Source organism: Roseateles sp. GW821-FHT09H10 (assembly GCF_059415865.1).
The window spans coordinates 284,353-736,360 of the sequence record NZ_JBWKOB010000001.1 but is presented as its reverse complement, the minus strand read 5'-3'; the positions used below and the strand labels follow the sequence as shown (position 1 = coordinate 736,360).

The window sequence follows — 452,008 nt, the reverse complement described above, 5'->3', positions numbered from 1 at the left end:
AAAGTCTTGCCGACCGGACGGCGGCATGCACAAGGTCTGGGACACTTTCACCCCTCCGATGCCAGCATGCGGCGACATGACCTTCCATAAGCTACTCACCCTCCCCACCCTCGGCGCCCTGTTGCTGTTGGGCGCCTGCCAGGACAAGAAGGCAGAGCCCGCCAAGGGCGGCCCGCCGGAAGTGGGCGTGGTGACCGTCAGTGCGCAGGACGCGCCGCTGGAGCTCGAGTTGCCGGGCCGCCTGGCGGCCAGCCAGATGGCCGAGATCCGCCCTCAGGTGAGCGGCATCGTGCTGAAAAGGCTGTTCACCGAGGGATCGACGGTCAAGGCCGGGCAAGCCCTCTACCAGCTGGACGCAGCCAGCTTCGAAGCCGAGCGCGCCCGCAGCGCCGCCGCCGTGCAGAAGGCCGAGGCCTCGCTGGCCGTGGCCCGCAGCAAGGCGGCCCGCGATGCTGAACTGCTGAAGGCCGACGCCATCAGCCGCCAGGCCGCCGACGACAGCGCCGGCCTGCTCAAGCAGGGCGAGGCCGACGTGGCCGTGGCCAAGGCGGCACTGGACGCCGCCCGCGTGCAGGTGGAGCGCGCACGCATCTCCTCGCCCATCCACGGCCGCGTGGAGATCTCGACCGTCACCGCCGGAGCCCTGGTGACGGCCAACCAGACCCAGGCCCTGACCACCGTGCAGCAGCTGGATCCGATGCAGATCGACATCGTCCAGAGCAGCGCCGAGATGCTGACGCTGCGCCGCCAGCTCGACGGCGACAGCGGCAGCCGCAAGCTCAAGCTCATCCTGGAGGACGGCAGCCAGCACCCGCAGCCCGGCACGCTGCAGGTCAGCGGCGTCACCGTGGACCGCGGCACCGGCGCCGTGACGCTGCGCGCGACCGTGCCCAACCCCAAGGGCACGCTGCTGCCCGGCATGGTGGTGCGCGCCCGTCTGCTGGCCGGCGTGGACAGCGGCGTCATCCTGGTGCCGCAGCAAGGCGTCAGCCGCTCGCCCACGGGTGACGCGACGGCCCTGGTCGTCGGCGAAGGCAGCAAGGCGGAGCGTCGCCGCCTCGTGCTGGAGCGCGCGGTCGGCAACCAGTGGCTGGTGACAAGCGGGTTGAAGGTGGGCGACAAGCTCATCGTCGAAGGCCTGCAGCGCGCCCGGCCCGGCCAGCCGGTGTCGCCGGTGCCGGCCGGCTCGGCCAGCAAGAAGAAGGGCGAGAAGGCGGGCGCTCCGCCCTCCGCGCCGGCCTCCGCCGCGAGCAAGGGCGCCTGACCCATGGCCGCGTTCTTCATCGAACGGCCCATCTTTGCCTGGGTCATCGCCATCGTCATCATGCTGGCCGGCGCCGGCGCCATCCACAAGCTGGCGCTGGAGCGCTATCCCGACATCGCGCCCACGCGCGTGTCCATCAACACCAGCTATCCGGGTGCTTCCGCCAAGGCCATCGAAGACTCGGTGACGCAGATCGTCGAGCAGAGCCTGAAGGGCATCGACGGCCTGCTGTCGATCGAATCGACGAGCAGCGCCGCCGGTTTCGCCAGCACCACGCTGACCTTCATTGCCGGCACCGACCCCGACACCGCCCAGGTGCAGGTGCAGAACAAGGTGCAGTCCATCATCAGCCGGCTGCCGCAGGCGGTGCAGGCCCAGGGCGTGCGCGTCACCAAGTCGGGCGTCGACTTCCTGATGGTGATGATGCTGACCAGCGACGACCCGGCGGTCAGTTCCTCCGACCTGGGCGACTACCTGAACAGCACCCTGGTCGACATCATCAGCCGCGTCGAGGGCGTCGGCGATGTCAACGTGTTCGGCTCCGGCTATGCGATGCGCATCTGGCTGGATCCGCTGAAGCTGCAGCGCTACAGCCTGGTGCCCGGCGACATCCGCACCGCCCTGCTGCAGCAGAACACCGAGGTCTCGGCCGGCCAGATTGGCGCCCTGCCGGCACCGGCCGGCCAGCGCCTGACGGCCATCATCACGGCACGCTCCAAGCTGACGACGGCGGAGGAGTTCAAGAACGTCGTCATCCGCGTGCAGGCCGACGGCTCGGCGCTGCGCCTGGGCGACGTGGCCCGCGTCGAACTCGGCCGCGACAGCTACACGACCAATGTGCGCTCCAGCGCCCGCACCGCCGCCGGCGTCGCGATCTTTCCCGCCAGCGGCGCCAACGCCCTGGCCACCGGCGACGCGGTGAAGGCCAAGATCAAGGAGCTGGAGCCCTTCTTCCCGCCGGGCTACAAGGCCACGGTCACCTTCGACACGACGCCCTTCATCAGCGTGTCGATCAAGGGCGTGGTGCAGACGCTGATCGAGGCCATCCTGCTGGTGGTGGCCATCATGTATCTGTTCATGCAGAACCTGCGCGCCACGCTGGTGCCGGCGATCGCCGTGCCGGTGGTGCTGCTGGGCACCTTCGGCGTGCTCGCGGTGGCGGGCTTCTCGATCAACTCGCTGACGATGTTCGGCCTGGTGCTGGCCATCGGCCTGCTCGTCGACGACGCCATCGTCGTCGTGGAGAACGTCGAGCGCCTGATGCGCGAGGAGGGCCTCTCGCCCAAGGAGGCGACCAAGAAGAGCATGCAGGAGATCACCGGCGCGCTGGTCGGCATTGCCGTGGTGCTGTCGGCGGTGTTCATCCCGATGGCCTTCTTCGGCGGTTCGACCGGCATCATCTACCGGCAGTTCTCCATCACCGTCGTCAGCGCCATGGTGCTGTCGGTGCTGGTGGCGATGACACTGTCGCCGGCCCTGTGCGCGACGGTGCTCAAGCCCGTCCACAAGGGCGAGCACGCGGCGCACGGCGGGCCCTTCGGCCGGCAGCTGGACTGGTTCTTCGGCGGCTTCAACCGCCGCTTCGACGCCTTCACGGAGCGCTATGTGCGCGGCGTCGGATGGATGAGCCGGCGCGGCGTGCGCAGCTTCGCGGTCTATCTGGCGGTCATTGCCGGCATGGCCTGGATGTACAAGAGCCTGCCGACCTCCTTCCTGCCCGACGAGGACCAGGGCGGCCTGCAGATCCAGGTCCGCATGGCGCCCGGCGCGACCAGCGAGCGGCTTGAGGTGGTGATGCAGCAACTGGAGGCTTATCTGGCGGAGCAGAAGGAAGTGCTGTTCTACAACGTGGTGCGCGGCGCCGGCGGAGACCAGGGCTCGGGCCAGGGCTTCATCCGCCTGCAGGACTGGAAGGAGCGCAAGGCGCCTGAACAGGCGGCCGGCGCGCTGGCCGAACGCTTCACGCGCGAGCTGGGCCGCAGCGTCCGCGACGCCAGCATCTTCATCGTGCAGCCGCCGACCGTGCGCGGCCTGGGCGGCAGCGCCGGCATCCAGCTCTTCCTGCAGGACCTCGGCGGCCTGGGCCAGGAGAAGCTGGTCGAGGCTCGCGAGCAGCTCATCGAGCTGGCCAACAAGCACCCCGAACTCAGCCGCACACGCACCAACAGCCTGACCGAGACGCCGCAGCTGCAGATCACCATCGACGACCACAAGGCCGGCGTGCTCGGCGTGCAGCCCACCGTCATCAACGAGACGATGTCCATCGCGCTGGGCGGCGCCTACGTCAACGACTTCATCGACCGCGGGCGCGTCAAGCGCGTGCTGGTGCAGGGCGAAGGCGCCTACCGCGCCGCGCCGGACAGCATCAACAACTGGTTCGTGCGCAACAACGCCGGGCAGATGGTGTCCTTCGCCGCCTTCGCGTCGAGCAGCTGGATCAACGGCCCGCGCCAGCTGGTGCGCTACAACGGCAGCTCGGCCTACGAGATCCAGGCCGACGTGCCGCCGGGCGTCAGCTCGGGCGCCGCCATGAAGGCCATGGAGCAGGTGCTCGCCGAGATGCCGCCGGGCATAGGCTACGAGTGGTCGGGCCGCAGCTACCAGGAGCGCCTGTCGGGCGACCAGGCGCCGCTGCTCTACGCCGTCTCGGTGCTCTTCATCTTCCTGTGCCTGGCCGCCCTGTACGAGAGCTGGTCGGTGCCCTTCAGCGTGATGCTGGTGGTGCCGCTGGGCATCTTCGGCGCGCTGATCGCCAGCCATCTGGGCGGGCAGAACAACGACGTCTTCTTCCAGGTCGGCCTGCTGACGACGGTGGGCCTGTCGGCCAAGAACGCCATCCTGATCGTCGAGTTCGCGCAGACCCTGCTGGCCCGCGGCATGGGCCTGGCTGAAGCCGTGATGCTGGCCAGCAAGCAGCGCCTGCGGCCCATCCTGATGACGTCGCTGGCCTTCATGATGGGCGTGCTGCCGCTGGCCTATTCCAGCGGCGCCGGTTCGGGCTCGCAGCGCGCCATCGGCTTCGGCGTGCTCGGCGGCATGGCCAGCGCCACGGTGCTGGGCATCTTCTTCGTGCCGCTGTTCTATCTGTGGGTGAAGCGGCGCTTCACGCGCGACAAGGCCAAGCCCGCGGCGCCGGTGAAGGAGGTGCAGGCATGAAGCGCCTTCACCTGAGCCTGCTGGCCTCGGCCTGCCTGCTGCTGACCGGCTGCGGCAGCCTCGTGCCTCCGACCGGCCAGGCCACGCCGCAGCTGCGCCAGGACTTCCGGCTGGGCATGACGCCCATCGACATCGACACCGATACCGCGAACGAATGGGACGGCTTCTTTGCGGATGAGCGGCTGCGCAAGGTCGTCGGCATCGCGCTGGTGGAGAACCGCCCCCTGCGCGCGAGCGCCGCGGCCGTGGAGCGCGCCCGCGCGCAGCACCGCATCACCGAGGCCGACCGCATCCCCGACATCAACGCCGGCGCCTCCGCCAGCCGCCAGCGCGCCGCCGGCGGGCCCACGGCGAGCAGCTATGCCGTCAACCTGGGCCTGGCCGCCTACGAGATCGACCTCTTCAACCGCCTCGGCAGCCTGGAAGGCGCGGCCCTGGCGCGCTATCTGGCCCAGCAGGAGACGCAGCGCAGCGCCCGCCTGAGCCTGGTCGCCGAGGTCAGCAATGCCTGGCTGGCCCTGGCCGCCGAGCAGCAGCGCCTGGCCCTGGCCGAGCAGCTGCGCGACAGCCAGCAGCGCACCTTCTCGCTGACCGAGCAGCGCCACCGGCTCGGCGCGGCCTCCGGCCTGGAGAGTGCCCGCGCCCGCACCGCCTTCGAGGCCGCCCGCGGCGAGGCCACGCGCGCCCAGAGCGCCGTGACGCAGGCGCGCCTGCAGCTCGAACTGCTGGCTGGCCAGCCGCTGCCGGACGACCTGGTCCCCACGGCCCAGGACCTGCAGGCGTTGACCGCCCTGCCCGCCGTCCCCGCCGGCCTGCCGGCCGAGGTGCTGCTGCAGCGCCCCGACCTGCGCGCCGCCGAACAGCAGCTGCAGGCCGCGGCCTTCGACGTCGGCGCCGCCCGCGCCGCGCGTTTCCCGCGCCTGACGCTGACGGCCAGCGCCGGCACGCGCAGCCCGGAGCTGGACGGCTTGTTCAAGAGCGGCACCGGCTTCTGGAGCCTGCTGCCCCAGCTCGACCTGCCGCTGTTCGACGGCGGCGCCCGCGCGGCCCAGGTCGAGGCCAGCCAAGCCAGCCGCCGCCAGGCGATCGCCAACTACGAGGGCGCACTGCAATCGGCCTTCCGCGAGGTGGCCGATGCGCTCGCGGTGCGAGACGGGCTGGCCGAACGCCTGGAAGCCCAGCAGGCCCAGCTCGCCGCCGCCGCCCAAACCCTGAGGTTCGCCGAGGAAAGCTATCGCCTGGGAGGCAGCAGCCAGCTGGAACTGCTGGATGCCCAGCGCCAGCTGGCCAGCGCGCAGCAGAGCCTGGTGTCGCTGCGCCAGATCGAGCAGGCCAATCGCGTGACGCTGCTGCGCGCGCTGGGCGGTCGGTGGACGCCGTCCGGCGGCTGATGCGGCGCAGCGGCCATCGAACCCGCCCCGCGCGACCGCTGAAGCCGCAAGTCGTTGGCACAACAAGGCTTTTCTTGTGCCGCCCCGGATGGAGGTCAGGGCCTGAAACGGGACAATCACGGCCATGCACCGAACCATCTTCACGACACCCGGGGTCAGCACCGTGCTGCGCGGGCTGTCGATCGCCTGGCTGCGGCTGGCCGGCTGGACCGTCCAGGGCAGCCTGCCGCCCGAGGCGCGCAAGAGCGTTTTCATCGCCGCGCCCCACACCAGCAACTGGGACCTGCCCTACACGCTGTTCACCGCCTTTGCGCTGCGCCTGACGCCCTACTGGATGGGCAAGGCCTCGATCTTCAAGTTCCCCTTCGGCGGGCTGATGCGCTGGCTGGGCGGCATCCCGGTGGACCGCAGCCAGTCCAACAACCTGGTGGCCGCCTCGGCCGCGGCCCTGGTGGCCGCCGACGGCCCGGTGCAGCTCATCGTGCCGCCCGAGGGCACGCGCAGCAAGACCATCTACTGGAAGACGGGCTTCTACTGGATCGCCGTCACGGCCAAGCTGCCCATCGTCATGGCCCACATGGACTACCCGCGCAAGCTCGTCGGCCTCGGGCCGATCTTCAGGCCCACCGGCGACGTGGACGCCGACATGGCCGAGATCAAGCGCTACTACGCCCAGTACAAGGGCAAGAACGCGAGTCAATTCACGCACGAATGAACGGCAGCAAAGATCCCCTGCACGGCCTCACCCTCGAGGCCATCGTGACCGAGCTGGTCGCCTACTTCGGCTGGCGCGAGCTGGGTGAACGCATCGAGATCAAATGCTTTCGCATCGATCCGAGCGTGGCATCCAGCCTGAAGTTCCTGCGCAAGACGCCCTGGGCCCGCGCCAAGGTCGAGAGCCTCTACCTCTTCATGCGGCGCGAGCAGGCGCGCAACGCGAAGCCCGCGAACTAGCGACCTGTACTTCGGGCCGAGCGCCGGGCCGTTCCCGAGCCGGCCCGCCTTGGCGATGTGCTTGCGGCTCAATGCCGCATGCATCGCCGTCCCCTCGGGGGCTGAGGCCGGACACAAGACGCCCAGTGGGTGTCTTGTGCCTTCCGAAGGGCTGCGGCACTGCCGCAGCGCGGTCTGCAAGACCGATCAGACTCGCCCGCGTCCAGTGCGGCGAGGCTGAGCGAGGGGCATCATTTCGCCGCCTCGGGCAACTCGATCTTCACCTCGAGCACTTCCAGGTCACCCTGGCGCTCCATGTGGACCTTGATGTCGTCGGGGTTGATCGACACGTATTTGCTGATGACCGCCACCAGCTCCTTCTGCAGCTGGGGCAGATAGTCGGGGCTGCTGCTGCGGCCGTTGCGCTCGTGCGCGAGGATGAGCTGCAGCCGCTCCTTGGCGACGCTGGCCGAGCTCTTCTTCTCGCCGAGGAAAAAGTTCAGGAATCCCATTGCGCGGCCCCCATCACTTGGCGCCGAAGACGCGCTTGAACCAGTTCTGCTTCACGGCTTCGGTGAAGCGCATGGGCTTGTCCTCGCCGAGGAAGCGCGCAACCACGTCCTTGTAGGCCTCGGCCACATCGGTGCCCTGCAGATGGATGGCCGGCGTGCCCTGGTTGGACGCCTGCAGCACGCTCTCGCTCTCGGGGATGACGCCGATCAGCGGCGTGCGCAGGATCTCGTGGATGTCGTCCAGGCTCAGCATCTGGCCGCCCTCGACGCGATTCGGGTTGTAGCGCGTGATGAGCAGGTGCTCCTTGACCGGATCGCCGCCTTCGATGGCGCGCTTGGTCTTGCTGCTCAGCATGCCCAGGATGCGGTCGCTGTCGCGCACCGACGAGACCTCGGGGTTGGTCACCACCAGCGCCTCGTCGGCGTAGTGCATGGCCATCAGCGCGCCGGTCTCGATGCCGGCGGGCGAGTCGCAGACGATGTAGTCGAACTCCATCGCCTTCAGCTCGTTCAGCACGCGCTCGACGCCTTCCTGCTTCAGCGCATCCTTGTCGCGCGTCTGCGAGGCGGCCAGGATGTAGAGCTTGTCGAGCTGCTTGTCCTTGATCAGGGCCTGCGTGAGCTTGATCTCTTCGTTGACGACGTTGATGAGGTCATAGACGACGCGGCGCTCGACGCCCATGATGAGGTCGAGGTTGCGCAGGCCGACGTCGAAGTCGATGACGCAGGTCTTGAGGCCGCGCATGGCGAGGCCGGTGGCGAAGCTCGCGCTGGTGGTGGTCTTGCCGACCCCGCCCTTGCCGGAGGTGACGACGACGATCTTGGTCATCTGGAGCTTTCCTGTTCGTTCAGTTCAATCGGGGGCGTCAGAGAGCGAGCGGCTGCATCAGCAGCTTCTCGCCATCGAGATAGACCTGGGCCGGCTTGCCGGACACCTCGGGCGGCAACGGGTTCTCCGTCGTGCGGTAGATGCCGGCAATCGACAGCAGCTCCGCTTCCAGGCTGTGGGCATAGATGCGCGCCGACGTGTCGCCGCGCGCACCGGCGATGGCCTTGCCGCGCAACGGGGCGTAGACATGCACGCTGCCGTCGGCGATGACTTCGGCGCCATGGTTGACGAGGGCCAGCACGACAAGATCGCCGCCCTTGGCATAGATGCGCTGGCCGGAGCGCAGCGGCTTGTCGACCACCATCGTCGGCGCCGGCGTTGCAACGGGAACGGGCTTCTCGATGATCTTCTCGACGGTGATCTCGCGCACCACCTCGCGCACGACTTCGGTGGGCGCTGCCGCAGCGGCGCCACGCTCGACCGCGGGCTCGTCGGCCGCATCGGCCAGGCCCAGCGCGTGGGCCAGGGCGAGTTCGTCGGCCGTCGCACCGGCCACCGCCACGGGTTGCAGCTGGCTGTCGCGCAGCAGTTCCACGATGGCTTTCAGGTCGACGGGCGCCGGACCGTCCAGCGCGAGCGGCGCCTGGCCTTCGACCGCTTCAGTCGCCGCGGCCGGGGCGCGCTCCAACTGGCTCAGGTCGATGACGACAGGTTCATGCTCGAAGCCGCCAGCGCCGGCACGCTGGGCCCAGTCGGCGGCCAGCTCGGCCATGTCGGCGCTGTGCAGCACCAGGCCCAGCAGGCTGAAGCGGCGCGATTTCAATTCGAAAGTGCCGGTGCGTGCTGCGCTCTTGCCGCGCCCGCCGCTTTCCCTCGTCAAATCCGCCATTGCCCCGCTGTCGCCCCGCTCAAAAGGCCGCGAGTTTAGCCGCCGGCCTCACGCGCACTTCTTGGGGACTGCCCCCAGAGCCCAGTTGGAGACCGCCTCAAAAGCAGGCAGACCAGTCGGTACGGTGGCCGATCAAGCACTTAGCGCCGCTGTCGTCAGCCAGCCCACAGACTTGTCCACAGCGGACGGGGACAAAGCGCATCGGAATGTCATTCCAACCCGTGACATCTGCACTTGGCGGCTTGACTTATCCCCAAATCTGGAAGGCGTCAAGCCCCGCCAGGCCTCATGCCCCCTGCGCCGTGGGCTCCGCGAGGTATGAAGCTAAGTTATTGATTCATATAGCCGCTCCGCGACTGCCTAGAAATGAGGCAAGCTAAGACAACCCGCATTCCATAAGGGCTTGGCCGCGATGCAGGGGGGTTCTCCACAAAGTTTTCCACAGAGTCGGTGGATAGCTTTCAGAAGCGTTACAAATCAGTGACTTAAGCGCGGTCCTTGATGCGCTGTGGAGCTTTCGGCTGCAACTTGGGCGCGCTGCGGGCGCTGCCGCAAGCTACATTGGGCCGGCCACACAAGGAGAGTCCATTTGGCTACCCCGAACTACAGCTATGAAAAGCGCCAGCGTGAGCTGGCCAAGAAGCGCAAGGCCGAAGAGAAGCGCCAGCGCAAGCTCAGCGGCAAGCCTGACGACGCCACCGCACAGGATGAGGCGCCAGCCGACGGCGAGGCCGCAGCCGACCCGGCCCCTCCCAGCGATCCGCAAACCTAGAATCCGCAGTTCCGCCCGCCAGCCCTGCTTCCCGCGCACATGCCCCGCCAGCTCTTCGTCACCACCGCACTGCCCTATGCCAACGCCGGTTTCCACATCGGCCACATCATGGAGTACACCCAGGCCGACATCTGGGTGCGGTATCAGCGAATGGCGGGTTCGCAGGTGCACTTCGTCTGCGCGGACGACGCCCACGGCGCGCCCATCATGATCGCGGCCGAGAAGGCCCAGAAGACGCCGCAGGAGTTCGTGGCTGGCATCGCCGCCGGCCGCAAGCAATACCTGGACGGCTTCCACATCAGCTTCGACAACTGGCACTCGACCGACGGCCCGGAAAACCACGAGCTGTCCAAGGCCATCTACCTCTCGCTGCGCCACAACGAGCTGATCTCGACCAAGACCATCGAGCAGTTCTTCGATCCGGCCAAGTCCATGTTCCTGCCGGACCGCTTCATCAAGGGCGAATGCCCCAAGTGCGGCGCCAAGGACCAGTACGGCGACTCCTGCGAGGTCTGCGGGGCCGTCTATGCGCCCACCGAGCTGAAGAATCCGTACTCGGTGCTGTCCGGCGCGACGCCGGTGCTCAAGACCAGCGAGCATTACTTCTTCAAGCTGAGCGACCCGCGCTGCGTCGATTTCCTGACGCAGTGGACCCAGGACGCCGGCCGGCTGCAGCCCGAGGTGCTGAACAAGATCCGCGAGTGGTTCGAGCCGGACGAAGAGGGCAAGAACCGCCTCAGCGACTGGGACATCAGCCGCGACGCGCCTTACTTCGGCATCGAGATCCCGGATGCGCCGGGCAAGTACTTCTATGTCTGGCTGGACGCGCCCATTGGCTACCTGGCCTCGCTGAAGAACTACTTCGGCAAGCTCGGCAAGGACTACGACGCCTTCATGGCCGATGAAGCGGTGGAGCAGATCCACTTCATCGGCAAGGACATCACCTATTTCCACACGCTGTTCTGGCCGGCCATGCTGCATTTCAGCGGCCGCAAGACGCCCAACCACGTCTTCGTGCACGGCTTCATGACCGTCAACGGCGGCGAGAAGATGAGCAAGAGCCGCGGCACCGGCCTGGACCCGCTGAAGTATCTCGGCCTGGGCCTGAACGCGGAATGGCTGCGCTACTACATCGCCGCCAAGCTCAATGCCAAGGTCGAGGACATCGACTTCAACCCCGAGGACTTCGCGGCCCGCGTCAACAGCGACCTGGTCGGCAAGTTCATCAACATCGCCTCGCGCGCCGCCGGCTTCCTGACCAAGCGCTTCGACGGCCGCCTCAGCGCCGACCTCGGCGTGGAAGGCCGCATGCTGCTGGATACGCTGCGCGCCCAGAGCGGCGCGATCGCCGAGCTCTACGAGACCCGCGAGTTCGGCAAGGCCCTGCGCGAGATCATGGCCCTGGCCGACAAGGTCAACGAGTTCGTCGACGCTCACAAGCCCTGGGAACTGGCCAAGCAGGAAGGCATGGACGCCGCCCTGCACGATGTCTGCAGCGTCTGCATCGAGGCCTTCCGCCTGCTGACGATCTATCTGAAGCCGGTGCTGCCGGCACTCAGCACCCAGGTCGAGGCCTTCCTGAAGGTCGAGCCCCTGCAGTGGAGCGACAGCGCCCGCGCCCTCGGCGGCCACCAGATCGGCGCCTACCAGCACCTGATGCAGCGCGTCGACCTGGCCAAGGTCGAGCAGCTCTTCGAAGCACCGCCGGCGCCCCAGGTCGTGCCCGGCGGCGAGGACATCGCCGCCGAGATCAAGATCGACGACTTCGCCAAGGTCGACCTGCGCATCGCCAGGATCGTCAAGGCCGAGCTGGTCGAAGGTTCGGACAAGCTGCTGCGCCTGACGCTGGACGCCGGCGAGGGCCGCATGCGCAACGTCTTCAGCGGCATCCGCAGTGCCTACAAGCCCGAGGAGCTGGAGGGCAAGCTGACCGTGCTGGTCGCCAACCTCGCACCGCGCAAGATGAAGTTCGGCATCAGCGAGGGCATGGTGCTGGCCGCCGGCCACGCCGACGAGAAGGCCCACCCCGGCATCTTCGTGCTCGAGCCCCATGTGGGCGCCCAACCCGGCATGCGTGTCCGATAATCCCGCCCTTCACCGACAAGACCCCGCCATGCCGCTGTTCTGGAAGCCCTACAAGTCCGAAGTCACGAACTTCATCGAGCAACTGAAGGCCCAGCGCCCGACGCTGGAGGCCGAGCAGCGCGCCGGCCGCGCCCTGCTGTGGGACAAGGAACAGGACCGCAGCGCCCAGGCCGGCTTCGACGACGCCCGCGTCGCCCAGCAGCCCTACGTCTACCAGACCAAGTCCTGACCGTGCCGGTGGCTGACGAAGCCAGCCACGCTGAGCCTGGCCTTTCCGACCTGCCCGAGACGGTCGACACGGTCGCCGTCGCTCGCCTGTATGGCGAGCCGCTGTTCCAGATGCCCCTGGACCTCTACATCCCGCCGGATGCGCTGGAGGTCTTCCTGGAAGCCTTCCAGGGGCCGCTGGACCTGCTGCTCTACCTGATCCGCAAGCAGAACTTCAACATTCTCGACATCCCGCTGGCCGACGTGACGCGCCAGTACCTGAGCTATGTCGAGCAGATCCGCAAGCACAACCTCGAGCTGGCCAGCGAATACCTCTTGATGGCCGCGATGCTGATCGAGATCAAGTCGCGCATGCTCTTGCCGCCCAAGAAGAGCGAGGACGGCAAGGAAGTCGAGGACCCGCGCGCCGAGCTGGTGCGCCGCCTGCTGGAGTACGAGCAGATGAAGCTGGCCGCCGCGCGGCTGGACCGCCTGCCGCAGCTGGGCCGCGACTTCCTGCGCGCCCAGATCCATATCGAGCAGTCGCTGACGCCGAGCTTCCCCGACGTCGACACCAACGACCTGCGCGAGGCCTGGCTGGACATCCTGAAGCGCGCCAAGCTCAACCAGCACCACAAGATCAGCCGCGAACAGCTGTCGGTGCGCGAGCACATGAGCATCGTGCTGCGCCGGCTGCAGGGTCAGCGCTTTGTCGAGTTCGAGGCCTTGTTCGACGTCACCCGCGGCCAGGCCGTCCTCGTCGTCACCTTCATCGCGATGCTGGAGCTGGCCAAGGAACGCCTGCTGGAGATCACGCAGGCCGAGGCCTTCGCGCCGATCTATGTGAGGCTGGCCTACTCGGCCAATTGATCCCGGCCGATCACCTGCCGCGCAGCTTCTGCACCGCCGTCCAGGCGGCCAGCACGAGGGCGCCGGCAATGACGCCCGCCAGGCCGTTGGAGGCGTTCTCGATCAGCGCCGCCACGCCCCAGGACTGACCGGCCAGCCAATGCTCGACGACGTGATGCAGGGCAGGGATGCCATGCACGAGGATGCCGCCGCCCACCAGGAACATCGCCGCGGTGCCGACCACCGACAGGCTCTTCATCAGCCACGGCGCCATCGCCAGCAGCCCGCGGCCCAAGGCCTGCGCAGCGGCGCTGGCGCGCTGCGACAGCCACAAGCCCGCGTCGTCCAGCTTCACGATGCCGGCCACCAGGCCATAGACACCCACGGTCATCACCAGCGAGATGGCCACCAACACGGCCAGCTGGCTCTGGAAGGACACGCCAGCCACGGTGCCCAGCGAGATGACGATGATCTCGGCCGACAGGATGAAGTCGGTGCGGATGGCGCCCTTGATCTTGTCCTTCTCGAACTGGACCAGATCCACCTGCGGATTGGCGACGGCCTGCACCAGCTCCTCGTGATGGGCCTCGTCCTCGGCCTTGCTGTGCAGGAACTTGTGCGCCAGTTTCTCGAAGCCCTCGAAGCACAGGAAAGCGCCACCGACCATCAGCAGCGGCGTGATGGCCCACGGCGCGAAGGCCGCGATGGCCAGGGCGGCCGGCACCAGGATCGCCTTGTTGATCAGCGACCCCACCGCCACGGCCCAAACCACGGGCAGCTCGCGGTCGGCATTGACCCCGGTGACCTGCTGCGCGTTCAGCGCCAGGTCATCGCCCAGCACGCCCGCCGTCTTCTTGGCGGCGACCTTGGTCATCACCGCCACGTCATCGAGGATGGTGGCGATGTCGTCGAGAAGGACAAGCAGGCTGGAGGCCATGGCGGGCAAGGAAGCGGTCGTTGGAACGGCCGCGATGCTATCCGCTCAAGCCCCTCTACCGGTAATGTCTTGCGAGGCTCTCCGCGATGCAGACGGGTTTGGAGGCTCCCTCGGCCTCAATCGCCACCTCGACGGTCAGCTGCGTGGCGCCGCCCGCCACCTCCTCCATGGCCAGCAGCTTGAAGGCCGCGCGCAGCCGGCTGCCCACCGGCACCGGTTTGGTGAAGCGCACCTTGTTGAGGCCGTAGTTCAGCACCATGCGGCTCTCACGCACCGCAAAGCCGGTCTCGAAGAAGTACGGAATCAGCGACAGCGTCAGGAAGCCATGCGCGATGGGCGCGCCGAACGGTCCGGCCTTGGCGCGCTCGGGATCGACATGGATCCACTGCCGGTCCTCGGTCGCCTCGGCGAAGGCGTTCACGCGGTCCTGGTCGACGGTGATCCAGTCGCTGTGGCCCAGGGGCTGGCCGGTGAGGGCCTGGAGATCGGCGAGGGTCTCGAAGATGCGCATTCGGAGGGGCCGGAGTGGAGCGGTCAAGCGGCCACGTTAACCTCGCGCGCCCCGCCCGACCGTAGCCCAGGCGACATCGCCACCCTTTTCCCATGCACATTCTGTTGATCGAGGACGACCTCGACCTGGGCGCCGCGCTGCAGGCCGCCCTGCACGCCGAAGGACACAGCAGCCTCTGGCTGCGTCGCGCCCATGATGCGCCCCCGCGGCTCGACCCCGCTGCACAGGACGCCGTGCTGCTGGACCAGACCCTGCCCGACGGCGATGGTGGCCAGCTGCTGACCCGCTGGCGCCGCCAGGGCAGCACGGTGCCAGTCATCGTCATCACCGCGCGCGCCGCGCTGCAGGACCGCCTCGCCGGCTTCGACGTCGGCGCCGACGACTATGTCGTCAAGCCCTTCGAAATGCCCGAGCTGATCGCGCGGCTGCGCTCGGTGCTGCGGCGCTGCGCCCAGCAGGCCAGCGATGAGTGGACCCTGGGCGACCTCACCATAGAGCCGCGCCGCCAGCGCGCGCTGCTGGCGGGCATGGAGCTGGCGCTGTCGCCACGCGAATACCAGTTGCTGCTGGAACTGGCGCGGGAACGTGGCGGCGTGGTCGCCAAGCACCAGCTCGCGCAGCGCCTGGCGCCGCTCGGCGAGCCGATGGAGTTCGGCACGCTGGAGGTGCACCTGGCCAATCTGCGCCGCAAGATCGGCGCGGACCGCATCGGCACGCTGCGCGGCGTGGGCTACTGGCTGGCATGCGCATGAGCCCCGCCCGGCCGCCCCAAGGGGCTCAGCTCCCGCTCGGCGGGACAGCGCGCAGCGCGAAGGGTGCATCCATGACCTCGGGTTGGCTGCAGCCGACGCTGACGCGCCGACTGATCTTCGCGCTGCTGATCGCCTTCACGCTGTGCTCGATACTGCTGCTCGTGGACGACCAGCTGGACATCCAGCACCAGCTGGCTACCGATCCGGGCGTGCGCCAACTGGGCCGGCAGCTCGCCGCGGGGCTGGAGGAGATCGATGACGCTGCGCTGGCCGCCCGCGTGCTCGATGGCCACACCCGCTACATCAACGGGCTGCGTGCAGGCTTGAGGATGACGACCGGCCCGCTGCGGGTGCAGTTGCTGGACCACAATGGCCAGCAGGTCTACACGTCCGCACCGGGTGACGCTGTCGTCAAGCCGGGTGTCGGCGAACAAACGATAGACGGCAAGACGCACTGGACCTACCGCCAGGACGGGCCGCGCTGGTCGCTGCGGCTGGCCGAGCCGGCCTTGTCGCGCGCGCAGCTGCTCGGCTTTGCCAGCGGGGCTCTCGGCATGCAGTTGCTGGTGGGCTTCCCGCTGATGCTGCTGCCGCTATGGATCGCTGTCTACACAGGCCTGGCCCCTCTGCGCCGCCTTGCACGCCAGTTGAACGCCCTGGACCTGCGGCAGGATCTGGCGCCGCTGGGCGCCGACCTGCGCTATCGCGAGCTGCGCCCGCTGGGACAGGCCTTCGACGCGCTGCTGCTGCGCCTGCGCCAGCGCCGCGCGCGCGAACGCACCTTCGTGCACGAGGCCGCGCACGAACTGCGCACGCCGCTGGCCGTCGTTGCCACGCAGACCCACGCCCTCGTGCACGCCGGTGACGACCAGGCGCGCACGACCGCCGCCACCGGGCTGCAACAGGCCATCGCGCGCAGCGCCCACCTGTCGCGCCAGTTGCTGGACCTGGCCAGCCTCGACAACGAGCAACCCACCGCGCCCGACACCCTGGACCTCGCGCATTTCTGCGCGCAGCGGCTGGCCGAGCAGGCGGGCGTGGCGCGTGAACGCTGCATCGAGCTGGCCCTGGACGCGCCGGACCAGCTGCCGGTGCGCCTGGACACTTTGGCCCTGCAGTCGGTGCTGCAGAACCTGCTCGACAACGCACTGCGCTATGTGGGCCGCGGCGGCCGCATCGAGGTGAGCCTGGCCCTCACGCCCGCTGGCCCGCGACTGGCGGTGGCCGACGACGGCCCGGGCATCGCAGCGGCCGACCGCACGCTGGCCTTCGAGCGTTTCTGGCGCGGTGCGGGGCATGAGGTGCGAGGCAGCGGGCTGGGTCTGGCCATCGTGGCGCAGGCCGCCGCGCGGCTGGGCGGCCAGGTCACGCTGGTCGACGGCCTCCCACGGCCGGGTGGCTGCGGCGCGCGCTTCGAACTGCAATTGCCCGCCACCGTCTTGGGCATCCCTTAAGCCACGGCTTTCAACAATGGCCCGGTCACTTCCACCACCGACCGGAGTCCTGTTTGAAAGCTGTGCTGTTCCTCACCGTTGCCGCGCTGGCCGCCCTTCCCGCGCAAGCCGCCGATCCCTATGCCGGCTTCAACCTCACCACGCCCGGAGAGGCGAACTTCCGCATCAACGGCCGCGAGGTTTCCAACGACAACAACCCGCGCGCCGTGAAGCTGTACGCCGGGATGCAGTTCACGCCGACCTGGGCGGCGGAGCTGGGCTATGGCGCCTTCGGCAGCTACCACGCCGCCGATCCCACTCCAGGGTCTCGCTACCAGCTGAAGCTGTCCACCAGCGTCGTCTACCTGGCCGCAAAGGCCAGCAGACCGCTCGGCGATTCCTTCGCGCTCTTCGGCAAGGTCGGCCTGGCCGTGAACCGGCTGAAGGCCAGCGACTCGCTGGGCCACAGCGATCGCGAGTCCTTCGTGCGGCCCATGTTCGGCAGCGGCCTGGAATGGAAGCTCACACCGCAGCTGGCCGCCACCATCGAATACAACCGCTACGGTTCGCGCCGCAGCGATGGCGACCGTTTCACGCAGCAGAAGGCGGAAGTGGGGCTGGCCTTCAAGTTCTAGCCCGGCGGGCAAGTTAACCTCGCGGGCCATGCCTGACAGTACCGCCCGCGACATCCTCGTCCTCGCCGCCCACCCCGACCTGGCCCGCTCCCACGCGACCCGCACCGTGCTCGACACGCTGCGCGCCTCGCCGGTGGCCGATCGGGTCGAGCTGCGCGACCTCTACCGCCTCTACCCGGATTTCCACATCCACATCGAGACCGAACAGCGCGCGCTGGAAGCCGCCCAGCTCGTCGTCATGCTGCACCCCATCTACTGGTACAGCATGCCGGCCCTGCAGAAGCTCTGGCTGGACGAGGTGCCACGCCTGGGCTGGGCCTACGGCCCGGGCGGCACGGCCCTGCACGGCAAGGACTTCTGGCTGGTGGCTTCCACGGGCGGTGGCGCCGAGGCCTATGCGCCGGGCGGGCACAACCACCATGCCATCGAGGAATTCCTGCTGCCCTACCAGCAGTCGGCCAAGACCTGCGGCATGCACTACCTGCCGCCGCAGATCCTGCACGCCGCCCACCGTGCGACGGATGCCGAGATCACGGCCCATGCCGAGCTGTTCGTGAAGCGGCTGGCGCACTACCCCGAGTGGTGCCATGACCTCGCGGCGCCCGAGGTCGGCGACGAGGAAGCCGTCGGCCTGGATGAGAGGCCGCCGATGTTCTCGACGATCGGGGGTGCTCAATGAGCCACGGTGCCTGGCTGCAACTGCCGCTGGTTTTTCTCGCCGCCGCCGTGCTGGCGGTGCCGCTGGCCCGCTATCTCAGGCTCGGCTCCATCCTCGGCTACCTCGTCGCCGGCCTGCTGATCGGCCCGGCCGTGCTGGGGCTGGTCCCCGAATCGACCGCCATCCCCGAGGTCGCCGAACTCGGCGTCGTGCTGATGCTCTTCCTCGTCGGCCTGGAGCTGGAGCCCAAGCGGCTGTGGGCCATGCGCCGGCCCATCTTCGGCTGGGGCAGCGTGCAGCTGCTGGGTTGCGCGGCGGCGCTGGCCGCGGTGGGCCTGGCGCTGGGCCTCCCTTGGCGGCTGACGGTCGTCGTCAGCCTGGGGCTGGCGATGTCGTCCACCGCCGTGGCGCTGGCCGTGATGGCCGAGCGCAACCTGGGTCGCACGACGGCCGGCGAAAGCATCCTGTCCGTCGCGCTGCTGCAGGACATCGCCGCCATCCCCGTGCTGGCCCTGGTGCCCGTGCTGGCGCTGAGCGGCGCGCATGACGACGGCGACGGCAAGACCTGGATCGCGGCGGCCAAGGCCATCGGCGCCATCGTCGTCATCGTGTTCGGCGGCCGCCTGCTGCTGCGCCCGGCGCTGCGCTGGATCGCCCAGAGCAAGACGCCCGAGATCTTCACGGCCGCGGCGCTGCTGCTGGTACTGGGCACGGCGGCGCTGATGCAGGTAGTCGGCTTGTCGATGGCCCTGGGCGCCTTCCTCGCCGGCGTGCTGCTGGCGGAAAGCGAATACCGCCGCGAGCTGGAGACCGACCTGGAGCCTTTCAAGGGCCTGCTGCTGGGCCTGTTCTTCATCGCCGTCGGCATGGGGCTGGACCTCAAGTCCGTGGCGGCCCAGCCGGGCCTGGTGATGGCGCTGGTGACGGCGCTGCTGGTCTGCAAGATCTTCGTGCTGGTGCTGATGTCCAAGGCGATGAAGATTCCGCTCGTCGAGCGCCCGGCCTTCGTCATCCTGCTGGCGCAGGGTGGAGAGTTCGGCTTCGTCGTTTTCCAGCTCGCCCAGGGCGAGGGAATGATCAATGCGGCGCAGAACTCGGCGCTGGTGGCGTCCATCGCGCTGTCGCTGGCGCTGACGCCGCTGCTGCTGACCGGCGGCGACCGGCTGATGTCGCAGAAGCTCGCCCGCCGCGGCATCAAGAAGCGCGCCGAGGCCGCGCCGCCGCCGCCCTCGCCCATCATCATTGCCGGCAGCGGCCGCTACGGCCAGGTCGTCGCCCGCATGCTGCGCGCCAACGGGCTGGAGGCAACGGTGCTGGACCACGACTCCGAGGCCATCGAAAGCCTGCGCCGCTTCGAATGGACGGTCTACTACGGCGACGCGACGCGGCTGGACATGCTGAAGACCGCCGGCGCGGCCACCGGCCGCATCCTCGTCATCGCCATCGACGACATCGCCCAGAGCGTCGAGATCGCCGAGCTGGCGCGCGAGCATTTCCCGCAGCTCACCGTCGTTGCCCGCGCGCGCAATGTGCAGCACTACTACCAGCTGCACGAAGCCGGCGTGCGCCACATCGAACGCGAGACCTTCGATTCGGCACTGATGAGCGCGCGCAGCGTGCTGGAGCTGACTGGCATGGAGCCGCATGCCGCGCGCCGCCAGGCCATGCGCTTTCGCCGCCACAACATCGACGTGCTCAACACCATGGTGCCGCTGCAGGGCGACGAAGGCGCCCTGGTGGCCGCCGCGCGACTGGGCCGCCAGCAGTTCGAGCAGCTGATGGCCGCCGAGCGCGAGGCCGAGGACGCTCACCGCAAGGCTCAGCGCGGCGGCTGGGACAAGCAGGACGCATGAACGAACAGGCGCTGGCCGACGCCGCCGCGCTGATCGCCCAGGCCGATGCCCTCGTCGTCGCGGCCGGCGCCGGCATGGGCGTGGACTCCGGCCTGCCCGACTTCCGTGGCCGCGAGGGCTTCTGGCGGGCCTACCCGGCCCTCGCTCGCGCGAACCTGGACTTCACCAGCGTCGCCTCTCCTCGCACCTTCGAGCGCGACCCGCGCCTGGCCTGGGGCTTTTATGGCCATCGCCTGGCCTTGTACCGCCGCACCTGGCCGCATGCCGGCTTCGCGCTGCTGAAGCAGTGGGGCGAGCGCATGCCGCAGGGCCTGGCTGTGTTCACCAGCAATGTCGACGGCCAGTTCCAGCAGGCCGGCTACGACACGGCACTCATCCACGAATGCCATGGCTCCCTGCACTGGCTGCAATGCCTGGCCGGCTGCGGCCGGGCGCCCTGGTCGGCCGATGGCCTCGATCCCGATGTCGACGAGGCCGAATGCCGGTGGCGTGGCGAGCTGCCCAGCTGCCCCGGCTGCGGCGAACTGGCCCGACCCAATCTGCTGATGTTCAGCGACTGGGGCTGGGTGGGCGACCGCTACGACGCCCAGGAGACCCGCCTCGCGCGCTGGCTGGCGCTTGCCGGGCGTCCTCTCGTCGTCGAGATCGGCGCGGGCACCGCCGTGCCCTCGGTGCGCCGTTTCAGCCAGCAGGTGGCAGCTCACCATGGCGGGCAGATCCTGCGCCTGAACCCGCGCGAGCCCGAGGTTGCCGCATCGGTGGGCATCGGTCTCGCCATGGGCGCGCGGGAGGCCCTGCAAGCCCTGTCGCACCGGCTGGATTGACCCCGGCGGCGACAATCGCCGCATGTTCGCTCCCTCCCAGCTCGAAGTCCGCCGTTTCTTCTGCGCCACCTACCGCAAGTGGCGCGACGGCGCCCCACTGATCCCGATGGAGGCCATCGCCGCTGACTGGATCGCCGAGCATCCCGAGTACCACGAGGACCTCGCCGACGAGGCGGCGGCGCTGGAAAAGGTCTACACGGTGGAAGAAGGTCGCACCAACCCCTTCCTGCACCTGTCGATGCACCTGACCATCACCGAGCAGCACGCCATCGACCAGCCCTCGGGCATCCGCCAGGCCGTGGACCTGCTGTCTGCCAAGCGCAATTCCCGCCATGAAGCCCACCATGTGGCCATGGAGGCCTTGGGCGAAATGATCTGGGCCTCCCAGCGCAGCGGCCTGCCGCCGGACGGCCACGTCTACCTGGACAAGGTCCGCCAGGCCGCCACCCGCTGAGCCAATTCGCTCACTTTTCAGCACGACGGATTTTCACGGCCGTCGATTGTTTTCTTTTCAAGAACGACGCATTGCTCTGGCACTGGTGTTTCTACTGAGTCACCTTTCCTAAAGTTCAGCCCATGGACACCGCGGTCGCGATGCCCAAGCAAACCAGGCGGAATGACCCGCCAAGGAAAGTGAAGGAAATCATCATGAGCAAGCTGTCTACCGTCTTCGCCGCCGCCCTGCTGATCGCCGCCGGCGCCGCCTCTGCCCAAACCACCCGCGAGGCCGTCATCGCCGACCTCGTCGCCGCCCGCAACAGCGGCGAACTGGCCGCCATCCAGGGCGAGAAGGGCATCGAAACGGCCAAGCCGGCTGCTGCCAAGAGCGCCGCTGTCGCCACCGTCACGCTGCCCCGCCAGGCCATCCTGACGGTCAAGGCGACCGAAATGCGCACCGAAACGACGGCCGCCCTGGCCGCCGATCATGGCGAGAACGCCGCCCGTGAACTGGGTGACTTCCCGGCTCCGGTCGTGCGCCGCGCCACCGCCCTGGCTGCCAAGTAAGCCGGCCTTGCGACAACGACAAGCGGCCCCCGAGGGCCGCTTTTCCTTTGCCAGCCCCGGCGAAGGGGCAACAAAAAAGCCACCCGCGGGTGGCTTTTCTTGTTGGGGAGCCGATCAGGCCTGGAAGCTGCCGCCGCCGACGCTGCGGCGCTCAGCCTTGCCGCCGGCGCTGTAAAGGCCGGTGGGTTCGCTCGGAATCAACACGTCCAGGGCACGGTCCAACGAAGCGTTGCCGCGGGCCAGCGCCTCGCGCTGCGCTGCCAGCAGGCCGCCGGCACGCACCAGGCGGTTGCGCAGCGCGCTGGGCACGCTGCCGGTGCGGGCAGCTTCGGTGAAGCTCTGCACGGCGCGGGCCAGGTGCTGGTGCAATTCGGCGGCATGCTGCTCGATGGCCGCCGCGTCACGGCGGGCCAGCGCGTCGCCGAGCTGGTTCAGCGCGGCCTCGACAGCCAGCAAAGGCTGTTCAAGTTCGGCGCCAAGGGTGGGCGGGGCGATGGCAGTCATGGATTCGGTGCTTGCTCAGTGCTTGTTCTGGCGGCTGTCCAGCAATTCTTGCGCATTCGAGACCAACTTGTCCGCGATGGCGTTCGCGTTGATCGTGAACTTCCCCTCACTGATGGCCTGGGAGATGCGGGCGACCTTGGCGGCGTCGAAGCTGCCGTCGTCATTGCCTTGGGTGGCAGCGAGCTTGGCGGTGCTGGAAATCTCGACCTGGGCGCTGGGCGCCGAGGTGGCGGCCTGAGCGGTCTGGCGGACGATGTCGGTCGTGGACGCGGCCTCGGGCTTGCGCGAGGCGGGACGCTCGGCCTTGGGCGGGCTGGCGGTGCCGTCAGGGCTGTTACCGATCTTCATGAGCTTCTCCAGGGTGCGGGGCGGGCCCCGCAGAGGGCATTGCAGGGGAGTTTCCCCCTGTATCGGCCCGGAGCCTAGGAACTTGAGCGGGAACTGGCCTGTTTTTCCGGCCAGTTGTAGCGATTCGTGGCAGTTTGCTCACAACAGCACATCCACCCGGCGTTCGCCGACGGCCCGACCGCTGGCAATGCGGCCACTCTCGAACCTCACCCTGACTTCCTGGCCCTCGATGCCGGCCGACAGGGCCTGGGCCTCGGAGGCGACGGCAAATCCCTCACCCGCCACGCGGACCTGCACGGTCTCTCCGGCGGCAAACCACTGGCGCGACTTCAGCGCCGGCGCACGCACGGCCTCCGAAGCGCCGAGCGGCCGGGCGAGTGTGCGCCCGATCAGCAGGGCCGGGTCGGTGAAGACGGCGCCGGGCTCGGCTGCGATGTTGATATCGGCCAGGGCCAACTGATCTTGAGACAAATTCACGCCTGCCGGCAGCGGGCCGTTGGCGACGACCGCGCGGCCGAAGACGGCGACGCGCACTGGCAGCGTCACATTCCAGCGCGCTGCGCCGTCGGTGCAGCGCAGGCCGATGCGGCTCTTGCCCCAGACCGCCATGCCGGGCGGCAGATAGGGCTGGACCTGCTGGCAGGGCGCCAGGCGCAGCCGGGCGTCGAGCGCGCCGATCTCGACGGCGACGCGGGTATTGGGCGGTGCTGCGGCACGGGCGGCCGTCTCGGCCAGCACACGCACGCGCTCCAGCAGTGCCGGATCGAGCACGGTCTGCGCCCCACTGGCCGAAGCGGCAAGCAGGCAGGCGAGGAGCAGGGTGGCACGGAGCATGGGCAGCACTCTAGGGAAAGGGGCTGCCATCTCTAGGTCGGAATTGAGCGGCTTTGGCCCGGCTTATCCCGCTCATGTTTTCAGGCCTGCTTCAGACAATTTGCGAGAAGAGCCATCCCGGCCCTGCACCTCGAAAGAGGCCCCCAAGATGTTGAACCGACTCACCGACACGCTGAACTTCCAGACCCAGGCGCTCACGCTGCGGGCGGAGCGTCAGCGCCAGCTCGCCAGCAACATCGCCAACGCGGACACGCCCGGCTACCAGGCCCGCGACATCGATTTCGCCAAGGCCCTGCGCGAGGCCACCGGCGAAATCGCCACCAACGGTGCGATGCAGACCACCCAACGCGGCCATATCGCCCCGCTGGCCGGTGCGCGTGGCGAAAGCGGCAAGGAGTACGCGATGCAGTCCCAGACCAGCCTGGACAGCAACGGCGTCGACATGGACCGCGAGCGCGCCAGCTTCGCCGACAACTCGGTGAAGTACGAAGCAACGCTGCGCTTCATCAACGGTTCGGTGCGCACGACGCTGGACGCGATGAAGTCGCACAACCAGGGCTGACGGAGGACTGAGCCATGTCGATGTTCCAGATCTTCCACGTCGCCGGCAGCGCGGTCAGCGCCCAGAGCCAGCGCCTCAATGTGGTGGCCAGCAACCTGGCCAATGCCGACACCGTGGCCGGCCCGGACGGCCAGGCCTACAAGGCGCGCCAGGTCGTCTTCCAGACCCAGCTGATGGGTGCGGGCAACGACAGCGGCAGCGCCGGCGTGCGCGTGACCAATATCAGTGAGGACCAGACCCCTGGCCGCCGCATCCACGACCCCAAGCATCCGCAGGCCGACGCCGAGGGCTATGTGACCTATTCCAACGTGAACCCGGTGGAAGAGATGGTCAACATGATCTCGGCCTCGCGCTCCTACCAAAACAACATCGAAGTCATGAGCACGGCCAAGAGCCTGCTGCTCAAGACGCTGCAACTCGGCCAGTCCTGACCGCTGAAGAAAGCCCGCCATGGACATCACCGCACTCAACGGCAGCACGACGCAGACGCCGACCACCTCGGCCAAGAACGCCGCCGAGACCCAGGACCGCTTCCTGAAGCTGCTCGTCGCGCAGATGAACAACCAGGATCCGCTCAACCCCATGGACAACGCCCAGGTGACGAGCCAGATGGCGCAGATCCAGCAGGTGACGAGCCTGTCCACGCTGGACACCAGCATCAAGGGCCTGGGCAGCCAGCTCGGCCAGATGCAGGCCCTGCAGTCCATCTCGCTGGTGGGCCGCGAAGTCAGCGTGCCCAGCGACAAGATCCAGGTCCAGGCCGGCGTGGCCGAGGGCAGCTACGAGCTCGACGGCGCCGCCCAGACCGTGAAGCTGGAGATCCTCGGCGGTGCCGGCAACGTCATCGACACCGTGCAGCTGGGCGCCCAGGGTTCCGGCCGCCAGACCTTCTCCTGGCCCGCCGGCAGCAAGGCAGCCGACGGCACCGAGCTGAAGTACCGCATCACGGCCACCAACGGCGCCAAGCCCGTCACGTCGACCCTCTACGCCCACGACAAGGTGGAAGCCGTCTACAGCGAGAACGGCAGCCTCAAGCTGAATCTCGAACGCCTCGGCCCCGTGGACTACACGGCCGTCTCCTCGGTCAACTGATCTCCTACCGCACGACAGCAAGGACTCCCCATGAGCTTCCAGCAAGGCCTCTCCGGGCTCAACGCCGCCTCCAAGAACCTGGACGTCATCGGCAACAACATCGCCAACTCCGGCACCTATGGCGCCAAGGGCTCGCGGGCCGAGTTCTCCGACGTCTACGCCGCCGCGCTGAACGGTGCCGGGGCGAACCAGATCGGCATCGGCACGTCGCTGCAATCGGTGGCCCAGCAGTTCACCCAGGGCAATATCACGACGACCGACAACCCCATGGACCTCGCCATCAACGGCGGCGGCTTCTTCCAGGTCAGCGACGGCGTCAACCCGACGCGCTACACCCGCAACGGCCAGTTCAAGGTCAGCAAGGACGGCTTCATCGTCAACAACGACGGCCTCAAGCTGATGGGCTATCCGGCCAACGGCGCCGGCGTCATCCAGCCGGGCACGGCCCAGCCGCTGTCCCTGCCCACCGGCGGTATCCCGCCGGCGGTGACGACCAAGGTCTCGATGGAGTTCAACCTCGACTCGCGCCTGAAGGCCACTGCCCCCGGCGGCGGTACCGGCACCGGCATGGACCTCAAGGACAGCACGACCTACAACAACGCGACGTCGATGACCGTCTACGACGCCAAGGGCCAGGACGTCGCCGTGACCTTCTACTTCCAGCGCGCCACCGACCCGAGCGGCGCCGTGCCGCCCAACGATGTCTGGAACGTCTACGCGACGGCCAATGGCACGCCCTTTGACACCGACGCCTCGGGCAACGCCATCCCGCTGGATGCCAACGGCAACCCGACCATCCCCTACACCACCGTCACCTTCCCGCCCACGGGCGGCGCGCCCTCCGGCATCGCCGGCAGCGCGACGACGCCGCCCGGCACGATCACCATGCCTGTGCCGGCCGGCACCAGCACGCGCGGCAACCCGACGCTGGCCATCCCCAATATCCAGCTCGACCTGACCGGCGCGACCGAGAACGGCAGCAGCTTCGCGGTGACCAACCTTTCCCAGGACGGCTATGCACCCGGCCAGCTGACCGGCATCCAGGTCGCCAACGACGGCGTCGTCCAGGCCCGCTATTCCAACGGCCAGAGCAAGCCCGCAGGCCAGGTCGAGCTCGCCAACTTCCGCAACCCGCAGGGCCTGCAGACCATGGGCGGCAACGTCTGGATCCGCACGGTCGCCTCGGGTGACGCGGTCGTCGGCGTGCCGGGCGACGGCAATATGGGCGCGCTGCAGTCCGGCGCGCTGGAAGAAAGCAACGTTGACCTGACCGCCGAGCTCGTCAACATGGTGACGGCCCAGCGCGCCTACCAGGCCAACGCTCAGACGATCAAGACGCAGGACCAGGTCCTGCAGACGATCGTGAATCTCCGCTGAGCGCTGAAGGCGAGGACGCGCGATGGACCGCATGATCTACCTCTCGATGGCCGGCGCCAAGGCGGCCATGCAGCGGCAGGACGTGCTCTCGCACAACCTCGCCAATGTCACGACCAACGGTTTTCGCGCCGAGCTGCAGGCCTTTCGCGCCGTGCCGGTGCGCGGCGATGGCGCCTCCACGCGCGCCTTCGCGCTGGAAACCACGGTCGGCTACAACGATGCCCAGGGCCCGCTGACGCCGACCGGCCGCAACCTCGACGTCGCCATGCAAGGCAACGCCTGGCTGGCCGTGCAGGCCAACGACGGCACCGAGGCCTACACCCGCGCCGGCTCGCTGGATGTCAACGCCGAAGGCCTGCTCGTCATGCGCAACGGCATGCCGGTGCTCGGCGACGGCGGCCCCATCAACGTGCCGCCCAACAGCGAGGTGGCCATCGGCAGCGACGGCACCATCAGCGCCAAGGCGCCGAACCAGAAGCCGACGACGGTGGGCCGGCTCAAGCTGGTCACGCCCGAGGCGGCCAACCAGCTCACGCGCGGCGACGACGGCCTGTTCCGCGCCGCCGACGGTGATCTGCCCGCGAATGCGGCAGCGCGTCTGCAGGACGGGGCCCTCGAAGGCAGCAACGTCAGCCCGGTCGAGACCATGGTCGCCATGATCGCCGCCGGCCGCCAGTTCGAGCAGCAGATGAAGCTGCTGCAAATCGCACAAACCCAAGGCCAGCAATCGGCCAAACTCCTCGGGAGTACCTGACCATGATGCGCTCGCTCTGGATCGCCAAGACCGGCATGGAAGCCCAGCAGACCCAGCTGGACAACATCTCGCACAACCTCGCCAACGTCGCCACCAACGGCTACAAGCGTTCGCACGCGGTGTTCGAGGATCTGATCTACCAGAACATGCGCCAGAGCGGCGCCAACAGCACCGAGCAGACCACGCTGCCCACCGGCCTGCAGGTCGGCCTGGGCGTGCGCCCGGTCGCCACGGCCCGCATCTACACGCAGGGCAACCTGCAGCAGACCAGCAACAACCTGGATCTGGCCATCAAGGGCGACGGCTTCTTCCAGATCCAGATGCCCGACGGCACCACCTCGTACACGCGGGACGGCAGCTTCCAGCTGAATGCCAACGGCCAGATGGTGACGAGCAACGGCTATACGCTGCTGCCCGGCGTCACGATCCCGCAGAACGCGCAGAGCCTGACCATCGGCAACGATGGCACCGTCAGCGTCACCCTGCCCGGCCAAGCCACGCCGCAGACGGTCGGCCAGCTGCAGCTCGCCAACTTCGTCAATCCGGCCGGCCTGGACCCCAAGGGCCAGAACCTGTTCGCCGAGACGGCCTCCAGCGGCACGCCCAACACCGGCGCACCCAACAACAACGGCATGGGCGCCCTGCAGCAGGGCTTCGTCGAGACGTCCAACGTCAACGTCGTCGAAGAGCTCGTGCAGATGATCCAGACCCAGCGCGCCTATGAGCTGAACTCCAAGGCCGTGCAGACCTCCGACCAGATGCTGCAGAAGCTTGCGCAGATTTAAGGCCCTCGCCATGAAGTACCTCGCCCTCCTCGCTGTCAGTGCCACCCTCGCAGGCTGCGCCACGCCCTACCCCGAGCCCCAGGTCGAACTGGCACACACGCCCGTCGTCAACCTGCCGCCGGTGCAAGCCATGGCGCCGACCAACGGCTCCATCTACCAGGCCGCCGCCTACCGGCCCCTGTTCGAGGATCACCGCGCGCGCCTCGTCGGCGACACGCTGACCATCAACATCACCGAGCGCGTGTCGGCCTCGCAGACCAGCACCAGCGAGCTCAGCAAGACCGGCAGCCTGGCCGCCGGCATCGCCGCCGTGCCGGGCATCTCGCCCAAGGCCTTCGCCCGCGCCAGCGCCGAGGCCACGTCCGCCAACGACAACAAGGGCAAGGGCAGCAACCAGAACACCAACGAGTTCACCGGCGCCATCACGGCCGTCGTCACCGGCGTGCTGCCCAACGGCCACCTGATGATCAGCGGCGAGAAGCAGATCGGCGTGAACCGCAATGTCGACGTGCTGCGCTTCTCCGGCCAGGTGGACCCGCGCATGATTGCGCAGGGCAATGCCGTGGCCTCGACCGCGGTGGCCAATGTGCGCATCGAGCAGCGCGGCCGCGGCGCCGCCGCCGACGCCCATGCCGTGGGCTGGCTGTCGCGCTTCTTCCTGAACCTCGCACCGAGCTGAGTTCCCGGCCGGCCACGGCGGGCATACCATCGGCGCAGGGATTGCGCTGAGGGGGTGAATGCCATGAAGCTGTGGCGGCGCCGCGAGATCATTCCGGCCCTTGCCGGAGCGCTGCCGCTTGCCTTGCTGGCCGAGCCGGCGGCGCTGCGCTTTGCCACCGACGCCAACGACCAGAGCGGCCTCGCGCCGGCGGGCCGTGCCGTGCTGGGCCGCGCCCTGCAGCGCCTGGGGCTGCCGGTCAGCTTCGTCGCCCTGCCGCTGCGCCGCTCGCTGCGCATGACCGAACAGGGCGAGCTCGACGGCGAGACGCTGCGCATCCGCGCCGTCGTGCAGGGCCACCCCAGCCTGCTGCTGGTGCCCGTGGCCATCGCCACTGTCAAGGTCATCGGCTGGGTGCGGCAGAACGCCCCGGGGCCGGGCGACTGGTCTGCCCTGGCGCAGCTGCGCGTGGGGTACCCGCGCGGCATCGTGCTGATCGAGAACCTGCTGTCCGGCGTGGCGCGCAAGGTCGAGGCGACGACCCATGCCGACCTGCTGCGCCAGCTGCGGGCCGATGCCATCGACATCGCCCTGCTGACGCTGGCCGCAGGCGAGCCCGAGCCGGATGCCGAGCAGATGGCCGGCCTGGTTCCCATGCCAACGCCCCTCAGTGCCACGCCGCTGCACCCCTTGCTGCACGAGCGCCACCGTGAGCTGCTGCCGCGCCTGACGGCCATCCTGCAGCAGATGGAGGACAGCGGCGAGTCCGCGCGGCTGCGCGGCATCGCCTGGAACAACTCCCTCAGCCCTTGATCGAGGCCAGATAGTCCACGGCCAGGTTGGCCAGGGCGCGCACGCCCACCTCCAGCCCGCGCTCGTCGACGACGAAGCGCGGCGAGTGGTTGGAGTAGGCCTTGCTCGGCTCGATCTCTGGCGGCGTGACGCCGACGAAGAAGAACAGCCCGGGGATCAGGCGCTGGAAGAAGGAGAAATCCTCGGCGCCGGTGGCCTTGGGCACGACCTCGATGCCCATGGGCCGCGGGCCGGTGCTGGCGACGCGGGTCAGGGTCGGGACCATCTGCTCGGTCAGCACCGGGTCGTTGCGGGTGACCGGGTAGTTGCGCGTGATGCACACCTTGCAGCTGGCGCGCGATGCCGCCGAGATGCCCTCGGCCAATTGCGTGACGCGCTCGTGGATGGCCTCGCGCATGCCCTCGTCGAAGCTGCGGATGGTGCCGCGCATCTCGACGGTGTCCGGGATGATGTTCTCGCGCACGCCGCCCTTGATGGCGCCGATGGTGACCACCGCCGGCTCGCGGTTCAGGTCCAGGGTCCGGCTGACGATGGTCTGCAGGCCGAGCACGATCTGGGCGGACGTGACGATGGGATCGATGCCCAGCCAGGGCGCGGCGCCATGGGTCTGCTTGCCCTGCACGGTGATCTTGAGCTTGTCCGAACTCGCCATCGTCGGCCCGGGCCGGTAGCCGATGACGCCGGCCGGCTGGCGCGACGTGACATGCAGGCCGAAGATGGCGCCGGGCGTCGGGTTCTCCAGCGCGCCTTCCTTGATCATCAGCGCCGCGCCGCCCTCCTCGCCCTCGGGCGGCATCTCCTCGGCGGGCTGGAAGATGAATTTGACGCTGCCGGGGATGTCGTCGCGCAGGCTGGCCAGGATGCTAGCCACGCCCATCAGGATGGCGACATGGCAGTCGTGCCCGCAGGCATGCATGACGCCCACCTCCTCGCCGTTCCAGACCGCGCGCGCCTTGGAGGCGAAGGGCAGCTCCACCTCCTCGGTGACGGGCAGGCCATCCATGTCGGCCCGCAGCGCCACGACGCCGCCGGGCTTGCCGCCCTTGAGCAGGCCGATGACGCCGGTGTGGGCGACGCCGGTCTTGACCTCGTCAAAGCCCAGGCCGCGCAGGTGCTGGGCGACGACGGAGGCGGTGCGGAACTCGCGGTTGCCGAGCTCGGGGTGCTGGTGCAGATCGCGCCGCCAGGCGATGACCTGGGGCTCCAGGGCCGCCGTCAGCGCGGCAATGCGGTCGCTCAAGGGAGGCTGGGGGCTCATGCGGCCATGGTAGGCCGCCCCGGCCGCGCTGTGCGGCCCATGCGCTTCGCCGTGTCAGGCGCCCAACAGGCGGCCCATCCGTGTAAGGCGACGTTTCAAGTCCAGCCACTGCTTGGCCCGCGAGCGGTCGATGCGCTTGACGTCGATCAGCGTGAAATCCCCGCAGCCGGTCAGCGTGTGCAGGCCGGCCGTGTGGCTGTCGCTGGCCAGGTCCCCCGTCAGCCGCTCGGTGCCGGCCGCTATCTCCACGCGTTCCGGCGTCAGCACCGGGAAGCGCAGCAGCCCCGTCGCGCCGCCATAGCCGGTGGAGCTGTCCTGCACCGGCAGGGTCAGCACGCCGTCACGGCCGATGAAGGGCCGGCCGGCCGGGCGAGCGCCCTCGCGATTGACGCGCACCGGGTTGGCGGCCAGCGGCGTCCAGGGGCCGACCAGGGCGGGTGCATGCGCGACATGCAGCTCGCGCTGATCGCGCGCGCCGGCGCCCACCAGCGTGTAGAACATCCACCAGCGGCCTTCGTGCTCGATGACGGAGGCATCCGCGCCGGGCAGGCCGCCCAGCAGGGCACATTCCCGCTCCCAGTGGTCAAGGGAATTGTCGGAGGCGCGGTAGAGGGCGATCTCGCCGGCCTGGTAGCTCTCCGGCACCATCCAGGTCTCGCCGTCATGCTCGAAGACCTGCGGGTAGGACAGGTGGAAGGGCTTGTCCAGCACCGTGGCGCAGCCCCGCCAGCCCAGGTCGGAGAGGCCGAACTCATGGCGCTCCAGCGTGGCGCGCTTGACGCGGTAGTCGAAAGCCTCGACGAAGACATGCAGGGCATCGCCTCGCACCAGGCCGAAGGGGTCGGCCAGATAGCGCCAGCGGCCGGCGTCGGGCAGCCAAGTGATGCGATCCCGCACGGCGCTCAGCCGGCGGGCGTCAAGATCTTGGAGCGGAACGGGGACGATGCCGACCTGCCAGAAGTCGGTGCGCGGGCGCTTGAACATCAAACATGCCAGGCGGCGTAGGCCTCTTCCTCAGTATCGAAGCCCTTGGCCTGGGCGGCCTGGTGGAGCATCACGTCCCGGTAGAAGCCGAGGGTGCGGGCGACGGCGTTGGAGCGATCGTAGGCCGCCGTGGCATAGCGCACCGCCCGCTGTTGCGGCGGCAGCGGGCGCAGGCGCGCCACTTCATCGGCCAGGGCCCGGCCGAGAGCCTCGGCGTCCCCCACCGGCACCAGCCGCGCGGGCTGTCCGGCCAGCATCTCCAGCGGGCCCTGGGTGGCGCTGGACAGCACCGGCCGGCCGGCGCGCATGGCCTCGAGGATGGCGAGCGGAAAGGCTTCCTCGCGCGAGGGCGACACGAAGAGGTCGAAGGACTTCAGGCACTGATCGACATCGCTGCGAAAGCCCAGCAGGCGCACGCGCGCGTCGCCGGCGGCCAGCTCCTTCAGCGCGGCTTCGTCCGGGCCTTCGCCCAGGATGGCCAGCACGGCGTCGGCGGGCGCGTGGGCCTTGAAGCAGGCGATCAGCAGGTCCATGCCCTTGCTGCGGTGCAGGCGGCCGACGCTGCCGACCAGCAGCTGGCCGGGCACCAGGCCCAGTTCGGCGCGCAGGTCGGTGTGGCGGGCGGCGGCTGCCGCATCGCGCTCCGGGGCCCAGTTGTAGATGACGCTGGTCAGCGCATCGCTCTGCGGCAGGCCTTCGTGCTGGGCGCGGTTCACGCAGACCAGGCCGTCCAGGCGGGCATGGTGGTGGGGCTTGTAGCCGACATGCAGGGTGCCGATGCGCGCCGCGGAGCGAGCGTGGGCCGCCGCCTTGCAGGCCGGGCCGAGATGGCCGTGGCAGATGTCGGCGCCCAGCCGGCGGGCCAGGGCGGCCACGCGCCAGCCGCGCAGCAGGGGCAGCTTGAGGCCATGAAAGCGCACGCCCGGCGCCAGCGCGCCGGCCACGGCGGAACCGGCTGTACCGATGACGTGGACGCGGTGGCCGAGGGCGGCCTGGGCGTTGGCGAGGTCGATGCAATGCCGCTCACCGCCCGCGATGCGGGATGAAAACACGACATGAACCAGGGTCAGCGGTTCGAAGGGCGGGGGCATGGCAGGTCTTGCAAACGAATGCAGCTCGGATCGGTAAGCAAAACTTTACCGTCGTACACATTCAGAAACCTGTCATGCGTCCCTGCGAATGAGGGCCGCTCCCTGCCTGTTTCGCGGCCATCTGCCGGCAAACAGCGGGATTTGTGCGCAAACGTGAACTTGTTCCACGCGGCAGCCGGCCTTTCGGCGCCCACTGCGCCGCAGCTGACGAGCTGGGATCGGGATTGACAGCATGTCACGCCAACGCTGCCGAAGCTGAGTACGAGCTTGCGGGCTGCCCACAGCAAAATGCCCGACCAAGCGGTCGGGCATTCGTGACAGCACCGGCGCTGCCGGCCTGCCGGGCTCAGCGGGTCTTGCTGATCCACTCGTTCCGCTGCTCGTCGTAGCGGTACATCATCAGGAAGCGCAGCGTCTCCATATTGACCTGGTCGCGCGTCAACGTGCTCATGTCGCGCGGCGCCTTGGCGGGCACCCAGGTGCCGACGGTGTCATCGTAGACATTCATGCGCAGGAACTGGTCGCGCATGGCCAGCACCTCGGCGCGCGACATGACGCCCTTGGGCGGCTCCATGCCGGACTTCAGCACCCACATGCCGGTCAGTTCGTCCCAGCGCATCAGCGCGAGGAAGGTGTCGCGCTCCATCTTGACCTGTTCACGGGTCAGGCCCTGGGCCTGGCCGGGGGCGGCGAAAGCAGTCAGCGAAGCGGCCAGCAGCAGGGGCAGCAGGGAAAGGCGGTTCTTCATATCGGTCTCCAGATAAGGGGGGTTGGCAAAGATCGCTGTGCTGCCTGGGCGCCTCAGTCCTCACAGGTGCCCAGTGGTCGGGCGAGCGGCCCCGGCCTTACAGCCCTGATGGGGTGTGAAAAATCCCCGCCCGCAAGGGCGGCCACGACCGGCGGTTCGGAAAAGGGGGGCCGTCCACGCCCTTTTCGCTGGCTTCGCGGGCTCAAGCATCCGCAGAATCTGCCGAGTGAAGTACCTGCAAGCCCTCCTCCTCAGCCTGGCCGTCGTGCTGGCGCCCCTCTCCCATGCCGCGCGCATCAAGGAAGTGGCGTCGGTGGCCGGTGTGCGTTCCAACCCGCTGACGGGCTATGGCCTGGTCGTCGGCCTGGATGGCACGGGCGACCAGACCACGCAGGCCCCCTTCACCGGCCAGAGCCTGACGGCCATGCTGCAGCAGTTCGGCGTGCTGCTGCCCCAGGGCATCACGATGCAGCCGCGCAATATCGCCGCCGTCATGGTGACGGCGTCCCTGCCGCCCTTCGCCCAGCCCGGCCAGCAGCTGGACATCAATGTCTCCTCCATCGGCAATGCCAAGAGCCTGCGCGGCGGCACGCTGATCGCGACGCCCCTGCGCGGTGCTGATGGCCAGATCTATGCCATCGCCCAGGGCAACCTGATCGTCGGCGGCGCTGGCGCCTCGGCCGGCGGCTCCAAGGTGCAGATCAACCACCTCAGCGCCGGCCGCATCCCGGCGGGCGCCCTCGTCGAGCGCTCGGTGCCGACGCCGCTCGCCCAGGGCGACAGCCTGCAGCTCGACCTCAACAGCAGCGACTACGCCACCGCCCGCGCCGTCGCCCAGGCCATCAACAAGGCCAAGGGCGCCGGTACGGCCCAGGCGCTGGACGGCCGCGTCGTGCGCGTGAAGGCGCCGGCCACGCCGGACGAGCGCGTCGCCTTCCTGGCCGATGTCGAGAACCTCGACGTCAGCCTGGCCGCGCCGGCCGCCCGCATCGTCATCAATGCCCGCACCGGTTCCGTCGTCATGAACCAGGCCGTCACGCTATCCTCCTGCGCCGTCGCGCACGGCAGCCTGTCGGTGACGATCAGCTCCACGCCCATCATCAGCCAGCCCAATGCGCTGTCCCAGGGCCAGACGACGGTGGCCGAGAAGGCCGACATCTCCATCCGCCAGGAGCCCGGCAGCCTCATCCAGCTGGCCGCGGGCGCTCGCCTGTCGGACGTGGTCAAGGCGCTGAACTCCCTCGGCGCGACACCTCAGGATCTGCTCGCGATCCTGCAGGCCATGAAGAGCGCGGGCGCCCTGAATGCCGAGCTCGAGGTGATCTGATGAAGACCAACAGCCCCTCGCCCAGCCTTGCCCCGCTGAACGCGGGCATGCCCGGTCGGTCCCCCGAGGGGACGGCGATTGCCCGGGCATTGAACCCGGACAACATCGCCCGACGGGCCGGCTTGGCGAGCTGGAGTCGGACACAAGCAGTCCCTGCGGACTGCTTGTGCCTACGGAAGGCCATGGGCCTCTGGCCCATGGCGGCCCGGCGCTCGGCCCGCAACCACGCAAGGCAGTACTGAAATGGCCAGCAGTTTCCAATCCATTTCCGGCCAGAGCCTGGGGAGTGCCGACGCCCTGAACGGGCTGAAGGCCCAGGCTTCGCGCGACCCCAAGGCGACGATCCGCGAGACCGCCAAGCAGTTCGAATCGCTCTTCATGCAGGAAGTCATGAAGAGCATGCGCGCTTCCACGCTGTCCAGCGGCATGCTGGACAACAACGCGACCCAGCTCGGCACCGAGATGCTGGACACCCAGTTCGCCGGCAAGATGAGCGGCCTGCCCGGCGGCCTGTCCGAGGCCATCACGCGCCAGCTGCAGCGCCAGATGGGCATCCAGGACCTGTCGCCCGAGAACATCAAGAAGAACAGCCAGACGACGCTGGCCCAGGCCCTGCCGGCCCTGGCCACCAAGGGCATTCCCAACCATGTGCAGGGCTTCATCCAGAAGCACGACGCCGCCGCCCGCTCCGCTTCGGCGGCCACCGGCATCCCGGCCAGCTTTATGGTCGCCCAGGCCGCGCATGAAAGCGGCTGGGGCAAGCGCGAGATCGTCGGCGCTGACGGCACCAACTCGCACAACGTCTTCGGCATCAAGGCCACGCCCGGCTGGACGGGCAAGACCGTCGACGTCAGGACGACCGAGGTCATCAACGGCCAGGCCGTCAAGGTCACGGCCAAGTTCCGCGCCTATGGCAGCTATGACGAGGCCTTCAAGGACTACGCCCGGCTGATCAGCAGCAACGACCGCTATGCCAAGGTCGTCGCCCAGGCCCAGAGCGGCAACGCCGCCGGCTTCGCCAAGGGACTGCAGCAGGCTGGCTACGCCACCGACCCGGCCTATGCCGAGAAGCTGGCCAGGACCATCCAAACCACCCAGCGCGTGCAGAGCACGCTCGCCTGAGGAACTGAAACATGGCTGGCTTGCTCACCCTCGGCGCCCGCGCGATGTTCGCCAACCAGGCGGCGTTGCAGACCATCGGCCAGAACATCGCCAACGCGAACACGCCGGGCTACTCGCGCCAGTCCGTCGTGCTGACGACCTCGCCCGGCCAGTACACGGGCGCCGGCTTCTTCGGCAAGGGCGTCGACGTGCAGACCGTCGTGCGCTCGCACAACGAGTTCCTGACCAAGGAAGCCGCCAGCTCCAAGGCCACCGCGATGGCCGATTCCACCCGTGCCGAGCAGCTATCGCGCATGGAGAAGATCTTCCCGCCCGGCACCGAAGGCCTGGGCTATGCGGCCAGCCAGTTCCTGAACGCCATGGTCGACGTGACCAGCCGCCCCAACGACCCTTCCGCCCGCCAGGTCGCCCTGGGCCGGGCCAACGAGCTGGCCGTGCGCTTCTCCAATGCGGGCCAGCAGGTCACCGACCTGCAGGCCGGTGTCGTCAGCGACCTCAAGGCCCATGTCGTCGTGGTCAACCAACTGGCCCAGCAGATCGCCAACATCAACGACCAGATCTCCAAGACGCGCGGCAGCGGCCACACACCCAACGACCTGCTCGACCAGCGCGAGCGCCTGATCTCCGAGCTGGGCGAGCATGTGGCGGTCACGACGCTGGCGGCCGACGACGAGAGCGTCGGCGTCTTCATCGGTGGGGGCCAGCGCCTCGTGCTGGGCAACCAGGCCTCGACGCTGCAGGTCTCTGCCGATGCCTACGACCCGCTGCGCGCCGTGGTGTCCCTCAACGAGGGCGGCCAGATCCGCAAGCTGGACGAGAGCGTGCTGACCGGCGGCGCCGTGACCGCCCTGCTGAGCTTCCAGAACAAGGACCTGCAGGACGCCAAGAACCTGCTCGGCCAGCTGGCCGCGGCCATCGGCACGCGCGTCAACGAGCAGAACGCCCTCGGCCTGGACCTCTCCAACCCGCCGGGCAAGGGCGCCGCCATCTTCAGCGTCGCCCCGCCCAGCGTGCTGCCCGCGGCCACCAACCAGCGCAACCCCGGCGGCGGCTTCACCAATGGCGTGGCCGCCACCATCGTCGACGCCAGCCAGCTGCAGGCCAGCAGCTACAAGCTGACCTCCCCCACACCCGGCGTCTACGAGATGACGCGCCTGTCCGACGGCCTGGTGCGCACCGTCAACGATGGCGACACCATCGACGGCTTCCAGATCAACTTCCTGCCCGCACCGCCCGCCGCCGGCGAAAGCTTCCTCATCGAACCGGTGGGTTCGGCCGCGGTCAACATGAAGCGCGTGCTGGACAACCCCAACGGCATCGCCGCGGCATCGCCGCTGACCGCCTCCACCGCAGTCACCAACAGCGGCACCCTCAGCGTCGACAGCATCTACGCGGTCAACCAGAACTTCGACCCGACCACGGCGCCCATGACGCTGGACTTCGGCGGCCCCGACCCGGCCAACGCGAACAACGTGCTGTACACGCTGACGCTGGCCAACGGCACCGTGCTGAACGGCAGCTGGAGCGCCGGCCAGGCCATCGGCAACCAGCCGGCCGCCGGCATCGACCTCGGCTTCGAGCTGCGCACCAAGGGTGTGCCGCGCAGCGGCGACCGGATCTCCATCGATCCGACCACCTACACCGCCACCAACAACGGCAACGCCAAGGCCTTCCTGAACATCCAGGGCGAGACCTTCGTCGGTCGCCAGCAGCTGGCCGGCGGCGGCCTGACGACCGGTTCGACCATCAACGACGCCTATGCCGCCGCGATGAGTGACGTCGGCGCCCGCGTGCAGAGCTCCAACTATCTGTCCGAGGTGTCCACCAGCGTCGCCGGCGACGCCGAGGCCACCCGCGCCGGCCAGGCCGGCGTCAACCTCGACGAGGAGGCCTCGCGGCTGATGCAGTTCCAGCAGGGCTACCAGGCCGCCGCCAAGGTGCTGCAGACGGCCCAGTCGCTTTTCGACGAGCTGATGCGAATCGCCCAGCGCTAGGCCCCGAGGTAAATCATGAGAATCGCCACCGCCAACCTCTTCGACAGCTCCATCGCCAACCTGCAGCGCCGCCAGACCGCGATGCAGACCCAGCAGCAGCAGCTGACCTCGGGCAAGCGCATCGCGCTGGCCAGCGACGACCCGACCGGCGCCGCACGTGCCGAGCGGGCCCTCGCCTCCATCGGCCGTGTCGAGGCCAACCAGCGCGCGCTGGAAGCCAGCCGCAACAGCATGACGCTGGGCGAATCGGCCCTGGGCGACGCCAACGAACTGCTGCAGCAGGCCCGCGAGACCATGGTCGCGGCCGGCAACGCCAGCTATTCCGACTCCGAGCGCGCCGGCCTGGCCAACAAGCTCAAGGGCATCCGCGACCAGATGCTGGCCATTGCCAACCGCTCCGACGGCGCCGGCGGCTTCCTGTTCTCCGGCCAGGGCGCCTCCACGCCGCCCTTCCTCGACCAGGCGGGCGGCGTCGCCTACATCGGCGTGGCCGGCAACATCCAGACCGGCAACCTCGACAATTTCCAGCTCACCCTCGACGGCCGCGCCGCCTGGGAACAGGCCGGCAGCGGCAATGGCAGCTTCGAGACCGCACCGCGCATCCTGACGACCGACCCGGCCACCGGCAAGCCGGTCGTGCAGCTGATCGACCCGGTCAGCGGCGGCCCGCTGGTCAACGGCCTGACCGGCAACGTGGCCTCGGGCTGGATCGACAGCGGCCGCGTCACCGACCCCTCGCTGCTGACGGGCCACAACTACCGCATCGACATCACCGGCACGACGCCCAACCAGACCTATGCGCTGACCGACACCGACCTCGGCGCCGTCGTCTCCAGCGGCGCCTTCAAGCCCGGCCAGGCGATCACGGGCGACGGCATGGCCTTCACCATCTCCGGCGCGCCGGTCGACGGCGACGCCTTCGCCATCGCGCGCTCCAAGAACGGGCTGAAGGTCTTCGACGTCATCGACAAGGCCATCGCCGACCTCAACACGCCGCTGCGCACCCCGCTGCAGGTCACGCAGGGCAACTCGCTCAGCATCCGCGACATCGATGCCGTCATGGGCAATCTGCAGAGCGTGCGCAGCCAGGTCGGCGAGCGGCTGAACAACCTCGACGGCACCGAGAACCGGCTCGCGGCCCTGAAGCAGTACAGCAAGGAAGAACAGAGCGCGGCCGAGGACCTCGACATGGTCCAGGGCATCTCCGACTTCCAGAACCAGCAGACCGGCTACCAGACCGCCCTGCAAACCTATGCCATGGTCCAGCGCATGTCGCTGTTCCAGTACCTGCAGGGTTGAAGCCCCTCGCCCAGTCTCGCCCCGCTGAACGCGGGCGGGTCTGGTCGGTCCCCCGAGGGGACGGCGATGTTCGCGGCATCAAGCCGCGAACACATCGCCCAAGCGGGCCGGCTCGGGTGCGGCCCAGCGCTCGGCCCGGAATACCCCGGATTCCGCCCAGGACTTCCAGACAGGCACGGTACGCCGCGCTAGCGTCTCGGATGCCCACCCCTGGGCAGGGAGACCCGCATGGAGATCGGATTCATCGGCCTGGGCGTCATGGGCCTGCCCATGGCGCGCCGGCTGGCGGCTGCGGACCGGCCGCTGCTCGCCTGGAGCCGCGGCGGCAGCCAGGCGCTCGCAGGCACGCCGGGCGTGCGCCACGCGGCAGACGCCGAGCAGGTCTTCACCGAGGCCGACACCGTCCTGCTGATGCTGGCCAATGCCGCCGCCACCGACGCGGTGCTGGCGCGCGGCACACCACAGTTCGCCAGCCTCGTGCGCGGCCGCACCCTGGTGCAGATGGGCACGACGGCCCCTGAATACTCGGCCGGGCTGGCCGCCGATGTGCACGCCGCCGGCGGCCGCTACGTGGAGGCCCCCGTCTCGGGCTCCCGGGTGCCGGCCGAGAACGGCCAGCTCGTCTGCATGCTGGCAGGCGCGCCGGAAGACGTGGCTCGCCTGCGTGAGCTGCTGGCGCCGCTTTACAAGGACTGCTTCGCCTGCGGCGCGCCGCCGGCCGCCCTGCGCATGAAGCTGTCGGTCAACCTCTACCTGATCACGCTGGTGGCGGGCCTGGCCGAGGCCGTGCATTTCGCGCAGCGCCAGGGCGTGGACCTGGGCCTGCTGAACGCCGTGCTGGACGCCGGCCCCATGGCCAGCGCTGTCTCGCGCATCAAGCTGGACAAGCTCGTCAGGCGGGACTTCAGCGTGCAGGCGGCCGTCAGCGACGTGCTGATGAACGCCCGCCTCGTCGCCGACGCCGCGGCCCAGGCCGGCGCCCCGACGCCGCTGCTGGACGGCAGCCTGCGCCTCTTCGCCGCCGCCGAAGGCCTGGGCCTGGGCCGCGAGGACATGGCAGCCGTCATCCAGGCCCTCGAAGCCCGGCAAAGACCGGCCGGCGGACCGGCCTGAGGCCCTCCGCCTGGTGCAGCCACGCCCGGTGTGGGCGCCGGCGAATGAATTCGGTCACGATTCCTCCGCATGCGGGGGCGGCGCTCATGGCAGACTGCCGCATTCACCGCCAGCCCCGTGCCGCGCCATGTCCGACAACACACCCGCCGCCCTCGATCACGCCATCCTGCCCGGTGTCGCCCTGGGCTTTGCCCCGGTCATCGACCGGCAGCGCAACATCGCCGGCACGCGCCTGACGCTGGTGCCCTTGCGCGCCGACGCCCGGATCGACCATGCCGAGCTGCTGGCCGCCCTGACCGCCACCTGGCCCAAGGGTGGCGCCGTTGTCAGCGCCCAGGGTGAAGCCATGCTGGCCGCCCTGCTGGCCCAGCCGCCGGCCGAGCCGACGCAGATCGAGGTGCCGGCCTTCATCGCCGCCGACGCCACCCACGCCGACGCCATCGCCGCGCTGAAGGGTGCGGGTCATTCCGGCCTGCTCAAGGGCCTGCCCAATGCGCCGCTGCCGGCGGCGGTCGCGGCCGTCTTCAAGCAGGTGGTGCTGGAGCCCGGCCAGGCCGCACCGGCCGGCGTCGCCGTCGTGCATGCCGGCGTGCGTGGCGCCGACGCCATCGACGCCAGCTTCAAGGCCGGCGCGGAAACCGTCATCGGCTGGCCCATGGACGGCCCCTATGAAGCCGCTCCCGGTGCCCCCAAGACCGAGATCGCCGCCGACCTGCAGGTCATCATGGAGCTGATGTCGCGCGTCGACGAGGGCGAGGACGTCGAGCGCCTGGAGCAGACCTTGAAGCGCGACCCCAGCCTGGCCTTCAAGCTGCTGCGCTACATGAACTCCGCCGCCTTCGGCCTGCCGGTCGAGGTGTCGAGCTTCCGCCACGCCATCATGCTGCTGGGCTATGCCCGCCTGAAGCGCTGGCTGGCCCTGCTGCTGACGACGGCCAGCAAGGACCACAGCATGCGCCCCATCATGTTCGGCGCCGTGCGCCGCGGCCTGCTGATGGAAGAGCTGGCCGCCAGCATCGAAGACCGCGAGCAGCGCGACGAGATGTTCATCTGCGGCCTGTTCTCGCTGCTGGACCACATGCTCAAGCAGCCTTTCGAGAAGCTGCTGACGTCCATCCCCGTGCCCGAGCGCGTGCGCCAGGCGCTGGTGGACGAGAGCGGCCCCTTCCTGCCCTATCTGCAGCTGGTGCAGGCCCTCGAGTCCGAGAGCGTGTTCGACTACCGCGAGCGCGCCGACGCGCTGATGCTGGGCGCCGGCGAGATCAACGCCTGCGTGCTGCGGGCCTTGCACAAGGCGGCCCAGCTGGAATGACGTTGCCGACATCGGACGGCTGACCCGTCATGTTCGGCTCGCCTGCCCCCACTGCCCTGCTCGACCTCGTTGGCGACCCGGTGCTGACGCTGCGGGCCGACCTGTCCGCGCTGCGCGCCAATGCGGCCGCGCGCGAATGGCTGGGCGCCGACGCGGCCGAGGGCTGGCGCCTGCTGCGCCAGGCGGCCGGCGCGCGGCTCGAGACCTGGCTGCGCGAGGCCGCCCATGCCGTCGACGCCGGACGCCCGCCGCCCGTCGCCCCACCGCTCAAGCTGGCGGACGGCCAGCGCGCCACCCTGCACCTGCTGCGCGACCGGCCCAACTGGCTGCTGCATGCCCGCCTCAGCGCGGCCGACCCTGGCGAGCCGCCGCTGGCCGAATGGCTGGCCCTGCTGCCTCTGCCGGCCCTGCTGGCCGACGCCGCCAGCGGCACGCTGCTGCGCCACAACGCCGCCTTTGCCAGCCTCTACGCCGGCGCGCCCCGCCATCTGAACGACCTGCCCGACCTGCTGCAGGCCCTGCTCGGCTGGCACCGCGGCGCGCCGCTGCCGGCCCTGGCCGCCCAGCGCCCCCAGGACGGGCCGCTGCTCACCGAGGCCGAGTTCATCGACCCCCAGGGCAAGCACCGCTGGCTGCAGGCGCGGCTGCGGCTGTGGCGGCACAACGGCCGCGTGCTGCTGCTGGCTGTGCTGGAAGACCACAGCACCCTGCATGAACGCGACCTCGCCCACCAGCAGCTCGACGCGCTGATGGACACGGCCGCCGTCGGCCTGGCCACCTTCCAGCCCGAGGCCGGCTGGCTCAAGGCGCATCGCAAGGGCTCGCCCTTCAAGCCCGGCGCCAAGCAGTCCGTCGGCTCCCTGCAGGGCATCAATCGCGAGATCGTCGAACCGGCCTCGCTGCCCGAGTTCGAGCGCCTGCAGCGCGCGTTGAAGAAAGGGGACGCCGTCGAGGTGCGCTATGCCGTGCGCCATCCCGAGCTGGGCCGGCGCTGGCTGCTGACCCGCGTCGCGCCGGGGCTGCTGGCGGGCGGGCGGCGCTCCACCTCCGTCGTCACGCTGGACGTGACCGCCCAGGCCCAGGCCGAGAACGCGCTGCTGCTGCGTGCCGAGAGCGAGCGCGCGGTGCTGGATTCGGTGCTGGTCGGCATCGTCACCGTCGGCCCCGACGGCATCGAATGGATGAACCGCTCGGCCCGCCGCATGTTCGGCTGCGAGCTGGACGACGTGCAGGGCCAGCCCATGGGCGTGCTGGCGCCCGAGGACGACGAGCATGCCTTCCATGCCGAGCCGGGCAGCGATGTCTTCGAGTGCCGGCTGCGCGGGCGCGACGGCCGCGAGTTCTGGGTCATCGGCAACGCCGTGCAGACCCCCCGCGAGGACGGCGACATCCAGACCACCTACGCGCTGCTGGACATCGACCGCCGCCGCCAGGCCGAAGCCCAGAGCCGCCTGGCCCAGGCGTCGCTCGCGCGCATCATCGAGAGCGCACCGCTGGCCATCACCCTGCACGAGGCGCAGAGCCTGCGCATCGTCAAGCTCAACCATGCCGCCGCGACGCTGGCCGGCCGGCCCGAGGCGGCCATGCTGGGCGGCACGCCCGCCCAGCTGTTCGGCGACGAGCAGGGTGCCCAGGTGGTGGCCGACATGCGCGAGGCGCTGGAATCACAGACCGTCGTGCAGCGCGAGTACCGCGTGCCGGCCGGCGCCACGACGCGCATCTGGGATGCCCGCCTGCTGCACCTGACCGGCGTGGGCGGCGACGACACGCCCGAGCTGCTGCTGCTCGTGGCCAGCGACGTGACCGAGCAGCGCGCCGCCGAGCAGGCGCGCCTGCAGGCCGCCATCTCGCAGCGTGAGCTGCTGGTGCGCGAGGTGCACCACCGCATCAAGAACAACCTGCAGGGCGTGGCCGGCCTGCTGCAGCAGATCGCCGCGCGCCGGCCCGAGGTCGCGCCGGTGCTGAAGGAAGCCGTCGGCCAGGTGCAGGCCATCGCCCAGGTCTACGGCCTGCAGGTCGGCGCCGCCGGGCCGCTGGTGCTCAAGCGCGTCTTCGACGCCATCGTCGGTTCGGTGCAGCGCATGCAGGCACGCGTCCTCACGACCGCCGCCGAGGGCGGCGCGCTGCTGGAGGACTGGTGCCTGCCCGAGGCCGAGGCCATCCCGATTGCGCTCAGCCTCAACGAGCTGCTGGGCAACGCGCTCAAGCACAGCGACGGCGCCCAGGTGCGCTGCCAGCTGATTTGCGACACCGCCGGCGTCACCGTCGAGATCGTCAACCCGGGCCGCCTGCCCGAGGGCTTCGCACTGCAGAACGTGAAGAGCGGTGTGTCGGGCCTGGGCCTGGTGCGCGCCCTGCTGCCGCGGCGCAGCGCCATCCTGAGCCTGGAACAGCAGGGCGAGGACGTGGTTTGCCGACTGGAACTGATTCCACCCAGCGTGGTTCACAATCCGGCCACAAAACCAAGTTCTGGATAGAGGGGCACGGTGAGCAAGGGCAAGATCCTGGTCGTCGATGACGACAGACTGGTGCTGGCGACGCTGAGCTATGGGCTCACGCAGGCCGGCTTCGAGGTCATCGACGCCGACAACGGCGACGACGCCATCCTGCTCGCGCGCGAACACCGGCCCGAGCTGGCCCTGCTGGACATCCGCATGGAGGGGCTGACCGGCTTCGACGTGGCCGCCTATCTGCGCGAATACCTGCAGACGCCCTTCATGTTCCTGTCCGCCTTCGCCGACGAGGCGACGGTCGCCAAGGTCAAGGAACTCGGCGCCGTCGCCTACCTCGTCAAGCCGCTGGACATCTCGCAGATCGTGCCTGCCGTCGAGGCCGCCTTCGCGCGCTCGACGACGCCCGCCCCCACCGCAGCGCCGGCGGCGCCGGCCGCCATGGCCGAAGCCTTCGAGGCACCGTCGGAGATGCCGCAGCTGGACATGACGGCGCTGGCCGTCGGCGTGCTGATGCACCGCTACTCGCTGCCACGCGACGAGGCCCTGGCGCGGCTGATGAGCCTGGCCTCCGCCGACGGCCACAGCCTGCCGGAGCAGGCACGGCGCATCGTGGATGCGCTGGAACTGCTGGCACGGCCCGGCAAGTAGGCCCCTCGTCCAGCCTCGCCTCGCTGAACGCGGGCGCGCCTGGCCGGTCCCCCGAGGGGACGGCGATGCGTGCGGCATTGAGCCGCCCGCACATCGCCAAGCGGGCCGGCTCGGCGAGGTGGAGTCGGACACAAGCAGTCCCTGCGGACTGCTTGTGCCTACGGAACGCCATGCGACTCTGGCCCATGGCAGGCCCAGCGCTCGGCCCGAAAGTCAGCCGTTCAGAGTGAAGTAGAAGCGCGAACCTTCGCCGACGGCGGACTCCGCCCAGATGTCGCCGCCGTGGCGCCGGACGATGCGACGCACCAGGGCCAGGCCGACGCCGGTGCCCTGGAAATCGCTGGCGCTGTGCAGGCGCTGGAAGACGCCGAACAGGCGTTCGGCAAAGCGCATGTCGAAGCCGGCGCCGTTGTCCGACACGACGAAGACGCGCCGGCCGCCCTGCTGCACGCTGCCGAAGCTGATCTCGGTCTGCGGCACCTTGCCGCTGTACTTCCAGGCGTTGCCCAGCAGGTTCTCCAGCACCATGCGCAGCAGCGTCGGGTCGCCCTGCACGGTCAGGCCGGGCTCGATGTCCAGCGCCAGTTCGCGCTGGGGCGCGCCGCGCCGGATCTCTTCCATCACATAGCCGGCCTGCTGTGACAGGTTGACCGGCTGGCAGGCCAGAGGCCGTGTCGACAGCTGGCTGAGGGACAGCAGCGCGTCGATCATGCTGTTCATGCGCGCCGCCGCGCTCATGACGCGGTCGAGATGGTCGTTGCCGACGCGGTCCAGCCGCGCGCCGTAGTCTTCCTTCAGGATGCGCGCAAAGCCCTCGACGACGCGCAGCGGGGCGCGCAGGTCGTGGGACACCGTGTAGCTGAAGGATTCATGCTCGGCCGTGAGGTCGGCGGCCTGGGCCGGCTGCGGTGCGGGCGTCGCGGCTTCCGGCTCGGCGGGCCGGGCCGTACCCAGGTAGCCCGCGAAATGGCCCTGGGAATCGATGCAGGGCAGGCCGCGCAGCTGCCATTGCGTGGCACCGTCGGCGCCGCCGATCGCCAGGTCGGCAAAGGGCTGGTGGGCGCCCAGGCGTTCACGCAGCCGGGCGGCCGGCTCGGCGGCCTCGAAGCGGTCCCACAGCTGCTGGGTGCGCGCGCCCGCGCCCACCCAGCTGGACGACGGCGCCCCCTGGGGTGCCTGCCAGCGCACCAGGCGGTGCTCGGCGTCGGTGGCCCATTGCCAGTCGCGCTGCAGCTGGGTCTGCATCAGCAGCTGCTGGCGCGCCTCGCGCAGCGGCTCGGCCAGGCGCTGGCGCGTCAGGCGCACGCCGGCATGCCAGCCGAGGGCCGCGGCGACCAGCACCATGACTCCAGTGAAGAAAGCCGTCAGCACCAGGGCGGCGTGGACGAGGCCGACCTCGCCGCCCCAGACCCGCATCAGCGCCAGCACGACCAGGCCGCCGAGCACCAGCATGAGGATGGAAGCCGTGGCCAGGGCCAGCATCAGCAGCCGCATCGGCAGTCGTCGCTCCTGGCGGCGTGCGGTGAGCGCGCTGTCGTCGCTGAGGCTGTTCATGCGAATCATTGTAGGCAGCGCTTCCCTGGATTCAGGCCCTGGGCAAGCCCGGTGTGGCGGAGGGCAATAACCACCGAGAGCCCGGCCAAATCTGTGCATTTCTTCGCGTTAGCCCCCCCTCCCACCCGAGATACATTTAGGCATGCCGAGTCCCTGACCCGCAGACCTGTCCATGACCGCCCCCCAGCCCGCAGCCCTGCTCGATCCCGAAGCGATCCGTCGCCTGCGGGAACTCGACCCCAGTGGCGGCAACAAGCTGCTGGAGCGCGTCGTGGCCGCCTTCTCCAACTCACTGGACCGTTTGCTGCCCGATCTCGCTCGCGCCCGTGAAGGGCCCACGCCCGACCTGGCCGTGGTGCGCCATGTCAGCCACACGCTGAAGTCGTCCTCGGCCAGCCTGGGAGCGATGGCGTTGTCCAACCGCTGCGCCGACATCGAAGCCATGGCCCGGGATGGCCGTATCGACGGGCTTTCCGAGCAGTTGGACGCTATGCTCCAAGACATACAACAGGTACGCACGGCCCTGGCCGCGCTGCTTTGACATCCAGCCTCATGCTGCCCTCCGGTCAAGCCCTCGACGACCTCCCGCCACGCCCGCGCGTGCTGCTGGTGGACGATGACGAGGTCAATCTGCTGTTGACCGCCGCCGCGCTGCGTGAGCGCGGCTTTGAAGTCACCGAAGCACCCAGCGGCAGCGAGGCCCTAGGCCTGCTGTCCACCCGCACCCCCGATGTCGTCGTGCTGGATGCGCTGATGCCCGAGCTCGACGGCTTCGAGACCTGCTCGCTGCTGCGCGCCACGCCCGGTTTCGAATCCCTGCCGGTGCTGATGCTGACCGGCCTGGATGACGAGGCCTCCATCAACCGCGCCTACCAGGCCGGCGCGACCGACTTCTTCGTCAAGTCGCCGCAATGGAGCCTGCTGGACGGCCGCCTGCGCTATCTGCTGCGCAGCTCGCGCACCCGCATCGAGCTGGAGCGCAGCAAGGCCAAGCTGGCCCGCGCCCAGGACCTGGCGCGCATGGGCAGCTTCGAGTGGTGGCGCGACACGGCCGCCAGCTTCGCCATCTCCGCCGAGGGTCTGCGCGTCTTCGGACGCGGCCCCCAGGACCGCCTGGACTTCATCGGCGTCATGCGCATGGTGCCGTCCGACGACCGCCATGTCTTCCTGCGCCTGCTGCGCGACGTCATCGCCCACACCTCCGTCCTCGTCACCGACCTGCCGCTGATCCTGCCCGACGGCCGCCAGCGCGTCGTCCACATCGAGGCCGAGCCCGAGTTCAGCGAGCAGGGCGCCGTCAACGGCTATACCGGCATCCTGCAGGACGTCACCGACCGCCGCCAGGCCGAGGACCGCATCCGCCAGCTGGCCCATTTCGACGCGCTGACCGGCCTGCCCAACCGCCGCCAGCTCATCTACCGCGTCGAGCGCGCCATCGAGAGCGCCCGCCGCGGCGGCCACGAGGTCGGCCTGCTGCTCATCGACCTGGACCGCTTCAAGGTCATCAACGACGCCCTGGGCCATGCGGCCGGCGACGAGCTCCTCGTCGAGGTTGGCCGCCGCCTGCGCAGCTGCGTGCGCCATTCCGACCAGATCCTGGAAGGCGTGCTCGACGGCATGGGCAACCGCAGCCACCGCGGCCTGGAAGCCGTGGGCCGTCTGGGGGGCGATGAATTCGTCGCCCTGCTGCCCGAGGTGGCCGATGAGCGCGACGCCGAGCGCGTCGCCCAGCGCGTGCTGGACGCCCTGCGCGAGCCCATCTTCGTCGGCGGCCAGGAATGCTTCGTCACGGCCTCGGTCGGCATCGCGCTCTACCCGCGCGACGGCCAGACCATGGCCGACCTGCTGCGCAATTCCGACGTCGCCATGTACGCCGTCAAGAGCCAGGGCCGCAATGCCTCGGCCGTCTACTCGCCGCAGCTGGCCGGCCACGGCAAGCAGAAGCTGGAGCTGGAATCCGCCCTGCACAAGGCGCTGGAGCGCAACGAGATCGTGCTGCACTACCAGCCCAAGATCGACGTGCGCGCCGCCCGCATGGTGGGCGCCGAAGCGCTGATGCGCTGGCAACGCGGCAATGTGCTGGTGCCGCCGGCCGACTTCATCCCGCTGGCCGAGGAAACCGGCCTCATCGTGCCGCTGTCCGAGTGGGCGCTGAAGGAAGCCGCCCGCCAGGCCAAGCTGTGGTCGCTGCAGTTCGGCTTCAGCGATTCCATCGCCGTCAACCTGCCCAGCCGGCTGTTCGAGCGCACCGATCTCGTCGAGCACATCCACCAGTGCGTCAGCGCCTATGGCGTGCCGCACCGCTCCATCCAGCTCGAGATCACCGAGAACAACCTGATGAAGGACCTGCAGAACGTCATCCCGTCTCTGCACCGCCTGAACGAAGTCGGCGTGGAGATCTCCATCGACGACTTCGGCACCGGCTATTCGTCCCTCGCCTACCTGACCACCCTGCCGATCTCGGAAGTGAAGGTCGACCGCACCTTCGTGCGCGACCTCGGCATCACGCCGCAGAGCTCGGCCGTCGTCACCGCCATCATCGCGCTGGCCCGGGCCCTGGGCCTGCGCGTCATCGCCGAGGGCGTGGAGACGCTGCGCCAGATGGAGGTGCTGCACCGCCTGGGCTGCTCGCTGATGCAGGGCTTTTTGTTCAGCAAGCCGCTGCCGGCCGACGAGCTGGAGCGCTGGATCGCCCAGACCGTGCTGCCGCGCAAGGCGCCGTGGATCACCCAGGCCGACGGCAGCAGCGATCTGGCCCGCGGCCAGCAACGCTAAATGCGCAGCCAGCTCCCGCCAGCCCAGTTGGCGAAGGCCGCGCTGCAACGCCTGGCCCAGGCGCGGCTGGAGCCGACGCCCGAGAACTACTCGCGCGCCTATGCCATCGAAGCCGGCGAGCCGGCCCCGGCAGCGGCCGCCAACGGCGCACCGTCCGAGCGCATCCAGCAGCTGATGTCCAAGCTGATCAGCCTGGCCCTGCCCTCGGGCAGCACGCGGCAAGACCTGCAGACGGCCCTGCGCGAACAGAAGCTGGATGAACTGCAGCGCCAGGTCGACAAGCTGCTCGACGTGGCCGGCCCCGCCGCCCAGGCCGAGGCCCTGGCCCAGGCCATCGAACGCCTGTTGCGTGGCCTCGAACGTGGCGGCAAGCACTGGACGCTGGCACGCAAGAAGGACGGCATCAGCCGCGTGCTGGAGCTGGGCCGCAGCGACAGCGGCAAGCTCGTCAAGCGCCTGGGCCAGCTCGTCGCGAGCTGGGACAAGGACGGCGACGGCAGCGGCGTGGAGACCGACGAGGACGGCGGCACGCCCAGCCAGTTCTTCTCCGAGAGCACCTTTGCCGAGACGGGCTTTCGCGAGAGCACCGGCTTCGGCGAACTGAGCCGCACCGGCCTGCGCGACACGCCCGCGCCGGCTGCCACCATCGACACCACGCACTGGGCCGAGGTCAGCGGCGAGCTCAACGGCACCGTACGACACGCGCTGCGCTCGCCGCAGACCGAGGCGACGCCGGCCGACGCGTTGATGCGCGAACTGGAAGCCGCGCAGGACGAGATCAAGGCCGACGGCGCGACGCCCGAGCGCGCCGCGCAGATGGCAGCCCTGTGCCAGCGCGCCCGCCACCTGCTGGACCACCGCCGCCACATGTTCGACGCGCTCGGCGGCCTGTGCCGCGAGCTGTCGGCCAGCCTGGTCGACATGGCCGAGGACGACTCCTGGTCCCAGGGCCAGGCCGAAGCCATGAACAACACGCTGGCGCAAGGCCTGTCGGGCCGCGGCGTGCGCACCGTCTCCGAACTGCTGGCCGGCACGCGCCTGCGCCAGCGCACGCTGCGCGACGAGCGTTCCAAGGCGCGCGAAGCGCTCAAGGGGCTCATCCAGCGCATGCTGACCGAACTGGGCGAGCTGGGCCAGCACACCGACAGATTCCAGAACAGCGTCGGCCGCTATGCCGATGCCATCGAGCAGGCCGATTCGCTGGAGAGCCTGGCCGGCACCGTGCGCGAGATGGTCGAGGAAAGCCGCAGCGTCCAAGGCCTGGTGGCCCAGACCCAGCAGCGGCTGACGCTGGAACATGACCGCGCCACGGCACTGACGCAGCGCGTGGAGGAACTGGAGGGCGAGCTGCGCCGCCTGTCCAACGAGGTCCACACCGACCAGCTCACCCAGGTCGCCAACCGCCGCGGCCTCATCCAGGCCTTCGGCATCGAGCAGGCCAAGGCCGAACGCGAGACGACCCGCGTCGCCCTCGCGCTGCTGGACATCGACAACTTCAAGAAGCTCAACGACAGCCTCGGCCACCATGCCGGCGACATCGCGTTGAAGTCGCTGGCCGAGCGCACCCAGGCCTCGCTGCGCCCCGGCGACATGGTGGCGCGCTACGGCGGCGAGGAGTTCGTGCTGATGCTGCCCAACACGCCGCTGGACGAGGCCCAGCAGGTGCTGGTGCGGCTGCAGCGCTCGCTGTCCTCCGCCCTCTTCAACCACGAGGGCAAGGATGTCTTCGTGACCTTCTCGGCCGGCGTCACCCTGTACCGCGCCGGCGAGACGCTGGAGCAGGCGCTGGACCGCGCCGACGTGGCCCTCTACGAGGCCAAGCACACCGGCAAGAACAGGGCCTGCATCGCCGAGTAGGCGTGGCCCCGCTGCTCATCCGCACGACACCGGGGGCGCTGTTCGACGCCAATGTGCTGCTGCGCGCCCGTGGCCGCGTCCACCATGTGCGCGCCTATCCCGGCCCGCTGTCCATCAAGTCGGTCGTGCGTGGCCAGGCCCGCTGGACCGTCGGCGGCCAGGCCTTCACGCTGAGGCCCGGGCGCTTCCTCGTCACCACCCATGGCGAACCCTATGACCTCGACATCGCCGCACCCGAGGCCGTCGAGACCCGCGTGCTGTTCTTTGCCGACAGCCTGGTGCGCGACGTCGCCTCCACGAGGCTCAGCGCCCTGGTGCGCCTGCTGGACGCGCCCGACGCCCGCGACAGCCAGGCCATGCCCGTCAACCAGCGCCTGTGGGAGAGCAATTCGGCGCTGGGCCGCTTCATGCTCGGCCTGGACCGCCTGCCGCCCGGCGGCACGGCGGATGGCCATGGCCAGTGGGACGGCTGGCTGCGCGAAGCCCTGGACGCCCTCGCCGACCTGGCCGCCCAGGTGAAGGAGGAGCGCGAGCGCCTGGACGCCGCGCGGCCGGCCGTGCGCCAGGAGGTCCAGCGCCGCGTGCTGCGCGGCAAGGCCTGGCTGGAAGAGCGCTTTGACCAGCCCTTCGACCTGGCCGCCACGGCCCGCGAGGCCGCGATGGCGCCCCACCACTTCCATCGCAGCTTCCGCGCCCTGCTGGGCCTGGCGCCGGCGGCCCATGTCGCGCGGCTGCGGCTGGAGCGGGCCCGCGGCCTGCTCGAGGAAGGCGGCCTGTCGGTCACCGAGATCTGCAACGCCGTCGGCTACGACAGCCTGCCCAGCTTCTCGCGCCGCTTCAGCGCCGTCTTCGGCCTGGCGCCGTCGCGCTATCGCCAGGCTTTTCGCAAGCCCGGATAAGCAGGCTCGGCCCATGCGCCCTAGGCTGCGTGCATGGACACCACCGTTCCCTTGCAAGCCCTGCTGGATGCCATCGGCCGCCACGAGGCGGATGCCGCCCTCGCGCTGGCCGCGCAAAACCCCCGCCTGCTCACCCAGCGCTCGGCCGGCGGCCTGTCGCCCCTGACGCTGGCCGCCTACATGGGCTTGTCCGATCTGGTGGCGGCGCTGCGCGCCCTGCGCGGCCGGCCGGACTTCTTCGAGGCCCTCATCCTCGGCGAGGCCGACGTCGTCGAGCAGGCCCTCGCCGCCGGCCAGGACATCGAGCAGCGCGCCCCCGACGGCTTCACGCCGCTGGGCCTGGCGGTGTTCTTCCACCACGAAGCGCTGGCGCTGCGCCTGCTCGACGCTGGCGCCGAAGTGAATGCGCAGGCTGACAACCCGCAGCGCGTTGCCGCCCTCCATGCGGCCGTCGCGCGCGGCAACACGGCCATGGTCCAGACGCTGCTGGGCCGGGGGGCCAGCGTCGACCAGCCGCAGCAGCAGGGCATCACGCCCCTGCATGCGGCGGCCGGCGCCGGCCGGGCCGACCTCGTCGAGCTGCTGCGCCAGGCCGGCGCCGATGCCGGGCAGCGGGACGAAGCCGGGCGCGATGCCGCCGACCATGCCCGCCAGCATGGCCACGCCGCGCTGGCCCAGGCTTTGGCCACCGGCTGAGCCGCGCGCGGCGGCCGGGGCGCGGCAAACCACACGCCCGCCATCCACAACCCGCATTGCCGAATGGCCAGGGGCTGGCTAGGCTCAGTTCTGAGCTCCCGCCCCATGGATCACCCCTGCCCCACTCTCGCCCGCCTGCTGGCCGCGGGCCTCGCCCTGTTCGGCATGGCCGCCGCGCAGGCCCAGGACCCGCCCCCCGCTGTGCCGCTGTGCTACACGGACTTTCCGCCCTATGTCAGCGCCGACCTGCCCGACGGTGGCAGCCTCGGCGCCCTGGCCAAACGCGCCTTCGCCGCCGGCGGCCTGGGCGTGCAGGTCATCAGGACGCCCTGGGCGCGCGCCTATGCGATGGCGCGCAACGGCGAATGCATGCTGCTGACGCTGTGGCGCAACGAGGAGCGCGACGCGCTGTTCCGCTACACGCAGCCGGTGGCGCGCATGCAGCTCGGCTTCTTCGTGCGCGCAGGCGCCGCGGCGCTGGCGCCCGATGCGCGTGTGGCCTTCCAGCGCGGCTCCTACCTGCCGCCCGACCTGGCCGACGGCCGCTACCAGCTCAACCCGGTCGTGGACATGCACCCGGCCCTGCAGATGCTGAAGCTGGGCCGCGTGGAGGCGGTGTTCTCGGAGCGTGCCAGCTTCGAGCACATGCTCGGGCGCGACCAGGTGACGGGCGTGCGCTGGCAGGCGCCGCCGCTGGAGCTGAAGACGACCTATATGGCCATCAGCAAGAACCATCCGCAGGCCGACGCCTGGCTGGAACTGCTGAACCAGGAAATCCGGCAATCAGTGAAGAACTAAGCCGCGAGTTGAACGGCGTATTTGGGCCGAGCGCTGGGCCTGCCATGAGCCAGAGGCCCATGGCGTTCCGTAGGCACAAGCAGTCCGCAGGGACTGCTTGTGTCCGACTCCACCTCGCCGAGCCGGCCCAAATTCAGTTCAGAAATTGAACGCCAGGCGCAGGCCGCCCCAGTGCTTGCCGTTGACCGTGATGGGCGCCGCGGCTTCCTTCAGCACGACGAAACGGCCGCCGCCCATGTCGCGGCGATAGGTCTGCAGCAGGAAGGGCCGGGTGTTGCGCGCCGAGGCCAGGCCGGTGCGGTCATTGAAGATGCGGCGGTAGCGGCTGTTGGCCGTATTCCAGACCGTGTCGCCCTGACGCTGCGGCTGGCAATACTTGCGGTTGTGCGTCGCGATATAGCCGTTGCGATCGGCCGCGATGCAGAAGACGATCTTGTCGCTGAAACCCAGGGTCTTTTCCTGCACAGCCGGGAAGAGGCGGTCGGTCAGCTGGCAGAAGCGCGTCGTGTGCTGCTGGGGCAGCGTGCCTTCCATGGGGCGATAGCTCTGGTCGAAGAGGTCGGCCTCGCTGATCTGGCCGCTCTTGAGCGCATCCTCGAGCAGGCCGGCGATCTCGTCGGCCGCCTGCTGGGCCGTGCGGATGAAGGGCATGTCGTCGACCTCGACGCCGCTCTCGGCGATCTGCTCGACGAGCTCCTCGGACATGCGCAGGAAGCGGTCGCTGCCGTCGAAGGCCACCTTGAGGCCATGCGAGGCCTCGGACACCTCGCGCTCCAGTTCATGCGCGCGCTCGTTGAGCAGGCTCATCTGCTGGCCGCTTTCGCCAGCCGAAACGGAGATGCGCTGCACGTCCTGCTCGACCTCATGGAAGGCGGCGTGGATCTGGCTGGGCTTGGCCGCGTTCTCGGTCAGCTCGGCGCTGAAGCGGTCGATGCGCTCCTGCAGGCTGGCGATGGCGCTGACGATGGCCTTGGACGAACCCTCGACCTGACCCGCCAGCGCCTTGACGGCTTCGGCGACGACGGCGAAGCCGCGGCCGGCATCGCCGGCATGCTTGGCCTCGACGGCAGCGTTGAAGGCGACCAGCCGGGTCTGCAGGGAAATCTTGGTGATCTCGGCGGCGGCATCCGACACCTGGGCCAGCGTCGACGCCATGCCGACCACCTCGCCGCCGACGACGCCCAAGGCCCCGCGGGCACGCTGCACGGCCGCCGCGCTCTGGGCGGTGGCGGTAGCGATGGCGTTCTGGGCCTGGCCGATCTGGTTGAGCTGCTGGGCCAGGGCCTGCATGGCCTGGCTCTGGGCCTGCACGATGCGCTGGGTGTCTTCGAGGGCGCCGCGCACTTCGGCGGCGTCCTTGCCGACGGTGGAAATGGAGCGGGCGAGTCGCTTGACGACGTTCAACGCTGCACTGTCATCGCGACGATCGGGCTCGTCGCGAGCGATGGCGGGGGTGGATCCTCCGCCCTTGGGCCACTTGAACATGCGTTTGTCCCCGCTCTATTGGCCGGGGCTCGGCAAGGAGTGGCCCCGTGGATTACCAGTCACGCAGCTTAACGCGCAACCTTGCAATCGACTGACTGTGCAACTGGCAGACACGGGACTCCGTGACCTTGAGCACGGCCGCGATCTCCTTGAGATTCATGTCGTGCTCGTAGTACATGCTCATCACATACTGCTCGCGCTCGGGCAGGTTCTTGATGGCGGCCACCAGGGCCTCGCGCATGCGGTGGTCCTGCAGCTGGGCGACGGGATTGCTGTTCTCGTCGGCCACATGGCGGTCGAGATAGTCGTTGTCGCCGTCGTCGCCCGACATGTCTTCCAGATAGACCAGCTGGGTGCCCCGCACCTTGCCGAGCAGCTCCTGGTATTCGGCCAGCGGCAAGCCCATTTCGGCGGCGATCTCGTCCTCGCGCGGCGCGCGGCCGAGGCGCTGCTCGACCTTGTGCACGGCGACTTCGATCTCGCGCTGCTGGCGGCGCGTGCCGCGGCTCATCCAGTCGCCGCCGCGCAGCTCGTCGAGCATGGCGCCGCGGATGCGCTGGGTGGCAAAGGTCTCGAACTGCACGCCCTGCTCGGCATCGAAGCGGGACAGCGCGTCGGTCAGGCCGATCAGGCCGACCTGGATCAGGTCGTCCACCTCCACGTTGGCCGGCAGCTTGGCGATCATCTGATGCGCCAGGCGTCGGACCAGCGGGCTGTACTGCTTGATCAGCGAGCTGTTGTCGAGGCGGCCTTTGGGCGTGTACATCGTGGTCTCCGGCGAGATCAATGCGCTGCGATGAAGGGGGAAGACGCCGTGCGCGCCGGGCGCAGCGGGGTCGCGTCGGAGGCGGCATCGACGGCCGCTCCCGGGGGGGCCGCAAGCAGCAGCTCGCGGGCGAGATGGCGCAGCTCGGGCGTGAGCGGTACGTTCTGGGAGGCTCGGGGGTCCAGGCAGGCCCAGTCGCGCAGTACCGCGCCGAGGAAGCCGTCGGCGCAGGAATGAAGCTGTTGCGCGATGCGGGTGGCCACGCGCAGCTGAGGGTGGCAGGCCATGAGCAGACTGTAGACCATCAGCCCAGCCCGTTGTGTGAGCCATTTCATGCCGGCATAGGCTTCCGTCACGCTGGCGGGCTCGGTGTCGGCCAGCAACAGCGGGCGCACCTCGCGCAGGGCGACGACGCGGGCCAGTTCGGCCGCCGGCGCATGCAGCAGGATGACGTCGGCCTCCGGCGCGGCGTCGGCCACGGCTTCCAGGAAGGAGGCGGCCGATCCATGGGCATTGATGTGGCGCAGCGGCAGGCCGCGGGCGGCCAGGTAGGACACCTTGGGCGACAGGCGCTCGATGCAGTTGGACAGGTCCACACCCGCCAGTTCCGAAGGCTTGGGCGAGTGCTCGCCGGCGTCGACGACCAGGGTCTGCAGGTTCAATTCAGCGAAAGCGGCGCACAGCCCCTCCAGCAGGGCCCCGGCGCCCATGACGCGCGGGTTGCTGACGACCGGCACGAAGCGGGTCTTGGAGGCGGCAAAGAGGCGCCGCAGGGTGTGGGCTTGGTCTTGCACGATGGTCATCAGTGGATGGCCCTCATGCCTTCGGTCAGCGGCGCGCCGGCGAAGATGAGGTTGACATCCGTGTTGTCCATGCGCCAGGCGCCGGAAGCGGCACCCTTGAGCGCGCGCTGCACCAGGGCGGCGCTGGGCAGGCGGTGCCAGTCTTCCGGTACGCGCTGGCCGTTGGCGACGCCCAGCACCTTGAGCTTGTGGCGGATCAGGGTGTCCAGGGCCGGGGCCAGCTTGACGGCTTCATCGATCTTGCTGAGCACCACGCCTTCGCAGGCGGCGCCCTTCCAGGCGGTGACGACGTCTTCAATCGTCTCGCCCTGCTGGGCTGCGTTGATGACGAGCAGCTTCTTGATGCTGGGGTGGGCCAGCATCTCCAGCAGCTCTTGCGTGCGGCTGTCGCGCTGGGCCATGCCGGCGGTGTCGATGAGGACCAGCTTCTTGCTGGACAGCAGGTCCAGCAGGTCATCCAGCGAAGCGCGGTCGTGGGCGGTGTGCACGGGCACGCCGAGGATGCGGCCATAGGCGCGCAGCTGTTCGTGGGCGCCGATGCGGTAGGCATCCAGCGTGATCAGGCCGAGCTGGCTGGCGCCGAACTTGGTGGCGAAATGGGCGGCCAGCTTGGCGGTCGTCGTGGTCTTGCCGACGCCGGTGGAGCCGATCAGCGCGAACACGCCACCGCGGTCCTCGATGGCCGGGGCGGCCTCGTCGGTCTGCAGGTTGCGCGACAGCACATGGGCGGCCCAGGCGGTCTCGTCGGCCACTTCGGTGCCGCGGAAGTCGGACGGGCAGCTCTCGGCCAGCTTACGCACCAGGGCGGGCGAGAAGCCCAGCTCCAGCAGCTTCTGCGTCAGGCGGGCCTGCACCGGCTGGCGCTGCAGCTTTTCCATGAAGGCCAGCGAGGAGAAGCGCTCCTCGATGAGGCCGCGCATCTGGCGCAGCTCGGAGGCCATGTCCATCTGGCTGCGCTGGGTGGCGGTGGGCTGGCCCGGCAGGGGCATGGGTTCCATGGCGACGCTGCTGCCGATGTCGCTCAGCTGCGGCACGGCGCGTTGGGCAGTGGCGGTCGGGATGCGGATCTCGTCGCGCAGCACCGGCGGCATGGGGCGCGCCTGGGCTTTGGCTTGGGGCACGGTGGGCGGCGGCGCGGCGCGCTTGGGTGCCAGGGCGGCCATGGCTTCGGTGGCACGCTGCTCGCGGCGGGCGCGGGCGGCGTCCAGCGAGGTCGCGGCCGGCTGGGTCGGCGGCGGTGCAATGCGCTGGGCTGCAGCGGCGACCGGATCAGGCTGGCCGGTCATCTCGGCCTGGCGGCGGCGCAGCACGCGCTCGCGCACATAGTCCTGGAAGCTCAGCGTGCTCATGGCCAGCTGTTCGACGTCGCCACCCACCTCGGGGTTGCCGAAGCTGGGCTCCTGGCGCGAGGCGCGGTCGGAGAAGCTGGCACGGGCGGCGGGCTGCTGGGGCATGGTGGGCGGCGGCGCGACCTGCGGACGGGCCGCGGCGCGCGGCGCCGTGGTGGCCATCTGCTCGATCTGGCCCATGCCTTCCGGGGCCATGGCCAGCACTTCCACGCCTTCCGGCACGTTCTTGTTGGACAGCACGACCGCGTCGGGACCGAAGGCCTGCTTGACGAGGGCCAACGCCTCGCGCGAGGAGCGGGCGGTGAATTTACGGACGTTCATGCTGTGCCTCCGATGATGGAGCCGATGCGGATGGTGTGGGTCTCAGGAATCTCGCTGTGGCCGAGCACCTTGAGTCGGGGCGCGGCGCGCTTGAGCAGGCGGGCCATGGGGGCGCGGATCATGTCGGGCACCAGCAGCGTGGCGGGCACGCCGCGGTCTTCCTGCTTCTGGGCCGTCTCGGCGGCGTGGCGGGCCAGGGTGTCGGCGACGCCGGGGTCCAGAGCCGCGCCATGCGGCGAATTGAGGGCCTGCGTGACCAGGCGCTCGAGCTCGGGCTCCAGCGCGATGACGTCCAGCTCCTTGGTGCTGCCGTAGATCTGCTGCACGATGGCCGGCGCGATATGGGTGCGGATGCGGCGGGCCAGCTCGACCGGGTCGGTGACGGCGCTGGCGTTCTCGGCCAGGCATTCGACGATGGAGCGCATGTCGCGAACGTGCACGCCTTCCTCCAGCAGCAGCTGGAGAACGCGTTGCAGGGTGGCGATGCTGACCATTCTGGGAATCACGTCTTCGATCAATTGGGGCGCCTGCTTGGTGAGGTGTTCCACCAGGGCCTGCGTCTCCACGCGACCCAACAACTTGGCCGCGTGCACTTGCATCAAGTGTGAAAGGTGGGTGGCCACCACGGTCGAGCAATCAACGACCGTAAACCCGCTCATTTGGGCCATCTCCTTTTGCCGCTCTTCGATCCACACCGCCGGCAGGCCGAAGGCGGGGTCGGTGGTCGGCGTGCCGATGAGCTTCTGCGTTGCGTGGCCGGGGTTGATGGCCAGCCACATGCCCGGGTAGGCCTCGGCCTCGCCGACGACGGCGCCGCGCAGGGAGATGCGGTACTGGCTGGGGCGCAGCTCGAGGTTGTCGCGGATGTGCACCGGCGGCGGCAGGAAACCGACTTCCTGCGCGAACTTGCGGCGCACGCCCTTGATGCGGCTCAGCAGGTCGCCCTCCTTGCTCTTGTCCACCAGCGTGATCAGGCGGTAGCCGACTTCCAGGCCCAGGGTGTCCACCGGCACCAGGTCTTCCCAGCTGGCCTCGCCGGCGCCTTCGCTGGGCGGCATGATGGGCTTGACGGCCTTGGCGGCCTCGGCGGCCTGCTCCTTGCTGCGCAGCCAATAGGCCAGATAGCCCAGGCCGGCGGCGATCAGCAGGAAGACGACGTGCGGCATGCCAGGAATCAGGCCCAGGGCGCCGATGACGCCGGCCGTGATGGCGATGCTCTTGGCCGAACCGAACACCTGCTTGCCGATCTGGCTGCCGATGGCCTTGTCCGTGCCGACGCGCGACACCACCATGGCGGCGGCGACCGAGATCAACAGGGCCGGGATCTGGGCCACCAGCGCGTCGCCGACGGCCAGCAGGATGTAGCTGTTGGCGGCCTGGCCGGCCGACAGCCCGTGCTGGGCCACACCGATGATGAAGCCGCCGACGATGTTGATGGCCAGGATCAGCATGCCGGCGACCGCGTCGCCGCGCACGAACTTGCTGGCACCGTCCATGGAGCCGAAGAAGTCGGCTTCGTCGGACAGCTCGGCGCGGCGGCGCTTGGCCTCGGCCTCGTTGATCAGGCCGGCGTTCAGGTCGGCGTCCACCGCCATCTGCTTGCCTGGCATGGCATCCAGGGTGAAGCGCGCACCAACTTCCGCGATCCGCTCGGCACCCTTGGTCACCACGATGAAGTTGATGACGACGAGGATGGCGAACACGATCAGGCCGACGGCGAAATTGCCGCCGATCAGGAAGTGGCCGAAAGCCTCGATGACCTTGCCGGCGGCGCCCGTGCCGGTGTGGCCCTCCAGCAGCACCACGCGCGTGGACGCGACGTTCAGCGACAGGCGCATCAGCGTCGTCAGCAGCAGCACGGACGGGAAAGCCGCGAAGTCCAGCGGCCGGATCATGTTGGCCGCCACCATGGTCACCATCACCGCCATCGCGATGTTGAAGGTGAACAGCAGGTCCAGCACGAAGGGCGGCAGCGGCAGCACCATCATGGCCAGCACCAGCAGCACGGCGATCGGCGCGCCCAGGGCGGCGATGACGCCGGCACGCGGGCCGAGCAGGGCTTGGAGTTTGGCGGTGAGCTGGTTCATGCGGCAGGTCGGGTCTCAACCGCATTCTTCGTGGCGGCCCGGAAAACTTGAGCCGGAGAAACGGCGGGAAAACCGGGCTGTTCTCGCCCGGCACGCCGCGCGGCGCTCACTCCGTGAAGTCTTCCTCGGGATCGGGCGCCCAGCCCGGCTTGTTGTGCGGGTCGAGCTCCGGCGGCACATGCGGCTTGGGCATGTCGGGGCGGGTCGCATTGCGCGCGGCCAGGGCGGCGCGCAGCTGGTAGACATAGGCCAGCACCTGGGCCACGGCGCCGAACAGGGCGGCGGGGATCTCGTGGTCGACCTTGGCGTGGGCGTAGAGGGCGCGGGCGAGAACGGGCTGCTGAAGCACCGGCACCTTGCTCTCCTTGGCCAGGTCGCGGATCTTCATGGCCAGCAGGTCGGCGCCCTTGGCCACCACCTTGGGCGCGGCCATCTTGCCCTCCTCGTACTTGAGGGCCACGGCATAGTGGGTCGGGTTCATGACCACCAGGTCAGCCTGGGGCACGGCGGCCAGCATGCGGCGCTTGGCCATCTCGCGCATCTTGGCGCGCACCTTGGCCTTGATCTCGAGGTTGCCTTCCACCTCCTTCATTTCCTGCTTGACCTCTTCCCGGGTCATGCGCATGCGGCGCAGCCACAGCTGGCGCTGCAGCGGCACGTCGATGGCGGCGAACACCGCCAGCGCCACCGCCAGCAGGCCCAGGCCGCCCATCAGCTGCTGGCCGGCGTAGGCCAGGGCCGAAGGCAGAGGCACGGACATGATGCCGACATAGGCGGCCAGGCGGTCCTTCAGCACCATGGCGCCGACGATGCCCAGCACCAGGGCAAGCATCACGGCCTTCAGCGCCGCGCCGAAGCCCTGGCCGCTGAAGAGCCGCCCGATGCCGGCGATGGGGTTGAGATGCGTGAACTTGGGCGCCAGCGGCTTCATGGTCCAGTTCCAGCCGCCGCTGGCCAGGTTGCTGGCGATGCCGACGATCATCAGCAACAGCGCGATCGGGCCGGCGACCATGGCAAAGGCCAGGGTCATGGTGGCGAGGTGCTCGCCCATGACGCCGGGCTTGGCCAGCAGGCGGGCGTCGAAGTGCAGGCCGCTGACCAGCGTCTGGCGCAGCTTCTCGATGATCTGCGGGCCCATGGCGGCCAGGGCGGCGCCGCCAGCGACCATCATGGCGAAATGCGGCAGGTCGCGCGAACGCGGCAGCTGACCCTCGGCCCGGGATCTTTCGATCTTCTTGGGCGAGGCGGGTAAGTTGCGATCCTGTGCGTCGTGGTCGGCCATGGTGGTGTTGCAGCGCTGGCCAGCATTGTTCGAGGCCGCCCCCGAAACTTGAGCGAGAAAAGCGGGGTGGCGGGCCCGCTATTCCCCGCCCGGCGGCGCGCCTGCCGCCCAGATGTGCAGGATTGCCGCTCCAGGGTGGCGGCATGGCGGCAGCCGGCGTTAATCTGGCGGCCATGTGCCGCCCTGCCCGCCTGACTGCCGTCATCGCCGCCTGCTGCGCCGGCGCGGCCGTGGCGCGGGCCCAGCCGCTGACCATCGAGTACCGCGACAAGCCGCCCTACAGCCACACGGTGGACGGCAAGCCGGCCGGCTTCCTGATGGAGCGCACCGCCCGGCTGCTCAAGCGCGCCGGCCTCGAGGCCCGCTATGCCGAGGTGCCCATCCGCCGCACCCTGCAGCATCTGCAGGCCAACCAGGCGGCGCTGTGCTCGCCGGGCCTGTACAAGAACCCCGAGCGCGAGGCCTTCGCCCGCTTCTCCCTGCCCATCCACCGCGACAAGCCTCACGTCGTGCTGGCCCATGCCAGCGTCGCCGCGCAGATCCGGGCCATGGGACGCATCGCCCAGCTGTTCGCCGACCCCTCGCTGCAGCCCGGCGCGATGGAGGGGGTGTCCTACGGCCAGCAGCTCGACCAGTTGCTGGCGGCGGCACCCAAACCGCCCGTGAAGGCCCAGATCACGCCGCTTCAGCTGGCCCGCATGGTGGGCGTCCGCCGGGTCGATTTCATGCTGATCGACGAGGAAGACCTCGGCTGGCTGCGCAAGGACCCCGAATTCACGCCCCTGCCCCTGGTGCGCATCGAGTTCGCCGACATGCCGCGCGGCGAGCTGCGCTACCTGGCCTGCTCCCAGCTGGTCCCGCCGCAGGTGGTTGAAAAACTCAACCAGGCCATCCGCGACCTGGTGCCCGAGGCCCAGCCCGACTAGGGCAGGGAAAAGAAAAAGCCCGCCGGAGGGCGGGCTTGATGCGCAGCGGCGGGCGCGTCAGAAACCGAGGCTGGCCAGCAGGTCGTCGACTTCGCCCTGGTTGGTGACGACGTCGGTGCGGCCTTCGGCATTGACGACCGGGCCCTGCAGGATGGTGGGGTCGACCTTCTCGCGCTGCTCGGGCGGCACGACCTGCACCAGCAGCTTGACGAGGCTGTCTTCCAGGTCGTTGGCGAGCTTGACGACCTTGGCGACGACCTGGCCGGTCAGGTCATGGAAGTCCTGTGCCAGCATGATGTCGGTCAGGTGGTTGTCGATGCTGCTGGTGCGGTTCTCGACATCCTTGACGAAGTTCATCACGGCGCCGCTGGCGACCGCGCGCACCGGATCGGCCACGATGGCGGCGGCCAGCTCGGTGGTGGCCTTGCTGATGCCGGCGTGCTCGGCCTTGGCCTGGTCGACGGAGTTCAGCACCTTCTCGGCGGCGGCGGCCGTCTTCTCGGCGATATAGCTCAGGCGGCTGCGCGCATCGGGCAGGCCGTCGGTGGCCACCTGCAGCTTGGGCATGACGCCCAGGCGCTGCATGGTGTCATGCAGCGTGCGGGTGATGGTGCCGAGCTGCTGGAAGACCTCGGGCGAGACGAGCAGCGGCTCCTGGGCCTTGGCCAATTGGTCCAACTGATCCATTGACATGGCGGTCCCCTTGATTGTTGTTGTCAGGCGGCCGCAGCCAGCTTCTGCATGATCTTGAGGACTTTTTCTTCCAGCGTCGCCTTGGTGAAAGGCTTGACGATGTAGCCCGCGGCGCCCGACTGGGCAGCCAGCACGATGTCTTCCTTGCGCGCCTCGGCGGTCACCATCAGCACCGGCAGGTGCTTGAGGTTGGGGTCTTCCTTGATGGCCTTCAGCAGCTCGAAGCCCGTCATGTTGGGCATGTTGATGTCGCTGACGACGAAATCGAACTTGGCGCCCTTGAGCATGTTCAGCGCCTCGACGCCGTCTTCTGCCTCTTCGCAGTTGTTGTAGCCGATTTCCTTCAGCAGCCCGCGCACGATGCGGCGCATGGTGGAGAAGTCGTCGACGACCAGGAATTTCATGTCAGCGCTCATGGCGATCCTCTCTTCGGGGCAGGCTGGATTTCAGGGGTCAGCCCGCAGTCTAGTTTCTAGCGAGCCGGCGCCGGCGGTTGAGTTTGCGGCATTTTTCCGTTCTGCGGCACTTGCGTGGGCCCGGCCTGCGCAGGCGCTGCATCGGGCTCGGGCTCGTCGGGCACGTTCTTCAGCACGGCGTCCTCGGCATCGCGGTTCATGACGATGATGCTGATGCGCCGGTTCAGTGCGCCATTGGGGTCCTTGGCGTCCAGCAGCTTGCTGGCGGCCAGGCCCTGCACGCGCAGCATGCGGGCTTCCGACAGGCCGCCCGCGACGAGTTCGCGGCGCGACGCATTGGCGCGGTCGGCCGACAGCTCCCAGTTGCTGTAGCCCTTGTCGCCGCCCGGGAAGGCCTGGGCGTCGGTGTGGCCTTCCACCGTCAGGCGGTTGGGCACCTCGGTCAGCACGCTGCCGAGCTCGCGCAGCAGCTCGCGCATATAGGGCTTCACGATGGCGCTGCCGCTGTCGAACATGGGCCGGTTGCCCTCGTCGACGATCTGGATGCGCAAGCCTTCCTTGGTCATGTCCAGGCGGATCTGGCCGCCCAGGGCCGCCAGCTTGGGGTTCTCGGCCAGCACTTCCTCGACCTTGGTCTTGAGCTGCTCCAGCCGCGACTTCTCGGCCTTGCGCTGCTCTTCCTTCAGGGCCCGCAGGGTGTAGCTGGACTTCTTGGCCGCGCTCTCGCCTTCCTTGACCTGGCCGGTCTCGCGGGTGAGGTCCTTGCCGCCGCCGCGGATGATGCTGGAGGAGTCGCCGGAGCCGGAGCCGCCGGTCATGGCCACCTTCAGCGGCGACTGGAAGAACTCGGCGATGCCCTTCTTGTCGCCCTCGGTGGTGGAGCCGAGCAGCCACATCAGCAGGAAGAAGGCCATCATGGCCGTCACGAAGTCGGCATAGGCGATCTTCCACGCGCCGCCATGGGCCGCGTGGCCGCCCTTCTTCACCTTCTTGATGATGATGGGCTGGAGCTTCTTGGCGTCACCGGCCATATGGAGATCCGCTACTTCTTCTTCACATGGCCTTCGAGCTCGGAGAAGCTCGGGCGGTCACCGGAGAACAGCACCTTGCGGCCGAACTCGATGGCCACCTGGGGCGCATAGCCCTGCATGCTGGCCAGCAGCGTCGTCTTGATGCACTGGAATTCCTTGCCGGCGTCCTCGACCTTCTGCTCCAGCAGGCCGGCCAGGGGCTCCGCGAAGCCGTAGGCCAGCAGGATGCCCAGGAAGGTACCGACCAGGGCGGAGCCGATCATGCCGCCGAGCACCGCCGGCGGCTGGCCGACCGAGCCCATGGTGTTCACGACGCCCAGCACGGCGGCCACGATGCCGAAGGCCGGCAGGCCGCCCGCCAGGCGCTGCAGTGCAGCAACGGCCGCATGCTCTTCCTGGTGGTGGGTCTCGATCTCGCTGTCCATCAGCGACTCGATCTCATGGGCGTTCAGATTGCCCGACACCATCATGCGCAGGTAGTCGGTGATGAATTCGGTGACGTGGTGGTCGTTGCCCACCACGGTGTACTTCTGGAACAGCGGGCTGCTGTGCGGATCCTCGACATCCTTTTCAATGGACATCAGGCCTTCCTTGCGGGCCTTCTGCAGGATGTCGTACATGAGGGCCAGCAGCTCCATGTAGCGGGCCTTGCTGTATTTGCTGCCCTTGAAGCAAAGTCCCAAGCCGGCTGCGGTCGCCTTGACCACCTTCATCTGGTTGTTGGCCAGGAAGGCGCCAATGGCGGCACCGAAGATGGTGATCATCTCCCATGGCAGCGCATGCAGGATGACGCTGATGTTCCCGCCGTGGGCGATGAACACGCCGAAGATGCAGGCCATGGAGATGGCCCAGCCGATGATGACGAACATGCGCGGTTGAGTTGGGGGTCTTCAGGCCATATCGGCCCGGTGCCGGGGGGCTTGAGCAAAGTATGCCGCGATGAAGCCGCCCTCATGCACTCAATTGGCGGGCTTTGCCGCCCCATTCCGTACCGGGCGGTAAAGCCACACGTTCTGGCCGCTCGGCAGTTGCCAGCTCGCCACCGGCATGACGCCGGGCACGGCGAAGTCCAGGCTGGCCAGCCAGGCCTCCGGCGCCAGCTCGGCGCAGGCCTTGGCCCAGACGCGGGGCATGGATTCCGGGCGCTGGAAGACGTAGATCAGGCTGAAAGGCGCCCAGTTGTCGGCCCAGAGGTCGCCCTGGCGCACGCAGGCGCTGCGCACGCGCAGCCGGGCGAGCCAGGCCAGCGGCCGGCTCCATTCGACGCCCTCGACCCGGGCTTGCGGGTAGATGTGCACCAGTTCACGCAGGCCGTCGCCGACGCCGCAGCCGGCGTCCAGCACCCGCGCGCCGGACGGCAGCGGTGCCAGCGCCGGCAGTTGCTGCAGCGCACCACGGGGCGTGGGAAAGAGCGGCGCCTCGGACCAGGTCCGGCGCGGATAGAGCCACCACAGCAGGGCCAGCGGCGCCAGCCACAGCAGCCCAGACGCCCCGCCCTGCCAACCCAGGGCCAGCACCGAGGCCGGAAAACCCAGGGCGACGATGAGGCGGCGCCAGCGCGCTTCATTCAGCCAGGCGAGCCCGGCGGCGATGGCGGCGCCCAGCGCCAATGCCGGCCCGGGCGACAGGCCGGCCCAAAGTGCAGCCGCGTAAATGAACCAGGCCGCCAACCAGCTCAACAGAGCCGGCAGCGGCCAACGGGTGATCCACATGGCGACAGTGTCGCCTTATTAGTTAGTGCATCTGGATGGAGCCCTGGGCGCGGCCCTTGCCGGCGCGTGCCGGGGGGTTGCACAGGCCGCATACGAAATGGCGGGCCGTCTCATGCGGGTGGGTGACGAACTGGCCGTTGCACTTGGAGCACTTGGTCAGCGTCAGCATGCCGTTGTCGACAAACTTCACCAGGCGCCAGGCGCGGGTGACGGACAGCATGGCTTCCAGGCCCTGGGCCGTCGTCTGCTCCTGGTAGAGCTGGTAGGCCTTGATCACGGTGTCGATCTCATCCAGTGCCGCGGCCTTGTTCAGGTACTCGTGGATGTTCAGGAAGAGGCTGGCGTGGATATTGGGCTGCCAGGTCATGAACCAGTCGGTCGAGAAGGGCAGCTGGCCCTTGGACGGCGACTTGCCGCTCACTTCCTTGTAGAGGCGCAGCAGGCGCTCGTAGGACAGGTCGGTTTCGGATTCCAGCACCTGCAGGCGGGCACCGAGGTGGATCAGCTGAACGGCACGGTCGATCTGCTTGGCTTCGGTGAGGATGCTCTTGACGCGCATGGTGGGCTCCGGAATCTGTGAACTGTTGGGCAGCGAAGGGGTCGTGAGGTCAGGCGTGCTCGTGGCGGCCGGCCATCAGGATGGAAGCGTGCAGACGGGACACGCTCTCGTTCGCGCCGGGCTTGCTGTGGTTGGTCAGCAGGCCCCACACCAGGTCGTCGCTCATGCGGAAAGCACACAGCAGGGTGTTGCCGGAAGCGATCTTCATGATCTGCGCCGGGCTCAGCGTGCCGATCAGCGTGGCCGTGTCTTCGCTGATGCCCAGGCGGTACAGGGCCTGCTCGCGGTCGGCGCGAATCAGGCTCTGGGCCAGCATCAGGTAGGACAGGTTGGCTTCACGGATCTCGGCGAGCATTTGGTCGGTGTTCATGGCGGCTTCCGTTCAGAGGTAGAGGGGTGTTGCGGATCAGTGAAACGGATTGTGTTGACCCCGCTGTTTTCTCGATATCAGGCTGCGTCGGTGCGCAGCGTCACCCTGACAGGAAGCCCTTGTCAGCCAAATTCCTACACGCGCGTCGGGCAGCAAAGACGGAGGCCCCGCCAGCTTGCGCTGGCGGGGCCTCGGGGTATGGACTGGGCGTGAAATCTGTCGCGTCAGGCGCCGCGCAGGCGCTGCAACTCGACCATGGCCACCGGCAGCAGCTCAGGCGCTTCGGCGCGCAGGCTTTCGTTGGCGGGCCCGGATTGCAGGCGGCTCAGCATCTCGATGGCGCGGCGCTTGTCACCGCGGCCCGACAGCGCAAAGCCCAGTGTGTAGAGGCTGGGGCCGTGATCCGGGCTGATCTTCAGGGCGCGCTCGGCGTAGGCGGTGGCCTGCGCATGGCGGCCGGCTGCCAGCAGCAGGGCGCCCATGTCAGCCAGCAGGTCGTGGCTCATGGGTTCGTCCTGCAGGGCGTCCTGCAGGATGCCCAGGCCCTGGCCCAGATTGCCACGCGCCGCCTCGGCGAAGGCGGCATTGCGGGCACGGGCCAGCAGCATCAGCGGCTCATCCGGCAGTGCGGCCGTGGGCAGGGGGACAACGTTTTGACGGGTCGAGGCAGACAAGGCGGGCATCGCGGGCTCCAGTCCGGCGCGCCATCGGCCGGGATGGATGGGACTTTAGGGATGCCCTTTTGCGCCGATCCAATGAAAAGCCGGGCGTCGGCAGCCCAAAAAAACTGCGTCCGGCCCATCCGATGAACAAGGCCTTGCGACAGCCTCTGTTCAAAAGATCACACCCCTTGACAAAAGCGCCTCAAGAAACGTGTGGAGACATCCGATAGCCATTGCAACGGCGCCGGCAACGGTTCCGTGGTCCGGCTGGAAAGCCGAGGTGGTGTCCAAAGCCCAGGCGGCGGACGAGCTTCAACGGTTGACTGGCGTCGGGCGTAGCCACAAGGGCTTGCCTATTTAGTTAGCAGGGCAGGTCTGAGTGGGCAGCACGGGTGCCTCACCCGAGCACCTGGGTCTTCGCCGGCGCCTTTGCCGGGTTATCTCTAGCTAAAAGGAAGCATCATGCCCGCAGTCATCAATACCAACCTGCTGTCGCTGAACGCGCAGCGCAACGCCGGCTCCGCGCAAAGCTCGCTGGCCGCCTCCATGCAGCGCCTGTCCTCCGGCCTGCGAGTCAATTCCGCCCGTGACGACGCCGCCGGCCTGGCCATCGCGGAACGCATGAATTCCCAGGTCAAGGGGATGAATGTCGCCATCCGCAACGCCAACGACGGCATCTCCCTGGCGCAGACGGCTGAAGGCGCCATGGGCAAGGTCAACGACATGCTGCAGCGCATGCGTGAACTGGCCGTGCAGTCCGCCAACGGCACCAACAACACCGACGACCGCACCGCGCTGAACAACGAGTTCACGCAGCTGCAGAGCGAAATCACCCGTCTGACCACGAACACCACGTTCAACGGCCAGGCAGTGCTGACCAACACGACGGCTTTCAACTTCCAGGTCGGCGCCAACGCCACGGCCAACGACACCATCACCATCAGCGGCCAGAACATGCTGGGCACCGCCACGGCAGCTGCCAAGAACGATGGCGCCCTGGCTGAAGTGGCCAATGCGACCAACACCGACATCCTGGCCGTCGGCGCCGCCGGCACCGGCGCGACCTATGACGTGTATACCGGTACGGGTACCAAGGGTGCGCTGGACTCGGTCGCCAAGATCGACCTGGCCATCGCCCAGGTCAACGTGGCCCGTTCGACCTTCGGTGCCGCCCAGAACCGCTTCGACGCCGTGATCTCCAGCCTGGGTACCGCGGTCGAGAACCAGTCCGCCGCCCGCAGCCGCATCATGGATGCCGACTACGCGATGGAAACCGCCAACCTGAGCCGCGCCCAGATCCTGCAGCAGGCCGGTACGGCCATGATCGCCCAAGCCAACCAGCAACCGCAGCAAGTGCTGTCGCTTCTTCGATGACCCTGGGCCAGCCTCAACGCTGGCCCTGAGCTCCGGCGCGACAACCGTCGTCGTCGACCCCCGAGGGCAAAGCCCGCCAGCTCAAGCACCCTAAAAGGCCGCCAATCACCCCGCAATTCGCGAGATTGAGCGGCCCGTTTTACACAGGATCACTCTCAAGCGTCTCCTTGCCCCGTCCGATAACGGTCTCAACGGGTCCCAGCTCGTAGCCAACGCAACAAGGCCCTACCGGCCACCGCGTCGACTGCCAGGGCTCGGATTCACCTTATTGGCACTGAAAGGAACGCGCCATGTCTGCAACCATCAATACCAACCTCGCCTCGCTGAACGCACAGCGCAACACCACCGCCTCGCAGGGCTCGCTGATGGTCAGCATGCAGCGCCTGTCGTCGGGCCTGCGTGTCAATTCGGCTAAGGACGACGCCGCCGGCCTCGCCATCGCCGAGCGCATGAACACCCAGGTTCGCGGCATGAGCGTCGCCATCCGCAACGCCAACGACGGCATCTCCTTCGCGCAGACCGCTGAAGGCGCGCTGGGCAAGATCGGCGACATGCTGCAGCGCATGCGTGAGCTGGCCGTGCAATCGGCCAACGGCACCAACAACACGGACGACCGCACCGCGCTGAACAATGAATTCGCGCTGCTGCAGTCCGAAATCACGCGTCTGTCCAGCAACACCAGCTTCAACGGCAACGCCATCCTGACGGGCTCGGCCGCCACCACCTTCCAGGTGGGTGCCAACGCGACGGCCAACGACATCATCACGATCACCGGCGCGGACATCCTGAACACCGCCACCGCCGCAGCGACCAACCAGGGCGCCCTGGCCGAAGTCGCCAATGCCGCCAACACCGACATCCTGCTCGTCGGCGCGGCCGGTACCGGCGCCAGCTATGACGTCTACACCGGCACGGGCACCAAGGGCGCGCTGGATTCGGTCGCCAAGATCGACCTGGCCCTCTCCCAGGTGAACACGGCCCGCTCCACCTTCGGTGCGGCCCAGAACCGCTTCGACGCCGTCATCTCCAGCCTCCAGGTCTCGGTGGAAAGCCAGTCGGCCGCCCGCAGCCGCATCATGGATGCCGACTACGCCAGCGAAACCGCCAACCTGAGCCGTGCGCAGATCCTGCAGCAGGCTGGCACGGCAATGATCTCCCAGGCCAACCAGCTGCCCCAGCAAGTGCTGACGCTGCTGCGCGGCTGATCCAGAGAAGCTGAACGGCGGTGGGGGCACCGCCGGCACAGGCCCTTAATGGCCGTGGTTTTGGGCGCTGTTCGCGGCTTTGGCTCGCAAACAGCGCCAACACAATTGCACTCCATGACGTCGCTGTTTCTGCGGCGGCGACACCGGAATCAACCGGGCTGTTTGCAGGAGTGCTCAAATGCCCCAGACCATCAATACCAACATTGCATCGATGAACGCCCAGCGGAACTTGAACAGTTCCCAAGGGTTGCTGTCGGTGTCGATGCAACGCCTGTCCTCCGGGCTGCGTGTCAACTCGGCCAAGGACGATGCCGCCGGTCTGGCGATTGCCGAGCGCATGAACACGCAAGTCCGCGGCATGTCGGTCGCCATGCGCAATGCCAATGACGGCATCTCGCTGGCGCAGACGGCTGAAGGCTCGCTCGGCAAGGTCGGCGACATGCTGCAGCGCATGCGTGAACTTGCCGTGCAGGCTGCCAACGGCACCAACAACGTGCAGGACCGGTCCGCACTGAACAACGAGTTCACGCAGCTGCAGACCGAAGTCGGCCGCCTGATCCGCAACACCAACTTCAACGGGTCGCAGATCCTGACCGGGACGGGAACGTCGTTCACCTTCCAGGTCGGCGCCAACGCGACGGCGGATGACCAGATCATCATCGGGCAAAGCGACATCCTGACGACCGTCCCAGGAACGACCGGCACGCCCAACGGCAACGACGGCGCCCTGGAAGCGGCCATCAGCAGCAGCAAGATCAACATCCTGGGCGCCGCCGGCAGCGGAACCGGCGGTTTGCCGCCGACCGCCGCGGTGGATTTCGCCGCCGCTGTCGCGCCCCCTCCCCTGACCGGCGCCAACGGCGACGAAGGCGACCCCTCGGTGGCCGTCCAGTTCCTGGACTTCGCTCTCGCCCAGGTCAACCTGGCCCGCTCCACCTACGGTGCGATCCAGAACCGTTTCGACTCCGTGATCGGCAACCTGCAGGTCGCCGTCGAGAACCAGACCGCGGCCCGTTCGCGCATCATGGATGCCGACTACGCCCAGGAAACGTCCAACATGTCGCGGGCACAGATCCTGCAACAGGCCGGCAATGCCATGGTCGCCCAGGCCAACCAGCTGCCGCAACAGGTGCTGCAACTGCTGCAGCGCTGAGGCCAAAGCCACCCCCAGCAACGCCGGGATTCCGCGTGTCGGAAGTCCCGGCTTTGTCGTTTCAGCGCCGGTCTCGCGAAAATATTCCTAAAGTTCGCCGCCGGCATGCCGAAGGCCCTACGGAACGGGTCTAACAGGAAAGGGATATGGCCACCATCTCATCGCTCGGTATCGGCAGCGGTCTCGATGTCGAAAGCCTGGTCAGCAAGCTGATGTCGATCGAGCAACAGCCGATCAACAACATCAAGCAGGCTTCGGCCAAGCTTCAGACCAAGATCTCAGCCTACGGCCTGCTGCAGTCAGCCGTGTCCAGCATGCAGACGGCCGCCCAGAAGCTGTCCGACGCCAGCCTGTGGAATTCATCCACGGTCAGCGTGTCCGACACCTCCGTCGCGACGGTCAACGCCAGCAGCGCCGGCAGCCAGAACCACCTGCTCAAGGTCAGCCAGCTGGCCTCGGCCCAGTCGGTGGCCAGCCGCATCTTCACCAACGGCAGCCAGACCCTCGGCGACGGCACCCTGACCATCGCGCTGGGCCGCTGGGCCGGTGACCCGCCGGTCTTCACGCCCGGCAGCGGCACGCCCGCCTCCATCACCGTCAGCGCCACCGACACGCTGACCAGCATCCGCGACAAGATCAATGCCGCGAATGTGGGCGTCAATGCCAGCCTGGTGAACGACGCCGCCGGCACCCGCCTGGTCATCCGCTCGCTGAGCACCGGTGAAAACCAGGCCTTCCAGATCACCAGTCCCGACGCCGCCCTCGCCGACCTCGTCTACGACGGCAGCGGCGCAGGCCTGAGCCAGACCCAGGTCGCCCGCAATGCCCAGTTCAACTGGAACGGCCTCGACCTGACCTCCGAGAGCAACACGCTGTCCGGCCTGTCCGACGGCGTGACCGTCAATCTGCTCAAGACGACCGTGCCCACGGGCGGAACGGCCGCCGACGCTGGCACCATCAGCATCGGCACCAACAACGACACCACCAGCATCAAGAAGGCCATCACGGACTTCAGCACCGCCTACAACGCGCTGATGAATCTGATGCGCGACCAGACCAAGTACGACGCCGGCAGCAAGGCCGCCGGCGTGCTGCAGGGCGACACCAAGGCCGTCTCGGTGCAGCAGATGCTGCGCGGCATCACCGGAGGCACGACGACGCTGGCCGGCGCCTTTGGTCGCCTGTCTGACATCGGGCTGGAACCGGGCCAGAACGGCGCGCTGACAGTCAACAACACCAAGCTCGACAAGGCGCTGACCAATCTGACCGACCTGAAGAAGCTGTTCGCGGCCCCCGACACGACGACCCCCACCAACCAGGGCTTTGCCCTGCAGTGGAACAGCTTCGCCACCAAGATCCTGGGCACGGACGGCGCCATCACCAGCGGCCAGAGTGCACTGCAAAAGCGCATCGCCAACAACGACACGCGCATCGACCGCATGGAAGATTCGCTGTCGCTGACGGAGAAGCGCCTGCGCGCCCAGTACGCCGCCCTGGACACGAAGATGAGCTCGCTCAGCGCGCTGTCGGCCTACGTCAACAAACAGTTCGGCAGTTCGTCCTCCAGCTGAGGCCGGCGCCACGATGTTCAAACAAGGCGCCCAAGGGCGCCTTTTTCACGCCACCGGGGTGGGTAGGCAGCCTCAAGTTCCCCGGCGGGGCGCCGAAATTTGAAGGTATCCAGCCCAGAGAAACCTCATGTACGGATCCTCCTCCCCGTTTGCCTCCCGAGCCCATCGCAGCGGTTCTGCCTATGGCAAGGTCGGCGTCGAAACCGACGTCCTCAGCGCCAGCCCGCACCGCCTCGTCGCCCTGCTGTTCGACGGTGTCGTGGAGGGCATGAACCTGGCCCTGGCGGCCATCCAGGCCGGCAACACCACGGTCAAGAACAACTCGCTGTGCCGCTGCGTGCGCATCCTGGACGAAGGCCTCAAGGCGGCCCTCAACCTGGAATCCAACCCGCTGGCCCACGACCTGCGTGACCTCTACGCCTATCTGTGCATGCGGCTGACCCACGCCAACCTGCACAGCGATGTCGCCGCCATCGAGGAATGCAAGCGCCTGCTGCTGCCGGTGCGCGACGCTTGGGCAGCCATCGCCGACAGCCCCGCGGTGCGTGCCCCCAAGGCCGCCTGAACTCTCCCGCCCCGCCCTGCCCCCGCTTTCCGGTACGCCCCATGAATTCCGAACTGCTCAACTATTACGAGGCCATCGAACAGGCCAGCGCCGACATGCTGTCGGCCGCCCGCACGGGCAACTGGGACGAGGTCGTCAAGCTCGAAGGCGCCTGCGTGCTGCTGATCTCGCAGCTGAAGTCCGCCGCCAGCCAGGCTCATCTGGCGCCGGGCGAATCGCAGCTGAAGACGCGCATCATGCAGCGCATCCTCCTCAATGACGCCGAGATCCGCCACCTGGCCGAGCCGTGGCTGGAGGATCTCGATCACGTCATGAAGGGCAAGAGCCGGATGGTGCACTGAAGCCCCTCGTCCGGTTGCGCCCTGCTGAACGCGGACGCACCCAGCCGGTCCCCCGAGGGGACGGCGATGCTTGCGGCATTGAGCCGCAAGCACATCGCCCAAGGCGGGCCGGCTTGGGAGCGGCCCGGCGCTCGGCCCGCAAGACAAGCAGCCCAGCTACCATCCTGGCATGAGCGCTCCTGAACCCACTTCCGAGGAACTGCGCGTCGCCTCAAGCGCCGAGATCGCGGCCTATCTGCAGCAGTTGCAGCGCGAGAACGCCGGCGTGCTGTTGAGCGGCCCCCAGGGCCAGAGCCTGTCCAGCCGCATCGTCGCCCTGGACATCGACGCAGACCTCATTGGCCTGGAGATCGCCACCGATCCCAACGGCATCAGCCAGGCCCTGGTGGCGGACGGCGAGATCACCGGCGTTGCCTATCTCGGCGCGATCAAGCTCCAGTTCGAGCTCGAGACCCCCGTCCTCGTCAGCGGGGAACAAGGCACCGTGCTGCGCAGCGCCTTGCCGACAAGGCTCTATCGCTTCCAGCGCCGCCAGTCCTTTCGCGTTCAGCCCGCCGGCAGCGCCTACCCGCGTGTCGTGCTGCCGGGCGCCGAACAGCCGGGCCGGGCGCTGCGCGTGCTGGACATCAGCATCGGCGGCCTCGCTCTCGCCCTGCCAACGGATTTCGCGCCCCTGCCCGTGGGCCAGGTCAGCGACGGCCTCGTGCTGGAACTGGACCGCATCAGCGCCCTGCGCGTCGCCCTGCTGCCCCACCATGTCAGCCCGATCGCGGGCGATGCCAGCGGCCTGCAGCAACTGGGCTGCTCCTTCGTCGACCTCGACGCCAATGCCGGCCGCTCGCTGCAGGTCTATGTCGACCAGACGCAGAAACGCCGCCGCCTGCTGAAGCTGGACCCATGACAAGAGGACGCCGGGGCTTCACGCTGATCGAAGTCGTTTTCGTGCTGGCCGTGCTGGGCATCGTGCTGGCGGTGGCCGTGCCCAGCTATGCGAGTTATCTGGCTCGCCAGCGCCTGCGCCATGTGGCCGAACTGCTGGAGCAGGACCTGCGCCGCGCCCGCGCCCTCAGCGTGGACGAGGGCCGCAACATCTATGTCAGCTTCAGCAGCGGCGCCAAGTGGTGCTGGGGAGCCAGCCGTACGGCACCTTGCGACTGCGCCACCGGCCTGCCGCGCTGCGAGCTGGGCGCCATCAACCACCGCGAGCACAAGGGCACGCTGCTGCAGTCGGGCCAGACCATCACCTTCCAGGCCGGCATGGGGCGGGCCCTGGACTGGACGCGCATCGGTATCTCCAACGACCGCAACCAGCAGCTGTATCTGGACCTGAACCCGCTGGGCCGGCCGGCCATCTGCGGCGCGGATGCGCGAAAAGGCAGTTGCTGAAGCGCCAGATCGAGCGAACCGCTCAGACCTGCATGTTCATGATCTCGGAATAGGCCGAAACCAGGCGGTTGCGCACCTGCAAGGTTGCCTGGAAACCGATCTGCGCCTTCTGCATGGCGACCATGGTCTCTTCCAGGCTGACGGTCGGGTTGTCCAGTTGCACCTCGCGCTGCATGCGCGCCGCATCGTTCTGCTGGGCGCTGACGTTCTTCAGCGCCTGCGACATCGCGTCGCCGAAGCTGGCGCCGGCCGTCGCGGCCGGCTTGGGGGCAAGCGGCGTGCCATTGACCGCCAGGCCCGCACGGGCGGCGGCCTGGGCGAAGTCGAAGGGGCGCAGCTTCATGTCCATGGGGCAGGACTTTGGCAGCAAGTCACGGGCGCGAAGCCAGGAGATGCGTGGGCGCAGTCGGCCACTTCGGCGCTTTCTTGAGGGTGGGCGCACGAATAATTTGCGCCATCGCCGGATTCCCCGGCCTCCGCTGTATCTGCCCACCCGATGGACAACGCCCTGAGCGCCCCCGCTGCCGCCGCCCCGGTGATGATCACCCCGGTCAATGGCCAGCCCAACTTCGTGCAGCGCCTCAATGGCCTGCCGCTGCGCAGCAAGCTGACCATGGGTGCCGGCCTGCTGGCCCTGGCCGGCGCCGTGCTGGCCATCACCCTCTGGTCCAGCCAGGGCGACTACCGCCCGCTGTTCAGTGGCCTGGCCGACAAGGACGGCGGCGCCGTCATCGGTGCGCTGTCGGCCATGCAGGTGCCCTACAAGCACGAGGCCGGTGGCACCATCCTTGTGCCGGCCAGCCAGGTGTATGAACTGCGCATGAAGCTCGCCGCCCAGGGTCTGCCCAAGGGTGGCACGGGCAACGCGGTCGGCTTCGAGCTGATGGACAAGTCGTCGATCGGCCAGACCCAGTTCAACGAACGCCTGAACTTCCAGCGCGGCCTCGAAGGCGAGCTGACGCGCACCATCACCGCCATGTCCGACGTGGCCGATGCCCGCGTGCACCTGGCCATCCCGCAGCAGAACGGCTTCTTCCGCGAGCAGCAAAAGCCCAGCGCCAGCGTCATGCTGACGCTGCGTGGCGGCCGCACGCTGGACCGCGCCCAGATCGCCGGCATCGTCCACCTCGTCTCCAGCAGCGTGCCCGAACTGCACCCCAAGGCCGTCAGCGTGCTGGACCAGACCGGCGCCCTGATCTCCCAGACCGGCGCCGACACCGCCACCGGCCTGGACAGCCAGCAGCTGCAATACAAGACGCAGATCGAGGCCGGCTACAACAAGCGCATCTTCGAGCTGCTGGAGCCGGTCGTCGGCCGCGAGAACCTGCGCTCCACCGTCACCGCCGACGTGGACTTCTCTCAGACGGAAGCCACCGCCGAGGAATACCGCCCCAACCAGGGCCCCAACACCCAGGCCGCCGTCCGCTCCAGCCAGAGCAACGAGAGCAACAACGCCGGCAACGCCACGGCCACCGGCGTCCCCGGCGCCGCAACCAACCAGCCGCCCGTGCCGGCCACCGCGCCCGTCAATGGCGCCAGCGCCCCGCTGCAGGCCGCTCAAGGCGGTGCCGGCAATGGCAGCGGCCGCCGCGAGCAGGTCACCAACTACGAGCTCGACAAGACGGTGCGTGTCACCCGCGGCGCCGTCGGCAACGTCAAGCGCCTGAACGCGGCCATCGTCGTCAACCACCGCTCGGTGACCGACGCCAAGGGCAAGACCACCCAGCAGCCGGTCTCGGCCGACGAGATCACCCGCCTGACCGACCTGGTCAAGGAAGCCATGGGCTTCAGCGCCGATCGCGGCGACTCGGTCAAGGTCATCAGCGCGCCCTTCGTCGTCGACAAGACCGAACCGGCCGACACGCCCTTCTACAAGCAGCCCTGGCTGCTGGACATCGCCCGCAGCGCCATCGTGCCCCTGGCCTTCGTCGCCATCGCGCTGATCGCCGTCTTCGGCATGATCCGCCCGGCGATCAAGGCCGCCGCCACACCGCTGCCGGAGGAAGACAAGCCCGAGACCGTGGACGAGGTTGTCGACGACGAAGAGCTGCTGCCTGGTGGCGCCGGCATGCCGCGCCTGGAAGCCCCGGTGCACAACGAGAAACTTGACCGCGCCCGCCTGCTGGCCCGCGACAATCCGGTGGCCGTCGCCAATATCGTGCGCGACTGGATGGCCGGAGAAACCGCGGCCTGATTCCGAGCTGAACCATGGACGACAAAGGCATAGAAAACGCCGCAATCCTGTTGATGTCGCTGGGCGAAGAAGAAGCCAGCGAGGTCTTCAAGCATCTGTCGCCCAAGGAAGTGCAGGCGCTGGGCGAGACCATCGCCAAGCTCAAGGTCATCAAGCGCGCCCAGGTCGAGACCGTGCTCGACAAGTTCGACGCCGTCGCCGAGACCCAGAGCACCCTGGTCACCGACACCGACGAATACGTGCGCGCCGTGCTGCGCAAGGCCCTCGGCGAGGACAAGGCCAATCTGCTGCTGGACCGCATCCTGCAAGGCAGCGACGTCTCCTCCATCGAAAGCCTGAAGTGGATGGACGCCGCCAGCGTGGCCGAGCTGCTGCGCAACGAGCACCCGCAGATCATTGCGGCCATCCTGGCCCACCTGGACTTCGACCAGACCAGCTCCGTCCTCAAGCTCTTCACCGAGCGCGGCCGCAACGAGGTGCTGATCCGCATCGCCACGCTGGACGGCATCCAGCCGACGGCGTTGAAGGATCTGAATGAAGTCATGAGCCAGATCCTGGCCGGCGGCGAGCGCATGAAGAAGAGCTCGCTGGGCGGTGCCAAGACGGCCGCCGAAATCATCAACATGATGGGCTCCAGCGTCGAAGCCTCGGTGCTGGACTACATCCGCGAAGCCGACTCCGACCTGGCCCAGAAGATCATGGACAACATGTTCACGTTCGACGACGTGAACAAGATCGACGACAAGGGCATCCAGGCCATGCTCAAGGAAGTCCAGAGCGAGAGCCTCGTCGTCGCCCTCAAGGGCGCCAGCGCCGACCTGCGCGAGAAGATCTTCCGCAACATGTCCACCCGCGCCGCCGAGACGCTGCGCGAGGATCTCGATAGCCGCGGCCCGGTGCGGCTGTCCGAGGTCGAGGCCGAGCAGAAGGAAATGCTCAAGATCGTGCGCCGTCTCGTGGACGAAGGCCAGATCGTCTTGGCCGGCGGCGGCGACGACCAGTTCGTCTAGACATGGAGCCCCTCGCCCAGTCCTGCCCTGCTGAACGCAGGCAAGCCCGGTCGGTCCCCCGAGGGGACGGCGATGCTCGCGGCGTTGAGCCACGAGCACATCGCCAGAGCGGGCCGGCTAGGGAGCGGCCCGGCGCTCGGCCCACAATACACGGGTTGAACTCCTGACATGGCTACCCGTCCACCTCCACGGCAAGTGCCGCCGCCCGATCGCCGCGAAAGCGATCGGCGCAACACCTATGCCCGTTTCATTCCCGGCGAGGAGCTGCAGGGCGCCAAGGCCTGGAGCATGTCCAACCTCGGCGGCGTAACCGCGCCGTCGCCTTTCACGCCCACCAAGACAGCACCGCCCGCGGCCGCAGCAGCGCCGGTGCAGCCGCCGCCCCCGCCCGAACCCAGCGTGCAAGAGCAAATGCACGCCGCGCGCCAGAGCGGCTACCAGGACGGCTATCGCGACGGCATGGCGGCGCTGGACGCCTTCAAGCAAAGCTTCGCGCAGCAGATGAGCCGCCAGCTCGGTGGCCTGTTGGAAGGTTTCGACACCGAAATGCGCGCGCTCGAAGACGAGATGGCTGCGGCCGTGGCCCGCATCGCCGTCGAACTGGCCCGCCAGGTCGTGCGCAGCGAACTCGAGCAGCGCCCCGAGCTGATCGCCCGCGTTGCCCACGATGCCGTCGAGGCTCTGCAGCTGTCGGCCCGCCATGTGCGCGTGCGTGTGCATCCCGACGACTACCCGCTGGTGCGCGATGGCGCCGGCGAGGAAATGCAGGCCCGCGAGGCCCAGCTCATTCCCGACCCCGACGTGCCGCGCGGCGGCGTCAAGGTGGATGCCGACGTCGCCAGCGTCGACGCGACCATCGCGACGCGCTGGCAGCAGGCGGTCTCGGCCATCGGCCAGCAGTCGATCTGGGAAGACCGCCGCCAGGAAGAGGACGAATGACCTCCGCCCGCACGGACCGCTGGCAGCGCTATCTGGCTGACCTCGAGACGCTGGCGGCCAACTCGGGGCCGCTGGAGTGCCAGGGCAAGCTCGTGCGCGTCGCCGGTCTGGTGTTGGAAGCCACCGGCATCAAGGTGCCATTGGGCTCGGTCTGCCGCATCCAGATGCCCAGCAGCGGCAACAGCCCGCGCCGCGGCTCCGCGCCGGTGAACGCCGAAGTCGTCGGCTTTTCGGGCGACCGCGCCTATCTGATGCCCACCGACGAGGTCCAGGGCCTGTCCAGCGGCGCCACCGTCGTGCCGCGCCACCTGCCGCCGCTGGCGCCCCAGTTGGGCCAGCCCCTGCATCCCTGGCGCCGTGGCGAGGACCGCGGGCTGCACCTGCCGATGGGCGACGGCCTGCTCGGCCGCGTCGTCGACCCCCACGGCCATCCGCTGGACCGCGGCGGCGAGCTGAGCGACATCCACAACGAACCCATGGTGAGGCGGCCCATCAATGCGATGGACCGCGACCCGGTGCGCACGCCACTGGACACCGGCGTGCGCGCCATCAACGCGATGCTGACCGTCGGCCGCGGCCAGCGCCTGGGCCTGTTCGCCGGCACCGGCGTCGGCAAGTCGGTGCTGCTGGGCATGATGGCCCGCTATACCCAGGCCGATGTCATCGTCGTCGGCCTGATCGGCGAGCGCGGCCGCGAAGTCAAGGAGTTCATCGAGGACATCCTCGGCGACGAGGGCCGCCAGCGCAGCGTCGTCGTCGCCGCCCCCGCCGACGCGCCGCCGCTGATGCGCATGCAGGGCGCCCATTACGCCACGGCGATTGCAGAACATTTCCGCGACCAGGGCCGCCACGTGCTGCTGTTGATGGACTCCCTGACCCGCTACGCCATGGCCCAGCGCGAGATTGCGCTGGCCATCGGTGAGCCGCCCGCCACCAAGGGCTATCCGCCGAGCTGCTTCGCCAAGCTGCCCCAGCTGGTCGAGCGCAGCGGCAACGGCTTGCCGGGCGAGGGATCCATCACGGCCTTCTACACGGTGCTGACCGAGGGCGACGACCCCCAGGATCCGATCGCCGACGCGGCGCGCGGCATCCTGGACGGCCACATCGTGCTGTCCCGCGAGCTCGCCGAGGCCGGCCACTACCCGGCCATCGACATCGAGCGCTCCATTTCCCGGGTGATGACCAGTGTTGCACCCCAAAACCAGGTCGATTCCGCGCGTCGATTCCGCCAGCTTCTGGCGAAATACAACAAGGCCCGCGACCTGATCCAGCTTGGCGCCTATGCCCCCGGGAGCGACCCCGAGCTGGACCTGGCCGTGCGCCTGCATGCCGACATGACGCGGCTGCTGCAGCAGGACATGCACAGCCCGGCACTTCTTCACGCCAGCGTCAATCAATTGCAGGCCGTGGTCCAGGGCGCCTAAACCTCGAGTCGGCGCCCGCCGATATCGACTGAGCGCCGCTGGAGTTTTGAATGAGTGCAACTACGCTGAGCCTGCTGTTGGAAAGAGCCGAAGCCGAACGGGATCAGGCCGCCCAGGCCTTGCATGCCGCCAGTGCCCAGGCCCAGGCCGCCCGTGCCCAGCACGGCGAGCTGGCCGGCTACCGCCAGGACTACCAGCAGCGCTGGACGCAGAGCTTCGCCCAGGCCACGACCATGGACATCGTCGGCTGCTACCAGAGCTTTGGCCGCCGCATCGACCAGGCCGTGGACACGCAGAACCATGTGGCCAACCACGCCGACCAGCGCCAGACTCGCGCCCGTGACGCATTGCGCGAGGCCGAACTGCGCGTGGCAGCCCTGCGCCAGCTGATTGCCCGCCGCCAGGCCGAAGCCGACAAGGCCGTCCAGCGCCGCGAGCAGCGCGCGTCGGACGAATTCGCCGCCCGCGCCCACCTGCGCCGCACGGCCCACGCCTGAGGAGGTCCGCCACCATGCTTGCCTCTTCCCAGACCATCGCCCCCAAGCCGGCCGCCCTGCCGCCCGCCGTCCAGGCCGCCCTGCCCGCCAGCGGCAGCGCCGGCGGCCCCAGCTTTGCCCAATTCCTGAACGACCAGCCCGCGCTGCCATCGCCGGAACCCGGCGACGCCGAATCGACGGCCAGCGAGCCCACCGCCGCGCCCGCCCCGGCCACGGCCCGCCGCCCGGCCTCGACGGCCCCGGCCAAGCCGGCCCAGAACCGCGCGCCCGATGCCGCTGCATCGGCCAAACCCGACGCCGCCAAGAAGAGCGAGGCCGGCGACGAGGACATCGCCACTCAGGATGCGGCGCAGGACACTGAAACCTCCGGCCTCGAAGAATTCACCCAGCTCATCGGCATGGCGCCGCAGGCGCAGCCGGCCTCCGCCACGCCCACGCTGCCTGCCTCCGGCAGCGACGCGGCCGAGGGCGAAGCGCCTGGCGTCCGACATGGCCGCGGCCGCATCAACCGCGCCGTCGACGACGAAGCCGGGCTGGGCACGGCCCGCACCAGCGGCAGCGCCGACGCCAGCTCGAGCGCCGCCTCCGAACGGCGCGCGGCCGACGCTCCCGCCCATGACTCAGCCCCGCGCGCCAAGGGCGTGGACCTGACGGCCGCCGACAAGGCCGCCGCCGCACGCGGCGCCATGGCCAGCGAAACCCAGCAGATCGCCTCCACTTCAGCGGGCGCCAACGCGCCCCAGGCCGCGACCGCCCCGACCGCCCTGCCCACGAGCTTTGCCGCCGTGCTGGCCCAGGCGATGCCGACCACCACCGCCGTGGCCGATGCTGCGCCCACCACCGCCAGCGGCCAGGTGCACGCGGCCCTGCACAGCAGCGCCTTCGCGCCCGAGCTGGGCGCGCGCGTCAGCCTGCTGGCCGTGGATGGCGTGCAGCAGGCCGAACTGCAGCTCAATCCGGCCGACATGGGCCCGGTGTCCGTGCAGATCGTCGTCGACGGGTCCCAGGCCCAGGTGTCCTTCCATGCCGTCCAGGCCGAGACCCGCCAGGCCCTGGAGCAGAGCCTGCCCGACCTGGCCGCCGCGCTGCAGGGCCAGGGCCTGACGCTGTCCGGCGGCGGCGTCTTCCAGCAGGCCAGGCAGGATGCCCAGGACGGCGATACCGAAGCCGGCTCGCGTGACGACGGCCCTGGTTCGCGAACAAATACCGGTGGTGGCCGCATCGGCACCAGCACCGTGGCCGCGCCGGCCCGGCGCAGCGTCGGGCTGCTCGACACCTTTGCCTGAAGCTGAAGCGTAAATAGCCACGCCCGGCTCCGGCTAATCAAGGCTTGCCACGCGCCCTCGAGGTCAATAATCGAGCGCATGTGCCCACTGCCTGCAGTGGGCGGCGAACGTTCAAGGAGTTCACATGGCGACTGCGCCGGCTGCCGAAGCCGCCGCGCCCAAGGGGGGCGGCAGCAAGAAGCTCATCATCATCATTGCCGCCGTGCTCGTGCTCGTGCTGGTGGGGGGTGGTGCGGCCGTCATGCTGCTGAAGAAGAAGCCACCGCCGGAAGACGGCGAGGATGGCGCCGAGGCCACCGAAGCACCCGTCAAGAAGGCCCACGCCAAGAGCGACCACCCGCCTACCTTCGTGCCCCTGGACCCGTTCACGGTCAACCTGGCCGACAAGGACGTGGACCGCTTCGCCCAGGTCGGCGTCACGCTGCAGGTCGAGGACCCCAAGTTCGCCGACCAGATCAAGGCCTATATGCCGGCCATCCGCAGCAATGTGCTGATGGTGCTGGCCCACAAGACCGCCGCCGAGCTGCTGACCAAGGAAGGCAAGGAAAAGCTCGCCAAGGACATCATGCGCGAGTCGGTGCGCCCCATGGGCATCGAGCTCGATGACGACGACGACCACGCGGCCGCCAGCGACGCGCCCAAGAAAAAGAAGAAGAAAAAGGCCCACGTGGAAAGCCCCGTGACGCAAGTCCTGTTCTCCAACTTCATCGTGCAGTAGTCATGTTGACCCCGGCCAACTTCGTTGCCCGCCCCCCAAGGGGGCTGCGGACTACGCCTAGGGGCGGCCCGGCGCCGCGGTCCGGAGCGCGCAAATGAATCAGCAAATCCTTTCCCAAGACGAAGTCGATGCACTGCTCCAGGGCATCACCGGCGAGAGCCAGAAGCTCGAGGCCGAAGAGGAGCAGGTCGGCGGCATACGCGAGTACAACCTCGCCAGCCAGGAACGCATCGTTCGTGGGCGCATGCCCACGATGGAAATCATCAACGAGCGGTTCGCGCGCAACATCCGCGTCGGCCTGTTCAACTTCATCCGCAAGAGCCCGGAAGTCGCCATTGGCGGCATCAAGGTGCAGAAGTACAGCGCCTTCCTGCGCGAGATCGTCGTCCCCACCAACTTCAACATCGTGTCGGTCAAGCCGCTGCGCGGCAGCGGGCTGATCGTCTGCGACCCGACGCTGGTGTTCGCCGTCATCGACTCGCTGTTCGGCGGCATCGGCAAATTCCACGCCCGCATCGAGGGCCGCGACTTCTCGCCCACCGAGCAGCGCGTCATCACCCGCATCGTCGAGGTCATCCTCGCCGAGTACCACAAGGCCTGGAAGGGCATCTATCCGCTCGAGCTGGAATACCAGCGCTCGGAGATGCAGCCCCAGTTCGCCAACATCGCCACGCCCAGCGAGATCGTCGTGTCGACGTCCTTCACGCTGGAAATCGGCGAGACCAGCGGCACCATCTACTTCTGCATCCCCTACTCGACGCTGGAGCCCATCCGCGACGTGCTGTATTCCACGACCGTCGGCGACTCCTCCGAGCCCGACCGCCGCTGGATCAATCTGCTCAAGACGCAGATCCAGTCGGCCGAAGTGGAACTGGTGGCCGAGCTGGGCACGGCGCCGGCCACGGTCGAGCAGCTGCTGGCCTTCAAGCCGGGGGATTTCATCGAACTGGACCTGGATCCCATGATCCAGACCAAGGTGGACGGGGTGCCCGTCTTCGACTGCCACTACGGCACGTCCAACGGGCGCTACGCCCTCAAGATCGACAAGATGCTGACCGGCCCGCAAGAGAGCTGGTTGGGAGCCAAACATGAGTCCTGATTCACCCAGCCAAGAAGAACAGGACGCGATGGCGGCCGAATGGGCTGCGGCCCTGGCCGAAGCCGCGCCCGCCGCTGCAGCCCCTGCGACCGAGATCATGGCGGAACCCGAGCAGGTGTCCACGCCCAGCTTCGCCAACTTCACGCCGACCGGCGGCGCGGGGCCGGGCAACGACATCAACATGATCCTGGACATCCCCGTCCAGCTGACCGTTGAACTGGGCCGCACCCGCATCCCGATCAAGAACATCCTGCAACTGGCCCAGGGCTCGGTGGTGGAGCTGGACGCCCTGGCCGGCGAGCCCATGGACGTGCTGGTCAACGGCTACCTGATCGCCCAGGGCGAAGTGGTCGTCGTGAACGACAAGTTCGGTATCCGCCTGACGGACATCGTCACGCCTTCGGAACGCATGCGCCGCCTGTCCAAGGCCGCATAACACCCCCTTAAGCCGGCCACTTAGGGGGTTCGGAGGCTCAAGTCCGTCCGCAGAATGCCGAGGCATGAACACCTCCGGCCTGCTGCCCTTTCTGTGGTTCCTCGGCATCGTCGCGCTGATCCCCGTCGCGCTGTGGCTGCTCAAGCGCACGCCCATGGGCGGCGCCGCGGCAGCCGGCGTGCTGCGCGTCGTGGCCCAGCTGCCGATGGCGCCCAACCAGCGCCTCCTCGTCGTCGAGGTCGGCCAGGGCGAGGACCGCCGCTGGCTGGTGCTGGGCGCCACCGCCCAGAACATCACCACCCTGCATGTGATGCCGCCGCAGGCGGAGCCGGTCGCGCCGGCCAGCTTCGCCAAGCTGCTGAACAAGGAGCGCGGCGATGCGTCGTAAATCCCTGCTGCTGACGACCGGCCTGCTGTTCGCAGCCGGTGCCGCGGTCGCCCAAGGCCAGACACCGCCGGCCAGCCTGCCTCTCCTGGTCGGCCAGGGCGCCGGCGGCAGCTACTCGGTGCCCATCCAGACCCTGCTGTTCTTCACGGCCCTGGGCTTCCTGCCGGCGGTCATCCTGATGATGACGGCCTTCACGCGCATCGCCATCGTGCTCAGCCTGATGCGCCAGGCCCTGGGCACCCAGGCCGCGCCGCCCAACCAGGTCATCGTCGGCCTGAGCCTGTTCCTGACCTTCTTCGTCATGAGCCCGACGCTGGACAAGGTCTATGCCGAGGCCTGGCAGCCCTACAGCGCCGGCAGCATCCAGTTCGACGAGGCCCTGAAGCGCGCCGAGGTGCCGATGCGCGGCTTCATGCTGAAGCAGACCCGCCAGGCCGACGTGGCCCTGTTCTCGCGCCTGGCCAAGCTGGACGCCAGCGTCAAGGCCGAGGACGTGCCCTTCAAGGTGCTGGTGCCGGCCTTCGTGACCAGCGAGCTGAAGAGCGCCTTCCAGATCGCCTTCCTGATCTTCATCCCCTTCCTCGTCATCGACATGATCGTGGCGAGCGTGCTGATGAGCCTGGGCATGATGATGCTGTCGCCCGTGCTCGTCGCCCTGCCCTTCAAGCTGATGCTGTTCGTGCTCGCGGACGGCTGGAACCTGCTGCTTGGTTCCCTCGCAGCTTCCTTTGTCACTTGAGTTTTGAGTTGACCCGTCATGGACGCACAACAAGTCTTCACCTTCGGCCAGCAAGGCCTCTACATGCTGATGCTGGTGGCCGCGCCCATCCTCATCGTGGTGCTGCTCGTCGGCGTCGTCATCAGCGTGATCCAGGCGGCCACGCAGATCAACGAGGCGACGCTGTCCTTCGTGCCCAAGGTCGTCGCCGCCGTGCTGACGCTGGCCATCGCCGGGCCATGGATGATGACGACGCTGGTGGAGTACATCCAAAGGACGTTGATGACGATTCCGACGGTGGTGGGTTGAGTGGTTGCTTTTGCCGGAAGCCTCCCGACTCGATGCAGTGCCGCCGGAATCCGCCCGGCGAGGGCGGGTAACTTTTCTCTGACGCGCCAGAGAAAAGTCACCAAAAGAGGAGCGCTAATGCAATCCGCACTCGAGCGGGAGACCACGCTCGCTGTGCTCGGACCTGGACAGCGCCTTCACGCGACCCGCTTCGCTCTCGCTGCTGTCCCTATGACGAGCGCCATCCATCGCCTCTTCACGCCGCTTAACGCCGGCTGCACGCCGGGCTCACCAGGAAATACCGAACAGCCGCGTCGCCCGAGCGACGCTTCATTTGGCTGTTCTGGTGAGCCCGGCGTGCAGCCGTGCGTCGGACGGGCAGCCGGGGCGATGGATGGTGCTCGTGACAAGTCAGACGCGAGAGCGCAGCGGTTCGCTTCGGCCCGACCTGACGGTGAGCGTTTTCGCGCGCCGTTCATCGCGGCGTGGTGCTCGTGTGCGGTTCAGGGCCTCTTCTTTGGTGACTTTCTTCTGGCCCCGCAGAAGAAAGTTACCCGGCCGCCGGGACGGACTCCCGGCACGGCATTGGCCACCACACAGAAGTACCGAGAGAGCACCTAAAAAATGTTCTCCGTCACCGAAGCCCAACTCCTCGCCTGGCTGAACCCACTTTTGTGGCCCTTCATCCGCACGCTGGCCCTGTTCGCCGGCATGCCCACCTTCAGCCAGCGCAATGTGCCGCTGCGCCTGCGCGTCGGCCTGGCCCTGTTCATCTCGGTCGCGGCCCAACCCTCGCTGCCCGAAATGCCGGTCACGCCGCTGGACTCCCTGCCCGGCCTGACCCTGCTGGTCGCCCAGCAGCTGCTGATCGGCCTGGCCATGGGCTTTGCCGTGCGCGTCGTGTTCGCGGCGCTGGAATTCGCCGGGGAAATCATCGGCCTGCAGATGGGCCTGAACTTCGCCGGCTTCTTCGACCCCGGCACGGGCGCCCAGGGCACGGCCAGCAGCCGCTTCTTCGGCAGCATGGTGGCCTTCCTCTTCATCGCCATCAACGGCCATCTGCTCTTGATCAATGCGCTGATCCAGAGCTTTCACGCCTTCCCGGTCGGCACCGAGCCCTTTGCCTTCCTGCGCGTGGCCATGCCCCAGCAATGGGGGGCCGAGATCTTCAGCATCGGGCTGTGGATCGCGCTGCCGCTGATCACCATGCTGATGTTCGTGAACCTCGTGCTCGGCGTCATCTCCCGCGTCGCGCCGCAGATCGGCGTCTTTTCGGTCGGTTTCCCGCTGACGGTCAGCATCGGCCTGATCGGCATGGTGGCCACGCTGCCGCTGATGCAGACGCCTTTCACCGTGGCGCTCGAGCGTCTGCTTTCAGCTTTCTCTTAGTCGCGGCGACGACGGCGCAACACGGCCAGGCCGAGCAACCCCAGGCCCATCAGCGCATAGGTCTGCGGCTCCGGCACGGCACTGACCGTCAGCCCCGACAACGTGCCGTTGTAGGTGCCCAGCAGCGTCGCGGCACCAGTGCCGAGGTTGATGCTGTAGATGCCCGTGGCCAGCGAGGTGCCGGCATCGATGTTGAGCGCCGCAAAAGCCTGGCCGTTGCCGAGGATCTCGAAGCCGTTGGCCTTCAGCACATCCACGCCGAGAGAGCCGACCGTCGTGATCGTCGGCGTGTTGAAGGCCGAGGGTGCCATGGCCAACGTGTCGTTGCTGGCATCGATGTAGTACAGGGCCGTGCTGGCCGGCGCTGCAGCGGGCATCAGCGTGGCGTTGGTATAGGCCACGCCGGTATAGCCGGCAGCGACCTTGTTGGCCAGGTTGCCGACCACGCCGGTGGCCGCGTTGATGGCGAAGTTGTCGCCGGCCGAACTGACCAGGCGCAGCGAAGCGCCCGTGCCGAAGTCGGCTACCGGGTTGAAGTCGATGCCGTAGCCGAGATTGGCCTGGATGACCGAGGCGCTCAGCGTCGCGACCCAGGTGGCCGCGCCGGTCATTTCATTGACCGTGTAGAGCTGGTTCAGCGTGCTGACGCCATAGACCTTGCCGTCCTTGGGCCGGGTGTCGATGCCGACGAGGCGGTCACCCGCCATCAGGCCGCTGATGGCCGTGTTCGTCGCGCCGGCGATGTTGCCGGTATCGATACGGCTGATCTGGCCCTGGCTATTCAGGCCGATCAGCGTGACCGCCTGGGTCGAGGCGCAGGCCAGCAGGGCCGCGGCGGCCAAAGCGGTGCGAAGGGATGACGTCATGGAAGAGCTCCTGGGTGGGGGGTGGGAAGGGTCCACCTCCGGCTACGCCCCCGAGCCGGCGCCGGATGCAGCTTCCGGCGCCCTCCCCCTAGCTTGACCTCAAGCCTCGCGCAGCGCCGTCGTGACCGGCAGCGAGGCCGCGCGCACCGCCGGGAACAGGCCGCCGACGAAACCGATGGCCAGGGCCCACTTGATGCCCTCCCACAGCAGGCCCGGCGACACGGCCAGGTTGAAGCTGAGCTTGCCGACCGCACCGGCCGACATCGTCGAAGCCTCGAAGCCATTGAACAGCAGCCAGGCGACGAAGCCGCCGATGAGGCCGCCGATCAGGGCCAGCAGCGTGGTCTCCAGCATCACCGCCACGACCACCGGCAGGCCGCGGAAGCCGATCGCGCGCAGGGTGGCGATCTCGCGCGCCCGCGTCGCCACGGCGGCGAACATGGTGTTCAGCGCGCCGAAGACCGCGCCGACGGCCATGATGGAGCCGACCGTGATGCCGATGATGCGCAGCACCTTGGTCATCTGCTCGCCCTGCTTGGCGAAGAAGGCCAGCGTCGTGGTGGCCTTGACCTTGAGCTGGGGGTTGGCCTCCAGCGCCTCGCCGAAGGCCTTGATGGCCGCCGGGTTCTCAAGCTTGACCGTCGCCGAGTTGCGGCCGCTGCCGCGCTTGTAGGTGTCGTTGACGACATTGGCATCGGCCCAGAGCTCGGACTCCATCGAGTCGCCCGAGGCGAAGATGCCGACGATGGTCCAGGGCTGGTTGCCCAGCTTCAGCGTCGCGCCGACCTTGAGGCCCTCGAACTGCCGCACCGCGCCCTTGCCGACGATGATCTCGCGCAGGCCCGGCTGGAAGGTCTTGCCCTCGACGATCTTGGCGTTGGGCCGCACCGCGAATGCCGCCTCGCTGATGCCACGCACCTGGGCGCTGCCGGTGTCGCCGGTCGGGCTGCCCTTGATGGGCAGGTTGGCGGCCACGACGGTCTCGGCCGAGATGATGGGCTCGCCCTTGGCATTGCGGGCGATGCCCGGCGCCTGCTCGATCTGCACGATGTCCTCGCGGCTCAGCGAGGACGAGACCTCGTTGGCCGAGGCGCCGCGCATGACGATGGCGGTGTCCTCGCTGCCGGAGTTGCGCAGCGTCTGCGCATAGCCCTCGGCCATGGCGAGCAGAGCCACCAGCACGCCCACCACGCCGGCGATGCCGACGACGATGACGGCCGAGGAGCCCAGGCGCTGTGTCAGTGTGCTGATGCCGACCGAGGCCACCGAGCGGGTCTGGGCGCCGGTGCGGAACAGCAGCATCCAGGCGGCCAGCAGCACGGCCAGCGCCAGAGCGCCATACCAGGGCATGGCCACCCAGCCGACCAGCAGCAGGATGGTGAGGAGGATGAGACCGAGATTCTTCAGGAACTTCATGGTCAGGCCCTCCCTGCCAGTGCATCGGTAATGTTGACCCGCATGGCTCTGAGGGCGGGCAAGGCGCCCACCAGCAGCCCGAACAGCAGGGCCAGGCCCGCGCCGATCAGCCAGCTCGTCAGGCCCGCGGCCGGCAGGTTCAGCGCGCCGCCGCTGCCCGCGCTGACGGCCGGGCCGATGACGCTGGCCAGGGCCAGGCCGACGACGCCGCCGATCAGCAGCAGCAGCACGGACTCGGCCAGCACCATGGCCAGCACGCTCTCGCCCGAGAAGCCCAGCGTCTTCAGCACCGCGATCTCGCCGGTGCGCTCGCGCACGGCCTGCATCATGGTGTTGCCGGCCAGCAGCAGCAGCGTGAAGAACACGGCGCCCATGATGGAGGTGACGATGAGGTTGATGTCGGCCAGCTGCCGCATCCAGGCCGACATGGCGGCCTGCTCGGTCAGCGTGCGGGTCTCGTGGTCGGAGTTGGCGGAAATCTCGTCGATGGCCTTCAGCACCCGGTCGGCCTGGTTGACGTCCTTCACGCGCGTCACATACCAGCCCGCCTGGCCCTGGTTCCAGGGCGTGGTGTCGTCGAAATACTTCCAGTTCAGCAGGAACATCTGGTCGTACCAGGCGCCACTCTTCTTGTCGGTCACATGAATGAAGCCGACGATCTTGAAGGGCCAGTTCTGGCTGCCGTTCTTGTCCGGGAAGATGGTGGACTGCATGGGCACCTGGTCGCCCACCTTCCAGCCGAACTTCTTGGCCAGGCCCTCGCCGACCAGGGCGCCGTCCTTGGTCTCGGCGAAGGCCTTGCGGTGCTCGGCCGAGACTTCCATCTCCGGATAGACGTCCAGGTAGTTGGGCGAGACGGCAAAGCTGAAGACCTGGTTCTCGGGCTTCTGGTAGGCCCCGCCGAACCAGTTGGCGAAGGCCACATCCTTGACGCCGTCGATCTGCCCGATGCGCGCGCCCAGCGACATCGGCAGCAGCTGGATGAAGCTGAGCTTGGCGCCGGTCTGCAATCTCTGGGCGCCATTTGCGCTTTTTCCGGCCTGGTCAAAACCGACGCGCACCGCGTCCAGCAGGCCGAACAGCAGGAAGGCGGTGATGATGGACACCAGGGTCAGGAAGGTCCGGCCCTTGCGCCTGAACAGCGCGGCCCAGATGAGATGGAGGTATTTCATCGCGTCACCTCATGCCGCCGCGGTTTCGACCAGGGTGCCCTTGTCCAGGTGCAGGGTGTGGCTGGCGCGGGCGGCGGCGCGCGGGTCGTGGGTGACCATGACGATGGTCTTGCCATGCTCGCGGTTCAGCGCCTGCAGCAGCGTCAGCACATCTTCGGCCGACTGGCGGTCCAGGTCGCCGGTGGGCTCGTCGCAGACCAGCAGCGTCGGATCGGACACGATGGCCCGCGCGATGGACACGCGCTGCTGCTGGCCGCCCGACAGCTCGGTCGGCTTGTGGCTGGCACGGTCGGCCAGGCCCACGAGCTGCAGCGCAATCGCCGCCCGCTTCTTGCGCTCGCCCGCCGACAGCTTGGTCAGCAGCAGCGGCAGCTCGACGTTCTTCTGCGCCGACAGCGTCGGCATCAGGTTGTAGAACTGGAACACGAAGCCGACGCGCGAGGCGCGCCACTTGGCCAGCGCCCCGCCGGCCAGCTTGTCGATGCGCTCGCCGCCCACGCTGATGGAGCCGCCGCTGGGCGCGTCCAGCCCGCCCATCAGGTTGAGCAGCGTCGTCTTGCCCGAGCCCGACGGGCCCATCAGCGCGAGGAAGTCACCCTGCTGCACGTCCAGGTCGATGTGGTGCAGCACCTCCACCTTCTGCTTGCCGCGGGTGTAGACCTTGGACAGGTCACGGATCTCGATCAGTGCGCTCATCTCTTCAGTCCTTCTTCACGATGTTGGAACCCTGCTTCAGGTCGGCCGGCGGCGACACGACCACCGTCTCGCCCGCCTTCAATCCGCTGGTGACCAGCTTGAACTTGCCCACGTCGGCGCCGAGCTTGACGGCGCGCTGCTCGACGCGGTCCTCCTGCACGACGAAGACGGCCTCGCCGCCCTCGCGCTGGGCCAAGGCGTCCGGCGGCAGCAGCACGCCCGGCACCGGCTTGGCCTCGACCTTGGGCTTGGCCGCCAGGAAGCTGACGCGCACGCCCATGTCGGGCACGACGCGCTCGTCCTTGTTCTCCAGCGCCACCCGCACCTTGACCGTCGCCTTGCCGCGGTCGGCGCTCGGGATGACGGCCACCACATGGGCCGGGATCTTCCAGTCCGGGTAGGCGTCGAGCACGGCCTCGCAGGGCATGTCGGCCTTGACCTGGGCGATATAGGCCTCGTTGACGTCGACGTTGACCTCCAGCGAGTCCATGTCGACGATGGTGCCCACGCCGGTGCGCGTGAAGCCACCGCCGGCGGACAGCGGCGAGATGATCTCGCCGACCTGGGCCGCGCGCGCCGTGACGACGCCGTCGAAGGGCGCGCGCACGGTGGCGTAGTCGAAGTTGACCTTGGCCTGGCGGGCCTGGGCCTGCGCGGCCTCGACCTGGCGCTGAGCCGCCTCCAGCTGGGCACTCACGGTCTTCACGGCGGTGCCGGCCTGCTCGCGGGACTGGCGCGTCGTCATGCCGGCCGCATTCAGCTCGGCCTGGCGGCGCTCGTCGGCCTGGGCCTGGGCGAGCTGGGCGCGCAGCTGGCCGAGATTGGCCTCGGCCGTGCGGATCTGGGCTTCGGCCGCGGCCAGGCCGGCCCTCAGCCCGGTGTCGTCCAGCCGGGCCAGGACCTGGCCCTTCCTGACCTTGAAGCCTTCATCGATCAGCACCTCGGTCAGCGTGCCGGTGATCTGGGCCGACACGGTCGCCATGCGGCGGGCCGTCACATAACCGGTGGCCTGCAGGACGGCGCCGGCGCTGGCGCCCTGGCCGTTGGCGCGCACGGTCACGGTCTGCACGGGCACGGGTTTGCTGCCCGCCCAGTACCACCAGGCCGCGCCGCCCAGCAGGGCCAGCGCGACGACGCTGCCTCCCAGGCCCCAGACCCACTTCGGCGGTCCGCCGTCATGGTCCTCCCGATGCGCACCCTCGATGCGCAGCTCCTTCAGCAATCCGGTATCGATGACGCGCCCCCTGAACTTTGGCTTGGGCGGGCCTTGCGGCCCGCGGCACCGGCCTTGTCGGCCACCCTTTTGGAACGGGGCGGATTGTGCAGTGGCTGCTGCCACAGGGTGTCATCAATCGATGAACGGCGGCCGGAGCTGGCGAATCGACAGCCGGCCGTGACGAACGGCGGGGACGCTGGCGCTAGCGAACTTCGCGGGCCAGCTTCAGCACCGGCGCGGCCAGGCTGAGGCCGCGCTTGCGGGACTCGCCATGGTTGACGGCGAAGGCCATGCCCTGGGGTTCGCTGATGAGGGCGATGCAGACCCCGGCGCGCAGGGCCTCGGGGCTGGTGGCGATGACGAGCACCGGCGCGTCGCTGACGGCGGCTATCCACTGGCGCAGCGTGGCCGCGTCGGCGTGGCCGAGCAGCAGCACCTGGCAGTCGCGCGCCGCGTCACGCGGCTCGCTCAGCGCCCTCACCCGGAGCTGGGCCGCGCCCACCGATCGGCTCGTCAGCGCGCGCACGGCCTCCAGCCCGGTCGGCTGCAGGCCGGCCGCGCACAGCGACAGCGTGGCGCTCTCGGCCACCGGCGCCGGCCACTGGGTGTACTGGGTCAGGCGCAGCACGAAGGCGGCGCGCAGCCTGTCCTCGTCCAGGCTGTCGGCCCGGGCCAGCGCGGTGACCGCGGCCAGCAGCAGCGGCCAGAGCCGCGTCGATCTCAAGGCGCGTCTCCACGCCAGGTCAGGCCGGCCTGCCAGCGCGTGCCCTGGTGCCGCAATGGCGCGCTGTTGCCGGTGGCGCTGGCCTCGGCATAGGCGCGGCCACCGACGTTGTCGGCACCGACGAAGAAATCCCAGCGCCGGCTCGGCTGCCACAACAGGTGGGCCCGGGTCTGGGCGTAGCCGGGCAGACGCTCGTCGCCGAAGCGCGACTTGGTCGCCCAGCCGCTCAGCGACAGGCGCAGCGCCGGCCCGGCGATGGGCAGCTGCAGCATCCATTTCAGGGTCTGGCTCGGGCTGTAGGCCTGGTGGCTCCCGTCGGCCGCACGGTTGCGCTGGCCCATCACGCTGAGCTGCAGTTGCCAGCCCTCGCCCCACTGGCCGTTCAGGCCGAGCTCGGCGCCGTGCGACCGGGCGACCGGCGTGTTGGCGAAACGGTCGTCGCTGCCGCGCTCGATGAAATTGACCAGGTGGCTGTTGAACAGCGAGGCCTGCCAGCTCCAGCCGCCAAGGGCCAGGCCGGCGAAATGGGGCAAGGGCCCCTGCCAGGCCAGCTCCATCGTGCGCAGGCGCTCGGGCCGCGGCGCCGCGACGCCAGCGGTCTGGTTGAGCGCACGCTCGAAGCGGTTGGCGGCTCGGAAGGCCGTGCCCCACATCAGCTTCAGGCTCTGGCCCGGCTCCGGCGACCAGACCCAGGCCGCGCGCGGGTTCCAGCTCGAGTCGCCGCCATGCACGCCGTCCTGGCGCAGGCCCAGCACCAGGCGCTGGCGCTCGGCCAGCCGCCATTCGTCCTGCACATAGAAGCCCAGCCGCTGGGAGGCATAGTTCTCGTCATAGGCCGGCTCGCCCAGGTAGACGAAGCGAAAGCGCTGCACGCTGTCGCGCTGCCAGTCCATGCCGAAGCTGGTGGTGTGGCTGTCGCCGCCCGGGCCGCCCCAGGCGCGCGCCAGGCGCAGCTCGGCCAGCCACCAGCGCCCGAGGGCCTCGAAGCGGCTCGTGCGCGGCTCAGCTTCGCTGTCGTCGGCCTGCTCGATGCGGTAGCGCGACTCCTGCCAGGCCAGGCCCAGGTGCAAGTCCCAGTCGGCCGCACGGCCTTCCCAGCCGGCCTGGGCAAAGCGCTCGCGCAGGGAATTCACGCTGCCGGTGATGTCGCCCGACTTCGGCAGGAAGCTGTAGAGGCCGCGTTCGCGCTGCACGCCGCCGACCCGCAGCGACAGGCCGCCGGCCCGCCCGCCGAGCAGCCAGCGCCGGGCGCGGTCCCACTCCAGCGGCTCGAGCTGCGCGCGGTACTCCTCGGGCTCGCCGAACAGCAGCGGCGTGTGCGGCTCCTCGTCGCTGCTGAAGGCGGCCAGCCATTCGGCGCCGCTGTCCAGGCGCTGGGCATAGCTGAGCCGCGCGCTGACCTGGCCGCGCGGCGACAGCACGACATGGGCCTGCGGGCCGGCCAGGGTGTCGGCGCGCTGGGTGACGATGTTGACGACGCCCAGCAGCGCATTGCCGCCATACAGGGCCGAGCCGGGGCCAGGCGTGAACTCGACGCGCTCGATGAGGCTGACATCGACAAAGAACTCGCGGTTGATGGGGCCGGCGTCGTAGAGGTTGTCGTTCAGGCGCAGGCCGTCCAGCAGGAAGAGCACGCGGCCGTTGAAGTCGCCGGGCGCCACGCCGCGCACGGCGACGCGGGTGAATTCGTTGTCCTCGCGCACCTCCAGGCCCGGCATGCGGCGCAGCACGTCGCCGAGGTTGCGCAGGCCCAGGCGCGCGATGTCCTGGCGGCTGACGACATGGGTGACGGCCGGCGCCAGGTCGGCGCTCTGGGCCTGGCGCGAGGCGGTGCTGACCGACACGTCGGCCGCGGCGCCGCGGCGCTCGGTGCGCAGCAGATCTTCCAGGCTGGGAATTTCGCTGTTCTGGGCCTGGGCATGGCCGCCCAGCAGCAGGAAAAAGCCGAGCGCGCAGCGCTCAAGGGCGCGCAGGAGGCTCGCTGGCCGCCCTGCGAAAGGTGTTCTTGCCGGCATGCTTGGCAGCGTACATGGCAGCGTCGGCGGCGCACAACAGCGATTGCGGGTCGGTTGCGTCATCGGGCACGAAAGCCAGGCCCACGGTGGCCCCGACGGGCTGGACCTGGCCCTGCACCACCAGCGGCTCGCGCACGCTGGCGATGAGGCGCTCCGCCAGATGCTCGACGGTTTCGGGCTCGCTCACATCGGCCACCAGCAGGGCGAACTCGTCGCCGCCGAGGCGGAACAGGGTGTCGCTGGCGCGCAGCACGCCGCTCATGCGCCGGCTGACTTCGGTCAGCACGGCATCGCCCGCCGCATGGCCCAGGCTGTCGTTGACCTGCTTGAAGTTGTCCAGGTCGATGAAGAGCAGGGCCAGGCGTTGCGCGCCGACATGGCCCGGGTGATGCAGGTCGACGAAGAGGCGCTCCAGCGTCAGCTCGAAGGCCAGGCGGTTGGGCAGGCCGGTCAGGGCGTCGCGGTGGGCCAGCTGCTGCATGGCGCGGCCGGTCTGCTGCTCCTGGGCCAGCTGCTGGTTCATGTCCTCGTGCCAGACCTCGATGCGCCTGAGCATGCCGTTGAAGCGCTCGGCAAGGCGCCCGACCTCGTCGTGCTCGCGCACCGGCGCCCGCAGGCTGTAGTCCTGGCTGCTGGCGACGCGCTCGGCCAGGCGAGACAGCGCGATCAGCGGCGCGAGCGCCTGGCGCTGCGTCCAGCGCAGCAGCAGGCTGGCCCCCAGCAGGGACAGGGCCAGCACGGCGACCGCACCGGCGGCCAGGCGCAGCAGCGTCGCGTTCAGCGCTTCAAATGACTCGGCCCACGCCAGGCTGCCCAGGCGCTCGCCATGCAGCTGCACCGGCACCACGAGGCGCAAGCCCTGCCAGCCGACCTGCACGCGCCTGTCGCTCCAGGGCGCCGATGCGGCCGCCGCGGGCCAGTGGGCAAAGGTCGCGCCGCCGGGCTCGAGCAGCACCAGGCTCTGCAAGCCCTCACGGCGGCTGAAGGCGACGAGGGCGTCGTGCGTGGCCTGCTGGTCGTGGAAGGCCACCGCCGGCGCCAGGTTCTCGGCCAGCAGCTGGGCCGACTGCTCGGCGCTCTTGAGCTGGGCCTCGCGAAGGCTGAAATAGACCCAGACGGCCAGGGCCAGGGAACTCAGCAGCAGGGCGGCGCCCATGACGGCGACGCTCAGACGCGTCAGCCGCCTGACCAGCGACGGCCGGCGGCGCGGGCGTCTCGCAGGCCCGTCAGCTGGCGACGAGTCCGTTGCGGATGGCATAGACCGTCAACTCGGAGTTGTTGCTCAGGCCCAGTTTCTCCAGCATGCGGGCCCGGTAGACGCTGACGGTCTTGGGGCTGAGCATCAGCTCTTCGGCGATGTCGGACAGGCGCTTGCCGGAGGCGATCATGACCAGGGTCTGCAGCTCGCGGTCGGACAGCTTGTGGTGGGCCTGCTCGGTGACGGGCGCGGTCAGGCTCTCGACCAGCATCTGCGCGATCTCGGGCGTCACGTATTTGCGGCCCTGGGCCACGGTGCGCACGGCCTGCACCAGCGTGGCCGGGTCGCCGCCCTTGTTGACATAGCCATAGGCGCCGGCCTTCAGCGCGCGGATGGCGTACTGGTCTTCCGGGTACATGGACACGATCAGCGTGCGCACCGGGTTGCCCTCGTCCTTCAGCACATGCAGCACGTCCAGGCCGGAGCGGCCCGGCATGTTGATGTCCAGCACGAGGACGTCGCAGGGGTTGTCCTTGCCCAGGGTATGCAGCAGGCCGCGCAGCTCGGTGTAGTCGCCGGCTTCGCCGACGACCTCGATGTCCTGGGCGTCCGCCAGCGTGTCGCGGATGCCGCGGCGGATCAGGCCATGGTCGTCACAAAGGATGACACGGATCACACACGCCCCCAGATGGAGTTGGGGTCATCCTTGCCGAAGTCGGTCGAGTCGTCCAGTGCATCGATGGCGTCCTGTGCCAGGGGCACGGTCAGGATCAGGCTGGTGCCGCCGCCCGGCGGGCTGGACAGGTCGACCCAGCCGCCCACGGTCGCGGCCCGCTCGTGCAGGCCGCGGATGCCGAAGGATCTCTCCTTGGCCAGGTCGCCGCGCCCCATGCCGCGGCCGTTGTCGCGGATCTCCAGCGTCAGCACGCCGGAATCCTGGCTGAGCTCGATGTCGACCCGGGTCGCGAGCGCATGCTTGGAGACATTGGTCAGCGCCTCCTGGGCCGTGCGGTAGGCCACCAGCGGGATGCCGGAGGGCAGCTCCAGCCTCTCCTCGCCGATGCGCAGGCCGGCCTCGATGCCGGTGCGGCGCTCGAAGCGGGCCGTCATCCATTGCAGGGCAGCCACCAGGCCCTGCTCCAGGATGGCGGGACGCAGGTTGTGCATGATGCGCTGGCTGGCCTCGATGGCGGCATTGACCGTCTCCAGGGCCGCGGCGACACGTGCCCGCACCTCGGGCTCCTGGGCGTGCCGGTCGATCCAGGCGAGGTCGAACTTGACGGCCGTCAGCGACCCGCCGACGTCATCATGGATCTCGCGCGCGATGGCCGCCCTCTCCATCTCGACGCTGGTCTGCAGATGGCCGGCCAGCTGGTGCAGGCGCTGCTTGGACTTGACCAGCTCATGGTCGGCGGCCACGCGGGCCTTTTCGTTCTCGGCCGCGTCGATGGCATGCAGCAGGGCCGGCGCCAGGCGGTTGAGGTTGTTCTTCAGCAGATAGTCGGAGGCGCCGTTGCGCATGGCCCCGACGGCCGTGTCCTCGCCGATCTCGCCGGAAACCAGGATGAAGGGCGTCAGCACCTGGCGTTCCTTCAGCGCCTCCAGCACCTCCAGGCCCGAGTAGCCCGGCAGGTTGTAGTCCGAGATGATGGCGTCCCAGGGACGGTCCAGCGCCGCCAGCACCGCAGGCAAGGCGTCCAGCCTCTGCATCTCGACCTGCAGCCCGGCACGGCTGAGCTGGGCGAGGATGAGTTGATGGTCGAGTTCGGAGTCCTCGACATGCAGCACACGCAGGACCCGGGGCGCCTGCTCCACACCAGAAATCGTCATGGGGGCGCAGTATGCCGTCGCTCGCGGCAAGTGGCCTGGCACCACACTCGACCCGGTTCAGACCGGTAATACGGCTCGTTCTCGCGACATCTCAAGGTCGACAGTGGCGGAAAAAGGGGTGAACATGCCATGATGCATTCGCCCTGAGGGTATCCACAGGGCTTGGGACAAGAAGCAGCATCCCCTCGCGGAGACACGATGCAGACAGAAACTTCCACCGCCGCCGAATTCGATGGAGCCGTGGCAGCCATGCCGCTGCTGGCGGCCGCGGAACTGCAGGATCACCTGATGACGGTGACCCACGACCTCGAGCGCCTGCAACGCCTGCTGGATGACGCCGGCGAGGCCCTGTCCGCACATTTCTACAGCGCGTCCAACCAGGCCATGTCCCTGCTCGGCAACAGCGATGGCACGCCGGCCGCCGATGGGCTCAAGCAGATCATGCAGGACATCGCCGGCGCCATCACCGCGCTGCAGTTCCAGGACATGGCGACGCAGCTGATCGCCCACACCAGCCAACGCCTGCGCAATTGTTCCGACCAGCTGGCCCGCGACACCTTCGGCATGGATGACGAGGATGGCGCGGCCGTCGTCGAGATCGCGCCGCTGCGGCCCAACCCGGTCACGCAGGACGAGATGGACGCCGGTTCCATCGAACTCTTCTGAATCCCCCCGCCAATCTCAGCCCCCCCAGGCAACACGTTCCCTCGGAGAAAAACAGATGACCCACTCAATCCTTGCTGTCGACGACTCGGCCTCGATGCGCCAGATGGTGGCCTTCACGCTCAAGAACGCCGGCTTCAACGTGGTGGAAGCGGTGGACGGACAGGACGCCTGGGAAAAATCCGGCCAGCGGGACTTCGATCTCGTGCTGACCGACCAGAACATGCCGCGCATGGATGGCATCAGCCTGACCAAGAAGCTGCGCGAGAACCCCAAGTTCAAGACCACGCCCATCCTCATCCTGACCACCGAGTCCAGCGATGCGATGAAGCAGGCGGGCCGCGCCGCCGGTGCCACCGGCTGGCTGGTCAAGCCTTTCGATCCGGCCAAGCTGATCGAAGTGATCGGCAAGGTCATTCGCTGAAGTCAGAGTTTCCAGGGGAGCACCAGCCATGGGTGACATGACCTCAGAAGGCGCCAGCATCAGCGCTGGCATCGATCTCAGCCAGTTCTACCAGGTCTTCTTCGAAGAAGCCGGCGAGAACCTCGACAACATGGAGCAGCTGCTGCTCAATGTGAATGTCGAGGCGGCCGACGACGAAGAGCTGAACGCCATCTTCCGCTGCGCCCATTCCATCAAGGGTGGCGCGGCGACCTTCGGCTTCAGCGACGTCGCAGAGCTGACCCACCAGATGGAGACGCTGCTGGACAAGCTGCGCCGCCACGAGCTGCAGCCCAATGCCGCCATGGTGGACGTGCTGCTGCAGTCCGGCGACGCACTGCGCGCCCAGCTCGGCCGCCACCAGGGTTCGGGTGCCGATCCTTTCGACACCAGCGACCTGCTGGTCAGCATCAAGAGCTTCGTCGAAGGCGGCGGTGCACCGGCGCCCGCCAAGGCTCCGGCACCCGCACCGACGGCGGCCGCCCCTGCGCCCGCCGCTGCGGCGCCTGCGGCTGCAACCGCGATGAAGCCCGGCACGCGCCTGCTGGAGCTGCAGGTCGGTCCGCTGACCGACCTGAGCCTGGCCGACAACCTCGTCGAGCTGTTCAAGGAAATCACCGACCTCGGCACCATCGAGCCGCTGGACGCCGGCCAGAGCTCGGACGGCATGCGCCGTTTCAAGGTGCTGACCAGCTCCACCGACAACGACCTGCTGGACCTCTTCACCTTCCACGTGGCCCGCGAGCAGGTCAAGCTGATGCCCCTGGGCACCGGCTTCGGCTTCTATGACGGCGCCCCGGGCGCCCCGCCGGCCGAGGCCCCGTCCTCCGACCCCGGCTACGGTTTCTTCGACGATGCCCCGGGCGTGCCCGCCGGCGCCGCCGTCGAGGCCACGCCCTCCGCCGCGCCCGCGCCGGCCGCCGCCATCGTGCCGGCCCGCGCCGCCACGCCGGCCAAGGCCGATGCCAAGCCGGCCGGCGGTGGCATGGACCAGACGACGCTGCGCGTGTCGATCGAGAAGGTCGACCAGCTCATCAACCTCGTCGGCGAACTCGTCATCACCCAGGCCATGCTGGCTCAGAACAGCCGCGAGCTCGATCCCGGCCTCTACCAGCAGCTGACGTCAGGTCTTGCCGACCTGGAGCGCAACACGCGCGACCTGCAAGAGTCGGTCATGTCGATCCGGATGATTCCGATGTCGACGGTCTTCAACCGCTTCCCGCGCATGCTGCGCGACCTGGCCGCCAAGTTGGGCAAGAAGGTAGAGCTGGTCACCCAGGGTGAAGCCACCGAGCTTGACAAGAGCCTGGTCGAGAAGATCACCGACCCGCTGACCCACCTGGTGCGCAACAGCTGCGACCACGGCATCGAGATGCCGGAAGACCGCATCGCGCGCGGCAAGCCCGAGCAGGGCACGATCACGCTGGTCGCCTCCCATCAGGGCGGCAGCATCGTCATCGAGGTGCGCGACGACGGCCGAGGGCTGAACCGCGAGAAGCTGATCAAGAAGGCCCGCGAGAAGGGCATCGACGCGCCGGACACCATGACCGACGCCGAATGCTGGAGCCTGATCTTCGCGCCCGGCTTCTCCACCGCCGAGCAGGTCACGGACGTGTCCGGCCGCGGCGTCGGCATGGACGTGGTCAAGAAGAACATCACCTCCTTGGGCGGCACGGTCGAGATCGACTCCGCCGAAGGCTACGGCATGAAGGTGTCCGTGCGCCTGCCGCTGACGCTGGCCATCATGGATGGCATGAGCGTGGGCGTCGGCGACGAGTGCTACATCCTGCCGCTGTCCTCCGTCATCGAGTCCTTCCAGGTGCAGTCCGACACCATCAAGACGGTGGCCGGTTCGGGCCGCGTCGTCGAGGTGCGCGACGAATACATGCCGGTGATCGAGATGGAGAAGATCTTCGACGTACCGCGCTTCGACTTCGAGCACGTTTCCAACATCATGGTCGTCGTGGAAGCCGAAGGCGGCCGCGTCGCGCTGCTGGTGGACGAGCTGCTCGGCCAGCAGCAGGTCGTCGTCAAGAACCTCGAAGCCAATTACCGCAAGGTCAACGACGTGTCCGGCGCCACCATCATGGGTGACGGCCGCGTGGCCCTGATCCTGGACGTCGGCAGCCTGGTGCGCCGTTCGCGCCACTGAACCATCACATCAAGAGGAGAGGTCCGCATGGAAGCCAACGTCCCTGCCCTGCGCCAGCCCGGCGCCGTCACTGCCAAGGCCCACGGCCCCAAGAGCGGCGAGTACCTGACCTTCCGCCTGGGCTCCGAGGAATACGGCATCGACATCCTGAAGGTGCAGGAGATCCGTTCCTATGAGCAGCCCACGCGCATCGCCAATGCGCCGGACTTCATCAAGGGCGTCGTCAACCTGCGCGGCGTCATCGTCCCCATCGTCGACCTGCGCCTGAAACTGAATTGCGCGACCGCCGAGTACAACAGCTTCACGGTCGTCATCGTGCTGAACGTGAAGAACCGCGTCGTCGGCGCCGTCGTGGACTCGGTCTCCGACGTGCTGGAACTGAACCGCGACGCGATCAAGCCGGCCCCCGAGCTCAGCTCGGCGTCGGTGGACACCAGCTTCATCACCGGCATCGGCTCGGTGGGCGAACGCATGCTGATCCTGATGGACATCGAAGGCCTGATGAGCAGCGCCGAGATGGGCTTGATGGACGCGGCCGTCGCCGCCTGATCACCGGGCCCTGGTTGCCCTTCAAGCACCCCCGCAACGAGGCGGGGTGTGCGGAGCCTTGCTTGCTTTGGTTTTCCGGAGATTCGCATGAGTCAGCCCATCAACTCCATTGCCCGCCAGGTCTCGCTGACCGGCGCTGTCGCCGTCGCGGGCGTGCTGCTGGTCGTCAGCCTCATCGTCGGCACCCTGCTGAAGCGCTCCGCCAATGAGCAGGTGCAGACCTGGGTCGGCGACAAGGCCGCCTCCCTGGTCGATGCCATGCAGGCCATGGACGACGTCGCCGCCAAGCAGACCCAGCGCAGCTTCGGCTCCTTCCGCCAGGAATTCGGCCCCAGCTTCACGCTGGACGAGGCCACCGGCGAGCTGCGCGACTGGGGCCCCAAGCTCAACGGCAACTTCACCCAGGTCGACAAGTTCGCCGCCGTCAATGGCGGCGTGGCCACGGTCTTCGCGGCCAAGGGCGACGACTTCGAGCGCATCACCACCTCGCTGAAAAACGAGAAGGGCGAGCGCGCGATGGGCACGATGCTGGACAAGCAGGGCGCCGCCTACGCCAGCATCAAGGCCGGCAAGCCCTACACCGGCCGCGCCCTGCTGTTCGGGCGCGCCTACATGACGCATTACGAGCCGATCAAGAACGACGCCGGCAAGATCGTCGGCATCCTCTTCGTCGGCTATGACCTCGACTCCTTCGAGCAGGCCATGGACCGCATGGCTGCCAGCGCCAAGTTCTTCGAGCATGGCGGCACCTATATCGTCGCCATGTCCAAGGACCCGTCCAAGGCCCAGCTGGCCGCGCACCCGACGGCCAAGGGCAAGCTGCTCGCCGGCGTCGCGCCGGGCTTCGAGAAGCTGCTGGCGGAGCAGAAGGACAGTGCCGTCGTGCTGGACGACGTGCCCGACGTGCTGGGCAACGGCATGAGCGACAACTTCGCGGTCGCCCGCAAGAGCGAAAAGACCGGCTACTGGGTGGTGGCCCAGGTCTCGCGCGGCGAGGCCTCGGCGGCCGGCCGCTCCACGCTGTTCTTCTTCTGGGGCGCGCTCGCCCTGACGGCCGTCGGCCTGGGCTTCGGCCTGATGTGGATGATGCGCCGCTGGGTGGCCCAGCCCCTGGCCTCCCTGCAGAAGGCCGTCGGCGCCATCGCGGAAGGTGACCTGAGCCAGTCGGTCAGCAGCACGCGCAACGACGAGATCGGCTCGCTGATCCAGGACACCGAGCGCATGCGCCAGCGCCTGGCCACCACCATCGGCACGGTGCGCAATTCGGTCGACAGCATCGGCACGGCCAGCACCGAGATCGCCACCGGCAATCTCGACCTGAGCCAGCGCACCGAGCAGACGGCCAGCAATCTGCAGAACGCCGCCTCGTCCATGAGCGAGCTGACAGGCACGGTGCGCCAGACGGCCGACTCGGCCCGCACGGCCAACCAGCTGGTGCAGTCCGCCGTGTCCGCGGCGACGCGCGGCGGCGAGGTGGTCGGCCAGGTCGTCACGACCATGGACGAGATCAATGCCGCCAGCAAGAAGATCTCCGACATCATCGGCACCATCGACGGCATCGCCTTCCAGACCAACATCCTGGCCCTGAATGCCGCAGTGGAAGCCGCACGCGCCGGCGAACAGGGCCGCGGCTTCGCGGTCGTGGCCGGTGAAGTGCGCTCGCTGGCCGGCCGCAGCGCCGAGGCCGCCAAGGAGATCAAGGCCCTGATCGGCAACAGCGTGGAGCGCGTCGAGAACGGCGCCCGCCTCGTGCAGACGGCCGGTACCACCATGGGCGAGATCGTCTCCAGCGTGCAGCGCGTGCAGGACATCATTGGCGAGATCAGCTCGGCCGCGACCGAGCAGAGCGAAGGCATCAACACGGTCAACACCTCGGTCGTGCAGCTGGACCAGATGACGCAGCAGAACGCGGCCCTGGTCGAAGAGTCCGCCGCCGCGGCCGAGAGCCTGAAGGAACAGGCCCAGCGCCTGGTCGAGGCCGTGGCCGTGTTCCGCGTCTCGGGCAGCGAATCGCACCGCGCCTCGGCACCACGCCCGGCACCCGCGCCCGTCATGGCAGCCAAGGCCGCACCCAAGCCGGCCGCCAAGCCCGCGACACCCGCTCCCAAGGCCTCTGCAGCGCCGCGCCCTGCCCCGCCGGCCGCCAAGGCCGCGCCGCTCAGCGCCCCGCGGCCAGCACCGGCCCCCGCTGCCGCCGACGACGGCGACTGGGAGACCTTCTAAAGAGGTTCTGCCAACCTTCTGAAGCCCCGAGGCCCGCTGCTGCGGGCCTTGTCGCATCTGCCGCCCGCTGCTGCGGGCCTTGTCGCATCTGCCGCCCGCTGACGCGGGCGTCGTCACATCTGCAGTCCGCTGCTGCAGCTGCGAGGGATTCATGGCCGCCAGGGTGCCATCCCATAATCCCCCGCATGCCCGACACCGCGCCCCCTCTCGCCGACAGTGCCGCCGTGCCGCTGGACGACCAGCTCTGGCGCGACACCTTCGAAGAGCTCAAGAAGGTGGCGCGCGCCCGGCTGCGCGACGTGGGCGATCCGACTGGCTGCAACACCACCATGCTGGTCAACGAAAGCTGGCTGAAGCTGTCCGCGCGCGCATCGCGCCAGGCCAGCGAAGGCGGCGCCGGCCTGAGCTTTGCGACGCGGGGCCACTTCTTCGCCTATGCCTCGCGGGCCATGCGCTCCATCGTCGTGGACCTGCTGCGCGAGCGCGCCGCCCAGCGCCGCGGCGGTGGTGCGCAGGGCGATGCGGTGCAGTGGGTGACGCTGGACACCGCCATCGGCGACGGCGTTGCGGCCCCTGAGGACGAGCCGCTGCAGGTGGACGCCGCGCTGCGCGTGCTGGAAGCGCGCGAGCCGCGCCTGGCCCGCGTGGTGGAACTGCGCTACTACGCCGGCATGACGGAGACGGAAGTGGCGGAGGTGCTCGGCGTGAACGACCGCACCGTGCGCCGCGACTGGGACAAGGCGCGCGCGCTGCTGCGCACGCTGCTGACGGCCTGAGGCCAGGGGCCCATGTCCGGCCGGCGCCCCGGATTCCGTTGGTGCGCATGATGCCGCCGCACACCTCACCTGCCCCTGACTCGCCAACCCCGCCGCTGGCTTTCGACGAGCGCTGGTGGGCCGACTATTCGCGCCTCACCGACGAGGCCATGGCCCTGGACCCGACCGAACGCGGCGCCTGGCTCGACCGCCTGCCCGCCGACATGGCGCCGCTGCGCGACGCGCTGGCCGCCTTCCTGCGCGAGTTGCAGACCGCCCAGACCTCGGGCTACCTCGAAACCCCTGCCGTGCTGTCGGCCGCGGGCACCGGACGCCAGGCAGGCCAGCGCATCGGCCCCTACACGCTGCAGCGCCTGCTCGGCGCCGGCGGCATGGGCGAGGTGTGGCTGGCGCAGCGCGCCGACGGCGCCTACGAGCGCGAGGTGGCGCTGAAGCTGCCGCATGCCCACCTGCTGGCCGGCCGCGTGCACGAGCGCTTCCTGCGCGAGCGCGACATCCTCGCCCGCCTCGCCCACCCGCACATCGCGCGCTTCTACGACGCCGGCCTGGACGGCAGCGGCCAACCCTATATCGCGCTGGAGGCCGTGCACGGCCAGCCCATCACGCAATGGGCGCGCGAGCACGCCCTGGGCCTGCCGGCGCGGCTGGACCTGTTCGGGCAGGTGACCGACGCCGTCGCCCACGCCCACAGCCAGCTCGTGGCCCACCGCGACCTCAAGCCCGCCAATGTGCTCGCCAGCGAACAGGGCGTGCGCCTGCTGGACTTCGGCATCGCCAAGCTGCTGCACGACGGCACGCCCGACGCCACCGCGCTGACGCGCGTCGACGCCGCCCCGGCCACGCCCGCCTACGCCGCGCCCGAGCAGGTGGCCGGCGGTGCGGCCACGGTCGCCACCGACGTCTATGCACTGGGCGTGCTGCTGTTCGAACTGCTCACCGGCACCACGCCGCATGCGGTGCTGCGCGCATCCGGCGCCCCCGGCAGGGCGGCCGGCGATCTGCTCGCGTCAGACTGCGTCACGGAGGCGCTGGCCGCCGAGGCAGGCGCCAGGCCCAAGGCCTGGCGGCAGCGCCTGCGCGGCGACCTGGACGCCATCCTGGCCAAGGCCCTGGCCGCGGCGCCGCATGAACGCTACGCCTCGGTGGCCGACTTCGCCGCCGACCTGCAGCGCCACCGCGCCCACCAGCCCATCCAGGCCCGCCGCATCACCGCCTGGACGCGCCTGGCCAAGGCCGCCCGGCGGCGCCGCGGCACTGTCGTGCTGGCAGCGCTGCTGGGCGCCAGCCTGGCGGCCGGCCTGGGCGGCGTCGTCTGGCAGGCGCGCGAGGCGCAGGCCCAGGCGCGCCGGGCCGAGGCGGTCAAGGCCTTCCTGATGTCGGTCTACCGTGCCAGCGACCCGCGCATCGCATCAGACACGCCACGCGGCCAGACCAGCGCCAAGGCCCTGCTCGACGCCAGCGTGTCCCGCATCGACAGCGCCTTCCACGGCGACGTGCAGCTGCGCATCGAGCTGCTGCGCACCGCGGCAACGATCTACCGCGAGCTGGGCGAGGAGGCCTCGTTCGAAGTCCTGCAGAAGAAGCAGCTGGCGCTGGTGCGCGAACACCTCGGACCGCTGCACGACAACATCCTCGACGACGCCGTCGAGCGCGCCGCCCGCGCGGCCGCCCTGGCCGACGCGAGTTGCGGTGCGCTGCTGCATGAGGCAGACAAGCTGCTGCGCGCCGCGCGGCGCGACACCGGCGCACTGCGCGGCCACTGGTGGATGGCGCGCGCCGTCTGCCTGCGCCAGCAGCCCGGCACCGAGGCAGACCGCCATGCCGCGCTGGAGGCGGCCCGTCGCGACTTCGCGGACGCGCCTGTCACCGAGCGCGGGCGGGTCACCGTGTTGATGGAGCTGGCCAACGAGGCCAACCCGGCCGGACGATTTGCCGAGGCCGTGGAACTGAACCGCCAGGCCATCCGGGAAGCCGAGGCCAACCCCGAACGCGACGACGCGGAGCTTCAGACCATCCACGGCAACATCGCGCTGACACTGCAGCAGGCCGGCGACCTGGCCGGTTCCGAAGCCGCCTTCGCCGTGTCGGCCGCCATCGCGGAGCGCACCACCGGCCCCGATGCCCGCCAGGCCTGGGTGCCGGCTTCCAAACGCGCCCGCACCGCCCACCTGGCCGGGGCACGAGAGCGAGCGCACACGGCTTACGACGCGGTGCTGGCACGTCTGCCGCCGGAGGCCGCCAACGACGCCGATGCCCGGCAGGTGCAGGAGGGCTGGGCGGAGCGGATGGCCGCTGAAGGCCGGCCTCGGCTGGCCATACCCGTGCTGGAAGCGGTAGAGCGCTTCTACCTGCGCACGCCACCGCAGGACTTCGCACTGCGCCGGCTGCGCCGCCACCTGGGCGACGCCTACGCACGGGCCGGGCAGGCCGCCGATGCGCGGCGCACCTTCGTCGCAGCGCTGGCCGAGTTCGAAGCCCGCGACGCGCCGGGCGCCCAGCCGCTGGCCGCGGCCCGTGAGCGCTGGGGGCGCTTCCTGCTCAACCAGGGCGACGTGGCGGCGGCACGCGCGCAATTCGAAGCCGTGGTGGGCCGCGCCGCCAACCCGCGCTGGTCGCATGTAGCCCTGGCGCATGCCGGGCTGGCGCGGGTCGCGCTGCAGCAGGGCCAGAATGACGCCGCCTCACGCCACGCGCAGGCTGCGCTGGATGCCTGGGCGCAGCGCCAGGGCTTCTTCGACGTGCGCATGGAGCCCTATCTCTGGCGCGTGCGTGCGGCGGCGCACGCCGCCCAGGGGCAGCCGGACGAGGCGCGAGCGCTGCGCGACAAGGCGCTGGAAGCCAGCAAGCGCTACGACGCGCCCGAGGCGCCCACGACCCAGTCGCTGCTGCACCTGGATCTTTGACGGGCGTTGTCCGGTTCAGCCGCCGGGCATCGTTGGTGAAAGGACTCCAGGAGTGACCATGCCCCAACGCCTCTCCCGACTTCTCTGGCCGCTGCCCGCCTTGTGCAGCCTGAACGCCCCAGCCGCCGAACCCGTGCCGGCCGGTTGCGAGCGCGTGGCCCAGGCCAGCATCGCCACGCTGGCCGCGCCGCGCTATCACCAGCGCGTCAGCGGCCAGGGCACGCAGATGGAGCTGCTGCGCGTGGACGAGCGCGTCTGGCAGCGCATCGACGGCGCGGGCTGGAAGCTGTCCAAGATGGGGCCGGCCGTGTTCGAACGCGCGGCACACACGGCGGGCTCGCTGCTCGCGCGCTGCGAGCGCACGGGCAGCGATCGCGTCGATGGCACCGCCACCGAGGTGTGGCGCGTCACCGTGCGGGCCGTGGGCGGCGAGGCGCCCACGGTGTCACAGATGTGGATTGGGAGCAGCGACGGCCGCACCTACCGCAACAGCGGCGGTGGCGTGGAAACCACCGTCCGCTATCAGGGCGTGGTGCCGCCGCTCTAGGCTCAGACGCGCTCGGCGACCCAGGCCGCGACGCTCTGCAGCGCCGCCGGCACACCGGCCGGCTGGGTGCCGCCGGCCATGGCCAGGTCCGGCTTGCCACCGCCCTTGCCGCCGACCTGCTGGGCGACGAAGTTGACCAGCTCGCCGGCCTTGACCTTGCCAATGCTGTCGGCGGTGACGCCGGCCGCCAGTTGGACCTTGTCGCCGTCGACGGCCGCCAGCACGATGGCCGCCGTCTTCAGCTTGTCCTTGAGCTTGTCCATGGTCTCGCGCAGGGTCTTGGCGTCGGCGCCTTCCAGCTTGGCGGCCAGCACCTTCATGCCCTTGACGTCGACGGCCTGGGCCAGCAGCTCATCGCCCTGGGCGGAGGCCAGCTTGCTCTTGGCCGCGGTGAGTTCCTTCTCCAGCGACTTGATCTGGTCCAGCACGGCGTGCAGGCGGGCGCCCAGCTCGTGCGGCGAGGTCTTCAGCGTCATGGCCGCGCCCTGCACCGTCGTCTCGAGCGACTGCAGATAGGCCAGCGCGTTGTCGCCGGTGACGGCCTCGACGCGGCGGATGCCGGCCGCGACGCCGGACTCGCCCACGATCTTGAACAGGCCGATGTCGCCCGTCGCCTTCACGTGGGTGCCGCCGCAGAGTTCCTTCGAGCTGCCGATGCTCAGCACGCGCACGGTCTCGCCGTACTTCTCGCCGAACAGCATCATGGCGCCCGACTTCTGCGCATCGTCCAGGGCCATCACCTGGGCATTGGCGCCGGCGTTGCCGAGGATCTCGGCATTGACCAGGGCCTCGATCTCGCGGATCTCCTCGGCCGTCATCGGCGCGTTGTGGGCGAAGTCGAAGCGGGTGCGCTCGGCGTTCACCAGCGAGCCCTTTTGCTGCACATGGGCGCCCAGCACTTCGCGCAGGGCCTTGTGCATCAGGTGGGTGGCGCTGTGGTTGCGCACGGTCTTGGCGCGGCGCTCAGCATCCACACGGGCGACGAACACATCGCCGACCCTGACCGTGCCTTCGACGACCTGGCCGTGGTGGCCGAAGACATCGGCCTGGATCTTCAGCGTGTCGGCCACGACAACGCGCGTCGTGCCGTTGCGCAGCTCGCCGGCGTCGCCCACCTGGCCGCCGCTCTCGGCATAGAAGGGCGTCTGGTCCAGCACGATGACGGCGTCATCACCGGCTTGCGCCTCGTTGACCTGGGCACCGTCCACATAGATGGCCGCGACCTTGGCGGTCTCGACGACAAGGCCGTCGTAGCCGTGGAAGGCCGTCGGCGCGCCGCTGTAGGCCAGGCCCTGGGCCATCTTGAACTTGCCGGCGGCACGCGCGCGGTTCTTCTGCTCTTCCAGCAGTTCGTTGAAGCGGGCCTCGTCCACCGTCACGCCGCGCTCGCGGCAGACGTCGGCGGTCAGGTCGACCGGGAAGCCATAGGTGTCGTGCAGCTTGAAGGCAGTGTCGCCATCGACGTTGCCGCCCTTGGCCAGCGCGCCTTCCAGGATTTCCATGCCGGTGGCGATGGTCTGGAAGAAGCGCTCTTCCTCCTGCTTCAGCACGTCGGTCACGCGGGCTTGCGCCTGGCGCAGCTCGGGATAGGCATCGCCCATCTCGGCGGACAGGGCCGCCACCAGCTTGTGGAAGAAGGGGGTGCGGGCGCCCAGCTTGTAGCCGTGGCGGATGGCGCGGCGGGCAATGCGGCGCAGCACATAGCCTCGCCCGGCGTTGCCAGGAATCACGCCATCGACGATGGTGAACGAGCAGGCGCGGATGTGGTCGGCAATGACCTTCAGCGACGGGCTGGCGGCATCGCAGTCGCCACCACCGGCTGCGTCCACGGCCGACTTGGCGGCGGCCAGCAGGTTCACGAAGGTGTCGATCTCGTAGTTGGAATGCACATGCTGCAGCACCGCAGCCAGGCGCTCCAGGCCCATGCCGGTGTCCACCGAGGGCTTGGGCAGCTTGTGCATGACGCCGTCTTCAGTCCGGTTGAACTGCATGAAGACGTTGTTCCAGATCTCGATGTAGCGGTCGCCGTCCTGCTCGGCCGAGCCCGGGGGGCCACCGGCCACGTCCGGGCCGTGGTCGTAGAAGATCTCGGTGCAGGGGCCGCAGGGGCCCGTATCGCCCATCATCCAGAAGTTGTCGGACATGTAGCGCGCGCCCTTGTTGTCGCCGATGCGCACGATGCGCTCGGCGGGCACGCCCACGACCTTGTTCCAGATCTCGTAGGCCTCGTCGTCTTCCTCGTAGACGGTGACCCAGAGCTTGTCCTTGGGCAGACCGAAGTTGACTGTCAGCAGTTCCCAGGCATAGGAGATGGCATCGTGCTTGAAGTAGTCGCCGAACGAGAAGTTGCCCAGCATCTCGAAGAAGGTGTGATGGCGGGCGGTGTAGCCGACGTTGTCCAGGTCGTTGTGCTTGCCGCCGGCGCGGATGCACTTCTGGCTGGTGGTGGCGCGGCTGTAGGCGCGTTTGTCAAAGCCCAGGAACACGTCCTTGAACTGGTTCATGCCCGCGTTCGTGAACAGCAGCGTCGGGTCGTCACCCGGCACCACGGGGCTGGACGCGACGATCTGGTGGCCTTTCGACTCGAAGAACTTCAGAAAGGTCTGGCGGATCTCTGCGGCTTTCATTCCGGGGCTTCCTGGGAAATTGACGAAAAGGTCTGTGACAAGGAGGGGCGATTGTAGAGAGGGGGCTTTACGTTGCCCGGGTAGAGTGCCCCTCAATTCGATTGGAGAACCTAGATGGACGCGAATTCGCCGCTGGAGGCGCTGGAAAACCCCGGATTGCTGCGCACCCAGGCCCTGATCAACGGGGAATGGGTCGGCTCGGGCGCTCTGTTCGCCGTGACCGACCCGGCGACGGGCCGCGAGCTGGCCCAGGTGCCCAACCTCGGCCGTGCCGAAGCGGAAGGCGCCATAGCCGCCGCCGCCAATGCGCTGAATGCCTGGCGCTCCAAGCCCGCCAAGGAGCGCGCCGCAGTGCTGATGCGCTGGCAGCAGCTGCTGGTCAAGCATGCCGACGACCTGGCCCGGCTGATGACGGCCGAGCAGGGCAAGCCCCTGGCTGAGGCCCGCGGCGAGGTCATCTATGGCGCCAGCTTCCTCGACTGGTTTGCCGAGGAAGGCAAGCGCGTCTATGGCGAGACCATCCCGACCACCGACCCTACCAAGCGCTATCTGGTCATCAAGCAGGCCATGGGCGTCTGCGCCGCCATCACGCCGTGGAACTTCCCGCTGGCCATGATCACGCGCAAGGTCGCGCCGGCCCTGGCCGCCGGCTGCACCGTCATCATCAAGCCGGCCGAGGCAACGCCGCTGACAGCGCTGGCTGCGGCCGAGCTGGCCCAGCAGGCCGGCATGCCGGCCGGCGTGCTGAACGTGCTGACGGCCGATTCCCAGCAATCCATCGAGATCGGCCAGGTGCTGTGCGAGAGCGACGTCGTGCGCCACCTGTCCTTCACGGGCTCCACCGAGGTCGGCCGCATCCTGATGAAGCAGTGCGCGCCGTCCATCAAGAAGCTCAGCCTGGAGCTGGGCGGCAACGCCCCCTTCATCGTCTTTGACGACGCCGACCTCGACTCGGCCGTGGACGGCGCCATCGCCAGCAAATACCGCAACGCCGGCCAGACCTGCGTCTGCGCCAACCGCATCTATGTGCAGGCCGGTGTGTATGACGCCTTCCTGGAGAAGTTCGCCGCCAAGGTCGGCGCGCTGAAGACGGGCAACGGGTTTGAAGCCGGCATCAACGTCGGCCCACTGATCGATGACGCCGCGCTGCGCAAGGTCGAGACCCATGTGGCCGACGCCATCGCCCTGGGCGCCAAGCTGCTGACCGGCGGCAAGCGCATCGAGGCCGCGGGCGGCAACTTCTTCGAGCCGACCCTGCTCGCCGACGCCACGTCGGAGATGCTGTGCTCGCGCGAGGAGACCTTCGGCCCGGTCGCACCCATCTTCAAGTTCCAGACCGAAGAGGACGCCATCCGCCTGGCCAACTCGACCGAGTTCGGCCTGGCCAGCTATTTCTACAGCCGCGACATCGGCCGCATCTTCCGCGTCGGCGAGGCGCTGGAATACGGCATGGTGGGCATCAACACCGGCCTGATCTCGACAGCCGAGGTGCCTTTCGGCGGCGTCAAGCAATCGGGCCTGGGCCGCGAAGGCGGACGCCAGGGCATCGAGGACTACGTCGAGGTCAAGTACCTCTGCCTGGGCGACATCCAGAAGTAGCCTCCGCAAGCCGCAACAAAAAAGGGGCCCTTTTGGGGCCCCTTTGCTTTGGCAGGACCGATAAGGCGGTCCTGCTTTACTGCTCTGTCGATCAGAACTCGTACTTGGCGGTGAGCTGCATGGCCCACTGCGATTCGCCACGGTTCTGCTTGGTCGTGTAGTCGGCCGGATCGTTGACGGCGTAGATCATCTTGCCGGTCGAAGGATCGATACCGCCGTAGTTGACCCAGCGGCGGGTGGCGCCACCCGTGCCGAAGCCCACTTCGTTGATACGGCCCCAACGCTTGTTGATCAGGTTGCCGAAGTTCAGGATGTCCAGCGTGATCGAGCCCTTGTTGTTGCCGAAGAAGCCGGGGACTTCCTGGCTGACGCGCAGGTCGAAGCTGTTCACGAAGGGCGAGAACGAGGCGTTGCGGCCGACGACGCCGCCCTTGGAATTGCGCAGACCCGGGTTGGCATCGACGATGGACCAGAACTTGGCTTCAGCGGAGGCCGAGGTGGTCGCCATCAGGTTGTCGAGCTGAGCCTGGTTCAGCGTACCGCCCGTGTTGGTCGAGCGGAACAGCACTTCGCCGGAGCCCGGGCCCTTCGGGATGTAGAGCAGGTCGTTGCCGGCGACGCCGTCGCCGTTGACGTCGTTGTTGAACGTCCAGCTGTAGGCATGGCCGGTGCGGCCTTCGTAGAACATGCCGAAGGTCGTCTTGTACTTGCCGAAGAAGGCCTTGGACCAGTTCATGTTGCCGGTCACGCGATTGCGGATCAGCGTCGCCGAGTTGGCCGCGACTTCCTCGTTCGGGTTGAAGACGGCGCGGTTCAGCCAGCCGGAGTTGGCGGTCGACGAGGTCAGGCCGCTGACTTCGGTGGCGCGGGTGAAGGTGTAGGCCACGCCCCAGCCGAAGCCCGTGCGGTTCGGGCTGTTCAGCGACAGGGTCAGCACGTCGCCATCGCCCTTGCTGGTGTTCTTCAGCACGGTGACGTTGTTGTAGCCGGGGTTGTTCAGCGACTTCGTCAGGCGACCGCAGTTGCTCGGGCTGGAGTCATTGCCACCGGCGTAGCACAGCGGGCTGCGGCCAGCGGCGTTGTAGTACATCTCACGGCCGTCGACCGGCGACGTGGACGTCACCGGGCCGAGGTTCAGGTAGTTGTAGTACAGGCCCTTGTCGACCTCGGTGTGCAGCCATTCGGCACCGGCCACCAGGCCGTACCAGGGCAGTTCCTTGTCCAGCGCCAGGTTCATCTTCCAGACCGTCGGCTGCTTCACGCCCGGGGCGACGAAGTCGACGTTGGCCGCCGGAGCCGTACCCACGATGCCCGGCTGGGCGTTCGGGTTGGCCGAGAACTGGATGGACGAGCAGGGCGTGGAGCCCGCGCCGCAGCTGAAGTTGGCCGTCGCAACGCCGGTGTTCTGGTAGGGGTTGGTCAGCCAGACCGACGCCGAGGAGCCCATGAACAGGCCGAAGCCGCCGCGCAGCTGGGTCTTGAGCTTGTCGACGGGGTCGAACTGGTAGTTGAAGCCGAAGCGCGGCTGCACCACCTTCTGGCCGTCCAGCGTGTAGCTGTTGTCGTAGCCGAAGCCACCGGCCTGGCGGCCGTTGGCACCGATGGTCATCGGTGCCGATGCCGCGGCGTTGAACTTGGGCTTGTCACCGACGTCCAGCGTGTCGACGCGCACGCCGGCGACGAGGTTCAGCTTCTTGTTGATCTTCCAGGTGTCCTGGACGAACAGGCCGATGTTGCCGATGCTCCAGTTGGCGGCACCGTCCTGCAGCGTGCTGCCGGCCAGCGGCTGCTGCACGTTGTAGGACGTCGGCACGCCAGCGTTCCACAGCGCGATCGGATCGCTGCCGCTGAAGGTGTAGACACCCTTGGTGTTCTGCAGGAAGGCGTTGAAGATCTGGTTGCGCTCGATGTCAACGCCGCCCTTGATCTCGTGGTCGTTCAGGAACCAGTTGCCGGCGAAGTAGCCGTTGGTGGTCTTGGTGTGCAGACTGTTGAAGTGGCGGCTCTGCTCGGTACCGAAGGTCAGCGTGCGGTTGCCGGTGGCCGTGCCGGCGGGGGCTGCGGTCGTCCAGATCAGGCCGACCTGGGGCAGGTCGCTGTTGTTCTTCGGATCGCTCTTGTAGTCGCGCTGCGAGACCTTCAGCTCCGTGGAGAAGCTGTCCGTCCACTCGCCGAACCACTGGCCGACGACGGTCTCCAGCGTCTTGACCTGGGTGTACCAGTCCGACGACAGCGACAGCTGGTTGGCGGTGAAGTTCGGGAAGATCGGATTGCTTTCTTCCGACTTGGTGTAGCGGACATTGACCTTGTGGTTGTCGCTGACGTTCCAGTCCAGCTTCAGCAGCGTGTCCTTGGCGACCAGCTCCACGCCCTTGGGCGTCGACAGGTTGCCGACGTCCATGTTGTATTTGCTCTTGGCCAGGTCGACGGCCGCCTGGATCTGGGCCTGTGTGATGCCGACGTTGACGCTGTCGCTGCCGATCGGGCCGAAGGCCGGCACGCTGCGGCTGCTCTTGAGCTCTTCGTAGCCCGCGAAGAAGAACAGCTTGTCCTTGATGATGGGGCCGCCGGCCGTGAAGCCGTACATCTTCTCGAAGAAGCCCGGCGTGCGGAAGGTGACGTTGCGGGCGCGGTCATAGCGGTCGCCGGTCAGCTTCTCGTCACGGTAGACGTAGTAGACGCTGCCGGTGAACTCGTTGGTGCCGGACTTGGTCACGGCGTTGATGTTGGCGCCGGTGTAGCCCTGCTGGGTGACGTCGTAGTTGGAGACGTTGACCTGCACGGCCTGGATGGCGTCGATGGAGATCGGCTGCTTCAGCGTGGGCAGGCCGTTCAGTTCCAGGCCGAAGGTGTCGTTGACCTTCACGCCGTCGACGGTGACGGTGTTGAAGCGGCCGTTCTGGCCGGCCACCGTGATTTCGCCGTTGCCCTTGTCGGACTGGGCGACGCGGGGGTCGTTGCGGGCGTAGTCCTGCAGGCTGCGCGAGATGGACGCGTAGGCGGCCAGTTCCTGGCGGTTCAGGTTGGTGCCGGCACCCATGGTGCTGCTGTCGAACTTGGCGGCGCCACCGGAAGAGGCGCCGGTCAGCACCACGGTTTCCAGCACGTTGCTGCCGCGCACGCGCAGCTCGAGGTTCAGCGTTTCACCCAGGGCCAGGTAGACGTCGTTCTGGACTTCGCGGTCGGCGCCCTTGACTGCCGTCACGGTGTAGGGGCCGCCGACGCGCAGGCCGCGGGCCGAGAAGCGGCCTTCGCCGTCCGTCGTCACCGAGTTGGTGGAGCCCGACTCGCGGTGCAAGATGGTGACGGAGGCACCGCTCATCGGCTTGCCGTCAGCCCCAATGACCTGACCACCGATGGCAGACGTCGTGTTCTGCGCCATCACCGGCGCGGCGGCCACGATGGCCACGGCAGCGCACAGCGCCGACAGCGGGAATCCGGACCCAAACCTGTTGCTCATCCCAATCACTCCTGTTGTGCGCGCGGCTGGCACGCGGCTGATGTGTCGAAAGTCGTCACGGAAGCGTCATGAAGCGCTCACCGCGGTCGCGTTTTGCGGCGCCGGAAAAGGGCGCGGCCGCAACGGTGACGGGATTGTCATGACTTTCTGTGACAGAACTTTACGGGTAAGTCAGAAGTCGCCCGTTTTAGACCTCGACGCCTGGGAAGAAGCACTGCGACAGTGCGTCGCGCGGCCGCGACAACGGCCGTCTTTCACCCTGTTGCCGATGATTTCTCCACTGCTGCGGGCCGCATTTGCACCGTACTGGTGCATTTTTTCATCAATGTAAACCTCGCAACCACCTTGGGCGCCTGTCGCAAAACCGCGACAAACTCGCGCAACACAGCCACTTCTAAGATCGCCGGCTTCTTCAAGCCCCTCACGTCATGGCCCTCCCCCACTCCTTCCGCCTCGGCGCCGGCCTCGTGCTGGGCGCCCTGCTCGCCGGCTGCGCCACGCAGCGCCCCTCCGCCCCGACCGAGCTGACGCTGCTGTCCATCAACGACTTCCACGGCAACATCCAGCCGGCCGATCCGGTGCCGCTGCTGCCTCGGCTGCCGGACGCCAACGGTGTCGTGAAGGCGCAGCCCGCCGGCGGCGTGGCCCATCTGGCAACGGCCATGGCGGCCCTGAAGGCCAAGCATCCCGACGCCCTCATCGTCGCCGGCGGCGACCTGATCGGCGCGTCGCCGTTGATGTCCAACCTGCTGCGCGACGAGCCCACGCTGGCCGCCTTGTCCCAGCTCGGCATCGCCGCCAGCGCCCTGGGCAACCACGAACTGGACGCCGGCCTGCCCGAGCTGCTGCGCCAGGCACGCGGCGAGTGCGGCCCCAATGGCTGCCTGTGGCCCGACTACAAGGGCCCCGGCTTCCCCTACCTCGGCGCCAATGTGCTGGATGCCAACACCGGCAAGCCGCTGTTGCCGACCCACATCCTGAAGCAGGCCGGCGCACTGAAGGTCGGCATCGCCGGCGTGGCGACCCTTGACACACCCCGCGTCATCGTCGCCCGGGCGATCAAGGGCATCCGCTTCGCCGACGAGGCCGACACGCTGAACGCCCTCGTCCCTCAGCTCAAGGCGCAAGGGGCGCAAGTCCTGGTCGCTGTCATGCATGAGGGAGGTGTCCAGGGACGGGATGCTGGCGCCAATGACCCGACCTACACATGCCCCACGCTGACCGGCCGCGTGCACGACATCGCCAAGCGCCTGGACCCGGCCTACGCCATCATCATCGGCGGCCATAGCCACCAGGCCTACACCTGCAAGATCGACGGCCGCCTCGTCGTTCAGGCCGGCAGCTACGGCGGCTGGATCACCGAAAGCCACCTCAAGTTCGATGCGGCCGGCAAGGTCATCGACGCCCAGGCCGTCAACCATCCGGTGCTGCAATCGGTCTACGCCCCCAACCCGGCCCTGGCCGCCCTGGTCGCCCAGGCCGCCGCCATGACCGCCGCGGCGCGCAACAAGCCGGTGGCCACCCTGACGCAAGGCGCCTCGCGCTACCCCAAGGACCCTCACGGCGATTCCGCGCTGGGCAACCTCATCGCCGACAGCCAGCTCGCCTTCGCCCGCAAGCAGGGGCCCGCCGATGTGGCTTTCATGAACCAGGGTGGCATTCGCGCCGAACTCGTCGTGAAAGCTGACCGGCCGACCACGATGAGCGACCTGCTGGCCATCCAGCCCTTCGGCAACGACGTCGTCGCGGTGACGCTGACCGGCCAGGAATTGCTGGACATCCTGCGGCGCCAGTTGCCCAAGGCGAATGCTTCGCCGCGCATGCTGCAGACCTCATCCACGCTGCGCTACCGCTGGCGGCCTGCTGCCACTGCCGACGGCGTCGCCGAGCTTGTGGCCCCCCGCATCAACGGCCAGCCCGTGGATCCCGCCCGCAACTACCGCGTCATCATCAACAACTTCCTTTCTGAAGGCGGTGATGAAGGCGGCGGCTTCAAGCACGGCCGCGACCGCGCCGTGCTCGGTGTCGACATCGACGCCCTCGTCGAGCTGCTGCGCGACAACCCCCAGGCCCTGGCCCAGGCTGCGCCCGGCCGCATCGTCAGGGAATGAGCAGGCTGCCCCTCGGACAGCGCACTAGGGCAAACCTGTAACTTCTTGTAGCGACCCCGGCCCGGCGCCCTGACGGGCCCGTCCTAGACTCGAAGCACCCGGTCATGCTGGCCGGGCGACATCGGTTCGGGGGAGCGATGGCATGGGACATGCAAGCTGGCGCTGACGCCGAGCCTCGGGCCGGCCCTGCGGCCTCGCCCCCGTCGAGCCGCGCGCCCAGCCCGCTGATCCGCGAGGTCATCGCCCATCTGCCCTGCGGCCTGGCCGTCTTCGATGCCGAGCGCCGGCTGCTCGTGCACAACGCCGAATTCGAGCGCCTGCTCAATGTGCCGGCCTCGCTGTTCGAAGAGCCGCCGCTGCGCTTCGACGACCTCATCCTCTTCTTCGCCGCCCGTGGCGACTACGGCCAGGGCGAACAGGCCCGCGCCTCCGTCGACGCCGCCCTGGCCCTGGGCCGCGACCAGCGCGCCAACCGCCTCGAGACCTACCGCACCGGCGACCGCCTCATCGAGGCCCGCACAGCGCCCCTGCCAGACGGCGGCCTGGTGCTGACCGTCCTCGACCTGACGCCGCAGGCCCAGGCGCGGCTGGCCGCCGAGCGCGCCTCCCAGGCCAAGACGCGCTTCCTGGCCAATATGAGCCACGAGATCCGCACGCCGATGAACGCCGTGCTGGGCATGCTGCGCCTGCTGCAGAAGACGCCGCTGGACGCCCGCCAGCGCGACTACGCCGTCAAGAGCGAAGGCGCCGCCCGCGGCCTGCTCGGCCTGCTCAACGACATCCTCGACTTCTCCAAGATCGAGGCCGGCCATCTCGGCCTGGACCCGCATCCGACCCGCCTGGACGAGCTGCTGCGCGACCTCTCCGTCATCCTGGCCGCCAATGTCGACAAGCGCGAGCTCGAACTGCTGTTCGACCTCGACCCCGCCCTGCCCCCGGTCATCCTGGCCGACGCGCTGCGCCTGCAGCAGGTCCTCATCAATCTGGCCGGCAACGCCATCAAGTTCACCCAGGCCGGCGAGGTCGTGCTCGGCATAAGCCGGGTGTCGCAGAGCGCCTCCAGCATCGTGCTCGCCTTCTCCGTGCGGGACACCGGCATCGGCATCGCGCCCGAGCAGCAGCAGCGCATCTTCACGGGCTTCGCCCAGGCCGAGGCGTCCACGGCACGGCGCTTCGGCGGCACCGGCCTGGGCCTGGCCATCAGCCGCCGCCTGGTGCGCCTGATGGGCGGCGACATCCATGTCGACAGCACGCCCGGCCAGGGCAGCTGCTTCAGCTTCACGCTGAGCTTTCCCCTGCCTGCCGAAGAGCTGGCCTCGGCACCCCGCCAGGCCCTGCAGACCCTCGTCATCGACGACCACCCGCAAGCCCGCCGCGTCATCGGCGCGCTGGCCGAGTCCCTGGGCTGGACGGTGCGCCTGGCGGCCGGCGGCACCGAGGCACTGGAACTCATCGCCAGCGGCACGCCGGAGGTCGTGCTGCTCGACTGGGTCATGCCCGGCATGGACGGCTGGCAGACCGCCGTGCGCCTGCGCCAGCGCCTCGGCCCGGAGCCGCTGATCCTGATGGTCACCAGTCACGACCGCGAGCGCCTGGCCCAGCGCAGCGCGGCCGAGCAGGCCCTGCTCGACGGCTTCCTCGTCAAGCCCATCACCGCCACCATGTTGAGCCAGGCCGTCGGCGCGGCCATCCAGGCGCGCTGCAGCCCGGACGATGCGCCCGAGCCGGCACCGCAGCGCCTGGCCGGCCTGCACCTGCTCGTCGTCGAGGACAACCCCAGCAACCAGCAGGTCACCCGCGAGCTGCTCGAGCTCGAAGGCGCCGAGGTCAGCCTGGCCGGCGACGGCCAGCAGGCCCTGACCCTGCTCGCCCAGACGCGCGGCCGGCGCGGCTTCGACGCCGTGCTGATGGACGTGCAGATGCCGGTCATGGACGGCACGACGGCGACCCGCCTGATCCGCCGCCAGCTCGGTCTCACCCTGCCCGTCATCGCGATGACGGCCGGCGCCCTGGATGCCGAGCGCCAGGCCTGCCTGGAGGCCGGCATGGACGAGCACATTGGCAAGCCCTTCGATCCCGACGTCGTCGTCGCCGTGCTCAGGCGACGCTGCGGCGCGGCGCCCACCGAGCCCAAAGCGCCCGCCAGCGAGCTGCCGCCGGCCCTGCTGGCCGACGCTGGCCGCGCCGGCATCGCGCTGGCCGAGGCGCTGGCGCGCATGTCCGGCCGCGTCGAACTCTTCGAGCGCACCCTGGCCGCCCTGCACGAGCAGGACCGCAAGCTCGCCCAGGCCCTGGCCGAAGGCGGGCGCACCGCCACCCGCGGCCTGCACGGCTATCGCGGCCTGGCCGCCATGCTCGGCGCCGGCGAACTCGCGGCCCTGGCCGCCGAGGGCGAGCATGCCGCCGCGCCCGACGACGACTGGCGCCGGCGCTTCCTCGAACGCCGCCAGGCCGACCTGGCTGCGCTGGACCGCCTCGCCGCCGACCTGCACACCCGCCAGGCCCTGCACGATGGCCTGGCCGAGCAGGACCGCCCCGCCGCGCCGGGCAGCCTGGCCCAGCGCGTCGCCCGGCTGGCGGATCTGCTCGACGGCGCCGACCTGGAGGCCCTGGACGTCCACCAGGGCCTGCGCGAAAACCTGCGGCAGCAGGCCGACGAGGACACCGCCGCCGCCCTCGACTCCGCCATGGAGGCCCTGGATTTCGGCACCGCGCTGACGCTGTGCCGCCGCCTGCGCACGACGCTGGAGGCCACAACATGATGCAGCTCTTCCTGCCCGACCGGGCGCCGCTGACGCCCGGCCACGCGCCGCCGGGCCGCCGCCCACGCCTGCTCATCGTCGACGACCAGCCCGTCAACATCCAGGCCCTGCATCGCGTCTTCGCCAGCGACTGCCAGGTGCTGATGGCCACCGATGGAACGCGCGCCCTGCAGCTCTGCCGCGAGCGCCAACCCGACCTCGTGCTGCTGGACGTGCAGATGCCCGGCATGGACGGCCACCAGCTCTGCGCCGAGCTGAAGTCCGACCCGCTGCTGCGCTCCATCGCCGTCATCTTCGTCACCTCGCAGGACCAGCCCGAGGACGAGACCCGCGCGCTGGACGCCGGCGCGGCCGACTTCATCACCAAGCCCTTCAATCCCACCGTCGTGCGGGCGCGGGTCAGGACGCAGCTGACGCTGAAGGCCCAGGCCGACCTGCTGCGCGAGCTGGCCTTCGTCGACGGGCTGACGGGCGTGCACAACCGGCGGCATTTCGACGAACGCTTCATCGCCGAGGCGCGCCGGTCGCAACGCACCCGCTCGCCGCTCGCCGTGGTGCTGGCCGATGTCGACCACTTCAAGCGCTACAACGATGCGCTGGGGCATCTGGCGGGCGACGACTGCCTGCGGCGCGTCGCTGCGGCCTTGCGGGCTTGCCTGCGGCGGCCGACCGACCTGCTGGCGCGCTATGGCGGCGAGGAGTTCGTCTGCCTGCTGCCGGACACCGATCTGGCCGGGGCCATCGGCGTGGCTCAGCTGATGGAGGACACCGTGAGGGCCTTGTCGCTGGCGCACCCGGGCGTGGAAGGTTGCGTGACGATCAGCCTGGGGGTGTCGGCCGGGTCACAGGGACAGGGGCTTGTGGAGGCGGCGGACAAGGCGCTGTACCTCGCCAAGGCGGCGGGAAGGGGGAGGGTGAGTTGGGTGGAGGGGTGATGGGGGATGGGAATGCGAGGAATCGGTCGGACCGATTCCTCGGCCCTGCGGGCCCGTGCCGCAGGCACGTCCAAGGACAGCCACTGGCTGTCCTTGAGCGAACCCCGGTGGGGCCTCATCCCAAGCGCCCAATCCAAATGCGAACGGCCCCGAAGAGGGGCCGTCTGCATTTGGAGCGGGTGATGGGAATCGAACCCACGTAGTCAGCTTGGGAAGCTGAAGTTCTACCATTGAACTACACCCGCAATAGGCCGCGAGTTTACAGGTGCGGAATCGGCATCTGACCAATGTCCGGCCCTCCCCCGCGCGGCTACAGTCGCGCGCATGACGTCCCCTGCTGTTTCGCGTCCGCCCGCCACGCTGCTGCTCGCCTGGCGGCAATTGCTGCGGGATTGGAGAGCCGGTGAGCTGCGGCTGCTGATGCTGGCCGTGGCCCTCGCCGTCGCCGCCCTGTGCGCCGTGGCCTTTTTGTCCGACCGCCTCGACCAGGGCCTGCGCCGCGATGCGGCCCAGCTGCTGGGCGGAGACGCCGTCGTCGCCAGCGACCAGCCGACACCGCAGGCCCTCGTCGACCTGGCCGCCGCGCAGAACCTGACCACCGTGCGCAGCGCCAGCTTCCCCAGCATGGCGCGCAGCGACGAGGCCCATGGCGGCGAGAGCCGGCTGGTGGCCGTGAAGGCCGTCGGCGCCGGCTACCCGCTGCGCGGCACCATCAAGCTGCGCGAAGCCCTGCCCGGCCGCGGCGGCTCACCCGCCGCCGGCGAGGTCTGGGCCGACCCGGCCGTGGCCGACGGCCTCGGACTCAAGCTCGGCGACACGCTGCTGCTGGGCGATGCCCAGTTGAAGCTCGCCGCCCTCATCGAGACCGAGCCCGACCGCGGCGCCGGCTTCATGAACTTCGCGCCGCGCGTCATGCTGGCCGAGGCCGACCTGGCGGCGACCAAGCTCGTGCAGCCGGCCAGCCGCCTGACCTACCGCATGGCCGTGGTGCCCGGCCCGGGCGCCGCGCCGGGTGCGGTCGCCAATTTCGTCAAGGGCGCCGAGCAGCTGGTCGAGAAGGACAAGCTGCGCGGCGTGCGCCTGGAATCGCTGGAGTCCGGCCGTCCCGAGATGCGCCAGACCCTGGACCGCGCGGCGCGCTTCCTGCGCCTGGTGGCCATGCTGTCGGCCCTGCTGGCCGCCGTGGCCGTGGCCCTGGCCGCGCGCGACTTCGCGGCACGGCATCTGGACGACTGCGCCATGTTGCGCGTGCTCGGCCAGCCGCAGCGCCGCATCGCCTGGGCCTATGGGCTGGAGTTCCTGCTCGCCGGCCTGAGCGCCAGCGCTGTCGGCGTGCTGGGCGGCCTGGGCCTGCACCAGGTCTTCGTGTCGCTGCTGGCCGGCCTCATCGACGTCAACCTGCCGCCGCCCAGCGTCTGGCCGGCCCTGCTGGGCCTGGGCCTGGGCCTGTCGCTGCTGATGGGCTTCGGCCTGCCACCCGTGTTGCAGCTCGCCGCCGTGCCGCCGCTGCGCGTCATCCGCCGCGACCTGGGGGCGCCCAAGGCGGGCTCCATCCTCGTGCTGGGTGCCGGTGTCGCGGGCCTGGCGGCCATCCTCGTCGTGCTGGCCGGCGACATGAAGCTGGGCGCCATCGCCGCCGCGGGCTTTGCCGGTGCGGTGCTGCTGTTCGCGCTGCTGGCCTGGGCCGCCGTCTGGCTGCTCCGCCGCCTGGTGCCGGTCAATGTCAGCGGCGCCGGCGTGCCGCGCTGGCTGCTGCTGGCCACGCGCCAGGTCGCCGCGCGGCCGGCCTTTGCCGTCATGCAGGTGGCCTCGCTGGCCGTCGGCCTGCTGGCCCTGGCCCTGCTGGTGCTGCTGCGCACCGACCTCATCGACAGCTGGCGCCGCGCCACGCCGGCTGCGGCGCCAGATCGCTTCGTCATCAACATCCAGCCCGACCAGAGCGAGGCCTTCCGCAAGGCGCTGACGACGGCGGGCGTGAAGGACTACGACTGGTACCCGATGATCCGCGGGCGCCTCACGCTGATCAACAACGAGGCGGTGCAGGGCCGCAAGTTCGGCGAGGACCGCGCCCAGCGCCTGGCCGAGCGCGAGTTCAACCTCAGCCACACCGACGCCATGCCGGCGCACAACCAGATCGTCGCGGGCGGCTGGGGCCAGGCCAAGCTCGGTGAAATGGGCATGAGCGTGGAAGAAGGCCTGGCGACGACGCTTGGGCTGAAGCTCGGCGATACCCTGGCCTTCGACATCGCCGGCCAGCCGGTGCAGGGCCGCATCACCAGCCTGCGCAAGGTTGACTGGTCGTCGATGCGGGTCAACTTCTTCGTGCTGTTCGAAACGGCCGATCTGCCCGACCTGCCGGCCACGCAGATCGCCGCCTACCGCAGCCCGCCGGCCACCAAGCTGGACCGCGAGCTGGCGCGCCAGTTCCCCAACCTGACCGTCATCGACGTGTCGGCCCAGCTCAACCAGGTGCAGGGCGTGCTGGACCAGGTCATCCAGGCCGTGCAGTTCCTGTTCGGCTTCACGCTGGCGACCGGCCTGGTGGTGCTGCTGGCCGCCGTGGGCAGCACGCGCGAGGCGCGCACCCGCGAGTTCGCGCTGATGCGGGCCCTGGGCGCGCCCAGCAGCCTGCTGGCCCAGGTGCAGCGGGCCGAACTGCTGGGCGTCGGCGCCCTGGCCGGTTTCCTGGCCGGTGCCGTGGCCCTGGTGCTGGCGGCCTTGCTGGCGCGCTTCGTCTTCGAGTTCGAGTGGCAGATCAAGCCCTGGGTGCCCGTCATCGGCGCCCTCTGCGGCGCCTTGCTGGCCTGGAGCGCCGGCTGGTGGAGCCTGCGCGGCGTGCTGCAACGGCCGGTCGTGCAGACGCTGCGGGAGGCGCAAGCCGAATGAAGGCCGTCGGCGCCCGCGACATCGGCCGCTATCTGGCGCTGTCTGCGGCCGTCGTCGGCGTCTATTACCTGCTGGCCCGCCTGGGCCTGCTGATGGTGCTGCCGCCCTACCAGGTGGCGCCCATCTACCCGGCCGCCGGCTGGGGCCTGGCCGTGCTGCTGGTCTGGGGGCTGCGCTACACGCCGGCCGTGGCCCTGGGGTCCTTCATCGTGCAGGCCACGACGATGAACGAAACCAGCGGCGTGCTGCCCCTGGCCCTGGGCATAGGCCTGGGTGCGGCCGCCCAGGCCGTCGCCGGCACGCTGCTGATGCGGCGCTGGTGCGGCCGCCCGCTGGTGCTGGCCTCGCCGCGCGAAGTGGCGGGTTATCTGGCCGCAGCGGCCCTGGCCGGCTGCATCAGCCCGAGCTGCGCGACGCTGCTGCTGAAGATCTTCGGCGTCATCGGGGCGCCGCAGGCCACCCTGGTCTGGACGGTGTGGTGGACCGGCGACCTGATGGGCGTGCTGATCGCCACGCCGATCACGCTGGCCCTGATCGGCCAGCCGCGCTCGGCCTGGGATGCACGGCGCTTCAGCGTCGGCCTGCCCATGCTGCTGACGACGCTGCTGGTCGGCCTGGGCGTGGCCGCCACGATGGAATGGGACCGCCAGCGCAACCGCGCCGACTTCACGCGCGACGCCACCAGCGCGGCCCAGGACCTGGCGGGCCGGCTGCGCGAGCCGCTGCTGGTGCTGGAGGGCGTGCACGGCCTGGTCAAGGTCAAGCCGCGGCCGACGCGCGACGAGTTCGCCCGCGCCACGCGCGGCTTCCTGACGCAGGACAGCCCGCTGATCGCGCTGGGCCTGAACCTGCGCGTGGCGCGCGCCGACGTCGACCGCTTCAATGCCGCGGCCGCCGCCGACGGCTTCCCGGGGGGCTACCAGGCGCGCGACCGGCTGCGGGCCGGCGACCTGCTCCCGCCGCCCGAGGAGGACATGCTGGCCATCCGCCTCATCGAGCCGCTGTCGCGCAATGCCGCAGCCCTGGGCGTCAATGTGCGCACCATTCCCGGCGCGCGCGCCGCCATCGAGAAGGCGACCGCGCTCGGCCGGCCGGTGGCATCGGCGGGCTTCCAGCTGTCGCAGGACCGGGAGACGGCGGTCGGCGTCGTCGTCTACCAACCGCTTTACCGCGGCAATGCCGCGCCCAGCGAGGCGGCCCTGGACGGCGTCGTCTTCGCCACGCTGCGCCCCGACCTGCTGCTGTCGCGCCTGGCCGCGACATGGCCCGAGCATCTCGCCGCCTGCCTCGTGGACATGGAGCCCGGCGCTCCCTACCCGCGCCTGGGCGGCCGCCGCGGCTGCGAGGCGGTGCAGCGCGGCGACGATGCCAACCTGCCCCTCGTCAAGATGCCGCTGGAGTTCGGCGGCCGGCAGTGGGAGGTGCGCATCTACGACCTGCCCGGCCTCGTGGCGCCGCCGGGGCGCAGCTGGGCCTTCGCCCTGGTCGGCCTGCTGGCCACGGCCATGGTGGGCGCGCTGCTGCTGCTGATGTCGGGCCGCACCCAGCATGTCGAGGCCCTGGTGCAGGAACGCACGGCGGCGCTGGAGCGCGAGATCGCCAATCGCGCCCAGGGTGAGCGCGCGCTGAGCCAGAGCGAGCAGCGCTTCCACAGCATCTTCGAGACGGCGCCCATCGGCATCGCCTTCACCGACCTGAACGGCGGCTTCCAGGAGGTCAATGCGCACTTCTGCAAGCTGACGGGCTACTCGGCCGAGGCGCTGATGCGCCAGCGCTCCATCGACGTGACCCATGCCGACGACCGCCGCGAGGACATCCGCCTGGCGCGGCGGCTGATGCGCGGCGAGATCCCCTTCTACCGCCGCCTCAAGCGCTATATCCGCCCGGACGGCAGCACGGCCCATGCGCGCGTGCTGGTCAGCCTGCTGCGCGGCGCGGACGGCCGGCCGCACCGGCTGGTCGGCGTCGTCGAGGACATCACCGACCAGCTGCGCATCGAGGAGCTGGACCGTGCCCGCGAGGCCGCCGAAGCCGCCAACCAGGCCAAGAACGAGTTCCTGTCGCGCATGAGCCATGAGCTGCGCACGCCGATGAACGCCATCCTCGGCTTCACCCAGCTGATGCAGATGGACGCCGGCGAACCCCTGCCGCCGGGCCAGCGCGTACGCGCCCAGCAGATCGCCCAGGCGGGCTGGCATCTGCTGGAGATGATCAACGACACCCTGGACCTGTCGCGCATCGAGGCCGGCTCGCTGCGCCTGGAACCGGCCCTGCTGGAGCTGCCGCCGCTGCTGGCCCGCGCCCTGGCCCTGGTGCAGGGCCAGGCGACCGAGCGCGGCCTGGCCATCAGCCAGCGCGTCGACCCGGCGGCCGCGCGCCTGGTCGGCGACCCGACCCGCGTGACGCAGATCCTGACCAATCTGCTCAGCAACGCGGTCAAGTACAACCGCGCGGGCGGCAGCGTCAGCGTCGAGGCGTTCAGCCGCGAGCCCGGCTGGGTCGAGATCGCCGTGCGCGACACCGGCATGGGCCTCACCGACGAGCAGCGCGCCGCCCTCTTCCAGCCCTTCAACCGCCTGGGCCGCGAGCGCAGCGGCCTGCCAGGCACCGGCATCGGCCTGGTCATCAGCCAGCGCCTGGCCGAGATGATGGACGGCAGCCTGCGCGCTGAAACCGTCGACGGGCCCGGCGCCTGCTTCGTGCTGCGGCTGCCGGCCAGCGGCGCGGCCGCCGCCCTGCCCATGGAGGCGCGGCCCGACGGCCCCACCAGCCCGCGCGCCAGCCCCCAGCGCCGCCTGCTCTATGTGGAGGACAACCCGCTCAATGCCGAGGTCATGCGCGGCATCCTGGAGCAGCGGCCCGGCATCGAGCTGGAAGTGGCACCAACCATCGAGGCCGGCCTGCATGCCCTGCACGAGCGGCCGCCGGCCCTGCTGCTGCTGGACTGGCAGCTGCCGGACGGCGACGGCCTGACCCTGCTGAGCCGCATGCGGGATCTCGGCCGGACGCTGCCGCCGGTCGTCGTCGTGTCGGCCAACGCCCAACCCGAGCAGATTGCCGCGGCCCAGGTCGCCGGCGCCCAGCACTATCTGACCAAGCCGCTGGACGTGCGTGAATTGCTGGCCCTGGTCGACGAATTGTTGGCGCCAGGGGGCGGCCCGGAGCGGGCAGAATGAGGCCCCAGTTCCCCTTTAGCAGCAGCGCCCGATGAGCTCCACCGACCTCGTTCCCAGCACTGGTGCCCAGGCCGTGCAGGCACTGGCCCGCACCGATGGCCGCCAGTTCCTGACCTTCCGCATCAGCGAGGAGGAATATGGCCTGGACATCCTGCGCGTGCAGGAAATCCGCTCCTACGAGGCGCCCACGCGGGTCGCCAACGCCCCGGCCTTCGTCAAGGGCGTGGTCAACCTGCGCGGCGTCATCGTCCCCATCCTGGACATGCGCATCCGCCTGGGCCAGGCCAGCGAATACAACGCCTTCACCGTCGTCATCGTGCTGAACGTGGCCGGCCGCATCGTCGGCATCGTCGTGGATTCGGTGTCCGACGTGCTGGAACTGAGTGGCGACGCGATCAAGCCCCGCCCTGAAGTGCCGGCCGCCCTGGACGCCCGCTTCATCACCGGCCTGGGCAAGATCGGCGACCGCCTGCTGATCCTGCTGGACATCGAGGCCATGATCAAGAGCCCGGATTTCGGGCTGGTTGACTGAATTCGGCGCCCCACAAGTTAGCGGGCGCTGACTGTTTCACCGTTGGAAACATTGCATTCCAGCTGACGCATCGTCATTCTTAGCACTCAACAAACCAGAGTGCTAATATCCTGATCACCGCGGCACCCCACGCCGCGGCTAGCAAGGATTCATGACGATGTCCGCCTCTTCTGCCATTGCCGTCCGCGACCCCTGGGCCCTCGTGCCCTCGCTGGGCAATCTGGACGCCTACATCTCCGCCGTCAACCGCCTGCCGCTGCTGACGGCCGAGGAAGAAGGAAGCGCCGCGCGCAGCCTGCGCGACAAGGGCGACCTTGAAGCCGCCGGCCGCATGGTGCTGTCGCATCTGCGCCTGGTCGTGTCCATCTCGCGCCAGTACGTCGGCTACGGCCTGCCCCAGGGCGACCTGATCCAGGAAGGCAATGTCGGCCTGATGAAGGCCGTCAAGCGCTTCGATCCCGACCAAGGCGTGCGCCTGGTCAGCTACGCCATGCACTGGATCAAGGCCGAGATCCACGAGTACATCCTGAAGAACTGGCGCATGGTCAAGGTCGCGACGACCAAGGCCCAGCGCAAGCTGTTCTTCAACCTGCGCTCGATGAAGCACCAGCTCAAGGCCGACCAGGCCGAGGGCCAGACGCATCGCAACACGCTGACCGAGGCCGAACTGGCCCACGTCGCCAGCACGCTGAACGTCAAGCGTGAGGAAGTGCTGGAGATGGAGACCCGCCTGTCGGGCGGCGACGTGGCCCTGGAGCCGCAGACCGACGACGAAGGCGAGAGCTTCGCCCCCATCGCCTATCTGGCCGACGAGAGCCATGAGCCGACGCGCGTCATCGAGGCCCGCTCGCGCGACGCCCTGGCCGGCGACGGCATCCAGCGCGCACTGGAGGTGCTGGACCCGCGCAGCCGCCGCATCGTCGAGGAACGCTGGCTGAAGGTGAACGACGACGCTTCGGGTGGCATGACGCTGCACGAGCTGGCCGCCGAATACGGCGTGTCGGCCGAGCGCATCCGCCAGATCGAGGTGGCAGCGATGAAGAAGATGAAGAAGGCGCTCACCGAAGTGGCCTGATTCTTCGCGCCCCCGAAAGACAAAGGCCCCTCACGGGGCCTTTTTTCGTTGCCAGCTCAGTGCCGGCTATTTCTGCGCGGCCATGGCTTCGAGCACCTTCTTGGTGATGTCGATCGCCGGGCTGTGGAATCTGGCGTTGTCCTGCAGGATCAGATCGTATTTCTCGGCGACGAAGACCTGCTTCACCGCCTTCTCGAACTTGTCCCTGATCACGCGCTGCTCGTCCTGCTGGCGGCGCTCGGCGTCTTCCTGGAACTCGCGGCTCTTGCGCTCCAGCTCGCGCCGCTGGCCCGCCAGATCGCGGGCGCGACGGGTGCGCTCATCCTCGGACAGGACGGGCGCGTCCTTCTCCAGCTTCTCGCCGGCTTCGCGCAGCTTGGCGTCCAGGCGTGCCAGCTCCCGGCTGCGATTGCCGAACTCGGCCTCCAGCCGCACGCCCGCCGCCTTCGACGGTGCCGACTCCTGCAGCACCTGCTGGGTGTCCACGAAGCCGATCTTCAGGGACTGCGCCCATGCACAGGGCAGGATCGCCTGGATGCCGATGGCGGCGATGGTGATTGCTTTTTTCATCTTTCCTTCCTGGACAGGCTTGCGGATTCAGGGCGACTTCCTGGCTTCGGCCAGCAGCAGCTTGATGTCGTCCACCAGCGGCTGGGCACCCGAGCCGTAGCGGGCGTAGACGCGCACCCGGCCCTCGGTGTCGAAGATGAAGCTGGCGGCCGTGTGGTCCATCGTGTAGGTCTCGGCCGTCTTGCCGGGCACCTTGGCGAAGAAGACCTTGAACTCCTTGGCCGCCGCCTGGGTCTGCTCGGCGCTGCCGCGCAGGCCGACGAAGCTGGGGTCGAAGCTGGCCAGATAGGCCTTCAGCAACTGGGCCGTGTCGCGTTCCGGGTCGACGGTGACGAAGACACCCTGCACCTTGTCGCCGTCGGCGCCCAGGCTGCGCTTGACCTCGGCCACCTCGGCCATGGTCGTCGGGCAGACGTCGGGACATTGCGTGTAGCCGAAGAAGACCACCAGCACCTTGCCCTTGAAGTCGGCCAGCGAACGGGCACGGCCGTCCTGGTCGGTCAGGTTCAGCTGCCTGGCGTACTCGGCGCCGGTCAGGTCGATGCCCTTGAAGGCCAGCTTGTCGGGGCCGGCTTTCTGGCAGGCGGCGAGTGACAGGGCGGCCAGCACGGCCAGCGCGAAACGACGGGTGTTCATGAGATGTAGTGGTCGATCAGCAGGGCCGCGAAGAGCAGCGACAGATACCAGATGGAGAACCAGAAGGTCCGGCGCGCCAGCATCTCGGAATAGGACCGCCACAGCCTGAAGCCATAGGCGCAGAAGCCCAGGCCCAGGCCCACGGCGGCGACCAGGTAGAACCAGCCGCTCATGCCGGTCAGGAAGGGCAGCAGCGTGGCGGCCAGCAGCACCCAGGTGTAGAGCAGGATCTGCAGCCGCGTGTAGTCATTGCCGTGGGTGACCGGCAGCATGGGCAGGCCGGCGCGGGCGTAGTCCTCGGCGCGGTACAGGGCCAGGGCCCAGAAGTGTGGCGGCGTCCACAGGAAGATGATGAGGCAGAGCAGCCAGGCCTCGAAGCCGACGTCGCCTCGCATCGCGGCCCAGCCCAGCACCGGCGGCATCGCGCCCGAGGCGCCGCCGATGACGATGTTCTGCGGCGTCGTCGGCTTGAGGATGACGGTGTAGACGATGGCGTAGCCGACGAAGGTGGCGAAGGTCAGCCACATGGTCAGCACGTTGACGTAGACGCCCAGCAGGGCCATGCCGATGCCGCACAGCAGGGCCGAGAAGGCCAGGGTCTGCGGGCGGCTCAGCTCGCCCTTGGCGGTGGCGCGCCAGGCAGTGCGCTTCATGCGCGCGTCGATGCCGTCCTCGATGAGGCAGTTGAAGGCCGCGGCCGCGCCGGCCACCAGCCAGATGCCGGCCACGCCGGCCAGCATGGTCAGGGCCTGATCCAGCGAAGGCAGGCCAGGTACGGCCAGGGCCATGCCGATGGCGGCGCAAAAGACGATGAGTTGGACGACCCGCGGCTTGGTCAGCTGGTAGAACTGCTGCCAGCGCGGGCTGTGCACGAGGGCACTGGCGGTGGACGTGGAAGCCATGGTCAGGATCCGACGCGCTTGAGACGCGCGAGCAAGGTGGTAAGCAGGGCCAGCAGCACGGCGGCGCCGCCGGTGTGCCCAAGGGCCGCGACGATAGGCCAGTCGAGCACGATATTGGACAGCCCGGTGACGAGCTGCCAGCCCGCCGCGGCGAGCAGCCAGCGCGACCAGTTCGCGGCAGACCGGCGCAGCAGCCAGGCCAGCGCGATGATGGCGACGAAGACGAAAGCGGCGCCGATGCGGTGGGCCATGTGGATGGCGGCCAGCGCCTCGAAGCCGAGCAGGCTGCCGTCGGCGCGCAGGCCCAGGTCACGCCAGAGCTGGAAGCCCTGGGCAAAGTCCAGATGCGGCCACCACTGCCCGCCATGGCAGGTCGGAAACTCGTCGCAGGCCAGCACGGCGTAGTTGGTGCTGACCCAGCCGCCGAGCGCCACCTGCATCAGCGCCAACAGCAGTACGCCGGCGGCCACGCGGCGCAGCCACGGCGGTGCGGCAAGCGGCCGCGGCTCATAGGCCTCGCGCTGCCAGGCCAGCATCATCAGCAGCAGCATGGCCAGCAGCAGATGGCCGGTGACGATGGCCGGGAAGAGCTTCATGGTGACCGTCAGTCGCCCGAAGGCACCGACGATGCAGACCCAGACCAGGGACAGCGTCGGCCACCAGGGCGAGGGTGCGGCCTCGCCGGCCCGGCGCTTGAGCTTCCAGCTCAGCGCGCACAGCACCAGGATGAGCAGGCCCACGCCGCTGGCGAGATAGCGGTGCAGCATCTCGATCCAGGCCTTGGTGTGCGTGACCGGGCCGGAGGGCATGGCCGTCTGCGCCGCCTCGATATGGGCATGCGCGCCCACCGGGCTGGCGGCGCTGTAGCAGCCGGGCCAGTCGGGGCAGCCCAGGCCCGAGTCGCTCAGCCGGGTGAAGGCGCCGAAGACGATGAGGTCGAAGGTGAGGAACAGCGTCAGCAGGGTCAGCGCGCGCAGCCGGCCCGTGGGGCTGCTGTCGCGCGAGCGCTGGCGCCACCAGATCAGCGGGCCGAGAGCGACCGCGCCGCCGATGGCGGCGACCTGGCCGAGGGGGACCAGCATCTCGTTCATCGGCCAGCCGGATCCCAGAAGGCGCTGGCCTTCAGCAGCTTGTTCAAGTCGGCCTGCAGCTTCTTCGGCTCGGCTTCGGCAGGGGCACGCTCCATCCAGCGCGCCATGGGATCGATGACGTAGAAATGGTCGCCCAGGGCCTTGCCCTCTGCGGGCTTGAGCCAGGCGGCAAGCCGGTCGGCTGGCACGCGCAGCACCGTCACCTCGGCGCCCTTCTGGCTGACGGCCGCCAGCACCTCCGCGCGCGGCGTGCCCGTGTCCGGAATCAGCCAGAGCTTGTCGAGGCGGCCGCGCTCCTTGCCCAGCATCTCGCGGAGCTGCCGCTGCACGAAGAGCTGGCGCTCGCAGGCGGCCGGGCAGTCCGAGCCGTGCACGACGGCCAGCAGCCATTGCCCGCGCAAGGAGGCCGGTGCGACAGCGCGGCCCTGCAGATCGCTCAGCGGCAGGTCGGCGGGCATGTCGACGGCCGGCGCGATCAGCTCGCCATAGGCCGAGCCGCTGGGCTTGACGACATAGAAGGTGAAGTAGGAAGCCACCACCGGCGCCGCGCACATGGCCAGCACCAGCAGCATCTTCCAGCGGCCGACGCGCTGCTGCGCCGACGTGCGTGGGTCGGGCAGGCTGTGAACCGCGAAGCTCAAGGGTTCAGGACGGCCTGCGGAGCCGGGGGCGGACGAGTTGGAACCAGACATAGAGGATCAGGATCAGCGCGCAGAGCGCGAACCATTGAAAGGCATAGCCATAGTGCTTCTGCAGGCCGAGGTCAGGTGCCGGCCAGTGGCGCGACAGGCCATCGTCGGCCGCATCCGTCTGGACGACCGTCAGGGGCAGCAGCTTCAGGCCGGATTCGACGGCAAAGGCCGCAGGATCGAGATTTTGCCGGATAGCTCCGACCGAGCCCTCGCCAAGCTCATAAAGCCGCGAAGGCGAAGCCGCCAGCCGCCCCTGCACGACGGCCTCGCCCGCGGGCGTGGCCAGCGGCGGCAGCTGCTGGCGGTCGAGCTGGTTGCGCGGCGCCCAGCCGCGCTGCACGAGGATGGCTTCGTCGCGGCCGGCCAGGCGCAGCGGCGTGACGACGAAGAAGCCGGTGCGGCCGTCCATGGGCCGGTTGTCCAGCCAGACGGTGCGCTCGGCCAGCCAGGTGCCGCGCAGCACCACGCGACGGTGCAGTTGATCGGCACCGTCCAGTTCGGCGTTGGCGAGCGCCGGCCTGCCGGCCTCTGCCTCGATGGCCGTCTGCAGCGCGATCTTCTGCGCCGCGCGGTCCAGCTGCCACAGGCCCAGCCGCCCTGTCAGCGCGGCCGCGAGCAGGGCCGCTGCCAGCACCAGCCAGCGCCGGGCCGTCACCGCGCCACCCCGATAATTCGCGTCATGAAATTCGTGATCCTGGTCGCCTTCATCGGCATCCTCGGCGCGCTCGCAGCAGCCGGCTTCTTCATGCTGCGCAAGGGCGGCAACAAGAAGAGTCCCAACATGGCCCGCGCGCTGGCGGTGCGGGTCGGCGTGTCGGTGGCGCTCTTCCTCGTCATCCTGCTGAGCTGGAAGATGGGCTGGATACAGCCGACCGGCCTGCCGCTGAAATCCTAGCCTGCATGATCAGGCGCTTTGCGCGCTCGTTCGCGCGCGAAGAGCCAACAAAAAAGCGCCGCGACTGCGGCGCTTCCTCATGGCGGGCCCAGTGGCCTCAGAACCAGTAGACGACGACGTACAGGCCCAGCCAGACGACGTCGACGAAGTGCCAGTACCAGGCCGCGCCTTCGAAGCCGAAGTGGCGCTCGGGCGTGAAGTGGCCCTTCATCAGGCGGATGGTGATGAACAGCAGCATCAGGGCGCCCACGCAGACGTGGAAGCCGTGGAAGCCGGTCAGCATGAAGAAGGTCGAGCCGTAGATGCCGGAGTTGAGCTTCAGGTTCAGCTCGGCATAGGCGTGGTGGTATTCATAGGCCTGGAAGCCCAGGAAGGTCGCGCCGAGGATGACGGTGATCCACATCCAGGCGATGGTCTTGGCACGGTTGCCGGCGATCAGCGCGTGGTGGGCGATGGTCAGCGTGACACCCGAGGTCAGCAGCAGGGCCGTGTTGATCGTCGGGATGGGCCAGGGGCCCATGGTGCTGAAGGCCTCGACGGTGCCGGCCGGCGCGCCGGTGAAGCCAGGCGCGGTGCTGGGCCAGATGGCCTTGAAGTCAGGCCACAGGATGGAGTTCTCCAGGCTGCCGAGCGACGGCACGGAGTAGACGCGGGCCCAGTACAGCGCGCCGAAGAAGGCGGCGAAGAACATCACCTCCGAGAAGATGAACCAGCCCATGCTCCAGCGGAAGGACAGGTCGATGCGGTCGCTGTACAGGCCGCCTTCGCTCTCGCTGATGGCGTCGCGGAACCAGGCCTGCAGCACATAGGCCCAGAAGGCCAGGCCGCCGAACAGCGAGTACATGCCCCAGCCGTGGCCGTTGATCCACTGGCCGGCGCCGAGGATGACGAAGAACAGGCCGGTCGCGGCCATCACCGGATGCCGAGAAGGCGCCGGGACGAAGTAGTACGGGGTCTTGCCCGGGGTAGTCGCTGCCGACATGTCGTTCTCCTAGTTCTCGCTCGTTCTAACCTTGGTGCGGCAGGCCTCAGGCCGCCGCCACGCCACTGCCGATGACCCAACGGACCAACAGCACCAGCATCAATACAAACAGGGCTGCGCCAAGCACGCCCGCGATCAGCACATGCACCGGGTTCAGCCGCGCCATGTCTCTCTCATGGTCACGGCCCCGGCGCACGCCGAAAAAACTCCAGGCCACGGCCGAGATCGTCTGGAGGAAGGACGCCTTGCGCCCCACCGCTTCCTTCAGATCCTGGCCCGGCTTGTCACTCACAGCGCGGCTCCCTCACCTTTCGGTGCCTGGCCGAGCTTGACCCCGCCCTTGCCCGCCACCTCGAAGAAGGTATAGGACAGGGTGATGGTCTTCACATCCTTGGGCAGCTTGGGGTCGATGACGAACACGACCGGCCACTGCTTGCTCTCGCCCGGCTTCAAGGTGTATTCGTTGAAGCAGAAGCATTCCAGCTTGTTGAAATGCGCCATCGCCTGCATGGGCGCATAGCTCGGGATGGCCTGCGCGGCCATGGTGCGGTCCTGCTTGTTGCGGAACTCGTACATGACCTGGCTCAGCTCGCCCGGGTGCACCTTCATGTGGCGCACCGCCGGCTTGAAGTCCCAGGGACCGCGCGCATTGGTGTCGAACTCGACCGTGATCTCGCGGCTGAGGTCGATCTGGCCGTTGCCGTTGGCCAATCCCTTGTCACCGAACGCCACCTGCCGCTCGGACAGAGACAGCACATTGATGCCCAGCGCTCTGCAGATCGCATCGTAGAAGTACACGAGCGAATAGCTGAAGCCGAACATCAGCACGACGATGAACATCAGCTTCTTCAGAAGCTGGTGGTTGTCGCGGCGCAGGGCGTCCAGGAAGCGCATGTCAGTGGGCCAGCAGCACCATCTTGGCGACGAAGCCGACGCCGAAGACCAGCACGATCGACAGCAGGATCAGTCCCAGCCGGCGGTTGGCCTTGCGCTGTTCGGGCGTCATCGCGATCAATGGTGGTCGTGGACGATCTTGGTGGCCGACGCGTTCAGCTTGGGCGGCTCCTCGAAGGTGTGGAAGGGGGCCGGCGACGGCACTTCCCACTCCAGCCCTTCAGCGGCTTCCCAGGGCTTCTGCGATGCGGTCTCGCCCTTGCCGCGCATCATCGGCACGACGACGAACAGGAAGAAGTAGACCTGCATCAGGCCGAAGCCGAAGGCGCCGATGGACGCGATCTGGTTGAAGTCGGTGAACTGCATCGGGTAGTCGGCATAGCGACGCGGCATGCCGGCCAGACCCAGGAAGTGCATCGGGAAGAAGGTCACGTTGAAGAAGATCAACGAGCCCCAGAAGTGGATCTTGCCGCGCGTCTCGGAATACATGACGCCGGTCCACTTCGGACCCCAGTAGTAGACGCCGGCGAACAGCGCGTACAGCGAGCCGGCCACCAGCACGTAGTGGAAGTGGGCCACGACGTAGTAGGTGTCCTGCAGCTGGATGTCGACCGGCGCCATGGCCAGGATGAGGCCGGTGAAGCCGCCCATCGTGAACACGAAGATGAAGCCGACGGCAAACAGCATCGGCGTCTCGAAGGTCATCGAGCCGCGCCACATCGTCGCCAGCCAGTTGAAGATCTTCACGCCCGTGGGCACGGCGATCAGCATGGTCGCGTACATGAAGAACAGCTGGCCCGTCACCGGCATGCCGGTGGCGAACATGTGGTGGGCCCACACGATGAAGGACAGGATGGCGATGGAGGCCGTCGCGTACACCATGGACGCGTAGCCGAACAGGCGCTTGCGGGCGAAGGCCGGCACGATCTGGCTGATGATGCCGAAGGCCGGCAAGATCATGATGTAGACCTCGGGGTGGCCGAAGAACCAGAAGATGTGCTGGTACATGACCGGGTCGCCGCCGCCCGCCGGGTTGAAGAAGGCGGTGCCGAAGTGGCGGTCGGTCAGCGTCATCGTGATGGCGCCGGCCAGCACGGGCATGACGGCGATCAGCAGGTAGGCCGTGATCAGCCAGGTCCAGGCGAACATCGGCATCTTCATCAGCGTCATGCCGGGGGCGCGCATGTTGAGGATGGTCACGATGATGTTGATCGAGCCCATGATGGACGAGGCGCCCATGATGTGCATCGCGAAGATGCCGGCGTCCATGGACGGGCCCATCTGCAGCGTCAGCGGCGCGTACAGCGTCCAGCCCGCGGCGGGGGCGCCGCCGGGCATGAAGAAGCTGCCCACCAGCATCAGGGCCGCCGGAATCAGCAGCCAGAAGCTGAGGTTGTTCATCCGCGCGAAGGCCATGTCGCTGGCACCGATCTGCAGCGGGATCATCCAGTTCGCGAAGCCGACGAAGGCCGGCATGATGGCGCCGAACACCATGATCAGACCGTGCATGGTCGTGAACTGGTTGAAGAGTTCGGGGTTGAAGAACTGCAGGCCGGGCTGGAACAGCTCGGCGCGGATGCACAGGGCCAGGATGCCGCCGACCATCAGCATCGCGAAGGAGAACAGCAGGTAGAGGGTGCCGATGTCCTTGTGGTTGGTCGCGAACACCCAGCGGCGCCAGCCGGTGGGGGCGTGGTGGTCGTGATGGTCGTCGTGGTGGCCATGGGCGTGGTCGCCGTCATGGCCGCCGTGAACACCGTGGGGGGGGAGCACTGCACTCATGTGATTTCCTCAGATTCGGTGTTCAGGCGATTACTTGCGGGCGGCCAGCACTTCGGCCGGCTGCACCGTCTGGCCCGTCTTGTTGGACCAGCTGTTCTTCGTGTACGTGATCACGGCGGCGATGTCGGTGTCGCTGAGCTGCTTCCAGGCGGGCATGCCCTTGTCCATCTTGCCGTTCAGCACGATCTGGATCTGCTGCATCTTGTCGTCCGCCAGCACGACGGGCGACTTGTCCAGCGCCTTGATCGGACCGGCGCCGCTGCCGTCGGCCTTGTGGCAGACCGCGCAGTTGGCCGCATACACCTTCTCGCCGCGGGCGACCAGGGCCGCCTGTTCCCAGACCTTGGACGGATCGTCGGCCTTGGCGGCCATCTTCTTCTTCTCGCCATCCACCCACTTGGTGTAGTCCTCGGCGGACACCACCTTCACATGGATGGGCATGTAGGCGTGCTCCTTGCCGCACAGCTCGGCGCACTGGCCGTAGAAGTCGCCGATCTTCTCGGCCTTGAACCAGGCGTCGCGCACGAAGCCGGGGATGGCATCCTGCTTGACGCCGAAGGCCGGCACCATCCAGGCGTGGATGACGTCGTTGGCCGTCGTGATGATGCGGACCTTCTTGTCCACCGGCACGACCAGCGGGTTGTCGACCTTGAGCAGGTAGTTGTCGACCGGCTCGGGCTTGCCGGAGTCGGACGATTCGCGCTGGGCGGTGTCCAGCGTGGCCAGGAAGCCGATGCCCTCGCCTTCGCCCTTCAGGTAGTCGTAGCCCCACTTCCACTGGTAGCCGGTGGCCTTGATGGTCAGGTCGGCATTGGTGGTGTCCTTCATCGCGACCACGACCTTGGTGGCCGGCAGGGCCATGCCGATGACGATGAGGAAGGGGACCACGGTCCAGGCGATTTCCACGGCCACGCTCTCGTGGAAGTTGGCCGACACCGCACCCTTGGACTTGCGGTGCTTGAAGATGGAATAGAACATGACGCCGAACACGGCGACGAAGATGACCACGCAGACGATCATCACGAAGTTGTGCAGCCACATCTGGTCGGCCGCGATGCGCGTGACCGGCTCGTGCAGATTGAGCTGATTGACGCCCGGGCCGCCCTTCAGGTCGTTGACCGCCAGGGCCGGTCCCGCTGCCAGGGCCGCCATCGCCGCGGTGGCCCAGCGGCCCCAAGCGCGTGAGGCGCTATGCACTCGTGCGTTCATCATCGTCATGGTTGTCACTTGGTTCTTTGAAGAGCGGGGCTTGCAATCCGGGCCATTGGCCGGACTTGGGAAGCAAGTTCCGTGGTTTGAGCCGGGTTTTGCCCTAAGCCCCTATGCGGCGCGGGATTTTAGCCCAGGCTCCGAGAGGGCCGACCCGCGCCGACCCCGGGGAACCACCCCCCTTAGCCGCCGTTTCAGCCGCTTTCGCGCCCCTTGCGCAGCGTCGCGCGCATCGCATCGATGGAGACATGGGTCTCGGCCGCCACCGTCAGCCGTGGCGCGGCCTTGAAGGCGTGGCCGAAGACCAGCTCCACCGTCAGGGCCAGCTTGCCGTCGGCGCCGCGCAGGGTTTCGAGTTCGCCGAGCAGGGCCACTTTCCAGGCCCGCCCGCGCAGGCCGGCGAAGCGCGTCGGTGCCAGGTTGCCGCCCAGGCTGCGCAGATCGGCAAGCAGGCTTTCGGGGGAGGCCCAGGTCAGGCGCAGCCGCTGCTGGTCCATGACGGGGTCGGCAAAGCCGGCCTTGAGTACCAGGTCGCCGATGTCGTGCATGTCCCACCAGTCCGGCGCCGGCCGGCCCCAGCCGTTGCGGGCATACAGGGGGCGCAGTTCGACGAAGCTGTCCGGGCCGAAGCAGGAAAACATGATGAAGCCGCCCACCGCGATGCTGGCCTGCCAGGCGCCGAGCAGGCCGGGCAGGTCGGCGCAGGCGTGCAGGGCCATGTTGGACCACAGCAGGTCGACCTCCGGCCGCGCGGGCAGCGCCTCGATCTGGCCGGAAGGCGCGCCGCGCAGCTTCTGCCACCAGTTGCGCTGGCGGGACTGGGCTGCCCGCGCCGCCAGAGGGTTGTCGGCCTCGTGCCACAGCATCTCGGCCTCGGGATAGGCCCGGCGCAGCAATTCCCCGCTGGCCCCCAGGGCCGGCGAGGCGTCCAGCACCCGCTGGGGCTGCAGCTTGATGTAGGTCAGGCGCTCGGCCATGCGCCCGGCCACCTCCTCGTGCAGCCAGGGCGGCTGCGCGGCGGCGGCCAGCCGGCGCGCCTGGTGGCGCACGGCGGCGGCATCCAGGTCCTGGGGCCGCGGCCCCTTGTTTGAAGTAGGGGTCGAGGCCAGTTCACTCATGGAGCGGTCAGTATATTGAGCCGATGCCTGAGCGCTCCCTGTCGGCAAACAAGCCCGCATTGGTCGAGAAGGTGCTGCTGCGCTGCGCCGGCCAGTGCGCTGTCTGCCGCGCCTGGAGCCACCAGACCATCTGCGAGTCCTGCCTGGGCCTGTATGCGCGTCCGCAGCCCCGCTGCTGGACCTGCGCGGCCAGGCTGCCACCCGAGTTCATGGGCCGGCTCCGTCCGCAATGCGGCCGCTGCCTGCACACCGCGCCGCCACTGGACCGCACCGTCGCCGCCCTGGACTACCGCTTCCCCTGGGATGGCCTGCTGCAGCATTTCAAATACCACCAGGCCCTGGAATTGCGAGAGAGCCTGCTGGAAAGGCTGAACACGGCCCTGACCGCGGCCGAGGCCAATGCGCCCGACTGGCTGCTGCCTGTTCCCCTGTCAGACCGGCGCCTGCGCGAGCGCGGCTACAACCAGTCCCATGAGCTCGCCAAGGCCCTGGCGCGGCGGCGCGGCCTGCGCTACGAACCCGACATGCTGCTGCGCGTGCGGCACAACGCCGTCCAGGCCAGCCTCAAGCTGGAAGACCGCGCGGCCAATGTGCGCGGCGTCTTCGCCGTCGATCCCTTGCGCGCCGCCCGGCTGCGCGGCACCAGCGTCGCCCTGCTGGACGATGTGATGACCAGCGGCGCGACGCTGTTCGAGCTGGCCGGCGTGCTGCTGCAGGCCGGCGTCATGAGCGTGCAGGCCTGGGTCATTGCCCGAACGCCGGAACCAGGGGACGAGTGACGGGACAATCCCGTGCATGTTCCATATCGTCCTCGTCCAGCCGGAGATCCCGCCCAATACCGGCAACGTCATCCGGCTCGCCGCCAACACGGGCTGCAGCCTGCATCTGATCGAACCCCTGGGCTTCTCGATGGAGGACAAGCTGCTGCAGCGCGCCGGCCTGGACTATCACGAGTACGCCCGCGTGCAGCGGCATGCCGACTGGGCCGCCTTCCTGGCAGCCGAGTCGCCCGACGTCTCACGCATGTTTGCCTTCACGACGCGCGGCAGCAGACCCTTCGGCGAGGTGGCCTTCCAGCCCGGCGACTGGTTCGTGTTCGGCAGCGAGACGGCCGGCCTAGCACCCGCGTTGCGCGAGAGCTTCCCGGTCGAACAACGCGTGCGCCTGCCGATGCGCGAGGGCCAGCGCAGCCTCAATCTGAGCAACACCGTGGCGGTCGCCGTGTTCGAAGCCTGGCGCCAGAACGGATACGCCGGCGGAGCGTAACTACTCGGCGCGCGCGTCGCGGCTCATCAGCCGCTCAACCGCCTCGCCCACGCGCAGCCGGCCGTCCAGCAGGGCCACCATGCCCTCGGTGATGGGCATCTCCACGCCCAGCTCGCGCGCCCGCGCCAGCACCGTCGGCGCGCTGTAGACGCCTTCGGCCACATGGCCCAGCTGCTGCAGGATCTGCGGCAGGGCCAGGCCCTGGGCCAGCATCAGGCCGACGCGCCGGTTGCGCGACAGGTCGCCGGTCGCCGTCAGCACCAGGTCGCCCAGGCCCGACAGGCCCATGAAGGTCTCGGCCCGGGCGCCCAGGGCCAGGCCCAGGCGCAGCATCTCGGCCAGGCCGCGGGTGATCAGCGCCGCGCGCGCATTGAGGCCGGGCGCATCGGGCGCCGCGGCGGACAGGCCATCGCAGATGCCGACGGCGATGGCCATCACGTTCTTGACGGCGCCGCCGACCTCGACGCCCACCGGATCGCTCGATGTGTAGACGCGCAGCCTGTCGCCATGGAAAGCGTCCACGGCCGCCTGGGCCAGGTCGCCATCCTCGCTGGCCGCCACCAGGGCGGTCGGCCGGCCGGCGGCCACTTCCTGCGCAAAGCTGGGGCCGGACAGGATGCCCACGCGCATCGCCGGCTGCAGTTCGCGTGCGATCTCGTGGCCGAGACGGCCGGTGCCGGCCTCGAAGCCCTTGCACAGCCACAGCACGCGCTGCGTCGAGCGCAGGACGGCCAGCGTCTCGCGCAGGCCCGACATGGGCGTCGCGACGATGGTCAGGCCGGCGGCGGCGTGGGCGATGCAGGCCGCGCGGTCGGCGGTCAGGCCGAGGGTGGCGGGCAGCTCGCTGTCGGGCAGATAGGCCGCGTTGCGGCGGCTCGCGCGCATCGCGTCGACGGCCGCGGCGTCGCGCCCCCACAGGCTCACGTCATGGCCGGCCTCGGCGGCCTGGATGGCCAGGGCCGTGCCCCAGGCGCCGGCGCCGAGCACGCTGATCTTCATCGTCGTCATGCGCGGAAGTGTCCACCAAGTAAAACGCCCCGCATGGGGCGGGGCGTCGTCGCAGGAGCGAGGCGGATCAGTTGACGGCCTGGCTACCTTGGGCCAGGCGCTGGGCCTGCTGGGCTTCGAACATGGCCTGGAAGTTCACTTCCGTCAGCAGCACCGGCGGGAAGCCGGCGCGGGTGCAGACGTCCGACACGATGGCGCGCAGATAGGGATAGACCATCTGCGGGCACACGATGCCCAGGATGCCGTCGAGCTGGTCTTGCGGGATGTTGCGGATCTCGAAGATGCCGGCCTGCTTGGCTTCCACCAGGAACAGCGTCTTGTCGCCGACCTTGGTGTTGACCGTGGCGGTCACGCAGCTTTCGAAGATGCCGTCGGTGACCATCTCGGCCGACAGCGTCAGGTTGATGTCCACCTGGGGCTGCGACTGCTCCAGCAGGATGTGCGGCGCGTTGGGCTGTTCCAGCGACAGATCCTTCAGGTACATGCGCTGGATCTGGAACACGGGGGTGCCTTCGGGGGCGGCTTGGATCTCGTCGGCCATGGGACTCTTTCGAACAGGTCGTCAAACAAAAGCCCGCAGGCGGCAGGCTGCGGGCGGTAGCTGGATTATGCGGCGAGGCTTGTGACAGCCCTGATCGGGCTTGCCCGCACTTGAAATCAGCCGCGGTGGCCGAAGGCGGCTCAGGCAGCCTGGAGCAGGGGCATCAGTCCGCCCTTCTGGTCGAGGGCGATGAGGTCGTCACACCCCCCGACATGGGTGTCGCCGATGAAGATCTGCGGCACGGTGCGGCGGCCCGTCGTGGCCATCATGTGCTGGCGCTCGGCCGGGTTCAGGTCGACGCGGATCTCGTCGATCACGTCGACGCCGCGTGATTTAAGCAGCATCTTGGCTCGCACGCAGAACGGGCAGACCAGGGTGGTGTACATCTTGACGCGGGCCATCTCAATCTCCTGGGAGGCAAAAACTGCTTACGCAGTCTTCTCCACCGGCAAATTGGCCTCCCGCCAGGCCTTGAGGCCCCCTGCCAGCACCTGGGCCTTCTCATAGCCCAGCTTGCGCAGCATGCCAGCGGCGCGGCCGGCGCGTGCGCCCGTCGGGCACACCAACACCAGCGGCAGGGCCTTGTTGGACGGCAGTTGCTTGTGGCCCTCGATCTGGCCAAAGGGGATGTTGCGCGCGCCGACGGCATGGCCCTTGGCGTACTCCTCGGGCTCGCTGACATCGATCAGCACGCCCTTCTCGCGGTTGACCAGCTGCACGGCCTGGGCCGGGCTGACGGCGGCACCCTGGGCACCCGATGCCAGCATGGGGTAGAGCAGCATGCCGCCCGACACCAGCGCAGCGACGATCAAAAACCAGTTCTCGATCAGGAAGTTCAAGCAAGCATCCCGTGTAATTCAACGAAGCCGAGCATTATCGCCGGAGCCGATAATCCGCCGCCTTCCACCACCTGTGCGTTCCTGCCCATGTACAAGCTCGTCCTCATCCGCCACGGCGAATCGACCTGGAATCTGGAAAACCGCTTCACCGGCTGGACCGATGTGGACCTGACGCCCACCGGCGTCGAGCAGGCCAAGAGCGCCGGCCGCCTGCTGAAGGAAGCGGGCTATGACTTCGACATCGCCTACACCTCGGTCTTGAAGCGCGCCGTCTGGACGCTGTGGCATGCCCTGGACCAGATGGACCGCACCTGGCTGCCGGTACGCCACGCCTGGCGCCTGAACGAGCGCCATTACGGCGGCCTGCAGGGCCTGAACAAGGCCGACATGGCCAAGCAGTACGGCGACGAGCAGGTGCTGATCTGGCGCCGCAGCTACGACACGCCGCCGCCGGCCCTGGAAGCGACCGACCCGCGCAGCGAGCGCAGCGACGTGCGCTACGCCAAGCTGGACCCCAACGACATCCCGCTGACGGAATGCCTGAAGGACACCGTCGCCCGCGTGCTGCCGTTCTGGAACGACACCATCGCGCCGGCCATCAAGGACGGCCAGCGCGTGCTGATCGCCGCCCACGGCAACAGCATCCGCGCCCTGGTCAAGTACCTGGACAACATCGCGGACGACGCCATCGTCGGCGTCAACATCCCCAATGGCATTCCGCTGGTCTACGAGCTGGACGAGAACCTGAAGCCCATCAAGAGCTATTACCTGGGTGACGCGGAAGCCGCTGCCAAGGCGGCCGCAGCCGTGGCCAATCAGGGCAAGGCCTGATCCACCGCTGAGAGGACCTCGTCGACGCTCACCCATTCCGTGGGGCCGCGTCGCATGAGGGTCACCGTCGAACCCCAGGGCGCCCAGCGCGCCGGGTCGACGGGCCCCCAGATGCTCAGCAACCGCGCGCCGACGCCCGCGGCCATGTGGGCCGGCCCGGTGTCGTTGGCCACGACGACGCCGGCCCCCTGCAGCAGCGCGTTGTAGACGCCCAGGGCCACGCCATCGAGGCGGATGGCGTCCGGGTAGAGCTCCTTCGCGCCCTCCACCTCGGCCGGCCCCGGCACGATGACGACCTGGCGGCCTTGCGCATGCAGGCGCCGCACAAAGTCCGGGAAGGCCGGCCAGCTGCGGTCCAGGAATTCCACGCGGCCGTTGGCGAAGGGGCAGATCAGCACACATCGCTGCGGCTCCACGCCTTGCGCCGCCAGCAGCGCCCGCGCGGCATCGCGCTGGCCCTCGCTGACCTGCATGGCTATGTCCGTCGGCGGCTCGGCCTGCACGCCGAGGAAATCGCAGGCCAGCTCCCAATACTCGACCAGGGTGTGCCGCCCCTCGCGGCGCGGCAGGCCGCGCTTGAGCAGCCAGGTCCGGCCATCGCCGGCATGGCCTTCAGCCTTCAGCCCGGCCAGGCGCGAATCCAGAGCCGCCGAGAAGGCATAGGGAAACAGCAGGGTGTTGGAGCGCCGGTCGAAGCCCGGGTCCTCCGCCCGGAACTGCCGCCGCAGCGCGCGCAGCTGGGCAATGCGCTCGCCCAGCTTGTTGGGCCGCACATGCACCCGCCAGCCCTCGGCCTCCAGCAGGCCGCGCGCCCAGCCCTTGCCCACCAGCTCCAGGCGGTAGCCATGGCTTTCCAGCAGCCGCAGCGCCGGAATGCTCAAAACCGTGTCGCCGACAAAGTTGCGCAGGCGAACGATCAACGGGCGGGCTTCTATCATCAGCAATTCTTTACAAGTGGCGCGGGATTCTCCCTGCGCGGACCCGCCCCTCATGCCCGAGATCACCCTGCCCTCCTCCGCCGAAGTGATCGCCAGCCACGACGCCGCCCTGGCTGCGCCGCCGACCGCTGCCGACGCCCATGACGTGCATGGCTGGGTGGCGGTCAATCACTTCCACAACCGCAGCCTGTGGGCCCAGGAAGACCTGGCCCGCCGCACCCAGGCGCCGGACGCCGAGATCGTCGCCAACAAGCGCGCCATCGACCGCCACAACCAGTCCCGCAACGACGCCATCGAGCGCATCGACGAGTTCCTGCTGTCGGCCCTGGGCCTGGTCGACCCCGCCACCATCGCCAGCGCCCTGCCCCGCTCCACCGTGCCGGACGGCGCCCGGCTGAACAGCGAGACGGCCGGCTCCATGCTGGACCGCATCTCCATCCTCGGCCTGAAGATCGCCGCCATGCGCGAGCAGACCACGCGGACCGACGTCGACGAGGCGCATCGCCAGTCCTGCGCCGAGCGCCTGGAGCGCCTGATCCAGCAGCGCGCCGACCTCGGCCGCTGCTTTGACGAACTGCTGGCCGATGCCCGCGCCGGACGGGCCTATTTCAAGGTCTACCGCCAGTTCAAGATGTACAACGACCCGCGGCTCAACCCGGCCCTGGTCGCGGAGCGCAAGTGATCCCAGCGCGCTTCGCCGCCAATCTCGATTGGCTGTACACGGAGCACGCCTATCTCGACCGGCCCGCGGCGGCACGCGCCGATGGCTTCGCGGCCGTGGAGCTGCAGCAGCCGCATCTGCATGACGTCGCGGCGCTGAAGGCGGCGCTCGGCGATCTCCGCATCGTCCTCATCAACGCGCCCGCCGGCGACTGGGCGGCCGGCGACCGCGGCTTCGCCGCCCTGCCCGGCCGCGAGGCCGAGTTCCGCGAGACGACACTGCGCGGGCTGGACCTCGCCCACCAGCTCGGCGCGGCGCGCGTCCACCTGCTGTCCGGCCTGGCCGACGACAGCGCCGAGACCCGGGCGACCTGGCTGGCCAATCTCGCATGGGCGGCTGAGCAGTCGGCGCTGCCTTTGGTCGTCGAGCCCATCAACCGGCGCGACATGCCCGGCTATTTCCTGCACCGCCAGGCCCAGGCGCTGGAGTTGCTCGCCGCGCTGGACGCGCCGCGCGTTCAATTGCAGTTGGACCTCTATCACTGCCGCGTGGCCGAGGGCGAATCGCTGGCGCATCTGGCGCGGGCCCTGGATCTCGGCTCGCTGGGCCATGTGCAAGTCGCCGGTGTCGGCGGACGGCATGAACCCGAAGCCGGCGAGTACGCAGCGGAGTTCGCCTTGCTGGAAGAACGCGCCTGGTCCGGCGCCATCGGCCTGGAATACCGGCCACGCGCCGGCACGTCGGCCGGCCTGGCCTGGCTTACAAGCGCGCGCTGATCACGCCGCGCAGCGTCTCACCGAGGGCGCGCCTGTCCTGGCCTTCGATCATCACGCTCGGCAGGATCTGCACGTCAATGCCCAGGCCTTTCGCCGAGGCGATGCTCCAAAGGCTCTGGCCCAGCGTCATGTCGCCAATGAAGCGGGCGGAGGAGCTGAAGCGCTCGCCGGGCTCGTACCAGCGCAGCACTAGAGGCAGCACGGGAGCCCCCGTCGACACCGCCGCCTGCAGCAGATTGGCGTGGAAGGGCAGCATCTCGGGCCCGGGGCCGGTCGTGCCTTCGGGGAAGACGGCCACGCAGTCACCGGCCTGCAGAGCCGCGGCAGTCTGGTGGACGACGCGCAGGGCGTCGCGCTTGCTGGTGCGTTCGATGAACAAAGTGCCAGCACCCTCGACGAGAGCGCCCACCAACGGCCAGTGCTTCACGTCGGCCTTGGACACGAAGCGCGCCTGCGGCAGCACGGCGTGGACGGCGGCGATGTCCAGCCAGGAGATGTGGTTGGCCACCATCAGATGACCCGCCGGCAGGGCCTGGCCCTGGCTCTTCAACTCGATGCCGAGGATGCGCAGGAACTTGAGCGACCACCACTGGATCTGCCCATGTTTCTCGGCCGTCGTCATCAGCTCGAAGCGGCGCTTGACGATCCACAGGCCGTGCAGCACATGGGGGGCCAGGCGCAGCAGACGCCAGGCTGCAAGCAAGGATCTCATTCAGCCTCGTAGGCGATATGCCCGGCGACCAGGGTCGTGCGCACCCGCGCCGGCAGCTCGAAGCCGCTGGATGCATAGGCAAACGGCGTGTGCTTGCCCTGGCTGGCCAGTTGCTCGGGCGTGACCGCCCAGCTGGCGCTGGCGTCGAAGACGCAGACATCCGCAACGCCGCCTTCGACCAGGCGACCCGCGCTGGCGGACAGCGAGCCCAGGGCCGAGCCCAGCACGCGCACCGGCTCGGCCGTGACGACGGCCAGGGCGCGCTGCAAGGGCAGCTCCGCGTCCCTGGCCCAGCGCAGGGCCAGGCTGAGCAGCAGCTCCAGGCCGGTCGCGCCCGGCGTGGCCTCAGCGAAGGGCACGGCCTTCTCGTCGACGGTGACGGGCATGTGGTCGGACACCAGCGCGTCGAGGGTCCCGTCGGCCAGGCCGGCGCGCAGCGCATCGCGGTCGCGGCCCTGGCGCAGCGGCGGCGTCAGGCGCATGGCGGAATCGAAGTAGCCGATGTCGACATCGCTGAGGTGCAGCGAGTTGATGGACACGTCGGCCGTGATGGGCAGGCCTTCCTTCTTGGCCGCGCGCACGAGTTCGACACCGGCGGCACTGCTGAGGCGGCACAGATGCACGCGAGCGCCGGTGGCGCGCACCAGTTCGAAGATGGTGTGCAGCGCGATGGTCTCGGCGCTGACCGGCACGCCGGACAGGCCCAGGCGGGTCGCGACCGAGCCGCTGGCGGCCACGCCGCCGCCCAGCCAGGCATCCAGCGGGCGCAGCCAGACGGTGTAGCCATAGGTGGCCGCGTACTGCAGCGCGCGGCTCAGCACCACCGTGTCCTTGATGGGCACCTCGGCCTGCGAGAAGCCGATGCAGCCGGCCTCGGTCAGTTCCGCCATCTCGGTCAGCGCGGCGCCATTCAGCTGGCGCGTCAGCGCGCCGAGGGGGAAGAGGCGGCAGCGGCTGAGCTTGCGGGCGCGGAACTTCAGCATCTCGACCAGGCCGGGCTCGTCCAGCACGGGGTCGGTGTCGGGTGGGCAGACCAGGCTGGTCACGCCGCCGGCGGCCGCGGCCGCGAGTTCGCTTTCCAGCAGGCCTTCGTGCTCGTGGCCGGGCTCGCGCAGGCGGGCACACAGGTCGACGAGGCCTGGCGCGACGATGAGGCCGCCGGCGTCCACCGTGCGGTCGGCGCCGAAGTCGCTCACATCGCCCAGATGCACGATGCGGCCATTGGCGATAGCGACGTCGCCGACGCGGTCGAGGTTGGATGCCGGGTCGATCAGCCGGCCGCCTTGGATGAGGATCTTCATGTCTTAAGCCTCGTTGCCGGCAAGGATGGCCATGACCGCCATTCGGACTGCGATGCCGAATGTCACCTGGGGCAGGATGACGCTGCTCTTGCCATCGGCCACCTCGGACGCGATTTCCACGCCACGGTTGATGGGACCCGGGTGCATGACGATGGCGTCGGGCTTGGCCAGCCTCAGCTTCTCCGGCGTCAGGCCGAAATGCTTGAAGAACTCGCCGCTGCTGGGCAGCATGCCGCCGTTCATGCGCTCGTTCTGCAGGCGCAGCATGATGATGACGTCAGCGTCCTTCACGCCCTCGGCCATGTCGTGGCAGACGCGCACGCCCATGTCGCGCAGGTCGCCCGGCACCAGGGTCTTGGGGCCGACGGCGCGGATCTCGGGTACGCCGAGGATGTTGAGCGCGTGGATGTCGCTGCGTGCGACGCGCGAGTGCACGATGTCGCCGACGATGGCCACCGTCAGGTTGCGGAAGTCCTTCTTGAAGTGCCGGATCGTGTACATGTCCAGCAGGCCCTGCGTCGGGTGGGCGTGGCGGCCGTCGCCGGCGTTGACCACGTGCACATGAGGGGCGCAGTGCTGGGCGATCAGGTGGGGCGCACCGCTCTCGCTGTGGCGCACGACGAACATGTCGGCATGCATGGCGCTGAGGTTGGCCACGGTGTCCAGCAGGGTCTCGCCCTTGGCCGTGGACGAGCGCGCGATGTCGAGGTTGATGACGTCGGCGGACAGGCGCTTGGCGGCGATCTCGAAGGTGGTGCGGGTGCGGGTGCTGTTCTCGAAGAACAGGTTGAACACCGACTTGCCGCGCAGCAGCGGCACCTTCTTGACCTCGCGGTCGTTGACGGACAGGAAGCTGCCGGCCGTGTCCAGGATCTGCTCGATGACCGCCCGCGGCAGGCCTTCGATGGACAGCAGGTGGATGAGCTCGCCGTGCTTGTTGAGCTGGGGGTTTCGTTTGCTCAGCATCACTTCACCTCAAAGCGGAAGCGGCCATCTTCGCCGCGCGCCAGGCGCAGGCTCTGATCGCCGGCCAGGGTCACGCGAGCGGCGGAGAACGCCGGCTCGATGGGCAGCTGGCGGCCGCCGCGGTCCACCAGCACCGCCAGCTGCACGCTGGCCGGGCGGCCGAAGTCGAACAGCTCATTGAGCACGGCCCGCGTCGTGCGGCCGGTGTAGAGCACGTCGTCGATGAGCAGGATGTCGCGGCCGTTGACGTCGAAGGGCAGCGAGGTGTGGTCGGCCTTGGCCAGGCCCCGCGAGCCGAAGTCGTCGCGATGCAGCACGCTGGAGATGACGCCGGAGTCGGGCAGCCCCAGGTCGACGGCCAGGCGCTCGGCCAGCCAGGCGCCGCCGCTCCAGATGCCCACCAGGGCGGTGTCGGGCGTCAGCAGGCGCTGCACGCCCTTGTTGAGCTCGAGGTAGAGGGCCTCGGCATCGAGCAGCAAATCACTCATGGGTGTTCTCGAAAAAACTGTTCCAGGATCAGGGCGGCGGCGGCGGCATCCACATCGTGCGCGCCTTCAGCCTCGGCTTCGACGCTGGTGTAGCGCTCATCCACCTCGAAGACCGGCAGGTGGTAGCGCCCGGACAGGCGGCGGCCGAAATTCTGTGCCTTGGCCGTCATCTCGTGCGGCGCGCCGTCCGGGTGGCGCGGCACGCCGATGACGAGGGCGTCGGGCTGCCAGGTCTTGATCAGGCCGGCAATGGCGTCGAAGTCGCCGCCCTTGAGGGTGCCGCGCGGCTCGGCCGAACCGAGCAGGCGCGTACCGCTGGCCACGCCGATGCGGCGCAGGCCAAAGTCAAAAGCAAGAAAGGATTGGAGGCGGGACGCGTCAGCCACGACGGCCATCACGCGTGACCCGCGTCGGAGCTGAGCATGCGCGGGTCCACACCCAGCAGGGCGAGGGCCTTCTCGTAGCGCAGCTCGACCGGCGTGTCGAAGATGATCTCGGGCGTGGCGTCCACCGTCAGCCAGCCGTTGCGGCCGATTTCCTCTTCGAGCTGGCCGGCGGCCCAGCCGCTGTAGCCCAGGGTGACAAGGATCTTGCGGGGGCCGGCGCCGTTGGACAGGGCCTCCAGCACGTCGCGGCTGGTGGTCATTTCCAGGCCGCCGGGCACGGCCAGCGTCGCGTTGTAGTGGCCGCCCTCTTCGTCCAGCGGCTCGTGCAGCACGAAACCGCGGTCGGTCTGCACCGGGCCGCCGTAGAAAACGGGGGTCTCCGACAGGGGATCGTTGGGGGGGCTGAGTTCGACCTTTTCGAACAGCGTTCCCAGCGTCAGCGAGATGGGTTTGTTGATGACGAGGCCGAGGGCGCCGTTGTCGTTGTGCTCGCAGAGGTAGACCACCGTGCCTGCGAAAGCCTCGTCGGCCATGCCCGGCATGGCGATGAGGAACTGGTTGGTCAGGACGATCCGTTCGGCAGGCATGAACGGCATTTTATTCTGTGGCCCATGACTGCCTCCCTCGACCGTGCACTTGTCTGGTTTCGCCGCGACCTGCGCGTGGATGACCAGGCCGCCCTGTACCACGCGCTGAAGAGCGCCGGGCAGGTCTTCTGCGCCTTCATCCTGGACCGCGACATCCTCGACGCCCTGCCCCGCGCCGACCGGCGCGTGGAGTTCATCCTGGGTGCGCTGCAGGTGCTGGACGAGGATCTGCGCAAGCTGGGCGGCGGCTTGATCGTGCGCCATGGCTTCGCGGCGGACGAGATTCCGCGCCTGGCCGCCGAGCTGGGCGTGCAGGCCGTCTTCACCAACCACGACGACGAACCCCAGGCGCTCAAGCGCGATGCCCTGGTGGCCGACCTGCTGAAGAGCTTCGGCACCGAGCTGCTGAGCTTCAAGGACCACGTCATCTTCGAGCGCCGCGAGGTCATGACGGCCGCCGGCGGGCCCTATGGCGTGTTCACGCCCTACAAGAACGCCTGGCTGAAGAAGGTCGACGAGTTCTATCTGAGCAGCTATCCGGTCGAGCGCCACGCCGCTTCACTCGCGAAGAGCAAGCTGGTGAAGGGCGTGCCCACGCTGCAGGACATCGGCTTCGAGCCCGCCGGGCTGACGGCCCATGTCGGCCAGGGCAGCCGTGGCGCCGAGGCCCTGCTGGACGACTTCCTGGACCGCATAGCCGACTACGACAGCAAGCGCGACTTCCCGGCCGTGAAAGGCCCGAGCTACCTGAGCGTGCATCTGCGCTTCGGCACGGTGTCCATCCGCCGCCTGGCGCGCATCGCGCATGATTTGATGCAGGGCGGCGACCATGGCGCCGAGATCTGGCTGTCGGAGCTGATCTGGCGCGATTTCTATCACCAGGTCATGCACCACCATCCGCATGCGATGGCGGCGGCCTTTCGGCCCGAGTACGACGCCATCCAGTGGGAGAGCGGCGCGCATGCCGACCAGCTGTTTGCCGCCTGGTGCGAGGGCCGCACCGGCTACCCGCTGGTGGACGCCGCCATGCGCCAGATCAACCAGACCGGCTATATGCACAACCGCCTGCGCATGGTGGTGGCCAGCTTCCTGACCAAGGACCTCGGCCTGGACTGGCGGCGCGGCGAGGCCTATTTCGCCCGGCAGCTGCTGGACTTCGACCTCGCGGCCAACAACGGCGGCTGGCAATGGGCCAGCAGCAGCGGCTGCGACGCCCAGCCCTATTTCCGCATCTTCAACCCGGTGAGCCAGAGCGAGAAGTTCGACGCCGAGGGCCGTTTCATCCGCCGCTACTGCCCCGAGCTGGCCGCGCTGCCGGCCAAGGCCATCCACGCACCCTGGGAGCGCGCGCCGCTGGATATGCAGGGCATCGCCTATCCCCAGCCCATCGTCGACCACGCGGCAGCCCGCGAGCGCACGCTGGCGCGCTACGCCGTCGTCAAGGCGCGCGCGCCCTGAGGTCGTCGGGGCGGTAGGCCGGCAGGTCGCGCAGCCTCAGCACCTGCTCGCGCCAGGCCGCGACACGCTCGCGGGCGGCGTCCGGCAGGCGGCGGCTGACGGCCAGGTAAAGGTCGGTGCTGATCAGCGGCAGGGGCAAGGCCTCCACCGTCGGCTGGGTGGCGGCGACGGCCAGGAATTCCTCGCGGCTCATGGCCGCCAGGTCGATGCGGCGGGCCAGCAGCTTGTTCAACAGCTGCTCGTTGGCCGAGGCCTTGTCATCCAGCACCACGCCCAGGCCCTGCAGCTTCTCGGCCAGCGTCGTCACGCCGCGCCGCACGCCGACGACAAGGCCGGGCGGGCTCAGGCGCTGGCCATCCCAGTCGGGCGCATCGCCGCGGCGGCGCAGCAGCAGGAACTGGATGCGGCCGATGCGGGTCGCGCTGTCGAGCTGGCCCTGGGGGCCGACGGGGAACTCCAGCTCCTCCAGATAGGCGGGGATGGCCGGCAGGGGCATGGCGTCGGCCTCGCCACTGCCCAGCGCCAGGCGGCAGCGCGCGCTGGGCAGGCGCAGCAGGGTGACGGTCAATCCCGCCTGGCGACCGGCGTCGACCAGCAGCCGGTCGAAGACGCCCAGGCGGCCGGCCTCGCGGTAGAAATAGGGCGGCGCGTCGACGTCGGGCAGGCAGACCCTGACCGGCAAGGGCTGGGCCTGACCCGTCAGCGCCAACATGCCGAGCCCGCCCATCAAGCAAGCCGCAAGCCGACGCAGGCCGTTGCCGGATTTCATGCCTCCCATCGTGCCACGATGGGAGGCGCGCGGGGAACTCAGTCGCAAGCGTCTCAAAGCGCGCCGAAGGCCGTGGCCTGGGCCAGCGTCAGCAGGCCGCGCGGCGAGACGGCGTCGGCGGGAAACAGGGCCATGCCGAGCTCGATGCCCAGGGTGTAGTCCTGGCCGTCGACGCGGAAGGGTTCGCTCATCAACGCGACCAGGCTGCGCGCATGGGCGGCGGCCTGCTCGGCCTGGTCCAGCCGGGTCTGCACGACGGCGAACTGGTCGGCCGAGCTGCGGGCCACGATGTCGGCGTCGCCGCTGGCCTCCTTCAGGCGCAGGGCGACCTGGCGGCACAGCGCGGCGGCGAGGTCGCCGTCGAGCTGGGCCAGGCCGGCCAGGCGCAGCACATAGACGGCCAGGTCGACACCGTCGCGGGTGGCGCAGCGCGAGACTTGGTCCAGGCGCTCGTGCAGGGCGGCTTCGTTGAAGAGTCCGGTCAGGCCGTCGCGCAGCTGGGCGGCGGGCTTGTCATCCAGGCCCACGGGACGGGTGGCGGCATAGTCGGCGAGGTCGTTGAACATCGTCTCCAGGCCACTGGCCTTGTCGTAGAAGGCGTCGGCGCCGGCATCCAGGCAGGCGCGGCGGTAGGCGTCCACGTCCTGGGCCGTCAGCACGGCGATGTGGCCGCTGTAGCCGGCGCGGCGCAGCTGGGCCAGCAGGCTCAGGCCGCTGCCGGTGGCCAGGGACAGGTCCATCAGCACGACGTCGGGCTTGGTCCACTGGATCAGGGCCAGGGCCTGGCGCTCGCCGCCGGCCTCGCCGACGACGCGCATTCCCGGCATGGCTTCCAGGCGGCGCACCAGCAGGCGGCGGATGGAGGCGGAGTCTTCGACGAGGAAAATGTTCATGGACGCCATGGTCGGCCAGCGCGGTTCCTCCAGGCAGCGGGCGATCTTGGCGATGCGACGACAGGATTGCCGCAACCTCGTGTAGGTGAATTGCCTACATGGTGCCCCTCGCTCAGTCTCGCGGCGCTGAACGCGCGCGAACCTGATCGGTCCCCCTGGGGGACGCCAACGCTGGCGGCATCGAGCCCCCAGCGCCGACAGGTGGGCCGGCTCGGGAGCGGCCCAGCGCTCGGCCCGGAACATCAACGTGCGGCGTCCGTTGTGGCCCGTCAAGCATCCGTCAGGCCGTGCTGCACGCAGTACTTGGTCAGCTCGGTGTTGTTGGCCCAGCCGGCCTTCTCCAGGATGCGGGCGCGGTAGCTGCCCACGGTCTTGACCGACAGATGCATGGTCTCGGCGATCTGGGCCGGCGTCTGGCCGGCGGCGATCAGCAGCATGACGCGATGCTCCTGGGTCGACAGCTGCTCATGCGGCAGCGCGTCGGGCGCCTTGCCGCTGAGCAGGCCGAGCAGGTGATCGGCCATGGCCGAGGTGACATAGCGCCCACCCTCGGACAGGCGGCGCAGGGCCACGCGCAGCTCCTCCGGCGCGCGGTCCTTGGGCAGATAGCCCGAGACGCCCATCTGCAGCAGGCGCGCCGCATAGGCCGCCTCGGCATTCAGGCTCAGCACCAGCAGGGGCACACCCGGCAGCACGCGCAGCAGGCGGCTGGCGCCTTCGGTGCCCTGTGAATCGGGCAGGCTGAGATCGAGGGTGACGAGATCGGGCCGCGAGGCGGCGATGCGCTGCAACGCATCGGCGATGGTCGGCGCCTCGTCGATCTGGGCGTCGGGCCATTCCTGCAGCACCAGCTGGGTGATGCCCATGCGCATCAGCGGGTGGTCGTCGACGATCAGCAGTCTCACAGCCAAGCCTCCTCTTGCTGGGCCGCCGCCGGCAGCGCGGGCTCCAGCGGCAGCCAGACGCGCACGCAGCTGCCGCCCCCGGGCGCCGGGCCGAAATCGAAGCTGCCGCCGGCCAGTTCGGCGCGTTCGCGCATATTGCGCAGGCCTGAGGCATCGGGCCGCACGCCGCCGGGGCCGCGGCCGTCGTCGACGATCAGCAGCTCATAGCCGTCTCTTGCCCCGGATGACAGGCCGCAGCCGGCGACGCGCAGCGAGCGCGCCTGGGCATGCCGCAGCACATTGGTACAGGCTTCCTGCACGATGCGGAACAGCGGGCTGGCCTGCTCGGGCGGCAGCAGCGCGGCGTCGCTGAGGTCCAGGGCCGTCGTCAGGCCGGACTGGCGCCCCAGCGTCTGCAGATAGTGGCCCAGGGCCGCTTCCAGGCCGAGCTCGTCCAGCAGCGGCGGGCGCAGCTCCGCCGAGATGTGGCGGGCCGCCCGGATGGCCTCCTCGGCCATCTCCTGCAGCTCGTCCACCAGCGTCTCGGTGCGGGGCGCCAGCTTGGCGCGCAGGGCCAGGGTCAGCATCTTGATGGCCGTGCCCACCTGGCCGACCTGGTCATGCACCTCGCGGGCGAGGCGGCGGCGCTCGGCCTCGATGCTGCGCTCCATCTCGACGGCAAAGCTGCGGATGCGCGCCAGGGCCTGGCTCAGGGCATCGGTGCGCTGGGCGACCTGCTGCTCCAGGCCGGCATTGGCATCGCGCAGCGCGGCCTCGGCCACATCGCGCAGGCGCCTCTCCCTCAGCATCAGCGCCACGGCGACGGCCAGGGTCACCAGGCCCACGCCGGGCAGCAGGCGGGTCAGCCGCGTGGTGCGCTGGCGCACGGCCTGGGTGGCCGCGTCCGCCGTCTCGACGCGCAGCTGCTGCTCGCGGGCCAGCTGCTCGATCTGGAAGCGCAACTCATCCATCACGCGCTTGCCATCCACATAGGCGCTGAGGTCGCGCATCGCCCCGCCGCCTTCGCTGGTGCGCCGCGCAATGGTCTGGCGCGCCTGGGCCAGCCTCTCGTCGATGAGGGCCTCCAGCCTCACCAGCGTCGCGGCGTCGCCGCCCTGGCGCGGCAGGCGCTCGCGCAGGCCGGAGCGCACGTCCTTCAATTCGACGAGGGCGTCCTCGTAGGGGCGCAGGAAAGGTTGCTGGCCGGTGATGAGGAAGCCGCGCTGGCCGGTCTCGATGTCGACCAGCAGCATCAGCAGGCGCTGCAGCTCGGTCTGCATGCGCAGGGCCTGGCTGCGCTCGCCATCGCGCTCCAGCAGGGCGGCCAGGCTCTGGGAGGCGCCCACGGCGGTGCCGACGAAAGCCAGGAAGGCCGCGACCAGCAGGCTCAACGGAAGCCAGGAATAACGCATGCACGATCCGCAACACGCCACGAACCGGAGATGCTGACGGCCACCGCACAGCCTGCCCACGCCACCCCCGCACTGGGCCGCCCGCCGGCGTCTGCAACGCACCGGTCGGGCGATGCCGCTAGGCTATGGCGGTAGCGGTGGAAAAGTCAAGCCACGGTGTTGCCGCGTGCGACGGCGGCGTTAGCACGCCGTGCTTCAGAACAGCTCGACGTCGCTGAGCTGGGCGGCCGCTTCCTGAATCAGGCCGCTGGCCACCAGGGCCGCGTAGTTGTGGACCTGGTTCCGGCCATGGCCCTTGGCGTGATAGACGGCCTTGTCGGCGCGCTCGAAGGCGGCCGCCGGCGCGTCGCCGCCGCGCACCTCGGTGAAACCGATGCTGACGGTGATGCGGCCCACCTGGGGAAAGGCGTAGCGCTCGGTGTTCACGCGCAGGCGCTCGAAGGCCTCGCCGGCGTGGATCTCCTCGTCGCAGCGCATCAGCACGACGAACTCCTCGCCGCCGAAGCGGTAGAGCAGGTCGTGGAAGCGGAAGGAGCCGCGCATCAGCCGCGACAGCAGCAGCAGCACCTCGTCGCCGATCAGGTGGCCGAAGCGGTCGTTGACCGACTTGAAGTGGTCGATGTCGATGACGCCGAGCACATAGTGCGGCACGGCGGCCTCGTGGCGGCGGTCCTCGGCACCATGCTCGGGCGCCGGCGGCCGGGCCGGGATGTCGGAGAGCACCTTCAGGAAGCTCTCGTCGAAGGTCTTGCGGTTCAGCAGGCCGGTCAGGGTGTCGCGCTCGGAGTAGTCGAGCAGGCCCTGGAAGTTGTGATAGATCCGCAGCACGCTGCTGACCATGCGCTGGGAGCCGGCGCCCAGGCGCCGCGTCGACAGGATCTCGATGACGCCGATGACGTCGCGGTCCGTCGCGATCGGGAACAGATAGAGCCACTTGCCGCCGTCGGCCACCTGCGTGACGCTGCGGCTGCGCATGGCCTCCAGGCGCAGCGGGTGGTCGGCCGCGGGCGGCAGCGCCTCGGGCTTGGCCCACAGCGGGTCGGCCGACGCGACGGCGTCCCCCGCCCGAAGATGGGCGCGCGTCAGCCAGCGTTCCTTGCCCGGCTCGCCCACCAGGCGGTAGATGGCGGCCGATTCGGGCTCGAGCAGGTCTCGCAGCGCCATGACCAGGGTGACGTCCATGACGTCCCGGTCACGGAAACCGGTCAGTTCTGCAAGATGGTCGACAACCTGGGACATGGCTTGATGCTCAGGCGGCAAGTGCCTGCTGGGTGAACTGCTGGATCAACCCGAGCAGGTATTCCTCATCGTAGGGCTTGCCGAGGTAGTGGTCGACCCCCAGCTGAGCCGCGTAGTCGCGGTGCTTCTGGGCGATGCGCGAGGTGATCATGATGACGGGCAGACCGGCCAGGCGCGAGTCGGCGCGCATATTGCGCACCAGGTCGAAGCCGTCCATGCGCGGCATCTCGATGTCGGACAGCACCACCGACGGCAGTTCGTCGCCCGACAGCTTCTCCATCGCATCCAGGCCGTCCTTGGCCAGCATGACGCGCAGGCCGACACGCTCCAGGAAGCGCTGGGTCACGCGACGCACCGTCAGCGAATCGTCGACGACGAGCACCAGCGGCGCCTGGGTGACCGTTTCGACCACGGACACCACCTGCTGCTGCGGCACCTCGCCCTTGGACAGGGCATGGGCCGCCTGCAGTCGAGCCTGGGCGTCCAGGCCGTACCAGTCGGCCAGCGCGACGACGTTGTAGATCAGGGCCACTTCGCCCGAAGCCAGCAGGCTGATGCCCGCCAGGCCCGGCACGCGGTTGAGCTGGGCGCCGAGGTTCTTGACCACGACTTCCTGGTTGCCGATGACCTCATCGACGTGCAGGGCCAGGGCCGTCTGCGCCGTCTTGACCAGCACGACGTGGGTGTAGCGCCCATGGGTATGGCCGCGGCCGGCGTGGCCGAGCAGGCCGCCCAGCCAGTAGAACGGCATCTCCATGCCAGCGTGCTGCAGCTTGCCGGTGGCATAGGCCGCCTCGACCGCGTCGACCGGCACGCGCTGCACCGAGGCCATCAAGGCCGCGGGCACGGCGATGACCTGGTCGGCGCTCTTCAGCAGCACGACCTGGGTCAGCGCGGTGGTCAGCGGCAGGCGCAGCAGGAAGCTGGTGCCTTGGCCGGCCTCGGACGTGGTCTCGATGGTGCCGCCGAGCGTGCCGACCTCGGCGCGCACGACGTCCATGCCGATGCCCCGGCCGCTGAGCTCGGTGATCTGGCTGGCCGTCGAGAAGCCCGGCGCGAAGATCAGGCGCTTGAGCTGGGCGTCGTCCGGCTCGGCGTCGGCCGCGATCAGGCCGAGCTGCAGGCCACGCTCGCGGATGCGGGCGAGGTTGAGGCCGGCGCCGTTGTCGGAGAAGTTCAGCAGCACTTCATTGCCGTGCTGGCCGACCTCGATGCGCAAGGTGCCGGTCGCGTCCTTGCCGGCGGCCGTGCGGGCCTCCGGCGTCTCGATGCCGTGGGCGACGCTGTTGCGCAGCAGATGCTCGAAGGCACCGGCCGTGCGCTCCAGCACCGAACGGTCCAGTTCGGTCTGGCCGCCGACGATCTCCAGCTTGACCTGCTTGCCGCTGTCGCGCGAGGCCTGGCGGACGACGCGGTGCATGCGCTCGCCGATGGAGTCGAACTCCACCAGGCGGGTGCGCAGCAGGTCGTCCTGCAGTTCGCGCGTCAGCCGCGACTGGGCGGCCAGCTCGTCTTCACCGGTCTGGACGTTGCGGCCCAGCGAGCGCTGCAGCGTGGCCACGTCGCCGACCGACTCGGCCAGCATGCGGGTCAGTTCCTGGAAGCGGGTGTAGCGGTCGAATTCCAGCGGGTCGAACTCGCGGCCGCCCTGCTGCGCCATCTCCTGCTGGATGTGCATCTGGGCTTCGGCCTGCAGTTCCAGCTCGCGCAGCTGGGCGCGGATGCGGTCCAGGTTGTCGTCCAGATCGAGCAGGGCGCCCTTCATCTGCACCAGCTCGGACTCCATCCGCGCGCGGCGGATGCTGACCTCGCCGGCCTGGGTGGCCATGCGCTCCAGCAGGCTGCCGCGCACGCGCACCAGGGCCTGGCCGATGGCGAGGTTGTCGCTGCCGGCGGCGATCTCGGCGGTGTCGGTGAAGCGGCTCCAGTCGATCTCGCGGACCGGCTCGGCGGGCTTGTTGTCGACGAAGGTGGACGCGACCGGACGCACCGGGGTGTCGTCCACCGGGGCCTCGGCCACCGGCTTCTCGACGGCGGCCAAGACGGGCTTGGCAGCCGGTGCGGGCGGCGGCGGGGCGACGATGGTGGGCGCGGCGGGCGCGACGCCGGCGGCCAGACGGCGGCCCAGTTCCTCGAAGGCATGCTCGAGGGCGTCACCCTCGTGCTGCAGCGCCTGGACCTGGGCGTGGTCGGCGCTGCCGGCGCGCAGCAGGTTCTCGATGGCGGACTCGAGGTGGTGAGCCTGCTCGCCCAGGCGCATGGCCCCGGCGAGGCGTGCGCCACCCTTGAAGGTGTGCAGGGCACGCATGCTGGCGTCGGAACGCCCCAGCTCGGCCGGATGGGCCAGCCAGTCGCGCAGGGCGCCGTGCAGCTGTTCCAGCAGGTCGCGACCTTCTTCCTCGAAGATGGGATAGAGGTCGGGCTCGATGTTGTCGGGCAGGCCGGGCTCGGGTTCATCGGCGTCGGCGGACAGCACCGGGGCCAGCTCGGGCTCCGGCACCGCCTCGGGTTCCGGCTCGGGTTCCGGCTGCACTTCGGCAACAGGCTCGATGGCGGGCTCGGCAACCGCCTCCACCTCGGGTTCGACGGCCTCGACCGGCTCGGGAACGGCCTCGACGACCGGCGCTGCTTCGGCGACGGGTTCGGGTTCGGGCTCGGCCAGGTCGACGGCGGACTCGGGCAGTTCGGCAGCCACCGTGGCCTGCACATCCAGGTCACCGGCGTAGGTGTCGTCGTGCAGGGCCGGCAGGGGCAGCGCATCCAGGGGCGCGGCGGCCGTGAAGGCCTCTTCCTGCGGCTCGTAGGCGTGCAGGCGGGTGATGACCTCGGGATCGTTGGGCTTCAGGAAGCCGGCGGCGAACTGGTGCAGCAGGCGACGGATGTCGTCGGCGGCGCGCACGAAGAGCTCCGCATCCTCGGGCTCGTAGCGCACGGCGCGCTGGGCACGGCCCAGGGTGTGCTCGAGTTCCCGGGCCAGGGCCGACAGGTCCTCGTAGCCCACGGTAGCGGCATTGCCCGCCAGCGCATGGGCCTGCACTTCGCAGCTCTGCGGCACGGGCTGGCTGAGCTCGGCGGCCCATTCGGCCAGGCCGATGGACAGCTTGCGCGACAGCTCGTCGGCCTCGTTCAGGAAGATGTTGAACAGCGCGATGCTGATGCGCAGCGAGCCGATGACCTTGAAGCCTTCGTCGGGGTCGACGGACTCGGGTTCGGGCTCCGGCTCGGCCGGGCTGACCAGGCTGAGCGCCGGCGCGGCGGCCTCTTCCTCGTCGGCCTCCAGCAGCTGGCGCATGGCCAGCGTGGATTCCTCCGGACGCACCGGCGCTTCGCCCATGGGCTCGGCGGTGGCGGCGGCTTCGGGCTCGTCCAGGTCCAGCACGACACCGAAATTGGCCAGCGTCGGCTCTTCGTCCGGCATGGCCGGCAGCGGCAGGGGTTCGGTCGGCGCATGGGCGCCGAACTCGCTGATGGCATCGGCCGGCGGCTGGGTCGGCTCGAAGTCCAGCACGACGTCGGGCAGGGCCAGGCTGGCTTCGGCCTCGGCTTCGCTGGCCGGCGCAGCCAGCTCGAGGACGAAGTCGGGCGCCAGCGCAGGCGTCTCCTCCATCTCGGCCGGCAGGGCGGCGACGATGGGCTCGGCGGCCGGCTCGGCCATGGCCTCGGCGCCACGCTCGATGGCTTCGGGCAGGGCGGCAGCGTCCAGCGACAGGCCGACGGCCTCGGCCTCCACCACTTCGGCACCGAGCGGCAGGTACTGGCCGTGCAGGCGCAGCGAGTCGGCGCTCAGGCGCACCGGATCGGGCAGGCTCTGCCCGCCTTCGGTTCCGGCGATCTGGTTGCGCCAGTGGGCGAAATAGTCCAGCGCCTCGGCGGTGAAGCTCTGCAGGGCCGCGTCGGCCTGGGGGTTGGCTTCGGCGAGACGGGCGTTGTAGAGCTGCTCGCAGGCCCAGGCGCCTTCGCCGAAGGCATCCAGGCCCACCATGCGGGCACTGCCCTTCAGCGTATGGAAGGCGCGGCGCACGACGGTCAGCTGCCCGTGGTCGGCCGGGGCTTCGCGCAGTTCGTCCAGCGCGGCGCGGGCGTTGCCAATGACCTCCTCGGCTTCCTCGAGGAAGATCTCGCGCATCTCCGGGTCGTCCGCGACGCTGGGCGCGGGTGCAGGCGCGGGCGGCGGCGGAGCGACGACGGGGGCCGGTGCCGGCGCAGCGGGCTGCGACAGGTCGACATCGGGCAGGCTGAGATCGGGCAGGTCCAGCGTGGCCAGGTCGACGCGCAGCGGCTGCGTGGCGTCGTAGGCGGGCGCGGCGACTTCGGGCTCCAGATCGACATGGAAGCCGCTGGCCTCGAAGCTGGGCAGCTCGACGGCGCCTTCGCGGCGGCCCATGACGGCATCCAGGCGGCCGCTGGCCTCGTCGAACTGGAACATGCGCTTGGCCAGCTGGGGCTGCACGCTGAGCATGTCGATGAGGAAGCCCAGAGCGCCGAGGTTGTTGGCCAGGCGCTCGAAGACGCCGCGGGCGCTGGCGCGCTCGAAATCGATCTCGGTATTGGCCAGGCCGTCGACCTCGTCGCGCATGCGCACGGTGGCCTGAGCCGCCTGGTCCAGGCCCAGCACGCTGAGCACGCCGCGCATGGCCTGCAACTGGCCGGGCACGGGGATCAGCAGCTCGCGCTTGGCCGGATCGCGGAAGTATTCATCGCACTGCTTCTCGACTTCCGAGAGGCTGGCGCGCAGCTCATGCACGACGCTGCCCAGGGTCTGGCGGTCGGAGACGCGTCGGTACAGCTCCTCCATCCAGTCTTCGAGGGGCTCGGGCGTCTGGCCGTGGGCGACGGCCTCGACGCGGCGGGCCAGGCGGCGCACGCGGTCGGCCTGCTCGGGCTGGTCGAAGGCGGCGTCTTCCAGCGCGGCTTCGACATAGAGCAGGCTGGTGGCGATTTCCATCGCCAGCGCGGGCGGCGGCGTGCTGCGCGAGCGCAGCGTCGCGACGACCGCGCGCTGCAGGGTCTGCGCCAGCACTTCGCCGCTCGGGAAGAGGCGGGTCAGCGAGTCGGCCAGGCCGGCGAACTGTTCATCCAGGCCGGACAGGCGATGCTGGTCGCCCTCGGCGGCGCTGGACCAGCTTTCCTTGGCCGCCATGACGCGGCGCTTGGCCTGCGCGACCCAGGCCGGATCGATGCGGCCGAGGCTGGCGTCCTCGTAGTCGCCGCCATGGTCGTCCGTGAGGCGATAGGCCTCGTGGACGGCGGTCAGGCGCGGGCCGGCGCCCTTGGCGACGCGGCACTGGGCGCAGAAGAACAGCAGGTCCTGGGCCAGGCGATCGCGCGCCGGGTCGGCCTGGTCACCCTGGCCGACGATGCGCAGCTCATGCAGCAGCTTGGAGCCCAGGCGCTTGGTGTAGGCATCGCTGGAAATCAGCTTGAGGGCCTGGCCCTCGAAGACGGCGGCGGCGAGTTGCCACAGGGTGCGCGTCGTGCCGGCGGGCAGGGTCGCCGCCAGGCCGGCACACAGGCCGGACAGGTTGGCGGCATGGGCGGAGCTGGGCTCGCGCATATGGCGCAGCAGCGCGGCCTCGAAGGGCGCGCGCACGGCCTCGGGCGAGCGCGGCAGCACGCCGGCCTCGGGCGCGATGCTGCGCCAGGACCAGTCGTATTGCCAGAGATCGGCCGGGTGGATGCGCTCGACGCCATTGAGCTGCTGCAGCGCGCGATAGCCCGGGTAGAGGGCCAGCGACGAGGTCTTGCTGCCAGCCAGCAGGCGGGCGACATAGGCCAGCAGCGCGAAGTCGGCGCGTTCGATGGTGTCGACCGTGGAGGCCTCGACCTCCAGCGGCCGCTCGGCCAGGCGTGCGACCGCCGTTTCGGCGGCGCGCAGCACGCTGGCGCCGGCCGGCAGGCCGACGAGCGACAGCACGCCGCTGACCTGGTGCAGCTGGGCCGCGGCCTGCTGCAGCGGCACGCTGGGCTGGGCATCGCCGCCAAAGGCGGACAGGCGGTTGTCGCCGCCGTCGCGCACATGGCGGCGCAGGGTCTTGTGCACCGTCTCCAGGGAGCGGCGCAATTCCTCCTGCACCCAGGCCAGTGGGCTGAGGTCGGCCGGGAGTTCGGAGTCTCGCAGGGAGCTGTCCATGCGTTGAGGCTTTCTCGCTCGGTGCGGTGTGCTTGTGGGGTCAGGGGCCGGTCAGGCGACCTTGAATCGGGACACGGACGTGCGCAGCGCCTCGGCGGAGCGGGACAGCTCATGCACCATCTGGGCGGTGGAGCGCGTGCCCTCGGACGTCTGCTCGGTCACCGCGAAGATGTGCTGGATGTTGGACGCCACCTCGTTGGCATGCTCGGCTTCCTGCTGAGCCTGGTTCGAGATCTGTCCGATCAGGCTGTCCAGCTGGCGCGACACGCTGTCGATGTCTTCCAGGGCCTTACCGGCCGCGTCGGACAGTTGCGTACCTTCCACCACACCGCGCGTCGAGCGCTCCATGGCGGCCACGGCGTCGTGGGTGTCGGTCTGAATGGTCTTGACCAGGGCGGCGATTCGGCGCGTCGCGTCGCCGGAGCGTTCTGCGAGGCGCTGCACTTCTTCCGCAACCACCGAGAAGCCGCGACCGGCTTCACCGGCGGACGCTGCCTGAATGGCGGCGTTCAGAGCCAGCACGTTGGTCTGTTCCGTAATGTCCGAGATCAGCTCCGTGATCTCGCCAATTTCCTGGGACGACTCGCCCAGGCGCTTGATGCGCTTGGAGGTCTCCTGGATGGAGTCGCGGATGGTGTTCATACCGGCGATGTTGTTCTGCATCGCGGAGAGACCCTGCTCGGCAGCCTGCCGGCTCTGGCGGGCCACATCGGCCGTCGTCTGCGCCTGCGCGGACACCTCGGTGATTCGACCCGCCATGCCCAGCACGGCCTCGCCGGTGGCGCGGATCTCGTGCAGCTGTTCTTTCGATGCCGCCAGCAGGTCGGTGGAGGTCTGGTCAACCGCGCCGGTCGTGTCCGTCACGCGGGCTGCCGTGGCCTGCACCTGGCCGACCAGGTTGCGCAGTTCTTCCACCGTGTAGTTCACGGAGTCGGCGATCGCGCCGGTGATGTCTTCCGTCACCGTGGCTTGCTGCGTCAGGTCGCCTTCAGCGACGCTGGCCAGTTCGTTCATCAACCGCAAAATGGCGGCCTGGTTGGCGTCGTTGACGCGCTTGGCCTCTTGCTCCTGGGCTTCGGCTTCGCGGCGCGAGGCTTCGGCAAGCGTGGCGCGTTCGGACTGGTCGGCCACGAACAGGCGCAGGAAGCCGATGGCACCCGCGACCAGCGCAATCAGCGACAGGCCCAGCAGCGCGATCAGGCCCCAGCCGGCGCCGCCGGACTTTTCCAGATCGGCAGCGGTCTGCTCCAGGTTCTTGCGCAGCGGTTCGGAGTCGTTCAGGATGGCCGTCTGGGCTTCACGGGCCGACACCAGGCCTTGCAGGTTGCCCAGAATCGCGGAGGCTTGCGTGCGGGTCTGCTCGTACTGCTTGAGCAGGGTCTGCAGGCGTTCCTTCAGCTGCGGGTCACGCGCGGCGTTCAGGCGCAGCTCGGGGCTGCCGCTGATCAGGGCCTCGGTGATGAGCTTGAAGGAGTTCAAGTCCTTGCCCAGCAGGAACACGGCCTCGGGGCTCACGCCTTCCTGCGTCAGGAACTCGTTGGCGCTCTTGCCGATACGCTGGGTCAGCATCACGAGCTGGCCGACCGCGGAGACTTCGCCCGCCGACGAACCGATCTGCAGCGCTTGAGATGACACCGCCTCGGCGCTTTCCAGCAGGTCGCTGGACTGGCGGTTGATGGCGCGCAGGGCCTGGCCCACCTGGGTCAGGATCTTTTCCTGGGCCTGCACGACCTTGCCGTTCTTCTCGGCGCGCTCGACCAGGGGCTTCAGCAGCTCCAGCGTCGGCTGCACGGCGTCAGGCGCCTTGGCCAGATCACCCTCGCCGGTGCGCAGGTTGTTGACGACGCCGCTCAGCGTGCTGACCGACTCGCGCAGTTCAGCGAAGGCGGCGGGGTTGCCCACCAGGGCGGCGGACACCGACTTGGCCATACGCTGCGAGTGCATCAGCGCCTGGCCGGAAGCGCGCACCTGGGCCGCGCTGCGGTTGGACGAGACCAGCACCAGGCTGACGGAGATGAAGGTGCCGATGAAGCCCACGGCCACCAGGGCCGTCAGCACGCGCTGGCGGTGGCGGCCGAACAGCTCACCCAGCTTCTCGGCACCGGTCGGCGCCGTGTTGGACGGGGGCAGCATCGTCGGGTCGGCCGCCTGCGTCGTCGGCGCGAAGCTCATCGTGCTGCTGGGCGGGAACTCGCTGTTCGGGCCCGGCTCGGTGGGCACCGCCTGCGAGATGATGGACGGCGCCTCCGTGCGGGGATACACCTCGGCACGCGCGGGCACGGGGATCTCGACGCCGGCAAGCGTGGAGTCGGCATTGCGGGTGGCGTCGAAGCCCGCGCTTGCGCGCGAATCGATGGTCGTATCTGCGGCTTCCGGCGGCGCCGGCTGCAGATCATCGGCTTCGGACTTTCCCCTGATTTTGTCCAGCAGGCTCATCTCACCCTCGTCCTTCAGTGTTTGTGATGTCCGCGTTTTGCCGCGGCTCGGAGCTTGGAAGCTTGGAAATAAATGCGTGCATCAAGCGACGATGTGCAGGAAATTCTCCTGCCGCGACAACGCCTCGAGATTGATTTCTTGCCAACTACGACCGGCTTCGTCGCGGCGCAGCGCGCCCGCGAAGCGCGGCAGCGGGCCCGCGGGCTGCTGGGCCGCCAGCGGCAGTTGTTCATCGCTGCGCAGGCCGGCCAGCCGGTCCACGAGCAGCGCGCAGTTCAGATTCAGATCGCTGCCCAGCGACACCAGGCGGCTTTGCGGCGCCACGGCACGGCCGGGCGTGGGGTCGCGCAGGCCCAGGTAGACGGCCAGGTCCACCACCGTGAACAGGCCGCCGCGCAGATTCGCGACGCCAGACAGCCAGGGCTTGGCATAGGGCACGGGCTTGATCGGCACCGGCGCGAAGATTTCGCTGGCCTGCTTCAGCGAGAACAGCAGGCCGGCGCCGGCGCATTCGACGGCCAGCCAGTTCGCGATGAGCGTCTGCTCGCGCGCGGCCTGCATGCGCTCGGCCAGACGCTGCTGCAGTTCGCGGAGGGCGGTCTTGTTGGCCATGCGCTTGTCGCCTTCAGCCCAGGGCCTTGATCTTGGCCAGCAATTCTTCGGCCTTGACAGGTTTCACGACGTAGTCGCTGGCGCCCTGGCGCATGCCCCAGACCTTGTCGGTCTCCTGGCCCTTGCTGGTGCACATGATGATGGGGATGCCGATATAGCGCTCGTCGCGGGTGATGGCGCGGGTCAGCTGGAAGCCGTTCTGGCCGGGCATGACGACGTCCATCAGGATCAGGTCGGGCTTGGCCTCGGCCAGGCGCTTCATGGCCTCTTCGGCGTTCTCGGCCGTGCGGACGTCGAAGCCGCGCTTGACCAGCATCTCCGACAGCGCGTGGAGCTCGGTCTTGGAATCGTCAACCAGCAGGATGTTGTGAATGCTCATGGCAGTTCTCTCTCGGTAGGTGCTTCTCAGGGCCGGTGCTGCAGCACCGCTTGAAGCAGCTGGTCTTTGGTGAAGGGCTTGGTCAGGTAGTCCTGCGAGCCCACCATGCGCCCGCGGGCCTTGTCGAACAGGCCGTCTTTCGAGGACAGCATGATCACCGGCACTCCCGCGAACTGCGGGTTGCGCTTGATGATGGCGCAGGTCTGGTAGCCGTCCAGGCGCGGCATCAGGATGTCGCAGAACACGAGATCAGGATGAAAGTCGCCCAGCTTGGCCAGCGCGTCGAAGCCGTCCTCGGCCAGGGCCACCGTATGGCCGCCCTGTTTCAGGAAGATCTCCGCGCTGCGGCGGATGGTGTTGCTGTCGTCGATGACCAGGATGCGGGTGGGGCCCGCGCCGGAACTTTGCTCGTTCAAACCTCGTCTCCTCTGAACTTCAGCTTGGGGCCGCGCCTTTGAGGCCGAGTCAGATGCGCACCATCTCGAAATCCTCTTTGCGCGCACCGCAATCGGGGCAGGTCCAATTCATGTCCACATCGGCCCAGGCGGTGCCCGGTGCGATGCCATGCTCAGGATCGCCCGTCGCTTCGTCATAGATCCATCCACAGATCAGGCACATCCAGGTACTGGGTTCGCTCACGGTGCTTAGAGTTTGCTCACTACAATCGAATCATTCTAGCCAGGGCCTGAGAGCGCAATGCTGAGGGCAAACGCCTGTGCCCAGGGCCTCATAAGCGGCCTTTTAGCGGCAGACTCCACGCTTTGTGGCCGCTTTGGCCGCCATCGCCGAACCTCCATGAGCCCAACACCTCTTCCCACCGACCCCGAGGTCGATGCACCCCAGGACGAGCAGGAAAGCCCGCCGCCTGCCTGCGTGCTCAGTTTCAATGCCAGCGACGCCTCCGGCGCCGGGGGCCTGGCGGGCGACGTGGCCACGATCGCGGCCATGGGAGCCCACTGCCTGCCCGTCGTCACGGCCATCGTGCTGCGCGACACGGCCGAGGTCTTCGAGCACGAGAACCTCGACCCCGACACCGTCGCCGAGCAGGCCCGCCACATTCTCGAGGACGTGCCCATCACGGCCTGGAAGGTCGGCTTCCTGGGCAATGCCGAGTCGGTGGCCGCCGTTGCCGAGGTGCTGAGCGACTACCCCGACGTGCCGCTGGTGACCTATCTGCCCTCGGTGGCCTGGATCGACGAGGACGACCAGCAGCAATACCTGGACGCCCTGCGCGAACTGGTGCTGCCGCAGACGGCCGTCCTCGTGGGCAACCACAAGACCATGACGGACTTCCTGCTGCCCGACTGGGACAACGAGCGCGCACCGTCGGCCCGCGAGTTGGCCGTCGCCGCCGCCCAGGCCGGCGCCCAGCATGTGCTGGTGACCGGCGTCCAGCTGCCCAACCAGTATGTGGACAACGTGCTGGCCAATGCCCAGGGCCCCATCACCGGCGAGAAGTTCGAGCGCTTCGAGACCGCCTTCGTCGGCTCCGGCGACACGCTGGCCGCGGCCCTCGCCGCCCTGCTGTCGGTGGGCGCCGAACTGCACTCGGCCGTCAGCGAGGCCCTGTCCTTCCTGGACCAGTCGCTGGACGCGGGCTTCCGCCCCGGCATGGGCAATGTCATCCCCGACCGCTTCTTCTGGGCCCTGCCCGCCGCGGACGAGGAAGGCGGCGAGCCGCCCGGCTTCGAGCCCGATCCCGAACCCGAGCAGCCGCCCAAGACGCCGCGCCGGATGCACTAATTTCCTGATCCCGTTCCCATGGCCAGCAATTCAGAGCTCTTCGAGCGCGCCGCGCGCGTCATTCCCGGCGGCGTGAACTCGCCCGTGCGCGCCTTCCGCGCCGTCGGCGGCACGCCTCGCTTCATTGCCCGCGGCGAAGGCGCCTACATCTTCGACGCCGAAGGCAAGCGCTACGTCGACTACATCGGCTCCTGGGGCCCGATGATCCTCGGCCACGGCCACCCGGCCGTGCTCGAAGCGGTGACGAAGGCAGCGGCGGAAGGCTTCTCCTTCGGCGCGCCCACCGAACGCGAGATCGAGCTGGCCGAGGAAATCCTCAAGCTCGTGCCCAGCATGGACCAGGTGCGCCTGGTCAGCTCCGGCACCGAAGCGACGATGAGCGCCATCCGCCTGGCGCGCGGCGCCACCGGCCGGGCCAAGTTCATCAAGTTCGAGGGCTGCTACCACGGCCATACCGACGCCCTGCTCGTGAAGGCCGGCTCGGGCCTGGCCACCTTCGGCCACCCGACCAGTGCCGGCGTCACGCCGGGCGCCGCGGCCGACACCGTCGTGCTGGAATACAACAACGTCGAGCAGCTCGAAGCCGCTTTCGGCCAGTACGGCAGCGAACTGGCCTGCGTCATCATCGAGCCCATCGCCGGCAACATGAATTTCGTGCGGGCCTCCCTGCCCTTCATGACGGCGCTGCGCAGGCTCTGCAGCCAGCACGGCGCGCTGCTGGTGTTTGATGAGGTCATGACGGGCTTTCGCGTCGGCCTCGGCTCCGCTCAAGCCCACTATGCGAAGCTGATCCCGGGCTTTGCGCCCGACATTTCGGTCTTCGGCAAGGTCATCGGCGGCGGCATGCCGCTGGCCGCCTTTGGCGCCAAGCGCGAGGTCATGCAGCATCTGGCCCCCCTGGGCGGCGTCTACCAGGCCGGCACCTTGTCCGGCAACCCGGTGGCCACAGCCTGCGGCCTGGCGACGCTGCGCGAGATCCAACAGCCCGGCTTCTTCGAGTCGCTCTCCGCCAAGACACGCCAGCTCGTGGATGGCCTGACGGCGGTAGCCGAAGAGAACGGCGTGCCCTTCAGCGCCGACTGCGAAGGCGGCATGTTCGGCTTTTTCCTGCTGCCCGAATTGCCGCAGAACTACACCACCGTCATGACGACGGACAAGGAGCGCTTCAACCGCTTCTTCCATGCGATGCTGGACGCCGGCATCTATCTTGCTCCGGCCTTGTACGAGGCGGGCTTCGTATCGGCGGCCCACAGCCAGGCCGATATCGACGCCACGCTTGCGGCTGCGCGCACCGCCCTGCGCTGATCCCTTCCGCCTCCTCGTAGGCTGACCGACATGCATCTCCACATCCTCGGCATCTGCGGCACCTTCATGGGCGGCCTCGCGGCGCTGGCGCGCGAAGCCGGCCACAAGGTCACCGGCTGCGACGCCAATGTCTACCCGCCGATGAGCACCCAGCTCGAGGCACTGGGCATAGCGCTGATCACCGGCTTCGGCGCCGAGCAGCTGGAGCTCAAGCCCGACGTCTTCGTCATCGGCAATGTCGTCACGCGCGGCGAGCGCTTCCCGCTGATGGAAGCCATCCTCGACGCCGGCCTGCCCTATGTGTCGGGCCCGCAATGGCTGGCCGAGCATGTGCTGCAGGGCCGCCATGTGCTGGCCGTCGCCGGCACGCATGGCAAGACGTCGACGACCTCGATGCTGGCCTGGATCCTGGAGCATGCCGGCCACAAACCCGGCTTCCTGGTCGGCGGCGTGCCGCAGAACTTCGGCGTGTCGGCCCGCCTGGGCGAGGGCTCGCCGTTTGTCATCGAGGCCGACGAGTACGACACCGCTTTCTTCGACAAGCGCAGCAAGTTTGTCCACTACCGCCCGCGCACGGCCATCCTGAACAACCTCGAGCACGACCACGCCGACATCTTCCCGGACCTGGCCGCCATCGAGACCCAGTTCCACCATCTCGTGCGCACCGTACCGGCCAGCGGCCGCCTCGTCGTCAACGCCCGCGAGGAGGCGCTGCAACGCGTCATCGCGCGCGGCTGCTGGAGCGAGGTGCAGCGCTTCGGCGCCAAGAAGGAAGAAGCCGGCATGCTGCGCGCCCGCGGCGAGCCGCAGGCCTTCGACGTGCTGCGCGGCAGCTTGAAAGTCGCCCGTGTGGAGTGGGGCCTGATCGGTGAGCACAACCAGCTCAACGCGCTGGCGGCGATTGCCGCTGCAGAGCATGTGGGCGTGTCGCCCGAGCAGTCGGCCGCTGCCCTCGCTGAATTCCAGAACGTGCGCCGCCGCATGGAGCTGCGCGGCGAGGCCCGCGGCGTCAAGGTCTACGACGACTTCGCCCACCATCCGACGGCCATCCGCACCACCATCAACGGCCTGCGCCGCCGCATCGCCCCGGCCGACCGCATCCTCGCCATCTTCGAGCCGCGTTCCAACACGATGAAGCTGGGCACGATGAAGGCGCAGTTGCCGTGGGCTTTGGAGGAAGCCGATCTGGCGTTTTGCAATCAGCAGGGGCTGACGTGGGACGCGAAAGACGCGCTCGCGCCGATGGGGGCGCAGGCTGTGGTTGGCGCTGACGTGGATGAGTTGGTGGCGTCTGTCGTGAAGGTTGCGAAGCCTGGGGACCATTTGCTGTGCATGAGCAATGGTGGGTTCGGCGGCATTCACGAGAAGCTGTTGGCTGCTTTGGCGAAGTAAGCGCCTCATCGCTGCATTGCCGGGAGTCCGTCCCGGCGGCCGGGTAACTTTCTTCTGCGGGGCCAGAAGACAACGAAGTTGCGGCGAAGCCAAAGTCACCAAAGAAGAGGCCCTGAACCGCACTCGACCGCGGCCCCGCCATCAGCAGCGCGCGAAAACAGCCAAAGACATTGCGGGAAGAAGCGAACCGCTGCGCTCTCGCCTCCCACTTGTCACGAGCAGCATTCATCGCACCGCCTGCCCGTTCGACGCGCGGCTGCACGCCGTGCTCATCAGAAACACCGAACAGCCGCGTCGCTCGGGCGACGCTGCATTGGGTTTTCTTGCTGATGAGCCCGGCGTGCAGCCGGCGTTAAGCGGCTTGAAAGTCCGATCGCTGATGCGCGGCACAAGTGGGAGGCGAGAGCGCAGCGGTTCGCGTGTGGGCATGACCCACGTCGAGCGCAGCGAGCGCTTCATTCCGCTCGGATGCGGATTGCATTGAGCGCTCCTCTTTTGGTGACTTTTCTCTGGCGCGTCAGAGAAAGCCGCAGGCTTCGCTAAAAGTTACCCGCCATGCCGGGGCGGACTCCCGGCTCACTGCAGCGAGTGTCTGAAGGTCTCGGCAAAGCAACCCGCGACCATCACTTGCCGTACAGCACCATCTGCGTGCACCTGAACAAGGCCATGGTCTTCCCCGTGTCCTTGTTGGTGACCACTGCATCCCACACCTGCGTCGTCCTCCCCAGGTGCACCGCCTTGGCCACGCAGGCAATCGTGCCCTCGCGCGCCGTGCCGAGGTGGTTGGACTTCAGCTCCACCGTCGTGAAGCCCACCGCCCCTTCCGGCAGCGCCTGCACACAGCCATAGCCCGCGCAGGTGTCGGCCAACGTGACCACGCTGCCCGCATGCAGAAAGCCGTTGGGCGCCATCAGCTCAGGCCGCACGGCCAGCTCCGCATGGATCTCGCCAGGCTTGACGTCGGTGATGACGATGCCCAGATAGCCAGGCAGGTTCTTGGCGCCGAATTGATTGAGTTTGTCGGGTGTGGACATGACTGCTCTCGAAGTAGCGGCCATGCTAAGACAAGAAAAAAGGCCGGCATGAAGCCGGCCTTTTGATCAGAGCCAGAACCGATCAGCTGCGCACCAGCGACGCCTTCAGCATCGAGTTCAGCATGTCCTGGGTCTCGGCCAGATGGGCGCGCGTCTCGACCGACAGGCCCGGCTTGGCGGAAGCCGTGCGCAGGTCGTTCAGCAGCTGGCTGGCGTGCCAGCGGGCCATGGAGAAGGCGTCGGCGTAGACCGTCGCACCATTGGTCGCGCGGTTCAGCTGGGCCTGCAGGCGGCGCAGGTATTCGCGCTGCAGGCTGCGGCGCATGCGGTCGATCTCGGTGCCGGTCTTCAGCTCGCTGAAGATGGCGCCTTGCAGCGTGCCATAGACCTCGCTGAGCGACACCGCACCCTTGCGCTGGGCCTCGGGCAGGTAGGCACCCTGCTCGATGAGGCGGCGCGCCGTGTTGGGCGACATCAGGCGGTCCAGCACCCGGCCCTGCAGCACGCTGACGCTGTCGGGAATCGACATCGGCAGGCCGCGGTCCCACTCGTTGTAGTCCAGGGTCTGGGTCGCGAGGAACTCAGGCTTGAACTTGAACGAGTCGCTGGACAGCAGGCCGCCGGCGATGAAGCGCAGGGCGTCGCGCTGCTGGGCGTTGTCCACCGGCTTGAAGGCCGGGCCGGTCGTGATGCCGGGCACCACGCGCTCGGCCTGCATGCCGCCCACGTACTTGCTGACGTTGTTGGCCGTCATGCCCAGCTGGCGGAAGCTCTCGAAGACCGAGCGGCGTGCACGCAGCGGGTCATCGCCGACAGCGGCCGGACGGGTCTGCACGCGCTCCCACAGCTCCTGGCTGAGCTTGAGGCGCTTCTTGGCATAGGCCAGCGGGTCGTCGCCCAGGTCGCGCTGGTTGGTGCGCGGGTCGAAGCCGTCATAGGGGCCGCCGACGCCCTGGTCGAAGTCGTCGCCATAGGCCAGCTTGGGCTCGGTCGAGCGGGACGCGATCTTGGCCAGCTCGGCGGCTTCCTGCTCGGCGGGGATCTGCTTGTAGGCGTATTCAACGGCCCAGTAGTCGTAGGCACCCAGCGTCGTGTTGGTCAGGCTGGCCTTGGGCTCGCCCTTCAGCGGCAGGTTGTAGGCGTTGTAGTCCATCACCGAGTTGGAGATGCCGTTGGCCTCGGTGAAGGCCTTGTCCTTGAGCTGGGCCTGGGTGATGGTCGTGGACGACTTGAAGTTGTGCTTGAAGCCCAGCGTGTGGCCGACCTCATGCATGATGACGTCCTTGATGACGGCCTGCGCCAGGGCCTCGGCCTCGGGACCGTTCATGTCCATGCCGTCGCGCAGCGCCAGCAGGTCCAGCGCGAAGCCGAACTCGTTGGCCTGGTCGGCCATATAGCTGCACTGCTGCTCGGACAGGCGCGCGCTGCGCTCGCCCATCCAGCTGGCGGCGGCGTGGCTGTGGCCATGGTCGTGGCCATGGAAGCCCAGCACGTCGTCCGACGCCAAACGGCGCGAGCCGCGGCCGAAGACGTCGCTCATGCCGATGTCGGCATCCAGGATTTCACCGGTGCGCGGGTCGCGGTTGCTCGGGCCGATGGCGAAGCCCACGTCGGCGCCGGTGAACCAGCGGATGGACGCGTGCGTCGAATCCATGTTGTCCCAGTCGGCGTCGTCGGGCTGCTGCTTGGCCTGCACGGCGTCCTTGAAGCCGATCTTCTCGAAGGCCTTGTTCCACTCCTCGATGCCCGCCTTGACCGCGGCGCGGTATTTGGTCGGGATGTTCTTGTCCATCCAGTAGACGATGGGCTGCACCGGCTCGGACAGCGCGGCGCTCGGGTCCTTCTTCTCCAGGCGCCAGCGGGCGATCATGTGCACGCGCGGGTTGGCCTTGAGGTCGTCGCCGAAGTCGCTGTAGCTCTCCATGAAGTGGCCCAGGCGCGGGTCGGCATGGCGCACGGCGGCCGGCGTCTCGGGCAGGGCGCGGAAGCTGTAGACGAAGCTGAAGAACATCGAGCGCGGATCCGGCGTGGCCTGGGGCGGCGTCGGCACGGGCACGGGCGCGGGCACCAGGGAAGGCGCCGGGATGCGCGGCGTGGCGAAGTGCACGCGCGAGGTCAGCGTCGACACCTGGGCATCGGCGCGGGTGGCCTCGATGAAGGAGTTGGTGCGGTCGGGCGCGAAGGGCAGGCGGTAGGCGAACTCCAGGCGCGTGGAATAGCCGGGGATGTCGCCCAGCAGCAGGTTGCTGGCATCCACCAGCACCGACTTGCGATCCGGGTGCTCGGCGCTGGCCACGCCGGAAGCGGCGATCAGGCTGGGCGAGAAGGCCTGCTCGATGGCGATCTTGCTGGAGGGATTGGCGGTGCGGAACTTGGTGTTCAGCGCGATCAGCTGCACATGGTTGCCGATGCGGCGCCATTCGGCCATCTCGTCACCCAGCATCTGGCTGGCGTAGAGGCCGCGCTCGCCGACGGAGTTGGCGACGTTGACGCTGAACAGGAAGGGCTTGTTGAAGGCTTCCTTGGGGATCTCGATCCAGACCTTCTCGTCCTTGCGCCAGATCGGGAACAGGCCAGGCTGCTCCTTGGCGCCCTTGATGACATCGGCGAAGGGCTTGGGGGCGGTGGGGTCGACCGGCGGGCGGGCGGCGGCGGCAGGCCCCGAAGCGGCGGCGGCAGGCGCGGGCGGGGTCTGGGCTTGGGCGACCGCGGCCAGTGCAAGCAGGGCGGCGGTGGCCAGGGCGGTGCGGGGCGTCGGAATCATGAGGACGGGTCCGGGATTGCGGAAAGGCAGGCACTGTGGCTGGCGGCGACACTCACGTCAATCCGAGTCCTCCCCCGTCGCAGGGGCACAAAAATTCACATCAAAACTTCCGTCATGGAACTCACACATCTGCTCTATTTGCACGGCTTTCGTTCCTCGCCGGCCTCGGCCAAGGCGCGCCGCATGGCTGCGTGGGCGGCCGGGCAGCCGGGCCTGAGCTTCGTCGCGCCGCAATTGCCGCCCTCACCGCTGGAGGCCATGGAACTGGTCGCCGGCCTCATCCAGGGCTGGCCCGCCACCGGCGCGGCCGTCATCGGCAGCTCCCTGGGCGGCTTCTATGCCACCTTTGTCGCCGAACAGCCGGCCCATCGCGGCTGGCGCGCCGCCGTGCTGAACCCGGCCGTCGACCCGGCCCGCGACCTCGCCCGCCACATCGGCACGCTGACCGGCTGGCACGACCCGCAGCTGCAGTTCGAGTTCACCGCCCGGCATGTGGCCGAACTGGCCGCGCTGACGCCGCCGTCGCGCCTGCACAACCCGGCGCGCTACTACGCGCTGATCGCCAAGGGCGACGAGCTGCTGGACTGGCGCGAGATGCTGGCCCGCTACGCTGGCTGCGACGGCGAGGTGCTGGAAGGCAGCGATCATGGCCTCACCGACTTCGACGACCATCTGCAACCCCTGACGGAATTCCTGACGAAGCCATGAAACTCCAGAACAAGGTCTGCATCATCACCGGCGCGGCCCAGGGCATCGGCCTGGCCACTTCGCTGAAGTTCGCCCGCGAGGGCGCCACCGTCATCGTCTGCGACCTGCGCCCCGAGGGCGTCGACGCGGCCGTCCAGGCCTGCGAGAAGCTCGGCGCCACGGCCCAGGGCTACACCTTGGACGTGGCCGACCGCGTGTCGGTCGACCTGATGGTGGCCGCCGTGCTGGCCGACTTTGGCCGCGTCGACGTGCTGGTCAACAACGCCGGCATCACCAAGGACGCCCGGCTGCAGAAGATGACGCTGGCCCAGTTCGACGCCGTCATCGACGTCAACCTGCGCGGCGTCTTCCACTGCGCCCAGGCCGTGGCCGACACCATGGTGCACCAGGGCTCGGGCGTCATCCTGAATGCCTCTTCGGTGGTCGGCATCTACGGCAACTTCGGCCAGACCAATTACGCGGCGGCCAAGTTCGGCGTCATCGGCTTCACCAAGACCTGGAGCCGCGAGCTCGGCCCCAAGGGCGTGCGCGTCAATGCGGTGGCGCCCGGCTTCATCGACACCCCCATCCTCGGCACCATTCCCGACAAGGTGCTGGACGAGATGCGCGCCCATGTGCCGCTGAAGCGCCTGGGCAAGCCCGAGGAGATCGCCAATGTCTATGCGTTCCTTGCGAGCGACGAAGCGAGCTATGTCAACGGCGCGGTCATCGAGGTGTCCGGAGGCATGACTGTCTAAGCAGGCCGGCTCGGTGAACTGGAGTCGGACGCAAGCAGTCCCTGCGGACTGCTTGTGCGTACGGAAGGACATTGGCCTCTGGCCAATGGCAGGCCCAGCGCTCGGCCCGAATACGTTGGGACGGCCGGGCCCTCGGACAACTGAGGCGACAATCCCTCGCTTATGTTTGCGCTTTTTGATGACGCCGGGAAATTCCTCGCCGGCCGGGTGATGTCGGAGGCCGATGCCTCGCTGCAGGTGGAGCTGGACTCGGGCAAGCGGGTCAAGGTCAAGTCGGCCAATGTGCTGCTGAAGTTCGAGCAGCCGGCACCCGCCGTGCTGCTGGCGGATGCCCGCAAGCTGGCCGACGACATCGACCTGGACCTGGCCTGGGAATTCGCCCCCGAGGGTGATTTCGGCTTTGCCGACCTGGCCCGCGACTATTTCGACGCCAAGGCCGGCATCGTGCAGCAGGCCGCCGCCCTGTTCCGCCTCTACGACGCCCCCCACTACTTCCGCCGTGCCGGCAAGGGCCAGTTCAAGAAGGCGCCCGAGGACATCGTCAAGGCCGCCCTGCTCGGCATCGAGCGCAAGCGCCAGCAGCAATTGCAGATCGAGTCCTGGGCCGAGGAACTGGTCAAGGGCGCCTGCCCCCAGCCCATCCAGGACCAGATCTACAAGATCCTGTTCAAGCCCGACAAGAACGGCCCCGAATACAAGGCCGTCGTCGAAGCCAGCAAGCGTTCGCACAAGGCGCCGCTGGATCTGCTGCAGGGCGCGGGTGCCATCACCAGCGCCTATCAGTTCCACTGGAAGCGCTTCCTGTTCGAGAACTTCCCCAAGGGCGTGGGCTTCCCGGCCCTGACGGCGCCGGAGATCAAGGACGACCTGGCGCTGAGCCCGGTTCGCGCCTTCTCCATCGACGACTCGCAGACCACCGAAATCGACGATGCGCTGTCGGTGCAGGGCCTGGGCACGGGCACCGTCACCTTCGGCGTGCACATCGCAGCACCCGGCCTGGCCATCACGCCGGATTCGGCTATCGACAAGGTCGCCCGCGAGCGCCTGTCCACCGTCTACATGCCGGGCTGGAAGCTGACCATGCTGCCCGACGAGGTCGTGCAGGCCTACACGCTGATCGAGGGCCGCGACTGCCCGGCCGTGTCCATCTACTTCACGATGGACGAGACCAGCTTCGAGATCAAGTCCCGCGAGACCAAGCTGGAGCGCGTGCACATCGCAGCCAACCTGCGCCACGACAAGCTGGACGGCATCGTCACCGACGCCACGCTGTCGGGCGAAGCGCCGGCCGACTACCTGTTTGCACCGGAACTCGCCTTCACCTGGCGCCTGGCCAAGCATCTCAAGGCCCAGCGCGAGGTGGTGCGCGGCAAGCCCGAGAACTTCAACCGGCCCGACTACAACTTCCGCCTCGCCGGCGAACGGTCCGAAGCACCCAACGGCACGGAATCCGTCGAGATCAGCGTGCGCGCCCGCGGCAGCTCGCTGGACCTCATCGTCGCCGAAGCCATGATCCTGGCCAATTCCGCCTGGGGCGGCTGGCTGGCCGAGCTGGGCCTGCCCGGCATCTACCGCAGCCAGGCCAGCCTGGCGCCCGGCATCAAGGTGCGCATGGGCGTCAAGGCCCTGCCCCATGCCGGCATGGGGGTGTCCAGCTACACCTGGGCCAGCTCGCCGCTGCGCCGTTACGTCGACCTGGCCAACCAGTGGCAGATCATTGCCGCCGCCCGCCACGGCAAGACGGCGGCCCTGGTCGCGCCCTTCAAGCCCAAGGACGCCCAGCTCTTCTCCATCATCTCGGGCTTCGAGGCCGCCTACGCGGCCTACAACGGCTTCCAGAACGGCATCGAGCGCTTCTGGACGCTGCGCTGGCTGCAGCAGAACGGCACCACCGAGCTGACCGCCACCGTCATGAAGGAAGGCCTGGTGCGCGCCGACGACCTGCCCCTGGTCTTCAAGGCCCTGGGCTGCGAGCCGCTGCCGCGCGGCAGCCATGTGAAGGTGCGCATCACCGGCCTGGACGAGATGACGCTGGATGTGCATGCCTCGCTGATCGAGCGCCTCGACGAAGCCGCGACCAGCGAAGAGCCCGAGGGCGACGAGGACGAACTCGAAGCCGCCGCCGCCCCGCTGACGCTGGCCATCGACCTGAACGACGGCAGCAGCGAAGCCGAGCCGGCCGCCGCCGCATCACAAAGCTGAAATGCGCAAACCGAGCACGCTGCAGATCGCGCTCGCGTTTTCGCTCGGCGTGCATGCCGCGCTGCTGAGCCTGCGCATCGCCGCGCCCGAGACCTTCAACCGCATCTTCCAGGACACGCCGCTGGAGGTGGTGCTCGTCAACACCCGCTCCAACGAGGCGCCCGCCAAGGCCCAGGCACTCGCCCAGGCCAATCTGGCGGGCGGCGGCAACACCGAGGTGGGCCGCGCCACATCGCCGCTGCCACCGGCGCGGCAGAACGAGGTCGGCGACGCGGCCGAGTCGCAGAGTTCGCAGATCGCCCAGCTGCAGCAACAGCAGCAGCAACTGCTGACCCAGGTCAGGCGTGAGCTGGCCCTGCTGCCGCCACCCGATCCGCGCCGCGAGAAGACCGACGCCGCCGAGCGCGCCGTGGCCGAGAAGCGCCGCCAGCTCGTCGACCTGCTCGCCGAGATCGAGAAGCGCGTCAACGAGGAAAGCGCCCGGCCGCGCAAGCGCTATGTGAGCCCGGCCACGCGCGAGGTGGTCTATGCACAGTATTACGACGGCCTGCGCCGCCGCATCGAGGAACGCGGCACGCGCGACTTTCCCGAGTCGCGCGGCAAGAAGCTCTATGGCGAGCTGACCATGAACATCCACATTGACCACAAGGGCCGCGTCATCGAGACCGAGATCGTCGCCTCCAGCGGCAACACCACGCTGGACCGCCGCGCCATCGCCATCGTGCAGGCCGCCTCGCCCTTCGGCAACTTCACCAAGGAGATGCTGCGCGGCGCCGAGGTGCTGGTCATCACCTCGCGCTTCAAGTTCACGCGTGACGAGAACCTGGAAACGACCCTGCAGGGGCAGCCGCAATGACAGACAGATACGCCGTCGTCGGCAATCCGGTGGAGCACAGCCGCTCGCCGGCCATCCATGCAATGTTTGCCGAGCATACGAGCCAGACCCTGGCCTACGAGAGGCTGCTCGCCCCGCTGGACGCCTTCGAGGCGACGCTGCGCAGCTTCGCCGGCGCGGGCGCCAAGGGCTGCAATATCACCGTGCCTTTCAAGTTCGACGCGTTCGCGCTGGCTACCGAGCACACCGAACGCGCGGCGCTGGCCTGCGCCGTCAACACCCTGCGCTTCGACGAAGGCGGCTGGGTGGGCGACAACACGGACGGCGCCGGCCTGGTCAACGACATCCAGCGCAATGCCCGCCGTCCGCTTGAAGGTTTGCATGTGCTGCTGGTGGGGGCCGGTGGTGCAGCAGCAGGCGTGCTGGGCAGCCTGATCGCTGCCAAGCCAGCGCGGATCACCGTCGTCAATCGCACGGTGGACAAGGCCGCAGCCCTGGTTGCCAGCCATGCCCACCTGGGCGTGCCGCTTGCCGCGGCCACGTTGGCCGACGCGCCGCCTGCCCAGGACATCGTCGTCAACGCCACCAGCACCAGCCTGGCCGGCGCGGCCTCGCCGGTGGACGCCCGCGTCCTCAAGCCGGGCGCCCTGGCGCTGGACATGATGTATGGCCCCAAGGCCCAGGGCTTCCTGGACTGGGCCGCCGCCCATGGCGCCGAGCCGCGCGATGGGCTGGGCATGCTGGTCGAGCAGGCGGCCGAGGCCTTCTTCTTCTGGCGCGGTATGCGTCCGGACACGGCGCCCGTACTGAAAGCGCTGAGGGCGACACTGTGATGCGCCATGTCGGCCGCCTGGTCGCCGTGCTGGCCCTGGCCGTGCTGTGCCTGCAGCTCTGGTTTGCCGGCCGCATCCTGATGATGCGCTTCATCGCGCCGCAGTCGACCAGCTTCCAGCGCAGCGAGGCCGTGCGCCTGATGAAGGAGAAGCAGCAGGTCGCCTGGGCTCAGCAGTGGGTGGACGACGCCCAGCTCGCCACGACGCTGAAGCGCGCCGTCATCGCCAGCGAAGACGACGGCTTTGCCGAGCACGGCGGCGTCGACTGGGACGCGCTCAAGGGCGCCTGGAAGAAGAACGAGAAGGCGCAGGCCCGTGCCGAGGCGCGCGGCAAGCCGACCGCCAAGGTCGTCGGCGGCTCGACCATCTCCCAGCAGCTGGCCAAGAACCTCTTCCTGTCCGGCGAGCGCACGCTGCTGCGCAAGGGCCAGGAACTGATCCTGACGCTGATGCTGGAGGGCCTGCTGGACAAGCGCCGCATCCTGGAGATCTATCTGAACAGCGTCGAATGGGGCGAAGGCCTGTTCGGCGCCCAGGCCGCGGCCCGCCACTACTTCCGCACCGACGCGGCGCGGCTCGGGGCCTTCGAGGCCGCCCGCCTGGCCGTCATGCTGCCGGCGCCCAAACGTTTCGAGCGCCAGCCCGCCTCGCCCTATGTGCTGGGACGCGCCGGCATCATCACCGGCCGCATGAACAGCGCCCAACTCCCCTGATCCGGCCATGAGTGATTCAGAAGAGATTGCCGCCGCCGCGGCCCGACTCATCGTCGACGAGGGCATGGACTGGGGACCGGCCAAGCAGCGCGCCGCCCGCGACCTGGGCGCACCGCGCGCCGCCCTGCCCGGCAATGACGAGGTCGAAGACGCCGTGCGCGAGCACATCGCCATATTCCATGCCGACACCCAGCCCGGCGAGCTGCGCGCGCTGCGCGAGCTGGCGGCGCTGTGGATGGATCGCCTGGCCGAGTTCCGCCCCCACCTGACCGGCGCCGTCTGGCGCGGCACCGCGACGCGGCTGTCGAATGTCCATCTGCAGCTGTATTGCGATGACAGCAAGGCGGCCGAGATCGCCCTGATCGACCGGGGCCTGGACTTCGACGTGGCCGAAACGTCGGCCGGCCGGGGCCGCCAGGTCGACATGCTGATCCTGGACGCGCCCTGCCCCGCCCTCGGCGAGCGCGTGACGCTGTGCCTGACCATCCTGGACTTCGACGACCTGCGCGGCGCGCTGAAGCCCGATGTCCGCGGGCGCACCGAACGCGGCGACCTCGCCGCGCTGAAAACCCTGCTGGACGCCGAATGAGCCCCACCACCCGTCGCATCCTGCTGGCCAGCGCCGGCGTCGGCGCCGCCACCCTGGGCGCCTCCTTCGCCTGGCGCCAGCTGAATCCGCCCCAGGCCTCGGCCCTGGCCCAGGCCTTCTGGGCGCGCCGCTTCGCCGGCGTCGACGGCGCGCAGATCGATGTCGCCCGCTGGCGCGGCAAACCCCTGCTGGTGAACTTCTGGGCGACCTGGTGCCCGCCCTGCGTGAAGGAGCTGCCGGAGATCAACCAGTTCTACAAGGAAGCCAGGGGCAAGGGCTGGCAGGTGCTGGGCCTGGCCGTTGACCAGCCCGAGCCGGTCAAGGCCTTCCTGCAAAAGAACCCGCTGGACTTCGCCATCGCCCTGGCCGGCCCCGAAGGCCTGAGCCTGGTGCGCGAGCTCGGCAACCCCTCCGGCGGCCTGCCTTTTTCCGTCATCTTCGACGAAACCGGCGAGATCAGCTGGCGTCGCCTGGGGGTCAGCCGCCTCGAAGAGCTGCGCCAACTGGCCAAAACCTAGGCCACCCCGAGAATTTCCCTATCCAGCGGGAAATCGGCGCCAAAACGCGTAAAGTTCGCCCTTCCTCAATTTAGTGGCGGCTCTCTAGACCCTCGGGCTGGTGCGTCTCCACGCGTTTGATGCAAGTTCTCGTCCTGCATGGCCCCAACCTCAACCTGCTCGGCACCCGCGAGCCCGAGGTCTACGGCGCGCAGACCCTGGCCCAGATCGATGCTGAACTGAGCACGATCGCGAAAGATGCAGGCGCCAGCCTGGTGAGCTTCCAAAGCAACCACGAAGGCGCCCTGGTCGATCGCATCCAGGCTGCGCGCACGGACGGCACGCGCTTCATCCTCATCAATCCGGCCGCCTACACCCACACCAGCGTCGCCATCCGTGACGCGCTGGCGGCGGCGGAGCTGCCCTTCATCGAAGTCCACCTGTCCAACATCCACCGCCGCGAAGCCTTCCGGCATCACAGCTATGTGAGCGAGCTGGCGGTGGGTGTCATCTGCGGCCTGGGTGCCAACGGCTACCGCCTCGCCCTGCGCCACGCCCTCGATTCGTTGGGAGCCGCCGGCGCCTGAAGCGCTGCCGGCCTTCCTTTCCTTCCCCCACAACAACAACACAGCCTGGAGCCACGATGGACCTGCGCAAGCTCAAAACCCTGATCGACCTGGTCTCGGAATCCAATATTTCCGAGCTGGAAATCACCGAGGCCGACGGCAAGGTCCGCATCGTCAAGTCCGACCCGGCCGCCGCCGTGACCATGCAACCGGTCTATACCGCAGCCCCCGCCGCGCCGGTCGTCCATGCCGCCGCCCCCGTGGCCTCTGCAGTCGCCGCCGCCGCACCGGCTGCCGCGGCGCCGGTCGAGACCGGCCACATCGTCAAGTCGCCCATGGTCGGTACCTTCTACCGTGCCTCCAGCCCCAATGCCAAGGCCTTCGCCGACGTCGGCCAGCAGGTCAAGGAAGGCGAGGCCATCTGCATCATCGAGGCGATGAAGATCATGAACGAGATCGAGGCCGACAAGAGCGGCACGATCACCAAGATCCTGTGCGAGAACGGCCAGGCGGTCGAATTCGGTCAGCCGCTGTTCGTCATCGAATAAGCGGGGGCTTCTGATGTTCAAGAAAGTCCTGATCGCGAATCGGGGGGAGATTGCCCTCCGCATCCAACGAGCGTGCCGAGAACTCGGCATCAAGTCCGTCGTCGTCTACTCCGAGGCCGACCGCGACGCCAAATATGTGCGCCTGGCCGACGAGGCCGTCTGCATCGGCCCCGCGCCGTCGGCCCAGAGCTATCTCAGCATGCCGGCCATCATCGCGACGGCCGAAGTGACCGATGCCGAGGCCATCCACCCCGGCTACGGCTTCCTGAGCGAGAACGCCGACTTCGCCGAGCGCGTCGAGCGCAGCGGCTTCACCTTCATCGGCCCGACGCCCGAGTCCATCCGCATGATGGGCGACAAGGTCTCGGCCAAGCAGGCCATGATCCGCGCCGGCGTGCCCTGCGTGCCCGGTTCCGAAGGCGCCCTGCCCGAGGACCCCAAGGAGATCATCAAGATCGCCCGCACGGTAGGCTATCCGGTCATCATCAAGGCAGCCGGCGGCGGTGGCGGACGCGGCATGCGCGTCGTGCACACCGAGGCGGCCCTGGTGCACGCCGTGCAGACGACGCGCGCCGAAGCGGGTGCGGCCTTCGGCAACCCCGAGGTCTACATGGAGAAGTTCCTGGAGAACCCGCGCCATGTGGAGATCCAGATCCTCGCCGACACCTTCAAGAACGCCGTCTGGCTGGGCGAGCGCGACTGCTCCATGCAGCGCCGCCACCAGAAGATCATCGAAGAGGCGCCGGCACCCGGCATTCCCCGCCGCGCCATCGAGAAGGTGGGAGACCGCTGCGCCGCCGCCTGCAAGAAGATGGGCTACCGCGGCGCCGGCACCTTCGAGTTCCTGTACGAGAACGGCGAGTTCTATTTCATCGAGATGAACACCCGCGTGCAGGTGGAGCATCCGGTCACCGAGATGGTGACGGGCATCGACATCGTGCAGCAGCAGATCAGGATCGCGGCCGGCGAGAAGCTGCCCTTCACGCAGCGCCAGATCGAGATGCGCGGCCACGCCATCGAGTGCCGCATCAACGCCGAGGATCCGGTCAAGTTCGTGCCCTCGCCCGGCCGCATCACGATGTGGCACGCACCCGGCGGCCCCGGCGTGCGCGTGGACTCGCATGCCTACACGAACTACTTCGTGCCGCCCAACTACGACTCCATGATCGGCAAGATCATCGTCCACGGCGACACCCGCGAGCAGGCCCTGGCCCGCATGCGCATCGCGCTGAGCGAGACGGTGGTCGAAGGCATCCAGACCAACATCCCGCTGCACCGCGAGCTGATGGCGGACGCCAAGTTCATCGAGGGTGGAACCTCCATCCACTACCTCGAAGGCTGGATGGCTGCACACAAGCGATGAAGGCGGCGGCACTCGCGGGACAATAGGGCGCATGAGTCACCTGTTTGAACTTGCGCTGGTCTGCCGCGAGGCCGACGTCGAGATCGTCAGCGACGCGCTGATGGAGATCGACGCGCTCGCCGTCTCGGTTGAGGACGCCGATGCCGACACCGACGCCGAGCACGCACTTTTCGGTGAGCCCGGCATGCCCGCTCCGGCGGCAGGCTGGGAACGGTCGGTCGTCAAGGCCCTCTTCCCCAGCGAACCCGAAGCCACCGAGGCCGCCACCTTGGTCCTGGCCCAGGACTGGGCGGCCGATGTGCATGTGCAGGCCATCCAGTCCGTGCCCGAACAGGACTGGGTCCGCCTGACGCAGAGCCAGTTCGCGCCGGTCGAGATCACGCCCGAGTTCTGGATCGTGCCGAGCTGGCACCAGGCGCCGCCGCAGGCCCAGCGCGTCATGCGCCTGGATCCGGGCCTGGCCTTCGGCACCGGCACGCATCCGACGACGCGCATGTGCCTGCGCTGGATCGCGACCCACGTTCAAGCGTGGCCGCGCGTGCTCGACTACGGCTGCGGTTCCGGCATCCTCGCCATCGGCGCGGCCCTGCATGGCGCCACCAGCATCGACGCTGTGGACATCGACCCCGCCGCCATCACGTCCTCGCGAGACAACGCGACGGCCAACGGTGTCACGCTGAACCCGGGCCTGCCCGAACTGGCCCAGGGCGAGTACCCACTGGTCATCGCCAACATCCTGGCCCAGCCGCTGAAACTGCTGGCGCCCCTGCTCTGCGCTCATGTCGCGCCGGGCGGCAACCTCATCCTGGCCGGCATCCTGAGCCGCCAGGCCGACGAGTTGAAGGCCGCCTACGCACCGTGGCTGGCCCTCGAGGTCAGCGATGAAGAGGATGGCTGGATCCTCATGACAGCCCAACGAGCCGCATGAGCCTCGCGACTCGCTGCACCGCCTGCGGGACGATCTTCAGGATCGTCGAGGACCAGTTGCGCGTGTCCGACGGCTGGGTGCGCTGCGGCCGTTGCGCCGAGATCTTCGACGCCCGCGAACTGCTGTTCGACATCGAGCGCGAGGCGCCGCCGCCCTGGCCCGTGCCCTACGCACCGGCGGCCGTCGCGCCCGAGCCCGAGCCCGAACCACTGCCGCCGCCTCCGCCACCGCCCCCATCGGTGCCGGTCTACACACCGCCGCCAGACTGGATGCCACCGCCCGAGCCCGAGCCTCGCAGCGAAGCCCTGCCCACTGGCTGGCCCTCGGAGTTCACCCGCACGGAGTCCAGGCCCGAGCCCCGCTGGGTGGAAGACGACGCGGCCAGCGACCCGCTGATCGTGCCGTCGCCCATGGTGGCCCGCGAGGCCGAGCCCGAACCCTCGATGGCGGAGATGGCACCCATCACCGCCGAGCCCGCCGAGCGGCCCGGCAAGCCGGTCAAGGCAGCCAAGCCGCCCAAGGCCGCCAAGGCGCTGAAGGCCGAGGCAGCACCGACCGATGCCGTGCCCGAGTTCATGCGCCAGGCCGAAAGCACGGCGCGCTGGAGCCGCCCGGGCGTGCGCGTCGCCCTCGGCGCCGCGTCCCTGGTGTGCGCCACCCTGCTCGCCCTGCAGGTCACGCTGCACTTCCGCGATGCCATCGCCGCCCTGCACCCGCCCATGCGCGAGCCCCTGAAGGCCCTCTGCGGGGTGACGGGCTGCGAGGTGAAGCCCTGGCGGCGCATCGAAGCGCTCAGCATCGACGCCACATCGCTCAGCCCCATCGGCACGGGCAGCTACAAGCTCAACCTGTCGCTGCGCAACAAGACGGGTGTGGATGTCGCCGCTCCGTGGGTGGAGCTCAGCCTCACCGACAGCAGTGGCGCACCCTTCGCGCGTCGCGTGCTGGGCCCGGAAACCCTGAGCCCCGTGCTGACCCACGTCAATGCCGACTCCGAGCAGGCCCTGAGCCTGGTGTTCGGCACGGGCGGGCAGAAGGTCAGCGGCTACAGCGTCAACATCTTTTATCCCTGACGGTGGCGGCCGGCGCCGCACTGCCATGGGAAAGGGCGCAGAGTCCTTGCGCGTCCCTGAGACTCGAGCACATCGGTCAACGTCAGACGCCGGCCGGACACGCTGTCGTGCTGCGGGGAGAGTAGCAAGGGGTCTGCGCCCCGGAAACAACTCTAGGCCGCCACGGCCGCCGGCCCTGTAGGACCACGCCGCGTCCCCGGATGCAGCCGTTAGCAGATGCATCGGCACCAAAGCGCGCGCATCGGCCAATAAAAAACCCGGCACCGAGTAACTCGGGCCGGGCTGTCTGATTCACCAGGATCCGGGTGGACAAGCCACCCGGGGATGAGTCAGCGTATCGCCTGATTAGGGCTTGTTGCCGGTCGGGAAGGGCCAGGCAGCTTGCGGGCTCAGAGCGGTCTTGGCCGCAGGAGCGGGCGCAGCAGCGGCAGGCTTGGCCGCAGGGGCAGGCTTGGCGGCAGCCTTCTTCGGAGCAGCGGCCTTCTTGGCAGCAGGCTTCGCGGCAGGCTTGGCAGCGGCCTTCTTGGGAGCGGCAGCCTTCTTGGGAGCGGCCTTCTTCGGCGCAGCAGCCTTCTTGGGAGCAGCAGCCTTCTTGGCCGGAGCGGCCTTCTTGGCGGGTGCAGCCTTCTTGGCCGGAGCGGCCTTCTTCGCCGGAGCGGCCTTCTTGGCCGGAGCAGCCTTCTTGGCGGGAGCGGCCTTCTTGGCCGGAGCAGCCTTCTTCGCCGGAGCGGCCTTCTTGGCCGGAGCGGCCTTCTTCGCCGGAGCAGCCTTCTTCGCCGGAGCGGCCTTCTTGGCCGGAGCAGCCTTCTTGGCCGGAGCGGCCTTCTTGGCCGGAGCGGCCTTCTTGGCCGGAGCGGCCTTCTTCGCGGGGGCTGCCTTCTTGGCGGCGGCCTTCTTCGGTGCGGCCTTAGCCGGGGTCTTCGCAGTTGCCATGGTTTTCTCCTTGATCAAGTGGAAAAGACACCGTCCTGCACGGACCGGTCCGTGCAGATACGGTTATTCACCGTCCGAGAGTCGCTCAGGAGGAACGCCTCGATACGGTGAATGGGATCGCCATGCAGCCCCGCCACCTCGAGGGTGTTGATGCGGGTTTCGCTCGGTGACTGCATTGGCCAGGTCTTGATCGGGTTGCGGCTGGGGTTCAGTCCCAGCTCAGGGCCCCGCCCGATTGATATTCGATGACGCGCGTCTCGAAGAAGTTGCGTTCCTTCTTCAAGTCGATCATCTCGGACATCCACGGGAAGGGGTTTTCTTCGTTCGGGAACAGGGCTTCGAGGCCGATCTGCACCGCACGGCGGTTGGCGATGAAGCGCAGATAGCCCTTGAACATCGAGGCATTGAGGCCCAGCACGCCGCGCGGCATGGTGTCCTCGGCGTAGCGGTATTCCAGCTCGACCGCCTTCAGGAACAGCGCCTTGATCTCGGCCTTGAATTCGGCCGTCCACAGGTGCGGGTTCTCCAACTTGATCTGGTTGATCAGGTCGATGCCGAAATTGCAGTGCATGGACTCGTCGCGCAGGATGTACTGGTACTGCTCGGCAGCACCAGTCATCTTGTTCTGGCGACCCATCGCCAGGATCTGCGTGAAGCCGACGTAGAAGAACATGCCTTCCATCAGGCAGGCGAAGACGATCAGGCTCTTCAGCAGGGTCTGGTCGTTCTCGGGCGTGCCGGTGTTGAAGTTCGGGTCCATGATCGCGCCGATGAAGGGGATCAGGAACTCGTCCTTGTCGCGGATGGACTGGACTTCGTTGTAGGCGTTGAAGATCTCGCTCTCATCCAGGCCCAGGCTCTCAACGATGTATTGATAGGCGTGGGTGTGGATGGCTTCTTCGAAGGCCTGGCGCAGCAGGAACTGGCGAGCCTCGGGCGCCGTGATGTGGCGGTAGGTGCCCAGCACGATGTTGTTGGCGGCCAGCGAGTCGGCGGTGACGAAGAAGCCGAGGTTGCGCTTGATGATGCGGCGCTCGTCTTCGGTCAGGCCGTTGGGATCCTTCCAGAGCGCGATGTCGCGGCTCATGTTCACTTCCTGCGGCATCCAGTGATTGGCGCAGGTGGCGAGGTACTTCTCCCAGGCCCACTTGTACTTGAACGGCACCAGCTGATTCACATCGGTCTGGCCGTTGATGATGCGCTTGTCCGCGGCCTTCACACGACGCGCGGTCGTGGACTCACCGGACAGTTGAGGAGCGGGAATCGAGACGCTGGCAGCTCCGTGCGATTGAGTCGCCGAAGGCATGGCCGCGAGAGGCTTCGCGGTGGGGGTATCAGTGGACTTCAGGTCTTCGTCCCAATCCAGCATGGTGTGCTTCCTATCACTTCGAATTATCCGCAGTGCTTGTGCAAATCAACAAGAACCAGCAACTGCTATTTGCATCATTCGCGCAAAGTTTGTTGCGCGACGACATCGAAAACATGCAGTGCGAACTTGTCTATACAAGTTCGCACTGCCGCTTCGATTACTGGCAGGCCTCGCAACCGGGGTCGTCGATGGCGCAGAACTTCATGTCCGTGGCCGGCAGTTCGGACTCGACGGTGGCGACCGGAGCGGCGACTGCGGCAGCCACCGGCGCGGCGCCGGAAGACACCGCGTTGAGCTGGCCCGAGCGCGTGACCGTGCTCTTCTCGGCCTGCGTCGCGCTGATGGTGCGCAGGTAGTAGGTCGTCTTCAGGCCGCGCGTCCAGGCCAGCTTGTAGGTCTCGTCCAGCTTCTTGCCCGAGGCACCGGCCATGTAGATGTTCAGGCTCTGCGCCTGGTCGATCCACTTCTGGCGGCGCGCGCCGGCTTCGATCAGCCACACGGTGTCGACTTCAAACGCCGTCGCGTACAGGGCCTTGATGTCCTCGGGCACGCGGTCGATGCGGCGCAGCGAGCCGTCGAAGTGCTTGAGGTCCATGACCATCACGTCGTCCCACAGGCCCAGGGCCTTGAGGTCACGCACCAGCGATTCGTTGATGACGGTGAACTCGCCGGACAGGTTGGACTTGACCGACAGATTGCCGAAGCAGGGCTCGATCGAGGCATCCACACCAATGATGTTGGAGATGGTGGCCGTCGGCGCGATGGCGATGCAGTTGCTGTTGCGCATGCCAAAAGTCCCGATGCGGCCGCGCAGCGCATTCCAGTCCAGCGTCGTCGAGCGGTCCACTTCGACATAGCCGCCGCGCTGCTCGGCCAGCAGGTCGATGGAGTCGATCGGCAGGATGCCGCGGTCCCACAGCGAGCCCTTGTACGAGGAATAGCGGCCGCGTTCCTCGGCCAGTTCGGTCGAGGCCCAGTAGGCGTGATAGCAGACAGCTTCCATCGAGCGGTCGGCGAATTCGACGGCGGCTTCAGAGGCGTAGGGCGTGCGCAGCTGATACAGCGCGTCCTGGAAGCCCATGATGCCCAGGCCGACCGGACGGTGGCGCAGGTTGGAGTCGCGGGCCTTCTTGACGGCGTAGTAGTTGATGTCGATGACGTTGTCGAGCATGCGCATGGCCGTGCGCGTCGTCTTCTTCAGCTTGGCCTGGTCAATCTGGCCATCCTTGATGTGCTGGGCCAGGTTGACGGAGCCGAGGTTGCAGACGGCGATCTCGCTGTCGTTGGTGTTCAGCGTGATCTCGGTGCACAGATTGGACGAGTGCACGACGCCGACGTGCTGCTGCGGGCTGCGCACATTGCAGGCGTCCTTGAACGTGATCCAGGGGTGGCCCGTCTCGAACAGCATCGACAGCATCTTGCGCCACAGGTCCTTGGCCGGCATGCGCTTGAAGAGCTTGAGCTCGCCGCGGTCGACCTTGTTCTCGTAGCCGACATAGGCCTCTTCAAACGCCTTGCCGAACTTGTCGTGCAGGTCCGGGCAGGTCGAGGGGCTGAACAGCGTCCAGTGGCCACCGTCCATCACGCGCTTCATGAACAGGTCGGGAATCCAGTTCGCCGTGTTCATGTCGTGGGTGCGGCGGCGGTCGTCGCCGGTGTTCTTGCGCAGGTCCAGGAACTCTTCGATGTCCAGGTGCCAGGTTTCCAGGTAGGCGCAGACGGCGCCCTTGCGCTTGCCACCCTGGTTCACGGCCACGGCCGTGTCGTTGACGACCTTCAGGAAGGGCACGACGCCTTGCGACTTGCCGTTGGTGCCCTTGATGTGGGAGCCGAGCGCGCGCACCGGGGTCCAGTCATTGCCCAGGCCGCCGGCGAACTTGCTCAGCAGTGCGTTCTCCTTCAGCGCCTCGTAGATGCCGTCCAGGTCGTCGCTGACGGTGGTCAGGTAGCAGCTGGACAGCTGCGAGCGGCGCGTGCCGGAGTTGAAGAGGGTCGGCGTGCTCGACATGAAATCGAAGCTGGACAGCACTTCATAGAACTCGATGGCGCGGGCTTCGCGGTCGATCTCGCCCAGGGCCAGCCCCATGGCGACGCGCATGAAGAAGGCCTGCGGCATCTCGATGCGCACGTCTTCGATGTGCAGGAAGTAGCGGTCGTACAGGGTCTGCAGGCCGAGGTAGTCGAACTGCAGGTCGCGGTCGGCCTTCAGCGCGGCGCCCAGCTTGGCCAGGTCGTACTGGCCCAGCTTCTCGTCCAGCAGCTCGGCGGCGATGCCCTTCTTGATATAGCCAGGGAAGTACTCGGCGTAGCGCGCCTGCATCTCGCCCTGCGTGACTTCACCGCCGATGATCTCGCGGCGGATGGTGTGCAGCAGCAGGCGGGCGGTGGCGCGGCTGTAGCCGGGGTCCTTCTCGATCAGCGTGCGGGCGGCCAGGATGGCGGCCTTGTAGACCTCGTCGATGGCGACGCCGTCGTACAGATTGCGCTGGGTCTCGGCCAGCACCGGCTCGGGCTTGACGTCGGCGCCGAGGTTCTCGCAGGCCGAGGCGATCAGGCCTTTGAGCGCGCCGAGGTCCAGCGGGCGGCGCTCGCCGCGGTCCACCACCATCAGCTGCGGCTCGGCGGCACGCGTGGCCTCGCCCTGGGCGGCACGCTCCTGGGTGCGACGCTCGCGGTACAGCACATAGGCGCGCGCCACATCGTGCTGGCCGCTGCGCATCAGGCCCAGCTCGACCTGATCCTGCACGTCTTCGATATGGAAGGTGCCGCCGCTCGGGCGCGAGCGCAGCAGGGCGCGCACGACGTTCTGGGTCAGCTGTTCCACCGTCTCGCGCACGCTGGCCGAGGCCGCGCCGCTGGTGCCGTGCACCGCCAGGAAGGCCTTCATCAGCGCGACGGCGATCTTGCTCGGCTCGAACGAGACCACGGCGCCATTGCGGCGAATGATCTGGTAGGCCTGGTAGGTCGTCAGCGTCGGGGCGCTGGGGGCGGCGGCGTCGGATCCAAACGCGACCGGGGACAGCGACGACGGCGAGGCGGTGGTGGCCTGGCCCGTGGCGGCTTCATGCAGCATGAGGTGATCCTTTATCGAGAAATGACGGGCAAATGCGCGGCAGCAACCCGAGGGTCGGGCCAGCGCATCGTGCGGTGCTTCAGTGGGGTATTTCGTCCCTGCCGGTCCATTGCCAGGCCGGCGTTCCGGCTTGGTCCTCGGGTGCATTGCTGCTGCGGCCAAGCCACAGCAAACAGCGATTCCGAGGGGATGGTCATGGGGTCGACTGGGTCAGCAGGATATCACGAGAGAACACTATATCTAGTGCTTGACCCCATGGGGAGCCCACATCCCTAGTGTCAACCCGGGGCTTTGGTTTGCATTGAAAAAGACCCAATGCCGGCTTTATGCCGATCAAATCGAGACTCGCTCCGCGTGACCCGCATGCGTGCTGGGTTTGCCAGCCAAAGCGGGCCGCAAAGCCGCGCCGTTGTTGAGTTTGTCGCGGGTCCTCAGCGCGCGGCGACGAGGTCACCACCGATTCAAGGAGGGCAAATCCCGAGAGGGCTTTTCACTCAGCTGTCGCCAGCGGAGATGGCCAGACGCGCCATGCGATAGCGGATCTGGCGCAGCGACAGCCCCAGGCTGGCCGCCGCCGCCGTGCGGTTGAAGCGATGCAGCTCCAGTGCGCGCAGCAGGATGGCGCGCTCGACCTCGTCGAGATAGCGCGCCAAGTCCGCCGGCAGCTCCTCGGGCAGGGACACGCCCTCGCCCATCGGCGCCGCTTCGACCGGCATGTCCAGCGCCGCGAACTGCGACTCTGTGCGCCCTTCGTCGAGCAGCGTGTCGGGCAGGCCGAGGTCGTCGGCATCGATCCACTCGCCGCCGGCCAGAGCCAGCGCGCGGTGCAGCAGGTTCTCCAGCTCGCGCACATTGCCGGGGAAGGCATAGCGCGACAGCGTCTGCAGCGCGCCGGCCGTGAGCCGCGGCGCCGGCGACACGCCGGCATCATGGGCGATGCGCGTCAGCACCCGCGTGCTGATCAGCCCCAGGTCCTCCAGGCGTTCGCGCAGCGGCGGCACGCGGATCTGGATGACGTTGAGGCGGTAGAACAAGTCCTGGCGGAAGCGCCCGGCCGCGACCTCGGCGGCGAGGTCCTTGTGCGTCGCGCTGAGGATGCGCACATTGATCGGGCTCTCGGCCGTCGCGCCCACGGGCCGCACCGAGCGCTCCTGAATGACGCGCAGCAGCTTGCTCTGCATGGCCAGCGGCAGGTCGCCGATCTCGTCGAGAAAGAGGGTGCCGCCGTCGGCCGCCTGGAAGAAGCCCTCGCGGTCCTCGTTGGCGCCGGTGAAGGCCCCCTTGCGATAGCCGAAGAACTCGGCCTCGAGCAGGTTCTCGGGGATGGCGCCGCAGTTGACGGCGACGAAGCGTGCCTCGGCGCGCACGCCGTGGTCGTGGATGGCGCGCGCCACCAGCTCCTTGCCGGTGCCGGATTCGCCCTGCACCAGCACCGGCGCCATGCTGCGCGCGACCTTGTCGATCAGCGCCCGCACCGCGCGGATGGCGGTGGACTCGCCCACCAGGCGCAGCGCCGTGGCGGGTCCGGCAGCTGGCGTCGGCGCCTCGGCCACTGGCGTCGGCTCGGGCAGCACGCGGCCCAGGGCCGAACCGACGACGAGGCGGAACTGGCGCAGGTCGACTGGCTTGGTCAGGTAGTCGAAGGCACCGGCCTTCAGCGCCTCGACGGCGTTCTCGGCCGAACCGAAGGCCGTGATGACGATGGCCTTCTCGGTGCGGCCGGCCTGCTCGAGCCAGCGCAGCAGCGCCAGGCCCGAGCCGTCGGGCAGCTTCATGTCGGTGATGACGGCGCTGTAGGTCTCGGCCTGCAGATGCTCCAGGGCCTCGGTCACCGAACCGGCGCTGTCGATCTCATAGCCCTCGCGCAGCAGGGTCAGCTCATAGAGCGTGCGCAGGTCGGGCTCGTCGTCGACGACCAGCAGGCGAGCAGGCGTTGTACTCATGCGGATGGTGGCGTGCGCAGGCGCACGCAGAACTCGTTGGCCGCCAGGTCGGTGGCGCGGCGGTAGTCGATGTGAGCGCCATGGCGCTCGCACAGCTCACGGCAAATATAGAGGCCCAGGCCCGACCCGCGGCTGCGCGTCGAGAAGAAAGGCTCGAAGAGATGCCTCTCGATCTCGGGCGGCACCGGCGGGCCGGCGCTGCGCACGACGAGATTGAGCGCCTCGCCCTCCCTGTCCAGCGAGACCTGGATGGCACCCGCGCCAGGCTCGGCGTGGCGGTGGGCGTTGTCCAGCAGGTTGACGAGGATGCGGCGCAGATGCTCGGCGTCGAACAGGCCCATCAGGCCCGGTGCGGCGATCTGCAGCCGGAAGCGGCTCTGCTCGCCAGGCCGCACGTCGTTGACGCGAGCCCATTCGATGCAGGTCTCCTGCACGATGGCGCCGGCGTCCAGGGCCTGGGAGTCGGGCTGCACGCCGGGCGCCAGCTCGCCGACATCGTCCACCAGGCGCTTGAGCCTCTGCACATTGGAGGCCACCATGCGCGTCAGCTGTTCGGCCCGCATGCCGGCCACGTCCTCGGCGATCAGCGCATTTGCCTGCGCTATTGCCGCAAGCGGGTTGCGGATCTCGTGCGCGATGCCGGCCGACACCCGGCCCATCGCGGCCAGCTTCTCCTGGCGGGTGCGTGCCAGCAGCTCGCGGTTGTCCTCGACGAAGAGCACGCACAGCTCCTCGCTGCCCTCGCGCTGGCGCGTGAAACGCAGCCGCAGCCGCAGGCTGCGCGTGGCCCCGCTTTCCAGGGACAGCGCCACATCGACCTCGGCGCCGGCACCGCCCGGGCTGCCCGCATGGGCCTGCTCCAGGGCCTGCACCAGGGGCTGCCAATCGACTCGCCCGCGCAGCTGCCAGCTCAGCTCGCCACTGGCGGCCCCAAGCAGGGCATGGGCCGCCGGGTTCATCGCCCGCACGCGGCCGCGCCGGTCGACGACGAGCACGCCCTCCTGCATCTCGTCGATGACGAGGCGGTTCAGCTGCTCCTGCTGGCGGGCCAGGGCGAGGCTGCCGCGCGCGGCCTTCTCTTCACGGGCCAGGCGGGCGCTGAGCTCGCCGGCCAGCAGGCTGACGGCAAAGAGGCCGCTGCCCACCAGCCCGGCCTGCGTGGTCTTCAGACCCACGTCCAGGCCGGCCAGCAGCGACCAGCCCGCCGCAACCAGCAGGCCCAGCGCCGCCATCGCAGCCGTGGCCAGCGCCAGCCGGCGCGGGCTCAGCACGGCCGCCATCAGCACGGGCATGACGAAGAGGGCGCCGTAGTTCACGCCGCTCGGGTCCAGCGCATGCAGCGCGCCGAACAGGATCAGGTCCACACCGATGGCACTCCACCAATGCGGGCTGCTGATGCGCGCCAGGCTGCGCGCCGAAGCGCCGCTGCGCAACTGGGGCGCCAGCCACAAGGCCAGGGCCGCGACGGCATAGGACAGGCTCAGGGCCAGCGTCGAGCGTGCCGGCAGCGTTCCCAGCGTGACGGAAATCAGCTGGGCCGCCACCAGGGCCAGGCCCAGGGCCGCCCGGGCGGCCAGAAAGGCACGGTAGAGGCGATCGAAGGAGGCGCTGGCCTCGGCCGGCGGCTCCGCCGGCGGCTGCTCGACGAACCAGCTCCCCGCGCCGGCCACCGTCAGGCCTGCCCCTCGCGGGCCTCGAAGCTGTTGCGGTGTGCCGCGCTGCAGAACACGCCGCCCTTGCCGGGCAGGGCCTCGTCGGCTGGCAGGTGCGTGCCGCATTCGGCGCAGCGCAGCATGGCTCGCGGCGGGGCGGGCGGCGCAGGCGCGCGCGGCTCGGGCTCGCGCGGCTTGGCGCGCCGCGCACCCAGCACGAAGAAAAGCACGCCCAGAGCGAGCAGCAGCAACAGGTACTTCATGCGCCGCCTCCATTGGCACCGCGCTGCAGGATGACCTCCAGCACGAAGCGCGACCCCGCATAGGACAGCAGCAGCAGGGCGGCGCCGGCGTAGAGCCAGCGCGTCGCGCGCCGGCCGCGCCAGCCATAGATGCGGCGGCCGACGAGCAGGCCGGTCAGCACCAGCCAGCCCAGCACGGCGAGCAGGTTCTTGTGGTCCCAGCGCCAGGCCGGTGTGAACCACCAGCCCAAAGCGATGGCCAGGGACAGCACGCCGACGCCGGCGGCCACGAACTGGAAGGTCAGGCGCTCGAGGCGCAGCAGCGGCAGGCCGGCCGGCGTCGACTGCTTGCGGCGCAGCTGCGATTCGGCGCGGTTCATCAGCGCTGCATGCAGCACCGCCACGCCAAACAGGCCGTAGGACGCCAGGCCCAGCACCCAGTGCAGTGGCGCCCAGGGCGATGCGGCCTGCGGCCGGCTCTCGCCGGGGAAGCCCCAGGCCAGCAGCACGGCGGCAGCCGCCAGCCAGGCCAGCACGCGGCGCACGCTGTGCAGGGGCAGGAAGCGGCTTTCGACCAGATAGACCGTCAGCACCAGCCAGGCCGTCATCGACAGCGCCGGCGCAAAGCCGAAGCGCGCGCCGGGCTCGGCCAGGCCATAGCCGCTGATATCTATATAGAGAGCGACGAACTGGGCCGTCCAGGCCAGGGCCATGGGCGGGACGGAGCGCAGCGGCCGGCGCACGGCGGCGTCGGCGTCGCCGGCCCGCGAACGCAGCAGGCCCACCCAGACATAACCCAGCAAGGCCAGCATGCTGGCCACGGCCAGTGCCAACCCCGGCCCGACGGCCTGCGCGGCCACAGCGGCGTCTCCGAGGGGGGTGGGCGATAAACTCATGGCTGCAGTGTACTTTTGGCCTGTCGCCATTCCGGCCGGACAGACCCCTCCCCAAAGCAATGGCTTCCAACCTCACCGACCGCCTGAGTCGCCTCGTCAAGACGATGCGCGGCCAGGCCCGCATCACCGAGAGCAATGTTCAGGACATGCTGCGCGAAGTGCGCATGGCCCTGCTCGAGGCCGACGTGGCCCTGCCCGTGGTGCGCGACTTCATCGCCCGCGTGAAGGAGAAGGCCCTCGGCCAGGAGGTCGTCGGTTCGCTGAACCCGGGCCAGGTGCTGGTCTCGGTCGTGCACAAGGAGCTCGCCGCCACCATGGGCGAGGGCGTGGCCGACATCAACCTGGCCGCCCAGCCGCCCGCCGTCATCCTGATGGCCGGCCTGCAGGGCGCCGGCAAGACGACGACGACGGCCAAGCTCACCAAGCACCTGATCGAGAAGCGCAAGAAGAAGGTGCTGACGGTCTCCGCCGACGTCTACCGCCCCGCCGCCATCGAACAGCTGAAGACGGTCACGCGCCAGGCCGGCGGTGAATGGTTCGAATCGACGCCCGACCAGAAGCCGCGCGACATCGCCCTCGCCGCCCTCGACTACGCCAAGCGCCATTACATCGACGTGCTGCTGGTCGACACGGCCGGCCGCCTGGCCATCGACGAAGCGCTGATGGCCGAGATCAAGGAGCTGCACAGCGTCCTGAACCCGGTCGAGACGCTGTTCGTCGTCGACGCCATGCAGGGCCAGGACGCGGTCAACACCGCCAAGGCCTTCAAGGAAGCCCTGCCGCTGACCGGCGTCATCCTGACCAAGCTGGACGGCGACTCGCGCGGCGGTGCGGCCCTGTCGGTGCGCCAGATCACCGGCGCGCCCATCAAGTTCGCCGGCGTGTCCGAGAAGATCGACGGCCTGGAGGTCTTCGACGCCGACCGCCATGCCGGCCGCGTGCTGGGCATGGGCGACATCGTGGCCCTGGTCGAGCAGGTCACGCAGAACGTCGACATGGCCTCCGCCCAGGCCATGGCCGAGAAGCTCAAGAGCGGCAGCGGCTTCGACCTCAACGACTTCCTGCAGCAGATCGCGCAGATGAAGAAGATGGGCGGCCTCGGCGGCCTGATGGACAAGCTGCCGCAGAACATGATGGGCAACAAGCAGCCCGGCCAGGCCGACATGGACCGCGCCGAGCGCGACATGAAGCGCATGGAAGGCATCCTGCGCGCCATGACCGCCAAGGAGCGCGCCCAGCCCACGCTGCTGATGGACGGCAAGAGCAAGGCCAGCCGCAAGCGCCGCATTGCCGCCGGCGCCGGCGTGCAGATCCAGGACGTCAACCGCCTGCTGAACCAGTTCGACCAGATGCAGGGGATGATGAAGAAGATGAAAGGCGGCGGCCTCATGAAGATGATGAAGCGCATGGGCGGCATGAAGGGCCTGCCGGGGATGTGATCGAAAAGGGTCGGAGCCAGCCCCATGTCGCAATACAGCGAGCATTTCAGGCACCTGCATGACGAGGATCTGATCGACCGAGCGAGCCGCAGCGACCTCGTTCCTGAGGCCAAAGCCGCCTTGATGACTGAGTTGGCTGCACGAGGCATTCATGACATTTCGAGTCATGCAGAAGCTCGTGAAGTGGAAAACCGTGCGGTAAGCATTCACCGCAAGCGTCAATTGGCGGCTCGCCGCCCGCTGTGGTTGATTCAATCCATCTCGTTTTACATCGCCGGTGCCATGGCCTTCTTGTTCGGTGTCGCCATGCTGCTCGACGATATGGGCCGCTGGGGCTCCGTCGCCGCACTTTTCATGACGGTGGGCGTCGTCGTGTCACTTCTGGGGCTGGTTTTGCAACGCGTCGGCCGGGCTTGGGACGCGCGCGTACTTTTCCGTCAGCCTCCGCCGTAAGCGTCAACACACCGCCTCATTGATGGGGGCCGAGCGCCCCCCAAGGGCTACTCGCTAGGGTCTACCAGAACCCAAACCGTCGCCGGACTGTCCGGCGTCACACCTGCTCACACTTGGTCCCAAGCTCAAGGGACAGCCAGCCGTGGTCAAGACCCGGCACTGCCGTTAGCGTGCCCCGCATGCTGAATCTCCACCTCCCCGCCTGGCTGAGCACCCTCACCGGACAGCGCAGTGCTCCCCGCCGTGCCGATGCGGCCGACACCGTGATGCACTGGCCGCCGACAGCCGCGCGCGTGCTGGTCAGCGCCGAAAGGCATGCGCACAAAAGCATCGCGCTGGCCCTGGCCCTGGAGCACCCCAAGGGCTTTCTGCTCGCCCACGTGCCCCTGCACAAGCTGGTGCGCGTGCCCAAGCAGTATTCCTACCGGGAATGGCTGTCGCGCACCGGCCTGCTGACGGTCGACTTCGCCTTGTGCGACGAGCATGGCTATGTGCGCTCCGTCGTGCTGCTGCCCATCGCCGAGGACCAGCCCCGCCATTCCCGCAAGCGCGAGCGGCTGCTGCGGGTGCTGGGCGCCACCGAGCTGGCCGTCACGCACTGGGACCGCGACTGGCAGAACGAAGCCGCCGACCGCCTGCGCGACAAGCTCTTCTCCAAGCAGCGCGCCTCCGGCTACTACGCCGACACGCCGCACGCGCACTGAGGCGTTAGCCCAGCAGCACCAGGGCCGCGCAGCCCAGCAGGCCGAGTCCCCCCAGCCGGTTCAGCCAGGGGCCGGCCGGCACGCGGGCGTGCCGGCGCAACAGCGCCACGGCCGTGATCAGCAGCGCGAACCAGCCGATGTTCACGAGTTCGAACAGCAGGCCCAGGCGCAGGAAGCCGCCCAGCCAGTCGCTGCCATCGCCCTTCAGGAAAAGCGGGAAGAAGGCGCCGAAGAACAGGATGGGCTTGGGATTCAGCAGCGTCAGCAGCAGGGCGGGACCGAAGGCGCGTTGACCGCCAGCGGTTGCCGGGGGTGCGTCCGCCGCCGGCGTACTGCGCAGCATGGCCACGCCCAGCCACGCGACATAAAGGGCGCCACCCACCCTCAAGGCCAGCAGGGCCGCCGGCCATTGCTGCAGCAACGCCCCCAGCCCCACCCCGGCCGCGGTGATCAGCAGCAAGTCGCCCGCCACCAGGCCACCCACGGCCAGTACGGCTCGCTGCGGCGCCATGCGGGCCTGCCCCAGCACATACAGCGTCGCCGGCCCCGGCACGACGACGACGAGCAGGGACGCCAGCAGGAAGGCGCCCAGGTGCTGGATGCCGCTCACGGCAGCACCCCTTCGCCGGCCAGCGCTGCAGCATGGGCGTCGATGAGGGCATCCAGCCAGCCGTCCACCGGATCGAAGAGCCAGCCCAGGGCCGTCGCGCGGCCGGTGTGCAGGGCATGGGGTGCGGCGTAGTCGAAGGGGCCGCTGACGACGCCTGCGGCCCCCAAGGCCTCAAGGCCAAGCCGCGCGGCGATGCGCGCCTGCAGCTGGGCCGAGGTCAGCGTGCCGCGGCTGGCGACGTTGAGCGGGCCGATGAAGTCCTGGCGGCCGGCCCAGAGCATCAGCTGGACGACGCCGGGCACGTCGATGAACGAAGTCTCACCCGCTGTCGCCGCCGGCGACGAAGCTTCGCCGCGCAGCACGCGCTCGACGCAGCCACGCAGGCGTCCGGTGAAGTCCTCCGCGCCGCCCAGCACATGGGCCAGGCGCAGCGTCGCGACCGGCAGGCCCCGTGCCGCCAGCAACACCACCTCGGCGCGGCGCTTGCCCTCGCCATAGGCAGTCGGCGGTTCAGCCACGGCCTGCGCGAGATCAAGGTCGTCCTCGCGGTAGGCCCTGGCCAGCCGGCCATGCAGCACGTCGTAGACCTCGATCGTTGACGTCATCAGATAGCGGCCGACCTTGCCGGCGAACAGGCGGGCGGCAAGGGCGGCCTCTTCCGGGCGATAGCACATCTGGTCATAGACCACGTCGAAGCGGGCGTCGCGGAAGGCGGCCTGCATGGCCGTCGCGTCGGTCCGGTCCACGGCGATGCGGCGCACACGGCTGCCGAAGGGATCGGGCGTGCGGCCGCGCGTCGCGATCGTCACCCGATCGCCCGCCGCGATCAGGGCCTCGACGAGGCGGATGCCGAAGTAGCGCGTGCCACCGATGACCAGGATTTCTTGACCCATGACTCGTCCTTGGAGTGATGGATCGCAGTTTTCTATTGCAGCGGCGGAAGCGAAACCTGGAATTGGCTATCCTGAGGATCAGAAAAACCTGCCCTCATGCCATGGCCCAGCCCCTCGCCAGCCTGTCCGGCCTGCTCGATTTCGAGGCCGCCGCCCGCCACGGCGGCTTTCGCGCCGCCGCGGCCGAACTGCACAAGACACCGGCCGCGCTGAGCCAGCAGATCAAGGGGCTGGAACAGTCTCTGGGCCTGGCCCTGTTCGTGCGGCATGCGCGCCACGTCGCCATCACACCCGCAGGGCGGGCGCTGGCCGAGAACGTCGGCCGCCTGCTGGCAGAACTGCGCGAGCAGGTGCTGGCGCTGCGCGAGACCCAGGACCCGCACACCGTGCGCGTGTCGGGCACGCATTCGCTGACGATGAAGTTCCTGGTGCCGCGGCTGCACCGCTTCACGGCCGCCCATCCCGCCGTGGACGTGCGCGTGGAGGCCAGCGACCAGCTGTCCGACCTGGATGGCGGTGGCTGCGACATCGCGCTGCGCTACCAGCCCCTGGCGACGATGGACGGGCCGGCCTTGCATGCCGAGCAGCAGGTCGTCGTCTGCAGCCCGGCGGTCGCAGCCAGGCCGTTGCCGCTGGCCGATCTGCTCCGCCAGCCCCTGCTGCACGAAGAAGGCGGGCTGGCCGCCTGGCAGCAACTGCTGGCACGCGAGGGACTCGCCAGCCGACGGCATCTGGACTTCTCGCGCAGCTACAGCCATGGCGGCCTGCTGGTGCAGGCGGTGGTGGCGGGCTTGGGCGTTGGCCTGGTGCCGTTTGCGCTGGCCGCGGAGGACCTGGAGCAAGGCCGCCTGGTGCGGGCCCGCTGCGCGCCCCAGGCCTCGGCCTATGGCTATCGGCTGCTGCGCGGCCCGGCCCGCATCGGCGCGCCGGCCGTCGACGCCTTCGAGGCCTGGATACGCACCGAGTTCGAGGGTCTTACTCCAGCAGCGCGCGGGCGAACTCGCGGGCGCTGAAGGTCTCGAGGTCTTCCAGCTTCTCGCCCACGCCGATGAAATAGACCGGCACGGGCCGCTCGCGCGCGATGGCGGCGAGCACGCCGCCCTTGGCCGTGCCGTCGAGCTTGGTGACGATCAGGCCGGTCAGGCCCAGGGCCTCGTCGAAGGCCTTGACCTGGTTGAGCGCGTTCTGGCCGGTGTTGCCATCGACGACCAGCAGCACTTCGTGGGGTGCGCCCTCCTGGGCCTTGGTGATGACGCGCTTGATCTTCTTCAGCTCCTCCATCAGGTGGACCTGGGTCGGCAGACGGCCTGCCGTGTCGGCGATGACGACATCGGCACCGCGGGCCTTGCCGGCGTTGACGGCGTCGAACGACACGGCCGCCGGGTCGCCGCCCTCCTGGCTGATGATCTCGACCTGGGCGCGGTCGGCCCACACGCCCAATTGCTCGCGGGCCGCGGCGCGGAAGGTGTCGGCGGCGGCCAGCAGCACTTTCTGGCTGGCCTCGGCGAGATGGCGGGTCAGCTTGCCGATGCTGGTGGTCTTGCCGGCGCCGTTGACGCCGACCACCATCATCACGGTGGGCGTGAAACGGCCCACTTCCAGGCCCTTCTCCAGCGGCGCCAGCAGTTCGGCCAGCGCGTCGACGAGCAGGCCGCGCACGGCCTGCGGGTCGGTCGCCCTGGCCTCCTTGACACGGCGCTTCAGGTCGTCGAGCAGGAACTGCGTGGCCTTGACGCCGGCATCGGCCATCAAGAGCGCCTCTTCCAGCTCCTCATAGAGCTGATCATCGATCTTGGTGCCGCTGAAGACGCCGGCAATGCTGCCGCCGGTCTTGCGCAGGCCGGCGCGCAGGCGGTCCATCCAGCTGGCGCGCGGGGGCGGCGGTGCGGCGACGACCGGAGCGGGCGGGGGCGGCGCAACGACAACAGGCACCGGGACAGGTGCGGCAACGGGTGCTGCAACAGGCGTTGGCGTCGGGGCGATGACCGGCGCCGGGGCCGCGACCGGTTCCGGCGCCGGCTGGCTCGCAGGCTTGGTGACCCAGCCTTCGGGCAGCAGGGTCGGCGCCTCGTCGGCGGGCGCGGGAGGCGGGGGCGCCTTCTTGAAGAAACTGAACATAGACGGCTATTTTCGCTGGCTCTTCGCGCTTTGCCTCCAGATCGCTGGGAAGAGCGTCATCACCCCGCCTATTGCCCTTTGCCGGAAGCGCACGAAGAGCCTGATCGCTTGCCTTGGTGAGAGCTCTCTGCGGCCCTTTCTCGCAAGCGCTTGATTTTTTGGCGACCAGGAACCGGGTGACACTGAATCAGGCTCCCCGCACTCCCGGTCCGCTATGCCCGCTGCCCTGCCCTTCACCCTGCTTCCGCTCGCCGCGCTGCTGCTCTGCGCCGCTGCCAGCGCCCAGGATCTGCCCGGGCAACTGCCGCCCACGACCGTCACGGTGCCGGCGCTGGCGACCCAGCCGGTTGCCAAAGCCGAGCGAACCTTGCTGATGTCGGCCTTCATGGCGACTTCGCAGAACCAGCTCAGCTTGTTCACGTCCAACGATGGCGTGACCTTCACGTCCCTGGGTTCCGAGGTCTACCAGCCCCCCAAGGACCTGCTGCGCGACCCATCCATCATCCGCGCGGCCGATGGCCTCTACTACATCGCCTACACGACGAACTGGAACGGCTCGACCTTCGGCATCGCGAGGTCGGCCGACCTGAGGACCTGGACCCATGTGGCCGACGTGCCCGTCCAGCTGCCAGGCGTCACCAATGTCTGGGCGCCGGAATGGTTCCGCGACAGCGATGGCAGCCTCCAGCTCGTCGTGAGCCTGTCCAGGAGCGGCACGCAAGGTCCTTTCGCGGCCTATTACGTCAAGGCGCTGGACGCCGGCTTCACGAAGTTTTCGGCTCCGATGCCCATGCGGGGACTGGAGAACAACTTCATCGACAGCTTCGTCATCCGCCACGAAGGCCGCTACGTCGCGTTCACGAAGAACGAGACCACCAAGTTCATCGAGCTGGCCACGGCGCCGTCACTGGACGGCCCCTGGACACTCGAGAAGACCGGCGACTGGGCTGGCTGGGGCGGCCCGTCGGAAGGCCAGGCCCTGGTGCCCATCCCCGGCGGCTGGCGCATCTACTTCGACGACTACACGACCAAGCGCTACTGGTATTCCGACAGCCTCGACGGCTTGAAGACCTGGACGCCGAAGAAGGAACTGGGCGGTGTGTCCGGCACCGTGCGCCACTTCACCGTCATCTCGGAAGAGACCGCCCAGCTGGAACGTGCGACGGCGCCGAAGAACAAGCCCAAGTCGATTGCCTGGGACCGCCACTCGCTGATCATCGACGGCAAGCGCGAGATGATCTTCGCCGGCGAGATCCACCCTTTCCGCCTGCCCTCGCCCAGCCTCTGGCGCGACGTGCTGCAGAAGATGAAGGCCTCGGGCCTCAACGCCGTGTCCTTCTACTTCAGCTGGGGCTATCACTCCGCCAAGCCCGGCCACTACGACTTCACCGGCGTGCGCAACATCGAGCGCGCCATCCAGATGGCCGAGGATGAAGGCCTCTACGTCATCGCCCGCATGGGGCCTTACGTCAATGCCGAGCTGACCGCCGGCGGCTTTCCCGGCTGGCTGCTGCGCCAGCGCGCCGAGGCCCGCACCGATGCGGCCGAGTACCAGGCCGCGGCAGACGAATGGATGACGCAGATCAACGCCATCCTGGCCCGCCACCAGATCACGAATGGCGGCGGCAATGTCATCGCCTATCAGCTGGAGAACGAGCTGTTCTCCGTCCAGCCCAAGAACATCCGCCACATGCAGCATCTGGCGGACAAGGCGCGAGCCGATGGCATCACCGTGCCCCTCTTCCACAACGCCGCCTCGCGCCTGCCGGACTGGACGCCGAAGAACTCCACCGCGCCCTTTGCCAACCCCGGCCCCACCGATCTCTACGCCTTCGACGGCTATCCCGGTGGCGTCTGCGGCGTGGATGGCACGCCCGGCACGCCGGCGCCCGCGCCGGATTGGGGCATCTACGGCAAGAACTTTCCCAAGGTCGGGTCGCAGGCCTCGCCCAACACGCCCGGCTTCGTCGCCGAGATCGGTGCGGGCTGGTTCGACTACTGGGGCAGCAACGGCACCTATGAGTGCACGGCGCGGCGCCAGGGCTCGGGCTACCAGCGCGTGTTCTACGGCAGCAGCCTCATCAATGCGCTGACCATCCATTCCATCTACATGGCCTATGGCGGCACCAGCTGGGGCTGGCAGCCGGGGCCCATCGTCTACACCAGCTACGACTACGGCTCGCCCATCAGCGAGGCCCGCGTGATGCGCGACAAGGCCCTCGTCCTCAAGCAGATGGGCGGCTTCGTGCAGGCCGCCACGCCGGTGCTGGCGCAGATGGACAAGGGCGAGGTGCTGGACCCCGGCAATGCCAGGGTGAGGCTGTATCACAACGTCAATCAGGCGCTGGGCAGCCATGTGCTGCTGGCCCAGCACAACCACCTCTCCGGCACGGAGGCTTTCAGCTTCAAGCTGAAGACGCGCGACGGCAGCTATCAGATTCCACAGGCCGGCAAGCTGACGCTGACGGGCCAGGACGCCAAGATGCTGCTGGCGTCCTATGCGCTGGAGCGCCAGCACCTGGTCTACAGCACCAGCGAGCTGCAGGCCCAGATGCAGCAGGGCGGGCGCGACGTCGCCCTGGTCTACGGCCGCAACGGCGATGACGGCGAGACCGTCTTGCGCTACACCGCCCGGCCGACCGTCAAGCTGCTGCGCGGCCAGGCCCAGTTGAACTGGGACGCAAGCAGCGGCGACCTGCGCCTGAACTACCAGCACACCGGCCTCATCGAGATCCTCGTCAGCGGCGCCGGCCGCGCGCCCTTGCTGCTGCTGATTGCCGACGAGAAGACGGCCCAGGAGTTCTGGCGCCTGCAGGGCGTGCTGGTGCGCAGCCCGGGACTCATTCGCACCGCAAGCATCGACGGCAAGACGCTGAAGCTGACGGGCGACACGACGGCGCCCAGCGCGCTGCGCGTCTGGGTGCCCGATGGCATCGCCGGCCTGAGCTTCAACGGCCAGGCTGTCGCGACCAGCAGCCAGGACTTCAGCCTCAGCGCCCGCGCCGTCCTGCCCGGCCCCGAAGCCATTCGACTGCCCGACCTGACGAAGGCGGCCTGGACGCGCCGCTTTGACTCTCTCGAAGCCGATCCCAGGTTCGACGACAGCGCCTGGCGCAAGACCGATGCCACCGCCTCGGCCGCCAACGTCTACACCGCCCCCGACAAGGGCCAGCCCGTGCTGGCCATGAGCGACTACGGCTTCCACCATGGCGACGTCTGGTACCGGGGCCGCTTCACCACCAGGGAAGTCAAGGCGCTTCAGCTCGAACTCTTCTTCGGCGGCGGTGGCGCCGGCCTGATCCAGGTGTGGGTGGATGGGCAATTCGTCGGCCAGCAGGACCACGACACCGGCAGACCCTTCCCCGAAACGACCGACACCTTCCGCCGCACGCTGAAGGACCTGCCCCCCGGCGAGCATGTCATCGCCGTCGTCGTGCGCAACAACTCGCACAACTGGGACCTGTTCGCCGATGACGTGCACAAGGAAGCCCGCGGCCTGATCTCGGCCTCGCTGACGCCCAGGGGCGGCCAGCGCTTCGGCACGCCCATCGCCTGGAAGATCCAGGGCAACAAGGGTGGCGAAGACATTGCCGATCTCGTGCGCGGCCCCATGAACAGCGGCGGCCTGCAGGGCGAACGCATGGGCTGGCATCTGCCTGTCGATGCGAGCAAGCCCCAGCCGGGTTGGGAGGCCACGACCGTCAGCGCTGCGCCGCCCGCGCCCGGCAGCTACTGGCTGCGCACCGGCTTCAAACTCGAGCTTCCGCAAGGCCACGACGTGCAACTGGGCCTGGCCTTTGGCGACACGAGCCAGCCGCGCTCCGAAGTCGAGAACCGCGCGCTGATCTTCGTCAATGGCTGGAACATGGGCCAGTTCATCGCCCACGTCGGCCCGCAGCGCGTCTTCGTGCTGCCACCGGGCATCCTGAATGCCAATGGCGAGAACACGCTGACGCTGGCCGTCACCACCGATGGCCAAGCCGTCAACGCGCTGGAGGCCGTGCGCCTGGTGCCGCTGGCCGTCGCGCGCGGCGGCGTGCCGGTCGAGCCCGTGCCGCAGCCGCGCAATCTGCAGCGATGAAGCGCTTCTTCACTCTTCTCGCTGCCGCCCTGCTTGCGAGCACGGTGTTCGCGCAACGGCAGGTGCAGCCGCTCGACAGCGGCTGGCGCTTCCAGAAAGGCGACCCGGGCGCGGCCATGCAGCCCGCCTTCGATGACAGCGGCTGGCCGGCCGTGCGTGTGCCGCACGACTGGAGCCAGCACGAGCCCTTTCGCGCCGAGCACGGCAGCGGCAATGGCTATGCGGCCGGTGGCATCGCCTGGTATCGGCGCAGCTTCGCTCTCGGCACCGAACAGCAGGGGCGCATCGCGCGCGTGATCTTCGACGGCGTCTACGACCATGCCCAGGTCTGGATCAACGGCCACTACGTCGGCGGCCGCGCCTATGGCTACAGCAGCTTCGAGTTCGAGCTGACCCGCCATCTCAAGTTCGATGGCAGCCCCAATGTGCTGGCCGTGCGCGTGGACCACTCGCGACAAATGGACTCGCGCTACTTCAGCGGCTCTGGCATCTACCGCGACGCGCGACTGACTTTCACGGACGCGCTGCACATCGCGCCCTGGGGAACGTATGTGACGACACCCCAGGTCAGCGCGGCCAGGGCCGAAGTGAAGGCGCAGGCCGAACTCATCAACGCGGCGGCGGACGCGCGCCGGTTCACGCTGCGCGCGGAGCTGATTGCGCCGGATGGCCGCGTCGTCGCCACGCGCGACGCGCAAGTCCGACTGGCCGCGGGCGAGAAACGCACGCTGCCTCAAGCGCTGGTGGTGGACGAGCCGCAGCGTTGGTCGCTGGAGTCGCCACAGCTGTACACGCTGCGCCACAGCGTGCGGGTTGAGGGCAAGCTGATTGACCAGACCGACACGCCCTTCGGCATCCGCAGCTTCCGCTTTGACGCCAACACCGGCTTCACGCTGAACGGCCAGGCCGTCAAGCTCAAGGGCGTCTGCCTGCACCACGACGCCGGCAGCCTGGGCGCGGCCGTGCCGGTCGCCGTGCTGGAACGCCGCCTGCAGCAGCTCAAGGACATCGGCGTCAACGCGCTGCGCACCAGCCACAACCCGCCCGCGCCCGAGCTGCTGGACCTGGCGGATCGCATGGGTTTCCTGGTGCAGGCCGAGGCCTTCGACGAGTTCACGCCGACCAAGAACAAGTGGATAGAAGGCTGGAACGTCGGCGTGCCGGGCCGCCAGGGCTATGGCGAGGAATTCGCGCAGTGGAGCGTGCGCGATGTCGAGGACATGGTGAGGCGCGACCGCAACCACCCCAGCATCATCATGTGGAGCGTCGGCAACGAGGTTGACTATCCCAACGATCCTTTCTCGCACCCGGTGCTCGGCGCCAAGTACCGCCCCATCGCGCCGCCGGCCACCGACCTGGTGCGCTGGGGCAAGCCGCTGGTGGACGCCGTGCGCCGCATGGACCCGACACGGCCCGTCACTGCGGCGCTCGCCTCGGTCGAGATGAGCGACGCCGTCGGCTTTGACCAGCTCTTCGACGTGGCCGGCTACAACTACCAGGAAGCCCGCTACGCCGCCGACCACGCGAAGTTCCCGAAGCGCGTCATCTACGGCAGCGAGAACCGCCACGACTACCGCGCCTGGGCCATCGTGCGCGACACGCCCTATGTCTCCGCGCAGTTCCTGTGGACCGGCTTCGACTACCTCGGCGAGGCCGGCCGCTGGCCGCTGCGTGGCGCGGACTTCGGCCTCTTCGACCTGGCCGGCTTCATGAAGCCGCGCGGCGGCTTCCGCGCCAGCCTCTGGAGTGACAAGCCCACCGTCTACCTGGCCGCCGCCACCGCCTCGGCCACGCAGATCGCATCGCAATCCGGCCAGGGCACGCCGCTGCTGGACCAGCACAAGCGCGCCAGGTTGGCCGAGCATTGGAACTGGCCGGTGGGCGAATCCATCGTCGTCTCCGCCTATGCCAACACGCCCGAGGTGCAGCTGTGGCTCAACGGCAAGCTGGTGGGCACGCAGCAGGCGGCCGACGCCGTCGAAGGCATTCTGAGCTGGACGCTGCCCTTTGAAGCCGGCGAACTGAAGGCTGTGGGAATGAAGGCCGGCCAGCCGGTCGCCGAGTTCAAGCTCCACACCGCCGGCGCCCCCGCCCGCATCGAACTTCAACGCGTGGCCGCCGCCAGGGATGGCATCGAGCAGATCGCCTTCTTCGTCACCGACAGCCAGGGCCGCCGCGTGCCGGATGCGACCCAGCGCCTGCGCTTCGAGTTGCAAGGCCCTGTCGAGATCCTCGGTATCGGCAATGGCAATCTCGCGGATGTGGATGATCCACGGGATGCCGAGCACGCGGCCTTCGAGGGCCGCGGCCTGGCCATCCTGAGACGCCCCGACAACAACACCCCCGCGCGCCTGCGCGTCACAGCCGCCGGCCTGACGCCGGCAATGCTGAACTTCTGAGAGACAAGATCATGCCCAAGCAGATCCTCCAACCGGTCGATTCCACCAGGATCCATCCGCTGCTGGCCCATCACACGGCCGGCCTCGGCGCGGACCGCGACGACATCCGCAGCGCCATCGACCGCCTCATCCACAACCTGATCAACATCGAAGACAAGGACGGCAAATTCCTGCTGCGTCTGGACGATGGCCGGGTGCTGGACACCAAGGGCTGGAACGGCTTCGAGTGGACGCATGGCGTGGGCCTGTACGGCGTCTACAAGGTCTGGGAGCTGACCGGCGACGCCAAGGCCTGGGACATCATGACCAGTTGGTTCGAGGCCCGCTTCGCCGAAGGCATGCCCAGCCGCAACATCAACACGGTGGCGCCCTTCCTGACGCTGGCCTATCTGTTCGACCGCACCGGCGAGCGCCGCTTCCTGCCCTATATCGACCGCTGGGCCGAGTGGGTCTACCAGGACCTGCCGCGCACCGAGGAAGGCGGCTTCCAGCACATCGTCTACAACAGCGTGAACCACCAGCAGCTGTGGGACGACACGCTGATGATGTCGGTGCTGCCGCTGGCCAAGTTCGGCCTGCTGCTGAACCGGCCGCACTACATCGAGGAGGCCAAGCGCCAGTTCCTCGTCCACATCAAATACCTGGCCGACCGCAAGACCGGGCTGTGGTTCCACGGCTGGACCTTCGAGGGCCGCCACAACTTCGCCAACGCGCTGTGGGCGCGCGGCAACTCCTGGGTCACCATCGTCATCCCGGAGTTCATCGAGCTGCTCAACCTGCCCGAGGGCGACGCCTTCCGCCAGTTCCTCGTCTCCACGCTGGAGGCGCAGGTGAAGGCGCTGGCTGGATGCCAGTCGGCGTCCGGCTTGTGGCCCACATTGCTGGACGATCCGACGTCCTACGACGAAGCCGCCGCGTCGGCGGGCTTTGCCTACGGCATCCTGAAGGCCGTCCGCAAGGGCTATATCTCCAGGGACTACGAGGCCGTCAGCCTCAAGGCCGCACTCGCCGTGCGCAGCAAGATCAACGACGCCGGCGAGCTGACCCAGGTCAGCTTCGGCACGCCGGTGTTCAACACGCTGCAGGAATACAAGGACATCCCGCTGACCTCCATGCCCTTCGGCCAGGCGATGGCGCTGCTCGCGATGGGCGAGCTGCTGGTCCGCTTCATCTAGGCCCGCCATGCAGCAGAAGAACCTGCACCCCGCGGCCCGCGAGCCGAACTGGGTCAACTACTGGGGCTGGGGCAGCGGCGACATGCTGGGCGCCGGCGCACAAGCCGTCATCACCGGCTGGCTGTTCTATTTCTTCACGACCTTCTGCGGCCTCAGCGCCGTCGAGGCAGGCCTCATCCTCGGCCTGCCGCGGCTGCTGGAAGCCATCACCTGCCCGCTGATCGGCTATGTGAGCGACAACCTGCGCCACACCTGGGTGGGCCGCAAGATCGGCCGGCGCAAGATCTTTCTCCTCATCACCATCCCGCTGCTGCCCAGCTTCGCGCTGATCTTCCGCACCGGCCACACGTTCACCTACTACCTGCTCGCCTTCATCTTCTTCGAGCTGCTCTACACGATGTTTCTCATCCCCTGGGAAACGCTGGCGGCCGAGATGACCAAGGACTACAAGCGCAAAGCCAAGTTCGCCGGCGCGCGCATGATCGTGGCGCAGAGCTCGGCCATCCTGGCCTCCTACCTGCCCACGCTGCTGATCAGCCAGTTCGGCGGCAAGGACTCGCCCGACACCTTCTTCTGGATGGCGGCCATCTTCGGCGTCATCTTCTCAATCGTCGTCACCGTCGTCGTGCTGACGAGCTGGGAACGCCCCTACGGCACGCGCGAACAGGCCGTGCTGTCGCAGACCTATGGCGGCGTCAGCCTCAAGGCCGCGCTGAACCTGCCGGTCAAGATGTTCGGCGACCTGTTCTCGACGCTGAAGATCCGCGCCTTCCGCCAGCACCTGTCCATTTACCTCGGCGGTTATCTGTCGCAGGACATCTTCAACACCGCCTTCCCCATCTTCGTGGCGACGGTGCTGATGGGCGCAACGCTGGTGATCTCGCAGCTGATGACGGTCATGTACGTGGCCCAGCTGATCTCGGTCATGGTTGCCATCCAGATCGTCATCCGCACCGGGCCCGTGCTGGCCTACCGCCTGGCCATCTCGCTGTTCGGTGCGGCCTTGCTGCTGTATCTCGGCTTCTATCTGGCAAGGCCCGAAGGTTTCGAGGCCGGTTTCAAGGTCCTGGGTGCCAACCTGTTCACCGCGCTGGACCCGACGCGCGAAACCTTCAGCCCCGGCCTGGTGTTCTGGCTCTTCCTGCCCATCGTGCTGGCGGGCCTGGGCCGCGGCACGCTGAACTTCGTGCCCTGGTCGGTCTACAACTACCTGCCCGACATCGACGAGGCCGTCACCGGCCAGCGCCGCGAAGGCATCTTTGCCGGCGTGATGACGCTGGTGCGCAAGCTCGCCCAGAGCGCCGCCATCATCGCCAGCGGCTGGATCATCGACCTGGGCGGCTATATCTCGCCCAAGACGCGGCCCGGCGAGCTCATCGTTCAAACACCCGAGGCCATCCAGACCATCACGCTGCTGATGGTGGGCGGGCCGCTGCTGATGATGCTGCTGGGCCTGCTGGCCTCGTGGCGCTTCCGCCTCAATGCCGGCACGCATGCCGTGCTGGTGCACGAGGTCGAGCGCCTGCGCAATGGCGCCACCGAGGCGGAGACCGAAGAGAACCGCCGCATCGTCGAAGACCTGACCGGCTGGTCCTACGGCCGCCTCTGGGGCCGCGGCAGCGGCCACGCCGCCGACTCCTCGCTGCAACCGCTGCAGGCCCGCCCATGAACGCAGCGCCGGGCCGCCCCAAGCAAGTTCACTCCCGCTTGGCGGGACAGGCCGCAGGCCTAAGGGTGCACCAATGACCGATTTCAGCCGCCGCCACTTCTTCAAGACCGCTTCGCTGCCGCTGGGGCTGTCGGGCCTCGCCACGGCAGCCACCTCGGCGCCGGCACCTGCGCCCGCCCTTGTCGCCACCGACGCCAACGCGCTGCGCTGGCTGGACGGCTCGGCTCCCGAGCTGATGCTGGGCGCGACGCTCGGCCTGCCCTGGCCGCGCGGCCAGCAGAAGAAGGGCCAGGACTTCCACGCACTGGATGCCCAGGGCAAGCCGTTGCCGCTGCAGACCTGGCCACTGGCCTGGTGGCCGGATGGCTCGCTGAAGTGGACGGCCCACGCCTTGCCAGCTGGCATCGACGCTGGCACGGCGCCCAGCATCCGACCGGGCAAGAGCACTGCGGCTGCAAGCTTCAAGGTCAGCGTCAAGGAAAGCGCCGACCTGATCGAAGTGGATACCGGTGTCATACGCGCCAAGCTGCCCCGCAGCGGTGCTCAACTGGTGCGCAGCATCGAGCGCGACGGCCGCGAGATCCTGCGCGCGGCCGTGCTCATCGCGCAGACCGATGACAAGCCCGACGCAGAGAGCGGCCCCGTCACGCAGACCCGCTTCGACAGCCGCATCGCCAAGCTCACCGTCGAGCAGACCGGCCCGGTGCGCGCCGTCGTCAAGGTCGATGGCCAACACCGCAGCGCCGCCGGCCGCGAGTGGCTGCCGTTCTCGGTGCGCTTCTACTTCTACGCGGGCGCCGAATCGCTGCGCGTGATGCACAGCTTTGTCTTCGACGGCGACGAGCACAAGGACTATCTGCGCGGCATCGGCCTGCGCTTCGAGGTGCCGCTGCGCGACGCCCTCTACGACCGGCATGTGCGCTTTGCCGGCGAATCAGGTGGCCTGTGGGCCGAAGGCGTGCGCAACCTGACCGGCCTGCGCCGTGACGCAGGCACCGCCGTGCGCGAGGCCCAGCTGGCCGGCCGCGCGACGCCGCCGCTGGAGCAGTGGGGCCCGCAGGTGCGCAAGCTGCACCACCGCATCCCGGCCTGGGGTGACTACAGCCTGAGCCAGCTCAGTGCCGACGGCTTCCAGATCAAGAAGCGCACCAAGGCCGGTCATGGCTGGATCCCCGCCGCCTTCGGCAAGCGGGCGCCGGGCAGCGGCTATATCGGCGGCGCCACCGGCGGCGTGGCCTTTGGCCTGCGCGACTTCTGGCAGCGCCACCCGGCGCAGTTGGACATCCGAAACGCCCACACCGATGCCGCCGAGGTCACCGTCTGGATGCACTCGCCCGAGGCGCCGGCCATGGACCTGCGCTTCTATCACGATGGTCTGGGCATGGAGACCCACGAGCAGGAACTCGAAGGCCTGGAGATCACCTACGAGGACTACGAGAAGGGCTTCGGCACGCCGGTGGGCATCGCGCGCAGCAGCGAGATCACGCTGTGGGCGCTGGCCGCCACGCCGACGCGCGAGCGCCTCGTGCAGATGGCCGCCGCCGTGCAGACGCCGCCGCAACTGGCGGCGTCGCCCCAGCGCTATCTGCAGGCCGGCGTCTTCGGCAAGCTCTGGAGCCTGCCCGACCGATCGACGCCGGCACGCGTGAAGATCGAAGACAGGCTGGACTTCCTGTTCGGCTTCTACGCAAGGGAAGTCGAGCAACGCCACTGGTATGGCTTCTGGGACTACGGCGACATCCGCCACACCTACGACAGCGACCGCCACGAATGGCGCTACGACGTGGGCGGCTATGCCTGGGACAACTCGGAGCTGTCGCCCGACCTGTGGCTGTGGTACGCCTATCTGCGATCGGGTCGCGCCGACATCTTCCGCTTCGCCGAGGCCATGGTGCGCCACACGGCCGATGTGGACATCTATCACGCGGGCCGCTTCCAGGGCCTGGGCACGCGGCACAACGTGCAGCACTGGGGCTGCAGCGCCAAGCAGGCACGCATCTCGACCTCGGCCTACCGCCGCTTCTATTACTACCTGACGGCTGACGAGCGCATCGGCGACGTCATGCGCGAGGTGTTGAACGCCGACAGCAAGATGGACGAGGTCGACCCGGTGCGCAAGATTGCCGGCCGTGTCGACAAGGGCCCCTGGCCGGCCCGCATCGGCTTCGGCACCGATTGGGGCTCGGTCGTCGCCAATGTGCTGACCGAGTGGGAGCGCACCGGCGACGTCCGCTGGCGCAACAAGCTCGTGCGCGGCATGAAGGGCATCGCTGCCATGCCGCATGGCTTCTTCACCGGCAGCGGCGGCTACGAGCCCACGGGGCCCAACGAAGGCGCCTTCCACAATGTCAGCGGCGACAAGCTCAGCGCCAGCCACCTGAGCGCCGTCTTCGGTGCCGTCGAGATGATGGCCGAGCTGGTGGAGCTCATCGACGAACCGGCGTTCAAGCAGGCCTGGCTGCAGTACTGCGAGCTCTACAACGCGCCGCGCGAGCAGCAGGTCAAGGCACTGGGTGCGCCGCACGGCGGCGGCACGGTGCTCAGCGTCGGCCACTCTCGGCTCAGCGCCTATGCAGCCCGGCACAAGCAGGACCAGGCCCTGGCCCAGCGCGCCTGGCGCGAGTTCTGGGCCGACGACCCGCGCGGCCTCAAGGCGCTGAAGACGACGCGCATCACCGGCCCGCTGGCGCTGAACCCGGTCGACGAGGCGCCGTGGATCAGCACCAACGACACGGCGCAGTGGGGTCTGGCGGCCATCCAGAACCTGGCGCTGATCGGCGACCAGCTGGCGGACTGAGATGAAACGCCTGCTGATCATCGCCAGCCTGCTGGCGGCACCGGCATGGGCCGCGGAGCCGCTGCGCCTTGACTTCGACGGCAAGATCGAACCGACCTACAGCCGCGAGCGCGGCAGCGGCTTCGAGCCAGGCGCGCCGCGCAATGCGGCCGGCCAGCCCAGCTTCTTCTCGGTCGACCTGCCTGAGGGCAATTACCGCGTCACCGCCACCTTGGGCGGCGCCGAGGCGAGCGACACGACGATCAAGGCCGAACTGCGCCGGCTGATGCTGGACGAGGTGCGCCTGCACGCCGGCGCCACCGAGACGCGCAGCTTCATCGTCAATGTGCGCACCGCCGACATCGCCTCAGCGCCGGGAGTCGAAGCCGGCCGCGTCAAGCTCAAGGAGCGTGAGATCGCCAGCGAGGCCTGGGCCTGGGACCGCCGTCTGACCTTGGAGATCAACGGCCCGCAACCGGCCCTGCGCCGCCTCGTCATCGAGCCGGTTCAAGTGCCGACCGTCTTCCTGCTCGGCGACTCGACCGTGGCCGACCAGAGCGGCGAACCCTATGCCAGCTGGGGCCAGATGCTGACGGCCCTGTTCAAGCCCACCGTGGCCGTGGCCAACCATGCGGAGTCGGGCGAGACCTATCGCGACTCGCTGGCGCGCCGGCGCCTCGACAAGATCCTGTCCGTGCTGCACCCCGGCGACACCGTGCTGCTGCAGTTCGGCCACAACGACCAGAAACAGCAGAAGGACGGCAGCGGCAATGCCGAGAGCTACCAGGCCGAGCTGCGCACGCATGCCGAGCGCATCCTGGCGCGCGGCGGCCTGCCCGTCGTCATGTCGTCGATGGAGAGGCGCAACTTCGACGCCCAGACCGGCAAGCTCAAGCCCAGCCTGACCGAGTACGCCGACGCCGCACGCGCCGTGGCCGCCGACATGAAGCTGGCCTTCATCGACCTCAACGCGATGAGCATCCGCTTGTATGAGGCCCTCGGGCCCGAGCGCTCCCAGGCCGCCCATCCGCTGAACAACGGCAAGCTGGACAACACCCACCACAACAACTACGGCGCCATGCAGTTGGCGCGCTTGGTGGCCCAGGGCCTGAGGGAAGCCCGGGTGCCGGTGGCACTGGAGCTGCGGGATGATCTCGGTGCCATCGAGCCGGGCCGTCCGCAGCCGCCGGAGCAATTCCGCGTCGCGGCCAGCCCTGGCTTCACCAACCAGCGCCCGCTGGGCGACTAAGCCGCATGAAGTCTCTCGTCCTCGCCGTGGCACTGGCCTGTGCCGCGCTGCTCCATGTCCCTGCCTCGTTGGCAGCCCCACCGGCTCTCGTCGCCGGCTTCTCTCCCGACCGACTGAAGCGCCTGGACGCCGCCATCGAGGAACAGATCGCCAGCAAGCAGCTGGCGGGCGGCGTGATGACGGTGCTGCGCGACGGCAAGCCCGTCGTCTTCAAGGCCTATGGCCAGCGAGACCTCGAGAACGCCCTGCCGATGCGCACGGACACGATCTTCCGTATCGCCTCCATGACCAAGGCGCTGACGACGGTCGCGGCCATGATGCTCTACGAGGAAGGGCGCTTCCTGCTGAAGGATCCGGTGTCGCGCTATCTACCGGCCTTTGCCAACGTGCAGGTCGCCATATCCGGCGGCGGCACCGAGAAGCCGCGCCGGCCGCTGACCATCCACGACCTGCTGACCCACACCGCGGGCATGAGCTATGGCGGGGGGCCTGCGGCTTCCGCCTATGCCAAGGCCGGTCTGACGGATTGGTATCTCGTCGGCAATGACGAGACCCTGGCCCAGTGGACGGACCGCTTCGCCGCCCTGCCGCTGCAAGGCCAGCCGGGCGAGGCCTTCATCTACGGCTATGCCACCGATGTGCTCGGCCGCCTGGTCGAGGTCGTGTCGGGCCTGCCGCTGGACCGCTTCATCAAGGAGCGCATCACCGACCCGCTGCGCATGCCGGACACGGGCTTCTGGGTGCCGCCCGAGAAGGTCAATCGACTGGCCAACGTCTACGGCCTGGAGGGCGGCCAGCTCAGGCTGATGGAAACCGCGGCAAGAAGCGACTTCGTCAACGGCCCGCGCAAGCTGCTCTCCGGCGGCGCGGGCATGCTCTCCACGGCGGGCGACTACACGCGCTTCCTGCAGATGCTGCTCAACAAGGGCGAACTGGACGGCGTGCGCCTGCTGTCGCCGCACAGCGTGGCGTTGATGACGGCCGACCATCTCGGGACGAAGTCCGGTGGCGACGCCGACGGCTTCGGCCTGGGCTTCTGGGTCAATGTCAGGCGCGGCGGCTTCAAGGAGCTGGGCAGCGAAGGCGCCTTCGGCTGGGGCAGTGCCTATTTCCCGCAATACACGGTCGATCCCAAGGAGCGCCTGGTCATCCTCTTGATGACCCAGCTGCGCCCGGCCGGCAATTCCACGCTGCATCTGCGCGTGCGCACCCTGACCTATCAGGCCTTGATGAAGTGAGCTGCGATGCCGCATCGGGTATCGCAGACGCCGTGTTAGCGCGCATCAACGCGCCGCTTCAACAGCGCGTTTGAAACGAGGTCCAAACGCTCAGCGGGTTGAGTACACGCGAGGAGGCCCCCTGCCTAGAGTCCGCTCCCGGTCATAGACCGTGAACAAAGACACGACAACAGGAGACCTCATGAACACGACCACAAGCGCGCGCCCGCCCTGGGCGCGTTGGCTGGCCGCCGGCCTGCTCGCCGCCTGCGCACCCGCGATGGCGGCCTTCAGCATCACCACCGTCCACGACAGCGGCAACGCGGCGCGGCCGCAGTACGTCATCGACACCGATGCCGGCCTCGTGTTCAAGGTGAGAGCCTGGGACAACGGCGCCAGCACCACCTCCGCGGGCGACATCTCCAGCATGCTCTACAAGGGCGTGGAGTACGGCGACCCGGCGCGCGGCACGCAGTTGAACTCGGGCGCCGACTGGCTCTACAACGGCGTAGGCGCCGTGGCCGTCAAGGCCGAGCTGGTCAACGCCAATGGCACGGTGGTGCCGGCCGCGACGACCAACAACGGCGTCGTTGTCGGCGATGCCTACATCCGCGTCACGCTGACCGTGAACAGCCTCAAGGGCGGTGTGCTGACCCACTACTACCTGGTGAAGAAGGGCGAGTCCAACATCCACATGGGCACCCACTTCACCGAGCAGCCCGATGTGCACGGCCTGGTGCGCTTCATCGCCCGCATCCCCATCGCCAGGCTGCCCAATGGCGGCCCGGCCCACGCGGCCGGCGGCCTCGTCACCTACGGCGGCGAGAGCTATTGGGCCGAAGACCTGCGCGGCACCAATGCCGCCATCGAGGCCAGCGATGTATTCGGCTTCGCCAGCACCGACCCGCGCCATGGCCAGTCGCGCTCCAAGCACTATGCCAACCGGCGCCTGAAGGACTGGCAGTTCCTCGGCGGCACCGGCCCCGGCGTGGGCATCTGGTTCTGGCGCGACAACAACGAGGGCGGCTCCAGCGGCCCCTTCTACCGTAGCCTGCTGCAGCAGATCACCAGCACGCACAACGAGCTGACCTATATGGTCAATTACGGGGAGGCCCAGATCGAGCCCTTCCGCCTCAATGTGCTGAACACCTACACGATGATCTTCAACGACGGCGCAGCGCCGACGGCAAGGCCTGACACCAGCTGGTATGGCCAGCTGGGCATGGTGGGCTATGTGCCGCCGGCAGGGCGCGGCTCTGTCAACGTGGCCGGCCTGACAGGCCGCGTGGCGGGCGTGCCCTATGTGGTGGGGTTCGCCAACGCCCAGGCCCAGTACTGGGTGGACGCCGATCCGGTGGACGGCCATTTCACCGCCGAGGGCATGCTGCCAGGCAACTACACGATGACGGTCTACAAGGGCGAACTGGCCGTGCAAACCCTGCCCGTGACGGTGACGGCCAACACCAGCTACGCCCTGAACCCCGTCGCCATCACGGCCGACCCCGAGGCCACGCCGGCCCTCTGGCGCATCGGCCGCTGGGACGGCACGCCGCAGGAGTTCATCAATGGCGACCGCCTGACCTTCATGCACCCGTCCGACGTGCGCATGAACTCCTGGCTGGTCGGCCCCTATGTCGTCGGCACCTCCACCAACGCCAACTGGCCGGCCTACCAGTGGAAGGACGTCAACAACGGCCTGCAGGTGCGCTTCACGCTCAAGCGCGGCCAGAACGCCGCGCCGCTGCGGCTGCGCGTCGGCATCACGGCCGACTACAACAGCGCCCGGCCCCAGGTCACGGTCAACAGCTGGACGTCGGCCATTCCGGCGGCACCGCCCAAGGTCTCGCGCAATGTCACGGTGGGCACCTATCGCGGCTTCAACCGCACCTACAGCTTCGACATCCCGGCCGCCCAGCTCGTCGTCGGCACCAATGTGCTGACCATCAACACGGTCAGCGGCACGGCAGGCACGAGCTTCCTCTCACCTGCCCTCTCTTTTGACGCCATCGACCTCGTCGCAGCGCAATGAAGCCCAATCCCATGAAAACAATCGCTCCCCTTTTTGCGGCCTTGCTCACGCTGCCCGCAGCGGCGGCCGTCGTGCAGACCACGGGCGCCGGCAGCGCCACGCCGCTCGCCGCGCATGTCAGCCATGGCGCCGACTTCGAGGCCAACACGGCCCTGTCCAGCCCTTGGTCGGAGGGCGGCCTGCTGTTCAGCCACACGGGCCTGGCCAACGACAACGGCGGCTGCGGCTATGCGGGCGAGTTCTGCGTCGACCTCAGCGCCGGCGAGAGCTACAGCCAGGCCTTCAGCGGCAACTACTTCGCCACCGCGGGCATGAACGCCTATCTGTCCATCCGCAGCACGGGCGCCGCGCTTCACGGCATCGAGTTCGCCGTCGATTCAGGCTATGCCAGCATCTTCGTCATGTGGCAGACCCTGCTGAACGGCGTGCAGACCGGCAGCGGCCGCGTGGCCCTGGGTGCCGCCGGCATCGGCGATGTGCTGGGGCTGAGCGACCTGGTCGGCTTCAATGAAGTGAGGGTCTACGCCTTCGACAGCGCGAACGACACCTCGGGCTATAGCGCGGCGGCCATCGACAGCGTGCGCGCCTTCACCATCCCCGAGCCGGGCTCGCTGGCCCTGGCTTCGCTGGCCGGTCTGGGCGTGGCGGGCCTGCGCCGTCGCCGCCGCGGCTGATCCATCGCACCCAAGCGAAAAGGGCCGGTCTCGCAGAGGCCGGCCCTTTGACTTGGGGGCTGATCAGTGCGCGCCGGCGTGGGTGCGCCAGACATCGCGATAGGCACGCCAACCCGGCAGGTCGTGCGCGGCGACCGGCGCAGACGCAGCCTCCGGCGCTCGGCCCCAGGCGTCGAGCAGCCAGGCGCCACAGGTCGTGCCGCTGCTGTCGTCGGACACGGTCACCTCACGCCCGTCGGCCAAGCCGGCCAGCAGCGGGCCAAACCAGGGATTGGCCGTGAACGCGCCTTCGACAACGACGCGGCCTCGTGCGCCCAAGGCGCCCAGGCAATGGTCGGTCATCAGCACGACATAGAGGGTGGCGAGCGCCGCCTGCTCGGCCGGCGTGGCCGGCGCCGGCCCGGCAATGCGGCCGGCCTGGCCCGCGAAGGGGCCGCCGGTTTCGGCAAAGCAGGGCAAGGCCAGGGTCTGTCGCGCGATGAGGCGCTGCAGCTCCTCGACGCCAAATGCAGCCGGCTCCGCTCCGGCGATGGCAGCAAACTCGCGCCCGCCCATGAAGCGGATGCAGGGCACGGCATCGCCAAACACATTGCAGTTGTCCAGCATGTCCTGGGCCTCGACCAGGGGCCGTGTCACCGAACCCAGGGCCGCGGCGATGACCCAGGTGCCGGTGGACAGCACGGTGCAGGGCCCGCTCTGTTGCAGCGTCAGCAGATGGCGCAGCAGCGAGGCGTTGCTGTCATGGATGCCGCAGACGATCTCGCAGTCTTCGGCCAGGCCCGTGTCGGCCGCGACGTCGCCGCGCAGCCGGCCCAGCCGCGCCCAGGCCTCGCGCTGCGGCGGGAAGAGTTGCTGCCAGCCCTGGCGCTCGACCAGGGACGACCAGGCGCGCTGGCGGGGCCGCCACAGATCGGTATGGCAGCCCAGGGACGTGACCTCGCTCGCCGCCACGCCGCTGAAGCGCCAGGCCCAGTACTGCGGGTACATCAGCACATGCCTGGCTCGCGCGAACTCGGCGGGGAAGCGCGCCTGCAGCCAGTCCAGCTGGCGGCCCAGGTTCAGGCCGGCCGGCAGCTGAGGCGAGCCGCTCTCCTCGAAGGCGGGCCGCAAGCCGTCGTAACGCGCCGCGTCGCCGGCGTCGCCGGGCACATGCTCGTAGTCGGGCACCGGCAGCACCAGGCCGCTGTCGTCGATCAGCGCGGCCGTCGCGCCATGGGTCACGGGCACGATGGCGCGCACGTCAGCCAGGGTCGACAGCTCACGCAGCTGGCCCAGCATCCACGCCCACAGTCGTTCCGTGTCGTGGTGAGGGTAGGGCCCATCGCGGCGCACCGTGTTGGGCGTGCGCCGCTCGGCCAGCGTCCTGCCAGCCGCGTCGATGAGGGTGAGCTTGGCGTTGGTCTTGCCGATGTCGAGGACGACGGTACCGGGAGCGCTCAAGAGTTCAGCGCCGCATGGCGTCCATACGCGCCGGACTCCAGCACCGCCGCGTAGTCATGCGAGCTCATCGCCGACGCCTCGACCACTCGAGGGTCCACGGCTTCGGGCTCCACGGTGATGACGCGCACGCCGTAATGCTCCAGCAGCTGCACCGCGCTGTCGGAGGCACCGGTGTCGGTGATGACGGTGGAGACCCGGTTCAGGCCGCAGAGCACCAGGCCGGCCTTGCGCTGGAACTTGGAGCTGTCCACCAGCACGACCAGTTCCTCGGCCTGGCCGATGAGGCGCTTCTCGGCCTGGATCAGCAGCGGGTCGGCCTCCATCAGGCCCAGGATGGACAGGCCATAGACGCCCATGAACATCTTGGCCGCGTAATGGTGCTGGGCGACGTCGTTCTCGAAGGGACTGAGGATGACGTTCTGCTCGCGGTAGACCTTGCCGCCGGGCAGAATGATTTCGTTGTCGCTGGTGACGAGCAGGCGCTCGGCCATCAGGAAGGAATTGGTCAGAATCTTCAGCTGTTTCTCGACGAGAAACTCCGCCATCATGAAAGTGGTGGTGCCACCATTGATGATGATGGTTTCTCCGTTATTGCACATCGAGGTGGCATAACGGGCAATGGCGCGCTTGGCGGCAGTATTCTGCTGGGCATTGCTTTGAAAAGTCTCGCTCGACAGCGTGTAGGACTTTTTCTTTTGCTCCAGCCTTTGCGCGCCGCCCCGGGTGCGCGTCAGCTGGTTTTTCGCGGCCAACCAGGAAATATCTCTCCGCACCGTCGCGGCCGAAGCCGACAACCATTCCATCAATTGCTGCACGCTGGCGTGCTCACGCTCATCCAGCAGTTTGAGCAGACGCTTGTGGCGCTTGTGATTGATCATGAGGATCACCTTTATCGGGCGTCCCGGCGAAACCGGCGGCGACCGTTGTCTCGTTGTATGGCATCCAGCCTCTACAGGGCAGATGTCGCTTGGCTTGGCGGCCCGGCTCGGGCCAGGTCCTCGGTCACGGCCGGTGAGCGTAGGCGCCGGCCACAACAGCCCTCTCCACTCACGCTCAGAAGCAATCAAAGCTTGGGTGAAACGCTGTTCCAAGTGCAGATTACGTCAGCCGCATGACAGCGTCAATCAGCAAACGCTCACGGCCGTGAGCGTTTCGTGAGCGGCGACGGGGCGGCGCCCGCTTTCGATCATCCTTTTGATTTACTGCATCCGGCCTGCGCATGGGCCCCGGTTTCGGCCCACACTGCGTTCCGCCAACCCGCAAAAGGCGGGCCCCGAAGCGCATGAAGCGCTCCAGGGGATGAATGACGGATCGAATACAGGCAAGCTGATGACTGCAAATTCCCAAACTCCCGCACAAACCCCCATCGTCTCGAAATGGGACGATGCCGTGGCGGCAAAACTGAGCGAGCCCGAACTGCTGCTCTATCGCTCCAATCTGCTCGGTTCGGATTTGCGCGTGACGAATTTCGGCGGCGGCAATACCTCGGCCAAGGTGAAGATGCGCGACCACCTGACGGGCGAGGATGTCGAGGTGCTGTGGGTCAAGGGCTCGGGCGGCGACCTGGGTTCCATCAAGCTGGATGGTTTCTCCACGCTCTATATGGACAAGCTGCAGGCGCTGAAAAAGCGTTATCGCGGCCTGGAACATGAAGACGAGATGGTGGACTATCTGCCGCACTGCACCTTCAATCTGAATCCGCGTGCGGCGAGTATCGATACCCCCCTGCATGCCTATATCCCCAAGGCGCATGTCGACCACATGCACCCCGACGCCATCATCGCCATCGCCGCCTGCGCCGACAGCCGCCGCCTGACCGAGGTCATCTTCAGCGGCCAGCTGGGCTGGCTGCCCTGGCAGCGCCCCGGCTATGACCTCGGCCTCAAGCTCGAGGCCCTGGCCACGTCCCAGCCCCAGCTCAAGGGCATCATCCTGGAAGGCCACGGTCTGTTCACCTGGGGCGACACGGCCAAGTCCTGCTACGAGATCACGCTGGAAATGATCCGCCTGGCCGAGCAATGGCTGGCCGAGAACGTCAAGCAGCCGGTGTTCGGCGGCGTCAAGACCATCACCCTGCCCGCTGAGGAGCGTGCGGCCCTCGCCGCCAAGCTGATGCCCGCGCTGCGCGGCCGCATCAGCGCCGGCGAGCGCAAGCTCGGCGACTTCAACGACAGCGCCGCGGTGCTGGAGTTCGTCGCCAGCAACGACTTGCCCAAGCTGGCGGCCCTGGGCACCTCCTGCCCCGACCACTTCCTGCGCACCAAGATCCGCCCGCTGGTGCTGGACTTCGACCCCGCCAAGCCCGATGTCGATGCACTGCTGGCCGGGCTGGATGCAGCCCTGGAGGCCTACCGCGCCGACTACACGGCCTATTACGAGCGCTGCAAGCGTGCCAACAGCCCGGCCGTGCGCGATGCCAACCCCGTCATCTACCTGATCCCCGGCGTGGGCATGCTGTCCTTCGCCAAGGACAAGGCCACGGCCCGCATCGCCGGCGAGTTCTACATCAACGCCATCAACGTGATGCGCGGCGCCAATGGCGTGGACAAGTATGTGGGCCTGCCCGAGCAGGAGGCCTTCGACATCGAATACTGGCTGCTCGAGGAAGCCAAGCTGCAGCGCATGCCCAAGCCCAAGAGCCTGGCCGGCCGCGTGGCCCTGGTCACCGGTGGCGCGGGCGGCATCGGCCAGGCCGTGGCCCGCCAGCTGCTGCAGGAAGGCGCCTGCGTGATGCTGACCGACATCGATGCCGAGGCGCTGGAGGAAGCGCGCCAGGCCCTGGTCAAGGTTGGCGGCAAGGACAGCGTCGCCGCCGTGCGGGGCGACATCACCTCGGAATCGGAAGTCGAAGCCCTGCTGTCGGCCACCTCGCTGCGCTTTGGCGGCCTGGACATCCTCGTGTCCAACGCCGGCATCGCCTCCGCCGCGCCGCTGGAAGACACCACGCTGGAGATCTGGAACCGCAACCAGAACATCCTCGTGACCGGCTACTTCCTCGTCAGCCGCGGCGCCTTCCGCCTGATGAAGCAGCAGAAGATCGGCGGCAGCATGGTCTTCGTGGCCAGCAAGAACGGCCTGGTCGCCTCCGCCGGCGCCTCGGCCTATTGCACCGCCAAGGCAGCAGAGATCCACCTGGCCCGCTGCATCGCGTTGGAAGGTGCGTCCATCGGCGTGCGCGTCAACGTCGTCAACCCCGACGCCGTCATCCGCGGCTCGCGCATCTGGGACGGCAAGTGGAAGGAGGAGCGCGCAGCCTCCAACAAGATCGAGGCCGACAACATCGAAGAGTTCTACCGCCAGCGCAGCATGCTCAAGCTCAGCGTGCTGCCCGAAGACATCGCCGAAGCGGTGTATTTCATGGCCAGCGACAAGTCCGGCAAGAGCACCGGCAATGTGCTGAACGTGGATGCCGGCAACGCCGCGGCCTTTACTCGCTAAGAATCGGCGGGCAGGAGACAAACATGACGACGCAAATCATCGACGGGGCCCAACTCGAGCAGCACAACGCCGCTCAGCGCGCCACGCTGCAAGCCGACTATGACGCCCTCGGCGGCATGCTGTCGCGCCGCGGCGTGGACATCGAGGCGCTGACGGCCAAGGCCCAGACCTTTGCCGTCGCTCTGCCCAGCTGGGGTGTCGGCACGGGTGGCACCCGCTTCGCCCGCTTCCCCGGCAAGGGCGAGCCGCGCGACGTGACCGAGAAGCTGGAGGACTGCGCCGTCATCCATCAGCTGACGCGCGCCACGCCCACCGTGTCCCTGCATTTCCCCTGGGACAAGCCGGCCGACCCCATGGCCCTGCGCCAGCAGGCCGACAGCCTGGGCCTGAGCTTCGATGCGGTGAACTCCAACACCTTCCAGGACCAGGCCGGCCAGGCCCACAGCTACAAATACGGCAGCCTGACCTCGCAAAGCCAGGCCGCCCGCGAGCAGGCGGTGGCCCACAACATCGACTGCATCGAGCTGGGCAAGACGCTGGGCTCCAAGGGCCTGACGGTCTGGGTGGGCGACGGCGCCAACTTCCCCGGCCAGCACAATCTGCGCGGCGCGCTGGAGCGTTATCTGGACAGCGCCAAGGGCATCTACGCCGCCCTGCCCGACGACTGGCTGATGTATATCGAGCACAAGCTGTTCGAGCCGGCCTTCTACTGCACCGTCATCGCCGACTGGGGCACCAGCTTCGCCGCTGCGCAAACGCTGGGCGACAAGGCCAAGTGCCTGGTGGACCTGGGCCACCATGCGCCCAACACCAATATCGAGATGATCGTGGCGCGCCTGGCCCAGTTCGGCAAGCTCGGCGGCTTCCATTTCAACGACAGCAAGTACGGCGACGACGATCTGGATTCTGGCTCCATCGACCCCTTCCAGCTCTTCCTCGTCTTCAACGAGTTGGCCGACGCCACGCTGCGCGATGGCAGCTTCAAGCCCGCCTACATGCTGGATCAGTCGCACAACGTGACCGATCCCATCGAAAGCCTGATGAGCAGCGCCGTCGAAGTGCAGCGCGCCTTTGTGCAGGCTTCGCTCGTGGACCGCGCCGCGCTGGCCGGCTTCCAGGAAGCCAATGACGCGCTGCAGTCGGCCCAGGCCCTGAAGAAGGCCTTCCGCACCGACGTCAGCCCCATCCTCGCGATGGCGCGCCTGCGTACCGGCGGTGCGGTCGATCCGGTCGCGGCCTACCGCGCCAGCGGCTACCGCGAAAAGGTTGCCGTGAAGCGTCCCCCGAAAGCGGGTGCCAGCGGCAGCGGCATCGTTTAGACCGTGGTGCCCCTCGTCCAAGGGGTACCTTGGCCTGGACCGCGCCGCGGCCAGTGGCCGCAGCGCTTCGGCAGGCACACCGCGCCCACTGGGCGCGCTGTGTCCGGCCTCAGCCCCCGAGGGGACGGCGATGCATGCCGGCTCGACCGGCACGCACATCGCCAGAGCGGGCCGGCTAGGGAGCGGCCCGGCGCTCGGCCCGCAACCATTCATTACGGCCATGCCCAATGAGATGAATGCCCAGGCCTTTGGCGCACGCGGCGACGGCATTACGCTCGACACGCGGGCGCTGCAGGCCGCCATCGACGCCGCGGCGCTCGGGCGCACGACGCTGCGCCTGCCGCCCGGCACCTACCTCACCGGCGCCCTCTTCCTGAAGAGCGGCATGACGCTGCGGCTGGAGCGCGGCGCCACGCTGCTGGGCTCGCGCGACCTGGCGGACTACCCGCTGCTGCCCACCCGCGTCGCCGGCATCGAGATGCGCTGGCCGGTGGCCCTCGTCAACATCTATGGCGAGCAGGATGTCGGCCTGGTCGGTGAAGGCTGCATCGACGGCGATGGCCAGGTCTTCTGGGACAGCTACTGGCGACTGCGCGCCGCCTACGAACAGCGCGGCCTGCGCTGGGCGTCCGACTACGACTGCCAGCGCCCGCGCCTGATCCAGGTCTTCGAGTCGGCCCGCGTCCACATCGGCGAGGGCCTGCTGCTGCGCCGTTCGGGCTTCTGGACCCTGCATCTCTGCTACTCGGAAGACGTCACCGTCGACGGCGTCACCATCCGCAACAACGACGGCGACGCGCGCGGCCCGTCGACCGACGGCATCGACATCGACTCCTCGCGCCGCGTCGCCATCCGCCGCGCCGACATCGCCGTCAACGACGACGCCCTCTGCCTGAAAGCCGGCCGCGACGCCGACGGCCTGCGCGTCGCGCGGCCCTGCGAGGACATCGACATCAGCGACTGCACCGTCCGCGAGGGCGCCGCCGGCCTGACCTTCGGCAGCGAAACCTCCGGCGGCTTCCGCCGCATCACGGCGCAGCACATCACAGTGCACGCGCCTGTCCCGGTCGGCCTGCTGTTCAAGTCGGCGCCGACCCGCGGCGGTTTCATCACCGACGTCAGCATCAGCGACCTCAGCCTGCACGACGTGCGCGTCGCCCTGCGCGCGACGATGAACTGGAACCCCGCCTACAGCCAGGCCCGCATCCCCGACCATGAAAGGGCGGCGGCCCCGCCTCACTGGCTGGCCCTGGCCCAGCCCGTGCCGCCCGAGCAGGGCCGCACCCAGGTCGACGGCGTGCTCATCGCCGGCCTGCAGGCCCGCGGCGTCGAGGTGGCCTTCCAGGTGGACGCCATGGCCGAGGCGCCTCTGCGCCGCTTCCATTTCAGCGGCCTGGACATCGAGGCCCGCCGGGGCGGCCACCTGCAGGACGTGCGCGGCTGGCGTTTCGACGCCGACTGCCGCCTGCGCCTGGGCACGCCCATCGCGATGGGCGCGCATTGCGAGCTGGCTGGCCTGGCCACCGACTGCCAGCGCCTGGACCCCGCCCTGCGCCGCCGCGACGTGTCGGACCTGCCCATGGCCGAACAGGACATTGAGTAACAAGGAGACGAGCGATGAGTGACGAGATCCGCGCCTTCAAGATGCAGCTCAAACCCGGCGTCGTGGCCGAGTACAAAAAGCGCCACGACGAACTCTGGCCGGAGCTGGCCGAGGCGCTGCGCGGCGCCGGCATCCACGACTACTCCATCTTCCTGGACGAGAGCACGCTGAGCCTGTTCGCGGTGCTCAAGCTCAAGCCGGGCCATCCCATCGACGAACTGCCCACCCTGCCCGTCATGCGCCGCTGGTGGGACTACATGGCCCCGCTGATGGAGGTCGAGCCCGGCAACAAGCCGCGCCAATGGGAGCTGCCCGCCGTCTTCCACTTCCCGGGCTGATTGCATGTCGACAGCCCAGCGCCTCCTCCTCGCCTTCAGCCTCGCCGCCACGCTTGCCGCCCAGGCGGCGGAGCCGGTGAAGCTCGACATCCAGGCCGGTCAGCCCGGGCCCGTCATCGCCCGCCAGATCTACGGCCAGTTCGCCGAGCATCTCGGCAGCGGCATCTACGGCGGCCTGTGGGTGGGGCCAGGCTCCGGCATTCCGAATGTGCGCGGCTGGCGCAGCGACGTCGTGGGCGCGCTGAAAGCACTCCAGGTGCCCGTGGTGCGCTGGCCCGGCGGCTGCTTCGCCGACGAATACCACTGGCGCGACGGCATCGGCCCACAGGCCAAGCGCCCACCGCGCGTCAACACCAGCTGGGGCGGCGTCATCGAGCCCAACGCGGTGGGCACGCATGAATTCATGGACCTCGCCGAGCAGCTCGGCACCGAGGTCCATCTCAACGCCAATCTCGGCTCCGGCACCGTGCAGGAAATGGCCGAATGGCTGGAGTACCTGACGGCCGAGGGCGACACGGCCCTGGCCCGGGAGCGCCGCGCCAATGGCCGCGACAAGCCCTGGCGCGTGCACTACTGGGGCATAGGCAACGAGAGCTGGGGCTGCGGCGGCCACATGAAGCCCGCCTACTACGCCGACCTCTACCGGCACTGGTCGACCTTTGCCAAGGCGCCGCGCGGCAACCGGCCCAAGCTGGTCGCCAGTGGCGGCCAGGAGCTGGAGCTGAACTGGACCGAGACGCTGAGCGCCGAGGTCAAGCAGCGCATGGACGCCATCACGCACCACCAATACTCGCTGCCCACGCGCGACTGGAAGAAGAAGGGCGCCGCCACCGCCTTCCCCGAGGCCGAATGGATCTCGACGCTGGCCGTGCCGCAGACCGTCGACGCCTATCTCGCCAAACACCGCGACATCCTGGATCGCAACGATCCGGCGAAGAAGCTCGCCATCTACTTCGACGAGTGGGGCAGCTGGTACGACCCCGAACCCGGCACCGACCCCGGCTTCCTGGTCCAGCGCAACACGCTGCGCGACGCGGTGCTGGCCGCCCTGCACTTCCATGTCTTCCACCGCCATGCCGAGCGCGTGAAGATGGCCAATATCGCGCAGATGGTCAATGTGCTGCAGGCCATGATCGTCACCGACGGGGCGCGCATGGTGCTGACGCCCAGCTACCACGCGTTCGCCATGCATCTGCCCTTCATGGACGCGACCTCGCTGCCCGTGCAGCTGGCCGGCGTACCCGATTACGCCCTGGGCAAATACAGCATCCCGGCGCTGAGCGCGAGCGCGGCGAAGCGCGCGGACGGCAAGCTCATCCTGAGCCTGACGAACACCCACCCCAGGCAAGACCTGCCGCTGCAGCTCGCGGTGGGCGGCAAGGGCGTGCGCGCCGTGACCGGCCAGCTCCTGACCGCCGCGACGACGGACGCCGAGAACGGGTTCGGCGCGCCTGACCGCGTGAAGCCCCAGCCCTTCACGGCCGAGGCCAGGGGCGGCGTGCTGGCGCTGACCGCGCCGGCCAAGTCCGTGCTCGTGCTGGAAGTGCAGCCGTGATGCGCCATCTCCTCGCACTGCTGGCGCTGGTCGCCGCGCCCGCGTTCGCCGACACGCTGCGCCCTCCCCTGCTGCTGACCGGCCAGCGCGCCGAGGTGCAGGACCTGTCCGGCCGCTGGACCTATTCCAGGGACTACTACCGCACCGGCCTGACCGACATCAACGGCTGGGTCGCCAAGTCGCGCATGCAGCGCCACCGCGATGTGGACATCGCCGCCGAGGAGGCCAGGCCCGGCACGGCCTTCTTCGAGTTCGACCTGGACCGCGCACCGGGCCTGCAGATCCCCGGCGCGTGGAACTCGGCCGAGCCCGAGCTGCGCTGGTACGACGGGCTGATCTGGTTCCAGCGCCGCTTTGACGCCGCCGCGGCCAGGCCCGGCGAGCGCAGCTTCCTGCGCTTCGAAGCCGTCAACTACCGCGCCCATGTCTACCTGAACGGCAAGGAGGTCGGCCGTCACGAAGGCGGCTTCACGCCCTTCGTGCTGGAGGTGACCGACGCGCTGCGCGCCAGCGGCAACCGGCTGGTCGTCGGCGTGGATTCGAAGCACGACGCGCAAAGCATCCCTGGCGAGATCACCGACTGGGACTTGTATGGCGGCATCACGCGGCCCGTGAAGCTCATCCGCGCGCCCGCCACCTTCATCGACGACGCGACGCTGCGCCTGACCGACGCCGGCCGTCTGGTGGGCAGCCTGCAGCTCCATGGCCCGCAGGCCGCGGGCCAGGCGGTCGGCCTGCAGATCGAGGCGCTGAATCTCAAGGCCCAGGCCACCACGGACAAGAACGGGGAAGCGCGCTTCGACATCGCCGCGCCGGCTGCGCTGAAGCGCTGGTCGCCCGAATCTCCGCAGCTCTATGCGGTGCGCTTCGCTGCCGGTGCCGACGCGGTGAACGAACGCATCGGCTTTCGCACCCTGGCCGTCAAGGGCGCCGACATTCTGCTCAATGGCAAGCCCATCAGCTTGCGCGGCGTCTCCATCCACGAGGAAGAGCTGGGCGCCAACCCCGCGCGCCGCCTGACCGACGCCGCTGCGCGCGCGCTGCTCAATGAGGTGAAGCAGGGACTGAACGGCAACTATGTGCGCCTGTCCCACTACCCGCACAACGAAACCATGCTGCGCGCCGCCGACGAGCTCGGCCTGCTGGTGTGGAGCGAGATCCCCGTCTACTGGACGGTCGACTGGGACAACCCGGCCGTGCTGCTGAAGGCGCGCCGCATGCAGGCCGAGACGATCTACCGTGACCGCAACCGTGCGGCCCTGGCCCTGTGGAGCGTGGGCAACGAGACCCCGGTGGCCGACAACCGCACGCGCTTCCACGCCGCGCTGGCCGCCACCGTGCGCGAGCTGGACCCGAGCCGACTGATCAGCGCCGCGCTGCTGGTGGAGCGCGAGGGTGACACCGTGCGCATCGCCGACCCGCTGCTGCCGCATCTGGACGTGATGGCCGTCAACACCTACGCGGGCTGGTACGGCGGCGACAGCCTCCAGGACCTGGCCAGGCTGCGCTGGGCGCTGCCCGCCGACAAGCCTCTCGTCATCTCCGAATTTGGTGCCGACGCGCTGGCCGGTCATCACGACCTCGGCGCCGAGCCCAAGAAATGGAGCGAGGAATTCCAGGCCGCCTACTACCGCGCCACGCTGGCCATGCTGGGCCGCATTCCCAATCTGCGCGGCCTGTCGCCCTGGGTGCTGAAGGACTTCCGCTCGCCGCGCCGCGAGCATCCGGTCTACCAGAACGGCTGGAACCGCAAGGGCCTGATCTCCGAGACCGGGCAGCGCAAGATGGCCTTCGACGTGATGGCCGAGCACTACAAGGCGGGCACGAAATGAGACTGTCGCGACGCAGCCTGCTCGCGCTGCTGGCCCCGGCGCTGCCGGCCCTGGCGCAGCCACCGGGCTGGCCCCATCCCCTCATCCCGCAGCGCGCCGACCCGCAGATCCTGCGCCAGGGCGATTGGGTCTACCTGATGGCCACCGTGCCCGAATACGACCGGCTGGAATTGCGCCGCGCGCGCAGCATCGCCGGTCTCGCCACGGCCGAACCCCAGGTCATCTGGCGCAAGCACGACAGCGGCCCCATGAGCCGCCACATCTGGGCGCCCGAGCTGCATTTCCTCGACGGCCGCTGGTTCGTCTACTTCAGCGCTGGCGAAGCGAAGGCGCCGTGGAAGATCCGCCTGTGGGTGCTGGAGAACACCTCGCCCGACCCCATGCAGGGCGAGTGGGCCGAGCGCGGCCAGATCAAGACGTCCTGGGAGAGCTTCACGCTGGATGCCACGGTCTTCGAGCATCGCGGCCATCGCTACATGGCCTGGGCCCAGACCGACCCGGCCAAGAAGAACCACAGCACCGATCTCTTCCTGTCGCGCATGAAGAGCCCGACGGAACTGCAAGGCCCGCAACTGCGGCTGAGCCAGCCCGACTACGCCTGGGAGAAGGTTCGGCATGTCGTCAACGAGGCACCGGCCGTGCTCGTCCACGGCGGCCGCGTCTTCATCAGCTACTCGGCGGCCGGCACCGGCGCCGAGTACTGCCTGGGCCTGCTGTGGGCCGACGAGAGCGCCGACCTGATGGCAGCGAAGTCCTGGCGCAAATCCCCCGGCCCCGTCTTCGCCAGCAGCGCCGAGCACGGCATCTACGGCCCCGGCCACAACAGCTTTCTCGTTGAACCCGATGGTTCGGTGCTGAACGTCTTCCATGCGCGCAACTACCGCGACATCGTCGGCGACCCGCTGAAGGACACGGGCCGCGCCACGCGCGTTCAGCCGCTGGCCTTCACGGCAGAGGGCATGCCGGACTTCGGCCTGCCGCTGCGGGAAACGCAGAGATGAGCGTCATCGCACTGTCGGCCGGGGCGCCCAATGTCTTCGAGGGCGACGCGCCCGACCGCATCTGCCGCCGCCCGACGCGCGCCGAACTGCATGCCTATCCTTCGCCGACGCCGGCCCGCGGCCGCGCCCTGGTCTATGCCGGCGGCGGCTATCTGCAGTTGATGCACGACAAGGAAGGCGTCGAGATCGCACACTGGCTGAACACGCTGGACCTCGACGCCTATGTGCTGGTGCACCGCCTGCCCGGCCAGCAGGGCCAGGCTTTCGACATCGCGCTGCAGGACGGCCTGCTGGCGCTGGACCACCTCGCTGCCCTGCCGCCGCTGCCGCTGCTGCATGTGGGTCTGTCCTCCGGCGGCCACCTGGCCGGCGTCATGGCCTGCCAGCGCGCGTGTGCTGGCGCCGTCATCGCCTACGCGCCGCTGAACGCCAACCACCGCAACCACAAGTTCCCGCCGGCCAAGCCCGACTTCGCGCCGCCCGAGAAGCAGGCCTTCTACGACGACTGGCCCCTGGGCATCGCCACCGAGCCGCGTGGGCTGCCGCGCTGCCCGGTCTTCCTGGCCTACGCCCTGCACGACGCCGTCGTGCCCGTTCAGCACGCCCTCAACCTCATCACGGCCGCAGCGCAGCACGGGCTGGACGTGGAAGCCCATGTCTTCCCCCAGGCCGAGCACGGCTTCGCGCTGCGCGGCCTGGCCGGCACGCACGGCCAATGGCCCGCGCTGGCGGCCCGCTGGATGGACGAAAAACTGGGGACGCCAAACTTCGCCTAATCTTGCGCGCTTGTCGGGGCCCCCAATCAAGATGCTGCAAGAGATCAATACCTGGAACGACTACCGCTCAAAGTTGCGCGAGTTCGACGCCGTGCTCGAGCATGGCAAGGCGGCTTCGGCTGCGCTGACCGGGCTGTCGCTTGATGAGCCCCACGTGAGCTATGGCGAGCAGATCTTTGTCAAGCTCTTGGCCCACTGTGCCTCGCTGCGCCAGTTGTCCCCCAATCCCGGCCAGCAACATCCCGGCGAGCTTTGGGACCTGTCGTCCATGTCGGCCGTTGCGCGCTGCATTGTCGAGGCCCACGACGCCTTCGAGTATGTCGCCGGCCATCCGATGACGGACTCGGAACGAGGTTTTCGCATCCGGCTCTGGGAGTTGCATGACGCGACGCGGCGGCTAAGGATGCTGGCTGGAGTTGGCTCCAGCGACCCGGCCATTGCTGGAATCCGCACTGACGCAGCGCGGCTGCAGCTAGCGCTGGAATCACACGAGTACCTCGCCACGCTGCCAGCCCCGCTGGAAGCGGAGCTGAGGCTGCGACTTCGGCGCAGCGACCCACCGGACTTCCATCTGAGTCGGCGTCAACGCTGCCAGATGAGCGGCGTGGATGCCGACTGGTATATCGCCATCACGATGCAGCTTTCTCAGTATGTGCACACGCTGCCGTTCTCCGTCCACCAATTGTTCAAGTTCCGAGCAGGCTCCCCTGAATCTCTGCGGCTGATGGCCCTGCCACTGGTGTTCGCCCTTCCCTTCCTCGCCCGCGTCATCCACGGCATGGACCTGCTGCTGCCAGGACGCATCCCCAAGCCACCGAGCCGGACAGCCCGCACGATGGTGATCTGGCGGGCCTTGGCCGAGCGAGGAACGAAGAGTTCTACCCCGGCCTAGGCGTGTGGCAGCCGCCCGCCGGCGGGTGAGAAGTTCTCCCAGGGCAGGTCCTGGAAGACCACCATCAGGTTCTCGGGGTCATGGCCCAGTTCGCCCAGGCGCCGAGTGATGCCGGCCAGGAGCTGCTTCTTGATCTTCACGCTGCGGCCCACGCCCAGCAGGATCTCGACCAGCAGGAAGTCCCCGGTGCGCCGCGTCTGCACATCGGGGAAGCCCGGGTCGAAGCGGAAGTCCGCCTCGTCCAGTTCGATGACGCGCTGGAAGCGGTCGTTGGCATGGGCGCCGATCTCCACCAGGGCGGCATGGATGGCCTCCAGCACCTGGCTCTTGAACTCGGCGGACTTGGGGCTACGGACGGTCAGCGTGACGATGGGCATGGCTCAGCCCTCGCCCGGCGGCGCGTACTGCTCGATGACCTGCTGCTCGGTCAGCATCGGCGTCTGGTTGGCAAACTCGTAATAGCCCGGCTTCTTGTCGATATAGATCTGGCTGGCCAGCTCGAAGTCCTGGGTCTCGAAGACGCCGGCCGGCACGAAATACTCGCCCGTGGCCAGCAGCTTGTAGAAGAGATGGCTGCCGCAGTGCTTGCAGAAGGCGCGCTCGGCCCATTCGGACGAGGCATAGACGCCGATGTGCTCCTGGCCCTCGAACTGCAAATCGGCGCCGCAATGCACGGCCAGCAGCGGGCCGCCACCCCAGCGCCGGCAGAAGCCGCAGTGGCAGACGCCGATGTCCCTGGCGGGCGGCGAGGTGAAGCGGACGGCGCCGCACAGGCAATGCGCTTGCATGAAGGGATCTCCGGGCTCGACGGGAGCCTGGATTCTTGCCCGGCGGCCGGGCGGCTCCTGCCTGGATATGTCAGCTGACCTGCGCCCCCGGCTCAGTCCGCGCCGATGCGGGTGGGCTCCCACTCGGCCTTGGCTTGCTCTCGCCGGGGGCGGGGCCACAGCCACAGCTCCACCAGCAGCGCATTGGGCACCCAGCAGGTCCAGGCAACGGCCGTGTAGATCGCCTCCACCGCCACGCCGCAGACCCCGGCCAGGCCGAGCTGCAAGCGCAGCGTGATGCCGGCCGCTGTCAACGCGAAGCTGCGCAACATCCAGCGCCGGTGCTCGGTGATGCGACGTGCGCGGACATGGAACAGCGCGATGGCGGTGGTGGCCAGCCAGGCCAGGGCCAGCAGGCCGAAGCCGAGGCGGGCCCAGGGTCCGCCCATGGCCTCGACCGCCAGCGGCAGCCCGCTGAGTCCGCCCACCAGCAGGCAGGCGGCATAGGCCCAGCCCATGATGCGGTGCAAGCGCGGCCGGCTCGCGCGCAGCCGGGTGGCGAACTGCCAGGGCCCCAGCATCAGGGCCAGGCCTGCGCTGACGGCGTGCACGATGAGGATCTCGCGCTGCAGCGAAAGATTGGGCAGCGGCGGCGCGAAGGGCTGGCCGGGCCAGGCGAAGCGCAGCGCCACGGCGCCAATGGCGAGGGCCAGCACCAGCAGCAGCCCGAAGGCCGCGCGGCGCATGAGGAGGGAGGGTGTGGCGGTGTTCATGCCGCCCAATCTAGGCGGCATGACTTGGCTGGGAATTAGGGCCTGTCGGCGCCAGGCAGGTGGACGCGGGCGACCAGGCCGTTCTGCCCATCTTCCCGGCCCAGCAGCTCGATGCGCAGCCCATGCCTGAGCCCCGCCTGGCGGGCAATGGCCAGGCCCAGGCCGCTGCCGCCGGCCGGCGCATCGGGCATGCGGAAGAAGCGGTCGAAGACGCGCTCGCGCATGGCCTCGGGCAGGCCCGGCCCGCTGTCCACCACGTCCACCCAGCGTGCACCGCCGGCCGCCCGCAGGCGCAGTTCGACCTCGCCGCCCGAGGGCGTGTGGCGCAGCGCGTTGTCGATGAGGTTGTCGAACAGGCTGCGCAGATCGCCTTCGACGGCCGGCAGCAGGATCTCGCCTGCAAGTTCGTCCACAAAGCCGACCTCGATGCCGCGCCGGTCGGCCAGCAGCATGGCCTGGCCGATGCTGGCGCGCAGCAGCACGCGCAGGTCCAGCAGCACGCCGGCCGCGCCGCTGCGCGCCGCCTCCTGGCGCGACAGGCTCAGCATCTGCTCCACCAGATGCTGGGCCCGGTGCATGCCCTGCTGCAGCTGCTCGAACTCGGCCTGGGCGCCGCTCATGTGGGGGCGCAGGTTCTCCAGCTGCAGGTTCAGGGCCGTCAGCGGCGTGCGCAGCTCGTGGGCGGCGTCCTGCACGAAGCGGCGCTGGGACAGCAGGGCACCGCGCAGCCGCGCCAGCACGGTTTCAAAGGACTGCACCAGGGGCGCGATCTCGCCGGGCACGGCCAGTTCGGTCGAATGGAGGCTGTGCTCATCGCGCCGGGCCAGCTGCTGGGCCGCCTCGCGCAGGCGCCGCGACGCGCGTCCGATGACCTTGCCCTGCACCAGCAGCGCCACCGGCAGCAACAGCAGGCCCGACAGGCTGGCCAGCACCGCCCGCCCGCCCACTTCCTCGTGGCGGAAGCCCTCGCTCTGCAGCACCTGGGCGCGCAGCTCGCCGCCGCCGTCGGCGGGCACGGTGTAGGCCAGCCAGTCCTGGCCGCCGGCGCTCACCGCATGCCAACCCGCCTCCTGCAGAGGCAGGTCGAGGGCAGGCCAGGAACTGGCGCGGCGCGAGGGATCGCGCGCACACCAGAGCTGCACGATGAAGCCGCCGGCCTCGTAGACCTCGGGCCCGGTGGGCTGCAGCGGGGTGTCCAGGCTCGCGCAGCTGCGCGCCGCGTGGGAATGCGCCAGCGATCGCATCTGGTTGTCCATGAAGCCATAGACGATGCGGCCGTAGCTGTAATAGAAGGTGCCGCCGATGGCCGCGGTCGTCGCCAGGTGCAGCGGCAGCAGCCACCACACCAGCTGGCCGCGCAGCGAACGCGAGGCCGTCACGCGGCGTCCGCCAGCGCGACACGCCAGCCCAGGCCGCGCACATTGCGGATGGCATCGGCGCCCAGCTTGCGGCGCATGCCATGGATGAGGACGTCGATCATGTTGCTGCCGACCTCCTCGCCCCAGCCATAGATGCGCTGCTCCAGCTGCTCACGCGACAGGATGGCGCCGGGACGCTCCAGCAGGGCGCGCAACAGGGCGAACTCGCGCGCCGTCAGCGCCTCGCGCACACCGCCGCGCAGGGCCTCGCGGGTGTTGAGGTCCAGCTGCAGGGCGGCGCCCACGCCCAGCAGGGACTGGGCCGCCCCGCTGGCCCGGCGCAGCAGGGCGCGCATGCGGGCCAGCAGCTCGCCGAATTCGAAGGGCTTGGCGAGGTAGTCGTCGGCGCCCAGATCCAGCCCCTCGATGCGCGACTCGACGCCGTCGCGGGCCGTCAGCACCAGCACCGGCGTCAGCTCGCCGCGGGCGCGCAGCTGGCGCAGCAGGCTGAGGCCGTCCAGGCGCGGCAGGCCCAGGTCCAGCAGCACGCAGGCATAGCCGCCGTCGGCCATGGCGGCGCGGGCCGGTTCGCCGTCGCGCACCCAGTCCACCGACCAGCCGGCCCGGCCCAGGGCCTGGGTCAGGCTGTTGCCGATCATCTCGTCGTCTTCCACCAGCAGGGCGCGCATGCGCGGCAGCTTAACGAGGCCGACTTAAGGCTGCATGAGGACGGCATCGTCCAGGGTTAATCCCGGGCTAAGTCGCGGCCCCTAGCCTGCGCGGCGTTGTCACCACCAAGGACTTTGGATGCCTGCAAAAGCCCTGCCGCTCACCGCCGCGCTGTTGATCTGCCTTCCCGCGTTGGCCGAGGAGGCCAAGCAACCCCTGCTGCTCGGCGGCATCGTCGCCGGCGTGGACCGCCAGCCCTACCGCGGCATGGACGACAAGAAGCGCGTGCTGCCGCTGCTGATCTACGAGAACGACTGGGTCTCGGTGGCGCTGCCGACCGTGGACTTCAAGCTGGCCCGCGCGGGCGACGTCAGCCTGCGCCTGCGCTCGCGCTTCGGCTTCGAGGGCTATGCGGCCAAGGACTCGAGCTATCTGGCCGGCATGGACAAGCGCAAGGGCAGCCTGTGGCTGGGCGCGGCGGCCGTCTGGGACAGTCCGCTCGGCGAGCTGTCCTTCGACTGGGTGGCCGACACCATGGGCCACAGCAAGGGCAATGTCTGGCAGCTGCAGTTCGAGCGCCGCTTCGATCTGGGCCCCGTGGCGCTGACACCGCGGCTGGGCGTGCGCGGCGTGGACAAGAAATATGTGGAGTACTACTACGGCGTGAAGCCCACCGAAGCGGTCGCCGGTCGGCCCGTCTTCATCGGCAACAGCGCGCGCCAGGCCGAGCTGGGCCTGCGCCTGAGCTACGAGGTCGGCGAGCGCGGCATGCTGTTCGCGGACATGTCGGCCCTGAAGCTCGGCAAGCCGGTGGAGCGCAGCCCGCTGCTGGAGAGCCGCTATCACGCCGGCGTGTTTGCCGGCTACCTCTACCGCTTCTGAAGCGGTGTGGTCAGCGGCAGGTTCCCGCCAGCCCGCGGCGCAGCACCTTGCCCAGCGACTTGCCGCCCTCGTCGAAGGCCTCCATCAGCACCTGGCCACCGAACTTGTCCGTCTTGCCGGCGAGGTCGAAGGTCTTCATGCGCCTCACGTCGGCGGGCGCGAACGGGATCTTGATCACGTCGCGCGTCGACGGCGCCTCGCGCAGCTTGTGCAGGTGAACCAGGGAGCGCTCGGCGGCATTGAACTGCGCGATCTCCTTGCCATGGGGATCGGCCGCGAGGTTCAGGTTCGGCCGGATGTCTTCCTCCACGGCCGCCGTGCCCGCGTTCGTGACGCTGCCGTTGACGACGGCATCGAAGCGCCCGTCCGGCCGCGGCCGGATCTCGACGCTGACCTGGCCCTGGCCCAGCAGTGAAAAGTCTGCGGTGCAGCTCGTCTGCGCCTGTGCGCTGCCTGCCATGGCCAGCAGCAGCAGGGCGACCGAAGTGATTGTTTTCATGGGAACTCCAATGTGCGACGCCGCCTCACCACGGCGTCAGGGGCGGCAGGCGCCGGGTTGAAGGTCGGCGCCGTCGAACATCAGGTCGCGCTGGGCGGCCTTGATCTCGATGCGCAAGGGACCGGCCGGGCGTTCAGCCAGCGGCAAAGTGGCCGTCAATTGATTGCCCAGTACGCCTTGGGCCCAGACAGCATCCTGGGCGCCACGCGGCCAGCGCAGCGCATGGGCCTGGCCGTCGATGAACACATCGGCCTGCCACGCAGCGCCCGCCACCAGCGGATAGGTGGGCAACACATGCACGCGCAGGCAGTGGGTGCCCGCCGCCACGTCGGTTCGCAGCGCCAGCGTTGCGCCGGGCCACTGCGCGCTCAGCACGCCCTCACCACGGCCAAGGCCGGGGATGGGGCGCCAGCCGCCCGAGGCCATCAATCGCAGCGCGGGCGGCGTGCGCACCGCGGCCACCGGCGCGAGGTCGGCGGCGGCGCGGGCCAGGTCCTTCAAGGCATCGGGTGCCTGTCCGCCCAGGCCGGGCGCGGGCAGCAGCGGCGCCAGCTGGCGGTAGCTGGTCCAGAGGTTGTCGGCCGGCTCCTCGGCGAGGATGCCGGCCCAGCGTCCCGCGTTGTAGCGTGCGGTCAAGGCCTTGAGGCGCCGGTCGGATCGCGCGGCCTGCGCGGCGAAAACGCGGGCGCCGGTGGGGTCGCGCTCCAGCGTCGCGGCATAGCGCTCCAACGCGAAGAAGCGCTCATTGGCCAGGGCCGAGGCGCGCAGCGGATATTCGACGAGCTGAAAGAAGCCGTCACGTTGCGAGGCCGCGATGCGCGGGCGCAGGGCGTCGAGTTGCCCGAGCAGTTGCGCGAAGCGGCCCAGGCGCTCTTGGATGGCGTGGGCCGAAAGCCCGCTGCGCTTCATGCGCTCGCCGGGCAGGTGGTACTGCAGATGCTCCGGGCGGCGCTCGAAGTTGAGGCGGTAGTAGCCGTCCCAGATGTCGCCGATGCCGGCCACGCCGAACAGCCGCGCGGCGAGGCCTTGCAGCCAGGCCTGCTGGCTTTGCGCGCGCACGGCCGCCGGGTTCCAGGCGAGGTCGAACCAATGGCTGAGGTTGACCTCGTGGGGCTTGATGTCGCCTGCATTGGCCACCCACAGCCGCTGCGCGCCCGCATCGAAGGCGCGGCCCATCTCCTCGGCGACGAGGGCCGGCGGCGTGGTGCTCAGCCACAGATAGGACAGCGGCGCACCGAGGTAGCTCAGGTGGTAGTAGACGCCCGAGCCGCCGCTGCGTTGCGCCTGGGCGGCGTCGGGGAACTGGCGGACATAGCCGAAGTTGTCGTCGGGCCAGACCAGGGTCACGTCCTCGGGCAGGGCCAGGCCGGGCAGCAGCGGCAGCACCTCCTTGTAGGGCACGAAGATCTGGGGCACCCGCGCCGGGTCGCCGACGTGCTGCGCGATCAGTTCGCGCTGATCGGCCAGCAGGCGGTTCAGCAGCGCCTGCTTCTCGGCCACCGTGGCACCACCCTGCATGCCGGAGTCGTGGATGCCGCGCATGCCCAGGGTGTAGAGGTTGTCGTTGCGGCCATTCGTCTTCAGCCGCTCGGCCCAGTAGTCGCGCACCTGCTCGGCATGCGTCGCGTAGTTGTACTGCTCGTGCGGCGCCTTCCATTCGGCCACGTTGTTGCGCAGCAGCGGCTCGGCATGGGAGGAGCCCATGACGATGCCGTAGCGCTGCGCCAGTGCCGCGTTGCGCGGGTCGGCATTGAAGGCGCCCGAGACCTGGTGCATGGCCGGCCACAGCGTGTTGGCCTTCAGACGCAGCAGCAGACGGAAGACCTGCTCGTAGGTTTTCGGTCCCAGCGTGCCGGCCTCGGGCTCGAAGGTGAGCGCGGCCCAGGGCTGCAGGCCCCAGTCCTCGTCGTTGATGAAGAGGCCGCGGTATTTGACGGCGGGGCCATCATGCAGGGGGGCTTCAAGGCTGACGTGCAGCTTGCCGCGCCTGAGCGGTGCCACGTCGGCCCACCAGTGCCAGGGCGACACGCCCAGGGCCTGGCTCAGCGTGTAGACGCCGTAGGCCGTGCCGCGCCGGTCGGCGCCGGCGATGACCAGGGCCGCCTTCACGCCCGGGGCCGGGTGATGCAGCAGCTCGATGTGAAAGCATTCCCAGCAGCCCCTGAGCCGGCTCAGGTCCAGGCCCGCGGCGTCGATGGCCGGGTGGCGGCCGGCGGTGCCGATCCAGATCTGCACGGCAGCTTTGCTGGCGACCCGCAGCCCCAGGCGTTTGAAGTCCTGAGCGAGGTCTTGGGCGACAAAGGCTTCCAGCGGATCGGCATCCGGCGCCGGGACGATGGCGACACCATCCAGCGGCATGCTGCCCGCCGAAGCCTTGGTGTCGATGCCGAGCCCGGCATGCGCCGCAAAGGCCAGCGCCCACAGCAGGGCCAGCAGCAGTGCGCGCATCAGCGCGCCTGGAAGGCGGGACGCAGATCGGGCGGCGGCGCGTTGCGGTCCACCGTCAGCCAGCCGTCCTCGAGCTTCAGCTCGGCCACCTGGATGACGGTGCGCTGGTGCCAGCGGTCATCCGCCTTCGCCTCGGGCTCGCCGCCCTGGTGGGTGAAGTAGAAGAGATAGGCCCGGTCCGCCACGACCGTCACGCCGGGGTGCTGGCCCTTGGCCCTGTCTGTCGGATGCAGCCCCGTGTCGGCCAGCAACCGCGTGGGTTGCTCCTCCCAGTTCAAAGCGTCGTCAGAGCGCATGACGAGCAGGCCCTTCCACAGGTCGGCCACCAGCCACCACTTGCCGACGAACTGGAAGACCGTCGGGCCTTCGCCCTGCAGCAGGCTCACCGGGCCGCGCACGGTCCAGGCCTTCAGGTCGGGGCTGTCGGCAACCTTGAGCTTGCTGCCGCCCTGCTCATCCTTGAACCACATGCGCCAGCCGCCCTGCGGCGCGCGGATGACGGCGGCGTCGATGACCTTGGGCGAGCCCAGGTCCACGCGGCCGGCGCAGGTCCAGCTGCGCAGGTCGGTGCTGGTCAGGTGCTCGATGCGGCGCTCGCCCGTCCAGCTCTTGTGCACGCCGGGCACGATGGTCAGCCACAGGTGGTAGACGCCGTCGAAGTCCTGGATCTCGGGCGCCCACAGCGTGGGGCCGGTGCATTCGGCGGGGAACTTGGCCTCGCCGGCTGCGCGCCAATGGTTGCCGTCATCCGTCGTCGCGATGGCTATCGGTGTGGCGTGCACCCAGCTCACGTCCTTGGGATCGTCCAGCCGCAACGTCGCACGGCGGTTGGTATAGAACATCTCCCAGCGCTTGAGCCCTCGGTTGAAGACGAGAGACACGTCGGCAGCGCCGTCCAGCACGGGATCGCGGTACAGCGGGCGCGGCGCGGGTTCGACGCTGGCGCAGCCCGTCAGCCAGGCCAGCAGGAGCAGGGCGACAAGCTTCATGGCGTCGTGATGGGCAGGTAGCGGGGCGGCTTCATCGCGGCGCCGAGATGAAAGCTCGTGTGGGGCGGCTGGTTGTAGCCGGCGTTCTGGGCGGCCACCTGCACGCGGTACTGCGGGTCGTGCATCAGCGTGACGAGGCGATGCTCGGTCGGAATGGCCGTCGAGAAGATCAGCAGCGCGGTGCTGTCCTCGTTGCGCCAGACCACTTCCTCGCGCCAGTCGCCGAAGAGGTCGGCCGACAGCACCGGGTTGCCCTTGGTGCCGTTGTTGGATGCGGCGCCGAAGGCCTTGCCGTTGAGCAGGTTCACGAACTTGAAGGCGGCGGGATTCCATTTGTCGATGGCCACATTGTCCAGCGACTCGCGCAGCAGGTCGCCGTCCCACCAGATCGCGAAGTTGTAGCGGTTGGGGTGCTGCTCGCTGATGAGCTTGCCGCCCGCGTTCATCAGGCCGCCGACGGAGCCCCAGCATTCGGCGCCCGGGTAGGCGGGGTCGATGTCGAAGCAGACGCCGCGGCCGACGTCGGTGTTCTTGCCGGGCATGCTCCACAGCACCTTGCCGGTGGCGGCATCGTGCATCTCCAGGCCATGCTCGCCATAGCAGCGCGGGCTCTCGTGCACCATGAAGATCTGCTGGCCTTCGCGCGCCGGGTCGAAGGCGCTGACGTGCAGCGCGTCGCCGTGGCACAGGCCGGTGCTGTAGAGCAGCTTGCCGGTGCTGGCGATGGTGGCGGCGCCGTAGATGATGTCGTCGCGGCCGTCGCCATCCACGTCGGCCACCGAGAACCAGTGGGCGCCCTGCCCGGCCGCGGGTTTGCTGGCTTCATCACCGTCGCTGTCGAACACCCAGCGTTGCGTCAATCTGCCATCGCGCCAGTCCCAGGCGGCGATGACGGCCCGGGTGTAGTAGCCGCGTGAGAACACCGCGCTGGGACGCTCGCCGTCCAGGTAGGCCACGCCGGCCAGGAAGCGGTCGACGCGGTTGCCGTAGGCGTCGCCCCAGGCCTCGCCCTGCCCGCCGCGCGGCGGTGTGTAGTCGGCGGTGGCCATGGCGGCGCCGGTCAGGCCGTTGAAGACGGTGATCCACTCGGGCCCGGCCAGCACATAGCCGTTCGCGTTGCGGTGGTCGGCCTGGGCGTCGCCGATGACCTTGCCTTGTCCGTCGACTGTGCCGTCAGCCGTCTTCATCATGATCTCGGCCTTGCCGTCACCATCCAGGTCGTAGGCCACGAGATGGGTGTAGTGGGCGCCGGCGCGGATATTGCGCCCGAGGTCGATGCGCCACAGCCGCCTGCCGTCCAGCTTGTAGGCGTCCACGTAGGTGTTGCCGGTGTAGCCGCGCTGGGAGTTGTCCTTGGCATTGGTGGGCTGCCACTTGACGATGAGTTCGTACTCGCCATCGCCGTCCACATCGGCTGGCGCACCGTCGTTCGCCTGGTAGGTGTAGGCGACGCCATCGGGCGTGACGCCAGCTTCGGGCTTATGCAGCGGTACGCGCAGATAAGGCTGGCTCCAGGGTGCCGCGGCAGGCGAGGCCGACAGCTCCTTGCCCTGGATGACGGCGCGCACCGTGTAGAGGCTGTCGCTGCGGCCCTGCGCGTCGACGAGGCTGGTCAGCGGCTGGGGCTCGCGGTTGACCCGCTTGCCATCGCGGTAGATGTTGAAGCGCACGCCGGCGGGCTCGGTGCCGAGCAAGCGCCAGCTGACGAAGACGCCCGACGCTGTCGCCAGCGCCACGATGCCGCGATCGAGCTTTTCCATCTGCCTGGGCTGGGCGTGGGCGGCGCCAGCCAGCAGCAGGCAGCTGAGCAGTCTGGCGATTGATGACGGGACAGTCATGTCAGAGTCCGTTCCATGTTCGCGCGGCCGTCGTGTACGGGCGCGGGCCGAGCGCCGGGCCGCTCCCTAGCCGGCCCGCTCTGGCGATGTGCTTGCGGCTCAATGCCGCAAGCATCGCCGTCCCCTCGGGGGACCGCCCGGCCCGCCCGCGTCCAGCGCGGCGGGCCGGGCGAGGGGCTAAAAAAAAGGCCCCAGCGTTGGCGGGGGCCGGCGCGCAGTCAGCGCGACAAGGAGGCCATGCCGGCCCGGAGGTCCATCGGATCAGAGCTTGTAGCCCAGGGTCACGTAATAGCGGCGGCCCGACCAGGCCAGTTCGTTGGGGCGGCTCAGGTCGCCGGCATAGGTCAGCTCGGCCTGGTTGGTCAGGTTCTTGGCTTCGAAGGCCAGCGTGAAGTTCTTGGTGGCCTTCCACTGGATCTTGGCGTCCAGATAGCCGGTCTTGTCGGCGAAGTTCGGGTTGCCCGACACATCGTTGAAGCCGGTGTAGTACTTGTCGCGGTAGGCATAGGCCAGGCGGGCGTTGAAATTGCCGTCGTCGTACCACAGGCCCAGGTTGTAGGAGTTCTTGGACAGGCCCGGATAGGGCAGGATCGAGTTGTCCAGCGGGCTGATCAGCTCGTTGCCTGCGGCGTAGCTGAAGGTCATGCGGGTGTAGTTGGCATCCACGCCGAAGTTGCCGAGGAAGCCCGGCAGGAAGGACAGCGCCGTGCGGCCCGCCAGTTCCAGGCCCTGGGTCTTGGCGCCTTCGCCGTTGATGGCCTGCGTCACGTCGAACAGGCGGCCGTCGCCGTAGAAGTTGACGCCGCGGTTGATGATGCCCTTGCGGACATAGGTGCCGATCTCGGTGCGGAAGGCGGCCAGGCTCAGCTGCGTGTCGCGGCTGGGGTAGTACTCGACGCTCAGGTCGTACTTGGTGGCGCGGTAGGGCTTGAGGTCGGGGTTGCCGGCCGTGCAGTCGTCGGTGCCGTCACCGCCACGCGCCGGGTCGCCGCTGCCGGTGGTGCAGGTGACGTTGGGCGCCAGCAGGTCGATCGCCGGGCGCGCCATCACCTTGGCCGCGCCGCCGCGCACCAGCAGCTTGCCGTTGATCAGCTGCAGCGTGCCGTTCAGGCTGGGCAGCACGTCGCTGTAGCTGTTGCTGAGCGACACCACGGTGTTGCTGTTCACCAGCACCGAGCAGGTCGACACGGTGGCTGGATTGCAGGTGCGGTCGGTGCGGATGCCGGTCGAGGTCACGTCGGTGCGGGTGTAGCGCACGCCGACATTGCCGTCCAGCGGCAGGCCGAAGAGCTCGGTGCCCCAGTCCAGGCGCACATAGCCCGCCTTGATCTTCTCGGTGACGTCGAAGGCCGGGATCTGCGGATAGGTCTTGCCGTCGTTGCCGGGCGTCGAGTACAGGTATTTGTGCGAGAAGTCGCTGGTGTCGAAGATGCCCGAGGCCGCCGTGGCCGCATAGCTCGGCGAAGTCCAGTTGGCCGGCACGCCGGAGACGTCGCCATAGCCGCCCATGAAGGTGCCGGGCGACTTGGTGCGGATGGTGTTGACGATCTCCTGCATGCGCGCGCTGGTCACATAGGAGGTCTTGAACCCGGTGTTGATGTAGGTCTGCGTGTCGTTGGGGCGCTGCGCCGTGCCCGTGTAGAGCGGGTCCCAGATGAAGGTCTGGTTGACGTTGGCGGTGCGGGCATTGATGTCCACCGCCTCGTCGGTGGCGGTCAGGCTGCCGTTGTTCTGCACCAGGTAGCCGCCGCCGTTGAACTGGCGCGCGGTGGACTCGCGCATCTGGCCGCCGAACCACAGGCTCTGGAAGAAGCTGTCGTCAAAGTGGTACTGGAAGTCCAGCTTGCCGTTGCGCTCGGTGTTCTTGGTCGCCGACGGGCGGTATTGCATCTGCGCCTGCACATAAGAGGAGGCGTTGTCGGGGCTGTAGGCCGCCGGGAAGGTGAACTGCGGCAGGCGGGCGCCGTCGAGCTTGACGACCAGGCCGGGCGCGTTCTGCGTGAGCACGATGTTGTTGCTCTCGCTCTTGTAGTCCGACCTGGAGTCGCCCAACAGACCCTCGACGCGCCACTTGTCGTTTTTGAACTTGAAGCCGGCGGTGGTGTACTTGGAGTCGATGTCGAGGGCGAAATCGCGCGCCGAGGTGCTGAACGCGCCCTGGCCGCCCTGGCCCGCCACGTTCAGGCAGTTGCCCGCGGTGAACTGCGTGACATGGTGGTTCTCCACCACCATGCCGGCCGGCGTGGCGGCCGCCGGCGCGGCCACGCAGGTGCCGGCCGTCAGCACCGTGGCATCGGCGCGGTAGACCGGCGCATTGCCCGGCGAGGCCAGCCGCGTCACCGCCGAGAAGTCGGTGCCGTAGTTCATGTCGTTGAGCCGCTGCGCCTGCTTGTTGGCCTGGTAGCTCACATAGGCGTCCAGCTGCTGGGTGAACTGGTATTGCGCCGTCAGCTCGGCCGAGCTGCGCTGGTGGTCGCGGGTCCAGATGCCGTAGCGCGAGATGCGCGGCGAGTAGTCGAACCACTGCCGGTCGCAGTCGGCGCGGTTGGTGCTGCCAGCCGCGAATGTCGTACAGCCCGTGCGGGTCGTCACGGCAGCCGCTGTCGGGTTCAAGCTCGCGATCGTCTTGTCATCCGAGAAGTCCCAGTCGCGCAGGAAGGCCCAGGAGGTGTTGCGCGCGAAGTCGCCGCGCGTGTAGATCTTGTCGTAGACGAGATTGGCCATCAGGCCGAGCTTGCCGTCCAGGAACTTGTCGGCCAGCAGCAGCGTGCCGCGCGGCTGGATGCCGCCGCGCAGGCTGCCCTGCTCGGCCGCCAGCGTGCCGGCGATGGTGAGCTTGGTGAAGTCCAGCGGCTTGCGCGTCTTGATCTCCACAGTGCCGCCGATGCCGCCTTCGGTCAGGTCGGCCGTCGAGCCTTTGATGACGTCGATGGAGGCGATCAGCTCCGACGCCAGCTCGCGCAGTTCGGCGCCGCGGCCGGCACCGCCGGTGGTGCTCAGCACCGACATGCCGTTGATCTGGACGCGGTTCAGGTCGGGCTCGACGCCGCGGATGGAGACCTGCGAGCCTTCGCCGAACGAGCGCGACAGCTGCACGCCGGTGATGCGCGACAGCGCCTCGCCGACGTTCTTGTCCGGGAACTGGTCGATGTCTTCCGCAACGATGCTGTCGCTGACGGTGGACGCGTTCTTCTTGCGGTCGATGGCGCTCTGGATGGAGCGGCGGATGCCGGTGACGGTGACCGTGTCCAGCTGCTGGGCCTTGGCCGCCGCGGCAGGTGCTGACGCGGCCTCAGCCGGCGCCGCGGCCTGCTGGGCGTGGGCCTGGCTGGCCAGGGCGGCCGAAACAGCCAGGGCCAACGGTGTCCAACGCGAAACCGGCGCACCGCCGTGAATCTTCTTCAGCATTTTGTCTGTCTCCGAAAATATCGACCAGGGAGGGCTCGAAATGGCACTCTTTATTGCCCCGAAGACAGTCTAGGGGCCGGGTTTGCGCCGTGTTCATCGCTCAGCAAAGAATCACGGGCGTGATTGCTTCGACTCCGAGAAAACCCTTGAACGACGCGGGTTTCGATCACGTTCGTAATTATCCCGGGCGCACCCGGCAGGCAGGCGGGATGCGGCATGCCGGGCGATGCGGGCTGAGCGGCGCACCCGGCATGAATGAATATGGGCCAAACCCCGCCAAGGGTTGGCCCACAAATTCAAACATCAATATGCAAAAACGCGAATATCAGAATACATATTGAAGATCAGGGTTTGCGATCCAGCCACGCCGGCGGCACCGGCACGATGCAGATATTCATTTCGCGCCCATCGGCGGCCAGCATGGCGGACTGGATCTGGATCTTCCTGCCGTCGGGGCTGAAGGTCGGATGCGGATGGTCGCGCGCCGTGGTCTTGTGGCCGGTCGTCAGCAGCATCATTTCGCGGCTCTTGCGGTCGATCAGCCAAAGGCTGCGGCTGAAGTCGTCGCCGACCGCAAAGCGCCCGTCGGGCGAGCCATGCACATGCCACAGCCCGCTGCCCGAAGGCGTCTGGCCAGCGATCATGGTTTCACGCGTGCGCAGGTTGACGATGGCCAGGCCGGTCGGCTTCTCGCGCGTGCCGGCATCGCCCCAGGCCGCGTCCTGGCCCGGGTTGGCGCCTTCGACGCCGGTGGCTGCTGGCCGGTTCGGGTCGACCACGCCCGGGATGGGTCGGTGGCCCATGATGGCCAGGGCCACCTCGTCCCTGCCAATGAAGGCCTCGTGCGTGACCCATTCATAGGGCGCCTCGGGGTAGAGGGGGCGCAAGCCCGTGCCGTCGCCCTTGACGGTCCAGGTGCGCTGAGGCGACTTGCCGCCCGTCTCCCAGCTGAACACCAGCTCGCCCGGGTTCCAGCTGTTGCTCTGGATATGGCCGATCTGGAAGGGTACCGAGACCACATGCCGGATCTCGCCGGTCTGCACGTTGATCTTGCCGATGGCGTGCGGCCCGGCGCCCATGCCGCGCGGACCGAAGGGCGGCTCGATCTTGGTACCGGCCGGCAGCCTGGCGCCTGCGTAGGCCTTGCCCTGGATGCGAAAGTAGAACCACTGGCCGTCGGCATCGAGGGCGTTGTCGCCCACGGCTTCCAGTTCGGCCGGCAGCGTGCCGATGACGCGCTGGTAGCTGGTGGCCGGCTTCATGGCGCCGGCCTTGCTGTCGGCGAAGACGCGGTCCAGGTCCACCTCGATGGCCTGCATGGCCTTGGGCTCGCCGGCCTTGCGCAGGAAGTAGAGCCGGTTGCCGCCCGACTGCGCGAGATTGAGCATGCCCTCATAGCCGCCCTCGGTGACCTGCACCATCTCGCCGCTGGCCTCGTTCACCGCGATCGCTTCGCCCTTCGCCCGCGCCGAGCGGAACACCAGCCACTGGCCGTCGGCCGTCCACTGCGGATGGCTGGGATAGATCTTGGAGTCGCCACGCGGCTGCGTCGTCAGGAAGCTCAGCGTTGCGCCGGTGACGGGGTCGGGCAGAACGCGCTTCTCCGACGGGAAGCGCTGGCCGATCTGGGCCCAGGCCGGCACCGTGGCCAGCAGCAGGCCCAGCAGCAGGGAGGTCTTGCGAAGCGACATGGTGGTGGGGTCATTGATCGAGGTGGCGCGACTCTAGGACCGGCTCTGTTGCGCGATATTGCTGGGCCCCAATCGCTCAAGAACTTGCGCCGTCGCGGCCCGCGCTGCTCCTAGCATCCGCGCCATGACCGCCAAGCTCACCGCCCTGCTTTTCCTGCTGACTTTCTCCGTGGTCCAGGCCCAGACCTTCACCGCCGCGACCGACCCGGCGCGCGCCCAGGTCACCCTGCCCGCGCCGGCCAGGCCGGAGCTGCCGTCCCTCATCCTCATCGGCGACTCGACGGTGCGCAACGGCCACGATGACGGCCAGGGCAAGGGAGCGGAAGGCCAGTGGGGCTGGGGCAACCCCATCGCCGCCTACCTGGATGCGGGCAGGATCAATCTCGTCAACCGCGCCGTCGGCGGCCTCAGCAGCCGCACCTACCGGACCAGCGGGCATTGGGACAAGACCAGGGCCTTCATCAAGCGCGGCGACTGGGTCGCCATGCAGTTCGGCCACAACGACGCCAGCCCGGTCAACGACAACAGCCGCGCCCGCGGCGTGCTGCGTGGCACCGGTCCCGAGCAGGAGGACATCAACAACCTGCTGACCGGCAAGCCCGAGACCGTCTTCACCTATGGCGCCTATCTGCGCGGCTACATCGCCGAGATCCGCGCCCTGGGGGCCACGCCCGTCATCTGCGCGCCGGTCATCCGCAAGCGCTGGGAGGCCGACGGCCTGAAGGTCACGCGGGCCGGCGGCAACTACGCGGCCTGGGCGGCGGAGGTCGCGAAGCAGGAAGGCGTGGCTTTCATCGACCTCAATGAATGGGGCGCGCTGCGCTACGAGGCCCTGGGTCGGGCGACTGTCGAGAAGCTCTTCCCCGCGGACATGCCGCAGGAGACCGTGCACACCAACTGGCTGGGCGCGGCGGTCAACGCCCAGCTCGTCATTGCCGGGCTGTTGCAGAACAAGCTGCTGCCCGAGGACGTCTACCTGCGCCGCTTCGCGCCGGACGGTTCGGACGAGCGGCCGGTCATCGATGCCCGCAAGGTCAAGGTCGAAGCGCCGCGCGATGCCAGCCTGCCCAGCCTGGTGCTGATCGGCGACTCCACCGTGCGCAGCGGCGGCCAGAACGGCGCCTTCGGCTGGGGCGAGCGCCTCGGCACCTTCTTCGACACCCGGCGCATCAACATCGTCAACAACGCCATCGGCGGCCGCAGCAGCCGCACCTTCTTCACCGAAGGCCGTTGGGCGTCCGTGCTGGAGCAGCTCAAGCCCGGCGACTGGCTGCTGATCCAGTTCGGCCACAACGACGGCGCCCGCATCGGCGACCCTGCCGGCAAGAACCGCGGGTCGGTGCCGGGCATCGGCGATGAAACGGTGGAGGACACCCGGCCCGACGGCAGCAAGGAGACCGTGCAGAGCTTTGGCTGGTATCTGAAGCGCTACATCTCGGATGCGCGCGCCAAGGGCGCCAGGGTCGTGGTGCTGTCGCCCATCCCGCACAAGGACCGCTGGAAGCCCGAGCAGGCGCGCGACTTCGAGAACTACGCCGCCTGGGGCGAGCAGGTCGCGCGCGCCAGCGGCGCGCACTTCATCGACCTGACGATGCTCATCACCCAGGCCTACCGCGGCGTCGGCGCCGAGCGCGTCGACACCTTCTTCTCCGATGCCCGCACCCACACCAACGACGCCGGCGCCGTCTTCAACGCCACCCGGGTTGTCGAGGGGCTCCAGCAGCTGCCGGAAAAACCCTTGCAGGCTCTTCTTGCCAAGCCCTGAAAACTTCGCTTAGAATAGCGGGCTTAGGCGCTTTAGCTCAGTTGGTTAGAGCGATGGAATCATAATCCACAGGTCCGGGGTTCGAGTCCCTGAAGCGCCACCAGAATCCGAACGGCCCGAGCACTCCTCGGGCCGTTTTTCTTTGCAGAATCGTTCTGCTCCCGCAGCTGCCGTTTCAGGTGGCTGCTCCCGCAGCTGCCATTTGAGGCGGCCGCTTTCGCAGCCACTGGACATGCCATGTACCGCTGTGTTCTCGCACTGACCCTCGCCGCGAGTTGCCTGGTCGCCCACGCCCAGACGCACCGCTTCTTCCCGGCCACCGCCTTGCGCGGCGAACTCGTCATCACGCAGTTCCCCGACGCGCTGCTGAACGGCAAGCCCGCGCGCCTGGCGCCCGGCAGCCGCATCAAGGGCGACACCAATCTGTGGGTTCCGCCCGCGGGCCTGACGGGCCAGAAGCTCATCGTCCACTACACGGTCGAACCCAACGGCCTGGTCATGGACGTCTGGGTGCTCAACCCCGCCGAGCTCGCCAACAAGACCTGGCCGACGTCGCCGGCCGAGGCCGCCAAGTGGCAGTTCATTCCCGGCAACCAGACCTGGGTGAAGCCATGAGCGCCGACACGACGGGCAAGAAGGTCTACATCAAGACCTTCGGCTGCCAGATGAACGAGTACGACTCGGACAAGATGGCCGACGTGCTGGGCGCCGCCAAGGGCTACACGCCCACCGACGATCCCGAGCAGGCCGACCTCATCCTGTTCAACACCTGCTCGGTGCGCGAGAAGGCGCAGGAAAAGGTCTTCAGCGACCTGGGCCGCGTCAAGCACCTCAAGGCCAAGGGCGTCATGATCGGCGTCGGCGGCTGCGTGGCCTCGCAGGAAGGCGCGGCCATCATCGAGCGTGCGCCCTATGTGGACGTGGTCTTCGGCCCGCAGACCCTGCACCGCCTGCCCGCCATGCTGGAAGCCCGCCGCGAGACGCGCCGCCCGCAGGTCGACATCTCTTTCCCCGAGATCGAGAAGTTCGACCACCTGCCGCCGGCCAAGGTCGAGGGCGCCTCGGCCTTCGTCTCCATCATGGAAGGTTGCTCCAAGTACTGCTCCTACTGCGTGGTGCCCTACACCCGCGGCGAAGAGGTCTCGCGGCCGTTTGACGACGTGCTGACCGAGATCGCCGGCCTGGCCGACCAGGGCGTCATGGAGATCAACCTGCTGGGCCAGAACGTCAATGCCTACCGCGGCAAGATGGGCGACACCACCGAGTTCGCCGACCTGGCCCTGCTGCTGGAATACGCGGCCGAGATCCCCGGCATCCAGCGCCTGCGCTTCACCACCAGCCACCCCAACGAGTTCAGCCCCCGCCTCATCGAGGCCTACGGCAAGATCCCGCAGCTGGTGAACCACCTGCACCTGCCCGTGCAGCATGGCAGCGACCGCATCCTGATGGCCATGAAGCGCGGCTACACGGCGCTGGAGTTCAAAAGCATCGTGCGCAAGCTGCGCGCCATCCGCCCGGACCTTCGCCTGGCCAGCGACTTCATCGTCGGCTTCCCCGGCGAAACGGACGAAGACCACGCCAAGCTGATGAAGCTGGTGCACGACGTCGGCTTCGACGCCTCCTTCAGCTTCATCTTCAGCCCCCGCCCCGGCACGCCGGCCGCGGCGCTGGAGGACACGACGCCCTATGAGGTCAAGGTCAAGCGACTGCAGGAGCTGCAGGCCGCCATCGAGGCGCATGCCATCACCATCTCGCAAGGCATGGTTGGCAAGGTGGAGAAGGTGCTCGTGACCGGCAACGCCCGCAAGGACAGCTCCGAGCTGATGGGCCGCACCGAGTGCAACCGCATCGTCAACTTCCCCGGCTCGCCGCGGCTGATGAATCAGCTCGTCGACGTGCGCATCACGACGGCCTTCGCGCATTCGCTGCGCGGCGAGGTGCTGACGAACGAGACCGTCACCGCCTGATGAATCCCAAGACATCCCGCCTGGCCCTGCGGGCGACCGCGATCGTCGCGACGCTGCTTCTGAATGGCTGCGCCGGCCCCGCGACGACCAAGGAGCTCATCGGCACGGCCATCGGCGTTCCCTACATGCCAACGGCGGAAGACCGGGCCAAACTGCCCGCCGACCCCAATTTCAAGTTGCAAGGCCCTGCCGATGGCAAGGCTGTCGTCTACGTCTACCGCAACAGCCAGTTCTACGCCGGCGGCGTGAACTACCAGCTCTTCATCGACGACCGCCTGTCCGGCGTCGTGCGCGACGGGCAATTCGTACGCCTGGAACTGGAGGCGGGCCAATACACGCTGCGTACCCAGATTCCCCAGTACGTGTCCACCGCGACCCCTGCGGCCGACGACCTGAACAACATCCAGGCCGCGCCCAAGATCGAAAGGCGCTTGCGCCTGCAGTCCGGCGAGACCTTCATCCTGCGACTCAACCTCGGCAAGCGCCGGGAGGGCATGGTGCTACGCCAGATCTTCGACCTGGAACCTATCGGGCCCGAAACGGCCACCTTCGACATGTCGCGCCTGCAAGCCAGCGACAAATAGGCCCGCTTCAGCGCCTGAAGCTGAGCGAGTACCACTGCGGCAGGGCGACGCCGAGCACCAGCAGGGCGTAGCCGGCCATGCGGCCGTCGCGGCCGAACAGCATCAAAGAGACGAGCACGGCGGCCATGCCGCCCGCAGCCCCCCAGGCCCAGAGCTTTCGCCAGGACTTCACCTCACGCCGCCACAGCCCCTTGATCGCCAACGCCAGCAGCGCCGCCAGCCCCCAGGCCGGGGCGAACAGGTTGGCGATATGCCAGAAGGCGTCGAGTGGGCTCATTCGGACTTGACCGGTGTCAGGGGCGGAAAAGCCGCGAATCCTACAATTCAACCCATGTCGGTCTTTGCTCTCGGCCTGAACCACAACACCGCCCCGCTGGATCTGCGCGGGCGGTTTGCGTTCACGCTCGAGCAGCTGGCACCTTCGCTGACCGGCCTGCGCCAGAAGCTGTCCGGCCCCGAGGCCGCCATCCTGTCGACCTGCAACCGCACCGAGGTCTATGTGGCCGCGCCGTCGGCCCTGGTGCAGCCGGCCATCGCCTGGCTGGCCGACGCCGGCGGCGTGCAGGCCGGCGCCCTGCGCGAGCATGCCTATGTGATGCAGGGCAGCGACGCCGCCCGCCATGCCTTCCGCGTCGCGGCCGGCCTGGACTCCATGGTGCTGGGCGAGCCGCAGATCCTCGGCCAGATGAAGCAGGCGGTGCGCGAGGCCGAGAACGCCGGCGCCCTGGGCACCACCCTGCACCAGCTCTTTCAGCGCAGCTTCTCTGTCGCCAAGGAAGTGCGCAGCTCCACCGAGATCGGCGCCCACTCCATCAGCATGGCCGCCGCGGCCGTGCGCCTGGCCGGCCAGCTGTTCGAGGACCTGGCCAAGACCCGTGTCCTCTTCGTCGGCGCTGGCGAGATGATCGAGCTGACCGCGACCCATTTCGCGGCGCGCACCCCGCGTCATATGGCCGTCGCCAACCGCACGCTGGAGCGCGGCGAAAAGCTCGCCACGCATTTCGGCGCCGAGGCCATGCGGCTGTCCGACCTGCCCGAGCGCCTGCACGAGTTCGACATCGTCGTCTCCTGCACGGCCTCCAGCCTGCCGCTGATCGGCCTGGGCGCCGTCGAGCGCGCGCTGAAGAAGCGCAAGCACCGCCCGATGTTCATGGTCGACCTGGCCGTGCCGCGCGACATCGAGCCCGAGGTCGCCCAGCTGGACGACGTCTATCTCTACACCGTCGACGAACTCGCCTCCCAGGTGCAGACCGCCGGCGAGAAGCGCCAGGCCGCCGTGGCCCAGGCCGAGGCCATCGTCGAGACCGGCGTGCAGAGCTTCATGCACTGGCTGGACCAGCGCCACACCGTGCCGCTGATCCAGGCCCTGCATGCCCAGGCCGACGATTGGCGCGCCCTCGAGATTGCCCGCGCCCGCAAGCTGCTGGCCAAGGGCGCCGATGTGGAAGCGGTGCTGGACGCCCTGTCCAAGGGCCTGACCCAGAAGCTGCTGCACGGCACCCTGGCCGAACTGAACTCCAGCGATGGCGAGCAGCGCCTGCAGCTCGCACAGACCGTGTCGCGCCTCTTCCTGCGCGGCAAGCAGTCTTAGCGGCGCTCTCCAGCCGCCGCCCGGCGCGCGTGCTGCGCCGCCCCTGACTGCCTTTTCGTTTGCCGCCCATGAAAGACTCCCTGCGCCAGCAGTTCGAACGCCTCGGCTTCCGCCTTGCCGAGCTCGACGCCCTCCTCGCCGACGGCAGCATCGCCGCCGACATGAAGCGCTATCGCGCCGTGACCAAGGAACAGGCCGAGGTGTCGGGCCTGGTCGAGCGCTACCGCCGCTATCAAGCGCATGAGGCCGACCTTGCTGGCGCACGCGAGATGCTCGACGACCCCGAGATGGCCGAGATGGCGCGCGAGGAGATCGCGTCCAACGAGGCCGCCCTCGCCGCGCTGGACCAAGAGCTGCAGCTGGCCCTGATCCCCAAGGATCCCGACGACGAGCGCAACGCCTTCCTCGAAATCCGCGCCGGCACGGGGGGCGATGAGTCGGCCCTGTTCGCCGGCGACCTGGCGCGAATGTATCTTCGCTTCGCCGAGGGCCAGGGATGGCGATGCGAGATCCTGTCCGAGAACGTGTCGGACCTGGGCGGCTACAAGGAGCTGGTCGTGCGCGTGGAGGGTGATGGCGTCTATGGCCGCCTGAAATTCGAGAGCGGCGGCCACCGCGTCCAGCGCGTGCCGGCGACCGAAACCCAGGGCCGCATCCACACCAGCGCCTGCACCATCGCCGTGATGCCCGAGCCCGACGAGGCCGAGGCCATCACGCTGAACCCGGCCGACCTGCGCATCGACACCTTCCGCGCCAGCGGCGCCGGCGGCCAGCACATCAACAAGACCGACTCCGCCGTGCGCGTCGTCCACCTGCCCACCGGCATCGTGGCCGAATGCCAGGACGGCCGCAGTCAGCACAGCAACAAGGCCAAGGCGCTGCAGGTGCTGCAGGCCCGCATCCAGGAGAAGGAACGCAGCGAGCGCGCCGCCAAGGAGGCCGCCACGCGCAAAGGGCTCATCGGCAGCGGCGACCGCAGCGACCGCATCCGCACCTACAACTTCCCGCAGGGCCGGCTGACCGACCACCGCATCAACCTGACCCTCTACAAGCTCGGGCAGATCATGGACGGCGACCTGGACGACGTCATCCAGGGCCTGCTGGCCGCGCAGGCCGCCGAACAGCTGGCCGAACTGGAAGCCGGCCGCGCATGACGGTCGATGAAGCGCTGGCCCTGGCCCGCCAGCTCGGCATCGAGCGCGGCGACGCGCAGACGCTGCTCGGCCACCTGACCGGCCAGGCGCGCACCTGGCTCATCACGCATGGCGACGCGCCAGCGCCCGGCGCCGACGCTGCACTGCGCCGCCTGGCCGCCGGTGAGCCGCTGGCCCACCTGACCGGCTGGCAGCCCTTCCACGGCCTGCTGCTGCAGGTCACACCCGCCACGCTGATCCCGCGCCCGGACACCGAGACCCTGGTCGACTGGGCGCTGGAACGGCTGGCGGACCTGCCCGGCCAGCCCCGCGTCGTCGACCTCGGCACCGGCAGCGGCGCCATCGCGCTGGCCCTCAAGGCGGCCTGCCCGCGCGCCCTGGTCACGGCGGTGGACTTCAGCGCCGCCGCCCTGGCCGTCGCGCGCGCGAACGGGGAAAGGCTCGCGCTGGACGTCGACTGGCGCCATGGCAGCTGGTTCGCCCCGCTGGCCGGCCAGCGCTTTGACCTCGTCGTCAGCAACCCGCCCTATATCGCCGGCGACGACCCGCATCTGCCGGCCCTGCGCCACGAGCCGATCACGGCGCTGACGCCCGGCGGCGACGGCCTGGCCGACCTGCGCACGCTGATTGATGTTGCGCCGCAACATCTGAATGCCGGCGCCTGGCTGCTGCTGGAGCATGGCTGGGACCAGGCCGAGGCCGTGGCCGCCCTGCTGGAAAGCCGCGGTTTTGCCCAGGCGACGCTGCGTCGCGACCTGGCCGACCGCGCCCGCGCAAGTGGGGGGCGCTGGGCTGCAACCAGCTGAAACCTCCCCGAAATGTGTGACGTATTGCTGCCAGTTCTTCTTTCCCGTAACTGAGCGGCGGGCGTAGTATCAAATCCCGGCGCCACCCGATGCACCGGCAGGAGACGATCATGGCCCGCCTTGCCAGCGCTGCAGTACTGAGCCTCTCTGCCCTTCTCGCCGCCCCTGCCTGGGCTGACGACGGCGCCAGCCCGCGCTGGCAGGCGCGATTGCAGTTGAACAGCGTGGACGGCAGCAGCGAGGCCCAGCAGCCCCGTCTCGGCGGCTCCCGCGTGCTGAGCGCCAACCTGCTCGGCGACTACTACCTCACCAAGTCCGGCATGACCGGCGTCAGTGGCGGCCTGCGCGCCACCGGCGGCTTGCTGCTCGGCCCGCTGTCGATGGCACAGAGCAGCGGCGGCCTGGCCCTGGGCAGCGGCCCCGTCGCCGCCGGCCGGCGCAGTCTGTCCCTGAGCGGCCCCGACAGCTACGCCGCCGACAACGCCAACCTGTCCTATGTCGGCATCGGCTACACCGGCCGGGTGCACAACAGCGGCTTGGCCTTCAGCGCCGACCTGGGCCTGATGTCGGGCTCCTATGGCGGCCTGCGCCTGGGCCGCAGCAGCGCCCAGGGCTTCGAGGACGCCATGCGCGACCTGCGCTTCAAGCCCCTGCTGCAACTGGGTCTGGCGTACAGCTACTGACGGCAGACCCGGGCCGTCCGGGATAATTGCGGTTTTGCCTTTCCGAGAACTGCAATGAGCGACGTTCAGCAACGCATCGACGACCTGGTCAAGTCCAACCGTGTCGTGCTCTTCATGAAGGGCACGGCCCAGTTCCCCATGTGCGGCTTCTCCGGCCGCGCCATCCAGATCCTGAAGGCGGCCGGCGTGACCGATCTGAAGACCTTCAACGTGCTGGAAGACGAGGAAGTGCGCCAGGGCATCAAGGACTACGCCAACTGGCCCACCATCCCCCAGCTCTACATCAATGGCGAGTTCCTCGGTGGCTCGGACATCATGATGGAGATGTACGAGTCGGGTGAGCTGCAGCAGGCTCTGGCTACCGCCTGATGACCCAGCGGCTCGTCGTCGGGCTGACCGGAGCGACAGGCGCGGCCTATGCGCTGCGCCTGCTGCGCCGCTCGCGCGAGCTGGGTGTCGAAACCCATCTCATCGCCACGCCCGCCGGCATCCTGAATGCCCATCACGAACTGGGCCTGGATCGATCGACGCTGGAAGCCGAGGCCGATCACGCCTATGCGCCCGGCGACATCGGCGCCTGCATCGCCAGCGGCAGTTTCGCGACGGCCGCCATGGTCGTCGCCCCCTGCTCGATGAAGTCGCTGGCAGCCATCGCCCACGGCCTGGGCGACAACCTGTTGACGCGCGCCGCCGATGTGACGCTGAAGGAGCGCCGCCGCCTCATCTTGATGGTGCGCGAGACGCCCTTCAACCTGGCCCATCTGCGCAATATGGTCGCGGTGACCGAGATGGGCGGCATCTGCTTTCCGCCGCTGCCGGCCTTCTATCACCACCCCAAGACCATTGAAGAGATGGTCAACGAAACGGCTGAGCGCGTGCTCGAGTTGGCCGGCGTGGCCCAGGCCCAGCCCAAGGCCTGGACGGGCCTCTGACCCCGCGCCATGGCGGCCCGCAAGCACCACTGGATGATCTGGAGCGCCATGGCGCTGGCCGGACTGGACTGCGCGCTGCGCGTCGTCACTCTGGCCTACTGGGCCTTGGCACCAGAACGCGTGCCGGGTATCCCGATATTGAGCAAGGGCATCTCCCACCCGGAGGTGCAGTTGGGCATGCTGGCGCTGACCCTGCCCGCCATGGCGGCTCTGGCTTGGCGGCACCTGATGTCGCCGCGGCAGTGCGCAATGGCGGGAGCTGCGCTGCTGGTGCTGGCCTGCGCCGCTTTCGTCGCTGGCCTCTTCCTTTCCTTCAACGTCGCCAGTCCCTGGGCTTTCCTGTGCCTCGGCCAGGCCCTGACTTTCAGCGGCGCCCAGCGCGGGCGGGGCGCCGCCGCCTGAAGCTCAGGGCTTCTGCATCACCAGGCCGCGCCTCTCCAGCAGCGGCTTGATGTCAGGCTCATGGCCGACGAGATTGCGGAACAGCACCATCGCATCCTCGGCGCCGCCGCGTGACAGCAGCTTGGCGCGCAGCACATCGCCATTGGCGCGCTTCAGGCCACCGTTGGCCTTCAGCCATTCCACGGTGTCGGCGTCCAGCACCTCGCTCCAGATGTAGGCGTAGTAGCCGGCCGAGTAGCCGCCCATGATGTGGCTGAAATAAGGCGTGCGGTAGCGCGGCGGCACCGGGCCGAAGTCCAGGCCCTCCTCCTTCAGCACCTTGGCCTCGAAGGCCATCATGCCGTCGGCCGCGGGCACCTGGCCGGGCTTGAGCTGGTGCAGGCGCTGGTCGAGGATGGCCGAGCTCAGATAGGACAGCGTCGTGTAGCCCTGGTTGAAGCGCTTGGCGCGCTCGACCTTGTCGAGCAGCTCACGCGGCATGGCCTCGCCCGTCTTGTAGTGGCGCGCGTAATTGGCCAGCACGCTGGGCCAGTCGGCCCAGACCTCGTTGACCTGCGACGGGTACTCGACGAAGTCGCGCGGCACGCGGCTCAGGCTGGGGTAAGGCACCTTGTTGAACATGCCGTGCAGGGCATGGCCGAACTCGTGGAACAGGGTGTTGACCTCGTCCCAGGTCAGCAGCGTCGGCTCGCCGGCCGGCGGCTTGGGGATGTTGAGGTGGTTGGCGACGACGGGCGAGGTGCCTTCCAGCGGGTTCTGGCCCACGTAGGCATTCATCCAGGCGCCACCGCGCTTGCTGGGCCGGGCATAGAGGTCGGCGATGAAGATGGCGAGCTGCTTGCCGTTGGTGTCGAAGACGTCATAGGTCAGCACGTCGTCGCGATAGACCGGCAGGTCGGTGCGGCGCTTGAAGCTGATGCCGTAGAGCTGGTTGGCCGCGAAGAACACGCCGCGCTCCAGCACGCTGGTGATCTCCAGATAGGGCTTGAGCTGGCTCTCGTCGAAACCGTATTTGGCGGCGCGCAGCTTGTCCGAGTAATAGCTCCAGTCCCAGGGCTGCAGCGCGAAGCCGGGCTGCTTCTTGGCGGCCTGGTCGGCGTCGATGAGCTTCTGCAGCTCGGCGCCTTCCTGCCTGGCCGAGGCCACGGCGGCGGGGCCCAGCTTGCCGAGCATGGCGTTGACGGCGTCGGCCGACTTGGCGGTCTCCTCCTCGAGCACGAAGGCAGCCGGCGTCGCGTAGCCCAGCAGGGTCGCGCGCTCCTGGCGCAGCGTCATCACGCGCGCCACGATGCCCGTGGTGTCGTTGGCGTTGCCACGGCTGCCACGCGCCACCGAGGCGCGGTGCAGGCGCTCGCGCAGGGCGCGGTTCTGCAGCTCGGTCTCGAGCGGCTGGATGGTGGTGTTCAGCAGCGCCAGCAGGTATTTGCCTTCCAGGCCCTTCCTCTTCGCAGCCTCCGCGGCGGTCGAGATCTGGGCCGGCGTCAGGCCGGCCAGTTCCTCGGCACTGTCGACGACGACGGCCGAGTCATTGACCTCGGTCAGCACCGCCCGGTTGAAGCGCGCGCCCAGCGTCGCCAGTTCGGCGTTGATGGCCTTCATGCGGCCCTTCTGCTCGTCGTTCAGCAACGCGCCGGCACGCACCATGTCGCGGCGATAGCGCTCGATGAGGCGCTTGCCCTCGGCGCTCGGCGCGGCCTTGTCGCGCGCGGCGTACAGGGCTTCGATGCGCGCGAACAGCTTGGGATTGAGCTGGATGGCGTCGCGGTGCGCCGCGAGCCTGGCGGCGTAGTCGGTCTGCAGTTGCTGGCGAGCCGGGTTGGCATCGGCGCCCAGCAGGCTGAACAGCAGGGTGCTGGCGCGGGCCAGCTGGCGGCCGCTGCGCTCCATCGCGACGATGGTGTTGTCGAAGGTCGGCGCGGCGGGGTTGTCGGCGATGGCCTGGATCTCGGCCAACTGCTCGACCATGCCCTTGTCCAGGGCCGGGCCGAAATGCTCGTCCTTCACCTTGTCGAACTGCGGGTACTGCAGCGGCAGCGGGCTGGGCGCGAAGAGCGGGTTGTCGGCGGGCTGCTGGGCCCAGCTCAGGCCGCTGGCCAGCAAGGTGCAGAAAAGAAGTGGCGCAAAGCGTTTGGCAGCGGGCATCGGCGGGCTTGTCTTGTGGACGAAACCGGAAAGCCTAACGCGGCTGCCAGGCCCGGCCACAAGCCACGCCGGGTAAGCCCTGAGGGCTTTACCAGCCCTTCACTTTTCGCCCGGCAGCAGCCACTGGCGCCGCGCGGCAAACACCGCGTTCGGATACTCGGGGCGGCCGCGGCTGCCGTTGTAGCGGCCCAGAGCCAGGAAGAGATCGCCCTTCTCGCGGTCCAGGTAGTGGCGCAGGATGACGCAGCCGAAGCGCAGATTGCTCTGCATATGGAAGAGCCGCGCGGCGTCACCATCGCCGATCAGCTTGGCCCAGAAGGGCATGACCTGCATATAGCCGCGTGCGCCGGCAATGCTGATGGCGTATTTGCGAAAGCCGCTCTCCACCTGCACGAGGCCGAGCACCAGGCTGGGCTCCAGGCCCGCGCGCTTGGCCTCGTACCAGACGGTCTCGAGGAACTCGATGCGGATCTGCGTCTCGGTCTTGCGCTTCTTCAGGCGCTCGCTCATGGCACCCAGCCAGCGCAGATAGGCCATGCGCTCGTCGACCTGGCCGGCCTCGAACTTCGGGCGCGGCGGCGCGGCCTGCGCGATGGAGGCGGTCAGCGCGGACCGCATCGAATCCGCCAAGGGTTCCTCGACCTGAGCGCCAGCCCTCGCCGCAAAGGGTGCGGCGAGCAGGCTGGACAGCAGCAGCCGGCGCTTCAAAGCTTGAGCAGGCCCTTCAGATGGCCGACCACGTCGTTGACGCCGAGCTTGGTCGCAGCCTCGTCGCGGCGGCCCTGGTACTCGACCTGGCCTTCCTTGAGGCCACGGTCGCCCAGCACGACGCGATGCGGCACGCCGATCAGCTCCCAGTCCGCGAACATCGCGCCGGGGCGTTCGCCGCGGTCGTCCAGCAGCACGTCCACGCCGAGGGCCTTCAGCTCGCCATGGAGCTTGTCGGCGGCGTTCTTCACGTCCTCGCTGCGGTCCGCGCCGATGGGGCAGATCACCACCGTGAAAGGCGCGATCGCATCCGGCCAGATGATGCCGCGTCCATCGTGGTTCTGCTCGATGGCAGCGCCCAGGATGCGCGTCACGCCGATGCCGAAGCAGCCCATTTCCATCAGGGCCGGCTTGCCGTTCTCGTCCAGGAAGGTCGCATTCATGGCCTTGCTGTACTTGGTGCCGAGATAGAACACATGGCCCACCTCGATACCGCGCTGGATGGCGAGCAGGCCCTTGCCGTCGGGCGAGGGATCGCCGGCGACGACATTGCGGATGTCGGCGACGACATCGGGCTCGGGCAGGTCGCGGCCCCAGTTGACGCCGGCCAGGTGGAAGTCGGCCTCATTGGCGCCGCAGATGAAATCGCTCATGACGGCGACGGTGCGGTCGGCAATGATCTTGACGGGCTTTTGCAGGCCGATGGGGCCGAGGTAGCCGGGCTTGCAGCCGAAGTGGTCGATGATTTCACCGACGGTGGCGAAGCGGAAACCGCCCTTCAGGCCTTCGACCTTGCCGGCCTTCACTTCATTCAGATCGTGATCGCCGCGCACCAGCAGCAGCCAGACCTGGGTCTTGACGATATTGCCGTCCTTGTCGAGTTCATCGGTGGCCAGCACCAGCGACTTGACGGTCTGGGCCAGCGGCAGGCCCAGCAGCAGGGCCACCTCTTCGCAGGTGGACTTGCCGGGCGTGGGCGTCTTGGCCAGGGCCTGCATGGCCTCGCCACGCGCGGGCATCAGGGCCACGGCCTCGGCCAGCTCGATATTGGCGGCGTAATCGCTGGTCGGGCAGTAGACGATGGCGTCCTCGCCGGTGTCGGCGATGACCTGGAACTCGTGCGAGCGGTCGCCACCAATGGCGCCCGTGTCGGCCGCGACGGCGCGGTACTGCAGGCCGAAGCGGTCGAAGATCTTGCAGTAGGCCGCGTACATGTTGTCGTAGCTGCGGCCGGCGGCATCCTTGTCACGGTCGAAGGAATAGGCGTCCTTCATCGTGAACTCGCGGCCGCGCATCAGGCCGAAGCGGGGGCGGCGCTCGTCCCGGAACTTGGTCTGGATGTGATAGAAATTTTTCGGCAGCTGGCGATAGCTGCGCAGCTCCTGGCGGGCGATGTCGGTGATGACTTCTTCGCTGGTGGGCTGGACGATGAAGTCGCGGCCATGGCGGTCCTTCACGCGCAGCAGTTCAGGGCCCATCTTGTCGAAGCGGCCGGTCTCCTGCCACAGCTCGGCGGGCTGGATGACGGGCATCAGGCATTCGACGGCGCCGGCGGCGTCCATCTCCTCGCGAATGATCTTCTCGACCTTGCGGATGACGCGAAGCCCCATCGGCATGTAGTTGTAAATGCCAGCGCCCAGACGCTTGATCATGCCCGCGCGCATCATCAGCTTGTGGCTGACGACCTCGGCATCGGCGGGAGCTTCCTTGAGGGTGGAGATGAAGAACTGGGAGGCTTTCATGGGCGGTACTAAATGCGAAGGCCGGGTGAAAACCCGGCCAAGTCACGACAAAACAGGGAGAAATCTTCGGGTTAGCGAGGGCGCTGTGGCGATCGTGGCCCGATGCAATAATCGAACCAACTAGAGATTTGAGGTTGATTATGCTCGACCGTGAAGGCTTCCGCCCCAACGTCGGCATCATCCTGCTCAACCAGCGCAACGAGGTTTTCTGGGGCAAGCGCATCCGGACGCACTCGTGGCAGTTCCCGCAAGGGGGCATCAAGCACGGTGAAACGCCTGAGCAGGCGATGTTCCGAGAGCTCCACGAAGAGGTGGGGCTCACGCCAGAGCATGTGCGCATCATCGCGAGAACTCGCGACTGGCTGCGCTATGAGGTGCCCGAGCATTTCATCCGCCGCGATGCGCGTGGCCATTACCGCGGCCAGAAGCAGATCTGGTTCCTGCTGCAGATGGTGGGCCGCGACTGCGACATGAATCTGCGCGCCACCGACCACCCCGAATTCGACGCCTGGCGCTGGAACGAGTACTGGGTGCCGCTGGAGGCCGTCATCGAGTTCAAGCGCGGTGTCTACGAAATGGCGCTGACGGAACTGGCGCGCTATCTGCCGCGCATCAACCACCACAACCGCTATCTGCGCGCCGGCATGCGGCCGGCGCACCGGGAGCGCAACAGCGGACCGATGCCGTTGGATGCCGGCAGCGGGCCCGTGCCACTGGAGGCGACGGCGACGCCGCCGGACGGCGAGCCGTCAGGCTCCTAGCGGAGCACCAAGTTGTGGCTGCGCCGCAATATGGTTCCTCCTATCGGAGAACCATATTGTCTCGGTGGATGAGCTCTGGCTCGGCCGCATAGCCGAGCACGGCCTCGAACTCCGACGACGGCTTGCGGGCGATCAGCCGCGCTTCCGAAGCTGAGTAGTTGGCCAGGCCACGCGCCAGTTCGACCCCTTCGGTCGTCTGCACGGCAATCACGTCGCCACGGTGGAAACCGCCCTGCACTTCGACGACGCCGATGGGCAGCAGGCTCTTGCCTTCGTCGCGCAGCTTGACCGCCGCGCCGGCATCGACCTTGACCGAGCCGCGCAACTGCAGGTGGTCGACCATCCACTGCTTGCGCGCCGCCAGCTTGGGCGTGGCCGCGTGCAGGGCCGTACCGATGGCCTCGCCGGCAGCCAGGCGCACCAGCACGTCGGGCTCGCGGCCCCAGGCGATGACGGTGCCGGCACCACTGCCGGCCGCGCGCTTGGCGGCCAGGATCTTGGTGAGCATGCCGCCGCGGCCGATGCTGGAGCCGGCGCCGCCGGCCATGCGCTCCAGCTCCGCGTCGCCGGCCTGGGCGTTGTCGATGAAGCGGGCGTTGGGGTCCTTGCGCGGATCGGCCGAGTAGAGGCCGCGCTGGTCGGTCAGGATGACGAGGGCATCGGCCTCGACCAGATTGGCGACCAGGGCGCCCAGCGTGTCGTTGTCGCCGAACTTGATCTCGTCGTTGACGACGGTGTCGTTCTCGTTGATGACGGGCAGCACGCGGTGGGCCAGCAGCGTCAGCAGCGTCGAGCGCGCATTCAGATAGCGTTCGCGGTCGGCCAGGTCGGCATGGGTCAGCAGCACCTGGGCGCTCGGCAGTCCATGGGCGCTGAGCTGGCTCTCATACATCTGGGCCAGGCCCATCTGGCCGACGGCCGCAGCCGCCTGCAGTTCATGCAATTCTTTGGGGCGCGTCGCCCAACCGAGGCGCTTCATGCCCTCGGCGATGGCACCGCTGGACACCATGACCAGCTCGCGCCCTTCGCCCGCCAAGGCCGCCAGCTGGCGGCTCCAGTTCGCGATCGCTTCGGCATCAACGCCGCGGCCCTCGTTGGTGACGAGGCTGGAACCGACTTTGACAACGATGCGACGCGCGCTGGACAGCAGACTCATTCGGCGGGGTCAGGGGAATCGAAACGGATGTCGCGCTCTTCAATTACGCGCTGCTCGGCGGCGACGTGGTCGTAGATGGCGTGGATCAGCGGCTGGCAGCCTTCGCGGGTCAGGGCCGAGATCTCGAAGACCGGCCCCTTCCACTTGTAGCGCTTGACGAAGTCCTTCACGCGCGTGGCGCGCTCTTCTTCGGGCACCATGTCCAGCTTGTTCAGCACCAGCCAGCGCGGCTTGGCGTGCAGCTCGGGGTCGTACTTCTTCAGCTCGGCGACGATGGCCTTGGCTTCCTTGACCGGATCGACCTCGGGGTCGAAGGGGGCCAGGTCGACGACATGCAGCAGCAGGCGGGTGCGCTGCAGATGGCGCAGGAACTGGTGGCCCAGGCCGGCACCTTCCGCGGCGCCTTCGATGAGGCCCGGGATGTCGGCGACGACGAAGCTCTTCTCCGGCGCGACGCGCACGACGCCCAGATTGGGGTGCAAGGTCGTGAAGGGATAGTCGGCGATCTTGGGCTTGGCGTTGGACACCGCCGTGATCAGCGTGGACTTGCCGGCGTTGGGCTGGCCCAGCAGGCCGACGTCGGCCAGCACGCGCAGCTCCAGCCGCACCTTCTTGATCTCGCCCGGCCAGCCCGGCGTCTTCTGACGCGGCGCTCGGTTGGTCGAGGTCTTGAAATGCAGATTGCCGAAGCCGCCGTCGCCACCCTTGCACAGCAGGATGCGCTCGCCGGGCTCGAGCAACTCGCCGATGACCGACTCGGTCTCGAGGTCGGTGATGATGGTGCCCACCGGCATGCGCAGCACGATGTCGTCGGCGGCGGCGCCGAAGCAGTCCGAACCACGGCCGGCCTCGCCATTGCGCGCCTCGTGGCGGCGCGCATAGCGGTAGTCGATCAGGGTGTTGAGGTTGCGATCGGCCTCGGCCCAGACGCTGCCGCCCTTGCCACCGTCGCCACCGTCCGGCCCGCCGAAGGGGATGAACTTCTCGCGGCGAAAGCTCGCGCAGCCAGCACCACCGTTACCGGCGGCGACATCGATGGTGGCTTCGTCAACGAATTTCATGGCGGGAGAGCCATCGTAATGGCTGAGGTTGCGTCCGGCGTGCCGTCGTGTGGCGCAGCAGACTTCAGAAATGACAAAGCCCCGGCGAGCCGGGGCTTGGGCTTTCGGGCGATGTTGCCGCCCGAACCTTGCCGACCTTAGGCGGCCAGCGGGGTCACGACAACCGTCGAACGGTTGTTGGCGCCCTTGACGGTGAAGCTCACGTGGCCATCGACCAGCGCGAACAGCGTGTGGTCCTTGCCGATGCCGACGTTCACGCCGGGGTGGAACTTCGTGCCGCGCTGGCGGACGATGATCGAGCCAGCGGAGATCAGTTCGCCGCCGTAAGCCTTGACGCCCAGCATCTTGGGCTTGGAGTCGCGGCCGTTCCGTGTAGAACCGCCGCCCTTTTTCTGTGCCATGTTTAGCTCCTAGAAATTAGCGAAAGAAGATGGGATCAGCCGTTGACCGCGCTGATTTCCAGCTCGGTGTAGTTCTGGCGATGGCCCTGGCTCTTCTTGTAGTGCTTGCGACGGCGCATCTTGAAGATGCGAACCTTGTCGTGCTTGCCGTGGCTGACGACCTTGGCGCTGACCGTAGCGCCGGCGACCAGCGGAGCGCCGACCGTCAGGCCGTCACCGCTGCCAACTGCCAGCACCTGGTCAAGAGTGACCTCAGCGCCAACTTCCGCGTCGAGCAGCTCGACCTTGATCTTTTCGCCAGCAGCAACCTTGTATTGCTTGCCGCCGGTTTTGATGACCGCGTACATATTCATCCTTCCGCACCTCGGGGGTGCACTCACCCGGCTCCAGCGGCTAGGCCCTCGTCATCAGACTCGCGCCACCGCCCTCGTCGGGCCTTTTTGTCGGTTTTGGTCTCTCCGCCACTCACGCGCCAAAAGACGCACGAACCGCAAAGAGCCCACGAGTATACCCTGAGCTTTCAAGTGAAGGCAATGGCGTCGTCCAGCGCCCGCGTGCAAGCCCCGTGACAACTGCCCGGCCCAGCCTCGTCCGGGAGGGGGTGGACACCGTTTCTATAATGAGGCGATTCCTTGCCTGAGAGTCCAGAGTGCGCGTCGAGTCAGCCTCGCCCCCATCCCAAGTCGCCGAGGTTCTTGCCCTGCTGGCCGCCGAAATGGCCCAGGTCGACGCCGTCATCGCCCAACGCCTCTCCTCCGATGTGGCGCTGATCGACCAGATCGCCCACTACATCGTGCATGCCGGCGGCAAGCGCATGCGGCCCAAGCTGGTGCTGCTGTTCGCCAACGCCCTCGGCTTCGACAAGCCGGCGCGCTTCGAGCTTGCCGCAGTCGTCGAGTTCATCCACACCGCCACGCTGCTGCACGATGACGTCGTCGACGAATCCTCGCTGCGCCGCGGCAAGCCGACGGCCAACGCCTTGTTCGGCAACGCCGCCAGCGTGCTGGTCGGCGACTTCCTCTATTCGCGCGCCTTCCAGATGATGGTGTCCGTCGACCGGATGCGAGTGCTGGAGGTGCTGGCGGAAGCCACCAATGTCATCGCCGAGGGCGAGGTCCTGCAGTTGATGAACATGCATGACCCCGACATCACCGTCGAGAGCTATCTGCGCGTGATCCGCTTCAAGACCGCCAAGCTCTTCGAGGCCAGCGCGCGACTGGGCGCGGTGCTTGCCAACGCATCGCCGGAAGTCGAGGAGGCCTGCGCCGCCTATGGGCGCGCTCTCGGGACCGCCTTCCAGCTCATCGACGACGTGCTGGACTACGAAGGCGACGCTCTCGAGCTCGGCAAGAACATCGGCGACGACCTGCGCGAAGGCAAGACGACGCTGCCGCTGCTGATCGCGATGGAGCGCGCCAGCGCCGAGCAGCGCGCCCTGCTGCGCCATGCCATCGAGGAAGGCGAGCAGGAGAAGCTGCAGGAGATCGTCGCCATCGTGCGCTCGACCGGCGCTCTCGAGTCGACGCGGGAAGCCGCCCGGACCGAAGCCAGGCACGCCGCGGACTGCCTCAGCCACCTGCCTCCAAACAAGTGGACGGAATCTCTGCTAGAATTCGCAATTCAGTCGGTTGAGCGGCATTCTTGAAAGCGGCACGCAAGTGCCCTGCTGAATGCCCCCAACAAGAAGACCATCGGGGTGTAGCTTAGCCTGGTAGAGCGCTACGTTCGGGACGTAGAGGCCGGAGGTTCGAATCCTCTCACCCCGACCAAGTCTTCTGATGCTCCCCTCGGGACGAGGGTTGAGCCAAAACCACACGGTTTGTCGCGCGGCAGCCCTGAAATCCTGACGTTATCCCTGGAAATCGTTTGCTTCGAGCTCGCCTCCCGGCTGGCACAATCGGCAGACTTCGCTCCTTCCGTCGTCGACGCAACTGCCTGTGGAAACCACGCTCGCCGAGCCGCTCCAGTCTTCCCTGTCGGGGGTTGCGCGCATGCTGGTGCATGCCGGCAAGCTCCAGGCCAAGGCCGCGGAAGACCTCGTCAAGCAGTCCCGCGAGAAGAAGACCAGCTTCGTCAATGCGGTGATCGCCAGCGGCCAGGTGTCGCCGGTCGATCTGGCGCACACCCTGTCCAGCGCCCTGGCCCTGCCGCTGCTGGACCTGTCGGCGATGGATCCGCAGCGCATGCCGCAGAACGTCATCGACGCCAAGCTGGCCCAGCAATACCAGGTCGTCGCGCTGTCCCGTCGCGGCAACCGTCTCTTCGTTGGCGGCGCTGATCCCACCGACCTCGAGGTCATCGAGCGCATCAAGTTCACGACCCAGCTCCAGCCGGAGTGGGTCATCGTCGAGCACGACAAGCTGGCCAAGATGCTGGCCAGCACGACGGCGAGCGCGGCGGAATCGCTGGAAAGCATCGCTGGCGGCGACTTCGATTTCGATATCGCCGAAGAGGATGCCTCGCCGCAGCAGGAAGCCGCCGAGCTCGCCGACGTCGAGGACGCGCCCGTCGTGCGCTTCCTGCAGAAGATGCTGGTCGACGCGATCAACCTGCGCGCCTCGGACTTGCACTTCGAGCCCTACGAGTTCCATTACCGGGTGCGGTTCCGCGTCGACGGCGAGTTGCGCGAAATCACGCAGCCGCCGATCGCGATCAAGGACAAGCTGGCTTCGCGCATCAAGGTCATCTCGCGCCTGGACATCGCCGAGAAGCGCGTGCCGCAGGACGGCCGGATGAAGCTGAAGTTCGGCAGCAAGTCCATCGACTTCCGCGTCAGCACCCTGCCCACGCTGTTCGGCGAAAAGATCGTCATCCGTATCCTGGACTCCTCGTCGGCCAAGCTCGGCATCGAGGCCCTGGGCTACGAGAAGATCGAGAAGGATCGCCTGCTCACCGCCATCTATCGCCCTTACGGCATGGTGCTGGTGACCGGCCCGACGGGCTCCGGCAAGACGGTGTCCCTCTACACCTGCCTGAACATCCTGAACCAGCCCGGCGTCAACATCTCGACCGTCGAGGATCCGGCTGAAATCAACTTGCCGGGCATCAACCAGGTCAACGTCAATGACAAGGCCGGGCTGAACTTCTCGGCCGCGCTGAAGTCCTTCCTGCGCCAGGATCCCGACATCATCATGGTCGGCGAAATCCGCGACCTGGAAACCGCCGACATCGCCATCAAGGCCGCGCAGACCGGCCACATGGTCATGTCGACGCTGCACACCAACGACGCCCCCAAGACGCTGACCCGCCTGCTCAACATGGGCGTGGCGCCGTTCAACATCGCGTCCAGCGTGCTGCTCATCACCGCCCAGCGCCTGGTGCGCCGGCTGTGCGAGAACTGCAAGACGCCGGCCGAATACCCGCGCGAGGCCCTGATCAAGGCCGGCTTTGTCGAGGACGACTTCGACGGCAGCTGGAAGCCCTATCGCGCCGTCGGCTGCAGCAATTGCACAAATGGTTACCGTGGCCGTGTCGGCCTTTACCAAGTGATGCCCATCACGGAGGACATCCAGCGCATCATCCTGGCTGAGGGAACGGCGATGGACATCGCCGAACAGGCCAAGAAAGAAGGGGTGCGCGATCTGCGCCAATCCGGCTTGGTGAAAGTACGCATCGGCGTCACGACGCTCGAAGAAGTGCTGTCGGCCACCAACGAATAACAGTCTCGAGGAGAGCGCATGGCCACTGCCACCGCTGCAGCAAAAGGCGTCAAGGACTTCGTCTTTGAGTGGGAGGGCAAGGACCGCAACGGCAAGATCGTCAGGGGCGAGCTGCGCGCCGGCGGCGAAGCCATGGTCAGCGCGACGCTGCGCCGTCAGGGCATCCTGGTCAACAAGGTCAAGAAGCGCCGCTCCAGCGGTGGCAGCGCGATCAAGCACAAGGACATCGCCGTCTTCACGCGCCAGCTCGCGACGATGATGCGCGCCGGCGTGCCGCTGCTGCAGGCCTTCGACATCGTGGCCCGCGGCGCGACCAACCCGCGACTGACCCGCCTCTTGAACGACATCCGCCAGGATGTGGAGACGGGTACCAGCCTGTCTTCGGCCTTCCGCAAGCACCCGATGTACTTCGACGCGCTGTACTGCAACCTCGTCGAGGCGGGTGAGGCGGGCGGTATCCTGGAAGCGCTGCTGGACCGGCTGGCCGTCTACCAGGAAAAGACCGTCGCCATCAAGAACAAGATCAAGTCGGCGCTGACCTACCCGATCGCGGTCATGGTCGTCGCCTTCATCGTGGTCGCCGTCATCATGATCTTCGTGGTGCCGGCCTTCGAGGACGTCTTCAAGTCCTTCGGCGCCGACCTGCCGGCGCCGACGCTGATGATCATCGCGATGTCGAAGTTCTTCGTCTCCTTCTGGTGGGCCATCTTCGGCAGCATCGGCGGCGGCATCTATTTCTTCCTGCAGACCTGGAAGCGCTCCGTGCCGATGCAAAAGCGCATGGACCGCATCCTGCTGAAGATCCCGGTCTTCGGCGACCTCATGTACAAGTCGGCCATCGCGCGCTGGACGCGCACGCTGTCGACGATGTTCGCGGCCGGCGTGCCGCTGGTCGAAGCCCTGGATTCCGTCGGCGGCGCCTCCGGCAACGCCGTGTTCCAGGAAGCCACCGAGCAGATCCAGCGCGACGTCTCCACCGGCGCCGCGCTGACCACGTCGATGCAGACGACCGGCATCTTCCCGACCATGGTGCTGCAGATGGCGTCCATCGGCGAGGAATCCGGTTCGCTGGATCACATGCTGGCCAAGGCCGCCGAGTTCTATGAGGACGAGGTTGACGAGGCCGTCAAGGCCCTGTCCAGCCTGATGGAGCCCTTCATCATCGTCATCCTGGGCGGCTTGATCGGCGGCATCGTCGTGGCGATGTACCTGCCCATCTTCAAGCTCGGCCAGGTGGTCTGATGGCGGTGGACTACGGCCTGCTGCTGTCACCCTGGGTCCTTGGCATCTTCGGCCTGTGCATCGGCAGCTTCCTGAACGTCGTCATCTACCGCCTGCCGCTGATGCTGGAGCGGCAGTGGCTGCATGAATCCGCGGCCCAGCTGACCGACGCGCCGGCCATGGCGCGCGTGGCCGGGGTGCCGCTGCCCGAGGCCGAGAAGCTGGCCAAGGCCGTCGACGCCTATGGCACCAGGATCGAGGCCCTGCCGCCCTTCAGCATCGCGGCGCCGCGTTCGCGCTGCCCGCATTGCGGCCATCAACTGCGCTGGCATGAGAACCTGCCCGTCGTCGGCTGGCTGCGCCTGGGCGGCAAATGCGCCAGCTGCAAGGCGCCCATCTCCAAGCGCTATCCGCTGATCGAGCTCGTCACCGGTGCCGCCTTCGCCGCGCTGTCCTGGCGCTTCGGCGCCCAGCCGACGACGCTGCTGTGGTGCGGCTTCGTCGCCGCCCTGATCGCGCTGGCCATGATCGACTGGGACACCACCCTGCTGCCCGACGCGATCAACCAGCCCCTGCTGTGGGCCGGCCTCGCCGCGGCGCTGATGGGCTGGACCATTCCACTGGACAAGGCCCTGATCGGCGCCCTGGCCGGCTATCTGTCGCTGTGGTCGGTCTACTGGGTGTTCAAGATCCTCACCAAGAAGGAGGGCATGGGCTATGGCGACTTCAAGCTGCTCGCCGCCCTCGGCGCCTGGCTGGGCTGGCAGATGGTCCTGCCCATCGTGCTCGGCGCGTCGGCCATCGGTGCCGTCATCGGCCTCATCATGAAGATGAACGCCGGCCTGCGCGAGGGCCGTTATGTGCCCTTCGGCCCCTTCCTCGCCGGCGGCGGCCTGGTCGTGCTGTTTGCCGGCCAGGCGACGGTGCTGGGGTGGCTGGGCTGGGCCTGACGCCTTGATGAGAGTCGGGCTGACCGGCGGCATCGGCAGCGGCAAGAGCACGGTCGCCGGCATCCTGCGCGAGGCCGGCGCCGCCATCGTCGACACGGACGCTATCTCCCGCGCGCTGACCGCCACCGGCGGTGCCGCCATGCCGGCCGTCGCCGCGCAGTTCGGCGCCGACTTCGTGGGCGCGGACGGCGCGCTGGACCGCGACCGCATGCGCGCCCTCGCCTTCTCGGACGCCGCCGCCAAGCGCCGGCTCGAGGCCATCCTGCATCCCTTGATCACCGCCGAGGCCCTGGCCCAGGCCGACGCCGCGACGCAACCCCTCGTCGTCTTCGATGTGCCGCTGCTGGTCGAGTCGGGCCGCTGGCGGCCCCGCCTCGCGCGCGTCCTCGTCGTCGACTGCTCGGCCGAGACCCAGATCGAACGCGTGCTGCAACGTCCGGGCTGGACGCGCGAACGCGTCGATGGCGCCTTGGCCGCGCAGACCACGCGCGAAGCGCGCCGCGCGGCGGCGGACGTGGTGCTGCTGAACGACGGCTTGACGCTTGTTGCGCTCAGAAACGAGGTTCTCGGCCTGGCCGGACGCTGGGGCTGTGAAACAATCGCCCGGCCCTGATCGCAGTCCATCCCGAGGCGCCTTTGGTCCTGTACGAGTACCCGTTCAACGAAAGCATCCGCACGATGCTTCGCCTCGAACATCTGTTCGACCGCCTTGGTACGCTGATGTCGCGCGAGCCCGCGCTGGACCATCATTTCGCCCTGGTCACCTTGTTCGAGATCATGGACGTCGCCTCCCGCGCCGACCTGAAGAGCGATCTGCTCAAGGAGCTCGAGAAGCACAAGGCCCAGTTTGTCGCCTACCGCGGCAGCCCCGGCCTCGACGAGGCGCGGCTGGATGAAGTCGTCGGCCGCATCGACGGCGCCTTCGGGCGCCTCAACGCCCTGGCCGGCAAGGCCGGCGCGGCCCTGACCGGCAACGAATGGCTGATGAGCATCCGCAGCCGCATCAGCATCCCCGGCGGCACCTGCGAGTTCGATCTGCCGGCCTACTACAACTGGCAGCAGCTGCTGCCGGTGCGCCGCCGCAAGGACCTGATGAGCTGGGCCCAGACGCTGATGCCGCTGGCCGAGGCCCTGCAGGTGCTGCTCGGCCTGCTGCGCGATTCCGGCTCGCCGCACAAGGTCGCAGCCACGGCCGGCCAGTTCCAGCAGAGCCTGCCCGCCGGCCGCGTCTACCAGTTGCTGCGCATGCGCATCGACCCCAGCCTGGGGCTGATCCCCGAGATCTCGGGCCACCGGCTGATGGTCTCCATCCGCCTGATGCGCCAGGACGAGGAAGGCCGGCTCAAGCTGGCTCAAGAAGACAGCAGCTTCGAGCTCGCACTCTGCCAATGAAGAAGAATGCACAGGGCGAGCGCCTCGTGCGCTGTCCGCAATGCGGCGGCGACAGCATCTTCGCGCCCAGCAACGCGTGGCGGCCCTTCTGCAGCGAGCGCTGCCGGCAGATCGACCTCGGCGCCTGGGCCAGCGAAGCCTTCCGCGTGCCGGCCACGCCGCCCCAGGACCCCGATGAATACGGGCCGGACGGCGAGCCGCTGATGCACTAGGCGCTCAGCAGGCGGCGCGACACCAGTTCACGCCGCGCGCTGGCGGCATCCGTGAACAGCACGGCCTGCCAGTCGCGCGCCAGGGCTGCCTCGACGTTGACCGGGTGGTCGTCCAGGAAGAGCAGTTCCTCGGGCGGCACATTGAAGTGGCGCTCGGCCAGCGCGAACATCTCCGCGCTCGGCTTGATCTGCTTGACGCGGCCCGAGAACAGGCCCGACTCGAACCATTCGTTCAGCGGATAGGTCTTGCTGAGATGGTCCGCATAGGGCTCGGGCATGTTGGACAGGAAGTGCAGCGTGTGCCCGGCCGCGCGCAGGTCGCGGATCAGCACGACGGTGGCCGGGATGGCCATCAGCTCATCCGGCACCGCGCGCACGACCGCCTCGACCTCGCCGCGCGGCCAGCCCGTGCGCGCCGAGATGCGGCGGACCACCTCGGCCGCGCCGATCAGGCCCTGGTCGAACAGGCCCCAGTCGCCGCCGTAGTTCTGGAAGAAGGTCGCGGCGGCTGCAGCGCCCTGCTCCAGCGTCTCGATGCGATGCGGCCAGAGGCGCGCGAGGAAGCTGGCCGGATGCCAGCGGAACACCACGCCGCCGAAGTCGAAGACGATCCTCATGCGGCCACCAGGCGCTTCAGCAGGCCGGCCGTCGAGCCGTCCAGGCCCGCCGTGTCGCCCGAATCGAGGCGGGGCAGCAGCTGGTTGCACAGGGCCTTGCCCAGCTCGACGCCCCATTGGTCGAAGCTGTTGATGCCCCACAGCGCGCCGGTCACGAAGACGCGGTGCTCGTAGAGGGCGATCAACGCGCCCAGCGAACGTGGCGTCAGCGCGTCCAGCACCAGGGTCGTGCTTGGGCGGTTACCAGGAAAACTGCGGTGGCGCGACAAGACGTCACGGTCCAGCGTGGTCGAGGCGGTCGGCGCCTTCTCGGTCAGTGCCTCGGCGGCCGTCTTGCCCTGCATCAGGGCCTGGCTCTGCGCCAGGCAGTTGGCCAGCAGCTTGCGATGCTGGTCGGCGAGCTTCTCCGCCAGTTCGCCCGTCACGCCATGGTTGGGACGCTTCACGGCGATGAACTCGACGGGAATCACGTCCGTGCCCTGGTGCAGCATCTGGAAGTAGGCATGCTGGCCGTTGGTGCCAGCCTCGCCCCAGACCACCGGCGACGTGCCGATGGCCAGCGCATTGCCGTCCAGGTCCACGCCCTTGCCGTTGCTCTCCATCTCCAGTTGCTGCAGATAGGCCGGCAGGCGGCGCAGGCCCTGGTGGTAGGGCGCCACGCTGCGGCTCGTGAAGCCGTGGAAGTTGCGATACCAGATGTCGACCAGGCCCAGCAGCACCGGCAGGTTCTTGTCCAGCGGCGCAGACGCGAAGTGCTGGTCCATCGCATGGGCGCCGGCCAGCAGCTCGCGGAAGCTGGCAGCGCCAACGGCGATGGCGATGGGCAGGCCGATGACCGACCACAGCGAATAGCGGCCGCCGACCCAGTCCCAGAAGCCGAAGGCCGTGTCGATGCCGAAGGCGGCGGCCGCAGCGGTGTTGCTGCTGGTGGCGACGAAGTGGCGCGCCACGTCGGTGCCACCGGCGGCCAGGAACCAGGCCTTGGCGGCTTGCGCGTTGGCCAGGGTCTCCTGCGTCGTGAAGGTCTTGGAGGCGATGACGAACAGCGTGTGCTTCGCATCCAGGCCCGCCAGCACGGGCGCCAGGTCATGCCCGTCGACGTTGGAGACGAAATGCAGCTTCAGGTCGCGGCGGCCGAAGGCCTGCAGGGCCTGCACGACCATGGCCGGGCCGAGGTCGCTGCCGCCGATGCCGATGTGCACGACATCGGTGATGGCACCGCGCTCGCCACGGCGCACGCTGTCGGCAAAGGCCAGCATGGCGTCCAGCGAGGCCTGCACGTCGGCGTTGAAGGGCGCATCGCTGCCGGCCGGCGCGCGCAGCGCCGTGTGCAGCACCGCACGACCCTCCGTGTGGTTGACCGGGTCGCCACGCAGCAGTGCATCGCGGCGCGATTCCAGGCCGCAGTCGCGGGCCAGCTTCAGCAACAGCGCCAGCGTCGGCGCATCGACGCGGTTCTTGGACAGGTCGGCGAAGACCTCGGGCGCTTCGAAGGACAGCGCGCCGAAGCGGCCCGCGTCGGCCTTGAAGGCGTCACGGATGTCGAAGCCGCGACCGCTCGCGGCGTAGTGGGCTTGAAGTTCAGCCCAGACGGGAGAGAGGTCGCAGCGCGTCGTCATGGTCAGGCGGCCTCGATCAGCTTGTCGAGCTTGCCGGCGTCGACGGCGAACAGGCGGATGCCTTCGGCCAGCTTCTCGGTCGCCATCGCGTCCTCGTTCAGCGCAAAGCGGAAGGCAGCTTCGTCGAGATGGACAGCCGGCATGGCCGCGGCCTTGGCCGGGTCGAGGGCGCGTTCCAGCTTGGATTCGGAGGCCTGCAACTGGGCCAGCAGATCGGGGCTGATGGTCAGCAGGTCGCAGCCGGCCAGAGCCTGGATCTGGCCGATGTTGCGGAAGCTCGCGCCCATGACCTCGGTCTTGATGCCATGCTGCTTGAAGTAGGCGTAGATCTGGCTGACCGACTTCACGCCGGGGTCGTTGACGCCGGCTTGTGCCGCCTCGTCCCACGAGGCGCCGGCCGACTTCTTGTACCAGTCGTAGATGCGGCCGACGAAAGGCGAGATCAGCTGCACCTTGGCCTCGCCGCAGGCCACGGCCTGGGCGAAGGCGAACAGCAGCGTCAGATTGCAGTGGATACCTTCGCGCTCCAGCTCGGCGGCGGCCTGGATGCCTTCCCATGTCGAGGCTAGCTTGATCAGCACGCGGTCGCGCTTGACGCCGGCGGCTTCGTACAGCGCAATGATGCGGCGCGCGCGCGCCAACGACGCCGCCTTGTCGAACGACAGACGCGCATCGACCTCGGTCGACACGCGGCCCGGCACGACCTTGAGGATCTCGAGGCCGAAGCGCACGAGGACGTGATCGACGATTTCATCCAGCGGCTTGCCGCGATGGGCCTCGACGGTTTCCTTCAGCAGCGGCGCGTAGTCGGGCGACTGCACGGCCTTCAGGATCAGCGAAGGATTGGTCGTCGCGTCGCGCGGGGCGAACTGCGCGAGCTGCAGGAAGTTGCCCGTGTCGGCAACGACGGTGGTGAAGGCCTTGAGTTGGTCGAGCTGGTTCATGGTTCTGCCTGTCCTCGGGTCACGGATTGACCCGGCGAAGAAACTGCTGCATAGTATTTCACGAAACTTAGTTACACAACGGTTAGCGCCTCCCATGAGCGCTGGCCTGGAGACCCCGCAGATGTCTTTCGATCTCGTGTTCTTTGGCGGTACCGGCGACCTGACATGGCGCAAGCTGATGCCCGCGCTGTTCCAGGCCTTCCGGCACGGCAAGTTGCCCGAAGGCGGTCGCATTCTCGCCGTCGCGCGTGACGACCAGACCGACGAGCGCTACCGCGAATGGCTGAAGGAGCGCTTCCGCGAGGTGGACGGCGCCAAGCGCCCCAGCGACGAGGAGTTCGAGCGCTTCGCCTCGCTGATCCACTACCGCCGCATGGACCTGTCCCAGCCCGAGCACTACCAGGGCCTCAAGGACTGGCTGGACGCGCGCAATGCGGACACCGTCGTCCTCTATCTGGCCACCAGCCCGCATCTGTTCACCGGCATCTGCCAGCAGCTCGGCGCCGTCGGCCTGAACCACGGCAAGGTGCGTGTCGTGCTGGAGAAGCCGCTGGGCCACGACCTCGCCAGCGCGCAGGAGATCAACCGCGCGGTGCGCGGCGTGTTCGCCGAGAGCCAGGCCTTCCGCATCGACCACTACCTGGGCAAGCCCTCGGTGCAGAACCTGATGGCGCTGCGCTTCGGCAATGCGCTGTTCGAGCCGCTGTGGCGCCGCGAGAGCATCGCCAACATCCAGATCACGCTGGCCGAACGCCTGGGCGTGGGCACGCGCGGCGCCTTCTACGACGGCACCGGCGCGCTGCGCGACATGATCCAGAACCATGCGCTGCAGCTGCTGACCATGATCGCGATGGAGCCGCCGTCCAGCAACGACGCCGACGCCATCCGCGACGAGAAGCTCAAGGTGCTGCGCTCGCTCAAGCCCTTCACTGCCGAAAGCGTGGCCCGCGATGTCGTGCGTGGCCAGTACCGCGCCGGCAGCATCGAGGGCAAGGCCGTGCCGGGCTATCTGGAAGAGGTCAAGGTGCCGCCGGAAAGCCAATGCGAAACCTTCGTGGCCCTGCGCACCGAGATCAACAACTGGCGCTGGGCCGGCGTGCCCTTCTACCTGCGCACCGGCAAGCGCCTGGCCGAGCGCGACGCGCAGATCGTCGTCAACTTCCGCCCCGTGCCGCACAAGATCTTTGCCGGCGGCGGCCAGCCGAACCGCCTCGTCATCAAGCTGCAGCCCGAGGACGGCCTGGAGCTGCAACTGCTGGCGCAGAAGGGCACGGGCCAGGGTGAACAGCTGACGCCGGTGTCGCTGGACCTGGACTTCGACAAGGCCTTCGCCACCCAGCGCGTCGGCGCCTATGAGCGCCTGCTGCTGGACGCCATCGCCGGCCGCCTCAACCTCTTCGTGCGCAGCGACGAGCAGGAGCAGGCCTGGCGCTGGGTCGAACCCATCCTGAATGCCTGGAAGGCCGACACCAGCGGCCCTCGCCCCTATTCCGCCGGCTCCTGGGGCCCGGCCGCCGCGAGCGCGTTGGTCGCCAGAGACGGTTTCTCGTGGGCTGAAGAGCAATGATCACGTTTCCTCAAGCATCTGCGGCCGCCGCGCCGGGCCGCCCCAAGCAAGGCCGCCCCCTCTCGGAGGGTCGCGCAATGTCCTCATTGCGCGGGGAGCAGACATGAGCATTCTCGAGCGCGTCAAGGCGGCCCTGCCCGCCCTCCCCCCGGCAGAACAGCGGGTCGCCAAGCTGTTGCTGTCCGATGCGCGCAGCTTCGCCAGCCTGCCCGTCAGCGAGCTGGCCGACCGTTCCCACGTCTCCAAGCCGACGGTGGTGCGCTTTTGCCGCAGCGTCGGCTATGACGGCCTGGCCGACTTCAAGCTGAAGCTGGCCGGCAGCGTCAACGAGGGCGTGCCCTTCGTGCACCGCGCGGTGGACGAGGACGACAAGCCGCAGGACATCATCGTGAAGGTGGTCGACAACGCCGTCGCCGCCCTGCTGCACTACCGCAACGACGCGGCCAGCCACGCCTTCGAGCGCGCCATCGAGGCGCTCGCCGATTCGGCCCGCCACAACAAGCGCATCGAGTTCTACGGCGTCGGCAACTCGGGCATCGTGGCCCAGGACGCCCAGCACAAGTTCTTCCGTCTCGGCGTCAACACCGTTGCCACCAGCGACGGCCATGTGCAGCTGATGAGCGCCACCATGCTGCAGCCGGGCGACTGCGCCGTCATCATCAGCAATTCGGGCCGCAGCCGCGACCTGCTGGACGCCGCCGAGATCGCGCGCAAGAAGGGCGCGACCATCATCATCATCACGGCCAGCGCCTCGCCGCTGGCGCAGCTGGCGCTCGGCCCCAGCCAGATCCTGCTGGCGGTGGACCACCCCGAGGACTTCGACCGCTACAGCCCCATGGTGTCGCGGCTGCTGCACCTGATCGCGGTGGACATCCTGACGACGGGCGTGGCCCTGAAGCTGGGCCAGCATCTGCGGCCCGTGCTGCAGGAGATCAAGAAGAACCTGCGCGCGAAACGCTACGCAGGCTGACTGACAACCCCTCGTCCGGTCTCGCCGCGCTGAACGCGGACGTGCCCAACCGGTCCCCCGAGGGGACGGCGATGCTCACCGCCTTGAACGGTGAGCACATCGCCAGACGAGCCGGCTAGGGGCGGCCCGGCGCTCGGCCCGAAAACGTCAGGCGCCTTGGGAGATCGGCGGCCAGAACAGCTCGGACACCCCGTAGACGCGCGCCAGTTCGCGCAGCTTCTCGGGCGCGTCATCGAGCTTGAGCGTCGCGCCCTGCTCGCTGCATTGGCGCGCGGCGGACAGCAGCAGGCTCAGCGCCGACGAATCGAATTCCGTCAGCCCGGCCGCGGAAAGCCTGACCTCGCGGCCGGCCGCCGCCAGCACCTGGGCAGCTTCGGCGCGCAGGGCAGGCGACATCTGCGCCCAGGCGGCGCGGGCCCCATCCATGCGCAGCCGCGCCGGTAGCTTCAGGCCGCTCAAGATTCAGCTCTTCGCTGCGCCGGCCTTGGCGTTCTTGTCGGCCAGGCTCTTGATCAGGCCATCGATGCCGTTGGCGCCGATCTCCTGGGCAAAGCTGTTGCGGTACTGGTCCGCCAGCCAGATGCCCAGCACATTGACGTCATAGATCTTCCATTCGGTGCCGGCCTTCTCGAGGCGGTAGTCGAGCTGGATGGGGTCGCCCTTGCCGCGGATCTCGGTGCGGACGACGACCTCGGTGGCGCCGGCTTCGGCACGCAGGGGCTTCAGGCCGATGGTCTGGTCCTTCACCTGGGTCAGCGCGCCGGCATAGGTGCGCACCAGCAGGGTCTTGAACTCGGCCTGCAGCTTGCTCTGCTGCTCGGGCGTGGCCTGGCGCCAGAAGCGGCCGACGGCCGAGGCCGTCATGCGCTGGAAGTTGACGTGGGGCATCACCTTGGCATCGACCAGGGAGATGATCTTGCCGACGTTGCCGCTCTGGATGTCCTTGTCGGCCTTGACGGCCTCGATGGTTTCCAGCGACAGCTGGCGGATCAGCTGGTCGGGCGTGCTGCCGTCGGCGGCGTGGGCCGCATGCACGAGGCCAATGCTCAAGGTCGCCAAGGTGGCCACGGTGAACACGCGGCGGCGCAGGGAGGTCAGCAAGGTCATGGTGTCACTTTCTCTGAACAGGAACGGGCGCTCAACGCACCAGCCCGGGTTTCGGTTGGCAGTCGACTGGTAACCGTTGGCACGCGCTCAACGGGTAGCCGCCGACGCGGGCTCGGCGGGCCGCTTGACGGTAGGAGCCGCCTCGGAGGCGGCCGGCTCCGGCGCCGAAGCGGCTGCCGCCGGTGCGGAAGCGCTGGAGGCCGGCGCGGAGGCGCCATTGCCGGGCACCAGCACCTCGACCTCGTCGTCGTCATCGAAGCTGCCGCGGCGCTGCAGATAGGCGTCGCGGTAGAAGGTGTATTTGTCCAGCGCGATGCCTTCCAGCATCTCGCCGGCGCGCAGGAAGTTGGCGCGCGTGTTGACGAGGTTCAGCGACGTGATCAGTACCTTCTTGCTGCCGTCGTCGAAAACCACCGCCGGCGAGGCCTTCCAGTCCAGCGGCAGGGCCAGGGAATCGCGCACCGAGGACGGCCCGAACACCGGCCAGACGATGTAGGCGCCCGTGCCCATGCCCCATTTGCCCAGGGTCTTGCCGAAGTCCTGGCTGTTCTTCTCCAGGCCTGCCTCGGTCGCGATGTCCAGCACGCCGGCGATGCCGAGGGTCGAGTTGACGGCGAAACGCATGGTCTGCTCGACGCCGGCCTTGAAGCGGCCCTGCAGGAAGAGGTTCACGGCAGACCAGGCGTCGCCGATGTTGCCGAAGAAGTTGTCGATGCCGGTGCGGATGGGCGAAGGCACGAGCTCGGAGTAGGCCGTCGCGACCGGCTTGAGCACGCTCTCGTCCAGCTTCTCGTTGAAGGCGAAGACCTTGCGGTTCCAGGACTCCCAGGGGTCCAGCCTCTGGCCCTTGGAGCCCATGACCTTGTCGACGGCGCGCTCGATGCGCGTGCCGACACCCTTCACGGTCTGGCATGCCGTCAGGCTCAGCGCGAGCACCAGCAGGGCCATCATGCGCAGGACGGGGCTCATCACGGCTTGCCTCCCGAGACAGGCGCCGCCGGGGCGGCGCTGCCCATGTCCGACGCCTTGCTGTTGATGAACTGACCGATGAGGTTTTCCAGCACGACGGCGCTCTGGGTCTGCTTGATGACATCGCCGCTGGCGAGGTTCTTCTCGTCAGCGCCGGGCTCCAGGCCAATGTACTGCTCGCCGAGCAGGCCCGAGGTCAGGATCTTGGCCGAACTGTCCTTGGGAAACTGCGTGTTCTTGTACATGTTCAGCAGCACCTTGGCCTGGAAGGTCTTGTCGTCGAAGCTGATCGCCTCGACCCGGCCGACGACGACGCCGGCGCTCTTGACCGCCGCATTGGGCTTGAGGCCACCGATGTTGTCGAAGCGCGCCGAGACCTGGTAGGTGGCGTCGAAATTGAGGCTCAGCAGATTGCCGGCCTTCAGCGCGAGGAAGAGCAGGGCCGCGCCGCCGATCAGCACGAACAGGCCCACCCAGGCGTCATAACGTGAGGATTGCATCCTTCCTACTCCCTAAATCGAAAACATCATCGCGGTCAGCATGAAGTCCAGGGCCAGCACGGCCAGGGACGACAGCACGACGGTGCGTGTGGTGGCGGCCGACACGCCCTCGGGCGTGGGCCGGCAGGTGTAGCCCTGCAACAGCGAAACGAAGGTGACCGCCACGCCGAAGACCAGGCTCTTGATGACGCCGTTGCCGACGTCCGCGAACACGCCGACATTGCCCTGCATCTGCGACCAGAAGGCCCCGCCGTCGATACCGATCAAGGGCACCGCGACCAGCCAGCCACCGATGATGCCGACCGCGGAGAAGACTGCCGCAAGTAAGGGCATGGCAATGAAGCCGCCCCAGAAGCGCGGCGCCAGCACGCGCTGCACGGGGTCCACGGCCATCATCTCCATCGCCGTGAGCTGCTCGCCGGCCTTCATCAGGCCGATCTCGGCCGTCAGCGACGTGCCGGCCCGGCCCGCGAACAGCAGCGCCGTGACGACCGGCCCCAGCTCGCGCACCAGGCTGAGGGCCACGAGGGCGCCGACGGCCTCCGACGAGCCATAGCGCTGCAGCGTGTAATAGCCCTGCAGGGCCAGCACGAAGCCGACGAACAGGCCCGACACGCCGATGATGGACAGCGATTTGTTGCCCAGGTGGAAGACCTGCTCGCGCACCAGGACGAAGCGGGCCAGCGCCCGGGGCGAACGGGCCAGCAGGCTGGCGAAGAGGCGGGCCGAAGCGCCGACGTCGGCCAGCTTCAGGCGCACGCCGGCGCCGACGCGGGTTGCCAGTGCCATCATCGCGCCACCCCGAAGTCTTCGGCCACCGGCACGGCCGGCTGGTGGAAGCGCACCGGCCCGTCGGCCTCGGCGCCGACGAACTGGCGCACCAGCGGGTCGTCGCTGTGGCGCAGCTCATCCGGCGTGCCCTGGGCGACGATGCGGCCATTGGCGACCATGGCGACCTGGTCGGCGATGCCGAAGGTCTCATGCAGATCGTGGGAAACGATGATGCTGGTCAGGCCCAGGGCATCGTTGAGGTCGCGGATCAGGCGCGCGGCGACGCCGAGGGAAATCGGGTCCAAGCCGGCGAAGGGCTCGTCGTAGAGCACCAGGTCGGGGTCCAGCGCGATGGCGCGGGCCAGGGCCACACGGCGGGCCATGCCGCCGGAGACCTCGCTGGGCAGCAGGTCGCGCGCGCCGCGCAGGCCGACGGCATTGAGCTTCATCAGCACCAGGTCGCGGATCATGGCCTCAGGCAGGTCGGTGTGCTCGCGCAGCGGGAAGGCGACGTTCTCGAAGACGCTGAGGTCGGTGAACAGGGCGCCGAACTGGAACAGCATGCCCATGCGCCGGCGCACGGCGTACAGGGCATCCAGGTTCAGCGGGGCCAGGTCCTGGCCATCGAACAGCACCTGGCCGCTCAGAGGCCGCAGCTGGCGGCCGAGCAGGCGCAGCACGGTGGTCTTGCCGCCACCCGAGGTGCCGATGAGCGCCAGCACCTTGCCGCGCTCCAGCTTCAGGTTGACGCCGTCCAGGATCACGCGGTCGCCATAGCCGACGCTGACGTTGCGCAGTTCGATCAGAGGTGCGGTTGCCAATTGATTCACGCGGTCGGGCCGAAGCCGGGGCGGGAGAAAGGGCGCCATGATAGGGGAAACACCGAGAACCCTGGGTTGACCCTGGGGAAGGCGGTCGGCGTGCCGATAAAGCAACGCATCCGGGGCATCGCGCTGTTACGTTCGCTTGCCTTCGTCAACCCTGCAAATGGCCGTTCGGGCGGCGCCAAACGTGCGCCAGTTCACGAATCGGCGCGCGGCTGCGACCAGCGTTCGCTGCTTCGCGACAAGCGGTATCGCTTCAGTCCCCCCCGCTACCAAAATAGCTTCCACCCGCCATGCAAAGCGCCAACATGCCCCGCCACCACCACTCCCTCTCCTCTCGCGGCTTCACCCTCGTCGAGTTGATGATCACCGTGGCCATCCTCGGCATCCTCGCCGCGGTGGCGGTGCCGCAGTACAAGGACTATGTGACGCGCGGCCGCATCCCCGACGCCACCTCCGGCCTCGGGGTCAAGATGGTGCTGATGGAACAGTTCTACCAGGACAACCGCACCTATGTCGGTGCGCCGGCCTGCGCCAACGACACGACGACGAGCAGGTACTACACCTTCTCCTGCGCCAGCGCCTCCGCCACGGCCTTCACGCTGCAGGCCGTCGGCCGCAGCTCCATGGTCGGCTTCACCTACACGGCGACCAACGCCGGCGCCAAGGCCACGACCGCCGTGCCGACGGGCTGGACCACCTCGGCCACCTGCTGGGTCGTCAAGAAGGACGGCTCGTGCTGACCCCGAACCGCCAGGCCGGCGTCAGCATGGTCGAAGTCGTCATCACCCTGGCCATCCTGGGGATCCTGATGGCCATGGCCGTGCCCAACTTCGGTCCCTGGATGTCCGGCACACGCATCCGCGCCACGGCCGAAAGCATGCTGGCCGGCCTGCAGTACGCCCGTAGCGAGGCGACGACACGCAACACCCAGGTGCGCTTCCAGCTGACGACGTCGCTGGACGGGACTTGCAAGCGCACCACCAGCAGCGGCAACTGGGTTGTCGACGTGGTCGACGCCGCCGACGATTCGGTCGAAGACAAGTGCAACCTTCCACCGAGCGACACCGCGCCCAGCATCCTCCAGGTGCGCTCCGCCACGGAAACCGGATCGCGCGTCGCCATCAACGCGGGCGCCAGCCAGGTGGTCTTCAACGGCCTGGGCCGACAGGTGCCGATCGCACCGGCGATAGCCGCCGGCACCGTCTCCATCGACATCACCCCGGTCTCGACGGCCGGCACCTGCGTGGCCGCCGGCGGCAAGGTCACCTGTCTGCGCATCGACATCACCCCCGGTGGCCTGGTGCGCATGTGCAACCCCAGCGCCGCCTCGAGCGACCCTCAAGCATGCTGAAACCTCGCCGCTCCCAATCCGGCGTCCTGCTGCTGGAAGTGCTGATCGCCCTGCTGATCTTCGCCCTCGGCGTGCTCGGCCTGGTCGGCCTGCAGGCCAATGCCATCAAGCAGTCGGGCCAGGCCAAGTACCGCACCGACGCCACCATGCTGGCCAACGAGCTGATCGGCCAGATGTGGATCACGAGCCGCGACTTCGCCACGCTCAACGCGGCCTTCACCAGCAGTGCCGGCGGCGGCCCCAGCTTCAACGCCTGGAAAGCCCGGGTCACGCCTGTGCTGCCCGGCGCGGCCACCTACCCGCCGACGGTCGTCATCGCCCAGGTGAATCCGCTGAATGCCATCGTCGCCGGCGCCAGCGCCCCCGCGGTCGGCCTGACGCCCAGCACGCGGGTGACCATCACCATGCGATGGAAGGCCCCCGGCGAGCCCGCCGGCGACCCGGCCCACAGCTTCGTGCTGACCAACGAGATCAAGTGATGCGCCGCCTCCATGTCCCCCGTCGCGCCCGCGGTTTCAGCCTCGTCGAGCTGATGGTCGGCATTGTTGTCGCGATGCTCGCCGTCGTCGTCGTCATGCAGGTCTTCAAGGTCTCGGAAGGCCAGCGCCGCAACACCACGGGCGGCGACGACGCCCAGACCACCGCAGCCATCGCGCTGAGCCTGCTGCAGCGCGACCTGCGCCAGGCCGGCCAGGGCTTCAGCAACGCCTCCCTGCTCGACTGCCAGCTCAACGTCGGCAACGGCCGCAACATCGCCCGCCTGGTGCCGGTCATCATCAATCCGCCCGAAATTCCTGACGGCGCCGCCGACACCGATGTCATCGTCATCGGCTACGGCTCTGGCTGGGGAGCGCCGGAAGGCGGGCTGATCAACACTCAGCCCGGCGCCAACGTCTACTCCGTGACGGCCCCGCAGGCCTTCCAGCAGAACGATCGGGTCGTGGCCGCACCGGCCACCCGCGGCTCTCCTTGCGTCCTGGACCTGACGAGCGTCTTTTCCCCGCCGACCGCCACGACGGTCACCGTCGAGCTGGGCATGGCCAATGCCTCCAATGGCACGCTGTTCAATCTCGGCCGCGCGCCCCGCTTCGTCGCCTATGCGGTGCGCTCCGGCCAATTGACCGCCTGTGACTTCCTGACGCAAGACTGCACCAAAGCCGCCCCCGAAAACTGGACCGACGTTGCCGAAGGCATCGTCAGCCTGCGCGCCGAGTACGCCCGGGACACCTCGGTGCCGCGCGACGCCACGGTCAACAGCTACAGCCAGGACGTCGCGGTGACCAACCCCACCTGGTGTGGCTGGTCGCGTGTCGTCGGCGTGCGCCTGACGCTGGTCGCGCGCAGCCGCCAGGCGGAGGCCGCGGACGTGAACGCCCCCGCGCCCAGCTGGGCCGGCTCGGCACCCATCTCGCTGAGCGACCCCGAATGGAAGCGCTACCGCTACAAGACCTTTGAAACCACCGTGCCGCTGCGCAACACGCCCAGCGCCAGCGACCCGGCCTTCTCATCATGCTGAACGCTCGCCCCCTTCGCCCCGCCCGCCAGCGCGGTCTCGTGCTGGTGCTGGCCCTCATCGTGCTCGCAGCGATGTCGCTCGCCGCCGTCGGCCTGATGCGCGGCGTGCTCGGCAGCAACCGCGTCGCCGGCAACCTCGCCTACCAGCAGGCGGCCGTGCAGGCGGCCGATGTCGGCATGGAAACCGCCATTGCCTGGCTCGAGCAGAAAACCCGCGAGCAGGAACAGCTCACCCCGCAGTCGCCGCTGACCCTGGCCAACAAGCTCTACGACGACATCGAAAAAGGCGCCAGCGAGCCCTATGCCTATGTCGCGACGCGTACTGACCCGGCCATCAACCAGACCTGGGACGGCTTCTGGCAGGTGCTGGCGACCGCAGGCGTCGTCAACGCGCTACCGCCCGATGCCGCCGGCAACCAGGTTTCCTTTGTCATTCACCGGCTGTGCGGCAGTGTCGGCGAGCCTTCGGTGAGCCGCTGTGAGGCCGTGCCCGTCACGCCGGCCTCCATCCAGACGAGCAGCAAGTCCAGCAGCCTCAAGCTGAAGGAGGCGAGCCAGGTCTATTACCGCATCACCGTGCGGGTACTGGGCCCGCGCAATGCCACCAGCTTCATCCAGACCATGGTCGCCATCTGAGCGACTGCACCCGAACAAGACGAGGTCATCATGGAGTTCCGATCGCACCTTCCCCTGATGCGCGCAGCGCTGGCAGCGATGCTGGCTGCCGCGGCTCAATTCAGCTTCGCGGCCGTCGTCGACGTTTCGCAGTCGCCCCTCATCGTCACGTCCAAGGATTCGGTCAAGGCCAATCTGCTGTTCATCCTGGATGACTCGGGTTCGATGAACTTCGACTTCATGCCCGACCACATCAATGGCGACGGCAGCCCCGATCCGGCACTGTGCCGCAGCAGCGGCGCCACGCCAGTCAACAGCGGCAACTTCAACAACACCTGCTGCATTGGCGGCAACAGCTCAGCGGCCTGCTGGACGGGAGCCGCACCTTTTGGCTCCCTGCGCGGCCAGCCGCCCTACCTTGCGGCCAGCTTCAACGGCCTGGCCTATGACCCGGCCGTCAACTACCAGCCGCCGATGAAGGCCGATGGCAGCTACTGGCCCAGCCAGACCAAGACTGCGACCGGCACCTGGGGCTCGGTCAAGAACGATGCCTACAACGTCCAGAACACCGGCACCATCAACCTGCTGACGCAGTTCCCCGACACCGAATGGTGCACGGACAACACCTACACCGACTGCCTGCGCAACGACAACTATGTGTTGCCCGGCACCGTCGGCGGCAAGGCCTACACGGTGTTCCACGCCACGACCGCCACCAGCAACGGCTTCGTGGCCACGGGCCCGGTCGACAACGCCACGACGGCGGCACGCAACTTCGGCCCGCACTACTACAACATCATCCCGGCCGAGTACTGCAACACCGTCGACCTGCGCGATTGTAAGGCTGGCTCCAGCGGCAACTATGTCTATCCAGCACCGCTGCGCTGGTGCAGCAGCGACGCCGACGCGCGCGCCACCACCCCCCCCTTCGCGGCCTGCCAGGCCACGCGCAACGGCACCTTCTCCCACGCCCGCTTCCCGACCAAGTACTTCCTTGCCGGTGAGGCCGGCTCGGCGGAAGTGCGGGCCAAGGCCACGTTCACGATCTCGAGCAACCCGAGCTGCAGCCTCCAGGTGACGGCCGTCACTGTCGGCGGCCTCAATCTGCTGGGCTACACCACGGCCTCCAGCAACAACCGCGGCACCATCGGCAACGCCATCCGCGATTCCATCAACGCCAAGACCGGCACGACGAACTACACCGCCACAACGAGCAACAGCGGCCGCACCGTGACCATCACCGCGCCGGCCGCCACCAACACGACGGCAAGCATCTCGTTCACGCGCACGCCGACGGGCTGCACCTTTCCGCTGGACAACAACAACCCCGCCTTCGGTGGCTATGCCGCCGCGACGCCGGCCAAGCCCGGCACCTATGGCGGCAAGTTCGAACGCGTCGACATCGTGCCGGAGGTGACGACCAATACGCCGAGCATATTTTCGCGGCCCGCCTCACGGACCGATTGCGCCGCCATCGGCACCAGCAAGCTGCCGGGCCTGTGCACCTATGACGAGGAGATGACCAATTTCGCGAACTGGTGGACCTACTACCACTCGCGCATGCAGTCCATGAAGTCCTCGGCGGCCCTGGCCTTCGGCGCGGTGAGCAACAACCGCCGCGTGGGCTATATGAGCATCAATAACAACACGGGCACAGACTTCCTCAATCTCGACGTCTTCGAGAACCGCACGTCGCCGGCCTACAACCACAAGACCAACTGGTACAAGAAGCTCACCGCGGCCATTCCCAACAATTCGACGCCGCTGCGCTCCGCCCTGTCCAAGGCCGGCAAGCTCTACGCCGGCAAGTACAACAACTTCAACTCGCAGACCACCACGCTGAACGGCGTCACCACCATCGACCCGGTCGAGTATTCCTGCCAGCGCAACTTCACCATCCTGTCCACTGACGGCTTCTGGAACGAAACCTCGAACCCGACCAAGCTGGACAACAGCGAGATGGGTGACCAGGACAGCGGCAGCACCTTCAAGCGGCCCATGTACGACGGCACGGCCACCGGCAACACGCTGGCCGACGTGGCCGCCTACTACCTGAACACCGACCTGCGCACCGGCACGACGGGCTCCGACGAGTGCAAGAGCTTCAGCCCCACCGCTGCCGACGTCTGCGGCAACAGCACCAACCTGACCCTCAAGCCGCATGAGATGCAGGTCATGAAGACCTTCACCCTCGGCCTGGGCGCCTCGGGCTATATGCAGTTCTCGCCCACCTACCTGACCGACCCGGCCGGCGACTTCTATGCGGTGACCAAGGGGTCGAACCCCAGTCCTGGCGTCTGCAGCTGGCAGAGCAGCGGCGCCTGCAACTGGCCCACGCCGGTCAGCAACACCCTGACCACCATCGACGATCTCTGGCACGCGGCCGTCAACGGCGGCGGCACCTATTTCAGCGCCTCCAACCCCACCTCGCTCTACACCGGCCTGTCCAGCGCGATCAACTCCCTGGACGGCCAGATCGGCGCGGCCGCGGCCGCCACGACAAGCAACCCCAATGTGTCGGCCGGCGACAACCAGGTCTTCATCTCCAACTTCACTTCTTCTGAGTGGTCGGGCGAGCTGAGGAGCCAGCGCCTGGACATCGAAACCGGCAAGGTGAATGCGGGGGCTGCCGACTGGTCGGCCCAGGACAAGCTCGACTCTGCCTCGCTGCCGCGCAACATCTACATGTTCTCGTCTGGCGGCACCAACAATCTCAAGGATTTCAACTGGAGTTCGCTGACCACCAGCGAGAAGGACAAGTTCTCCCTGGCCTACATCACCACGACGGGCCGCGCGCTGACGCAGTTCTGCGCCGTGGGTCCCTATTGCCTGTCCAGCACCAAGCAGGCCGCCGCAGCCGGTGAGGCCCTGGTCAACTTCCTGGCCGGCGATCGCAGCAATGAGGGCGACATCACCGACGCGGACAAATATTTCCGCCAGCGCACCCACCGCCTGGGCGACATCGTGAACTCGGAAGCCGTGTATGTGCACAAGTCCCTGGTGGACTATGCCGACGCGAGGTACGACGAATTCAAGGTCAAGGCCGCGGCTCGCACCGGCGTCGTCTACGTCGGCGCCAACGACGGCATGCTGCATGCGTTCCGCGCCGATACCGGCGTCGAGCTCTGGGCCTATGTGCCGACCGCCGCGCTGGACAATATGTACAGGCTGGCCGACAAGCAGTACGCCACCCAGCACCAGTACAGCGTCGATGGCACCCCCGTGGTCCAGGACGTCTACATCAATGGCGAATGGAGCAGCCTGCTGGTGGCCGGCATGGGCGCCGGTGGCCGCAGCTACTACGCGCTGGACGTGACGAACCCGGCCGAGCCCAAGGCCCTGTGGGAGTTCAAGCACGACAACCTCGGCCTGACCGTCGGCAAGCCCGAGATCGCCAAGCTGGAGAACGGCACCTGGGTCGTCATCTTTGCCTCTGGCTACAACAATGTGTCGCCCGGCGATGGCAAGGGCTACCTCTTTGTCGTCAATGCCGCGACGGGCGCGCTGATCCGCACCATCAGCACCGGCGTGGGCAGCGCGGGCACGCCTTCCGGCCTGGCTCACATCCGCGGCTGGGTCGACAACAGCGACATCAACAACACCATCGTGCGCGTCTATGGCGGCGACAACCTGGGCAATCTCTGGCGCTTCGACGTCAACGACAACGTCGGCGCGGCCGGCTATGACGCCCTAGCCATCGCCACGCTGAAGGACAGCACCGGCATCGCCCAGCCCATCACTTCCCGCCCGGAGCTGGGCCAGGTCGGCACGCTGGCCATGGTCTTCGTCGGCACGGGCCGCTACCTCGGCCTGACCGACCTGGTCGACTCCAACAAACAGACCATCTACGGCATCAAGGACAACCTCACCGCGACCGGTATCGGCGATCCGCGCCTGACCGTCAACAAGTTCATCCAGCAGACCCTTGTCGCGGGCACCTGCCCGACCGGATCGAATGCCTGCTCGCCCAACCAGGTGGTGCGCACCAACGGCGTCGCCAACCCCGTCAATCTGGCCACCGACGGCGGCTGGTATGTCGACCTGCCGCAGACCCGCGAGCGCGTCAACACCGACCCGCAACTGGCCCTCGGCACCCTGGTCGTGACGTCCAACGTCGTCGAGTCCGGCAACGTCTGCAAGGTGGGCGGCAGCAGCTGGGCCAACTTCCTCGACTACCGCACCGGTGCGGCCGTCGACTCGGCCAAGGGTGTCGCCAGCGTCTCCCTGGGCGATGCGATCGCCACGCGACCCGCGCTGATCAAGCTGCCGAACAACAAGGTCATCAGCCTGTTCCGCCTGTCCGACGACCGCACCGTGTCGGCACCGACGCCGACGCCCAGCACGTCCAACGCGACGCGCCGCCTGTCCTGGCGCGATCTGCTGCAGCAGTGAGGCAGGCCAGGCCGTGAAGGGCGGCAAGCCGGTGGCGGTCTGCGCGGGTCTCGCGCTGGCCGCCCATGCCGCCCTGCTGCTGGGGCCATCCGGCCCGCATGCGGGCCGGCACGGCAGCGCCGCTCCACACGCCGCCGTGACGGCACGTCTTGCTGTCGAAGCTCCGGCGCCCGTTGCGGCGGCCGAAGCGCCTGAGCCCGAACCCACACAGCCGCCAGCTCCGGCACCTGCCCAGGCCGCCACAACGGCGCAGGCGGTGGCCGAGGTCGCTGCCCCGCCTCCCGATGTCTCGCCCCCGGTCTTCGAGGCCATGGCGCCCCGCATCGGCTTTCCGGACGCCCCCCTCCCCGCCGACGGCGTGCAGCTGCGCGCCTATGTCGAGCTGGAGGCGGACGGCAGTCCACGGACGATCAGCACTGGGAGCCCGCCGGGAACGGCGACGCCGCCCCTGGGCTTCCAGAAGGTGACCGAGATCGCACTCAGGCAGGCCCGCTTCAAGGCCGGCCAGGGCTCGGCCCCGGCTGCATATTGCCTGCTGGTGAATTTCGAGCCCGACGTTCCCACGCCCAAGCTCGCCTGGCTGCCCGGCGCGGCGCGCGATGCCTCGCGCTGCCTCGCCGGCACAGCAACCACGCCGCGCGACATCGACGTCGCCCCGGCGCCCTGATCCGCCGCTCAGCGCGGCAGCGTCGTCGAACCCATCAGGTACTCGTCCACCGCGCGCGCGGCCTGGCGGCCCTCGCGGATGGCCCAGACCACCAGGCTCTGGCCGCGGCGCATGTCGCCGGCGGCGAAGACCTTGTCGACATTGGTCTTGTAGGCATTGGCGCCTTCGGTCGAGGCCTTGCCGTTGCCACGCGCATCCTTGTCGACGCCGAAGGCTTCGAGGATGGTCGCGACCGGCGACACAAAGCCCATGGCCAGGAAGGCGATGTCGGCCTTCAGGACCTGCTCGCTGCCCTCGACCTCGGTCATCTTGCCGCCCTGCCACTGCAGGCGCACGGTCTTGACGCCGGTCAGCTTGCCCTTCTCGCCGATGAATTCCTTGGTGGCGATGGCGAACTCGCGCTCGCAGCCTTCTTCGTGGCTGGACGAGGTGCGCAGCTTGATCGGCCAATAGGGCCAGGTCATCGGGCGGTCTTCCACTTCGGGCGGCTGGGGCAGCAGCTCGAACTGGGTCACGCTCTTGGCGCCATGGCGGTTGCTGGTGCCGACGCAGTCGCTGCCCGTGTCGCCGCCGCCGATGACGATGACATGCTTGCCGGCGGCCGAGATCTGGCCCTTGAGCTTGTCGCCGGCGTTGACCTTGTTCTGCTGCGGCAGGAACTCCATCGCGAAGTGAACGCCGGCCAGGTCGCGGCCCGGCACGGGCAGGTCGCGCGATTGCTCGGCGCCGCCGGTCAGCACGATGGCGTCGAACTGGCTCTTCAGCTCATCGGCAGTGACCGTTTCCTTGGCCCAATTGGTGACCTTGCTGCCTGGACCTTCGCTAGGCAGCGCGCTCACCATCACGCCGGTGCGGAACTCGACGCCCTCGGCCTTCATCTGCTCGACGCGGCGGTCGATGTGGGACTTCTCCATCTTGAAGTCCGGGATGCCGTAGCGCAGCAGGCCGCCGACGCGGTCGTTCTTCTCGAAGACGGTGACGCTGTGGCCGACGCGCGCCAGCTGTTGCGCGGCCGCGAGGCCGGCGGGGCCGGCGCCGACGACGGCGACCTTCTTGCCGGTCTGCACCTTGGCCGGCTGGGCCGTGACCCAGCCCTCGGCCCAGGCGCGGTCGATGATGGCGTGCTCGATGGACTTGATGCCCACCGCGTCATCGTTGACGTTCAGCGTGCAGGCCGCCTCGCAGGGCGCGGGGCAGATGCGGCCGGTGAACTCGGGGAAGTTGTTGGTGCTGTGCAGCACCGTGATCGCGTTCTTCCAGTCTTCCGCGCGGCCCTTGTAGACCAGGTCGTTGAAGTCGGGAATGACGTTGTTGACCGGGCAGCCGCTGTTGCAGAACGGCGTGCCGCAGTCCATGCAGCGAGCGCCCTGCTGCTTGGCCTGGTCAACGTTCAATGCGATGACGAATTCCTTGTAGTTCTTGACGCGAGCGACGACGGGCTCGTAGCCCTCTTCGAGGCGCTCGTACTCCATGAAGCCGGTGACTTTTCCCATGCTCCCTCTCCTCAGGCCTTGGCGGTGACGGCTTCAGGCGCCTTGGCCTGAGCGATGGTTTGTGCGGCTTCCTTGGCGGCGTTGATCTCGCCCAGGGCACGGCGGTATTCGTTCGGGAACACCTTGACGAACTTGGCGCGCGACTCGGCCCAGTGGTCGAGGATGTCGCGGGCGCGCTGGCTGCCGGTCCAGCGGTGGTGGTCTTCCAGCAGCTTGCGCAGGATGGCCTCGTCGGTCTGGGCCTCGCGGTCCACGCCGTCCACCGCCTTGGTCTTGTGCCAGATGGCCTTGTCGACCGTCGCTTCCTGTTCGTGCGCAGGCAGCAGCTTCTCCAGCGACACCATGCTGGTGTTGCAGCGCTTGGCGAAGTGGCCGTCCTCGTCATAGACGTAGGCGATGCCACCGCTCATGCCGGCGGCGAAGTTGCGGCCGGTCTTGCCCAGCACGGCGACAGTGCCGCCGGTCATGTACTCGCAGCCATGGTCGCCCGTGCCTTCGACAACGGCCGTGGCACCCGACAGGCGCACCGCGAAACGCTCGCCCGCCACGCCGCGGAAGAAGGCCTCACCGCGGGTCGCGCCGTACAGCGCGGTGTTGCCGACGATGATGTTCTTGGTCGCGTCGCCCCGGAAGTCGATGCTGGGGCGCACGACGACGCGGCCGCCGGACAGGCCCTTGCCGGTGTAGTCGTTGGCGTCACCGATCAGGTAGAAGCTGATGCCCTGGGCCAGGAAGGCCCCGAAGCTCTGGCCGCCGGTGCCTTCCATCTGGATGAAGATGGTGTGGTCGGGCAGGCCCTCGGGCTTGCGGCGGATCAGCTCGCCCGACAGGCGCGCACCGACGGACCGGCGCACGTTGGTCACCTCCTGCATGAACTGCACCTTCTCGCCCTTCTCGAAGGCGGGCAGGCATTTCTCGATGAGCTTGACGTCCAGCGCACGCTCCAGGCCATGGTCCTGCACATCGTTGTGGATGCGCGCGACGTCGGCCGGCACGTTGGGGCGGTGGAAGATGCGGGCGAAGTCCAGGCCCTTGGCCTTCCAGTGCGAGATGGCCTTCTTGGTGTCCAGCCAGTCGCTGCGGCCGATCAGTTCGTCGAACTTGCGCACGCCGAGCTGGGCCATGATCTGGCGAGCTTCCTCGGCGACAAAGAAGAAGTAGTTGACGACGTGCTCGGGGCGGCCGGTGAACTTCTTGCGCAGCACCGGGTCTTGCGTGGCCACGCCCACCGGGCAGGTGTTGAGGTGGCACTTGCGCATCATGATGCAGCCCTCGGCCACCAGCGGCGCGGTGGCGAAGCCGAACTCGTCGGCGCCCAGCAGCGCGCCGATGACGACGTCGCGGCCGGTCTTCATCTGGCCGTCGGCCTGCACGCGCACGCGGCCGCGCAGGCGGTTCAGCACCAGCGTCTGCTGCGCCTCGGCCAGGCCCAGTTCCCAGGGCGTGCCGCAATGCTTGATGGAAGACCACGGCGAGGCACCCGTGCCGCCGTCGTGGCCAGCGATGACGATGTGGTCGGCCTTGCACTTGGCGACGCCCGTGGCCACCGTGCCCACGCCGACTTCCGAAACCAGCTTGACCGACACGTCGGCCTTGGGGTTGACGTTCTTCAGGTCGTGGATGAGCTGGGCCAGGTCCTCGATCGAATAGATGTCGTGGTGGGGCGGCGGACTGATGAGGCCCACACCCGGCACCGAATGGCGCAGCATGCCGATGTACTCAGACACCTTGCCGCCGGGCAGCTGGCCGCCCTCGCCGGGCTTGGCGCCCTGGGCCATCTTGATCTGGATCTGGTCGGCGCTGACCAGGTATTCGGTCGTGACACCGAAGCGCCCGGACGCGACCTGCTTGATCTTGGAGCGCAGGCTGTCACCTTCCTTGAGCTCGTAGTCGGCCTCCATGATCTTGTGGCCGAGCACGTCGCCGACCTTGCTGCCGCCGGTGATCTTGATGCCCTTGAGCTCGTTGCGGTACCGGGCCGGGTCTTCGCCGCCCTCGCCCGTGTTGCTCTTGCCGCCGATGCGGTTCATGGCAACGGCCAGCGTGGCGTGGGCTTCGGTGGAGATGGAGCCCAGCGACATGGCGCCAGTGGCGAAGCGCTTGACGATGTCGGCCGCCGACTCGACCTCTTCCAGCGGCACGGCCTTGGCGGGGTCGAACTTGAACTCGAACAGACCGCGCAGCGTCATGTGGCGCTTGCTCTGGTCGTTGATGATCTGGGCGTATTCCTTGTAGGTCTCGAACTTGCCGCTGCGCGAGCTGTGCTGCAGCTTGGCGATGGCGTCCGGCGTCCACATGTGCTCTTCGCCGCGGGTGCGCCAGGCGTATTCGCCGCCGGTCTCCAGCATGCTGTCCAGCAGCGGGTCGTCGCCGAAGGCGCCCTCGTGCATGCGGATGGCTTCCTCGGCCACCTCGAACACGCCGATGCCGCCGACCTGGGTGGCCGTGCCGCGGAAATACTTCTCGACGAAGTCCGCCTTCAGGCCGATGGCCTCGAAGATCTGCGCGCCGCAGTAGGACATATAGGTCGAGATGCCCATCTTGGACATGATCTTGGACAGACCCTTGCCCACGGCCTTGATGTAGTTGTAGCGGGCGGCTTCAGCCGTCAGCTTGGGCGGCAGCTCGTCCTTCATGGCCTCGAGGGTCTCGAGGGCCAGATAAGGGTGCACGGCTTCGGCGCCATAGCCCGCCAGCACGGCGAAGTGGTGCACCTCGCGGGCCGTGCCGGTCTCGACGACCAGGCCGGCCGTCGTGCGCAGGCCTTCACGCACCAGGTGGTGGTGGACGGCGGACAGGGCCAGCAGCGCGGGGATGGCGATGCGGTCGGCGCTGAGGTGGCGGTCCGTGATGATGAGGATGTTGTGGCCGGTCTTGATGGCGTCCACGGCCGAGGCGCACAGCGAGGCGAGCTGCGCTTCGACACCGGCGCGGCCCCAGTCACGCGGGTAGGTGATGTCGAGCTCGCTGGGCTTGAACTTGCCATTGGTGGGCGCCTCGATGCCGCGCAGGCGCGCCATGTCGTCGAAGTCCAGGATGGGCTGGCTGACTTCGAGACGCATCGGCGGGTTGATGGCGTTGATGTCCAGCAGGTTCGGCTTGGGGCCGATGAAGCTGTTCAGCGACATCACGATGTTCTCGCGGATCGGGTCGATCGGCGGGTTCGTGACCTGGGCGAAGAGCTGCTTGAAGTAGTTGTACAGCGGCTTGTTCTTGCCCGACAGCACCGCCAGCGGCGAGTCGTTGCCCATGGAACCGATGCCCTCTTCGCCATTGGCGGCCATGGGGGCGAGCAGGAACTTGATGTCTTCCTGCGTGGTGCCGAAGGCCTGCTGGCGGTCGAGCAGCGTCGTCGTGAAGCCGGGGCGGGCCGCGTCGGGCACGCTGATGTCGTCCAGCTTGACGCGGACGTTCTCGATCCACTGGCGATAAGGGCGCGCGTTGGCGAACTGGTTCTTCAATTCCTCGTCGTCGACGATGCGGCCCTGCTCCAGGTCGATGAGGAACATCTTGCCGGGCTGAAGGCGCCATTTCTTGACGATCTTGGCCTCGGGGATGGGCAGCACGCCCGACTCGGAGGCCATGACGACGAGGTCGTCGTCGGTGATGCAATAACGAGCAGGCCGCAGACCGTTTCTGTCCAGCGCCGCACAGACCTGGCGGCCGTCGGTGAAGGCCATGGCGGCGGGGCCGTCCCAGGGCTCCATCATGGCGGCGTGGTACTCGTAGAAGGCGCGGCGGCGCTCGTCCATGCCTTCGTGCTGCTCCCAGGCTTCCGGGATCATCATCATGGCGGCGTGGGCGAGCGGGTAGCCGCTCATCGTCAGCAGCTCGATGGCGTTGTCGAAAGTGGCCGTGTCGGACTGGTGCTCGAAGCTGATGGGGTAGAGCTTCTTCAGGTCGTCACCCAGCACCGGCGACTTCATGACGCCTTCGCGGGCACGCATCCAGTTGAAGTTGCCCTTGACCGTGTTGATCTCGCCGTTGTGGCAGACCATGCGGTAGGGGTGGGCCAGCGGCCACTCGGGGAAGGTGTTGGTGGAGAAGCGCTGGTGAACCAGGGCGATGGCCGAGACGACGCGCTCGTCGGCCAGGTCCAGGTAGTACTTGCCGACCTGGTCGGCCAGCAGCAGGCCCTTGTAGATGACGGTGCGGCAGCTCATCGACGGCACGTAGTACTCGCGGCTGTGCGTGAGCTTCAAGGCCTGGATGGCGCTGGAGGCCGTCTTGCGGATGACGTAGAGCTTCCGCTCCAGGGCGTCGGGCACGATGATGTCCGGGCCACGGCCGATGAAGATCTGGCGGATCACCGGCTCCTTCTCGCGCACCGTGGGCGACATCGGCATGTCGCGGTCCACCGGCACGTCGCGCCAGCCGATCAGCACCTGGCCTTCGGCCTTGATGGCGCGGGCGAGCTCCTGTTCGCAGGCCAGGCGGGAGGCGTGTTCCTTGGGCAGGAAGATCATGCCGACGCCGTACTCGCCGGGCGGCGGCAGGTTGATGCCCTGCTTGGCCATCTCGGCGCGGTAGTACTCGTCCGGGATCTGGATGAGGATGCCGGCGCCGTCGCCCATCAGCTTGTCGGCGCCGACGGCGCCGCGGTGGTCCAGGTTCTCGAGGATCTTCAGACCCTGCTGGACGATGTTGTGTGCCTTCTGGCCCTTGATATGCGCCACGAAGCCGAGGCCGCAGGCGTCTTTTTCATTGCCCGGCCGATAGAGCCCGTGCTCGGCAAGGTCTTGGATCTCGGCTTGAATCTGCGTGGCGTGGCTCATGGCGCCCTCCTGGAACACAACAGGGCGGGAGATTAATGCAGTGCAGCAAACGTAGCAACTTGATTAATATAGGGTCAGAGTAGAATTAAGTTGGCGATCGTTTTCTGAGTTTATTAAATGGGGCCATAGTCAAAGCGTCTTTTCAAGCCTGTGGCAGCGGTTGAACCACCTTGCGGGGGCGGCCGCGAGGGCGTTTCACAGCCACCTTGGGATGGGCGTCTGCCAGCGGCTTCAAGAAACCATCACTGGCAACGGGGCGCCCCCGCAGGACGGCCTCGGTGAACATCGCCTGCTCCGCCAGTGGGACACCCTGCCCCACCAGTTCGCGATAGGCATGCTCACGCTCGAAGGGTGTGTTGCCCAAGGACCAATACAGCTCATGCTCGGTGACCAGGGCGCTGCGGCTGAGCCCCAGGTGGTGGGCCGCACTCGACCACGGCCATTGCGCCGCCTCCTGGCACAGGCCAGCGCGCACCGGATTCAGTTCGATATAGCGCATGCAGGCCAGCAGATGCCTCTCGCCCTCGATCAGGCCGGCACGAAACCGTCCTTCCCAGAGCGTGCCGCTGCGTTGATGGCGGGTGTTGAACCAGGCGACATACCGCCGGCCGAGGGCCTGCATCATGCGGCTGAGGGCATCGGCCGCGGGAGGCGTCAGCAGCAGATGCAGGTGGTTGTCCATCAGCACATAGGCATGGATGGCCACGCGGTAGAGCGCGGCCACTTCGCCCAGCGTCGCCAGCATGTGCTGGCGGTCGTGGTCGCTGAAGAAGATGGACTGGCGGTTGTTGCCGCGCAGGATGACGTGATGGGGCTGACCCGGCAGGATCAGGCGGGGAAGACGGGCCAAGGGCACCTCCTCTCAGGCGCTATGGCCTAGATGGGGAGGCTCAGGATAATCGACTCCGACCCCAATTTATGAATTGGGTCAGAAAAGCGTCTTGCCCGTCAACCTGAGATGCTCGCGAATGGCGAAGCGGTCGGTCATGCCGGCGATGTAGTCGGCGCAGGCGCGTTCACGGTCTTCCCGGTCGGCGAAGTCCGCCGGCATCTGGGTCGCATCGGATGAATAGGCCGCAAAGAGGTCGCGCAGCACCTGCTCGGCGCGCGCCCGGGTGCCCTGCACCTGCGGATGCCGGTAGAGATTGGCAAACAGGAAGCGCTTGAGCGCCGTGCTCTTGACACGCATCTCGGCGCTGAAGCGCAGCAGCGGCTTGTCGGCCCGGCGCACTGCATCGACATCGGCCGGGGCCGCGTCTGCCAAAGCCGCGCGCGTGGCGTCGATGATGTCGTAGACCTGGGCCGACAGCATGCGGCGGATGGTCTCGAACAGCAGGCGCTTGCCGGCCAGCCCGGGGTGGGCGTCCAAGGCCGCCCGCCAGTGCTCGCGCACCAGCTCCACCTCCAGCAGTTGCTCCAGCTCGATCAGGCCCGAGCGCACGCCGTCATCGACGTCATGGGCGTTGTAGGCGACCTCGTCCGCCAGATTGCAGAGCTGGGCCTCCAGGCTGGTCTGGCCACCATGCAGGAAGCGCCTGGCGATGCCGTCTGGCTCGATCGCTTCGATCAGTTCGGCATTGCGGCGCGAGCAATGCTTGAGAATGCCCTCGCGGGTCTCGAAGCAGAGGTTGAGCCCGTCGAAAGCCGGGTAGCGCTGCTCGAGATGATCGACCACGCGCAGCGACTGCAGGTTGTGCTCGAAGCCGCCATGGCCCTTCATGCATTCGTCCAGCACGTCCTGGCCGGCATGGCCGAAGGGCGTGTGGCCGAGGTCGTGGGCCAGGGCCACGGCTTCGACGAGGTCCTCGTCCAGGCCCAGGCTGCGTGCGATGGAGCGGCCAAGCTGGGCCACCTCCAGCGAGTGCGTCAGCCGCGTGCGGAACAGGTCGCCCTCGTGGTTGAGGAAGACCTGAGTCTTGTAGACGAGGCGGCGGAAGGCGGTGCTGTGGATGATGCGATCGCGGTCGCGCTGGAACTCGCTGCGCGTCGGTGCGGCCGGCTCGAGCAGGCGGCGCCCGCGGCTGCGCGCCGGATCGGCGGCGTAGGCCGGGCGCTTCGCAGTCATCTCAGGCAGCTCCGTGAGCCGTCAGCGTTTCGACGATGCGCGCATCGGGCACCGAGTGCAGGCCCGCCTGGCCCAGCGACTCGATCAGCACGAAGCGGATCTCACCCGCCTCGGCCTTCTTGTCCACGCGCATCAGCGACAGATAGCGCTCGGCACCGAGCTTGGGCGGCTGCACCGGCAGCCCTGCCCTCTCGACGAGCTGGCGCAAACGCTCGACAAAAGCTGCCGGCATCAGCCCCATGCGCTGGGACAGGTCGGCTGCCAGCACCATGCCGCAGGCGACGGCCTCGCCGTGCAGCCAGGCGCCATAGCCCATGCCGGCCTCGATGGCATGGCCGATGGTGTGGCCAAAGTTCAGGATGGCCCTCAAGCCCTGCTCGCGTTCGTCCTGGCCCACCACGTCGGCCTTGATCTCGCAGCTGCGCCGCACGGCATAGCCGAGCACGGCCTTGTCGCGGGCCAGCAGCGCCTCGAGGTTGTCCTCGATCCAGCACAGGAAGCCTGCATCCGCGATCGGGCCGTACTTGATGACCTCGGCCAGGCCGGCGCGCAGCTCGCGGTCGGGCAGGCTGTCCAGCGTGTCGAGGTCGGCGATGACCCGCTCGGGCTGGTAGAAGGCGCCGAGCATGTTCTTGCCCAGCGGATGGTTGATGGCCGTCTTGCCCCCGACCGAGGAATCGACCTGGGCCAGCAGCGTCGTGGGCACCTGCACGAAGGGCACGCCACGCATATAGATGGCGGCCGCAAAGCCGGTCATGTCGCCGATGACGCCGCCACCCAGCGCGAACAGCACGGTCTTGCGGTCCAGGGCCTCGCCGAGCAGGTGGTCGCAGATGCGGTTCAGGCTGGCCCAGTCCTTGTATTGCTCGCCGTCGGGCAGCACGACGAGGTCGACTCGCTTGTAGACCGCCAGCAGGCGTTCACGCAGCCGGGCTGCATAGAGCGGCGCCACGGTCTCGTTGCTGACGATGACGGCCGTCGACGCCTTGGGCAATTGCTGCCAGCTGCCGGCCTCGTCCAGCAGGCCCGAGCCGATGCGGATCTCGTAGTCGCGGTCGTCGGGGAGCTGGATGCGGACGGTATCGGTGGCAGGCATCGGCCAAGTGTAAGAGCCGCCCTGGCGGCGGCCCTCTGCTTCCCGTCAAGCCGGCATCAAAGCGGCTCGGCCCCGACGGTCGCGGCCACGCGCGTCGGGTCGAGCAGGCCGGCCAGCTCCAGCTGCATCAGCGCCATGTTGACGAGGGCGTGCACCGAGGGCCGGGCGCTCTCCAGCACATAGTGGGCGCAGCGGCGGTAGAGCGGATCGCGCTGCTGGTGCAGCTCGCGCAGCTTGGCCAACGGGTCGCGCACCTGCAGCAGCGGCCGCGTGGTGTCGTGGCGCAGGCGGCGGAACAGGTCCTCGGGCGTGGAGCGCAGATAGAGCACCGTCGCGCCGCTGTGCAGCAGCTCGCGGTTGCGCTCGCGCAGCACGGCGCCACCGCCGGTGGCCAGCACGCAATCGCCGCCTCGGGCGATCAGCTCCGCGATGACCTCGGTCTCGACGTCGCGAAAGGCATCCTCGCCGTGGCGCTCGAAGAACTGCTTGATGCTGCCGCCGATGCGCTGCTCGATTTCATGGTCCGAATCGACAAAAGGCACGCCGATTTGGCGTGCCAGTTGTTTTCCGACGGTGGACTTGCCACCGCCGGGCATGCCCACAAGGGCAATCACATCACTTCGGATTGGGGCAGCTGCTGCTGGTGCCATACGGGCTGACCCTGAACGGCGGCGCGGCCGCATTCCCGATATCGCCGGCAGAAACCGGGAGCGGTACATAGGTGTACAGATAGTCCACCACCCCTGCTGCATAGGTGCGGCCCAGTGACACTGCTTGCGCCGCCAGAGCAGCCTGTGACTGAGATGGCAGAACCACCGGGACGCCGATCGGGTAGTAGGCCGGCGGGCTCAGCACACCCGCTGCCGTCACCGTGATCTTGAAATCGACCCAGCTGCCCAGGCTCTTGGCGTACTCGAGCTGCAGGACAGCCACGCCGTTCGCATCGGTCTTGGTGGCACCGACCAGCGTGATCGCCACATCGGACTTGCGCGGATCGAGCTGCTGGTTGCCATTGGCGTCTTCAATACCGTCAATGACCCCGTTCCGGTTCAAGTCCTCGTTCGGGCAGATCGCATTGAGTGCGCCTTCGGTCTCGTCAGTGCTGTACAAGGGGGCGTAGTCGCCTTGGGGCTCCAGTTCCCATTTCTGCTTGCCCTGGTTGTATCCCCAGGCGCCCTTCCTGTAGCCGCCCAGGTCGACCGACGGCGTGATCTGGACATCCGCCTTGGGATTGCCGGCCGAGTCGACGACCAGCACGACATACTTCTTGAGGTAGGTCAGGCCGGACAGACCATTGGTAATCTGGTTGTCGGTACCGATGGAGATGGACACCGGATTCGACACGATGGTCAGCGTGGTGGTCAGCAGATTGGCGGCAGGGCAGTTCGCAACGGTTTCACCCGCAACGAAGTCACTTTCCTTCCAGCAAGCCCGGATCGTCACGCCATTCGTGGGACTGCTGACGGAGCCCGACTTGTAGGTGGTCGAGGCCGTTCCCGAGCCGTCAGAAAGCACCGCATTGTTGACCGGCGGCGTCTTCGTGTAGTCGGTCGAGCCGATGGCGCCGGTGCCGTTGTCACCCGTTGCATCGAACAGCACGCGGACATTGTTGATGGGCGCATTGTTGCCATCGCGGAAGATGGCATAGATGGACACCTGGTTGCTGGACGTGGAGGTATTGACCTGCACCACGTTCGCCGACAGGTTCAGCGTCTTGGAGACGGGCGTCGTGGCGTTGGGCACCGTTGTCGCGCCACCCGCGATGGTCACGGCAACCTTGGATTCCACCCCGCCTGCCGTCGCAGTGAAGTTCAGCGTGCCGCCCGGTGTGTTGGGCGTCGTGTAGTTGAACGGATAGTCGCCATTCAGATCGGTAGTACCCGACTGCGTGGTCACGCCAACGCCGGTCACCGTGATGGGGACGTTGCGCATTGGATTGTTGTTCACGTCCGACAAGGTGTAGAGGACCTTGCCCGCCTGGCCGGCGGTCACGACGGACGGCACGGGGCTGGCCTGCGTGAAATGCGTGCCGGTCACCTGGAAGGCCGCGGTGGCGGTCAAGGCCCCGCTCGTCGCCGTGACGGTGACCGTGCGATTGGAGTGATCAGCGCCGATGTTGACCGTGCCCGTCACCTGCCCATTGGCACCCGTCTGGGTCGAACCGACGATGACAAACGAGCTGGGGGAATTGGACGCGAGTGGCGGTCCGTCGGCCACGGACAACTGGACCGGAATGCCGGACAGCGCATTCTGGTTGGCGTCGATGGCGGCGGCCGTGGCGACTACTTCCGTGCTGCCCGAATTGGTGATGCTGAACGCGTTCAGGCTCAACGTCAGCCGCGCCGCCTGCGGGTTGGTCGGCGAGGAGTTCTGGACGACGTTGAAGGTCACCGCCCGCGTGACTTCACCGGACTTGACGGTCAGCGTCACGGGCCTGACGGACGAATCCGAGCCTTGCGTGATGGTGGCCGCGAGCGTGCCGCTGGCGTTCGTCGCGGTGGCAGTGGTCGAGACCACGGCATTCGCGTTGACGGAAACGCTGACCGGCACATTGCCGATGGCCGCGCGATTGGTGTCGATGGTCGTGATCGTCGCGGTGATCGAATCGGAACCCGAGTTGGTCAGCGTCGACTTGCTCAGCACGACGACCACGTCGGCCGCCACGGCGCTGGCCGCGCCCGACGGGCTCGATGCGCCGCCGCCGCCATTGATGGGCGTGCCCGCACTGCCGCCGCCACCGCCGCACGCCGTCAGCGCCGCCGCGATGAAACCACCCACCAGCGCCCGGACCGCGGTCCGGCTCCAAACATCAAACTTCAACATCTCTTTTCACTCCCGTGTGCAGCCAGCGCGGCTGCAGCATCGTTCAATTCAGTGAATCCTCAGCGCACCGTCTGCCGCTCGCTGACGACCTTGGGCGTCAGGAAGATTAGCAGCTCGGTCTTCGAGGTTGTGCGGGTCTTGTTCTTGAACAGGTTGCCCAGCAGGGGCACATCGCCGAGCAGCGGCACCTTGTTGACGGTTTCGCCTTCGTCCTGGGTGTAGATGCCGCCGATGACGACGGTACCGCCGTTCTCGACCAGCACCTGTGTCTGAACGTGCTTGGTGTTGATGGCATAGCCCTGCGGCGTCAGCGTGCCGCGGCTGTCCTTGTTGACGTCCACATTCAGGATCACGCTGCCTTCTGGGGTGATCTGCGGCGTGACCTCGAGCTTGAGGTTGGCCTTGCGGAACTGCACCGACGTCGCGCCGCTGGCCGTGGCCACCTGGTAGGGCAGTTCCTCACCCTGCTCGATCAGCGCCTTGACCTGGTCGGCGGTGATGACGCGCGGGCTGGACACCACCTTGCCCTTGCCGTCGGATTCGAGGGCCGACAGCTCGAGGTTCAGGAAGCGGTTGGCCGTGGCGCTGAACAGCGACAGCGCCACCGTCGCCGCCGTGCCGTTGCTGAAGGCATCGGACGACGTGTTGGCCGGCATGTTGATGAACTGCGTGTTGTTGTAGTTCGCCGCCGCGCCCTGGTTGGTCTGCGAGCCGATGCCGGTGTAGTTGCCACCGACGGTCACGTAGTTGCCGCCGCCGACGCTGTAGCCCGGGATGCCGCCCTGCTGGCCGCGCAGGTCGTTGACGCCGAGCTTGACGCCCAGCGAACGGCCGAACTTGTCGTTGGCCTCGACGATGCGCGCTTCGATCAGCACCTGGCGCACCGGGATGTCGATCTTGGCGATCATGGCCTGGATCTCCTCGAGCTTGCTCGGGATGTCGGACACGAAGAGCTGGTTGGTGCGCGGCTCGAAGATGACGCTGCCGCGGGTCGAAAGGATGCGGGTACCGGTGCCCGTGCCGCCACTGCTGCCGGAGCTGATGCCCTGGCCGGTCAGGCCCTTGGCGATGTCCTCGGACTTGACGTAGTTGAGCTGGAAGGACTGGGTGCGCAGCGGCTCGAGCTGGGCGATGGCCGCCTTGGCCTCGAGATCGATCTTCTCCTTGGTCGCCAGCTCTTCCTTGGGCGCGATCCAGAGCACATTGCCGGACTTCCTCAAGCCCAGGCCCTTGGCCTGCATGATGATGTCCAGGGCCTGGTCCCAGGGCACGTCCTTCAGGCGCAGCGTGACGCTGCCGGTCACGGTGTCGCTGGTGACGACGTTGAAGTTGGTGAAGTCGGCGATGACCTGCAGCAGCGCGCGGACTTCGATGTTCTGGAAGTTCAGCGACAGCTTGTCACCCGCATAGCCGGGGCCTTGCGTGAGCTTGTTGGGGTCGACCTTCTGCGGCCTGACTTCCAGCACGAACTGGTTGTCGCTCTGGTAGGCGCTGTGCTCCCAGCTACCCTTGGGCTCGACCACCATGCGGACCTTGTCACCCGACTGCGTCGTCGTGATGGTCTGCACCGGCGTGCCGAAGTCGACGACGTCGATCTTGCGGCGCAGGTTCTCGGGCAGGCTGGAGCGCAGGAATTCCACGACCAGGGCCTGGCCCTGCTGCTGGATGTCCACGCCGACCTGGTTGCTGGGCAGGTTGACGATGACGCGGCCCGCATCGTCCGCGCCGCGGCGGAAGTCGATGTCGCGCAGCGGCAGCGGCGCGGCGTTCAGGCTCTGCGCGAAGTGCACGGGCTCGCCCGTGGTCGGCGCCTGGGCCTGGGCGGCCGCGGTGTCCAGCACGACGACGAGGGCATTGCCCTCGAGCTTCGCGGTGTAGCCCGAGGCGTGGCGCAGGTTCAGCACGAGGCGCGAGCGCTCGCCGGCCTGGGCCACGTTGGCCGAACGCAGGTTGCCCTGGTTGATGTCGATCTGGTTGCGGCCGATACCGTTCACGACCCCTGGCAGGTCGATGGCGATACGCGGCGGCGTCTGGATCGTGAACCCCGTCGGCACGGCCGCCAAGGGTTGGCTCAGTTCGATGCGCACGACCTCAACGCCCGCCTGCTGGCTGGTGTTGATGGCGCGAATCTGCGTCTGCGCCCAGGCCGCCGGCGCAGCCAGCAGCGTGAGTGCGAATCCCAGCAACCAGCCACGGCCCATCGACTTGTTCTCCTGCAATGTCTTCATCGTCCCTTCTCCTGTAGCTGGAGGGTACTGGTGCGCTCGATCCACTCGCCCGCAGCGTCCTGGACGACTTCTCGCAACGTGATCTCGGTCTCGCTGATCTTGGTGATGCGGCCGAAGTTCTGGCCGAGGTAGTCCCCGGCCTTGACCTGATACAGCAAGTTGTCGACGCGCAGCAGCGCGTAGCGACGGTTTTCTCGCGTCAGGCTGCCCACCATGGCCATGCCATCCAGCGGGTAGGCCTCCAGCGGTTCCTTGCGGCGGCTGATCTCGGCCGTCAGCAAGGAGTTGGGCTGGGCCGCTTCCTGCTTGATCGCGACGCTGAGCTTCTGCGGGCTGTAGGGGTCCACGCCGGCAGCCGACTCATAGGGCTGGGGCAGGAACTTCTTGGGCGGCAGCAGCGGCGTGACGGTGGTCTTGGCTTCCTTGCGCTCCTGCTCCATCCACTGGCGCAGTTCGTCCATGTCGCTGCCGCAACCGGACAGCGACAGCAGGGCCGCGAGGGGAATCAGCAGGCGCTTCATTTCTTGGCTCCCGCCGACTTGGTCGCGGCCTTCTTCTGCTCGGCGACTTCAGCCGCGTCGAGATAGCGATAGGTGCGAGCCGTGGCTTCCATGCTGAGGGCGCCATTCGCGTCACGCGGGCCCTGGGGCGCGACGACGACGAGGTTGTGCAAGGTGACGATGCGCGACAGGTTGGACACGTCGGCCGCGAAGGCGCCGATGTCGTGATAACGGCCGGACACCTTGACCGCGATCGGCAGCTCGGCGTAATAGTCCTTGATCAGCACCTGGCCGGGACGGAACAGCTCGAACTGCAGGCCGCGGCCCACGCCGGCGCTGCTGATGTCGGACAGCAGGGAGTCGATCTCGGCCTTGCCGGGCAGCTGCTTCTCGAGCTGGGTCACGTATTCCTCGACCTGGCTCTTCTGCTTGCGCAGCTCGGGCAGGTTGACAGCCTGGCCGAGCTTGTTGTGATAGTCCTGGCGCAGCTGCGGTTCGCGATCGCGCTCCGCCTCAAGGCCGGCCTGCACGTCGGAGAGCACGACAAAGTAGCCCCCGACCGCAACAGCCACCATCACGAACAGCGAGGCCGCGAGCTTGGGCAGCAGCGGCCACTGGCCGGGCTCCTTGGGATTGAGGCTCTGGAACTGGCTCGCGACATCGGCGAACCAGGCATTCAGGTCGAATTTGGATGTAGAAGTCGCCATGGCGGTCAGCTCTTCTTCGGCGCTGAAGCACCCGGCGCGGGCTCGCGCACGGGCGTCTTGATCGAGACCTTCATCGAGAAGTCCAGCAGACGCCGCTGGTCACGCGTGTTGGTCGTGACACTGGCCAGCTTGACCTCGATGAGATCGGGCTTCTCCAGCCACTCCGAGCTGCGCGAGACATTGCGCAGGAACTCGGACACGCGCTCGTTGGTCTGCGCGATGCCGCTGATGGTGACGACCTTGGCGTCCTGCTTGATGGCGGTCAGGTAGATGCCTTCGGGCGCCAGACGGGCCAGGTCGTTCAGCAGCTGCACCGGCGTGTTGCGGTCGGTCTGCAGGTCCTCGACGGCGCGCTGGCGGGCCTTCAGGGACTCGATCTCGGCCTTCAGGTCCGCGATGTCCTTGATCTGGGCCTCGAGCCGCGTGATCTCGTTCTGGATGTACTGGTTGTGCGCCTGTTGCTCAGCCGTCAGGAACTGCAGCATCAGGTAGGCGGCCACCACAAGGCCGGCACCCACCAGGCCCGCCAAACCCAGGCCGGCGAAGAAGGCTGCCTTGCGCCGCTTGCGCCGCTCCTCGCGGTAAGGCAGCAGGTTGATCAGGATCACTGGAAGAACCTCCGCATCGCGAGGCCGCAGGCGGTCAGGTAGGACGGGGCCTCACGCCGCAGCTTGGGCTCGCGAACCGCCGAACCCATGCCCATGTTCTCGAAGGGATTGACCACCATGCAGGCAAAGCCCGTCAGGTCGGTCACGCGCTCCTTGAGGCCCGGCAGCGTCGCCGTGCCCCCGGCCAGCATCACGTAATGCACCTTGTGATGCGGCGTGCTGGTGAAGAAGTACTGCAGCGCCCGGCCGATTTCCTGGGACAGGCTGTCGACGAAGGGGTTGAGCACGCTGCTCTCGTAGTCCTCGGGCAGTTCGTTGGCCAGCTTCTTCTGCTCAGCCTCCTCGAAGGAGAAGCCGTACTGTCGTGAGATGAGCTGTGTCAGCTGGGATCCCCCGAAGGACTGGTCCCGGTCGTAGAGCAGCTCGTCGTCGCGCAGCACCTTGAGGCTGGTGGTGTCGGCGCCGATCTCGAACAGGGCCACGAGGGCGTCCTTGCCTTCATTGGGCAGGGCCATGATGAGGCGGCCCATCGCCATGCGCGAGGCATGCGACTCGATGTCCAGCACGACGGGCCGCAGGCCGGCGGCCTCGGCCAGGCCCTGGCGGTCCTGCACGCGGTCCTTGCGCGAGGCGGCGATCAGCACCTCGACGTCGCCGACCGACGTGGGGCTCGGGCCGATGACGCAGAAGTCCAGGCTGACCTCGTCCAGCGAGAACGGGATGTACTGGTTGGCCTCGGCCTCGACCTGCAGCTCGAGCTCTTCCTCGCGCAGGCCGGCCGGCAGCATGATCTTCTTGGTGATGACGGCCGACTGCGGCATGGCCAGCGCCGCGTCGCGGGTCTTGCTGCCGCTGCGCGCGACGACACGACGCACGGCATCGGCGACTTCATCGAATTTCTCGATCTGACCGTCGGCGATCCAGCCCTTCTCGAAGGGCTCGCTGGCAAAACGCTCCAGCACGAATTCACCGCTCTTGGTCTGGCTGAGTTCCACCAGCTTGACGCTGGAAGAACTGATATCCAGGCCAATCAGGGGGGGGTGCTTGCGACCCAAAAGTGCGTCAAGTATTCCCATGCCCTTTGTTCCCGACACGCGAGTTACGTTTCGGACTATTAATAAGTTACTTGAATGCTAGCAGCAAAGCCGTTGACGCCGAACGGAAAATCGGCGCGAGCTGGTAACGCCACGTTGCTAAACATACACGATTCAACTGACTTGCAAGCTACTGAAAAACACATGGGAAGCGGTCGTTTGGCACGCCGCTTGGTACCCGCCTGCGTATACAAGGAGGGGCCAAGCGCCCTTCCTATAATCCGCCGCCTCCTCCCAACGCGCCCGCGGGCGCGCCCCGCCGGCTCATGAATGACAAGCCCCGCTCCGCTGCATCCAGTCCTTCGTCCGCCGGCTCGCCCCCTTCCAGCCCCCTGTCCCGCCTGAGTTCCCACTTCGGCCGCTGGGTGCTGTGGGCGCTGGGCCTGGTGGCCGGCGGCATCGCGGCCGTCGCCCTGCTGCTGGCCCTGGGCCTGGCCCTGGCCTATCCCAACCTGCCCGACATCGGCGGCCTGACCGACTACCGGCCCAAACTGCCCATGCGCGTGCTGTCCAGCGACGGCGTGCTGCTGGGCGAGTTCGGCGAGGAGAGGCGCAACTATCTGCCGATCCGGGAAATTCCCAAGGTCATGCAGGAGGCCGTGCTGGCCATCGAGGACGCGCGTTTCTATCAGCACGGTGGCGTGGACTACCTCGGCATCATCCGCGCCGGCCTGGCCAACGTCGGCGAATCGCGCAGCCAGGGCGCGTCGACCATCACCATGCAGGTGGCGCGCAACTTCTATCTGAGCACGGAGAAGACCTTCACGCGCAAGATCTACGAGATCCTGCTGGCGCTGAAGATCGAGGCCGCCCTGCCCAAGGAGAAGATCCTCGAGATCTACCTGAACCAGATCTTCCTGGGCCACCGGGCGCACGGCTTCGCGGCGGCCAGCGAGATCTATTTCGGCAAGACGCTGGACAAGATCAGCGTGGCCGAGGCGGCCATGCTGGCCGGCCTGCCCAAGGCGCCTTCGGCCTACAACCCGATCAACAACCTGCGCCGGGCCACCATCCGCCAGCAATACATCATCGAGCGGATGTATGAGACGGGCTACATCACCGAAGAGCAGCGCGACGAGGCCAAGGCCGAGAAGCTGCGCATCCGCCCGGTGCAGGAGTCGGTGTCGCATGCCGAGTTCGTTGCCGAGGCGGCGCGCCAGCTGATCTTCAGCCAGTACGGCGACGAGGCCTACTCGCGCGGCCTCAACGTCTACCTGACGCTGAACAGCGCCGAGCAGAACACCGCCTACCGGGCTCTGCGCCGCGGCATCCTGGACTACGAGAAGCGCCAGGTCTACCGCGGCCCCGAGGCCTACGCCGACCTGCCGGGCGATGCCAAGGAGGTGGACGCCCGCATCGCCCTGGTACTGGCCGACCACCCGGCCAACGACGAGCTGTTGGCCGCCGTCGTGCTCGAGGCCGATCCCAAGAAGGTCACGGCCGTGCTGCAGAGCGGCGACGTCATCAACATCATCGGCGAAGGGTTGAAGCCCGCCACGTCCGGCCTGTCGGACAAGGGCAACCCCAAGACCCGCATCCGCCGCGGCGCCGTGATCCGCGTCGTCAAGGGCGTCAAGCAGAAGGATGGCAACGAGTGGACCATCACCCAGCTGCCCGAGGTGGAAGGCGCCTTCGTCTCCATGGACCCCAAGACGGGCCAGGTGCGCGCCATGGTCGGCGGCTTCGACTACAACAAGAACAAGTTCAACCACGTGACCCAGGCCTGGCGCCAGCCGGGCTCCAGCTTCAAGCCCTTCATCTACTCGGCCGCACTGGAGAAGGGCTTCACGCCCGCCACCATCGTCAATGACGCGCCGCTGTTCTTCGACGCCGGCACGACCGGCAGCCAGCCCTGGGAGCCCAAGAACTACGACGGCAAGTTCGAAGGCCCCATGCCCATGCGCACGGCCCTGGCCAAGTCCAAGAACATGGTCTCCATCCGCGTGCTGCACTCCATCGGCGTGAAGTACGCGCAGGAATGGATCACGCGGTTCGGCTTCGAGGCCGAGAAGCATCCGGCCTACCTGACCATGGCGCTGGGCGCCGGCTCCGTGACGCCCATGCAGATGGCCCAGGGCTATGCGGTGTTCGCCAACGGCGGCTACCGTGTCAGCCCGCAGCTCATCAACCGCATCACCGACAACAAGGGCCGGCTGCTCTACGAAGCCCTGCCCGTGACGCTGAGCGACGAAGCCCGCGCCATCGAGCCGCGCAATGCCTTCCTGATGAGCAGCCTGCTGCAGGAGGTCACGCGCAGCGGCACGGCGGCACGCGCCCAGGCCACGCTGAAGCGCCCCGACATCTACGGCAAGACCGGCACGACCAACGACTCCATGGACGCCTGGTTCGCCGGCTACCAGAAGGACCTCGTCGCCATCGTCTGGATCGGCTACGACCAGCCGCGCAAGCTCGGCGACCGCGAGACCGGCGGCGGCCTGAGCCTGCCGGTCTGGATCGAATACATGGGCTTCGCGCTCAAGGGCAAGCCCGTCGACGAGATGACGCCGCCCGAAGGCATCGTCAACATCAATGGCGAGTGGTTCTACGAGGAATACACCACCGGCAGCGGCGTGCGCGAACTGTCCAGCGAGCCGGCGCCGGTGCCGGGCGCGGCCACCGAGGACGAGAAGAAGTCCATCCTGGACCTCTTCAAACGCTGAGGGCGGTCAGGCGCTGAACTTCAGCGCCTGGCCAGACTGCTCGCTGGCGCAGCGCGACAGGCGGGCCAGGAATTCCTGGCCTTCGCGGTCCACCCACTGCGAGCCGTCCCACTTGAAGTGGTAGCCGCCCGAGCGCGCCGCCAGCCAGAGCTCCTGCAGCGGCGGCTGGGTGTTCAACACGATCTTGCTGCCACCCGGCATGCTGAGCTCCAGCAGGCCGCCGGTGCGGTGCGTGTCGATGTCCACGACGTCGTCTTCGAGCCAGCCATCGATCTGCTCTTCGATGCGGGCGAGCAGCGCATGGGCCTTGGCGTGGTAGTCGGCGTCGGACAGGGACATAAACTGGGCGGATGAAGAAGACTGCCGCCAGTTTAGGTGCCCTGCTGATCACCCTTACCGCCCTCATGGGTTGCGGGCAGAAAGGCCCGCTGACCCTGCCCAAGCCGGCCGGGGCCGCATCGGCGCCTGCTTCGGCGCCAGCGCGCTGATCAGTCCGCCCGGCCCTCTTCCACCGCGTGGCAGGCCACGCGCACACCCTTGATCTCCAGCAGCGCCGGCCGCTCGGCCTTGCAGCGCGCGTTGGCCAGCGGGCAGCGCGGATGGAAGCTGCAGCCGCTCGGCGGGTTCAGCGGATTGGGCACCTCGCCCTGCACCGGCGTGCGTGCGCGGCCCGTCATGTGGATGTCGGGAATCGCGTCCAGCAGCATGCGCGTGTACGGATGGCGCGGGCGCGCGAACAGCTCGACCTTGTCAGCCACCTCGACGAGGCGGCCGAGATACATCACGCCCACCTGGTCGGCCACATGGCGCACGACGGCCAGGTTGTGCGAGATGAAGAGATAGGTCAGGCCCTGCTTGCGCTGCAGGTCCTTCATGATGTTGAGCACCTGAGCCTGCACCGACACGTCCAGCGCCGAGGTCGGCTCGTCGCAGACCAGGAATTCGGGCTGGGTCGCCAGCGCGCGCGCGATCGAGATGCGCTGGCGCTGGCCGCCGGAGAACTGGTGCGGGAACTTCTCGGCATCGGCCGGGTTCAGGCCCACCGAACTGAGCAGCTCGCCGACGCGCAGCCGGGCTTCGGCGTTGTCGCGCAGCAGGCCATGCTCGCGCAGCGGCTCGGCCACGATGTCCAGCACCTTCCAGCGCGGGTTCAACGACGCATAGGGATCCTGGAAGATCATCTGCATGCGCCGACGCAGCTTGGAGGCGCCGGCCCCAGCCAGCGTCTTGACGATGTCTTCGCCATCGAAGCGCACGGCGCCTCGCGTCGCGCCATACAGGCCGACCAGCAGACGCGCCACGGTGCTCTTGCCGCAGCCGCTCTCGCCCACCAGCGCCAGCGTCTTGCCGCGCTCGATGCTGAAGGACACGCCGTCAACGGCATGCACGAAGGCCTTGGGCTTGCGCTCGACGACGCGGTTCAACCACGGCGGCGACACATCGAAGATCTTGGCGAGGTCCTGGACCTCGACGAGGGGCGCGCTCATCGCGGAGCCTCCAAGGTAACGGGACGCCAGCAGGCCGCGCTGGTGGCGCCGACCTGGACCAGCTCGGGCCGCTCACTGCGGCAGCGGTCGAAGACGCGCGGGCAGCGCGGGTTGAAGGCGCAGCCCGGCGGGATGGCGGTCAGGCGCGGCATGGAGCCGTCGATCTGCAGCAGGCGCTCGCGGTCCTCATCCATGGCCGGGATGGAGCCCATCAGGCCGACGGTGTAGGGATGGGCCGGGCGGTGGATGACGTCGGCCACCGGGCCGATCTCTGCGACGCGGCCTGCATACATGACGGCGACGCGGTCGCAGGTCTCGGCAATGACACCCATGTCGTGGGTGACCAGCATGACCGCCGCGCCCTGCTCGCGGCAGACCTTCTTCAGCAGCGCAATGATCTGTGCCTGGATGGACACGTCCAGAGCCGTCGTCGGCTCATCGGCGACGATGAGCTTGGGGTTGGCGGCCAGGGCCAGGGCGATGACGACGCGCTGGCGCATGCCGCCCGAGAACTGGTGCGGGAAGTGATCGACGCGCGCCTCGGGCGCCGGGATGCCGGTGGACGCCAGCAGTTCGATGGCCCGCGCGCGCGCTTGGGCAGCCGTCAGGTCCAGGTGGGTCGTGATGGTCTCGGTCAACTGCCGGCCAACCGTGTACAGCGGGTTCAGCGAGGTCAGCGGGTCCTGGAAGACGGCGCCGATCTCCTTGCCGCGGATGCGGCGCATCTGCTCATAGGGCAGGTTGTCGATGCGCCGGCCGGCCAATCTGATCTCGCCTGCCGCAATGCGCCCCGGCGGATCCAGCAGGCCGATGATGGCCGCGCCGGTCAGCGACTTGCCGGCGCCGGACTCGCCGACGACGCCCAGGATCTCGCCCGGCGCAATGGAGAAGGAGATGTCGTCCAGCGCCAGCAGCGTGCCGCGGCGGGTCGGGAACTCCACCCGCAGGTGGCTGACTTCAAGCAGCGGTGCAGTCATCGGAGTCGGGGATTCAATGCGTCGCGCAGCCAGTCGCCGAGCAGGTTCACGCTGAGCGTGATGAGGATCAGCGTCAGGCTGGGCCAGGCGGTGATCCACCACTCGCCCGAGAACAGATAGTCGTTGCCGTTGCGGATCAGCGTGCCCAGGGACGGGCTGGTGGCCGGCACGCCGACGCCGAGAAAGGACAGGGTCGCCTCGGTGATGATGGCCGAGGCGATCTGGATGGTGGCCAGCACCAGCACGGGGCCCAGCACATTGGGCAGCACATGGCGGCGCATGATGCGCAGCGAGCCGACGCCGATGACGCGGGCCGCCTGCACATATTCCTTGTTGCGCTCCACCAGCGTCGATCCGCGCACGGTGCGCGCGTACTGCACCCAGCCCGTCAGCGAGATGGCCAGCACCAGCACGACGAAGGCCAGCATGTCGGGCGCATGCGGGAAGAGGCTGCGGCCGACGCCGCTGATCATCAGCGCGACCAGGATGGACGGGAAGGACAGCATCACGTCGCAGATGCGCATGATGAAGGCGTCCGTGCGGCCACCGAGGAAGCCGGCCAGCAGGCCCAGGCTGACGCCGATCAGGATGGACAGCAGCACCGAGGCCAGGCCGACCAGCAGCGAGATGCGGGCGCCGTACATCAGCGCCGACAGGATGTCGCGGCCCTGGCCGTCGGTGCCGAGGCGGTACTTGGCCTCGCCGCCCTCGACCCAGGCCGGCGGCTTCAACGAGTCCAGCAGTTCCAGCGTCGCCAGGTCGAAAGGGTTGTGGGGTGCCACGAACTCCGCGAACAGCGCGCAGACGAAGCAGACCAGCGCGATGACCGCGGCCAGCATCGCGACCGGCGAGTTCCGGAACGAATACCAGACGTCGCTGTCGAAGAAACCGCGCAGCGCGGAGGCTGAAGGCGTGGGTTTGGGGTCGGCGTCAACAGCCATGGTCAGTGGCGCCCGGCCGCCCGAAGGCACTGACGCGCCCCCTCGGGGGGCAGAGAGCTAAGCGAGCGTGGGGGCTTCATGTTCAGTGGGCTTTGCCTTCGACGCGCAGACGCGGGTCGACGGCGAAATAGAGCAGATCGACGCCGAGATTGATGACGACGAAGATCAGGGAGATCAGGCAGAGGTAGGCCGCCATCACGGGGATGTCGGCGAACTGCACCGCCTGGATGAAGAGCAGGCCCATGCCGGGCCACTGGAAGACCTGCTCGGTGATGATGGCGAAGGCGATCAGCGAGCCGAGCTGCAGGCCGGTGATGGTGATGACGGGCACCAGCGTGTTCTTCAGTGCGTGGCCGAAGTAGACGCTGCGGTCGTTCAGGCCGCGGGCGCGGGCGAAGCGGATGTAGTCGGTGCGCAGCACCTCCAACATCTCGGCCCGCACCAGCCGCATGATCAGCGTCAGCTGGAAGGCCGACAGCGTGAACGCCGGCAGGACCAGGTGCAGCAGGCCGTCACGCGTCAGCAGCCCGGAGGTCCAGGTGCCAAAGGTGACGACCTCGCCCCGGCCGAAGCTGGGCAGCCATTTGAGCTCCACGGCGAAGATCCAGATCAGCACGATGCCGATGACGAAATTGGGCAGGCTGACGCCGAACAGCGTGCCCGTCATCAGGATCTGCGCGCTGGCCTTGCCGCGCCGCAGCGCCGCGTAGACGCCGAGCGGGATGCCCAGGCCCAGCGCGATCACGCCCGCGACGACGGCCAGCTCCAGCGTCGCCGGGAAGCGCTCGGCGATCAGCGTTGACACCTTGCGCCCCTGCCTCAGGCTGATGCCGAACTCACCCTGGATGGCATTGCCGGCAAAGCGGGCGAACTGAATCGGGAAGGGCTGGTCCAGGCCGAGGTCCTTGCGCAGCGCGATGCGCTGCTCCTCCGTGGCGTCCTGGCCCAGCAGATTGGTGACGGGGTCGCCCACGAACTGGAACAGCATGAAGGCGATGAAGGCCACCGACAGCATGACGACCAAGGCCTGGAGCAGGCGGCGAAGAATGAAAACCAGCATGAGGACTTTGAAGCGGGCGCGTCATTGCGCCGCGCGAAGGCGGCATCATGGCGAAGCCTGAGGGCCGGGACCTCCCGGGAAAGCCCTAGCGCGGCCGACTCTGGGCCACCAATGAAAACGGGCCGCTTTCGCGGCCCGTCGAGATGCTCGCGAGGCCTTGGCCCCGCGCGGACATCAGAAGCGGTGACGCAGACCGACCATCGCGCCGCCACGACGGCCGGCGTTGTTCAGGAAGAGCACCTCGCCGCGCAACTTGGTGTAGTCCATCTCGAGGTAGGCGTCGGTACGCTTGGAGAAGGCGTAGTCCAGAACCACGGCGAAGAAGTTCGCCTTGGACTTGGTGTTGGCGTCCGTCGAGAAGCCCAGGGCATTGCGGAAGGGCAGCGCCAGGTTCTGGATGGTGCCGTAGTGCGTCTGCTCGGTCAGCCAGACGTTGCCGCCAATGTTCAGCTGAGGGGTCAGCTGATAGGTCGCACCGAACATGATCATGGTGCGCTTGTTGATGTCGGCCGAGTCCGTGTTGAACACGTTGGCGCCCAGGATGCCGCTGGTGTAGGCGCCGCGGGTCGTCAGGGCGATGTTGGCAGCCGAGCCCGGTGCTGCGGAGGCCGCGAAGCCTGCAGCGCTGGTCTGGTTCAGCAGACCGAAGGGGTTCTCGAACTTGTTCTCGCCCCAGGAGGCGTGCACGTACAGCGGGCCTTGAGTGTAGGACGCGCCCAGCACCGTTGCCTTGATCTTCTTGCCCGTTTGCTCGGTGGCCTGCAGGTAGGCGGCACCGGCGCCGAACGTGCCGTCGTTGTAGCGGCCCATGAAGCCAAGCGTCTTGTTGGGCTGGGCGGCAGCGGCACCCGACTGGCCTTCGCCGGCGCTGACCTGGACCTCGGCGTAGAAGCTGCCGAACTGGGCCAGGTACTTGACCATATTGTCCTGACGCGCCGTCATGGACATGCCGATCTCAGGCTTGTAGGCCTCGATATAGGGCGAGTAGCGGAAGGAGGCGAAGGTCGACGTGTAGAGGTCGAACAGGATGTTGTACTGGCGACCCAGGCGAATCTGGCCCAGTTGATTGGACTGCAGGCCAACCCATGCCTGACGCCAGAAATCCGTGCCGGACGAAGGAGCACCGGTGTCGGAGCTGAGGCGGTGTTCCATGTTGGCCAGGGCCTTCAGGCCGCCACCGAGATCTTCGGTGACATTGATGCCGAGACGGCTTTGGGACATGCCGCCAGGGATCAGCTGCTTAGGAGCGACACCGGGGTTGACGTTGGTGGTGTAACGCGCAGCAGCGTCCACGATGCCATACAGGGTCACGCTGGATTGGGCCCAGGCGGAAGAAGTGCAAGCGGCCAGTGCGGCAACTGCCAGAGCGGCTTTTTTCATCAAGGTTGTCTCCTGCGAAGAAAGGTGAACCTTTTTATTCTCAGGGATGCGTCCTGCCATAACGGCGGCTCTGTTGTTGATTACCCACAGCAATTCCCCTGTCTCACGCGGGACAACGACGCGGACAAAAGAAAAGCCGCCCGAAGGCGGCTTTGGCTGAGTGGCAGCGGCCGGCAGGCCGCGGCCTCCTCAGAAGCTGTGGCGCACGCCGACGTCGACGCCGCTGGACTTCTGGCCAGCAGTGACAGCGGGCGAACCGGACACGGCGAAGGTGCCCTTGCCGTTGTTCTCGATCTGGCCGTAGTTGGCGTACAGGGCGCTGCGCTTGGACAGGTTGTACACATAGCCGACAGCGAACAGCTTGGCATCGCCCACGCCGTTCAGCGCTTCAGCAGCCGTGTTGGCCTTGGAGTCGCTGTACGAAGCCAGGATGTAGCCTTGGCCCAGCGGCACCGTGGCGCCCAGGGTGATGATCTTCTGCTGCAGCGCGCGGAACTTGGTTTCGCTGTAGTTGATCGTCGGGCGGATCACGCCGAAGTCATAGCCACCGCCGACGGAGGTGATCTTGTACTTGTCCTGGCCAGCGCCAGTCGTCTGCTCGTGAGCCACGGCGACGCTGATCGGGCCTTGCTTGTAGCCGAAGCGGCCGCCCATGGCCTTCTTGCCACCGCTGCTGACGCCAGCTGCCGCGTTCGTGTTCGAGCCCTCACCGGCGGCGACGTCCACGGAGCCGTAGAAACCACCGAGATTGCTCGGCAGGAAGTACTGGACCATGTTGTCGGAGCGGTTCAGCGTGTCGGCGTTGCTGCCAAGTGCCGAATAGACCTTGGACACGTCGCCCAGACCGGTGGTCGAGTACGGGTCGAAGTCGTCGATGTGCAGGCGGGTCGAGGTCTTGCCACGGCCCAGGCGGATTTCACCGAAATCGCCCATCAGGCTGACGCTGGTGCGACGGCCCCAGAAGCGGGCGGCGTCCACGGTACCCGTGTCGGGGTTGACGGCGGATTCCAGCCAGAAGCCGGCCTTCAGGCCGCCACCGAGGTCTTCAACGCCGCGAACGCCCAGGCGGCTGCTGTTCAGGCCATCGGTGCCAAGCAGCTTGACCGTCTTGCCGCTGGACTTGGCATAGCGCAGGTTGACGTCCAGGACGCCAAACAGGGTGACCGAGGATTGCGCGAAGGCGGCGCCCGTCAGACCGAAGGCGGCCAGTGCAATCAGAGTTTTCTTCATTCGATACTCCTAGAAATTCATCCGAGGCATCGCGCCGAACAACACGGCCCGATGACTCACCTCCTGTGAGGAAGTGGGCGTATTCCACCAGAGCTGGGGGCCCCTCGGGAATTCACGGATATGAAATTGTGTGTTGCCGTTGCTGGACCACAACGTCATCCCTAGTTCATGATTTCTTCATAGCAACACTGCTTAACTGAATGCATCAGCCTGCAAGCGACGTTCATCCGCGCACACTGAACTTCACCGACCGCTGGCTGTGCGCCCTCGATTCGGGCCTGCGCACGGTCTTTGCGCCGACCCGGGCCGCGCGGGCGTCACCAGCCGTCGGCGTGGAGGCAACAGCCCTGAGCCCGGATCAGATGCGCGAGGCCGGTGCCCTGATGCGGGTCAATCACGTCGGGGAGATCTGCGCTCAGGCCCTGTATCAGTCGCAGGCCCTGTTCAGCCGCAGCGAGGAACTGCGCCAGCATTTCGAGGTGGCAGCGGAAGAGGAGCTCGACCACCTGGCCTGGACGGCCGAGCGCATCGCGGAGCTCGGCACCCATACCAGCCACCTGGCGCCGCTGTGGTGGGCCGGCGCTTTCGCCTGGGGCAGCCTGGCCGGCCTGGCGGGCGACAAATGGAGCCTGGGCTTCGTCGTCGAGACCGAGCGCCAGGTCGAAGCCCATCTGGCCTCGCACCTGGACCGCCTGCCCGTGGAGGACGGGCCCTCACGGGCCATCGTCGACCAGATGAAGCGCGAGGAAGCCGAGCACGCCGACGCCGCGCTTGCCGCCGGCGCCCTGCCCCTGCCGCCCCCAATCCAGGGGCTGATGCGAGCGGCAGCCAAGGTCATGACGACCGTGGCCCACCGGGTCTGATCAGACCCGGCTCAGACTTCAGCGATCTCGAAGGACGTGCTGATGGCCGAGGTCTTGGCCAGCATGGCCGTCGCCGAACAGTACTTCTCGTGCGACAGCGCCACGGCGCGCTCGACGATCTCGGGCTTGAGCGCTCTGCCGCTGACGACGAAGTGGAAATGGATGGCCGTGAAGACCTTGGGATCGCTGGTGGCGCGCTCCGCCTTCAGCGTGACCTTGCAGCCGCGCACGTCATGGCGGCCGCGCTTCAGGATGAGCACCACGTCATAGGCCGTGCAGCCGCCGGTGCCCGCAAGCACGGTTTCCATCGGCCTCGGTGCCAGGTTGCGGCCACCGCCGTCGGGCGCGCCGTCCATGGACAGCACATGACCGCTGCCAGTCTCGGCCACAAAGCTCATGCCGCTCGGGCCTTCAGGGCCCAGCCAACTCACCGTGCATTCCATGCTCATCTAGAGTCAAAGCTCCAATTCGTTCACGAAAAATATTGCAGCGCAGCATAACTCGGCGCTAAACTGCCACCCAAGCGAAAACGTTTTCGCACCGATTGTCTCCTCCACCGCCTCCATGGTGGATTCAACCCGAGCTTGCAAGAGCTCGGGTTTTTTTTCGCCGAAGGCAGACAGCGGCGCCGCGTGAAGGGTTCCCCCTATCATGCGGCGCCGCAACAAGACTGTTTGGAGACCCGATGAGCTCGCCTTCGCGACGCCGCCCGTCCGCCTCGAAGAAGGTGACGCCCCAGGTGCCCGCGATGCTGCCGCCCGGCAGCAGCTATCTGCAGCGAATTCTGAACGCCCGGGTCTACGAAGTCGCCCGCGAGACCCATCTCCACGCCGCCATCAAGCTCTCCAAGCGCCTGTCCAACAAGGTCTGGCTCAAGCGCGAGGACGAACAGGACGTGTTCAGCTTCAAGCTGCGCGGCGCCTACAACAAGATGGCGCATCTGTCCGCCGAGCAGCGCGCCGCCGGCGTCATCTGCGCCTCGGCTGGCAATCACGCCCAGGGCGTGGCCCTGTCGGCCAAGAAGCTCGGCTGCCGCGCTGTCATCGTGATGCCGGTGACCACGCCCCAGGTCAAGGTCGAGGCGGTCAAGGCGCTGGGCGGCGAGGTCGTGCTGTTCGGCGAGAGCTTCACCGACGCCTACGGCCACGCCAAGGAATTGGAAAGCGCGCAAGACCTGACCTTCGTCCACCCCTTCGACGACCCCGACGTCATCGCCGGCCAGGGCACGATCGCCATGGAACTGCTGCGCCAGCACCCCGGCCCCATCGACGCCATCTTCGTCGCCATCGGCGGCGGCGGCCTGATCTCGGGCGTCGCTGCCTACGTCAAGGCCCTGCGCCCCGAGATCAAGATCATCGGCGTGCAGACCACCGACTCCGACGCCATGCTGCGCTCGGTCAAGGCCGGCAAGCGCGTGACGCTGAATGATGTCGGCCTCTTTGCCGACGGCACCGCCGTCAAGCTGGTCGGCGAGGAGACCTTCCGCATCGCCCGCGAGCTGGTCGACGACTACATCGTCGTCGACACCGACGCCGTCTGCGCCGCCATCAAGGACGTCTTCGAGGACACCCGCTCCATCCTCGAGCCTTCGGGCGCCATGAGCGTCGCCGCCGTCAAGCAGTACGTCGCCAACACCGGCGCCAAGGGCCAGACCCTGGTGTCCATCACCTGCGGCGCCAACATGAACTTCGACCGCCTGCGCTTCGTCGCCGAGCGGGCCGAGGTCGGCGAACACCGCGAAGCCCTGTTCGCCGTCACCATCCCCGAGGCGCGCGGCAGCTTCAAGCGCTTCTGCGAGCTGCTCGGTCCGCGCAGCGTCACCGAGTTCAACTACCGCATCGCCGACTCGGACGTCGCCCACATCTTCGTCGGCATCGCCATCAGCAAGCCCGACGAGGCCGCCAAGCTGGCCCGCACCTTCAGCAAGGCCGGATTTGAAACGCTGGACCTGACCAACGACGAGTTGGCCAAGCAGCATGTCCGCCACATGGTGGGCGGCCGCAGCGAGCTGGCGCGCCACGAGCGCCTCTACCGCTTCGTCTTCCCCGAGCGGCCGGGCGCGCTGATGCGCTTCCTGTCCAGCATGCACCCGGACTGGAACATCAGCCTCTTCCACTACCGCAACCAGGGCGCGGACCACGGCCGCATCCTCGTCGGCATCCAGGTGCCCAAGGGCGATGCCGGCGCATTGCGCGAGTTTCTTGACGGCCTGAACTACCCTTTCGAGGACGAAACCGGCAATCCGGCCTATCGCTTGTTCCTCGGTTGAGTTGAAATGCGGGGTCTGACAACGCCTGCGCCATGACCGTTGCCCAACAGTCGCTGATCTCCCCCACCGCCAACCCAGAGCTGGAAAAAGCCCTGCGCGACCGCGTCGACCGCCGTTCGGCCATTGCCGGCGGCCTCGGCGAGCTGGAACCGCTGGCCGTACGCCTCGGACTTGTGCAAAACAGCCTGACACCGCGCTTCCGCGACCCGGTGCTCGGCCTGTTCGCCTCCGACCACGGCATCGTCGTCGATGGCGTCGGTGCCCAATGGGGCCGCGCCACCAAGGACCAGGTCCAGATGGCCCTGCATGCCCAGTTGCCGGTGTCGGTCTTTGCCCGCCTGCAGGGCCTGCACCTGACTGTCGTCGATTGCGGTGTCGCCGAAAACCTGCCGCCCCATGCCCGGCTGCTGGCGCGCAAGGTGTCCCATGGCACACGCAACGCCCGCACCGCCCACGCGATGAGCGTCGAGCAAGCCCATGCCGGCGTGCGCGTCGGCATGGAGATCGCCGACAACCTGCCCGGCAATGTGCTGGCCTGCGCCGCCATGGGCCAGGGCTCGGCGGAATGTGCCGCCCTCATCCTGGCCCGCCTGTCCGACCAGTCGGTGCGCGACTTCATCGTCTCCGGCCCGACCATGCGCCAGGACGATCTCGTCCACCTGCTCGACGTGCTGCAGGGCGCCCTGGCCCGCCACCGCGATGCCAAGGACCCCATGGACATCCTCGCGGCCTTTGGCGGCCACGAGATCGCCGTCATGGTCGGCGCCATGCTGGTCGCGGCCAGCAAGCGCAGCCTCATCATCGTGGACGGCATCGCCGCGTGCGCGGCCCTCAAGCTCGCCTCGCTGATCTGCGCGCCCGTCACCGACTACGCGGTGTTCTGCCGCAGCCATGTGCACCGCGGCCTGGACGAGGCCCTGGCCCTGTTCCACGCGTCGGCCTTGCTGGAACTGGGCATGGACAGCGCCGACGGCACCGGTGCGGCACTGGCCTGGCCCATGATCCGCGCGGCGGCGGCCCTGCTGACCGATCTGCACGAGGTCGCGGAGGCCCGCCTCGCGTCGCGCCCCGAACCCGGCACCCACGTGCCGACGCTGGGCGCCTGAAACCGGCGTCTCAGCGCTGGCGTTCCTCGGTGCGCGTCGGCGGCGCGGCCTGCTGCGGCATGGCACCGGGCGGCGGCACATTGGCGCGCAGCGGCAGGCCCTGGGCATCGGGCGGCGGCGGATTCGGATTGCCGCCCAGCACCACAGGCGAAGGCGCGGCCGGCTGCAACGCCCCGGTTGCCGCCGCGGCCGGCGAGCTGATCTGGAGGACCTGGCTGGGCGCCTGGCCGAGCCGGCCGAGGCTGGCGCTGCGCACATCCACGCGCAGCAGATGCAATTCGCCGTCGACGGGCGCGCCGACGCGCACCGTGCGCGCCACGCCATCCACCTCGATCAGCGCAACACCTTCGCCGGCTTCGGCGGCCTTGGCATTCTTGGGCGCCACGACGCCGAGCAGGCGCAGCCGCGTCGACACCGCGACCTCGGGCTCGGGCACCGTCTCGGCCGCCGTGATGCCGAGCAGCCGGCTCAGGTCGACCGCGCCGCCGCGCGCCTCACCGGCCGGCAGCACGGACGCCGGCATGGGCAGCGGCCGCGCCAGCAGTTGAAGGCTCCAGTAAGCCACCGAGCCGCCCAGCAGCAGCCACACCGTAAACGCCATCGTTCGAGCAAGCATGGCCCATTATGATGGTCCGCTCACCGCTGCCCAGCGCTTCCACGCTCCCAGACATGCGTCGTTCCTCTTTCACCGGCACCGTCACCCGCGGCTTCACGCTGATCGAACTGCTGGTGGTGCTCGTCATCATCGGCGTGCTCGCGGCCCTCGTCGTGCCCAATGTGCTGGACCGCGCCGAGGACGCCCGCGTCACCGCCGCCCGCACCGACGTCAACAACCTGATGCAGGCGCTCAAGCTCTACAAGCTCGACAACCAGCGCTACCCGAGTTCCGAGCAGGGCCTGGACGCCCTCGTGCACAAGCCCACCGCCGGCAACCCGCCGCCGAACTGGAAGCCCTATCTCGAGAAGCTGCCCAACGACCCTTGGGGCCATCCCTATCAGTTCGCCAACCCTGGCGTGAAGGGCGAAGTCGATGTCTACAGCTTTGGCGCCGACGGCCGCGCCGGCGGCGAGGGTCGTGACGCCGACATTGGCTCCTGGCAGTAAGCCGCGCCGCAGGGCAGGCGGCTTCACGCTCATCGAGCTGCTGGTCGTGGTGGCCTTGATCGCCATCACCAGCGCCACCATCACGCTGGCCCTGCGCGACCCGCAGGAGCTGCAGTTGCAGCGCGAAGCCCAACGCCTGGCCGCCTTGCTCGAGACCGCGCGCGCGGAAAGCCGCGCGTCGGGCCTGGACGTGCGCTGGATCCCCAAGGGACTCAAGACCGGCGACGACTTCCGCTTCGAGGGCCTGCCCCGCACCATCCAGCTGCCGACACGCTGGCTGGGCGAGCCGGTGGCCGTGCTGATCGAGAACGCCACCGCCACCAATCCCGGCCTGCGCCTCGGCCCCGAGCCCATCATCCCGGCCCAGCGGCTGCGGCTGCAGCTGGGCGACCAGCGCCTCGAGCTGGCCACCGACGGCCTCGCCGCCTTCGACATCGTCACGCCGCAATGAAGTCCAGTCATGGCCAGCGCGGCTTCACGCTGATCGAGGTCCTCGTCGCCCTCGTCATCGTCGCCATCGCCCTGGGCGCCGGCATCAAGGCCGCCGGTGCCCTGACCAGCAATGCCGAGCGCCTCGCCCAGGTCAGTGCCGCGCAGTGGTGCGCCGAGAACCTGTTGACCGAACTGCGGGTGACCAAGCAGTTCCCCAACATCGGCGAATCGCCCTTCGCCTGCGAGCAGCTCGGCCGCAGCTACGGCGGCAAGCTCAAGGTCAGCCCGACGCCCAATCCGCTGTTCCGCCGCGTCGATGCCGACGTGACCGACGACCAGGGCCGGCCCATGCTGACCCTGACCACCATCCTCGGCCAGTAGACATGAAGGCGCGCGGCTTCACCCTCGTCGAGGTCCTCGTGGCCCTGGTGGTCATGGCGACGATGGCCGCCATGGCCTGGCGTGGCATCGACGCCTTGATGAGAAGCCGCGAGATCGCCCAGGCCCGCCTGGCCCAGACCGCCCGTCTGCAGACGGTGCTGGCGCAATGGGAGGTCGATCTGCGGGCCCTGCAGGACAGCCACAGCAGCGTGCCGCCAATCGCCTTCGACGGTGGCAACCTCGTGCTGACCCGCCAGGCGCCCACCGGGTTGCAGGTGGTGGTGTGGAGCCTGCGCGAGGGCAGCCTGTGGCGTTGGGAAAGTCCGCCGCAGCGCACCGTGCAGGAGCTGGAAGACCAGCGCCAGCGCGGCCTGCAACAGCTGGCCGAGCGCAACCCGGCGCTGCGCGCCTTCGATGGCGTGGCCGGCTGGCAGTTCTATTGCTATTGGGGCAATGCCTGGAGCAATTGCCAGTCCACCGGCGGTACCGGCAGCAACGCCGGCCCGGTGAATCCCCAGACACCGGCCCAGCCGCCCGAAGGCCTGCGCATCGCCATGCAGTTCGCCGAAGGCAGCGGCCTGGTCGGCACCTTGATGCGCGAGCTCGAGGTCATCGTCCGATGAAGCGGCTGCAACGCGGCGCGGCCCTGCTGACGGCCATGATCATCGTCACGCTGATCGCCAGCCTGGCCGCCGGCATGGTCTGGCAGCAATACCGGGCCGTGCAGATCGAGGCCGCCGACCGTGCGCGCGCCCAGAGCGCCTGGATCCTGTCGGGCGCGCTGGACTGGGCCCGCCTCATCCTGAAGGTGGATGCCCAAGCCAACCGCCAGAAGAAGGTCGACCACCTCGGCGAGCCCTGGGCCGTGCCTTTGGCCGAGGCGCGCCTGTCCACCTTCCTGGCCGCGGACAAGAGCGCGGCCAGCGATGACGGACCCGAGGCCTTCCTGTCCGGCAGCATCGACGACGCCCAGAGCCGCTACAACCTGCAGGCCCTGCTCAGCGGCGCCAAGGTGGACCCGCTGGAGCAGCGCGTGCTGGAGCGGCTCTGCACCCAGGTCAATGCAGCGCCGGGCACGGCCACCGTCATCATCGACGGGCTGCGCGCCGCTTTCCCGGCCCCCCCCAGCGCGCCGAGCACGCCGGCGCCGGCACCGCCGGCCAGCCAGGCGACCAGCACCAGCACCAGCGGCCCGCTGCAACCCGCCGGCATCGACCAGCTCACCTGGCTGGGTGTCGACGCCGAGACCATCAAGCGCCTGCAGCCCTATGTCGTGCTGCTGCCCAAGGCCACGCCCGTCAATGTCAATACCGCGCCACGCGAGGTCATCGCGGCCCTGTTCGACGCGATGAACCTGGCCGCCGCCGAACGCCTGGTGCAGGGCCGCAAGGTCAAGCCGCTGCAGGACATCGCGGGCGATCTGATGCCCTATCTGCCCGCCACCGCGCAGCCGCAGGCGACGGCAACCCGCGTCTCCGTGGATTCGTCCTTCTTCGTCGTCACCGGCCGCCTGCGGCTGGAGGAACGCCAGCTCGAGCAGCGTTCGCTGATCGAACGCCAGGGCCTGAACATGATGGTGCTGGCCCGTGAACGCATCAACCAGCTGCTGGATAGGTGAAGTCTTGAAGTTGAACCTGGCTACAGATCTTCACCGCCGCGGCGGCGTCCGCCCCGGGAAGCTCGCCTCCCCCTCCTAGAATGCGCCGCCCCCAGATCTCCCCATGAGCACCCTGCTGCTGTTCCTGCCCCCGCGGACGCGCCTGCGCGCCCTGGGCAAAGCTGCGTCCGCCACGGCCGAGCTGCCGCGCGCCGACGCGGCGCGCGAGTACGACTATGTGCTGACGCCCGACGGCCGCCACATCACGGCCGAAGGCCGCACCACGGCGGCCAGCCTGCCGGCGGCGGAGAGCGTCATTGCCGTCGTCAGCGAGTCGGACATCAGCTGGCGCCGCGTCGAGTTGCCGCGCGCCGGCCGCCAGATGCGCGCGGCCCTGGCCGGCAAGCTCGAGGAGGCCCTGCTCGACGACCCCGACACCCTGCATTTCGCCCTCGAGCCCGACGCCCTGGGCGGCGACACCGCCTGGGTTGCCGTCACCTCGCGCCCCTGGCTGGCCGACCATCTGGCCCAGCTCGAGGCCGCCCAGGTCTTCATCGACCGCGTCGCGCCGCTGGCCTGGCCCGACGAGCTGGCCCGCGGACATTTCTTCGAGGCGAATGGCGACAAGGAGGGCCGCGGCGTCGCGCTGCGCTGGAGCAACACCGAGGGCGTGGCGACCGTGCCCCTGGAGGGCGGGCTGGCGCGCCAGTTCTTCCCGCCCGGCGTCGTGCATGCCGCGCAATGGACGGCGACCCCGGCCGTGGCCACCATCGCGGAACGCTGGCTGGGCACCACCGTCACGGTGCAGACGCCGTCCCAGCGCGCGCTGGCCATCGTCGACAGCGCCTGGAACCTGCGCCAGTTCGACCTCGCCCCGCGCGCCCGCGGCGTGCGCGCCCTGCGCCTGTTCAGCCGCGCGGCCATGCGCAAGCCCTGGCAGCCGGTGCGCATCGGCCTCGCCGCCCTGCTCGTCGTGCAGCTGCTGGGCGTCAATCTGTGGGCCTGGCACCAGAGTCGCGAAGTCGCGGCAAGGCGCGCGGCCGTCACGACGACGCTGACCGGTGCCTTCCCCCAGGTGCGCGCCATCCTCGACGCACCGGTGCAGATGCAAAAGCAGCTCGACCTGCTGCGCGCCAGCGCCGGCAGCGTCGGCGAGCAGGACCTCGAAGCCCTGCTCGCGGCTGCCGCCACAGCCTGGCCGGCCGACCGGCCGCCCACCGAGGCCCTGGCCTTCGAGCCCGGCCGCCTGACGGTGTCGGCCCAGGGCTGGGCCCCGCCCCAGATCGACAACTTCCGCAACCAGCTGCGCAGCGAAGGCTGGCAGCTGGACGCCAGCGACGGCAAGCTGACCATCAGCCGCGCCAGCGCCCAAGGACGCCCCTGATGGCCCGCTTCAATTCCAACGGTGGCGAAGGCCTGGGCGCCCAGCTCGGCCAGGCCAAGGCCCAGGCCCTGGCGCATTGGCAGGCCCTGGGCGAGCGCGAACGCGTCATCGTCGGCGCCGTTGGCGTGCTGCTCGGCCTGCTGCTGGCCTGGAGCCTGCTGCTGGCGCCCGCCCTGCGCACCTTGAAGACGGCGCCCGCCGAACTCGAGAAGCTGGAGCTGCAGTTGCAGCAGATGCAGGCCCAGGCCCAGGAGGCCCAGGCCCTGCGCGCCGCGCCGCCGGTGCCGCCCGACCAGGCGCAGGCCGCGCTGAAGGCCTCCGTCGAACACCTGGGCCCGGCCGCCCGCCTGAATCTGACCGGCGACCGCGCCGTCGTCAGCCTCAATGGCGTCGCGCCCGAGCTGCTGCAGGGCTGGCTGGGCGAGGTGCGCGCCGCCGCGCGCGCCCGTCCCGTCGAAGCCCAGTTGACCCGTGGCCCCAAGGGCTATTCCGGCACCCTGGTGCTGAGCCTGGGAGGCGGCTGATGGGCTGGTTCAGGAATAAAAGTGGCCACACCACGATCCAGGTGTCCGATTCGGTGCTCGGCAGTGGCAACTACGCCGGTCGCGCCGTGCGCCACCGCACGCCGCGGCGCTGGGCCGTGGCGGGCGCCCTGATCGGCATCCTCGCTGCCCTCATCGTCTTCGCACCGGCCAGCTGGCTGGCGCGCGCCCTGGCCTCGGCCACCAACGAACACCTGCTCATCGTCGACACGCGCGGCAGCATCTGGAACGGCTCGGGCGTCCTCGTGCTGACCGGTGGTGCCGGCAGCCGCGACGCCTCGGCCCTGCCCGGCCGCCTGCACTGGCGCATGGCCGTGAAGGGCATGGGCCTGCAGCTCGCCGCACGCCAGGACTGCTGCATCAACGGCGACCTGCTGCTGGGCATCAAGCCGGGCTTCGGCCGCATGGCCATCAGCGTCGACAACCAGTCCGACTGGCTGGTGCGCCTGCCGGCCGGCCTGATGGCGGGCCTGGGCACGCCCTGGAACACGCTGCAGCTGGGCGGCTCGCTGCGGCTGTCGGCGCGCGAGCTGCGCCTGGAATCGGTGCAGGGCCGCTGGCGCCAGTTCGGCGAGCTGCAGCTGGACCTGCTCAACCTGTCCTCGCGCGTGTCCACGGTCGCGCCGCTGGGCAGCTATCGCTTCACCGTGACGGCCGACACGGCCAACGCCGGCGTCAGCACGCTGCGCCTGTCCACGCTGGAAGGCGCCCTGCAGCTCTCGGGCGTCGGCGTGCTGAACAGCGGCGGCAAGAGCCGCTTCACCGGCGAGGCCGGCGCTGCGCCGGGCCGCGAGGAAGCGCTGAACAACCTGCTGAATATCATCGGGCGCCGCCAAGGGGCGCGCTCCGTCTTGACGATCGGATGATCATGAATCTCCCACGCAACGCCGTTGCCGTCGCCATCAGCGCGACGCTGCTGGTCACCGGCACCACGCAGGCCCAGCCCGACAGCGCCACCGTGCAGCGCGGCCGCCCCGGCTCGGGCAAAGGCCCCGCCGTCAAGGCCAGCTCGCCGGTCACGCTGAACTTCGTCAATGCCGACATCGAGGCCGTCACGCGCGCCATCGGCGTCATGCTGGACCGCCAGATCATCATCGACCCGCGCGTCAAGGGCAGCATCACGGTCTACAGCGAGCAGCCGGTGTCGGTGCGCGAGGCCTATCTGAACTACCTCGCCGCCCTGCGCGGCCTGGGCTTCACCGTCGTCGAGACGGCCGGCCTGCTCAAGGTGCTGCCCGAGCCCGACGCCAAGCTGCAGGCCGGCTCGGTGGCCATCGAGACCAGCAACGCGCGCGGCGACCAGATCCTCACGCAGATCTTCCGCGTCCAGCACGAGAACGCGAACAACCTCGTCGCCGTGCTGCGCCCGCTGATCAGCCCCAACAACACCATCAACGCCAACCCGGGCAACAACAGCCTGGTCATCACCGACTACGCGGACAACCTGCAGCGCATCGCCAAGATCATCGCGGCCATGGACACGCCGGGCACCAGCGACATCGAGATCGTGCCGCTCAAGCATGCCGTGGCGGCCGACCTGGCGCCGCTGGTGCAGCGCCTGGCCGACGGCGGCACCGCCGTCGGTGGCGCCGTGCCGGGCCAGGCCAGCAGCGCCGTCAACGTGCTGGTCGACCCGCGCTCCAACGGCCTGATCCTGCGCGCCAGCAACCCGGCCCGCCTGGCCGCCGTGCGCTCCATGGTCGACAAGCTCGACCAGCCCAGCATTGACGGCGGCAACACCATCCGCGTCGTCTACCTGAAGAACGCCGACGCCACCAAGCTGGCCACCGTGCTGCGCGCGGCCTTCGGCGCCGCCGCTTCGGGCAACAGCAACAGCAGCGGCTCGTCCTCCAGTTCGTCCGGCATCGGCGGTGCCGGCACGCTGGCCGGCGCCGCCCAGCCGCAGGCCGCCAACAGCAACAGCGGCGGCATGAGCTCGGCCGCTGCGACGGCGCCGCTCAGCCAGTCGGCCGGCCCGTCCACCGGCGGCTTCGTGCAGGCCGATCCGTCGACCAACTCCCTCATCATCACGGCGCCCGATCCGCTGTACCGCCAGGTGCGCGCCGTCATCGAGCAGCTGGACGGCCGGCGCGCCCAGGTCTATGTCGAATCGCTGATCGTCAAGATCGACAACACCAAGGCGGCCCAGTTCGGCATCCAGTGGCAGAACCTGTTCGGCAACAAGGGCGACTCCACCATCACCGGCGCCGGCACCAACTTCGGCACCGGCATCGCCAACATCATCAACGCCACCGGCGCGGTGGCCGGCGGCCGGGACGGCGTGACGTCGGCGCTGGGCACCAGCGCCGCGCCGCAGGGCCTGAACATCGGCGTGCTGAAGAAGTTCGGCAGCTTCTACACCCTGGGCGCGGTGGCCAATTTCTTCGAGAGCCAGAGCGGCGCCAACGTGATGTCCACGCCCAACCTCGTGTCGCTGGACAACGAGGAGGCCCGCATCGTCATCGGCCAGAACGTGCCCTTCGTGACCGGCTCCTATGCCAACACGGGCTCCAGCACGGGCGGCACCGTCAACCCCTTCCAGACCGTGGACCGCAAGGACGTCGGCCTGACGCTGAAGATCAAGAGCCAGATCGGCGAAGGCGGCGCGGTACGCATGGTGGTCTACCAGGAGAACTCCTCCGTCGTGCCCGGCAGCACCGGCACCAACGGCCCGACGCTGGACAAGAGCGCCATCGAAACCAATGTCGTCGTCGACGACGGCGACCTCATCGTGCTGGGCGGCCTGATGAAGGACGAGTACACCGACGGCGGCGACGGCGTGCCGGGCCTGTCCAAGATTCCGTTGCTGGGCAACCTGTTCAAGAGCGAGAACCGCCGCCGCGTGAAGACCAATCTGCTGGTCTTCCTGCGCCCGGTCGTCATGCGCAACGCCCAGAGCAGCAACGAGCTGACGCTGGACCGCTACCAGAGCATCCGCGCGGCACAGGAAATCACCCAGCCCGAAAAGAAGCTGCTGCTGCCCGACACCGGCGCACCGGTGCTGCCCGAGCCCAAGAGCGCGCCGGCCAAGGCCCTGCCGCAGCCGTCGCTGCAGCCGCAGCAACAGCAGACACCACCGCAATAAGCGCGCCATGGCTGCGACCCGCCATCCCCTGCCCTATGCCTTCGCCAAGGCCAACACCGTGCTGCTGGAGGACGACGGCAGCACGCTGACGCTGTGGGCGCCGCCCGACGTGGGCTGGGCCACGCTGTCCGAGGTGCAGCGCCAGTACGCGGTGGACCGCCTCGAGTCCGAGGCCTCGCCCTCGCTGGCCGAGCGCATCAACGCCGCCTATGCCGGCAGCGAGAGCAGCGCGGCCGTCGTCGTCGGCGAGGTCGAGAGCGCGGTGGACCTGTCGCGCATGATGCAGGACCTGCCCGCCGTGGAAGACCTGCTCGAGGCCGCCAACGACGCGCCCATCATCCGCATGCTGAACGCGCTGCTCACGCAAGCGGCCAAGGACGGCGCCAGCGACATCCACATCGAGCCCTATGAGCGCGCCTCGTCGGTGCGCTTCCGCGTCGACGGCACGCTGCGCGAGGTCGTGCAGCCCAACCGCGGCCTGCATGCGGCCCTGATCTCGCGCCTGAAGATCATGGCCGAGCTCGACATCGCCGAGAAGCGCCTGCCCCAGGACGGCCGCATCTCGCTGCGCATCGGCGGCCGCGCCATCGACGTGCGCGTCTCCACCCTGCCCTCGGCCCATGGCGAGCGCGCCGTGCTGCGCCTCTTGGACAAGAGCGAATCCAAGTTCACGCTGGAAGGCCTGGGCATGGACGGCCATGTGCTGACCGCTTTCAAGAAGCTGGTGCAGCAGCCCCACGGCATCGTGCTGGTCACCGGCCCGACCGGCTCGGGCAAGACGACCTCGCTGTATGCCTCGCTGCAGACCGTCGACACCAGCACCACCAATGTGCTGACCGTCGAGGATCCGATCGAGTACGAGCTGCCCGGCATCGGCCAGACCCAGGTCAACAGCAAGATCGACCTGACGTTTGCCAAGGCCCTGCGCGCCATCCTGCGCCAGGACCCGGACGTCATCATGATCGGCGAAATCCGCGACTTCGAGACCGCGCAGATCGCCATCCAGGCCTCGCTGACCGGCCACCTGGTGCTGGCCACCCTGCACACCAATGACGCGCCCAGCGCCGTCACCCGCCTGACCGACATGGGGGTGGAGCCCTTCCTGCTGTCGTCATCGCTGCTGGGCGTGCTGGCCCAGCGCCTGGTGCGGCGGCTGTGCCCCGTCTGCAAGCGCCAGGACGACCACGGCCGCTGGCACCCCGTCGGCTGCGACGCCTGCGGCCACACCGGCTACAAGGGCCGCACCGGCGTCTACGAGCTGATGGTGGCCGATGACGCCGTGCGCAACCTCATCCACAACCGCGCTCCCGAGAGCCAGTTGCAGGCGGCCGCCGAGGCCACTGGACTGCGCTCGATGCGCGAGGACGGCGAGCGCCTGATCGACGCGGGCATCACGTCGCTCGAAGAAGTCCTCCGGGTCACCCGAGAGTAAGCCGTGCCGGCCTACAAATACGAAGCCCTCACCGATGCCGGCCGCCAGAGCAGCGGCCTGATCGAGGCCGACAACCCGCGCGCCGCGCGCGCCATGGTGCGCGCACAAGGCCTGACGCCGTTGTCCATCGAGCAGGTGCAGCAGCACGGCGCCCAGGAGAGCAGCCGCTTCACGCGCCGCGTCTTCAGCCCCACGGCCCTGGCCGTCTGGACCCGCCAGCTCGCCGGCCTGGTCGGCTCCGGCCTGCCCATCGAGCGTGCGCTGACGGCTCTGACCGATGAGAGCGAGGACGGCAAGCAGCGCGAGCTGATCTCCCAGCTCAAGGCCGAGGTGAATGCCGGCTCGGCCTTCGCGCGCGCGCTGGCCTCGGCGCCGCGCGAGTTCGACGAGGTCTACCGCGGCGTCGTCGCTGCCGGCGAGCAGAGCGGCGCCCTCGGCCAGGTGCTGGAGAAGCTGGCCGACGACCTCGAGGAACGCCAGGACCTGAAGGCCAAGCTCGTCGGCGCCATGGCCTATCCGGCCATCGTGTCCTTCATCTCCGTCCTCATCGTCATCTTCCTGGTCACCTATGTGGTGCCGCAGATCGCGACCGTGTTCACCAGCTCCAAGCGCGCCCTGCCCGCGCTGACCGTGGCCATGCTGGCCGTCAGCGACTTCGTGCGCAGCTGGGGCTGGGCCATGCTCGCCGCCCTCATCGCCGGCGCCGTGGCCCTGCGCTATGCACTGAAAGCGCCGGCCTTCCGGCAGCGCTTTGATGCCGGCATCCTCGGCCTGCCCCTGATCGGGCGCCTGGCGCGCGGCTACAACGCGGCCCGCTTTGCCGGCACGCTCGCCATGCTGGCCGGCGCCGGCGTGCCCATCCTGAAGGCCCTGCAGGCCGCGGCCGAGACCCTGTCCAACCGCGCCATGCAGGCCGACGCTCTGGACGCCCTGGTGCAGGTGCGCGAAGGCGCGCCGCTGGGCCTGGCCCTGGCCGGCAAGAAGCGCTTCCCCGGCATCCTGGCCATGTTCGCCCGCCTGGGCGAGCAGACCGGCGAACTGCCCGACATGCTGGGCCGCGCGGCGCGCCAGCTCGGCACCGAGGTGCAGCGCCGCTCGATGGCCGCGGCCACGCTGCTGGAGCCCCTGCTCATCGTCGCGATGGGGGCCATCGTGCTGCTGATCGTGTTGGCTGTGCTCTTGCCGATCATTCAGCTGAACACGTGGGTCAAGTAAGCCCCCCTACCGGCTGCGCCGGCCCCTCAAGGGGCACTGCCAGCGGCCCGGCAAAGCCGGTTCCGCGGCAGTCGCGCGGTCATGCACTACGCCGCAGAGAGGCGGCGTTCGGCCAGTTTGGCCACGCGCGTCAGCCCGAAGCACATGACGAAGTAGCAGCCCGCCAGCGTCAGATAGATCTCCACCGGCTTGACCAGCACCTGGGCATTGATCTGGTTGGCAATGAAGCTCAGCTCGGACAGGCCGATGATGGTGCCCAGCGACGTCTCCTTGATGGTGGCGACGAATTGGTTGATCAGCGAGGGCAGCATGTGGCGCAGGGCCTGGGGCAGCAGCACCGAACGCAGGGCCTGGCCGCGCGTCATGCCCAGGGACATCGCCGCCTGCAGCTGCCCCCGCGGCAGGGCCTGCAGGCCGGCGTGGACGATCTCGGCCAGATAGGCGGCGTCGAAGATGATGAGCGCGACCAGCATGGTGCTGAACTGGTCGGTCTTGTGGCCGGTGACCGTGGGCAGGAAGAAATAGGCCCAGAACACCACCATCAGCAGCGGCGTGCCGCGCACCACCCAGACCCAGGCCGTCACCGGCCGGCGCAGCCAGGCGCGCGGGCTGAAACGGGCCAGGCCCAGCAGCACGCCCAGCGGCAGGGCCAGCACCAGGCCCAGCGTGGCCAGGATGACCGTCAACGCCAGTCCACCCAAGGGACCGTGCGGGTACTGGCCGACGAGGAAGTAGAGCCAGTAGGTGTCGATGAGTTCGCTCACGGGTGCACCCTTCGGCCTGCGGCCTGTCCCGCCAAGCGGGAGCGAGCTTGCTTGGGGCGGCCCGGCGCGGCGCTCATCGCCGCGCCCCCTGCGGCGACACGACATGCTGGGCCCACTGCGCCAGTCCCGTCAGCACCAGCGACACCGACAGATAGGCCACCGTCACCAGCGCAAAGGTCTCGAAGCCCCGGAAGCTCGCCGACTCGACACGCTGGGCCTGGGTCATCAGCTCGGCCGCGCCGATGACGGTGGCGATGCTGGTGTTCTTCCAGAGGTTGAGCGTCTGCGACAGCAGCGGCGGCAGCGTGATGCGCAAGGCCTGAGGCAGCACGACCAGGCGCATGCCGGCCAGATAGCTGAAGCCCAGGGCCATCGCCGCGTCCAGTTGCGCCCCTGGCACGGCGCGCACGCCGGAGCGGATGTCCTCGGACATATAGGCAGCCGTGTACAGCGTCAACGCGGCCCAGGCGCTGAAGACTTCGATATTGCCGGCATAGACCTTCTCCTTCAGGCCGGCCGGCAGCAGTTCCGGCACGCCGAAATACCAGAACAGCATGTGCACCAGCAGCGGCACGCAGCGCACGGCCTCGACATAGCCTTCACCGGCCGCGCGCAACGGTGCCCAGGGTGACAGCCGCAGCAGCGCGATGACGACGGCCAGGGGCAGCGCGGTGAGCAGCGTCAGGCCGGTCAGCAGCAGGGACAGGCGCAGGCCTTCCAGCAGCCAGGTGAGGTAGTCGCCCTGAAGGAGGGGCGCGAAGGACAGGACGGGCATAGGTCTCCAGAAACAAGACAGCCGCCGGCCCTCGTGAGGCTGGCGGCTGCAATCAGCGCGACAAGAACTTTTAGCTTTCCACCTTGTCGCTGTTGATCTTGAAGGTGCGCTTGGGGAACTTCAGGCGCGTGTCCGGGCCGTACCACTTGACGAACAGCTTGTCGGCCTCGCCGCCCTTCTCCAGGCCGGTCAGCGCCGCGTCGACCTCGGCCTTCAGGCGCTTCTCGCCCTTCTTGATGCCGATGGCCAGCGGCTCGACGCTGATGTTCTGCTCCAGGATGCGGTACTGGGCCGAGGCGGCGCCGAGCTTGGCGTGCTGGTCCAGCAGCGAGACCTCATCGTTGACGAAGGCCACGCCCTTGCCCTGCTGCAGGGCCTGGAAGGCCTGCGGACCGGTATCGAAGGTGACGACATCAACCTGCGGCACGGCCTTGCGGATATTGGGCTCCTGCGTGCCGCCCTTGATGGTGACGACCTTCTTGCCCGAGAGGGCCGCGAGGTTCTGGATGCCGCTGTCGGCCTTGACCAGCACCTTCTGGCCGGTGACGAAGGTGGTCAGCGAGAAGTCGATGACGGCTTCGCGCTCCTTGTTGTGGGTGAGCGATGCAGCCAGCAGGTCGACATGGCCCTGCTGCAACTCGGGGATGCGCGCCGCGACGGCGAGCTGCTTGATCTGCAGCTTGACGCCGATCCTGGCGGCGATGGCGCGGGCCAGGTCCACCTCGTAGCCGATGATCTCGCGCGTCTTGGGATCGATGAAGCTGTTGGGCTCGTCGGTGCCGAGCACGCCGACGACAAGCGTGCCCTTCTTCTTGATGTCGTCGAGCTGGTCGGCGTGGGCGACCTGGGCAGCCAGCAGGCCTGTGGCGATAAGGGCCTGGGTCAGCAGGCGGCGCGAGAGAGTCATCAGGTTTCCTTGTGGGATCAAACGTGACCGCATGCTAGGAATCGCATAAGCGCCCGTGAACGACGATTTCCGCATTTGCATCTGCGCTGCCGACGCACGAAATCCGCGTTAGCTCATGCGAAAAACTGCGTTGGCCCGCGAAGCCTGGCTTCGTAGTCTGCGAGTCCTCGAATCGCCCGGCCCGCGTCGACCGCGGGCCTTTTGCTTTCATGACCGCTCGACTTCCCCTGGAGGCCCGGCCCGCCGTGCTGGACCTCATCGGCAACACGCCCCTGCTGCCCGTGCAGCGCCTGGACACGGGCCTGTGCCAGCTCTTCCTCAAGCTCGAATCCCAGAACCCGGGCGGCTCCATCAAGGACCGCATCGGCCTCGCGATGATCGAGACGGCCGAACGCCAGGGCCTGCTCAAGCCAGGCGGCACGGTGATCGAGGCCACCGCAGGCAACACGGGCCTGGGCCTGGCCCTCGTCGCGCGCGCCAAGGGTTACCAGGTGGCGTTGGTGGTGCCGGACAAGATGTCCGCCGAGAAGGTGCTGCAGCTGAAGGCTCTCGGCGCGCGCGTGCACCTGACGCGCTCCGACGTCGGCAAGGGCCACCCGGCCTACTACCAGGACGTGGCTGCCCGCCTGGTGCGCGACATCCCCGGCGCCTGGTATGCCGACCAGTTCAACAACCCCGCCAACCCGCTGGCGCATGAGACGACGACGGCGCCGGAGATCTGGCAGCAGATGGGCCATGACGTCGACGCCATCGTCTGCGGCGTCGGCTCGGGCGGCACCATCACCGGCCTGTCGCGCTACTTCCAGCGCGTGCGGCCCGGCATCGAGATGGTGCTGGCCGACCCGGTCGGCTCCATCCTGAAGGACTACATCGACACCGGCAAGTTCGGCGATGCCGGCTCCTGGGCCGTCGAAGGCATTGGTGAGGACTTCATCCCGCCCATCGCCGACCTCAAGCCCGTGCGCGCCGCCTACAGCATCAGCGATGCCGACAGCTTCGCCACCGCGCGCGAGCTCTACCGCGCCGAGGGCATCCTGGCCGGCTCTTCCACCGGCACGCTGCTGGCCGCGGCCCTGCGCTACTGCCGCGAACAGACGAGCCCGAAGCGCGTCGTCACCTTCGTCTGCGACACCGGCACGCGCTATCTGTCCAAGGTCTACAACGACCATTGGATGTTCGACCAGGGCCTGCTCACGCGCCCGCGCCTGGGTGACCTGCGCGACCTGATCTCGCGGCCGGTGACCAGCGGCGGCGTCGTTTTCGTCGGCCCGGACGACACGCTGCAGACGGCCTTCTCGCGCATGCGCCAGGCCGATGTGTCGCAGCTGCCGGTGCTGGACGAGGGCCGCCTCGTCGGCCTGCTGGACGAGTCCGACCTGCTGGCCCGCCTGCATGCCGACGCGGCCGCCTTCGGCGCCCTGGTGCAGAGCGCCATGAACACCGACGTCATCACGCTGGCGCCGAGCGCCTCGCTCACCGAGCTGAACGAGCAGCTGCGCCGCGGCCTGGTGGCCGTCATTGCCGACGACGCTGGATTCCACGGTCTCGTCACCCGCTTCGACCTCATCAACCATCTGCGCAAGGAGGTCGCGCGATGAGCAACCCACTCGACTTCAACACCCGCGTCATCCACGCCGGCCAATCGCCCGACGCCGTGACGGGCGCCGTCATGCCGCCCATCTCGGTCAGCTCCACCTACCGCCAGAGCGGCCCCGGTGAACACACCGGCTTTGAATACGGCCGCACCCACAACCCGACCCGCCAGGCCTGGGAGCGTGCCGTGGCTGACCTGGAAGGCGGTGCCCAGGCCTTTGCCTTCGCGTCCGGCCTGGCCGCGATGGCAACGGTGCTGGACGCGCTGCCCGCTGGCGCCCACATCGTCGCCGGCGACGACCTCTATGGCGGCTCTTACCGCCTGTTCGAACGCGTGCGCAAGCACAGCGCTGGCCTGCGCGTCAGCTATGTCGACAGCCGCGACAGCGAGGCCGTGCGCAAGGCCCTGCAGCCGGACACGCAGCTGATCTGGATCGAGACGCCCAGCAACCCGCTGCTGCGCCTGAGCGACCTCTCGGCAATAGGCAAGCTCGCCCGCGAGCATGGCGCCCTGGCAGTGGCCGACAACACCTTTGCCAGCCCCTGGGCTCAGCGCCCGCTGGAACTGGGCTTCGACCTGGTCGTGCACTCGGCCACCAAATACCTCAACGGCCACAGCGACGTCATAGCCGGCATCGCCGTTGTCGGTGGCGAGGCTCGCCAGGCTGGGTTGCGCGAGAAGCTGGAGTTCCTGCACAACGCCGTCGGTTCGGTGTCCGGCCCCTTCGACAGCTTCCTGGCCCTGCGCGGCCTCAAGACCCTGGCCCTGCGCATGGAGAGGCACAACGCCAGCGCCGCCGAGCTGGCCGCGTGGTTGAGTGCACAGCCCCAGGTCGAACGCGTGCTCTACCCGGGCCTGGAGAGCCACCCGCAACATGCGCTGGCCCAACGCCAGATGCGCGGCGGCGGCGGCATGATCAGCGTGGCGCTGAAGACCGACCTGGCCGGCGCGAAGCGCTTCCTGCAGCGCACCGAGCTGTTCACGCTGGCCGAGAGCCTGGGCGGCGTCGAGAGCCTGATCTCGCTGCCGGCGCTGATGACCCACGCTTCCATCCCGCCCGAGACGCGGGCGCGGCTGGGCATCACCGACTCGCTGGTGCGCCTGTCCGTCGGCATCGAGGCCGCGGACGATCTGAGGCGCGATCTCGCCACGGCCCTGTCAGTGATCTAGCGATAGAAGTAGTAGACCGCCGTGTAGTTCACGCGCGCCACCTGCCCGCGCTTCTCGGTCGTGCAGGGCTCGGCCGGTTCCACGCCGCCGCCGGTGTTCAGGCGCAGGATGCTGCGCACGTTGGCGAACACGCCGCTGCCGCTGTTGCTCTTGGCACTCAGCAGCAGCCACGGGATGGCGGTCTCGGGAGTGGGGCTGGGCGCGCGGGCCTTCACTTCGCCGACGACCTTGCTGCCGTCCGGCGCCTCCCAGGTCGGGCCGGCGTAATGCTTGCCGATCGGATTGCTGCGTGGGTCGGCCAGCACGGCCTCGGGAGCACGGAAAGCCCAGGCCGGGCCGCTGCCGTCGGCCTTGGCGGCGCAGTCGTAGATCTGCACGCCGCTGGCCAAGGCCTCCATGACGAAGGTCTGGCCGGCGGGCGGTTGCAGGTTAACGGGCACCTCGGGAGGCTTGGGTGCCGATGCGCAGGCGGCCAGCAGCAGCAGGGGAGGCAAGGCGAACAGGATGCGCATGGCAGGCCTTTCAATCGGAAGAGCCCGCAGTCTAGGAAGCTGCCGCGCCGCAGTCGCCCCCTATCATCGACCGCCATGCCAGCCAGTCTTTCCGGTCAACTCGTCGTCGCCATCTCCTCGCGCGCCCTCTTCGATTTCGAGGCCGAGAACGAGGTCTTCGAGGCCGGCGACGACCATGCCTACATGGCCCTGCAGCAGCAGCGCCTGGACGAGCCGGCACCGCCCGGCGTGGCCTTCTCGCTGGTCAGGAAGCTGCTGGCCTTCAATGCCGGCGGTGCGCCGCAGGTGGAGGTCGTCGTGCTGTCGCGCAACGACCCGATCTCCGGCATGCGCGTGTTCCGCTCCGCCAAGCACTACGGCCTGCCGATCGAGCGCGGCGTGTTCACGCGCGGCGCCTCGCCGTGGCGCTATCTGAAGCCGCTGTCGGCCCAGCTCTTCCTGTCCACCAACGAGGCCGATGTGCGCCAGGCCCTGGGCGCCGGCGTGGCCGCGGCGCGCGTGATGCCGCTGGCGGCGCGGGCCTCAGCGGCCCACCCGAAGGAGCTGCGCATCGCCTTCGACGGCGACGCGGTGCTGTTCTCGGACGAAGCCGAGCAGGTCTTCCAGCGCGATGGCCTGGCGGCCTTCCGCGAGCATGAGCTGCAGCGCGCCCATCTGCCGCTGCCGGCCGGGCCCTTCAAGCCGATGCTGGAGGCCCTGCACCGCCTGCAGCAGTCGCCCGGCGGCGGCATGAAGGTGCGCACCGCCCTGGTCACGGCCCGCAGCGCGCCGGCCCATGAGCGCGCCATCCGCACGCTGATGGACTGGCAGATCGAGGTCGACGAGGCGATGTTCCTCGGCGGCCTGGCCAAGGGCGAGTTCCTGCGCGAGTTCGAGCCTGACTTCTTCTTCGACGACCAGGTCGGCCACATCGCCAGCGCCGCGGCCCATGTGCCGGCGGGCCATGTGGCCATGGGCATCGCCGCCAGTTGAAATGAAAAACGGCCCTTGACGGGCCGTTGATCCAGGCGTGGCGCAGCTCAGGCGCGGCGGCGGCGCGCGACGAAGCCGACGGCGGCCATGCCCGCCAGCAGCATGGCATAGCTGCCGGGCTCGGGAACGGCGGTGACGCTGAAGCTGAGGTTGTCGATGGCCAGGCCGTGGTCGTTGCCCGCGTCATTGGCGTCGGCCCAACGAATCCACAGGGTGCTGCCGGCCGCCCAGCTCGTGTTGACGGTGCCGCCCAACGTACCGATGGCGCCCGACGTGTTGCCGATCACCGCGGCGGCCGTGGCGGTGTTGACGATGGACGTGACGTCAAAGCCCGCGCCGGGGCTTTGCCAGACGACGCCCGAGAAGCTGGCGCCAAAGCCATATTGCACCGTCAGCTTCTGCGCCGTGGCGTTGCCGCCATTGCGCCATTGCTCGCCGTCGTAGCGCAGCGTGAAGCTGTTCAAGGCCTGGCCGCTGGTGTTGGTGAAGGCCAGGGCCAGCGTCGGATTGGCAACGCTTCCGCTGGCGATGGTGCCCAGCGCGCGTTCCGTGGACGCGGTCACACCGAAGCTGTAGGCCGCACCGGCGTTGTCGGTGCCGGAACTGCCGCGGTAGGTCGTCAAGGCCGTCGTGCCATTGAACAGGCTCCACCCGGCCAGCGTCGTGTCGTTCACCCAGGCATTGGCCGACCCGGAGGTGGCCAGGCTGTCAAAGCTCTGGCTGTAGGTGAAGGCCGCACTGCTCACCGACACGGTGGCCTGGGCGGACAGGGCGGCGAACAGGGCGGCTGAGGCGACGAGAAGCTTGGATGACATGGGCGATGGCTCCGGGCTGAGGGTGGAATCGGCGCGACTTTCACTAACCCGTCAAAAACGGTCAACGCGGGCAACCCGCTAATTCGCTCGCCACCCCCGCGATCCCGGGGGGCTGTCTGTGGCCTCAGGGCAGCAGTTGCACCGCCATGCTGCGCTCCACGCACCAGAGCAGCGCAAGCACCGCAATGGCGCCCGAGCCGCCGGGCACCACCCAGCGGCGGTAGGCCGTGGCCGCCCGCAGCCAGAGGGCCAGGGGCAGCAGCAGGGCCACGATGGCCAGCTGGCCGATTTCGACGCCGACATTGAAGCTCAGCAGGGGCAGGATGAGCTCCGCACCGCGCAGGCCCAGGTCCTTCAGCGGCCCGGCGAAGCCGACGCCATGCACGAGGCCGAAGAGGCCGACCATCAGCCAGCGCGGCCCGGGCACGAAGGGGCGCAGGTTGTCCAGCGCCGCCAGCAGCACGGTCGCGGCGATCAGCGACTCGATCAGCGCGGAAGGCGGGTCGATGGCATTGCTGGCCGCCAGGCCCAGGGTGATGGAGTGGGCCAGCGTGAAGGCGGTGACCAGCTTCAAGGCCTCGGCGAAGGCGCCGCCGGCGCTGGCACGCGGCGTCCAGCCCTTGCCCTCGCGCCGCCATACGGCGACGAGCAGCAGGGTGACGAGGAAGAGCACATGGTCCAGGCCACTGGCGATATGGGCCATGCCTTCGATGACGAAGCCGCCCAGGCCATGCCCTTCCATGCTCAGTTGCTGGGGCCCCGCGCCCGGCGTCAGCACCAGCGGCTCGCCGGCCGCGCCGACCCGGCGGGCCAGGCCGCGGTGGGCCGTGTCGGTGCTGGCAAAGAGGCGGTAGTCGATGGCGATCTCGCGCACGGGCGCCGGGCATTGCCAGTGGCTGATGAGGACGGCATGCGTGCCGTCGCTGTGCTCGTCGAGCTGGGGCTGGTCGCGGCGTTGCAGCGTGCAGGCGGCGCCATCGGCCGTGAAGCGCAGGCCGGCGCTGGCCAGGGCCTCGATGTCGCCCCAGCGCTGGCGCACCTCACCCCAGCTCAGCTTGCCGTCGCTGTCGGCGTCCAGCGCGAGATCGCGGTCGAGGTCGCGCAGTGAGAGGTCCAGGCGCTGCTCGACAGCCATGCCGTCGACGCGGTAGTTCAGATAGGCCTCGCTGGCCTGGTGGGCGTGGGCGGCGCCGCACAGCAGCAGCACCAGTCCCAGGAAGTGACGCATCACGGCGCGAAGTTCCGATCGAGGGCGGCAAGGCGTGCATCCTGCCAGCCCTTGTCGCGCAGCAGGCGCTGCAGCTCCTGGCGTGTCGCGTCGCCGTCACGGCCGGCGGCCAGGGCGGCGCGCAACAGCAGCAATGCATCGACCGGCTCACGCTGCATCGCCCAGTTCACCTGGGCCAGGCGCAGCGCCTCGCGCGGCTGCTGTTCAACGTCGAGCGCGAAGCGCGCCTGCTCGCGCGCATGCTTGCCGGGCTCGCGGCGATCCGCGGCACCCAGGCGCTCGCGCATCAGTGCCGTCGGCGCCGACGCGTCGCGGCCGAGCTGGCGCAGCGCGATGACACGGCGCAGCAGCAGGGCATCGGCGTCGGCGTCCGGGCTGCGCTCGAGCAGGGCCAGGGCCTCGGCGGCGCGCTGGCGGGCCAGCAGCCAGTCGGCCAGCGCGGCGCGGGTGTAGACCTCGTCCTCGCCGGCCAGTGCCGTGCGGTAGAGGGCCGCGGCAGCGTCGTCACCGAGGCGCTCGGCCAGTTCGGCGCGCATCAGGGCCAGCCAGGGTGCGACGGTCCGGCCGGGGCTCAGGCGCGCCAGCGTCAGCGCGGCGGCCTGGCCCTGGCCGGACAGGCTGGCCAGCTCGGCCAGGCAGGCCGTGGCCGGCAGCGCGGCCAGCGGCTGCAGCTGTTCGCACCGGATCCGGGCTTCGGGCAATTCGGCGCGCAGCTGGTGCAAGGCGGCGGCGTCGAGCAGGGCTTGGGCGCGCTGTTCGGGCGGCAGGTCGCCGCGCGCCAGCAGGCGTTGCAGCTCGACCAGGGCCGTCTCGAACTCATGCCGGGCCTGCAGCACGCGGGCGCGCAGCAGCACCGCTTCGGCCGGCGCGTCGGCCTGGCCCCACCAGGGCGCCAGCGCAGCCTGGGCGGCACCGAGCTCGCGCGGGTCGCCATGCACGCGGGCACGTTGCAGCGCCGCGCGTGCGGCAGCGGCGGCCAGCGGCATCTGGGCCGGGTCGCGCGCCAGCGCCCCTCGGCGCTGGCGCTCGGCGGCGTCGATGCGGTAGGGCAGGCGCTGCACGATGTCGGCGTCACTCTTCGGCACGAAGGGTGACGCCGAAACGGCCAGCGGGATGGCCAGCAGCAGCGCGATCAGCAGCTTCACAAGCTCAGCGGCTCTTCGGTCTCGCTGACCGACACCGCCACCGTCGGCAGCGTCAGCGCCTCCGTGGTCTCGTCGTCGGTCTTCTGCGCCTTCAGATAGCTCACGAGGGCGGTCGACGAGGCCACGGCGCTGTCGGGCACGGCGGTGGGGGCGGGTGGCGGAGGCGGCGGCGGGGCGATGATTTCGTCGTCATCGCTGCCCCCGCAGGCGGCCAGCACGAGGATGGCACCAGCGGCAACCGCGGCAGTCTTGCGGGTCAACATGGCGGCCCCCTTCACTTGGTGCCCGGGATGGGCGTGTTGAGATAGGGGAAGCCGGCCATGAGCGGCACGACGGCCTGGTCCACCGCGTCATGCAGCTTGAAGCTCGTGGCGCCCAGCGGCACGGCACTGGGCTTGCAGGCGGTGCCGAAGCCGAGCTTGTCGGTGTCGCCGTTGGCCACGCACAGGCCGCCCATGACGGCCACCAGCGAGATGTCGACGACGTCGTCCTTGGGCCGGCGGCCATTCGGGAAGCCGGCGTTGTCGCTGCCGTTCGCCAGGATGTTGCCGACGATGCCCAAACGGTTCTGTTGAGCGAAGGGCACGGCGGCGATGGCCGTGTTCAGGCGCAGCATCTCGGAGGCGGTGATCGTCTTCTGCTGGTTGACGCCCTTGATGCCGGTCAGGAAGGTGGTGACGAGGTCGTTGCGCGGGAAATTGGTGGGCGCAGTGTTGGGCAGGGCCAGCGCGATCTCGAGCAGGGCCGGCAGGGTCGGGTTGGTCACGTAGTCGGCGAACTGGCCGTCGTCCTTGGGCTTGGACGAATTGAACTTGTCCTTGTCCTTCAGCCCGATGACGACCTCGTTGACCAGGGGCATGCCCAGGCGCGAGACCTGCACCCAGGCGCCGCCGGCCTTTTCGCTGGCCTGGTGGCCCGAGCCGGGCTTGGGATCGAGCAGTCGGCCCTGGCGCAGGCTGGCCGACGTCCAGCCGCCGATGACGTCGTCGGTGGCGCTCTTCAGGCAGTCCTTGTGCACCTCGATGGCCAGCGTGGTGACGTTCTTGTCGCCGATGGTGTTGGGCGCCGCATTGATCAGCGACGGGTCGGTGATGACGGAGACCGGCGCGTTGACCAGGTCGAAGATGGTGCCGAGGTTGACGGCGAACGGGTCCTGGCGCTGGCCGACAAAGACCTTGGCCTGGCCGCTGCAACCCGGGATGGCGACGGGATAGACATGCTTGGCCGCATAGCTGGCGTAGTCGGCGATGGTCTTCTTGCCGATGTTGTCCACCGGCTTGTCGAAGCTGGTCGCGCCACTGGTGGCGTGGGTGACGGCCTGGGCCGTGCCGCTGCGGCGGTCGCCGCGCACCACGGTCAGGGTGTAGCTCTCGTTGACCTGCAGGTTGGCGTCCTTGACGTTGGCCACCGCACCCGACTGGATCAGCGGGATGCCGACCATCTTGCCGCCCACATTGAGCGAAGTGCCGGCACCGCTGTTGGACAGCGTGTTCTTGAAGCGGAACTGGAAGGTGACGTGCTCCTTGGCATCGCCGACGTTGTCGATGTGGATCTCGTAAAGCGCGTTGGGATCCATCGAGAAGTAGTTCGGGCCGCCATAGCCATCCTGCAGGGGCTGGTAGTTCGCGATCAGCGTCACATAGCCGGCACGGCCGGTCTCGTAGCTGTTGAACATGTAGAAGTCCGTCGCGTCGACCTTGGGCACGGTCGTGATGAAGGGAGCTTCGCGGTGGCTGGAGGCCTGGGCGCCAGCGGCCAGGCAGAGCAGTGCAACGCCCAGGGCGCTGCGGGTCATTCGGGTGTTCATCGAGGCATCCTGATGGGCAATGCCGGCTTGGCATCTGGGCGGTGGTACGCGCCCACCCCTTCCTCCGGATTCACCCGATGTGACGAATCGCCCACCGTCCCCCTAGCTCCACAATGCGCGCACTTCGTGGAGGACACCCATGCCCCGTTTCCGTCTCGCCGCCCTGCTCGCAGCCCTGTGCGCCACAAGCGCCTGGGCCGGCAGCAACGGCTTCTACCGCCAGCCCGCACTGCAGGGCGATCAGATCTATCTCGTCGCCGAGGGCGACCTCTGGCGCGTCGGTACGCAAGGCGGCGCCGCCCAGCGCCTGACCACCCACAACGGCCAGGAGACCCAGCCCGCCGTCTCGCCCGACGGCCGCTGGCTGGCCTTCACCGGCCAGTACGACGGCGGCACCGAGCTCTATCTGATGCCCGTGGACGGCGGACCGCCCAGGCGCCTGACCTGGGAAGGCGGCGGCATGCGCGTCTGGGGCTTCACGGCCGCGGGCGAAGTCCTGTTCACCAGCCTGGACTCCCGCCCCGGCAGCCAGCTCTTCGCCATAGACGTGAAGACCGGCCAGCGCCGCCAGCTGCCCGTCGGCCAGGCCAGCGACGCCGCGCTGAGCGCCGACGGCAAGACCCTCTACTTCACGCGCGGCGGCCTGCGCGGCGACAACGCCCGCCAGTACCGCGGCGGCGGCATCTCCAAGCTGTGGACCCTGGACCTGACCGACAAGGCCGAGGCCAGGCCGCTGGTCGCCGAAGGCAACAACGACCGCCGCCCCCTGCCCTACCGAGCGGCCGGCGGCGAGCGCATCGCCTTCCTGTCCGACCGCGATGGCACGATCAACCTGTGGTCGGTCAATGCCCGCGGCGGCGACCTGCGCCAGCACAGCAGCCACAAGGGCTGGGACATCCGACATGCCTCCATCGACGGCACGCGCGTCGTCTATGCGCTGGGCGCCGATCTCTACCTGCTCGACCTGGCGCAGTCCGCCGCGCCCAAGAAGCTGGACATCAGCCTCGGCGGCGACTTCGACCAGCAGCGCGAGCGCTGGATCAAGAAGCCCCAGGACTTCCTGACCGACACCTCCTTCGCCCCCAATGGCGAGCGCGTGCTGCTGGCCGCGCGCGGCCATCTCGCCACTCAGGGCGTGCAGCAGCTGCGCCGCGCCGAGCTGCCCCAGCCGGCCGACGGCCGCTGCCGCCAGGGCGAGTTCAGCAGCGACAGCAAGAGCGTGTTCGCCGTCTGCGACTTCAGCGGCGAGCACGAGATCTGGCGCTTCGCCGCCAACGGCACCGGCCAGCCCGAGCGCATCACCCACGGCCCGGTGGCGCTGCGCCGCGAGCTGATGCCGTCGCCGGACGGCCGCTGGCTGGCGCACACGGACAAGGAAGGCCATATCTGGCTGACCGACCTGAAGGCCCCCGCCGGCAAGGGCAACACCCGCGAGATCGGCAAGGGCAAGCTCGCCGGCGCGCCGCAGCTGCAGGCCTGGAGTGCAGATGGCCAGACCCTGGCCTGGACCCTGTCGCTGCGCAACCCCAACCGCGAGCAGTTGCAGCTCTTCCATGTCCCCGACAGCCGCACCCACACGCTGACGAGCGACCGCTACGAAGCCACCGGCGCCGCCTTCAGCCCCGACGGCCAGTGGCTGTACTTCGCGTCCAACCGCAACTTCCAGACCACCGGCAACGGCAGCCCCTGGGGCGACCGCAACACCGGCCCCTTCTTCGGCTTCCGCGCCAAGCTCTACGCCGTGGCCCTGCAGCCGGGCCTGCGCTCGCCCTTCGCCGCCAAGGACGAGCTGGAGTCGGTCGTCGAGAAGAAGGCCGACGAGCAACGCGCCCAGGACCGCAAGGCCACCGACAAGGACCCGACCGAGCGCAAGCCTGACGACAAGGACAGCAAGGACGCCAAGAAGCCCGAGGAGAAGAAGGGCGGCAAGCCCGCCATCGTTTTCGAGGGCCTGGCCGAGCGCCTGTACGAGCTGCCCGTGCCGGCCGGCAACTACCGCGCCCTGCGCGCGGACGGCAAGCGCCTGTGGTTCCTGGACCGCGACCTGGACAACAAGAGCCAGCTCAAGTCCATCGCCATCGACAACCAGGGCGGCCCGGCCGAGATCCTGGCCAGCGATGTGCGCAGCTACGACCTCAGCGCCGACGGCAAGAAGCTGATGGTGGTGCGCAACCAGGCGGGCGGCGCCGCGCCCGAGGTCCTCATCGTCGAGGCCGCGCCCAAGCTGCCGAACGAACTCGCCAAGCTGCAGGTGCGCTGGAGCGACTGGCAGATCGCCACCCAGCCGCGCGCCGAGTGGAAGCAGATGTTCGCCGACGCCTGGCGCATGCACCGCGATCACTTCTACGACAAGGCCATGCACGGCGTCGACTGGCCGGCCGTGCGCGCCAAGTACGAGCCGCTGGTGGACCGCGTGACCGACCGCTTCGAGCTGGCCGAGCTGATGGCCCAGATGGTGGGCGAGATCAGCGCCCTGCACAGCCAGATCGGCGCCGGCGACACCCGCCCCTCACCGGACGAGCCAGGCCTGGCCGGCCTGGGCGGACGCTTCTCCAAGGCGCCCAATGGCTGGCGCATCGACGCCATCTACGGCTTCGAGGCCGAGCTGCCGTCCGAGGCGCCGCCGCTGGCCGCGCCGAGCGTCAACCTGAAGGTGGGCGACGTCATCACTGCCGTCAATGGCCGCCCGACGGCGGATGCGCCCCACATCCTCGAGCTGCTGCGCGGCCAGGCCGGCCGCCAGGTGCTGCTGGACGTGAAGCAGGGCGAGAAGAGCGTGCAGCGCATCGTCACGCCGGTGGCGCAGGCGCGCGAGAACCAGCTGCGCTACAACGACTGGCGCGTCAGCCGCGCCCGCGCGGTGGAGCAGGCCGGCCAAGGCCGCATCGGCTACGTGCATCTGCGCGCCATGGGCTCGGCCGACATCGCCGACTTCGTGCGCGAGTTCTATGCCGCCAGCGAGCGCGACGGCCTCATCATCGACGTTCGCTACAACAACGGCGGCAACATCGACAGCTGGATCCTGGAGAAGCTGCTGCGCCGCGCCTGGGCCTTCTGGCAGCCGCGTTCGCCCGACGGCGCGGCGGTCTACTCCAACATGCAAAACGCCTTCCGCGGCCACACCGTGGTGCTGATGAACGAGGACACCTACTCCGACGGCGAGACCTTCGCCGAGGGCTTCAAGCGCCTGAAGCTCGGCCCCGTCATCGGCAAGCGCAGCTCGGGCGCGGGTGTCTGGCTGTCCGACGGCAACCGCCTGATGGACAACGGCATCATGCGCGCCGCCGAGACCGGCCAGATCGATGCCAGCGGCCGCTTCCTCGTCGAGGGCATCGGCGTGTCGCCGGACATCGAGGTCGACAACCTGCCGCGCGCGACGGCCATGGGCCAGGATGCGCAGCTGGAAGCGGCCCTCGCCGAGCTGAAACGCAAGATCGCCGCCGAGCCCATCCCCGAGGTCAAGCCCGGGCCCTATCTGCGGCCGGTCAAGCCGTGATGAAAAAGGGAGGCCGCGGCCTCCCTTTTTTGTGGGGGGGTGATCGTGCTCAGGCGGAGCGCAGGAAACGATGGACAGCCACGGCCCGGGCCGTGAAGGCGCCGCTGAAGAAGCCGAAGGCGGCGCTCACGATGGCGATGAACCAGGACTCCTGCAGCACATGGGCGCCCATGCCCGCCGCGAAACCCAGGCCGAACTTGGTCATGAAGATGCCCATCATCAGGCCCATCGGCACCCAGCTGCCGGGCATGCGCACGGCCTCATCACTTTCGCGCGCCAGGCCTCGCGGCGCAAACGCCGGGCCGCCCAGCACGGCGGCGGCGGCGAGACCCGCGGCCCAGGCCAGCACGGCCACCAGGCCCATGCCGAAGGCCGTCGCGACGCCGGCCAGGGAGAGAACCAGCATGGCGATGGCCACCTTGGCGAGGGTGGCGGGCCGCACCGTGCGGTCCAGCGACTGGCGATAGCCCAGGGCCAGCAGCACGGCGAGGATGACGAAGGGCCAGGCGGGGACGGTGGGGTGCATGGTGGGCTCCTGATGGCGTTGCGATGCCCCGCACTGTGCGGATGCCGGGCCTTGGCCGCGACCGCGCTGCGACGAATCGACAGCGCGAGGCGGGAACAGCAAGCAGGAGCCGCGAACGGCGTCAGAACTCGTCGGCTTCGCGCTGCTGGGGCTGGTTCCGCTCAAACACCCACGCGCCGCCCTCGGCGCGACCGCGCAGCAGGCGCGCATGGCGGCCGCCAAAGCTGCGGTCATCGCAGGCATGGAAGGCGGTCCAGGCGACCGTGTAGCGGATGGCGATGTCGGCGGCCGATGCCTCGACCCCGGTCACGGCAACGCCCGCGAGCTGGGCGAGTTCGTCGAACTCGACGACGCTGAGGTCCAGGGCGGGATCGAGGCTGCCGCTGGCCAGCAGCGCCTCGAAATGGCCGCGTAGATCCACGCCCGGCGCGGGCATGCTCACGCGGATGGCATCAGCCACTCAGCTCAGCACGACACGCGCGAACTTGCGCTTGCCGACCTGCAGCCTGTGCTCGCCAGCGTCCAGCTTCAGTCCCTTGTCGGAAATGACCTCTCCCGAGTGGCGCACGCCACCCTGCTCGATCATGCGCAAGCCTTCGCTCGTGGATGCGACCAGGCCGGCTGCCTTCAGCAGTTGAGCGATGCCCATGGGGGCGCCGCTGAGCTGTACTTCGGGAGCATCGTCCGGGAAACCACCGCGCGAGCGGTTGATGAAGTCCTGCTCCGCCGCATCGGCCGCCGCCGCGCTGTGGAAGCGCGCCGTGATCTCCTTGGCCAGCGCGACCTTGGCGTCCTTGGGGTTGCGGCCACCCTCGACCTCGGCCTTCAGCGCCGCGATCTCGGCGATGGACTTGAAGGACAGCAGCTCGTACCACTTCCACATCTGCACGTCGCTGATCGACAGGATCTTGGCGAACATGGTGTTGGCCGGCTCGGTGATGCCGATGTAGTTGTTCTTGGACTTGGACATCTTCTCGACGCCGTCCAGGCCCTCCAGCAGCGGCATGGTCAGGATGCACTGCGGCTCCTGGCCGTATTCCTGCTGCAGGTGGCGGCCCATCAGCAGGTTGAACTTCTGGTCGGTGCCGCCCAGCTCCAGGTCGGCCTTCAGCGCCACCGAGTCATAGCCCTGCATCAGCGGGTAGAGGAACTCGTGCACCGAGATCGGCGTCTGGGCGGCGAAACGCTTGGTGAAGTCGTCGCGCTCCATCATGCGGGCAACGGTGTACTTGGCCGCCAACTGGATCAGGCCGGCCGCACCCAGCGGCTCGCTCCACTCGGAGTTGTAACGAATCTCGGTGCGGGCCGGGTCCAGCACCAGCCTGGCCTGGGCGTAATAGGTCTCGGCGTTGGCCTGGATCTGTTCCTTGGTGAGCGGCGGGCGGGTGGCGTTGCGGCCCGAGGGGTCGCCGATCAGCGAGGTGAAGTCGCCGATCAGGAAAATGACCTGGTGGCCGAGGTCCTGCAGCTGGCGCATCTTGTTCAGCACCACCGTGTGGCCGACGTGGATGTCGGGCGCCGTCGGGTCCAGGCCCAGCTTGATGCGCAGCGGCACGCCCGTGGCGGCCGAGCGGGCCAGCTTTTTCGTCCACTCCGCCTCCGGCAGCAGCTCATCCACGCCGCGGCGCGTGACGGCCAGCGCCTCCAGGACGGCATCGGTGATGGGGAATTTCGCGGCGTCGGACATGGGCGTCTCGGGCGGCCCGTCTTTACACGGGCTTTCTGTTAAGTAGTTGATCCATCGGGGTTAACCGGCATGCCGGGTAGGACAAAGCCGTTAGAATTCACCCTTCGTTTTGGGGGTGTTGTATCAACAACACAACCAATCCAGGGATTTTAAGGGCCGCCCACGAGCGGCCTGCGCGTGGAACCGGCTCGGCCGGGATTGCCCCAGCGACAACCCCGGGAATACCGAGAGTGACCGTTCAGATCCGTCTTCAGCAACTCCAAGCCAGCCTGCAGCATGCCGAGGCCTTTGCCGCCCGTCATCCGCGCACGCTGACGGCCACCGTCGTCGGCCTGCTGAGCTGCTTTGCCGTGACCGCCTTCGGCATTGCGCCGCTGGCCCCCGATGCCGCCGAGCTGCCCAAGCGCACCCTGGTGGAAACCGTCGCCACGCCCGATATCGAGAGTCAACTCGATGAGCTGGCCGCCAATGCCATCGGCCTGACCCGCGCCGAGGCCACCCGCTCCAGCGACACCCCCGACAGCCTGCTCAAGCGTGCCGGCGCCTTCGATCCGGCTGCCGCCGCCTTCTTGCGCACCGACTCGCTGGGCCGCCGCGTGCTGCAGGGCCGCGCCGGCAAGATGGTCCACCTGACGGCGGATGCTTCGGGCCAGGTGCAGCAGATCGTCGTGCGCTTCCCGGCCGAGAAGGTCGAGCAGCAGGGGAGTCACTTCACCCGGCTGACCATCAGCCGCGTCGGCGCCCGCTTCGCCGCCCGCACCGAGACGGCGCCGCTGCAGGCCCAGGTCGCCCTGGGCAGCGGCAGCATCCGCACCTCGCTGTTCGCCGCGACGGATGACGCCAACATTCCCGACGCCATCGCCTCGCAGATGGCCGACATGTTCTCCGGCGACATCGACTTCCACCGCGAACTGCGCAAGGGCGACCGCTTCAGCATCGTCTACGAGACGCTGACGGCCGATGGCGAGCCCATCACCTGGGACGGCGGCGTCGGCCGCCTGCTGGCCGGCGAGTTCACGAACAACGGCCGCACCTACTCAGCCGTCTATTTCAAGGACAGCGCCACCGGCAAGAGCAGCTTCTTCGGCTTCGACGGCACGAGCAAGCGCCGCGCCTTCCTGGCCAGCCCGATGGAGTTCTCGCGCATCACCAGCGGCTTCGCGATGCGCCTGCATCCCATCCACAACACCTGGCGCCAGCACAACGGCGTCGACTACGGCGCGCCGACCGGCACGGCCGTGCGCTCTGTGGGTGATGGCTTGGTCGAGATGGCCGGCTGGCAGAACGGTTTCGGCAATGTCGTGCAGGTGCGCCACAACGGCGACCGCAGCACGGTCTACGCCCACCTGAGCAAGATCGACGTCAAGAAGGGCCAGCGCATCGAGCAGGGCCAGCGCGTCGGCGCCGTCGGCTCGACCGGCTGGGCTACCGGCCCGCATCTGCACTTCGAGTTCCGCGTCGGCGGCCGCCACATGGACCCGCGCACCATCGCGAAGGCGTCCGAGGCCATCACGCTGCCGGGCTACGCCAAGTCGCAGTTCCTGCAGACCGTCGCCAGCGTCAAGACCCAGCTGGCCGTGGCCGAGACCATGGATGGCGTCTCTGCCGCCGACTGAAGACTCCCAGCTCTATATCGGGCTGATGTCGGGCACTTCGCTCGACGGTGTCGATGCGGTGCTCTTCGATGGCCAGGCGGTGCTGGGCCATGTCCATGCGCCCTTCGCACCCGCACTGCGCGACGAACTGCTGGCGCTGAACGCACCCGGCCCCGACGAACTCCACCGCGCGGCCCTGGCCGCCAACGGCGTGGCACGCAGCTATGCCGATGTCACCGCCCAGCTGCTGGAGGCCACCGGCACGCTGCGCACGCAGGTCGCCGCCCTCGGCGCCCACGGCCAGACGGTGCGCCACAACCCCGCCGGCTTTGATGGCTACACGACGCAGTTGCTGAATGGCGCCCTGCTGGCCGAGCAGGCCGGCATTGACGTGGTCTGCGATCTGCGCAGCCGCGATGTCGCCGCCGGCGGCCAGGGCGCGCCCCTGGTGCCTGCCTTCCATCGCGCGGCCTTTGCCACCCAGGGGCAGGACGTCGCCGTGCTCAATCTCGGTGGCATCGCCAATCTCAGCCTGCTGTTCGCCGATGGGCGGACGGGCGGCTTCGACACCGGCCCGGCCAATTGCCTGATGGACGGCTGGATCGCCCAGCATCGCAGCCAGGCCTTCGACGCCGATGGCGCCTGGGCCAGCACCGGCCGCGTACTGCCCGAACTGCTGGCCGCCCTGCTGGCTGAACCCTGGTTCGCGCTGGCGCCGCCCAAGAGCACGGGCCGCGACCTCTTCCATGCCGGCTGGCTGGAAGCAAGGCTGTCGCCCGGCCAGGCGCCCGAGGACGTGCAGGCCACTTTGCTGGAGCTGACGGCACGCAGCGTTGCCGATGCGCTCAAGGCCGGGATGCCCGCTGCCGCTGCGCTGATCGCCTGCGGCGGCGGCGCGCGCAATGGGCGGCTGATGCAGCGCCTGGGCGAATTGCTGCCCGGCATTGCCATCGAGAGCAGCGCCCAGCATGGCCTGCCGGTCGATCAGGTCGAGGCGGCCGCCTTCGCCTGGCTGGCGATGTGCTTCAAAACAAAACGGCCGGGCAATCTGCCGGCCGTTACGGGAGCCGCGGGGCCGCGGCTCTTGGGTTGCTTGTACCCGGCCTGATCAGACCGAGAAGCTCGAACCGCAGCCGCAGGTCGTCGTGGCGTTCGGGTTCTTGATGACGAACTGGGCGCCCTGCAGGTCTTCCTTGTAGTCGATCTCGGCGCCCATCAGGTACTGCAGGCTCATCGAGTCGATCAGCAGCGTCACGCCGTTCTTCTGCATCTGCGTGTCGTCTTCGTTGACGGCCTCATCGAAGGTGAAGCCGTACTGGAAGCCGGAGCAGCCGCCGCCCTGCACGAAGACACGCAGCTTCAGGTCCGGGTTGCCTTCCTCGGCCACCAGGTCGCGCACCTTGTCAGCGGCGCTGTCGGTGAACACCAGGGGCACGGGGATGTCGGCGGAGACGGGGGTATCAAGCACGGCGCTCATGGCGAGGCTCCTGTGAATCTGTCCGGAGAGACGAATATGGGGATTGTCGGCGCAAAAACAAAAGGCCGCTTGGAGCGGCCTTTTGTGTCCAAAGCGTATGAATTAACGCTTCGAGAACTGCTTCCTGCGACGGGCGCCGTGCAGACCGACCTTCTTACGCTCGACTTCACGCGCGTCACGCGTGACGAAGCCGGCGCGGCTCAGTTCGGGCTTGAGGGCTGCGTCGTAGTCGATCAGCGCGCGGGTGATGCCCAGGCGCAGGGCGCCGGCTTGGCCGGATTCGCCACCACCGTGCACGTTCACCTTGATGTCGAAGGCTTCACCATTGTTCGTCAGCAGCAGGGGCTGCTTGGCGATCATGATGGAAGTCTGACGACCGAAGTAAGCGTCGATGGTCTTGCCGTTGACGATGATCTGGCCCGTGCCCTTCTTGATGAAGACGCGAGCAACCGACGACTTGCGGCGACCAGTACCGTAATTCCAATTTCCGATCATGGCCGTTCCTTAGATCTCGAGAGCCTTGGGCTGCTGGGCGGTGTGCGGGTGCGAGGGACCTGCATAAACCTTCAGCTTCTTGACCATGGCGTAACCCAGCGGGCCCTTGGGCAGCATGCCCTTGACGGCCTTTTCCAGCGCGCGGCCGGGGTGCTTGGCTTGCATGTCCTTGAACTTCGTGGCGTAGATGCCGCCAGGGAAGCCCGAGTGACGGTAGTACACCTTGTCGGTGGCCTTGTTGCCAGTGACACGGAGCTTGTCGGCGTTGACGATGACAATGAAATCACCGGTGTCGACGTGAGGCGTGTAGATGGCCTTGTGCTTGCCGCGCAAACGGAGTGCCACTTCGCTGGCAACACGTCCGAGCACCTTGTCGGTGGCGTCAATCACAAACCACTCGTGCGTCACTTCGGCCGGCTTGGCGCTGAAGGTCTTCATGAGAGTAGCTTTCGCTGTGCCGACCCCTCTGTTGAGAAGCCGGCGATGTATGGCTGAAACTTCTTCCCACCTCGGTGCTGTGTCTGATGCACAGCCTCTCGGCGGGGTTCTTTCCCGCAGCCTTTTGACGGAAAAGCCCACGAGTGTACCAGCGACGCCAGTGGTTTGGAAAGGATCAACGCGTTAACCTTCGCATACCTGCAGGCCCTGCCATGCCCAAGCCCCCGCCCGCCGACCCCTCCACCCCGCCCGCCGAGCTCACGGCGGACTGGGATCACGAGCTGTCGGCCTTCGGCCCCGACCCGAATGCGCCGGTCACTGCGCCCGCCGAGGCGCCCGGCCCGCTGGCCAGCGCACGCGCCGCGCTGGAGAGGCTGTCAACCTGGGTGCCCATCCGCTCCCTGGCCCGGCGCCATCGCCGCCGCATCATCGAGCACCTGCTGGCGCTGGAGCCGCACGACCGCTATCTGCGTTTCGGCTACCCGGCCTCCGACGAGCAGATCCGCAAATATGCGCTGAGCATCGATTTCGCCCGCGACGAGGTGCTGGGCATCTTCAACCGCCGCCTGCAGCTGATTGCCCTGGCCCACCTGGCCTATGCACAGCCGCTGTCCGGCACCGAATCCGACCGCGCGATGGCCGAGTTCGGCGTTTCGGTGCTGCCGCAGTCGCGCAGCCGGGGGCTGGGCCGGCGGCTTTTCGACGCCGCGGCCCTGCACGCCCGCAACCGGGGCATCGACACCCTGTTCATCCATGCGCTGAGCGAGAACCGGCCCATGCTGCGCATCGCTGCGGCGGCCGGCGCTCTCGTCGAGCGCGATGGCGGGGAGTCCGCGGCCTATCTGCGCCTGCCGCCTGAGTCCTTCAGTTCGCAGGTCGAGCAGGCCCTGGAGCGTCATCTGGGTGAACTGGACTTCCAGTTCAAGCGTCAGGCCCAGGTGCTCAGCGGGTTCGTCGACAGCGTGGCCGAGGTCAAGGCCCATTTCGAATCGTCAGGTCGCGCCGCCAAGGAATAAATGACCGGCTGACGATCGTTTGCAAGACGCCCTGCTCCCTCAGGCGCGGGGGAATCGGGACTAGCGAGTAATGTCTTTTAGGGACGTTGCGCTACATTGACCGTCCATTGCGCCGCGAATCCAACAGGTCGGCGTCATCCGCCGAAATCCCTGAGGGATATGCCGTACGCCATCTATTGGATCGCCGCGCTGGCTGTTTGCGTGCTGGGTCTGGCCATCAGCCTGATCTGGGCGCTGCGTCGCCCCGCGTACGCCAATAAAGGCCTGCCAGCGGAGTGGTCACTCACGGCACGGCCGGTGTTCACGACTGACGAGCGGCGCGTCTTCCGCCTCTTGCGCGAGGCCCTGCCCCATCACGTCGTGCTGTCCAAGCTGCCGCTGGTGCGCTTTTGCCAGCCGACCGAGGCCAAAGAGGTCCGCTACTGGTTCGACCTCCTCGGCGCCTCCCATGTGACCTTCGCCGTCTGCAGCCCCAATGGCCGCGTGCTGGCCGCCATCGACCTCGAGGGCGAACGCGGCGTCACGCCGCGCAACCTGCAGATCAAGCATGCCGTGCTGTCCGCCTGCCGCGTGCGCTATCTGCGCTGCGCCATGGACCAACTCCCCAGCGTCGCCGAATTGCAGCTGCTCGTGCCGCAGAGCAGCAATTCGCGCGGCCCGCTGCCCGCGCCGGCCGCAACATCCAGCCTGTCGCGCCGCCGCACGAGCAGCAGCGAGGATGAGTTCGGCAGCGATTGGGGTCAGTTCTCCCAGCCCCTGCCGCTGTGGCAGGACGCTGGCGTCTTCGGCGGCAACGACGGCTATGGCGATCGGGACCGCGAGCGCGAGCGCCACCACGCCCGCATGCCCGCCCAGCCCGCGCCGCAACACCAACCGCAGCGCCGCTTGCCCCAGCGCAACCTGGACACAGCGCGCTACAACCCGCGCAGCCTGCCTGTGCTGGATGACGCCGACGAGGAAGCCATGATGGACGACATCGTCGGTGTCGTCGTCGACGCGCCCCGCTACGCCACGCAGCGTCCGCGACGCTGACAGCCTGCACCGGCGACACTCGCCGGATGCCTCACGCGACCCCTGACCTCAGCTTCGGCGACCTCACGCCGGAGTTCATGCTCGACGCCCTCGATGCCGCCGGCCTGCGCGCCGACGGCCGGCTGCTGCAGCTCAATTCCTTCGAGAACCGCGTGCTGATGCTGCATCTGGAGGATGCCCAGTTTGGCAGTTCGGCCGCCGTCGCCAAGTTCTACCGCCCGGCGCGCTGGAGCGATGCGCAGATCCTGGAAGAGCACGCCTTCGCCGCCGAACTGGCTGCCGCCGAGGTGCCCGTCGCCGCGCCGTGGCCGCTGGACGGCGGCTCCACCCTCTTCCATTACCAGGGCCAGCGCCTGGCCGTCACGCCGCGCCAGGGCGGCCGCGGGCCGGAACTGGAAGACCCCGAGGTGCTGCGCTGGATCGGCCGGCTGCTGGCCCGCCTGCATGGTGTCGGCCGCCAGAAGCCCTTTGCCGAGCGCCTGGGCTGGGCCAGCGCCGCGCCGGCTCAGATGGCGCGTGATTGGCTGATGGCCAATGACGCCATTCCGCCGGAGATCGCATCCAGCTGGGACGACGCCGCACGCCGCTGCATCGACGCCATCCAGGCCGCCTTCGACAGCCTGCCCGACCTGCAGCTCACGCGGCTGCACGGCGACTGCCACCCCGGCAACATCCTGTGGACGCCCGACCGCGGCCCGCATTTCGTCGACCTCGACGACGCCGTGACCGGCCCGGTCGTGCAGGACCTGTGGATGCTGCTGCCTGGTTCCGGTGAAGAGCCCGATGCCGCCCGACGCCTGCTGAATGCCGTGCTGGACGGCTACGAGCAGATCGCCGAGTTCGACGACCGCGAACTGCGCCTCATCGAGCCGCTGCGCACCATGCGCATGATCCACCACAGCGCCTGGCTGGCGCGCCGCTGGGGCGACCCGGCCTTCCCGCTGGCCTTCCCCTGGTTCGGCACGCCCAATTACTGGCTGGACCAGGTCGCCAAGCTGCGCGAGCAGCTGGAAGCCATGAAGCCCAAGGACGCGCCACCGACCCTCGCCCGCGACGAGGACGTCGTGGACTTCGACGGCGACGGCTTCTCCTAACGCCAGGTGGCTGGCGTCTCGTTGGTCGCCACCCTCACATCGGCGCGGCTGGCGTCCAGCGGACGGATCTCCATCGTCAGGCCGAACTGCAGGCAGGGGTTCTCGGCGGCGATGGCCGCGGCCTGCTCCAGTGTCTCGGCGACGATGAACCAGTAGCCGCCGACCCACTCCTTGGTCTCGGCAAAGGGGCCGTCGGTGATGAGGTTCTTGCCGACGACGCGGCAGCCCGGCTCCAGGCGGCTGCCAGGCTTGAGCCGCCCCTGGGCCAGGCCCCGCTCGTACCAGACATAGAAGGCGTCGATGGCGGCCTGCACGGCCTGCGGGCTGGCCTCGGCATCCCACTGGCCGCGGGACAGCACCAGATAGTCATTCATCGGCATCGAGGCATCTCCTGGAAAGTGGGGCGCATCATCAGGGCAAGGGGCTGGTCAGCACCAGTGCATAGCCATCGGGGTCGCGCAGCCAGAACTCCCAGTTGCCGTTCTCGCTCCAGCGCCTGGGCCTGACGACCTCGGCACCCAGGCCCTCGGCCCGCGCGACGGCGGCGTCAAAGTCCGCCAGCTCGAACCACAGCAGCACGCCATTGCCGGGCGGCAGGGCCGGGTCGCCGAGCGGGCCATGGTCGTGGCCAACGTCCCAGCGGTGCAGTTGCAGCACCAGGCGCCCGCCAGCGTCGTTGATGCGCTCGTACTCGTCGCCGCCATGGCCGCTGTGGGCGCCCAGCAGGCGTTGGTACCAGCGGCTGCTGGCGAGCACGTCGCGGACGCAGATCAGCGGGGCGAGTTGCATGGAAGCTCTCCTGAGCAGGCGTGAAATGCTGGCGGCCGAGTCGGAATCATAAGCAGAAAATACTGGATATACATACAGTATTGTGGTCTCATTCAAGCTCCCGTTTCTTCCCCGCTTCGCTTGCTCCGGCCATGCTGCCCGCCTCTGCCGCCCCTCCTGTCCAGCCCCTTTCGTCGGGCCATCTGGCGCCTTCCACTGCGGCGGGCCGGCTGGTGCTGGAGCCGCATCTGGAAGGCCGGCTGTGGCGCGGCAGCAGCCTGAGCCCCAGCGTCGACCCCAGCCTGCCCAGCGGCTTTGAAGCGCTGGACGCCGAGCTGCCCGGCGGTGGCTGGCCCCGGCGCGCCGTCACCGAACTGCTGACAGCGCAGCCCGGCGTGCTGGAGTGGCGGCTGCTGGCGCCGGGCCTGCAAGGCTGGTGGCAGGCCCAGTCTCTGCCCGTGGCCGCCAGCCCCGGCCGCCGCCAACGCACCGCTGCGCCGGGCCTGCGCTCGCTGCTGCTTATCAACCCGCCCCACACCCCGCATCTGCCGGGCCTGCAGGCCCTGGGGCTGCCGCCGTCGGCACTGATCTGGGTGTCGGCCGACACACCCGCCCAGCAGCTCTGGGCCGCCGAGCAGGCCATCAAGTCGCGCGTGGCCGTGCTGGCCTGGCTGCCCGAGGCACGGCCCGAGCAGATCCGCCGCCTGCAGGTCAGCGCCCTGAGCTCGGACGCCCCCGCCTTCCTGGTAAGGCCGGAACACGTCAGCCAGCAATCTTCGGCCTCGCCCCTGCGCCTGGTCGTGCGGCCGGGCGAAGGCTGGAGCCTGGACGTGCACCTGCTCAAGCGCCGTGGCCCCGCTCACGAGGGCTGGCTGGCCCTGCAGGCCGTGCCGGGCGAGGTCGCGCCCCTGCTGACGGCGGCCAAGCGCAAGCCCCTGCCCGCACCGCTGCCGGTTCCCGCGCCAGAACCGGCCAGCCCTTCGACGGAGCGCCCCCATGCGCTGGCTCGCCCTGTGCTGCACGCCTGATGCCCAAGGAAACGCCGGGCCGCCCCCAGTTTCCTTGCCCCCCTCGGGGGGCGGGCAGGGCTCGGCCCTGCTCTGGGGGTCAACAAATCACATCGGCGATGTCGACGCCCTGGGCTGGCTGGCGCTGAGCTTCACGCCGCGCGTCGCGCGGCTGGAGGAGGCCGTCGTTGCCGAGGTGTCCACCAGCCTGAGGCTGTTCCGCGGCGCACGCGCCCTGCGCCAGCGGCTGCAGCAGCAGGCGGCGCAGGCCGGCCTGGCCCTGGGCCCCATGGCCTGGGCGCAGACGGCCCTGGGCGCGCTGGCGCTGGCACGCTGTGCCGACGCCACGCCCGGCTCCTTGAGCGAACGCCTGGACGCTCTGCCCCTGTCGGCACTGACAGCGGCCCACACCCACCACGCCATGCTGGCCCGCCTGGGCTGCACCCGCCTGGGCGAGCTGCGCCGGCTGCCGCGGCCGGCCCTGGCCCGGCGCTTCGGCCCGGCCCTGCTGAAGGCACTCGATCAGGCCTATGGCGACCTGCCCGAGGTGCACGAATGGCTGAGCCTGCCCGACCAGTTCGACGCGCGGCTGGAGCTGCCCTATCGCGTCGAGCATGCGCCCGTGCTGCTGCATTTCGCCGAGGTGCTGCTGCGCCAGCTCTGCGCCTTCCTTGCCGCCCGCCACGCCGGCGTGCGGGCGCTGCGCCTGTCCTGGCAGCACGACGCCATGCGCGCCCGCGACGTGGCCGGCAGCGGCGAGATCGACATCGCCACCGCCGACACGACGCGCGACCTGCCGCGCCTGACGCGCCTGCTCGGCGAGCACCTCGCCCGCACCGAGCTGCCGGCACCCGCCGGCGAGATCCGCCTCAGCGCCGACAGCGTCCTGCCGCTGCAGGAAGGCAGCGTCAGCCTGCTGCCCGGCCCCAGCGACCCGGCCGAGCGCACGACGACGAATGCGCTGCTGGAGCGGCTGTCCGTGCGCCTGGGGGCCGACCATGTGCGCGAGGGCCGGCTGCGCGAAGACCATCGCCTGGACCAGATGCAAAGCTGGCAGGCCTGGCCCGCGCCGCCGGCGCCCGCGTCGCGCCGCCCCTGCGGTCCCCAGCCCACCTGGCTCGTCCAGCCGCCGCGGCCGCTGCGCTCCGATGCGCGTGAACAGCCGACCTACTGCGGCCCCCTGACCCTCATCAGCGGCCCGCATCGCGTCGAGGCCGGCTGGTGGGAAGGGCACAGCGGCATGCAGGCACGCGACTACTTCGTCTACCGCAGCGACTCGCGCGGCCTGCTGTGGGTCTATCACGAGCGGCCTTCTTCCACCCCATCCGCCTCCCCGGGCTGGTTTCTTCATGGAGTGTTCGCATGAGCGCAGCGCAGGGCCGCCCCAAGCAAGCTCACTCCCGCTTGGCGGGACAGGCCGCAGGCCGAAGGGTGCACCAATGACGCCTCCCATGTCCGACCGAGACGAGAGACTGGCGATGCTGCGTGAGCAAGGCATCGCCTCTGAGGCCGAGCTGCGACGGGCGGCGGATGGTGGGCGGCCATCTCCGTTTCCCGGTTCAGGCGGCGAGCTGCCAGGCTACGCCGAGCTGCATTGCCTGTCGGCCTTCAGCTTCCTGCGCGGCGCCTCGGAGCCGTCCGAACTGGTGGAGCGCGCGGTCGAACTGGGCTACGAGGCCCTGGCCATCACCGACGAATGCTCACTGGCCGGTGTCGTGCGCGCGCACAAGCAACTGCGCGAGATGCGCGAGGCGGTGCATCACCAATTGAAGGAGGCCGCGAAAGAGGCGGGACTGCCCAGTGACGACATCGAGCAGCCCCAGCTGATGAAGCTGCTGATCGGCAGCGAATTCCTCGTCCGCGACGATGCTGGAACACCGCGCTTCAAGCTCGTGCTGATCGCGCAGAACCTCAACGGCTACGGCAATCTCAGCCAGTTCATCACCCGGCTGCGCCGGGCCAGCCCGGTCAAGGGCGAGTACACGCTGCATTGGCGCCAGCTCGCGCCCGACAAGCTGGGCGACTGCCTGGCCCTGCTCGTACTGCCGCGCGAGGCCCCCGATGCCGAGCTGGCACCAGCCGCGCATTGGGTGCTGCGCCATTTCTCCGGCCGCGCCTGGATCGCCGTCGAGCTGATGCGTGAAGCCAGCGACGCGCTGTGGCTGCAGCGCCTGCAGACCCTGTCCGAAGAAACCGCCCTGCCCCTGGTCGCCGCGGGCGATGTGCACTTCCATGTGCGCTCTCGCAAGTCGCTGCAGGACGTCATGACGGCGACCCGTCTGGGCCGCACGGTGGCCGAGTGCGGGTTTGATCTGCAACCCAATGCGGAGCGGCATCTGCGCAGCACCTACCGCATCTCGCGCGTGTATCCGGAGGCGTTGATGCGGGAGGCGCTGCAGGTGGCGGCGCGTTGCGAATTCAGCCTCAACGAGATCAAGTACCAGTACCCGAGCGAGGTCGTGCCCCCAGACACGACACCACGCAAGCACCTGCGCGCCCTGACTTACGAGGGCGCGGAAAAGCGCTGGCCATGGTCCAAGGGCGGCGTCCCCGACAAATGGAAATTCCGCATCGAGTACGAACTCGAACTGATCGAGGGCCTGGGCTACGAGCACTACTTCCTGACAGTCGCCGACACCGTGCGTTTTGCTCGCAGCATCGACATCCTCTGCCAGGGCCGCGGCTCGGCGGCCAACAGCATCGTCTGCTACTGCCTGCACGTCACGTCGGTGGATCCGGATCGCAGCACCTTGCTGTTCGAGCGCTTCATCAGCCGTGAGCGCAATGAGCCGCCCGACATCGACGTCGACTTCGAGCACGAGCGCCGTGAGGAGGTCATCCAGTACCTCTACGACAAATACGGCCGGGAGCGCGCTGCGCTGACCGCCGTCGTCATCTGCTACCGCCCCAAGAGCGCCATCCGCGACGTCGGCAAAGCGCTGGGCTTCAGCGAGGAGCAACTCGATGTGATGAGCCAGGACCACAGCGGCTGGTCCACCCAGGTGCTGCCCGAAGAGCACCGCGTCGAGCTGCTGCAGAAGCTCGGCATGGCCGAGGATGACCCGCGCCTGCTGCAGCTCATCACGCTGGGCCGCCAGCTCAATGGGCTGCCGCGGCATCTCTCCCAGCACGTCGGCGGCTTTGTGCTGACCGAGGGGCTGCTGGAGCGCCTCGTGCCCATCGAGAACGCGACGATGGAAAAACGCAGCGTCATCGAGTGGGACAAGGACGACATCGACGAGCTGCGCATGATGAAGGTCGACGTGCTGGCCCTGGGCATGCTCACGGCGATCAAGAAGTGCTTCGATCTCGTCAACCCGATGCGAGGCACCTGCATCGACCTGACCATCCCGGACAACGACACCGCCACCTACGACATGATCTGCAAGGCCGACACCATCGGCGTCTTCCAGATCGAATCACGCGCGCAGATGTCCATGCTGCCGCGGCTGCAGCCGCGCACCTACTACGACCTGGTGGTGGAGGTCGCGATCGTGCGGCCTGGCCCGATCGAAGGCGGCATGGTGCATCCGTATCTGAAGAACCGGCTGCTGCCCAAGGGTCAGATCAAGTACCCGAAGGAGGAATTGAGGGATGCCCTCGACCGAACCTGCGGGGTGCCCATCTTTCAAGAGCAGGTGATGCAGATCGCGATGATCGCGGCCAGTTTTTCTGCCGGCGAGGCTGACGAGCTGCGCCGCGCGATGGCCGCCTGGAAACGCCCCGGTGTGCTCGACAAGTACTACGACAAGGTCGTCAGCGGCATGCGCAAGAACGGCTACGAGGACGCCTTTGCCGAGAGCATCTTTCGCCAGATCAAGGGCTTCTCCTCCTACGGCTTCCCGGAGTCCCACGCCGCCAGCTTTGCCCTGCTGACCTATGTCAGCTCCTGGCTCAAATGCCACGAGCCCGCGGCCTTCCTGTGTGCGCTGCTGAACTCTCAGCCGCTGGGCTTCTACACGCCCAGTCAGCTGGTGCAGGACGCGCGCCGCCATCATATCGAGGTGCGCCCCATCGACGTGAATCACAGCAACAAGGACAGTACCCTTGAGCACCGCGACGGTGAATACCAGCCCGCCGTTCGCCTGGGCCTGCGCCTCGTCAGCGGCCTGGGCGACGAGGCGGCCGATCGCATCGAGCAGGCCCGCGCCCGCGACGGCGATTTCGCCCACCCGCAGGACCTTGCCTTCCGCGCCCGCCTGACCCAGCAGGACATGCAGCAACTCGCCGCCGCCGATGCGCTGACCTCACTCGCCGGCCACCGCCGCCAGCAGGTCTGGCAGGCGACGGCCCTGCACGCAGTCCCACAGCTGCTGCAGGGCAGCCTGCTGCCCGAGGACGACCTTGCCCTGCCGGCAGCCGCCGAGGGCGAGGAGGTACTGTGGGACTACGCCGCCACCGGCCTGACGCTGCGCCGCCACCCGCTCGCCCTGCTGCGCCCACGACTCGCGAAGGAAGGCCTGCTCAGCGCCCAGCAACTCGACGCCGTCAAGAGCGGCCGCCGCGCCAAGGCCTGCGGCATCGTCACCGGCCGCCAGAAGCCACAAACGGCCAAGGGCACCCTCTTCGTCACGCTGGAAGACGAGACCGGCAATGTGCAGGTCATCGTCTGGCCCAAGGTTTATGAGGAACACCGCGGCACCATCCTCGGCGCGCGGCTGCTGGCTGTCGAAGGCGTCTGGCAGCGCGGTGACGGGGATGTGCGGCATCTGCTGGCGCAGGGGTTCACCAATCTCAATCCGCTGCTGGGAAGGCTGCCGACGGAGAGTCGGGATTTCAGGTGAGGGGTGACCGAGCCTAGGAGAGACAGAAGCTGCCAATCGTGTGACAGCCATCGACGCGAAGCGGAAATCGGCGATTCCAGGGCAGGCCGTCGAAGAGCAGACGCTCAACGCGAAAGCTCAGCCACGGCCGTAGGCCGTCGGCAGAAGCGCCCGCTTAGGGCGGGATGGACTACCAAAGCACTGGTCCCTGATGAGGCCGAGCACCAGCTGACTTGAGCGCCAGCGGATTGCCGCCTAGGTACCAACCCACTGCGGCAAAAACTGGAACCACCGCAACTACGACGATGTTGCCGAAGCTCCAATACAGAGCCAACGCAAGCGCCAGGCCGACCAGAGCCGCCACGACAATGAACCGGGCAATGCGCCGGGGCGTGGCCTGCGGCAACGGGCGCTCATGCGATGCGCTTCGCATTGGCGGCAATTCATGAGGCGGGTAAAACGACATTGAAAGCCCAAATAGTCGGCGCTCAGCGGGCGGCGAAGCCTTCCGCTGCAGCAAAGGGTTGGGCAGCAGATTTACGGACCGCAAACGCGAGGAACTTGTACTCATCAGGAGCACTGCGACGCAATTCATCGATTCGTGATGCCGCTGGCTCGCCATCAATCAGCAACTCTTGGGGAACAACGAACTCGGTTGAATCAGGATTACCAAAGCCGACCCGCGCTCCGGCAGCAACGAGCTCTGATATGGCCGCGCCAATCTCAGCGTCGGATGGCGCCACAGTCATGGACGCGCGTGAAAAGCGTCCGGATGTGATGTGCCACATGAACACCAGGTCCCGCTTTGACTCGGCGATGAGATTAGAGATCCAGGTCATTGCGTGCGGAAGAGGTTGATGCCCAACGTCGGAGTTGACCGGCACGCTGCGGCAAGGCGCCGCGAGACGTACGCTCACCTGCACGGCTCGCGGCGCCTTGCCGCAGCGTGTCTGTGTCGAATGACTTGTTAGACCTCAATTCCTCATCTCCGGATCCGCGCCTTCCTGCGCGAGCACGGGCTCAATTACCTTTGGCTTGAACGATTCCACTTCGGCAGAGAACTCGTACGCCGAAGTGTTAAACAGCATGTCTTCAAGACCTTCTGGGGCCGGATACAACGTTTGGGCGTCAAGTCGAATGCTCTCAATCAGAGTCAGTACGTCATGCCGCAGCGTTGTCGATATGGGGTTCGCTCGGTCAAGCTCGAGAAAGATCTGGGCGTTGTGAAACCAAAAGTCGAGATCCTCAATCGACTCCCCTAGCTCAAGGTACTTCGCACGGAAACCGTTCTCAAAGCGAAAACCCAGGACGCTCTCAACAAAGTCTACACGGGGATCCATTGAGGTCTAACGATTTGAGCTAACCGGCGCGCCGCGGCGTGACGCCGCTGGGACAGAATGAAATGAGGCCGAGCGGTGGCATGCAGTGGCGCATCCGGTTCACCGAATGGTTAGGCCTCGCGGTCGCCATCATTCACGACCCAGAATGAACTACCAGTGTGGCTACGATCTACGAACAGATGATGATTCTTGTTCCTGATGGCGTCCACGGCGGCAATCGCGTCCGCAGCGGTCTTGCTATCGGGGTGAGTGCAAGCGGCGATGAGTGAAGGCAGTGCATCTTGGCGCAGGGAGTACGCCAACAGGCCGCAAGCTCGATAGCGAACAACCGTCGACTTGTCCTTCAAGGCGGCAAGGCCGAGTTGAAATGCTTCTTCACTTGCTCGTGCGTAGCGGATCGAGTGAAAGACGAGTGATGTTCGTCCTTGCCACTTCTTGAAGGACGCATACGCTTCCGCCAAGTAGGGTACTGCGGCGATGCCCAATGGTTTCAGTTCGAGCCACGCCAACTCCTCCGCAGACGTAGAGGCGGTGTCGAGACTGTTGACGGCGGCGCAGATTTGCTCTGGTGTCAATTGCGAGGCCTAACGTTGGCAGCAAGCGGCGTGCCGAAGGCGTGTCCGCTTTACTGATAGGTTATGCCCCAGCGCTGGCCGAAGAGGCAAGTTCGTACAGCACATCGGGGCACTGCTCCTCATTGGTACTTCCGTCGCTGAATGCGATGGCCTTGAAGCCATGCCGCTCGTAGAACGACCGGGCGCGCGCGTTGGCTTGGAAAGTGTAGAGCCTGACCGGCCGCCGCATGGTCGCCAGCGCGTGACTGAGTAGGCGAGCGCCAATGCCTTGGCCCGTGTAACCCGGGGCGATATAGAGCTGATTGACCCAGTTGACGTTGGATTCGCGCGCTGTGGCCAGGACTCCAACAATGCCCGTGGCCGCGCATGCGACTGTGACCTCACCCGAGGGGATGAGTACTTCGCTCACATACTGACGCACCTCAGCATCAGTGTGCGCGAGGTGTGCGAATGGCAGGAAGGCTTTGCGGGACGACAGGAGCACCTCAGCGACGTGCGGCGCATCTTCGGCGGTTGCAGGTCGCAGCGTGGTGTTCATGGGGCATAACGCCGAATTTCAGCGGGCGGCGTAGCCGTCCGCTGCAATGTAGGGTTGGGCATCGCGGCATTCATGGGACGTAAACCATGTGAACGTTGTAGCGGAATCCGAAAGGTGTTTCGGTGACCCTTGCATTCAGGACCAAGTCACTTCTGCCTTCCTCTCTCGTCCACAAATCGACAAGCACATCCCAATGCCCGCCGTACCACATGCACACTGAAGATTCCCAAGTCTGATCCGGAAGCTCTACCAGCGTTGCCCCGTAGTCATCGATTGAATTCCGAATGTGTTCTGCAAGTTCGGGTGGGACTGGATCAACTCCGGGGACGTCTCCGACTAGCCTGTAATCCTGCTTTGCAAGCGCATCTGCTATGGACCGAAGTACATGCCGCCAAGCGGTCGGGACCGCTTGCTGGGTTTGGTCGTCCCTTACTGCGGGAACGTCAGTAGTTGAAAGAGGTGGTGCCATCAGCGAACTGGCCGTAGTGATGCCCAACGTTCGCGCTCAGCGGGCGGCGAAGCCGTCCGCTGGAGCGCAGGGTTAGGCCTCTTGCTAGCGGTCATTGGCATGAGGCACATCATCTCGTAGCGAATACGGTTGCATGTCGATTTCCGGAAAATCAGATTTGTACACACCCCAGCCCATGTATTCGTAGTACTTGGTCATCGCCTCGAAGTGACTATCGGCATCGACCGTCCATACGCAACTCGCGCCCGGCTCAAGGAGCGCGCGAGCAGCATCACCGTTCAGCCCAGCGAGACAGAACGTCTGCCCAGACGACTCGACCCAAAGCTCGTGAAGCATGTTCGTAGAGGCCTAACGCTGGAGGTGACCGGCACGCACCGGCAGCGCGCCCCGAGGTGCACGATCACCCGCGCGCCGCGGGGCGCGCTGCCGGAGCGTGTCCGTGTCGACCGGCCTGTTAGACCGCGTGAAGGCAAGCATGGTCGCCAGTCTATTTTGTCGGCGTCAAAGGCCACGTGGCATGAGCGGCCACCAACTCTCGCAATTGACTGCGCTTCTCCGGCGTCGCCGCCGTGAGGGTCGCGCAGATCTGATTTGCCAGGCACTCGGCCGCGCCCTTGGTCTGTGCGTGGGCCTGCAACTCGAGCACGCGAATGGCGCCTTCCGCTTTTCCGGACCGGATCTGAGCTAGCAGAGACGCATACAGTCTCAATTGGTCCGCGCTCGTGGCTGCATCAACGAACCGCGCTCTCTCGGCCTCGCGCCTCGATGCATCAGATTCAGCGATGTAATTTCCAGCGTAGAAGGCGGCAGCAATTGAGGCGGCGAACAGGAGCGGAAGTACCCATCCTGGCACTTTGACTTGGAGCAGGCTTCGAACAGCCTTCATGGGTCGTTGCGCGGTCTAACGTGTTGTAGACCGCAGGTCGATGCGACCTATCACGGCAACCCGCGCAGTAACGGGTTGCTTTGCGTGCCACCCAAGTGCTTGTCGCATATCAACTTCCTTCGCTCTTCCGCGCTGCTATCAGGGTGATATTTTTCCCGGCAGATGCCGCGCTGGTTACAAACTCCTGAGGGGAGACTGAGTGCGGGGCTGATGGTGCATAGATGTTGCCATTGCCAGGTGCTGAAAGCTCATACCGAGAACCCGGATCCCAGGGGCCTCGCATCGCGTCGATGCCCGGCAGTGGCGGCGCCCCCGCTCAATCGATGGGGCGTGCGCTGCAAGCCGGGATGCCCTGAAGCAGCCCGTCGTCGACGGCCGCTACTGGCCGATCGCAGACGCAAGCCCCCCTTCCTTGAATCGCCATTGCGGCCATTCGCCGACGACCACGAAGCTATCCTGAAAAGCTTGCGACTCAAGACACCCCGTGCAATCACCGCTCCCACCCACAGCAACCGAATTTGCCGAGCTTGCCCGCGGGTTCTGCGGATGGTGTGAAGGGCAATCACTCGGCGCCGGCCCTGAGTCCCAGGCGGCCCACTGGCTGGCGCGGCTATATGCCGCCGCACTTGTCCTTCCTGAAGCGGGCCCCGAAAACAAGGATGGGCTTCCCGACTTGCCAGCGCCCGATTGGGCACGCGCCCAATCCAATCTCGCGCCATTTCTCGGCCGGTATTACCGCGAATGCTTCGATCCTGATCCGCTTCTCGACGAGGCACCGTGCATGGGCGATCTTGGCGACGAGCTCCTCGACGTCTACAAGGACATCAAGAGAGGCCTCGTGCTCTTCGACGCCGGCAAGGCCGACAACGCGCTTTGGCACTGGTCATTCCTGCACAAGATTCATTGGGGGCGGCATGCAGTCGGCGGACTGTTTGCGCTCCACTGCCTGCACGTGTCGAAGCAGGATTGACGTGAGAGCGCTCGCTTGAACGGCTGCGAACACTCGGCCGAACCGGCCAGCCGTCCACGCATCAACGCGCCGACGGGATGCCCCACCGCCGCTCCAACTTACCCCGGGCCGCAAGCTGCACATTCGCCCTCCCCAACTCCCCGCCGTAATGCGCCATCACCCTGTGGTCCATCAGCCGGAACCACAGCGGCGGCACATAGGCCACCAACAGCAGGCCGGCATAGCCGCTCGGTAGTTGGGGCGCCTGCTCGAAATGCCGCAGGGCCTGGTAGCGGCGCGCCGGGTGGGCGTGGTGGTCGCTGTGGCGTTGCAGGTGGTACAGGAACAGGTTGGACATGCGGTGATTGCTGTTCCAGGAGTGCTCGGGCGCGCAGCGCTCGTAGCGGCCGTCAGAGCCGCGCAGGCGCAAGAGGCCGTAGTGCTCGATGTAGTTCACCACCTCCAGCAACTGGGCGCCGTAGAGAGCCTGCACGAGCAGGAAGGGCAGCACCGTCCAGCCCAGCCAGGCAACCAGGCCGGCGTAGAGCACGACCGTCATGGCCCAGGCCTGCAGGCACTGGTTGCGCCAATGCCAGGGGCCATGGCCGCGGCCGGCAAGGCGCTCACGCTCCAGATGCCAGGCGGAGCGCAGGCTGCCCCACATCGTGCGCGGCAGGAAGGCCCAGAAGCCCTCGCCCAGGCGCGCGCTGGCCGGGTCCTCGGGCGTGGCCACACGCCGGTGGTGGCCGCGGTTGTGCTCGACGAAGAAGTGGCCATAAGCCACCGGCGCCAGCACCAGGCGTGACAGCCAGCGCTCCCAGGCGGCGTGCTTGTGGCCGAGTTCATGCGCGGTGTTGATGGCGATGCCGTTGATGCCGCCCACCGTGAGCACCAGGCCCGCGAAGCCCACCCAGCCCAGCCCACCGCGCGCGGCCAGCCAGGCGCCGTGCAGCGTCAGGCCGAACTGCAGCGGCACGAAGAGCAGCAGCACGGCGAGATACCAGCGGTCGGACTCGAGGGCCGGCACCTGCCCCTCGGGCGGGTTGCTGCGGTCCTCGCCCAGCAGGGTGTCCAGCAGCGGGATCAGCGTGTACATGACACCCGGCAGCAGCCACAGCCAGAAGGCTTCGCCGCTGCGCCCGGCCTGCCAGACGTTCAGCCAGGCCAGCCCCGGGAACAGGCCGGACAGCAGCCAGGCGTAGCGCTTGGTGTCGCGCCAAGGCAGGGGCGCGGGGGCCGACAGGGAGGCAGGCATGGCGCATGCTCGGCGGCCGGGCGGCGGCAGTCAAGGACAGCGCGGCGCTCGGGTTTACACATGACCTCGTACGGGCCGGCGCCTGCCGGTGTAAGTTCCGGCCATCCCTGGCCGACCGAGCGCCAGACTCCCTCGCATCGCACACCCCATGCTGATCAAGATCCCCGCCGCTCACCAGCCCCTGTCCAGCGAAATCACGCCCCGCCGCGTCTACCTGAACCGCCGCACGGCACTGGCCGGCCTGGGCCTGGCGGCCGCGTCGCCCTGGGCCCTGGCCCAGTCCGCCCCCGGCGGCGGCAAGCTGCCGAAATTGCCGGGTGTGCGTTCAGCCGTGGCCGGCGCTCTGGTGCTGGACAAGCCCACCAGCTATGCCGACGCGACCTCGTACAACAACTTCTACGAGTTCGGCACCGACAAGTCCGACCCCGCCCAGCGCGCCCACACCCTCAAGCCCCGCCCCTGGACGGTGGCCGTCGAGGGCGAATGCGCCAAGCCCGGCAATTACGACCTCGACGCGCTGATGAAGCTCGGCACCATGGAGGAGCGCATCTACCGGCTGCGCTGCGTCGAAGGCTGGAGCATGGTCATCCCCTGGGTGGGCTTCTCGCTGTCAGAGCTGATCAAGAAGGCGGAGCCGAATGGCAAGGCCAAGTTCGTGGAGTTCATCACCCTGGCCGACAAGTCCCAGATGCCGGGCCTGCGCTCGGGCGTGCTGGACTGGCCTTATGTGGAAGCCCTGCGCATGGACGAAGCCATGCACCCGCTCGCGCTGCTGACTTTCGGCATGTATGGCGAGGTGCTGCCCAACCAGAACGGCGCGCCGGTGCGCATGGTGCTGCCCTGGAAGTACGGCTTCAAGTCGGCCAAGAGCATCGTCAAGATCCGCTTCGTCGAGAAGCAGCCGCGCAGCAGCTGGGAGCAGAGCGCGCCGCAGGAGTACGGCTTCTATTCCAATGTGAACCCCAATGTGCCGCATCCGCGCTGGAGCCAGGCGGGCGAGCGCCGCATCGGCGAGGACGGCCTGTTCGCCAAGAAGCGGCCGACGCTGATGTTCAACGGCTACGAGGCCCAGGTGGGGCAGCTCTACGCGGGCATGGACCTGAAGCGCTACTACTGATGAAGCCCGCGTTGACGCGCGCGCTGCTGCACCCAGCGGCGAAGGTGGTGCTGTTCCTGCTCTGCCTCACGCCACTGGCCTGGCTGGTCTATGGCGCCGTCGCCAACCAGCTCGGCGCCAACCCGGCGGAGGCCATCATTCGCGGCCTGGGCGACTGGACGCTGCGCGGCCTGTGGCTGACGCTGGCCATCACGCCGCTGCGCGAGCTGACGGGGCTGGCCGCACTCGCAAGATTCCGCCGCATGCTGGGCGTGTTCACGTTCAGCTATGCGACGCTGCACCTGCTGGCCTATGGCTGGCTGGACCAAGGGTTGGACTTCGGCGAGATCGCCACCGACATCGCCGAGCGGCCCTTCATTCTCATGGGCTTCACCGCCTGGGCGCTGATGATTCCGCTCGCCGCCACCAGCTTCAACAAGGCCATCAAGGCCCTGGGCGCCAAGCGCTGGCAGACCCTGCACAAGGCCGTCTACGCCGTCGCCGTCATAGCCCTGATGCACTTCATCTGGATGCGCGCCGGCAAGAGCAATTTCACCGAGCCGGCCGTCTATGGCGTGATCCTTGCCGCGCTGCTGGGGTGGCGCCTCTGGAAGCGCGCAACCCGGAAATAGTCCCGGCTGGGATAATCCGGCGCTTTGCCCGGCTGCACCCATGCCCGACCCCACCTCCATCGACGTTGCCATCCTCGGCGGCGGCCCCGCGGGCTGCAGCGCCGCGTCGTGGCTGGCGCAGCTGGGGATGTCGACTCTGCTGGTGGAGCGCGAGCCCCAGCTCTGCGCCGCGCTGCGCGGCCTGGACTTCCGCCAGGACTGGGTGCTGGGCCAGCCTGCCGCGGCACTGGCCGAGCTGGCGCTGAACTACGCGCAACAGGTTGAGAAGACACCCGGCATCACGCTGCGCCGGGGAACCAAGGCCGAATCGGCCCGCCATGCCGCCGGCGCCTGGACCCTGCAGCTGGCCACCGGCGAGCACGTGCATGCCCGCGCCCTGCTGGTCGCCACCGGCCTGCGCCTGCTGCGCCCGGCGCGCTATTTCGCCGTACCCCACCCGCGCGTGCTTGACGCCACCTCGCTGACGTCCCGCCGCGAGACGCTGGCCCCGGGCCGCATGCTGCTGCTCGGCGCGGGCGACAACGCCGCCGAGAACGCCCTCTTCCTGGCCGATCGCGGCTGCGACGTGACGCTGTGGGCGCGCGGCAGCTGGCGTGCCCAGACGCACCTGGTGGCACGCGTCGAAGCCCACCCGCGCATCCAGCTCCGCCTGGCCACGCCCCTGCCCGACGCGCTGCGCCCGGACGATGCTGGCGTGACCGTCGGCGAGGAGCGCTTCGACACTGTCGTCGCCCTGCTGGGCTTCGAGACCGAGCCTTCCGCCTTCGCCCTGCTCAGCGAGCACGACCGCCCCCATGCCTTCGTCGCCGGCGACGCCAGCGCCCGCTGGCATCCCTGCGTGCAGACGGCCCTGGCCGACGGCGTGCAGGCCGCCAAGCTCATCGAGCAGGCCCTGCGCCCGGAAGGCCCCGCAGCCGCGCCGCAGCGTTTCAACAACCGCCAGATCATCCACCTGCAGGGGCTGCGCTTCAAGGCCAACCTGGGCATCCTCGACTTCGAGCGCACCGGCCCCCAGCCCATCCAGGTGGATGCCGAGGTCAACCTCGGCGCCCTGCCCATCGTCGCGCGCGACGCCGACATCGGCCGCGTGCTGGACTACCGCCGCATCCGCGCGGCCATCATCGACGAGTGCACCACCGAGCACACCGACCTCGTCGAGGCCCTGGTGGGCAAGCTCAGCAACCGCCTGATGAGCCTGACCGGCGTCGTCGGCGTGCGCGTCAAGCTGACCAAGCTCGAAATCTTTCCCGACTGCGAAGTTGCAGTCAGCTCCGAAACCGGAATCTGGTGAACGCCATGTCTGAAGTTCTTGACCTTGACCAAGCCGCCGCCGAGAAGAAGGCGGCCCACGAGATCAACAAGCTGTCCAAGCGCTTGCACCGCCAGGTCGGCCAGGCCATCACCGACTTCAACATGATCGAAGACGGCGACAAGGTCATGGTCTGCCTGTCCGGCGGCAAGGACAGCTACGCCATGCTGGACATTCTGCTCAACCTGCAGCAGCGCGCGCCCATCAAGTTCAGCCTCGTCGCCGTCAACCTCGACCAGAAGCAGCCCGGCTTCCCGGAAGAAGTGCTGCCCAACTACCTGCGTTCGCGCGGCGTGGACTTCCACATCGAGAACCAGGACACCTATTCCATCGTCAAGAAGCTCATCCCCGAGGGCAAGACGACCTGCAGCCTGTGCTCGCGCCTGCGCCGCGGCATCCTCTATCGCGTGGCCGGCGAGCTGGGCGCTACCAAGATCGCCCTGGGCCATCACCGCGACGACATGGTCACGACGCTGTTCCTGAACATGTTCTTCGGCAGCCGCATGAAGGGCATGCCGCCCAAGCTGGTCAGCGACGACGGCAAGAACGTCGTCATCCGCCCGCTGGCCTATGTGAAGGAGCCCGACCTGGTGCGCTGGGCCGAGCACCGCGAGTTCCCCATCATCCCGTGCAACCTCTGCGGCAGCCAGGAGAACCTGCAGCGCGTGCAGGTCAAGGCCATGATCAACGAGTGGGAGAAGCGCTACCCCGGCCGCATCGACAACATCTTCACCGCCATGGGCAGCATCGTGCCCTCGCACATGATGGACAAGAAGCTCTTCCCCTTCGAGACCATGAAGGCGACGGGCGTGGCGGATGCGGGTGGCGACATCGCCTTCGACGACGATGAGTCCTGCGCCACGCCGGCCACGACGGCGGTCGTGAAGCTGATGCGCGAAGAGGCCTGATCGCTCTCGCCCCCCGACCGGCGCGCCCAGAAGGCGCGCCGTTTTCGTTTCCACGGTCAACCGATGGCACCTGGCCGGCGTTGCCGCTGACGCTCCCATGCGCTGACATTTGGATGCGTCCGCACACAGTGCGGCAAACTGTCCGTCTCAAGATCAATGGCCGCAACTCCAGGAGGCCCGCCATGTTCGCTCCCAACCGTCGACTGGTCCTGACCAGCCTCAGCGCCGCCGCGGTGCTGGCCGTCACCGGCTGCGCCGGCCCCTACACCGTCTCGGCCGACGTCTCCAGCTATGGCAGCTGGCCGGCCGACCGCAAGCCGGGCACCTATGCCTTCGACCGCCTGCCCTCGCAGCAGCAGAGCGAAGAGGCCGCCAAGCGCCAGAACTCGCTGGAAGACGCCGCCAAGGCCGCGCTTGAGAAGGCCGGCTTCAGGCCCGCGGCCGATGCCAAGACCGCCGATGTCCTTGTGACCCTGGGCGCCCGCGTCACCGCCTACGACCCCGTGCCCTGGGACGACCCGCTGTGGTGGCGCTGGCGCGGCCGCATGTTCTCGCCGCGCTACGGCTACGCAGCCGGCTGGGGCGGCTGGGGCTGGCGCCAGGATCCCTTCTTCGACCGCCGCTACGACCGCGCCGTGGCCGTGCTGATGCGCGACCGCGCCAGCGGCGAGGCCCTGTTCGAGACCCATGCCAGCAACGAGGGCATGACCATGGGCAGCGACGCCGTCATCTCCAGCCTGTTCAACGCCGCGCTGGCGGAGTTCCCCAAGGTCAACCCCAAGTCGCACCGCGTGTCCGTGCAAGCAATCCGCTAGCCCGGAGAAGCCGGCCAGCCTGCCCATAATCGCGACTTCGTCAAAACGTAGTCGCAAGGCAGGCATGGCGCTCAATATCGTGATCATGGCGGCGGGCAAGGGAACCCGCATGAAGTCCGCAACGCCCAAGGTGCTGCACAAGCTCGCGGGCCGTTCGCTGCTCGGCCATGTGCTGAAAAGCTGCGAATCCCTGGCCGCCGACGCCCGCATCGTCATCACCGGCCATGGGGCCGACCAGGTCGAGGCCGCCACGGCGGGCGTGTCCTTCGTGCGCCAGATGCCCCAGCTCGGCACCGGCCACGCCATCCAGCAGGTCGTGCCGGCCCTGGTGGGCGAGGGCACGACGCTGATCCTCAATGGCGATGTCCCCCTCATCGAGACGACGACCGCCAAGGCCCTCATCGACGCCTGCGCCGGCCATGCCCTGGTGCTGCTGACCGTCGACCTCGCCGACCCCACGGGCTATGGCCGCATCATCCGCGACCCCGACGACGGCGGCGTGCTCGCCATCGTCGAGCACAAGGACGCCACGCCCGAGCAGCGCCTCATCCACGAGGGCTACAGCGGCATGATGGCCGCGCCCACCGCCGCCCTGAAGCGCTGGGTCGGCGCCCTGACCAACAACAACGCCCAGGGCGAGTACTACCTGACCGACATCGTCGCCATGGCCGTCGCCGAGGGCCTGCCGGTGCTGGGCATCAAGGCCCACAACGAGATCGAGGTGCTGGGCGTCAACGACCCGGTGCAGCTGTCGCAGCTGGAGCGCGCCTTCCAGGCCCGCCAGGCTGAACAGCTGATGCGCGCCGGCGTTCGCCTGGCCGACCCGGCCCGCTTCGACCTGCGCGGCACGCTGACCCATGGCCAGGACGTCGAGATCGACATCAACTGCGTGTTCGAGGGCGACGTCGAGCTGGGCGATGGCGTGCGCGTCGGCGCCAACTGCGTCATCCGCAATGCCAGGATCGCCGCGGGTGCCCGCATCCACGAGTTCACGCACATCGACGGCGAGAAGCCGGGCGGCGTCAGCGTTGGCGAAGGCGCCCTGATCGGCCCCTTCGCCCGCCTGCGCCCCGGCGCCCAGCTCGGCGCCGAGGTGCATATCGGCAACTTCGTCGAGGTCAAGAACTCGACGCTGGCCCAGGGCGCCAAGGCCAACCACCTGGCCTATCTCGGCGACGCCATCGTCGGCGAGCGCGTCAACTACGGCGCCGGCGCCATCACGGCCAACTACGACGGCGCCAACAAGCACCGCACGACGATCGGCGACGACGTCCACGTCGGCTCCAACTGCGTGCTGGTCGCGCCGCTGACTATCGGCAATGGCGCCACCATTGGCGGCGGCTCCACCATCACCAAGGAAGTTGCATCTGGTGACCTGGCTGTCGCTCGCGGCAAACAGGTTTCAATTGCTGGCTGGACCCGCCCGACCAAGAAGCGTTGAATAGAAGCTGTCTCGTGACTTAGTTCCGGCGATTGCTTCACGGGGCCCGGGTTGAGGGGAAGCTTCCCGACCCGGCCCGCCCTTACGATGGCCCTGCCTCACGAAAGCCGCTGTACCACCTCATGGCCCACGAACTCGACTTTGCCGCGCTCTCGCTTGACGATGCCGTCCCGGCCGATCTCGGTGCCTACGAGATTGCCCAGGCGCAAAGCGAAGCCGACGCCCGCAACCGCGCCCTCGAACTGAAGGCCCAGGCCTGCGACAACGCGGCCGAAGCCTGCTGGTATCTGGCCCGAAGCCTGGGCGCCGCCCGCGACCTGCCCCAGGACGGCGAAGCCAGCCTGGAACTGCTGTTCCAGCTGATCGGCGCCCTGGCCGACCTGCCGACCGACATCGCCGCCGCGCCCCTGCCCGAAGTCGTTGGCGGCCGTGACGACGGCATCACCGAACTCTGCCTGCAGCTCGAGGCCGCCCGCGAGGTGACCGAGGAAGCGCTGATCGACGCGGAGCTCGCGCCGGCCCGCAGCCAGTTCTGCCACTGAACGCCCGCACCCAAAGCAAAGGCGCCTCGCGGGGCGCCTTTTTGCTGGGCGGCAGGTCCTCAGTTGGTGTTGCGGCCGTACTTGCCGCTGCGCACCCACACCGTCACCTTGCCCGGCGGCACGCTGAAGTTGGCCCAGCCGCTGCTGTTGGCGCAGACGGCCGTGGTGTTGGCGCCGGTCACGTCAGTGAAGCACTGGTTGGCATGGGAGGTGCCGACGAACATCCACTTGTTGCCCCAGTTGTTGCGGTTGTCCGTCATCAGCACGGCCACGCCGTACCAGTGCTGGGCATCGCCCTCGCGCGTGAAGCCCACCACGTCGGCGTCGTCGAAATAGTCGTTCTGCTTGCCATAGGCGTGGAACTTGCGCGACTTCAACAGCTGGTCGATGACCCAGGCATGGCTGGCGACGTTGCCGGCCACGCCGTCGTAGTCGCCCAGGAACACCGTCGGATAGCCCTGCGAGCGCAGCAGGATGGCGGCGTAGGCCGAGGGCTTGAACCAGTCCTGCACCTTGGACGAGAGGGCCCGGCCGTCCAGCGTGTCGTGGTTGTCGACAAAGGTCGCCGCCTTGGTCGGCTGCCACGACACCAGCGTGTTGGCCAGCAGGTTGCGCATGTCGTAGAAGCCATTGCCGTTGCCCGCCGCCTGGAAGTTGGCATGCAGCGGCACGTCGAAGGCCGACAGGTTGTTGCCGCTGGTGTTGGTCGCGTTGACATAGGCGTTGAGCTCGTTGATGTTCGAGCTCCAGTACTCCGACACCGCGAACGCCCCCGTCTTGCCGGTGCTGCTGCGCACATGGCCCAGCCACTCGTTGAAGTAGGTGTTGGTGATGTGCTTGGTGGCGTCGATGCGAAAGCCGTCCAGCTTGGCGAAGGTCGTGTACCAGACGCCCCAGTCCTTCAGATGCTGGCGCACGTCGGGATGCTGGAAGTCGACGTCGGCACCCATCAGGTAGTCGTAGTTGCCCTTCTCGGTGGACACGCCCGGGTCCCAGCCCTTGCCGGTGCCGCGGAACTTGTAGATGCGGCAGTCGGTGCAGCCGTCGTTGCCGAGGTTCTGCGCCCAGTCGACGCCGTCGAAGTGGTACCAGCTCCAGGTGAAGCCGTTGTGTTTTAGCGCCCCGTTCTGCACGCGGCCGGGGAAGGTGAAGCGGGTCCAGGCATCAATGCCGATGTCGCCCCAGTACTCCGAGTTGCGGTTGTTCTGGTCCACGCGCACGGCGGTGACGCGCTCCGTGGCCTCGGCGCCCATCTTGTGGTTGAGCACGATGTCGGCATAGACCTGGCCGCCGGCGGCGTGGATGGCGTCGATGGCGGCGATGTACTGGTCCTTGGTGCCGTACTTGGTGCGCACGGCGCCCTTCTGGTTGAACTCGCCGAGATCGAAGAGGTCGTAGACGCCGTAGCCCACGTCATTGGTGCCGGCTTGGCCCTTGTAGGCCGGCGGCAGCCAGAAGGCCGTGACGCCGCGGTTGACCCAGGTCTGGGCACCGTTCTTCAGCGTCGTCCAGTGAGTGCCGTCGGCCGGGCTGGTCCATTCGAAAGCCTGCAGGATGACGCCATTGGTCTGGGCGTTCGCGGGCGCTGCCAGCAGGAACCAGGCTGCGGCGGCCGTGGCTACCGCGGTACTGATAGGCGCAGAAGAGCCTGCGCGCTCAAGGCATGCAATTCGCATGTTGTCTCCGGTTGGTGTGATGGTCGGGGCCTTCCCGGGCCCGTCTCGCCCTGCCCGCTGCTCTGATGGAAGCGGTGACATGGCGATGTAGTTGTACTACTCAAACACCGGATTAACAACGAACTCGCACTCGGTGTTATCCCGTCACATTCAGACGGGACGCTCAGCGAGACGCTAAATCGAGTGGTAGTTTTGCTACCAACAAAGAGAAACGCCGGCCAGTCCTAGCGGACAGGCCGGCGGTGGGAGGGGCGGAGCAGCGCTTATTGCAGGCTGGTCGGGGCCTGGCCCACCACGGTGGGCGGCGGCAGGGTCAGGCGGTTGTCGATGCCCTTGACGCCCGAGGTACCGGCCACCACGAAGGTGGCACGCTCGCGCGTCTGGGCGTCGGGCGCCTGGCCTTCCAGCTTCACGACGCCATGGTCGGTGCTGACGGCGATGGGCACGGCGGCCAGCGTCGCGTCGGCGGCCAGGGCCAGGCGCACCTTGGCGGTGATGCCACTGTCCTCAGCCACCGGCTGGGGCTGGGGCGTGACCTGGGCCAGGGGCGGCGTGCCGGTCGCAGCCGCACTGGCGATGGTCTCAGGCGTGGTGGCGGCAACCGGCGGGATGACGGCGGGCGGCGTCAGAGCCTGAGGCGTCGTCGCCGGACCGGCCGCCGTCGGCGGCATGACGATGGGCGCGGAGCCCGGCGGAACGCTCAGGGGCTGGGCGTCGGCCGGCGCGGCGGCCACCGTCGTGGCCGGCGGCAGCGTGGCCACGGGAGCGGGCGGCGGCGCGCGCAACACCATCTCGGGTCGAGCCGGGGGCACCGGGGCCTGGGCCACCTGACGGGACTCGACGGCCGGACGGCTGGTCGTCACCGGCGGACCCAGGCGCTGCGTGGCGGGCTCGACAGGCGTCGGCTCAGCGGCCGGTGTCGGCGCAGCCGCCACCGTGGTCGTCGTGCTGTCCTCGGCCTGGGATGCAGCCGGCGCTTCGGTCACCGGCGTGGCGGCCGCGACCTCGGTCTGAGGCTCGGCGCTGCCCACCACCAGGCTGGGCGACGTGACGGGCGCTTCGCTCGGCCTGTTCATCGCCCAGATGGCGACGGCCGCGATGATGGCGGCGCCGGCACCGGCCGGGATCAGCCAGCTGGGCGGGCCATCGCGCCGCACGGCAGCCGTCGAGGCGCTGCTCACGCTGGGCTGGGGACGCGCAAAGACCGGGTCGACGCGCGGCGCTTCAGCGGCGGTCGCGCTCAGCGGCGCGTGGATGGAAATCTTGGCGCCCGCGCCGGTGGGCTTGAAGCGCGCCGGGCCGACGGCAGGCTTGCCAGCAGGCTTCAGCGCATCGGGCAGGTGCTCGGGCTTGGTCTCTTCCAGGTGGCTGGCCCAACCCTCGGCGTGCATCGATTTCGGAAATTTCATGTCGGCCTCCAGATCGTCGTTGTCGACGTTTGCGGTGGAGACGACTTTGAGGTGACGCGGCGACCGGCCTTGCCGGTCCAGGTTCCTTCGCCTTGTAGGACAAAGGGCCTGGGATGTGAGGGCTTGTGAGTGCTGTGAGCGAAGAGGCCTAGAAGCCGCGAACGGGCAACTTCTCGTCACGTTGCAGCCAGTTGCGCGGCGAATAGCGGCTGGCGCCGTCGGTCACATGCAGCGTGTAGGCATGGCGCGACTTGGCAGAGCGGTTGGCGGCCGAGTAGTGCGGTAGCAGGCCGTGGAAGACGACGAGGGAGCCTGCCTCGACCTCCAGCGGAATGGCTTGCCGGGAGTCCGCCGCCGGCCACGGGGTCGGATCGATCTGCTCCATCCAGGCCTTGCGGCCCTCGCGCACAAAGCGCTCGCGCAGCACGCCGCGCTGGCCCTTGTGGCCGCCGGGCTCGGTCCACAGGCAGCCGTTCTGCAGCGTCGCGTCTTCCAGCGCGAACCAGAAGGTCGTCACTGTGATGGGGTCGCTCTCGAAGAAGCTGGCGTCCTGGTGCCAGCGCACCTCGCCGCCGATGCCGGGCTGCTTGAAGATGAACATGCTCTGCCAGACCTGGGGCTGCTTCAGCCCGAGTTCCGTGGCGACGCCGCGCAGGGCCTCGCCCTTGGAGAAGGCGCTGAAGACGGGGTCCAGGTCGTGCATGGCATGGCCGATCTTGTTGATGGCCAGCTCCTTGGGCACGCGCAGCTTGCCCTGCTCGTCAAAGGCCTCTTCCTCGAAGAAGCAGCGCATCTGGTCGCCGCTGTCGATGAAGTAGTCGTCGACATGGCGCTGCTGCTCCTCGGTCGTGAAGACCGGGCGCTGCTCGCCGGGATCGAAGGCGTCGACCAGGTCCAGGGCGCGCTGGCGCAGCGCGGCGATGTCGGCGGCCGTCTTGAAGCCGGGGATGATGAGATAGCCCTGTTCGGCGTAGGTGGCGGCGAGCTTGGCGTCAGTAGTCATGAGGATGCGTCCGAAGTTGTGCGGATTGTGTGGCCGGCGCGCGGCACCCACAGTGCGGCCTTCTCAATCCCCGGGAGACTCCCGATGAAAGTCCTCAAGGTCTTGCTGATCGTCATCGTCGCCCTGGCGCTGCTCATCGGCGTCGGCGGCATGCTGGTGTCCCCCAAGTACACGGTCACGCGCACCCTGGCCATCAACGCCGCGCCGGACAAGATCTATGCCCTTGTCGCCGACCCGCGCGGCTGGAAGCAGTGGAGCGCCTGGAACCAGCGCGACCCGGCCATGGCCATCGAGTACAGCGGCCCCGCCTCCGGCCCCGGCGCCGTCTGGGCGTGGAAGAGCAAGAGCCAGGGCGATGGCCGCATGACCTTCACGACGGCCGAGGCGCCCAAGCGCCTGGCCTACGAGCTCTATTTCCCCGACTTCAACACCACCTCCACCGGCGACTTCCGCCTCGACGCCAATGGCGGCGCCACCCAGGTCACCTGGTCCATGGACGGCGACATGGGCAGCAACCCCGTCCACCGCTGGATGGGGCTGTTCATGGACAAGATGGTCGGGCCGGATTTCGACGCGGGGCTGGCGAACCTGAAGGCGCTGGCGGAAAAGAACTGACCGCGCCGCCGGCCCATGTTCCACAGGCAGCTCCTCGTCGCGGCCGCCCTCGCCTGGCTGTGCGGCTGTGGCGACCGCCAGCCGCCACCCCCTGCACCGGCGCCTGAGCACGCCAGCCTCAAGGTCGACCCCAACGACCCGGAGTTCAAGAAGAACTTCCAGGCCCGGCTCGACGAGATGCACAAGGAGGAGAGCGTGATTGAACCGGCCGACTGGTTCGGCAAGACGGGGCTGCCCGATGAGGACGAGCGGGAGTTGCCCCGCTACCTGCGCCGCGAGTTCGGCGAACCGCTGTCCAGGCCCGGCTCGCTGAAGGCAGCGGAGCTCCAGTACCTCGGCCTGTTCGTGCAGGACGGCGAGACGCTGCACTACTGGCGCTTCACGCATGGCTCACCCGAGCCGCATTTCGCCTACGTCGTCGTGGCGCCCCGGCAGGCCATGGGCTGGGGCGACCGCCGACCGCCAGCGGCGGCTAGCGGGCCGCCACCACCGCGTCCCTGACTTCAACAGGCACTGGCCGGGAAGCCCTGAACAGGCCCGCCGTACCCAGCAGGATGGCGGCGGCGCCCAGCCACTGCAGCGGCGCCAGCTCATGCCCCAGCGCCAGCCAGTCGACGAGGATGGCCACCACCGGGTAGAGGAAAGACAGGCCGCCCTGCAGGGCCGTCGGCAGGCGCTGCACGCCGGCGTACATCAGCGCATACATCAGGCCGGTGTGCACCGCGCCCAGCACCACCAGGGGCATCCAGCCCATGGCGGTGCGCGGCAGTTGGCCGAAGTCGGCGAACGGCGCCAGCATCAGCAGGCCCACGCCCACCTGGATCAGCGCGATCAAGGGCGCCGGCATACCGCTCAGCCGCTTGGCGACGACGGCCGCCACCGCCCACAGCGCCGCGGCCCCCAGGGCCATGGCCACACCGGCACCGAAGTCGCCGCCGACATAGCCGGCACTCGGCCTGGCCTGCACGATGAGCACCATGCCCGTGAAGGCCAGGCCTACCCAGGCCAGGCGCGCCAGGCTCAGGCGCTCGCCGAAAAACACCACGCCCAGGCCCATCAGCAAAAAGGGCTGCAGGTTGTAGACGGCCGTGGCCACGGCCACCGAGGCGCGGCCATAGGCGCCGAACAGCAGCACCCAGTTCAGCACGATGGCCACGCCGCCCAGCACCGCCAGGCCGAACTCCCGCGCACTCGGCCGGCGCCACAGGCCCAGGGCGGTGCAGATCAGGGCCAGCGTCAGCAGCCCGAAGCCGCACCGCCAGAAGACCACGTCCAGCGGCGCCAGGCCGGACAGCAGCACGAAATAGCCGATGGAGCCCAGCAGGCTCATCGCACTGCCCATCTCGAGGGCGCCGCGGGTGGTGGGGGACACGGGTCTTCCTTGCTATGCCGAGGACCTCATTGTTCCAAGGCCATGCAGTTCAACACATGCGTTTTGGACGGCATATCGATGATTTGCCAGAATAAGCATCGGCAAACCATCATTTCCACAGAATCATGATCGACGACACCGACCGCCTGCTGCTGGCCGCCCTGGCCGCCGATGCCCGCGCGCCGCTGAAGGACCTGGCCGAGGCCATCGGGCTGTCGCCGCCCGCCACCTCGGAGCGCCTGGCGCGGCTCAAGGAGCGCGGCGTCATCCGCGCCTTCACCATCGACATCGACCCGCAGGCCCTGGGCTTCACGCTGCAGGCCATCGTGCGCGTGCGGCCCATGCCGGGCGCCCTGGCCCAGGTGCAGGCCCGCATCGAGGCCATGCCCGAGGCGCTGGAGTGCGACAAGGTGACCGGCGACGACTGCTTCGTGCTGCGCCTGGCCCTGCGCGACATCGAGCATCTCGACCAGGCGCTGGACCGCCTGGCCGATTGCGCCCAGACCAGCTCCAGCATCGTCAAGGCCCAGCCCCTGCGCCGCCGCGTGCCGGCATTGAAACTGGCCGGCTGAACGGACGCTCAGGTCAACTCGGCTCCCAGGCCAGCGCGAGGGCCAGGGCCGCTTCCGTGACGGCGCGGCCCAGCGGCGTGGCCGGGTCGGGGCGGCGCAGCCGCGGCTGGCTGCCGCTGAGGTCCAGGCTGCCGACGACCGTGCCCTGGTACAGCATCTCGTAGCCCGTGGCCGCTGTGCGCGGCTGGACGTTGCCCTCGACGAGATGGACCGAGCGCAGGCCCACCGTCAGCTCGCCTCGGCGATACGCGCCCTCGCGGCTGAGCTTGCCGCGGCGCATCTGGCCCTCGCCGATCTGCAGCATGGCGGCCGGTGCGCTGCCCCATTTGCAGCTCAGCACCCAGGGCTTGCTGTCGGTCAGGCGGCCGTTGGCGCTGAGCTCGGGCGTCCAGGCCTCGCAGACCGTGGCGTTCTCGCCCGCCGGGCTGGGCGAGCTGAAGCGCAGCACCGTGTGCGCCGCGGACGCCTGCAGCGGCTCGAACAGGGACAGCTTGCCCTTGCGGTCGTAGCGCACGCGCTGGCCGCTGAGGGCGAAATCGCCCCGTTCACCCCAGCCCGACTTGCCGAAGCTCTCCTCGGCCACGCCCGCCACCGAGGGCGCCTGGGCCATCTGCTGCTCGCGGCCGTCCGGCCCGCGCCGCGTCTCACGCACCGAGGCACAGCCGGCGAGCAGCACGATCAGCAGGACGGAGACGGGAACGGCGGGCGAGGAACGGCGCATAGGCTGCAGACCAGGAGGGTGGCGGGATGCCTCGACTCTAGAGCCGCGCCGGCCGGACAGCTGTTACCCGGCGTTGCTTCCGTTAAACGCGACACCGGCTGTCGGGTGGCGCCGCACCTGGTCGCCTCTTTCGCGCAGCCGGTCGCGGCGCGGTCGTCATGTCGCGCGAGGCCCGGCAAGCTGACAAGCTGGCCCCGTCACACTTCACCCATGCCCACCCCGCCGACCGCCCGCATCGCCCTCGCCGCCCTCGCCCTTCTGGCCGAGGCCCTCCATCTGGCCTGGGAAGCCCTGCACGGCGGCATCGTCAGCCACCATCTGCTGCAGCGCGCCGACCTGCCGGGCCTGTCCAATGCCTGGGGCTTGCTGATCCTGCCGGCACTGGCGGCCTGGGCCGCGGGCCGCCTGCCACCGGCCGCGGCGCCGCGGCGGGCCTGGCTGCCGGTCGCCAGCGGTTTCCTGCTGGCCCTGCTGCTCGGTGGCGCACTGGCGCTGGCCTTCTCGCTGAAGCTGCAGGCCGTGACCGAGATGCTGTTCTTCACGCTGCTGCTGCTCCCCCTGCTGCTGCCGGCCCATCGGCGTGAATGCCTGCTGGGTTTCGTGCTCGGCATGAGCTGGACCTTCGGCGCCATGCTGCCCACGCTGATCGGCGGCCTCATCGCCGGCATCTCCTGGGTCGTGCGCGGCGTGGCCCGCTGGGCCTGGCAGGCGGTGAGGCCGGCATGAGCAAGGTCAGTTCACGCGAGCTGCGCCTCGCCGGCCTCTGCTATCTGGCCATCATTGCCCTCGGCCTGTGGAGCGAGGCCTATGTGCGTGGCAGCCTCGTCGTCGCCGGCGACGCGGCAGCGACGGCAGAGCGCATCGCCGCCAACCCGCAGCTGTGGCGCCTCGGCCTGGCCGCCGACCTCCTGATGCAGGTGCTGGACCTGCCCGTCATCGTCGTGCTGTGGCGCTTGCTGCGCCCCGTCAACGAGACGCTGGCGCTGACGGCCACCGGGCTGAACCTCGTGCAGACGGCCGTGTTGGTCGCCAACCGCGTGCAGCTGCTCGCGTCCCTGGACCTGTTGACCAGCCCGGCCATCGGCGCCGCCTTCCTGCCGGGCCAGCGCGAGGCCCTGGCCATGCTGGCCGTGCAATTGCATAGCCAGGGCTTCGGCATCGGCCTGATCTTCTTCGGCTTCGCCTGCGTCATCCGCGGTGCGCTGATCGCCCACGGCGGCGTGGCGCCGCGCCTGCTGGGCTGGCTGCTGGGCGCTGCCGGCCTGGCCTATCTGCTGAACAGCTTCGCCCTGCTGCTGGCGCCCGCCGTCGCACGGCTGCTGTTCCCGGCCGTCATGCTGCCGGTGCTGGTCGGCGAACTGGCCTTTGCGCTGTGGCTGACCGCGGGCAAACACCGGCTTGAGAAGCTGCCGACCGACCTCAGCTCCAGGGCCTCCCCACGGGCTTCAAGACCATGAGCGACACCGCAGTCCCTACGCTTTATGACTGGCTCGGCGGCCTGCCCGCCCTGCAGCGCCTGACCGAACGCTTCTATGAGCGCGTCAAGGACGACGCCCTGCTGGCGCCCGTCTTCGCCCACATGAACGGCGAACACCCGGCCCATGTGGCCGCCTTCCTCGGCGAGGTGCTGGGCGGCCCGGCCACCTACTCCGCCGAGCATGGCGGCCATCCGCACATGGTGCGCCAGCATCTGAACCGCCACCTGAGCCAAGAGCAGCGCCGCGCCTGGGTCGCCTTGCTGCTGGACACGGCCGACCAGCTCGGCATGCCCGACGACCCCGAGTTCCGCTCGGCCCTGGTCGGCTATCTCGAATGGGGTTCGCGGCTGGCGGTGCTGAACTCCCAGCCCGGTGCGACCGTGGATGCCGATGCGCCGATGCCGAAGTGGGGCTGGGGCGAGGTCAAGGGGCCGTACCAGGGCTGAAAAGAACTTGAGCCCCTCGCCTGGTCTTGCGGCGCTGAACGCGCGCAAGCCCAGTCGGTCCCCCGAGGGGCCGGCTTGGGAACGGCCCGGCGCTCGGCCCGCAATGCCGCCCCTGACATACGGTGCGAAAGCACCATCGACAACCGATATGCAACGCCAACCTTGCATGCTGAAATCGCGCGACTTCGAGGAGCATCCATGAAACGCGTGACCGGCATCGGCGGCATCTTCTTCAAATCGCCCGACCCCAAGGCCTTGGCCGACTGGTATGCCAAGCATCTCGGCCTGCCCGTCGAGGCCTGGGGCGGCGTCACCTTCCCCTGGGCCACGCCCGACAACCCGGGCGGCGCCGGCGGCACCAACTGGTGCCCCTTCAAGGCCGACACCGGCTATTTCGCGCCCAGCACCGCGGCCTTCATGATCAATTTCCGCGTCGCCGACCTGCAGGGCCTGCTCGCCGCCCTGCGCGAGGAAGGCTGCAACGTCGTCGGCGAGCCGCAGGACTCGGAGTTCGGCAAGTTCGGCTGGGTCATGGACCCCGACGGCAACAAGCTCGAGCTGTGGGAGCCGCCCGCCGGGCAATAGCCGCGAACAGCCGCGGCTACTGGTTGATCGGCGACGCCGGCAGTCTTTCCGTCTCGGGCTCGGACGCGACCGGCGCCGGCGCGGGCGGCAGGCCGATGCGCGAGATGGCCATGTCGGCGGCGAACTCGGCGTAGAACCAGTTGCCGTCCTGCTGCACCAGGCCCTCGGCCGGCGGCGCGATCTGGGTGTTGGGCTGGCCCTTCAAGGCCACCGCCATCGTGGCGGCCCACACCGGCAGGGCCAGGCCGCCGCCGCTCTCGCGCTCGCCGAGGGACTTGGGCTGCGGATAGCCTATCCACACCGCGCCGGCCCGCGTCGCCTGGAAGCCGCAGAACCAGGCGTCGACGGCGTCATTCGTCGTGCCCGTCTTGCCATAGAGGTCCCAGCGGCCCAGCAAGGAGCTGGCGCGGGCGCCGGTGCCTTCGCGGGCGACGGCGGCCAGCAGCTGCGAGGTCATGAAGGCATTGCGGGGGCTGACGGCCGTCTTGAAGCGCGGCGCCTCGGCCTTCCACAGCACCTGGCCCTGGGCGTCCTGCACGCGGTCGATGAGCCAGGCCACCGGCATCTGGCCGGCGTTGGCGAAGGCGGCATAGCCTTGCGCCATCTGCAGCGGCGTCACCGAGCCGGTGCCCAGGGCGATGGTCAGGTTCAGGGGCTGCTTGTCCTCGTCCACGCCGAAGCGCGCCGCCCAGGCCCGGGCGCGCTGCGGGCCCAGGGCCTGCACGAGATGGATGGTGACCATGTTCTTGGACCTGGCCAGGCCCTGGCGCAGCGTCAGCGACTCCTCGTACTGGCCGTCGTAGTTGCGCGGCGCCCAGTCGCCCTGCTCGAAGGGCTGGTCGCTGACCAGGGTGCCGGCCCAGGCGCCCTGCTCGATGACGGCCGAGTAGATGAAGGGCTTGAAGGCCGAGCCCGGCTGGCGCCAGGCCTGGGTGGCGGAGTTGAACTGGTTGCGGGCGAAGTCGAAGCCGCCGACCAGGGCGCGGATGGCCCCGGTGGCCGGGTCCAGCGTGACGACGGCGCCCTCGGCCTGCGGGGTCTGGCTGATCTGCCACTGCTTGCCCGACTCCAGCACGCGCAGCACGGCGCCGCGCTTGAGGTTCTGCAGCGGCCGCAGGGCCTGGCCCTTCAGCGTGATCTTGTCGCCATCGGCCAGCACCAGCTCGGCCGCGCCCTTCTCGAGCTTGAGCAGCACGGCCGTGCGCAGCTCGCCGAGGTCCGGGTGGGCGTCAAACGCCGCGTCCAGCGCCTCGTCGAACTCCTCGCCCTTGTCGCCGGATTCAGGCAGTTCGACGGTCGCCTCGGGGCCGCGGAAGGGCTGGCGGCGCTCCAGCTCGAACAGGGCATGGCGAAGGGCCTCCTGGGCGGCCGCCTGCTCGGCATAGCGCAGCGTCGTGTAGACGGTCAGGCCGCGGGTGTAGGCCTCTTCGCCGTAGCGCGTCACCATCTCGGCCCGCACCTGCTCGGCGGCGTGATCGGCCACGCCGGACAGGCGCCGCGGCCGGCGCACGTCCAGCGTCTTCTCGCGCGCCACCTGGGCCTGTTCGTCCGTGATCAGGCCGACGGCGACCAGGCGGCCCAGCACCACCTTCTGGCGGCGCTTGGCCCGCTCGGGATAGAGCACCGGGTTGAGGCGGTTGGGATCCTTGGGCAGGCCCACCAGCAGCGCGATCTCGCCGGTGTTGAGCTTGTCCAGCGGCTTGCCGAAATAGCGCTCCGCCGCGGCACCGAAGCCATAGGCCCGGTTGCCCAGCGAGATGTGATTCATATAGACCTCGAGGATCTGCTCCTTGGTCAGGTTCTTCTCGATCTTGATGGCCAGCAGCGCCTCCTTGAACTTGCGCCCCGGCGTCTGGCGGTTGGTCAGGTACATATTGCGCGCCAGCTGCTGGGTGATGGTGGAGGCGCCCTGCAGCCGCGTGGGATGCATGATGTTGTGGCCCACCGCGCGCAGGATGCCGCTGTAGTCGATGCCCGAATGGGTATAGAAGTCGGCATCCTCCACCGCCAGCAGGGCGTCCTGCAGGGGCTTGGGGATGTCCTTCAGCGCGACGAAGCGGCGGCGCTCGGTGCCGAACTCGCCGATCAGCTGGCCGTCCTCGCTGAGCACGCGCAGCGGCTGGTGGGGCTGGTAGTCGGTCAGCGCGTCCAGCTGCGGCAGGCGCACCCAGATGAACACGGCGGCGATGGCGCCCAGCAGGATCAGGGCCAGCGGCACGCCGGCCAGGGCGGCCAGCCAGGGCCGTTGCAGGATGAACTTCAGCATGGCGCGCATCCTAGGGGCTGGGCGCCGGCCCGCGGTGTAGGCGACAAGCGCTTACTTGCTGGCGCCGGCGATGGCCTTCTGCAGGTCTTCCCGCTGCTCGCAGCCGCTCGGGCAGACCTTCTCCAGCACCGCCAGGCGCTCGCGTGCCCGGGCCAGGTCACCCTTGGTCACATAGAGCTGGCCGAGGTATTCGTTGGCGCCGCGGTGGTGGGGGTCGATGCGCAGGGCCTGCAGGTACTCGGACTCGGCCTCGGCCCATTGCGGCGTGGCCTGCTTGCGCAGCGTGTAGCCCATCAGGTTGTGCCAGTCGGCATTGCCGGCCTGGGGCTGGGCGCGCAAGGCGGCCAGCGCGCCCAGCCAGTCCTTGGCCGCGATGAGGCGGCGCGGTGTCGCCAGCGGGTCGGTGGCAGCCGGCTTGATCTCCGGCGGCGGGCTCATGTCGGCGGCACCGGCGGCAGTCGCCAGCAGCAAGGCGGTCAGGGCAGCAGCAAGGCGCATGTCGTCTCCTCGTCGTGGGCGCGAGCTTAGGGCCTGGGCAGGGCCCCGCAAAGGCCCCGTGAGGAAAGTCAGAGGGGTGGCGGGCCGTCGGGCGCACCGCAGGCTTCGTCGGGTCTATCCCGGGCTTCGTCCGGCAAGAGCTGACCCGCGCGCCGGCGATCTCTAACTTTGCGCCATCGCCACCTCCCGAGGAGTCCCCATGAAAGCCTTCCTGCCCCTGCTGCTGCTCACCGCCCTGCCGGCGCTTGCCGCTCCCGCCGCCTGCCCCGAGGCCGGCGAGCAGCTGAGCGAGTACCTGGCGAGCGCCAAGCAGCGCGTCGGTTTCGACGGCGATGTGCGCGTCGAGTTCGAGGTCGACGCCCAGGGCCGCACCCAGCTCATTGCGCTGGACGGCTCGCGCAACTACCGCAGCCCGGTGCGCAACGCCGTGGGCTCGCTGGAATGCCTGCGCGGCACGCCGCAGCGCTATGTCGTCAACATCCGCTTCGCCGACCCGGCGCCGCGCACCGTCGCCCTCGCCGCCTCCGCGACGCTGGCTCAGGCCAAGCCGGGCGACACTCCCCGCTGATGCCCCCTGCCGCCACCGACCCTGCCGCCCCGCTGCGCTGGCGCACCCTGCTGGCCGCTGCTGCGCTCAGCCTGGGGCTGGCGGCGGCCCTGCTGCTGCCGGGGGTGGTGCGCTGCGCGCTGTGGCCCGAGCAGGCCTGCCGCGTGGACGTCGGCCTCAAGGGCGGCCTGGGCCTGGCCGTGCTGCTGTGGGGGCTGTGGCTGGCGGCGGCGCTGACCCAGCCCCTGCTGCCGCCGGCCGGCGTCGCCCGGCGCTGGGGGCTGGCCGTGCAGATCGGCGGCCTGACCCTGCTGTTCGCAACACTGAACCAGAGCATCCACGCGATAGGGCCGCCGGACGGCCGGCTGAACGCCTATTCGCTGCAGATCCTGATCACCTTCGCCGCCTGCGTCTGCCTCGGCCTGGAGTACCGCCAGCGCGGCACGCGCGGCCAGGCCGACGTCGAGCGGCTGCAGCGCGACGAGCAGGCCCAGGCCCGCCAGCTCGACGAAGCCCGCGCGGCCCTGCTGCAGGCCCAGGTCGAGCCGCATTTCCTGTTCAACACCCTGGCCCATCTGCGCCGCCTCGCCCGCACCGACGCCCACGCCGCCCACGCCATGCTGGCCGACCTGCGCCGCTACCTGGCCGCCGCCCTGCCCGAGCTGCGCCAGGCCGAGACGCCGCTGGCCCGCGAGCTGGAGCTGGTGGCCGCCTTCCTGGCCCTGCACCAGCGCCGCATCGGGCCCGAGCGCCTGGCCTTGCACTACGAGATCGCGCCGGGCCTGGAAGACGTCATCGTGCCGTCGACCTGCCTGCTGACGCTGGCGGAGAACGCCATCAAGCACGGCATCGGCCCGCAGGTCGAGGGCGGCGAGATCCGCGTGCGCGCCTTGCCCGACCCCGACGAGGCCGGCCTGCTGCGCCTGGAAGTCGCCGACACCGGCGCCGGCATGGGCAGCAGCAGTGGCAGCGGCACCGGCCTGGCCACGCTGCGCGCGCGGCTGGCGGCAGCGCATGGCGCCAAAGCCCGGCTGAGCCTGCACCTGAATCAACCGCGCGGCCTCATCGCCAGAATCCATCTGCCCCTCGTCCAAGGAGTACCTTGGCCGGTCCCCCGCGGGGACGGCGATGCACACGGCTTCGAGCCGCGTGCACATCGCCAGACGGGCCGGCTTGGGAGCGGCCCGGCGCTCGGCCCGAGAACATGGCAATGACGTTGAAAGCCAGCGACCCCGGCTGGATGCTGCTGGTCGGCGCCGCGACGCTGGTGGCCAATGGCACGCCGCTGGACAACACCATGTCCGGCCGCGACGCGCTGAATGCACTGGCCTACAACGTCATCCAGTTCGGCATCCCGGCCGTGCTGCTGCTGCGCCTGGCCGACGCCCTCGTCGATGCCGGCTGGCTGCCCGCCTGGCCGGCCTATGCCGGCGTGGTCGGGCTGACCGTCTTCGGCGGCATCTGGCTCATCGCGCCACGGCTCTATCCCCTGCTCGGCAAGGCGGACTGGTGGACCTGGGAGAACGACTTCACGCTCGCCAGCACGACGCTGATCTGGCATGGCCTGGGCGTGGCCGTCTATGTGCAGCTGCGCTTCTCGCAACGCGCCCAGGCGCGGCTGGCGGCCCTGCAGGGCGCGGCCGCCCAGCGCGAACGCCAGCTCGCCGCGACGCAGCTGCTGGCCCTGCAGGCCCGCGTGGACCCGGCCCTGCTGTCCGAGCGCCTGGCCGCCATCGATGCCGAGCTGCTGGCCCAGCCCCTGCGCGCCCAGGCCCGCCTGGCCGCGCTGATCGACCTGTTGCGCGCCCTGCAACCTCACATCGAGGCCGAGGTATCGACGCTGGCCCGCGAGATCCTCGCGCTGCGAGCCTACGCACGCCTCGTCAGCGCCGACGCCCAGCACACCGAGAGGCTGCACCTCGCCGGACTGGCCGAGCCGCCCGACTGGCCGTTGGCGCCCATGGTGCTGCTGCCCCTGGTGCGGCCGCTGCTGGACGAGGGCACGACGCTGTGGAGCCTGTCCCTGCATGCCGGGGCCGGCGTGGCCGAACTGCGGCTGCAGGCGCTGGGGCCGGATGCGGAGCGCACGCGAGGCTCGGCCGACAAGGTGCCGGTGGACGAGCTGGCCCAGCGCCTGCGCGCCGTGCACGGCGATGCGGCGTCCTTGACCTTGCTCGCAGAAGATATGCCGTTGTTCAAGCTGACCTGGCCCACGACGAGATGACCCGCATCCTGATCGCCGAAGACGAAGCTCTGCTCGCGGCCGAAATCCGCGAGGAGCTGCTGCGCCAGTGGCCCGAGGCGCAGATCGTCGGCATGGCGCGCGACGGCCACGAGGCGCTGCGCCTGGTCGAGCAGCTGGCGCCCGAGGTCTGCTTCCTGGATGTGCAGATGCCGGGCCTGTCCGGCCTGGAGGTGGCCCAGCTCATCGGCCGCCGCGCCCATATCGTCTTCATCACGGCCCACGAGCGCTATGCGGTGCAGGCCTTCGACGAGGGCGCCGTCGGCTATCTGCTCAAGCCCCTGGACCCGGTGCGCATGGCCAAGACCCTGTTGCGGCTCAAGGAGCGCCTCACGCAACCGCCCGCCGATCTGGGCGGCCTGACCGCGCGCACGGCGCCGGCCGTGACGGTCGAGCCGCTGCGCTGGATCACCGTTCAGCGCGGCCGCGAGCTGCAGCTCATCACCGTCGAGGACGTGGCCTATTTCCGCGCCGACCACAAATACGTCGCCGTCGTCACGGCCGACAGCGAGGCGCTGATCTCGGTGCCGCTGAAGGAGCTGGTCGCACGGCTGGACGGCGAGCACTTCTGGCAGGTGCACCGCTCCACCATCGTCAATGCACGCGCCATCAAGTCGGTGAGCCGCTCGCTGAGCGGCAAGCTCAGCATCGCGCTGAAGGACAGGCCGGAGACGCTGGAGGTCTCGCCCGCCTACGCGCACCGGTTCAAACAGCTCTAGGCCTTGAGCTGGAAGAGCTCGGCCGCATTGCCCCAGGCGATGCGCTGCGCGACTTCCGGCGGCAACTGGCCCAGCCAGCTGCGGTAGTCGGCAAACAGCCCCTCGTAGTGCTGCCAGCGCTGCGTGACCCAGGTGTCGGAGCCGACCAGGAAGCGCCCCGGCTGCTGGGTGAACAGGGCGCGCCAGTCGTCGCTGAGGTGGCCGTCGAAGGTGATGCCGGGGCGGTAGGACAGCTCGCCGCGCAGGCCTGGGTGCTTGGCCAGCAACTCCTTCACGCGCGGCAGCGGCTCGCCCGAGATGCCGGCGTGGGCCCAGATCAGCGAGGCGCCCGGCGCATGGCCGAGTAGCTTGTCGACGGCCACGTCGTCCACATGGGCCAGCACGGTCAGGCTGCGCTCGCGCGCCAGCTTCATCAGCGCGATGGCCGTCGGGCCGTCGGCGTTGGCGCTGTCATAGAGATGGAACTCGCCCAGGCCGCGGAAGGGGCCGGCCGGGCTGCCGCGCTTGAGCAGGTCCAGCACCATCAGCCGGATGCTGTCGTCGGCGAACCAGCCCGTGTAGTCGGCGCGGTTGCGGTAGAGGCGGATGAAAGGCACCCACTGCGGGCCCTTCTCCGCCACCAGCCGCAGCGTGCCGTCGTTGGGCCGGCTGTTGACCAGGGCTCCACGCACGCCGGCGCGCGCCATGCGGGCCATCACGTCGGCCGGCGGATGCGGCAGTTGCGCGTCGTCGTTGTAGTGGAGGTGGGCGTCGAAGATGGGACCGGTGTAGTCGGCGGCGCGGGCCGCGAGCGGCAGAGCGGCCAGCAGCAGCGCGCGTCGTTTCATCAAACTGCCCGTTCCGCTGCGGCAATCAGGCGGCTGATGCGCGAGACCGACAGGCCGAGCTGGCCGGCCAGGTCGGTCATGGCCACCCCGCCATCCGTGTGGGCCAGCCACAACGCCTGCTCGCGGATGCCGCCGGCGCGCTTCATCCATTCGGCGAAGCTGGTGCGCGCCGCGCGCCGCGGCACGACCGCCGCCGCGCGCATGCGGGCCGCGAAGTCGGCATCGCCCAGGAAGATCTGCTCGCGCAGCCGCCCCGGCCACAGTTGCAGGCCGGGGTCGGAGGCGACAAGGCGGGCATAGCGCTCGCCGGCCAGGCGGTGCTGGGCCGGCGTCGCTGCCGGCCTGCCCAGCAGATGGGTGTGCAGGCCGTCGACGTCCAGCCACGCGGGCGCCTCCTCCATGCCGGCCAGGGCACGGAAGCTGGAGCCGCTCCAGCCCGCCGCACCGCGCGCCAGGCCCAGGCGCACCGGATTGAGGTCGATATAGCGGCAGGCATCCAGCAGATAGCGCTCGCGATCCACCAGCACGGCGTGGAAGCGCCCCTGGAAGAGCGGCCCGCGGAAACCGTGGCGCTGCTGGCAGTGCTGGGTGTAGACGCCGTTCACATGCCGCATCAGCTGCGACAGGTTGGCGCGGCGGGTGAACAGCAGCAGGTGGTAGTGGTCGGGCAGCAGCGCGTAGGCCAGGGCCTGGGCGTCGAAGCGATGCAGGGCCTGGGCGAGCAGGGATCGCATCTCGGCCCGGTCCGTGTCGTCGACAAAAGCGAACTGCCCGCTCTCGAACGGGCAATGGGCGCCGATCAGGTAGACGGCGCCGGCAATCTCCAGTCGAGCAGGCCTTGCCATGCGCCACCTTAAGTCCCGGCGCCCGGAATGGCAAGATGGCGGCCTGCCGGCCCCCTCATTCGTCCGGCACGCCCCATGAAAATTCATCAGATCGAAATCCAGAAGTTCAAGGCCGCCGCCAACAACCAGCATGGCCAGGTCCTGTTCAAGGTGGACGCCACGGTGGCGCCCAAGACGCCCATCGAGGGCATTGAGCCCAGCAGCGTCATCGTCATGACCGAGCAGAACGCCCGCGTGCTGATGGCCTTGCTGAAGGCGCAGCTCGCCGAATTCGACAGCAAGAAGCCCAAGAGCCGCCACGGCCGCCCCGGCTGAACCCAAAAGCAAGAGACGCCATCCATGCAGTACCCCCAGTACAACCCTGCCTCCGACAACCGCCCGCTGTCCGACGAGGAACTCAACGATCTGGACGAGTTGCTCTCCGTCCTGCCCAGCGACAGCGCGATGAACATCGAGGCGCTGGACGGCTATCTGACCGGCCTGCTGCTGTCGCCGCAGAATCTGGCCGACCTGCCCGGTGACGCCTGGATTCCGGTCGTCTGGGGCGGCGACCAGGAGCCCGACCCCAAGCCTTTTGCCAGCGGCAAGCAGCGCAAGAAGGTCGTCATGGCGGTGCTGCGGCATGTGCAGTCCATCGCCCTGGCCTGGGCGCACGCGCCCAAGGCCTGGGAGCCCATCTTCAGTTTTGCGGATGGCGAGGACGAAAACACCGAATACGCCGACGCCGAGGACTGGGCCGTGGGCTTTCTGACGGCCGTGGATCTGGCGCCCGAAGCCTGGGCGCCCTGGTTCGACGGTGCGGAGACCGGCCCGCTGCTGGCGCCCATCGCCGCCCTGGGTGGCGAGGATGGCCCGCTGGCCGAGGGGTCGGCCGCCGAGCGCGACGAAGCCAGCCGGAAGATTCCTGACGCCATGCTGGCGCTGTGGGCCTTCCGCGAGAAAAGGTGAACATCCCCCTAACGCAGGTGGTCGCAGCCGTCGCTTTGGGTTAAGTTCAGCCCATGCTCCAGACCGTGCTCGCCGCCACCGGCCTCATCGTCTGCATCGCACTGGCGGTGCACATGGCCCTGCCCTACCGGCTGCGGGCGCGTGTGGATGCCGGCGTGGCGGCCCTGGTGTCCTGGGTGCAGTTACAAATTGCCCGCCTGACCGGCTGGCGCCGCCGCCAGCGCCAGACGCGCGCCGCCGCGCTGGAAGCGGAACGGGTCATCCGCCGCGCCCGCGAATCCGCCCTGCACGATGCGCGCGACAGCCGCACCGATGGCGAGTGGGACGGCAACGTCTACCGCCCCAAGAGCTTCGAGAAGCCCAAGAAGCCGCACTAGTCAGCCGATTGCTGCAAGCGCCACATCTCTGAGTAGCGGCCATTCCTGGCCAGCAATTCGTCGTGCCGGCCGCGCTCGACGATGCGGCCCTGCTCCAGCACGATGATTTCATGGGCGTCGACGACCGTCGACAGCCGATGGGCGATGACCAGCACCGTCTTGTTCTGGCCGACGGACTCCAGTTCGGCCTGGATCGCGCGCTCGTTGGTCGAGTCCAGGGCCGACGTCGCTTCATCAAAGATGAGGAGGGGCGGGTTCTTCAGCAGCGTGCGGGCGATGGCCACGCGCTGCTTCTCGCCGCCCGACAGCTTCAGTCCGCGCTCGCCGACCATGGTGTCGTACCCCAGCGGCGTGGCGGCGATGAAGGCATGGATATGGGCCGCGCGCGCCGCGCCCTCGACCTCTTCCTTGCTGGCGCCCGGGCGACCGTAGGCGATGTTGTAGGCCACCGTGTCGTTGAAGAGCACCGTGTCCTGCGGCACGATGCCGATGGCCTTGCGCAGGCTGGACTGGGTCACCGCGCGGATGTCCTGGCCGTCGATGCGGATGGCGCCCGAGTCGATGTCGTAGAAGCGGTAGAGCAGGCGCGCCAGCGTGCTCTTGCCCGAGCCGCTCGGACCGACAACGGCCACCTTCTTGCCGGCCGGGATCTCGAAGCTGACGCCATGCAGGATGGGCCGCACCGGGTCGTAGGCGAAGTGCACCTCCTGAAAGACGACGCCGCCGCCGCCCACCGCCAGTTCGGTTGCATCGGGCGCATCGGCCACCTCGCGCTCGCGGTCCAGCAGCAGGAACATCTTCTCGATGTCGGTCAGGGCCTGCTTGATCTCGCGGTAGATCACGCCGAGGAAGTTCAGCGGGATGTAGAGCTGGATCATGAAGGCATTGACCATGACGAGGTCGCCCAGGCTCATGCGCCCGTCGACGACGCCCTGCGTGGCCCGCCACAGCATCAGCACCAGGGCTGTCGCGATGAGGAGCTGCTGGCCGGTGTTCAGCATCGACAGGGTGCGCTGCGACTTCAGCTGGGCCTTGCGCAGCTTCTCCAGGCTCTCGTCGTAGCGGGCCGACTCGAAGCCCTCGTTGTTGAAGTACTTGACGGTCTCGTAGTTCAGCAGCGAGTCGATGGCTTTGCTGTGGGCCACCGAGTCCAGCTCGTTGAGCACCTTGCGGAACTTGGTGCGCCACTCGGTGACGACGACCGTGAAGCCGATGTAGACGACCAGGGCCGCGATGGTGATGCCGGCAAACCAGGCATCGAACTTGACGCCCAGCAGCGTCAGCACCAGCACCACCTCGATCAGCGTCGGCACGATGCTGTACAGGGAATAGCTGATCAGCGAATGCACGGCCCGCGTGCCGCGCTCGATGTCACGCGTCATGCCGCCGGTCTGGCGCTCCAGGTGGAAGCGCAGGGACAGGTCGTGCAGATGCCTGAACACCTGCAGCGAGATGCTGCGCGCCGTGCCTTCCGTCGCCTTGGCGAAGATCAGCTCGCGCAGTTCGGTGAAGAGAGAGGTCGACAGGCGCAGCGCGCCATAGGCCAGCAGCAGGCCCAGGGGCACGACCAGCAGGGTCTGGGGCGCCCCCGGCTTGAGGTCGAGCGCATCGATGAGGTGCTTGAGCAGGATGGGCACGCCCACATTGCTGACCTTGGCGCCCACCATGAAGGCCAGGGCCAGGCCGACGCGCCAGCGGTAGCGCCAGAGGTAGGGCAGCAGACGGCCGACCGTGCCCCAGTCGCCTTGGGCGGCGGGAGATTCCCGGGGCGGGGGAAGGGTGGACAGAGTCGTGCTGCGCATGGATTCCAGTAGGTCGTGAGGCCGGATTCTGGCCCTGGGGCCACTCCGGGGGCGGTGGCTTCCAAGTTCACTCCAGAATCGCGCTGGCCCCAACGCCACAACTTCAGGGAGTTTCGATGCGGTTCAAGAGCCAGGCGTTGCGACTGGCGCAAGTCCTGACCTTCACAGGCCTGCTGATCGCGGGCAAGGCCGTGCAGGCGGTCGATGCGCCGCCTGTCGAGGCCTTTTTCAGCCCGGCTGGCCTGCAGGACGGTCAGTTGTCGCCCTCGGGTCGCTACATCGCATTCAGCGGCGGCACCCCGCAACAGCGCCGCCGCCTCATCATCGTCGACACCGCGAGCGACGCGCCGCCCCAGGTCATCGCCTACTTCGACAGCGTCGACATCGCGTGGGCCGAATGGCTGGACGAGGACCGGCTGCTGTTCGGCGTGGACGACACCGAGGACGTCCAGAGCCATCGCAAGGGCGGTGGCCTGTTCATCGTCAAGCGCGACGGCAGCGCGCAGCGCCTGCTGATCAAGCGCGAGGTCGATTCCCTCAATCCGGGCCGGGCCGCGCAGCCGCTGGAAGCCACCTTCCGCTATGCGCAGAAGATCGCCGGCAACCAGCACCAGGTCGTCGTCACCGAGGCCCGCTACGACGTCAACTACGACTTCAGCCACGAGACACCTTGGCTCTTCGACGTCGAGACCCGCGGCAAGCGCCTGCTGCTCAACGGCGACCCGCCCCACCCCAAGGTATCGGGCTGGTGGTTCGACCGCTTCGGCCGCGCTCGCGCCGCGGTGGCGGTCGACAAGGGCGAAACGATCTGGTTCTACGCACCGCCGGGCGAGGCCAAGGCCGCTGAGCAATGGCGCGAAGTGGCGCGCTTCAAGGTCAACAAGGGCCGGTACAGCATTGCCTACGTCGGCGACGATGACGACCGCCTTTTTGTCACGGCCGCCAATGCCCAGACCGGCTTCGACGAGTTGCGCGAGTTCGATATCGCCGCCGGCAAGCCCAAGGACCAGGCCATCGTCACCACGCCGGGCTACGACGTGCAGGTAGGGCGCCTGCGCGACGCCGCTGGCCAGACCATCGGCCTGCGCATCCTGACCGACGACTGGGAAACGGCCTGGCAGCTGCCCGCCATGAAGACCCTGCAGCAGAAGGTCGACCAGATGCTGCCGGGCCGCGTCAACCTGATGACCTGCCGCGGCTGCGAAAGCGCTGAATCGGTGCTGGTCTACAGCTACTCGGACCGCCAGCCTGGCGAGTTCCTGCACTTCAGCGGCAAGACAGGCGCCTGGCAGAAGCTGGGCAGCACCCGCCCGGTCCTGGACGAGCGCCACATGGGCCGCACCCAGCTGCTGCGGGTGCCGGCCCGCGATGGGCTGGAGATACCGGTCTGGGTGACGGCGCCGGCTGGCGTCCCGCCCAAGGCCTTGCCCACGGTGGTTTTCGTGCACGGCGGCCCCTGGGTTCGTGGCCGGAGCTGGCACTTCGCCGTCCAGGCCCAGTTCCTCGCGTCGCGTGGCTATCTCGTCGTGGAGCCGGAGTTCCGCGGCAGCGCGGGCTTTGGCGACAAGCTCCATCACGCTGGCTGGAAGCAATGGGGCAAGCGCATGCAGGACGACCTGGCCGACGCCCTGGGAGCCGCCGTTGCCAAGGGCTGGGCCGACCCCAAGCGCAGCTGCATCGCCGGCGCCAGCTACGGCGGCTACGCCACGCTGATGGGGCTGGCCAGGCAGGGGGACCTCTTCCGCTGCGGCGTGGCCTGGGTGGCTGTCAGCGACCCGCGGCTGATGTACAGCGTGCACTGGTCAGACGTTGGCCAGGACTCGAAGAAATACTCCATGCCTGAGCTCATTGGCGATCCCGTGCAGGACGCCGCCGACCTCACGGCCAACGCGCCCGTCGAACTGGCCCGGCAGATGAAGGCGCCGTTGCTGCTGGCCTATGGCAAGCTCGACCGCCGCGTGCCGCTGGTGCATGGCGAGAGAATGCGCGACGCCCTGGTCGCCGCCGGCCATGCGCCGCAATACGTGGTCTACGACGACGAAGGCCACGGCTGGCGGCGGCCGGCCAACCAGATCGACTTCTGGAAGCGCGTCGAGCGCTTCCTGGAGCAGAACCTCAAGCAGTAAAGATCGAATCCATGTCCGACGCCATTTCCCACACCAGCAGCCGCGAACTCGTGCTGCGCGTGATGCCCATGCCGGCCGACTCGAACGCCAATGGCGACATCTTCGGCGGCTGGATCATGGCCCAGGTGGACATTGCCGGCTCCATCCTGCCGGCGCGCATCTCGCGCGGCCGTGTCGCCACCGTCGCCGTCAACGAGTTCATCTTCAAGCAGCCGGTCTCCATCGGCGACCTGCTGAGCTTTTACGTGACCGTCACCCGCGTGGGCCGCACGTCCATCTCGGTCCATGTGGAGGTCATGGCCGAGCGCGACCCGGAGAACCTGCACGTCGTGAAGGTGACCGAGGCCAACCTGACCTATGTGGCCATCGACCGCGAAGGCAAGTCCAGGCCGATCACGATCTGATCGGCAATCGCTTCGGCCCACAGCGCGTAGCCGGGCGGGCCGGGGTGGAAGCCGTCTGCGGCCATCAGGGCCACTGCGTTGCGCTGCATGGACTCGGGCATCTGCAGCACGCGGCGCGTTGCATGGCCGGCCACAGATGAACTCAGGGCCGCGTTGAAGCGCGCCGCCTGGCGGCCGAAGAACCAGCGCAGCGGCTGGGGCAGCAGCGGGAACTCCTGCATGGGCGGCGCCGCGCAGTGCACGCTCAGGCGCACGCCGGCGCGCTCCGTCGCCAGGGCGTGGATGCGGTCCAGCGCCGCCAGGGCCTGGGCGGGCGCCACCTGGTCGACGACATCGTTGACGCCCAGGGACGTGATCAGCACATCGGCCGGCGTCACCTCGGCCGCTTCGAAGGCGGCGAGGGCCTCCTCGCTGCGATGGCCGCTGGTGGCGATGACCTGCCAGCCCACGGGCTGGCCGAGGCGGGTCGCCAGGGCCTGGGCGAGCCGGCCCGCCAAGGCTTCATCTTGATGTGAAGCGCCCACGCCCGCGGCAGACGAGTCGCCCACGATCAGCAAGCGCAAGGCCGAGCCCTCGCCAGAGCGCGGACCGGCCGCTTCAGGCAGGCGCAGCGCGGTTGCGCGAACGCGCCGGCCCTGCAGGATCAGCAGCGGCCCGAGCGCGATCTTGGTCAGGGTCAGGAAAATTTGGAGAAGTCCGGCGCGCGTTTCTGGAAGAAGGCCTGGAAGGCTTCCATGGCCTCAGGGCTGCGCAGGCGGGCGCCGAAGATCTCGGCCTCGCGCGTGATGGCAGCCTTGACGGCTTCGCGCTGGGCGTCGCGGATCAGCTTCTTGCTGTCGCGCACGGCGCCGGGCGCCAGCGTGTTGAAGCGCTCGGCAATGCGGCGGGCATGGTTCAGCACCTCGGAGCCCGGCAGCACGCGGTTGGCGATGCCGCATTCGACGGCCTGCTCGCCGGTGAAGGGGTCGCCCAGCAGCAGCTTTTCGGCCGCACGGCGGTTGCCGATCAGCTGGGGCAGCACGACGCTGGAGGCGAACTCCGGCACCAGGCCCAGGGCCACGAAAGGCATGGCCAGGCGGGCTTCATCCGAGACAAAGACGAAGTCGCAGTGCAGCAGCATGGTCGTGCCGATGCCGATGGCGGCACCGGTCACGGCGGCGACCACCGGCTTGGTGCTGTCCACCAGGGCATGCATGAACTGGAAGGTCGGCGCATCTTCACCGCGCGTCGGGCCGGCCATGAAGTCTTCCAGGTCGTTGCCCGAGGTGAAGATGCCGGGCTGGCCAGTGATCAGCACGGCGCGCACGGCCGGGTCGGCGTCCGCCGCGCGGAGCGCATCCGCCATGGCCTGGTACATGGCCTGGGTGATGGCGTTCTTCTTTTCGGGGCGGGCGATCTCGATGGTCGCGACGCCATTGACGGTGTAAGTCTTGATGGTCATGTGAACTCCTTGCGGCAGGGGCTGGCGCTATTGGACGGCATCGACGCCGGGGGAGGCGTCAACCGCGTGACGTCACGCGGTCGCCGTCTTGGCGTGGAACTGGGTCCAGTGGTTGGCCAGATGCATCAGATGGGCTCGCTCGTACTGCGGCTTGGTCAGCTCACCGTAGGCGAAATGAGGCCGCAGCGTACCGTTGAACTGCGCAAACGCGTCCATCGCGGCCAGCAGGCGGTTCACCGAGATCTTCAGCGCCTGGGCGGGATCCAGCGCGGGGGCGCCCGGAATGGGCTCGTCCAGGCTGTGACTCATCGCGCCGCGCGCGTTGAAGACGGCGAAGGCCGCCGAACCGACGGAGGAGCGGAACCACGCGCCCTTGAGCGCCGGGAAGCCCTGCATCGAGAACTCGATGCTCTGGGCCAGGTGCTGCATCACCTGGCTGAGATTCCAGGGGTTGCCCTGCACGACCTTCTCGCTGAACAGCAGGTCCAGCACGGCCTGCTGGGCCTGCTTCCAGCTGGTGAAGGTCTCAAGCCGCCCGGTGCAGGCGGCCAGTGGTGTCGCCGCGAGCAACACCGTGGAGGTCTTGAGCGCGCGGCGACGGTCCATGGTTTACAGCCTTTCGAAAATGCCGGCGGCGCCTTGGCCGGCGCCAACGCACATTGTCACCATGCCGTACTTGCCGCCGGTGCGGCGCAGGTTGTGGATGACCGAGGCGGCGCGGATGGCACCGGTGGCGCCCAGCGGGTGGCCCAGGGCGATGGCGCCGCCGTTGGGGTTGACCTTGGCGCGATCCAGCTCGATGCCCTTGCTGTCGAGGTCGTTCAGCACGGCCAGCGACTGGGCGGCAAAGGCTTCGTTCAGCTCGACCCAGTCCAGGTCCTTGGCCGAGATGCCGGCCATCTTCAGCGCGGCGGGGATGGCTTCGATGGGGCCGATGCCCATGATCTCGGGCGGCACGCCCTTGACGGCGAAGGACACGAAGCGGGCCAGCGGGGTCAGGTTGAAGCGCTTCAGCGCGGCTTCGCTGACGATCAGCAGGCCGCCCGAGCCGTCGGAGGTCTGCGAGCTGTTGCCGGCGGTGACGCTGCCCTTGGCCGCGAACACGGGCTTGAGCTTGGCCAGGCCTTCCAGGCTGGTGTCGGGGCGGGCGCCTTCGTCGAGCTTGACGGTGCGGGTCTTGGTGTTGACCGTGCCGTCAGCCAGATTGGGCGTGCGCTCGATGACGTCGAAAGGCGTCATCTCGGCATCGAAGTAGCCGGCCTGCATGGCGGCCACGGCGCGGCGATGCGATTCCACCGAGAAGGCGTCCTGCGCCTCGCGGCTGATCTTCCACTGGGCGGCAACCTTCTCGGCCGTCAGGCCCATGCCGTAGGCGATGCCGATGTTCTCGTCACGCTCGAAGATCAGCGGGCTCAGGGACGGCTTGTTGCCGCCCATCGGGATCATGGACATGGACTCCACGCCGCCGGCGAACATCACGTCGGCTTCGCCCACGCGGATGCGGTCCGCGGCCATCTGCACGGCGGTGATGCCGGAGGCGCAGTAGCGGTTGATGGTCACGCCGCCGATGGTGGGGCCCAGGCCCGCCAGCACCGAGGCCACGCGGGCGATGTTCATGCCCTGTTCGCCTTCGGGGAAGGAGCAACCGACGATGGCGTCTTCGATGGCCGCCGGGTCCAGGCCCGGGGCCTGGGCCAGCACGGCCTGCATGACCTTGACGAGCATCTCGTCGGGGCGGGTGTTCTTGAAGTAGCCGCGGCCGCTCTTGCCGATGGGCAGACGGGTGGCGGAGACGATGTAGGCGTCTTGGACTTGCTTGCTCATGTTTGTTCCTTTCAAGCCTGGGGCTTTTCTTTGGGCACCCAGGCCCAGACAAATTCACACTGGATCGGCTCGATGCCGGCTTCATCCGTCACGGTCACGGCCACCGTCACCTCGCCCTTGACCTCGTTGGCCATGGCGTAGCGCTGGGCGGCGGTCAGGTGCGCCTTGGCGGTCAGGCCACCGGTGGCGCGCTTCCTGAAGTTCACCTGCAGCGACTTGCAAAGCGGCAGGCAGTCGTCACGCACATTCATGCCCACCACCATGCCGGTGGCGGTCTCGGCGAGCAGCGACATCGCGGCCGCGTGCACGCCCTTGATGTGGTTCTGCACCGGGCGCTTGTTGGCGACGCGGATCTCGCTGCGCTCGGGGCTGAGCGCGACGAAATCCAGCGACGCCGTGCCGGTGAAGGGCACGGCACGGCGCAGCGCGAAGTTGCGCGCGGCGCCACGCAGCGGGCCGGGCAGGCCGTCCAGCTTGGCTAAGGTGCGTTGAAGCCGGTTCACGTTTGTTCCTAGTCAGTCGAGGACAGAGCTACGCGCTGCGCGCTTCGGTCTGTCCCGCGATGTCATTAGTTTCGGACGGGCTTGCCGGTCTGCAACATGCCCATGATGCGTTCCTGCGTCTTGGGGTTGTCCAGCAGCGCGCAGAAGTGCTTGCGCTCCAGCGCCATCAGGTATTCCTCGGTGACGAGGGAACCCGCCTCGACTTCGCCGCCGCAGACCACGTCGGCAATCGCCGCGGCCAGGTGGTAGTCGTGGGCGCTGACGAAGCCGCCGTCCCGCATGTTGGCGACCTGGCCCTTGATCGTCGCGATGCCGCTGCGGCCGGCGACGGGGAACAGGGCCTTGTGCGGCGGGCGGTAGCCGGCTTCGGACATGCCGATGGCGGTGGCAGTGGCCACGTGCAGCAGTTCGTCCTTGTGCGGCACGATGATGTCGCTGTCGAGCAGGAAGCCGTTCTTCTTCGCTTCGTGCGCCGAGGTCGCGACCTTGGCCGTGGCGGCCGTCAGGAAGCCGTCCTTCAGGAAGGCCAGGATGTCGGCGCCGGCATTGCCAGCGGCGGCCATCTCGGCAGCGCGACGGGCGATATAGGTCAGGCCGCCGCCGCCGGGGATCAGACCCACGCCGACTTCGACCAGGCCCACATAGCTCTCGACGTGAGCGACGCGGCGTGCGCAGTGGATGGCCAGCTCGCAGCCGCCGCCCAGGGCCAGACCACGCATGGCGGCGATGACCGGCACCGACGCATAGCGAATGCGCAGCAGCGCGTCCTGCAGCTTCTTCTCTTCCGGCGCGATGCCCTTGCTGCCCATCTTCATGAAGACGGGCATCAGGGACTCAAGATTGGCGCCGGCCGAGAACACGTCGTCCGGGCTCCAGATCACCAGGCCCTTGTAGTCGGCTTCAGCAATCTCGACCGCCTTCAGCAGGCCCTCGGTGACGGCCGGGCTGATCAGGTGCAGCTTGGCCGTGATGGAGGCGATGACGACCTTGCCGTCCAGCGTCCAGACGCGCACTTCCTCGTTCTTGAACAGCTCAGTGCCGCTCTTCAGCGGGTCGGCGGCGCCGGAGCCGAGCAGGCTTTCCTGGAAGGCCTGGCGCTTGTAGACCGGCAGCTCGCTGCGCGGCTTGAACTTGCCTTCAGCGGCGCTCCAGGAGCCTTGCGGCGTGTGCACGCCACCGGCTTCGGCCACGGGGCCTTCGGTGACCCAGGCAGGCAGCGGGGCGTTGGACAGGGTCTTGCCGTCGGCGATGTCGGCGGAAATCCATTCAGCCACTTGCTTCCAGCCGGCGGCCTGCCACAGCTCGAACGGACCTTGCGTGGTGCCGAAGCCCCAGCGCATCGCGAAGTCGATCTCGCGGGCCGTGTCGGCCACGGTGTTCAGGTGCACGGCGGCGTAATGGAAGCCATCGCGCAGGATGGCCCACAGGAACTGGGCCTGCGGGTTGGTCGATTCGCGCAGCAGCTTGATGCGGTCGGCCGGGGCCTTCTTCAGCATGCGGGCGACGATCTCGTCGGCCTTCTTGCCGCCGGCGACGTATTCACCGGTTGCGAAGTCCAGGCGCTGGATGTCCTTGCCGACCTTCTTGTAGAAGCCGGCGCCGGTCTTCTGGCCCAGGGCGCCCTTCTCGATCAGGCCGGCCAGTACCTTGGGCGTGGCATAGGTCGAGTAGAAGGGGTCGTCCTTCAGGTTGTCCTGCATGGTCTTGACGACGTGGGCCATGGTGTCCAGGCCGACGACGTCCGCGGTGCGGAAGGTGCCCGACGAGGCGCGGCCCAGCTTCTTGCCGGTCAGGTCGTCGACGACGTCCACGGACAGGCCGAACTTCTCGGCCTCGATCATCGTGGCCATCATGCCGGCGATGCCGACGCGGTTGGCGACGAAGTTGGGCGTGTCATGGGCGCGCACGACGCTCTTGCCCAGCGACGTGGTCACGAAGGCTTCGAGCTGGTCGAGGATTTCCGGCTGCGTCGTCGGCGTGTTGATCAGCTCGACCAGCGCCATGTAGCGCGGCGGGTTGAAGAAGTGGATGCCACAGAAGCGCGGCTTGATCTCTTCGGGCAGCACTTCGGAGAGCTTGGTGATGCTCAGGCCCGAGGTGTTGGACGCGACGATGGCGTGAGGAGCCACGAACGGCGCGATCTTGGTGTACAGGTCGAGCTTCCAGTCCATGCGCTCGGCGATGGCCTCGATGATGAGGTCGCAGCCCTTCAGGACTTCCAGGTGCTCTTCGTAGTTGGCCTGCTGGATCAGCGCGGCTTCGGACGCATCGCCCAGCGGCGCGGGCTTGAGCTTCTTCAGGCCGTCGACGGCCTTGGTGACGATGCCGTTCTTGGCACCTTCCTTGGCGGGCAGGTCGAACAGCACGACCGGCACCTTGCAGTTGACGAGGTGGGCGGCGATCTGCGCGCCCATCACGCCGGCGCCGAGCACGGCGACCTTGCGGACTTGGAATCGACTCATTTCTTTCTCCATGTTTGCCAGTTGTTCATTGCCCTTCGGGCCGAGCGCCGGGCCGCCCCTAGCCGGCCCGGTTGGCGATGTGCTTGCGGCCCAATGCCGCAAGCATCGCCGTCCCCTCGGGGGACCGACCAGGCTCGCCCGCGTTCAGCGCGGCGAGATTGGGCGAGGGGCACCATTTCATTCCACGCGGATCCACGTCTGCGTGCGGTAGAAGGGGCCGATATAGCCGCGCATCTCCAGTTTCTTGCCCCCGTCCACCGGCTTCAGGCGGGTGCGGTAGGTCTTGCCGTTGTTGGGGTCCAGGATCTCACCGCCGCCCCAGATGCCCTCACCCTCGGCCTTCACGCCGCGGATGATCTGCAGGCCGACGACGGGCTTGTCCTTGCGGTCGTCCTTGCACTTGTCGCACTTGGCGTCGCCCGGGTCGTTGGGGTCCAGCAGCTTGTCGATGCTGCCCACGAGGGCGCCCCCCTGTTCGCTGATGCGAACCAGCGACTTCGCGGTTTTGCCGTCGTCGTCGATGGTCTTCCACAGGCCCACGGGTGAAGTCTGCGCGAAGGCAAACGCGGGCAACAGCAGGGCAGCAGCGAACAGGAATTTCATCGGGGCAATCCTTGGTCAGAGCGGGGCAGGTTAGAAGAGAGCTTCTTCCATTTCCATCAGCGGCGCCAGACCCGCACGGCAGGTGCGGATCAGGCTCGCCGTCTCGGGCAGCAGCTTGGCGAAATAGAAGCGTGCCGTGGCCAGCTTGGCCGTGTAGAACGGGTCACCCGAGTCCTTCTTGGCCAAGGCGATCTTGGCGGCCTGGGCGAAGAAGAAGGCGAAGGTCATGTGGCCGACCACGCGCAGGTAGTCCACGGCCGCGGCGCCGACTTCGTCGGGGTTGCCGAAGGCCTTCATGCCGATTTCCTGCGTGAGCTTGTTGACCTTGTCGCCGAGGTCGGCGAGGGGGTTCACGAACTCCTGCATGGCTTCGTTGGTGCCCTCTTCCTCGATGAAGGCGGCGATCTTCTTGCCGAACTTCTTCAGCGTGGCGCCGTTGTTGCCCAGCACCTTGCGGCCCAGCAGGTCCAGCGACTGGATGGTGTTGGTGCCCTCATAGATCATGTTGATGCGCGCGTCGCGCACGAACTGCTCCACGCCCGTCTCATGGATGAAGCCGTGGCCGCCGAAGACCTGCATGCAGTGCGAGGTGGCGAGCCAGCCGTTGTCGGTGATGAAGGCCTTGATGATGGGCGTCAGCAGCGCGACTTCGGCGTCGGCTTCCTTGCGCTCGTCCTCGTCGTCGCTCTTCAGCGCCTTGTCCAGCTGCAGCACGGTGTAGCCCTGCAGCATGCGGCCGCCTTCGGCGAAGGCTCGGGCCGTCAGCAGCATCTTGCGCACGTCGGGGTGGACGATGATGGGGTCAGCCGGCTGGTCCGGAGCCTTGGGGCCGCTCAGGGCGCGCATCTGGATGCGGTCCTTGGCGTAGGCCACGGCATTCTGGTACGCCACTTCGGTCAGGCCCAGGGATTGGTTGCCCACGCCCAGGCGGGCGGCGTTCATCATGACGAACATGGCGGCCAGGCCCTTGTTGGGCTGGCCGACCAGCGTGCCGGTGGCGCCTTCGAGCGAGATCTGGGCGGTGGAGTTGCCGTGGATGCCCATCTTGTGCTCCAGGCCGGTGCAGAAGACGGGGTTGCGGGCGCCGAGCGAGCCGTCGGCGTTCACGTTGAACTTCGGGACCACGAACAGCGAGATGCCCTTGCTGCCCTGGGGCGCGTCCGGCAGGCGGGCCAGCACCAGGTGGACGATGTTGTCCGCCATGTCGTGCTCGCCGGCCGAGATGAAGATCTTGGAGCCGGTGATCTTGTAGGTGCCGTCGGCCTGCGGCTCGGCCTTGCTGCGCAGCATGCCGAGGTCGGTGCCGCAGTGCGGCTCGGTCAGGCACATGGTGCCGGTCCATTCGCCGCTGGTCAGCTTGGGCAGGTAGGTGGCCTGCTGCTCGGGCGTGCCGTGGGCGTGCAGGGCTTCATACGCGCCGTGGCTCAGGCCCGGGTACATGGTCCAGGCCTGGTTGGCCGAGTTCAGCATCTCGTAGAAGAACTGGTTCACCAGATGCGGCAGGCCCTGGCCGCCGAACTGCGTGTCGCAGGAGAGGGCCGGCCAGCCGCCTTCGACGTACTGCTTGTAGGCTTCCTTGAAGCCCTTGGGCGGCTTGACCTCGTGCGTGGCCTTGTCGAGCACGCAGCCCTCGGCGTCGCCGCTGAGGTTGATGGGGGCGATGACTTCGGCGGCGAACTTGCCACCTTCCTCGAGCACCGCGTTGATCGTGTCGACGTCGATGTCTGCATGCGCGGGCAGCATCTTCAGTTCGTCGACGACGTTCAACAGCTCGTGCATGACGAACTGCATGTCACGCATGGGCGGGGTGTACTGGGGCATCGGGTACTCCTGGGACGGTCGGTGGTGGGTGATGGGTTCAGCGCTTGGCGGCGCCGGTCTTCGGGGCCTTGCGGCTGGCGTCGATGTCGAGGCCGGCCGGCGTGGCATAGAACTGGATGGCCCGGTCGAAACCGAGGCCGGCGCGCGCGAGCGCTCCGGGGATGCGCATGAAGCGCGCGTCGTGGTGCAGGGACAGGATGAGGCCGTGCAATTCGAAGCAGATCTGCTCGACGTCGGCATCGGCCTTCAGATGGCCCTCGCCAATGGAGAGAGTGATGGCCTTCTGCAGGGCGGCATGCCAGGCCTTGACCATGGCGACGAGGGCGTCGCGCACCGGGCCGGGCCGGTCGTCGAATTCGACGGCGCCGCTGATATAGATGCAGCCGGAGTCCACTTCCACCGAGACGCGGCGCACCCAGCGCTCGAACATGGCGCGCAGGCGCGGCAGCCCACGGGTCTCGCGGATGGCGGTGAAAAAGACCTCTTCCTCGAACTTGGCGTGATACTCGGTCACGACCGCGATCTGCAGTTCCTCGCGCGAGCCGAAGTGGGCGAAGACGCCCGACTTGCTCATGCCCGTCACGTCGGCGAGGGCGCCGATGGACAGCCCCTCCAGGCCCATGTGCGAGGCCAGGCCCAGGGCGGCCTCGAGGATGGCGGCGCGGGTCTGCTGGCCTTTTTGCAGCGAGCGCGCAACGCGGGCCGGCTTCGCAACGCGCAGCGGGGCGGTTTTTTTGGCGGTGACGGGCAGCGTGCTCACGGACAGACCAGGCAGGAATAAAACGAACGATCGTTCTATTTTGCAGGTCACCCCCGCGACAACGCCAGCTTGCCCGAGCTAAATCCTAGGGTGATGTGCCTAATACTTCCGCCAACCTAGGGAACACCCGGAGAACTCGGCTGTCATGGGAGCGCGCTTGAGTGCCGGGTCGCTTCTGAAGTAGTCTCCGGGAGGAGGTTGACTTCTGTGGATGTGCTCCAACTCGATGTCTCCGGCCGGCCCCAGGCCTGGATCACGACCCGTGAAGCGGCCGTGATCTATGCCTGCGACGGCGTCGCCTGGACGCTGGGCGACCCCTGCCAGGTGCTGCGCGGGGGCTGGCAGCGCATCACCGGCCGCCAGTCGCGCATCGAGGTCCACCCCATCATCGCCGTGCGCGGCGCCGTGCCCAGCCGCGCCTGGCGCCAGGCGCCGGCCCTGACCAACAGCAAGCTCTTCGTGCGCGACCGCTTCGTCTGCGCCTATTGCGGCCACCACTGCCTGCCGGAAGACCTGACGCGCGAACACATCCACCCGACCTCGCGCGGCGGCTACGACACCTGGATGAACTGCATCACCGCCTGCCGGCCCTGCAATGGCCGCAAGGGCAATCGCATGCCGGAGGAGGCGCACATGAGCCTGCTCTACCTGCCCTATGTACCCAGCCTGCACGAGGACATGATCCTGCGCGGCCGCCGCATCCTGGCCGACCAGATGGAGTTCCTGCTCGCCAGCGTGCCGCGCAGCTCGCGCCTGCACGGGTGATCCCCGTTGACTTTCAACGGTAAAGAGTTGTAGCCGAGGGCATCGAGCCGTCAACGGCCGGACAATTGCTGACGTTGGGCTGCCGTTTTGCCCAAGGAGTAATCGAATGTCCAAGCTCATGACTTCCCTCACCCTGGCCGTCGCCGTCGCGCTGTCGGCCTGCTCGACGACCAGCCCCGACGTCGTCCAGCGCGGTGACGCGCAGCGCCTGTCGCAGATCCAGGACGCCACCGTGCTGTCCACCCGCTCCGTGACCGTCGACGGCACGCAGAGCGGCATCGGCGGCGTTGCCGGTGGCGTGACCGGCGCCATCGCCGGCAGCTCGGTCGGCGGCCGCCGTGAAGGCCAGATCGTTGGCGTCATCGGTGCCGTCGCCGGCGCGGTGATCGGCAATGCCATCGAGCGCAACGCCACCAAGGAAGACGCCCAGGAAATCATCGTCCAGCTGCGCAACGGCGAGCGCCGCGCCATCGTGCAGGCCAGGGGCAATGAAGCCTTCAACAGCGGCGACCCCGTCGTCCTCGTGACGACCGGCGGCAAGACCCGCGTGCAGCGTGCCCCGGCGGTTCAGCCGACCGTCGCAGCCACCAACGGCTGAGCCCGCGGGCAGCAACCGACAATGGCGGGCTCATCAGCCCGCCATTTTTATGTCTGCTCCCGACACCGACGAACCCCTGTATGAAGCGCGCCTGTGGCGCGACAACGGCTGGACCGCCCAGGTCATCAAGAACGAGGACGACGAGGGCTGGGCCGTCGCCATGTACAAGGCCGGCGAGAGCGAGCCGGCCCTGGTCGGCCCCTGGACCATGGGGCGCGACAAGAAGAACCCCAAGCCCCTGGACACCAGCGCCTTCAACACACTGGTGAAGACCGCCTCCGAGGTCATCCGCCGTCACGAGCAGCAGCTCCACGCCCAGCTGAACAAGTCGCTGCACGTCGCCCGCGACGGCAACTGGCTGAAGATCTCGCTGGAAGTCGTGCCCGCCGAGGACGATCCCTACGCCTGGCTGCGCGCCCATGACGCCGCCGGCGAGCAGCTCGCCCAGGTCAAGGTGGGGGCCAACTTCCGCTTCACCCAGAGCGCCGCCGAGGCCTGGGTGGACAACGCGTTCGAGCGCCCGGCCGGAAGGGACTGACTCCATGTCCGAATGCAGCCAGACCCGCCCGGCCTGGCTGCGAAGAATGGCGTCATCCCAACAGGAGCACGCCATGTCCTTCCGCATCACCGGGCTGTCCGCCCAGCCCTTCGCCCACCTCTTCGGCCTCAGCGACGCCGAGCTCGCTGCCCATGGCGCGATGCGCCATCGCGGCGAGGGCCTGCCCGACCGCGTCGAACTGCGCGACACCGTCGGCGAGGAGACCGTCCTCCTCGTCAATCACGAACACCTGCCGGTCGACACGCCCTACCGTTCGCGCCACGCCATCTACGTGCGCGAGCAGGCGGGCGAGCCTTTCGACGCCTTCGATACCGTGCCCGATGCGCTGCGCCGCCGCCTGCTGTCGCTGCGCGCCTTCGATGCGGCCGGCTTGATGGTCGATGCCGATGTCGTCGACGGCAGCGCCATCGAAACCCTCATCGACCGGCTGCTGGCCCAGCCCGAAGTCGACTACATCCACGCCCACTTCGCCCGCCGCGGCTGCTATGCGGCCTTGATCCGGCGCGCCTGACACCCCGCGGCTCGGGGGCCTCCCCCCAGTTCGAAGTGCGCAGTTATGAGCGGCCGCGGATAGATTTCGCCGATTCGTCCCGGAGACCGCCATGACCTTTCAGCCTCGCCTGGCCTTGCTCGCCGCCGCCCTCTTGGTTGCCGCGCCTTCCTGGGCGGCAACGCTCTACACATTGCCGGCGCCCACCGCGGCGCTGGACACCAACCAGTCGGTGACGCTGAGCTTCGCCGCCGGGGCCGGCGCGGGCCAGCTCGCGTTCACGTTGGCCGGCTATGCCACGCTGGACGGCGACAACGCCTGGATCGACATCCTGCATGTGACGTTGAACGGCACCGAGGTGTTGAGCGGCACCTGGGACATCGGCGGCGGCGGCATCAGCCGCGTGCTGGTCGACCCCAACGGCGCCACTGTCGGCATCGTCAACAACAGCACCAAGGAGCTGCAGATCAGCCTGCCGGTCACGCTGGCCACCGGCAGCAACCAGCTCGTCTTCAGCTACGAGAGCCCGACCGCCTTTGAAGGTTCGCCGCGCAACGGCTTCCAGGGCCTGGGCGATGAAGGCTGGGGCCTGAACGCCGTCACGGTGACGGGCAACACGGCCCCCGTGCCCGAACCTGCCAGCGGCGCCCTGCTGCTCGGTGGCCTCGGTGCCTTGGCCTGGCTGGCCAGGCGCCGCCGCTAGACCAGGTCCACGAAGACCTGCGCTGCCGCGTCGCGCGGAAGCGTCTGTACGCGGCTGCCGCCGGGCGCGATGACGACGCCGGCGCCAAAGCCGCGTGACTCCGGCGCGTTCAGCGACTGCGGCCAGTTGCTCTGCAGCACCCAGGCATCCAGCTCGCGGGCCAGCACTTCGGCGCCTGCCCGGTAGGCCTCGCACAAGGCCGTCTGCTCGGCGTCCGATTCGGCGACATAGCTGGGCCAGAAGATCACGCGCGGCCCCGCAGCGTCGGCCTCGCAGCGCAGTTCGGGCAGCAGCGCGTCCACATCCAGCATCTCCCGGCACAACACCGAGGTGGCGAGCACGCCGCCGATCCGGGTCCAGCCGCGCACACCACCGCGGGCGAAGAAGCTCGCCTCGCTGTCCGTCAGCCCGCGCTTGTGGACGCGCCCCAGGTCCCGACCTGCCGCGTCGATGTAGAGATGGCTGTTGAACACAGCCCCGCCCTCGCCCAGGGTCGGCACACCGACAACGGCCGCAAGACCCAGCCGCGCACAGGCCGCACGCACTTGCCCCTCGGCGTCAGCCAGCGCGCCGGGGTCGAGCAGCTCCGGCATTCGGCGGTGAAAGCCCGTCAGCGCCAGCTCGGTGCAGACACAGCCCTCGGCACCTGCCGCCGCGGCGGCCTCCAGCGCAGCCAGCGTCTCGGCCAGATTGCCGGCCAGCGTCCAGTGCATGCGCGGCTGGACGAGAGCCCAGCGCGAGGCCGTCAAGCCGCGATCTCGAACGTCAGGCCGGCCCGCTGCTGCAGGCGACGCACCAAGGCCAGCCCCATGGCGGCTCCCGGCGTCCACACACCACCCGCCGTCGCATCGCGGTTCACGTCCTGCACGAGGCAAAGCGCCGTTTCGCTGATGAGCTTGCAGGTCGAGCCATAGCCGGGGTCCCGGTCGCCCTTGACGACGGCGCGCAGCAGTTCGCCCTTGGCCGACTTGCCGGTGAACCAGCATTCATAGTGGCCGGCCTCGCGGGCCGCCTTGTCGGGGCCTTCGCCGGGCTTGGCCAGCACGAAGCGGCGCAGCAGGGCCCGCGTCGGCGTGAAGCCCAGGGCGAGGTTCTGCAGCTTGTTGAAGCGGGCCAGGGCCACGGCCTTCTTGCGGCCCTTGTCGGCCTGGCCGGGCTTGCCGGTCAGCAGCTTCTCGCTGTAGATGAAGTCGGTGCCCCAGGGATGGCCGCGCAGCGCGTTGCTGCGGTGCACGTTCTTGGTGTTGATGGTGGCCATGAAGAAGGGCCCGCTCCAGCGGTCGGCCCAGTCGTCGAAGTCGGCCTCCTGGCCGCCGGGCTGGCGCGGGCCCTTGAAGCCCGGCGTCAGCGCAAAGGGGTTGCCCATCACCTTGATCAGGCCGGGCTCGCGTCGCACCGCCTCGATGGTCTCCATCATGCTGGCCAGGGTGCCGCCCGAGGCCGTGCCCTTGACGCGCGCGACGCGGCCGCGCACTTCGGTCAGCGGCTTGCCAAAGCGCTTCTGGCTTTCAGCCTGCAGATAGACGACGCCCAGGTCAAAAGGAATGGAGTCGAAGCCGCAGGAGAAGACGATGCGTGCGCCGCTCTGCTGCGCCACCGGCGTCAGCTTGTCGATCATCCTGGCCATCCACAGCGGTTCGCCGCAGAGGTCGACGTAATCGGTGCCGCCCTCGGCGCAGGCCGTGGCCAGGGGCTCGCCATAGAGCTGGTAAGGACCGACCGTCGTGATCACGCAGCGCGTCCGGGCAACCAGGGCTTTCAAGGCAGCCGCGTCGCTGGCGTCGGCCTTCAGCAGCGCGACGGAAGCCGGCAGATGCAGCTCATCGCGCACCTTGCCCAGCTTGTCGAGGCTGCGGCCCGCAATGGCCCAGCGCGCGCCGCCGCCGCCGCTGAGGTGCAGGTATTCGGCGACGAGCCGGCCCGTGAAGCCGGTCGCGCCGAAGACGACCAGATCGAATTCCCTGTTGCTGTTGTCCTTCACTGCGCCTTGCCTTTCATCGCCACCCATTCGCTGCGCAGCAGCGACAGCGAATGGCAGTCCACATACTCGCCGCCGACGAAGACGACGCCGCGCTGGATGCCCTCGTGCGTGAAGCCGCACTTCTCGGCCACGCGCCGCGACGCATGGTTGTGCACCGACATGCCGCAGGACAGCCGGTTCACCGGCCAGTTCTCGAACAGATAGTCCACCAGCAGCGCGGCCGCCTCGCTGGCCAGCCCCTGGCCTCGCATCGCGACGTCGGCCATCGTCCAGCCGATCTCGCGCGCCGTCGTGTAGCGGGCCGCGGCGAAGTGCACCACGTCGCCGATGACCGAACCGTCAATCAGGTGACAGATGAGCAGGCGCTCGGCGTCCTCGTTGGCGAAGCCGTTGTCCTGCCAGCGCTTGTCGACCGCGTGCGGCGTCATCATGCGCGAGCCCAGATGCGGGCCGCGCACCTGCGGATCGCCGGTCGTGCGCTTGAGCCAGGGCAGGTCGTCCTCGGTCACATAGCGAAGGCCGACACGTTGTCCTCTGAGCATGCTTTGCTGTCCTCTCCAAACGGAAAAGCCCGGCCGAGGCCGGGCTTCGGGGCATTGTCATTCACCTGAAGTAGGGCCGCTCGTGGCTCAGCAGCAGGCGCTTGGCGCTCTCGCGCCAGGCCGGCGGCGTGCGCTCGCCCAGACGCACGGTGGCCATGCTGTAGGCCTGGGCACGCAATTCCAGCGACAGGCCCTGCAGATGCTTCTCCGCGCCGGCCAGCCCCGCCGGGCTGCGCAGCGCGGCACGGAAGGCCTCCAGCTTGCGCAGCTGATCGGGCTCGATGCCGCGCAACTCGGAGGCGTCCAGCTGCGGCGCGGGCCAGCCTTCCCGCTCAGCCAATGCCAGGGCGGTCCAATAGGTCTGTGCGTCCAGGCCGTCCGAGCGCGGCAGTTCTGCCACTCGCTTGCGCAGCTCGGCCGAAGCCCCGTCGGAGGCGGCGGCCAGGCGCAGCAGGTGCGGGTTGTAGCTCAGGTCCAGCGTGGCCGCCTTGTCCGGCTCGCCACCGGCCAGCTTGAGATAGGAAGCCGGCTGGGTGATCAGCGCCCCCGCCCAGACCTGCATGCCAAAAGCGGTCTGCAGGCGGCTGACCGGGCCGATGCGCTCGGCCTCGGCGGGCAGCGGCGGCTCATTCAGCAGGCGCCGCAAGCGGTTGACCTCGACGGCCGCGAACGGCGCCAGCACGGGCTCGGCGCGCGCCAGTTCGTAGTCGCGCAGGGCCACGCGCCAGTTGGCATTGCCGGCCTCTACCCAGCCCGTGCCATAGGCCAGCCAGGGATGCTGGGGAAAGCGCTGCTGGCCCGCCAGCAGCGCCGCATCACGCTGAGGTCCATCGGGCAGGCAGCGTGCGGCCAGGTAGACCGCATCGCCATCCGCATCGGGCGCAGCGGCGCGGCGGCCGAGATCGTCGCACAGCGGCTTCAGCTCGGTCGGCGCCAGCGTGTCGAAACGCTCGCGCAGCAGCTCGACCCCGCGGGGTTGGCGGGCCAGGGCCGTGGCCATCACCTTGTCGTAGGCGGCCTGCCCGCGCAGCTGGCTCAGCCAGACCATGCGCACCGGTGAGTCGAGGCGGTCCCAGCGCAGATGCAGATCGGCCAGGCGCTCGCCGGCGGCGGCGTCCTGCTTCAATAAATTCAGCTGCAGGCCCGGCACGGCGTCGGCGCCACTGTGGAGCACGCGGCGGGTCGCGCTCTGGCCCGCCTTCAGGGAGACGCTGTGCGGCGGGTCGCCGAAGAACACATCCGCGCCGCTGGACGACCAGCGCGGCGTGCCCAGCACCCGAGGCGGCAGATCCTCGGCATTGCGGCCATAGGTGTAGGTCAGCTCCACCAGCGGCGCCGCGCCGGCGATGTTGTAGACCGGCCGCCCCGGCCCCGATTCGAGCTCCACCTCGAAGCTCTCGATGACTTCGCCCTGGGCCGTCTCGGCGCTGATCTTCAGATGCGAGGCCGGCGGATGCCCCAGCGTGGCCGTGCCGTAGGGCGACAGCGTGACGCTGCTCGCCCCGACGCGCACGCGCAGCGCACGGTCCAGGCCGTTGACCACCTGCACGGTGATGTCGCCATAGCCGCCGCCAAAGCCCAGCACACCGGCAACGATGCCGCCGGCCACGACGACGCGCGCCGCTGCGGCGCCGCGGCCTTGGGCGGCCAGGAAGCGCGCCCACGGGCTGGGCCGCAGGTCGCGCGGGCGCTCGGCGCCATCGAGCAAGGTGGCATAGCTGCGCGGCACGACGGGCTGGGCCGTTCCAGGATCGGGCTGCTGGCCGGCCACGCGGACTTCGACGGCCAGCAGTTCGGCCAGCACGGCGCTGCGCAGGGCGCCGAAGGCGCCCTCGGCATGGTCCATCCAGCTGTCGACAACGGCCAGCCAGTCGCCCAGATTGCCCGCATCTGGCGGGCCCAGATTCAGCTCCCCGAGGGCCGCCGCCCAGCTTGGCGCGTCCAGCCGCCGGCAGCTGGCCTCGTCGAGCACCAGGTCGGCTGCCTCGGCATAGGCCTGGCGCAGCACGTGATGCAGGCGGCCGGCGGCCATCAGCACGCGCTCGCGGCCGGCATCGCTGACACGGCCGGTGCTTTCGACCCGCACCGTGTGCGCCAGCAGGCCGCGCAGGTCGCGCAGATTGGCGGCCGTGTGCTCCGCATAGTGGAGCTGGGCCAGCAGGCCGCGCAGCCTGGCCTCGCTGCCATCACCCAGGGCGCGGGCCAGGGCGAGATGGGTCTCGCGCACGGCCCTGTCGTGGCGGCGCAGCTCTTCCAGCAGCCGGGCGTGCTCCTGCGGCTCCTTGTCGGCATCGATGCGGCGCCAACGACGCACGGCCTCGGCCAGGCTGGCCGGGTAGAGGGCGGCCAGGCGCTGGATGCCGTCGACCGCGGCCGGCAGGTCGCCGACCAGCTCCGCCGGCGTCGCCGCATGGCGGGTGAGCGTGCGGCCCAGGTAGGCGCCGCGGTAGCGCGGCTGCAGCAGCTCGCCGCCAAAGCGATCGTCCAGCAGGGCCTGCAGGCCGGCCGCGTCCATGGCGGAGGCCGACTCGGGCATCTCGAACAGCCGGCGCGTGACCTGGGCGCGCAGCGGCCCGGCCTGCTCGAACAGCGTCCAGGCGCTGCGCTCGTCGACATCGCTGGCCTTGTAGCTGAACTTGGCACGGGCCTCGCGCTCGTGGTTGAGCGGATGGGTGCGCCACATCTGGGGCACGGCGCTGTCGGCGGTGTCGAACAGGCGGGCGCCCGCACCGGCCTGCGCCGGCACGCGGCCGTAGTTGGCGTCGTCCAGCATGCGGCCGGTGCGCTCGGCAATCGCCGCCTGCAGGGTGAACAGATCGCCCACCCATTGCGCCTTGCCCTTGCATTCGCTGGCGATGCCGGCGGCGCGGTCCCAGTCGATGTCGGCCGTCTGCAGCTTGTAGAGCGCGTGCACCAGGGCGTCGCTGCCGGTCAGCGCGACGGCGACCGCGTCGGCGCCGTATTCCATCTCGCGGCCCAGGCTGCGCTGAAGCAGCTGCACGCCGGTGAAGACGCTGTCGACCAGGCTGCGGATGGCCCAGACGATGAGGCTGAGCACCCAGCCAATCCAGGCGACGCGGAAGTCGAAGCGGCTCAAGCCCTGCAGGAAGCCGTCCAGCATGTCGCGCTGGGCGACCAGGCGCGCCGCGATCTGCTGGGCCACATAGACCCAGCGGCCCACAGCCATGGCGCGCTGCGCGAAATGGCCGAACTCATGGGCCAGCACGGCGCGCAGCTCGCTGCGGTTCAGCACATTGACCAGGCCCAGGCCGATCTCGAGATTCTTCTTGGTCGGCCACAGCAGGTTCAGCGGCGACAGGTCGTAGAACACCGCCGCGTTGACGCGGGCCGACACGAGGACGCGATGCGGGCGCGGCGCGCCCACGGCGTCGGCGATGGCGTGAAGCTCGGCGAACAGCGCCGGCTGCTCCTCGGGCTGGATCTCGACGCTGTGGTCCTCGGCGCGGCGCTGGCGGAAGAACAGCGCCTTCAGCATGAAGAGGGCCAGCAGCGCCGCGCACAGGGCCACGAGCAGGCCCCACAGGCCGTCGCTGCTGCCGGCCAGGACACTGCGGCCCAGGCGCCAGGCCGTCCAGGCGAACCAGCCGGCGAGGCCGAAGTAGGCGGCCAGGAAGCCGATCAGGGAAGCCACGGCCAACCAGGCCCTGAGCTTGTAGCTGCGCGGCGTGGGCGCGAGTTCAATGGGCGGGCGGCGCCCGCTGGCCGGTGCGGTCTGCAAGAAATTCTCCCTTCAGCGCCTGGGCTCGTCTGGCCCTTCGGCGCGTCACTTGAATTGCGGGCCGAGCGCCGGGCCGCTCCCTAGCCGGCCCGCCTTGGGCGATGTGCTTGCGGCTCAATGCCGCAAGCATCGCCGTCCCCTCGGGGGCTTCGGCCGGACACATGGCGCCCAGTGGGCGGCATGTGCCTGCCGAAGCGCTGCGGCACTGCTGCAGCGCGGTCCCGACCGGTCTCGCCCGCGTTCAGCGGCGCGAGACTGGGCGAGGGGTCAGAAGTGGATGCCTCGCATCATCTGTTGCATGGCAATCGCCTCGGGCGACAGCCCCGACTTGCCCGACTTGTCGCCCTTGGCGGCCGAGCTGTCGGGGAACATGCGGAAGGTCGTGTTCATGACGATCTGAGCGATGCGCGGCGCGACGGCATGCAGCAGCTCGCCCGAGATGCCCAGGCGGGTGGCGATGCGCACCGGCTTGTTGATGCAGGCCTGGGCGATCATGTCGCCGGCCTCTTCGGGCGCCAGCGTCGGCACATTCTTGTAGATCGCCGTGGGCGCGATCATGGGCGTGCGCACCAGCGGCATGTTGATGGTCGTGAAGGTCACGCCGGTGTCGGCGAACTCGCTGGAGGCGCAACGTGTCCAGGCATCCAGCGCGGCCTTGCTAGCCACGTAGGCGCTGAAGCGCGGCGCATTGGTCAGCACGCCGATGGAGCTGATGTTGACGACATGGCCCTTCTTCTTGGCCACCATGCCGGGCAGCAGGCCCATGGTCACGCGCAGGCAGCCGAAGTAGTTCAGGTCCATGGTCCGCTGGAAGTCATGGAAGCGGTCGTAGCTGGACTCGATGGCGCGGCGGATGGAGCGGCCGGCGTTGTTGATCAGGAAGTCGACGCCGCCAAACTCGTCGTGGCACCACTTGATCAGCTCGGCGCAGCCGGCCTCGTCGGCGATGTCGCAGGCGAAGGCATGGACCTGGGCGCCCTTGCCGGCCTTGTCCCTGATCTCCTTGACGGCCTCGTCGAGCTTGACCTGGTCACGCGCGCAGATCAGCGTGATGGCGCCGGCCTCGGCGAACTTGATGGCCGCGGCCAGGCCGATGCCCGAGGAGCCGCCGGTGACGAGCACCACCTTGCCGCCGGTCGCGCCCTTGAGGGAGCGGTCGATGAACAGGGCCGGGTCGAGGTGGCGCTCCCAGTAGTCCCACAGCCGCCAGGCGTAGTCGTTCAGGTCGGGGCAGGCGATGCCCGAGCCCTTCAGCGCGGCCTCGGTGTCGCGGCAGTCGAAGCGCGTCGGGTAGTTGATGAAGGTGAACATGTCCTCGGGCAGGCCGAGGTCCTTCATCACCGCATTGCGGATGCGGCGCACCGGCGCCAGCGCCATCAGGCCCTTCTTGACGCTCTTGGGGATGAAGCCCATCAACGCGGCGTTGATGAAGAGGTTCATCTTGGGCGCATGGGCGGCCTTGCTGAAGATGTCCAGCACGTCGCCGACGCGGTAGCCCTTGGGGTCGACGAGGTGGTAGCAGCCGTGGCCCTTGCTGACCTTGTGCGAGATGTGGTCCAGCGCCTCGACGACGAAGTCCACCGGCACGATGTTGATGCGGCCGCCTTCCAGCCCGATGCTGGGCATCCACGGCGGCAGGATCTGGCGCATGCGCTGGATCAGCTTGAAGAAGTAGTAGGGCCCGTCGATCTTGTCCATCTCGCCGGTGGTCGAGTCGCCGACGACGAGAGCGGGGCGGTAGACCGTCCAGGGGCGCTTGCACTCCTTGCGCACGATCTTCTCGCTCTCGTGCTTGGTCATGAAGTAGGGGTGATCGAGGTTCTCGGCCTCGTCGAACATGTCCTCGCGGAACACGCCTTCGTACAGGCCCGCCGCGGCGATCGAGCTGACGTGGTGCACATGGCCGGCATCGATGGCCTGCGCGAACTCCACCATGCTGCGGGTGCCCTCGATGTTGACGGCCACCTGCGACTCCTCGTCGGCGCCGAGGTCATAGACGGCGGCGAGGTGGTAGAGGTGGTCGATCTGGCCCTTCAGGCTCTTGATGACGTCGCTGGCGACGCCGAGCTTCTTGCCCGTCAGGTCGCCATAGACGGGAATCACGCGGGTCTTGCTGGCGCCCCAGTACTCGAGCAGGTCGGGCAGCTTGCCGGCGCTCTCTTCGCGCATCAGGACGTAGACCGTGCTGCCGCGACGCGCCAGCAGCTTCTTGACGAGCCGCTTGCCGATGAAGCCGGTGGCGCCAGTGACGAAATACTGCATGTGGGTCTCCTGCTTGTGGATTTGACGGGTATCGCACTGATTCTTGACCAGGGTTTGGAGCGCTTTGCTGCGCGCTTTCCCCAGGGGCCATCGTAGAGCGCACTCACTAGGAATCGGCGCGCCGACGCCAGGTGCCGCCGCTACAGTGCGTCGGCAATTCGCTAACTCGCAAGGACACCCAAATGGTCAAGAAGCTCCAGAAGATGGCTGACAAGAAGAAGGCCTCGGCCGCCACCGGCTTCCCGGCTGGCCTGCTCGATGGCGATGTGGCCAAGAACGTCAAGGACAGCGCCCAGCAGATCTGGGCCGCCGGTCTCGCCTCCTTCGCCAAGGCCCAGGGCGAAGGCTCCAAGGTCTTCGAGGCCCTCGTGTCGGAAGGACTGAAATTGCAGAAGAAGACCCAATCCGCCGCTGAGGAAAAGCTCAGCGCCGTGGCCACCAAGGTCAGCGGCATGGCCGGTGATGTCGGCGCCAAGGCCGGCCAGCACTGGGACAAGCTGGAAAGCATCTTCGAACAGCGCGTCGCCAAGGCCCTGAAGACCCTGAACGTGCCCTCCGCCGGCGACGTGCAGAGCCTGATCAAGCGCATCGACGACCTGGCCGTGTCGGCCGGCCTGAAGAAGGCGGCCCCCGCCAAGGCTGCCAAGAAGGCTGTCGTCAAGAAGGCTGCCGCCGTCAAGAAGGCCGTGGCCAAGAAGGCTCCCGCCGCCAAGAAGGCCGTCGTCAAGGCTGCAGCACCCGTGAAGGCCGCCGTCAAGGCCGTCGCCAAGAAGGCGGCTCCGGCTGCCAAGAAGGCCGCGGCCCCGGCGAAGAAGGCTGCACCGGCCAAGCGCGCTCCCGCCAAGAAGGCCGCTCCGGCAGCCGCTCCGGCCGCTGAAGCTGCCCAAGCCTAAGCACCGCTAGACCCTTCCCACCATGAGCCAACCGAAGATCGGTTTGGCCTTGGCGGGCGGAGGCCCACTGGGCGCCATCTATGAAGTTGGCGCCCTTTGTGCTTTGGAGGAGGCCGTTGGCGGCCTCGACTTCACCGCCTGCGACGGCTATATCGGCGTCAGCGCGGGCGGCTTCATCGCCGCCGGCCTGGCCAACGGCATGACGCCGCGCCAGCTCTGCGCCGCCTTCATCGAGAACACCGCCGAGGCGCCGGACCGCTTCGACCCCGCCGAGCTGCTGCAGCCGGCCTGGGCCGAGTTCGGCGAGCGCCTGCGTCTGCTGCCGAGCCTGCTGGCCGATGCGGCTCGCGAGGTGCTGCTGGAAGGCCGCTCCTTGCTGGGCGCCATCGAGCGCCTGGGCCGTGTGCTGCCCACCGGCCTGCTGAGCAGCGAACGTTTTGGCGAGGCCCTGACCCAGGTCTTCGCCCAGCCCGGCCGCAGCAACGACTTCCGCGACCTGAAGCACCGCCTGGTGCTGGTGGCCACCGACCTGGACAGCGGCGACGCCGTCCCCTTCGGCGCCGAGGGCTGGGACCATGTGCCCATCTCCCAGGCCGTGCAGGCCAGCGCCGCCCTGCCGGGGCTGTTCCCGCCGGTCGAGATCGACGGCCGCCATTACGTCGACGGCGCGCTGAAGAAAACCCTGCACGCCTCGGTGCTGCTGGACCGCGGCCTGGACCTGCTGATCTGCCTGAACCCGCTGGTGCCCTACGAGAGCAACCGCCTGTCGCCGCGCGACGCGCGCTCGCGCCGGGCGAAGAAGCTGGCCAGCAAGCTCGGCCGCCCGGCGGTGAAGGCCCTGCAGCCGCGCATCCACCGCCTGGTGGACGGCGGCCTGCCGCTGGTGCTGTCGCAGACCTTCCGCTCCCTGATCCACTCGCGCCTGGCCCTGGGGCTGAAGGGCTATGAGCTGACGCATCCGCAGACCGACATCGTGCTCTTCGAGCCCGACCCGCGCGATGCCGAGCTCTTCATGGCCAACACCTTCAGCTACCGCCAGCGCCGCCATCTGGCCGAGCACGCCTACCAGGCCACGCGCGAGCTGCTGCGCGAGCGCGCCGCCGTGCTCAAGCCCCAGTTCGAGCGCGCCGGCCTGACGCTGCGCGAGGACGTACTGGCCAGCCGCGAGGCCCGCCTGCTGGCCGCGCCCGGCGAGACACGCATCGAAGAAGCCCTGCGCAAACTGCGCGGCTCGCTGACCGTGCTGGAAGCCCGCGTCCGCTAGGCCTCGTCCTCGGTCTCTTCCAGCGTCTGCAATTCGACAAGGCGGCGGTACAGGCCGCCTTCGAGGACCATCAACTCCTCGTGCCTTCCGCGCTCCTGCAGCTGGCCGTGGTTGAGCACCAGGATCTGGTCGGCGGCGCGGATGGTGGACAGGCGGTGCGCGATGGCCACCACCGTCACGCGGCCATGCAGGGCCGCCAGCGCCTGGCCGACGAGCTGCTCGGTGGCGCTGTCGATGTTGCTGGTGGCCTCGTCCAGGAAGAGGATGCGCGGCGCGCCGGCCAGGGCTCGCGCCATGGCCAGCAGCTGCTTCTGGCCGGTGGACACGCGGGCGCCGCCCTCACCCAGCTTCGTCTCGTACCCTTGCGGCAAGGCCGTGATGAAGTCATGTGCTCGGGCGGCCTTCGCGGCGTCTTCCACGTCTTCATCCGTGATGCCCGGCCGGCCCATGGCGATGTTGTCGCGCACGCTGGCCGCCATCAGATAGGGCTCCTGCGGCACCAGGCCCACGGCGTCGCGGAAGGCGGCGTCGGGCACGCTGGCCAGCGCCTGGCCGTCGACCGTGATGCGGCCGGCCTGCGCGGTGTAGAAGCGCAGCAGCAGCGACAGCAGCGTGCTCTTGCCGCTGCCGGTGTGGCCGACGATGCCGACGAAGCTGCCGGCCGGAATGTCCACATCGATGTCGCGCAGCACCGGCCGCGCCGGGTCGTAGCCGAAGCTCAGGCCTTCGATGCGGATGCCGCCCTGGGCGATCTCTCGGCCGTCCTGGGCCGGACCGCGGTACTCGTCCTCCTCCAGCAGCGTGCGCACGCGTGAAGCCGCCACCATGGCCTGCTGCAGCTGGCCGAACTGCATGGTGATCTGGATCAGCGGCTCGACGACGCGGGCGATATAGCTGAGGAAGGCGTAGAGCAGGCCCACCTCCAGCCCCGACAGCTCGCGCCGGCCAAAGCTGTAGATGACGGTGACCAGCAGCAGCACATTCATCAGGTCCAGGGCCGGACGCAGCAGCCAGGCATTGGCGCGCAGCTCGGCGATGCGCGACAGCCGGTGCTCGGCATTGGTCGTCTCGAAACGCTGGCCAAAGCGGCCGGCCGCGCCGCTGGCCTGCAGCACGGCCATGCCGGCCATGCTCTCGGCCATCTGGGCGTTGATGTCGCTGCGCAGCTGGCGCGTGCGCGCCACCGCCGGCGCGGACAGCTTCTGGTAGCCCAGGATGATGACGACCATGGCCGGCACCAGCGTCGCCACGATGAGCATCAGCCGCCAGTCCAGGAAGGCCATGGCGACCAGGGAGCCGAAGACGACGATGGTCGAATCCAGCATCACGTACAGCACCTGGCGGTAGAGCTGGTTGACGGCCTCGGTGTCGTTGGTGACGCGGCTGACCAGCTGGCCGGTGATGGCCTTGTCGAAGAAGGCCATGGGCAGGGCCAGCACGTGGGCATAGACGCGCTCGCGCAGGCGCAGCACCGAGCGCCGCGCCACGCCGGCCATGCGCGACAGCTGGGCATAGCGGATCCAGCTGGCCGCCCAGCCCGTCCCCAGCATCAGCAGCAGCAGCGTCGCCATCTCGGCAATGTCGAACTGGCGCGGCAGCAGGTGATGGTCGATATAGCGCTTGCCGAGGATGGGGGCCAGCACTTCGAGGCCGGCGGCGGCGACCAGCCAGATGCCGCCGCGGATCAGGTGAGCGCGCTCGGGACGGGCCGACTCCATCAACAGGCCGACGCTCTGCCAGGGCTTCTCCAGCTTCTTCTCAGGCCGCATCGAGGCTCGCTTCAATTTGTTGATAGCGCCACTGGGCTGCATACCAGCCGCCGAGTTCCAGCAGCTGCTGATGCGTGCCGCGCTCGATGACATGGCCCTGCTTGAGGACGATGACCTCGTCGGCGTCCATCACCGCCGACAGGCGATGCGCGATGACGATGACACTGCGGTCGGGCCGCGCGGCGCGCAGCTCGCGCAGGTGATCCAGGATGTCCGTCTCGGTACCGGTGTCGACGGCCGACAGCGCATCGTCCAGCACCAGCAGAGGCGCGTCGCTGAGCAGCGCGCGGGCAATGGCGACGCGCTGCCGCTGGCCGCCGGACAGCGTCACGCCACGCTCGCCGACTTCGGTGGCATAGCCCTCGGGCAGGCGCGCGATGTCGTCGTGCACCGAGGCCAGGCGAGCCGCAGCCTCGATCTCGTCGCGGCTGGCGCCCGGCCGGGCCAGGGCGATGTTGTCCGCCACCGAGGCCGAGAACAGGAAGGGCTCCTGCGGCACCCAGGCGATATGGGCGCGCAAGGTGGCGAGGGGCAGGTCAGGCAGTGCAATGCCACCCAGCGTCATGCGTCCGGCCTGCGGTTCGGCCTGGCGCAGCAGCAGGCGCACCAGCGTCGACTTGCCGGCACCGGTCGCTCCGACGATGCCCAAAGTCTTGCCCGGCGCCAATGTCAGATCGACACCCTCCAGCGCCGGCCGCTTGGCACCGGGGAAACTGAAGGCCAGAGCTTCGGCGCGCAGTCCGGCACGAGCGGGCAACGCCGCCTGACCGTGGTCGGCCAGCGTCAACGGCGCATCCAGCACCGGCGCCAGCCGCGTCCAGGCCGCACGGCCGCGTTCCAGCAGGGCCAGCACCCAGCCGGCCGCGAACATCGGCCAGATCAGCTGGCCGAGATACATCGTGAAGGCGGTCAGCTGGCCGATGCTGAGCTCCTGCCGCGAGACCAGCCAGCCGCCCATCGCCAGCGCGATGGCGGTGGCGGCGCCGAGCGTCATGCCGACGGCCGGCTCGTAGGCGGCCTCCCAGCGCTGCGACCGGAAGCTCGCCTCGGCCGCGCGTTCGGCCAGGTCGCTGAACTGCTTCTCGCTGCGCGACACCAGGCCCAGGGCGCGCACCGTGCGCACGCCGGACAGGCTCTCCTGCACCTGCTGGTTCAGGTCGCCAAAACGGGTCAGCGAATCCTGGGCGGCCTGGTGCAGGTGGTTGGAGATCCACCAGAAGGCCAGGGCCATCAAGGGAAAGGGCAGCAGCGCCGCGAGACCCAGGCGCCAATCGATGCCCAGCGTCATCATGGCCAGCACCAGGACCAGCGTCTGCGTGCCGTCGAAGCCGGCCAGCATGGCCTCGCCGGCGGCCTGCTCGACGGTGTCGATGTCGTTGGTCGCCAGCGCCATCAGGTCGCCGGTGCGCTGGGACTGGAAATAGGCCGGCCCTTGCAGCGCCAGGCGCCCATAGAGCCGTGTGCGCAGCCGCGCACCGAGGTGGAAGGCGGCCTTGAACAGCGTCAGCCGCCAGCCCACGCGCAGCAAATAGATGACCAGGCCGGCGAGCACCAGCAGGCCGAGCTGCTTCAGCAGCGCATCGCCCTTGAGACCGCCGGCGACGAGGTCGTCGACGACATGGCCGACCTGGCGGGGGATCCAGACGGTCAGCGCAGCGATGCAGCTCAGCATGGCGCCGGCGGCGACGTAGGCGCGCCAGTGCTCGCGCACGAAGGCGGCGAGCATGCGGCTCAGGCTGGTCGGCGCGGGCGAAGTCGAAACGGTTGTTGGTGTCATGCGGTCGCCGGGACCCTAACTCTGCCAGTAAATGTCTTCACGGATCTCCACGACGGCGCAGCCCTCCACCAGCTCGAACTCCAGATAACCCGCATGCTCGGAAAACACGGCGGCCTGGCTGGCCAGGGGCCTGACCACGACGAAGGCCGCCTGGATCTTGTGCGTGCAACCGAAGGGGTAGCGGACCTCGACGAAACGCTCCGGCGAGAAGTCGTAGGCGCTCAGTCCGCGCGCCAGCAGTTCGGCCTCGGACCGCCCCACCTTCAGCGCGACCTCGGCCACCCAGTCGTGCAGCACCTCCTTCCAGGGCCGCAGGGGTTTCAGGGTCATTTCAGGATTCATCTGTTCTTCTCCCTTCGTGCCGCCAGCCACAAGCCCGCCCACGTCAGCAGGCCGTTCAGCAGCAGCAGTTCCAGACCGATCTGATACCCGCCCCAAGGCTGCCCGAAATCCAGCACCGCGCACAGCAGCGGCGCGGCGATGCAGACCCCGATCAAGGCGCCGGCCGGCAGCGCCCGCGGCGTGAACATCGCGAACGCGAACAGGCCCAGCAAGGGCCCATAGGTGTAGCCGGCCAGCTTGAGGATCAGGAAGATCATGCTGGGGTTGTCCAGCGCCTTGAATCCCAACACCAGGGCCAGGAAGAGCAGCGCGAACCCGAGGTGCACCCGCCGCCGCGTGCGCGTGTCTTCCTTGCCGATGCGCAGCAGGTCCAGGCAGGTGCTGGCCGTCAGCGCGGTCAGCGCGCCGTCGGCGCTGGGCAGCAGGGCCGACACCAGGGCCAGCACGAACACGATCTGCACCCAGGCCGGCAGGTATTGCATGACGACGGCGGGGAACAGGGCGTCGCCTGTCACCGCGAGGCCATGTTCGCGCGCGAACAGCGTCAGCAGCCCGCCCAGCAGCAGGAAGGCCGCCACGACGACCAGCATCAGCACGGCCAGCACCAGCACATTCTTCTGCGCGTCGCGCAGCCGGGCCACCGACAGGCTCTTCTGCATCATCTCCTGGTCCAGGCCCGTCATCGCGATGGCGATGAACATGCCGGCCAGCAGGGCCTTCAACGAGAAGTCGCGGCTCAGCGGATCGCCGACCCAGACGCGGCTCAGGCCGGCGGCCTCGAACTGGGCGAAGGCGTCGAAGCGCCACAGCAGCACGAGGCACACGACGAGGCCGGCCAGCATGCCGGCGGTCTGCAGGGTGTCGGTCCACACCAGGGCCTTCACACCGCCCTCCACCGTGTAGAGCAGGATCATGGCCAGCACGACGGCCGCGCCCAGCGCGAAGGGCACGCCCAAGGGCGCCAGGATCAGCGTGTGCAGCACCTGCACGACGAGGTAGAGACGCGCGGTCGCGCCCAGGGTGCGGCTCAGCACGAAGTAGGCCGAGCCCAGGCGCTGGGCCGCCGGGCCCAGCCGGTCTCCGAGCAAACCGTAGATCGACGCCAGCTTGAGGCGGTGATAGGCCGGCAGCAGCAGCCCGGCGATGACGGCATAACCCGCCACCTGACCGAGGGCGATCTGCAGATAGGTGAAGCCGTTGGCACCGACGGAGCCCGGCACGCTGATGAAAGTGACGCCGGAGAGCGACGTCCCGATCATTCCGAAGGCGACGACCGGCCAGGGACTTTCCCTCCCCCCCACATAGAAACCCTCAGCCCCGGAACCGTGCGAGACGCACCGCGCCAGCGCGAGCAGCAGGGCGAAATACGTGAGAACCCCGATCAAAAGCAGTGCAGGCGACATGGGCCGGGATGATGCCGCAGAGCATCCCCCTGAATGCGGTGGATCAATTCGTCACGAAGCATCAATACGATGCGCCCCGTTTCCGGCAATTTTTACCAACCAGTCATGCGGATCAAACCTCTGGTGTCTCTTCTCGCTGCGGCCTTTGCTGCCCCGGCCGTGCTGGCCTCGCCCAGCGGCGTCGTCATCAGCCAGGTCTATGGCGGCGGCGGCAACAGCGGTGCGGTCTACAAGCAGGACTTCATCGAGCTGTTCAACGCCGGAGCGACACCCGTCCTGATCGGCGGCTGGTCGGTGCAATATGCCTCCGCCACGGGCACCAGCTGGGCCCTCACGCAGGTTCCGGCCGGCGTGACGCTGCAGCCCGGCCAGTACTACCTGTTCCGCCAGGCGGCCGGCACCGGCGGCACGACCGACGTGGTGGGCGACACCACCGGCACGCTGGCCCTGTCGGGCACCACCGGCAAGGTCGCGCTCGTGAAGAGCACGACGGCCCTGACCGGCGCCGCGCCGACGGGCTATGAGGACCTGATTTCCTGGGGCCCGACGGGCACCGGCGCCGAAGGTGCAGCCCCGGCTCCCATCCTGACCAACACAACCGCCAATCTGCGCGCCGCCAACGGCTGCACGGACAGCAACAACAACGGCGCCGACTTCGCCGCCGGCACCCCGGCGCCGCGCAACACCGGCAGCGCGTTCAACGTCTGCGGCGGTGGCGGCCCCGTCAACCAGCCCATCGTGCCGAGCTGCCCCGACCAGGCGGCCGTGTCCGGCACGGCGACCAGCTTCAGCGTGAGCGCCGTCGACAGCGACAGCCGCGTCAATGCCGTCAGCGTCGTCGGCAACCTGCCCGCGGGCGTGACCCTGGGCGGCTTTGTCGGCGCCAGCGCCGATGGCCAGCCGGCCACCCAGCAGCTCAACCTCGACAACACGCTGGCTGCCGGCACCTACAACCTCAGCCTGAAGTGGGACAACGACGAAGCCCAGACGGCGAGCTGCACGTTCAAGCTGTCGGTCAGCGGCGTCGTCAAGATCCCGGCCATCCAGGGCTCGGGCGCCAAGAGCGCCATGGACGGCACGACCGTCACGACCGGCGGCATCGTCACCAAGCTGATCAACAACGGCTTCTACCTGCAGGACGCGGATGGCGACGGCGACGCCGCCACCTCCGACGGCATCTTCGTCTTCACGAGCACGGCCCCCACGGTCGCCGTCGGCGACAAGGTCACCGTGTCGGCCAAGGTGCAGGAGTACTCGATCTCCACCAGCGCGGCCAGCCAGGCCAATCCGCTGACCGAGCTGAGCAGCGTCACCAACGTGACCGTGCTGAGCAGCGGCAACTCCCTGCCCCTGCCCGTGCAGATCAGCCTGGCCACGCTGGCCGCCCAGTCCGACATGGAGCGCTATGAGGGCATGCTGGTCCAGATCACCGACGAGCTGACGGTCAACCAGACCAACTTCGTCGGCACCTGGGGCCAGCTCACCGTGTCGGCCGGCGGCCGCACGCTGAACCCGACCAATGTGCTGCGCCCCGGCGCCGCCGCCCTGGCCCTGCAGGCCGCCAACCTGGCCCGCAGCGTCGTGCTGGACGACAGCAGCGCCACCAAGTTCCCCAACCCGACACCCTACCTCTGGCAGGACGACACCGTGCGTGCCGGCGACACGCTGAGCGGCGTGACCGGCGTGGTCGACTTCGGTCCGTCGACCGATTCGACCACCGGCCCGCTGTCCTACAAGATCCACCCGACCGCGGCCCCGGTGTTCGCGCGCACTATCGCCCGCCCGCTGACCCCGCCGGCCGTGGGCGGCAATGTCCGCGTGGCCAGCGCCAATGTGCTGAACTTCTTCACCACCTTCACCGACGGCGGCTTCGTGCCGGGTGGCAGCTCGACCTGCCAGGTGGGCTGCCGCGGCGCCGACAACCTGAACGAGTTCAACCGCCAGCGCACCAAGATCGTCGCCGCGCTGTCTGGCCTGAACGCCGATGTCGTCGGCCTGATGGAGATCCAGAACAACGGCAACTTCGCCGTGCAGAACCTGGTCGATGGCCTGAACGCGGTGATGGGCGCCGGCACCTACGCGCCCGTGCCCCTGCCCACCGTCATCTCATCGGGCGGCTCGGGCACCGGCACCGATGCCATCCGCGTCGCGATGATCTACAAGCCGGGCAAGGTCGCGCTGACCGGCGCGTCGATGGCCGACACCGATTCCGTCAACAACCGCCCGACCTTCGCGCAAGGCTTCGTGATGCCCAACGGCGAGAAGTTCGCCGTCGCCGTCAACCACCTGAAGTCCAAGGGCAGCTGCGGTGGCGGCGCCGGCAACACGGACAGCGGCGACCTGCAGGGCTGCTGGAACCTGCAGCGCCAGCAGCAGGCCCAGCGCCTGCTGGCCTGGCTGCCCACCGTCACGGCCACGGCCGGTACCGACCGCATCATCATGCTGGGCGACTTCAACGCCTATGCCAAGGAAGACCCCATCCATCTGCTGACCAGCAATGGCATCGTCGACCTGGTCAGCATGTTCGATGCGGCCGACTACAGCTATGTCTTCGACGCCAACGCCGGCCGCCTCGACCATGGCCTGGGCACGCCGGCCATCGCCGCCAAGGTGACGGGCGCGACCAGCTGGCACATCAATGCCGATGAGCCGGAATGGACCGACTACAACACCAACGACAAGGCCGCGGGCAACGACTGGTACAAGCCCAACCAGTTCCGCGCGTCCGACCATGACCCGATGCTGATCGGGCTGGACCTGACCAAGGACTTCATGGGCACCAACGGCAACGACGTCATCGTCGGCACCGATGGCGACGACATCATCGAGGGCGGCCTGGGCCGCGACACGATGACCGGCAAGGGTGGCAAGAACCAGTTCGTGTACCGCAACATGCTGGACGCTGGCGACACCATCACCGACTTCGTTCCTGGCAAGGACACGCTGGTCCTGACCAAGTTGCTCTCGTCGCTGAGCATCGCCACCGCCAACCCGCTGGCCAGCGGCCATGTGAGCTGCACGGCAGCCGGCGCCAATGCCATCGTCAATGTCGATCCGGACGGCACTGCCGGTCCGCAGCGCGCCCGTCCGCTGGCGCAGCTGAACAATGTCTCGTGCGCTGCACTGATGTCGGCCACCAACTTCAAGTTCTGACCCGAGGAAGTCCCGTCATGATCCGCAAAACCCTTCTCGCCGCCGCGATTGGCGCTTCCTCCCTGGCCGCCCAGGCTGGCACCGTCGTCGTGCAATTCACCAGCGACGCCTTTGACGGCGGCACGCTGCTCGGGCAGACCTTCGCCGGCAGCTTCAGCTTCGACGACAGCACGCTGAACGCCAGCACCTTCAGCCTCCCGCTGCAGAGCCTGAGCTTCACGCTGAACGGTCAGAGCTTCACCCTGGCGCAGGAAGCCACCAATGCCGCCAACGTGACGTTCAGCGGCGGCAGCGTCAGTGGCCTGAACGCCTCGTTCACCGGCGCCATGAACGTGGACTTGAACGATGGCTTCGGTGCGCCCTATGCGTTCTATCAAACCAGCGCCAGCAGCTTCGGTTCGGCCAACCTGAGCTTCACGACCGCGCCGGTGCCGGAACCCGAAACCTATGCCCTGATGCTCGGCGGCCTGGGCGTCGTCGGCTTCCTGGCGCGTCGCCGCAAGGCAGCCTGAGCGTCATCCGCTTCGGCTCGACGGCCCGCCTTGGCGGGCCGTTTTTCTTTGCAGCCCAGGGGCAGGTATTCGGGCCGAGCGCCGGGCCGCTCCCTAGCCGGCCCGCCAGGGCGATGTGCTCGCGGCTCAACGCCGCGAGCATCGCCGTCCCCTCGGGGGACCGACTGGGCTCGCCCGCGTTCAGCGGCGCGTGACCGGGCGAGGGGTCAATACGTTCTGCCGCCCTTGAACTGGGCGTGCTGGCGGCGCTGCAGCGTGGTGCTGCGGCTCATGGCCTCGAAGCTGACGCGCGCATGGGCATGCATGATGGCGATGCCCAGCGCATCGGCCGCGTCCTTGCCGGGCACGCCGGGCAGGTTCAGCAGGCGCTGCACCATGGCCTGGATCTGCTCCTTCTTGGCCTGGCCATGGCCGACGATGGCCTTCTTCATCTGCGTGGCCGTGTACTCGCTGACCAGCAGCTCGGCCGACACCAGCGCCGCCAGCGCCGCGCCGCGCGCCTGGCCCAGCAGCAGCGTGGACTGCGGGTTGACGTTGACGAAGACGATCTCGACGGCCGCGCACTGCGGCTGGTAGCGCGTGATGACCTCGCGGATGCCGTCGAACAGGATCTTCAGCCGTGCCGGCAGGTCGCCGACCTCGACACCATGGGTCTTGATGGTGCCGCTGGCGACATAGGCCAGGCGCGGGCCTTCGGCGTCGATGACACCGAACCCCGTTGTCTGGAGTCCGGGGTCAATGCCGAGAATCCTCATCAGCGAGACCCCAGCGGCAACTGGAAATACCAGCGCACCGAATGGAAGAGCACCGGTGCCGCAAAGCACAGCACGGCGATGCGATCGAGCAGGCCGACCGCGCCCGTGATGGAGCTGCGGTTGCCCCAGTAGCGCACGCCGGCGTCCTTCTTCAGCGCCTTCATGACGAGGCCGCCGAAGCCGGCCGAAGCGGCCGTCACGAAGGCCATGGCCAGGGCCTGGCCGGCCTTGAAGGGCGTGATCCAGAACAGCAGCCCGCCAGCCAGGGTGCCAGTCAGCGTGCCTATCCACCAGGCGCGCATCGAGAAGCTGCGGCTGATGCGGCGCGCGACGGGGCGGCGGCGCATCGTGCGGGTGGCGATCTCCTGGGCGATCTGCGAGGCCGCGACGACCATGACGAGGAAGAACAACAGGAAGGCGCCGCGGCCGGTGTAGCCGGGAAAGTCGAGCAGCAGCAGGGCCGGCGCATGCGACAGGCCGTAGACGCAGACCATGACGCCCCACTGGATCTTGGCATTGCGTTCCAGGAAGCGGCGCGGGTCGTCGGCCAGCGCGCTGACGATGGGCAGCACCAGGAAGCCATAGACCGGGATGAAGACCGTGAACAGGTCGAAGAAGCGCGTGCCGCAGGCCATGTACTGCAGGGGCAGCAGGCCGAAGAAGGCGACGATGAGGGTGCGGTGATCGCTGCGCTCGGTGTGCACCAGGGTGATGAACTCGCGCAGGGCCAGGAAGGAGAACAGCGCGAACAGCAGCGTCGCGCCGAGCGGCCCGGAGATCCAGGCCACCCAGAACATGGAGCCTCCGATCCAGGCCGCGCGCAGGTCGCGGCGCACCCGCTCCCAGGTGAGCTCGGACTGGCGCTTGGCATCCTCGTCCTCGCGCTCGCGCAGGGAGTTCAGGAACAGGCCGACTGTCAGCAGCAGCAGGAAGCCGAACAGCACGACGAAGAGCAGGGCCACCTGCTCGCTGGCGGTCAAGGCCTTGAGCCAGCGCATCAGTCGCTCCCCTCGAGGCGCGCGACCCATTCGGGATCGGGGCGCTGCTCCATGACGGCCTCGCGGGCGCGGCACAGGAAATCGGCCTTGGTTTCGCCGGCGCGCAACTGGATGGGCTCGCCAAAGGTCACCGTGCACAGGATGGGCACAGGCACGACCTCGCCCTTGGGCATGACGCGCTGCACGTTGTCGATCCAGGTCGGGATCAGCTGCACATTGGGGAACTGCTCGGCCAGGTGATAGATGCCGCTCTTGAAGGGCTGGGGGTTGCCCTTGCTGGAGCGCGTGCCCTCGGGAAAGATGACCAGGGAGTCGCCCTTGGCCAGCGCCTCGACGAGAGGCTCGAGCGGGTCCTCGTCCGGGTTGGCGCGGGTGCGGCTGACGTAGATGGCGTTGAAGACCTCGGTCGTCAGCCAGCGCCTGAACGCACTTTTCGTCCAGTAGTCGCGCGCCGCGATGGCGCGGGTCTGGGCCCGCAGCTCATGCGGGAAGGCCGCCCAGATCAGCACGAGATCGAAGTGGCTCTGGTGGTTGGCGATGTAGATGCGCTGCTCCGCCGTCGGCGGGCAGCCCTTCCAGTGGCCCTGTGCACCCGTGATGAGACGGGCAATGAAGGAGAGCAACTGGCCGGTGAAAGCGGCTGGCGTCATGGGGCGGGATTATCAGTGGCCGCCCCGCCGCCGGTCCGTGACTACTTACCAGTCATCGCCACCGCCACCGCCGCCCACGTCGCCTCCACCCCAGCCGTCGCCGCTGCCGAAGTCGATGTCGCGGCGAGTCAGCTCGTCGGCAGCGCCGAAGTCGTCGCCGCCAAAGCTGCCAGGGATGAAGCCGCCCGCGCCGCCGGCCGTCGCGTCGCGCGCCAGGCCACGGTCCTCATGGCCGCCGTTCAACAGGCGCTCGGCCAGCATGCCCGCTGCCACGCCGCCGGCCACGCCGAGGCCCACGCCCAGCATGCCCGGGCCGCCGGAGCCCTGCTGCGGCATGCCGCCGCCATAGCCCATGCCGCCTGGGCCGTAGCCACCCCCTGCGAAGGCCGGCTGGGCCTGGGCGGCGGCGCGGCGACGCATGAAGCGGGCCGCCAGGCCGATGAAGAGGATGGCGCCGGCCACCAGCAGCCAGATGGGCACGCCGCCGAAAGAACCCGCCCTCTCGACGCGCTCAGCGCGCTCGACGGGCGCCGCCGCCTTGGGCGCGGGCGCGGGCTCCAGCGCTGCCGGCACGGCGGACTTGGCCGTCGCGGCCTGCTGGCGCTGCAGCAGCTGCTCGAAGTTGTTGAACCTGGCCGCATCGGTGAACTTGAGGGCGGGGTCCAGCGCGCGCGCACGGCGGACATGCTCGGCCGCCGCCTTGAACTCGCGCTGGTGGGCCAGGATCTCCGCGAGCACATAGTGGGCCCGCGGGCTGTCGGGCCTGGCCGCGACGACCTCGCGCATCATCTTCTCGGCGCCGGGATAGTCGCCGCGCTGCACGGCGGCCTGCACCTCGTCGACATTGGGCAGGGCCTGGGCGGCCGTGCCCATCCACAGCGTGGACAGCAGGGCCAGGCACACGAGCAGGAAGCTGGGGAACTTCATCGCGATACTCCTCTAACCGGCACACGGCAGTGTGCGTCGCGAATCTGGCGGCGCGCCGTGCGGTTTCAAGGCTTTACGCGTAGGACTAGAACCAATAGTCCTTCACGCAGCGCCCATCGCGCGGCAGGTCGTCGAAGCTGTCGAAGCCGTCGAAATGATCGATCGGGATGCTGGCAACCGCCTCAGGCGCGGCCAGACGCAGGTTGACGGCGACACGGCGGCGCCCGGCTTCGTCCAGGCGCAGGCCGCGCCAGTGGGTCACGCAGCCGCAGGTCGGGCAGAAGTGGAACTCCAGCGCCTTGCCACGCACATAGGCCTGCGTGGGACCGGTGACGCGAATGCCTTCGTCCACATAGTCATAGGCCCACAGCGTGCCGTAGCGCCGGCATGCCGTGCAGTTGCAGGCTGTGGCCCCGTCAGGTTGGCCGTCCAAGCGCCATTGCACGCTGCCGCAGAGGCAGGATCCTTCGATCATCTTCCATCCTCCTGGACAGCGACCGCGTACACCGGGTCGATATAGATCTCACCGCCGAACAGGAACTCCTGCCCGCCGACCTTGGCGAAACCGAAGCGTTCGTAGAAGGCCACGGCCCGCACATTGCGATCGTAGACGCCGAGCCACAGCGTGCCCGCACCACGCTGGCGGGCCTGTGCGTGCACGGCCTGCATCAGCGCCGCGCCCAGGCCCTGGCCGATGAAGCCCGCGCCCAGATAGATGCGCCACAGCTTCAGCGGCGCCGGCCCCGTCACACAGGCGGGCGCGGCCTCGTCCTTGACGATGGCATAACCCGCCAGCTGCCCGCCCACCCAGGCCAGCAGCACCGTGCAGGCCGGGTCGGCAATGACGGCGGCCATGACGCCGGGCTGGAAATGCTCGGCGACGTAGTCAGCGATCTCCTGCGCGTCGCTGATCTCGCGGTAGGTGTCGCTGAAGGCCTGAGCGGCGAAGGACGCCAGCAGCGCGGCGTCCTCGGGGGTGGCGTGGCGGATCGTCGGTGGCATGCCGACGATTCTCGCCGTCAGGCGAGAAGCACCGCCTTGGCACCCAGGCGCTGGATCAGGCCGCTGGAGAGCCGCGCCGCCAGGCCGTAGACCGTCAGCTGGGGATTCGCGCCCAGGCTGGTCGGGAACAGCGAGCCGTCGTGCACCGACAGGTTCGCCAGCTGCCAGTGCTGGCCGTCGGGCCGCACGACGCCGCGGCCGGCGTCGGCCGCCATCGTGCAGCCACCCATCACATGGGCACTGCCGACGGTGGCAAGGAAGGGCTTCATCGTCAGGCCGGCGATGCCTTTCTTCGCCTCGTCGAGATTGGCATAGCCGACGGCCTGCTCGTGCACCGGACGCACGCTCTTGGCGCCGGCGGCGAACTGGATCTCGGCCATGGTCAGATAGCTGCGGCGCACGCCGTCGAGCAGATAGTCGGTCACGGCGTAGTCCAGCACCGGCGAACCGTCGCCGCGCAGCTTGACGGCGCCGCCCGCCGCGTCGGCATGGAAGCCGTCGCGCATCAGGGCGATCATCAGTTGGCTGCGCGGCAGTTCGCGCGCGCGCTGGGCCAGCTCGGGGCCGACGCCGCCGCCATTCGTCAGCGCGAAGGCCGGATGCACCGGCGCGACCTCGAGCTTGTAGCCCATGGGGCCATCGATGGGGCCGCGGTGCAGGAAGTGGTCGCAGAAGACCGACAGCGGCGCGCCCGCCCAGCCGGCCACCTCATGGTCGAACAGGGCCACATTGCCCGCGGTGGGGTGCAGGAAGGTGCGCTTGCCGAGCAAGCCGTTGGGGTCGGGGGCGTTGGAGCGCAGCAGCAGGGCCGGCGAGTTGATGGCGCCACCGGCGACGACATAGTGCCTGGCGGTGATGCGCAGCGGCGCGCCCGTGGCGGCACCGTCCAGCGCCACCGGCGTGGCCACCAGCGCAACGACCTTGTCGCCCTGCAGCTCGAACTTGGAGGCCTGGGTCTGCACCAGCATCGTGGCGCCCAGGTCCAGGGCCGCCGGCAGGGTGCTGACCAGCATGGACTGCTTGGCATTCGTCGGGCAGCCCATGCCGCAGGAGCCGAGGTTCCAGCAGCCCTTGACGTTGCGGCGCACGACCTTGGTCGGGATGCCGAGCTTCTCGGCGCCACGGCGCAGCACGTCGTTGTTCTCGTTGGGCTCGGTCAGCCAGTCGCCGATGTTCAGGCGCTTCTCGACCTGCTCGAACCACGGCGCCATGGCGGCTTCGTTGAAGTCCTTCAAGCCGAACTGCTGGCCCCAATAGGCCAGGGCATCGGGCGGCGTGCGGAAGGACCCGGTCCAGTTGACCGTCGTCGAGCCGCCCACGCACCGGCCCTGCAGGATGTTCATGGCCTGATCGGCCGTCTTGCGCCCGCCGGTCTCCTGGTAGAGATCGCGGTAGGCGTCGAGCTCGCGCTGCTTGAACTGGCTGCTGGAGCGCAGCGGGCCTTCTTCGACGATGACGATCTTCAGGCCGGCGCGGGCCAGCATCTCGGCCGTGATGCCGGCACCGGCGCCGCTGCCGATGATGGCGACGTCGCAGTCCAGCGTGGCGGGCAGAGGCTTGTGCGGGCCACCGTGGACCTTCCAGCCGCGCTGCAGGCCTTCGACGATGGGATCAGGCAGCGAACTCATGGAATCTCTCGTTGACCGGGGTAGCCGGCCGTCCGCCAGTTGCCCGGCTCGGTGAAGAAGGCGATGGCGTTCAGGTCGCGCAGCGCGTGATAGACCTGCTGGCGCGTGTTGGAGGTCGACAGGCGCATGGCGTCCAGGGCCTGCTGGATGTCGGCGGCGCTGGCCTCGCCCCAGGGCTTGGACAGGCCGACCAGGGCATAGCGGCCGGCGGCCGTGGAGAGCAGGCCCAGGGCGTCGGACAGCTCCTTGCGCGTGGCCGCCGGGAAGCCGGCGATGGTGGCGTCCAGCCGCGCGAGCTGGGCCTGCACGCCCGTGGCGGGCAGCAGGTCGCCCAGCACGGCCCGCGCGGTGGCGGCCATCAGCTCACGTGCGCCGGGACTCAACTTGCCTTCGACCAGCCCGGGCTTGATGAGGGCCACGCCGGCCCCGGCCACGCCGATGACGACGGCGGCGCCTATGCCCAACTTCAGAAATCCACGGCGCTGCATCACACCACCTTCTTCAACAGGGACAGCAGGCGCTCGAAGGTGGCGCCATAGGGAGGCTGGAACAGCTTGGTGCCGGCGAAGCGGCTCTGGATGAAGAGGGGCTTCTCCTTGCTGAAGGTGCGAAAGCCCCATTCGCCGTGGTAGGAGCCCATGCCGCTGGCGCCGACGCCGCCGAAGGGCTGCTCCTCCTGGCCCAGATGCCAGAGGCAGTCGTTGACGGTCACGCCGCCGGCGTGGGTCTCGCGCATGACGCGGTCACGCTCGGCGCCATCCTCGCCGAACCAGTACAGGGCCAGCGGCCGGTCGCCGCCGTTGACATGGGCCAGGGCCTCGTCGACCTTGTCGTAGCCCACGATGGGCAGCAGCGGGCCGAAGATCTCTTCCCGCATGACGGTCGCCTCGGGCGGCACGTCCAGCAGCAGGGCGGGCACCAGGCGGCGATCGTCGGGCTGCTCGTCGTGGCTGCGCAGCACGCGCGCGCCGCGCTGGGCCGCGTCGGCGATCAGGCCCTGCAGGCGCGCATGGTGGCGCGTCGCGACGATGCTGGTGTAGTCGACATTGCCGGCAATGCGCGGATACATGCGGCGCATCTCGGCCAGGATCTTCTGGCTCAGCGGCTCGACCATCTCGCGGGGCACCAGCAGATAGTCGGGCGCCACGCAGGTCTGGCCGGCATTGAAGAGCTTGCCAAAGGCCAGGCGCGAGGCCGTCAGGTCGACATTGCAGCTGCGGTCGACGATGGCCGGCGACTTGCCGCCCAGCTCCAGCGTCACCGGCGTGAGGTTCTTCGCCGCGGCTTGCGCCACATGGCGGCCGACAGCGGTGGAGCCGGTGAAGAAGAGGTGGTCGAAGGGCAGCTCGGTGAAGGCCTTGCCGACCTCGGCGTCGCCGGTGATGACCTGCATCTCCTCGGGCGCGAAGTGCTCCGCGACCAGGCGGGCCATCAGCTCGGACGTGGCCGGTGTCAGCTCCGAAGGCTTGATCAGCACGCGGTTGCCGGCCGCCAGGGCCGCCACCGCCGGCTCCATGGCCAGGTAGTAGGGGTAGTTCCAGGGCGAGACGACACCGACGACGCCCAGGGGCTGGCGCATCAGCACATTGCGGCCGGGCAGGAAGTGCAGCGGCGTCTCGACGCGCCTGGGCTTCATCCAGCGGCGCAGTCGCTTGATCGCGTGGCGGGCGCCGGCTTCGACGGTGAAGATATCGGCCAGCAGCGATTCCTGGCGGGCGCGGTGGCCGAAGTCGCTGGCCATGGCCGCGGCCAGGGCCTCGCCATGCTGCTGGGTCATCTTCAGCAGCCTTTGCAAGCGGTCGCGGCGCACCTCGTACGAGGGCATGCGCTCGGCCTCGAAGGCGCGGCGCTGCGCCGTCAGCGCCAGATGCAGGCGCTCCTGCAGGGCGGTGTCCATGGCTCAGTCTCCGGTGCTTTTATCAATGCACGGGAGGCTAAACCCAAGAAGGGCCTCCACCATCGGGGGAGGCCCTGGACTAGAGGACTGCGTCTAGAGCCGAATTAATGGCGGAAATGGCGTATGCCAGTCACCACCATGGCGATGCCGCGCTCATTCGCGGCAGCAATCACCTCATCGTCGCGCATCGAGCCGCCCGGCTGGATGACGCAGGTCGCGCCGGCATCGGCCAGCACGTCCAGGCCGTCGCGGAACGGGAAGAAGGCGTCGCTGGCCACCGCCGAGCCCTGCAGGCTCAGGGAGGCGTGCTGGGCCTTGATGGAGGCGATGCGGGCCGAGTCGAGGCGGCTCATCTGGCCGGCGCCGACGCCCAGAGTCATGCCGCCGCCGCAGAAGACGATGGCATTGCTCTTCACATACTGGGCCACGGTCCAGGCGAACATCAGGTCGTCGAGCTGCTGGGCGGTGGGCTGCAGCGTGGTGACGACCTGGAGGTCTTCCTTCTTCAGGAAATGGTTGTCGGCCGTCTGCAGCAGCAGGCCGGAGCCGACGCGCTTGCTGTCGCCGGCGTTGCGGCCCTGGTCCCAGGGGCGGGCGCCACCCGGCGGCAGCGCGATCTGCATCAGGCGCACATTGACCTTGGCCTTGAAGATCTCCAGCGCCTCGGCGCTGAAGCTCGGCGCCATCAGCACCTCGACGAACTGCTTGGCGACGAGCTGGGCGGCCGCGCCGTCCACCTCGCGGTTGAAGGCGATGATGCCGCCGAAGGCGCTGGTCGGGTCGGTCTTGAAGGCCTTGCTGTAGGCCTCGGCCGGGTTGACGCCGACGGCCACGCCGCAGGGGTTGGCGTGCTTGACGATGACACAGGCTGGCGTGTCGAAGCTCTTCACGCATTCCCAGGCCGCGTCGGCATCGGCGATGTTGTTGTAGCTCAGCTCCTTGCCCTGCAATTGCTTGCCGGTGACGAGCGAGCCCGGCGCCGGGAACAGGTCGCGGTACAGCGCCGCGGTCTGGTGCGAGTTCTCGCCGTAGCGCAGGTCCTGCACCTTGACGAAGGTGGCGTTCATCTGCGCGGGGTATTCGGACTTGGCGCCGTCTTCCTGCAGGCTGGACAGGTAGTTGCTGATGGCTGCGTCGTACTGGGCGATGCGGTTGAAGGCGGCGACGGAGGCGGCGAAGCGGGTCTTGTCGCTGGTCTTGCCATTCGCCTTCAGTTCTTCGAGCACGGCGCCGTACTGGGCCGCATCGGTCAGCACCGTCACGTCCTTCCAGTTCTTGGCCGCGCTGCGCACCATGGCCGGGCCGCCGATATCGATGTTCTCGATGGCGTCCTCCAGCGTGCAGCCGGGCTTGGCCACCGTCGCCTCGAACGGGTAGAGGTTGACGGCCAGGATGTCGATGCGCGTGATGCCGTGCTTCTCCATGGCCGCCACATGCTCAGCGGTGTCGCCGCGGGCCAGCAGGCCGCCATGGATCTTGGGGTGCAGCGTCTTGACGCGGCCGTCCATCATCTCGGGGAAGCCGGTGTGCTCGGCCACCTCGGTGACCGGCAGGCCGTTGTCGGCCAGCAGCTTGGCGGTGCCGCCGGTGGACAGCAGCTTGGCGCCGAGGGCATGCAAGCCCTTGGCGAACTCGAGGATGCCGGTCTTGTCAGAGACGGAGAGAAGTGCGGTCAGGGCCATGGTGCTTAGTCAGTTGGGGTCGGAGCTTCTCGCTGCGCTCAAAGGTCCAACCCGCAAGGTTTTAAAGATTGTGATCGGTCAGCTTGCGGCGCAGCGTGTTGCGGTTGATGCCCAGCCATTGCGCGGCCTTGCTCTGGTTGCCGCCGGCCTCGCGCATGACGATCTCGAACAGCGGTTTCTCGACCAGCTTGACCAGCATCTCGTGCATCGAATGCGGCTCCTGGCCGTCGAGGTCACGGAAAAAGGCTTCGAGGTTGTCGCGCACGCAGGCGTCGATGGGATTGGGCGGATTGTTCTTCTGGGCACTCATGACAGGAGCAGCTTTTCGTTAGGCGGCGCAGGCTTCGTGGCTTCGCGCGTCTTCGTCGTCGTTGGCCGCCAGGGTAGGAGGCAGCCGGTCGTGGGTCTGGCCGAGTTCGTCGAACCAGTCCCGCAGAGCCTGCAACTGCAGGTCGCAGCGCTCCAGGGTGTTCATGTGCTGGCGGAAGGCTTCCCCGCCGGGCAGGCCGCGCACGGCCCAGCCGATGTGCTTGCGGGCGCTGCGCACGCCGCTCAATTCGCCGTACAGGCCGTAATGGTCGTGCAGATGTTCGGTGAGCACGTCGCGCGCTTCGGTAACAGTGGGCGCCACTAGGTGTTCGCCTGTCGCCAGAAAGTGGGCCACCTCGCGGAAGATCCAGGGCCGGCCCTGGGCCGCGCGGCCGATCATCAGCGCGTCGGCCCCCGTGTAGGCCAGCACGTCGCGCGCCTTCTCCGGCGAATCGATGTCGCCGTTGGCCACGACGGGAATGGTCAGCGCTGTCTTCACCGCCGCAATCGTGTCGTATTCGGCCAGGCCCTTGTAGCCCTGCTCGCGGGTGCGGCCGTGGATGGTCAGCATGGCGATGCCGGCCGATTCGAAGATGCGGGCCAGGCGCAGCGCATTGCGTTCGTCGGCACTCCAGCCGGTGCGCATCTTCAGCGTCGTCGGCACGCCGCGCGGCGTGCAGACGGCCACGACGGCCTCGACGATCTCCAGCGCCAGCGCCTCGTTGCGCATCAGCGCCGAGCCCGCCCATTTGTTGCAGACCTTCTTGGCCGGGCAGCCCATGTTGATGTCGATGATCTGGGCGCCGCGATCGATGTTGTAGGCCGCGGCCTCGGCCATCATGGCGGCATCCGTGCCGGCGATCTGCACGGCGATGGGCCCCGGCTCGCCCGAGTGATCCGCACGCCGCGAGGTCTTGAGGCTGCCCCACAGCTCCTTGCGCGACGTGACCATCTCGCTGACCGCATAGCCCGCACCCAGGCGGCGGCAGAGCTGGCGGAAGGGCCGGTCCGTCACCCCGGCCATCGGCGCCACGAAGAGCCGGTTGGGAAGGGAGTGGGGGCCGATTTGCACGAGACGTCTGCTTAAAAAAGAGGCGAGATTGTAGCCATCCGGCCTTGCGGCCTGCCTCCACAATGCCGCCATGGAAGCCTGGCTCAGCCAATTCATCGGCGATCTGCTTGCCGCCCTCGCCCTGCCCCAGGTCGGCCTGGTCGCGGTCTTCGTCATTGCTTTCGTCTCCGCGACGCTGCTGCCGCTAGGCTCGGAACCCGCCGTCTACCTCGTCGTCAAGGCGGACCCCGGCCTGTTCTGGCCCGTCATCGCCGTCGCCACCGTGGGCAACACGCTGGGCGGCGCGGTGTCGTGGTGGATGGGCTATGGCGTCGAGAAGGCGGTGGAGGCGGTCAAGCATCATGAACCCAGGCATTCACGCGCCATGCAATGGCTGCAGCGCTTCGGCCCCAAGGCCTGCGCGATGAGCTGGCTGCCCGTCGTCGGCGACCCGCTCTGCGCCGTGGCCGGCTGGCTCAAGCTGCCCTTCTGGCCCTGCGTGGGCTGGATGGCCCTGGGCAAGTTCCTGCGTTTTCTTCTGTACACCGTCGCACTCATCTGGCTGATTCCGGAGACCTGGCTGTCATGACCCCTGCCTACCAAGACCTCGCCGCGCGCCAGCAGCGCCTGCACCACCTCGGCCATCTGCAGGCCATCGCCCAATGGGACCAGGCCGCCAACATGCCGGCCAAGGGCAACGAGGCGCGCAGCCTGGCCCTGGCCGAGATGGACGGCCTGCTGCACCAACTGGCGACCGACCCCGCCCTGGCCGGCCTGCTGGACACAGCCGCCGCCGAGCCGCTGGACGACGGCCAGCGCGCCAATCTGCGCGAGATCCGCCGCGCCTGGCGGGCCGCCAACGCCCTGCCCCAAGCCCTGGTGGAGGCCAAGAGCCTGGCCAACAACCGCTGCGAACATGCCTGGCGCAGCCAGCGCCCGGCCAACGACTGGGCCGGCCTGGTGCCGAACCTGCGCGAGGTGCTGAAGGTCGCCCGCCAGGAAGCCGAACTGCTGTCGCAGATGTCGGGCCTGTCCAAGTACGACGCCCTGCTGGACAACTACGAGCCCGGCATGCGCAGCGCCGATGTCGAGGCCGCCTTCGGGCCGCTGCGCGGCTGGCTGCCGGGGCTGATCCGCGACGTCACGGCCAGGCAGGCCAGCGAAACCGTCATCAAGCCCGTCGGTCCCTTCCCGACGGCGGCCCAGAAGGCGCTGGGGCTGGACGCGATGAAGCTGATGGGCTTTGACTTCGCGGCCGGCCGCCTGGACGAGAGCACCCACCCTTTCTGCGGCGGCGTGCCCGAGGACGTGCGCATGACGACGCGCTACCGCGAGGACGACTTCCTGCCCAGCCTGATGGGCACCATCCACGAGACCGGCCATGGCCGCTACGAGCAGAACCTGCCGCGCGACCTGCTGGGCCAGCCCATCGCCCGCGCCCGCTCCATGGGCATCCACGAGAGCCAGAGCCTGTCCTTCGAGATGCAGCTGGGCAGCCACCCGGCCTTCGCTGTGCTGCTGGGGCCGCTGCTGGTCAAGCATTTCGGCGACCAGCCGGCCTTCGAGCCCGGCAATCTGCACAAGCTGCTGACGCGCGTGCAGCCGGGCTATATCCGCGTCGATGCCGACGAGGTGACCTACCCTGCCCACATCCTGCTGCGCTTCGACATCGAGCGCGCCCTCATCGAAGGCCAGGCCGAGGTCGAGGACATCCCGGCCCTGTGGGACGCCAAGATGGCCGAGCTGCTCGGCCTGGAGACGCGCGGCAACTACAAGGATGGCCCCATGCAGGACGTGCACTGGCCGGCCGGCCTGTTCGGCTACTTCCCCTGTTACACGCTGGGCGCCATGTATGCGGCGCAGTGGTTCGCGGCGATGCGGGCGCAGCGGCCCGATCTCGACGCCCAGATCGCCCGTGGCGAACTCGGCGGCGTGTTCGACTGGCTGTCCACCCATGTCTGGCAGACCGCCAGCCGCTACGAGACGCCGGAACTGGTGCGCCGCGCCAGCGGCGAGGCGCTCAACCCGGCCCATTTCGAGGCGCATCTGCGCAACCGCTACCTCGGGGCTTGAGCGACAGCTTGTAGACAGTTACGTCTGTGGCGTGGAAACAAAAAAGCGGCCGCTCCGGCAGGAGTGGCAAAAAAAGGGCCACTCCTGCGGGAGCGGCCCAATTCGGTACAACAACGATTTCTCTCTTCAATCCACTGCGCTTCCCCGGCCCCCCGGCCATCTCCACGCGTGGCGCCCGGGTTAATGATTCCCGGACTGGGCTGCTGCAACTCGATCAGCAACCGTGAAGTCATTCTGAACACATGCCGCCGGGCTGGCATCCCCGCAAGCCCAGGGGTGGGCTGGCTATGCCGTGACGAGCATCACAGCAGCACGGCCAATCGTTCCAGGATCAGCACGCCAAAGAAGGCCAGGCCGGCCACCAGCGTCCATTTCAGGATGACCAGGCCCAGGCGCCGCCAGCGCGGCTGGCCGGTGGCGATGGACAAGGCGAAACACAGGACGGCAGAGAACAGCAGCAGGCCGACGACGAGGCGGGCGATCAGCATGTAAACGCTCTCATGCGATCACTTCACCAAGCGGGTGCCAGTTCGGCGAAGCCCCTGGGCGCCTGGCGCTCGTCGTCGAAGCTGACGACCTCAAACGCGGACTCGTCCGCCAGCAGGGCTCGCAGCAGCTTGTTGTTCAGCGCGTGGCCGCCCTTGAAGGAGATGTAGGCCGCCAGCAGCGGCATGCCGGCCACCTGCATGTCGCCGATGGCGTCGAGGATCTTGTGTTTGACGAACTCGTCGTCGTAGCGCAGGCCGTCGGCATTCAGCACCTTGTAGTCGTCGACGACGATGGCGTTGTCCATCGAGCCGCCCAGGGTCAGGCCGCGCGAGCGCATCAAGTCGATGTCGGCCGTCATGCCGAAGGTGCGGGCGCGGGCGATCTCCTTCTTGTAAAGCCCTGAGCCCATGTCGAAGACGAAGCTGCTGCCGGTGGCGGCCACGGCCGGGTTGTCGAACTCGATCTCGAAGCTCAGCGTGTAGCCATGGTGGGGCTCCAGACGCGCCCACATCAGCTTCTTGCCCTCGCCCTGGCGCACCTCGACGGGCTTCTTCACGCGCAGGAAGCGCTTGGGCGCGTCCTGCATGAGGATGCCGGCCGACTGCAGCAGGAAGACGAAGGCCGCCGCCGAACCGTCCAGCACGGGCACCTCGTCGGCATTGATGTCGATGATGAGGTTGTCCAGGCCCAGGCCGGCGCAGGCCGACAGCAGGTGCTCGATGGTCTGAACCTTGGGACCGCCGGGATCGCCGCCAGGGCTGATGGTGGTGGCCATGCGGGTGTCGCTCACCGACATGACGCCGACCGGGATGTCCACCGGCGGGCAGAGGTCGACGCGGCGGAACACGATGCCGGTGTCGACAGGCGCGGGGCGCAAGGTCAGCTCGACCTTCTGGCCGCTGTGGATGCCGACGCCGACGGCGCGGGTGATCGACTTCAGGGTGCGTTGCTTGACCATATCCGGGATTGTCCCAGGATCAGGCCTCGCCTTTTCGCTCAACGGGCAATCGCAGCGATAGCCTCGTCCCCATGCCGGGCTGGGAGTCGATGCGCAGCTTGCCGCCCAGGCGCTGGGCACGCTTGATCTGGCTCTTCAGGCCGCGGCCGTGCTGGATGGTCTGCAGGTCGAAACCGGCGCCATCGTCCTCGACGCGGATCTCGACATAGCTGCCGTGGTGGCGGGTGACCATGCGCACGCGGCTGGCCTGGGCATGCTTGAGCACGTTGTTCAGCGCTTCCTGCATCAGCCGCAGCACATGCAGGGCGTCGGGCGGCTCCAGCCAGGCCAGCGGGGGCAGGTCCTGCACATCCCAGTCGAGCTTGAGGCCGCCGGTCTGCAGCCGCTTGCCGAGGCGGTAGCGCATCGTCGCCAGCAGCGAGACCAGGTCGTGGCCGACCGGCTCCAGCGAGTCGATGACCAGGCGCAGGTCGTCCACGCATTCGC

Annotated in this window: 421 protein-coding genes, 3 tRNA genes and 1 pseudogene (1 of these 425 cut by a window edge); 218 read left to right on the top strand and 207 right to left on the bottom strand. The window is 68.4% G+C overall.

All coding sequences use genetic code 11. The features are described from left to right. Positions 1-76: 76 nt before the first annotated feature. From AC07OY_RS03290 to AC07OY_RS03270, 5 genes are all read left to right on the top strand, one after another. Positions 77-1,264, top strand: a complete 1,188-nt coding sequence (locus tag AC07OY_RS03290; RefSeq protein ID WP_495041088.1) for an efflux RND transporter periplasmic adaptor subunit — start codon at positions 77-79, stop codon at positions 1,262-1,264. Positions 1,265-1,267: 3 nt separating this feature from the next. Beyond that, positions 1,268-4,420, top strand: a complete 3,153-nt coding sequence (locus AC07OY_RS03285) for an efflux RND transporter permease subunit (protein WP_495041087.1) — start codon at positions 1,268-1,270, stop codon at positions 4,418-4,420. Further along, positions 4,417-5,811 (top strand): efflux transporter outer membrane subunit, encoded by a 1,395-nt coding sequence (locus AC07OY_RS03280; protein ID WP_495041086.1) that lies wholly within the window; start codon positions 4,417-4,419, stop codon positions 5,809-5,811. The genes AC07OY_RS03285 and AC07OY_RS03280 overlap by 4 nt, the downstream gene beginning before the upstream one ends. A gap of 124 nt (positions 5,812-5,935) precedes the next feature. Beyond that, positions 5,936-6,526, top strand: coding sequence for a 1-acyl-sn-glycerol-3-phosphate acyltransferase (locus tag AC07OY_RS03275; RefSeq protein WP_495041085.1), 591 nt, complete (start codon positions 5,936-5,938; stop codon positions 6,524-6,526). Then, complete coding sequence (locus AC07OY_RS03270) at positions 6,523-6,765, top strand: VF530 family protein (protein WP_495041084.1); 243 nt, start codon at positions 6,523-6,525, stop codon at positions 6,763-6,765. The genes AC07OY_RS03275 and AC07OY_RS03270 overlap by 4 nt, the downstream gene beginning before the upstream one ends. A gap of 230 nt (positions 6,766-6,995) precedes the next feature. Here the strand turns inward: AC07OY_RS03270 and minE are convergent, their stop codons facing one another. Genes minE through minC form a run of 3 tightly spaced genes read right to left on the bottom strand, consistent with a single transcriptional unit; the run spans position 6,996 to position 8,974 of the window. Beyond that, the gene (gene minE, locus AC07OY_RS03265) at positions 6,996-7,256 is read right to left on the bottom strand and encodes a cell division topological specificity factor MinE (protein WP_495041083.1); all 261 of its coding nucleotides are present in this window, start codon (positions 7,254-7,256) and stop codon (positions 6,996-6,998) included. Positions 7,257-7,269: 13 nt separating this feature from the next. After that, entirely contained in the window at positions 7,270-8,085 is an 816-nt protein-coding gene (minD, locus tag AC07OY_RS03260) for a septum site-determining protein MinD (protein WP_495041082.1), read from the bottom strand. 37 nt (positions 8,086-8,122) lie between these two features. After that, the gene (gene minC, locus AC07OY_RS03255) at positions 8,123-8,974 is read right to left on the bottom strand and encodes a septum site-determining protein MinC (RefSeq protein WP_495041081.1); all 852 of its coding nucleotides are present in this window, start codon (positions 8,972-8,974) and stop codon (positions 8,123-8,125) included. A 589-nt stretch (positions 8,975-9,563) separates the two neighbouring features. On the opposite strand from minC, the gene AC07OY_RS03250 reads away from it, so the two are divergent. Genes AC07OY_RS03250 through AC07OY_RS03235 form a run of 4 tightly spaced genes read left to right on the top strand, consistent with a single transcriptional unit; the run spans position 9,564 to position 12,908 of the window. Beyond that, positions 9,564-9,746, top strand: a complete 183-nt coding sequence (locus AC07OY_RS03250; RefSeq protein ID WP_495041080.1) for a hypothetical protein — start codon at positions 9,564-9,566, stop codon at positions 9,744-9,746. Between the two features lie 39 nt (positions 9,747-9,785). Then, positions 9,786-11,831 carry a methionine--tRNA ligase gene (gene metG, locus AC07OY_RS03245; RefSeq protein ID WP_495041079.1) on the top strand — a complete coding sequence of 682 codons (2,046 nt, stop codon included), beginning with the start codon at positions 9,786-9,788 and terminating at the stop codon, positions 11,829-11,831. Positions 11,832-11,859: 28 nt separating this feature from the next. After that, on the top strand, positions 11,860-12,060 hold the full coding sequence (locus AC07OY_RS03240) for a DUF3460 family protein (RefSeq protein ID WP_495041078.1): 201 nt from the start codon (positions 11,860-11,862) through the stop codon (positions 12,058-12,060). A 2-nt stretch (positions 12,061-12,062) separates the two neighbouring features. After that, positions 12,063-12,908 (top strand): segregation and condensation protein A, encoded by an 846-nt coding sequence (locus AC07OY_RS03235; RefSeq protein ID WP_495041077.1) that lies wholly within the window; start codon positions 12,063-12,065, stop codon positions 12,906-12,908. Between the two features lie 10 nt (positions 12,909-12,918). Here AC07OY_RS03235 and AC07OY_RS03230 read toward each other — a convergent pair whose 3' ends face one another. Together AC07OY_RS03230 and AC07OY_RS03225 are read right to left on the bottom strand one after the other, a co-directional pair. Further along, on the bottom strand, positions 12,919-13,824 hold the full coding sequence (locus tag AC07OY_RS03230) for a DUF808 domain-containing protein (protein ID WP_495041076.1): 906 nt from the start codon (positions 13,822-13,824) through the stop codon (positions 12,919-12,921). Positions 13,825-13,879: 55 nt separating this feature from the next. Beyond that, positions 13,880-14,335, bottom strand: a complete 456-nt coding sequence (locus AC07OY_RS03225; RefSeq protein WP_495041075.1) for a MaoC family dehydratase — start codon at positions 14,333-14,335, stop codon at positions 13,880-13,882. 92 nt (positions 14,336-14,427) lie between these two features. Between AC07OY_RS03225 and AC07OY_RS03220 the strand changes: the two genes are divergently transcribed. From AC07OY_RS03220 to AC07OY_RS03185, 8 genes are all read left to right on the top strand, one after another. After that, the gene (locus AC07OY_RS03220; RefSeq protein WP_495041074.1) at positions 14,428-15,087 is read left to right on the top strand and encodes a response regulator; all 660 of its coding nucleotides are present in this window, start codon (positions 14,428-14,430) and stop codon (positions 15,085-15,087) included. Between the two features lie 71 nt (positions 15,088-15,158). Next, complete coding sequence (locus tag AC07OY_RS03215; RefSeq protein ID WP_495041073.1) at positions 15,159-16,541, top strand: sensor histidine kinase; 1,383 nt, start codon at positions 15,159-15,161, stop codon at positions 16,539-16,541. A gap of 62 nt (positions 16,542-16,603) precedes the next feature. Then, positions 16,604-17,155: an outer membrane beta-barrel protein gene (locus AC07OY_RS03210; RefSeq protein ID WP_495041971.1), complete on the top strand. Its 552-nt coding sequence runs from the start codon at positions 16,604-16,606 to the stop codon at positions 17,153-17,155. A 28-nt stretch (positions 17,156-17,183) separates the two neighbouring features. Then, the gene (gene kefF / locus AC07OY_RS03205) at positions 17,184-17,834 is read left to right on the top strand and encodes a glutathione-regulated potassium-efflux system oxidoreductase KefF (protein WP_495041072.1); all 651 of its coding nucleotides are present in this window, start codon (positions 17,184-17,186) and stop codon (positions 17,832-17,834) included. After that, a complete protein-coding gene (kefC, locus tag AC07OY_RS03200) occupies positions 17,831-19,666 on the top strand; it encodes a glutathione-regulated potassium-efflux system protein KefC (RefSeq protein ID WP_495041071.1) in 1,836 nt (611 codons plus the stop codon). The genes kefF and kefC overlap by 4 nt, the downstream gene beginning before the upstream one ends. Then, positions 19,663-20,490, top strand: a complete 828-nt coding sequence (locus AC07OY_RS03195) for an SIR2 family NAD-dependent protein deacylase (RefSeq protein ID WP_495041070.1) — start codon at positions 19,663-19,665, stop codon at positions 20,488-20,490. Before kefC ends, AC07OY_RS03195 begins: the two co-directional genes overlap by 4 nt. 22 nt (positions 20,491-20,512) lie before the next feature. Further along, positions 20,513-20,944, top strand: a complete 432-nt coding sequence (locus AC07OY_RS03190; protein ID WP_495041069.1) for a DUF1841 family protein — start codon at positions 20,513-20,515, stop codon at positions 20,942-20,944. Between the two features lie 194 nt (positions 20,945-21,138). Then, the gene (locus AC07OY_RS03185; protein WP_495041068.1) at positions 21,139-21,495 is read left to right on the top strand and encodes a hypothetical protein; all 357 of its coding nucleotides are present in this window, start codon (positions 21,139-21,141) and stop codon (positions 21,493-21,495) included. A 114-nt stretch (positions 21,496-21,609) separates the two neighbouring features. Here AC07OY_RS03185 and AC07OY_RS03180 read toward each other — a convergent pair whose 3' ends face one another. The 3 genes from AC07OY_RS03180 to flgA all read right to left on the bottom strand — a co-directional run bounded on the left by AC07OY_RS03180 (position 21,610) and on the right by flgA (position 23,181). After that, positions 21,610-21,999, bottom strand: a complete 390-nt coding sequence (locus tag AC07OY_RS03180; protein ID WP_495041067.1) for a hypothetical protein — start codon at positions 21,997-21,999, stop codon at positions 21,610-21,612. Positions 22,000-22,014: 15 nt separating this feature from the next. Then, complete coding sequence (flgM, locus tag AC07OY_RS03175; protein ID WP_495041066.1) at positions 22,015-22,347, bottom strand: flagellar biosynthesis anti-sigma factor FlgM; 333 nt, start codon at positions 22,345-22,347, stop codon at positions 22,015-22,017. Positions 22,348-22,485: 138 nt separating this feature from the next. Continuing rightward, positions 22,486-23,181: a flagellar basal body P-ring formation chaperone FlgA gene (gene flgA / locus AC07OY_RS03170; RefSeq protein WP_495041065.1), complete on the bottom strand. Its 696-nt coding sequence runs from the start codon at positions 23,179-23,181 to the stop codon at positions 22,486-22,488. Between the two features lie 148 nt (positions 23,182-23,329). Between flgA and flgB the strand changes: the two genes are divergently transcribed. From flgB to AC07OY_RS03130, 8 genes are all read left to right on the top strand, one after another. Continuing rightward, entirely contained in the window at positions 23,330-23,743 is a 414-nt protein-coding gene (gene flgB / locus AC07OY_RS03165) for a flagellar basal body rod protein FlgB (RefSeq protein WP_495041064.1), read from the top strand. A gap of 14 nt (positions 23,744-23,757) precedes the next feature. After that, positions 23,758-24,174: a flagellar basal body rod protein FlgC gene (gene flgC / locus AC07OY_RS03160; RefSeq protein WP_495041063.1), complete on the top strand. Its 417-nt coding sequence runs from the start codon at positions 23,758-23,760 to the stop codon at positions 24,172-24,174. 19 nt (positions 24,175-24,193) lie between these two features. Next, complete coding sequence (locus tag AC07OY_RS03155; RefSeq protein WP_495041062.1) at positions 24,194-24,835, top strand: flagellar hook assembly protein FlgD; 642 nt, start codon at positions 24,194-24,196, stop codon at positions 24,833-24,835. Between the two features lie 30 nt (positions 24,836-24,865). Continuing rightward, positions 24,866-26,212 (top strand): flagellar hook protein FlgE, encoded by a 1,347-nt coding sequence (flgE, locus tag AC07OY_RS03150; protein ID WP_495041061.1) that lies wholly within the window; start codon positions 24,866-24,868, stop codon positions 26,210-26,212. Positions 26,213-26,234: 22 nt separating this feature from the next. Further along, positions 26,235-26,966, top strand: a complete 732-nt coding sequence (gene flgF, locus AC07OY_RS03145; protein WP_495041060.1) for a flagellar basal-body rod protein FlgF — start codon at positions 26,235-26,237, stop codon at positions 26,964-26,966. Positions 26,967-26,968: 2 nt separating this feature from the next. Next, on the top strand, positions 26,969-27,751 hold the full coding sequence (gene flgG / locus AC07OY_RS03140) for a flagellar basal-body rod protein FlgG (protein ID WP_495041059.1): 783 nt from the start codon (positions 26,969-26,971) through the stop codon (positions 27,749-27,751). A gap of 10 nt (positions 27,752-27,761) precedes the next feature. Continuing rightward, the gene (locus AC07OY_RS03135; RefSeq protein ID WP_495041058.1) at positions 27,762-28,430 is read left to right on the top strand and encodes a flagellar basal body L-ring protein FlgH; all 669 of its coding nucleotides are present in this window, start codon (positions 27,762-27,764) and stop codon (positions 28,428-28,430) included. Between the two features lie 63 nt (positions 28,431-28,493). After that, complete coding sequence (locus AC07OY_RS03130) at positions 28,494-29,222, top strand: substrate-binding periplasmic protein (RefSeq protein WP_495041057.1); 729 nt, start codon at positions 28,494-28,496, stop codon at positions 29,220-29,222. Here the strand turns inward: AC07OY_RS03130 and AC07OY_RS03125 are convergent. From AC07OY_RS03125 to AC07OY_RS03110, 4 genes are all read right to left on the bottom strand, one after another. Further along, entirely contained in the window at positions 29,212-30,480 is a 1,269-nt protein-coding gene (locus tag AC07OY_RS03125; RefSeq protein ID WP_495041056.1) for an amidohydrolase, read from the bottom strand. The genes AC07OY_RS03130 and AC07OY_RS03125 overlap by 11 nt on opposite strands. Before the next feature lie 54 nt (positions 30,481-30,534). Beyond that, positions 30,535-31,464, bottom strand: a complete 930-nt coding sequence (locus AC07OY_RS03120) for a glucosamine inositolphosphorylceramide transferase family protein (protein ID WP_495041055.1) — start codon at positions 31,462-31,464, stop codon at positions 30,535-30,537. After that, entirely contained in the window at positions 31,464-32,555 is a 1,092-nt protein-coding gene (locus AC07OY_RS03115; protein ID WP_495041054.1) for a glycosyltransferase, read from the bottom strand. Before AC07OY_RS03115 ends, AC07OY_RS03120 begins: the two co-directional genes overlap by 1 nt. 346 nt (positions 32,556-32,901) lie before the next feature. Next, positions 32,902-33,303: a hypothetical protein gene (locus AC07OY_RS03110; RefSeq protein WP_495041053.1), complete on the bottom strand. Its 402-nt coding sequence runs from the start codon at positions 33,301-33,303 to the stop codon at positions 32,902-32,904. Between the two features lie 235 nt (positions 33,304-33,538). On the opposite strand from AC07OY_RS03110, the gene AC07OY_RS03105 reads away from it, so the two are divergent. From AC07OY_RS03105 to AC07OY_RS03070, 8 genes are all read left to right on the top strand, one after another. Then, on the top strand, positions 33,539-34,630 hold the full coding sequence (locus AC07OY_RS03105; RefSeq protein ID WP_495041970.1) for a flagellar basal body P-ring protein FlgI: 1,092 nt from the start codon (positions 33,539-33,541) through the stop codon (positions 34,628-34,630). Between the two features lie 243 nt (positions 34,631-34,873). Then, positions 34,874-35,752 (top strand): flagellar assembly peptidoglycan hydrolase FlgJ, encoded by an 879-nt coding sequence (gene flgJ, locus AC07OY_RS03100; RefSeq protein ID WP_495041052.1) that lies wholly within the window; start codon positions 34,874-34,876, stop codon positions 35,750-35,752. A gap of 11 nt (positions 35,753-35,763) precedes the next feature. Further along, positions 35,764-37,746, top strand: a complete 1,983-nt coding sequence (flgK, locus tag AC07OY_RS03095) for a flagellar hook-associated protein FlgK (protein WP_495041051.1) — start codon at positions 35,764-35,766, stop codon at positions 37,744-37,746. Between the two features lie 15 nt (positions 37,747-37,761). Continuing rightward, a complete protein-coding gene (gene flgL, locus AC07OY_RS03090) occupies positions 37,762-39,045 on the top strand; it encodes a flagellar hook-associated protein FlgL (protein ID WP_495041050.1) in 1,284 nt (427 codons plus the stop codon). A gap of 228 nt (positions 39,046-39,273) precedes the next feature. Further along, the gene (locus AC07OY_RS03085) at positions 39,274-40,158 is read left to right on the top strand and encodes an NAD(P)-dependent oxidoreductase (protein WP_495041049.1); all 885 of its coding nucleotides are present in this window, start codon (positions 39,274-39,276) and stop codon (positions 40,156-40,158) included. Positions 40,159-40,285: 127 nt separating this feature from the next. After that, complete coding sequence (locus tag AC07OY_RS03080; protein ID WP_495041048.1) at positions 40,286-41,470, top strand: EAL and HDOD domain-containing protein; 1,185 nt, start codon at positions 40,286-40,288, stop codon at positions 41,468-41,470. 29 nt (positions 41,471-41,499) lie between these two features. After that, positions 41,500-43,947, top strand: a complete 2,448-nt coding sequence (locus AC07OY_RS03075) for a PAS domain-containing sensor histidine kinase (protein ID WP_495041047.1) — start codon at positions 41,500-41,502, stop codon at positions 43,945-43,947. Between the two features lie 9 nt (positions 43,948-43,956). Further along, positions 43,957-44,571 (top strand): response regulator, encoded by a 615-nt coding sequence (locus AC07OY_RS03070; RefSeq protein WP_495041046.1) that lies wholly within the window; start codon positions 43,957-43,959, stop codon positions 44,569-44,571. 213 nt (positions 44,572-44,784) lie between these two features. Here AC07OY_RS03070 and AC07OY_RS03065 read toward each other — a convergent pair whose 3' ends face one another. Further along, positions 44,785-46,125, bottom strand: a complete 1,341-nt coding sequence (locus AC07OY_RS03065; protein WP_495041045.1) for a sensor histidine kinase — start codon at positions 46,123-46,125, stop codon at positions 44,785-44,787. A 172-nt stretch (positions 46,126-46,297) separates the two neighbouring features. On the opposite strand from AC07OY_RS03065, the gene AC07OY_RS03060 reads away from it, so the two are divergent. The 6 genes from AC07OY_RS03060 (at position 46,298) to AC07OY_RS03035 (ending at position 53,150) form a co-directional block, all read left to right on the top strand. Next, positions 46,298-46,666 carry an Hpt domain-containing protein gene (locus tag AC07OY_RS03060; protein ID WP_495041044.1) on the top strand — a complete coding sequence of 123 codons (369 nt, stop codon included), beginning with the start codon at positions 46,298-46,300 and terminating at the stop codon, positions 46,664-46,666. A gap of 11 nt (positions 46,667-46,677) precedes the next feature. Beyond that, on the top strand, positions 46,678-48,900 hold the full coding sequence (locus AC07OY_RS03055) for a putative bifunctional diguanylate cyclase/phosphodiesterase (protein WP_495041043.1): 2,223 nt from the start codon (positions 46,678-46,680) through the stop codon (positions 48,898-48,900). Then, positions 48,901-50,757 carry a GGDEF domain-containing protein gene (locus AC07OY_RS03050; RefSeq protein WP_495041042.1) on the top strand — a complete coding sequence of 619 codons (1,857 nt, stop codon included), beginning with the start codon at positions 48,901-48,903 and terminating at the stop codon, positions 50,755-50,757. It abuts the gene before it with no gap. Positions 50,758-50,759: 2 nt separating this feature from the next. Next, on the top strand, positions 50,760-51,656 hold the full coding sequence (locus AC07OY_RS03045) for a helix-turn-helix domain-containing protein (protein WP_495041041.1): 897 nt from the start codon (positions 50,760-50,762) through the stop codon (positions 51,654-51,656). A 33-nt stretch (positions 51,657-51,689) separates the two neighbouring features. Continuing rightward, positions 51,690-52,352, top strand: a complete 663-nt coding sequence (locus AC07OY_RS03040; protein ID WP_495041040.1) for an ankyrin repeat domain-containing protein — start codon at positions 51,690-51,692, stop codon at positions 52,350-52,352. Between the two features lie 105 nt (positions 52,353-52,457). Then, a complete protein-coding gene (locus AC07OY_RS03035) occupies positions 52,458-53,150 on the top strand; it encodes a substrate-binding periplasmic protein (protein ID WP_495041039.1) in 693 nt (230 codons plus the stop codon). A gap of 138 nt (positions 53,151-53,288) precedes the next feature. Here AC07OY_RS03035 and AC07OY_RS03030 read toward each other — a convergent pair whose 3' ends face one another. From AC07OY_RS03030 to flhB, 6 genes are all read right to left on the bottom strand, one after another. Then, complete coding sequence (locus AC07OY_RS03030; RefSeq protein WP_495041038.1) at positions 53,289-54,635, bottom strand: methyl-accepting chemotaxis protein; 1,347 nt, start codon at positions 54,633-54,635, stop codon at positions 53,289-53,291. Positions 54,636-54,687: 52 nt separating this feature from the next. Beyond that, entirely contained in the window at positions 54,688-55,401 is a 714-nt protein-coding gene (locus AC07OY_RS03025; RefSeq protein WP_495041037.1) for an RNA polymerase sigma factor FliA, read from the bottom strand. A 17-nt stretch (positions 55,402-55,418) separates the two neighbouring features. Next, the gene (locus AC07OY_RS03020) at positions 55,419-56,204 is read right to left on the bottom strand and encodes a MinD/ParA family ATP-binding protein (RefSeq protein WP_495041036.1); all 786 of its coding nucleotides are present in this window, start codon (positions 56,202-56,204) and stop codon (positions 55,419-55,421) included. Further along, positions 56,204-57,874, bottom strand: coding sequence for a flagellar biosynthesis GTPase FlhF (gene flhF, locus AC07OY_RS03015; protein WP_495041035.1), 1,671 nt, complete (start codon positions 57,872-57,874; stop codon positions 56,204-56,206). Before flhF ends, AC07OY_RS03020 begins: the two co-directional genes overlap by 1 nt. Continuing rightward, on the bottom strand, positions 57,871-59,961 hold the full coding sequence (flhA, locus tag AC07OY_RS03010) for a flagellar biosynthesis protein FlhA (protein ID WP_495041034.1): 2,091 nt from the start codon (positions 59,959-59,961) through the stop codon (positions 57,871-57,873). Before flhA ends, flhF begins: the two co-directional genes overlap by 4 nt. Positions 59,962-60,067: 106 nt before the next feature. Beyond that, on the bottom strand, positions 60,068-61,243 hold the full coding sequence (flhB, locus tag AC07OY_RS03005) for a flagellar biosynthesis protein FlhB (protein ID WP_495041033.1): 1,176 nt from the start codon (positions 61,241-61,243) through the stop codon (positions 60,068-60,070). 173 nt (positions 61,244-61,416) lie between these two features. Here flhB and AC07OY_RS03000 point away from each other — a divergent pair, with 173 nt between their 5' ends. Further along, a complete protein-coding gene (locus AC07OY_RS03000) occupies positions 61,417-62,169 on the top strand; it encodes a substrate-binding periplasmic protein (protein WP_495041032.1) in 753 nt (250 codons plus the stop codon). Between the two features lie 57 nt (positions 62,170-62,226). On the opposite strand, the gene AC07OY_RS02995 is transcribed toward AC07OY_RS03000, so the two are convergent. The 8 genes from AC07OY_RS02995 to AC07OY_RS02960 all read right to left on the bottom strand — a co-directional run bounded on the left by AC07OY_RS02995 (position 62,227) and on the right by AC07OY_RS02960 (position 67,633). Beyond that, positions 62,227-62,856: a protein phosphatase CheZ gene (locus tag AC07OY_RS02995; RefSeq protein WP_495041969.1), complete on the bottom strand. Its 630-nt coding sequence runs from the start codon at positions 62,854-62,856 to the stop codon at positions 62,227-62,229. Between the two features lie 29 nt (positions 62,857-62,885). Beyond that, on the bottom strand, positions 62,886-63,278 hold the full coding sequence (cheY, locus tag AC07OY_RS02990; RefSeq protein ID WP_119043331.1) for a chemotaxis response regulator CheY: 393 nt from the start codon (positions 63,276-63,278) through the stop codon (positions 62,886-62,888). 56 nt (positions 63,279-63,334) lie between these two features. Then, the gene (motB, locus tag AC07OY_RS02985; protein WP_495041031.1) at positions 63,335-64,309 is read right to left on the bottom strand and encodes a flagellar motor protein MotB; all 975 of its coding nucleotides are present in this window, start codon (positions 64,307-64,309) and stop codon (positions 63,335-63,337) included. An 11-nt stretch (positions 64,310-64,320) separates the two neighbouring features. Continuing rightward, the gene (gene motA, locus AC07OY_RS02980; RefSeq protein WP_495041030.1) at positions 64,321-65,178 is read right to left on the bottom strand and encodes a flagellar motor stator protein MotA; all 858 of its coding nucleotides are present in this window, start codon (positions 65,176-65,178) and stop codon (positions 64,321-64,323) included. 90 nt (positions 65,179-65,268) lie between these two features. Beyond that, a complete protein-coding gene (locus tag AC07OY_RS02975; RefSeq protein WP_495041029.1) occupies positions 65,269-66,021 on the bottom strand; it encodes a class I SAM-dependent methyltransferase in 753 nt (250 codons plus the stop codon). A gap of 22 nt (positions 66,022-66,043) precedes the next feature. Then, the gene (gene flhC, locus AC07OY_RS02970) at positions 66,044-66,580 is read right to left on the bottom strand and encodes a flagellar transcriptional regulator FlhC (RefSeq protein WP_119043339.1); all 537 of its coding nucleotides are present in this window, start codon (positions 66,578-66,580) and stop codon (positions 66,044-66,046) included. 49 nt (positions 66,581-66,629) lie between these two features. Further along, positions 66,630-66,950: a flagellar transcriptional regulator FlhD gene (gene flhD, locus AC07OY_RS02965; RefSeq protein ID WP_495041028.1), complete on the bottom strand. Its 321-nt coding sequence runs from the start codon at positions 66,948-66,950 to the stop codon at positions 66,630-66,632. 224 nt (positions 66,951-67,174) lie between these two features. Beyond that, entirely contained in the window at positions 67,175-67,633 is a 459-nt protein-coding gene (locus AC07OY_RS02960; RefSeq protein WP_495041027.1) for a tetratricopeptide repeat protein, read from the bottom strand. Between the two features lie 441 nt (positions 67,634-68,074). On the opposite strand from AC07OY_RS02960, the gene AC07OY_RS02955 reads away from it, so the two are divergent. The 8 genes from AC07OY_RS02955 to AC07OY_RS02920 all read left to right on the top strand — a co-directional run bounded on the left by AC07OY_RS02955 (position 68,075) and on the right by AC07OY_RS02920 (position 75,207). Further along, positions 68,075-68,986, top strand: coding sequence for a flagellin N-terminal helical domain-containing protein (locus AC07OY_RS02955; RefSeq protein ID WP_495041026.1), 912 nt, complete (start codon positions 68,075-68,077; stop codon positions 68,984-68,986). Between the two features lie 290 nt (positions 68,987-69,276). Beyond that, complete coding sequence (locus AC07OY_RS02950) at positions 69,277-70,191, top strand: flagellin N-terminal helical domain-containing protein (protein WP_495041025.1); 915 nt, start codon at positions 69,277-69,279, stop codon at positions 70,189-70,191. A 178-nt stretch (positions 70,192-70,369) separates the two neighbouring features. After that, entirely contained in the window at positions 70,370-71,344 is a 975-nt protein-coding gene (locus AC07OY_RS02945) for a flagellin N-terminal helical domain-containing protein (protein WP_495041024.1), read from the top strand. Positions 71,345-71,490: 146 nt separating this feature from the next. Further along, complete coding sequence (gene fliD / locus AC07OY_RS02940; RefSeq protein ID WP_495041023.1) at positions 71,491-72,915, top strand: flagellar filament capping protein FliD; 1,425 nt, start codon at positions 71,491-71,493, stop codon at positions 72,913-72,915. 127 nt (positions 72,916-73,042) lie between these two features. Continuing rightward, positions 73,043-73,480, top strand: a complete 438-nt coding sequence (gene fliS, locus AC07OY_RS02935) for a flagellar export chaperone FliS (protein WP_495041022.1) — start codon at positions 73,043-73,045, stop codon at positions 73,478-73,480. Between the two features lie 41 nt (positions 73,481-73,521). Then, entirely contained in the window at positions 73,522-73,821 is a 300-nt protein-coding gene (locus AC07OY_RS02930) for a flagellar protein FliT (RefSeq protein WP_495041021.1), read from the top strand. 169 nt (positions 73,822-73,990) lie between these two features. Then, a complete protein-coding gene (locus tag AC07OY_RS02925; RefSeq protein WP_495041020.1) occupies positions 73,991-74,722 on the top strand; it encodes a flagellar brake protein in 732 nt (243 codons plus the stop codon). Further along, positions 74,719-75,207: a pilus assembly FimT family protein gene (locus tag AC07OY_RS02920; RefSeq protein WP_495041019.1), complete on the top strand. Its 489-nt coding sequence runs from the start codon at positions 74,719-74,721 to the stop codon at positions 75,205-75,207. The genes AC07OY_RS02925 and AC07OY_RS02920 overlap by 4 nt, the downstream gene beginning before the upstream one ends. Positions 75,208-75,229: 22 nt before the next feature. Here the strand turns inward: AC07OY_RS02920 and fliE are convergent, their stop codons facing one another. Further along, positions 75,230-75,556, bottom strand: coding sequence for a flagellar hook-basal body complex protein FliE (gene fliE / locus AC07OY_RS02915; protein WP_495041018.1), 327 nt, complete (start codon positions 75,554-75,556; stop codon positions 75,230-75,232). A 147-nt stretch (positions 75,557-75,703) separates the two neighbouring features. Here fliE and fliF point away from each other — a divergent pair, with 147 nt between their 5' ends. From fliF to fliR, 13 genes are all read left to right on the top strand, one after another. Next, a complete protein-coding gene (fliF, locus tag AC07OY_RS02910; protein WP_495041017.1) occupies positions 75,704-77,401 on the top strand; it encodes a flagellar basal-body MS-ring/collar protein FliF in 1,698 nt (565 codons plus the stop codon). 14 nt (positions 77,402-77,415) lie between these two features. After that, positions 77,416-78,411 (top strand): flagellar motor switch protein FliG, encoded by a 996-nt coding sequence (gene fliG, locus AC07OY_RS02905; RefSeq protein ID WP_495041016.1) that lies wholly within the window; start codon positions 77,416-77,418, stop codon positions 78,409-78,411. Between the two features lie 168 nt (positions 78,412-78,579). Next, on the top strand, positions 78,580-79,350 hold the full coding sequence (locus AC07OY_RS02900; RefSeq protein WP_495041015.1) for a FliH/SctL family protein: 771 nt from the start codon (positions 78,580-78,582) through the stop codon (positions 79,348-79,350). After that, entirely contained in the window at positions 79,347-80,774 is a 1,428-nt protein-coding gene (gene fliI, locus AC07OY_RS02895; protein ID WP_495041014.1) for a flagellar protein export ATPase FliI, read from the top strand. Before AC07OY_RS02900 ends, fliI begins: the two co-directional genes overlap by 4 nt. Before the next feature lie 50 nt (positions 80,775-80,824). Then, positions 80,825-81,271 carry a flagellar export protein FliJ gene (gene fliJ / locus AC07OY_RS02890; RefSeq protein ID WP_495041013.1) on the top strand — a complete coding sequence of 149 codons (447 nt, stop codon included), beginning with the start codon at positions 80,825-80,827 and terminating at the stop codon, positions 81,269-81,271. Positions 81,272-81,285: 14 nt separating this feature from the next. Beyond that, positions 81,286-82,557: a flagellar hook-length control protein FliK gene (locus AC07OY_RS02885; RefSeq protein WP_495041012.1), complete on the top strand. Its 1,272-nt coding sequence runs from the start codon at positions 81,286-81,288 to the stop codon at positions 82,555-82,557. A gap of 124 nt (positions 82,558-82,681) precedes the next feature. Next, positions 82,682-83,275 (top strand): flagellar basal body-associated FliL family protein, encoded by a 594-nt coding sequence (locus AC07OY_RS02880; protein WP_495041011.1) that lies wholly within the window; start codon positions 82,682-82,684, stop codon positions 83,273-83,275. 94 nt (positions 83,276-83,369) lie between these two features. Continuing rightward, positions 83,370-84,374: a flagellar motor switch protein FliM gene (gene fliM, locus AC07OY_RS02875; RefSeq protein ID WP_495041010.1), complete on the top strand. Its 1,005-nt coding sequence runs from the start codon at positions 83,370-83,372 to the stop codon at positions 84,372-84,374. Continuing rightward, complete coding sequence (fliN, locus tag AC07OY_RS02870; protein WP_495041009.1) at positions 84,364-84,810, top strand: flagellar motor switch protein FliN; 447 nt, start codon at positions 84,364-84,366, stop codon at positions 84,808-84,810. Before fliM ends, fliN begins: the two co-directional genes overlap by 11 nt. A gap of 64 nt (positions 84,811-84,874) precedes the next feature. Then, positions 84,875-85,198: a FliO/MopB family protein gene (locus AC07OY_RS02865; RefSeq protein ID WP_495041008.1), complete on the top strand. Its 324-nt coding sequence runs from the start codon at positions 84,875-84,877 to the stop codon at positions 85,196-85,198. Beyond that, entirely contained in the window at positions 85,188-85,937 is a 750-nt protein-coding gene (fliP, locus tag AC07OY_RS02860) for a flagellar type III secretion system pore protein FliP (RefSeq protein WP_495041007.1), read from the top strand. The genes AC07OY_RS02865 and fliP overlap by 11 nt, the downstream gene beginning before the upstream one ends. Positions 85,938-85,955: 18 nt before the next feature. After that, a complete protein-coding gene (fliQ, locus tag AC07OY_RS02855) occupies positions 85,956-86,225 on the top strand; it encodes a flagellar biosynthesis protein FliQ (RefSeq protein WP_495041006.1) in 270 nt (89 codons plus the stop codon). A 603-nt stretch (positions 86,226-86,828) separates the two neighbouring features. Then, complete coding sequence (fliR, locus tag AC07OY_RS02850) at positions 86,829-87,593, top strand: flagellar biosynthetic protein FliR (RefSeq protein ID WP_495041005.1); 765 nt, start codon at positions 86,829-86,831, stop codon at positions 87,591-87,593. On the opposite strand, the gene AC07OY_RS02845 is transcribed toward fliR, so the two are convergent. From AC07OY_RS02845 to AC07OY_RS02800, 10 genes are all read right to left on the bottom strand, one after another. Beyond that, positions 87,590-88,459 carry a DUF4394 domain-containing protein gene (locus AC07OY_RS02845; RefSeq protein ID WP_495041004.1) on the bottom strand — a complete coding sequence of 290 codons (870 nt, stop codon included), beginning with the start codon at positions 88,457-88,459 and terminating at the stop codon, positions 87,590-87,592. The genes fliR and AC07OY_RS02845 overlap by 4 nt on opposite strands. Before the next feature lie 99 nt (positions 88,460-88,558). After that, the gene (locus tag AC07OY_RS02840) at positions 88,559-89,875 is read right to left on the bottom strand and encodes an ABC transporter permease (RefSeq protein WP_495041003.1); all 1,317 of its coding nucleotides are present in this window, start codon (positions 89,873-89,875) and stop codon (positions 88,559-88,561) included. Between the two features lie 2 nt (positions 89,876-89,877). Then, entirely contained in the window at positions 89,878-91,047 is a 1,170-nt protein-coding gene (locus AC07OY_RS02835; protein WP_495041002.1) for an ABC transporter permease, read from the bottom strand. Between the two features lie 9 nt (positions 91,048-91,056). Next, a complete protein-coding gene (locus tag AC07OY_RS02830) occupies positions 91,057-91,743 on the bottom strand; it encodes an ABC transporter ATP-binding protein (protein WP_495041001.1) in 687 nt (228 codons plus the stop codon). 4 nt (positions 91,744-91,747) lie between these two features. Beyond that, entirely contained in the window at positions 91,748-92,965 is a 1,218-nt protein-coding gene (locus AC07OY_RS02825) for an efflux RND transporter periplasmic adaptor subunit (RefSeq protein WP_495041000.1), read from the bottom strand. Positions 92,966-93,161: 196 nt separating this feature from the next. Then, positions 93,162-93,683 (bottom strand): YfiR family protein, encoded by a 522-nt coding sequence (locus AC07OY_RS02820; protein WP_495040999.1) that lies wholly within the window; start codon positions 93,681-93,683, stop codon positions 93,162-93,164. Continuing rightward, the gene (locus tag AC07OY_RS02815; protein ID WP_495040998.1) at positions 93,680-95,698 is read right to left on the bottom strand and encodes a TonB-dependent receptor plug domain-containing protein; all 2,019 of its coding nucleotides are present in this window, start codon (positions 95,696-95,698) and stop codon (positions 93,680-93,682) included. Before AC07OY_RS02815 ends, AC07OY_RS02820 begins: the two co-directional genes overlap by 4 nt. Continuing rightward, a complete protein-coding gene (locus AC07OY_RS02810) occupies positions 95,643-96,854 on the bottom strand; it encodes a diguanylate cyclase domain-containing protein (RefSeq protein WP_495040997.1) in 1,212 nt (403 codons plus the stop codon). The genes AC07OY_RS02815 and AC07OY_RS02810 overlap by 56 nt, the downstream gene beginning before the upstream one ends. A 70-nt stretch (positions 96,855-96,924) precedes the next feature. Continuing rightward, the gene (locus tag AC07OY_RS02805) at positions 96,925-97,572 is read right to left on the bottom strand and encodes a response regulator (RefSeq protein WP_495040996.1); all 648 of its coding nucleotides are present in this window, start codon (positions 97,570-97,572) and stop codon (positions 96,925-96,927) included. Beyond that, positions 97,569-98,726 carry a sensor histidine kinase gene (locus tag AC07OY_RS02800; RefSeq protein ID WP_495040995.1) on the bottom strand — a complete coding sequence of 386 codons (1,158 nt, stop codon included), beginning with the start codon at positions 98,724-98,726 and terminating at the stop codon, positions 97,569-97,571. The genes AC07OY_RS02805 and AC07OY_RS02800 overlap by 4 nt, the downstream gene beginning before the upstream one ends. Positions 98,727-98,924: 198 nt before the next feature. Between AC07OY_RS02800 and AC07OY_RS02795 the strand changes: the two genes are divergently transcribed. The 8 genes from AC07OY_RS02795 (at position 98,925) to AC07OY_RS02760 (ending at position 108,981) form a co-directional block, all read left to right on the top strand. Then, positions 98,925-99,392, top strand: a complete 468-nt coding sequence (locus AC07OY_RS02795) for a hypothetical protein (protein WP_495040994.1) — start codon at positions 98,925-98,927, stop codon at positions 99,390-99,392. 55 nt (positions 99,393-99,447) lie between these two features. Further along, the gene (locus AC07OY_RS02790) at positions 99,448-99,813 is read left to right on the top strand and encodes a response regulator (protein ID WP_233371888.1); all 366 of its coding nucleotides are present in this window, start codon (positions 99,448-99,450) and stop codon (positions 99,811-99,813) included. A 28-nt stretch (positions 99,814-99,841) separates the two neighbouring features. Continuing rightward, on the top strand, positions 99,842-101,983 hold the full coding sequence (locus AC07OY_RS02785) for a chemotaxis protein CheA (RefSeq protein WP_495040993.1): 2,142 nt from the start codon (positions 99,842-99,844) through the stop codon (positions 101,981-101,983). A 27-nt stretch (positions 101,984-102,010) separates the two neighbouring features. Beyond that, positions 102,011-102,532 carry a chemotaxis protein CheW gene (locus AC07OY_RS02780; RefSeq protein WP_495040992.1) on the top strand — a complete coding sequence of 174 codons (522 nt, stop codon included), beginning with the start codon at positions 102,011-102,013 and terminating at the stop codon, positions 102,530-102,532. A gap of 87 nt (positions 102,533-102,619) precedes the next feature. Beyond that, positions 102,620-104,755, top strand: coding sequence for a methyl-accepting chemotaxis protein (locus AC07OY_RS02775; protein ID WP_495040991.1), 2,136 nt, complete (start codon positions 102,620-102,622; stop codon positions 104,753-104,755). Positions 104,756-104,940: 185 nt separating this feature from the next. After that, a complete protein-coding gene (locus AC07OY_RS02770) occupies positions 104,941-105,531 on the top strand; it encodes an ECF-type sigma factor (protein ID WP_495040990.1) in 591 nt (196 codons plus the stop codon). A gap of 47 nt (positions 105,532-105,578) precedes the next feature. Beyond that, the gene (locus tag AC07OY_RS02765; RefSeq protein ID WP_495041968.1) at positions 105,579-108,434 is read left to right on the top strand and encodes a serine/threonine-protein kinase; all 2,856 of its coding nucleotides are present in this window, start codon (positions 105,579-105,581) and stop codon (positions 108,432-108,434) included. Between the two features lie 58 nt (positions 108,435-108,492). After that, entirely contained in the window at positions 108,493-108,981 is a 489-nt protein-coding gene (locus AC07OY_RS02760) for a hypothetical protein (protein WP_495040989.1), read from the top strand. A 2-nt stretch (positions 108,982-108,983) separates the two neighbouring features. On the opposite strand, the gene alaS is transcribed toward AC07OY_RS02760, so the two are convergent. Next, positions 108,984-111,608 carry an alanine--tRNA ligase gene (gene alaS / locus AC07OY_RS02755; protein ID WP_495040988.1) on the bottom strand — a complete coding sequence of 875 codons (2,625 nt, stop codon included), beginning with the start codon at positions 111,606-111,608 and terminating at the stop codon, positions 108,984-108,986. A 114-nt stretch (positions 111,609-111,722) separates the two neighbouring features. Here alaS and AC07OY_RS02750 point away from each other — a divergent pair, with 114 nt between their 5' ends. After that, on the top strand, positions 111,723-113,207 hold the full coding sequence (locus AC07OY_RS02750) for an NAD-dependent succinate-semialdehyde dehydrogenase (RefSeq protein ID WP_495040987.1): 1,485 nt from the start codon (positions 111,723-111,725) through the stop codon (positions 113,205-113,207). 91 nt (positions 113,208-113,298) lie between these two features. Here AC07OY_RS02750 and AC07OY_RS02745 read toward each other — a convergent pair whose 3' ends face one another. Next, positions 113,299-116,667, bottom strand: a complete 3,369-nt coding sequence (locus AC07OY_RS02745; RefSeq protein WP_495040986.1) for a TonB-dependent receptor — start codon at positions 116,665-116,667, stop codon at positions 113,299-113,301. 428 nt (positions 116,668-117,095) lie between these two features. Here AC07OY_RS02745 and AC07OY_RS02740 point away from each other — a divergent pair, with 428 nt between their 5' ends. The 3 genes from AC07OY_RS02740 (at position 117,096) to AC07OY_RS02730 (ending at position 122,475) form a co-directional block, all read left to right on the top strand. After that, entirely contained in the window at positions 117,096-118,778 is a 1,683-nt protein-coding gene (locus AC07OY_RS02740) for a bifunctional metallophosphatase/5'-nucleotidase (RefSeq protein WP_495040985.1), read from the top strand. 149 nt (positions 118,779-118,927) lie between these two features. After that, entirely contained in the window at positions 118,928-121,540 is a 2,613-nt protein-coding gene (locus AC07OY_RS02735) for a response regulator (RefSeq protein ID WP_495040984.1), read from the top strand. After that, positions 121,537-122,475, top strand: a complete 939-nt coding sequence (locus tag AC07OY_RS02730; RefSeq protein ID WP_495040983.1) for a diguanylate cyclase — start codon at positions 121,537-121,539, stop codon at positions 122,473-122,475. Before AC07OY_RS02735 ends, AC07OY_RS02730 begins: the two co-directional genes overlap by 4 nt. 171 nt (positions 122,476-122,646) lie before the next feature. On the opposite strand, the gene AC07OY_RS02725 is transcribed toward AC07OY_RS02730, so the two are convergent. Beyond that, positions 122,647-122,720, bottom strand: a tRNA-Gly gene (locus tag AC07OY_RS02725). 79 nt (positions 122,721-122,799) lie between these two features. Between AC07OY_RS02725 and AC07OY_RS02720 the strand changes: the two genes are divergently transcribed. The 4 genes from AC07OY_RS02720 to rpoH all read left to right on the top strand — a co-directional run bounded on the left by AC07OY_RS02720 (position 122,800) and on the right by rpoH (position 130,144). Further along, entirely contained in the window at positions 122,800-125,361 is a 2,562-nt protein-coding gene (locus AC07OY_RS02720; protein WP_495040982.1) for an ABC transporter permease, read from the top strand. Continuing rightward, a complete protein-coding gene (locus AC07OY_RS02715; RefSeq protein ID WP_495040981.1) occupies positions 125,358-128,537 on the top strand; it encodes a CHASE domain-containing protein in 3,180 nt (1,059 codons plus the stop codon). Before AC07OY_RS02720 ends, AC07OY_RS02715 begins: the two co-directional genes overlap by 4 nt. Positions 128,538-128,568: 31 nt before the next feature. Next, entirely contained in the window at positions 128,569-129,069 is a 501-nt protein-coding gene (locus tag AC07OY_RS02710; RefSeq protein ID WP_495040980.1) for a chemotaxis protein CheW, read from the top strand. A gap of 157 nt (positions 129,070-129,226) precedes the next feature. Beyond that, positions 129,227-130,144, top strand: a complete 918-nt coding sequence (rpoH, locus tag AC07OY_RS02705) for an RNA polymerase sigma factor RpoH (RefSeq protein WP_495040979.1) — start codon at positions 129,227-129,229, stop codon at positions 130,142-130,144. Between the two features lie 66 nt (positions 130,145-130,210). Here the strand turns inward: rpoH and AC07OY_RS02700 are convergent, their stop codons facing one another. The 6 genes from AC07OY_RS02700 to AC07OY_RS02675 are packed head-to-tail and all read right to left on the bottom strand — an operon-like array spanning position 130,211 to position 134,690. Beyond that, positions 130,211-130,714 carry an OmpH/Skp family outer membrane protein gene (locus AC07OY_RS02700; protein WP_495040978.1) on the bottom strand — a complete coding sequence of 168 codons (504 nt, stop codon included), beginning with the start codon at positions 130,712-130,714 and terminating at the stop codon, positions 130,211-130,213. A gap of 27 nt (positions 130,715-130,741) precedes the next feature. After that, on the bottom strand, positions 130,742-131,350 hold the full coding sequence (locus AC07OY_RS02695) for an SCO family protein (protein WP_495040977.1): 609 nt from the start codon (positions 131,348-131,350) through the stop codon (positions 130,742-130,744). Then, positions 131,347-132,252, bottom strand: coding sequence for a heme o synthase (gene cyoE / locus AC07OY_RS02690; RefSeq protein ID WP_495040976.1), 906 nt, complete (start codon positions 132,250-132,252; stop codon positions 131,347-131,349). The genes AC07OY_RS02695 and cyoE overlap by 4 nt, the downstream gene beginning before the upstream one ends. A 2-nt stretch (positions 132,253-132,254) precedes the next feature. Then, on the bottom strand, positions 132,255-133,343 hold the full coding sequence (locus AC07OY_RS02685) for a COX15/CtaA family protein (protein ID WP_495040975.1): 1,089 nt from the start codon (positions 133,341-133,343) through the stop codon (positions 132,255-132,257). After that, entirely contained in the window at positions 133,340-133,984 is a 645-nt protein-coding gene (locus AC07OY_RS02680) for an SCO family protein (protein ID WP_495040974.1), read from the bottom strand. Before AC07OY_RS02680 ends, AC07OY_RS02685 begins: the two co-directional genes overlap by 4 nt. Positions 133,985-133,988: 4 nt before the next feature. After that, complete coding sequence (locus tag AC07OY_RS02675; RefSeq protein ID WP_495040973.1) at positions 133,989-134,690, bottom strand: SURF1 family protein; 702 nt, start codon at positions 134,688-134,690, stop codon at positions 133,989-133,991. A 24-nt stretch (positions 134,691-134,714) separates the two neighbouring features. Between AC07OY_RS02675 and AC07OY_RS02670 the strand changes: the two genes are divergently transcribed. Continuing rightward, positions 134,715-134,930: a DUF2909 domain-containing protein gene (locus AC07OY_RS02670; protein ID WP_495040972.1), complete on the top strand. Its 216-nt coding sequence runs from the start codon at positions 134,715-134,717 to the stop codon at positions 134,928-134,930. Positions 134,931-135,027: 97 nt separating this feature from the next. Here AC07OY_RS02670 and AC07OY_RS02665 read toward each other — a convergent pair whose 3' ends face one another. The 7 genes from AC07OY_RS02665 to AC07OY_RS02635 all read right to left on the bottom strand — a co-directional run bounded on the left by AC07OY_RS02665 (position 135,028) and on the right by AC07OY_RS02635 (position 140,915). Continuing rightward, on the bottom strand, positions 135,028-135,912 hold the full coding sequence (locus tag AC07OY_RS02665; RefSeq protein WP_495040971.1) for a cytochrome c oxidase subunit 3: 885 nt from the start codon (positions 135,910-135,912) through the stop codon (positions 135,028-135,030). A 46-nt stretch (positions 135,913-135,958) separates the two neighbouring features. Further along, the gene (locus tag AC07OY_RS02660; RefSeq protein ID WP_495040970.1) at positions 135,959-136,204 is read right to left on the bottom strand and encodes a DUF2970 domain-containing protein; all 246 of its coding nucleotides are present in this window, start codon (positions 136,202-136,204) and stop codon (positions 135,959-135,961) included. Beyond that, positions 136,201-136,806, bottom strand: coding sequence for a cytochrome c oxidase assembly protein (locus AC07OY_RS02655; RefSeq protein ID WP_495040969.1), 606 nt, complete (start codon positions 136,804-136,806; stop codon positions 136,201-136,203). The genes AC07OY_RS02660 and AC07OY_RS02655 overlap by 4 nt, the downstream gene beginning before the upstream one ends. A 1-nt stretch (position 136,807) precedes the next feature. Continuing rightward, positions 136,808-136,918 carry a cytochrome oxidase small assembly protein gene (locus AC07OY_RS02650; RefSeq protein WP_495040968.1) on the bottom strand — a complete coding sequence of 37 codons (111 nt, stop codon included), beginning with the start codon at positions 136,916-136,918 and terminating at the stop codon, positions 136,808-136,810. Between the two features lie 5 nt (positions 136,919-136,923). Continuing rightward, complete coding sequence (gene ctaD, locus AC07OY_RS02645) at positions 136,924-138,588, bottom strand: cytochrome c oxidase subunit I (protein WP_495040967.1); 1,665 nt, start codon at positions 138,586-138,588, stop codon at positions 136,924-136,926. Between the two features lie 30 nt (positions 138,589-138,618). Beyond that, entirely contained in the window at positions 138,619-139,740 is a 1,122-nt protein-coding gene (coxB, locus tag AC07OY_RS02640; RefSeq protein ID WP_495041967.1) for a cytochrome c oxidase subunit II, read from the bottom strand. A 251-nt stretch (positions 139,741-139,991) separates the two neighbouring features. Next, a complete protein-coding gene (locus AC07OY_RS02635) occupies positions 139,992-140,915 on the bottom strand; it encodes a class I SAM-dependent methyltransferase (RefSeq protein WP_495040966.1) in 924 nt (307 codons plus the stop codon). Positions 140,916-140,938: 23 nt separating this feature from the next. Between AC07OY_RS02635 and AC07OY_RS02630 the strand changes: the two genes are divergently transcribed. Both AC07OY_RS02630 and trmL read left to right on the top strand, forming a co-directional pair. After that, positions 140,939-141,694, top strand: coding sequence for a ComF family protein (locus AC07OY_RS02630; protein ID WP_495040965.1), 756 nt, complete (start codon positions 140,939-140,941; stop codon positions 141,692-141,694). A gap of 16 nt (positions 141,695-141,710) precedes the next feature. Beyond that, complete coding sequence (gene trmL, locus AC07OY_RS02625) at positions 141,711-142,181, top strand: tRNA (uridine(34)/cytosine(34)/5-carboxymethylaminomethyluridine(34)-2'-O)-methyltransferase TrmL (RefSeq protein WP_495040964.1); 471 nt, start codon at positions 141,711-141,713, stop codon at positions 142,179-142,181. On the opposite strand, the gene AC07OY_RS02620 is transcribed toward trmL, so the two are convergent. From AC07OY_RS02620 to AC07OY_RS02605, 4 genes are all read right to left on the bottom strand, one after another. Further along, complete coding sequence (locus tag AC07OY_RS02620; RefSeq protein ID WP_495041966.1) at positions 142,182-143,180, bottom strand: NAD(P)H-dependent glycerol-3-phosphate dehydrogenase; 999 nt, start codon at positions 143,178-143,180, stop codon at positions 142,182-142,184. It lies immediately after the preceding gene. A 76-nt stretch (positions 143,181-143,256) separates the two neighbouring features. Then, on the bottom strand, positions 143,257-143,730 hold the full coding sequence (secB, locus tag AC07OY_RS02615) for a protein-export chaperone SecB (RefSeq protein WP_495040963.1): 474 nt from the start codon (positions 143,728-143,730) through the stop codon (positions 143,257-143,259). Between the two features lie 140 nt (positions 143,731-143,870). Further along, complete coding sequence (gene grxC / locus AC07OY_RS02610) at positions 143,871-144,131, bottom strand: glutaredoxin 3 (RefSeq protein ID WP_495040962.1); 261 nt, start codon at positions 144,129-144,131, stop codon at positions 143,871-143,873. Between the two features lie 27 nt (positions 144,132-144,158). Beyond that, a complete protein-coding gene (locus AC07OY_RS02605; RefSeq protein WP_495040961.1) occupies positions 144,159-144,569 on the bottom strand; it encodes a rhodanese-like domain-containing protein in 411 nt (136 codons plus the stop codon). A gap of 87 nt (positions 144,570-144,656) precedes the next feature. On the opposite strand from AC07OY_RS02605, the gene gpmA reads away from it, so the two are divergent. After that, complete coding sequence (gpmA, locus tag AC07OY_RS02600; protein WP_495040960.1) at positions 144,657-145,400, top strand: 2,3-diphosphoglycerate-dependent phosphoglycerate mutase; 744 nt, start codon at positions 144,657-144,659, stop codon at positions 145,398-145,400. Here the strand turns inward: gpmA and AC07OY_RS02595 are convergent. Next, positions 145,385-146,320, bottom strand: a complete 936-nt coding sequence (locus AC07OY_RS02595; RefSeq protein WP_495040959.1) for a glycosyltransferase family 9 protein — start codon at positions 146,318-146,320, stop codon at positions 145,385-145,387. The two genes, gpmA and AC07OY_RS02595, sit on opposite strands and share 16 nt — an antisense overlap. A gap of 70 nt (positions 146,321-146,390) precedes the next feature. Between AC07OY_RS02595 and AC07OY_RS02590 the strand changes: the two genes are divergently transcribed. After that, a complete protein-coding gene (locus AC07OY_RS02590) occupies positions 146,391-147,020 on the top strand; it encodes a DUF4254 domain-containing protein (protein WP_495040958.1) in 630 nt (209 codons plus the stop codon). Continuing rightward, complete coding sequence (locus tag AC07OY_RS02585) at positions 147,017-147,775, top strand: hydroxypyruvate isomerase family protein (protein ID WP_495040957.1); 759 nt, start codon at positions 147,017-147,019, stop codon at positions 147,773-147,775. The genes AC07OY_RS02590 and AC07OY_RS02585 overlap by 4 nt, the downstream gene beginning before the upstream one ends. Here the strand turns inward: AC07OY_RS02585 and AC07OY_RS02580 are convergent. Genes AC07OY_RS02580 through AC07OY_RS02555 form a run of 6 tightly spaced genes read right to left on the bottom strand, consistent with a single transcriptional unit; the run spans position 147,759 to position 152,215 of the window. Further along, positions 147,759-148,487, bottom strand: coding sequence for a lysophospholipid acyltransferase family protein (locus AC07OY_RS02580; RefSeq protein WP_495040956.1), 729 nt, complete (start codon positions 148,485-148,487; stop codon positions 147,759-147,761). The genes AC07OY_RS02585 and AC07OY_RS02580 overlap by 17 nt on opposite strands. After that, a complete protein-coding gene (locus AC07OY_RS02575) occupies positions 148,484-149,788 on the bottom strand; it encodes a dihydroorotase (RefSeq protein WP_495040955.1) in 1,305 nt (434 codons plus the stop codon). Before AC07OY_RS02575 ends, AC07OY_RS02580 begins: the two co-directional genes overlap by 4 nt. A 3-nt stretch (positions 149,789-149,791) precedes the next feature. Then, positions 149,792-150,754 carry an aspartate carbamoyltransferase catalytic subunit gene (locus AC07OY_RS02570; RefSeq protein ID WP_119043485.1) on the bottom strand — a complete coding sequence of 321 codons (963 nt, stop codon included), beginning with the start codon at positions 150,752-150,754 and terminating at the stop codon, positions 149,792-149,794. Continuing rightward, a complete protein-coding gene (gene pyrR, locus AC07OY_RS02565) occupies positions 150,754-151,242 on the bottom strand; it encodes a bifunctional pyr operon transcriptional regulator/uracil phosphoribosyltransferase PyrR (protein ID WP_495040954.1) in 489 nt (162 codons plus the stop codon). The genes AC07OY_RS02570 and pyrR overlap by 1 nt, the downstream gene beginning before the upstream one ends. Further along, positions 151,239-151,637, bottom strand: coding sequence for a Holliday junction resolvase RuvX (ruvX, locus tag AC07OY_RS02560; protein ID WP_495040953.1), 399 nt, complete (start codon positions 151,635-151,637; stop codon positions 151,239-151,241). The genes pyrR and ruvX overlap by 4 nt, the downstream gene beginning before the upstream one ends. Beyond that, entirely contained in the window at positions 151,637-152,215 is a 579-nt protein-coding gene (locus AC07OY_RS02555) for a YqgE/AlgH family protein (protein WP_495040952.1), read from the bottom strand. The genes ruvX and AC07OY_RS02555 overlap by 1 nt, the downstream gene beginning before the upstream one ends. 24 nt (positions 152,216-152,239) lie before the next feature. Here AC07OY_RS02555 and AC07OY_RS02550 point away from each other — a divergent pair, with 24 nt between their 5' ends. Continuing rightward, on the top strand, positions 152,240-153,673 hold the full coding sequence (locus AC07OY_RS02550) for a cryptochrome/photolyase family protein (protein WP_495040951.1): 1,434 nt from the start codon (positions 152,240-152,242) through the stop codon (positions 153,671-153,673). Here AC07OY_RS02550 and AC07OY_RS02545 read toward each other — a convergent pair. The 11 genes from AC07OY_RS02545 to AC07OY_RS02495 form a co-directional block, all read right to left on the bottom strand. Then, positions 153,654-154,442, bottom strand: coding sequence for a substrate-binding periplasmic protein (locus tag AC07OY_RS02545; RefSeq protein ID WP_495040950.1), 789 nt, complete (start codon positions 154,440-154,442; stop codon positions 153,654-153,656). The genes AC07OY_RS02550 and AC07OY_RS02545 overlap by 20 nt on opposite strands. Positions 154,443-154,495: 53 nt before the next feature. After that, on the bottom strand, positions 154,496-155,335 hold the full coding sequence (locus tag AC07OY_RS02540) for a response regulator (protein WP_495040949.1): 840 nt from the start codon (positions 155,333-155,335) through the stop codon (positions 154,496-154,498). Between the two features lie 269 nt (positions 155,336-155,604). Beyond that, positions 155,605-156,240: a response regulator gene (locus tag AC07OY_RS02535; protein ID WP_495040948.1), complete on the bottom strand. Its 636-nt coding sequence runs from the start codon at positions 156,238-156,240 to the stop codon at positions 155,605-155,607. Next, positions 156,237-157,631, bottom strand: coding sequence for a CHASE3 domain-containing protein (locus tag AC07OY_RS02530; protein WP_495040947.1), 1,395 nt, complete (start codon positions 157,629-157,631; stop codon positions 156,237-156,239). The genes AC07OY_RS02535 and AC07OY_RS02530 overlap by 4 nt, the downstream gene beginning before the upstream one ends. Positions 157,632-157,826: 195 nt before the next feature. After that, positions 157,827-158,870, bottom strand: a complete 1,044-nt coding sequence (locus tag AC07OY_RS02525; RefSeq protein WP_495040946.1) for a GGDEF domain-containing protein — start codon at positions 158,868-158,870, stop codon at positions 157,827-157,829. A gap of 10 nt (positions 158,871-158,880) precedes the next feature. Next, complete coding sequence (locus AC07OY_RS02520) at positions 158,881-165,000, bottom strand: hybrid sensor histidine kinase/response regulator (protein ID WP_495040945.1); 6,120 nt, start codon at positions 164,998-165,000, stop codon at positions 158,881-158,883. Between the two features lie 51 nt (positions 165,001-165,051). Further along, complete coding sequence (locus AC07OY_RS02515; RefSeq protein WP_495040944.1) at positions 165,052-167,436, bottom strand: methyl-accepting chemotaxis protein; 2,385 nt, start codon at positions 167,434-167,436, stop codon at positions 165,052-165,054. A gap of 81 nt (positions 167,437-167,517) precedes the next feature. Continuing rightward, positions 167,518-168,048, bottom strand: a complete 531-nt coding sequence (locus tag AC07OY_RS02510) for a chemotaxis protein CheW (RefSeq protein ID WP_495040943.1) — start codon at positions 168,046-168,048, stop codon at positions 167,518-167,520. Positions 168,049-168,061: 13 nt separating this feature from the next. Further along, entirely contained in the window at positions 168,062-168,427 is a 366-nt protein-coding gene (locus AC07OY_RS02505; RefSeq protein WP_495040942.1) for a response regulator transcription factor, read from the bottom strand. 26 nt (positions 168,428-168,453) lie between these two features. Then, positions 168,454-168,843 carry a response regulator gene (locus AC07OY_RS02500; RefSeq protein WP_495040941.1) on the bottom strand — a complete coding sequence of 130 codons (390 nt, stop codon included), beginning with the start codon at positions 168,841-168,843 and terminating at the stop codon, positions 168,454-168,456. A 49-nt stretch (positions 168,844-168,892) separates the two neighbouring features. Beyond that, a complete protein-coding gene (locus tag AC07OY_RS02495) occupies positions 168,893-169,045 on the bottom strand; it encodes a rubredoxin (RefSeq protein ID WP_119043521.1) in 153 nt (50 codons plus the stop codon). 177 nt (positions 169,046-169,222) lie between these two features. Here AC07OY_RS02495 and thiD point away from each other — a divergent pair, with 177 nt between their 5' ends. The 4 genes from thiD to AC07OY_RS02475 all read left to right on the top strand — a co-directional run bounded on the left by thiD (position 169,223) and on the right by AC07OY_RS02475 (position 173,351). Beyond that, on the top strand, positions 169,223-170,170 hold the full coding sequence (gene thiD, locus AC07OY_RS02490; protein WP_495040940.1) for a bifunctional hydroxymethylpyrimidine kinase/phosphomethylpyrimidine kinase: 948 nt from the start codon (positions 169,223-169,225) through the stop codon (positions 170,168-170,170). Positions 170,171-170,188: 18 nt separating this feature from the next. Continuing rightward, positions 170,189-171,475 carry a glutamate-1-semialdehyde 2,1-aminomutase gene (gene hemL / locus AC07OY_RS02485; protein ID WP_495040939.1) on the top strand — a complete coding sequence of 429 codons (1,287 nt, stop codon included), beginning with the start codon at positions 170,189-170,191 and terminating at the stop codon, positions 171,473-171,475. A gap of 30 nt (positions 171,476-171,505) precedes the next feature. Continuing rightward, positions 171,506-172,867, top strand: coding sequence for a UDP-N-acetylmuramate:L-alanyl-gamma-D-glutamyl-meso-diaminopimelate ligase (mpl, locus tag AC07OY_RS02480; protein ID WP_495040938.1), 1,362 nt, complete (start codon positions 171,506-171,508; stop codon positions 172,865-172,867). A gap of 265 nt (positions 172,868-173,132) precedes the next feature. Beyond that, the gene (locus AC07OY_RS02475; protein ID WP_495040937.1) at positions 173,133-173,351 is read left to right on the top strand and encodes a hypothetical protein; all 219 of its coding nucleotides are present in this window, start codon (positions 173,133-173,135) and stop codon (positions 173,349-173,351) included. A gap of 139 nt (positions 173,352-173,490) precedes the next feature. Here AC07OY_RS02475 and AC07OY_RS02470 read toward each other — a convergent pair whose 3' ends face one another. Both AC07OY_RS02470 and AC07OY_RS02465 read right to left on the bottom strand, forming a co-directional pair. Further along, the gene (locus AC07OY_RS02470; protein WP_495040936.1) at positions 173,491-173,901 is read right to left on the bottom strand and encodes a PaaI family thioesterase; all 411 of its coding nucleotides are present in this window, start codon (positions 173,899-173,901) and stop codon (positions 173,491-173,493) included. Between the two features lie 82 nt (positions 173,902-173,983). Continuing rightward, positions 173,984-176,665, bottom strand: coding sequence for a zinc-dependent metalloprotease (locus tag AC07OY_RS02465; RefSeq protein WP_495040935.1), 2,682 nt, complete (start codon positions 176,663-176,665; stop codon positions 173,984-173,986). A 114-nt stretch (positions 176,666-176,779) separates the two neighbouring features. On the opposite strand from AC07OY_RS02465, the gene AC07OY_RS02460 reads away from it, so the two are divergent. The 13 genes from AC07OY_RS02460 (at position 176,780) to AC07OY_RS02400 (ending at position 188,257) form a co-directional block, all read left to right on the top strand. Beyond that, positions 176,780-177,373 (top strand): YqiA/YcfP family alpha/beta fold hydrolase, encoded by a 594-nt coding sequence (locus AC07OY_RS02460; RefSeq protein WP_495040934.1) that lies wholly within the window; start codon positions 176,780-176,782, stop codon positions 177,371-177,373. After that, a complete protein-coding gene (gene fabG, locus AC07OY_RS02455) occupies positions 177,370-178,110 on the top strand; it encodes a 3-oxoacyl-ACP reductase FabG (protein ID WP_495040933.1) in 741 nt (246 codons plus the stop codon). Before AC07OY_RS02460 ends, fabG begins: the two co-directional genes overlap by 4 nt. 162 nt (positions 178,111-178,272) lie before the next feature. Continuing rightward, on the top strand, positions 178,273-180,312 hold the full coding sequence (locus AC07OY_RS02450) for a ribonuclease catalytic domain-containing protein (RefSeq protein WP_495040932.1): 2,040 nt from the start codon (positions 178,273-178,275) through the stop codon (positions 180,310-180,312). Between the two features lies 1 nt (position 180,313). Continuing rightward, complete coding sequence (locus AC07OY_RS02445) at positions 180,314-181,168, top strand: energy transducer TonB (protein WP_495040931.1); 855 nt, start codon at positions 180,314-180,316, stop codon at positions 181,166-181,168. Further along, positions 181,165-181,980, top strand: a complete 816-nt coding sequence (gene aroE / locus AC07OY_RS02440) for a shikimate dehydrogenase (protein WP_495040930.1) — start codon at positions 181,165-181,167, stop codon at positions 181,978-181,980. Before AC07OY_RS02445 ends, aroE begins: the two co-directional genes overlap by 4 nt. Beyond that, complete coding sequence (mtgA, locus tag AC07OY_RS02435) at positions 181,980-182,693, top strand: monofunctional biosynthetic peptidoglycan transglycosylase (RefSeq protein ID WP_495040929.1); 714 nt, start codon at positions 181,980-181,982, stop codon at positions 182,691-182,693. The genes aroE and mtgA overlap by 1 nt, the downstream gene beginning before the upstream one ends. A 7-nt stretch (positions 182,694-182,700) precedes the next feature. Further along, positions 182,701-183,282 carry a hypothetical protein gene (locus AC07OY_RS02430; RefSeq protein ID WP_495040928.1) on the top strand — a complete coding sequence of 194 codons (582 nt, stop codon included), beginning with the start codon at positions 182,701-182,703 and terminating at the stop codon, positions 183,280-183,282. Next, a complete protein-coding gene (locus AC07OY_RS02425; RefSeq protein ID WP_495040927.1) occupies positions 183,279-183,800 on the top strand; it encodes a TlpA disulfide reductase family protein in 522 nt (173 codons plus the stop codon). Before AC07OY_RS02430 ends, AC07OY_RS02425 begins: the two co-directional genes overlap by 4 nt. Before the next feature lie 116 nt (positions 183,801-183,916). After that, positions 183,917-184,366 carry a type II 3-dehydroquinate dehydratase gene (aroQ, locus tag AC07OY_RS02420; RefSeq protein WP_495040926.1) on the top strand — a complete coding sequence of 150 codons (450 nt, stop codon included), beginning with the start codon at positions 183,917-183,919 and terminating at the stop codon, positions 184,364-184,366. 56 nt (positions 184,367-184,422) lie between these two features. Further along, positions 184,423-184,893 carry an acetyl-CoA carboxylase biotin carboxyl carrier protein gene (gene accB, locus AC07OY_RS02415; protein ID WP_495040925.1) on the top strand — a complete coding sequence of 157 codons (471 nt, stop codon included), beginning with the start codon at positions 184,423-184,425 and terminating at the stop codon, positions 184,891-184,893. A 13-nt stretch (positions 184,894-184,906) separates the two neighbouring features. Next, a complete protein-coding gene (gene accC, locus AC07OY_RS02410) occupies positions 184,907-186,256 on the top strand; it encodes an acetyl-CoA carboxylase biotin carboxylase subunit (protein WP_495040924.1) in 1,350 nt (449 codons plus the stop codon). A gap of 40 nt (positions 186,257-186,296) precedes the next feature. After that, the gene (gene prmA / locus AC07OY_RS02405) at positions 186,297-187,184 is read left to right on the top strand and encodes a 50S ribosomal protein L11 methyltransferase (RefSeq protein ID WP_495041965.1); all 888 of its coding nucleotides are present in this window, start codon (positions 186,297-186,299) and stop codon (positions 187,182-187,184) included. Then, a complete protein-coding gene (locus AC07OY_RS02400; protein ID WP_495040923.1) occupies positions 187,181-188,257 on the top strand; it encodes a zinc-ribbon and DUF3426 domain-containing protein in 1,077 nt (358 codons plus the stop codon). The genes prmA and AC07OY_RS02400 overlap by 4 nt, the downstream gene beginning before the upstream one ends. 345 nt (positions 188,258-188,602) lie before the next feature. Here the strand turns inward: AC07OY_RS02400 and AC07OY_RS02395 are convergent, their stop codons facing one another. From AC07OY_RS02395 to AC07OY_RS02365, 7 genes are all read right to left on the bottom strand, one after another. Beyond that, a complete protein-coding gene (locus AC07OY_RS02395) occupies positions 188,603-189,190 on the bottom strand; it encodes a histone (RefSeq protein WP_495040922.1) in 588 nt (195 codons plus the stop codon). 208 nt (positions 189,191-189,398) lie between these two features. After that, complete coding sequence (locus AC07OY_RS02390; RefSeq protein WP_495040921.1) at positions 189,399-190,559, bottom strand: ribonucleotide-diphosphate reductase subunit beta; 1,161 nt, start codon at positions 190,557-190,559, stop codon at positions 189,399-189,401. Positions 190,560-190,716: 157 nt separating this feature from the next. After that, the gene (locus AC07OY_RS02385; protein WP_495040920.1) at positions 190,717-193,632 is read right to left on the bottom strand and encodes a ribonucleoside-diphosphate reductase subunit alpha; all 2,916 of its coding nucleotides are present in this window, start codon (positions 193,630-193,632) and stop codon (positions 190,717-190,719) included. A gap of 494 nt (positions 193,633-194,126) precedes the next feature. Further along, positions 194,127-195,575, bottom strand: coding sequence for a sigma-54-dependent transcriptional regulator (locus AC07OY_RS02380; RefSeq protein ID WP_495040919.1), 1,449 nt, complete (start codon positions 195,573-195,575; stop codon positions 194,127-194,129). Next, positions 195,572-197,245: a sensor histidine kinase gene (locus AC07OY_RS02375; protein WP_495040918.1), complete on the bottom strand. Its 1,674-nt coding sequence runs from the start codon at positions 197,243-197,245 to the stop codon at positions 195,572-195,574. Before AC07OY_RS02375 ends, AC07OY_RS02380 begins: the two co-directional genes overlap by 4 nt. Before the next feature lie 2 nt (positions 197,246-197,247). Further along, positions 197,248-197,490, bottom strand: coding sequence for a PP0621 family protein (locus tag AC07OY_RS02370; RefSeq protein ID WP_495040917.1), 243 nt, complete (start codon positions 197,488-197,490; stop codon positions 197,248-197,250). Then, on the bottom strand, positions 197,487-198,365 hold the full coding sequence (locus tag AC07OY_RS02365; protein ID WP_495040916.1) for a cytochrome C assembly family protein: 879 nt from the start codon (positions 198,363-198,365) through the stop codon (positions 197,487-197,489). Before AC07OY_RS02365 ends, AC07OY_RS02370 begins: the two co-directional genes overlap by 4 nt. A gap of 59 nt (positions 198,366-198,424) precedes the next feature. Here AC07OY_RS02365 and ffh point away from each other — a divergent pair, with 59 nt between their 5' ends. The 3 genes from ffh (at position 198,425) to AC07OY_RS02350 (ending at position 200,961) form a co-directional block, all read left to right on the top strand. Further along, positions 198,425-199,804, top strand: a complete 1,380-nt coding sequence (gene ffh, locus AC07OY_RS02360; protein ID WP_495040915.1) for a signal recognition particle protein — start codon at positions 198,425-198,427, stop codon at positions 199,802-199,804. Positions 199,805-199,828: 24 nt separating this feature from the next. After that, positions 199,829-200,257 (top strand): hypothetical protein, encoded by a 429-nt coding sequence (locus AC07OY_RS02355; protein ID WP_495040914.1) that lies wholly within the window; start codon positions 199,829-199,831, stop codon positions 200,255-200,257. 179 nt (positions 200,258-200,436) lie between these two features. Then, positions 200,437-200,961: a hypothetical protein gene (locus tag AC07OY_RS02350; protein WP_495040913.1), complete on the top strand. Its 525-nt coding sequence runs from the start codon at positions 200,437-200,439 to the stop codon at positions 200,959-200,961. A 4-nt stretch (positions 200,962-200,965) separates the two neighbouring features. Here AC07OY_RS02350 and AC07OY_RS02345 read toward each other — a convergent pair whose 3' ends face one another. Together AC07OY_RS02345 and AC07OY_RS02340 are read right to left on the bottom strand one after the other, a co-directional pair. Next, positions 200,966-201,571, bottom strand: coding sequence for a LysE family translocator (locus AC07OY_RS02345; RefSeq protein WP_495040912.1), 606 nt, complete (start codon positions 201,569-201,571; stop codon positions 200,966-200,968). Then, positions 201,568-202,464 (bottom strand): NAD-dependent epimerase/dehydratase family protein, encoded by an 897-nt coding sequence (locus AC07OY_RS02340; RefSeq protein WP_495040911.1) that lies wholly within the window; start codon positions 202,462-202,464, stop codon positions 201,568-201,570. Before AC07OY_RS02340 ends, AC07OY_RS02345 begins: the two co-directional genes overlap by 4 nt. A 101-nt stretch (positions 202,465-202,565) precedes the next feature. Here AC07OY_RS02340 and AC07OY_RS02335 point away from each other — a divergent pair, with 101 nt between their 5' ends. Then, positions 202,566-203,477 (top strand): LysR substrate-binding domain-containing protein, encoded by a 912-nt coding sequence (locus AC07OY_RS02335; protein WP_495040910.1) that lies wholly within the window; start codon positions 202,566-202,568, stop codon positions 203,475-203,477. On the opposite strand, the gene ftsY is transcribed toward AC07OY_RS02335, so the two are convergent. Next, positions 203,440-204,582 carry a signal recognition particle-docking protein FtsY gene (gene ftsY, locus AC07OY_RS02330; RefSeq protein ID WP_495040909.1) on the bottom strand — a complete coding sequence of 381 codons (1,143 nt, stop codon included), beginning with the start codon at positions 204,580-204,582 and terminating at the stop codon, positions 203,440-203,442. The genes AC07OY_RS02335 and ftsY overlap by 38 nt on opposite strands. A gap of 214 nt (positions 204,583-204,796) precedes the next feature. Between ftsY and AC07OY_RS02325 the strand changes: the two genes are divergently transcribed. From AC07OY_RS02325 to AC07OY_RS02285, 9 genes are all read left to right on the top strand, one after another. Continuing rightward, a complete protein-coding gene (locus AC07OY_RS02325) occupies positions 204,797-208,663 on the top strand; it encodes a beta-galactosidase (RefSeq protein WP_495040908.1) in 3,867 nt (1,288 codons plus the stop codon). Continuing rightward, positions 208,660-211,062: a glycoside hydrolase family 2 TIM barrel-domain containing protein gene (locus tag AC07OY_RS02320; RefSeq protein WP_495040907.1), complete on the top strand. Its 2,403-nt coding sequence runs from the start codon at positions 208,660-208,662 to the stop codon at positions 211,060-211,062. Before AC07OY_RS02325 ends, AC07OY_RS02320 begins: the two co-directional genes overlap by 4 nt. Positions 211,063-211,073: 11 nt before the next feature. Then, positions 211,074-212,237 (top strand): beta-galactosidase BglB, encoded by a 1,164-nt coding sequence (gene bglB / locus AC07OY_RS02315; protein WP_495040906.1) that lies wholly within the window; start codon positions 211,074-211,076, stop codon positions 212,235-212,237. Positions 212,238-212,244: 7 nt separating this feature from the next. Then, positions 212,245-213,906: an MFS transporter gene (locus AC07OY_RS02310; RefSeq protein ID WP_495040905.1), complete on the top strand. Its 1,662-nt coding sequence runs from the start codon at positions 212,245-212,247 to the stop codon at positions 213,904-213,906. A 73-nt stretch (positions 213,907-213,979) separates the two neighbouring features. Beyond that, positions 213,980-216,703, top strand: coding sequence for an exo-rhamnogalacturonan lyase family protein (locus tag AC07OY_RS02305; protein WP_495040904.1), 2,724 nt, complete (start codon positions 213,980-213,982; stop codon positions 216,701-216,703). A 1-nt stretch (position 216,704) separates the two neighbouring features. Beyond that, on the top strand, positions 216,705-217,931 hold the full coding sequence (locus AC07OY_RS02300) for a rhamnogalacturonan acetylesterase (RefSeq protein WP_495040903.1): 1,227 nt from the start codon (positions 216,705-216,707) through the stop codon (positions 217,929-217,931). A gap of 5 nt (positions 217,932-217,936) precedes the next feature. After that, the gene (locus tag AC07OY_RS02295) at positions 217,937-219,169 is read left to right on the top strand and encodes a serine hydrolase domain-containing protein (protein WP_495040902.1); all 1,233 of its coding nucleotides are present in this window, start codon (positions 217,937-217,939) and stop codon (positions 219,167-219,169) included. 181 nt (positions 219,170-219,350) lie between these two features. Further along, the gene (locus tag AC07OY_RS02290; RefSeq protein ID WP_495040901.1) at positions 219,351-221,177 is read left to right on the top strand and encodes a rhamnogalacturonan lyase B N-terminal domain-containing protein; all 1,827 of its coding nucleotides are present in this window, start codon (positions 219,351-219,353) and stop codon (positions 221,175-221,177) included. A gap of 11 nt (positions 221,178-221,188) precedes the next feature. Next, the gene (locus tag AC07OY_RS02285; protein WP_495040900.1) at positions 221,189-221,851 is read left to right on the top strand and encodes a PEP-CTERM sorting domain-containing protein; all 663 of its coding nucleotides are present in this window, start codon (positions 221,189-221,191) and stop codon (positions 221,849-221,851) included. A 63-nt stretch (positions 221,852-221,914) separates the two neighbouring features. On the opposite strand, the gene AC07OY_RS02280 is transcribed toward AC07OY_RS02285, so the two are convergent. Together AC07OY_RS02280 and AC07OY_RS02275 are read right to left on the bottom strand one after the other, a co-directional pair. Further along, complete coding sequence (locus tag AC07OY_RS02280; RefSeq protein WP_495040899.1) at positions 221,915-223,291, bottom strand: FGGY-family carbohydrate kinase; 1,377 nt, start codon at positions 223,289-223,291, stop codon at positions 221,915-221,917. Beyond that, positions 223,288-224,382: a DeoR/GlpR family DNA-binding transcription regulator gene (locus AC07OY_RS02275; protein ID WP_495040898.1), complete on the bottom strand. Its 1,095-nt coding sequence runs from the start codon at positions 224,380-224,382 to the stop codon at positions 223,288-223,290. The genes AC07OY_RS02280 and AC07OY_RS02275 overlap by 4 nt, the downstream gene beginning before the upstream one ends. Before the next feature lie 238 nt (positions 224,383-224,620). Here AC07OY_RS02275 and AC07OY_RS02270 point away from each other — a divergent pair, with 238 nt between their 5' ends. From AC07OY_RS02270 to AC07OY_RS02230, 9 genes are all read left to right on the top strand, one after another. Further along, the gene (locus tag AC07OY_RS02270) at positions 224,621-226,729 is read left to right on the top strand and encodes a bifunctional rhamnulose-1-phosphate aldolase/short-chain dehydrogenase (RefSeq protein WP_495040897.1); all 2,109 of its coding nucleotides are present in this window, start codon (positions 224,621-224,623) and stop codon (positions 226,727-226,729) included. 23 nt (positions 226,730-226,752) lie between these two features. Then, a complete protein-coding gene (gene rhaI / locus AC07OY_RS02265; protein WP_495040896.1) occupies positions 226,753-228,048 on the top strand; it encodes an L-rhamnose catabolism isomerase in 1,296 nt (431 codons plus the stop codon). A 220-nt stretch (positions 228,049-228,268) separates the two neighbouring features. Next, positions 228,269-229,651: a glycoside hydrolase family 28 protein gene (locus AC07OY_RS02260; RefSeq protein ID WP_495040895.1), complete on the top strand. Its 1,383-nt coding sequence runs from the start codon at positions 228,269-228,271 to the stop codon at positions 229,649-229,651. 14 nt (positions 229,652-229,665) lie between these two features. Continuing rightward, positions 229,666-229,989, top strand: a complete 324-nt coding sequence (locus tag AC07OY_RS02255; RefSeq protein ID WP_495040894.1) for an L-rhamnose mutarotase — start codon at positions 229,666-229,668, stop codon at positions 229,987-229,989. Positions 229,990-229,993: 4 nt separating this feature from the next. Then, complete coding sequence (locus AC07OY_RS02250) at positions 229,994-231,544, top strand: alpha-N-arabinofuranosidase (RefSeq protein ID WP_495040893.1); 1,551 nt, start codon at positions 229,994-229,996, stop codon at positions 231,542-231,544. Further along, entirely contained in the window at positions 231,544-233,376 is a 1,833-nt protein-coding gene (locus AC07OY_RS02245) for a glycoside hydrolase family 2 protein (RefSeq protein WP_495040892.1), read from the top strand. The genes AC07OY_RS02250 and AC07OY_RS02245 overlap by 1 nt, the downstream gene beginning before the upstream one ends. Continuing rightward, on the top strand, positions 233,373-234,377 hold the full coding sequence (locus tag AC07OY_RS02240) for a glycoside hydrolase family 43 protein (RefSeq protein ID WP_495040891.1): 1,005 nt from the start codon (positions 233,373-233,375) through the stop codon (positions 234,375-234,377). The genes AC07OY_RS02245 and AC07OY_RS02240 overlap by 4 nt, the downstream gene beginning before the upstream one ends. After that, positions 234,374-235,153 (top strand): alpha/beta hydrolase family protein, encoded by a 780-nt coding sequence (locus tag AC07OY_RS02235; protein WP_495040890.1) that lies wholly within the window; start codon positions 234,374-234,376, stop codon positions 235,151-235,153. The genes AC07OY_RS02240 and AC07OY_RS02235 overlap by 4 nt, the downstream gene beginning before the upstream one ends. Before the next feature lie 31 nt (positions 235,154-235,184). After that, entirely contained in the window at positions 235,185-236,045 is an 861-nt protein-coding gene (locus tag AC07OY_RS02230) for a hypothetical protein (protein WP_495040889.1), read from the top strand. On the opposite strand, the gene AC07OY_RS02225 is transcribed toward AC07OY_RS02230, so the two are convergent. The 5 genes from AC07OY_RS02225 to AC07OY_RS02205 form a co-directional block, all read right to left on the bottom strand. Next, positions 236,042-236,422, bottom strand: a complete 381-nt coding sequence (locus AC07OY_RS02225; RefSeq protein ID WP_495040888.1) for a tautomerase family protein — start codon at positions 236,420-236,422, stop codon at positions 236,042-236,044. The two genes, AC07OY_RS02230 and AC07OY_RS02225, sit on opposite strands and share 4 nt — an antisense overlap. A 3-nt stretch (positions 236,423-236,425) precedes the next feature. Next, entirely contained in the window at positions 236,426-236,833 is a 408-nt protein-coding gene (locus AC07OY_RS02220) for a GFA family protein (RefSeq protein WP_495040887.1), read from the bottom strand. A 92-nt stretch (positions 236,834-236,925) separates the two neighbouring features. Continuing rightward, positions 236,926-237,585, bottom strand: a complete 660-nt coding sequence (locus AC07OY_RS02215) for a DUF2306 domain-containing protein (RefSeq protein WP_495040886.1) — start codon at positions 237,583-237,585, stop codon at positions 236,926-236,928. 35 nt (positions 237,586-237,620) lie between these two features. Continuing rightward, positions 237,621-238,964: a sensor histidine kinase gene (locus tag AC07OY_RS02210; protein ID WP_495040885.1), complete on the bottom strand. Its 1,344-nt coding sequence runs from the start codon at positions 238,962-238,964 to the stop codon at positions 237,621-237,623. Continuing rightward, positions 238,961-239,632 carry a response regulator gene (locus AC07OY_RS02205; RefSeq protein ID WP_495040884.1) on the bottom strand — a complete coding sequence of 224 codons (672 nt, stop codon included), beginning with the start codon at positions 239,630-239,632 and terminating at the stop codon, positions 238,961-238,963. The genes AC07OY_RS02210 and AC07OY_RS02205 overlap by 4 nt, the downstream gene beginning before the upstream one ends. A gap of 118 nt (positions 239,633-239,750) precedes the next feature. Between AC07OY_RS02205 and AC07OY_RS02200 the strand changes: the two genes are divergently transcribed. Continuing rightward, the gene (locus AC07OY_RS02200) at positions 239,751-240,494 is read left to right on the top strand and encodes a MipA/OmpV family protein (RefSeq protein WP_495040883.1); all 744 of its coding nucleotides are present in this window, start codon (positions 239,751-239,753) and stop codon (positions 240,492-240,494) included. Positions 240,495-240,504: 10 nt separating this feature from the next. On the opposite strand, the gene AC07OY_RS02195 is transcribed toward AC07OY_RS02200, so the two are convergent. The 6 genes from AC07OY_RS02195 to AC07OY_RS02170 form a co-directional block, all read right to left on the bottom strand. Continuing rightward, the gene (locus tag AC07OY_RS02195) at positions 240,505-240,993 is read right to left on the bottom strand and encodes a hypothetical protein (RefSeq protein ID WP_495040882.1); all 489 of its coding nucleotides are present in this window, start codon (positions 240,991-240,993) and stop codon (positions 240,505-240,507) included. Between the two features lie 36 nt (positions 240,994-241,029). After that, positions 241,030-243,441 carry a glycosyl hydrolase 115 family protein gene (locus tag AC07OY_RS02190; protein ID WP_495040881.1) on the bottom strand — a complete coding sequence of 804 codons (2,412 nt, stop codon included), beginning with the start codon at positions 243,439-243,441 and terminating at the stop codon, positions 241,030-241,032. Then, complete coding sequence (locus tag AC07OY_RS02185) at positions 243,441-244,430, bottom strand: hypothetical protein (protein WP_495040880.1); 990 nt, start codon at positions 244,428-244,430, stop codon at positions 243,441-243,443. Before AC07OY_RS02185 ends, AC07OY_RS02190 begins: the two co-directional genes overlap by 1 nt. After that, the gene (locus AC07OY_RS02180) at positions 244,427-246,268 is read right to left on the bottom strand and encodes a rhamnogalacturonan lyase (RefSeq protein ID WP_495040879.1); all 1,842 of its coding nucleotides are present in this window, start codon (positions 246,266-246,268) and stop codon (positions 244,427-244,429) included. Before AC07OY_RS02180 ends, AC07OY_RS02185 begins: the two co-directional genes overlap by 4 nt. A gap of 261 nt (positions 246,269-246,529) precedes the next feature. Beyond that, the gene (locus AC07OY_RS02175; protein WP_495040878.1) at positions 246,530-249,676 is read right to left on the bottom strand and encodes a TonB-dependent receptor; all 3,147 of its coding nucleotides are present in this window, start codon (positions 249,674-249,676) and stop codon (positions 246,530-246,532) included. 344 nt (positions 249,677-250,020) lie between these two features. After that, complete coding sequence (locus AC07OY_RS02170) at positions 250,021-251,367, bottom strand: TolB-like translocation protein (protein WP_495040877.1); 1,347 nt, start codon at positions 251,365-251,367, stop codon at positions 250,021-250,023. A gap of 124 nt (positions 251,368-251,491) precedes the next feature. Between AC07OY_RS02170 and AC07OY_RS02165 the strand changes: the two genes are divergently transcribed. The 5 genes from AC07OY_RS02165 to AC07OY_RS02145 all read left to right on the top strand — a co-directional run bounded on the left by AC07OY_RS02165 (position 251,492) and on the right by AC07OY_RS02145 (position 255,683). Continuing rightward, positions 251,492-253,132 carry a rhamnogalacturonan acetylesterase gene (locus tag AC07OY_RS02165; RefSeq protein WP_495040876.1) on the top strand — a complete coding sequence of 547 codons (1,641 nt, stop codon included), beginning with the start codon at positions 251,492-251,494 and terminating at the stop codon, positions 253,130-253,132. 26 nt (positions 253,133-253,158) lie between these two features. After that, positions 253,159-253,235 (top strand) — tRNA-Met (locus AC07OY_RS02160). 134 nt (positions 253,236-253,369) lie between these two features. After that, complete coding sequence (locus AC07OY_RS02155; protein ID WP_495040875.1) at positions 253,370-253,747, top strand: hypothetical protein; 378 nt, start codon at positions 253,370-253,372, stop codon at positions 253,745-253,747. After that, positions 253,744-255,099: a tRNA (N6-isopentenyl adenosine(37)-C2)-methylthiotransferase MiaB gene (gene miaB / locus AC07OY_RS02150; RefSeq protein ID WP_495040874.1), complete on the top strand. Its 1,356-nt coding sequence runs from the start codon at positions 253,744-253,746 to the stop codon at positions 255,097-255,099. The genes AC07OY_RS02155 and miaB overlap by 4 nt, the downstream gene beginning before the upstream one ends. Continuing rightward, positions 255,099-255,683, top strand: a complete 585-nt coding sequence (locus AC07OY_RS02145; RefSeq protein ID WP_495040873.1) for a hypothetical protein — start codon at positions 255,099-255,101, stop codon at positions 255,681-255,683. Before miaB ends, AC07OY_RS02145 begins: the two co-directional genes overlap by 1 nt. A gap of 7 nt (positions 255,684-255,690) precedes the next feature. On the opposite strand, the gene AC07OY_RS02140 is transcribed toward AC07OY_RS02145, so the two are convergent. Next, positions 255,691-255,960 carry a hypothetical protein gene (locus AC07OY_RS02140; protein WP_495040872.1) on the bottom strand — a complete coding sequence of 90 codons (270 nt, stop codon included), beginning with the start codon at positions 255,958-255,960 and terminating at the stop codon, positions 255,691-255,693. A 54-nt stretch (positions 255,961-256,014) separates the two neighbouring features. Between AC07OY_RS02140 and hemA the strand changes: the two genes are divergently transcribed. The 7 genes from hemA to AC07OY_RS02105 all read left to right on the top strand — a co-directional run bounded on the left by hemA (position 256,015) and on the right by AC07OY_RS02105 (position 261,251). Further along, entirely contained in the window at positions 256,015-257,274 is a 1,260-nt protein-coding gene (gene hemA / locus AC07OY_RS02135) for a glutamyl-tRNA reductase (RefSeq protein ID WP_495040871.1), read from the top strand. 68 nt (positions 257,275-257,342) lie between these two features. Beyond that, positions 257,343-258,428, top strand: a complete 1,086-nt coding sequence (prfA, locus tag AC07OY_RS02130; protein ID WP_495040870.1) for a peptide chain release factor 1 — start codon at positions 257,343-257,345, stop codon at positions 258,426-258,428. After that, on the top strand, positions 258,425-259,234 hold the full coding sequence (gene prmC, locus AC07OY_RS02125) for a peptide chain release factor N(5)-glutamine methyltransferase (protein WP_495040869.1): 810 nt from the start codon (positions 258,425-258,427) through the stop codon (positions 259,232-259,234). Before prfA ends, prmC begins: the two co-directional genes overlap by 4 nt. A gap of 110 nt (positions 259,235-259,344) precedes the next feature. Continuing rightward, the gene (locus AC07OY_RS02120; RefSeq protein ID WP_495040868.1) at positions 259,345-259,917 is read left to right on the top strand and encodes a hypothetical protein; all 573 of its coding nucleotides are present in this window, start codon (positions 259,345-259,347) and stop codon (positions 259,915-259,917) included. A gap of 54 nt (positions 259,918-259,971) precedes the next feature. Further along, positions 259,972-260,286: a Grx4 family monothiol glutaredoxin gene (grxD, locus tag AC07OY_RS02115; RefSeq protein WP_439465992.1), complete on the top strand. Its 315-nt coding sequence runs from the start codon at positions 259,972-259,974 to the stop codon at positions 260,284-260,286. Continuing rightward, positions 260,286-260,849 (top strand): UbiX family flavin prenyltransferase, encoded by a 564-nt coding sequence (locus AC07OY_RS02110; protein WP_495040867.1) that lies wholly within the window; start codon positions 260,286-260,288, stop codon positions 260,847-260,849. Before grxD ends, AC07OY_RS02110 begins: the two co-directional genes overlap by 1 nt. Before the next feature lie 9 nt (positions 260,850-260,858). Continuing rightward, positions 260,859-261,251, top strand: coding sequence for a hypothetical protein (locus AC07OY_RS02105; protein ID WP_495040866.1), 393 nt, complete (start codon positions 260,859-260,861; stop codon positions 261,249-261,251). Between the two features lie 3 nt (positions 261,252-261,254). On the opposite strand, the gene AC07OY_RS02100 is transcribed toward AC07OY_RS02105, so the two are convergent. The 3 genes from AC07OY_RS02100 to AC07OY_RS02090 form a co-directional block, all read right to left on the bottom strand. Then, on the bottom strand, positions 261,255-263,393 hold the full coding sequence (locus AC07OY_RS02100; protein WP_495040865.1) for a M3 family metallopeptidase: 2,139 nt from the start codon (positions 263,391-263,393) through the stop codon (positions 261,255-261,257). A 99-nt stretch (positions 263,394-263,492) separates the two neighbouring features. After that, positions 263,493-264,101, bottom strand: coding sequence for a lytic transglycosylase domain-containing protein (locus AC07OY_RS02095; RefSeq protein ID WP_495040864.1), 609 nt, complete (start codon positions 264,099-264,101; stop codon positions 263,493-263,495). Beyond that, positions 264,098-265,843 carry a proline--tRNA ligase gene (locus AC07OY_RS02090; protein WP_495040863.1) on the bottom strand — a complete coding sequence of 582 codons (1,746 nt, stop codon included), beginning with the start codon at positions 265,841-265,843 and terminating at the stop codon, positions 264,098-264,100. The genes AC07OY_RS02095 and AC07OY_RS02090 overlap by 4 nt, the downstream gene beginning before the upstream one ends. Before the next feature lie 140 nt (positions 265,844-265,983). Here AC07OY_RS02090 and AC07OY_RS02085 point away from each other — a divergent pair, with 140 nt between their 5' ends. Next, positions 265,984-266,604, top strand: a complete 621-nt coding sequence (locus AC07OY_RS02085; protein WP_495041964.1) for an RNA pyrophosphohydrolase — start codon at positions 265,984-265,986, stop codon at positions 266,602-266,604. A 40-nt stretch (positions 266,605-266,644) separates the two neighbouring features. On the opposite strand, the gene proB is transcribed toward AC07OY_RS02085, so the two are convergent. The 4 genes from proB to rplU all read right to left on the bottom strand — a co-directional run bounded on the left by proB (position 266,645) and on the right by rplU (position 269,569). Further along, positions 266,645-267,760: a glutamate 5-kinase gene (gene proB, locus AC07OY_RS02080; RefSeq protein WP_495040862.1), complete on the bottom strand. Its 1,116-nt coding sequence runs from the start codon at positions 267,758-267,760 to the stop codon at positions 266,645-266,647. Then, positions 267,757-268,821, bottom strand: coding sequence for a GTPase ObgE (gene obgE, locus AC07OY_RS02075; protein ID WP_495040861.1), 1,065 nt, complete (start codon positions 268,819-268,821; stop codon positions 267,757-267,759). Before obgE ends, proB begins: the two co-directional genes overlap by 4 nt. A gap of 137 nt (positions 268,822-268,958) precedes the next feature. Further along, positions 268,959-269,222, bottom strand: a complete 264-nt coding sequence (gene rpmA, locus AC07OY_RS02070; RefSeq protein WP_119043685.1) for a 50S ribosomal protein L27 — start codon at positions 269,220-269,222, stop codon at positions 268,959-268,961. A 35-nt stretch (positions 269,223-269,257) separates the two neighbouring features. Next, positions 269,258-269,569 carry a 50S ribosomal protein L21 gene (rplU, locus tag AC07OY_RS02065; RefSeq protein ID WP_025564359.1) on the bottom strand — a complete coding sequence of 104 codons (312 nt, stop codon included), beginning with the start codon at positions 269,567-269,569 and terminating at the stop codon, positions 269,258-269,260. Positions 269,570-269,922: 353 nt separating this feature from the next. Between rplU and AC07OY_RS02060 the strand changes: the two genes are divergently transcribed. The 8 genes from AC07OY_RS02060 to AC07OY_RS02025 all read left to right on the top strand — a co-directional run bounded on the left by AC07OY_RS02060 (position 269,923) and on the right by AC07OY_RS02025 (position 276,656). Continuing rightward, the gene (locus tag AC07OY_RS02060; protein ID WP_495041963.1) at positions 269,923-270,867 is read left to right on the top strand and encodes a polyprenyl synthetase family protein; all 945 of its coding nucleotides are present in this window, start codon (positions 269,923-269,925) and stop codon (positions 270,865-270,867) included. A gap of 47 nt (positions 270,868-270,914) precedes the next feature. Beyond that, positions 270,915-270,991, top strand: a tRNA-Pro gene (locus tag AC07OY_RS02055). A 222-nt stretch (positions 270,992-271,213) separates the two neighbouring features. Beyond that, positions 271,214-272,881, top strand: coding sequence for a type IV-A pilus assembly ATPase PilB (gene pilB, locus AC07OY_RS02050; protein WP_495041962.1), 1,668 nt, complete (start codon positions 271,214-271,216; stop codon positions 272,879-272,881). Positions 272,882-272,899: 18 nt separating this feature from the next. Next, positions 272,900-274,123 (top strand): type II secretion system F family protein, encoded by a 1,224-nt coding sequence (locus tag AC07OY_RS02045; protein WP_495040860.1) that lies wholly within the window; start codon positions 272,900-272,902, stop codon positions 274,121-274,123. Further along, positions 274,123-275,052: a prepilin peptidase gene (locus tag AC07OY_RS02040; RefSeq protein WP_495040859.1), complete on the top strand. Its 930-nt coding sequence runs from the start codon at positions 274,123-274,125 to the stop codon at positions 275,050-275,052. Before AC07OY_RS02045 ends, AC07OY_RS02040 begins: the two co-directional genes overlap by 1 nt. Positions 275,053-275,059: 7 nt before the next feature. Then, positions 275,060-275,665 carry a dephospho-CoA kinase gene (coaE, locus tag AC07OY_RS02035; protein ID WP_495040858.1) on the top strand — a complete coding sequence of 202 codons (606 nt, stop codon included), beginning with the start codon at positions 275,060-275,062 and terminating at the stop codon, positions 275,663-275,665. A gap of 23 nt (positions 275,666-275,688) precedes the next feature. Further along, the gene (zapD, locus tag AC07OY_RS02030; protein WP_495040857.1) at positions 275,689-276,444 is read left to right on the top strand and encodes a cell division protein ZapD; all 756 of its coding nucleotides are present in this window, start codon (positions 275,689-275,691) and stop codon (positions 276,442-276,444) included. Continuing rightward, the gene (locus AC07OY_RS02025; protein WP_495040856.1) at positions 276,441-276,656 is read left to right on the top strand and encodes a DNA gyrase inhibitor YacG; all 216 of its coding nucleotides are present in this window, start codon (positions 276,441-276,443) and stop codon (positions 276,654-276,656) included. Before zapD ends, AC07OY_RS02025 begins: the two co-directional genes overlap by 4 nt. On the opposite strand, the gene AC07OY_RS02020 is transcribed toward AC07OY_RS02025, so the two are convergent. From AC07OY_RS02020 to tal, 3 genes are read right to left on the bottom strand one after another with little or no spacing between them, the layout of a single operon-like run. After that, positions 276,653-277,273 (bottom strand): HAD family hydrolase, encoded by a 621-nt coding sequence (locus AC07OY_RS02020; RefSeq protein WP_495040855.1) that lies wholly within the window; start codon positions 277,271-277,273, stop codon positions 276,653-276,655. The genes AC07OY_RS02025 and AC07OY_RS02020 overlap by 4 nt on opposite strands. Beyond that, positions 277,270-278,892, bottom strand: coding sequence for a glucose-6-phosphate isomerase (gene pgi / locus AC07OY_RS02015; RefSeq protein ID WP_495040854.1), 1,623 nt, complete (start codon positions 278,890-278,892; stop codon positions 277,270-277,272). The genes AC07OY_RS02020 and pgi overlap by 4 nt, the downstream gene beginning before the upstream one ends. Positions 278,893-278,894: 2 nt before the next feature. Beyond that, positions 278,895-279,836: a transaldolase gene (gene tal, locus AC07OY_RS02010; protein ID WP_495040853.1), complete on the bottom strand. Its 942-nt coding sequence runs from the start codon at positions 279,834-279,836 to the stop codon at positions 278,895-278,897. Between the two features lie 121 nt (positions 279,837-279,957). On the opposite strand from tal, the gene zwf reads away from it, so the two are divergent. Further along, complete coding sequence (gene zwf / locus AC07OY_RS02005; protein WP_495040852.1) at positions 279,958-281,403, top strand: glucose-6-phosphate dehydrogenase; 1,446 nt, start codon at positions 279,958-279,960, stop codon at positions 281,401-281,403. Between the two features lie 109 nt (positions 281,404-281,512). Further along, positions 281,513-282,373, top strand: coding sequence for a MurR/RpiR family transcriptional regulator (locus AC07OY_RS02000; protein WP_495041961.1), 861 nt, complete (start codon positions 281,513-281,515; stop codon positions 282,371-282,373). 147 nt (positions 282,374-282,520) lie between these two features. On the opposite strand, the gene AC07OY_RS01995 is transcribed toward AC07OY_RS02000, so the two are convergent. The 6 genes from AC07OY_RS01995 to AC07OY_RS01970 all read right to left on the bottom strand — a co-directional run bounded on the left by AC07OY_RS01995 (position 282,521) and on the right by AC07OY_RS01970 (position 286,589). Beyond that, a complete protein-coding gene (locus tag AC07OY_RS01995; RefSeq protein ID WP_495040851.1) occupies positions 282,521-282,832 on the bottom strand; it encodes an STAS domain-containing protein in 312 nt (103 codons plus the stop codon). A 3-nt stretch (positions 282,833-282,835) separates the two neighbouring features. Next, positions 282,836-283,480 (bottom strand): MlaC/ttg2D family ABC transporter substrate-binding protein, encoded by a 645-nt coding sequence (locus AC07OY_RS01990; protein WP_495040850.1) that lies wholly within the window; start codon positions 283,478-283,480, stop codon positions 282,836-282,838. An 87-nt stretch (positions 283,481-283,567) separates the two neighbouring features. Further along, complete coding sequence (locus AC07OY_RS01985) at positions 283,568-284,449, bottom strand: MlaA family lipoprotein (RefSeq protein ID WP_495041960.1); 882 nt, start codon at positions 284,447-284,449, stop codon at positions 283,568-283,570. Continuing rightward, positions 284,449-284,949, bottom strand: a complete 501-nt coding sequence (gene mlaD / locus AC07OY_RS01980; RefSeq protein ID WP_495040849.1) for an outer membrane lipid asymmetry maintenance protein MlaD — start codon at positions 284,947-284,949, stop codon at positions 284,449-284,451. Before mlaD ends, AC07OY_RS01985 begins: the two co-directional genes overlap by 1 nt. A 12-nt stretch (positions 284,950-284,961) precedes the next feature. Continuing rightward, positions 284,962-285,741 carry a lipid asymmetry maintenance ABC transporter permease subunit MlaE gene (gene mlaE / locus AC07OY_RS01975; RefSeq protein ID WP_495040848.1) on the bottom strand — a complete coding sequence of 260 codons (780 nt, stop codon included), beginning with the start codon at positions 285,739-285,741 and terminating at the stop codon, positions 284,962-284,964. Then, a complete protein-coding gene (locus AC07OY_RS01970) occupies positions 285,738-286,589 on the bottom strand; it encodes an ABC transporter ATP-binding protein (RefSeq protein WP_495040847.1) in 852 nt (283 codons plus the stop codon). Before AC07OY_RS01970 ends, mlaE begins: the two co-directional genes overlap by 4 nt. Before the next feature lie 248 nt (positions 286,590-286,837). On the opposite strand from AC07OY_RS01970, the gene AC07OY_RS01965 reads away from it, so the two are divergent. Genes AC07OY_RS01965 through AC07OY_RS01935 form a run of 7 tightly spaced genes read left to right on the top strand, consistent with a single transcriptional unit; the run spans position 286,838 to position 295,087 of the window. Next, positions 286,838-287,287 (top strand): type IV pilin protein, encoded by a 450-nt coding sequence (locus AC07OY_RS01965; protein ID WP_495040846.1) that lies wholly within the window; start codon positions 286,838-286,840, stop codon positions 287,285-287,287. Continuing rightward, entirely contained in the window at positions 287,281-287,898 is a 618-nt protein-coding gene (locus AC07OY_RS01960) for a GspH/FimT family pseudopilin (RefSeq protein ID WP_495040845.1), read from the top strand. The genes AC07OY_RS01965 and AC07OY_RS01960 overlap by 7 nt, the downstream gene beginning before the upstream one ends. Further along, the gene (gene pilV / locus AC07OY_RS01955) at positions 287,892-288,377 is read left to right on the top strand and encodes a type IV pilus modification protein PilV (RefSeq protein ID WP_495040844.1); all 486 of its coding nucleotides are present in this window, start codon (positions 287,892-287,894) and stop codon (positions 288,375-288,377) included. The genes AC07OY_RS01960 and pilV overlap by 7 nt, the downstream gene beginning before the upstream one ends. After that, entirely contained in the window at positions 288,377-289,414 is a 1,038-nt protein-coding gene (locus tag AC07OY_RS01950; protein WP_495040843.1) for a PilW family protein, read from the top strand. Before pilV ends, AC07OY_RS01950 begins: the two co-directional genes overlap by 1 nt. Further along, positions 289,408-290,049, top strand: coding sequence for a PilX N-terminal domain-containing pilus assembly protein (locus AC07OY_RS01945; RefSeq protein WP_495040842.1), 642 nt, complete (start codon positions 289,408-289,410; stop codon positions 290,047-290,049). The genes AC07OY_RS01950 and AC07OY_RS01945 overlap by 7 nt, the downstream gene beginning before the upstream one ends. A 30-nt stretch (positions 290,050-290,079) precedes the next feature. Continuing rightward, positions 290,080-294,420, top strand: a complete 4,341-nt coding sequence (locus tag AC07OY_RS01940; RefSeq protein ID WP_495040841.1) for a pilus assembly protein — start codon at positions 290,080-290,082, stop codon at positions 294,418-294,420. A 13-nt stretch (positions 294,421-294,433) separates the two neighbouring features. Further along, positions 294,434-295,087 (top strand): hypothetical protein, encoded by a 654-nt coding sequence (locus AC07OY_RS01935; RefSeq protein ID WP_495040840.1) that lies wholly within the window; start codon positions 294,434-294,436, stop codon positions 295,085-295,087. 8 nt (positions 295,088-295,095) lie between these two features. On the opposite strand, the gene AC07OY_RS01930 is transcribed toward AC07OY_RS01935, so the two are convergent. The 12 genes from AC07OY_RS01930 to AC07OY_RS01875 form a co-directional block, all read right to left on the bottom strand. After that, positions 295,096-296,580 carry a glutamate synthase subunit beta gene (locus tag AC07OY_RS01930; protein WP_495040839.1) on the bottom strand — a complete coding sequence of 495 codons (1,485 nt, stop codon included), beginning with the start codon at positions 296,578-296,580 and terminating at the stop codon, positions 295,096-295,098. An 11-nt stretch (positions 296,581-296,591) separates the two neighbouring features. Beyond that, the gene (locus tag AC07OY_RS01925; RefSeq protein ID WP_495040838.1) at positions 296,592-301,355 is read right to left on the bottom strand and encodes a glutamate synthase-related protein; all 4,764 of its coding nucleotides are present in this window, start codon (positions 301,353-301,355) and stop codon (positions 296,592-296,594) included. Between the two features lie 142 nt (positions 301,356-301,497). Further along, a complete protein-coding gene (locus AC07OY_RS01920; protein WP_495040837.1) occupies positions 301,498-302,205 on the bottom strand; it encodes an REP-associated tyrosine transposase in 708 nt (235 codons plus the stop codon). A 78-nt stretch (positions 302,206-302,283) separates the two neighbouring features. Continuing rightward, positions 302,284-303,420: a deoxyguanosinetriphosphate triphosphohydrolase gene (locus tag AC07OY_RS01915; RefSeq protein WP_495040836.1), complete on the bottom strand. Its 1,137-nt coding sequence runs from the start codon at positions 303,418-303,420 to the stop codon at positions 302,284-302,286. Position 303,421: 1 nt separating this feature from the next. Then, complete coding sequence (gene aroB / locus AC07OY_RS01910; protein WP_495040835.1) at positions 303,422-304,516, bottom strand: 3-dehydroquinate synthase; 1,095 nt, start codon at positions 304,514-304,516, stop codon at positions 303,422-303,424. A gap of 56 nt (positions 304,517-304,572) precedes the next feature. Continuing rightward, complete coding sequence (locus tag AC07OY_RS01905) at positions 304,573-305,166, bottom strand: shikimate kinase (protein ID WP_495040834.1); 594 nt, start codon at positions 305,164-305,166, stop codon at positions 304,573-304,575. Further along, on the bottom strand, positions 305,132-307,339 hold the full coding sequence (locus tag AC07OY_RS01900) for an autotransporter outer membrane beta-barrel domain-containing protein (protein WP_495040833.1): 2,208 nt from the start codon (positions 307,337-307,339) through the stop codon (positions 305,132-305,134). The genes AC07OY_RS01905 and AC07OY_RS01900 overlap by 35 nt, the downstream gene beginning before the upstream one ends. A 59-nt stretch (positions 307,340-307,398) precedes the next feature. Further along, the gene (locus AC07OY_RS01895; RefSeq protein ID WP_495040832.1) at positions 307,399-309,567 is read right to left on the bottom strand and encodes a type IV pilus secretin PilQ; all 2,169 of its coding nucleotides are present in this window, start codon (positions 309,565-309,567) and stop codon (positions 307,399-307,401) included. Further along, positions 309,564-310,088, bottom strand: a complete 525-nt coding sequence (locus AC07OY_RS01890) for a pilus assembly protein PilP (protein ID WP_495040831.1) — start codon at positions 310,086-310,088, stop codon at positions 309,564-309,566. Before AC07OY_RS01890 ends, AC07OY_RS01895 begins: the two co-directional genes overlap by 4 nt. Further along, positions 310,085-310,774: a type IV pilus inner membrane component PilO gene (locus tag AC07OY_RS01885; RefSeq protein WP_495040830.1), complete on the bottom strand. Its 690-nt coding sequence runs from the start codon at positions 310,772-310,774 to the stop codon at positions 310,085-310,087. Before AC07OY_RS01885 ends, AC07OY_RS01890 begins: the two co-directional genes overlap by 4 nt. A gap of 5 nt (positions 310,775-310,779) precedes the next feature. Beyond that, a complete protein-coding gene (locus AC07OY_RS01880; RefSeq protein ID WP_495040829.1) occupies positions 310,780-311,382 on the bottom strand; it encodes a PilN domain-containing protein in 603 nt (200 codons plus the stop codon). After that, on the bottom strand, positions 311,379-312,458 hold the full coding sequence (locus AC07OY_RS01875) for a pilus assembly protein PilM (protein ID WP_478012787.1): 1,080 nt from the start codon (positions 312,456-312,458) through the stop codon (positions 311,379-311,381). Before AC07OY_RS01875 ends, AC07OY_RS01880 begins: the two co-directional genes overlap by 4 nt. A 284-nt stretch (positions 312,459-312,742) precedes the next feature. Here AC07OY_RS01875 and AC07OY_RS01870 point away from each other — a divergent pair, with 284 nt between their 5' ends. Further along, positions 312,743-315,136, top strand: coding sequence for a penicillin-binding protein 1A (locus tag AC07OY_RS01870; protein WP_495040828.1), 2,394 nt, complete (start codon positions 312,743-312,745; stop codon positions 315,134-315,136). A gap of 6 nt (positions 315,137-315,142) precedes the next feature. Here AC07OY_RS01870 and cyaY read toward each other — a convergent pair whose 3' ends face one another. After that, positions 315,143-315,475, bottom strand: coding sequence for an iron donor protein CyaY (cyaY, locus tag AC07OY_RS01865; protein ID WP_495040827.1), 333 nt, complete (start codon positions 315,473-315,475; stop codon positions 315,143-315,145). 11 nt (positions 315,476-315,486) lie between these two features. Between cyaY and lptM the strand changes: the two genes are divergently transcribed. After that, entirely contained in the window at positions 315,487-315,624 is a 138-nt protein-coding gene (gene lptM / locus AC07OY_RS01860; protein WP_495040826.1) for an LPS translocon maturation chaperone LptM, read from the top strand. Here the strand turns inward: lptM and AC07OY_RS01855 are convergent, their stop codons facing one another. From AC07OY_RS01855 to AC07OY_RS01830, 6 genes are all read right to left on the bottom strand, one after another. Beyond that, on the bottom strand, positions 315,625-316,623 hold the full coding sequence (locus tag AC07OY_RS01855) for an ABC transporter ATP-binding protein (protein ID WP_495040825.1): 999 nt from the start codon (positions 316,621-316,623) through the stop codon (positions 315,625-315,627). Continuing rightward, complete coding sequence (locus AC07OY_RS01850; protein ID WP_495040824.1) at positions 316,620-317,600, bottom strand: ABC transporter ATP-binding protein; 981 nt, start codon at positions 317,598-317,600, stop codon at positions 316,620-316,622. The genes AC07OY_RS01855 and AC07OY_RS01850 overlap by 4 nt, the downstream gene beginning before the upstream one ends. Continuing rightward, a complete protein-coding gene (locus AC07OY_RS01845) occupies positions 317,597-318,541 on the bottom strand; it encodes an ABC transporter permease (protein ID WP_495040823.1) in 945 nt (314 codons plus the stop codon). The genes AC07OY_RS01850 and AC07OY_RS01845 overlap by 4 nt, the downstream gene beginning before the upstream one ends. A gap of 82 nt (positions 318,542-318,623) precedes the next feature. Next, positions 318,624-319,601 carry an ABC transporter permease gene (locus tag AC07OY_RS01840; RefSeq protein WP_495040822.1) on the bottom strand — a complete coding sequence of 326 codons (978 nt, stop codon included), beginning with the start codon at positions 319,599-319,601 and terminating at the stop codon, positions 318,624-318,626. A 174-nt stretch (positions 319,602-319,775) separates the two neighbouring features. Continuing rightward, positions 319,776-320,981, bottom strand: coding sequence for a porin (locus tag AC07OY_RS01835; protein ID WP_495040821.1), 1,206 nt, complete (start codon positions 320,979-320,981; stop codon positions 319,776-319,778). A gap of 189 nt (positions 320,982-321,170) precedes the next feature. Beyond that, positions 321,171-322,211: a porin gene (locus AC07OY_RS01830; protein WP_495040820.1), complete on the bottom strand. Its 1,041-nt coding sequence runs from the start codon at positions 322,209-322,211 to the stop codon at positions 321,171-321,173. 200 nt (positions 322,212-322,411) lie between these two features. Between AC07OY_RS01830 and coq7 the strand changes: the two genes are divergently transcribed. Further along, positions 322,412-323,074 (top strand): 2-polyprenyl-3-methyl-6-methoxy-1,4-benzoquinone monooxygenase, encoded by a 663-nt coding sequence (coq7, locus tag AC07OY_RS01825; RefSeq protein WP_495040819.1) that lies wholly within the window; start codon positions 322,412-322,414, stop codon positions 323,072-323,074. A gap of 11 nt (positions 323,075-323,085) precedes the next feature. Here the strand turns inward: coq7 and AC07OY_RS01820 are convergent, their stop codons facing one another. Beyond that, entirely contained in the window at positions 323,086-323,517 is a 432-nt protein-coding gene (locus tag AC07OY_RS01820) for an OsmC family protein (RefSeq protein ID WP_495041959.1), read from the bottom strand. A 305-nt stretch (positions 323,518-323,822) separates the two neighbouring features. On the opposite strand from AC07OY_RS01820, the gene ilvA reads away from it, so the two are divergent. Next, positions 323,823-325,343 carry a threonine ammonia-lyase, biosynthetic gene (gene ilvA / locus AC07OY_RS01815; RefSeq protein WP_495041958.1) on the top strand — a complete coding sequence of 507 codons (1,521 nt, stop codon included), beginning with the start codon at positions 323,823-323,825 and terminating at the stop codon, positions 325,341-325,343. A gap of 32 nt (positions 325,344-325,375) precedes the next feature. Next, complete coding sequence (locus AC07OY_RS01810; RefSeq protein ID WP_495040818.1) at positions 325,376-326,449, top strand: nicotinate-nucleotide--dimethylbenzimidazole phosphoribosyltransferase; 1,074 nt, start codon at positions 325,376-325,378, stop codon at positions 326,447-326,449. A 10-nt stretch (positions 326,450-326,459) separates the two neighbouring features. Here the strand turns inward: AC07OY_RS01810 and AC07OY_RS01805 are convergent, their stop codons facing one another. Then, entirely contained in the window at positions 326,460-327,065 is a 606-nt protein-coding gene (locus AC07OY_RS01805) for a hypothetical protein (RefSeq protein ID WP_495040817.1), read from the bottom strand. A gap of 53 nt (positions 327,066-327,118) precedes the next feature. Here AC07OY_RS01805 and gspG point away from each other — a divergent pair, with 53 nt between their 5' ends. The 11 genes from gspG to gspF all read left to right on the top strand — a co-directional run bounded on the left by gspG (position 327,119) and on the right by gspF (position 337,621). Beyond that, positions 327,119-327,553 (top strand): type II secretion system major pseudopilin GspG, encoded by a 435-nt coding sequence (gspG, locus tag AC07OY_RS01800; RefSeq protein WP_495040816.1) that lies wholly within the window; start codon positions 327,119-327,121, stop codon positions 327,551-327,553. Next, complete coding sequence (locus tag AC07OY_RS01795) at positions 327,537-328,004, top strand: prepilin-type N-terminal cleavage/methylation domain-containing protein (RefSeq protein ID WP_495040815.1); 468 nt, start codon at positions 327,537-327,539, stop codon at positions 328,002-328,004. The genes gspG and AC07OY_RS01795 overlap by 17 nt, the downstream gene beginning before the upstream one ends. Beyond that, positions 328,001-328,366, top strand: a complete 366-nt coding sequence (gene gspI, locus AC07OY_RS01790; RefSeq protein ID WP_495040814.1) for a type II secretion system minor pseudopilin GspI — start codon at positions 328,001-328,003, stop codon at positions 328,364-328,366. The genes AC07OY_RS01795 and gspI overlap by 4 nt, the downstream gene beginning before the upstream one ends. Before the next feature lie 2 nt (positions 328,367-328,368). Then, complete coding sequence (locus AC07OY_RS01785) at positions 328,369-328,989, top strand: PulJ/GspJ family protein (protein ID WP_495040813.1); 621 nt, start codon at positions 328,369-328,371, stop codon at positions 328,987-328,989. Beyond that, complete coding sequence (gene gspK, locus AC07OY_RS01780) at positions 328,986-329,984, top strand: type II secretion system minor pseudopilin GspK (protein ID WP_495040812.1); 999 nt, start codon at positions 328,986-328,988, stop codon at positions 329,982-329,984. Before AC07OY_RS01785 ends, gspK begins: the two co-directional genes overlap by 4 nt. A 103-nt stretch (positions 329,985-330,087) precedes the next feature. Then, a complete protein-coding gene (gene gspL / locus AC07OY_RS01775; protein ID WP_495040811.1) occupies positions 330,088-331,347 on the top strand; it encodes a type II secretion system protein GspL in 1,260 nt (419 codons plus the stop codon). After that, positions 331,347-331,871: a type II secretion system protein M gene (locus tag AC07OY_RS01770; RefSeq protein ID WP_495040810.1), complete on the top strand. Its 525-nt coding sequence runs from the start codon at positions 331,347-331,349 to the stop codon at positions 331,869-331,871. Before gspL ends, AC07OY_RS01770 begins: the two co-directional genes overlap by 1 nt. After that, positions 331,871-332,755 (top strand): type II secretion system protein N, encoded by an 885-nt coding sequence (gspN, locus tag AC07OY_RS01765; protein ID WP_495040809.1) that lies wholly within the window; start codon positions 331,871-331,873, stop codon positions 332,753-332,755. Before AC07OY_RS01770 ends, gspN begins: the two co-directional genes overlap by 1 nt. A gap of 2 nt (positions 332,756-332,757) precedes the next feature. Next, the gene (gene gspD / locus AC07OY_RS01760; RefSeq protein WP_495040808.1) at positions 332,758-334,974 is read left to right on the top strand and encodes a type II secretion system secretin GspD; all 2,217 of its coding nucleotides are present in this window, start codon (positions 332,758-332,760) and stop codon (positions 334,972-334,974) included. Between the two features lie 7 nt (positions 334,975-334,981). Next, positions 334,982-336,406 (top strand): type II secretion system ATPase GspE, encoded by a 1,425-nt coding sequence (gspE, locus tag AC07OY_RS01755; RefSeq protein WP_495040807.1) that lies wholly within the window; start codon positions 334,982-334,984, stop codon positions 336,404-336,406. Between the two features lie 3 nt (positions 336,407-336,409). Further along, positions 336,410-337,621, top strand: a complete 1,212-nt coding sequence (gene gspF / locus AC07OY_RS01750) for a type II secretion system inner membrane protein GspF (RefSeq protein WP_495040806.1) — start codon at positions 336,410-336,412, stop codon at positions 337,619-337,621. Positions 337,622-337,707: 86 nt separating this feature from the next. On the opposite strand, the gene AC07OY_RS01745 is transcribed toward gspF, so the two are convergent. The 3 genes from AC07OY_RS01745 to AC07OY_RS01735 all read right to left on the bottom strand — a co-directional run bounded on the left by AC07OY_RS01745 (position 337,708) and on the right by AC07OY_RS01735 (position 340,067). Then, entirely contained in the window at positions 337,708-338,385 is a 678-nt protein-coding gene (locus AC07OY_RS01745; RefSeq protein WP_495040805.1) for an amino acid ABC transporter permease, read from the bottom strand. A 73-nt stretch (positions 338,386-338,458) separates the two neighbouring features. Then, on the bottom strand, positions 338,459-339,160 hold the full coding sequence (locus tag AC07OY_RS01740) for an amino acid ABC transporter permease (protein ID WP_495040804.1): 702 nt from the start codon (positions 339,158-339,160) through the stop codon (positions 338,459-338,461). A gap of 70 nt (positions 339,161-339,230) precedes the next feature. Next, positions 339,231-340,067 (bottom strand): ABC transporter substrate-binding protein, encoded by an 837-nt coding sequence (locus AC07OY_RS01735; RefSeq protein WP_495040803.1) that lies wholly within the window; start codon positions 340,065-340,067, stop codon positions 339,231-339,233. 209 nt (positions 340,068-340,276) lie between these two features. On the opposite strand from AC07OY_RS01735, the gene AC07OY_RS01730 reads away from it, so the two are divergent. Continuing rightward, on the top strand, positions 340,277-341,665 hold the full coding sequence (locus AC07OY_RS01730; RefSeq protein WP_495040802.1) for a pyridoxal-phosphate dependent enzyme: 1,389 nt from the start codon (positions 340,277-340,279) through the stop codon (positions 341,663-341,665). Next, a complete protein-coding gene (locus AC07OY_RS01725; RefSeq protein WP_495040801.1) occupies positions 341,662-342,831 on the top strand; it encodes a trans-sulfuration enzyme family protein in 1,170 nt (389 codons plus the stop codon). Before AC07OY_RS01730 ends, AC07OY_RS01725 begins: the two co-directional genes overlap by 4 nt. Here AC07OY_RS01725 and AC07OY_RS01720 read toward each other — a convergent pair. Beyond that, positions 342,828-343,343 (bottom strand): DUF3455 domain-containing protein, encoded by a 516-nt coding sequence (locus tag AC07OY_RS01720; RefSeq protein ID WP_495040800.1) that lies wholly within the window; start codon positions 343,341-343,343, stop codon positions 342,828-342,830. The two genes, AC07OY_RS01725 and AC07OY_RS01720, sit on opposite strands and share 4 nt — an antisense overlap. Before the next feature lie 75 nt (positions 343,344-343,418). On the opposite strand from AC07OY_RS01720, the gene AC07OY_RS01715 reads away from it, so the two are divergent. Beyond that, positions 343,419-344,315, top strand: a complete 897-nt coding sequence (locus tag AC07OY_RS01715) for a 5'-nucleotidase (protein ID WP_495040799.1) — start codon at positions 343,419-343,421, stop codon at positions 344,313-344,315. A gap of 47 nt (positions 344,316-344,362) precedes the next feature. Here the strand turns inward: AC07OY_RS01715 and AC07OY_RS01710 are convergent, their stop codons facing one another. The 5 genes from AC07OY_RS01710 to AC07OY_RS01690 all read right to left on the bottom strand — a co-directional run bounded on the left by AC07OY_RS01710 (position 344,363) and on the right by AC07OY_RS01690 (position 349,310). Then, a complete protein-coding gene (locus AC07OY_RS01710; RefSeq protein WP_495040798.1) occupies positions 344,363-345,130 on the bottom strand; it encodes a PEP-CTERM sorting domain-containing protein in 768 nt (255 codons plus the stop codon). 124 nt (positions 345,131-345,254) lie between these two features. Further along, on the bottom strand, positions 345,255-346,358 hold the full coding sequence (locus AC07OY_RS01705; protein WP_495041957.1) for a HupE/UreJ family protein: 1,104 nt from the start codon (positions 346,356-346,358) through the stop codon (positions 345,255-345,257). Continuing rightward, positions 346,358-347,503 carry a hypothetical protein gene (locus AC07OY_RS01700; protein WP_495040797.1) on the bottom strand — a complete coding sequence of 382 codons (1,146 nt, stop codon included), beginning with the start codon at positions 347,501-347,503 and terminating at the stop codon, positions 346,358-346,360. Before AC07OY_RS01700 ends, AC07OY_RS01705 begins: the two co-directional genes overlap by 1 nt. After that, positions 347,500-347,766, bottom strand: a complete 267-nt coding sequence (locus AC07OY_RS01695) for a hypothetical protein (RefSeq protein WP_495040796.1) — start codon at positions 347,764-347,766, stop codon at positions 347,500-347,502. The genes AC07OY_RS01700 and AC07OY_RS01695 overlap by 4 nt, the downstream gene beginning before the upstream one ends. Before the next feature lie 11 nt (positions 347,767-347,777). Then, positions 347,778-349,310 (bottom strand): DUF4331 domain-containing protein, encoded by a 1,533-nt coding sequence (locus AC07OY_RS01690; protein WP_495040795.1) that lies wholly within the window; start codon positions 349,308-349,310, stop codon positions 347,778-347,780. A gap of 139 nt (positions 349,311-349,449) precedes the next feature. On the opposite strand from AC07OY_RS01690, the gene AC07OY_RS01685 reads away from it, so the two are divergent. After that, entirely contained in the window at positions 349,450-352,806 is a 3,357-nt protein-coding gene (locus AC07OY_RS01685) for a S41 family peptidase (protein ID WP_495040794.1), read from the top strand. A 49-nt stretch (positions 352,807-352,855) separates the two neighbouring features. Here the strand turns inward: AC07OY_RS01685 and AC07OY_RS01680 are convergent, their stop codons facing one another. From AC07OY_RS01680 to tyrS, 3 genes are all read right to left on the bottom strand, one after another. Further along, positions 352,856-353,332 carry a DUF6622 family protein gene (locus AC07OY_RS01680; RefSeq protein ID WP_495040793.1) on the bottom strand — a complete coding sequence of 159 codons (477 nt, stop codon included), beginning with the start codon at positions 353,330-353,332 and terminating at the stop codon, positions 352,856-352,858. A 121-nt stretch (positions 353,333-353,453) separates the two neighbouring features. Then, a complete protein-coding gene (locus AC07OY_RS01675; protein ID WP_495040792.1) occupies positions 353,454-353,792 on the bottom strand; it encodes a hypothetical protein in 339 nt (112 codons plus the stop codon). Next, positions 353,793-355,019, bottom strand: a complete 1,227-nt coding sequence (gene tyrS / locus AC07OY_RS01670; protein WP_495040791.1) for a tyrosine--tRNA ligase — start codon at positions 355,017-355,019, stop codon at positions 353,793-353,795. Positions 355,020-355,249: 230 nt separating this feature from the next. On the opposite strand from tyrS, the gene AC07OY_RS01665 reads away from it, so the two are divergent. Together AC07OY_RS01665 and AC07OY_RS01660 are read left to right on the top strand one after the other, a co-directional pair. Next, entirely contained in the window at positions 355,250-356,635 is a 1,386-nt protein-coding gene (locus AC07OY_RS01665) for a M23 family metallopeptidase (RefSeq protein WP_495040790.1), read from the top strand. After that, positions 356,613-357,722, top strand: coding sequence for an anhydro-N-acetylmuramic acid kinase (locus AC07OY_RS01660; protein ID WP_495040789.1), 1,110 nt, complete (start codon positions 356,613-356,615; stop codon positions 357,720-357,722). Before AC07OY_RS01665 ends, AC07OY_RS01660 begins: the two co-directional genes overlap by 23 nt. On the opposite strand, the gene erpA is transcribed toward AC07OY_RS01660, so the two are convergent. The 3 genes from erpA to rplM form a co-directional block, all read right to left on the bottom strand. Continuing rightward, positions 357,723-358,091 (bottom strand): iron-sulfur cluster insertion protein ErpA, encoded by a 369-nt coding sequence (erpA, locus tag AC07OY_RS01655; protein ID WP_495040788.1) that lies wholly within the window; start codon positions 358,089-358,091, stop codon positions 357,723-357,725. A 102-nt stretch (positions 358,092-358,193) separates the two neighbouring features. Continuing rightward, complete coding sequence (gene rpsI, locus AC07OY_RS01650; RefSeq protein ID WP_495040787.1) at positions 358,194-358,586, bottom strand: 30S ribosomal protein S9; 393 nt, start codon at positions 358,584-358,586, stop codon at positions 358,194-358,196. Positions 358,587-358,595: 9 nt separating this feature from the next. Beyond that, on the bottom strand, positions 358,596-359,024 hold the full coding sequence (gene rplM, locus AC07OY_RS01645; protein WP_119043837.1) for a 50S ribosomal protein L13: 429 nt from the start codon (positions 359,022-359,024) through the stop codon (positions 358,596-358,598). A 212-nt stretch (positions 359,025-359,236) separates the two neighbouring features. Between rplM and AC07OY_RS01640 the strand changes: the two genes are divergently transcribed. From AC07OY_RS01640 to AC07OY_RS01630, 3 genes are all read left to right on the top strand, one after another. Then, complete coding sequence (locus AC07OY_RS01640; RefSeq protein ID WP_495040786.1) at positions 359,237-360,040, top strand: GNAT family N-acetyltransferase; 804 nt, start codon at positions 359,237-359,239, stop codon at positions 360,038-360,040. Positions 360,041-360,199: 159 nt separating this feature from the next. Beyond that, a complete protein-coding gene (locus tag AC07OY_RS01635; protein ID WP_495040785.1) occupies positions 360,200-361,072 on the top strand; it encodes a DUF2726 domain-containing protein in 873 nt (290 codons plus the stop codon). Positions 361,073-361,098: 26 nt separating this feature from the next. Next, on the top strand, positions 361,099-362,166 hold the full coding sequence (locus AC07OY_RS01630) for a serine/threonine protein kinase (RefSeq protein ID WP_495040784.1): 1,068 nt from the start codon (positions 361,099-361,101) through the stop codon (positions 362,164-362,166). Here the strand turns inward: AC07OY_RS01630 and AC07OY_RS01625 are convergent. After that, complete coding sequence (locus AC07OY_RS01625; RefSeq protein WP_495040783.1) at positions 362,163-362,546, bottom strand: YciI family protein; 384 nt, start codon at positions 362,544-362,546, stop codon at positions 362,163-362,165. The two genes, AC07OY_RS01630 and AC07OY_RS01625, sit on opposite strands and share 4 nt — an antisense overlap. Before the next feature lie 31 nt (positions 362,547-362,577). Beyond that, a complete protein-coding gene (locus AC07OY_RS01620) occupies positions 362,578-362,955 on the bottom strand; it encodes a VOC family protein (protein ID WP_495040782.1) in 378 nt (125 codons plus the stop codon). Between the two features lie 131 nt (positions 362,956-363,086). Here AC07OY_RS01620 and AC07OY_RS01615 point away from each other — a divergent pair, with 131 nt between their 5' ends. The 3 genes from AC07OY_RS01615 to AC07OY_RS01605 all read left to right on the top strand — a co-directional run bounded on the left by AC07OY_RS01615 (position 363,087) and on the right by AC07OY_RS01605 (position 368,725). Further along, on the top strand, positions 363,087-363,962 hold the full coding sequence (locus AC07OY_RS01615) for a translesion DNA synthesis-associated protein ImuA (RefSeq protein ID WP_495040781.1): 876 nt from the start codon (positions 363,087-363,089) through the stop codon (positions 363,960-363,962). A gap of 34 nt (positions 363,963-363,996) precedes the next feature. Continuing rightward, positions 363,997-365,307, top strand: a complete 1,311-nt coding sequence (locus AC07OY_RS01610; protein ID WP_495040780.1) for a Y-family DNA polymerase — start codon at positions 363,997-363,999, stop codon at positions 365,305-365,307. Positions 365,308-365,392: 85 nt separating this feature from the next. After that, entirely contained in the window at positions 365,393-368,725 is a 3,333-nt protein-coding gene (locus AC07OY_RS01605; protein WP_495040779.1) for an error-prone DNA polymerase, read from the top strand. A 467-nt stretch (positions 368,726-369,192) separates the two neighbouring features. Here the strand turns inward: AC07OY_RS01605 and AC07OY_RS01600 are convergent, their stop codons facing one another. The 7 genes from AC07OY_RS01600 to AC07OY_RS01570 form a co-directional block, all read right to left on the bottom strand. Next, positions 369,193-369,543 (bottom strand): hypothetical protein, encoded by a 351-nt coding sequence (locus AC07OY_RS01600; RefSeq protein ID WP_495040778.1) that lies wholly within the window; start codon positions 369,541-369,543, stop codon positions 369,193-369,195. A 135-nt stretch (positions 369,544-369,678) separates the two neighbouring features. After that, entirely contained in the window at positions 369,679-370,044 is a 366-nt protein-coding gene (locus tag AC07OY_RS01595; protein ID WP_495040777.1) for a hypothetical protein, read from the bottom strand. Between the two features lie 110 nt (positions 370,045-370,154). Further along, a complete protein-coding gene (locus AC07OY_RS01590) occupies positions 370,155-370,619 on the bottom strand; it encodes a hypothetical protein (RefSeq protein ID WP_495040776.1) in 465 nt (154 codons plus the stop codon). A gap of 61 nt (positions 370,620-370,680) precedes the next feature. After that, a complete protein-coding gene (locus AC07OY_RS01585) occupies positions 370,681-371,157 on the bottom strand; it encodes a GNAT family N-acetyltransferase (protein WP_495040775.1) in 477 nt (158 codons plus the stop codon). 70 nt (positions 371,158-371,227) lie between these two features. After that, positions 371,228-371,626 carry a DUF7668 domain-containing protein gene (locus AC07OY_RS01580; protein ID WP_495040774.1) on the bottom strand — a complete coding sequence of 133 codons (399 nt, stop codon included), beginning with the start codon at positions 371,624-371,626 and terminating at the stop codon, positions 371,228-371,230. 84 nt (positions 371,627-371,710) lie between these two features. Beyond that, positions 371,711-371,962 (bottom strand): hypothetical protein, encoded by a 252-nt coding sequence (locus AC07OY_RS01575; RefSeq protein WP_495040773.1) that lies wholly within the window; start codon positions 371,960-371,962, stop codon positions 371,711-371,713. Between the two features lie 151 nt (positions 371,963-372,113). Continuing rightward, positions 372,114-372,512 carry a hypothetical protein gene (locus AC07OY_RS01570; protein ID WP_495040772.1) on the bottom strand — a complete coding sequence of 133 codons (399 nt, stop codon included), beginning with the start codon at positions 372,510-372,512 and terminating at the stop codon, positions 372,114-372,116. Positions 372,513-372,996: 484 nt separating this feature from the next. Here AC07OY_RS01570 and AC07OY_RS01565 point away from each other — a divergent pair, with 484 nt between their 5' ends. Then, positions 372,997-373,482, top strand: coding sequence for a DUF5063 domain-containing protein (locus AC07OY_RS01565; protein ID WP_495040771.1), 486 nt, complete (start codon positions 372,997-372,999; stop codon positions 373,480-373,482). A gap of 61 nt (positions 373,483-373,543) precedes the next feature. On the opposite strand, the gene AC07OY_RS01560 is transcribed toward AC07OY_RS01565, so the two are convergent. After that, positions 373,544-374,716 carry an alkane 1-monooxygenase gene (locus tag AC07OY_RS01560; protein WP_495040770.1) on the bottom strand — a complete coding sequence of 391 codons (1,173 nt, stop codon included), beginning with the start codon at positions 374,714-374,716 and terminating at the stop codon, positions 373,544-373,546. Positions 374,717-374,864: 148 nt separating this feature from the next. Between AC07OY_RS01560 and msrP the strand changes: the two genes are divergently transcribed. From msrP to AC07OY_RS01520, 8 genes and pseudogenes are all read left to right on the top strand, one after another. Next, positions 374,865-375,833, top strand: coding sequence for a protein-methionine-sulfoxide reductase catalytic subunit MsrP (gene msrP / locus AC07OY_RS01555; RefSeq protein WP_495040769.1), 969 nt, complete (start codon positions 374,865-374,867; stop codon positions 375,831-375,833). Positions 375,834-375,844: 11 nt separating this feature from the next. Next, positions 375,845-376,444, top strand: a complete 600-nt coding sequence (gene msrQ / locus AC07OY_RS01550; RefSeq protein ID WP_495041956.1) for a protein-methionine-sulfoxide reductase heme-binding subunit MsrQ — start codon at positions 375,845-375,847, stop codon at positions 376,442-376,444. 40 nt (positions 376,445-376,484) lie between these two features. Next, a pseudogene (locus AC07OY_RS01545) lies at positions 376,485-377,030 on the top strand (FAD-dependent oxidoreductase); the annotation flags it as partial. A 306-nt stretch (positions 377,031-377,336) separates the two neighbouring features. Further along, positions 377,337-377,735, top strand: a complete 399-nt coding sequence (locus tag AC07OY_RS01540; protein WP_495041955.1) for a dihydroneopterin aldolase — start codon at positions 377,337-377,339, stop codon at positions 377,733-377,735. Between the two features lie 5 nt (positions 377,736-377,740). Then, on the top strand, positions 377,741-378,661 hold the full coding sequence (gene ttcA, locus AC07OY_RS01535) for a tRNA 2-thiocytidine(32) synthetase TtcA (RefSeq protein WP_495040768.1): 921 nt from the start codon (positions 377,741-377,743) through the stop codon (positions 378,659-378,661). 182 nt (positions 378,662-378,843) lie between these two features. Then, a complete protein-coding gene (locus AC07OY_RS01530) occupies positions 378,844-379,476 on the top strand; it encodes a DUF4136 domain-containing protein (RefSeq protein WP_495040767.1) in 633 nt (210 codons plus the stop codon). Between the two features lie 64 nt (positions 379,477-379,540). After that, positions 379,541-380,917, top strand: a complete 1,377-nt coding sequence (gene glmU, locus AC07OY_RS01525; RefSeq protein WP_495040766.1) for a bifunctional UDP-N-acetylglucosamine diphosphorylase/glucosamine-1-phosphate N-acetyltransferase GlmU — start codon at positions 379,541-379,543, stop codon at positions 380,915-380,917. 122 nt (positions 380,918-381,039) lie between these two features. Beyond that, positions 381,040-381,459, top strand: a complete 420-nt coding sequence (locus tag AC07OY_RS01520; RefSeq protein ID WP_495040765.1) for a hypothetical protein — start codon at positions 381,040-381,042, stop codon at positions 381,457-381,459. Between the two features lie 59 nt (positions 381,460-381,518). On the opposite strand, the gene AC07OY_RS01515 is transcribed toward AC07OY_RS01520, so the two are convergent. The 3 genes from AC07OY_RS01515 to AC07OY_RS01505 all read right to left on the bottom strand — a co-directional run bounded on the left by AC07OY_RS01515 (position 381,519) and on the right by AC07OY_RS01505 (position 385,547). Then, positions 381,519-383,135: an alpha-amylase gene (locus tag AC07OY_RS01515; protein ID WP_495040764.1), complete on the bottom strand. Its 1,617-nt coding sequence runs from the start codon at positions 383,133-383,135 to the stop codon at positions 381,519-381,521. A 263-nt stretch (positions 383,136-383,398) separates the two neighbouring features. Continuing rightward, complete coding sequence (locus tag AC07OY_RS01510) at positions 383,399-384,544, bottom strand: BON domain-containing protein (RefSeq protein WP_495040763.1); 1,146 nt, start codon at positions 384,542-384,544, stop codon at positions 383,399-383,401. Between the two features lie 148 nt (positions 384,545-384,692). After that, entirely contained in the window at positions 384,693-385,547 is an 855-nt protein-coding gene (locus AC07OY_RS01505) for a phytanoyl-CoA dioxygenase family protein (RefSeq protein WP_495040762.1), read from the bottom strand. Between the two features lie 84 nt (positions 385,548-385,631). Here AC07OY_RS01505 and AC07OY_RS01500 point away from each other — a divergent pair, with 84 nt between their 5' ends. Continuing rightward, positions 385,632-386,162 carry an SRPBCC family protein gene (locus AC07OY_RS01500; protein WP_495040761.1) on the top strand — a complete coding sequence of 177 codons (531 nt, stop codon included), beginning with the start codon at positions 385,632-385,634 and terminating at the stop codon, positions 386,160-386,162. A gap of 15 nt (positions 386,163-386,177) precedes the next feature. Continuing rightward, on the top strand, positions 386,178-386,663 hold the full coding sequence (locus AC07OY_RS01495; RefSeq protein ID WP_495040760.1) for a hypothetical protein: 486 nt from the start codon (positions 386,178-386,180) through the stop codon (positions 386,661-386,663). Here the strand turns inward: AC07OY_RS01495 and AC07OY_RS01490 are convergent. Next, on the bottom strand, positions 386,635-387,534 hold the full coding sequence (locus AC07OY_RS01490; protein WP_495040759.1) for a DMT family transporter: 900 nt from the start codon (positions 387,532-387,534) through the stop codon (positions 386,635-386,637). The two genes, AC07OY_RS01495 and AC07OY_RS01490, sit on opposite strands and share 29 nt — an antisense overlap. Before the next feature lie 125 nt (positions 387,535-387,659). Between AC07OY_RS01490 and AC07OY_RS01485 the strand changes: the two genes are divergently transcribed. After that, the gene (locus AC07OY_RS01485) at positions 387,660-388,106 is read left to right on the top strand and encodes an Lrp/AsnC family transcriptional regulator (protein WP_495040758.1); all 447 of its coding nucleotides are present in this window, start codon (positions 387,660-387,662) and stop codon (positions 388,104-388,106) included. Positions 388,107-388,119: 13 nt separating this feature from the next. Here AC07OY_RS01485 and AC07OY_RS01480 read toward each other — a convergent pair whose 3' ends face one another. After that, complete coding sequence (locus AC07OY_RS01480; protein ID WP_495040757.1) at positions 388,120-388,827, bottom strand: hypothetical protein; 708 nt, start codon at positions 388,825-388,827, stop codon at positions 388,120-388,122. 210 nt (positions 388,828-389,037) lie between these two features. Between AC07OY_RS01480 and AC07OY_RS01475 the strand changes: the two genes are divergently transcribed. From AC07OY_RS01475 to AC07OY_RS01460, 4 genes are all read left to right on the top strand, one after another. Beyond that, complete coding sequence (locus AC07OY_RS01475; RefSeq protein WP_495040756.1) at positions 389,038-389,553, top strand: hypothetical protein; 516 nt, start codon at positions 389,038-389,040, stop codon at positions 389,551-389,553. Further along, complete coding sequence (locus tag AC07OY_RS01470) at positions 389,550-390,284, top strand: DUF4386 domain-containing protein (RefSeq protein WP_495040755.1); 735 nt, start codon at positions 389,550-389,552, stop codon at positions 390,282-390,284. The genes AC07OY_RS01475 and AC07OY_RS01470 overlap by 4 nt, the downstream gene beginning before the upstream one ends. After that, positions 390,281-390,751, top strand: a complete 471-nt coding sequence (locus AC07OY_RS01465) for a group II truncated hemoglobin (RefSeq protein WP_495040754.1) — start codon at positions 390,281-390,283, stop codon at positions 390,749-390,751. Before AC07OY_RS01470 ends, AC07OY_RS01465 begins: the two co-directional genes overlap by 4 nt. A 198-nt stretch (positions 390,752-390,949) precedes the next feature. Further along, on the top strand, positions 390,950-391,336 hold the full coding sequence (locus AC07OY_RS01460; protein ID WP_495040753.1) for a VOC family protein: 387 nt from the start codon (positions 390,950-390,952) through the stop codon (positions 391,334-391,336). A 16-nt stretch (positions 391,337-391,352) separates the two neighbouring features. Here the strand turns inward: AC07OY_RS01460 and AC07OY_RS01455 are convergent, their stop codons facing one another. Further along, positions 391,353-393,602: a penicillin-binding protein 1A gene (locus AC07OY_RS01455; RefSeq protein ID WP_495040752.1), complete on the bottom strand. Its 2,250-nt coding sequence runs from the start codon at positions 393,600-393,602 to the stop codon at positions 391,353-391,355. Positions 393,603-393,653: 51 nt separating this feature from the next. Continuing rightward, positions 393,654-394,100 carry a tetratricopeptide repeat protein gene (locus AC07OY_RS01450; protein WP_495040751.1) on the bottom strand — a complete coding sequence of 149 codons (447 nt, stop codon included), beginning with the start codon at positions 394,098-394,100 and terminating at the stop codon, positions 393,654-393,656. 199 nt (positions 394,101-394,299) lie between these two features. On the opposite strand from AC07OY_RS01450, the gene AC07OY_RS01445 reads away from it, so the two are divergent. From AC07OY_RS01445 to AC07OY_RS01430, 4 genes are read left to right on the top strand one after another with little or no spacing between them, the layout of a single operon-like run. Beyond that, the gene (locus AC07OY_RS01445) at positions 394,300-394,668 is read left to right on the top strand and encodes a hypothetical protein (protein WP_495040750.1); all 369 of its coding nucleotides are present in this window, start codon (positions 394,300-394,302) and stop codon (positions 394,666-394,668) included. Continuing rightward, on the top strand, positions 394,668-395,861 hold the full coding sequence (locus tag AC07OY_RS01440) for a sensor histidine kinase (protein WP_495040749.1): 1,194 nt from the start codon (positions 394,668-394,670) through the stop codon (positions 395,859-395,861). Before AC07OY_RS01445 ends, AC07OY_RS01440 begins: the two co-directional genes overlap by 1 nt. Then, a complete protein-coding gene (locus AC07OY_RS01435) occupies positions 395,858-396,871 on the top strand; it encodes a LytS family sensor histidine kinase (protein ID WP_495040748.1) in 1,014 nt (337 codons plus the stop codon). The genes AC07OY_RS01440 and AC07OY_RS01435 overlap by 4 nt, the downstream gene beginning before the upstream one ends. Further along, positions 396,868-397,608, top strand: a complete 741-nt coding sequence (locus AC07OY_RS01430; protein WP_495040747.1) for a LytR/AlgR family response regulator transcription factor — start codon at positions 396,868-396,870, stop codon at positions 397,606-397,608. The genes AC07OY_RS01435 and AC07OY_RS01430 overlap by 4 nt, the downstream gene beginning before the upstream one ends. On the opposite strand, the gene AC07OY_RS01425 is transcribed toward AC07OY_RS01430, so the two are convergent. Together AC07OY_RS01425 and AC07OY_RS01420 are read right to left on the bottom strand one after the other, a co-directional pair. Beyond that, complete coding sequence (locus AC07OY_RS01425; protein WP_495040746.1) at positions 397,605-398,435, bottom strand: amidohydrolase family protein; 831 nt, start codon at positions 398,433-398,435, stop codon at positions 397,605-397,607. The two genes, AC07OY_RS01430 and AC07OY_RS01425, sit on opposite strands and share 4 nt — an antisense overlap. Then, on the bottom strand, positions 398,435-399,280 hold the full coding sequence (locus AC07OY_RS01420) for a transposase (RefSeq protein WP_495040745.1): 846 nt from the start codon (positions 399,278-399,280) through the stop codon (positions 398,435-398,437). The genes AC07OY_RS01425 and AC07OY_RS01420 overlap by 1 nt, the downstream gene beginning before the upstream one ends. 75 nt (positions 399,281-399,355) lie before the next feature. Here AC07OY_RS01420 and AC07OY_RS01415 point away from each other — a divergent pair, with 75 nt between their 5' ends. The 3 genes from AC07OY_RS01415 to AC07OY_RS01405 are packed head-to-tail and all read left to right on the top strand — an operon-like array spanning position 399,356 to position 400,605. Further along, positions 399,356-399,595 (top strand): hypothetical protein, encoded by a 240-nt coding sequence (locus tag AC07OY_RS01415; RefSeq protein WP_495040744.1) that lies wholly within the window; start codon positions 399,356-399,358, stop codon positions 399,593-399,595. A gap of 24 nt (positions 399,596-399,619) precedes the next feature. Beyond that, positions 399,620-400,228 carry a UPF0149 family protein gene (locus AC07OY_RS01410; protein ID WP_495040743.1) on the top strand — a complete coding sequence of 203 codons (609 nt, stop codon included), beginning with the start codon at positions 399,620-399,622 and terminating at the stop codon, positions 400,226-400,228. A gap of 53 nt (positions 400,229-400,281) precedes the next feature. Beyond that, a complete protein-coding gene (locus tag AC07OY_RS01405) occupies positions 400,282-400,605 on the top strand; it encodes a hypothetical protein (protein WP_495040742.1) in 324 nt (107 codons plus the stop codon). Here the strand turns inward: AC07OY_RS01405 and AC07OY_RS01400 are convergent. Further along, positions 400,602-402,407, bottom strand: coding sequence for an ABCB family ABC transporter ATP-binding protein/permease (locus tag AC07OY_RS01400; protein WP_495040741.1), 1,806 nt, complete (start codon positions 402,405-402,407; stop codon positions 400,602-400,604). The genes AC07OY_RS01405 and AC07OY_RS01400 overlap by 4 nt on opposite strands. A gap of 116 nt (positions 402,408-402,523) precedes the next feature. Here AC07OY_RS01400 and AC07OY_RS01395 point away from each other — a divergent pair, with 116 nt between their 5' ends. Then, positions 402,524-404,533, top strand: a complete 2,010-nt coding sequence (locus tag AC07OY_RS01395; protein ID WP_495040740.1) for an alpha/beta hydrolase family protein — start codon at positions 402,524-402,526, stop codon at positions 404,531-404,533. Positions 404,534-404,544: 11 nt separating this feature from the next. Further along, entirely contained in the window at positions 404,545-404,937 is a 393-nt protein-coding gene (locus tag AC07OY_RS01390) for an acyl-CoA thioesterase (RefSeq protein ID WP_495040739.1), read from the top strand. Here AC07OY_RS01390 and AC07OY_RS01385 read toward each other — a convergent pair. From AC07OY_RS01385 to AC07OY_RS01345, 9 genes are all read right to left on the bottom strand, one after another. Then, positions 404,889-405,434, bottom strand: a complete 546-nt coding sequence (locus AC07OY_RS01385) for an SGNH/GDSL hydrolase family protein (RefSeq protein WP_495040738.1) — start codon at positions 405,432-405,434, stop codon at positions 404,889-404,891. The genes AC07OY_RS01390 and AC07OY_RS01385 overlap by 49 nt on opposite strands. A 179-nt stretch (positions 405,435-405,613) precedes the next feature. Next, the gene (locus AC07OY_RS01380) at positions 405,614-406,378 is read right to left on the bottom strand and encodes an enoyl-CoA hydratase (RefSeq protein ID WP_495040737.1); all 765 of its coding nucleotides are present in this window, start codon (positions 406,376-406,378) and stop codon (positions 405,614-405,616) included. 72 nt (positions 406,379-406,450) lie between these two features. Then, positions 406,451-406,984, bottom strand: a complete 534-nt coding sequence (locus AC07OY_RS01375; RefSeq protein WP_495040736.1) for a DUF1569 domain-containing protein — start codon at positions 406,982-406,984, stop codon at positions 406,451-406,453. Positions 406,985-406,987: 3 nt separating this feature from the next. Beyond that, positions 406,988-408,202, bottom strand: coding sequence for an acetyl-CoA C-acyltransferase (locus AC07OY_RS01370; RefSeq protein ID WP_119043922.1), 1,215 nt, complete (start codon positions 408,200-408,202; stop codon positions 406,988-406,990). A gap of 11 nt (positions 408,203-408,213) precedes the next feature. After that, on the bottom strand, positions 408,214-408,705 hold the full coding sequence (locus AC07OY_RS01365) for a hotdog family protein (protein WP_495040735.1): 492 nt from the start codon (positions 408,703-408,705) through the stop codon (positions 408,214-408,216). 65 nt (positions 408,706-408,770) lie between these two features. Further along, positions 408,771-411,167 (bottom strand): 3-hydroxyacyl-CoA dehydrogenase/enoyl-CoA hydratase family protein, encoded by a 2,397-nt coding sequence (locus AC07OY_RS01360; RefSeq protein WP_495040734.1) that lies wholly within the window; start codon positions 411,165-411,167, stop codon positions 408,771-408,773. Between the two features lie 177 nt (positions 411,168-411,344). Then, positions 411,345-411,770, bottom strand: coding sequence for a DUF2147 domain-containing protein (locus AC07OY_RS01355; RefSeq protein WP_495040733.1), 426 nt, complete (start codon positions 411,768-411,770; stop codon positions 411,345-411,347). A 30-nt stretch (positions 411,771-411,800) separates the two neighbouring features. Continuing rightward, positions 411,801-413,591, bottom strand: coding sequence for an acyl-CoA dehydrogenase C-terminal domain-containing protein (locus AC07OY_RS01350; RefSeq protein ID WP_495040732.1), 1,791 nt, complete (start codon positions 413,589-413,591; stop codon positions 411,801-411,803). 37 nt (positions 413,592-413,628) lie between these two features. Beyond that, positions 413,629-414,342, bottom strand: coding sequence for a TetR/AcrR family transcriptional regulator (locus tag AC07OY_RS01345; protein WP_495041954.1), 714 nt, complete (start codon positions 414,340-414,342; stop codon positions 413,629-413,631). Between the two features lie 216 nt (positions 414,343-414,558). On the opposite strand from AC07OY_RS01345, the gene AC07OY_RS01340 reads away from it, so the two are divergent. The 5 genes from AC07OY_RS01340 (at position 414,559) to AC07OY_RS01320 (ending at position 417,466) form a co-directional block, all read left to right on the top strand. Further along, positions 414,559-415,116 (top strand): HNH endonuclease, encoded by a 558-nt coding sequence (locus AC07OY_RS01340; protein ID WP_495040731.1) that lies wholly within the window; start codon positions 414,559-414,561, stop codon positions 415,114-415,116. Between the two features lie 118 nt (positions 415,117-415,234). After that, positions 415,235-415,714 (top strand): outer membrane lipoprotein, encoded by a 480-nt coding sequence (locus AC07OY_RS01335; protein WP_495040730.1) that lies wholly within the window; start codon positions 415,235-415,237, stop codon positions 415,712-415,714. Between the two features lie 49 nt (positions 415,715-415,763). Then, positions 415,764-416,252 (top strand): hypothetical protein, encoded by a 489-nt coding sequence (locus AC07OY_RS01330; protein WP_495040729.1) that lies wholly within the window; start codon positions 415,764-415,766, stop codon positions 416,250-416,252. A 73-nt stretch (positions 416,253-416,325) separates the two neighbouring features. Continuing rightward, positions 416,326-416,784: a DUF1203 domain-containing protein gene (locus tag AC07OY_RS01325; RefSeq protein ID WP_495040728.1), complete on the top strand. Its 459-nt coding sequence runs from the start codon at positions 416,326-416,328 to the stop codon at positions 416,782-416,784. Between the two features lie 91 nt (positions 416,785-416,875). Then, positions 416,876-417,466 (top strand): PEP-CTERM sorting domain-containing protein, encoded by a 591-nt coding sequence (locus tag AC07OY_RS01320; protein WP_495040727.1) that lies wholly within the window; start codon positions 416,876-416,878, stop codon positions 417,464-417,466. On the opposite strand, the gene AC07OY_RS01315 is transcribed toward AC07OY_RS01320, so the two are convergent. The 5 genes from AC07OY_RS01315 to AC07OY_RS01295 all read right to left on the bottom strand — a co-directional run bounded on the left by AC07OY_RS01315 (position 417,463) and on the right by AC07OY_RS01295 (position 425,990). Further along, positions 417,463-418,215, bottom strand: a complete 753-nt coding sequence (locus AC07OY_RS01315; RefSeq protein ID WP_495040726.1) for a nitrilase-related carbon-nitrogen hydrolase — start codon at positions 418,213-418,215, stop codon at positions 417,463-417,465. The two genes, AC07OY_RS01320 and AC07OY_RS01315, sit on opposite strands and share 4 nt — an antisense overlap. Further along, entirely contained in the window at positions 418,212-419,447 is a 1,236-nt protein-coding gene (locus tag AC07OY_RS01310; protein ID WP_495040725.1) for a saccharopine dehydrogenase family protein, read from the bottom strand. Before AC07OY_RS01310 ends, AC07OY_RS01315 begins: the two co-directional genes overlap by 4 nt. Continuing rightward, entirely contained in the window at positions 419,444-419,989 is a 546-nt protein-coding gene (locus AC07OY_RS01305) for a GNAT family N-acetyltransferase (protein WP_495040724.1), read from the bottom strand. The genes AC07OY_RS01310 and AC07OY_RS01305 overlap by 4 nt, the downstream gene beginning before the upstream one ends. Before the next feature lie 61 nt (positions 419,990-420,050). Then, positions 420,051-423,728 carry a M48 family metalloprotease gene (locus AC07OY_RS01300; protein WP_495040723.1) on the bottom strand — a complete coding sequence of 1,226 codons (3,678 nt, stop codon included), beginning with the start codon at positions 423,726-423,728 and terminating at the stop codon, positions 420,051-420,053. Positions 423,729-423,995: 267 nt separating this feature from the next. Next, on the bottom strand, positions 423,996-425,990 hold the full coding sequence (locus AC07OY_RS01295) for an SDR family oxidoreductase (RefSeq protein WP_495040722.1): 1,995 nt from the start codon (positions 425,988-425,990) through the stop codon (positions 423,996-423,998). Positions 425,991-426,172: 182 nt separating this feature from the next. Between AC07OY_RS01295 and AC07OY_RS01290 the strand changes: the two genes are divergently transcribed. After that, positions 426,173-426,883, top strand: a complete 711-nt coding sequence (locus AC07OY_RS01290) for a phasin family protein (RefSeq protein WP_495040721.1) — start codon at positions 426,173-426,175, stop codon at positions 426,881-426,883. A gap of 22 nt (positions 426,884-426,905) precedes the next feature. Continuing rightward, positions 426,906-428,147, top strand: coding sequence for a patatin-like phospholipase family protein (locus AC07OY_RS01285; RefSeq protein WP_495040720.1), 1,242 nt, complete (start codon positions 426,906-426,908; stop codon positions 428,145-428,147). On the opposite strand, the gene AC07OY_RS01280 is transcribed toward AC07OY_RS01285, so the two are convergent. From AC07OY_RS01280 to AC07OY_RS01265, 4 genes are read right to left on the bottom strand one after another with little or no spacing between them, the layout of a single operon-like run. Then, positions 428,144-429,916 (bottom strand): ABC transporter ATP-binding protein, encoded by a 1,773-nt coding sequence (locus AC07OY_RS01280; protein ID WP_495040719.1) that lies wholly within the window; start codon positions 429,914-429,916, stop codon positions 428,144-428,146. The genes AC07OY_RS01285 and AC07OY_RS01280 overlap by 4 nt on opposite strands. Then, positions 429,906-431,693, bottom strand: a complete 1,788-nt coding sequence (locus AC07OY_RS01275; RefSeq protein ID WP_495040718.1) for an ABC transporter ATP-binding protein — start codon at positions 431,691-431,693, stop codon at positions 429,906-429,908. The genes AC07OY_RS01280 and AC07OY_RS01275 overlap by 11 nt, the downstream gene beginning before the upstream one ends. A gap of 15 nt (positions 431,694-431,708) precedes the next feature. Beyond that, entirely contained in the window at positions 431,709-432,023 is a 315-nt protein-coding gene (locus tag AC07OY_RS01270; protein ID WP_495040717.1) for a hypothetical protein, read from the bottom strand. Positions 432,024-432,031: 8 nt separating this feature from the next. After that, positions 432,032-433,438 (bottom strand): sodium:solute symporter, encoded by a 1,407-nt coding sequence (locus tag AC07OY_RS01265; protein ID WP_495040716.1) that lies wholly within the window; start codon positions 433,436-433,438, stop codon positions 432,032-432,034. Positions 433,439-433,543: 105 nt separating this feature from the next. On the opposite strand from AC07OY_RS01265, the gene AC07OY_RS01260 reads away from it, so the two are divergent. Further along, positions 433,544-436,591 carry an ExeM/NucH family extracellular endonuclease gene (locus tag AC07OY_RS01260; protein ID WP_495040715.1) on the top strand — a complete coding sequence of 1,016 codons (3,048 nt, stop codon included), beginning with the start codon at positions 433,544-433,546 and terminating at the stop codon, positions 436,589-436,591. Between the two features lie 17 nt (positions 436,592-436,608). After that, on the top strand, positions 436,609-437,103 hold the full coding sequence (locus AC07OY_RS01255) for a PEP-CTERM sorting domain-containing protein (RefSeq protein WP_495040714.1): 495 nt from the start codon (positions 436,609-436,611) through the stop codon (positions 437,101-437,103). A gap of 206 nt (positions 437,104-437,309) precedes the next feature. Here the strand turns inward: AC07OY_RS01255 and ruvC are convergent, their stop codons facing one another. From ruvC to dusB, 12 genes are all read right to left on the bottom strand, one after another. Next, entirely contained in the window at positions 437,310-437,858 is a 549-nt protein-coding gene (gene ruvC / locus AC07OY_RS01250; RefSeq protein ID WP_495040713.1) for a crossover junction endodeoxyribonuclease RuvC, read from the bottom strand. Beyond that, entirely contained in the window at positions 437,858-438,856 is a 999-nt protein-coding gene (locus AC07OY_RS01245; RefSeq protein WP_495040712.1) for a phosphatidate cytidylyltransferase, read from the bottom strand. Before AC07OY_RS01245 ends, ruvC begins: the two co-directional genes overlap by 1 nt. Continuing rightward, positions 438,856-439,506: a lysophospholipid acyltransferase family protein gene (locus AC07OY_RS01240; RefSeq protein ID WP_495040711.1), complete on the bottom strand. Its 651-nt coding sequence runs from the start codon at positions 439,504-439,506 to the stop codon at positions 438,856-438,858. The genes AC07OY_RS01245 and AC07OY_RS01240 overlap by 1 nt, the downstream gene beginning before the upstream one ends. Positions 439,507-439,551: 45 nt before the next feature. Further along, entirely contained in the window at positions 439,552-440,433 is an 882-nt protein-coding gene (locus tag AC07OY_RS01235; protein WP_495040710.1) for a tetratricopeptide repeat protein, read from the bottom strand. 85 nt (positions 440,434-440,518) lie between these two features. Continuing rightward, positions 440,519-440,908: a GFA family protein gene (locus AC07OY_RS01230; RefSeq protein WP_495040709.1), complete on the bottom strand. Its 390-nt coding sequence runs from the start codon at positions 440,906-440,908 to the stop codon at positions 440,519-440,521. Then, complete coding sequence (locus tag AC07OY_RS01225) at positions 440,905-441,435, bottom strand: GNAT family N-acetyltransferase (RefSeq protein WP_495040708.1); 531 nt, start codon at positions 441,433-441,435, stop codon at positions 440,905-440,907. The genes AC07OY_RS01230 and AC07OY_RS01225 overlap by 4 nt, the downstream gene beginning before the upstream one ends. A 17-nt stretch (positions 441,436-441,452) precedes the next feature. Then, a complete protein-coding gene (locus AC07OY_RS01220; RefSeq protein WP_495040707.1) occupies positions 441,453-443,063 on the bottom strand; it encodes a GMC family oxidoreductase N-terminal domain-containing protein in 1,611 nt (536 codons plus the stop codon). Further along, positions 443,060-443,551, bottom strand: coding sequence for a hypothetical protein (locus tag AC07OY_RS01215; RefSeq protein WP_495040706.1), 492 nt, complete (start codon positions 443,549-443,551; stop codon positions 443,060-443,062). The genes AC07OY_RS01220 and AC07OY_RS01215 overlap by 4 nt, the downstream gene beginning before the upstream one ends. After that, positions 443,551-444,960 (bottom strand): coniferyl aldehyde dehydrogenase, encoded by a 1,410-nt coding sequence (locus tag AC07OY_RS01210; protein ID WP_495040705.1) that lies wholly within the window; start codon positions 444,958-444,960, stop codon positions 443,551-443,553. The genes AC07OY_RS01215 and AC07OY_RS01210 overlap by 1 nt, the downstream gene beginning before the upstream one ends. A 104-nt stretch (positions 444,961-445,064) precedes the next feature. Beyond that, complete coding sequence (gene purH / locus AC07OY_RS01205; RefSeq protein WP_495040704.1) at positions 445,065-446,642, bottom strand: bifunctional phosphoribosylaminoimidazolecarboxamide formyltransferase/IMP cyclohydrolase; 1,578 nt, start codon at positions 446,640-446,642, stop codon at positions 445,065-445,067. A gap of 61 nt (positions 446,643-446,703) precedes the next feature. Beyond that, a complete protein-coding gene (locus tag AC07OY_RS01200) occupies positions 446,704-446,952 on the bottom strand; it encodes a helix-turn-helix domain-containing protein (RefSeq protein ID WP_119043984.1) in 249 nt (82 codons plus the stop codon). 18 nt (positions 446,953-446,970) lie between these two features. Then, positions 446,971-448,023 carry a tRNA dihydrouridine synthase DusB gene (dusB, locus tag AC07OY_RS01195; RefSeq protein ID WP_495040703.1) on the bottom strand — a complete coding sequence of 351 codons (1,053 nt, stop codon included), beginning with the start codon at positions 448,021-448,023 and terminating at the stop codon, positions 446,971-446,973. Positions 448,024-448,093: 70 nt separating this feature from the next. Between dusB and AC07OY_RS01190 the strand changes: the two genes are divergently transcribed. Both AC07OY_RS01190 and AC07OY_RS01185 read left to right on the top strand, forming a co-directional pair. Next, the gene (locus tag AC07OY_RS01190; RefSeq protein WP_495040702.1) at positions 448,094-448,591 is read left to right on the top strand and encodes a YqaA family protein; all 498 of its coding nucleotides are present in this window, start codon (positions 448,094-448,096) and stop codon (positions 448,589-448,591) included. Further along, the gene (locus AC07OY_RS01185; RefSeq protein ID WP_495040701.1) at positions 448,588-450,075 is read left to right on the top strand and encodes a carboxypeptidase M32; all 1,488 of its coding nucleotides are present in this window, start codon (positions 448,588-448,590) and stop codon (positions 450,073-450,075) included. The genes AC07OY_RS01190 and AC07OY_RS01185 overlap by 4 nt, the downstream gene beginning before the upstream one ends. Positions 450,076-450,377: 302 nt before the next feature. Here the strand turns inward: AC07OY_RS01185 and AC07OY_RS01180 are convergent, their stop codons facing one another. The 3 genes in view from AC07OY_RS01180 to AC07OY_RS01170 are tightly spaced (at most 23 nt apart) and all read right to left on the bottom strand, a layout consistent with a single transcriptional unit that may run on beyond the window. Then, complete coding sequence (locus AC07OY_RS01180; protein ID WP_495040700.1) at positions 450,378-450,563, bottom strand: hypothetical protein; 186 nt, start codon at positions 450,561-450,563, stop codon at positions 450,378-450,380. A 23-nt stretch (positions 450,564-450,586) separates the two neighbouring features. Beyond that, positions 450,587-451,522 carry a UDP-3-O-acyl-N-acetylglucosamine deacetylase gene (lpxC, locus tag AC07OY_RS01175; RefSeq protein WP_495040699.1) on the bottom strand — a complete coding sequence of 312 codons (936 nt, stop codon included), beginning with the start codon at positions 451,520-451,522 and terminating at the stop codon, positions 450,587-450,589. Positions 451,523-451,541: 19 nt separating this feature from the next. Next, on the bottom strand, positions 451,542-452,008 hold the 3' portion of the coding sequence (locus AC07OY_RS01170; RefSeq protein ID WP_495040698.1) for a sensor histidine kinase. Its footprint extends 1,495 nt past the window's final position; the window shows 467 of its 1,962 coding nt (coding positions 1,496-1,962); the start codon falls outside the window, past its right edge; the stop codon is at positions 451,542-451,544.

Bases quoted from the DNA above. Each gene is read 5' to 3' on its own strand.
- AC07OY_RS01770 (WP_495040810.1), top strand. From the start codon at position 331,347: ATGGCCCGCTTCAATTCCAACGGTGGCGAAGGCCTGGGCGCCCAGCTC.
- AC07OY_RS02925 (WP_495041020.1), top strand. From the start codon at position 73,991: ATGAGCGCTCCTGAACCCACTTCCGAGGAACTGCGCGTCGCCTCAAGC.
- grxC (WP_495040962.1), bottom strand. From the start codon at position 144,131: ATGGCCCGCGTCAAGATGTACACCACCCTGGTCTGCCCGTTCTGCGTG.
- AC07OY_RS01330 (WP_495040729.1), top strand. From the start codon at position 415,764: ATGTCTGCTCCCGACACCGACGAACCCCTGTATGAAGCGCGCCTGTGG.
- AC07OY_RS02245 (WP_495040892.1), top strand. From the start codon at position 231,544: ATGCGCCATCTCCTCGCACTGCTGGCGCTGGTCGCCGCGCCCGCGTTC.
- AC07OY_RS02780 (WP_495040992.1), top strand. From the start codon at position 102,011: ATGGAAGCCAACGTCCCTGCCCTGCGCCAGCCCGGCGCCGTCACTGCC.
- minE (WP_495041083.1), bottom strand. From the start codon at position 7,256: ATGGGATTCCTGAACTTTTTCCTCGGCGAGAAGAAGAGCTCGGCCAGC.
- AC07OY_RS02740 (WP_495040985.1), top strand. From the start codon at position 117,096: ATGGCCCTCCCCCACTCCTTCCGCCTCGGCGCCGGCCTCGTGCTGGGC.
- AC07OY_RS03230 (WP_495041076.1), bottom strand. From the start codon at position 13,824: ATGGCCTCCAGCCTGCTTGTCCTTCTCGACGACATCGCCACCATCCTC.
- AC07OY_RS02140 (WP_495040872.1), bottom strand. From the start codon at position 255,960: ATGAGCCCACTCGACGCCTTCTGGCATATCGCCAACCTGTTCGCCCCG.
- AC07OY_RS02530 (WP_495040947.1), bottom strand. From the start codon at position 157,631: ATGCGTTATTCCTGGCTTCCGTTGAGCCTGCTGGTCGCGGCCTTCCTG.
- AC07OY_RS02195 (WP_495040882.1), bottom strand. From the start codon at position 240,993: ATGAAAACAATCACTTCGGTCGCCCTGCTGCTGCTGGCCATGGCAGGC.
- rpoH (WP_495040979.1), top strand. From the start codon at position 129,227: ATGTCCGCCTCTTCTGCCATTGCCGTCCGCGACCCCTGGGCCCTCGTG.
- AC07OY_RS01255 (WP_495040714.1), top strand. From the start codon at position 436,609: ATGATCCGCAAAACCCTTCTCGCCGCCGCGATTGGCGCTTCCTCCCTG.
- AC07OY_RS02325 (WP_495040908.1), top strand. From the start codon at position 204,797: ATGCCCGCTGCCCTGCCCTTCACCCTGCTTCCGCTCGCCGCGCTGCTG.
- AC07OY_RS01725 (WP_495040801.1), top strand. From the start codon at position 341,662: ATGAGCAACCCACTCGACTTCAACACCCGCGTCATCCACGCCGGCCAA.
- AC07OY_RS01595 (WP_495040777.1), bottom strand. From the start codon at position 370,044: ATGGATCCCCGTGTAGACTTTGTTGAGAGCGTCCTGGGTTTTCGCTTT.
- msrP (WP_495040769.1), top strand. From the start codon at position 374,865: ATGCTGATCAAGATCCCCGCCGCTCACCAGCCCCTGTCCAGCGAAATC.
- AC07OY_RS02145 (WP_495040873.1), top strand. From the start codon at position 255,099: ATGAATCCCAAGACATCCCGCCTGGCCCTGCGGGCGACCGCGATCGTC.
- AC07OY_RS01245 (WP_495040712.1), bottom strand. From the start codon at position 438,856: ATGCGCTGGCTCAAGGCCTTGACCGCCAGCGAGCAGGTGGCCCTGCTC.
- cheY (WP_119043331.1), bottom strand. From the start codon at position 63,278: ATGAGCGCTGACATGAAATTCCTGGTCGTCGACGACTTCTCCACCATG.
- AC07OY_RS01730 (WP_495040802.1), top strand. From the start codon at position 340,277: ATGACCGCTCGACTTCCCCTGGAGGCCCGGCCCGCCGTGCTGGACCTC.
- AC07OY_RS01465 (WP_495040754.1), top strand. From the start codon at position 390,281: ATGAGCGACACCGCAGTCCCTACGCTTTATGACTGGCTCGGCGGCCTG.
- AC07OY_RS01290 (WP_495040721.1), top strand. From the start codon at position 426,173: ATGGTCAAGAAGCTCCAGAAGATGGCTGACAAGAAGAAGGCCTCGGCC.
- fliP (WP_495041007.1), top strand. From the start codon at position 85,188: ATGCGTCGTAAATCCCTGCTGCTGACGACCGGCCTGCTGTTCGCAGCC.
- AC07OY_RS01600 (WP_495040778.1), bottom strand. From the start codon at position 369,543: ATGACCTGGATCTCTAATCTCATCGCCGAGTCAAAGCGGGACCTGGTG.
- AC07OY_RS02100 (WP_495040865.1), bottom strand. From the start codon at position 263,393: ATGCCCGCTGCCAAACGCTTTGCGCCACTTCTTTTCTGCACCTTGCTG.
- AC07OY_RS02715 (WP_495040981.1), top strand. From the start codon at position 125,358: ATGAAGGCCGTCGGCGCCCGCGACATCGGCCGCTATCTGGCGCTGTCT.
- AC07OY_RS02770 (WP_495040990.1), top strand. From the start codon at position 104,941: ATGCCCGACACCGCGCCCCCTCTCGCCGACAGTGCCGCCGTGCCGCTG.
- AC07OY_RS03025 (WP_495041037.1), bottom strand. From the start codon at position 55,401: ATGTACACGCCCAAAGGCCGCCTCGACAACAGCTCGCTGATCAAGCAG.
- fliJ (WP_495041013.1), top strand. From the start codon at position 80,825: ATGAGTGCAACTACGCTGAGCCTGCTGTTGGAAAGAGCCGAAGCCGAA.
- pyrR (WP_495040954.1), bottom strand. From the start codon at position 151,242: ATGAGTGATTTGCTGCTCGATGCCGAGGCCCTCTACCTCGAGCTCAAC.
- AC07OY_RS01405 (WP_495040742.1), top strand. From the start codon at position 400,282: ATGCTCCAGACCGTGCTCGCCGCCACCGGCCTCATCGTCTGCATCGCA.
- AC07OY_RS01580 (WP_495040774.1), bottom strand. From the start codon at position 371,626: ATGGCACCACCTCTTTCAACTACTGACGTTCCCGCAGTAAGGGACGAC.
- rhaI (WP_495040896.1), top strand. From the start codon at position 226,753: ATGACGACGCAAATCATCGACGGGGCCCAACTCGAGCAGCACAACGCC.
- prmC (WP_495040869.1), top strand. From the start codon at position 258,425: ATGACGGTCGATGAAGCGCTGGCCCTGGCCCGCCAGCTCGGCATCGAG.
- AC07OY_RS02400 (WP_495040923.1), top strand. From the start codon at position 187,181: ATGAGCCTCGCGACTCGCTGCACCGCCTGCGGGACGATCTTCAGGATC.
- AC07OY_RS01835 (WP_495040821.1), bottom strand. From the start codon at position 320,981: ATGAAAAAAGCCGCTCTGGCAGTTGCCGCACTGGCCGCTTGCACTTCT.
- fliE (WP_495041018.1), bottom strand. From the start codon at position 75,556: ATGGACATGAAGCTGCGCCCCTTCGACTTCGCCCAGGCCGCCGCCCGT.
- AC07OY_RS01380 (WP_495040737.1), bottom strand. From the start codon at position 406,378: ATGACCATCAAGACTTACACCGTCAATGGCGTCGCGACCATCGAGATC.
- AC07OY_RS01985 (WP_495041960.1), bottom strand. From the start codon at position 284,449: ATGAGCCCCGTCCTGCGCATGATGGCCCTGCTGGTGCTCGCGCTGAGC.
- AC07OY_RS01870 (WP_495040828.1), top strand. From the start codon at position 312,743: ATGAATGACAAGCCCCGCTCCGCTGCATCCAGTCCTTCGTCCGCCGGC.
- accC (WP_495040924.1), top strand. From the start codon at position 184,907: ATGTTCAAGAAAGTCCTGATCGCGAATCGGGGGGAGATTGCCCTCCGC.
- AC07OY_RS03125 (WP_495041056.1), bottom strand. From the start codon at position 30,480: ATGAGCCCCCAGCCTCCCTTGAGCGACCGCATTGCCGCGCTGACGGCG.
- AC07OY_RS01260 (WP_495040715.1), top strand. From the start codon at position 433,544: ATGCGGATCAAACCTCTGGTGTCTCTTCTCGCTGCGGCCTTTGCTGCC.
- AC07OY_RS02775 (WP_495040991.1), top strand. From the start codon at position 102,620: ATGAGTCAGCCCATCAACTCCATTGCCCGCCAGGTCTCGCTGACCGGC.
- AC07OY_RS02630 (WP_495040965.1), top strand. From the start codon at position 140,939: ATGCCTGAGCGCTCCCTGTCGGCAAACAAGCCCGCATTGGTCGAGAAG.
- AC07OY_RS02930 (WP_495041021.1), top strand. From the start codon at position 73,522: ATGAATTCCGAACTGCTCAACTATTACGAGGCCATCGAACAGGCCAGC.
- AC07OY_RS03085 (WP_495041049.1), top strand. From the start codon at position 39,274: ATGGAGATCGGATTCATCGGCCTGGGCGTCATGGGCCTGCCCATGGCG.
- AC07OY_RS02395 (WP_495040922.1), bottom strand. From the start codon at position 189,190: ATGGCAACTGCGAAGACCCCGGCTAAGGCCGCACCGAAGAAGGCCGCC.
- AC07OY_RS03050 (WP_495041042.1), top strand. From the start codon at position 48,901: ATGCGCAGCCAGCTCCCGCCAGCCCAGTTGGCGAAGGCCGCGCTGCAA.
- motA (WP_495041030.1), bottom strand. From the start codon at position 65,178: ATGTTCGTCATCATCGGCTGGGCCATCTCCATGGCCTGCATCTTCGGC.
- AC07OY_RS02525 (WP_495040946.1), bottom strand. From the start codon at position 158,870: ATGTCCCAGGTTGTCGACCATCTTGCAGAACTGACCGGTTTCCGTGAC.
- tal (WP_495040853.1), bottom strand. From the start codon at position 279,836: ATGAACCAGCTCGACCAACTCAAGGCCTTCACCACCGTCGTTGCCGAC.
- AC07OY_RS03020 (WP_495041036.1), bottom strand. From the start codon at position 56,204: ATGACCATCGTGCAAGACCAAGCCCACACCCTGCGGCGCCTCTTTGCC.
- rplU (WP_025564359.1), bottom strand. From the start codon at position 269,569: ATGTACGCGGTCATCAAAACCGGCGGCAAGCAATACAAGGTTGCTGCT.
- secB (WP_495040963.1), bottom strand. From the start codon at position 143,730: ATGGCCGACGAGATCCAAGCCGCCCCCGAAGGCACCCCCGTGTTCCAG.
- pilB (WP_495041962.1), top strand. From the start codon at position 271,214: ATGCTGGTGCATGCCGGCAAGCTCCAGGCCAAGGCCGCGGAAGACCTC.
- AC07OY_RS02255 (WP_495040894.1), top strand. From the start codon at position 229,666: ATGAGTGACGAGATCCGCGCCTTCAAGATGCAGCTCAAACCCGGCGTC.
- AC07OY_RS02620 (WP_495041966.1), bottom strand. From the start codon at position 143,180: ATGAAGATCAGCGTGCTCGGCGCCGGCGCCTGGGGCACGGCCCTGGCC.
- AC07OY_RS02025 (WP_495040856.1), top strand. From the start codon at position 276,441: ATGAAGAAGAATGCACAGGGCGAGCGCCTCGTGCGCTGTCCGCAATGC.
- AC07OY_RS01740 (WP_495040804.1), bottom strand. From the start codon at position 339,160: ATGCCCGTCCTGTCCTTCGCGCCCCTCCTTCAGGGCGACTACCTCACC.
- glmU (WP_495040766.1), top strand. From the start codon at position 379,541: ATGGCGCTCAATATCGTGATCATGGCGGCGGGCAAGGGAACCCGCATG.
- AC07OY_RS02230 (WP_495040889.1), top strand. From the start codon at position 235,185: ATGCTGCAAGAGATCAATACCTGGAACGACTACCGCTCAAAGTTGCGC.
- fliR (WP_495041005.1), top strand. From the start codon at position 86,829: ATGTTCTCCGTCACCGAAGCCCAACTCCTCGCCTGGCTGAACCCACTT.
- AC07OY_RS01275 (WP_495040718.1), bottom strand. From the start codon at position 431,693: ATGACACCAACAACCGTTTCGACTTCGCCCGCGCCGACCAGCCTGAGC.
- AC07OY_RS02380 (WP_495040919.1), bottom strand. From the start codon at position 195,575: ATGAGTACAACGCCTGCTCGCCTGCTGGTCGTCGACGACGAGCCCGAC.
- AC07OY_RS01210 (WP_495040705.1), bottom strand. From the start codon at position 444,960: ATGGACACCGCCCTGCAGGAGCGCCTGCATCTGGCGCTGACGGCGCAG.
- AC07OY_RS02205 (WP_495040884.1), bottom strand. From the start codon at position 239,632: ATGCGCGCCCTGCTGGTGGAAGACGACGAGATGATCGGCAACAGCCTG.
- AC07OY_RS03215 (WP_495041073.1), top strand. From the start codon at position 15,159: ATGACCTCGGGTTGGCTGCAGCCGACGCTGACGCGCCGACTGATCTTC.
- AC07OY_RS02460 (WP_495040934.1), top strand. From the start codon at position 176,780: ATGGAACTCACACATCTGCTCTATTTGCACGGCTTTCGTTCCTCGCCG.
- AC07OY_RS01220 (WP_495040707.1), bottom strand. From the start codon at position 443,063: ATGAGTTCGCTGCCTGATCCCATCGTCGAAGGCCTGCAGCGCGGCTGG.
- ilvA (WP_495041958.1), top strand. From the start codon at position 323,823: ATGCTGCCGCCCGGCAGCAGCTATCTGCAGCGAATTCTGAACGCCCGG.
- AC07OY_RS02880 (WP_495041011.1), top strand. From the start codon at position 82,682: ATGGCGACTGCGCCGGCTGCCGAAGCCGCCGCGCCCAAGGGGGGCGGC.
- AC07OY_RS01200 (WP_119043984.1), bottom strand. From the start codon at position 446,952: ATGAGTGCCCAGAAGAACAATCCGCCCAATCCCATCGACGCCTGCGTG.
- AC07OY_RS02310 (WP_495040905.1), top strand. From the start codon at position 212,245: ATGCAGCAGAAGAACCTGCACCCCGCGGCCCGCGAGCCGAACTGGGTC.
- AC07OY_RS01415 (WP_495040744.1), top strand. From the start codon at position 399,356: ATGAAAATTCATCAGATCGAAATCCAGAAGTTCAAGGCCGCCGCCAAC.
- AC07OY_RS02365 (WP_495040916.1), bottom strand. From the start codon at position 198,365: ATGAGTTTATCGCCCACCCCCCTCGGAGACGCCGCTGTGGCCGCGCAG.
- AC07OY_RS01240 (WP_495040711.1), bottom strand. From the start codon at position 439,506: ATGACGCCAGCCGCTTTCACCGGCCAGTTGCTCTCCTTCATTGCCCGT.
- AC07OY_RS01695 (WP_495040796.1), bottom strand. From the start codon at position 347,766: ATGTTGACCCGCAAGACTGCCGCGGTTGCCGCTGGTGCCATCCTCGTG.
- AC07OY_RS02425 (WP_495040927.1), top strand. From the start codon at position 183,279: ATGAGCCCCACCACCCGTCGCATCCTGCTGGCCAGCGCCGGCGTCGGC.
- AC07OY_RS02765 (WP_495041968.1), top strand. From the start codon at position 105,579: ATGATGCCGCCGCACACCTCACCTGCCCCTGACTCGCCAACCCCGCCG.
- AC07OY_RS01705 (WP_495041957.1), bottom strand. From the start codon at position 346,358: ATGCGTCACTTCCTGGGACTGGTGCTGCTGCTGTGCGGCGCCGCCCAC.
- AC07OY_RS01805 (WP_495040817.1), bottom strand. From the start codon at position 327,065: ATGCTTGCTCGAACGATGGCGTTTACGGTGTGGCTGCTGCTGGGCGGC.
- AC07OY_RS02225 (WP_495040888.1), bottom strand. From the start codon at position 236,422: ATGCCCATCGTCACGCTGACCGTCCGTAGCCCCAAGTCCGCCGAGTTC.
- AC07OY_RS01990 (WP_495040850.1), bottom strand. From the start codon at position 283,480: ATGACCTTGCTGACCTCCCTGCGCCGCCGCGTGTTCACCGTGGCCACC.
- AC07OY_RS01820 (WP_495041959.1), bottom strand. From the start codon at position 323,517: ATGGAATGCACGGTGAGTTGGCTGGGCCCTGAAGGCCCGAGCGGCATG.
- AC07OY_RS01720 (WP_495040800.1), bottom strand. From the start codon at position 343,343: ATGCGCATCCTGTTCGCCTTGCCTCCCCTGCTGCTGCTGGCCGCCTGC.
- AC07OY_RS01460 (WP_495040753.1), top strand. From the start codon at position 390,950: ATGAAACGCGTGACCGGCATCGGCGGCATCTTCTTCAAATCGCCCGAC.
- ctaD (WP_495040967.1), bottom strand. From the start codon at position 138,588: ATGAGTGCAGTGCTCCCCCCCCACGGTGTTCACGGCGGCCATGACGGC.
- AC07OY_RS01370 (WP_119043922.1), bottom strand. From the start codon at position 408,202: ATGAGCAAGCAAGTCCAAGACGCCTACATCGTCTCCGCCACCCGTCTG.
- AC07OY_RS01570 (WP_495040772.1), bottom strand. From the start codon at position 372,512: ATGAAGGCTGTTCGAAGCCTGCTCCAAGTCAAAGTGCCAGGATGGGTA.
- kefC (WP_495041071.1), top strand. From the start codon at position 17,831: ATGAGCCACGGTGCCTGGCTGCAACTGCCGCTGGTTTTTCTCGCCGCC.
- AC07OY_RS01520 (WP_495040765.1), top strand. From the start codon at position 381,040: ATGGCCCACGAACTCGACTTTGCCGCGCTCTCGCTTGACGATGCCGTC.
- tyrS (WP_495040791.1), bottom strand. From the start codon at position 355,019: ATGTCCGACGCCGCGAAATTCCCCATCACCGATGCCGTCCTGGAGGCG.
- AC07OY_RS02670 (WP_495040972.1), top strand. From the start codon at position 134,715: ATGAAATTCGTGATCCTGGTCGCCTTCATCGGCATCCTCGGCGCGCTC.
- AC07OY_RS02290 (WP_495040901.1), top strand. From the start codon at position 219,351: ATGAACACGACCACAAGCGCGCGCCCGCCCTGGGCGCGTTGGCTGGCC.
- AC07OY_RS02020 (WP_495040855.1), bottom strand. From the start codon at position 277,273: ATGAGGATCGTCTTCGACTTCGGCGGCGTGGTGTTCCGCTGGCATCCG.
- AC07OY_RS02390 (WP_495040921.1), bottom strand. From the start codon at position 190,559: ATGCTGGATTGGGACGAAGACCTGAAGTCCACTGATACCCCCACCGCG.
- fliD (WP_495041023.1), top strand. From the start codon at position 71,491: ATGGCCACCATCTCATCGCTCGGTATCGGCAGCGGTCTCGATGTCGAA.
- rpmA (WP_119043685.1), bottom strand. From the start codon at position 269,222: ATGGCACAGAAAAAGGGCGGCGGTTCTACACGGAACGGCCGCGACTCC.
- AC07OY_RS01320 (WP_495040727.1), top strand. From the start codon at position 416,876: ATGACCTTTCAGCCTCGCCTGGCCTTGCTCGCCGCCGCCCTCTTGGTT.
- AC07OY_RS01230 (WP_495040709.1), bottom strand. From the start codon at position 440,908: ATGATCGAAGGATCCTGCCTCTGCGGCAGCGTGCAATGGCGCTTGGAC.
- zwf (WP_495040852.1), top strand. From the start codon at position 279,958: ATGTCTTTCGATCTCGTGTTCTTTGGCGGTACCGGCGACCTGACATGG.
- AC07OY_RS02105 (WP_495040866.1), top strand. From the start codon at position 260,859: ATGGCGGCCCGCAAGCACCACTGGATGATCTGGAGCGCCATGGCGCTG.
- ruvX (WP_495040953.1), bottom strand. From the start codon at position 151,637: ATGGCCGTCGTGGCTGACGCGTCCCGCCTCCAATCCTTTCTTGCTTTT.
- AC07OY_RS02185 (WP_495040880.1), bottom strand. From the start codon at position 244,430: ATGAAGCTTGTCGCCCTGCTCCTGCTGGCCTGGCTGACGGGCTGCGCC.
- AC07OY_RS01505 (WP_495040762.1), bottom strand. From the start codon at position 385,547: ATGACTACTGACGCCAAGCTCGCCGCCACCTACGCCGAACAGGGCTAT.
- AC07OY_RS02865 (WP_495041008.1), top strand. From the start codon at position 84,875: ATGAACACCTCCGGCCTGCTGCCCTTTCTGTGGTTCCTCGGCATCGTC.
- AC07OY_RS01885 (WP_495040830.1), bottom strand. From the start codon at position 310,774: ATGGCGACTTCTACATCCAAATTCGACCTGAATGCCTGGTTCGCCGAT.
- AC07OY_RS02885 (WP_495041012.1), top strand. From the start codon at position 81,286: ATGCTTGCCTCTTCCCAGACCATCGCCCCCAAGCCGGCCGCCCTGCCG.
- AC07OY_RS01390 (WP_495040739.1), top strand. From the start codon at position 404,545: ATGTCCGACGCCATTTCCCACACCAGCAGCCGCGAACTCGTGCTGCGC.
- AC07OY_RS02720 (WP_495040982.1), top strand. From the start codon at position 122,800: ATGACGTCCCCTGCTGTTTCGCGTCCGCCCGCCACGCTGCTGCTCGCC.
- AC07OY_RS01930 (WP_495040839.1), bottom strand. From the start codon at position 296,580: ATGGGAAAAGTCACCGGCTTCATGGAGTACGAGCGCCTCGAAGAGGGC.
- accB (WP_495040925.1), top strand. From the start codon at position 184,423: ATGGACCTGCGCAAGCTCAAAACCCTGATCGACCTGGTCTCGGAATCC.
- AC07OY_RS01475 (WP_495040756.1), top strand. From the start codon at position 389,038: ATGCCCACCCCGCCGACCGCCCGCATCGCCCTCGCCGCCCTCGCCCTT.
- AC07OY_RS02845 (WP_495041004.1), bottom strand. From the start codon at position 88,459: ATGACGTCATCCCTTCGCACCGCTTTGGCCGCCGCGGCCCTGCTGGCC.
- AC07OY_RS02515 (WP_495040944.1), bottom strand. From the start codon at position 167,436: ATGAGCCTGCTGGACAAAATCAGGGGAAAGTCCGAAGCCGATGATCTG.
- AC07OY_RS01785 (WP_495040813.1), top strand. From the start codon at position 328,369: ATGAAGGCGCGCGGCTTCACCCTCGTCGAGGTCCTCGTGGCCCTGGTG.
- AC07OY_RS03120 (WP_495041055.1), bottom strand. From the start codon at position 31,464: ATGTTCAAGCGCCCGCGCACCGACTTCTGGCAGGTCGGCATCGTCCCC.
- fliN (WP_495041009.1), top strand. From the start codon at position 84,364: ATGAGTCCTGATTCACCCAGCCAAGAAGAACAGGACGCGATGGCGGCC.
- flhC (WP_119043339.1), bottom strand. From the start codon at position 66,580: ATGCGCGTCAAGAGCATCCTCACCGAAGCCAAGCAGATCGACCGTGCC.
- AC07OY_RS03080 (WP_495041048.1), top strand. From the start codon at position 40,286: ATGTCCGACAACACACCCGCCGCCCTCGATCACGCCATCCTGCCCGGT.
- AC07OY_RS02730 (WP_495040983.1), top strand. From the start codon at position 121,537: ATGATGCAGCTCTTCCTGCCCGACCGGGCGCCGCTGACGCCCGGCCAC.
- flgC (WP_495041063.1), top strand. From the start codon at position 23,758: ATGTCGATGTTCCAGATCTTCCACGTCGCCGGCAGCGCGGTCAGCGCC.
- AC07OY_RS01440 (WP_495040749.1), top strand. From the start codon at position 394,668: ATGCCCCCTGCCGCCACCGACCCTGCCGCCCCGCTGCGCTGGCGCACC.
- AC07OY_RS02785 (WP_495040993.1), top strand. From the start codon at position 99,842: ATGGGTGACATGACCTCAGAAGGCGCCAGCATCAGCGCTGGCATCGAT.
- AC07OY_RS01690 (WP_495040795.1), bottom strand. From the start codon at position 349,310: ATGAACACCCGAATGACCCGCAGCGCCCTGGGCGTTGCACTGCTCTGC.
- AC07OY_RS02830 (WP_495041001.1), bottom strand. From the start codon at position 91,743: ATGAGCGCACTGATCGAGATCCGTGACCTGTCCAAGGTCTACACCCGC.
- AC07OY_RS03055 (WP_495041043.1), top strand. From the start codon at position 46,678: ATGCTGCCCTCCGGTCAAGCCCTCGACGACCTCCCGCCACGCCCGCGC.
- AC07OY_RS01850 (WP_495040824.1), bottom strand. From the start codon at position 317,600: ATGACTGCACCGCTGCTTGAAGTCAGCCACCTGCGGGTGGAGTTCCCG.
- AC07OY_RS02305 (WP_495040904.1), top strand. From the start codon at position 213,980: ATGACCGATTTCAGCCGCCGCCACTTCTTCAAGACCGCTTCGCTGCCG.
- AC07OY_RS01905 (WP_495040834.1), bottom strand. From the start codon at position 305,166: ATGGCACCAGCAGCAGCTGCCCCAATCCGAAGTGATGTGATTGCCCTT.
- AC07OY_RS01890 (WP_495040831.1), bottom strand. From the start codon at position 310,088: ATGAAGCGCCTGCTGATTCCCCTCGCGGCCCTGCTGTCGCTGTCCGGT.
- pilV (WP_495040844.1), top strand. From the start codon at position 287,892: ATGCTGAAACCTCGCCGCTCCCAATCCGGCGTCCTGCTGCTGGAAGTG.
- AC07OY_RS01530 (WP_495040767.1), top strand. From the start codon at position 378,844: ATGTTCGCTCCCAACCGTCGACTGGTCCTGACCAGCCTCAGCGCCGCC.
- lpxC (WP_495040699.1), bottom strand. From the start codon at position 451,522: ATGGTCAAGCAACGCACCCTGAAGTCGATCACCCGCGCCGTCGGCGTC.
- kefF (WP_495041072.1), top strand. From the start codon at position 17,184: ATGCCTGACAGTACCGCCCGCGACATCCTCGTCCTCGCCGCCCACCCC.
- ftsY (WP_495040909.1), bottom strand. From the start codon at position 204,582: ATGTTCAGTTTCTTCAAGAAGGCGCCCCCGCCTCCCGCGCCCGCCGAC.
- AC07OY_RS01510 (WP_495040763.1), bottom strand. From the start codon at position 384,544: ATGAAATTTCCGAAATCGATGCACGCCGAGGGTTGGGCCAGCCACCTG.
- flhD (WP_495041028.1), bottom strand. From the start codon at position 66,950: ATGAACACCGACCAAATGCTCGCCGAGATCCGTGAAGCCAACCTGTCC.
- ruvC (WP_495040713.1), bottom strand. From the start codon at position 437,858: ATGAGGATTCTCGGCATTGACCCCGGACTCCAGACAACGGGGTTCGGT.
- flhA (WP_495041034.1), bottom strand. From the start codon at position 59,961: ATGAACCAGCTCACCGCCAAACTCCAAGCCCTGCTCGGCCCGCGTGCC.
- AC07OY_RS02385 (WP_495040920.1), bottom strand. From the start codon at position 193,632: ATGCTGCATGAAGCCGCCACGGGCCAGGCCACCACCGCCTCGCCGTCG.
- minC (WP_495041081.1), bottom strand. From the start codon at position 8,974: ATGGCGGATTTGACGAGGGAAAGCGGCGGGCGCGGCAAGAGCGCAGCA.
- AC07OY_RS01915 (WP_495040836.1), bottom strand. From the start codon at position 303,420: ATGACTGCGAAGCGCCCGGCCTACGCCGCCGATCCGGCGCGCAGCCGC.
- AC07OY_RS02295 (WP_495040902.1), top strand. From the start codon at position 217,937: ATGAAGTCTCTCGTCCTCGCCGTGGCACTGGCCTGTGCCGCGCTGCTC.
- obgE (WP_495040861.1), bottom strand. From the start codon at position 268,821: ATGAAATTCGTTGACGAAGCCACCATCGATGTCGCCGCCGGTAACGGT.
- AC07OY_RS01185 (WP_495040701.1), top strand. From the start codon at position 448,588: ATGACCCCTGCCTACCAAGACCTCGCCGCGCGCCAGCAGCGCCTGCAC.
- prfA (WP_495040870.1), top strand. From the start codon at position 257,343: ATGAAAGACTCCCTGCGCCAGCAGTTCGAACGCCTCGGCTTCCGCCTT.
- AC07OY_RS02470 (WP_495040936.1), bottom strand. From the start codon at position 173,901: ATGTCCACACCCGACAAACTCAATCAATTCGGCGCCAAGAACCTGCCT.
- AC07OY_RS01450 (WP_495040751.1), bottom strand. From the start codon at position 394,100: ATGCGCCTTGCTGCTGCCCTGACCGCCTTGCTGCTGGCGACTGCCGCC.
- AC07OY_RS01895 (WP_495040832.1), bottom strand. From the start codon at position 309,567: ATGAAGACATTGCAGGAGAACAAGTCGATGGGCCGTGGCTGGTTGCTG.
- AC07OY_RS01635 (WP_495040785.1), top strand. From the start codon at position 360,200: ATGCCGTACGCCATCTATTGGATCGCCGCGCTGGCTGTTTGCGTGCTG.
- AC07OY_RS03155 (WP_495041062.1), top strand. From the start codon at position 24,194: ATGGACATCACCGCACTCAACGGCAGCACGACGCAGACGCCGACCACC.
- fliG (WP_495041016.1), top strand. From the start codon at position 77,416: ATGGACGACAAAGGCATAGAAAACGCCGCAATCCTGTTGATGTCGCTG.
- AC07OY_RS03115 (WP_495041054.1), bottom strand. From the start codon at position 32,555: ATGCCCCCGCCCTTCGAACCGCTGACCCTGGTTCATGTCGTGTTTTCA.
- motB (WP_495041031.1), bottom strand. From the start codon at position 64,309: ATGGCCGGTGACGCCAAGAAGCTCCAGCCCATCATCATCAAGAAGGTG.
- AC07OY_RS02580 (WP_495040956.1), bottom strand. From the start codon at position 148,487: ATGAGATCCTTGCTTGCAGCCTGGCGTCTGCTGCGCCTGGCCCCCCAT.
- AC07OY_RS02760 (WP_495040989.1), top strand. From the start codon at position 108,493: ATGCCCCAACGCCTCTCCCGACTTCTCTGGCCGCTGCCCGCCTTGTGC.
- gpmA (WP_495040960.1), top strand. From the start codon at position 144,657: ATGTACAAGCTCGTCCTCATCCGCCACGGCGAATCGACCTGGAATCTG.
- fliQ (WP_495041006.1), top strand. From the start codon at position 85,956: ATGGACGCACAACAAGTCTTCACCTTCGGCCAGCAAGGCCTCTACATG.
- AC07OY_RS03110 (WP_495041053.1), bottom strand. From the start codon at position 33,303: ATGAAGAACCGCCTTTCCCTGCTGCCCCTGCTGCTGGCCGCTTCGCTG.
- flgB (WP_495041064.1), top strand. From the start codon at position 23,330: ATGTTGAACCGACTCACCGACACGCTGAACTTCCAGACCCAGGCGCTC.
- AC07OY_RS01455 (WP_495040752.1), bottom strand. From the start codon at position 393,602: ATGCTGAAGTTCATCCTGCAACGGCCCTGGCTGGCCGCCCTGGCCGGC.
- AC07OY_RS02710 (WP_495040980.1), top strand. From the start codon at position 128,569: ATGAGCTCCACCGACCTCGTTCCCAGCACTGGTGCCCAGGCCGTGCAG.
- AC07OY_RS01225 (WP_495040708.1), bottom strand. From the start codon at position 441,435: ATGCCACCGACGATCCGCCACGCCACCCCCGAGGACGCCGCGCTGCTG.
- fliI (WP_495041014.1), top strand. From the start codon at position 79,347: ATGACCTCCGCCCGCACGGACCGCTGGCAGCGCTATCTGGCTGACCTC.
- AC07OY_RS02520 (WP_495040945.1), bottom strand. From the start codon at position 165,000: ATGGACAGCTCCCTGCGAGACTCCGAACTCCCGGCCGACCTCAGCCCA.
- AC07OY_RS02190 (WP_495040881.1), bottom strand. From the start codon at position 243,441: ATGCGCGCACTGCTGCTGGCCCTGCTGTGGGCGCTGGCCTTTGCGGCG.
- AC07OY_RS03190 (WP_495041069.1), top strand. From the start codon at position 20,513: ATGTTCGCTCCCTCCCAGCTCGAAGTCCGCCGTTTCTTCTGCGCCACC.
- AC07OY_RS02090 (WP_495040863.1), bottom strand. From the start codon at position 265,843: ATGAAAGCCTCCCAGTTCTTCATCTCCACCCTCAAGGAAGCTCCCGCC.
- AC07OY_RS02815 (WP_495040998.1), bottom strand. From the start codon at position 95,698: ATGCCGGCAAGAACACCTTTCGCAGGGCGGCCAGCGAGCCTCCTGCGC.
- alaS (WP_495040988.1), bottom strand. From the start codon at position 111,608: ATGAAAGCCGCAGAGATCCGCCAGACCTTTCTGAAGTTCTTCGAGTCG.
- flgK (WP_495041051.1), top strand. From the start codon at position 35,764: ATGGCTGGCTTGCTCACCCTCGGCGCCCGCGCGATGTTCGCCAACCAG.
- mpl (WP_495040938.1), top strand. From the start codon at position 171,506: ATGCATCTCCACATCCTCGGCATCTGCGGCACCTTCATGGGCGGCCTC.
- AC07OY_RS02505 (WP_495040942.1), bottom strand. From the start codon at position 168,427: ATGAGCATTCACAACATCCTGCTGGTTGACGATTCCAAGACCGAGCTC.
- AC07OY_RS02495 (WP_119043521.1), bottom strand. From the start codon at position 169,045: ATGTGCCTGATCTGTGGATGGATCTATGACGAAGCGACGGGCGATCCT.
- AC07OY_RS01715 (WP_495040799.1), top strand. From the start codon at position 343,419: ATGCCAGCCAGTCTTTCCGGTCAACTCGTCGTCGCCATCTCCTCGCGC.
- AC07OY_RS01940 (WP_495040841.1), top strand. From the start codon at position 290,080: ATGGAGTTCCGATCGCACCTTCCCCTGATGCGCGCAGCGCTGGCAGCG.
- AC07OY_RS02335 (WP_495040910.1), top strand. From the start codon at position 202,566: ATGGCCCAGCCCCTCGCCAGCCTGTCCGGCCTGCTCGATTTCGAGGCC.
- AC07OY_RS03075 (WP_495041047.1), top strand. From the start codon at position 41,500: ATGTTCGGCTCGCCTGCCCCCACTGCCCTGCTCGACCTCGTTGGCGAC.
- AC07OY_RS01265 (WP_495040716.1), bottom strand. From the start codon at position 433,438: ATGTCGCCTGCACTGCTTTTGATCGGGGTTCTCACGTATTTCGCCCTG.
- aroB (WP_495040835.1), bottom strand. From the start codon at position 304,516: ATGCCTGCCACCGATACCGTCCGCATCCAGCTCCCCGACGACCGCGAC.
- AC07OY_RS03060 (WP_495041044.1), top strand. From the start codon at position 46,298: ATGACCGCCCCCCAGCCCGCAGCCCTGCTCGATCCCGAAGCGATCCGT.
- AC07OY_RS01280 (WP_495040719.1), bottom strand. From the start codon at position 429,916: ATGCGGCCTGAGAAGAAGCTGGAGAAGCCCTGGCAGAGCGTCGGCCTG.
- AC07OY_RS03180 (WP_495041067.1), bottom strand. From the start codon at position 21,999: ATGACTGCCATCGCCCCGCCCACCCTTGGCGCCGAACTTGAACAGCCT.
- metG (WP_495041079.1), top strand. From the start codon at position 9,786: ATGCCCCGCCAGCTCTTCGTCACCACCGCACTGCCCTATGCCAACGCC.
- AC07OY_RS01495 (WP_495040760.1), top strand. From the start codon at position 386,178: ATGTTCCACAGGCAGCTCCTCGTCGCGGCCGCCCTCGCCTGGCTGTGC.
- hemL (WP_495040939.1), top strand. From the start codon at position 170,189: ATGGCCAGCAATTCAGAGCTCTTCGAGCGCGCCGCGCGCGTCATTCCC.
- AC07OY_RS01445 (WP_495040750.1), top strand. From the start codon at position 394,300: ATGAAAGCCTTCCTGCCCCTGCTGCTGCTCACCGCCCTGCCGGCGCTT.
- AC07OY_RS03240 (WP_495041078.1), top strand. From the start codon at position 11,860: ATGCCGCTGTTCTGGAAGCCCTACAAGTCCGAAGTCACGAACTTCATC.
- AC07OY_RS02370 (WP_495040917.1), bottom strand. From the start codon at position 197,490: ATGAAGTACCTGTTGCTGCTGCTCGCTCTGGGCGTGCTTTTCTTCGTG.
- coxB (WP_495041967.1), bottom strand. From the start codon at position 139,740: ATGGCGGCCCTGGCAGCGGGACCGGCCCTGGCGGTCAACGACCTGAAG.
- flgF (WP_495041060.1), top strand. From the start codon at position 26,235: ATGGACCGCATGATCTACCTCTCGATGGCCGGCGCCAAGGCGGCCATG.
- AC07OY_RS01425 (WP_495040746.1), bottom strand. From the start codon at position 398,435: ATGAAACGACGCGCGCTGCTGCTGGCCGCTCTGCCGCTCGCGGCCCGC.
- AC07OY_RS03135 (WP_495041058.1), top strand. From the start codon at position 27,762: ATGAAGTACCTCGCCCTCCTCGCTGTCAGTGCCACCCTCGCAGGCTGC.
- AC07OY_RS01400 (WP_495040741.1), bottom strand. From the start codon at position 402,407: ATGCGCAGCACGACTCTGTCCACCCTTCCCCCGCCCCGGGAATCTCCC.
- fliF (WP_495041017.1), top strand. From the start codon at position 75,704: ATGGACAACGCCCTGAGCGCCCCCGCTGCCGCCGCCCCGGTGATGATC.
- AC07OY_RS03270 (WP_495041084.1), top strand. From the start codon at position 6,523: ATGAACGGCAGCAAAGATCCCCTGCACGGCCTCACCCTCGAGGCCATC.
- AC07OY_RS02810 (WP_495040997.1), bottom strand. From the start codon at position 96,854: ATGGGCGCCGCCCTGCTGCTGAGTTCCCTGGCCCTGGCCGTCTGGGTC.
- erpA (WP_495040788.1), bottom strand. From the start codon at position 358,091: ATGAGCGCCGTGCTTGATACCCCCGTCTCCGCCGACATCCCCGTGCCC.
- AC07OY_RS02450 (WP_495040932.1), top strand. From the start codon at position 178,273: ATGTTTGCGCTTTTTGATGACGCCGGGAAATTCCTCGCCGGCCGGGTG.
- AC07OY_RS02540 (WP_495040949.1), bottom strand. From the start codon at position 155,335: ATGAACATTTTCCTCGTCGAAGACTCCGCCTCCATCCGCCGCCTGCTG.
- AC07OY_RS02250 (WP_495040893.1), top strand. From the start codon at position 229,994: ATGTCGACAGCCCAGCGCCTCCTCCTCGCCTTCAGCCTCGCCGCCACG.
- AC07OY_RS02220 (WP_495040887.1), bottom strand. From the start codon at position 236,833: ATGCAAGCGCATTGCCTGTGCGGCGCCGTCCGCTTCACCTCGCCGCCC.
- AC07OY_RS01875 (WP_478012787.1), bottom strand. From the start codon at position 312,458: ATGGGAATACTTGACGCACTTTTGGGTCGCAAGCACCCCCCCCTGATT.
- gspL (WP_495040811.1), top strand. From the start codon at position 330,088: ATGAGCACCCTGCTGCTGTTCCTGCCCCCGCGGACGCGCCTGCGCGCC.
- flhB (WP_495041033.1), bottom strand. From the start codon at position 61,243: ATGGCCGACCACGACGCACAGGATCGCAACTTACCCGCCTCGCCCAAG.
- AC07OY_RS01710 (WP_495040798.1), bottom strand. From the start codon at position 345,130: ATGTCATCCAAGCTTCTCGTCGCCTCAGCCGCCCTGTTCGCCGCCCTG.
- AC07OY_RS02955 (WP_495041026.1), top strand. From the start codon at position 68,075: ATGCCCGCAGTCATCAATACCAACCTGCTGTCGCTGAACGCGCAGCGC.
- AC07OY_RS01900 (WP_495040833.1), bottom strand. From the start codon at position 307,339: ATGTTGAAGTTTGATGTTTGGAGCCGGACCGCGGTCCGGGCGCTGGTG.
- fliM (WP_495041010.1), top strand. From the start codon at position 83,370: ATGAATCAGCAAATCCTTTCCCAAGACGAAGTCGATGCACTGCTCCAG.
- AC07OY_RS02840 (WP_495041003.1), bottom strand. From the start codon at position 89,875: ATGAAGTTCCTGAAGAATCTCGGTCTCATCCTCCTCACCATCCTGCTG.
- AC07OY_RS03030 (WP_495041038.1), bottom strand. From the start codon at position 54,635: ATGTTCAAGTGGCCCAAGGGCGGAGGATCCACCCCCGCCATCGCTCGC.
- AC07OY_RS01355 (WP_495040733.1), bottom strand. From the start codon at position 411,770: ATGAAATTCCTGTTCGCTGCTGCCCTGCTGTTGCCCGCGTTTGCCTTC.
- AC07OY_RS01855 (WP_495040825.1), bottom strand. From the start codon at position 316,623: ATGAGCGCGCCCCTCGTCGAGGTCCAGGACCTCGCCAAGATCTTCGAT.
- AC07OY_RS01375 (WP_495040736.1), bottom strand. From the start codon at position 406,984: ATGGACCGTCGCCGCGCGCTCAAGACCTCCACGGTGTTGCTCGCGGCG.
- AC07OY_RS01575 (WP_495040773.1), bottom strand. From the start codon at position 371,962: ATGCTTCACGAGCTTTGGGTCGAGTCGTCTGGGCAGACGTTCTGTCTC.
- AC07OY_RS02655 (WP_495040969.1), bottom strand. From the start codon at position 136,806: ATGCGCTTCCTGGACGCCCTGCGCCGCGACAACCACCAGCTTCTGAAG.
- AC07OY_RS01515 (WP_495040764.1), bottom strand. From the start codon at position 383,135: ATGCGAATTGCATGCCTTGAGCGCGCAGGCTCTTCTGCGCCTATCAGT.
- AC07OY_RS02550 (WP_495040951.1), top strand. From the start codon at position 152,240: ATGACTGCCTCCCTCGACCGTGCACTTGTCTGGTTTCGCCGCGACCTG.
- AC07OY_RS02445 (WP_495040931.1), top strand. From the start codon at position 180,314: ATGCGCAAACCGAGCACGCTGCAGATCGCGCTCGCGTTTTCGCTCGGC.
- mlaD (WP_495040849.1), bottom strand. From the start codon at position 284,949: ATGCAATCCTCACGTTATGACGCCTGGGTGGGCCTGTTCGTGCTGATC.
- coq7 (WP_495040819.1), top strand. From the start codon at position 322,412: ATGCATCAGCCTGCAAGCGACGTTCATCCGCGCACACTGAACTTCACC.
- AC07OY_RS02835 (WP_495041002.1), bottom strand. From the start codon at position 91,047: ATGAAATACCTCCATCTCATCTGGGCCGCGCTGTTCAGGCGCAAGGGC.
- rplM (WP_119043837.1), bottom strand. From the start codon at position 359,024: ATGAAGACCTTCAGCGCCAAGCCGGCCGAAGTGACGCACGAGTGGTTT.
- AC07OY_RS01810 (WP_495040818.1), top strand. From the start codon at position 325,376: ATGACCGTTGCCCAACAGTCGCTGATCTCCCCCACCGCCAACCCAGAG.
- gspG (WP_495040816.1), top strand. From the start codon at position 327,119: ATGCGTCGTTCCTCTTTCACCGGCACCGTCACCCGCGGCTTCACGCTG.
- AC07OY_RS01625 (WP_495040783.1), bottom strand. From the start codon at position 362,546: ATGCCGATGAATGACTATCTGGTGCTGTCCCGCGGCCAGTGGGATGCC.
- gspE (WP_495040807.1), top strand. From the start codon at position 334,982: ATGGCTGCGACCCGCCATCCCCTGCCCTATGCCTTCGCCAAGGCCAAC.
- gspI (WP_495040814.1), top strand. From the start codon at position 328,001: ATGAAGTCCAGTCATGGCCAGCGCGGCTTCACGCTGATCGAGGTCCTC.
- fabG (WP_495040933.1), top strand. From the start codon at position 177,370: ATGAAACTCCAGAACAAGGTCTGCATCATCACCGGCGCGGCCCAGGGC.
- AC07OY_RS02650 (WP_495040968.1), bottom strand. From the start codon at position 136,918: ATGACGCCCGAACAGCGCAAGGCCAACCGCCGGCTGGGACTGATCCTG.
- aroE (WP_495040930.1), top strand. From the start codon at position 181,165: ATGACAGACAGATACGCCGTCGTCGGCAATCCGGTGGAGCACAGCCGC.
- AC07OY_RS02900 (WP_495041015.1), top strand. From the start codon at position 78,580: ATGGCTACCCGTCCACCTCCACGGCAAGTGCCGCCGCCCGATCGCCGC.
- AC07OY_RS01180 (WP_495040700.1), bottom strand. From the start codon at position 450,563: ATGCTGATCGCCCGCCTCGTCGTCGGCCTGCTGCTGTTCTCTGCCGTC.
- miaB (WP_495040874.1), top strand. From the start codon at position 253,744: ATGAGCGCCGACACGACGGGCAAGAAGGTCTACATCAAGACCTTCGGC.
- AC07OY_RS01470 (WP_495040755.1), top strand. From the start codon at position 389,550: ATGAGCAAGGTCAGTTCACGCGAGCTGCGCCTCGCCGGCCTCTGCTAT.
- AC07OY_RS02165 (WP_495040876.1), top strand. From the start codon at position 251,492: ATGACCGCCAAGCTCACCGCCCTGCTTTTCCTGCTGACTTTCTCCGTG.
- AC07OY_RS02575 (WP_495040955.1), bottom strand. From the start codon at position 149,788: ATGAAGATCCTCATCCAAGGCGGCCGGCTGATCGACCCGGCATCCAAC.
- AC07OY_RS02635 (WP_495040966.1), bottom strand. From the start codon at position 140,915: ATGAGTGAACTGGCCTCGACCCCTACTTCAAACAAGGGGCCGCGGCCC.
- AC07OY_RS02270 (WP_495040897.1), top strand. From the start codon at position 224,621: ATGACTGCAAATTCCCAAACTCCCGCACAAACCCCCATCGTCTCGAAA.
- ttcA (WP_495040768.1), top strand. From the start codon at position 377,741: ATGTCTGAAGTTCTTGACCTTGACCAAGCCGCCGCCGAGAAGAAGGCG.
- flgG (WP_495041059.1), top strand. From the start codon at position 26,969: ATGATGCGCTCGCTCTGGATCGCCAAGACCGGCATGGAAGCCCAGCAG.
- AC07OY_RS01620 (WP_495040782.1), bottom strand. From the start codon at position 362,955: ATGCAACTCGCCCCGCTGATCTGCGTCCGCGACGTGCTCGCCAGCAGC.
- rpsI (WP_495040787.1), bottom strand. From the start codon at position 358,586: ATGATCGGAAATTGGAATTACGGTACTGGTCGCCGCAAGTCGTCGGTT.
- AC07OY_RS02175 (WP_495040878.1), bottom strand. From the start codon at position 249,676: ATGCTGAAGAAGATTCACGGCGGTGCGCCGGTTTCGCGTTGGACACCG.
- AC07OY_RS01430 (WP_495040747.1), top strand. From the start codon at position 396,868: ATGACCCGCATCCTGATCGCCGAAGACGAAGCTCTGCTCGCGGCCGAA.
- ffh (WP_495040915.1), top strand. From the start codon at position 198,425: ATGGCTTCCAACCTCACCGACCGCCTGAGTCGCCTCGTCAAGACGATG.
- mlaE (WP_495040848.1), bottom strand. From the start codon at position 285,741: ATGATGGCACTGGCAACCCGCGTCGGCGCCGGCGTGCGCCTGAAGCTG.
- AC07OY_RS02340 (WP_495040911.1), bottom strand. From the start codon at position 202,464: ATGGGTCAAGAAATCCTGGTCATCGGTGGCACGCGCTACTTCGGCATC.
- gspD (WP_495040808.1), top strand. From the start codon at position 332,758: ATGAATCTCCCACGCAACGCCGTTGCCGTCGCCATCAGCGCGACGCTG.
- bglB (WP_495040906.1), top strand. From the start codon at position 211,074: ATGCCCAAGCAGATCCTCCAACCGGTCGATTCCACCAGGATCCATCCG.
- flgA (WP_495041065.1), bottom strand. From the start codon at position 23,181: ATGCTCCGTGCCACCCTGCTCCTCGCCTGCCTGCTTGCCGCTTCGGCC.
- AC07OY_RS01480 (WP_495040757.1), bottom strand. From the start codon at position 388,827: ATGCGCCGTTCCTCGCCCGCCGTTCCCGTCTCCGTCCTGCTGATCGTG.
- AC07OY_RS01560 (WP_495040770.1), bottom strand. From the start codon at position 374,716: ATGCCTGCCTCCCTGTCGGCCCCCGCGCCCCTGCCTTGGCGCGACACC.
- AC07OY_RS02700 (WP_495040978.1), bottom strand. From the start codon at position 130,714: ATGAAAAAAGCAATCACCATCGCCGCCATCGGCATCCAGGCGATCCTG.
- lptM (WP_495040826.1), top strand. From the start codon at position 315,487: ATGAAGAAGACTGCCGCCAGTTTAGGTGCCCTGCTGATCACCCTTACC.
- AC07OY_RS02240 (WP_495040891.1), top strand. From the start codon at position 233,373: ATGAGACTGTCGCGACGCAGCCTGCTCGCGCTGCTGGCCCCGGCGCTG.
- AC07OY_RS02355 (WP_495040914.1), top strand. From the start codon at position 199,829: ATGTCGCAATACAGCGAGCATTTCAGGCACCTGCATGACGAGGATCTG.
- AC07OY_RS02995 (WP_495041969.1), bottom strand. From the start codon at position 62,856: ATGGATCAGTTGGACCAATTGGCCAAGGCCCAGGAGCCGCTGCTCGTC.
- cyaY (WP_495040827.1), bottom strand. From the start codon at position 315,475: ATGTCCCTGTCCGACGCCGACTACCACGCCAAGGCCCATGCGCTGCTC.
- AC07OY_RS02950 (WP_495041025.1), top strand. From the start codon at position 69,277: ATGTCTGCAACCATCAATACCAACCTCGCCTCGCTGAACGCACAGCGC.
- AC07OY_RS02200 (WP_495040883.1), top strand. From the start codon at position 239,751: ATGCCTGCAAAAGCCCTGCCGCTCACCGCCGCGCTGTTGATCTGCCTT.
- flgJ (WP_495041052.1), top strand. From the start codon at position 34,874: ATGGCCAGCAGTTTCCAATCCATTTCCGGCCAGAGCCTGGGGAGTGCC.
- flgL (WP_495041050.1), top strand. From the start codon at position 37,762: ATGAGAATCGCCACCGCCAACCTCTTCGACAGCTCCATCGCCAACCTG.
- AC07OY_RS01840 (WP_495040822.1), bottom strand. From the start codon at position 319,601: ATGCTGGTTTTCATTCTTCGCCGCCTGCTCCAGGCCTTGGTCGTCATG.
- AC07OY_RS02920 (WP_495041019.1), top strand. From the start codon at position 74,719: ATGACAAGAGGACGCCGGGGCTTCACGCTGATCGAAGTCGTTTTCGTG.
- AC07OY_RS03280 (WP_495041086.1), top strand. From the start codon at position 4,417: ATGAAGCGCCTTCACCTGAGCCTGCTGGCCTCGGCCTGCCTGCTGCTG.
- AC07OY_RS02320 (WP_495040907.1), top strand. From the start codon at position 208,660: ATGAAGCGCTTCTTCACTCTTCTCGCTGCCGCCCTGCTTGCGAGCACG.
- AC07OY_RS02040 (WP_495040859.1), top strand. From the start codon at position 274,123: ATGGCGGTGGACTACGGCCTGCTGCTGTCACCCTGGGTCCTTGGCATC.
- thiD (WP_495040940.1), top strand. From the start codon at position 169,223: ATGAGCCCAACACCTCTTCCCACCGACCCCGAGGTCGATGCACCCCAG.
- AC07OY_RS03275 (WP_495041085.1), top strand. From the start codon at position 5,936: ATGCACCGAACCATCTTCACGACACCCGGGGTCAGCACCGTGCTGCGC.
- AC07OY_RS01235 (WP_495040710.1), bottom strand. From the start codon at position 440,433: ATGAAGTTCCCCAGCTTCCTGCTCGTGTGCCTGGCCCTGCTGTCCACG.
- proB (WP_495040862.1), bottom strand. From the start codon at position 267,760: ATGAGTCTGCTGTCCAGCGCGCGTCGCATCGTTGTCAAAGTCGGTTCC.
- AC07OY_RS02795 (WP_495040994.1), top strand. From the start codon at position 98,925: ATGCAGACAGAAACTTCCACCGCCGCCGAATTCGATGGAGCCGTGGCA.
- gspN (WP_495040809.1), top strand. From the start codon at position 331,871: ATGGGCTGGTTCAGGAATAAAAGTGGCCACACCACGATCCAGGTGTCC.
- AC07OY_RS02510 (WP_495040943.1), bottom strand. From the start codon at position 168,048: ATGGCCAACAAGACCGCCCTCCGCGAACTGCAGCAGCGTCTGGCCGAG.
- AC07OY_RS02545 (WP_495040950.1), bottom strand. From the start codon at position 154,442: ATGAAATCCGGCAACGGCCTGCGTCGGCTTGCGGCTTGCTTGATGGGC.
- AC07OY_RS01190 (WP_495040702.1), top strand. From the start codon at position 448,094: ATGGAAGCCTGGCTCAGCCAATTCATCGGCGATCTGCTTGCCGCCCTC.
- AC07OY_RS01295 (WP_495040722.1), bottom strand. From the start codon at position 425,990: ATGCAGTATTTCGTCACTGGCGCCACCGGCTTCATCGGCAAGCGGCTC.
- AC07OY_RS01270 (WP_495040717.1), bottom strand. From the start codon at position 432,023: ATGACCCTGAAACCCCTGCGGCCCTGGAAGGAGGTGCTGCACGACTGG.
- pgi (WP_495040854.1), bottom strand. From the start codon at position 278,892: ATGACGACGCGCTGCGACCTCTCTCCCGTCTGGGCTGAACTTCAAGCC.
- AC07OY_RS02945 (WP_495041024.1), top strand. From the start codon at position 70,370: ATGCCCCAGACCATCAATACCAACATTGCATCGATGAACGCCCAGCGG.
- trmL (WP_495040964.1), top strand. From the start codon at position 141,711: ATGTTCCATATCGTCCTCGTCCAGCCGGAGATCCCGCCCAATACCGGC.
- AC07OY_RS01305 (WP_495040724.1), bottom strand. From the start codon at position 419,989: ATGCTCAGAGGACAACGTGTCGGCCTTCGCTATGTGACCGAGGACGAC.
- AC07OY_RS02745 (WP_495040986.1), bottom strand. From the start codon at position 116,667: ATGAGCAACAGGTTTGGGTCCGGATTCCCGCTGTCGGCGCTGTGCGCT.
- AC07OY_RS02110 (WP_495040867.1), top strand. From the start codon at position 260,286: ATGACCCAGCGGCTCGTCGTCGGGCTGACCGGAGCGACAGGCGCGGCC.
- AC07OY_RS01605 (WP_495040779.1), top strand. From the start codon at position 365,393: ATGTCCGACCGAGACGAGAGACTGGCGATGCTGCGTGAGCAAGGCATC.
- flhF (WP_495041035.1), bottom strand. From the start codon at position 57,874: ATGAACGTCCGTAAATTCACCGCCCGCTCCTCGCGCGAGGCGTTGGCC.
- AC07OY_RS03065 (WP_495041045.1), bottom strand. From the start codon at position 46,125: ATGAACAGCCTCAGCGACGACAGCGCGCTCACCGCACGCCGCCAGGAG.
- AC07OY_RS02285 (WP_495040900.1), top strand. From the start codon at position 221,189: ATGAAAACAATCGCTCCCCTTTTTGCGGCCTTGCTCACGCTGCCCGCA.
- AC07OY_RS03185 (WP_495041068.1), top strand. From the start codon at position 21,139: ATGAGCAAGCTGTCTACCGTCTTCGCCGCCGCCCTGCTGATCGCCGCC.
- AC07OY_RS03225 (WP_495041075.1), bottom strand. From the start codon at position 14,335: ATGCGCATCTTCGAGACCCTCGCCGATCTCCAGGCCCTCACCGGCCAG.
- AC07OY_RS01410 (WP_495040743.1), top strand. From the start codon at position 399,620: ATGCAGTACCCCCAGTACAACCCTGCCTCCGACAACCGCCCGCTGTCC.
- AC07OY_RS02465 (WP_495040935.1), bottom strand. From the start codon at position 176,665: ATGATTCCGACGCCCCGCACCGCCCTGGCCACCGCCGCCCTGCTTGCA.
- AC07OY_RS01685 (WP_495040794.1), top strand. From the start codon at position 349,450: ATGCCCCGTTTCCGTCTCGCCGCCCTGCTCGCAGCCCTGTGCGCCACA.
- AC07OY_RS02555 (WP_495040952.1), bottom strand. From the start codon at position 152,215: ATGCCTGCCGAACGGATCGTCCTGACCAACCAGTTCCTCATCGCCATG.
- AC07OY_RS03290 (WP_495041088.1), top strand. From the start codon at position 77: ATGACCTTCCATAAGCTACTCACCCTCCCCACCCTCGGCGCCCTGTTG.
- AC07OY_RS01585 (WP_495040775.1), bottom strand. From the start codon at position 371,157: ATGAACACCACGCTGCGACCTGCAACCGCCGAAGATGCGCCGCACGTC.
- AC07OY_RS02665 (WP_495040971.1), bottom strand. From the start codon at position 135,912: ATGTCGGCAGCGACTACCCCGGGCAAGACCCCGTACTACTTCGTCCCG.
- AC07OY_RS01285 (WP_495040720.1), top strand. From the start codon at position 426,906: ATGAGCCAACCGAAGATCGGTTTGGCCTTGGCGGGCGGAGGCCCACTG.
- AC07OY_RS01500 (WP_495040761.1), top strand. From the start codon at position 385,632: ATGAAAGTCCTCAAGGTCTTGCTGATCGTCATCGTCGCCCTGGCGCTG.
- AC07OY_RS02300 (WP_495040903.1), top strand. From the start codon at position 216,705: ATGAAACGCCTGCTGATCATCGCCAGCCTGCTGGCGGCACCGGCATGG.
- AC07OY_RS03285 (WP_495041087.1), top strand. From the start codon at position 1,268: ATGGCCGCGTTCTTCATCGAACGGCCCATCTTTGCCTGGGTCATCGCC.
- fliS (WP_495041022.1), top strand. From the start codon at position 73,043: ATGTACGGATCCTCCTCCCCGTTTGCCTCCCGAGCCCATCGCAGCGGT.
- gspK (WP_495040812.1), top strand. From the start codon at position 328,986: ATGAAGCGGCTGCAACGCGGCGCGGCCCTGCTGACGGCCATGATCATC.
- AC07OY_RS02170 (WP_495040877.1), bottom strand. From the start codon at position 251,367: ATGTCGCTTCGCAAGACCTCCCTGCTGCTGGGCCTGCTGCTGGCCACG.
- AC07OY_RS01845 (WP_495040823.1), bottom strand. From the start codon at position 318,541: ATGGCTGTTGACGCCGACCCCAAACCCACGCCTTCAGCCTCCGCGCTG.
- AC07OY_RS01660 (WP_495040789.1), top strand. From the start codon at position 356,613: ATGGCGTCTCTGCCGCCGACTGAAGACTCCCAGCTCTATATCGGGCTG.
- AC07OY_RS01735 (WP_495040803.1), bottom strand. From the start codon at position 340,067: ATGACTCTCTCGCGCCGCCTGCTGACCCAGGCCCTTATCGCCACAGGC.
- AC07OY_RS03195 (WP_495041070.1), top strand. From the start codon at position 19,663: ATGAACGAACAGGCGCTGGCCGACGCCGCCGCGCTGATCGCCCAGGCC.
- AC07OY_RS02570 (WP_119043485.1), bottom strand. From the start codon at position 150,754: ATGCTGAGCAAACGAAACCCCCAGCTCAACAAGCACGGCGAGCTCATC.
- AC07OY_RS02685 (WP_495040975.1), bottom strand. From the start codon at position 133,343: ATGAACGAGATGCTGGTCCCCCTCGGCCAGGTCGCCGCCATCGGCGGC.
- AC07OY_RS01420 (WP_495040745.1), bottom strand. From the start codon at position 399,280: ATGGCAAGGCCTGCTCGACTGGAGATTGCCGGCGCCGTCTACCTGATC.
- AC07OY_RS02350 (WP_495040913.1), top strand. From the start codon at position 200,437: ATGCTGAATCTCCACCTCCCCGCCTGGCTGAGCACCCTCACCGGACAG.
- AC07OY_RS01630 (WP_495040784.1), top strand. From the start codon at position 361,099: ATGCCTCACGCGACCCCTGACCTCAGCTTCGGCGACCTCACGCCGGAG.
- AC07OY_RS01970 (WP_495040847.1), bottom strand. From the start codon at position 286,589: ATGGCGCCCTTTCTCCCGCCCCGGCTTCGGCCCGACCGCGTGAATCAA.
- AC07OY_RS01615 (WP_495040781.1), top strand. From the start codon at position 363,087: ATGCTGCCCGCCTCTGCCGCCCCTCCTGTCCAGCCCCTTTCGTCGGGC.
- mtgA (WP_495040929.1), top strand. From the start codon at position 181,980: ATGCGCCATGTCGGCCGCCTGGTCGCCGTGCTGGCCCTGGCCGTGCTG.
- AC07OY_RS01965 (WP_495040846.1), top strand. From the start codon at position 286,838: ATGCAAAGCGCCAACATGCCCCGCCACCACCACTCCCTCTCCTCTCGC.
- AC07OY_RS01335 (WP_495040730.1), top strand. From the start codon at position 415,235: ATGACTTCCCTCACCCTGGCCGTCGCCGTCGCGCTGTCGGCCTGCTCG.
- AC07OY_RS03035 (WP_495041039.1), top strand. From the start codon at position 52,458: ATGGATCACCCCTGCCCCACTCTCGCCCGCCTGCTGGCCGCGGGCCTC.
- AC07OY_RS02180 (WP_495040879.1), bottom strand. From the start codon at position 246,268: ATGACTGTCCCGTCATCAATCGCCAGACTGCTCAGCTGCCTGCTGCTG.
- purH (WP_495040704.1), bottom strand. From the start codon at position 446,642: ATGGCCCTGACCGCACTTCTCTCCGTCTCTGACAAGACCGGCATCCTC.
- AC07OY_RS02215 (WP_495040886.1), bottom strand. From the start codon at position 237,585: ATGAACACCGCCACACCCTCCCTCCTCATGCGCCGCGCGGCCTTCGGG.
- AC07OY_RS02235 (WP_495040890.1), top strand. From the start codon at position 234,374: ATGAGCGTCATCGCACTGTCGGCCGGGGCGCCCAATGTCTTCGAGGGC.
- AC07OY_RS03220 (WP_495041074.1), top strand. From the start codon at position 14,428: ATGCACATTCTGTTGATCGAGGACGACCTCGACCTGGGCGCCGCGCTG.
- AC07OY_RS02975 (WP_495041029.1), bottom strand. From the start codon at position 66,021: ATGTGGATCACCCGTTGGCCGCTGCCGGCTCTGTTGAGCTGGTTGGCG.
- AC07OY_RS02695 (WP_495040977.1), bottom strand. From the start codon at position 131,350: ATGAACACCCGTCGTTTCGCGCTGGCCGTGCTGGCCGCCCTGTCACTC.
- AC07OY_RS01830 (WP_495040820.1), bottom strand. From the start codon at position 322,211: ATGAAGAAAACTCTGATTGCACTGGCCGCCTTCGGTCTGACGGGCGCC.
- AC07OY_RS03040 (WP_495041040.1), top strand. From the start codon at position 51,690: ATGGACACCACCGTTCCCTTGCAAGCCCTGCTGGATGCCATCGGCCGC.
- AC07OY_RS02430 (WP_495040928.1), top strand. From the start codon at position 182,701: ATGAGTGATTCAGAAGAGATTGCCGCCGCCGCGGCCCGACTCATCGTC.
- coaE (WP_495040858.1), top strand. From the start codon at position 275,060: ATGAGAGTCGGGCTGACCGGCGGCATCGGCAGCGGCAAGAGCACGGTC.
- AC07OY_RS01350 (WP_495040732.1), bottom strand. From the start codon at position 413,591: ATGCCCCAGTACACCCCGCCCATGCGTGACATGCAGTTCGTCATGCAC.
- AC07OY_RS01395 (WP_495040740.1), top strand. From the start codon at position 402,524: ATGCGGTTCAAGAGCCAGGCGTTGCGACTGGCGCAAGTCCTGACCTTC.
- AC07OY_RS02045 (WP_495040860.1), top strand. From the start codon at position 272,900: ATGGCCACTGCCACCGCTGCAGCAAAAGGCGTCAAGGACTTCGTCTTT.
- AC07OY_RS01925 (WP_495040838.1), bottom strand. From the start codon at position 301,355: ATGAGCCACGCCACGCAGATTCAAGCCGAGATCCAAGACCTTGCCGAG.
- AC07OY_RS02120 (WP_495040868.1), top strand. From the start codon at position 259,345: ATGGCCCGCCTTGCCAGCGCTGCAGTACTGAGCCTCTCTGCCCTTCTC.
- AC07OY_RS03130 (WP_495041057.1), top strand. From the start codon at position 28,494: ATGAAGCTGTGGCGGCGCCGCGAGATCATTCCGGCCCTTGCCGGAGCG.
- AC07OY_RS01325 (WP_495040728.1), top strand. From the start codon at position 416,326: ATGTCCTTCCGCATCACCGGGCTGTCCGCCCAGCCCTTCGCCCACCTC.
- AC07OY_RS02155 (WP_495040875.1), top strand. From the start codon at position 253,370: ATGTACCGCTGTGTTCTCGCACTGACCCTCGCCGCGAGTTGCCTGGTC.
- minD (WP_495041082.1), bottom strand. From the start codon at position 8,085: ATGACCAAGATCGTCGTCGTCACCTCCGGCAAGGGCGGGGTCGGCAAG.
- grxD (WP_439465992.1), top strand. From the start codon at position 259,972: ATGAGCGACGTTCAGCAACGCATCGACGACCTGGTCAAGTCCAACCGT.
- AC07OY_RS02800 (WP_495040995.1), bottom strand. From the start codon at position 98,726: ATGACGATTTCTGGTGTGGAGCAGGCGCCCCGGGTCCTGCGTGTGCTG.
- AC07OY_RS01215 (WP_495040706.1), bottom strand. From the start codon at position 443,551: ATGCAGCGCCGTGGATTTCTGAAGTTGGGCATAGGCGCCGCCGTCGTC.
- AC07OY_RS01950 (WP_495040843.1), top strand. From the start codon at position 288,377: ATGCGCCGCCTCCATGTCCCCCGTCGCGCCCGCGGTTTCAGCCTCGTC.
- flgE (WP_495041061.1), top strand. From the start codon at position 24,866: ATGAGCTTCCAGCAAGGCCTCTCCGGGCTCAACGCCGCCTCCAAGAAC.
- AC07OY_RS01360 (WP_495040734.1), bottom strand. From the start codon at position 411,167: ATGAGTCGATTCCAAGTCCGCAAGGTCGCCGTGCTCGGCGCCGGCGTG.
- AC07OY_RS02750 (WP_495040987.1), top strand. From the start codon at position 111,723: ATGGACGCGAATTCGCCGCTGGAGGCGCTGGAAAACCCCGGATTGCTG.
- AC07OY_RS02790 (WP_233371888.1), top strand. From the start codon at position 99,448: ATGACCCACTCAATCCTTGCTGTCGACGACTCGGCCTCGATGCGCCAG.
- AC07OY_RS02735 (WP_495040984.1), top strand. From the start codon at position 118,928: ATGCAAGCTGGCGCTGACGCCGAGCCTCGGGCCGGCCCTGCGGCCTCG.
- AC07OY_RS01680 (WP_495040793.1), bottom strand. From the start codon at position 353,332: ATGCACCCCACCGTCCCCGCCTGGCCCTTCGTCATCCTCGCCGTGCTG.
- cyoE (WP_495040976.1), bottom strand. From the start codon at position 132,252: ATGGCTTCCACGTCCACCGCCAGTGCCCTCGTGCACAGCCCGCGCTGG.
- AC07OY_RS01485 (WP_495040758.1), top strand. From the start codon at position 387,660: ATGATCGACGACACCGACCGCCTGCTGCTGGCCGCCCTGGCCGCCGAT.
- AC07OY_RS02590 (WP_495040958.1), top strand. From the start codon at position 146,391: ATGCCCGAGATCACCCTGCCCTCCTCCGCCGAAGTGATCGCCAGCCAC.
- AC07OY_RS02260 (WP_495040895.1), top strand. From the start codon at position 228,269: ATGCCCAATGAGATGAATGCCCAGGCCTTTGGCGCACGCGGCGACGGC.
- AC07OY_RS02960 (WP_495041027.1), bottom strand. From the start codon at position 67,633: ATGCCCGCCTTGTCTGCCTCGACCCGTCAAAACGTTGTCCCCCTGCCC.
- AC07OY_RS01945 (WP_495040842.1), top strand. From the start codon at position 289,408: ATGCTGAACGCTCGCCCCCTTCGCCCCGCCCGCCAGCGCGGTCTCGTG.
- AC07OY_RS01435 (WP_495040748.1), top strand. From the start codon at position 395,858: ATGACGTTGAAAGCCAGCGACCCCGGCTGGATGCTGCTGGTCGGCGCC.
- flgM (WP_495041066.1), bottom strand. From the start codon at position 22,347: ATGAAGATCGGTAACAGCCCTGACGGCACCGCCAGCCCGCCCAAGGCC.
- AC07OY_RS02085 (WP_495041964.1), top strand. From the start codon at position 265,984: ATGCTCGACCGTGAAGGCTTCCGCCCCAACGTCGGCATCATCCTGCTC.
- AC07OY_RS01640 (WP_495040786.1), top strand. From the start codon at position 359,237: ATGCCCAAGCCCCCGCCCGCCGACCCCTCCACCCCGCCCGCCGAGCTC.
- hemA (WP_495040871.1), top strand. From the start codon at position 256,015: ATGTCGGTCTTTGCTCTCGGCCTGAACCACAACACCGCCCCGCTGGAT.
- AC07OY_RS03000 (WP_495041032.1), top strand. From the start codon at position 61,417: ATGTGCCGCCCTGCCCGCCTGACTGCCGTCATCGCCGCCTGCTGCGCC.